Genomic DNA, 448695 nt, shown 5'->3' with positions numbered 1-448695 from the left:
GGCCAATGAACTGCATGAAGACGGCGCGCAGTGCCTGGCGGCTGCCCGCACCCTGGCGCGGCAGCTGCAAGGCTATCCGCAGGCGGCATTGCGCATCAGCAAGCGGTTGCTCAAGGACAGCCAGCGAGCGGAGCTTGAAGACACAGTGGCGCGGGAAAGCCGGTTGTTCATCGAGTGCTTGCGCAGCGAAGATGCACGAGCTGTGCTGCGCGCACTCATCAAGGATTGAACAGGCTGGCGTGGCCCCTTGTAGGAGCGGCCTTGTGTCGCGATCGGGGTGCGAAGCACCCCCAGGATCTTCGAATCGCCCCAACATTGTTGGGGCCGCTTTGCGGCCCTATCGCGACACAAGGCCGCTCCTACAAGGGACCGCGTCATGACCAGACTGACTAATATCCAGTCATCTCCAGATACCCGCGCCCACCCGCGCTCCCGCTCAACCGCACCGGCCCTTCCCAGTAAGGGAATCGCGTCTGCATCCATGCCTGCGGCTCCACGGCATCAACCTGCACATCCACTCCATGCCCAGGCACCTGCACCCGCCACCGTGTCGGCACCTTTTTGCCGTTTTTCTGCGCAGACCAGGCTTGCGCCTGCAGCTGAATCTGCGCTGCGTCCAGCGCCACCACCTCACCCTGCGGCCCAACCCAGGTCCCAGCGCGGTACGCGTCCCCCCGCGCCTCGCGTACCTGAAACAGCATCAGCTTGGCACCACTGTCCAGGTGCAGCGAAAACCAGTCCCAGCCCGTTTGCCCTGACGCCAGCGGTTGGCTGCTCCATTCCCGGTCCAGCCAGGCCTGCCCAGTGACCGCGATGCACTGGCTGCCACGCTGAATGTGCCCCTGCACTTGGTAGAAAGGCTGGCTGTAATAGTACGAAGCCTGCCCCTTGCCAGATTTCTCGCTGTAACCTTGCTCCCCGTGCAGCACCAGAGGGTGATCGCTGTGCAACTGCAAGTCATAGCGAAAACCATCGCCACCGGCGACCATCCGCAGGTTTTCTATACTGCCCCTGCCCTGCAACGACCAGTCATCGATCCACGCTCGGAACGGCTGAGCCTGCACTCCGGCCTGGCCGATACCGCCGCGCGCCAGGGTTTCGCCAGACTGGTGGCCGCCCGGACCGGTCAAGGCCGCGTGCCCCATCCACAGGTTCGGGCTGTTCCAGTCGGTGGTCTCCGGGCCTGGGCGCAGGGCCGAGCGGAACAGCGTCCACTGGGCGCCCCAGTCACGGCCTTGGGCGTCCTTCAGGTTGGCGGTGACATACCACCACTCGATACGAAAACCATCGTGTGGACCGTGGTCCTGTGGAAATGCCAGCCGATGGTCGCGGGTCACCTGGCTGAATTCGCCGGCCTGCTGCCCAAGCCCGGCATAACTCTGTGGTGCTGGTTGATCACAGCCGCACAACAACACGCTGAGCAACAGCCACGCATTACGCTTCATCGGCAAATGGCCTCAACAGTTCGCGCGGCTGGCGGCGCGCCAGCTGCCACAGCGGCCAGGCGCTGGCCAGCAGGCTGGTGAACAACCCCAACATGGCCAACTGCAGCAACTGCACGGGAAAGACATAGAGCGGCAGGCGCCAGCCAAACGCCTGAACATTGACCACCGCGACCAGGCACCAGGCCAGCAGCAACCCCAGCGGGATCGCCATCAACACGGTGAGGCTGCTCAGCATGAGTGTCTGGCCAAGGCTCAGCCAGACCAGTTGCATACGCCGCACACCCAGCGCCCATAGCGGTGCCAGCTGGCCCAGCCGGGACTGGCCCAGGGTCAACAGGTTGATGAACAACGCCACGCCAGCCACGCCAAGGGTGAGGCTGTTGAGGGCAGCGGTGGCGGCAAAGGTGCGGTTGAACACGTCGGTCGACCAGCGCTTCAGGCGCGCCTGCTCGACCACGCGGCTGTCGTCGAGGGCAAAATGCCGTTGCAGAGCGACCTTGAGCGCCGGCACCCGTTCAGCGGCCAAGTCGACGCTCAAGCCGGTCAGGGTTGCCTGTGGCCAGTTTTCGCGCAACCAGCCGGCATTGACCAGGACATGCCCCTTGGGGTTGCCGTAATCGGCATAGATCCCCACAACAGGCAAGGCCGGCGACGTGTTCGCAGGCAGCTTGAGGTTATCGCCCAGTTGCAGTTTCAACCGCCTGGCCAACTGTTCGCTGAGCATTACAGCCTGCCCGCGGGCCAGTCGCTGCCAGGCATGTGGCTGCTGTTCCAATAGTGGCCAGCGCGTTCGATAAACGGAGTGATCGACAATGCCCTGCACTTGTACCGGCCAACCTTGTAGTTGAATGTCCACGCGCCAGCCGGGCAGCACCACACTGGCCGCAGGCTGCTGCTCAAGCCACTCGACTATCTGCAGGCCTTGGGCTGTATCGCGTGGGGTGACATACAGGTCGGCGGACAGGCGCTGGCCAAGCCAACCGACAAACGTCTTGCGGAAACCCTCGGTCATGCTGCCCACGCCAACACTGGCAGCCAGCGCCAGCAAAAGGGCCATCAACGCCAGGCTCAGGGCCGGCAGTTGCTGGCGGCTGTCGGCAACGAACCATTGCGCCAATGGCCGCTGGCAGCGGCGCGCCAGCCAGGCCAGCACCCGGTCGAGCATGCCCGGTAACAGCAGCGCTGCCGCCAGCAGCAACCCCGCCAGCATGGCGAACGCGCTGGGCAGGCTGGCTCCGAACACGCCACAGCCCAAGGCCAGCAACAGCAGCAAGCCCGCGATCAATGCCTGACGCCTCAGCCATGGCCCCTGCGCCAGCCGCCAGGCTTGAGGTTGCGCCAGCGCCAGCAACGGCAATCGGGCCGCACGCATGACGCTGCCCAGCCCTGCCAGCAATGCCCCGAATACACTCACCAGCACGCCCAGCAGCCACCACCACGCGGGCAGGCTCAGCGTACCCGCCACCTGTGCGCCATACAGGCCGCGCAAACTGGCGGCCACATCGGGCAGCAGCCACGCGGCCAAGGCATAACCACTGGCCACCCCGGCAAGCCCGCCCAGCACCGCGAACAGGCCCAACTCCAGCAACAGTGCATACAGCAGGGTCTTCAGGCTGATGCCGCTGGCGCGCAAGTTGCGGATCAGCCCACGCCGCTGTTCCAGCGCCAGACCGATGGCGGCGTGGGCGATGAACAAGCCGACGATGAACGCCAGCAGGCCGAGCGCAGTCAGGTTGAGGTGGAAACTGTCGGTCAGGCGCTGCAAACCGCCATCGTCCTGCTGTGTTTGAAGTTCGAGGAAGGGGGCGATATCTGCCGGCAATGGCCCAGGTGCCCCGGCCAGCAGCAGGCGTGACAACTGCCCAGATGCATGCAGCAACGCCTGCGCGTGGCCGATGTCCACCACCATCACCCCAGGCGCCAACGCGGGCTGCAAAACCAAAGGCGGCAGCAACTGCCCTTCGCTGTCGCGGGCCCGCTGCGCGGGGTTTGCGCTCAACTGACGCAAGGTGTCTGGCCCAACCCAGGCTTGCCCGGGCGTGCCGATAAAAGCCTGCAGGTCGAATGCCTGCAGTTGTACACCGGCAATGCTGCTGGCCGGCGACAGGCTCAATGGCTCGATGCCAATCAGCCGCACGCTGCGCGCCGGCTCGCCCGGCAGGCGCAAGCGCCCTTCCAGCACCGGTGATACCGCCCAGCCCAGCCTGCGCAGTTGCACGTACAAACCCTGGTCGAAGCGCTCGCCAGTGCGCGGCAGCAATTGCGCCTGCAACGGCCCGGCCAAAACCGCGCTGGCCCGAGCATAGTCACTGCGTGCCTGGCTGTTCAGCGCCTGCACCCCGGTCCACAACGCCGTGGCCAGCCACAGGCCAGTGAAGATACTCAAGCACTGCACGCGGTGGCGCCGCCAATGGCTGAGCAACGCCATCAATGCCAGCGACAACAGCCTCATCAGCCCTGCTCGTGCCGCACGCAGCCGGCCTGCAGGTAGCAGCGCTGCTGCAAACGCGCCGCCAACCGTGGGCTGTGAGTCACCATCAACACACCGCTGCCGGCTTCGGCAACCAACTGCAGCAACAGGTTCAGCACCTCGTCGCTGCTGGCCTCATCCAGGCTGCCGGTGGGTTCGTCGGCTAGCAGCCATGCCGGTCGCCCGGCCAGCGCGCGGCCGATGGCGACCCGCTGCTGCTGGCCGCCCGACAAGTGTTCCGGGTAACGCGCAAGCAGGCCCGCCAGGCCCAGACGTTGCGCCAGGTAAGCCGCCCAATGCGGGTCATACCGCCCGGCCAGGCGAGCCTGGAAGGTCAGGTTCAGGCCGACGTCCAGGCTGCTGATCAGGTTGTATTGCTGGAACACCAGGCCAATCCCCTCACGCCGCCACTGTGCCAGAGACGCTTCCGAACGGCCGTCGAGCGCAACGTCGTCGATCAGGATGCGGCCGCTGTCGGCCCGGTCCAGGCCAGCCACCAGGTGCAGCAAGGTGCTCTTGCCGCTGCCCGACTCGCCCATCAGTGCCAGGCTGCTGCCGCGTGCCAGGCGCAGATCGACGCCCTGCAGAACCGGGAGCGGGCCTTGGGGAGTGGGGAATGATTTGTGAAGGTTTTCGATGGCGAGCATCGAGGGGCCTTGGTGTGTGATGTGTCTGCTAAGTAATAGCAGGTACGTGGTCGCAGAGGCGTATTGCGATTCTCATCGCTAGCCGACAATGGATCCACAGAGATCCGATAATCGCACAAAACCTACCATAAACACACAATATAGATTGACCGTGATTTTCTTTAACGGCTCTAATGGATCCATTAAATAAAAACAAAACCCCGGAGAGCCTCCCATGTACCCCAAAAACACCTGGTACGTTGCCTGCACCCCCGACGAGATCGCCACCAAGCCCTTGGGCCGGCGGATCTGCGGGGAAAAAATCGTGTTCTACCGTGGCCACGAGAACCGTGTAGCCGCCGTCGAGGATTTCTGCCCGCACCGTGGTGCGCCGTTGTCGCTTGGCTATGTCGAGGACGGCAACCTGGTATGCGGCTACCACGGCCTGGTCATGGGCTGCGATGGCAAGACCGTGTCGATGCCCGGCCAGCGGGTACGGGGCTTTCCCTGCAACAAGACTTTCGCTGCAGTCGAGCGCTATGGCTTTGTCTGGGTATGGCCAGGCGACCAGGCGCAGGCCGACCCGGCGCTGATTCCGCACCTTGAATGGGCGGTGAATGATGAATGGGCCTACGGTGGCGGGCTGTTCCACATCGGTTGCGACTACCGCCTGATGATCGACAACCTGATGGACCTCACCCACGAAACCTACGTGCATGCCTCCAGCATCGGCCAGAAGGAAATCGACGAGGCCCCGCCAGTCACCACCGTCACCGGCGACGAAGTGGTCACCGCCCGGCACATGGAAAACATCATGGCCCCGCCCTTCTGGCGCATGGCCCTGCGTGGCAACGGCCTGGCCGATGATGTACCGGTGGACCGTTGGCAGATCTGCCGCTTCACCCCGCCTAGCCATGTGCTGATCGAAGTGGGTGTGGCGCATGCCGGCAAGGGTGGCTACCACGCCGAGGCGCAGCACAAGGCGTCGAGCATCGTGGTGGATTTCATCACGCCAGAGACCGACACATCGATTTGGTACTTCTGGGGCATGGCACGCAACTTCGCCGCGCATGACCAAACCCTGACCGACAACATCCGCGAAGGCCAAGGCAAGATTTTCAGCGAAGACCTGGAGATGCTCGAACGCCAGCAGCAGAACCTGCTGGCCCACCCCGAGCGCAACCTGCTGAAGCTGAACATCGATGCTGGCGGCGTGCAGTCGCGCAAGGTGCTGGAGCGCATCATCGCCAAAGAGCGTGCGTCACAACCGCAACTGATCGCTACCAGCGCCACCCCTGCCTGAGGAACAGCCGACATGATCGATGCCGTAGTGGTGTCCCGTAACGACGAAGCGCAAGGTATTTGCAGCTTCGAGCTGGCGGCAGCGGATGGCAGCTTGCTGCCGGCGTTCAGCGCTGGCGCGCATATCGACGTGCATTTGCCCGATGGGTTGGTGCGCCAGTATTCGCTGTGCAACCACCCCGAGGAGCGCCACCGTTACCTGATTGGCGTGCTCAACGACCCGGCTTCGCGGGGAGGCTCACGCAGCCTGCACGAGCAAGTGCAGGCCGGCGCACGGCTGCGCATCAGCGCGCCGCGCAACCTGTTCCCGCTGGCCGAGGGGGCGCAGCGCAGCCTGCTGTTTGCCGGTGGCATCGGCATTACCCCGATTCTGTGCATGGCCGAGCAGCTGTCCCACAGCGGCCATGACTTCGAGCTGCACTACTGCGCCCGCTCCAGCGAGCGTGCGGCCTTTGTCGAACGCATTCGCAACGCGCCGTTCGCCGACCGCCTGTTCGTACACTTTGACGAGCAACCGGAAACCGCACTGGATATCGCCCGGGTGCTGGGCAACCCGCAAGAGGATGCGCACCTGTATGTCTGCGGGCCCGGCGGGTTCATGCAGCATGTGCTGGACAGCGCCAAGGGACTGGGCTGGCAGGAGGCCAACCTGCACCGCGAGTATTTTGCCGCAGCGCCGGTGGATGCCAGCAACGACGGTAGCTTCTCGGTGCAGGTGGGCAGCACGGGGCAGGTGTTCGAGGTGCCGGCCGACCAGACCGTGGTGCAGGTGCTGGAACAGCACGGTATCGAGATTGCCATGTCGTGCGAACAGGGTATCTGCGGCACCTGCCTGACGCGCGTGCTGCAGGGTACGCCGGACCACCGCGACATGTTCCTTACCGAAGAGGAGCAGGCGCTGAACGATCAGTTCACGCCCTGCTGCTCGCGCTCGAAAACGCCGCTGCTGGTGCTGGATATCTGAACCGGTTTACGCCGAGGGCAGGATAACCTTCATGCCTGCGTCTGCCGTCGCCCCGCCAAAGGTCTCGGCGTAGCGCAAGGTGGCATTGGCGTGCTCGCGCATGATCGCTTCGGCGCGGGCACCCTGGCGGTTGGTCAGGGCATCGAACACCGCGTGATGCTGCATGTGAGCAAAATTGAAGCGCCGGTATTCGCGGGCCAGGTCATGGCGGTCCACCGCCAGCGCGGTGACCGAGGCGAACGGCAGGTGGTCGTTGCGCGCCAGGGCATCGGCAATGGCCGGGTTGTGGCTGGCTTCGATGATCACCTGGTGAAAGCGCATGTTCAGGTCGTGGTAAGCCTGCAGGTCTTCTTCAGTCACGAAGCCCTTGTCGAACAGCTGGTCGCCATCGACCAGGCACTGCTGCAGCGCCGCGCGTGCTTGCACCGACAAACCACGCTCTGCAGCCTGGCGCGCGGCCAGCCCCTCCAGTACGCCGCGCACCTCGACCGCACCGGCGATGTCATCGGCACTGACTGAGCGCACCTGAAAGCCCCGGCCGCCAAAACGCACCAGCAAGCCTTCCTGCTCAAGGGTACGAAACGCCATGCGCACCGGCATGCGAGAAACGCCGAACAGCTCGGCGGTGGGGACTTCCATCAAGCGCTCGCCGGCCGCCAGCTCGCCCGAGGCGATCATCTTGCGCAACGCGACCAGCACCATTTGACCGGGCTTGCTCATCCAGGCTACTTCCAGGGACATGAGCGGGCATCTTAGCGCAAGGTGAGGGGTTGTTGGTGGCCTGTTAGCCCACATCGCCGGCAGGCCAGCCAACGATTAAGTCGCGGCGTTTACAACGTCAGCGGATAGCTGACAATCAGCCGCGTCTGGTCGAAATCACTGTTAAAGCTGCGCCGGTTGGTCGCATTGTTCAGGCGGATGTTGAGGTTCTTCAACGCCCCGCTCTGGAAGGTGTAGTTCACTTCGGTATCGCGCTCCCACTCCTTGCCATTGCTGCCGGCCGCCGTGGTGGCATTTTCACCATGCCCGTAGCGCACCATGGCCAGCAACCCAGGCACACCCATAGCGGCAAAATTGTAGTCGTAGCGCACTTGCCACGAGCGCTCGTCGGCGTTGCTGAAGTTGCCGTTGAACATGTCGTTGCCCAAGGTCCGCCCGCTACTGCCATACACCGACATCCACGGGCTGTCGCCACTGACCTTCTGCAACCCCAGGTACAGGGTATGGCCACTGTGCGAGGCCGACAGCAAAGCGTAGCCAGTGCGGCTCTGGATATCACCAATGCGCGCCTGTCCATCATCCCGGTCGATGAAGTAGCCAAGGTTGGCCGCCAGTGTCCACTCCCCCAGCCGCTGGCTGTGCAGCAGGTTGAAGTAGCTTTGCTGGTAAATGTCCTCCAGTTGCGAATGCCAGGCGCCGATCTGCGTGCGCTGCTGGTTGAAGCGGTACTCGGCGCCGACATAGTTGAAACCATCCGAAGTCACCCCAGGCGCGGCCCAGGCGGAAAGGTCCTGCATGTCGGAAGAATTGCGCAGGCTCACCTCGCGATACTGGCCGGCCTGCAGGCTCAGGCCTTCGATCTCCCGCGAATCGAGCATTGCCCCGCGGAACGTCTGTGGCAGCAGGCGGCCATCGTCGTAGCGCAGCAGCGGAATATCCGGCAACAGCTCACCGACCTTCAGTTCGGTCGCGCAAATACGCAGCTTGGCCGCCAGACCGGCGCGACCATAGTCGCCGGCCGCACGCCGGTCATCGTGCACCGGCAGCAGTTCGGAGCCGCTGGTACCACGGCCGCTGTCCAGCTTCACGCCGAACATGGCGATACCGTCCAGGCCAACACCGATCAGCCCCGATGTGTAGCCAGAGCTGAACTTGAAAATGAAACCCTGGGCCCATTCTTCGACCTTGCTCTTGGCCGCCCCTGCGTCGCGGAAGTCGCGGTTGAAGTAGTAGTTGCGCAGTGTCAGCCCGGCCTTGGCATCTTCAAGGAAGCCGCCCTCCTCGGCCCAGGCCGGCAAACCCAGGCCAAGCGCCAGCGACACCGCCAGGGCCGAACGGGCCAGCGTGCAAGTTGTGTGCATCATTATTATTGTTCTCCGCTTTTCATAGGCGCAGCCAACCGCCCCAGGCCGGTATGGGCTTGGGGCGACGTGCTGCATTCAGGTACCCGGCCAGGCCGGGTTGCACTCAGTGGCTCAGTGCATCGGTAGAGAGGGCGGCCGCTGGCTTGGCCATTGGCCGCAGTAGCAACAGGCAACCTGCGGCCAGCACGAACACGCTGGCGAACACCCCGTACAGGTGCAGCGGTTGCCAGCCGCCATCGAGCAATACGCCAGCCACGGTCGGCGACAGGATCGCGCCCATGCGGCCAATACCGATGCCCCAGCCCACGCCGGTGGCGCGTACCGAGGCGTCATAGACCACTGGCGACAAGGCATACAGGCCGGCCACGCAGCCGTTGGAAAACAGCCCGATCAGCAACCCCAGCGCCAGCGCAGCAGTGACCGAGGCCCCATTGACCACGAACAACACCAGCAGTGCGGCGGTGATGAGCATGAACAACGCCAGTACCCCCGTCAGTGGCCAACGCGATGCCAGCCCGCCGATCAGCGCCGCACCGAGGATGCCGCCGACACTCAACAGCACACCGCCGGTGATGCCCTGCTGGGCCGACAGGCCAGCGGCCACCAGCAGTTTCGGCGTCCAACTCATGACGAAGTAGAAGCCGAACATGACCAGGAAGAACAGCAACCAGATCACCAACGTGGTGCGGCGCATATCCGGCGCCAGCAGTTGCCTGAAACCACGGGTGGTACCCTGCGCCCTCGCCGCCAGTGCCGGCAGTTGCGCCAGTGCCGGCTGACCGAGGCGCACTGCCAGGCGGTTGACCCGGGCCAGGGCATTGGCTGGCCGGCGAGCCAGCAGGAAGTCCAACGACTCCGGCAGCCACAGCAATACCAGCGGGATCACCAGCACGGTGACGATGCCGCCGAACAGGAACACCGAGCGCCAGCCCCAATGCCCCAACAGCCACACCGCGAGCAACCCGCCCAGGGTCGCGCCCAGGGCATAGCCGGTGGACTGCAGGCTCACCGCAAGGCCACGCCAGCGCTTGCTGGCGTACTCGCTGGCGATCACGTTGCTACTGGCCAGGATGCCGCCAATGCCCAGCCCGGTCAGGCCTCGCAACAGCGCCAATTGCAGCGGGGTTTGGCTCAGTGCCGAGAGCAGCATGCCAATGCCCGAAAGCGCCAGGCACAACAGGATCAGTGGGCGTCGACCAAACCGGTCGGCCCACGGGGCGATGAACAACGACCCGGCTGCCATGCCGAACAGGCCGGCGCTGAGCAGCAGCCCTACCTGTGCGCCGTTCAGGCCCCACTCGGCGGACACCGAGGCGGCGGTGAAGGCCATGACCAGCACGTCGAAGCCATCGATCATGTTGAGGATGATGCAAATACCAATGGCCAGGCACTGGAAGCGGCCCATTGGGTCGTTGTCCAGGCGTTGCTTGAGGTCGGTATTCATGGGGCCACCTGCCGGTTCACAGGTGGGAGAACTGATGCGCACACGCCGGCAAAGCGCATGGAACCCTGACGGTTCCGTACCCTTGGAAAGCCATTCATGACTGGACCCTTTTTGTAATTGTTGTCGCATACGGCAGGAGGGCTCCGGCCGTTGTCAGGCGCTAATCAATCAGATAATGGATCCACAAACAACAAACCAAAGCCAAGCGCTTTGAGAAAACCACCAAAACTCTATGTGACCGATCTACCAATTTTATTTTTTATCTATTTATTTCAATAGGTTATCCGCTTAAGCCTAATATGATTTTTCGTTCGTTAATCGAACACGATTCATTTATGGATCCATAATGACGCAAAAAACCAGCATCGAATCCTCCATGCGGCTCAGCCATGAACAAATCTTCATGTTTGCCGCCAGCGCCCTGATCATGGGACACACAGGCGTTATCAGCCTGCGGCCAGCCGCGCCTCGCCTTGAGAGGGCGGGATGTGTTGCGTAGCATCCCCGGCCCGATCGCGCGCCCGCACGGCCAGCGCGATGCCTGTAGGAAAGAGCCCCTGATGCCGCAACCCATCCCTCTCAAGGACCACGAAAAGGAAAAACACCTGGTGAACCGCCGGCTTCTGGCCTGCGCCGCCCTGGTGTTCAGCCTGTGTGCCGTATTGGTGGGCCGGCTCTATGTGCTGCAGGTACTGCAGCACGACCAGCAGACCGCGGTGTCGGAAAACAACCGCGTGCACGTGCTACCCATCGCCCCCGAACGCGGGCTGATCTACGACCGCAATGGCGTGGTGCTGGCCGACAACAAGCCCAGTTTCGACCTGACCATGACCCGTGAGCGGGCCGGCGGCGATTCGGCCAAAGTACTCGACACCTTGACCCAGGTACTAGGCCTGACCGAAGACGACCGCAAGCAGTTCGACAAAGACCTGCGCCGTGGCCGCAAGCCGTTCGAGCCGGTGACCCTGATGGTGGGCCTGAGCGAAGAGCAGATCGCCCTGGTCGCGGTAAACCAGTTCCGCCTGCCGGGCCTGGAGGTCGAGCCGCAGTTCATCCGCGAGTACCCGCTGGCCGAGCATTTCGCCCATTCGGTCGGCTATGTGGGGCGCATCAACGAGAAAGAAGCCAAGGTCCTCGACAGCACCGAGTACCGCGGCACCCAGTCAATCGGCAAGACCGGCATCGAGCACTTCTACGAGAGCCAGCTGCATGGCCACGTGGGCTATGAAGAGGTCGAGACCAACGCCCAGGGCCGGGTGATGCGCGTGCTCAACCACAAGGACCCAACCCCTGGTCAGGACATTGTCCTGACCCTGGACGCGCACTTGCAGGTGGCCGCGGAAAAGGCCCTGGGCGAGCGCCGTGGCTCGGTGGTGGTGCTGGACCCGGCCAATGGCGACGTACTGGCGATGGTCAGCAACCCCAGCTTCGACCCCAACCTGTTCGTCAAGGGCATTAGTTTCAAGCAGTACGCCGCCCTGCGCGATTCGATCGACCGCCCGTTGTTCAACCGCGTGCTGCGTGGCCTGTATGCGCCCGGCTCGACGGTTAAACCTGAAGTTGCCATCGCCGGCCTCGACAGCGGCGTGATCACCCCTGGCAGCCGGGTGTTCGACCCTGGCTACTATGAGTTGCCCAACTACGACCACAAGTACCGCAACTGGAACCGCAGCGGCGACGGCTGGGTAGACATGTACACCGCCATCATGCGCTCCAACGACACCTACTTCTACGACCTGGCTCATAAACTGGGCATCGACCGCCTGCACGATTACATGGCCGAGTTCGGCCTGGGCCAGAAGGTGTCGCTGGACATGTTCGAGGAGGCCTCGGGGCTGATGCCTTCGGCCGAGTGGAAGCGCGCCACGCGGCGCCAGGCCTGGTTCCCGGGTGAGACACTGATCCTCGGCATTGGCCAAGGCTACATGCAGGTCACCCCGCTACAGCTGGCCCAAGCCACCAGCCTGCTGGCAAGCAAAGGCGTGTGGCATCGCCCGCACCTGGCCATGACCGTGGGCGGCGATGTGCCGGTGGACCCCAACCCAATGCCCAATATCGTGCTGCATGACAAGCACGCCTGGGACCAGGTCAGCCAAGGCATGCAGATGGTCATGCACGACCCGCGCGGCATCGCCCGCGCCGCAGCCGCCGGTGCGCAGTACCGGATTGCAGGCAAGAGCGGTACCGCGCAGGTGGTGGCAATCAAACAGGGTGAGCGCTACAACCGCGACAAGACGCTGGAAAGGCACCGTGACAACGCCCTGTTCGTTGGCTTTGCCCCGGCTGACCACCCGAGCGTGGTGGTGGCCGTGATGATCGAGAACGGCGAGGCTGGGGGCCGAGTGGCCGGGCCGGTGGTGCGGGAGGTGATGGATGCTTACCTGCTGGATGAACAGGGGCATTTGAAACCGGAATTTGCGGGTGGGGTATCCCCTCGCAACGCCCCCCACATCTAGGGTGCTTGGGGCTGCTGGGCAGCACCACGCAGCACCTTGAAGATAAAAATAGAATAAGAATATGACTTCTTATTCTTTTTTACCTATTCATTAATCCTCTATAACTCTCCCAACTGTACAGCCGCCAACACCCGGCCAACTGTTTGCAGCGCAACACCTGATCAACACAAAACGCCCGCACGGCAACAGCAGCGCAGCCACTAATACCCGCTAACTCGTTGATCTATAACAACATTAGAACCAGGCACGACGATTGCTCAAGCAAAGTCCCGCTCAACCAGAACCGGAGACTAGCCCATGAGCACCCCACTGAACGTCGTAGCCCTGTCCGGCGGCACTTCCCGCCCTTCGCGCACCCTGGCCCTGACCGAAGCGATCCTCGCCGAACTGGCCGAACACCTGCACATCAAGCCGCACCTGATCGAACTGGGCGAGATCGCCCGGCCACTGGGCAGCGCCCTGTGGCGCAGCGAACTGCCCGACACTGTCGAGCAGCAACTGCGCCTGGTGGAACGGGCCGACCTGCTGGTGGTGACCACGCCGGTGTACCGCGGCAGCTTCACCGGCCACTTCAAGCACCTGTTCGACCTGATCGGCCAGGACGCCTTGGTCGACACCCCGGTGTTGCTCGCCGCCACCGGTGGCAGCGAACGCCACGCGCTGGTGCTCGACCACCAGCTGCGCCCGCTGTTCAGCTTCCTGCAGGCCCTGACCCTGCCCATCGGCGTATTCGCCAGCCAGGCGGAAATGGCCGACTACCGCGTCTCCAGCGACGCCCTTGCCGCCCGTATCCGCCTGGCCGCCGAGCGTGCCGTGCCACTGTTCGGCGCCCACCACGCCCTGCGTAAAAGCGCCTGAGGAGCGGCCATGAATGCACCTGTGACTACACCACTGCGCCCGGCCTTGGCGATTGCCCGCGAACTGGCCGGGCAGTTTGCCCAGACCGCTGTGGAACGCGACGAACGCGGTGGCACACCCAAAGCCGAGCGCAACGCTTTGCGTGACAGCGGCTTGCTGTCACTGGCGATCCCACAGGCGTTCGGCGGCCAGGGTGCCAGCTGGCACGACACCTTCGCGGTGGTGCGCGAGTTCGCGCGGGTCGACAGCTCCATCGCCCATGTTTTCGGTTTTCACCACCTGATGCTGGCCACCGTGCGCCTGTTCTCGCGCCCGGACCAATGGCAACCGTGGTTCGAACAGACTGCTCGCAAACAGTGGTTCTGGGGCAATGCCCTGAACCCGCTGGACACCCGCACCGTGGTCAAGCATTTCGACGGCTGGTGCGAGTTTTCGGGCAAGAAGAGTTTCTGCTCCGGCGCCAGCGACTCGGAAATGCTGATTGCCTCGGCAGTGGACGAACGTGCCGGCGGCAAGTTGCTGATTGCCGCCATCCCCAGCGGCCGCACCGGCATCAGTCTGCACAGCGACTGGAACAACATCGGCCAGCGCCAGACCGACAGTGGCAGCGCCACCTTCGAGCGGGTACGGGTCGAGCACAACGAACTGCTGCTTGATCCAGGCCCCTTGAGCACCCCGTTCGCCGCCTTGCGTCCACTGATCGCCCAGCTGCATTTCGCCAACCTGTTCCTCGGCATTGCCGAAGGCGCCTTCGATGAAGCCCGTCAGTACACCCTCAAGGAAAGCCGCCCGTGGTTCCGCTCCAGCGCCGCCAGCAGCGCCGAAGACCCTTACGTACTGCGCCATTACGGCGAGTTCTGGGTTGGCCTGGAAAGCGTGCGCCTGCTGATCGAGCGGGCCGCGCGCCAGCTGGACGCCGCCTGGGTCAAGGAACATGCACTTACCGCTGATGAGCGCGGCGACCTGGCCCTGGCCATCAGCACTGCCAAGGTCGCCGCCAGCCGCCACGGCCTGGACATCTGCAACCGCCTGTTCGAGGTTACCGGTGCCCGCGCCACGCATGCCTCGCTGCGCTTCGACCGGCACTGGCGCAACCTGCGCACGCAAACCCTGCACGACCCGGTGGACTATCGCATCCACGAACTTGGCGAGTGGGCCCTCAACGACAAACGCCCTGCCCCATCCTTCTACTCCTGAGGACTGCCCATGCAACTGCTGACCCTCCCCCCGTCACCGACACTGGCTACCTCGATCCGGGCGACCGCACAGGTCTTCGAAGACCCAAGATCACAGGCGCTGCTCGCCCACCTGCAACAGGTCGCCCCCAGCGAGGCCAGCGTCCTGATCATCGGCGAAACCGGCACGGGCAAGGAGCTGGTCGCACGCCACATCCACAACCTCAGCGGTCGGCGCAACGGCCCGTTCGTTGCGGTCAACTGCGGCGCATTTTCCGAGTCGCTGGTGGAAGCCGAACTGTTCGGCCATGAAAAGGGCGCCTTCACCGGCGCCCTCGCGGCCAAGGCCGGCTGGTTCGAAGAGGCCAACGGCGGCACCTTGTTCCTCGACGAAATTGGCGACTTGCCGCTGCCGATCCAGGTCAAGCTGCTGCGTGTACTGCAAGAACGCGAAGTGGTGCGGCTGGGCTCGCGCAAGAGCATCCCGATCAACGTGCGGGTCCTGGCGGCGACCAACGTACAGCTGGAAAAGGCCATCAACGCCGGACATTTCCGTGAAGACCTGTACTACCGGCTGAACGTGGTGACGTTGCAGTTGCACCCGTTGCGCGACCGTCCGGGCGACATCCTGCCACTGGCCCGGCATTTCATCCGCAGTTACAGCGACCGGTTGGGCTACGGGCCGGTGGAACTGAGCCCCAAGGCCCAGGCCAAGCTGGTCGAGTACAGTTGGCCGGGCAACATCCGTGAGCTGGAAAACGTGATTCACCACAGCTTGTTGACCTGTGGCGATGGCACGGTGCAAGCGCAGGACCTGCGTTTGTCCAACTTGCGTATCGAACGGCAAGAGGAGGAGCCGGCAGGCAATGGCGTGGATGACTTGCTACAGCGCGCGTTCAGCCGGCTGTACGAGGAGCAGTCGGGTGATCTTTACGAGAAGGTGGAAAATGCCCTGCTGCGCTCGGCGTACCGGTTCTGCCATTACAACCAGGTGCATACCGCGCAGTTGCTGGGGTTGTCGCGCAACATCACGCGCACCCGGCTGATTGCGATTGGTGAGCTTGTAGTGAACAAGCGGCGGGGACAGGAGCAACAGGTGCTGGACAACCGGGTGGTGCGGTTGTCGATTTGACCCTTGAGCCGCTTCCACAGAGGCCTCACTGAGATCGAGCCCTGCGCTGTACCTGCCCCTCTCGTCATTCCAGCCAGGAAAGGGAACTACCCGCACTCACCTGCTCTCTTAAACACTGAGTGGTTTATTTCCCTGTGCTTCACGCTACTGGAGAACACGACATGCGCCACCTATTCCTCGCCCCTGCGCTGCTGCTCCTGCTGCCTGCCGGTGCTGCCCTGGCCCGCGTCGATGCGGGCGACGTCGCCACCTCGGCCGGTGTTTCCGCCTCGCTGTATTCGACCTTCAAGGATGACAAACGGATCATCCCGGCCCGTGACGAGCTTTCTGCGTTCGTCGCCAGCGGCGGTGCCATCCGCGGCGCCTATGTGGAGTCGGCTTTGGAACAGGCCCGCAAGGACCACCCAGGGCTGCAAGCCAATGATGAAGAGTTGGCCAGGGCAATCCTGTCTCAGGATGACCCTGTGGCTGACCATTGAGTGAACCTGTACCGGCCTGTGCTCGGCATTGTCCGCGAACAGGCCGGTGCGGGGTTACAATTCAACCCCAGCCATCCATGCGCATGGTCGCCCTGACCAAGCGCTGCTCTTCCTGCTCTATCTCTCGCAAACTGTCACGTATCCCGTTGATGTGCTCGCGTGCGGCCCGCTGAGCCTGCTCCGGCAGTTGCTCCATCACTGCGTGATACAACCGTGCATGCTGGCGATCGATCTGGCGTTTCTGCGCAGGCCGGCAGTACAGGTTGTTGACCGAAGCGAACACAGTACTCAGGGTCAGGTCACTGAGCGATTGCAGGGTATGCACCAGCACCGGGTTATGCGACGCCTCGCTGATCGCCCGGTGAAAGGCATGGTCACGGTGGGCATGCTCGCGAGCATCGAGCGCCTGCGCGGTTTCATGGGCAGCCAGCATTTCTTCGTAGCGCCGACGGATCAGCAAACGGTCGACCTCGGTGGCGCGCAAAGCCGCCAGCCGCGCCGACTCCGCCTCCAGCAACGCCCGCACCTCCAGCAAGTCGAACAACGTGCGCGGTTGCGAGCTGAACAGGTGCATCAACGGCGTGCTCCCCACCTGCCCCGTCAGGTCGGCGACGAACGAGCCACGCCCTTGCTCGGTGTCGATGATGCCGCGCCCACGCAGGATGCGCAGGCCCTCCCGCAGAGCCGAGCGCGAACAGCCTAGTTTTTCCACCAGCCGCCGCTCGGACGGCAGCGCCTGGCCCACCTTCAGTACGCCTTCGACGATCAACCGTTCGACCCGTTCGGCGACCTGATCGGCGACCTTGGCCTTGCCTTCAGTACCCATCTCAACGCCCCTACTGGTAGGACCAGTTGCATCACTGGCTTCAATCTAGCCGGACAAAGCCGGTAATAGCCACAGCCTGGCAGAAAAACTGGTAGGACCAGTACCTGCCGCACTCGACTACAGCCGCCGGCACGCGCACGCTGGCAGGGTGATCGCTTTGCCAACAACAACAAAAACCGTTGCCGAGTGAGCCGATGAATATCCTGTACGACGAGCGCGTCGATGGCGCGTTGCCCAACGTGAACCAGGCTGACCTGTTGCAGGCGCTGCGCGATGCCCTGCCAGACCTCGAAATCCTGCACCGCGAAGAAGACCTCAAACCCTACGAATGCGACGGCCTGTCGGCCTACCGCACCGTGCCACTGCTGGTGGTGCTGCCCGAGCGCCTGGAGCAGGTGCAAACACTACTGAAACTGTGCCACCAACGTGGCGTACCGGTGGTCGCCCGAGGCGCCGGTACCGGCCTGTCGGGCGGTGCCCTGCCGCTGGCGAAGGGCATCCTGCTGGTGATGGCGCGCTTCAATCGTATCCTTGAGGTGAACCCGCAGGGTCGCTACGCCCGTGTGCAGCCGGGCGTGCGCAACCTGGCCATCTCCCAGGCCGCCGCACCTCATGGTATGTACTACGCACCAGACCCCTCCTCGCAAATAGCCTGCTCCATCGGTGGCAACGTCGCCGAAAATGCCGGTGGCGTGCACTGCCTCAAGTACGGCCTGACCGTGCACAACCTGCTCAAGGTGGAAATCCTCACGATCGAGGGCGAGCACCTGACCCTCGGCAGCGATGCCCTGGACAGCCCAGGTTTCGACCTGCTGGCGCTGTTCACCGGCTCCGAAGGCATGCTGGGTATCGTCACCGAAGTTACCGTCAAGCTGCTACCCAAGCCCCAGGTGGCGCGAGTGCTACTGGCCAGTTTCGACAGCGTCGAGGACGCCGGCCGGGCAGTCGCCGACATCATCGCGGCCGGCATCATCCCCGGCGGCCTGGAGATGATGGACAACCTGGCGATCCGCGCCGCCGAGGACTTCATCCACGCTGGCTACCCGGTGGACGCGGCGGCGATCCTGCTGTGCGAGCTGGATGGCGTGGAGGCCGACGTACACGACGACTGCGCGCGGGTCGCCGACGTACTGACGCATGCCGGGGCCCGCGAGGTGCGCCTGGCCTGCGACGAAGCCGAGCGCGTGCGCTTCTGGGCCGGGCGCAAGAACGCCTTTCCAGCGGTAGGGCGCATCTCCCCGGACTACTACTGCATGGACGGCACCATCCCGCGCCGCGAACTGCCCCGGGTGCTCAAGGGTATCAGTGACCTGTCCGCTGAATACGGCCTGCGCGTGGCCAATGTGTTCCATGCCGGCGACGGCAACATGCATCCGCTGATCCTGTTCGATGCCAACCGCCCCGGCGAGCTGGAGCGTGCCGAAGCCATCGGCGGCAAGATCCTCGAACTGTGCGTGGCAGTGGGCGGCAGCATCACCGGTGAACATGGCGTGGGCCGCGAGAAGATCAACCAGATGTGCGCGCAGTTCAACAGCGACGAAATCACCCTGTTCCACGCGGTGAAGGCCGCCTTCGACCCGCAGGGCCTGCTCAACCCCGGCAAGAACATTCCCACCTTGCACCGCTGCGCCGAATTCGGCGCCATGCATGTGCACCATGGGCAGCTGCCCTTCCCCGAACTGGAGCGTTTCTGATGAGCATGGACCGCGACATGAGCCAGGCACTGCTGGAACAGGTAAACCAGGCGCTGAACCAACGCACGCCACTGCGTATCCAGGGCAGCAACAGCAAGGCGATGCTCGGCAACCCAGTGGCCGGTGAAGTGCTCGATACCCGCAGCCACCGCGGCATCGTCAGCTACGATCCGACCGAACTGGTGCTCACCGCCCGCGCCGGCACGCCGCTGCGCGAAATCGAGGCGGCCCTGCACGAAGCCGGCCAGATGCTGCCCTGCGAACCACCGCACCTGGGCCCGGAAGCCACGCTGGGAGGGATGGTCGCGGCCGGGTTGTCTGGCCCACGGCGGCCGTGGGCCGGGTCGGTGCGTGACTATGTGCTTGGCACCCGCGTGATCACCGGCCACGGCAAGCTGTTGCGCTTTGGCGGCGAGGTGATGAAGAACGTGGCCGGTTACGATGTATCACGCCTGATGGCGGGCAGCTTCGGCTGCCTGGGGCTGCTGACCGAAGTGTCGCTGAAAGTGCTGCCACGCCCACGTCAATGCCTTGGCCTGCGCCTGCCGATGAGCCGCCATGAAGCCCTGGCGGAGCTGGCCGAATGGGGGCAGCAACCGCTACCGATCAGCGCCGCCTGCCATGACGGCGAAGCACTGTACCTGCGCCTGGAAGGCGGCGAAGGCTCGGTGCAGTCGGCGTACCGGCGCCTGGGTGGCGAAACACTCCACAACCGGTTCTGGAGCGACCTGCGCGAACAACGGCTGCCATTTTTTGCCGGCGCCGCTCCGCTGTGGCGCCTGTCCGTACCCAACGCCTGCGGCGAGCTGGACCTGCCCGGCCAACAGCTGATCGACTGGGGTGGCGCCCAGCGCTGGCTCACAACCGGCGCACCGGTTCAGGCCATTCGCGACCAGGTCGCCAAGGTGGGCGGCCACGCCACCTGCTATGCCCCCGGTGCAGCCAGCAGCCCGCCGCTGTCCGCCGCCCTGATGCGCTACCACCGCGCCCTCAAGCAGCAGCTCGACCCCCAGGGGGTGTTCAACCCCGGTCGCCTGTACCCGGACCTGTGAGGCCAGACCATGCAAACCAACCTCAGCGAAACAGCCCGCCGCCTGGCCCGCGCCGAAGAAGCCGAAAGCATCCTGCGATCCTGCGTGCACTGCGGCTTCTGCACCGCCACCTGCCCCACTTACCAGTTGCTAGGCGATGAACTGGACGGCCCGCGCGGGCGTATCTACCTGATCAAGCAGGTGCTCGAAGGCAAGCCGGTCACCGCCAGCACCCAGTTGCACCTGGACCGCTGCCTGACCTGCCGCAACTGCGAAACCACCTGCCCATCCGGGGTGAAGTACCACGACCTGCTGGACATTGGCCGGGCGGTGGTCGAGCAGCAGGTGCCGCGCCCGCTCGGCCAGCGCCTGCTGCGCCAGGGCCTGCGTGCGGTAGTGCCGCGCCCGGCATTGTTCAAAGCCCTGACCCGCAGCGGCCAGGCGCTGCGCCCGCTGCTGCCGGCCACGCTCAAACGCAAGCTGCCGGCCCGCATCACGCCACCCGGCGACCGCCCCGCGCCACGCCATGCACGCCGGGTGCTGATGCTGGAAGGTTGCGTGCAACCAACCCTGTCACCCAATACCAACGCCGCGGCTGCGCGGCTGCTCGACCGCCTGGGCATCAGCGTGCAACCGATCCAGCAGGCCGGTTGCTGTGGCGCGGTGGACTATCACCTGAATGCTCAGGAGCAGGGCCTGCAGCGGGCACAGCGCAATATCGACGCCTGGTGGCCCGCCATCGAAGCAGGTGCCGAGGCGATCGTACAAACTGCCAGTGGCTGCGGCGCATTTGTCCGCGACTACGGCCACCTGCTGGAAAAAGACCCTCACTACGCTGCCAAGGCCGCGCGGGTCAGCGCACTGTCCCGCGACCTGGTAGAAGTTTTGCGCGATGAACCCGTCGAGCAACTGAGCCTTTGCGCCGAACAGCGTCTGGCCTTCCACTGCCCATGTACACTGCAGCACGCCCTGAAACTGGGCGGTGCGGTAGAAGCATTGCTGACGCGGCTGGGCTTTACCCTGACCTCGGTGCCCGACGGCCACCTGTGCTGCGGCTCGGCGGGCACTTATTCGCTGACCCAGCCTGAATTGTCGCTGCAACTGCGCGACAATCGCCTGAATGCGCTGGAAAGCGGCAAACCGCAAGTCATCGCCACGGCCAACATCGGCTGCCAGGCCCACCTCGACGGGGCTGGGCGCACGCCTGTGCGGCACTGGATCGAAATCGTCGAAGCAGCCTTGAACCCGGAGACCCCCCATGCATAGCAAGTTCGTGATCGGCCAGGCCGAAATTGCCCGCGTACTGAGCGCCGCGCGCCAGGAAGCCCAGGCGCAGCAATGGAACGTGACCATCGCCGTGGTCGACGACGGCGGCCATCCGCTGGCCCTGGAGCGCCTGGACGGCTGCGCGCCCGCCAGTGCTTACATCGCAATGGAAAAGGCGCGCACTGCCGCATTGGGGCGCAAGGAGACGCGGGATTATGAAGAGATGGTCAATAGCGGCCGTACTGCTTTCGTGACCGCGCCGCTGCTGACCAGCCTGGAAGGCGGCGTGCCGCTGCGGGTGGAAGGCCAGGTGGTAGGCGCGATTGGCGTGTCCGGGGTCAAGTCCGAGCAGGATGCCCAGGTGGCCAAGGCTGGGGCTGCCGCGCTCTGAGTTCCGTGCCAACCTCTTCTGGGGCCTTACAGCCTGTTGCTATGCGGTTGGAGCGGGCATGCCCGCGAAGAAGCCAACACAGGTGTTACTGCGGCTCAACCACCACCGCCTCGCCAATCGCATAAAAATGCCCACCCGCGACGTAGTGCAGGCTGCGCCACTGCGGGTCGGCACTTTCATAGGCCCAGTGCCCATCCCGGAACACCCGGTCATCCGCCCAGGCGGCCACCACTTCGCCTATGAACAAGTCATAGGTGTTCTGGTTATGCGGTTCGTCGATCACTCGGCACATCAACCACGCCGAGCAGCCTTGCACCAATGGCGCCGCATGCCCTTCGACCCTCGCCAGCTGCACACCGATGCTGGCCAGTTTGTCGGGCTGGTCGAACAGGCTGCGGGTCCCCACCTGGTGGGTCAGTTGCGCCTGCGCAGCGGTCGGCACCTGGATCACGAACCAGCCACTGCCCTCCACCAACTGCCGGGTGCGGGCGATCTTGTCGAGCACCACGGTTACCTTGGGCGGGTCGAAGTCCAGGGCACAAGCCCAGGCAGCTGCCATGACGTTGTCTACCCCCTCGTGGCTGGCCGAAACCAGCACTGTCGGGCCGTGGTTCAACAGGCGATAGGCCTTTTTCAGGTCGACGGGCTGGAAATGGCTGTTCATGGCAATCCTCGGCAAGGCGGGTATCAGACGCCGAATTGTGCCGCAGACACCTGCCTCCCGCCAGTCAGCGGTGGCCTTCCAGCATCCTCAGAAATTTCCCACAAAGTTATAGGAAGCGTCTTACTTGCTGCCACTGCGCGCAGAAAACAAGATCGGCACTGGACAACGCAAGGTCGCGATCCAGAGGAGGCTCCGTATGCACCTGTACGCCCGCTCCATTGCCGCACTGCGCAGCAGCCTGCGTGAAATGCTGGCCCACGACATCAGCAACCCCGATGAAGACCCTCACCTGTCGGGGGTGATGTTCTTCTGCGCCACCGACGAACACTCCCGGCAACTGGTCGAACGTATCGAGTTGCTGGCCAGCGAAGTGTTCTTCGACCCGAACGGGCGAGCCATCACAGAGCATCTGAAAGCTGCCGCGGTGGATGGCGTGCGCATCAAGCGCAGCCGCAAGGCACCGGCGGACGAGACAGTGATACGCATTGCGCTGGCGGACAAAGGCTTTATCACCGTAAGCACCGCTCGGCTCTGAGTATCGGCATGCAGCCGTGCCTGCAGATATTGCGCACACCCCTGATCCGCTATCCTGAGCACTCCCCTGCTCTGGACCGCCCCATGGAACTGCACATTCGTCTGGAGGGCCGCAAAGGCCTGGCCGATCAGCTTTACCAGCAATTGCGCGACGGTATCGACAGCGGCCACTTGGCCGCCGGCACCCAACTGCCACCTACCCGCCTGCTGGCAGAACAACTGGGCGTCTCGCGCAAGACCGTGGCCGAAGCCTATTCACGGCTAACCTACGACAACCTGCTCAGCGGCGTGGTCGGCCGTGGCACCTTCGTCACCCCGCGCCATCCGCTGCGCAATAACGAAGCAGACACCATCCCCCTGGCCGGCGCCGCCTCCCTCGAGCGCTGGCAGCAACGCGCCACCGTGCTCGGCCAACGCCAGCTGCACGCACCCTCGCGCTATGACTTCGTCGGCGGTGCTTCGAGCAAGGCGCAGTTCCCGTTTGACCAGTGGCGCAGTTGCCTGAACTACGCGCTGCGCCGTAGCCAGCGCCACCCCGAGCGACAATTTCCGGCCCAGGGCCTGCCGGAGCTGCGCGAAGCCATTGCCCACCACATCGCCTACGCGCGCGGTGTGCACTGCAGCGCAGCCGACCTGCTGGTGTGCAACGGCGCCCAGCAGGCACTGGACCTGATCGCCCGGGTGCTGGTCGAGCCAGGCTGCCAGGTGGCGATGGAAGACCCCGGATACCCGCCGGCACGGCAACTGTTTCTGGCCCTGGGTGCACGGCTGCAGTCGGTTCCGGTGGATGGAGAAGGCCTGTGCGTGGAGCAGATCGCCGACGGCACCCGGCTGATCTACGTGACGCCCTCGCACCAGTTCCCACTCGGCATGCCGATGAGCGAGCCACGCCGGCACGCCCTGCTGGCACGGGCTGCCGAGCTGGGCGCACTGATCATCGAAGACGATTACGACTGCGAATTCCGTTACCACGGGCCGGCCTCGGATGCACTCAAGCGCCTCGACCGCCATGGCCTGGTGGCTTATGTGGGGACTTTTTCCAAGACCTTGCTGCCCGAGCTGAGGCTGGGCTATGCCGTGTTGCCACCCGCCGTGTTGCAGGCCGCTTGCGTGGCCAAGCACCTCAGCGATTGGCACAGCCCGACCTTGCTGCAGTGGGCGCTGGCGCGCTTTCTGGGCGAAGGCCACCTGAACAAGCACATCCGCCGCTGCCACGAAGTCTACAGTGCCCGCCGTGAGCGTATCCTGGCACGCCTGGGCGGCGACCTGGCACCCTGGTTCAGCGCCATCCCCGCCAGCGCCGGCTTCCACCTCAGTGCCCTGGCCTCACCCGGGGTGGATGTGGAGTTGCTGGCCAACCTCGCACGCAAGGTGGAGGTCGGCCTGTATTCGCTGGCGCCGTTCTTCAGCGAAGCGCCGTTGCGCCCTGGGCTATTGCTGGGCTTCGGCGCCATCGAATTGCTGGACATCGACCCAGCACTGGACAGAGTGCGCGATACCCTGCAACGCCTCAGTTGACCGGTGCGGCCTTGCCCACTACCGCCGGGCGGGCGATGGCCGCCGCATAGCCACGCGGGTTGAAGCACACGGTCACCAGCAACATTGCCAGAACAGTCACGGTCAGCAGTGTCCACGAAGCCTGGAAGTCGCCACTGACATCACGCAGCCAGCCGGTGATGTACGGCACGATACCGGTGATGATAAAGCCGATGCCCTGCACGAACGCCGCCAGGCTGCCCGCCTCGGCAGGCGTTTTCAGGTGCTCCAGGGTCAGCGTCAGGCTTTGGCTGAAGCAGGCGCCCAGTCCAAAACCGATCATGGCTACCCACAGCCCCGAAGCCTGCGTAGGTACCAGCAGCAGGCCGAGGAATCCCGCCAGCTGGATTGCCAGCGCCAGCCACAGGCCTGGGCGCCGGTCGGCCCAACGCCGCAACAGCAGCGGCAGGCCGAGCGCACCTGCCACCTGGAACACGGTCATCAGGCCCACCAGATCGGCACCGCCCTGGGCGCTGCCGCCGTGCTCGGTGTGGTAAGCCGGCAACCAGGCCACCATGCTGGTGTAGCCGCCGTTGATCAGGCCGAAGTACAGGGCCAGCAACCACGCCCGGCGGGTGCCGAACCAATGCCCGCCAGTAGCCCCCGCCAACTTCGGCGCTTCCTGGCGCGGCCGCAGCACGGCCCAGGCCAGCACCGCCAGCACTGCCGGGATCGCCCACAGGCCCAGGCCGGCTTGCCAGTGACCGAAATGGCCGCTGATGTGTGGCCCGAGCACTGCAGCCAGGCCGCCGCCGCTCATCAGCGCGGCCGAATACAAGCCCATCGCCCCAGCCAAACGCCCGGGGAACCAGCGGTTGACCAGGCCCGGCATCATGCCCTGCACCACTGCCACGCCCAGGCCGGCGACCACCGCACTGGCGATCAGCGCCCAGGCACTGTCCAGCTGCAGGCGCCACAGGCAGGCCAGGGCAATCGCGGCCAGGCCCCCGAGCATACCGCCATGTTCGCTGACCCAGCGTCGCAGCCACGGTTGCAGCAACGGCACCAGGCCCATGCACAGCACCGGTAATGCCGTCAGCAAGGCGGCCTGCTGGTAGCCCAGGCCGGTGCTGGCGCGCATGGGTTCGAGTAACGGGCCGATACTGGTCAGAATCGGCCGCAAGTTCAGCGCCAGCAAAATCACCAGCAACAGGTTCAAGGCAGCTCTCATGGTGGATCTTTTCTCTTGTAGCAAGACCTGGCCATTATCCCGGCTTGGCTGGCCCGGCAGAAATAAAGAGATTGGATGCGTGTCAGTGGCCAGCTGAATAGGCGATTGGCCTCCTGATCATGCGAACGATTGGCTATCGGGGTGGCCAATGGTCGGCGCTACAGTAGCGCCATTACCACCCCGCACCTTTTGGAGACTGCCATGCACAACCGTATCGAATGGGCCAAACACGCACCCGAGGCCTACAAAGCCATGGTCGGCCTGGAGCAAGCCCTGGCCAAGAGTGGCCTTGAGAGTTCGTTGCTGGAGCTGGTACGCCTGCGCGCTTCGCAGATCAACGGCTGCGCCTACTGCGTCAACCTGCATGCCAACGATGCGCGCAAGGCGGGTGAAACCGAGGCACGTTTGCAGACCTTGTGCGTGTGGCGCGAAACCGCTTACTTCACCCCGCGTGAACGTGCGGCGCTGGCCTGGGTCGAAAGCCTGACCCGCCTGCCTGAGCACGGCGCGCCGCAGGGGCAATATGAAGCCTTGCAGGAGCACTTCGAGCCGGCCGAAGTGGCGAACCTGACCTTGGCGATTGCCACCATCAATGCCTGGAACCGCTTCGGGGTCGGGTTTGCCATGGTGCCGGCCTGATCATTCATTGATTGCCTGTACCGGCCAACCGCGCCCGATAGCTGCCGGGGCTGTGGCCGGTCCACTTCTTGAATGCCCGGTGAAACGCGCTGGGCTCTTGAAACCCCGCTTGCTCGGCAATTTCGGCAATGCTCAGCTCGCCTTCGCGCAACCGCTCGAAGGCCATCGCCCGGCGCACCTCATCCTTGATCTGCTGATAGGACCGCCCCTCCCGCTCCAACTGCCGGCGGAACGTACTGGCACTGATCCCCTGCTGTTGCGCCAGGGCCGTCAACGTCGGCCACTGCCCATAGCGCAGGGCCCGCAGGTGCCGGTACACCTCGGCCACCAGGCCGTTCTGGTTGCGAAAACGGATCACCAGCCCCTGCGGCGCACTGCGCAGAAAGGTCTTCAAGGCCGCCAGGTCCTGCACCACTGGCAGGCGCAGATAGGCGCTGTCGAACTCCACCTCGGTGCGCCCGCTGCCCAGGCGCAGGTCTGGCCCCCACAGCAGCAGGTCGTCCTCCTGGGCCGGGCGTAACTCGGCCAGCTCGGTGCGATCGATGGCGATCCGCCGCCCGGCCAGCCAGCACAGCATGCCGATCATCAGCACCAGGTAGGTTTCCTCGGCATACACCCGAGTCAGCGGGTCGGCAATGTTCGACTGCACACTGATCAGCGCCCGCCCGCCACGTACGGTCAGGCTGCCCTGCAAATCACGCAGGAACAGGCCGAAACCGCCCATGCACTGGCGCAAGGCCTTTTCCAGGTTCGGTTCGAGGATCAAGCCCCGGCAGATCAGGGCAAAACTGCCCAGCGGCATGCCATGGCTGTCGAGGCGGAAAAATTCATCGTCCAGGCGCTGGATCAACGCCAGCCATAGCTGGGCGAACGCCTTGGCCGGCACCCGTGCCTGGGGCTGGTCGAGCAATTGCGGGGCGATGCCCACCGCCAGCAGCTGAGCGTCGCGCTCGGCGGGGCTGTCGCGCAGGGCATGGAGCATGGCGTTGAGGAAGTACACGGCGACCGAATCGCTATCGCGCATGGTGGTTTTCGCTGTCTATGCTGAGTGGCAAAAAGTGCCAGGTTGTTTGAACAGATCCGGCATAGGCTGCCACAGAGCCTTTGCCTAGACTCGGACCCACTCCGGGATATCGTCGGCCATTCTCGCAGAGCCTGGCCCAGTCCCGCCATGCCTTCGCAATCGGAGCCCCTATGAGCAGCGCAGAAATCTACGTCGTCAGTGCCGTCCGTTCAGCCATTGGTGGCTTCGGCGGTTCCCTCAAGGACCTGCCGCTGGCCGACCTGGCCAGTGCCGTGACCCGCGCCGCCATCGAGCGTTCGGGCCTTGCCGCCGAGCAAGTCGGCCACCTGGTGATGGGCACGGTGATCCCTACCGAACCACGTGACGCGTACCTTGCGCGGGTAGCGGCAATGAACGCCGGCATCCCCAAGGAAACCCCGGCATTCAACGTCAATCGCCTGTGCGGCTCTGGCCTGCAGGCCATCGTCTCGGCAGCCCAAGGCTTGCTGTTGGGCGACACCGAGGTGGCCGTGGCGGCCGGCGCCGAATCCATGAGCCGTGGCCCGTACCTGTTGCCACAGGCCCGCTGGGGGGCGCGCATGGGTGACTTGCAAGGCATCGACTACACCGTCGGCGTACTGCATGACCCGTTCCAGCACTTCCACATGGGCATCACCGCCGAAAACGTCTCGGCCAAGCACGGCATCACCCGCGAAATGCAGGACGAACTGGCCCTGACCAGCCAGCGCCGCGCCGCCCGTGCCATTGCCGAAGGCCGCTTCGACAGCCAGATCGTGCCGCTGGAGCTGAAAACCCGCAAAGGCAGTGTGCAGTTCAGTGTCGACGAACACGTACGTGGCGATGTCACCGCCGAACAACTGGCCGGCATGAAGCCGGTGTTCAAGAAAGACGGCACCGTTACCGCCGGCAACGCCAGCGGTATCAACGATGGCGCCGCCGGCCTGGTGCTGGCCACTGGTGACGCGGTGCGCCGCCTGGGCCTGAAGCCGCTGGCACGCCTGGTGGGTTATGCCCACGCCGGTGTCGAGCCCGAATTGATGGGCCTTGGGCCGATCCCGGCCACCCGCAAGGTGCTGGAAAAGACCGGCCTGAAGCTGCAGGACCTGGACGTGATCGAGTCCAACGAAGCTTTCGCCGCCCAGGCCTGCGCCGTGGCCCGCGAGTTGGGCTTCGACCCGGAAAAGGTCAACCCCAACGGCTCGGGCATTTCCCTGGGCCACCCGGTAGGCGCCACTGGCGCGATCATCGCCACCAAGGCCATCCATGAACTGCAGCGCATCCAGGGCCGCTACGCCCTGGCCACCATGTGCATCGGTGGCGGCCAAGGCATCGCCGTTGTCTTCGAGCGCGTTTGAGGGAGCCTGGTACATGAGCATTGAACAGATCGCCGTGATCGGCGCCGGCACCATGGGCAACGGCATTGCCCAGGTGTGCGCGGTCGCCGGCTACCAGGTGCTGTTGGTGGATGTTTCCGACGCTGCGCTGGAGCGCGGTGTAGCCACCTTGAGCAAAAACCTGGAACGCCAGGTCAGCAAGGGCACCCTGGAAGCGGACAAGGCGGTGGCGGCGAAAGCACGCATCCGCACCAGCACCGACTACACCCAGCTCAGCAGTGCGCAGCTGGTGATCGAGGCCGCCACCGAGAACCTGCAGCTCAAGCAGCGCATCCTGCAACAAGTGGCCGCCAACGTCGCCGCCGACTGCCTGATCGCCACCAATACCTCGTCGCTGTCGGTCACCCAGCTGGCCGCCAGCATCGAACACCCCGAGCGCTTCATTGGCGTGCACTTCTTCAACCCGGTGCCAATGATGGCGCTGGTCGAGATCATTCGCGGCCTGCAGACCAGCGACAGCACCTACGCACAGGCGCTGGTGGTGACCGAAAAAGTCGGCAAGACGCCGATCACCGCTGGCAACCGCCCAGGCTTCGTGGTCAACCGCATCCTGGTGCCGATGATCAACGAGGCGATCTTCGTGCGCCAGGAAGGCCTGGCCAGTGCCGAGGACATCGACACCGGCATGCGCCTGGGCTGCAACCAGCCGATCGGCCCTCTGGCCCTGGCCGACCTGATTGGCCTGGATACCCTGCTGGCGATCATGGAGGCCTTCCATGAAGGCTTCAACGACAGCAAGTATCGTCCTGCCCCGCTGCTCAAGGAAATGGTCGCGGCCGGTTGGCTGGGGCGCAAGAGCGGTCGCGGTTTCTTCACTTACTGAGGACAAGGCGCCATGCCCCCGGTCAATGCCGCAATGCGCTGTGCCAACTTTGAAGAGCGACGTGACCGGGCCATGGCGCTGTTTGCCGAAAAGGGCTTTGGCCAGGTCAGCATGCGCGAGCTGGCGGCCCATGTGGGGCTGACCGCCGGCTCGCTGTACCATCACTTCCCCAGTAAGCAGGACCTGTTGTACGACTTGATCGAGGAGTTGTACGAGGAGCTGCAGGCCACCCTGGACCAAGGACGACGGGCCATGGCACGTGGTGCGTCGGCATTGAGCTGCCTGATTGCCGCGCACTGGCAGTTGCATGCCGAGCGCCCGCTGCAGTTTCGCCTGGCCGAGCGCGACCTGTGCTGCCTGAGCGATGACCAGCGGGCACGCCTGGCCTTGTTGCGCAAGCGTTACGAGGCGGGGTTGCTGAGGTTGATCGCGCCGCAGGCGGCGTTGCAGGGGGAGGCTTTGGTGGCCACCGCGCATGTTGTGGCGACGCTGCTGAACCAGTTGCCGGGGATGTTGAAGGCACTCCCCGAGGAACAGGGGCTGGGGTTGATGGAGAGCATGTTGATGGGTGGATTGGAGCGGACCCTGCGTTAGACACGGCCACTGTAGGAGCGGCCTTGTGTCGCGAAAGGGTCGCGAAGCGGCCCCAGGATTTCAGCCTGCAGCCGATGTTGCTGGGGCTGCTGCGCAGCCCTTTCGCGACACAAGGCCGCTCCTACAGGAATAGCGTTTTACCTGCAGGCTTCAGCGCAGCAGTGCCTGGATCTGCTCGTGCAAGGTATCCAGGTCGAATGGCTTGGCCAGGATCGGAGCCTTGCGGGTGATCGGGCTGCCAGACTCGAGAATCTCCGCCGGGTAGCCGCTGATGAAGATGACCTTCAAGTCCGGTCGTAACTTCACGGCGGGCTCGGCAATCTCCACCCCGGAGATACCTCCCGGCAAGCGGAAGTCCGTCACCATCAGGTCCAAGTGCGGTTTGCTGGCCAGGATAGCGAACGCCTGCTCGCCATCTTCGGCCACCAGTACGTGGTACCCCTCGCCCGCCAGGTAGTCGCGCAGAATCATGCGAATCGCCGGTTCATCCTCGACGACCAGAACCACATCTTGTGCATCTTCACTCATGTTAACGCCTTGAAATGCTTACAGTTGGCCATCAGACCCCAGGCTTACGCAGAGGTTGCCCGCGCCTGGTCGTTTTGTTGTTCGTGTTTTGCCAGCGGTAATTGCAAGGTGAAGGTGGCGCCTTTGCCCTCTTCACTTTCGACCTGTATACGCCCGCCGTGGGCCTGGACGATCTGTTCCGAAATATACAGCCCCAACCCCAACCCGCCACTGGCCTGCTGGGCGGCGACCCGCTCGAACTGCTGGAAAATGCGCTGCTGGTTGGCTGCATCAATGCCGATCCCCTGGTCTTGCACCTGCACACACGCCAGGCCGTCCTGTTTGAATACGCGCACCTGCACCGGCTTGCGTTCACCGTAACGCAACGCATTGGACAACAGGTTGGCTACCACTTGCTCAATGCGAAATTCGTCCCACTCGCCTTGCAGCGGTTCGCAGCGTTGCAGCTCCACGTAGGTTTCCAGCGCCGTGGCCTGGGCGGTGAAGTTCTCTACCAGCCCCCGCACCAGTTGCCCCAGGTCGAACACCTTGGGCCGCAGGGACAGTTTGCCGGTCCGGATGCGCGATACATCGAGCATGTCTTCGATCAGGCGTATCAGGCTGTTGATCTGCCGTTCGTCGCGCTCGACCATGGCCTGCAGCTTATCGCCACTGAAGGCAGCGAGGTTGCCGCGCGCCAGGTGCATCTTGCGCAGTTGGGTTTCCAGGATCAGCCCATTGAGTGGGGTGCGCACCTCGTGGGAGACGATCGACATGAAGTCATCACGCATGCGCACGGCATGTTCCAGCTCAACTCGCGCCGTCTGCAGTTGGGTCAGCAGCAGCTCCTGCTCCTGACGGCTGCGCTCCAATGCCTGCAATTGGCGGTCCAGCACTTTACGCTGGCGGTACAGGTCGACGAACACCGACACCTTGCTCTTCACCGCCAGGGTGTCGAGCGGCTTGTACAGGAAGTCCACCGCACCGCTCTCGTAGCCTTTGAAGGCATAGTTCATCTCGCGCCCGGCAGCAGTGACGAAGACGATGGGGATATTGCGGGTTTTTTCCGTGCCGCGCATCAGTTCGGCCAGCTCGAAGCCGTTCATGCCCGGCATCTGCACATCGAGGATGGCCAGGGCGAACTCGTGTTCAAGCAACAGCGACAACGCCGCTTCGGCAGACTGAGCCTGGTGCACCTCGCGGTCTTCTCCCTGGATCAGGGCGGCGAGGGCCAGCAGGTTCTCCGGCAGATCGTCGACGATCAGCAGTTTGGCGATGGTGTGGCTTAGCATGCGCTGGGTTCCAGGGCAGCGAGCAATTGCTCGATGCCACTCAGAGAAAGAATATGGTCGGGCTGGTGCAGGGCCAGGGCGGCCTCCGGCATCAGCGCAACCTGTGCGTCACGAGGGTCCTGGACGAGGGTCCTGCCCCCATTGTTCTTGATATAGGCAAGCCCTTGGGCGCCGTCTTCATTGGCACCGGTGAGCAGCACGCCAAGCAGGCCGTCACCATAGGCGTCGGCAGCGGACATGAACAGGTAGTCGATTGCCGGCCTGGAAAAATGCACCGGCGGCTCCTGGCTCAACGACAGGGTGAAATCACGCTCCACCGACAGGTGGTAGCCGGGCCCGGCCACGTAGATCAGGCCGGGGCGCAACGGTTCCTTGTCCTGTGCCTCGTGCACCGGCCGGTGCAGACGGCGCTGCAGCACTGCAGCCAACTGACTGTGGCGGTTATCCGGCAAATGCAGCACGCACAGCACAGGGATGGCGAAGCTGGCCGGCAACCCGCCCAGCACCGTGAACAACGCCGTCACGCCGCCTGCCGAGGCACCGATCACCACCGCACGCACGCCGTTCATGATTTACGGTAGATCCGCTCGGGTTTAACCAGCGGCTCAAAACGCTCGCTGTAGGCCGAGAAGTCCACCGACTCCTTGCTGCCCAGCACCAGGAAGCCGCGGTGGCACAACGACTCGTGGAACAACCCGAGGGCGCGATCCTGCAGCTCCTTGTTGAAGTAGATGAGCACGTTGCGGCACGACACCAACTGGGTTTCGGAAAACACGCTGTCGGTGGCCAGGCTGTGGTCGGCAAAGGTCACGTTGTCGCGCAGGGTGCTGTCCATGATGGCGTTGCCGTAGGCCGCCGTGTAGTACTCGGAAAAGTCCCGGCGACCACCGGCCATGCGGTAGTTCTCGGCGTACTCGCGCATGCTCTGCATCGAGTAGATGCCCTGCTTGGCCTTGTCCAGCGAATGCGGATTGATGTCGGTGGCATAGATGATGGTGCGCTCCAGCAGACCCTCTTCACGCAGCAGGATGGCCATCGAATACACCTCCTCGCCCGTGCTGCAGCCGGCAATCCACACCTTGATCGACGGCCAGGTGCGCAGCAGCGGCACCACTTCGTTACGCAACGCCAGGAAGTGCCCCGGGTCGCGAAACATCTCGCTGACAGGGATCGTCAGGTACTGCAGCAACTGCATGAACATGCCGGGGTCGTGCAGCACGCGCTCTTGCAGCGCCGACACCGTCAAGCAGTCGAACTGGCGCAGCGCGTGCAGGATCCGGCGCTTGATCGAAGCGCCGGAATAGTTGCGAAAATCGTAGCTGTACTTGAGGTAGATGGCCTCGATCAGCAAGCGGATTTCGATGTCGGTATTACGTTCGCTAGTCAAATTCGCTCCAGTTGCGGCAACCATACACGGATCAACGAGAACAGACGGTCCAGGTCGATCGGCTTGGCCAGGTAATCATTGGCCCCGGCCTGCAGGCAACGCTGCTGGTCATCCTTCATGGCCTTGGCGGTCACGGCGATGATCGGCAGCTTGCGCCAGCGCGGTTGCTGGCGGATCAGGCGGGTGGCCTCGAAACCGTCCATTTCCGGCATCATCACGTCCATCAGCACCAGGTCGATGTCGTCATGCTGCTCCAGGCGTTCGATGGCCTCACGGCCGTTACGGCCGATCTCGACGATTGCGCCCTTGTGCTCCAGGGCGCTGGTGAGGGCGAAGATGTTACGCACATCATCGTCTACCAGCAGCACCTTGCGCCCCTCGAACACCTTGTCGCGGCTGCGGGCGGTCTTGAGCATGCGCTGGCGCTCGTTGGACAGCTGCGACTCGACCTTGTGCAGGAACAGCGTCACTTCGTCAAGCAGGCGCTCCGGCGAGCGCGCGCCCTTGATGATGATCGAGCGCGAGTACTTGAGCAGGTCGGCTTCTTCTTCGCGGGTCAGGTTGCGCCCGGTGTACACGATCACCGGCGGGAAGGAACGGATATCCTCGGCGGTCATGCGCTTGAGCAGCTCGTTGCCAAGCATGTCCGGCAGCTTCAGGTCGATGATCATGCAGTCGTAGATGTTCTCGCGCAGCAGCGCAAGCGCGTCCTGGGCAAACGCCACGGCGGTGATCTCGACATCGTCGTCGCCGATCAGCCGGGCAATGCTCTCGCGCTGCAGGTCGTCGTCTTCCACCAGCAGGATGTGCTTGAGCTTCTGGGTCAGCTTGGCTTCCAGGCGGGCGAACACTTCCTTGAGCTCTTCGCGGCTGGTGGGCTTGACCGCATAACCGACAGCGCCCATGTGCATGGCGGCCTCGACCCGGTCTTCCACAGAAATGATATGCACCGGAATATGCCGGGTGCCGGCTTGCTCCTTCAGGCGTTGCAGCACGGTCAGGCCGGAATGGTCGGGCAGGCGCATGTCCAGCAGGATCGCATCGGGGATGTACTGGGCGGCCAGCTCGAAGCCTTCGTCGGCGCCCTGCGCCACTAGGCAGCTGTAACCCAGCTCGTGGGCCAGGTCGAAGAGGATGCGGGCAAAGTTCGGTTCGTCTTCGATCACCAGGATGCAGCGGTTGCTGAACGGTGCGCGCTCGCGGTCGTCGACAAATGCCAATGCCAGGCGTTTTGGCGCTGACACCACCGGCACCTGCGGCGCGGGTGGCAACGTATCGACCGCCGGACGCAGGCTGAGCGGCTCGACGTCCTGCGCCAGGCGCTCATAGTGCTCCGGCAGAATCAGACTGAACACGCTGCCCTGGCCGGGGCTGCTGTCGACGTTGATCTGCCCGCCGAGCAAATGCGCCAGGTCTCGGGAAATCGACAGGCCCAGGCCGGTGCCGCCATAACGGCGGTTGCTGGTGCCATCGACCTGATGGAAGGCACCGAAAATCGCCTGCTGCTGGTCGGCCGCAATGCCGATACCAGTATCGCGCACGGCAAACACGATGCCCGTGCCAGGCTGGTAGCCAATGTTCAGGCTGACCTTGCCACGCTCAGTGAACTTGATGGCATTGGACAGCAGGTTCTTGAGGATCTGTTCAAGGCGCTGGCGGTCGGTGAACAGGGTGGCCGGCACCTGTGCCTCGGCCGTTACCTCGAAGGCCAGGCCCTTGTGCCCGGCCAGCGGTTCGAACATCCCGCGCAGGCCCTCGACCAGGCGCTCCACCTGGGTGCTTTCTGGCCGCACTTCGAGCTTGCCGGCCTCGACCTTGGCGATATCGAGAATATCGTTGATCAAGTTGAGCAGGTCGTTACCAGCCGAGTAGATCGACTCGGCAAACTTCACCTGCTCGTCGCTGAGGTTGCCTTCGGCGTTCTCCGCCAGCAGCTTGGCCAGGATCAGCGAGCTGTTCAGCGGCGTGCGCAGTTCGTGGGACATGTTGGCGAGGAATTCGGACTTGTACTTGCTAGAGCGCTGCAACTCGTCGGCACGTGCCTGCAGTTCTTCCTGGGCCTGGACCAGTTCGTCATTCTTGCGGTCCAGCGCCTCGGTACGCTCGGACAACTGCTCGTTGGTCTGCTCCAGTTCCGCCTGCTGGGTTTCCAGGTGGGCCTGGGACTCCTTGAGCACGCGCGATTGCTCTTCCAGCTCTTCGTTAGCGGTTTTCAGTTCTTCCTGCTGCACTTGCAGCTCTTCGTTCAACTGCTGGGTCTCGGCCAGCACTTCCTGCAAACGCTGACGGTAGCGGGCGCTTTCGATGGAAATACCCAGGTTGCCGCCCAGTCGCTCCATCAGCTCGTTGTCGCGCGCCTGCAAAGGCCGCAGGAAGCCCAGTTCGACCACGCCGTTGATCCCACCATCGTCGATCGCAGGCATCAGCAAGGCATTACGTGGCAGGCCGCTGCCGAGGCCGGAACTCAGGCGATAGTAGTCTTCGGGCAGGTCTTCAAGGCACAGCAGGCGACCTTCGCGCACCGCTTGTGCCAACAGGCCATCATGATCGCCCTTTACCTGCTCCCGAGCCTGCTCTTCAGCATCCAGGCCATAGGTAGCCACCCGTACCAGGCGGCCATGCTCATCACGCACATACACCGCCCCCACCACACTGCCCATGTAAGCGGCAAAAAAGCGCAGGATGTTGTCACCCAGCATCGGCAGGGTCAGTTGGCCCAGTACCTGTTCGGCCAGCTGGGTCTGCCCGTTGCGCAGCCAGGCCTGGTGCTCCAGGCGCTCGGCCGCACGCTGCTGGGCCTTGGCGTTTTCTTCGTAGCTGCCAGACAGCGCCAGCAGGTCGCGCCGGCCCAGGTAGGCGAGCAAGGCACTCAGGCCGACGATGAACAGCACGAACACCGAAATGGCCGTGACGGTAACGCTGCTGACCTTTTCGTTACGGGCCATGCGCAATTGCTGTTCAGTGCCGATCAGGCCGTCGAACTCCTTGCGGATCTCGTCGGTAAGGCGCTTGCCGCGGCCATTGCCGATCGATGCCTGATAGTCGCCTTGGGTGCGGCGCAGGGCAATCATCTCGCTGCCGAAGGTGTTCCAGGCTTGCTGCAAGGCGATCAGCCGGTCGATACGGTCGACCTGCTGCGGGTTGTCTTCGACCATGCCGCGCAGGCTTTGCAGGCTGCCGAGAATGCGCGGCTTGGCCACCTCGTAGGGGTCAAGGAAACGCTCGTCACCCGTGATCAGGAAACCGCGCATGCCGGTTTCCATGTCGATCGACAGCTTGACCGTTTCGTTGGCATTGCCGATCACCCGGTCAGTGTGCTCGACCCACTGCATGGCCGAGAGCAGGTAGTTGATCACCGCGACGAAGGCCACGGCCCCCAGCAGGCCCACCCCCAGAGGGAGGCCGATGTTGCGGCTCAACAGCTTGCGAAAGCTGCGCTGGTCCATCGAGGCTGATTGAATCATGAGAAAACGCCCGAGCAAGAAAAGTCCATTGAAAAGAGTGGCCGATCAGTCATTGTTGTTATCTGCCACTGCGCCGTCCTGATAAGCGAGTCTAACCAGCTTTGACGGGTCTGGCAGGGCATTTAGCCAGTATTTGAAGGTTGCGTTCGGGAATCGTTCCATCTATTTGCATGGATCGGTATCCTCGGGAACTTCTGATGCCGCGCGGTGCACAGATTAAAGACACTCATTTGTACAGGATCCGAACCATGCACCTTCTGGTAGTCGAAGACGACGACATCGTCCGTATGCTGATGGTCGAAGTGCTCGACGAACTGGGCTACAACGTCATCGAGGCAGAAGACGCCGCGGCCGCCCTGCGGGTACTCGAAGACCCGAACCAGGCGCTGGCACTGATGATGACCGATGTGGGCTTGCCGGACATGCGAGGCGAGTTACTGGCGGGGAAAGCACGCGAACTGCGGCCGCTGTTGCCCGTGCTGTTCGCCAGTGGCTATGCCGACAGCTTCAATGTGCCCGAAGGCATGCACCTGATCGGCAAGCCGTTCAGCATCGACCAGTTGCGGGACAAGGTGGTGGCTATTCTGGGTAACCCTTGATAGGGGTATCGCCAACTACAGCGCCCTGCGCAAGAGGTAGGTGTCCATGATCCACCCCTTGCGCAGCCGCTCCCGCTCACGCACTTGCAGTATTTGCGCCTTCACTGCCTGCAATGGCCCGGCAATCAGTACCTCGTCCTCCGTCCCCAGGTACGCGCCCCAATAGATCATCAACGCCGGGTCATCGAGCAGGGCGAACGCGCTTTGCCCGTCGAGCATCACCACAACATTGTCGATAGGCCCATGCCCGCGCAGTCGCCGCCCCGGCAGCACGGTCAGCGGCTCACCAATGCGGTTGAGCGGCACTTGGTGGCGCGCTGCCAGAGCCTGAACGCTGCTGATGCCAGGGACTACCTGCAGGCGCAGCGCCACGCCGCGCTCGCGGACCAGGTCGAGAATACGCAGGGTGCTGTCATACAGGGTCGGCTCGCCCCACAGCAAAAAGGCGCCGGTCTCCCCGTCGCCAATTTCCTGCTCGATCAGTTGGGCATACAGCACAGCGCGCTGCCGGTGCCAGTCCTGCACCGCGCCCTGGTAGTCATCCGCCTGACCATCGCGCACAGGGTCGGCCACCTGCACCAGGCGGTAACCACCCTCGGGACGGTAGCGTTGCAGAATTGCCTTGCGCAGTTGCACCAGGTCATCCTTGTCGCGGCCCTTGTCGAGCACGAAGAACACGCAAGCGCTACGCAGCGCGTCGACTGCCTCATAAGTGACCTGGCGCGGGTCACCCGCGCCGATGCCGATCAACAACAGGTCTTTCATTGCCCTGCCCTTTGCGGGAACCAGCAGCCATTGTCAGGCGGCCACCGGTATTTGGCAAAGCGACGGCTTAGAAGATCGAGAAGTTGTAGCTGACAATGACCCGTGTTTCATCCATGTCACGTGCCCACTTTTCATAGTTGCTGCGGTAAGTGGAATTACGCAGGCGCACGCTGACATCCTTGAAAGTGCCACTTTGCACTTGGTACTTGAACTCAGTGTCGCGTTCCCATTCCTTACCTTCGGCACTGCTGCCCGGCACCTTGATGGAGTCGCCATTGATATAACGGGTGAAGAAGGTCAGGCCAGGCACCCCCAGTGCCTTGAAGTCGTAGTCATAGCGCACTTGCCAGGAACGCTCCTGGGCGGCGGCGAAGTCGTTGACCTGGGCATAGTTGACCAGGTATGGGTTGCTGCCATCCAGATACGGCATGGCGCTGTCGCCATACATGCGCTGCCAGCCGGCACTCACCTTGTGGCCACCCAGGCTGTAGCCAAGCATGCCGCTGAACGCGCGGTGGTCGATTGCGCCGGCACGGGCATTGCCGATGTCATCGCTCTTGATCAGGCGCAGGTCGGCAGACAGGCTACCCACTGCCAGCGGCTGGCTGGCCACCAGGCCGAGGAAGTGCTGGCGATAGATGTTTTCCAGCTTGGCGACCTGGTACTGGGCGCTGATCCGCTCGTTGAAACGGTAATCGACACCGGCCAGGTCGAAGTGGTCGGCTTCGGTATCGCAGGCATAGCGCTTGTTCTTGCAGTGCACGCGAATGTCCTGGCGGTCGGTAGAGTCCCGAGCGGTATATTTGTCCAGCCGCGCCACGGTGAACTTCAGGTTGCGCAATTCTTCGGAGGTGAGCATGGCGCCGTGGAACATGGTCGGCAGCAGGCGGCCATCGTTGTACTTGAGCAACGGCACATCCGGCATCATCGAACCGTACTTGAGCACGGTGTTGGAAACCTTGACCTTGGCCGCCAGGCCCATCTTCGCGTACTGGTCGGCAGAGCCGCGCGGATCATGCCCGGAAGACGGCAGCAAACCACTGTTACTGTCGGCAGGGCTGGAATCCAGTTTGAAGCCGAACATGCCCAGCGCATCAACACCAAAGCCTACCGGCCCTTGCGTATAACCCGACTGCACATTGAGGATGAAGCCTTGTGCCCATTCTTCGCGCTTGGACGCGCCCTGGCTGGAACTGCTGTGGCCGTCCCGGAAATCCCGGTTGAAATAGACATTGCGTGCTTCGACCTTGGCACTACTGTCTTCAAGAAAACCGGCGGCCTGGGCGTTGACGCCGGCACACAACAGGAACAGGCCGGCAACACGACGCCCAGGGGCGTGAGGGAAAGGGGCAAACATGCGAGAGAACATCCAGAATGAAGACAAGTTAACAACCTGTGGCGCGCGTTGGCCACGGTACTGCGGGAGCCGAACAATAGCCGACCATCATCTGAAATGATCGCGCAAAGGCTCTGGAACGGGCCATTGGACCATGGTCTAAGCACCTTGAGGGGCAGCCGGAAAAAAGCCGTGAAATAGCGCACGCAAAACTAGGAAAGTTCCCGTATTACTTATAAAAAGTTAGCGGTTTACCCAGTACCCATGAATGACTACACTCGATATCAGCGAACAGCAAATCCCACCCGCGTGGCCGGCGTTTTACGCTTATTCAATGTTCGTCACGCCCTGCCACGACTGACGTACAGGAGTGATTACAGTGTCCAGACTTGCAGAGTTTCGTGCTGCCGAAAAAGCGCTCCAGGAACAGATGGCGCAACTGGAAGCGTTGAAAAAGGATGCCGGCCTCAAACGCGAAATCGAATTCGAGCAGAAACTAGTCGGCCTGATGAAAAGCTATGACAAGAGCCTGCGCGATATCATCGCCATCCTCGACCCCAAGGCAGTAGCCCGCGCTTCCAGCGCAGCGCCCAAGCAACAACGCCGCCCGCGCGTGGTAAAGGTGTACCAGAACCCACACACCGGCGAGCGAATCGAGACCAAAGGCGGCAACCACCGCGGCCTCAAGGCCTGGAAAGAACAGTACGGGGCCGCCACCGTGGAAAGCTGGGTACGCTGATGAAACGTCCACACCTGCTTCACACTTTTTTCACAAAGGCTGGCTCAGTATCGAGACAGCTAAAGGACTAGCGACCCCATCACGCGCCCGCACATGCGGGCCTCTAATTCCAGCGCCCTGCCTTGTGCAGGGCGCTTTCATTTGCGCAATCGGCGCACTGCCGTATCATGGCCAGCCTGTCTGTTTTGCCGGCGCCCTGCGCCCGGCCCCGTCTCAGGAGTTCCCATGAGCCTGCACGATCTGCAAACCCTGCCTGGCGTCACCGCGCAACCTGACGCCGCCACCGCCCAGTTCGTCTTCAACCACACCATGCTGCGGGTCAAGGACATCGAGAAGTCGCTGGACTTCTACACCCGCGTCCTGGGCTTCCGCCTGGTCGACAAGCGTGATTTCCCAGAAGCCGCGTTCAGCCTTTACTTCCTGGCCTTGGTCGATCCGGCGCAGATTCCCGCCGATGACACCGCACGCCACCAATGGATGAAGTCGATCCCTGGCGTGCTGGAGCTGACCCACAACCACGGCACCGAAAACGATGCCGAGTTTGCCTACCACAACGGCAACACCGACCCGCGCGGTTTTGGCCACATCTGCATTTCGGTGCCCGACGTACGCGCCGCTTGCGCGCGCTTCGAAGCACTGGATGTACCGTTCCAGAAACGCCTGCAGGATGGGCGTATGAACCACCTGGCGTTCGTCAAGGACCCGGACGGTTACTGGGTCGAAGTGATCCAGCCAACCGAACTCAAAGGGTAAGCGTTCGTCGCGGCTCGCTCGTCGGGCCGGGAACTCCCGGCCCCTTGCTGTGGTATATGAAGGTAACCGCTTCACATGCCACAGCGAGGTAAGGACGATGCAATCTCTTCACTGTGAATACCGCGAGCACACCATCACCGCCAGCGTGATGCCCCATCCTGACTCCCCCCTGCCCTATGCCGCCGGCTGCCTGATCACCACACCCGACGGGCACACCAGCAAGCGTCTGTCGATGCCGATGCAGTTTTTCTCCGACCTTGAAAATGCTCAGCATGTGTCGCTGGCCCATGGCCGGGCGTTGGTCGACCATCAGTTGGATGACGGGCACAAGGTGTTCTGACCCTGTCTTATCCTGTACTGGCCCTTTCGCGGCTAAAGCTGCGAAAGGGCCAGTACAGCAATAATCAGATATCCCGGGCGTACGCCACCGCAGCGTCTACCTGCGCCCGCGTCGGCCTTACCCCGGTGTACAGCACAAACTGCTCCAGCGCCTGCAGCGCAATGACCTCCAGCCCAGTGATCACCGGCTTGCCCAACGCTTGGGCCTGGCGGATCAGCGGCGTTTGCGCCGGCATCGCTACCACATCGAATACCCGCTCCGCTGCCGCAATGGCCTGCTCGGAAAACGCCAGCACATCTGCCTCTGGCCCGCCCGCCATACCGATCGGTGTCACGTTCACCAGCATTGGCGGGCAGATGTCGCCCAGCTGTGGCAACCAGCGGTAACCGCACACATCCGCCAGCTGCCGCCCGGCCTGCTCGTTGCGCGCAACGATGATGCCTTCGGCAAACCCGGCATCGCGCAGGGCACTGGCCACGGCCTTGGCCATCCCCCCACTGCCACGCAGGGCAAACGCGGTGCCTGGGTCGACCTGGTGCTGCGCCAGCAACTGACGCACAGCCAGGTAATCGGTGTTGTAAGCCTTCAAGTGGCCATTGCTGTTGACCAGGGTATTGACCGATTCAATGGCTTGCGCTGACGGGTCGATTTCATCGACCAAGGCCATGCAGGCCTCCTTGTATGGCATCGACACCCCACAGCCGCGAATACCCAGCGCGCGGATACCCGCCACCGCCGCCGGCAGGTCATCGGTGCGCATGGCCTTGTAGTAAAAGTCCAAACCCAGCTGCTGGTAGAGGTGGTTGTGAAAGCGCACGCCGAAGGTACCAGGGCGGCCGGCCAAGGAAATGCACAGCACGGTATCTCTGCTGGGAGTTGTCGACATAACCTGCTCCATAGTCATAACTGAAACGTTTGTTCAGCGTAACAGAGGCAACCACTGGTCGTCCCTTACACAACCTTTACCGTTCCCCTGTGCTCAGCTGACGGAGACTGGAGTCATAGTAATAAGGCCCCAAGCGTGGGGTTTTCCTGCGAGGTTGTTTTATGAACCGTCACATTCCCGGAATCGCCCTGCTGGTCGGTGCCTTGGCCATCAGCGGGCCTGCTGCAGCCCACGGCGGTTATGGCCATGGCGGCGGTGGTTGGTATGGGCCAGGCCCCCTGCTAGGTGCTGCCGTGGTCGGTGCCGTGGTTGGGGCGACGGTTTATGGCGGGCGTGACCGCACCGTGTACGTCGAACGCCAGCCAGTCTATTACGCGCCTCCCCCGGTGTACGTGCAACCGCCACCACAGCCGGTGTACTACCAGCCGTACTACGCACCCGCGCCACCGCCCCCAGGCTACCGCCCTTATTACGGCCCGCCACCGGTGTACTACGGCCCGCCACGCTGGTAACGGTTGATAGAACTAATGACCACTATCGAGGAAGTTGATTTCAAAGCGTTCCGGCTGCTGCGTATGGTAGAGCCATGTTTCACAGGAGGTCCTCATGGCCACTATTCAGATCATGTCCGTTGTCGGTAGCGCCGTCCCCGTTTCACTGCGTGAACAGGGCCTGTTGGCATGCTGGTACCTGGTGCGTAACGGTGAGGCCGTGAGCGGCCCGATGCCGACGCTTGCCTCGGCCCAGGCCCTGGTTGAGCAGTTGCAACCCGGCACCCTGGTCGCCTGACCCGAATTTGTTGTGCGTTGCTCCCTACGCCCTTGTGCCCGCCAATCTGGCGGGCTTTTTTTTGCTTGGGCCACCCTCAGGGATGAGGGCTGCGACCAGACTGGTTGGTCAGGGCCATGACCTTGCCTTGCAGCCGCCCCACGGTCATCACCAGTTCGTTTCGCTCCTTGGCGAGCTGATCAGCTTTAGCCTCTGCCTCTCTTCGGGCGTCCCGTTCGATGTCCAGCAGTTCTGTCAGGCGGTGGATGACCGCAATATCCGCACTGTCCATCGCGCGGTCGACCGCATCCCTGGACAACCACTTGCGCAGCCACAGAAATGCACCCAGCAAAACAGTACCCGTACCGCTCAGCCAAGTGACTGTGCCCGGGCCGAGGTCGGTCGGATCCATGTGAACCTCATTACAGATGATGATGTGATAAGCCTTGGAGAAAATTGCCTCGGTGGCTTTCCTTGTTCGCCCATTTAATTTAGCCTACAGCTAACATTGCCACAAGGGCCAATTTAGCCATGCGCATATTTAGCAGCCAGCTAAACACTGGCATGCTTCACCCCATGGATATTTACGAAATTCGCAAGCTCAACCTGATCAAGCTGATCGGTAGCCAGAGGAAAGGATCCTGCGCAGAGCGCTGGGGGATGGCGCCTGCCCATCTGAGCCAGATCCTTTCCGACAAGACCGCGAAGAACCTGGGTGATGACGTGGCCCGTCGCATCGAGGGCATCGAAGGTTTGCCACGGGGTTGGTTCGATGCGGTGACGCCAGGCGAGCACACGCAAGTTGGCGTCGAGGTGGCTGACAGCAAGCTTTCTGCAGCCGACCTGGTCAAGCAGATGCTGGCAAGAAGCGGTAAAGGTATCCCCGAAGAAACCCGGCAACGGTTGCTGGCCGCTGCGCAAGAGCCAGCAGATACCCCACTGGTGAAGACTGAGCGGGTTCGCCCTGGCCTGGTCGGTGATGAAGTGTGGATTGCCCATTACGACGTGCGGGCAGCCATGGGTGGCGGCCAGATCCCCCACGATTACCCCGAGATGTTCAAGGACATTCGCGTCAGCCCCAGCCACCTGCGCGAACTGGGCGTAGCGTTCAGTGAGCACCACCATCTGAAAATGGTAACGGGCTGGGGCCAGTCGATGGAGCCAACCATCAAGCACCGCGACCCGCTGATCGTCGATGTCAGCATCCGCGAGTTCGTTGGCGATGGCATCTATTTCTTCTCCTGGGGCGACCACATCTACATCAAGCGGCTGCAAATCGCGGATGAGGAGCATTTCGAGATGATCTCCGACAACTCGCGACACAAAGACCGCATGATTCGCCAGGAAGAGACTTACATACAGGCCAGGGTGCTACTGGTGTGGAATGCCCACCTTGTGTAAAGCGAAGCCCGCCCTCCACGGCGGGCTTTTTCTGATGCTCAGAAAGGTGCCGCCTCCTCGACCTGCTGCTCGCTGTCCTGCTCAACCAAGAAATCGTCACGCTCTTCCACGCTGCTGCGCTCCCAGCGCACTGTCACACTCTCGTCATCGTTGAAGGTCAGGTCCAGTTCGGGTGTTTCCGACAGCAGGCCCATTACCTCCTCCCACTCCCTGTCACCGTCAGTATCCAGGCGATGCACCACAACCCAGCGCTGAGTCTGCGCAAGCGGGTGGTTGATCATTGACGACACCCGCAGGCTAAGCCGCTCTATTCCGGTCATCTCCTGGCGCAGCTGGGGCTCTGACTTCATGTGCTTGGACATATTCCCATCCTGAAGGCTGTATGTTTGTACAGTATTAAAGGAAAGCTTATCTCACTGCCAAATCCAGCGTAAAGCCCCATTGCGGAAAAATTTCGCCCGCGGGTAATTATTCTTCAAGCGAAATTTATTTAGCCAAAAGCTATTGACTGATATTTAGCTTATGGCTAACTTTGGCGTCGGCAACCACTTCCCGGTCGCCAGATCACTCCACCATTCAACCCCAGCTTTTTCTAAGGAGCAGCCCCATGGCCGTAGACATCAGCAAGCTCACCATTGCCACCCCGATAGCGGTTTCCTCAACCAATCCGGTTGCCCTGGAAGTCAACGGCGCCGAAGCAATTGCCCGCTTCCCGAGCATCGTGAAGGTGCTCAGCGATGGTTCGATCCAGTTTTCAGCCCCCACCAAAGGGGCTTCGAGCAAAAGCACTCACAGGACCCGCTGCGAGTGGACAGAAACGGAAGACTGGACGCTGGCCAGCGCCCAGGATCACTGGAATCGCCAGACAATGACGCTGACCAAGGTAAACGCGGCGCAGAAGGTGGTCATCGCCCAGATGCACGTGCGTGGGGATGACAGCCCGCCGGTGAAAGTGTTCTGGAACAAGGGCAACATCACCCTGGGCTTTCGACGCACCTACAACCAGACAGACCCTGTGAACTCAACGGTTTTGAAGGGGGTGCCGCTAGGGGAGAAGTTCAATATCAGCATCCACACCACGGCTGACGGCGTGGTCAATGTGACAGCCAAATGCAATGGGGTATCCGGCACATCGGGCGATTTGCAGCTCGACAGTACCTGGGCTTCACGCCTGTTCGAGTTCCACGGCGGGGTCTACAACCAGGTCGACTACACCGCTGCAACGCCCGCCGACGAAGGCTCGATCTGCATCATCAGCGAGCTCTCGCTCATCCATCGCTGAGCGCCGAGCGCCGGCAAGACATTCCGATGCGCCTCCCCCATCACACGGGTTGCATCGGGATGCCAGCCATCCCTCAGTTCATGGCGGATAGCCGTGACACGCCACGCCATTGATTAGTCTCGATGAGTCATATTGTTGCCTTCCCGCTCTCAGACTAATAATTAGATATCTGCCTGGGGAGGCGCGTGACATGCAACCAAGATTCGTTATCGTTCCTGCTGTGCCGGTGGAAGGCGAGTCCTTCCGCATCGGCAACCGGTTCTACGCCGCGACCACTTCGGGCGGCTTCGACCTCTACGACAACCAGGAAAAACAACGGCTCAAGCACGGCTTTATAAACAAGTCACAAGCTGCGGCTGCGTGCGACCTGATGAACAGCGAATCACGCAATCCGCTAGAACTGTTCCCGATACTGCGTACAGATTGATACGCCTGCAGCCTGGAACATGGCCGCGCCGGTCGGCCATTCAGTCAGGGGCTCGCAAAACAGCCCCACGCGCCTCTGCGGGCCCGGTACTTCATTGTTTGCCGTTCGGCACCGTCATCAAGCTACCAACGATGAGTACGGCAGCAGGTCCGATGAGCCAACTGACGCTCGTTCCTGGGCTGACAACCGGCACGATAACAGTCACTGTGAACAGGGCCATGCCTGACCAGAACCGCCTCCGTGGTGTAAGCCACGCTCGAATCCTTTCCAGCCCTCTGCCCATTCTCGCTCTCCTTATCTGTGGGTGGCGAAGCATAACCTTGCCTTTGTTTGTCAGCCAGACGCTTCGCCACCACGCTGAATCGGCGATCAGCTAGAACAAGACGGCTTCACACCGCCGCGCTGCGCTCGCGCAGATCAATGTTCAATATACGGTCGTTATCGCTGTAGTCGACCGGACAATCAATCACGTGCACCCCTGGGTTGGAGACACAGTGGTCAAGCAGCGGAATCAACGAGTCGGCACTTTCTACGCGATACCCATTGGCGCCATAAGCTTCGGCGTATTTGACGAAGTCCGGGTTGCCGTAGTCCAGGCCGAAATCGGTGAAGCCCATGTTGGCCTGCTTCCAGCGGATCATGCCGTAGCCGTCGTCACGCAGGATCACCACGGTGATGTGCATGCCCAGACGTACCGCCGTTTCCAGCTCCTGGCTGTTCATCATGAAGCCGCCGTCACCGCACACCGAAATCACCGGGCGGTCCGGGTGCACCAGGTGCGCGGCCATCGCCGATGGCAAGCCCGCGCCCATGGTCGCCAGGGCGTTGTCCAGCAGCACGGTGTTGGGTTTGTGCGCCTTGTAGTTACGGGCGAACCAGATCTTGTAGATGCCGTTGTCCAGGGCAACGATGCCTTCGGACGGCAGTACACGACGGATGTCGGCCACCAGGCGCTGCGGGTAGACCGGGAAGCGGTTATCGTCGGCGCCTTCGGCGATCTGTGCTTCGTTGGCTTCACGAATGGCCATCAGGCGGGTGAAGTCCCAGTGCGACGTGTCGTTCAGCGCTTCGCTGATCTGCCACACGGCGTTGGCAATGTCGCCGATCACTTCAACCTGCGGGAAGTACACGGCATCGACTTCGGCGGCACGGAAGTTGATGTGGATGACCTCGGTGCCGCCGCGAACCATGAAGAACGGCGGCTTCTCGATCACGTCGTGGCCGATGTTGATGATCAGGTCGGCGGCTTCGATTGCACGGTGTACAAAGTCACCGGACGAAAGCGCAGCATTACCGAGGAAGCAGGGATGGCGCTCGTCGACCACACCTTTGCCCAATTGGGTTGTGATGAACGGGATTCGAGTCTCGTCGATCAGTTGCTTGAGGACTTTGGCAGTCATCTTGCGGTTCGCACCGGCACCGATCACCAAGATAGGGTTGCGGGCTCTGTGCAGCCTCTCAACCGCCGCTTCGATTGCCTTGTGCTCGGCTAACGGTCGACGGTGGAGGCTCTGAGGGATCGGTAACGCATCGGTCTGCTCGGCCGCGATGTCTTCCGGCAGCTCCAGGTGTACCGCCCCCGGCTTTTCTTCTTCGGCCAGGCGGAAGGCTTCGCGCATGCGCGACGGGATGTTGTCGGCCGAGGCGAACTGGTGGGTGTACTTGGTGATGGGGTCCATCATGCCGCACACGTCAATGATCTGGAAGCGGCCCTGCTTGGACTTCTTGATCGGCTTCTGCCCGGTGATCATCATCATCGGCATGCCGCCCAGGTAGGCATAGGCGCTGGCGGTGACCAGGTTGGTGGCGCCAGGGCCGAGGGTCGACAGGCTGACGCCGGTCTTGCCGGTCAGGCGGCCGTAGGTGGCAGCCATGAAACCTGCAGACTGCTCGTGACGGGTCAGTACCAGCTTGATCTTCGACTTGCGCAGGGATTCGAGCAGGTCGAGGTTTTCCTCACCAGGAATGCCGAACACGTACTCAACACCTTCACTTTCCAAACATTGCACAACGAGATCAGCTGCCTTGGCCATCTATTTGCCCTGCCACTATCGAGAGTGAGCCACGCGAGCAGGTGACGAAACATCTGCCCGGTGCTGAATGAGTTTTATGATAAAGAGGAAACTTGCGGATTATGCTGTTTTTCGAGGAAGCACTAAGGTGGCGTCAATAGCAACCAAAGCATTCAACGCGAGCGCCGATACACCCACGGTAGCTCGTGCTGGGTAAGGCGCTTCAAAGTAACGGCCCATTATTTCGTTCACGACACCAAAGTGCGAGAGTTCCGTGAGGTAAATAGTGAGCTTTCCTACGTCAGAAAAACTACCGCCTGCGGCTTGTGCTACTGACTGGAGGTTCTCGAATACCTGAATGGTTTGGGCTTCAATGCCTTGGGCCAATTCCATCTTTTCAGGGTGAAGCGCGATTTGCCCTGTCAAGAACACCAACTCACCCATGTGGACTGCTTGCGAATACGGGCCAATAGCTTTCGGCGCCTGGTCACTGTGGATAGCGATTCTGCTCATTAAAAATGATCCTGCCTTAGGGAGCGATCCAACCCGCCTGCCAATGGTCGCCTTGCAAAATGAAGCGTGCCCGTTGGTGGATATCCTGGGTAAGATCGAGCCACTCTATTTGTCGTAGGTGGACAGCCAGTAAAGTGAAATTCTTGAAACCATCCATGTGCGTTTCATAAGCTGTTGAAGGTGAAGAAATAGCCTCACCGGGTATGCGTCCATGGCGAAAGAGCGCTTGAGTTCGTCCTCGTGCCTGCTCCCAGTGCCTGGCAAGGAGCGACACATCCGACAACAGTTCACCTAGGCCTTCAACCCGAAGTTGACGCTTGCCAGACGGGTCGACGGAGGTCATGCCGACTCTAGGTTCGGCCAGTATCTCTGCAAGTTTCGCCGAGCGCTTGTCCACATAAAAGATGATCGACTTCGTAGACGCATCCGCATGTCGCAAGACAACAGTGCTTACTTTAGGTTGCCCTTCAGTGTTGACGGTAGCCAGTTGCATCAAACGAAATGGATTTGGAATACCGCCAACAGGTATGGATAAATCTGACCATACCTTAGCCAATATCAGATCAAGCATGACAATCGCCCAAAATGAAAAAGGGCCGCGTACTGCGTGCGGCCCGGAGGCATTCAGACGCTGCGGGTAACGCCGCCGTCGACCTTGATGTTCTGGCCGGTAATGTAGGCTGCCCCTTCGCTTGCGAGGAAGGCGATAGTGGCGGCAATTTCCTCACTGGTGCCATAGCGCTTGAGCGGCACACCTTCTCGACGCTGTTCGGTAGCTGGGAGGCTGTCGATCCAACCAGGCAGCACGTTATTAATGCGAATGTTGTCAGCGGCGTACTTGTCAGCATAGATTTTGCTGAACGACGCCAAACCGGCACGGAAAACTGCCGAGGTAGGGAAGAGTTCGCTTGGCTCGAACACCCATGCAGTGGAAATGTTGATGATTGCACCACCGTTCTGGCGCTGCATGTACGGGGTCACCAGCCTCACAGGACGAATTACGTTGAGCAGGTATGTCTCCATACCCTGGTGCCAGTCTTCGTCGCTGATCTCAAGGATCGGTGCCCGCGGACCATGGCCGGCGCTGTTGACCAACACATCGATACGGCCCCATTTATGAATGACTGCGTCGACGAGGCGCTGCAGATCTTCATTTGACTGGTTACTGCCGGTTACGCCAATGCCGCCTAATTCCTGCGCCAGGGCCTCGCCCTTGCCAGATGAAGAGAGAATACCGACCTTGAAGCCATCGGCAGCCAATCTACGTGCTGCCGCCGCTCCCATGCCGCTACCACCGGCAGTGACTATTGCTACTTTTTCTACTGACATACATCCTCCTGAGTGAGGCGTGGACGGGTTGTTGGTGAAATGAGACTAGCACCGCTCAGCACCGCTCAGAGAGACAGCAACCCTTCTTCATGCCAGTAGATAATCTATAGTCTTGTTTGTTCAAGCAGCCAAATTCGAACGATATCGAGGGCCGCCTGCGGGTGAGCGTTTCGTGGCCAGGCCAGAAAATAGGCATTGTCCTAGCTCGTCGGCGGCTACCCGAAAATTCAAATGACGGGCTGCTACGCCATCTGAGTGGAGCAGCCTGGCGCCTCAAGGTGCTTGGCCACTTTTATCGCCAGTTCGACAAAGGCCCTCGCTGCAGCCGTTTGGTAAGCCCCTTTTCGTTGCATCAGAACAGCAGTGCGTTGCAAGCGCTGCTGGTCCGGCTCGATAGCGACCAACTGCTCGTGAGCCAGGGCGATGGTGGCCGGCAACAAGGTCGAGAGCGTGGTCCGGCCGTTTGGATCGAGGGCGGCGTGATAGCGACCGTAGCACTACAGCGCCGCTACTTAGATCCGCGCTGCCAGCGCATCAACGCTTTGTCGTGCAACTCAGCCGGCCAAGCGCTGAAAAGCAGGTACATACCAGGGCCACCTACCCAAGCCCAGTTGCTGCTTGGCCACACTATCGTCGCAGCGATCCAGGCTACGATCAGCGCTATCCCGGTGCGCCGACGGCGCCTTGGCGTGAGCCACTCTTGCAAAGCCTTATGTCTCTCCCGCAACCTCATTACCACTCTCCCTGTTTGGTAAGCGGCGAGCATACCACCAAGAAACAATTCCGCTGACGACTGGGCCGATTTGCGAATCTGGAAAAGTACGTGATTGGTTAAAAATTGGTACAGGATTAAATATCGTTCACTTTGCGCCCTTTAGTCATAAGGCATTCGACAGCAATTCAGCCATACTCCAGAATGCATCGGTTTTAGGGGGAAAACCCTTGCACAGCCAACGACATACCAACTTTTAGTGAGCCTCAACGTGAAAACATCCCTGTCCATCCTCAGCCTGCTGCTGTTGCTCACAGGTACCGCGACCCTTCCGTCGACTGCTGCTGCACAACCCCCGGTCCAGGCTCAACGAGACCCGTCCAAGCTGCACCTGGCTTCAGGCAGTGCCCTGCTGATCGACCTGAACAGCAACCAGGAATTGTATTCGAGCCACGCCGACCGCGTGGTGCCGATCGCCTCGGTAACCAAGCTGATGACAGCGATGGTGGTGCTGGATGCCAAGCTGCCCATGGATGAAATGCTCACCATGACCATCGCCAACAACCCGGAAATGAAAGGCGTGTATTCGCGCGTGCGCCTGGGCAGCCAGCTCGACCGCCGCGAAACCTTGCTGATTACCCTGATGTCGTCGGAAAACCGTGCGGCCAACAGCCTGGCCAACGCCTACCCCGGCGGCTACCCGGCGTTCATCAAGGCCATGAATGCCAAGGCCCGCAGCCTGGGTATGGCACACACCCGCTATGTTGAGCCGACTGGCCTGTCGACGCAGAACGTGTCCACCGCACGCGACCTGGCCAAGCTGCTGATGGCCTCGCGCAAGTACCCGATGCTGAGCGAGCTGTCGACCACCCGCGAAAAGACCGTGGCCTTCCGCAAGCCCAACTACACCCTGGGCTTCCGTAACACCGACCACCTGGTGAACAAGAGCAACTGGGACATCAAGCTGACCAAGACCGGCTTCACCAACGAGGCCGGGCATTGCCTGGTGTTGCTGACCCGCATGGACAATCGCCCGGTGGCCATGGTCATTCTCGATGCCTTCGGCAAGTACACCCACTTCGCCGATGCCAGCCGCATGCGTCAGTGGCTGGAAACCGGTGCCGCCAAGCCGGCGCCAGCAGTGGCCATGCAGTACAAGGCGGACCGGCAGAGCAAGGGCCGCTTGGTGACCGAATAACCACTACCTGCTACTACGCGCGTGTCTGACGGCGCGGCCCATCGCGACACATGGCCGCTCCTACTGGGACTGCGCATGCCGGCGGGATGATCAGGCCGTGGCGCTGACCATCCCGCCGGCACTGCTGCCACCCTCTTGCTGCAACAGCTCCAGCAATTGCGCCGTGGCTGCCATGATCTGCCCATTGATGGTGGCAATGCTCGCCTGCTTGGCGCCCACCGCAGCCGCCTTGGCGGCCTCGTCCATCTTGCTGTTCTGCAGCGCAGCCAATTGCTTCTGCTCTTCAGCCAGTTGTTTCTGCAGATCCTTGATCAGCTGACGCAGCTCGGTCACGGCCTGCGACTCGCCACTGTCTTCAGTGTCGGTGGATTGCGCCTGGCTACCCGCTGAAACTTTCATGCTGTCACTGCTGATGCTCAGTGGCCCCAGTGCCTCACCGGCCTGTTTTGCCTGTTCGCGTTCAGTCGCTGCGTTGGCGCTCAGCGTCTGCGCTGAAACGCCGTTGATCATCAGGTTGCTTGCCGTTATTCCGCTCATGTCGATTCCTTGCCAAAAAGATCGGTCCTTGCCGTAACCACCCTATCGGCCGCCTCATGCAGTTCTTGAGCCCGCTTAAATTCCCCCCCGCCTGGCTCGTTCCAACTCATGTACTTGCGCAGGAGCCGGAGCCCCGGCGGGCGTCCATATTCGACCATTCAGGGAATCGCAGCCATGAGCCAGCCCTCACAGCAGGAAACCATCAAAGATCTGATCGGCGTGGGCTTCGGCCCTTCCAACCTGGCCTTGGCCATCGCCCTGGAAGAACTCGCCGAGTCTCAGGGCCATGCCCTCGACGCACTGTTCATCGACAAGCAACAAGACTACCGCTGGCACGGCGAAACCCTGGCCACCCAGAGCGAGCTGCAGATCTCGTTCCTGAAAGACCTGGTGTCACTGCGCAACCCCACCAGCCCCTACAGCTTCGTCAACTACCTGCATCAGAAGCAGCGCCTGGCCGACTTCATCAACCTCGGCACCTTCTACCCCTGCCGCCTGGAGTACAACAACTACCTGCGCTGGGCCGCCGAGCATTTCGCTACCCAGGCGGTGTATGGCCAGGAAGTGTTGCGCATCGAACCGGAATTGAATGCCGGCCGGGTCGAGCACCTGCGCCTGGTTTCACGTGACGCGCAAGGCCGCGAATACAGCCGCCGCACCCGCTCGGTGGTGGTCGGCAGCGGCGGCACGCCGAAAATCCCGGAAAAGTTCGGCGCCTTCAAGGACGACCCACGGGTGTTCCACCACTCCCAGTACCTGAGCAGCCTGAACAAGCTGCCGTGCACCGACGGTAAACCCATGCGCATCGCCGTGATCGGCTCAGGCCAGAGCGCCGCTGAGGCGTTCATCGATCTCAATGACAGCTACCCGTCGGTCAAGGTCGACATGATCCTGCGCGGGTCGGCCCTCAAACCCGCCGACGACAGCCCGTTCGTCAACGAGATCTTCTCACCGGACTACACCGACCTGGTCTACAACGAACCGGCCGACCAGCGCAGCAAATTGCTGGGCGAGTACCACAACACCAACTACTCGGTGGTCGACCTCAACCTGATCGAGCGCATCTACGGCATCCTTTACCGTCAGAAGGTCGCCCACCAGCACCGCCACAACGTGCTATGCCGGCGCCAGGTGGAAGCGGTGGTGGCCACCCGCGAAGGCCTGGAACTGACCTTGCGCGACCTTGCCACCGGCCAGCAGCAAACCCACCGCTACGATGCCGTGATCCTCGCCACCGGTTACGAGCGCCGCTCGCACCGTGACCTGCTGGCGCCACTGGCCGGTTATCTGGAGGACTTCAGCGTCGACCGCAACTACCGTGTACTGGCCAGCCCCGACCTGCAGGCCTCTGTTTACTTGCAGGGCTTCTGCGAAAACAGCCACGGCCTGAGTGACACGCTGCTTTCAGTGCTGCCGGCCCGCGCTGCGGAAATTGGCCGGGCGCTGTACCAGGACCTGGCGCAGCTGCACGGCAAGCCGCAAGCGGCGGTAGCCCTGACCCGCGCCTGAGCCCTCTGCAACAAGCCTTCAAGGCCGGACTGACGCCGCGTGCGCCGTCCGGCCTTCGTCTTTTGAAACATTTGCTTTCATTTTAAAAGGCAGGTTTTCAATTCTCATTCGTCCTTATCAGTACAGCCCTCTTTGGTTGGGCACACGCTCGACCACCCATTGCAGAAGACCGTCTGATGGCCAAATCACCGAAAAAATCCAAATCCAGGCTGTGGTTCCTGGTCCACAGCTGGCTTGCCTTGCCGATCTGGTTCTTTGTCCTGATCGTCTGCTTCACCGGCATGCTTGCCGTGGTCAGCCAGGAAATCGTCTGGCTGGCCGACTCGGCCGTGCGCGCCAACAAGCCAGACGCGGACGTGCAACGCATGAGCTTCCAGCAGGTGCTGGAAGCCTTGCACAAGGCCGAGCCGGATATGGTCGTGGACCGGCTCAGCCAACCCGATGGCTCGCACTTCGCGGTAAAGGCCAATGTCACCCTGCCAGACGGCACCAGCCCGACGCTGTACGTAAACCCCTACACCGGCGCCATCCAGGGCAAGACCCCTGACTTCAACTTCGAAGCCTTCACCCGGGCCCTGCACGGCTGGTGGCTGGTGCCGTTCACCAATGGTTTCAGCTGGGGCTGGTACCTGGTGTCGCTGCTCGGCCTGCCGATGCTGGCCTCGCTGGTCACCGGCCTGGTTGTGTACAAAAAGTTCTGGAAGGGCTTTTTCAAACCCGTGCGCACCGGCCATGGCTCGCGGATTTTTTGGGGTGACTTGCACCGCCTGGCCGGGGTGTGGTCGATCTGGTTCATTGCGGTGATTTCCATCACCGGCACCTGGTTCCTGATCCAGGCGATACTGTTCGACAACCACATCACCATTTCCAGCCGGCCCATCGTGCCGGTGATCGCCCGTGAGGACGTGCCGCAAACGCCAGATGGCAGCCCTGCCCCGCGCATCAACCTGGATGAAGCTGCGCGCATTGCCGGCCTGGCGATCCCGGGGCTGGAGATCAACTCCGTCTCGCTGCCCGCCACCGCCTACAGCCACGTCACCCTGTCTGGGCCAGGCTGGTACCCGTTGATGTTCCAGAGTGCGTCGGTGAACCCGTATACAAGCATTGTCGACAGCCAGTTCGAAATCAGCGACCGCTCGGCCCTGGAGTTCGTCACCGAATCCATGCGCCCGCTGCACACCGGCGATTTCGGTGGCCTGCCAATCAAGCTGATCTGGTTCTTCTTCGGCCTGGTCCTCACCTTGATGGTGCTCAGCGGCCTGCTGATCTGGACCAAACGCACCGCCCAGGCCACCGCCGCCGCCCTCAAGCGCAGCGAGCGAGCACCCCGTGCGGCGCGCAGTGAAACCACCGTGGAGATCCATTAATGAGCCAGGCCCAAGCCCTGCCCACCAGCCCGCTGAAGCAGCTTTGGCTGAAGTGGCGTTTTCACCTGAATATCCTGCTGATCCTGATTCCGCTGGGCTTCATGCCCAAGTACTTCGCCGACGCCAAGCTGTTTCGCGGTGACGCCGGCCTGGGCGCCAATGTGATCAGCGACATCCAGGTCGGCCCCTACAGCCTCGACCTGGCCGAACTGCGTGACGAAGCGCCTCGCGCCGATGGCCCGGCCGGCTTCTTCAAGTCGTTCAACGCATCGCTGTGCAAGGCCTGCATCAAGGACGTCAAGGCGGCCTACCTGCGCATCGGCAAGCCTCGCAGCCTGCGCGCCGCCGGCACCATCTTCTTCGGTGCACCGTACAACATGGGCACCTCACTGCCGATTCCACCACGCACCAAACCCGACGCGCAGATCTGGATCACCCTGGAAGGCTGGGACGGCAGCATGCACCAGGCGTCAGTCCCCCTGGCCAAGGCATCGCCAGCCACCGTGGCCTGGCTCGAGAAACAAGGAGGCAAGAAATGAAAAACCTGATGCGCACCCTCGCCCTGCCCTTCATGGTACTGGCCGCCGGCCCCGCCCTGGCGCACAACCCGATGTGCGAATGCGAAGCGCTGGCCAGCGGCCAGGTCAAGTGCACCGGCGGCTTCTCGGACGGCAGCGGTGCCCCTGGGGTGACCCTGGATGTGATCGGCTATGACGAACAGGTGCTGGTCGGCGGCAAGCTTGGTGACGATTCGACGCTGACCTTCAAGCGCCCGGACGGTGAGTTCTATGTGCTATTCGACGCAGGCCCCGGGCACGTGGTGGAAGTCGACTACGCCGACATCGCCCAGCCATGAGCCGCGCCCAAGTGATTCGCCCGGCCGGCGCCGGGCACGAAACCCTGTACGTGCTGCTGGCCAGCCTGTTGATCGTGGTGCTCGCCGCCAGCGTGGTGCTGCTACGCGGTGAGCGCGAGGACGAACAGACCATCGCCAGCCACCAGATCGACGCCCGCCGCGACCTCACCGCCGCCGAGCAAGGCCTGTACACCGACTTGCGCGTGGCTTTCGACGAAATCCAGCTGCTGCGTGAAGAAAATGGCGTCGTACCCAGTGTGCAGGCCCTGGCCGAGGAAGGCCTGCCACCGTTCGTGGTCGATGCCGGCAGCCAGAGCCGCGGCGGCCACCAATGGTCGTGGCTGGAGCCCGGCGCCTACCTGGGCCGCAGCCAGGCCCCCGAGGTCGCCGGCAGCCTGCTGCTGATCCTGCCCGCCGACAGCACCGGCCAGGCCGATGTCTGGCTGCGCCGCGACAGCGCCGCCGTGATCCCGGACGACCTCGGCCAGGCCACCCTGATCGCCGCCGGTTGGCAGCAGGTCGTCAGCCATTACGACGCCGGGGTTACCCGCGAACACCGTCACTGAACCCAAGGACTCCCCCATGCTCCGCTCCGCCCTCGCCCTGCTCCTGGCCTTTGCCCTGCCGTCACTGGCCCTGGCCGATAACGGCAAGCCGCTGCGCATCGGCATCACCCTGCACCCCTACTACAGCTACGTGAGCAACATCGTCGGCGACAAAGCCGAAGTGGTGCCGTTGATTCCAGCAGGCTTCAACCCCCACGCCTACGAGCCACGGGCCGAGGACATCAAACGCATCGGTACGCTGGACGTGGTGGTGCTCAATGGCGTCGGCCACGACGACTTCGCCGACCGCATGATCGCCGCCAGTGAAAAGCCCGGCATCACGACCATCGAAGCCAACCAGAACGTACCGTTGCTGGCGGCCACCGGCATTGCCGCGCGCGGCGCTGGCAAGGTGGTCAACCCGCACACGTTCCTGTCCATCAGCACCACCATCGCCCAGGTCAACAACATTGCCCGCGAACTGGGCAAGCTCGACCCGGACAACGCCAAGCTGTACACGCAAAACGCCCGCGCCTATGCCAAGCGCCTGCGCGCCCTGCGGGCCGAGGCCCTGGCCAAGGTCACCGAAGCCCCTAGCGCCACGTTCCGCGTGGCGACCATCCATGCTGCCTACGACTACCTCGTGCGTGATTTCGGCCTGGAAGTGACCGCAGTGGTCGAACCGGCCCATGGCATCGAGCCCAGCCCGGCGCAGCTGAAAAAGACCATCGACCAGCTCAAGGCACTGGACGTGCGGGTGATCTTCTCGGAAATGGACTTCCCGTCGGCCTATGTCGAAACCATTCAGCGTGAGTCCGGCGTGCGCCTGTATCCGTTGACCCATATCTCCTATGGCGAATACACCAAGGACAAATACGAGGTGGAGATGAAGCGCAACCTCGACACCGTGGTCCGTGCCATTCAGGAGAACCGCGCATGACCGCAGCCGCCAACCTGCTGGCAGCCTGCGGGCCACGTATCGAGTTCGCCGGTATCGACCTGACCCTGGGCCGCACCCGTATCCTCGAACAGGTCAGCTTCAGCGTTGCCGCAGGCAGCGTGCACGCCATCGTCGGCCCCAATGGCGGCGGCAAGAGCTCGCTGATCAAGACCCTGCTGGGGCAGATGCCGCATCAGGGACAACTGACCCTGCATTGGCCGAACGAGCGTGAGGTGATTGGTTATGTGCCGCAGGCACTGGAGTTCGACCGTGGCCTGCCGATGACCGTGGACGACTTCATGGCCGCCATGTGCCAGCGCCGCCCGGCCTTCCTCGGCCTGTCGCGGCGTGTGCAACCGGCTATCGACGCGGCCCTGGCGCGGGTCGGCATGCTCGACAAACGCAAGCGGCGCATGGGGGCGTTGTCGGGTGGTGAGCGCCAGCGCGTGCTGCTGGCCCAGGGCCTGATCCCCGAGCCGCAGTTGCTGGTGCTGGACGAACCCATGTCGGCGCTCGATGAAGCGGGTATCCAGGTGTTCGAACAGTTGCTGCATGGCTGGCGCCAGGCTGGCACAACCGTGTTGTGGATCGAGCATGACCTGGAAGCTGTGCTGCGCCTGGCCGACCGAGTGACTGGCCTGAGCCGCCAGGTACTGTTCGACGCCCCACCCGCCCAGGCCCTGACCCCAGAGCGCCTGCTCGGCCTGTTCTCCGTTCACCCGCGTAGCGAGAGCCTTGCCTGATGAGTTTTGAATTCTTTCGCCAAACGGTCCAGGACTGGGCCACTGCCGGCTACCTGCCCGAGGCGCTGGCCTACGGTTTCGTGGTCAACGCCCTGCTGGCCGGCCTGATGATAGGCCCGGTGCTGGGCGGCCTGGGCACCCTGGTGGTGGTCAAGCGCTTTGCCTTCTTCTCCGAAGCGGTCGGCCATGCCGCGCTGACCGGCGTGGCCATCGGTATCCTGCTGGGCGAGCCCTACACCGGCCCTTACGGCAGTCTGTTCGGCTACTGCCTGCTGTTCGGCATCCTGCTCAACTTCCTGCGCAACCGCACCGGGCTGTCGCCAGACACGTTGATTGGCGTGTTCCTGTCGGTGTCGCTGGCGCTGGGCGCCAGCTTGCTGTTGATGCTGGCAGGCAAGATCAACGTGCATATCCTCGAAAACGTGCTGTTCGGCTCGGTACTGACCGTCAGTGGCCAGGACCTGGTGGTACTGGGCATCGTCGCAGTGCTGGTACTGGCCTTGGCCTTGCCGCTGTACAACCGCATCATGCTGGCCAGCTTCAACCCACAACTGGCGGCTGTGCGTGGGGTGGCGGTGAAAACCCTGGACTATCTGTTCGTGGTGCTGGTGACCTTGGTAACCGTGGCCGCAGTGAAAGTGATCGGTGCCATCCTGGTCGGTGCGCTGTTGGTGATTCCTGCCGCCGCCGCTCGCCTGGTCAGCCAGTCGCTCAAGGGCTTTTTCTTCCTGTCGGTGCTGATTGCCACCATCAGCACCCTGTTCGGCATCCTGTTGCCGATCGTGTTCGACCTGCCGGTGCCGTCAGGTGCCGCGATCATTCTGGTCGCCGGTCTCTGTTTCGCCCTGGCCGCCCTGGCCCGCGCCCTCGTTCCCCGCCTGCAAGGAAACCCGGCATGAACTTCAAACGCCTGACCCTGGCACTAGCCCTGGCCGGCCTGCCATCGCTGTCTTTCGCCACGCAAGTGCTGACGACCCTGCCCGTCACTCACAGCCTGGCCAGTGCCCTGCTCGGCGGCACCTCGGTACAGCTCAAGCAGGCAGCACCGGCCAACCTGCCGGCCAGTCGCCAGCCGTCATACTTCAGCGGGCGTGGTGGCGCCAGCCTGCACAAAGCCGCACAGCAAGCGGATGCGGTGATCGGCGTGCGCTCGATCTGGCGTGACGACCCGCTGTACCCGATGGCCCGGCGCAGCAACATCCGTATTGTCGAGATCGATGCTGCGCGGCCGGTGGACGGCGCGCTGCCAGGTATTGCGGTCACGGGTGACGATGCCTATGGCGCCTACCCCTGGCTCAACCCGACCAACCTCGGGCGCATGGCCGATGTAGTAGCCAATGACCTGGAGCGGCTGGCACCGGACGAAAAGACGAAGATCCAGGGCAACCTGGCGGGGCTCAAGCGCCAGTTGCTGGAGCTATCGGCCAGCAGCCAGACGCGTCTGGCCAAGGTCGACAACCTGACGGTGGTGAGCCTGTCCGAGCGATTGGGCTACCTGGCCAGCGGGTTGAATCTGGACGTGGTGGAGCAGCCGCTGCCAGCCGAGTGGGATGCTGCCGCGCTCAAAGCGCTAGGTGAAAACCTGAAAGCGCAGGATGTGGCACTGGTGCTGGACCACCGGCAGCCAGACCCCGCGGTGGCAGAGGTGATCGAGGCGGCCGGGGCTAAGCTGGTGGTGGTTGAGAGTGACCCTGAGGATGCGTTTGCAGGGCTGAAGGCTAGCGTGGAGCAGGTGGTTGGGGCATTGGGCGAAAGCTGATGTCGCCTGTGCTGGCCTCTTCGCGGCTAAAGCCGCTCCTACAGGGACCGCGCAACCTTAGGGTCCGGCCACATTCCTGTGGGGGCGGCTTCAGCCGCGAAGAGGCCGTTACAGGCAACGCACTGCTACCGCTTCATGCACCGCTGGTAACGCTCATCCACCCGCCCTGCGAACCACGCGGTAGTCAGCTTGCGAGTGATCTTGGGGCTCTTCAGTTCAATCCCCGGCAACACCGCCCGTGGCACCGGCTTGCCAGTCTTGGCATCCGCCAGGGCAAACACCCCACTGTAGAGCTTGCTGTCCTCGAACGCCAAGCTGTCGCCCTCCTCCAGCTGGCTGCGAATCTGCGGGTTACGCAACCCCAGCTTCACCCCAAGCTTGCGCGCCACGAGCTCAGTAGTGCCTGGCATGATCGAGCCCGGCGCGATCAAGTCACCGTCCAGGGCCAGCGGCGCACCCGTTACTCTGCTCAACGCCGCCTGGAACGCCGCATTGCGGCTGGCGTACCAGCCCGCGTTGAAATCGGCAAAGCGATAAAGCTGGCGCTCGTAGTTGGCCGGGTAGCCCAACAGGTGGGCAATACCGAAGTACATGCCGCCGCGCCGGGTGAACACTTCCTGGCGAATCGTACCGCCATGGCTGTAGGGGTAATCCGTTGCATGCTTTTCGGCAAAGTCGATGCTGACCTGCATCGGCCCGCCGGTGTGCACCGGGTTCAGCCCGTCCAACAGGGTTTTGCCCAACGGCACGCGGGCAATGACCTCGTCGTACAGTTCGCTCAACTGCTTCTCGCTGCGCACTGCCTGCAAACGCTGCTGGTAGCTCTGGCCGTTACCCGAAGGCGCCTTCAGCGCACCGTCGACCAACAGTTTGGGAATGTGCAGGCGTGCAGCGCGGCGGTCGATTTCCTCGCGGGCGATACGCCCCAGGTTGGGCACCTGCGGATCGGCCGTGAAGGTCGATTCCTGCTCGGTTACCGCCAGCACTGCGCACAGGTTGCTTTTGCTGGGGGCTATGCGCTGCGCTGCAAAGGCCACTTGAATATCCTGGGCCCAACCCTCGCGATCCTTGGCCTGGGCAGGCAGCAATCGCAGCAGCTGTGCGCGGACCTTGGCCGGGTCCGCTTCTGGCGCTTCTTCACGACGCCCGGCGCAGCCTTGCAGCAGCGCCAGGGCCATCACCCCCACAGCCAGTGCCCGACCGTTCAGGGCTGTTCACCGACCAGGTAGGTTTTGCTGATGTGGCGGAACAGCGGATGGCTGGCGCTGCCCAGCAGTTCGAACAGCACCATCTCACGGGTCACCACTTGCGCCCCGGCGGCACGCATGCGAGCCAGGCCTGCCGCCTTGCTGGCCGAGGTTCGGCTGTCGCAGGCATCTTCGACCACGAACACCTGCTTGCCCAACCCCAGCAGGCCGAGCACGGTCTGCAGCACGCAGACGTGAGTTTCCATGCCACAGACGATCACCTGCTCACGCGCCATCAGGCTGGCTGGCAGACACTGCGCGGCCACGCAGGAAAAGTGGCTTTTCTCCACCACCTCGGCGGCCGGTGCTGCGGCCAGCAATTGCGCCAGGGTATGGCCCAGGCCCTTGGGGTACTGCTCGGAAATCACCGTCGGCAGTTCCAGCTCGGCAGTCGCGGCCAGCAACCAGCGGGCCCGCGCCCGAGTGCCTTCGGGGTCGCTCATGGCGCCGATGAGTTTTTCCTGGATGTCGACGACCAGCAGCGTGGCCTTGAGTGGATCGATCAGCATTGTCTGCCCCTTGCCTGGGAAAAGCCCTAGCCTCCCCCAGGCAAGCGGTGACGTCAATCAGGCGGACAGCCGAAGCGGCTGCAACGACGCGGTCAGCGCGTCGAGCACGCGGTCTTCATGCTCATGGATGAAGAAGTGCCCACCTGGGAACATCTGCAGCGAGAACTTGCCGTGGGTTTCCTTGCGCCAGGCCTGCAGTTGCTCGTCGCTGGCCCGGTCATCCACGCCACCCAGCACATGCAGTGGGCACTGCAACGCCGGCCGCTGGCGGTAGGCGTAGGTGCCGCACAACAGAAAGTCGGCACGCAAGGTCGGCAAGGTCAGGCTCATCAACTCGGCGTTCGCCAGCACTTCCTCGGGCGTACCCTGAAGCTCGCGCAACTCGCTGATAAGCTCGGCGTCACTCTTGGGCTCGCGCCAGTTCTTGCCGTCGTAGTCCTCACGCCGCGTGGGTGCCGCCGTGCCGCAAGCGAACAGCGCCAAGGGTGGCGGGCAGCCCAACGCTTGCAGTTCATGGGCCAGCTCGAAGGCCAGCAGCGCGCCCAGGCTGTGCCCAAGCAGCGCATAGGGGGCGCTGGCCGCCAGGCGCTGTTCGCGGGCCAGTTGCCGGGCCAGGGCTTGCATGTCGGTGTGCAGCGCCTCGGCCATGCGCGCGCCTCGCCCAGGCAGCTCTACCGGGCGCACTTGCAACCACGCTGGCAGCTTGCGCCGCCAGCGGCTGTAGACCATGGCGCTGGCGCCGGAGTACGGCAGGCACAGCAGGTTCAGCGTGGTCACTGGGCGGCGGCTTCGGCCATTTTCTGGCGCAAGCTCAGCGGGCGCATATCGGTCCAGACCTCATCGATGTAGGCCAGGCAGTCCTTCTTCAAGCCGCTCTTGCCCACCGCACGCCAGCCGTTGGGGATGGCCTTGTAGTCGGGCCAGATCGAGTATTGCTCTTCGTGGTTGACCACTACCTGGAACTGGATATCGTCGCGGTCGAAAACGGAAGTCATTGCCTGTCTCCTTGAATGATGAGTACCGCTGCGGGCTTCGCGCAGGGGGGCTTTCAAGTAGACGTGGGAGGCTTCGGAAAAATTAAGGCGCTATGGTTTGTTTGCGCCGCCATGTGCATGACTCACTCCTCTCTCAACCGTCACGCAGCAGGTCGTAGGTATCGAGCAGGCGGTAGGCGACCTGCGGGTTGCGCTCCAGCCCACGCCGAATGGCCGCCGGGATCGACTGCCTGGTTTTGCGGCATAGCCCCGGCTGATCATCCAGTTCGATGACGATGCCGCGCATGGTGCGCACTTCGTTGAAGCCGGGGGCGATGTGTACGCGGATGCCGAGGTTGTCGTACAGACGCTGCTGCAGGCGCTGCAGGTCTTCGAGGTCCTTGAGGTTTTCCAGGCGTTCGAGCAGGCGCTTTTCTTCCTGGCGGGTCAGCAGGAGGATGCGTTGGGCGGCCTGCGGGTGTTCGACCAAGTGTTCCCGGCCGCAGTCGCAGGCGCCAGGGGGGCAAGGTTGGCGTAGAGGCGGTGGTGTGGTCATGGAGCAAGCATAGCCCGGCAAAGGCCTCTAAAAAAACTTTCCTGTCAGGATAAATAATTTCACAAACCTCTAGACCATCACCCCTCATATCACCTATAAATCTCCAAAAGGAAATTTATATTCCTAACAAGAAACATTTTTCGCACCGTCGCGAATCTTCTTTTGCCCTTGTGCCCGACCTGCCCCACTCCATCACGAGGCCTATCCGACATGCATCCCGCTCCCGATCACTTCATCCTGCGCGTCAGTTGCCCGGCCGTGTCCGGCATCGTCGCTGCGGTGACCACTTACCTGGCCGAGCACGGTTGCTACATCAGCGAGATGGCGCAGTTCGACGACGAGGACAATGGGCGCTTCTTCATGCGCGCGGTGTTCCGCTTCAACACCGGTGTCAGCGGCGACACACCACAGCTGGAGGCTGGCTTTACCGACGTGGCCCAGCGCTTCGACATGCAATGGAGCCTGCACAGCAGCGCCCGGCCGATGCGTGTGCTGCTGATGGTGAGCAAGTTCGACCACTGCCTGTCCGACCTGTTGTACCGGCATGCCAAGGGCGAACTGGACATGCAGATCACCGCCGTGGTCTCCAATCACCTGGACCTGCGCCCCATGGCCGAGCGCCAGGGCATTCGCTTCGTTTACCTGCCGGTCACCAAGGACACCAAGGCCGAACAGGAAGCCGCACTGCTGCGTATCGTCGAGGACACCGGCACCGAACTGGTGGTGCTGGCGCGCTACATGCAAATCCTCTCCGATGACCTGTGCCGCCAGCTGTCGGGCCGGGCGATCAACATCCATCACTCGTTCCTGCCCGGTTTCAAAGGCGCCAAGCCCTACCACCAGGCCTATCAGCGCGGGGTAAAACTGATCGGTGCCACCGCCCACTACGTGACCCGCGACCTGGACGAAGGGCCGATCATCGAGCAGGAAGTGCAACGCGTGGACCACGCCTATGCCCCGGACGCTCTGGTGGCCATCGGCCGCGACACCGAGACCATCGCCCTGTCCCGCGCGGTGAAATACCACCTTGAACACCGGGTATTCCTTAACCACGACCGCACGGTGATCTTCAAATGAACGCACTTACCAGCCTCAAGCTGATCGACGGCAAGGCCACCGCCGCGCGTGTGCTGGCCGAGGTACGCGAGCAGGTGCAGGAACTGCGCCAGGGCGGCGTGCAACCGGGCCTGGTCGTGGTGCTGGTGGGTGCCGATGCCGCCAGCCAGGTGTACGTGCGCAATAAAGTGCTGCGCGCCGAAGAGGTGGGCATCCGCTCGCAGGAACATCGCCTGCCCGCCGACACCACCCAGGCCCACCTGCTGACCTTGATCGACCGCCTGAACCGCGACCCCGAGGTGAACGGCATCCTCGTGCAACTGCCGTTGCCCGCGCACATCGACGAGCATTGCGTATTGCAGGCCATCAACCCGCTCAAGGACGTGGACGGCTTCCACAGCGAGAACGTCGGTGGCCTGGCCCAGGGCCGCGATGTGCTGACCCCGTGCACCCCCAGCGGCTGCATGCGCCTGCTGCGCGACGCCTGTGGCGAGCTGCGTGGCAAACATGCGGTAGTGGTCGGCCGCTCGAACATCGTCGGCAAGCCCATGGCTGCCCTGCTGTTGCAGGCCGACTGCACGGTGACTGTGGTGCATTCACGCAGCCGCGACCTGCCCGCGTTGTGCCGCCAGGCCGACATCCTGGTTGCCGCAGTGGGCAAGCCACGGCTGATCGGTGCCGATTGCCTCAAACCCGGTGCGGTGGTGATCGACGTCGGCATCAACCGCATCGATGAAGACGGCCAAAACCACCTGGTCGGTGATGTCGATTTCGCCGCTGCCCTGCCCCAGGTCGCCGGCATTACCCCGGTCCCCGGCGGCGTCGGCCCGATGACCATCGCCTACTTGATGAAAAACACCCTGCTCGCCCTCGACCTGCAACAACAGGCCGTCCACCAGGAGCGCACCGCATGCCTTTCGCCCTGCTGAAATACGGCCTGAGCGCCGACTACCCGGTGGAGGTCGACCTGCCGCCACCGTGCGAACTCAAGCCACGCTATGACGTGGTGATCATCGGCGGCGGCGGCCACGGCCTGGCCATCGCCTACTACCTGGCCAAGTACCACGGTGTGACCAACGTCGCCGTGCTGGAAAAAGCCTACCTGGGGGGCGGCAACACCGCGCGCAACACCGCCGTGATCCGCTCCAACTACCTCACCAGCGAAGGTGTGCGCTTCTACGCAGAATCGGTGCGCATGTTCCGGAACCTGTCGAACGAGTTCGACTTCAACATCATGTATTCCGAGCGCGGCCAGCTTACCCTGGCGCACACCGACGCCACCGTGCGCGCCTTCCGCCAGCGCGCCGAAGTGAACAAGCACTTCGGCGGGCGTAGCGAAATGATCGATCGCCAACAGATCCGCGAGCTGGTGCCCAGCCTGAACCTGGACCCCGGCCACCTGCCGGTGCTGGCGGGCCTGTGGCACATCGACGGCGCCACCGCGCGCCACGACGCGGTGGCCTGGGGCTACGCCAAACAGGCAGCCAGGCGCGGCGTGCAAATCCACCAACTGACCGAAGTGCAGGACTTGCTGATCCGCAATGGCCGCATCGAGGCGGTGAAGACCAACCGCGGTACGGTGCAATGCGGCTGCGTGGTCCAGGCCGTGGCGGGTGCCAGTTCGCTGTTGATGGCAAAGGCCGGCATCCGCGCGCCGATCCACACCTACCCGCTGCAAGCCATGGTCACCCAGCCCTTCAAGCCGTTTCTCGACCCGCTGGTAAGTTCGTCGGCGCTGCACTGCTACGTGCAGCAGACCAGCCGAGGCGAAATCGTCTTTGGCGGCGGCGCCGACCCTTACCCGCTGTACAACACCCGCTCCACCCTCGACCTCAAGGAAAGCCTGCTGGCCCACGCCATCGAAATGTTCCCGTTCATGGCCAACGCCAAGCTGATGCGCCAGTGGGCCGGGATGACCGATATGACCCCGGACTACAGCCCGATCATGGGCCTGTCACCGGTGCAGAACTACTACCTGGATGCTGGCTGGGGCACCTGGGGGTTCAAGGCCACGCCGATCTGCGGCAAGACCATGGCCGAGCTGGTCGCCAGCGGCGGCAAGGTGTCCGAGCTGATTGCCCCCTTCGCCCTCGAGCGCTTCAGCCGCTTCCAGCAAGTCAACGAAATGGGCGCCACTGCGGCCAGCCACTAGGAGCACATGACGATGAAAATCCTGACCTGCCCCTTGAACGGCCCGCGCAACATCAGCGAATTCACCTACGGCGGCGAGTGCAAGCACATGCCCGACCCGGCCAACTGCAGCGATACCGAGTGGGCCGACTATGTGTTCAATAGCGACAACCTGGCCGGGGTGGTGCTCGAGTGGTGGCTGCACAACGCTTCCAGCTACTGGTTTCTGGCCGAGCGCCACACGGTAAGCGACCAGGTGCTGCGCACCTTCGACCCGAAAGCACTGTTCGACCGCCGCGTCGACTTCACCCCCGCCGCCACCCCGGAGATCGCCGGATGAACAGCCACACTCGCCTCCCCGCGCCCATGGGCCTGCTGATCGACCGCGAACGCCCCTTGCGTTTCCAGTTCGACGGCCAGGCCTGTTCGGGCTTTGCCGGTGACAGCATTGCCAGCGCCCTGCTTGGCAGCGGCCGCTGGTTGCTGTCGCGTTCATTCAAATACCACCGCCCACGCGGCCCGCTGAGCATGGCCGGGCAAGATGCCAACACCCTGGTGCAACTGCCTGAGGAACCCAACGTGCTGGCCGACCTGGAAGCCGCCCGCGACGGGCAGGTGGTCGAAGGGCAGAACTTCAACGGCAGCCTGGAGCACGACCGCGACGCCTACCTGGGCAAGTGCTCGCGCTTCATGCCGGTGGGTTTCTATTACCGCTCGTTCTACAAGCCCAAAGGCATGTGGAAGGTGTGGGAGCCGCTGATTCGCAAAAAGGCCGGCCTGGGCGTGCTCGACCAAGGCTTCAAGCCACAGTACTACGACAAGGCCTACCTGTTTGTCGATGTCGCCGTCATCGGCGCAGGCCCTGCCGGCCTGCGCGCGGCGCTGGACGCAGCCAATGCCGGGGCCAAGGTGTTGCTGATCGAGCAACAGCCCGTGCTTGGCGGCTCGCTCACCTACGCCCGCTTTGACATCGCCGGCACGCGTGCCGCCAGCCTGCGTCAGGAGTTGCTGGCAGCCGTAGAGGGTCACCCGAATATCCAGGTGCTGCTGGACGCCACCTGCAACGGCTGGTTCACCGACCACTACCTGCCAGTGATCCAGCACAAACGCCTGTACAAGGTGCGTGCCGGCCGTTGCCTGGTGGCGGCCGGTTCGTTCGACCAGCCGGTGGTGTTCCGCAACAACGACCTGCCCGGTGTGATGCTGACCAGCGCCGCACAGCGGCTGATGAAACTGTACGCGGTCAAACCGGGCCAGCGCGCAGTGATCCTGACCGGCCACGATGACGGCTACCTTGCCGCGCTCGACCTGCAGGAACAAGGCGTGGCTGTGGCTGCTGTGATCGACATGCGCGCCGCACCGGCCGATGCCACGCTGGCCGCCGAGCTCAAGCGCCGCGATATCCCTGTGCACCTGGGCAGCACGGTGTACGAAGCGCTGCACGAAGCGGGCATGCGCCATGTCAATGGCGTGGACATGCGCCCAATCACCGGCCAGGGCAAGGTTGGCCCGCATGGCCTGCGCCTGGCCTGTGACCTGCTGTGCATGTCGGCGGGCTACATGCCGGTGTACCAGTTGCTGTGCCAGGCCGGTGGCAAGCTGGCCTATGACGTCAACCGCGACGAGTTCGCCATCAGCCACCTGCCAGCCGGACTGGATATCGCAGGCTCGGTGAACGGCCGCCATGCGCTAGGCAACGTGCTGGCCGACGCCACCCGTGGGGCGGCCGAAGCCGTGGCCGCGCTGGGCCTGCAAGCGCCGGTGCAGCCGCTGTTCAACGCCGAGGCCAAGGTCAACTTCCCCTGGCCGATCTTCCCGCACCCCAAGGGCAAGGATTTCGTCGATTTCGACGAAGACCTGCAGGTGCGCGACATCGTCAACGCCACCCGCAGCGGCTACCGCGATGTGCAACTGGTCAAACGCTTCTCCACGGTCGGCATGGGCCCATCCCAGGGCCGCCACTCGGCACTGCCCACCGCGCGCCTGGTGGCCCATGCCACCGGCCGCAGCATCAGCGAGACCGGCGTGACCACTGCCCGCCCACCGTTCCAGGCAGAAAAGCTGGCACACATTGCCGGCCGCGCCTTCGACCCGTACCGGCAAACGCCAATGCACCGCCGCCACCTGCAAGCCGGGGCGAACATGATGCCCGCCGGCATCTGGCAGCGCCCGGCCTACTATGGCAAGCCGGAGGAACGCGATCGCTGCATGCAGGAAGAAGCCCGGCATGTACGTGAAAAAGTCGGCCTGATCGACGTCTCCACGCTCGGCGGCCTGGACGTGCGTGGCCCGGATGCGGCCGAACTGCTGGAACGCCTCTACACCTTCGGCTTCGCCAAACTGCCTGTTGGCCGCACCCGCTATGCGTTTATGACCAACGAGCACGGCGTGGTCATCGACGATGGTGTCTGCGCACGCTTGGGCGAGCAGCACTTCTACGTGACCGCCACCACCAGCGGCGTCGACCGCATCTACCAACAGATGCTGAAGTGGAACGCGCAGTGGCGCCTGGACGTGGACATCACCAACGTCACCGCTGCCCTGGCCGCCGTCAACCTGGCCGGGCCGCTGTCACGCCAGGTGCTGGCCAAGGTGTGCGATGACGTAGACCTGGCCGCCGGAGCCTTCCCTTACCTGGGCGTACGCCAGGGCAAGGTGGCAGGCATTGCTGCACGTATCCTGCGAGTCGGCTTTGTCGGTGAGCTGGGCTATGAAGTGCACGTACCAGCGCGCCATGCCGAGCGGCTGTGGGATACCTTGATGCAGGCGGGTACCGGGTTGGGCATTCGCCCCTTCGGCGTCGAGACCCAACGCCTGCTGCGCCTGGAAAAAGGCCACGTGATCATCGGCCAGGACACCGACGGCATGACGCACCCGGCGGAAATCGACATGCAGTGGGCCATCGGTCGCAAGAAGCCGTTCTTCGTTGGCAAGCGCTCGATCGAAATCCTCGAAGCACAGCCGCTCAAGCGCAAGCTGGTCGGTTTCACGCTGCCCAAAGGCAGCCCGCGACCACTGGAGGGGCACCTGGTGCTGGACGGCCGGGACATCAGCGGTAACGTCACCTCCTGCGAGTACTCGCAAACCCTGGGGCAGATCATCGGCCTGGCCTATGCCGGCGCCCACCAGGCCAGCCCCGGCATGCTCATCCCGATTCGCACCGACGGTGGCGTGATGGTCAATGCCAAGGTGGTAGCGCTGCCGTTCCACGACCCCGACAACCTGCGCCAGGAGCTCTGAGCCATGACCCGTTTGCAAGCCGAAGCGTTTATCCCTCGCAACCCGCGAGCCGAACTGCTGCACACCTGTGCGTTGACTGACTTGACTGCGTTGGCGCGGGTTGGATTTCGCGGCGCAGACAGCGCCGCCTACCTTCAGCAACGTGGATACCGTTTGCCCACGCAGCCGAACCAGGCCGTGCGTCAGCATGATGGAAGCTGGGTGGCGCGATTGTCGCAGGCCGAGTACCTGCTGCTGGGCAGCCTGGCCGACGATGGCGCACGGGTGGCGGGTGTAGAGGCCGAGTGGGTGCAGGATGCCCAGCGCAATTACCTGCTGCCGCGCCAGGACAGCCATGCCTGGCTACAACTGTCGGGGGTGCATGGCAGCGCGGTGATGGCCAAGTTGTGCGGGGTGGATCTGCGTGCCGGGGCGTTTCCGGTTGGGACGGTGGCGCAGACCTCGGTGGCGCGGATCAATATGATTGTGCTGAATGTAGGCAGTGATGAGCGGCCGGCGTTGCAGCTGCTGTTTGATCGGGCTTCGCTGGCGTATGTGTGCGAGGCGGTGCTGGATGCCATGGGTGAGTTTGGTGGGGGGATGGTCTAGCGGGGGGTGTTCGCCGCATGATTTTTGGCGCCTGGGAGATCGAGCGCCGCGCGAAAACTGTACAAAAATTTTCTTCTGTATAGATTTATCCAGAGACCTGCACTATACCTTGTACAACAAATTAATTTTGTACAGGTATTGTGCATGTCCACCTACCTGCAATCCTTCGCCGAACGCTTTGCCACGCTGGATACGCACAACCTCGACCTGTTGGGTGACCTGTACAGCGAAGACGTCGCCTTCCGCGACCCCTTGCACCAGTTCACCGGGCTTCCCGCGCTGCGGGCTTATTTCGCCCAGCTATACGCTAAGGTTTCCGACTGCCACTACCGCTTCGAGGGCACCGACGAACTACAGCCGGGCCATGGCTACATTCGCTGGACGTTGCACTATCGCCACCCGCAACTGGCCAGCGGGCAACTGATCAGCCTGCAAGGCTGCAGCCACCTGCGCTGGCATGAGCGGGTGTATTTTCACCAGGACTACTTCGACGCCGGCGCCCTGCTGTACGAACATCTGCCGATCATGGGCAGCGCGATTCGCTGGCTCAAAGGCAGGCTGGCATGAGCCGTTGCTGGCTGACCGGTGCCAGCAGTGGCATGGGTGCCGCGCTGGCGTTGCACCTGCTGGAACAAGGCCACCAGGTAGCGTTGGGCGCACGCCGGGCAGACAAGCTGACAGCACTGGCCGAACGGTTTCCGGACCAGGTACTGCTGGCAGTCGGCGATATCGATCAACCTGGGCAAGTGGCGCGAATCGCCGAGCAGATCGAGCACGCCTGGGGCGCACTGGACCAAGTGATTCTCAATGCGGGCACTTGCGAGTACCTGGAGCCTGGGCACTTCGACCCTGCCCTGATCGACCGAGTGATACGCACCAACCTGACCGGCACCAGCTTATGCCTTGCCGCCGCCCTGCCCTTGCTGCGCCACGGCCAGCGGCCACACCTGGTGGTCATGGGCAGCTCGGTGAGCTGGCTGGCATTGCCGCGTGCGGGTGCCTATGGTGCCTCCAAAGCGGCATTGCGGTACCTGGTCGAGTCCCTGCGCATCGACCTGGTCGGCGAAGGCATCGATGTCACCTTGGTCTGCCCCGGCTTCGTCGACACGCCACTGACCCGCCGCAACGACTTCCCTATGCCCCAGCTGTGGAGCGCCGAGCGCGCCGCCGCCCATATCATCGCGCGCCTGCCACACCGCCCGCTGGAAATAGCCTTCCCCGCCACCTTCACCCTGGTGCTGCGCCTGCTAGGTGCATTGCCGGCGCGCTGGCGCCTTAAGCTGGGCCGCCGCCTGGCGCGCCAACCACAGGGCTGACCCATGCGTATCGCCATCATCGGTAGCGGTATTGCCGGCCTCACCTGTGCCCACCTGCTGTCACGTCGTAACGAGGTCACGGTGTTCGAGGCCGCGAACCGGGTCGGCGGGCATACCCATACCGTCGATGTGCAGTGGCAGGGCCAAGGCTACTCGATAGATACCGGTTTCATCGTCTTCAACGACTGGACCTACCCGCACTTCATCCGCCTGCTCAAGCATCTGGGTGTCGCCTCGCGCCCCACCGAGATGAGCTTTTCGGTGCATGACCCGCGCACGGGGTTCGAGTACAACGGCCACGACCTGGTCACGCTGTTTGCCCAGCGGCGCAACCTGCTGTCCCCGCCATTCTGGGGAATGCTGCGCGATGTGCTGCGCTTCAACCGCGAGGCCACCGCCGACCTGAACCAGCAACGGATCGAGAGCGCCACCACGCTGGGCAGTTATCTGCATGCCCAAGGCTATGGGCGGCGCTTCATCGACCATTACATCGTGCCGATGGGCTCAGCGATCTGGTCGATGTCGCCGGCCGATATGCTGGGCTTCCCGTTGCAGTTTTTCGTGCGGTTCTGTAACAACCACGGCTTGCTGTCGGTCAACCATCGCCCGCAATGGCAGGTTGTCGACGCAGGCTCACGCGCGTACCTCAGGCCTCTGTGCCAGCCCTTTGCCGAACGCATCCGGCTGAGCTGCCCGGTGCATCAGGTAAAACGTGACGACCTCGGCGTGACGGTTACCTGGGACAGCGGTAATGAGCGATTCGACAAGGTGGTATTTGCCTGTCACAGCGACCAGGCACTGGCCCTGCTGGCACCGCCAAGCGAACATGAGCGCGCCATCCTGGGTGCCATCCACTACGCCAGCAACGACGTGGTGCTGCACACCGACACGCGCCTGCTGCCACAACGGCGCAGGGCCTGGGCCAGCTGGAACTACCGCCTGGGCGGCAACGCGCAGGCGCCAGCCGCACTCACCTACAACATGAACATCCTTCAGGGCATCAAGGCGCCGGCCACGTTCTGCGTAAGCCTCAACCAGACCGCGCAGGTGGACCCTGCACAGATACTTGCCCGCTTCGAGTATGCCCACCCGCAGTACAGCCTTGACGCTCTGACGGCACAGGCTCGGCAGGGCGAACTGCAGGGGCGTTTGCACAGTTATTACTGCGGCGCCTACTGGGGCAATGGTTTTCACGAAGACGGGGTGCTAAGCGCGCTGAACGTCGCCCAGCACTTTGGAGAACAGTTGTGAACAGCAACCTGTGCCAGGGCTGGCTGAGCCACCGGCGGCTGAGCCCACGCTACCATGCGTTTCGTTACCGGGTTGGCATGTTTTACCTGGATCTCAACGAACAACCCCAGCTCCTGCGCCTGTCCCGCTGGCTTGGGAGCTCCCGGCTGGCCCCACTGTGCTGGCGTGAAACCGACTATCTGCCGGCGCTGACCCGCCAGGGCAGACCACTGGCCGAGGCCGCACGGCTGATGGTCGGTCAGGCTATCGGCCAAGCACCCGAAGGCGCCGTGCACCTGCTGACCCAACCGCGCTGCTGGGGGCTGTCGTTCAACCCAGTGAGTGTCTATTTCTGCCATGACCGGCAAGGCCAGCTCGCGGCTATTTTGCTGGAAGTGCGCAACACCCCCTGGCGTGAACGTTTCCACTATGTACTGCCCGTGAACGATGGCCTGAGCCAGACATTTACCCTGGCCAAAGCCTTCCATGTCTCGCCGTTCATGCCACTGAACATGGACTACCACCTGCAGTTCGCCCTCGATGCACAGCGGGTGCGCATCCACATGCAGAACTGGCGCGCCGGGCACAAGGTGTTCGAAGCCGACCTGGCGCTGCAACGTCAGCCGCTGGACCGCGCGGCCTTGCAGCGGCACATCCTGAGCTTTCCGTGGATGAGCCTGCGCACCCTCTCCGGCATTTACTGGCAGGCCCTGCGCCTGCTGCTGAAACGTACCCCTCTACATGACCATATCGCCAGCCAGCACGACCTGGCATTCGGCCAACCTGCCCGCGAGGAGCCCGACCATGCCCGAACCGACCCTGAGCGTTAGCAAATCGGCAAGCATTGCCCCGCTGCTCGGCGGCCTGGCCAGGCGCGCAGTGCTCGCGCAGTTGCGCCAACTGCGCCACGGCAACCTGCGCCTGATCTGCCAAGGCCAGCAATGGACGTTCGGCGACGTTGCCAGCCCGCTTTACGCGGAAGTGGAAGTGATTGATGACGCCGCCTGGGGCCTGGTCGCCGGCAATGGTTCGATTGGTGCCGGAGAAGGCTATATTCACGGCTACTGGCGCAGCTCGGACCTGGCAGCTGTCACCCGGTTGTTCGTTGCCAACCTGGATGTTCTCGATGCCATGGAGGGCGGCCTGGCACGCCTGGCGCGCCCGGCCCTGCGCCTGCTGCACCGCCTCAACCGCAACAGCCGGCGCGGCGCGCGGCGCAATATCCTGGCGCATTACGACCTGGGCAATGACCTGTTCGAGCGCCTGCTGGACCCCACCATGATGTACTCCGCTGCGCAGTTCGACAGCCCCGGGCAAACCCTGGAGCAGGCCCAGACCAGCAAGCTGCGACGCATCTGCCAGAAACTTGAACTCAAGCCCGACGACCATCTGCTGGAGATCGGCAGCGGCTGGGGCAGCCTGGCCATCCACGCCGCACTGCAGCATGGCTGCCGGGTCACCACCGCCACGCTCTCGGCGGCGCAGTACGCCCATACCCTGCAGCGGGTCAAGGCCCTGGGCCTGGAGCAGCGCATCACCGTACTGCTCGAGGACTATCGCGACCTGCGCGGGCGCTTCGACAAGCTGGTATCGATCGAAATGATCGAAGCTGTCGGCCACCGCTACCTGCCGACCTACTTTCGCCAGTGCGCGTCGCTGCTCAAGGATGATGGCCTGATGCTGGTGCAAGCCATCACCATCCGCGACCAGCGCTACGCCCAGGCCAGGCGCTCGGTGGATTTTATCCAGCGCTATATTTTCCCCGGCGGCGCCTTGCCTTCGCTGAGCGTGCTGCTGGACACCGCCAGCCGCCAGACCGCGCTGAACCTGGTACACCTGGAGGATTTCGGCCAGGACTACGCGCGCACGCTGCGCCATTGGCGCGACAACCTGCGCCTGGCGCGCTCGGAACTAACGATGCTGGGGTATGACGATACCTTTCAGCGCTTGTGGGAGTTCTACCTGTGCTATTGCCAGGGCGGTTTCGAAGAACGCACCATCGGCGTGGCGCAACTGCTCTGGGCCGGGCCACAGGCGCGCAAGGCACCACTGCTGGCCCTGTGCTGAGGTAAACCTATAGTTGCACCAACCGCTCACGCAAGAAGTCGACAAAACCCTGCACCGGCCGCGCTACCTGCCGGTGCTGCGGATACACCGCTGATAACTGCAACGCCGGCGGCGTCCATTCTTCAAGCACACTCACCAGCCGCCCATCCGCCAACGCCTGGCCAACGATGAAGGTCGGCAGGTAGGTCACCCCCATGCCGGCGATGGCCGCATCCCTGAGCAACTCGCCGTTGTTGGCACGCATGCGCCCTGTCACCTGAATCGCCTGCGCCTTGCCGCCCTGGCGAAACTGCCACTGCACCTGTCGCGAATGCCCATAGGGCAGGCAGTCATGCCCGGCCAGATCCTCCGGTATTACTGGTACTGCCCGCGCCTGCAGGTATGCCGGACTCGCGCAGTAGACGCGCTCGACATTGGCAATACGCCGCGCAATCAGGCTGGAGTCCTCCAGCGCGCCAATGCGCAGCGCCAGGTCGTAGCCCTCGCCGATCAGGTCCACGGCGCGGTCGCTGAGGTCCACCTCTACATCTACTTGCGGGTGCAGTTGAAGAAACTCGGTCAGCAGGCAACCCAGGTGCGACATGGCGAACGACAGCGGCGCACTCAGGCGCAAGGTGCCGCGCAAGGCCTGGGCCTGGCCGCTGATGTCGTGCTCTACCTGCTGCACCTCACCCAACAAGCGCAAGGCCGACTGGTAGTAGTGCTGGCCCAGCGGTGTGGCATCCAGGCGCCGGGTGGAGCGGTTGAGCAGGCGAACGCCAAGGCGCTCCTCGAGCTGCATCAGGCGTCGGCTGACCGATTGCTTCGACATGCCCAGGCGGTCGGCGGCGGCGGTGAAACTGCCAGCCTCCATGACCTGGGCGAAGATCCGCATGTCTTCGTAAGGGTTCATTGTCTCGCTCATAGTGACAGTCAAACGCTTTATAGCGGCTTTTTCCTGCAAGTGCACCTGCCTAATCTACGCACAAGTCGCAGCGATGGCCCAGCAGGCCAGGCAAGACGCCCACTACCACCACTTGCATAGAAAAGGATTCGCTCATGAACATTGTCCACAAGGCCCTCACCGCCTCCCTCTTGGCCCTGTCCGTTTCCAGCGCCTTCGCCGCTGGCAGCCCTGGTGTCGAACAACACACTCAGGCCTTCCTCGAAGCCCTGGAAAAAGGGGGTGGCAAGCCGCTGGAGCAACTCAGCCCAACAGACGCCCGCGCAGTGCTGACCGGCGCTCAGGCCTCGGTCAAGGTCGACCTTTCGGGCATCGAGGTAAAGGAGCGCACCATCCAGGCCAATGGCGAGTCGATCAAGCTGCAAGTAGTGCGCCCGGCCAACGCGAAGGGTGACCTGCCAGTGTTCATGTTCTTCCACGGTGGCGGCTGGGTGCTGGGCGACTTCCCCACCCACCAGCGGCTGATCCGCGACCTGGTAGTCGGCTCGGGTGCGGTGGCGGTCTACGTGGACTACACCCCATCGCCGGAAGCGCACTACCCGACGGCCATCAACCAGGCCTACGCCGCGACCCGCTGGGTGGCCGAGCATGGCAAGGCGATCGGCGTGGACGGCAAGCGCCTGGCCGTGGCCGGCAACAGCGTCGGCGGCAACATGGCGGCAGTCGTGGCGCTGAAAGCCAAAGAGGCCGGCACCCCTGCGCTGCGCTTCCAGCTGCTGCTGTGGCCGGTGACCGATGCGAGTTTCGAGACTGCCTCGTACAAGCAATTTGCCGAAGGGCACTTCCTGACCACAGGGATGATGAAGTGGTTCTGGGACAGCTACACCTCCGATACCAGTGCCCGTGCGCAGGTCTACGCATCGCCGCTGCGGGCCAGCACTGAGCAGCTCAAAGGCTTGCCGCCAGCACTGGTACAAACGGCTGAGTTCGATGTGTTGCGTGATGAAGGTGAGGCTTATGCCCGCAAGCTGAATGCTGCCGGTGTGACGGTTACCTCAGTGCGCTACAACGGCATGATCCATGACTATGGGCTGCTCAACCCACTGAGCCAGGTGCCGGCAGTGAAGGCGGCGATGCGCCAGGCGGCCGGTGAACTGAAAGTACACCTTCAATAACCTTATCCACCCATGCGGCAGGGCCTGGTGCCCTGCCGGTCCGGGAGAGCCGTGAGACCATCACTCAAGGCTCGAACCCTTCGACAATGATCACTTCGGCCTTCGCCACACCTTGGCGATGGCTGCACGCTTGCTGGTACAACTCGGACCGGTAACACGCCACCGCCTGCTCGTACGAATCGAACTCGATCACCACGCTACGCTGGGGGGTAGACCGCCCTTCCATCGCCTCGCTGCGCCCACCACGGGCCAGGAAGCGGCCGCCGAACGCCTTGAAGGCAGCCGGGGCACGCTGGGTGTACTGCTGGTATTGCTCGGGGTCGGTCACGTCCACATGGGCGATCCAGTAAGCCTTCATCTGCTGCTCTCCTCTTAAGGCGATATTTATGTATGATGGTATACCATAATAATCACCCCACCACAGTGAGCGTGCAACATGGCTTTCAACACCATCGAGGAACTTCTCGAGGACTACCGGCAAGGCAAGATGGTCCTGCTGGTGGATGACGAGGACCGGGAAAACGAAGGCGACCTGTTGATCGCCGCCGAGCGTTGCGACGCCCAGGCCATCAACTTCATGGCCCGCCAAGCGCGTGGGCTGATCTGCCTGACCTTGACCGACGAGCACTGCCAGCGCCTGGGCCTGGAGCAGATGGTACCGGCTAACGGCAGCGTCTTCAGCACCGCGTTCACCGTGTCGATCGAGGCGGCCACGGGTGTCACCACCGGTATTTCCGCTGCCGACCGGGCGCGCACCGTGGCAGCGGCCATGGCCCCCAACGCGCGCCCCGAAGACCTGGTGCAACCGGGCCACATTTTCCCCCTGCGCGCCCGCGAAGGCGGCGTGCTGACCCGCGCCGGCCATACCGAAGCCGGCTGCGACCTGGCACGGCTGGCAGGCTTCAGCCCGGCTTCGGTGATCGTCGAAGTGCTCAACGACGACGGCACCATGGCCCGCCGCCCGGACCTGGAAGTGTTCGCTGCCCAGCATGGCATCAAGATCGGCACCATTGCCGACCTGATCCACTACCGCCTGAGCACCGAGCAGACCATCAAGCGCATCGGCGAACGCGAGCTGCCGACCGTGCATGGCATCTTCCGCCTGGTCAGCTATGAAGACCGCATCGAAGGTGGTGTGCACATGGCCATGGTCATGGGCGGCATCCGTCGCGAACAACCGACCTTGGTGCGGGTGCACGTAATCGACCCACTGCGCGACCTGGTCGGTGCTGAATATGCAGGCCCGGCCAACTGGACGCTGTGGGCGGCGTTGCAGAAGGTGGCCGAGGAAGGTGCTGGCGTGGTGGTAATCCTGGCCAACCATGAGTCCTCCCAGGCATTGCTTGAACGCATACCGCAGTTGACTCAGCCGGTACGGCCTTACCAGCGTGGGCAGTCGAAGGTGTATTCCGAGGTGGGCACCGGCGCGCAGATTCTGCAGGACCTTGGCGTTGGCAAACTGCGTCACCTGGGGCCACCGCTGAAATACGCGGGCCTGGCGGGATATGAGCTGGAAGTGGTGCAGAGCATCCCGTTCGAGCCAGGTCTTCCAAGCTGACACCACCCCTTGTAGGAGCGGCCTTGTGTCGCGAAAGGGCCGCAGAGCGGCCCCAGCAATCTGTGCATCTGCTGAAATCCTGGGGCCGCTTCACGGCCCTTTCGCGACACAAGGCCGCTCCTACAAAAGCAGACCGCGACAAATTGAAGAGGTCGGAGTGATGGCCGGTCGCCTCACACCTCTTGCCAAAAGTTTGGAATACCATAATATGATATCCCGTAGACCTTAAATCTGCAGGCCGGCACCTACACTTAAAAACGGCCACCCGGACACTTTGTTTTTGCTGCTCCCCGAACACTGTTGGCGGGCGCACCACAAGCCCCGCCTCGAATAACAAAAGCAACGAGGGCGTAACCATGCTGTTGAGCAAACGTGTAACCGCAGTGCTGTCCGCCAGCCTGCTGACCCTGGCATGTCAGGCCGCCCAGGCCGCCGACAGCCTGAACTTCGTCAGCTGGGGCGGTACCACCCAGGACGCCCAGAAAGAAGCGTGGGCCGTACCGTTCAGCAAAGCCACCGACATCAAGGTCGTGCAGGACGGCCCCACCGACTACGGCAAGCTCAAGGCCATGGTCGAGAGCGGCAACGTGCAGTGGGATGTGGTTGACGTCGAAGCCGACTTTGCCCTGCGTGCCGCCAGCGAAGGCCTGCTCGAACCCCTCGATTTCAACCAGATAAAGCGCGACAAGATCGACCCGCGGTTCGTCTCCGACCACGGCGTCGGCTCGTTCTTCTTCTCCTTCGTACTCGGCTACAACGAAGGCAAGCTCGGTGCCAACAAACCGGTGGACTGGACCGCGCTGTTCGACACTAAGACCTACCCCGGCAAACGTGCCCTGTACAAGTGGCCGAGCCCCGGCGTGCTGGAACTGGCCCTGCTGGCCGACGGCGTAGCCCCAGACAAGCTGTACCCGCTGGACCTGGACCGCGCCTTCAAGAAGCTCGACACCATCAAGAAAGACATCGTCTGGTGGGGCGGCGGTGCCCAGTCGCAACAGCTGCTGGCCTCGGGTGAAGCCTCGCTTGGCCAGTTCTGGAACGGCCGCGTCTATGCCCTGCAGCAAGATGGCGCACCGGTGGGCGTGAGCTGGAAGCAGAACCTGGTCATGGCCGACTTCCTGGTCATTCCCAAAGGCGCCAAGAACAAGGATGCGGCCATGAAGTTCCTGGCCAACGCCAGCAGCGCCGAAGGCCAGGCCGAGTTCGCCAACAAGACCGCCTACGCGCCGGTCAACGTCGACAGCGTGGCCAAGCTGGACAAAGACCTCGCGCCGAACCTGCCAACAGCCTACGCCCAGGACCAGGTCACCCTCGACTTCGCCTACTGGGCCAAGAACGGTCAAGCCATCGCGGCCCGCTGGAATGAGTGGTTGGTCAAATGAAAGTCGCCATCAATGCCCTGCATAACGCGCAAGGTGCCCCCACGGGTGCCGGCGCGCCGGGCACCGCCCCCCGCCGCGCCAGCCTGAGCCAGCGCTGGAAAGGCAGCCGCAACCTGCTGCCGGCCCTGCTGTTCCTTGGCCTGTTCTTCTTCGCCCCGCTGGTCGGCCTGTTGCTGCGCGGGGTGCTTGAGCCAACCCCTGGGCTGGGCAACTACGAGCAACTGTTCGCCAACTCGGCCTACGCACGGGTACTGTTCAACACCTTCTCGGTGGCTGGCGTGGTCACCCTGATCAGCGTACTGCTGGGCTTCCCGCTGGCCTGGGCGATCACCCTGGTGCCCAAGGGCTGGGGCCGCTGGCTGCTGAACATCGTATTGCTGTCGATGTGGACCAGCCTGCTGGCACGCACCTACTCATGGTTGGTGCTGCTGCAGAGCTCGGGGGTGATCAACAAGGCGCTGATGGCCATGGGCATCATCGATGCCCCGCTGGAAATGGTGCACAACCTCACCGGCGTGGTGATCGGCATGAGCTACATCATGATCCCGTTCATCGTGCTGCCGCTGCAGGCGACCATGCACGCCATCGACCCGATGGTGCTGCAGGCGGGCTCCATCTGTGGCGCCAGCCCGTGGACCAACTTCTGGAAGGTATTTCTGCCGCTGTGTCGCTCGGGGCTGTTCTCCGGCGCGCTGATGGTGTTCGTGATGTCGCTCGGTTACTACGTCACCCCGGCGCTGCTGGGCGGTGCACAGAACATGATGCTGCCCGAATTCATCATCCAGCAGGTGCAGTCATTCCTCAACTGGGGCCTGGCCAGCGCCGCCGCCGCACTGCTGGTGGCGATCACCCTGGTGCTCTTCTACCTGTACCTGAAGCTGCAGCCGGAATCCCCGGTTGGCAACGCGAGGTAAACCGCCATGCTTCTGTCTCCCAATGCCATGGGTCGCCCGCTGCGTACGGGCCTGTACCTGACCACCGGGGTCATCGCGGCCTTCCTGCTGCTGCCGGTCGTGTTCATCGTGCTGCTGTCGTTCGGCTCGTCCCAGTGGCTGGTATTCCCGCCGCCAGGCTGGACCTTCAAGTGGTACGGCCAGTTCTTCTCCAACCCGGAGTGGATGGACGCTGCGCTGGCCAGCCTGAAGGTGGCCGTGCTGACCACCCTCGCCGCCGTACTGCTGGGCCTGCCCAGCGCGTTCGCCCTGGTGCGTGGCCGCTTCCCGGGCCGCGAACTGCTGTACGGGCTGTTCACCATGCCGATGATCGTGCCGCTGGTGATCATTGCCGTGGCGGTGTATGCGCTGTTTCTCAAACTTGGCTACACCGGCACGCTGTTCGCCTTCGTGGTCAGCCACGTGATCGTCGCCCTGCCCTTTACCATCATTTCCATCATCAACTCGCTGAAGCTGTTCGACCAGTCGATTGAAGATGCCGCGGTGATCTGCGGTGCCTCGCGCCTGCAGGCGATCTTCAAGGTCACCTTCCCGGCCATCCGCCCCGGCATGATCGCCGGCGGCCTGTTCGCCTTCCTGGTGTCGTGGGATGAAGTGGTGCTGAGCGTGATGATGGCCAGCCCCGACCTGCAGACCCTGCCGGTGAAGATGTGGACCACCCTGCGCCAGGACCTCAGCCCGGTCATTGCCGTGGCCTCGACCCTGCTGATCGGCCTGTCGCTGCTTGTCATGTTCATTGCCGCCGCCTTGCGCCGGCGCACCGAAAACGCCTGAGCGCGGAGAAAACAACAATGAGTGCAGTGATCAAAGACAACGCGCACGGCAAGACCCTGGTCAGCCTGCGCGGCCTGAACAAGCACTACGGCGACTTCACCGCCGTGGACAACCTCGACCTGGAGATCCAGGACGGCGAGTTCCTGACCTTCCTCGGCTCCAGCGGCTCGGGCAAGTCCACCACCCTGTCGATGCTGGCCGGCTTCGAAACACCCAGCAGTGGCGAGATCCTGGTCGACGGCCAATCGCTGGTCAACGTACCACCACACAAGCGTGACATCGGCATGGTGTTCCAGCGCTATTCGCTGTTCCCGCACCTGAACGTGCGCGACAACATCGCCTTCCCGCTGGCCATTCGCAAGCTCGGCGCTGCCGAGACGGCCAAGCGCGTCGACGCCATGCTCAAGCTGGTGCAACTGGAGAAGTTCGCCCACCGTAAACCTTCGCAAATGTCTGGCGGCCAGCAGCAGCGCGTGGCGATTGCCCGGGCGCTGGTGTACGAACCGCGTATCCTGCTGATGGACGAGCCGCTCGGCGCGCTGGACAAAAAGCTGCGAGAAGACCTGCAGGACGAACTGCGTCAGTTGCACCGCCGACTGGGCATTACCATCGTCTACGTCACCCACGACCAGGAAGAAGCCATGCGCCTGTCCCAGCGCATCGCCATTTTCAGCCACGGCAAGATCGTCGGCCTGGGCACCGGTTACGACCTGTACCAAAACCCGCCGAATGCCTTTGTCGCTTCGTTCCTGGGCAACTCCAACTTCCTGCGGATCAAGGCCAGCAGCAATGGCGCAGGCAGTTTCGAGGGGCAGCCGGTAGCCATTCGCCTGACCCCAGGGCTGGCCGCCTCGCAAGATGCACTGATCATGGTGCGCCCGGAGAAGGCCCTGGCCCTGACCGCCGAACAGGCTGCGCGCGCGCCACTGCCAGCGGGCTGGAACGAGGTCAGCGCCAAGGTTGGCGAGGTGCTGTTCCTGGGTGAGAGCCAAACCTGCCATGTGGTGACTGCAGGGGGTACCGAGCTGACGGTGAAGGCGCTGTCAGCCGCAGGCATGCCGATGCAGCCGGGCGACAGCGTAAAGGTGCGTTGGGCAGTGGCGGATGCGTGCATCTATACCGAGTGGGCCGAGAGCGATTTGAGCAAGTCTGCCGGGGCGCATTGAGTTCGCCAGCCACCGAGAAGGGAGGGGCAAAGCCCTCCCCTACGGACTGTCACATTATCATCACGCCACTGTCGTAATCTGCCGGCCAACTCTATGCCACAGGGCCATCCGGCATGCCCCGCCTGCTTGTCTTGCTGCTTATCCTGCTACCGCTTGCGACCTTGGCCGAGCCCCAGCACCTGCGCGTGCAAGGTTCCAACACGATTGGTGCGGCCTTGCTGCCGGCGCTGGTGCAGGGGCAATTGCGCGCGCAGCAAGCCAGCGCCATCGCGCAACAGCCGGGCAAACTGCCCAATGAAACCGTGATCAGTGCGCGCGATGCGCATGGGCAGCCCGTGCGCGTGGACATCGCCGCCCACGGCTCCAGCACCGGCTTCGTTGCCCTGGGCCGGGGCGAGGCCGACCTGGCAGCGGCATCGCGGCCGATCAACGACAGTGAAGTGCGCCAGCTGCAGGCCCTGGGCGACCTGCGTGCTGCCAGCGCTGAACAAGTCATCGGCCTGGATGGCGTCGCGGTCATCGTCCACCCCGACAACCCACTGCCGCAGCTCACCACAAAACAACTGGCGCAGATTTTCTCCGGGCAGATCCAGCGCTGGGAACAATTAGGTGTTTCTGGCGGGGCCATTCACCTGTATGCCCGTGATGACCGTTCCGGTACTTTCGAGACCTTCAAGGCACTGGTGCTGGAACCTCTGCACAGCGAACTGTCGCCCAAGGCCAAGCGCTTCGAGTCCAGTGACGAACTGGCGGCCCAGGTAGGTGCCGACCGCCAGGCCATCGGCTTCAGCAGCCTGGCCGCCGTGCACGGGGCCAAGGTGCTGGCAGTGGCCGAGGGCGACGCACCGGCCATGCTGCCTGAACGCGCACTGGTGGCCAGCGAAGACTACCCGCTATCGCGGCGCCTGTACTTCTACCTGCCGGCCAACCCCAAGCCCCAGTCCAAGGCCCTGGCCGATTTCGCCCAAAGCCCCGCGGGCCAGGCGATCGTCGCCCAGCAGGGTTTCGTTTCGCAGCAGATCAAGGCTCAACCTGTCCCTCCCCAGTCTGATATGCCGCCGCGCTATCGCACCCTCGCCCAGCAGGCGCAGCGGCTGAGCGTGAACTTTCGCTTCCAGGAAGGCAGCGCCAGCCTCGACAACAAGGCCCTGCGCGATGTGCAGCGGGTAGCCGAGTACCTGCGCCAGGCTGGCAAGTTGCAGAGCAAGGCGGTGCTGGTGGGGTTTGGCGACCCCAAGGAGACACCCGGGCGCGCGGCCCTGCTCTCACGCCTGCGCGCGCAAGCAGTGCGGCGCGAGCTGGCGCGCGATGGTGTGGAGGTGCTGGAGGTGACTGGGATGGGCGATGAACTACCCGTGGCCGGCAATGAGCTGGAGCAAGGACGGTTACGTAACCGACGGGTCGAGGTGTGGGTGTATTGAAGGCCAGATCCGAGCCCTGGCAAAGAAATGTAACAGCTCCCTGTTCGGCATCACTGGTAAACGGGTCTAGGCTCAAAATCATGTGATACCGGGCCCCTCTGACGGCTGCCAAGCCGCCATGTCGGATCACTGTTGCCAAGCAACGTCGACATTCAAGGAGGGGCTCATGACAGCTCTGCAAGCATTTCTCACCACCCCGTTCCTCGGTACCAGCGCCTGGTTGTGGCTGGTGTTCATGGCCATCGTCATCGGTTTGCTGGTACTCGACCTGGGCGTGCTGCACCGCCACGACCGGGAAATCGAAATGCGCGAAAGCCTGCTGCTGTATTCAGGCTACTTCAGCGTCGGCGTGCTGTTCGGCGCCGGGGTCTGGTACCAGTTGGGCGCGCAGTCGGCACTGGAGTTCTACACCGGTTTCCTGGTCGAGCAGTCGCTGTCGATGGACAACGTGTTCGTCATGGCAATGATCTTCAGCTACTTTGCCATCCCCCGCCGCTACCAGCACCGCGTGTTGTTCTGGGGCATCCTGGGGGTGGTGTTGCTGCGGGCGATCATGATCGGCGTAGGCGCGGCGTTGGTGCAGAACTTTGCCTGGGTGCTGTACATCTTCGGTGCCTTCCTGCTGTTTACCGGGGTGAAGATGGCGCTGTCCAAGGAAGACAGCCACCCGGACCTGGCCAACAACCCGATCATCAAGTTCGTGCGCCGGCACATGCGGGTCACCGACCAGATCCATGGCTCGCACTTCTTCATCCGCCAGACCCCGCCTGGGCACAGCAAGGCGCTGCGTTATGCCACCCCATTGTTCCTGGCGCTGGTACTGATCGAACTTGCCGATCTAGTGTTTGCGGTCGACAGCGTGCCAGCGATTTTCGCCATTACCCAGGACCCGTTCATTGTCTACACCTCTAACATCTTTGCCATTTTGGGGCTGCGCTCGCTGTACTTCGCGTTGTCGGCGTTGATGCACCGCTTCGTTTATCTCAAGTACGCACTGGCGCTGGTGCTGATCTTCATTGGCTGCAAAATCTTCTACCACGGCATGGTGGGCAAGGTGCCGGCGTTGCTGTCGCTGGGGGTGACGTTCGGGCTGTTGCTGGGTGGGGTGGTGGTTTCGTTGATCAAGACGCGGGGGCAGAACGTGGCGGTCGAGAGTATCCAGCCGTCGCAGGATTCGACGGGGCAGAACAACCTGGGAAAAAAGAAGGACGACCCGCAATTGCGGGCGTGAATGGCTGTTGTGGGGCCGAATCAAATTGGATTCTTCCTAGCTACCGCAGTGATTATTCCTACATAAGGAATTCGGTTCGTCTGATTGTGATCACGGGGCTGAATTAACCAGGATGGGCCTTTCCGCACAAGGAGTGCCCCGTGCAAAAACTGCCCATTCCCGACCTCCCTCAATTACGTGTCAACCGCAAGCAAATTGCCGCCATTGCCATCCCAGTTCTCGCGTTCGGCGCCCTGGCAGCAATATTCAACAACGTATTCTTCTACAACGAAGCAGGCCAGATGACCCACGTTCGTACGATTTTCGGCGAGGAGAAAGTAGTCGAGGACGTAGGCTACGCCACCAAGTGGTTCGGCCGCAGTACAGCTTGGCGACGTACCATCGGCGTTCAGTCCTCCTTGCGCATGGACAACCCGGAAGATACCCGCAGCGGACATCCCTCGATCACGCTGGAAAACCTGCCTATCGTTTTTCTGGGCAACGTCGATGCCAAAGCCGAGTTCAGTAGCCAGTTTCGCCTTCCTTCAGGGGAGGCATTTCTGAAGATTGCCCAGGAATACCGCACGCCTGACAATTTCCTGCAACGTGCACTGTTGCCGGCAGTCAAGGAAACGCTGCAAGCCACAGCCTCCCTGATGAGCGCAGACGACTATTACGCCGGCAACCGCAGCCACTTCGGTGCCGAGTTCGAAAATCAGTTGCGCAACGGCCTGTACTTGACAAGCCGCAAGGAAATTCGCGTTCAGCGCGACAATTATCCTGCTCAAACTGCGATTCTGCAGGCCGGTACCGAACAGGGTAGTTTTGGCGACAACAGTGCAACGCGTTTCATCATTGAGAAGAAGCTCGACAAGAACGGCCAGGAACTGCGCAAGCTGCAACAATTTCGCCTATTCGGCGTTGAGGTGGTGGATGCTCGGGTCACCCATATCGACCCCAATCCGCAGTACCAGCAACGCATGGTGCGGGTGCAGCAAGCACTGGCGGAGCTTGCCGTGGCCCGGCAAAACAGGCTCAAGGAGGAAGAAGAGAAGGAACTGGTTTCTGCACGCGGCGCCAAGGACGTCGAAGCCAAACGCCAGGAGAGTCTACGCCAACAGATTGAGCGTACTACCGAGGCCGAAACCGAAAAACAGCTTGCGCTGATCAACGCAGAGCGGGAGAAACGGCGCGCCGAGATCGACAAGCAGACAGCCGAGCTGCTTCGGGACAAAGCGCGTGTAACGGCAGAAGCGACCAAGATCACAGCCGATGCCGAAGCCTACGCCCGTGAAGCCTCGCTCAAGGCGGACGGTGCCCTGCAAACCAAACTGGATGCGCTGGTGCAGATCAATCGAGCGTGGGCAGAGGCAGCAGCAAAGGCACCGGTGCCGAGTGTCATGATGGGGGGCACCGAACCAGGGATCGGGCGACAGGATGAAATGAGCAAGCTCATGAGTGTACTGGCGACGAAAGCCGCCAAAGACCTGGTAGTGGACCTGAAAACTCAATGAAGCTTTACCGACCGCTTCGCGGGTAAAACCGCGAAGCGGTCGGCACAGGCTCACCGAATTAGCGCCCGCTACGCAACAGTTCCACCGGCACATACTTGCCAATTTCATACTTGCCAATCGCCGCCCGGTGCACTTCATCCGGCCCGTCGGCCAGGCGCAAGGTGCGCTGCATGGCGTACATGTAGGCCAGCGGGAAATCGCCGCTCACCCCTGCCCCACCATGTATCTGGATCGCCCTGTCGATTACCTTCAAGGCAACGTTCGGTGCCACCACCTTGATCTGCGCGATCTCGCTGCGGGCGACTTTGTTGCCGACGGTGTCCATCATGTAGGCCGCCTTGAGCGTCAGCAGCCGGGCCATGTCGATTTCCATGCGCGAGTCGGCGATCTTGTCGACGTTGCCGCCCAGGCGTGCCAGTGGCCGGCCGAAGGCGGTGCGCTCGACCGAGCGTTTGCACATCAGCTCCAGCGCGCGCTCGGCCATGCCGATCGAACGCATGCAGTGGTGGATGCGGCCAGGCCCCAGGCGGCCCTGGGCGATTTCGAAGCCGCGCCCTTCGCCAAGGATTACGTTTTCGTACGGCACCCGCACGTTCTCGAACAGGACTTCGGCATGGCCATGGGGTGCATCGTCATAACCGAACACCGGCAGCGGGCGAACGATCTTCACGCCTAGTGCATCGGTGGGCACCAGCACCATCGAATGCTGCTGGTGGCGTGGCCCTTCAGGGTCGGACAGGCCCATGAAGATCATGACTTTGCAGCGCGGGTCGCAGGCGCCGGAGGTCCACCACTTGCGGCCGTTGATCACCCATTCGTCACCGTCACGCACGGCGGTGGCAGCCATGTTGGTGGCGTCCGAAGAGGCCACGTCTGGCTCGGTCATGGCGAACGCCGAGCGGATCTCGCCGCGCAGCAACGGCTCCAGCCACTGGCGTTTTTGCGCCTCGCTGCCATAGCGCACCAGCACTTCCATGTTGCCGGTGTCCGGTGCCGAGCAGTTGAACGGCTCTGGCCCGAGCAACGAACGGCCCATGATCTCCGCCAACGGGGCGTATTCCAGGTTGCTCAGGCCGGCGCCATATTCCGACTCTGGGAGGAACAGGTTCCACAGCCCTTCGGCGCGGGCCTTGGCCTTGAGTTCTTCCATGATAGCGGTCGGCTGCCAGCGGTCGCCCTCGGCGACCTGGCGCTCGAACACCGCTTCGGCGGGGTAGACATAAGCGTCCATAAACGCGCTGACGCGCTCGCGCAGTGCCTGGACCTTGGGCGAATAGGCGAAATCCATCGGGGCTACCTTCACGGTTCGGAGTACATGGGCCAGAGCCTAGAGCAGCGCGGACCAATCCACCTAGTCTATTTTCCGCGTGTATAAACATTCATAACCGATATATGATCGACCGATAATTCCAACAAAGAGCGGCGCCCATGAACCTCAGCAAGGTCGACCTCAACCTGTTCATCGTGTTCGATGCGATCTACACCGAAGCCAACCTGACCCGCGCCGGGCAAATTGTCGGCATTACCCAGCCGGCGGTGTCCAACGCCCTGTCACGGCTGCGCGAAACCTTCAACGACCCGCTGTTCGTGCGCACCGCGCAAGGCATGGTGCCCACGCCCATGGCGCAGAACATCATCGGCCCGGTGCGCAATGCCTTGGCGCTATTGCGCACGTCGGTGCAGGAAAGCCGCATTTTCAACCCGCAACAGGCCAACAAGACCTTCCGCATCAGCATGACCGACCTGACCGAAGCGGTCATTCTGCCGCCGTTGTTCCAGCGCCTGCGCCGCCTGGCGCCAGCGGTGCTGATCGAGAGCTTTCTGTGCAAGCGCCGCGAGACCACCAAGGAACTCGCCGCCGGCCGCCTGGATTTCGCCATCGACGCCCCCCTGAACACCGACCCGCAAGTGCGCCACGTCAAGCTGATGCAGGACCGTTATGTCTGCGCCCTGCGCCAGGGCCATCCGCTGGCCGATAGCAAGCTGACCCTCGACAGCTACCTGGGCATGACCCATATCCATATCTCCAGCCGCCGCAACGGCCTGGGCTATGTCGACCTGGCGCTGGGCAAGATGGGTGTGCAGCGCAAGGTCGCCCTGCGTTCGCAGCATTACCTGATGGCCTCGCAGGTGTTGCAGCAGACTGACATGGCAATGACCGTTCCCGAGCGCTTTGCCCGCCGCCATCAGTTGCGTTACCAGCCATTGCCGGTAGAGGTGCCAGCGCTGGAGACGCACCTTTACTGGCATGAAAGTACCGACCAGGACCCTGCCAACCGTTGGATGCGCGAGCAGATCACCGAGTTATGCGAGCGCGTGGTGGCGGAGGAAGAGAAGGCTCTGGACCCTGCCTGAAGGTCGCTAGCGCGGGGCCGATTGCAACGCTTCGCCAACTGAAGAAAAAAATCCTACAAAACCAATGCCGCGGGGAAATTTTTTTTATCGGGATCGAGAAGACAGCGGTGGGAAGCGAAAAATATCTCACAGCTGGCGGGTACGCTTAGGTCAACGATCGCCGATTTCATGGCAACTGACACGGACCCGCCCCAATGCCTAGCGCCCCACTCTACTTCGATTACGCCGCCACTACCCCAGTCGACGACCGGGTCATCGAAACCATGCTCGCCTGCCTGGGTAACCAAGCCAACTTCGGCAACCCGGCGTCCAGTGGCCACGCCTTCGGCCAAGCCGCCCGTCACACCGTGCAGCAGGCTCGCCAACAAGTGGCCGAGCGCGTCGGCGCGCAGGCCGAAAACCTGGTGTGGACCTCGGGCGCGACCGAGTCCAACAACTTGGCACTCAAAGGCATTGCCCAAGGCATCGGCCAGCCCGGCCACCTGATCACCAGCCAGCTGGAGCATAAGGCCGTGCTCGACACGGTGGCCGAACTGGAGCGCCAAGGCTGGGCCGTTACCCGCCTGGCGCCGGATGCCGCCGGCCTGATCCAGCCCGCCAGCGTGCAGGCAGCATTGCGCGCCGATACCCGCCTGGTATCGCTGATGGCGGTCAACAACGAACTGGGCACGGTCACCGACGTTGCCGCAATTGGCGAGCAGGTGCGTGCCCACGGTGCCCTGTTGCACGTAGACGCCGCGCAAGCTGTGGGCAAGCTGGTCATCGACCTGAATGCGATGAGCGTGGACTTGATGTCATTCTCGGCGCACAAGGTCTATGGGCCAAAAGGCATCGGCGCGCTGTATGTCGGGCCACGCGCCCGTACGCTGATGCGCGCGCAGATGCACGGCGGCGGCCATGAACAGGGCCTGCGCTCCGGCACCCTGGCGACCCATCAGATTGCTGGCATGGGCAGCGCCTTTGCCCTGGCCGGCCAGCCTGGTGACAGCGAGCACCAGCGCCTGGAGCAACTGGCTGCACGTCTGCGTGAAGGCCTGCTGGCTTTACCCGGCGTCACCCTGAACGGTTGCGTCACCCACCGCATACCCCATACGCTGAACCTGTGCATCGACAGCAAGGGCTTCAACAGTGCGGCACTGGCCAGCGAGCTGGCCTTGTCGACCACCTCGGCCTGCAACTCGGCGAGTAACGCCGCCTCCCATGTGCTGCTGGCACTGGGGCTGGATGAGCGCCAGGCACGCAATAGCGTGCGCTTGAGCATCGGCCGCTTCAGCACCGACGCTGAAGTGGACAAGGCTGTCGAAGTGTTCGGCCGGGTGCTGACAACGGCATCGGCGGCGCTGTGGTGAACAGGCACTAGAACAAGCGGCTGTCCGGGGTGAAATCCTCGACCTGTATTTTCGCGCTCTGCGCCTGCGGGTGCCGTGGGTTGAACAGGTAGTTGGTGGTACTGGGCATGATCGCGCTCGGCACCGGCAACAACAATGCCGAACAGTCATCCAGAAAGCGATTGCCCAGTGCCCGGGTCAACTCCGGCTGAGCGGACCAGCCCGGCTGCAAGGTGGGTAACCGCGCTTGTGAAACCGTGTCGGGCAATTCGATGCGGATCAGGCGCAGGGTAGTGGGGAAATCCTCAGGGTCGATCTCCAGGTGCACCAACACCTCGAGCATCGCCCCTGGAGGGCTGGTGGCGGCATATACCACCGGCCGGCCCGCCTGGTGCCAACGGCCGCTTACCCGCAAGCCCCCCGTGCCGCTCAAGTCTGCGTAGGCGCTGATACGCCACAGAATCACAGGCCAAAGCCCTCGGCAATCTGTAGCAGCATCTCTTCGACCTGAGTGGTGCCTTGCTGGGTGGTAAGCATCTGCATCGGGGTGAGCCCCGAAAAGCGCTCCTTGGGCTTGGACAACCAACGTTTGGCCTTGTCCGCCTCGCCGAACACGGCTTCGGCCATGGCGGTGATGTGGGCCGAGCGGAACAGACGGTCGCTTTCATCCACGGTCAACGGCTGGTCGCGCTCAATGCGGGTTTTCAGGGTGCGCAGGGGAATGATCTGGTCGCGCTCCACCGGCGTGAGCACACCACGCTCGGTCAGCTTTACCAGCCAGGTGGCGGCAAAACCATGGGTGATGCGGGTGTGGATTTCAAAGTCACTGGCAAGCTCGGGGATTTCCAGCAGCGCGTTCAAGCGCGCCCGGTACTCATGGTAACCGTTGTCGCGAAGCACTTCGGCAAGCATGGCATGCTCCTTATCGGCGTTTGCCGACAAGTATGCGGTATATGCCGAATCATTGCCAGTTTGCCCGGCCGGCCGGGCGAGTCAGGGGCGCTTTGCGCCCCCTGCAATCTCACAGGAACGTGAAGACTTGCGACGCCGGCAGCCGCGACTTGTTCAGCCCGGCATTGAAGTCCGTCTCACTGCGGTAACCCAGGCTGAGGATCACCACGCTGGTAAACCCACGCTCACGCAGCCCCAGTTCGGCGTCGAGGATCTTGCTGTCAAAGCCTTCGATCGGCGTTGCATCCAAACCATGCGCCGCAGCCCCCAGCAACGCCGTGCCCAAGGCCAGGTAGGTTTGTTTTTCCATCCAGTGCTGCACGTCCTTGTGGTCGTAACGGTGCAGGTTGACGTAGTGCCGGCGGCTTTGGTTTTGCCCGGCACGCGCTTGCTCGTCACGGAAACGACCATCGGCAGCCTCTTGGTCGAGCACCGTGTTCAGGTGCGCTTCGGTCATTTCGGTGCGGGTGCAGAACACGATCACATGCGACGCATCAAGGAGCTTCGGCGAGTTGTAGGCATAACCGTCCGTGGTGCTCTTTGCCAGGCGAGCCTTGCCTTCGGCAGTGTCGGCGACGATGAAATGCCAGGGCTGGGAATTGACCGACGACGGGCTGTGGCGCAGTTGCTCGAGCAGGGCATCGACAGTGGCCTGGGGAATACGGCGCGAGGCATCGTAAGCTTTGGTGGTGTAGCGGCGCTTGGCCAGCGAGACGGTATCCATGCAAGAACTCCGGTATGAACAGTGGATGTGCCGTGCATCTTATCTTTCCGGTAGAAAAGAAAAACCGGCACAATGCAGCAACACTTTCATCCCTGGAATGAAAATGCTGCGCATCACTGATCTCGAATTGTTCGCCCGCAGCAGTGTGCTGGGTAGCTTCACTGCAGCGGCCCATGAAGCAGGCCTGCTACCGGGCCAGGTGGCTGCCGCGATCAAGCGCCTGGAGCGCGACCTGGATGTACGCCTGTTCGCCCGCACCACCCGCAGCCTGCGCCTGACCGCCGAGGGCGAGCGCTACCTGCCAACCGCGCTGAATGTGCTGGAGAGCCTGCGCCAGGGCCATGAGGACCTGCATGGCAACCCCAATACCCTGCGCGGCACCCTGCAGGTATCGGCGCCTTCCGACCTGGGCCGCAACATGCTGCTGCCTTGGCTCAGTGCCTTCCGCCGCGAGCACCCGGCATTGCAGCTTCGCTTCTTCCTGTCAGACCAGATTGCCGACCTTAACCGCGACCCGGTGGATGTGGCCATCCGCTATGGCCTCAACCAGGATGCCAACTACATCGCCCTGCCATTGGCCGACTGGAATCGCAGAGTGCTGGTCGCCTCGCCCGACTACCTGGCCCGCCACGGCCGCCCGCTCACCCCCGACGCGCTGCAGCAGCACGCCTGCCTGTTGTACATGCAACACAACCGGGTGTACGACAAATGGCGGTTGGGCAACCGCACCGTGCAGGTGCGTGGGCCGCTGGTCAGCGACGATGCCGATGTCATCCGACGCCTGGCCATTCAAGGCGAAGGCATCGTCTATAAGTCGTGGCTGGATGTCAGCGCCAACATCGCGGCCGGTGAACTGGAAATCGTGCTGCCCGAAATGCTCGGCGAGCCCACCCCGGTCACCTTGGTCTGCCCGCATCGCAAGCAGCTCACACCTGCGGTTTCGCAACTGCACCTGTGGCTGCGCGAGCGCTTCGAGGCCCTGCGCAACCGTGCCCTGACCAACGGCTGCACAATCGTTCCAGACTGAGCCGGGGCGTTGCGCTAAGGTAGCCATTTACCCCGACGGCACATGTTCATGAGCAACTGGATCGACCTCAAGCAAGACGCCGACACCGGCATCGAGTCGGTCCGTGCGCATTTCGTCGGCCATGCCTACGACCCGCACTGGCACGACAGCTTCCTGGTCGGCGTCACCGAACAGGGTGTGCAGCAGTTCAACTGCCGCCGGGTGCGCCACCGCAGCACGCCGGGGCAGGTATTTCTGCTCGAGCCTGGCGACATCCACGATGGGCTGGCGCCTACCGATGAAGGCTTCACCTATTCAACGCTGTACCTGGAGCCCGCTTGGCTCGACCAACAGCTGCGGGCGCTGTTCGAGCACGCACCGGACGACAGCCTGCCCAGTTTTGCCGATACCCTGTGCCATGACGAACGCCTGGCCCAGGCCACCGCCCTCGCCTTCCAGGCCGTGCACACGCAGGACTTGCGCATCGTCCGGCAAACGGCCATGGACGACCTGCTGGCCTGCCTGACCCGCCACCTGCACTGGCGCCGGCGCATCAACCCCGACCCGCGCCTGCCGCTGACGGCACAGCGCGCACGGGACTACCTGCACGCCAACCTGGAGCGTGACATCGGCCTGGAAGACTTGGCCCACGCCTGCGGCATCGACCGCTTTCGCCTGACCCGTGCGTTCAAGGCCGCATTCGGCATTGCACCGCATGCCTACCTGATCCAGCTGCGCCTGGCACGGGCGCGGCGCCTGCTCGCCCAAGGCCAGACCCCTGCCGAAGTGGCCGTGGCGTTGGGCTTTGCCGACCAGAGCCACTTGGGCCGCTGGTTCCGCCGCGCCTATCGGCTAACCCCCGCCGACTACCGCAGGCGCTGCTCAAACCTTCCAGACTGAATGCCGGCGGGCGGCGAGCATGGTGCTTCGATTTCACGGAGCCTTGAACCATGTCGCAGTCGTTGCTGCCCTTCTTCCTCTTTGCCCTGGTGTCCAGCATCAGCCCGGGGCCGACCAACTTGTTGATCCTGGCTCATGGCGCGCGCGTGGGCCTGCGCGCAAGCCTAGCGCCGATCGTGGCAGCCTGCGGTGCGGCGGCCGCGATCGTGCTGCTGGTTGGTCTGGGGCTGGGCGAGCTGTTGCTGCGTCACCCATTGGCCCAACAGCTGATGAGCTGGGCCGGAGTGCTGTGGCTGAGCTGGCTGGCGTGGAAGATGCTGCGCAGTGCCGCCGCCCCGCTGCAGACGGCCACAGCACAAGGCTTCAGTGCGCTCAGCGCTGCCTCGTTGCAGGTGGTGAACCCCAAGGTTTGGTTGATGGCCGTGGCGGTGGTCGGGGTCTTTGCCGCACCGTCGTTGCCGGTGTGGCTGCTGGCGCTGGTGTTTTTGCTGATCGCCCTGCCGTGCATGGCGGCGTGGGCGATGCTGGGGGTGGGTAGCGCCCGGTGGTTGCAGGCGCCACGGCGGCTACAGGTGTTCAACCAGGTGTTGGCGGGGGCGCTATTGATCTCTGCATGGGCTGCCGTCCTGGCTTGAGCGCTCTCCCACAGGCCTGGGCGGGACATGTGGGAGCGCTGGCCTGGGGGTCAGCGTGTCAGCGCCTCGCGGAAGCGCCGAGTGCTGGCAACGGCCAGCACCAGCCCGACCACCGCCACGCTACCGCCCACCAGGCCAATATTCGCCACGTCCATCTGGCTGCTGACAATACTGCCCAGCAGCGCACCACCACCAATGCCGATGTTGTAGATACCCGAGAACAGCGCCATGGCCACATCGGTGGCATCCGACGCCAGCTTCAGCGTCTTGGACTGCAGCGACAGGCTGAAGCTGAGGATCGCCACACCCCAGAACATGCTCAGCACCGCGAACGCGTAGAAGTTGCCCGAGAGCGGCAGCAACAGCAACAGGCACGCGGCGAGCAAGCCGATCGAGCCTACCAGGAAGCCATGGGGGAAACGGTCGCTGTAGCGGCTGAACAGCAACGAGCCGAATACCCCCGCACCGCCGAACAGCAACAACACCAGCGTGGTGCGCTCACCGCCAATCTGCGCCACGTGCAGTGCAAACGGTTCAATGTAGCTGTAGGCAGTGAACTGCGCGGTAATCACCAGCGTCACCAGCAGGTAGGTGATCACCAGCGCCGGGCGCTTGAACAGGATCGGCAGGCTGCGCAACGAGCCGGAGTTCTGGCTGGGCAGCAGCGGCAGCGATTTCATCAGGCACAGCATGGTGGCCAGCGCCACCCCGGCGATGCTCAGGAACGTGATGCGCCAGCCCAACGCCTCGCCTACCACGCGGCCCAGCGGAATACCCAGGACCATGGCCAGGGTAGTACCGGTGGCCAACAGGCCCAGCGCCTTGGCCTGCTGCCCTGGTGGCGCCACACGCACCGCCAGCGAAGCGGTGATGGCCCAGAACACCGCATGCGCCAGGGCAATGCCGATACGGCTGACCAGCAGCATGGCAAAGCTTTGCGACAACCAAGACAGCAAATGGCTGACGATGAACACCAGGAACACGAACAGCAGCAGACGCCGCCGTTCGATGTTGCGGGTCAGCAGCATCATCGGCAGCGAGGCCAGCGCCACCACCCAGGCGTAGATGGTCAGCATCAGGCCCACCTGGGCGGTGCTCATGTCGAAGCTGCGGCCAATGTCGCTGAGCAACGCCACTGGAACGAACTCGGTGGTGTTGAAGATGAAGGCCGCCAAGGCCAGGGCGATCACGCTAAGCCAGCTGCCGCTGCCCGTTGCGGGCGGTATGTGGGTAGGTGTGGGTCCGTTCATGGGTGGAAAGTGCTTCTCCGCAGACAGGCAACAGGTCGCACGCCAGCCACCCGCTTGCCGGGGTGCCAACGTGCGCATTGTTATTGACAGGAATGCCCGGCATGGTACGCGTCAAGCCGGGGCCTCACAACCGCGAGGCAGGTAGAAGGAGTACCATGCGCGCTTTGTGTGAAACGCGTGTGCGACAAGGAGCCCGATCCGCTCATGGACAAGCAGCACCCCCAGCAGCAATGGCAGCAGGCGGTTACCGCCTACGCCCAGGCCGTCAACGACTACGTCGCGCAAGGCCGTGCGCAAGGCTGGGACAACCTCGAAGAACCGCAGGCGCCAGCCACCAGACACCTGCTCGACGCCTGGTTGGCAGCCCTGCAGGCAGCCAACTGCCCAGGTGTCGACGAACAGCAGCGCCGGGCCTTCCGTGAGGCCTGGCCCCCCGCGCACCATCCCCTGGTACCGTTGCTCGAAGACCACGCCCAAGGCATCAGCAATGTTTTGCTGCTGGAGGATGGCAGCCTGCTGGCACGCATCGGCATGCCGTACGACAAAGGCCAGGTGGTGCGTATCGACCACCATGGGGTAACCCCGGTCATCGGTATCGAACACTTTGGCCGCTGCCCGGCCCGGCGCTACTTCGCCCTGGCCAATGCCGAGGGCATACGTGTGACCGATGGCTGGGGTGGCCCGCAGGTGCGCCGTCTGGCCTGGCCAACCGGGCTGGAGGGGTTGCCGCCGGGCTACCCGTTCGAGCCGTTCGACCTGCCGCCCACACCCACCGCGCTGATCCCCTTCCCGGATGGCCAACGCGTGCTGCTGGTGAGTGCCGAAGGTATCTTCGTGCTGGCCGGTCAGGGTGCAACGCGTCTGCTGCCGCAGCAGACGCGCGTGCTCGATGAGCTGGCCGAAGGCACCGAACCGGACGACATCAACCTGGGGCTGAGCATGGAGCATGGCGCGGTGTCGGCAGATGGCCGCTTGATCGTGGTGGGTGAGCAAGGCAGCCGGCACCGGGTCCTCGACGATCAGCTCAGGCCGCTGGCACACATCGGCCCAGGCAGCGAATACCCGCACTTTGCTTTGTTCAACCGCACCGGTGACCAGTTGATCGTCAATGCCTGCCATTTCTACAGCGGCGCCACACTGGCGGTCAGGGTGGCGGACTTGCCCGGCCTGGATACCGACTACTACAGCCAGGACCCACGCACCCCGCTGGTGCAGGATGGCGCACGGGTGTACGCCGGGGTGGCGCGCGATGGCGAGTACATCGTGGGTGATGCCTACGGGTACCTGCGGGCATTTGGCGAAGATGGCGAGGAGCATTGGCAGCACTACCTGGGGTCGACCATCAGTGCGATGGACATCAGTGCCGACGGGCGAACACTGGTGGCGGCAAGCCATGCGGGGGTTGTGTCGGTAATTGCGCTGGAGAGCGGGCGGCCCGAGTGGCAGATCGGTACCGGAGCACACGGCGAAGTGCGGCGGTGGTTGTTCTGGAAGGGTTGGGACAAGGCGATGGTCTGGTAAAAGACCGATCATTCATGTTGCCTGTACTGGCCTCCTCGCGGGTGCCCCCGCGAATAGGCCAGTACAGGCAACCGATCGATCAGCCCTGCAACGTGGCCATGTCGATCACGAACCGGTACTTCACGTCACCGGCGATCATCCGCTCATACGCCTGGTTGATATTGCGGATATCCAGCATCTCGATATCGCAACGGATACCGTGCTCAGCGCAAAAGTCCAGCACTTCCTGGGTCTCGGCGATGCCACCGATCAACGACCCCGCCAGTACTCGGCGCTTCATCACCAGGTTGGCTGCATGCACCGCCGGGTCGATCGGTTCGATCAGCCCGACCAGGATGTGCACGCCATCGAACTTCAGGGTTTCCAGGTACGGGTTGAGGTCGTGCTGCACCGGAATGGTATCGAGCAGGAAATCGAAGCGGCCAGCAGCGGCGCGCATCTGCTCGACATCGGTGGACACGATCACATGGTCGGCACCCTGGCGGCGGGCTTCCTCGGCCTTGGCCTGGGAGCGAGTGAACAAGGTCACTTGCGCACCCAGGGCCTTGGCAAGCTTGATACCCATGTGGCCCAGGCCGCCCATGCCGAGAATGCCGACCTTGTGGCCCGGGCCGACGCCGTGATGTTTGAGTGGCGAGTAAGTGGTAATGCCGGCGCACAGAATAGGTGCAGCGCTGGGCAGGTCCATGCCGGCCGGGATGCGTACCACGAAATGCTCGCTGACCACGATGCTGCTGGAGTAACCGCCCATGGTGTTGCTGCCATCGACCCGGTCCGGGGTGGCGTAGGTCATGGTCGGGCCTTCCAGGCAATATTGCTCCAGGTCCTTGGCGCAGGCTTCACAGGTGCGGCACGAATCGACCATGCAGCCGACGCCGACCAGGTCACCGACCTTGTGCGCAGTGACGTTGTCGCCCACCGCTGTAACCCGGCCGATGATCTCGTGGCCAGGCATCAGCGGGTACACGGCAATGCCCCATTCGTTGCGCGCCTGATGGATGTCGGAGTGGCACACACCGCAGTACAGGATCTCGATGGCGACGTCGTCCGGGCGCGGGCTGCGGCGCTCGAAGGTCATGGGGGCCAGGGGGCTGGTGGGGGTTTGGGCGGCGTAGCCGATGGCGGTGTACATGCAGGACCTCGCATTTAAGTGAAACGATTCAGGCGGCGCATTCTGCGCGTCGCCTGCCGCCTCGCCCACGGCTGATTCTCCGGCATGCATGCCTGATCCTCCGAAGATGCCACCCAGCATCTAGCGCCACGCCACCAGTCTGCGATGATTAAGCTGTCTGATTCTCTGCCCTTGGTTCACCATGCAACTGACCCGCCACGTCGACGCCAATGCGCCGCTCTGCGCGCTCATCCGCACCCTCGCCACACGCCCGGGCTTCGTACCTACACGCCTGCCCCAGGTGCAGGTGCTGAGCTGGGACCACTATGTCGCCAGCAGCCCACAGATCTACGAACCCAGCCTGATGATCCTGGCCCAGGGCAGCAAGCTGGCGCGGCTGGGGCCACGCACCCTGGAGTACGGCGCCGGGCATTACCTGGTGCAGGCGTTGTCGGTGCCGTTCATGTGCGAAACCTTCGCCACCCCTGACGCGCCATTGCTGGGCGTGGCGGTGGACATCGACCGTGGCGTGCTGGGTGAACTGGTGCAGAGCATGGACATGGTGCCGGACGCTGCAGTACAGGCCCAAACACCGCAATCGATGACCTCGGCAGCACTGGATGCGCCAATGCGCGACAGTGTGGAACGGCTGCTGCATTGCCTGCAGGACCCGCTGGACGCCAAGGTGCTGGGCCCGGGGCGCGTACGCGAGGTGCTGTATACCGCGCTGCGCGGCCCGCAGGCCGGTGTGTTGCGAGCACTGGTGGAGCAACAGGGGCACTTCGCCCGCATCGGCGCAGCCCTCACCCACCTGCGCGAGCACTACGCCGAGCCGCTGAGCGTGGAGGCACTGGCCACGCGGGCCAACATGAGTGTTTCTACCTTCCATGAACACTTCAAGCGCTGCACCGACATGGCGCCGATGCAGTACTTGAAGCGCTTACGCCTGCTGAAAGCGCAGCAGATGCTGATTGGCGAAGGCCTGGGGGTGGCGCAGGCCGCGCACCGGGTGGGCTATCAGAGCACGTCGCAGTTCAGCCGCGAGTACAAGCGCCAGTTCGAGCGCAGCCCAGGGGATGAACTGCCGTACCAGAGCTTGCCAGTTTGACGGGATGGGCCTCGTGGCCGCTTTGCGCCCCCCCCACGAACTCAGGCCTTCACTGCCGCTCTACCATAGCGATAATTGCGGCCTTGAGCTCGGCCTTGGCCTGCCCGGCCTCCAACTCCCCTGCTGCAGCCGCCTGGGACAGCGCATCCGCCGCCCCCACCAGCAGGCGCATGCCGGCAACCCCCACATTGCCGCTGGGCGAAAAACCGGCCAACGCTTCGCGGCACTTGTCCAGAAACGGCTGCTCATACGCCCGTTTCAGCGCTTCCATTTCCGGCGACCCGGCCAGCGCTGCCGACACACCCGGTATTTCCCGGCCCTGGCTCATCACGCAGTCCACGTAGGCCTCGGCAATCACCTGGGCTCGGCTGACCAGGCTGTCTTCGCAGTTGGCCAGGGCCTGCGCCAGCATCTGCGACTGACGCGCATCGTATTCCTGGTACAGCGCCACCAGCAGCCCGGTGCGGGTATCGAAATGGTCATAGACCACCGGCTTGGTTACCCCAGCCTGTTCGGCCAGGCGCCCCAGGCTCAGGGCATCCGTCCCCTCCACACCCACCAGTTGCCAGGCCACATCCAGCAACTGCCTGCGGCGTTCGTCGCGGTTCAGCCGTTTGCGCACCGGGGTGCGATCGTCGCTTGACATTGCTTACCTACCAAAAGTAACTTACAAAACGTAACTTACCTCGAGTATATAGCGCTCAGGGTCATTCCGCATCCCGTCTTGGAGAACCCACCATGCACGCCTTGATCGTCGTCGGTCATCACGACCCGCAATCCCTCACTCACGCCCTTGCCCGCCAAGTCGCCGAAGGCCTTGCCAGTGCTGGGCACACTGGCGAAATCGCCGACCTGGCCAGTGAAGGTTTCGACCCACGCTTTGGCCTGGCCGATCACGCGGTGCACCGCCGCCAGGCAGCGCCACCGGCTGACGTACTGAAGGAGCAGGCGCGCATCGACCGCGCCGATGCCCTGGTACTGGTTTTCCCCATCTATTGGTGGTCGTTGCCGGCTTTGCTCAAAGGCTGGGTAGAGCGGGTATTCAGCAATGGTTGGGCGTTCGACTATGAAGGGGGCGTTACCGTCAAGAAGCTGCGCGGCATGAAGGTGCACCTGGTCGGTGTTGCCGGCGCCGACAGCGGCACCTTCGATCGGCATGGCTATGCCGAGGCCATGCGCGTGCAGATCGAGCATGGCATCTTCGACTACTGCGGCGCCGAAGTACGGGGTTCGACCTTGCTGGACGACAGCGAAGGCCCCAGCCAGGTTCACCATCTGCAACACGCCAACGCACTGGGCCAAAAGCTATTTGTCGAATCCCAGGCCGCTGCCTGATCTCTACGTGCGTGCCTTGCCATTGCAGGAAATCAGACGACCCAGCTACTATTGAGAACGATTTTCACTCACGACCGGATACCAGGCGTTGGACAGCACATCGACCCGTAAACTGGGCTTTTTCTTCAGCGACCACCATCGCTGGTTGCTCCAGCATATCCACAAACGCCTGCGTAACCACGCCGACGCCGAAGATACCGCGGCCGAAACGTTCTGCCAGATGCTCGGCGCGCGTGTCGATCCAGACAGCATTCAGCAGCCTCGCGCCTACCTCACCATCATTGCTCGCCGGCTGATCTTCGACCGCCACCGTCGTCGCCAGCTCGAGCACGCCTATCTGGAACATCTGGCGCGGCTGCCGGAGGCCGTAGCGCCATCGGCCGAGGAGCAGCTGCTGCTGATCGAGGCCCTGGTGACCATCGATCAGGCACTGGACGGCTTGCCAGCGGTCGTCAAAGCCACCTTCCTCTATAGCCAGCTCGACGGCATGCACTACGCCGACATCGCCGCAAAGCTGCAGATCAGCGAGCGCTCGGTCAGCCGCTACATGAAACAGGCGCTTCGCCAATGTTACCTGTGCGAGGTGCAGGCATGAGCAGGCCAGCCCTCGACCGGGTCAGCGAGCAGGCCATCGACTGGATGGTCGAGCTCAGGGCCGCTACGCCTGATGCAGCGCTGCTGCAACGGGTCAGGCTCTGGCTGCAGCAGGACCCCGCTCATCAACAGGCCTGGAACCGACTGGAACAACGCCTTGGCCATCCGCTCGCCGCATTGCACGCCCTCGATCAACGGGCCCCTGGCCAAGCCGCAGAGGCGCGCCGATTGCTGATGCAGCCGACTCGCTCACGGCGTGACGTACTGGGCGCCATGGCAAGCCTGGGGCTGTTGGGCACGGCGCTGTGGGGTGGATGGCGCAGTGACACTGCCCAAGGCTGGCTGGCCGACTTGCACACAGGCCGTGGCGAGCGACGCAGCTTCACTTTGGCGGACGGCAGTCGCCTGAGCCTGAACAGCGCCAGTGCGGTCGACGTGCAGTTCGATGCCGGGCAGCGTCTTGTGGTGCTGCGTCACGGTGAGTTGCTGATCCAGGTCGCGCGCGACCCGCTGCGTCCCCTGCGCGTGCGCACCGCGCAAGGGCAAGTGCAGGCGTTGGGAACGCGCTTTCTGGTCAGCCAGGAGGAAGATGCCACCCGGGTGGTGGTACTGCAGCACAGTGTCCGCGCCAGTTTGGCCGATGGCCAATGGGCCGAGCTGCAGCAAGGGCAGGCCGCGCTGCTGCGCAGTAACACCCTCGAACGGCTGACGGGCGAACAACAGCAACGCGCTGCATGGCTGGAGGGCCGCCTGGAAGTCCTCGACCAGCCCCTGCATGAGGTGGTCGACGCGCTGCGCCCCTACCAGCGTGGCTACATTCGGCTCGCCCCCGCGGCACGCGGTCTGCGGGTACAAGGCGTATTTCCTCTGGACCAGCCACAACAGGCGTTGAAGGCGTTGGCCGAAGCGCTGCCAATCAGCGTGGAACGCTATGGCCCGTGGCTGATGCTGATCGACCTGAAAACCTCTTGATAAAAATATTTATCAAAATCATTCGCAATAGTGGCAAGTTTTTTTTGTTCGTCCCACATACCTCCTGACAGCCACTTCATTCGGGAGTAATCCGTGTACAACCCCTTGCCCCGCGCCCTGCCTCTGGTCGCCGCCTTGGCCAGCTTCAACGTGCTAGCCCAGGCGCAAACCCAGATGTTCGACCTGCCGCCCGCCAGCCTGGCTCAAACGCTCAACCGCATCGCCAGCCAAAGCGGCCACATCATCGCGCTGGAGCCTGCACTGGTGCGCGGCAAGCAAGCACCTGCCGTGGTCGGCCAGATGAGTGCCGAACAGGCCATGCAAGCTGCTCTGGCCGGCAGCGGCCTGCAGCTGCGGGTTTCCAGCGAGGGGCATTTCAGTGTCGCCCCCGCCAGCCTGGGCGGCGACGTCATGGAGCTGGGCAGCACCAGCATCACCGACAACTACGTGGATGCAACCAGCGAAGGCACAGGTTCCTATGCCGCCCGTGCGGTGACCCTCGGCAAAGGCACGCACACTCTCAAGGAGATCCCCCAGTCGGTCACCGTCATCACGCGCAAGCAACTGGATGACCAGGGCATCACCGATTTGCAGGACGCGCTCAACCACACCACGGGCATTGTCGGCGCGCAGGGCATTGGCCCTGGCGTGGTGGTGACCTCGCGTGGTTTCCAGATCGATGACTGGCAGTACGACGGTGTGCCGATTCCGCGAAACAACTATTCGCTGGGCAACTGGGCAACCCAGGACCTGGTGTTCTTCGACCGAGTGGAGATCCTGCGCGGTGCTTCAGGCCTGCTGCAGGGCACAGGTAGCCCCGGCGGCGCGATCAACCTGGTGCGCAAGCGCGGCCAGGCAACCCCGACCGTTACCCTCACCGGCAAAGCTGGCTCCTGGGACCATTACGGCCTGCAGCTTGACGCCGGCGGCCCGTTGACCGCCGATGGCCGTGTACGCGGAAGGCTCGTGGCCGACGAAGACCAAAGCGACAGCTTCATCGACTACCAGTGGAGCAAATCGCATTCGTTGTACGGCGCGCTGGACATCGACCTGAATGACGCCACTACCGTGGGTGCTGGCATCAGCTACAACCGCCAGCAGTCGCGACCGATGCTGCGGGGTATCCCCCGCTACGCCACGGGCAAGCCGGTCGACGTACCGCGCTCGACCTACACCGGCGCTCGCTGGAGCCGTGCCGAGACCGACGTCACCACCTATTACCTGGACCTGGAGCACCGTTTCAACGAGGACTGGGCTTTCAAGGCCGCTGCAGTGCGCATGGACGAGACCAACACGTCGACCCACCAGCGCACCCAGACCGTCGGTGAAGGCCTTGAGCCTGACGGCAGTGGCGTCGAGTATGCAGACTGGATCACCGACTTCCATTCCACCAAGCTGGGCCTGGACATGAACGTGGTCGGCCACTTCGACACAGGCCCCGTAGCACATGAAGTGACCTTTGGCGGCAACTACTCCAAGCTCACCAGCGATGATGGTTACTGGCGCACCTTTGGTGGCAATGACAGCATCTTCGACATCGACCATGACCGCCCCGAGCCTAGCCGTGACAGCCTGCTTGCCGCGCCCTTCGGGCGCCACGAAAGCAGTGGCTATGATATTCGCCAGAAAGGACTGTACGGTGCCTGGCGCGTCAAACCGACCGACAGGTTGACGCTGATTCTTGGGTCACGCGTCAGCTGGTTCGACTACAGCTACGCAAGCACCACGTACCGCGGGCTGAACCCGGGCCAGGTCAACCCCACCAGCCGCATGACCGAAACGGGTGAGGTCACCCCGTATGCAGGTTTTGTCTACGACCTGACCCGCGAATGGGCCTGGTACGCCAGCTACACAGACGTCTTCGTACCGCAAACCGAACGCGCCGTTGGCAATACACCGCTCAAACCGGTGATCGGCAGCAACTACGAAACGGGCTTCAAGGGTGAACTGCTTGACGGCCGGGTCAACGCTTCGATCGCGCTGTTCCGCTACGATCAGGAAAACCGCGCGGTCACCGATACAGCCTCGGGGTTCGCCTGCGATGACTGGTACTGCTCAACAGCGTCGGGCAAGGTACGCAGCCAGGGTGTCGAAGCCGAGATCAGCGGTGAAGTGCTGAGTGGCCTGCAATTGTTCGCAGGCTACACCTACAACACCACCAAATTCCTTGAAGACCCTGTCGACAAAGGCCGCACATTCAGCCAGTGGACACCCAAACACATGCTGCGCGCCTGGGCCGATTACACGCTGCCACTGGACGGCCAGCGCTGGAGTACAGGCCTTGGCTTCACCACCCAAAGCCATACCCTGGGTTACGAGCGCACCTACACCGTGCCGGGCTATACGGTGTGGAGCGCGCGCCTGGCCTATCAGCTGACCCCGGAAGTGAACGTTGCCGTCAACGCCAACAACCTGTTCGACAAGAAGTACTGGGTCGCAGGCTTCAACCAGCTCAATGGCAGCAACAACTATGGCGAGCCGCGTAACTTCCTGTTGACGGTCAAGTACACCCCAGAGCTCTAACCCCAGGTCATTGCGCCAGCGGCCACTGCGCCAATGGCCAGTAGGCGCCCTTGCGCGACTCGTAAAGCGTGAAGTGTCGCGCGGTGAGGTAGAACTCCGGCGCGCTGCTGGCCTCGGGTGGCTGGCCGTGGTAGTCCCTGGACAGCGTCAGGTGCGGCCGATACTCACGGTTGGCCGCCTCCACCCCCAGCGGCAGCAGCGCCTGCTGCAAGCCGTACACCAGGTGCAACAGGGCCGGCGGTGTCTGCTGTGCCTCCAGCACCAGCGCTCCGGCCCGCTGCCACACCTGCAAACGGTCGAGCAACAGCCGCGGCGCCGTGGCCGGCAGCGCCAGTTGATCGACCGCCGCGCAGATCGCTGGCAGCTGGGCGGCGTCCACATCACCGAGGAACAGCAGCGTGACGTGGAAATTGGCTGCCGGCACCGGTTTGCCGCTGCGCAGGCTCAGGCCCCGGCGCCATTGGGCCAGAGCACTGCGCTGGGCATCGTTGACCGGCAAGGCGAAGAACAGCCGTTTGAACGGGCTACCGCTGGGGCGTATATCCTGAACCATACAAACTCCCTGACATGAAACGTTTGCGCAAGACTGTAGGGCATTACACCAATGTCGCCCCACCGTTTCGTAACAATAAGTACAAACTGCCCCCATGATTGTTTATGCTGGCGAGCTTATGCCATGGCGCATGGCCATTTTTCGACAAGTAAACGTCCATGAAAATTGCACTCGTACTTATCTTCGTCTTCTCGATCGCCTATGTTCACCTGCGCGGTCGGGTTCGCCACAAGCTGACGCGTCAGCTGGGCGACCACTCCAGCTTCCTGGCCCCGGTCAACAGCTTTCTGTACCTGTTTTCCAAGCACCCGGCCAAGCCTTACCTGCCGGTCGAGGCTTTTCCCGAACTGAAACCGCTGCAGGACCACTGGCAGGAGATCCGCGAGGAAGGCCGCCAGCTGCTGCACGTAGGCGAAATCAAGAAGTCCGACAATTACGATGACGTCGGTTTCAACTCGTTCTTCAAAACCGGCTGGAAGCGCTTCTACTTGAAGTGGTACGGCGAGAGCCACCCGTCGGCGATGGCGCTGTGCCCACGCACCACCGAGCTGTTGCAAGGTATCGGCACGGTCAAGGCCGCCATGTTCGCCACCCTGCCGCCGGGTGCCAAGCTGGTGCGCCACCGTGACCCCTATGCGGGCTCGTACCGCTACCACCTTGGCCTGGACACGCCGAACGACGACGGCTGCTACATCGACGTGGACGGCGAGAAGTACTCGTGGCGCGATGGCGAGGGGGTGATCTTCGACGAAACCTACATCCACTACGCGGCCAACACCACCGAGCACAACCGCATCATCCTGTTCTGCGACGTCGAACGCCCGCTCAAGTACCGCTGGGCAACCGCGTTCAACCGCTGGTTCAGCCGAAATGTGATGGCCGCCGCCGCTGCGCCCAACGATGCCAGCGACAAGACCGGGGGCATCAACCGCCTGTTCACCCGTATCTACAAGATCCGCGAGCGTGGCAAGGCGCTGAAGAAGCGCAACCGCATGCGTTACTACCTGGAGAAATGGGCAGTGGTCGCAGCGTTGGTGCTGGTGTTCATCTACATCTGAACCGTGTAGGCGCGGGCTTGGGGCAAGCCCGCTGCCAAAGGCCCACTGCATGACCACCAAAGTACAAGCCTCGCACTTGCCACTCTTCGACTAGCCTGAAAGCTCCACTCGCAACCCCCCCAAGGTGAAGACGATGAGCATGATGGACTGGGACGCCTACCGTAAGCAGTTGATGGCCGGCATCGGCGATCTCAAGCAACTCTCACCCGACACCGTGGCCGGTTATGTGACCGCCAGCGGTGCTGGGGCCAAGACCAACCACCTGGACGCCAAGACCCGCGAGCTGATTTCTCTGGCCGTGGCCGTGACCACCCGCTGCGACGGCTGCATCGCCGTGCATTCGCAACAGGCGGTCAAGCATGGCGCCAGCCGCGAGGAAATTGCCGAAGCGCTTGGCGTAGCGGTGGCGATGAATGCTGGGGCCGCACTGGTCTACTCAGCGCGTGCCATGGACGCGGTGGGCAAGGCCAACGGTTGAGCACAAACGGCGTCGCCGCCCTTGCGCGACGGCGCCGCGCCACCCAGACTGGGCGGCTTAGCCCGCGCAGGAACCCGCATGATCCACATTCGCCCCATGACGCCCGAAGACTTCGACCGCTTCTGGCCTACCTTCCAAGCCATTGTCCAGGCCCGTGAAACCTACGCCTTCGAGCCAGCCCTGAGCGTCGAACAGGCTCGCCAGCTGTGGCTGGAGCTGCCCTTGCATACGTTGCTGGCTGAAGAAGATGGCGAGCTGCTGGGTTCCTACTACCTCAAGGCCAATGCTGCCGGGCCTGGCGCACATGTGGGCAATTGCGGCTACATGGTCTGCGAACAGGCGCGCGGCCGGGGCGTGGCGCGCCTGATGTGCGAACACTCGCAGAAGCTGGCGCGCCAGGAAGGTTTTCTGGCCCTGCAGTTCAACTCGGTGGTGGCCAGCAATGAAGTGGCCGTGGCGCTTTGGCACAAGCTGGGCTTCGAGACCGTTGGCCGCTTGCCCAAGGCCTATCGCCATGCCCGCCTGGGGCTGGTGGACTGCCTGGTGATGTACAAATGGCTGGCGGATGAGCCGGTGGTAGAGAAGCCCCCGCTGTTGATCGGGCGCAAGAACATCGAGGCACGGGTTTCGCGGCGCCGCGGACGCTAGCCTTTGCAGGCCTAACCCACCTCCATTGCCCAAGCAAATTTGACGCCCCCGCGTTTCAATGGTCAGATGCGCGCCAGTTTCAGGTGTCCTGCGCCGCCGCGCGCAGGGTGAAACGGGAAGCCGGTGCGTCGTGTTGCCCACGACAAGTCCGGCGCTGCCCCCGCAACGGTAAGCGAGCGAACCCTTCGAGATACCACTGTGCTCCGGCATGGGAAGGTGAAGGTTTCATGCCCCTCGCAAGCCCGGAGACCGGCCTGGAGCTTCACTTGGCAACCCGCGGTGGGCGGGCGCAGGCCGGAATCCGTGCGCGCGCCTGCCTGCATGGTTCGCCTTTGCGTGTTTTCCACCGGGATGCATTCATTCCTGCAGCAGTGGAACGACATGTCCCGTATGTTCAAGCTTCACCCCCTGGCGGCCTGCCTGGCCGTCGCCCTGCCGGCCTTGGCCGATGACCGTGCCCCGCCGCCTCTGGCCTTGCCTTCCACGGCCATCACCGACACCCTCGACAGCCACGCCATCGACCTGGCCACGCCTACCCAGGCCGGCTCGCGCCTTGGCCTGAGTGCCCTGGAAACACCCGCCAGTACCAGCAGCATCAGTGCCGAGCAGATTCAGCAGCGCAACAACCTCACCGTGCAGGATGCGGTGACCCGCTCGCCGGGCATCACCTTCGTCGGCTCCCCAGGCGACGGCGGCACCGGCCTGTCCGCCCGCGGCTTTGCCGGGCACAGTTCGGTGATGACCCTGTTCGACGGCGCGCGCCTTTACACCGGCGCCGGCACGCAAACGTTCCCTGTCGACCCGTGGATGGTCGAACGTATCGATGTGATTCGCGGCCCGGCTTCGGTACTGCATGGCGAAGGCGCCACCGGCGCGGTCGTCAACGTGATCCCGAAAAAACCGTTTGCCGGCGAAGTGCGCAACCACCTGCGTCTGGGCTACGGCTCATGGGACCGTCAGCAGCTCGGCCTGGACAGCGGCGGCAGCCTCAGCGAGCGCCTGAGCTATCGCCTTACGCTGAACCAGCAAGATGGCAATGGTTGGGTCGACCGCACCCATTCGCGCAGCCTGGCCGTTAGCGCAGCGCTGCGTTTCGATGCCAGTGACGACCTCAGCTTCACCCTCGCCCACGACCGTGGCGAGGCGCAGCCCGCCAACTACTACGGCACGCCGCTGATCGACGGCCACTATCGCAGTAGCCTGCGCAACAAGAACTACAACGTACAGAATGACGTGCAGCGTTATGACGACGAGTGGACCCGGCTGACCACCGATTGGACGCTGAACGACCACCTCAGCGCCAGCAACCAGCTGTACTACATCAAGAGCCGCCGCCACTGGCGCAACGCCGAAGACTACAGCTGGGACGCCGAGCGTCAGCAGTTGCTGCGCGGCAGCTACCTGGAGATCAAGCACAACCAGGAACAGTTCGGCGACCGCCAGACCTTCACCTTCGACCACACCCTGTTCGGCCTGGCCAGCAAGACCGTGGTCGGGGCCGAGTACAACAAGGTGCGCTTCAACGTCGACAGCAATTCACCCTACAACGATGTCGGCGGCGACTACATCGACCCATGGCAACCGCAGCCCGGCGGGTTCCACAGTGCCTCGCCGCTGCGACCGCAAACCTTGTCCACCACCCATACCTTTGCCCTGTTCGCCGAGAACCGCCTGCAGCTCAGCGACCGGCTGTCGCTGGTAACCGGCGTGCGCCGCGACCAGAACCACATCGACCGCGACAACCTGACCAACGACAGCCGCAGTGACCGCAGCCTGCAAGGTGGCAACTGGCGCGCTGGGCTGGTGTTCGCGGTCACTGACGACCTGTCACTGTATGGCCAGTACTCCACCAGCGAGGAAGGGGTCAACAACCTCATCAGCCTCAGCCCCACCCAGATGCACTATGACTTGACCGAAGCGAAGCAGACTGAGGTAGGCCTGAAGCAGCGCTTCTGGGAAGGCCGTGGCGAATGGACACTGGCCGCCTACCACATCGTCAAGAAGAAGCTGCTGGTAGACGACCCGATCACCCACGAGAAGCAACAGGCTGGCCAGCAGACCTCCGATGGCCTCGAAGCGACCTTGGAACTGGCGCTGGCGCACCAATGGCAGGTGTCTGCCAACGCATCGCTGGTGCGCGCAAGGTATGACGACTTCGACGAGATGGTCGGCGGCGTGGCGCAGGACCGTGCCGGCAACCGGCCGGCAAACGTGCCACGGCGTACCGCCAACCTGTGGTTGAGCAAAGGTTTCGGCCAACAGGTGGAAGCCGGCATTGGCGCGCGCTATGTGGATGAGCGTTATGCCGACACCGCCAATACCCAAAGCGCCCCCGGCTACACCGTGGTCGATGCCAACATCGCCTGGCAGGTGTTGCCTGATGTACGGCTGGGGTTGCAGTTGAACAACCTGTTCGATCGCGAGTATGTGCAGTCGGCGTTCAGCGGGCAGCAGTGGTTGATGGGGATGCCGCGCTCGTATTTTGCGACGGTGGATTACACCTTCTGACCTGAGTTGCCTGAACCGGCCTCTTCGCGGGCGCGCCCGCGAAGAGGCCTGCACAGGCAACACAAAAACCTCTACCAGCCTCCAATAAATTAGTTATAAGATAACGTTTCACATGACATTCATTCCTATCAGCGACCCTCCATGACAAGCGCCAGCGCCACGCCCACCTTGATCACCCAGCGCCTGCAGAGCATCGATGCCCTGCGCGGCCTGGTGATCCTGTTCATGCTTTTGGACCATGTCCGCGAGACCTTTTTCCTGCACCGCCAGGTCAGCGACCCCATGGCCATCGACAGCACCGAGCCTGCGCTGTTCGTCAGCCGCACACTGGCCCACCTCTGCGCACCGGTGTTCGTCCTGCTGACCGGCCTGTCGGCCTGGCTGTACGGCGAGAAGCATCAGGGCCGTAGCGATGTCTCGGCATTCCTGTTCAAGCGCGGGCTGTTCCTGGTGGTGCTGGAGTTCACCCTGGTCAACTTCGCCTGGACCTTCCAGTTGCCGCCCAGCGTGATCTATCTGCAGGTTATCTGGGCCATCGGCGTCAGCATGATCGCCTTGTCCCTGCTGGTGTGGCTGCCACGCGCCGCACTGCTCACCCTGGGCGCCATCATCGTCGCCGGCCACAACCTGCTCGACGGCCTGCACGTTGGCGTGGGGTCAGCCCTGCACGTGCCCTGGGCAATCCTGCACGACCGCGGCTGGCTTGAATGGTCGGAAAACCTGCGCCTGCGCACGTCGTATCCGGTGCTGCCGTGGATCGGCGTCATTGCCCTGGGTTATGGCCTGGGCCCCTGGTTCGCGCGCGGCAGCGAGGCCGGACAACGCCAGCAACGCCTGCTGACGGCCGGGTTGCTCGCACTCCTGGGCTTTGTCCTGCTGCGCATGTTCAACGGCTATGGTGAGGCGCCGTGGAGCGGTTACCCCACCTTCACGCAAACGTTGATGAGCTTCTTCAACATCACCAAATACCCACCGTCGCTACTGTTCCTGGCCCTGACCCTGGGCTGCGGCCTTGTGTTGCTGCGCGCCTTCGAGCGGGCCGGCCAGGCGCGCTGGATCAGTGCCCTGGCGGTGTTCGGTGCGGCCCCGATGTTCTTCTACCTGCTGCACCTGTATGTGCTGAAGCTGCTGTACCTGGCCAGCGTGGCGCTGTTGGGCCTCAACCAGGGCGACTACTTCGGCTTCGAGAGCATTGCAGCGGTGTGGCTGAGCGCGGTGCTGTTGGCGGCTTCGCTGTACCTGCCAGTACGCGGGTTCGCCCAACTGAAGCAGCGGCGCCGCGACATCGCCTGGCTGAAGTACTTCTGAAAAGCGTTTTCACCCGGCGGCGCGATGGTCTACCATGCGGGCCGCCGGTTTCCACCACGGAACTAATAGGGAATCCCTGGCCCGCCAATACGGGCCAAACGGAACTGCCCCCGCAACTGTAGGTGCCGAGCCAGCTCCATCGATGCCACTGGGCCAGACCGCCCGGGAAGGCCGGAGCCGGGCCATGACGCACCAGTCAGGAGACCTGCCGGCCTACATTCACCAACCGGCGGGGTGTCCGGGATTGGCCATCAGTGTTGCCCCTGCCACCGGCAGGGGCTCGGCGATGCCTGTCCGCGCGTTCCTCACCCGAACTGTCCGATAGGAGATCGCCCAGCATGCTGCCCCGTTTCGTCACCCTGCTCGCCGGCCTAGGCCTTACCGGCCTGGCCCAGGCCGCGGCCACCCACTACCCGCTGACGCTCGACAACTGCGGCAAGCCGCAGACGTTCGCCCAGGCGCCACAGCGCGCCGTCACCATCGGCCAGGCCGGTACCGAGATGCTCTATGCACTGGGGCTGGGCGACAAGCTGGCGGGCACCTCGCTGTGGTTCAACAACGTGCTGCCCGAGTACCAGGCAGTGAACGCCAAGGTGCCGCGCCTGGCCGACAACGACCCCAGCTTCGAAGCCGTGGTCGGCAAGCGCCCGCAATTGGTGGCGGTGCAGTTCGAATGGATGGTCGGTGCCCAGGGCGTGGTCGGCACCCGCGAACAGTTCGATGAACTGAAGATCCCCACCTACCTGCTGCCGTCGGACTGCGAAGGCAAGGACAACCTGGTCGGCGCCGACGGCACCCGTCTGCAGGCGTTCCAGGTCAGCAGCATCTACAAGAGCATCAGCCAGCTGGCCGAGATCTTCGATGTGCAGGACCGCGGCAATGCTCTGAATGCCGAGCTCAAAGGCCGCCTGGACAGTGCCAAGGCGCAACTGGCCGGCAAGGACCTGTCGGCCACCTCGGCATTGTTCTGGTTCTCCAGCGCCGACCTCGACATCGACCCTTATGTGGCCGGCCGCCAGGGCGTCGCCGACTTCATGCTGCGCACCCTGGGTGTGCGCAACGTGGTCGAGTCCAGCGAAGAATGGCCGACCGTAGGCTGGGAAACCCTGGCCAAGGCCAACCCCACCTGGCTGATCATCGCCCGCATGGACCGCCGCCGCTTCCCCGCCGACGACTACCAGAAAAAGCTCGAATTCCTGCGCAGCGACCCGGTAACCCGCAACATGGATGCGGTGAAGCACGATCGCATCATCATTCTTGACGCCGACGCCATGCAAGCCGGCATCCGCCTGTTCCGCGGCGTGCAGACGCTAGCCACAGCCTTCGCCAGCGGTAAAGCAGCCCAGTGATGATGCGCCTGTTACCCTGCATCGTGGTTGCCCTGGCAGCCCTGTTGGCCGCCCTGCTGGCCGGTACCGCCATCGGCGAAACCAGCCTGTCGCCCAGCGTGGTCGGCCAGGTGCTGGCCAACCACCTGTGGCAGGCCGGCTACCCGGTCGACCCGATCGACGCCGGCATCGTCTGGAACTACCGCCTGACCCGCACCCTGGTCGCAGCCGCGTGCGGCGCCGGGCTGGCAACCTGCGGCGTGATTCTCCAGGCGCTGTTGCGCAACCCCCTGGCCGAGCCGTACCTGCTCGGGCTATCTGCCGGTGCCTCGACCGGCGCGGTGCTGGTCGGCCTGCTGGGCCTGGGTAGCCTGGCATTGAGCATGTCCGCCGGGGCCTTCATCGGCGCCGGGGCCGCATTCGCCCTGGTGCTGCTGCTGGCCCGCGCGGCCGGCCCCAGCAGCAACAACGCTCAGGTGATCCTTGCCGGTATCGCTGGCTCGCAACTGTTCAATGCCCTGACCGCCTTCCTGATCACCAAGTCGGCCACCGCCGAGCAGGCGCGCGGTATCCTGTTCTGGCTGCTGGGCAACCTCAGCGGCGTGCGCTGGCCTTCGGTGTGGCTGGCTGTGCCGGTGGCGCTGTTCGGCTTGCTGGTGTGCCTGTGGCATCGCCGTGCGCTGGACGCCTTCACGTTTGGTGCCGATTCGGCAGCCTCGCTGGGCATTCCGGTGCGGCGTACCCAGTTGTTGCTGATCAGTTGTGCAGCGCTGGTCACGGCGGTGATGGTGTCCATTGTCGGTGCCATCGGTTTTGTCGGGCTGGTAATACCCCACGCCCTGCGTCTGCTGCTAGGCCCCGGGCACAGCCGCCTGCTGCCTGCCAGCGCGCTGGGTGGCGCACTGTTCCTGATTGCTGCAGACATCCTCTCACGCACGCTGATCACCGGCCAGGTGATCCCGGTAGGTGTGGTTACCGCGCTGATCGGCGCGCCAGTTTTCGCGCTGATTCTGGTCAGCCGCCGGGGGCGCCCATGACCCTCCTGGCTGCTGTACAAGTGCACCCACTGAGTTGCCAGGGGCTGGGGCTGCAACTGGCCGGCAATGCCGTACTCAGCGGTATCGACCTTGGCGTTGTCGCTGGTGAAACCCTGGGTATCGTCGGCCCCAACGGCTCGGGCAAATCCTCGCTACTGAAGTTGCTGGCAGGGCTGCGCAAACCCACCTGCGGCAACGTACAGCTGATGGGCGAACCGCTGGCGCAGATGCCTCGCCGCCATGTAGCCCAGGCCTTGGCGTTGGTCGAACAACAGGCCGACACCCTCGATGCGATCAGCGTGTTCGACGCGGTTGCCTTGGGCCGCACGCCCTGGCTCTCGGCCCTGGCGCCGTTCTCCCGGCAGGACCGCGACATCGTCGAGCAAGCGTTGGCCGACCTTGATGCCTTGCACCTGCGTACGCGCCTGTGGGGCTCGCTGTCCGGTGGCGAGCGCCAGCGTGTGCACATCGCCCGCGCCTTGGCCCAACGCCCGCAGGTACTGCTGCTGGACGAACCGACCAACCACCTGGACATCCAGCATCAGCTAAGCCTGCTGCAGCAAGTGCAGGCCCTGCCGGTAACCACCCTGGTGGCTTTGCACGACCTCAACCAGGCGCTCACCTGTGACCGTGTGGCGGTACTCGACAAGGGCCGCCTGGTCGCCCTTGGCAAACCACTCGACGTACTCACCCCCGAGCGCCTGCTGAGTACCTTCGGCGTCCACGCCCACTACCTTACCGACCCTTACGACGGCGCGCGCATTCTGCGCTTTCGCGCCCCCTGAACCCGGAAGTTCTGCCCATGCTGTTTCGCCCTGTCGCCCTGCTGCTTGCCAGCGCCCTGCTTGCCCCGGCCGTGCTGGCCGAAGTGCATGAAGTAAAAATGCTCAACCGCGGCAGCGACGGCGCCATGGTCTACGAACCGGACCACTTGCACATTGCCCCCGGCGACAGCGTGCGCTTTCTGCCCACCCAAAGCGGGCACAATGCCGCCAGCGTGGCGGGCCTGCTGCCCGCCGGTGCCGAGCCGTTCAAGAGCAAACTGAACCAGGTGTTCGAGCAAACCTTCAGCGTGCCTGGTGTGTACGGTATTCAGTGCATTCCCCACCTGGCCATGGGCATGGTGATGGTGATCCAGGTAGGTGATGCGCCCGCAGCGGCGTTGCCGGCGAACTTGCCGGCACGGGCCAAAGCCCGCTTCGCCGCACAACTGCAAAAGCTCGAGGCCGGGCAATGAACCGGTTATTGCTGGCACTGCCGCTACTGGGCCTGGCCCCGCTCGCCCTGGCCGACACTGCCCAGTCGCAGAGTAATGGTTTTCTCGCGGACAGCAGCTGGAACCTGCTCAACCGCAGCGTTTTCGACCAGCGCGACTACAAGCACGGTGGGCGCAACAGCGCAGCGCGCAATGCCTACAAACCGCGCAACGAGCGTAATGGCAAGGCCGAGGAATGGGCCTATGGTTTGATGGGTACCTTCCAGTCCGGGTTCACCCAAGGCCTGATCGGTGTCGGGGTCGATGCCCATGCCTACCTGGGCGTGCAACTCGACAGCGGTGGCGGGCGGGCGGGCAAGGCGCGCTTGCTCGGGGTCGATAACGACGGGCATCCTAAAAACGAGTACAGCCGCGCAGGTGCGGCACTGAAACTGCGCGTGTCCGATACGGTGCTATCTTACGGTGAGCAACGGGTCAAGACGCCGGTGTTCAGTTCCTCCGACAGTCGCCTGCTGCCCGAGACTGCCACGGGCTTCTTTCTCACCAGCAATGAAGTCGACAACCTCAAGCTGGTAGCCGGGCACTTCAACGAAAGCACCGACCGCAACGCTTCCAGCCACGATCAGGGCTTTGTGGTGAACTACTCCAACGGCCGCCAGGGCAACAGCTTCGACCTGGCCGGTGCCGTGTGGAACCCCGGCGCCGCCTTCAGCGGCAGCCTGTACACCTCACGTTACGAGGACAGCTGGAACCAGCACTACCTGGGCAGTACCCTCAGCCACGCCCTGGATGAACAGCGCAGCATCAGCCTGGACCTCAACCTGTATCGCACCACCGACACCGGCAAAGCGCTGTCCGGGCGCATCGACAACACCACCTGGAGCCTGCTCTCGCGCTACAACCAGGGCCCACACAGCTTCAGCCTGGGCTGGCAGCAAGTGGACGGCAACACGCCCTTCGACTACGTGACGCGCGGCGCGATATTCATCGCCAACGCTGTGCAGATGTCGGACTTCAACGCACCGAACGAGAAGTCATGGCAGGCGCGCTACGACCTGAACATGGGCGCCTACGGCGTGCCGGGGTTGAACCTGGTGGCGTTGTATGTGCGTGGCTTCGATATCGATGGCACACACGTCGACCCCAATGGCGGGTATGCGTACTTGGGGTATGGCAAGGGTGGCAAGCATTGGGAGCGCGACCTGGAAGCGCGTTACGTGGTGCAGAGTGGCAAGGCCAAAGGCACGACGTTCTCGGTCAGGCATAACGTGCACCGGGGGAACACGGCGCAGGCGGAGCTGGATGGCGACCAGATACGGCTGGCGGTGGAATGGCCGTTGTCAGGCGGGTTCTGATGCAATGCGTCGCCTGAGTGGGGCTGCTGCGCAGCCCCTGGGTTTTTCAGGCAACTGAATTACCAGCAGGCAGCAACCCCCACTGGGCCCTCTCCTGTGCGCTCATCGCCGCCAGCACCTCGTCAAACGTGCGCTCCACCTCCGAACTGACATTGCCAAACGCCCGATAATTCGTCAGCAAATAGCGCTTCACCGCCCTGGGCCAACGCCGTTCCTTGTGTGCAGCATTGATGATGCCTTTGGCATCATGCCGCGTCGCTCCGCGCCACAGGTCCATCAACCTGCTCTCGAAATCACCGAAGGTCCACAGGTCTGTGCGGTCTTCGAACTCGTCCAGCAGTTTGAGTTTGTACAGGGCCATGTGCGCCATTGTGAATCTCCCTTGGGTGCTGTTAAAAAGCCATACACGAGGGAAGGTTAGCAAGCCAGGTAGATTTTGAAATGAACGCGTCGATCACACCCAAAGCACCGTCGTAGGGGCTTTCCTACAGGTCAGCGTAATCGCAATTGCATGTGTGTGGTTTGCCAGACCGGGTCCTTCTCCACATCAACCACCGCAAACCCTTGTCGCTCCCAGAATGCAATCGCACCCGGCAGAAACGGATGAGTATGCAGGTACAGGAGGTCGATACCCGCCAGCATCGCCCGCTCGCGCAATGCGCAGAACAGGGCCGCAGCCAGACCATGCCTGCGGTACCCCGGCAACACGAACAGGCGCACCACCTCGACGACCCGTACTGCGTGGTAATCAAACTGGGTAAAGCGATGATCATAGGGCAGGTAACCGATCACCGCGACCAGCCGCCCAGCATCACGGGCTTCCAGGAAACAGCCCGCGCCGTCCAGGTACGTTTCAGCAAAATGCGCCAGGTCACGCGGCAATGGCGCGTTGGCGAGCATCGGAAACAGCTCGCGGCGGGCGCTGTCGACAAACGCCAGCACTTCGGCAATGGCGTCTCGCGCCACGGGTTGCAGGGTCCAGTTCGGCATCGGGTTACTGCCCATGATCGGGAGGGCAAGGTTCTACCCCAGCGCGCCGCACAAGGCAAATCACAGGGCTCGTCGTGGCCAGGCGGACATCGGTATAATCAGCGGTCTTCACTGCCCAACCAGGCCATGCCATGTCGCGCTTCCAGAAGTTGCTGTTGCCCCTGTTGCTGACTGCCGCACTCACCGCCTGCGACCAGAAACCCTCCCGTGAAGAACAGATCCTTGCCCAGCTACCGCTGCAGGACGCCTACACACACAACATCGAGCGCATGGCCGCACTGCTGGGCCGCACTCACCCACAGCTGTCGCAGGCGAGCATTCAGGACGTACTGCGCAAGCACCTCACCGTCGAGGACCAGCGCCAGGACCTGTTCCGCCTGTACAGCGAAAAGAACTTCAGCGACGCCGAGTTCGCCACCATCGTCGCCGCCACCCAGGACCCGGCCAAGGCCCGTGCCCTGGAAGACACCGAAGCCGGCAAACGCCTAAGCGAAAAACTCACCACCCTGATGCGTGAAACCGCCCAAGATGCAAACGTTCAGGCCTTGGTCGAACAGCGCATGCAGCAGGTGGAGGACGAACTCGACGCACTGGACAAGGCAGGTTCTTGACCGCGGCGCACCAGGCCACTCCCGTTCAGTAGCCCTTTTCGATCACCCGAGGTCAGGATTGCCACACGCCAAGCATGGATTGCGCCTGGATTTACGTACACTCATTCTGGTGCTCTGCGCCCTTACCGCAGTGGTCATGCTGTGCGCCAGCTACTTCGCCAGCTACCGAGTGCAGCGCCAACTGCTGATCGACAACGCGCTGGAAGCCAACCGGGTGTATGCGACGAAGCTGGCCAGCATCACCGAAACCTTCATCGGCAACGCCCTGCAGCAACTGGCGTTCAGCGCCAGCCTGCAGGGCCGTCAGCTGAGCGATGGTGCTGCGCTGCAGGTGGAAACCGAGCGTGTGCTGGGCCAGAGCATGGCCTTCAACTCCACCTTCGTGATCGACGCCAACGGCGTGCTGTTGGCAGTATCCCCAGCCCCGCTGCGCCACCTGGTCGGCACCCACGTGCAGTCGCCCGGTGCCCAGGAAGCCTTGCACGAACGCCGTCCACTGGTTTCCACGCCCTACCTGTCGGCGGCCGACAACCTGGTGGTGGCGCTCTCGCAACCCATTTTCGACAGCAACGGCCGCTACCTGGGCTATGTGGGCGGCAGCCTGTACCTGCGTGAGCGCAATATCCTCAACAGCCTGCTGGGCGAGCACTTCTACAAGGACGGTTCTTACCTGTACGTAGTCGATCGCAACCGCCGCCTGCTGTACCACCCCAACAGCGAACGGGTAGGCACCGTGGTGGAGGGCAACGCGCTGGTAGACCAGCTGGCGACACTGGACAGCGGTACTCGGCAACTGACCAACAGCCTGGGCGTGGAAATGCTCGCCGGCTTCGCCACCGTACCCAGCGCCGGCTGGGGCGTGGTCGCGCAGCAGCCCTTGGCGCAGACGGTGACGCCACTGAGCCACCTGGTGCTGAACGTCGTCGGCACTTCGGCACCCTTGGCGCTGGTTGGCAGCCTGCTGCTGTGGTGGTTGGCCATGACCATCGCCCGGCCGCTGTGGCAACTGGCCGCGGGTGCCCGCTCGATGGACCGCGCCGGCACCGCCGAACATTTGCATCAGGTGCGGGCCTGGTACTTCGAGGCAGCAGAACTCAAGCGCGCGTTGCTGTTCGGCTTGAACTTGCTGCAAGAGCGGATTGGCCGGCTCAATCGTGACGCCCAGACCGACCCGCTGACGGGCCTGGGCAACCGCCGCAGCCTGGAGTTCAGCCTGTCGCTGCTGGAAGCCGAAGGAAGAGCATTTGCGGCCATCGAGCTGGATATCGATCACTTCAAGCGGGTCAACGACAACCATGGGCATGAGGTGGGTGATCAGGTGCTGCGCCGGCTGGCGGAATTGATGCGCCGTTGTTGCCGCGAAGGTGACCTGCTTTGCCGCACCGGGGGCGAAGAATTCCTGATGCTGCTGCCAGGGGCCAGCCTGGAAGTGGCGGCGGCGGTGGCCGAACGGCTGCGGGTGACAGTGCAGGACACGCCTGTGGAGCCCGTGGGGGCAGTGACGATTTCGCTGGGGGTGGCGCGCTGGGATGGTGATGCGGGCAGCAAGCCTATGGAAGCTTTGGGCCTGGCTGACCGGGCGCTGTACCAGGCCAAGCAGCAAGGTCGCAACCGGGTGGCCATCGCCTGAGCCCCCTGATTGTGAGCTTGTAACAATCTTTGTCATAAAACTGCAGTGTTTCAGTCATAGGATTGACCCCAACCTGACATTTACACTTCATGGATGAGCGTCTCATGCGTCGTGTGGTTTTCAATCAGAAAGGTGGCGTGGGCAAATCCAGCATTGCCTGCAACCTCGCCGCAGCCAGTGCCGCCGAGGGCTATCGGACCCTGCTGGTCGACCTCGACCCGCAGGCCAATGCCACTTACTACCTGACCGGCTTGGTCAATGACGCCATACCTGCCGGCATCGCCGATTTCTTCCGCCAAACCTTGTCGCCGGTTACCGCCGCTGGCAAGAAGCACCGCGTGGCGATCACCGAAACCCGCTACAGCAACCTGCACCTGGTCACCGCCAGCCCTGACCTCAGCGATCTGCAGAGCAAGCTGGAGAGCAAGTTCAAGATCAACAAGCTGCGCAAACTGCTGGTGGAACTGGGCGAGGACTACGAGCGGATCTACATCGACACCCCGCCGGCGCTGAATTTCTACACCTTCAGCGCGCTGGTGGCGGCCGAGCGCTTGTTGATCCCGTTCGACTGCGACAGCTTTTCGCGCCAGGCCCTGCACTGCGTCATGGCCGAGGTCGAGGAGCTGCGCCAAGACCACAACCCGGCACTGCAGGTGGAAGGTGTAGTGGTGAACCAGTTCGCCGGGCGCACCGCGCTGCACCAGACCCTGGTCGAGCAGTTGCGCAACGAAGGCCTGCCGGTGCTGCCGGTGTACTTGAGCAGCTCGATCAAGATGCGGGAGTCGCACCAGGCGTCGGTGCCGTTGGTACATCTGGCGCCACGGCACAAGCTGGCGATGGAGTTTGTCGACTTACTGGATGCGCTGGAGCGAGCGGCCTGACAGGTCTTGGGGGGGCGCTTTGCGCCCCTGTCGCGACAAAAGGCCGCTCCTACAAGCGATCGTGCTGCAGCAAAAGCACTACCCGACCGTTCATCCGAATGGTAGATTCGCCGCCATGAAAACCACCCGGCACACTCGCACGCTGACTGCCTGGGCGCTCTATGCCAGCGTCCTGTTCAGCCTGTTGCTGTGCGGTTTGCACCATGGGCAGATGGGCGGCCTGCGCCTGGCCGGCCTGGAAGGTGGTTTCTGCTCCGTCAACAGCGAGCATGGCGTGGCCATCGACCTGGACGGCGCCGGCGGCGACCAGCACATGGCTCAGCTCGACTGCCCGGTGTGCTCATCGTTCGGCCTGGCGGTACCGCTCAGCAGTGGTGGCTGGTCATTCACCCCGGCGCAAGCCGTGGCCACCTCGCCCATCGTGGTGCGCAGCTGGGCACAACCGCCACCGCGCTATCAACGCCCCGCCCTCAACCCCCGCGCCTCCCCTGCCGTCTTCCCCGCAGCCTCACTTCATTTCGCCTGACTTCAGCCGGGCGCGCCTGTGCGCGCTCGCCGTCAGCCATGAACCTTGCGTGGAAGACACACAAACATGCTTCGCAATACCTCCCTGCTGCTCATCATGGGCACCTGCAGCGTTGCCTGGGCCGACAGCGCCCCTGTCGAACTTGGCGCCACCACCATCGACGGCGAACGCGACGCCGCCAGCGGCGTGCAACTGGACGAGCCGATCCGCACCGGCTCGCGCCTGGGCCTCACCGCGCGAGAAACGCCCGCCTCGGTCAGCGTCTCGGACCGCCGCCTGATCGAAGAACGCGGCGCCAAGGACAGCCAGGACGTGATCAACGCCATGACCGGTGTAAACGCTTCGGCCAACCCTGGCTTTGGCGGCTTCGTCGCCTACCGCGGCTTCACCCAGAACCAGGTCACCCAGTTGTACAACGGCATCAACCTGGGCTACAGCAGCGCCACTCGCCCGGTGGATGCCTGGGTGCTCGACCGCGTCGAGCTGATTGGCGGGCCGTCTTCGTTCCTGCATGGCGCGGGGGCGGTGGGCGGCTCGATCAACTACATCACCAAGCTCGCCAGCCGCGACCAGCAGATCATTGACGGGCGTATTCGCTACGGTAGCTTCGACGACAGCGAAGTGGCCTTCGGCATCAACCAGGCGCTGGCCAGCAACCCCGCCGATGCCCGGCATTTCATGCGCCTGGACTTCAGCCGCGGGCATGGCAACGGTTATGTCGACCGCAACGAACGGCACACCGACAGCCTGGCCTTTTCGCTGCTCAGCGACCTGACGCCCAACCTCACCCACACCTTGGCGCTGGAATACCAGGAAGACCGCGAAGACAGCCCGTACTGGGGCTCGCCGATTTTGCCGGGGCGCAGCACGATGAAAATCGACAACAGCCGCCGCTTCGAAAACTACAACGTTGGCGATGGCCGCTATGAGCAGCGGGTGCGCTGGCTGCGTTCGATCCTCGACTACCAGATCAGCGACAGCACCAGCGTGCAGAACACGCTGTACCACTACAACGCCCAGCGCGATTACCGCAACCTCGAACGTTACACCTACACCCGCGATGGCAAGGTGCAGCGCAGCAGCCCCTACTTGCAGCGCCACGACCAGAACCTGTTGGGCGACCGCATCGAGCTGCGCCATGACAACCAGCTGTTCGGCCTGGCCAGCCAGTGGTCGCTGGGGCTGGAGTACTCGCGCATGCGCCAGACCCTCTACCCCACCTCCAGCAGCTGGAGTGACGTGGTCGATGCCGAGCACTTCGACCCCGGCAGCTTCGATGACATCCCTGGTGTGAATGCCGGCCTGACCAAGCAACGCCGCCACGAGGTCATCAACCGCGCGGTTTTCGCCGAAAACCGCTTGCAGCTGACTGAGCGCCTGGCCCTGCTGACCGCCCTGCGTTACGACTACCTGGACATGGACGTCACCAACTACGGCGCAGTGACGCCAACTTCGCCGGCCTACTTCGAGCGGCGCTGGGAGCCGCTGTCCGGGCGCATCGGCCTGACCTATGCGCTGACGCCTTCGGCCAGCGTGTACGTACAGTACAGCTCTTCCGCCGACTTGCCGGCCGGCTCGCTGGCAGCGGCGACCTACTCCAATGTCGGCCTTTTCGACTTGTCCAAGGGCGAGCAATGGGAAGTGGGCAGCAAGTTCGACTTCCTCGATGGGCGCGGTGCCGCGACGCTGGCGCTGTACCAGATCGTGCGCAAGGACTTTGCCGTCCGCGACTCCAACGACGCCAACCTCACGGTCCAGGCCGGGCAGCAGACCTCACGCGGTATCGAGCTGTCCGGGCGGTTGCAGGTGACACCGAAACTGCTGGCCGAGGCCAACTATGCCTATGTCGATGCACAGTACGATGAGTTCAACGAGGCGGTGAACGGCGTATCGGTGTCGCGCAAAGGCAATGCACCGACCAACGTGCCGGCCAATGTCGCCAACCTGTGGCTGACCTACAGCCTGTCGTCGGCGTGGTCGGTGGGCGCGGACGGGCGCTATGTGGGCTCGGTGTATGCCGACAATGCCAACAGCCTCAAGGCGCCGGCCTACACCCTGTTTGGCGCGTTCGCCCGCTACCGGCTGGATGAGCACACTACGCTGACCGGGCGGGTGCGCAACCTGACCGACGAGGTGTATGCCAAGCAGGCCTACAACAGCCAGTACTACATGGGGCCGCCGCGCACCTTCGAACTGGCACTGGACATGCGCTTCTGATGCACAGGGCGGTATCGGCCATCGCGCCGATACCGCAAAACCATACATTTCCTACACACAAACCACACAAAGCCCTCAAGCATTTCGAGTGATAATATTGGTTCTCATTACCGCCGGCATGAACGCCGGCTCTATCACATCAAGGAAGTTTCTGTGCTCAGACCGTTGTCTCCGGCAATCGTGGCAGCTGCACTCATCGCCTTGGCGGGTTGCCAGAACCGCCCTGCCTCCGAGCAGGACAAGCAGGCGCGCAAGGCATTCGTCAGCGACATGCAACACGTACTGAAGCTGGGCATCGCCACAGCAGATACAGGCAAGCAGGTTGGCGTGGTGATGCTGAATGTCAAACTCGACCAGCACTCCGCCCCCATCAGTTGCAAAACCAGTAAAGCACCGATGAAGTACGAAAGAGCATTACCGGCCGACCTGGTCCGCTCAGACTTCAACGCATTGGCCAACATGGTCGAGGCGCAATGCTGGAAGACCATCTACCCCGTGGTGCCCAAGTCGATGCGCGACGAGGACGGCACGACGGAAATACGAGCGCCGCTGTTCGTGGATCTGCCCGCTGCCGCCCAGGCACTGGATACCCCACGGCGCCAGGCCAATGCACAACGTGAGTTCTTCTGGCAGCACCTGTTGCGCGACCAGCCGGTAAACAGCATCGGCCGGGCCTCGCTCTATTACGAGGCGAATGCGCAGGGCAAGGTCCAAGGCTGCCTGGTACAAATCTATCCCCACCCGAACCGGCCGGATGACTTTCGTCTCGATGGCAGGCTGCAAGCCGAACTCACCAGCCGCTGCATGGTGCTTGACCTGAGCAGCCTGCCGGGCTTCAAGGCCGACATGCACGGCAAAGCCGAAGGCTACAGCGAACTGGAGTACGCCCCCTGGAAGGTCGGCCGGCTGTAAACCGTTATACCGGTTGAATCAGGTATCCCGAGGTCGCCCTCGACAAAGCACCTTTTTGCACCCGGTTATCTACTGGCAAGCACAACAATGATGGCGCGGCCCGACCGCGCCACGTTCATCATGGCTGCCAATGGAACCGGAGAGCACCCGCATGTCCGCACCTCACGAGGTATCCCCCGCCACCCTGCGCAGGGTGATCGCCGCCTCGGCCATCGGCAATTTCGTCGAATGGTTCGACTTCGCCGTGTATGGCTTTCTTGCCACGCTGATCGCCAGCCAGTTCTTTGCCAGCGAAGACCCCAGCGTGGCGTTGCTCAAAACGTTCGCGGTGTTTGCCGTGGCCTTTGCCCTTCGCCCGCTGGGCGGGATCGTGTTCGGCGCGCTGGGCGACCGCCTGGGGCGCAAGCGCATCCTGTCGCTGACAATCCTCTTGATGGCCGGCTCCACCACCCTGATCGGCCTGCTGCCGACCTACGCCAGCATTGGCCTGGCAGCCCCCGTGCTGCTCACCCTGGCGCGCTGCCTGCAGGGCTTTTCTGCCGGTGGCGAGTACGCGGGGGCCTGTGCCTACTTGATGGAGCACGCACCTAACGACAGGCGTGCGTTTTACGGCAGTTTCGTGCCGGTCTCGACCTTTTCCGCCTTCGCCTGCGCCGCAGTGATCGCCTATGGGCTGGAAGCCAGCCTGTCGGCCGAGGCAATGAATGCCTGGGGCTGGCGCGTTCCATTCCTGATTGCCGCGCCGCTGGGGCTGGTCGGTCTGTACCTGCGCTGGCGCATGGAAGAAACCCCGGCATTCCGCGAAGCCGTCGCCCAAGGCAAGGAACATGAGCATTCGCCGCTCAAATACACCCTGCGTCACCATGGCCGGGTCATTCGCAACCTGGGGGCGTTCATCTCGCTGACCGCCCTGTCGTTCTACATGTTCACCACCTACTTCGCCACGTACCTGCAACTGGTAGGCAACCTGACCCGCGCACAGTCGCTACTGGTGACCACCGTGGCCCTGCTGTTCGCCGCCGTCGGCTGCCCGCTGGCCGGCGCGTTCTCGGACCGAGTGGGGCGGCGCAAGACCATCGGCTTTACTTGCCTGTGGGTGATGCTGTGCGTGTTCCCGGCATACTGGCTGGCCAGCTCTGGCTCGATGTCGGGTGCACTGCTGGGGGTGATTCTGTTGGCGGTGGGCGCGTTGTGCAGTGGCGTGGTCACTGCGGCGTTGCTGTCCGAAAGCTTCCCAACCCGCACCCGCTACACCGCTTCGGCGATTACCTACAACGTGGCCTATACGCTGTTTGGCGGCACCGCGCCGTTGGTGGCGACCTGGCTGATCGGGCAGACCGGCAGCAGCCTGGCACCGGCGTTTTACCTGGTGGTGATTGCGCTGGTGGCGCTGGTGGGCGGGTTGGCGTTGCCGGAGACTTCGCGGATTTCGTTGCATGATGAGGGGGGGGTAGACGGCGTGCAGTCTGGAGTTCGTAGTACTGTCTGAGATTGTCGGGGCTGCTTTTGCAGCCCATCGCGACACAAGGCCGCTCCTACAGGGAAATACGCAATCCTGTAGGAGCGGCCTTGTGTCGCGATGGGCCGCAAAGCGGCCCCTGGCTCTCAGCCCTCTTGCGCCTCTTCCCGCCGATACGCCCACTGATACAACGCAGGCAGAACCAGCAACGTCAACGCAGTAGAAGACAGGATCCCACCAATCACTACCGTCGCCAGCGGCCGCTGCACCTCAGCCCCGGTCCCCGTGGCCAAGGCCATCGGAATGAACCCCAGCGAAGCCACCAGCGCGGTCATCAGCACCGGCCGCAAGCGCGTCAAGGCGCCCTCTTCTACCGCCACCCGCAACGGGCGCCCTTCTTCGCGCAGGCCACGGATAAAGGCGATCATCACCAGCCCGTTGAGCACTGCCACCCCCGACAGGGCAATGAAACCCACACCCGCCGAGATGGACAACGGGATGTCCCGCAACCACAGCGCCAGCACCCCACCGGTCAGGGCAAACGGAATACCGGTGAACACCAGCAAGCCATCCCTGAGGTTATTGAACATCATCAGCAACAGTGCCATGACCAGCAGCAAGGCTACCGGCACCACCACCTGCAGGCGCTCGGTTGCCGATTGCAACTGTTCGAACTGCCCACCCCAGCGTGTCCAGTAACCCGGTGGAATCTGCACCTGCTGGATCAGGGTCTGTTCGGCATCCTCCACGAACGAGCCCAGGTCACGCCCGCGAACGTTGGCGCTGACCACCACCACCCGCTTGCCATCCTCGCGGCTGACCTGGTTAGGCCCCAGTTGCAGGTTCAACGTGGCCACCTGAGACAGCGGGATAAAGCCGATTTGCGCAGCGCCCGCAGTGGCACTGGCCGGTACCGGAATCAGCAGGCTGGAAAGCCCGTCCACATCCGTGCGCAAGGTTTCGGGCAGGCGCACCACCATGTCGAAGCGCCGGTCGCCTTCATACAGTGTGCCTGCCGTGCGGCCACCCACGGCAATGGCGATGGCGTCCTGCACGTCGCCCACGTTCAGGCCATGGCGCGCCGCCTTGTCGCGGTCGATGTCGATGGTCAGCACCGGCAGGCCGGTGGTTTGCTCCACCTTCACCTCGGACGCACCCGCGACACCTTGCAGGCTGCTGGCGATTTGCGCGGCGGTGCGGTTGAGCACATCCATGTCATCACCGAACAACTTCACCGCCACATCGCTGCGCACCCCGGAAATCAGCTCGTTGAAACGCAACTGGATCGGCTGCGACAGCTCGTAGTTGCTGCCCGGTACGCTGGCGGCAGCACGTTGCACCTCGGCGATCAGTTCGTCACGCGGCTTGCCCGGATCTACCCACTGCTCGCGCGGGCGCAACATCACATAGGCGTCGGAGATGTTCGGTGGCATCGGGTCAGAGGCGATTTCGGCAGTACCGGTACGGGCGAACACCCGCTCCACCTCCGGCACCTGGGCGATGATCGCCTGCTCCAGGCGCTGCTGCATGTCCACCGACTGCGACAGGCTGGTACCCGGCACACGCAGGGCCTGCAAGGCAAAGTCGCCCTCGCTTAGGCTGGGGATGAACTCGCTGCCCATGCGGCTGGCCATGACCCCGGACAACAGCACCAGGGCGGCAGCGGCGGCAAACGCCACCTTGCGCCGGCCCAGCACCCAGGCCAGCACCGGCGCATAACGCTGGCGCGCCGTGCGCATCACCAGGCCTTCTTCTTCCTTGACCTTGCCGGTGACGAACAGGGCAATGGCCGCCGGCACGAACGTGACCGAAAGAATCATGGCGCCGAGCAAGGCCATGACCACGGTAAAGGCCATGGGGTGGAACATCTTGCCCTCGACACCGGTCAGGGCAAAGATCGGCAGGTACACCACCATGATGATCAACTGCCCGTAGATCAGCGGCCGGCGCGCCTCGCGGGCGGCGGCGAACACTTCATGGAAGCGCTCGCTGCGGGTCAGCATGCGGCCATGGCGTTGCTGGGCATGGGCCAGGCGGCGGATGGCGTTTTCCACGATCACCACCGCACCGTCGACGATGATGCCGAAGTCCAGCGCGCCTAGGCTCATCAAGTTGGCGCTGACCTTGTTGCTGAACATGCCAGTGAAAGTGAACAGCATCGACAGCGGGATGACCATTGCGGTGATCAGTGCGGCGCGGATGTTGCCCAGGAACAGGAACAGCACGGCAATGACCAGGATGGCCCCTTCGATCAGGTTCTTCTTCACCGTGGCGATGGCTTTTTCCACCAGGTTGGTGCGGTCGTACACGGTCACCGCCACCACCCCCTTGGGCAGGTTGCGGTTGATCTCGACCAATTTGGCGGCGACCGCCTGGGACACCGTGCGGCTGTTCTCGCCAATCAGCATGAACACCGTGCCCAGCACCACCTCCCGGCCATTTTCGGTGGCCGCACCCGAGCGAAGCTCTTCGCCCAGGCCAACCTCGGCAACATGGCTGACACGGATTGGCGTGCCATCGACGCTGGAGATGACAATGTTGGCGATGTCTTCGGCCGACGCCACCTGGCCCGGTGCGCGAATCAGCAACTGTTCGCCATTGCGCTCGATGTAACCGGCGCCGACGTTGGCGTTGTTGCGTTCCAACGCCGCGATCAGGTCATTGAGGGTGAGCTTGTAGGCCGCCAGGCGTTTGGGCTCCGGCGCAATCAGGTATTGCTTGGCATGGCCACCAATGCTGTTGACCTCGGCCACCCCCGGCACATTGCGCAGCTGTGGCTTGATGATCCAGTCCTGGATCACCCGCAGGTCGGTTGGGGTGTAGGGTGTGCCGTCTTCCTTGAGCGCCCCCTCCTCGGCTTCCACCGTCCACAGGAAGATTTCCCCCAGCCCGGTGGAGATCGGCCCCATGCCCGCTTCTATCCCCTCGGGCAATTGCTCGCGAGCCACTTGCAGGCGCTCGTTGACCAACTGGCGGGCGAAGAACACGTCGGTGCCATCATCGAAAATCACCGTAACCTGCGACAAGCCCGAACGCGACAGCGAGCGGGTCTGCTTCAGCCCAGGCAGGCCAGCCATGGCGGTTTCGATGGCAAAGGTGATGCGCTGCTCGGTCTCCAGCGGCGAATAACCGGGGGCGGCGGTGTTGATCTGCACCTGGACGTTGGTAATGTCCGGCACAGCGTCGATCGGCAGTTTCTGGTAGCTGTGGATACCCACCGCGGCCATCAGGACCACGGCCAGCATCACCACCAGGCGCTGCTCGATGGCGAATTGAATCAGGCGTTCGAACATGCAGGTGTCCCCGTGATCAATGGCTGTGCTCGGCCGAGCCTTTGCCCAGCTCCGACTTGAGGACAAAGCTGCCGGCGGCCGCTACCTGAGTACCGGCGGCCAGGCCGCTGAGAATCTCTACCTGGCCAGCATCGCGGCGGCCAGTCGTTACCGGGCGGGCCTCGAAGCCTTCCTCGGTGCGGGCAAACACCACGGTCTGTTCTTCCCAGGTTTGCAGGGCGTTTTCCGGCACCGTCACGGCGGCCTTGAAGCGCTCGACGCTGACAGCAATGTTGACGAACAGCCCTGGGCGCCAGGCCCCGTTGGGGTTGGCCAGGGTGGCGCGCACGGTAGCGGCGCGGTTCTGCTCACCGAGCAGGCTGCCGACGTAGTTGACCTTGCCCTCGACCTGGGCGCCCAGGTCCGGCGCACTGACCGTGACATCGCGGCCAGTCACGACCTTGCCAAGGTCACGCGGGGCCACGGCGAAGGTGGCCCACACACGGCTCAAGTCAGACAGGGTGAAAGCGTTGCTGGTCTCGTCAACCACTTCGCCTGCAGTCAGGTGCTTTTCCACGACCACCGCATCGAATGGCGCACGTAGCTCATAGCGGTTACCGGCACCGGCCGGGCCCACGGCGGCGACCTTCTGCCGGGCGTTGGCCAAGGCGATCTCGGCCTCCTGCAATGCCTGGCGCGCCTGCAGGTAATCCTGCTCGGCGCTGATGCGCTCCTGCCACAGTTGCTGTTCACGCTGGAAGGTCAGCCGCGCCAGCTCCAGACGACGCTGGGCGGCCTGCTGCTCGCTGCGCAGGTCGGAGATCTGCTGGCTGGCGATCACCGCCAGCACCTGGCCGCGCTTGACCGCCTGGCCCAGCTCGGCGTGCACCGCCTCGACGACGCCCGGCACACGGGGGACGACGTGGGCGGTACGGTCCTCGTCAAAGCGGATTTCACCTGGGAAGCTGATGGCGATGCCCAACTCACGGGGGCCTGCGGCAGCCAGTTGCACGCCGGCGGCTTCGATCTGGGCGATGGACAGGTGCAGCTGGCCTTCTTCTTCAGCGTGCCCCTCCTCGGCATGGCCCTCAGTGGCCTGCTCTGCGGCGTGGCCGTGGCTGTCTTGGCCATGATCGTCGTGCCGGGCTTCGGCTTTCGACGCCTGGCCGAGGTTGCCGGTCCAGGCCAGGCCGCCAAGGCCGAGTGCGGCGACGGCGGCGGCCAGAAGGGCTAGCTTGCGTGGGTTAGTCATTGTTGCTCCTGCTATTCGGTGTGTTGCTCAGGCCATCGAGGTCGCCGTAGATCCGCTCGACTTGCGCGCGCGCATCGGTCGCCGAGGCCAGCGCCTCGAGGTACAGCCCGCGGGCCTCGATCAGCGTGCGCTGGGCGTCGAGTACATCGAGAAAGGCGAACTTGCCCATTTCAAAACCGCGAGTGGCGGTATCCACGGCCTGCTGCGCAGCGGGCAGGATGGTGCGGTCATAGGCCTGCACGTCCTGCATCGCCGTGGCCCACTGGCTCACGGCACTGCGGGTTTCACTGCGCAGGCGCAGTTCCACGGCGTTGCGCAGGTCACGCGCCTGGTCGGCACGGCGCGCAGCGGCCAGTACATTGCCCTGGTTGCGGTCGAACAACGGCAACGGCATGGACAGGCCAACCACGTTCACCCGCTCACGGTCCTCACGGCTGTACTGGCTGCCAAGGCTGACGGTGAGGTTGGGAATACGCTGGGCCTTTTCCGAACCCAGGGAAGCATCGCCGCGCTCGACCTGCGCAGCGGCCAGGCGCCATTCGACGGTCTGTTCGACCTGCTCAAGCAAAGCGTCGGCGTTGGGCGCAACGCCCGGCGAAAGGTTGGCGGCCTGCAGCTGGTCGAAACCTGCCAGCGGGCTGCCGGTCAGGCGGGCCAGCGCCTGGTAGGCCACGCTGCGCTGGGTGCGTGCGCGGCGCACTTCGGCCTGGGCCTGGGCCAGCTGCACCTGGGCACGGGTGGCCTCTACCGGCGATGACTGGCCCGCAGTGACCCGCCCTTGCACAACCCGCAGCCCGCGTTCAGTCAGTGCCTGCGACTGCTGCGCCAGCTCCAGCGCGGTCTGCGCGCGCAAGGCTGCATGAAAGGCCTGCACCACATCGGCCCGCAGGCCGTTGCGCTGGCGCTCCAGGTCGAGCTGGGCAATGGCCTGGCCAGCACCGGCCACGGCGATACGTGCCCCGCGCTTGCCGCCCAGCTCCAGCGGTTGGCTGAGGGTGACGGTGGTGGTGCTGGTGTCACGGCGGGTGTCCTCGACTTCCCAGGCCAGCTCGGGGTTGGGGAGCAACCCGGCCTGGCGCCGTTCACCTTCGGCAATGCCGATTTCGCGGCCGGCCGCAGCCAGCTCCGGGTTCTGGGCAAAGGCGGCGGCAAGCGCCTGGGGCAGGCTCAGGCTCTGGCTGGCCTGGGCGCTGGTGGCACCGGCCAGCAACAGGCAGAGCAAGGCGATCTTGCGGGGGATGGGCACGAATCAAGTCCTCTCGGCGAAGCGTTGGCGAGGGACTGTAGAAAGGGTTGGTTATCGGGGCGGTGGCGGCAACATTACAATTTTGTAATCACCAACGCAGTTCGATAATCGCCCACTTTCCCGGTGCGAAGTGGCTGTCCAATTGACGGAACTAACCAGTCAGTACAAAACTAAGCGCATCCAACAACAACAAAGTGATGCCCGTCATGAAGCCCCTTATTCTCGTGCTCAACGGCCCCAACCTGAACATGCTGGGCACCCGCGAGCCTGCCCAATACGGCCATGAAACCCTTGCCGACCTGGCTCAAGGGTGTGCCGATACTGCCCATGCCCACGGCCTGGAAATCGAATTCCGCCAAACCAACCACGAAGGCGAACTGATCGACTGGGTCCACGCCGCCCGTGGCCGTTGCGCCGGTATCGTGATCAACCCTGGCGCCTGGACCCACACATCGGTCGCCATCCGCGATGCCCTGGTGGCCAGCGAGCTGCCGGTCATCGAAGTGCACTTGTCCAACGTGCACAAGCGCGAGCCGTTCCGTCACCTGTCGTTCGTCTCTTCCATCGCCGTCGGTGTCATCTGCGGCCTGGGCAGCCATGGCTACCGCATGGCCCTGAGCCACTTCGCCGAAATGTTCCAGGAGCGCACGGCATGAGCCAACAAGCCATCCTCGCCGGCCTGATCGGCCGCGGCATCCAGCTGTCGCGCACCCCCGCCCTGCACGAACACGAAGGCGACGCGCAGGCCTTGCGTTACCTGTACCGCCTGATCGATGCCGACCAGTTGCAACTGGACGACAGCGCCCTGCCCGGCCTGCTTGACGCCGCGCAGCACACCGGTTTTACCGGGCTCAACATCACCTACCCATTCAAGCAGGCGATTCTGCCGTTGCTCGACGAGCTGTCCGACGAAGCCCGTGGCATCGGTGCGGTGAACACCGTGGTGCTCAAGGACGGCAAGCGGGTCGGCCACAACACCGATTGCCTGGGTTTTGCCGAGGGCTTGCGCCGTGGCCTGCCCGACGTCGCGCGGCGCCAGGTGGTGCAGATGGGCGCTGGCGGTGCAGGCTCGGCCGTGGCCCATGCCCTGCTGGGTGAAGGGGTCGAGCGGCTGGTGCTGTTCGAAGTGGACGCTGCCCGTGCACAGGCATTGGTAGACAACCTGAACGCTCATTTCGGCGCCGGTCGTGCCGTGGTCGGCACGGACCTGGCCACAGCATTGGCCGAAGCGGACGGGCTGGTCAACACCACCCCGGTGGGCATGGCCAAGCTACCGGGCACCCCACTGCCGGTAGCGTTGCTGCATGCACGCCTGTGGGTGGCGGAAATCATCTACTTCCCCCTGGAGACCGAACTGCTGCGCGCGGCCCGGGCACTGGGTTGCCGCACCCTGGATGGCAGCAACATGGCCGTGTTCCAGGCGGTGAAGGCGTTCGAGCTGTTCAGCGGGCAACAGGCGGATGCGGCACGGATGCAGGCGCATTTCGCCAGCTTCACCTGACGGTTATCAGCGGCAAGCCCGCGAACGCTGAACTGTAGCGGCGATGAGGCCGGAACTGACCGCCTATGCTTGAAGTCAGTCCCTTTATGCGCACGTCCATGAAGACCTCCATCGCCCTCGCCATCCTGGCCCTGATCGCCGCCGCCGCCCTGCTCGGCTCACCGTGGATGAACCAGCGCTTCCACATGCCTGCAGAAAAAACCCAGGCTCAACAACGCGAAACGGCCGGGTCCCCAAGGGAGCCGGCCGTTTCCAAACGCGAGTGACGCTTAGTGCTGCTTGCTGCCAGAGCGGATCTGGTGCACCACACCCATTGCCACCACGATCGCCGCAGCGATACCGGTAGAGATCACCAGGATCTGGTAGTCAGGCATGAAGGCCATGGTTACCAGGGCGGCCACGATGAACGCGATCACCAGGTAGGTCAGCCACGGGAACAGCCACATCTTCAGGCGTACTTCCTTGCCCTCGGCAATCAGCTTGCGGCGCATGCGCAGTTGCGAGAAGGCGATGACCAGGTACACCAGCAGGGCAATCATGCCGGTGGTGTTCATCAGGGTGTCCAGTACGTCTTTCGGGCGCAGGGTCTCGCTGAAGTTGATCAGCGCACACACCACGGCCACGGCGCACGAGCCCATGATCGCGTACACCGGTACACCGGTGCCGGCGCGGGTGATCTTGAAGAACGAAGGCGCGTCGCCACGCTGGGCCAGGGAGAACAGCATGCGCGAGGCGGTGTAGTGGCCGGAGATCAGGCAGCTGCTCACCGAGGTCAGCACCACGAAGTTCATCAGCAGTTCGGCATACGGCACGCCCAGCAGTTCCAGGGTACGGCGGTAGGCACCGTAGCCGGAGACGCCCAGGTGCGGGTCGTTCCACGGTACCAGGCAGACGATCAGGAAGATCGAGCCGACGTAGAACAGGCACACACGCCAAACCACCGAGTTGGTCGCCTTGACGATCTGCGCCGCAGGGTCCTTGGCTTCGGAGGCCGCGATCGTGACGATTTCGGCGCCGAGGAAGGCGAACATCACCCCGAGCAGGGCACCGATCACGGTGGTGATGCCATTGGGCATGAAGCCTTCGGCGGTGAGATGGCTGATGCCACGCACCTCACCGAACTGCCAGACGCTCATCACGGCAGCGGTACACACGATCAGGAAGCAGACAATCGCAATCACCTTGATCAAGGCGAACCAGAACTCGAACTCACCGTAGTGCTTGACGTTGAAGAAGTTGACGGTGATCAGCAGCAGGGTCGTGGCCAGCACGAACACGTTGACGCTGACGTCAGGGAAGAAGCCATGCAGGATCTTGCCCGCCACATAGGCTTCCCAGGCCATGAGGATGACCCAGTACCACCAGTACAGCCAGCCGATGGTGAAACCGGCCCAACGGCCAATGGCGCGGTCGGCGTAGGTGGAGAACGAGCCGGTGTCTGGCGAGGAAGTCGCCATTTCACCCAGCATGCGCATGATCAGCACCACCAGGATGCCGCCTGCCAGATAGGCCAGGACAGCGGCTGGGCCGGCGCTGTGGATCACGCTGCCGGAACCGACGAACAAGGCGCCGCCAATAACCCCGGCGATCGACATCATCGTCAGGTGGCGCGACTTCAGCGAGGCACTGAGCTTGCTCTCGTGCCCGCTTTTCGCGGTGGTGGTTGTGGATGTTGCGTCCATCAGTTGTGTACCCCGTGCTTCTTTTTATCCAAGGAAAACTGTGAAACCCCGATGGCTGGCGATTTCACCTGTACATCAGTGCTAATGCGGGCAGGATGGTGTGAACAAACACACGCAGGCCCTCCATGGCGGCCTGCTGACGCGCCCCAGGGCGACTGCCTGGCGCGAACTGAACATGCTTTATGTGGCGATATCCGACACCTAATGTAAAAATGTCCGACGCAGAGAGCCATGCACAGTGGCATGAATCTCGCACTGCACTGTACAGGTCGCCCTTGCAGTACACCCTGCAAACGCCAGGCGATACGCACCCTGAAGGCCACGAATGTTCGAATTACATCCAGACTCCTCAACCCCGCTGGTCAACCAGATCATCGACGGGCTGCGCGAGCTGATCGACAACCAGACCCTCAAGCCAGGCGCCAAGGTCCCGTCGATCCGCGCCTTTGCCGCGAGCTATTCGGTGAGCACCTTCACCGTGGTCGAGGCCTACGACCGGCTGGTCGCCCAAGGGCTGTTGGTGAGCCGTGGCAATGCGGGGTTCTTCGTCAACCGTGCGGCGGGCGAACTGCTGGAACAGCACAACGCCGAGGCCGACACCAGTCGACCAACGTTCAACTCCGAGTGGTACCTGCAGCAGATCTTCGAAATCCGCCAATTGCCGTACAAGCCGGGGTGCGGCTGGCTGCCCAACGACTGGATGTACGAGGACGGCCTGCGCCGTGGCCTGCGCCAGGTAGCCGGCAGCCCACTGGAACTGTCGGGCTACGGCGACCCCATGGGCCTGATGGAGCTGCGGGCACTGACTGCGCAGAACCTGCAACAGGAGTTGTCGATCGTCGCCAACCCGGCGCAGCTGATGCTCACCCACGGCGCCAGCCAGGCCCTGGACCTGGCCGCACGCACGCTGGTGCGCCCTGGCGACGTGGTGCTGGTGGACGACCCCGGTTACCCCAACCTGATGAGCATTCAGAGAGTAATAAGACCCAAATTAACGGCCATAATGGCCGCTACGCGGCGGGAGGTCACACCGAACTTCCGCCGAATATTTCCCATATGGAAGTTCACATTGGCTTCCGAGCAGTTGCAGATAACCGATATCTCCCAACTGGTCTTGCCGATGGCGCACCACTGCAACACTTCCTTCTCCCGGCTGGTCAGAACCACCGGTTTGCTGACCGGATGTTCGAAGGCCAGTCCGGCACCGCTCTGCAGTGCGTAGTCCTTGAGCATCCACAGGGTCGGCAGGACCGACTCTATGAAACGGTTGGCCTCGGCCCGGTTTTCCGCTTCCACGCTGAGGCTCAGCGCGCCGAGTTCGCCGCGAGCACCATGCAGCGGCATGGTCAGCCCATACACCAGGCCGGCGGCCGAGGCTTCCTCGAAGAACTCGTGCTGCTTTCGCGTCTGGTAGATGGACGGTTCCCAGAAAATCGGCAGTACGCTCTGGGTACAGTGACTGACCGTCGGGTCGACCCGCGCGTAGCCAGCCCGGTCGTAATGCTCGCGCCAGGCGGCCGGGTAGTTGCCGACGATGAAGGCGTTCTCGTAGTCCTGGCTGTCCTTAGGCAACAGGCCGAACAGGATCTTCGAGAATCCAAGGTCGCTCGCCATCTTCTGCAGGATGGCGCTCCACTCCAATTTTCCACTTGAGCGTTCCAGCTCAAGAAAACCGTCAACCAAGGCCATCCTGCGCACCCAGGGCGCCACCCTGGTCGGCGTGCCGCGCACCCCCGCCGGCTACGACCTGAACCAGCTGGAGCAGCTGCTTACCCACCACCGCCCAACCGCGTTCTTCACCCAGCCGCACCTGCACAGCCCGACCTGCTCGCGCACCCCACTGCCGCAGTTGCACCGGCTGTTGCAACTGGCCAGCCAGCACGGTTTCCGCCTTGTGGAGAACAACCTGTACGCCGACATGGTCACCGAGCCGCAACCGTGCCTGGCCAGCCTCGACCACTTGCAACAGGTGGTGTACGTGGGTAGTTACTCCAAGAGCATTTCACCCAACGTGCGGGTCGGCTACATGCTGGCCAACCCCGAACTGATGCAGAAATTGCTGCACCTGAAAATGCGCTCGGGCCTGACCACCTCGCAGGTGATGGAGCGGGTGGTGTACGCGGCGATCATCGACGGGCGCTGGCGCAAGCACCTCAAACGCCTGCGCCAGCGCCTGGCCGAGGCGCATCAGGAAGTTGGCCGGCATCTACATCGATTGGGCTTTGAACTGTTCACCGAATCGGATGAAGGCATGTATATCTGGACCCGCCATCCAGCGATTCCGGACAGCGCGGCGTTGCTGGATGACGCGCTGGAGAAAGGCATCATGCTCGGGCCTGGGCAGTTGTTCATGGTCGATGCCAAGGCCACCGGGTGGATGCGGTTCAATGTAGCGTTCAGTACCGATCCGGCGATGTGGGAGTTGTTGGAGAAGGTCTTCGTCAAGCATGTGCGGCGGGGTGGGATGTAGGGGCGTCGGTGTTGCCGGGATGTTCGCCTTGAAATTTTCGGCGCCTGTCATATCGATTGCCTATAAGTGGGGGTATGGCTAAAACAAACTTTTGATGCTGCATGCCCCTACCCGAGGTCTCAATGTAACAATTCCATCTTAGCAAACACAGTTTTCCTCTAGAGTATTTCTCTCTCCCGAACCTAGTGATCAGGAGAGAGCAATGACCTCCCGCACGACCATGACAGCTTCAGAAATTAGTAAAATTTGTTCACCAGCTCCATTCCGGTATGACTTTTCAGTATCGGTGCTGGTAGCTGGGATGCCGAAGCTAAAGCACAAAACATCATAAACAGTATCGAAGCGACTCGTCCCCTGCCCCACCTGGACTGAAGCATTATCTGGACAGCCACTATTCAGCAATTGATGCTCGTTACTCTGACAATCTAAGCATACTGCAGGCCAAGCGGCAATTCCTGCTAAAACCTCAAGAAAAAATCATCCACAAGGGCCTACCCACTGACGACTTATCAGGCATACATGTGTATGCCCCCGGATTTTCACCAGCTTATCTCTTCTATACCTTAATTGACCCTCACACCTACTTTGAAGAAGAGCTCTATGTCATACAGGGCTTCCTCTTCGCCCTTATGCGAAGCATCACTGCCGCTCAGATTGAAATTCTGTTAGGTCAGAGTCTAAAAATAATCCATCGTGAAATAACCACTCTCAACTCAAAACTTGCACTCACCGAAAGCAAAACCTCGGAAAGCAATACCATAACCTTTAGCACAATACCATCAATACAAATATCAACAACCTTGGGCGCAATAGGCAGCACCTATTACCACAACCGCCAACTAGAATCAACTTTGCGATCAGGCCGAAAAATGCTGGAAAGGGCAGCCGGAGCTGTTGCAGCCCGGCTATTCAACGTTGGTATCGGTGCTCTGCTTTATTCTTCCGAACTCGGCAACAGTGATCTCTACCATGAAACAACACTGAGCCTCCCAGCCGATTTATTAATACCGGACCTACCCGATCAGCTGTACGAGAAAGCCCTTGGCCATGGAGTAGCGGCGTCAACCTATCGAATTTATTCGAAGAATGACATCTATACACTCATCAAAACCAGCAGACAGCAAGTCTCGAAAGCAGAGTACCTCTACGCCCACTCTACTTCGACAAGGCGACGAACAGCTACATTTCCGTACCTTCGCAAAAGTTTCCAATCAAGCTGACGTTACCCGCGCACATACCCGGCGACGCCTCGACCACTAAACCTAGCACGCAGATACCTTCCTACCCCTATCGTGGCGTGACACTCAATCCACTGCACATCGAAGCCTCCCCTCTACCCGCGCTGGAACCGGAGGACTTCAAAGACTGCATTTACTGCTTCCCGCCAGAATCTGGCCTACCGCCACTGTACGTTGTCTTCAACTCTCCCTACCCCGGCGCGACAACCAAAGGGACTTACAGTGGACGACCCTACAACCCGGATAAAGCTGGGGGACCTATCGAACGACTGGATTGGAGGAAGACTAAGATCACAGCTGATGGCATTGAGCTAGTCAAGCTACACACAAGTCGTTTCGAACCCTCCGATGCGAACAAGATCATGATCGATAGGCTGAAAAAAAATACCACAAGGTCAATTAGAAGCAACTGACACTGACAAGCGATTCTACACACATGAAATAAGAGAACTTGAGCGCTTCCGGGCGCTTGAAATCCCAGATAGAATTAGGCCTGAAGATCGTGGCGAAGCATGGAATAACACACATGCCGCAACACTGGAGGACTACCAACTCACTTCAGAACTTGAGCTATTATACACACCAGAAGCCATTGAGGCAGACGACCGGCAGCCTGCGCGAGAAAATCAATGAATACCGTCAGCGAAATAGTAATTAACGAAAGCCCTACAGACGTCATTTTATGGCTTGTGAGGCGAGATGGCATTTCTCATCCCCGGCTCGACAACTTGTACAATAGAAATAGCTGGGCAAATATTGGTGACTGCCTACAACTCATGAACTTAGTAAGCAAAATGCTTGAAGAAGGCTTAATACAATATGGCGGTAATGGCTACATCAAGGGCCAGAATTGGCGAGAGCCAGAATTCCTGGCTCAAAAAAAATATGAATTGTGAGGCGCTCTGAACTTAGGGCCTTGCAGGCTAAGATGAGTTTCATCAGAGGCGCCGGCAGTGACAATGGGTCTGCCGGCGCTCACCACCTAACGCCAGTCCGCCTTACCAGCAAAGAACGCCTGCGCATTCACCTCCAGGCTGTCCAGGTGATACCCGCCTTCCTGCACGATCAGACACGGCAACCGCAACGCACGAATCCGCTCCCCCAACGCAGCAAACCCTTCAGTCGTCACTGCCACCTTGCTCTGCGGGTCGAGTTCATAGATATCGAACCCGAGCGACAGCACCAGCGCCTCAGCACCAAAGTCCTTCACTGCAGCTAGCGCAACGTCCAACTGCCCCATGAAATCAGCCTCACTGGCCCCATGCGCCATCGGCAAGTTCAGGTTGTACCCCTCCCCTTCACCACTACCCCGCTCGTCCGCGAACCCAGCCACGCCAGGATAGAAGTTGGTCGGGTCGCCATGCACCGACACATACAGCACATCACGGCGATCGTAGAAAATCTCCTGAATCCCCTGCCCATGGTGCATGTCGGTATCGAGAACTGCCACGCGGCTATAACGGCTGCGCAGGGCCTGGGCAGCTACAGCCGCGTTGTTGATGTAGCAGAACCCACCCGCCGAATCGAAGCGCGCATGGTGCCCCGGTGGCCTGCACAGCGCATAGGCAGCCGGTTCGCCGTCGAGGATGGCCTTGGCCCCGGCCACCGCGCTTTGCGCAGACCAATAGGCCGAACGCCAGGTGTTTTCGCCAACAGGGCAGCTGCCATCCGCCAGGTAGCGCCCGGCCTGGGCGAGAATGCCACGCAAGGCGTTGGGCTCACGCACGAAGATGTTGGACATGACCTCGTCGCCCCAGTCCTCGGGCACTTCCTTCCAGCGTGCATGGGCCTCTTCGAGGAAGGCCAGATAGGCCTCACCGTGCACAGCCCTGAACGGTTCAAGGCCGGCATCGTCGGGCTGGCGGATGTCGAAGCCCAGGTCCTTGGCGGCCTGCAACAGCCGCTGGGCGCGCTCGGGGACTTCCTGCGGGGTGCGCATGGCGCCGCGCGAGTAGTAGCTGCGCGGGTGGTGCAGCAGTTGTTCGGGGTGGAAGTAGCAACGCATCAGGCTTCTCCTTATTCGACAAGGCCCGCACGGGCCAGCACGGCGTTCAGCAGTACATCGGCACCCTGACGGGCATCGTTGGGCAACACGTCTTCGGCTTCGTTGTGGCTCAGGCCGCCGACACAGGGGATGAACACCATGGCCGTCGGGCAGTAGCGGGCCAGCAGGATGGCATCGTGGCCGGCACCGCTGACGATCGATTGCTGGGCATAGCCCAGGCCATCCACGGCCTGCTGCACAGCAGCCACGCAGTCGGTGTCGAACGGGGTGGCCGGGCTGACCCAGTGCCGCTCGATACGCACCTGCAGACCACGCTGGCTGGCAATGGCTTGCAGCTTCAAGGTCAAGTCGCGCTCCATCGCCTCGATGGCTTCGTCGCGGTGGTGGCGCAAGTCGACCGTGAACTGCAGCAGGCCAGGAATGGTATTGCGTGAAGACTTGGCAATGGACAGTTCGCCAACAGTGGTCAAACCTTCGGGCGCGAAGTCCGCTGCCAGTTGCTCAACCGCCTGGATCATCCGCGCCGCGCCATACAAGGCATCCTTGCGCAGCGGCATCGGCGTGGTGCCGGCGTGTGCCGCCATACCTTCGACAGTGACGTCCAGCCAGCGGATAGCCTGACCACCGCTGACCACGCCGATGGCCTTGGCGTTGTCTTCAAGGATCGGGCCTTGCTCGATATGCGCCTCGAAATACGCATCCACCTGGCCACCCAGCGGGCGCTGGCCGGCGTAACCAGTGCGCTGCAGCTCGTCAGCCACGCTGATGCCATCAGCATCGCGGATAGCCAGCGCCTCGGTCAGCGCAAGGCTGCCGGTAAACACCGCCGAGCCGAACATGGCCGGGGTGAAGCGCGCGCCCTCTTCGTTGGTCCATACAGCGATTTCCAGCGGCTTGCGGGTCTGGATGTTCAGATCGTTGAGGCGACGCACCACTTCAAGCCCGGCCAGCACGCCATAGACGCCATCGAAACGACCGCCTTCGGGCTGGGTGTCGAGGTGGCTACCAATCATCACTGGCGCCGCATCCGGGTCACTGCCAGGGCGGCGGGCGAACAGGTTGCCGATGGCATCCACCGTCAGCGTCAGGCCGGCTTCACGGCACCAGTGGCTGAACAGTTCACGGCCAGCCTTGTCTTCGTCGCTGAGCGCCAGGCGGCAGCTGCCGCCACGGGCGGTGGCGCCGATTTCGGCCATGGCCATCAGGCTCGCCCACAGGCGTTCGCCATTGCTTTTCAACATGTGCGGGTACTCCAGAGTAAAACAGTTCGATCAGGCCAGTTCCAGGCGCTGGCTACGGGCATACTGGCGCGCCAGGGCAAGCACGCAGACCAGCGAGACGGTGGCGATCAGGGTGTAGAACACGGCCATCGGCCACCACTGGCCGCTGAAGGTGTGAGCCAACCAGGTGCCGATCAGCGGGGTAAGGCCGCCAGCGATGGCGCCGCAGACCTGGTAGGCCAAGGAAATGGCGGTATAGCGCACGCGGGTTTCGAACATACCGCTGACATAGCCAGCTATCACCGCGTAGAAAGAGGCCATGCAGGCTGCAGCCAGGGCGATGCCCAGTACGATCAACGGCCCCTGGCCCGAGCTGACCAGCACGAACATCGGGTACGGCGAGGCCATCGCCAGCAACGCGACCAGGGCCAGGAAGCGCGTGGCACCGATCTTCTCCGACAGCCAGGCAGCCAGCGGTTGCACGCAGAACTGGATGATCGCCACGAAGAACAGGCACTCAAGTATCAGCGAGCGCTCCAGGTGCAATTGTTGAGTGGTGTAGCTGATCATGAAGGTGTTGGTGAAATAGACCCCGGCAATGCCCAAGGTGTTGGCACCGATGCACAACAACAGCGGGCGCCAGGCGGTGCGCAGCACTTCGAAAACCGGCGCCTGCTCTTTGCGCCGGGCCTTCTCTGCCTGCTCGCGGCTGGCGATGAACTCGGGCGACTCGTTCACCCCCAGGCGAATCGCCAGGCCCACCAGCAGCAGCAACGCGCTGGCCAGGAACGGCACGCGCCAGCCCCAGCTCATCAGCTCGTCTTCAGGCAGGCGGGTCACCGCGCCGAAGGCCAGCAGCGACAGAATCAGGCCCGCCGGGCTGCCCAGTTGGGCGAACGAAGCGAAGAAGTTGCGCCGGCCTTTGGGCGCATGCTCGCCGGCCATCAGCACCGCCCCACCCCACTCGCCGCCCACGGCGATGCCCTGGACGATGCGCAGCAGGATCAACAGCACCGGTGCGGTGGCACCGATCTGCGCGTAAGTCGGCAGCAGGCCGATACACACGGTGACGATGCCCATCATCAGCAGGGTGATGACCAGCGACTTCTTGCGGCCGATACGGTCGCCCACGTGGCCGAAGACAATGCCACCCAGCGGCCGGGCGAAAAAGCCCACGGCGAAGGTGCCGAACGCGGCCATGGTGCTGAACAGGCTGTCGTCGGAGGGGAAGAACAAGGCACCGAACACCAGGGCGGCGGCGGTGGCGTAAATGTAGAAGTCGTACCATTCGATCATGGTGCCGATGAACGCGGCAGCAGCTGCACGACGTGGCTGGGCGGAAGCGGTGGGCTTCATGGGGGCTCCTTTGCTTGTTGTTCTGGCAGGAGTTGCTGGGTCATTGTCGCGCTCTCGTGGCGCTTGGCCTGCGATTTATCGGCTCAGGGCTATGATTAGTCAATTTTCTATTTATTATTCGTACTATTAGCCACGCTTATCATCGAGCCTCGCCATGTCCGACCGTCTGCTCAACGACCGCCTCGACTGGAACCTGCTGCGCACCTTCCGGGTCATCGGCCAGGAACTGTCCATCAGCCGCGCCGCCGCCCGCCTGCACCTCACCCAGCCGGCCGTGAGCCAGGCGCTCAAGCGCCTTGAAGAGCAGCTTGGCCGCCAGCTTATCGCCCGACGTGGGCCGCGTTTCGTGCTGACGGAAATGGGCGAGCAGCTGTTCCAGCTGGCTGGCGAGGTGTATGGGCAGATGTCGCAGATCGGCGGTTTGCTGGAGCAACCGGCGGACGAACTGGTAGGCAAGGTGCGTCTGTTGATGATCAGCCGCATCGTCAGCGAACGCTTCGACGACTTCCTCGCCGACTTCCATCGCCAGCACCCACGGGTGGAGCTGGAAATCGACGTGATGCGCAGTTCCGACATCGTCGCCGCCCTGCAGGAGAAAACCGCCACAGCGGGCCTTAGCCTCAACCGGCGTGCGCAGCCACGGCTGGAGCAACGGCTGTTTCTGCGCCAGCGCTATGCGTTTTTCTGCGGCAAGCACCATGCCTTGTTCGGCCAGGCCGAAGGCGACTTGCAACGGGAGAATTTCGTCAGTTTTACCAGCGACCAGATTGGCGGCATGTTGTCGCCGCTGACCATTTTCCGCGACCAGCAGGGCTTTGCCGGGCGCATCGTGGCGTCATCGCCAAGCCTGGAGGAAGTACGCCGGCTGGTGATCGCCGGCTTTGGCATCGGCTGCCTGCCCGAGCATGTGGTGGCGCCGGATGTAGAGGCGGGGTTGCTGTGGAAGTTGCCGCCGCAGGAAGGGATTGCCGATGTGGATATTCACCTGTTGTGGAACAGGGAGCAGCGCTTCAGTCGGGCAGAAGAGGTGTTTATCGAGGCCTTGCAGCAAAGTCTCGGTTAACAGGCTTCGCTGGCGATAGGAGGGCAAAGCCCTCCCCCTTTCGCGATTAGGCTTCAGGTACCGGTGCCTGCTGGGCGATCAGCCCCAGCTCACGCAGCTCGGCCCAGAACGCGGCCGGAATCACCGCATTGAACGCCGCCAGGTCTTGGTCGGCATGTTGTGGCCGGGTCGCCCCTGGGATCACCGCCGCTACCGCGGGGTGCGCCAGCGAGAACTGCAACGCCGCAGCCTTGATGTCCACCCCATGGCGCGCCGCCACTTCGTTCAGGCGCTGGACACGGGCACGGATTTGCGGGCTGGCCTTCTGGTACTCGTAGTGCTCTCCCCCGGCAATCACGCCGGAGTTGTACGGGCCGCCGACGACAATGCCGAGGCCTTGCGCCAATGCACCTGGCATTACCCGTTGCAACGCACGGTCGTGGTCCAGAAGGCTGTAGCGACCCGCCAGCAGGAAGCCGTCCGGGCGTGCTGCTTCGAGGTCCAATGTCAGCTCGATCGGCTCGACGCGGTTCACGCCCAAGCCCCATGCCTTGATCACGCCTTCTTCACGCAGGCGGGTCAGCACGCGGAAGGCACCGGTACGAGCGATTTCGAACTGGCTCAGCCATTCGTCACCGTAGAAGTCCTGGGCGATGTCGTGAATCCAGACGATATCCAGGTAGTCGGTACCCATACGCTTGAGGGTGTCTTCGATCGAGCGCAGGGTGGCATCGGCGCTGTAGTCATTGACGATGCGGTTACGGTTGCCGTGCTCGAACAGGCCGCTCTTCTCGCCCAGCTCACGAGCAGCCGGGTCTTCCAGTGCGTCGAGGATGACGCGGCCAACCTTGCTGCTCAGCACGTATTCATGGCGCGGGCGCTGGGCCAGGGCCTTGCCGAGGCGGATTTCCGACAGCCCGGCACCGTAGAAAGGCGCAGTGTCGAAGTAGCGCACACCGTTGTTCCAGGCCGCGTCCACCGAGGCTTGCACTTCGGTATCTGGCACGTTGCGGAACATGTTGCCCAGTGGCGCGGTACCAAAGCCCAGGGGGTTGGCGATCAGGTCTTTCAAGCTCATGGCATGTCTCCAGAAAGGGTGTGTAAGGTCATCAACCGACGACGTGAGCACATCCTAGGCTGGCCAAACCCAGACCGTCCAAGTCATAATTCGTCACAGTTAAGTCCCTGGAGGTCTCATGCAGGATTTGCGTCAGTTGCGCTACTTCGTGGCCGTCGCCGAATGCGAGAATGTCGGCCGAGCCGCCGAGCAGCTGCATATTTCCCAATCGCCCCTCAGCCGGCAGATCGCCCAGCTGGAGGACAACCTTGGCCTGGCCCTGTTCGAACGGCGCAACCAGCGGCTGTACCTGACTAACGACGGGCGCACCTTCCTGGCCGAGGCGCGCGGCCTGCTCAAGCATGCCGAGCGCTTGGAGTCGCTGGGCAAGCGCCTGGGCCGTGGCGAGGAAGGCGGCTTGTGCATCGGCTACGTCAACCACGCCATCCACGCTGGTGTGCTGCCTGGCGCAGTGCGGGCCATTCGTGGCGAACGCCCGAACATTCACATTGCGCTGTACAACATGATCCCCAGCGAGCAGTTCGAAGGCCTGCGCCAGCGCAGCCTGGACATTGCCCTGGTGTGCGAGCCGCCGCCGAAGCACGACCCCGACTTGCGTGCGCAGCCAGTACTGGATGACCCAATGCTGCTGGCCATCCCAGCCTCGCACCCTCTGGCCAGCAAGGCGGAACTGACCCCGGCCGACCTGCACGAGCAGGAATGGATCATCACCGGGGGCCAGCCCGACCAGGTGAACAAGCGCGACGACTTCATCGCCCGCTGCGGTGATGCCGGTTTTACCCCGCGCTTGTCCCTTGAAGCGACCGACCCATTGAGCGTGCTCGGCCTGGTGTCCGCGGGCCTGGGCCTGGCCATGGTGCAGGGCAGCCTGACGGCCAGTGCCGGGCCAACCGTGGTTTTGCGTCAGCTGGATTGGTTCCAACCCAGCGTGCAATTGTGGGCCGCCTGGCACCAGGTCGACCTGCGGCCGATCGTGGGCATTTTCCGTGAACGCGTGCTGGCGCAGGCGAATAAGTCCATAGAGGTCTGAACTCAGTCGAATTACGTCTTTTACAGTCTGAGTAGGCTTTACTAGGATGGCTCTCATCGATACAACTCACCCACAGGAGCCATTCCATGAACATCGACCTCGGCGGGCGCACCGCCATCATCAGCGGCTCTACCGGCGGTATTGGTCTGGCCATCGCCCGCGGCCTGGCCCGCGCCAACGCCGACGTGGTCATTCAGATGAGGCCCAGCGCCGCGGCGTAGGTGGCAGCCAGCGTCTTGTTCGGCGCGTCGAACTTCTTCTGGATGTTCTTGTGGTGGAAGTTCACCGTGCTCTCGGAAATGCTCAGGATGATGGCGATTTCCCCGGAGCTCTTGCCGTCGGCGGTCCATTGCAGGATCTCGCGTTCGCGATGGCTCAGGCAGACCGGGTTGGACATCAGCATCGGATGCTCCAGGTCGGTCAGCTTCTGGGTCAGCAACTCGATCATGCAACGCAGCCGCAGGCGGATTTCCTCGCGCTCGAAGCTGGAGATGTTCTGCTGGTCGCGCGCCACGGAAAGCACGCTGAGCAAATTGTTCGGCGCGCGGATCGGCAGGGTCGCGCCGACACAGAGGCCCCAATCGCGAGCCTCGTTCCAGAGCATCCGGCTCTGGTCGAACAGGCTGTCGCTCCAGACCACCATTTCCGAGGAGCGCAGGCCGTTGAGGATCGCCGGATCCACGGCCCCGTAGTTCTGCATCTGGTATCGCTCCAGCCAGGCCTTGGGATAGGTGCCATGGACCTCGGTCTTCGGCCGGGTGAAGGGAATCGTGTGGCGCACGCCATAGGCGTAGTAATCGAAGCCCAGGCGCCGCACTTCCTTTTCCAGGACGGCGAACACGCCCTGGCTGTCGTGGATCGGCTGCATCTCGCTACGCAAACCGTCCCACCACAGCAAAAAGCCTCCGTCATTCCTCATTGCCGGCCGCAGCCAGAAATCGCTGGATGCAGCCTTGGCCGAACTGCGCCAACAAGGCGGCCGTGGGCAGATTCACGGCGTGGTCGCCGACCTGGGCACCGCCACCGGTGCCGACACCCTGTTCGCCGCCCACCCACGGGCCGACATCCTGGTCAACAACCTGGGCATCTACGACGACGTCGACTTCTTCGACGTGGCCGACAGTGAGTGGGCGCGCTTCTACGATACCAACGTGTTGAGCGGCGTGCGCCTGGCCCGCCACTATGCACCGGGGATGGTCGAGAAAGGCTGGGGGCGGATCCTGTTCATTTCCTCGGAATCGGGCATCGCCATCCCTGCGGACATGATCAACTACGGTGTTACCAAGGCCGCCAACTTGGCCGTTTCCCATGGCCTGGCCAAGCGCCTGGCCGGCACCGGGGTTACCGTGAACGCGATACTGCCCGGCCCGACCCTGACCGATGGCGTGGCCGCGCTGGTAGCCGATGCGGCACAGGCGTCCGGGCGCAGCATTCGTGAAGAGGCCGACAACTTCGTACGTACCGCACGGCCAAGTTCGATCATTCAGCGCGCCGCCGATGTCGACGAAGTCGCCCACCTCGCGGTGTACCTCGCCTCGCCTTACTCCTCCGCCACCACCGGCGCGGCCCTGCGGGTCGACGGCGGTGTGGTCGACAGCCTTGCTATCTGAACTCAACTGGAGCATTACCCTATGGCAACTGCCTACGCTTCCCTGCAAGCCCAACACAGCCCTGAACACGTCTGGGCATTGATCGGCGGTTTCGACAGCCTGCCGGACTGGCTGCCGTTCATCCCCGAGAGCATCTCCAGCGAAGGCGGCCGTGTGCGCTCGCTGAAAGACCCGGACGGCAACAGCATCGTCGAGCGCCTTACAGCTTTTGACGACAACGCGCGCAGCTACAGCTACACGATCCTGAGCAGCCCGTTTCCGGTGACCGACTACCGATCGACCCTGCGAGTCAAGGCCGACGGCCAAGGCAGCCTGGTGGAGTGGTTCGGCGAATTCACCCCGGCCGGTGTCAGTGAGGCCGAGGCTGAGGCACTGTTCAAAGGCATCTACGAAGGTGGCCTGCAAGCCTTGGCGAAAACCCTGGGCTAAGCGAGTCCCCCAGGTACCTCATCCCCTTGCAAGATTCGAGGGTGGGGGCAAAGCGCTTTTGCCCCCCCGTCAAAACACCTTGTCCCACCCCCGCCTGTATCCCCCGCCTCATCTGCGCTAGCCTGCCGCCCATACTCGTCTCACAAGGACCCGCACCATGCCAACTGATTATCAAGCCTGGGGCTGGACCCCGAACGCCGGCCTCGAAGGCCTGCAGCTGCTGCGCAAACCCCTGCCGCAACCCGGCCCCGGCGAAGTGCTGGTGGCCAACCGAGCTATAGCCCTCAACCCGGTGGACTGGAAAATCTGCGAATGGGGCCATCCGGCCTGGCAGCAAGGCACAGTACCGGGTGTGGATGGCGCCGGAGTGGTCGTCTCCGCTGGCGCAGGCGTCGAACTGCCCTTGGGCAGCCGCGTGGCTTACCATCAGTCGCTGGCTCGCGACGGCAGTTTCGCCGAGCATTGCCTGCTCGATGCCAGCCTGGTGATGCACATCCCCAGCGCACTCAGCGACAGCGCCGCCGCCGCCGTACCCTGCCCCGCGCTGACCGCCTGGCAGGCCCTGGCCAAGATACCGGCAGGCACCAGCCGCGATGTGCTGGTGATTGGTGCCGGTGGTGCGGTGGGCTTCTACCTGGCGCAGTTGGCCGCACAACGTGGCCTGCGCGTATGGGCGACAGCCAGCCAGCGCCACCACGCGGCGCTCAAGGCGCTGGGCACAAGCGGCGTGTTCGACTACCACGACGCCGACTGGCAACAGCAGTTGCAGGTCGCCCTGGGTGAGCGCCCGCTGCATGCCCTGTTCGACACCGTCAGTGGCGCCCACGCAGGCAGCCTCGCCCACCTGCTGGGCTACAACGGGCACCTGGTGTGCATCCAGGACCGCCAGGAAAGCGCGCCAACAGCCGCCTTCAGCACAGCCATTTCGCTGCATGAAGTGGCGCTGAACAGCGTGCATGCCCATGGCCGCCTGGCAGATCGCCAGGCCCTGCGCATGGCTGGTGAACAGCTGTTGCAGGCTGTCGCCAATGGCAGCCTGATCGCGCCTCAACGCCGTGAGTTCGACTTCGCCACGCTGCCCGATGCACTGCGGCAATTGAAAGAAGGCCAAGGCGCAGGCAAATGGGTGACGCGCCTCGGCTGAAGGGCATCCGCGCAACTTGGATCCCATTCTGTGACAAGGTATGCTGGGCAATAGCTAAACGCCATTACTCAGGCAGGCTTGGTGCCTGCCCTCAAGGACGAGCCCTTTGCCCAGCCACCCAACCCGCCACACTATTGCCCGCCAGTGGCAGTTGCTCAAGTTGCTGCCCGGCCGCCATCCGGGCATGAGCTCTACCCAGTTGCAGGCCGCCCTGACAACCGTGGGTCATACCACCAGCAAACGTACCGTCGAGCGCGACCTGGTCGAGCTCGCTGCGCTGTTCCCGCTGCAGTGCAACAGCAAAGGCATGCCCTACGGTTGGTACTGGCAACCGAGCATGAGCCTGGTCGATGCGCAGCCACTGCAACCGGACATACTGACACCCCCGGCACAGGTTGAACTGCACGCCTGGGTGGACGACACACTGGCGCGCCTGCTGAAAGAATCCCCGCTGTCCGCAGACATGCAGCTGACCCCGCAAGCGAGCGGCGGCGCGGCATTGGTGGCCACCGTCGACGACAACCGGGCACTGATGGGCTGGCTGCTGTCGCAAGCGGGTTCGATCCGCGTGCAGGCCCCGAAGACGCTGCGCGTGGCCATGCTGGAACAGCTGCGCCAGAGCCTGGCGCTGCACGATGGCGGTTGTTGACCGGCAGGCAAATATCATTGTCCTGCCGAGCGCTTTTTCCCGGTGCCGGCCCTGCGCAGAATTCGCTCCTGACAACGCATCACTTTCAGGAGTACACGATGAAACGCTTCAAGCCCCTGCTGCTGGCCGTCGCCTTGGCGACCACTGCCCAGGCTACCCTTGCCACCGACTGGCAGCACTCGCCGTACGGCAAGCAGGATGAAATCGGCGCTGCCAACCTGCTCACCCCAGACGTGGTCAAGCAGGCCGTCGGCCTGGTCAAGACCGGCAAGACCTACCCCTTGGCCGTACCCGTGAGCAAGGACTTGCCGGCGTTCCGCCACCGCAGCTTTCACCTGTACAACATCCAGCCCGGCGAGCAGGCCGGCCAGACCCTCGGCCGCAACAAGTTCAGCTTCAACGATGAACTGGTCAACGGCTGGACCGGCGTTGGCACCCAGCTCAACGGCATCGGTCATATCGGCATCGACAACGTCTACTACAACGGCAACAAGGCTGCGGATTTCGTCACCGTCGAAGGCGTGACCAAGCTCGGCGTGGAGAAAGTACCGCCCATGGTCACGCGTGGTGTGGTGCTGGACATGACGGCCTACTTCGGCAAGGCCATCGTACCGGGTGGCACCGCGTTTACCGTCGCAGACATCAAGGCGGTGCTGAAGAAAGAAGGCATTACCCTGCGCAAGGGTGATGTGGTGCTGTTCAACACCGGCTGGCTGGAGTTGGTCGGCAAGGATAACCAGCAGTTCCTCGCCACCGAGCCAGGCATCGACCTACCGGCTGCCGAATGGCTGGCGGATCAGGGCATCGTCGCCTTCGGTGGCGATACCTGGGCCTCCGAGGTATACCCCAACCCGACCGGTGAAGAGTTCCCGGTCAACCAATTCATGCTGGCCAAGCGTGGCATTTACAACCTGGAATTGATCGACACGCGCGCGCTGGTGAAAGACAAGGCGTTCGAGTTCCTGTTCGTGCTGGGCCAGCCGCTGTACAAGGGCTCGACTCAAGTCAATATCAACCCGGTGGCGATTCACTGATCACCGGGCTGATTCAATCTGAATATTGGGGCTGCTTTACAGCCCCAGCTTTCAGAACGTACCCGGATACGCCCCGCCATCAATCAGCAGGTTCTGCCCGGTGATGTATCCGGCCTGCGCGCTGCACAGAAACGCGCAATAAGCACCGAACTCCCCGGCATCACCAAAGCGTGCCGCCGGAATGGCCTTGCGCCGCGCCTGGGCAGTGGCTTGCACATCACCGCCTGCCGCCTTCAACGTCTTTTGCAGACGCGCCGTGTCGAACGCCCCGGGCAGCAGGTTGTTCAGCGTCACGTTGCTGCCCGCCAGGCGCTGCTGCCGGGCCAGTCCGGCGATGAAGCCGGTCAGGCCACTGCGGGCGCCATTGGACAGGCCCAGTATGTCGATCGGTGCCTTCACTGCGCCTGAAGTGATATTCACCACCCGGCCGAACCCCCGCTCGGCCATGCCATCGACCACCGCTTTGATCAGCTCGATGGGGGTGAGCATGTTGGCGTCCAACGCCTTCAGCCAGTCTTCACGCCCCCAGTCACGGAAGTCCCCCGGTGGCGGGCCACCGGCGTTGTTGACCAGAATATCGACCTGCGGGCAGGCCGCCAGCAGCGCCTGACGTACCTCGGCATCGGCTACATCACCGGCTACGGTACGCACCTCGATGCCCGGATTAGCCGCGCGCAACTCATTGGCGGTCTGCTGCAAGGTGGCGTCGGTACGGGCATTGATGACCAGGTTGACGCCCTCTTTGCCAAGCGCCTCGGCGCAGCCTTTGCCCAGGCCCTGGCTGGCCGCGCAGACGATGGCCCAGCGGCCGGTAATACCTAGATCCATTGGGTTGCTCCTAGATGTAATGCAGTTACAGGGTTGCAGGCAGGCCGTGCCGGTACAATCTAGAACGCCGGTCACGGCCACCGATAATGAAAAGAGCTGATCTACCAATAACCATTGCTTATCCCCACCAGCGCTGCAACAACGGGTCGGGGGTGGATAGGCACTGTGGCGCGTCAACCAGCTACCAACTCCTCTACCAGCAACCGCGCCGCTGGCGACAATGGCGCCGCTACCCGGTGCACGATGCCGAACGGCTCGCTCAACGCCCGCAGCTGCACCGCCAGCGACACCAGCAACCCACGCTGTTCGGCGAAGGCCGCCACTGCACTCGGGATGACCGCCACCAGGCTCGGATCATCTTCCAGCAGCATGAAGGTGGCGAAGGTGGAGAAGGTTTCCAGCGGATAGCGTGGCACTTGCACTCCGGCCTCGCTCAACTCGCGCTCCAGCGCCTGGCGCATGGGCATGTTGGCCGGGTAGACAACCCAACGGTACTGGCTCAGCTCGCCGATCTCCAGAGCCATCGCCCCAGCCAGTGGGTGCTGTGGGTGCGCGACCACCGCCAGTGGCTCATGAGCCAGTTCGACAAAGGCATATTCCGCAGCGTTACGGCCCAGGCCCGGTCGACAGATGGCCAGGTCGAGCCGCCCCTCATCCAGCTGAGCGAGCAGATTGGCGCTGGTGTTCTCGGCGATCTCCACGGCCAACTGTGGCTGTTTGCGGCGCAAGCGCCCCAAGGCGCTGACCAGCGCCGGCATAGCGCCCATGATGCAGCCCACCGCCAGCCGCCCACCCTGGCCTTGTACGATGCCCAGCACTTCTTCGCGCAAATGCCCCAGGTCGCTGTGAATCAGCCGCGCATAGCGCACCACGCAACGGCCCACATCGTTGGCCACCAAACCACTAGGCAAGCGCTGGAACAACGGTACGCCCAGCACTTCTTCCACCTCGCGCAAGGCCTTTGTGGCACCGGGCTGGGAGATGGCCATGGCTTCGGCCGCCTTGTGCAGCGAACCGCAACGGTCCAGCTCGATCAACAGACGCAACTGGCGTAGGCGCAGGCGAGAAAAAATGGAGTCCAGGGAAGGGATCATCAGGCAGGCTCGGCATGGCTCTTGTAATGCCGAGCACTATAAAGGGTGGTCAATGGGGCAGCGTTGCGTTTGCAGCAAATAACCTTTGATTGCAGCACACGCATGCCCGCATTTTTCTGCAGGCGCTTACCGCGTAGTACGTCGTGCCAGGCAGGCGTAGCCCAACCCCAGCACGGTGGCCGCCAGCGCTCCCAGCAACACCATCAGCTCGCGGCTGTAGCGGGCCACCAAGGCCGGGAAGCCGATGACCTCGTGGTACACCTGCACATTGGCGGCACCGTTGGCGTGGCTGATGCTGACCCCGCCCTGGCGGATCTGTGAATAGTCTGCGTCGAAATACACCCACACCTTGCACGTACCGCCTGGCTCTATGGCCGGGATCTCCACCTGGGCGGTTGCGGTTTCCAGCAGCGTGTCGTTGCCGGCAGCATCGCGCACCTGCACCAGGCCCTTGGCTGGCAGGCGGATTTTCACCTGGCGTACCTGCGCGTCACCACTGTTGCGCAGCTCGATGAGCAAGCCGGTGCGGTGGTCGACCAGCCCGGCTTCGAACGGCTTGGCGAACAGTTGGGCATACGGTGCCTGAGCCATTTCGATCAGCCGCTCGACCTGGTCATGGCTCAGTTCGCCCTGTTCGATGTTGTTGATGCGCCCCTGCAATTGTTCGTACTTGAGCTGTTCGCTGGCCTTGCTGATACGCTCGCTGAACTGGCTGGGGTAAGTGAGGTAGGCATAGGTCAGTGACGCCTCCAAGCGCGGGTTGCCCCTGAGCAACGCGTAGGCGGCCAACAGGACCATCAGGCCAATCAGCACGGCGACGAGAAGCTTCCCCACCTTGTCCCAGCTCAATGCATACTTCCTTCTGTCGTGTTACAGACGTTCAAAACCGCCCAAGGGTGCCAACTTCACGCCCCCCAGGCAAGCCTGACCGGGCTTGGTGGGTTGCGGGCGTGCGGAGACTAGGGTGCTCCGGCTACCTCCACAATAGCCAAGGGGGTGAAAAGGGTTACTTTCGGAAATGGACTACAAGAACATTACGAAGGGCGGTTCCGTCGCTGTTCGGCCCCTTGACCACTGCACGGCAGTGGCGGACGATCAACCTCCCCTACACAAGGACGAACACCATGCTACGGATACTGGGCAGAGCCTCTTCCATCAACGTGCGGAAAGTTTTGTGGGCCTGTGCCGAGTTCGAGGTCGCGTTCGAGCGTGAGGATTGGGGGTCAGGCTTTCAGCCCACCGACAACGCCGAGTTCCTGGCACTGAACCCCAATGCCATGGTCCCGGTGATCCAGGATGGCGACTTTACGCTGTGGGAGTCCAACAGCATCATCCGCTACCTGGCCAACCGCTACGGCGCCACCGCGTTCTATCCAAGCGAAGCGCAGGCGCGGGCCCGGATCGACCAGTGGATCGACTGGCAGGCCTCGGACCTGAACCGTTCGTGGAGCTACGCGTTCATGTCGCTGGTCAGGCATTCACCCGCCCACCAAGACCCACAGGCGCTTGCGGCCGGTTGCGCGGAGTGGTCGCGTTACATGCACATCCTCGACCGTCAGCTGGCCGGCACCGGTGCCTATGTGGCCGGCAACCAGTTCACTCTGGCCGACATCCCTATCGGCCTGTCGGTCAATCGCTGGTTCGAAACGCCATTCGAGCACCCGCACTTGCCGGCAGTGCGCGACTACTACGAACGCCTGAGCGAGCGCCCGGCCTATCACCTGCATGGCCGCAATGGTACGCCGTAACGCCAACAACGACTTTTATCGGCGGGCGGGGTGGGTGTGTACAGGGGCGGTAGCTGCTTTGCAGCCCATCGCGACACAAGGCCGCTCCCACAGAGACCGCGCAGCACCTGGAGCTTGCGCTGCACTTGTGGAAGCGACCTTGTGTCGCGGTAGGGGCGCGAACTCAGCGTGCTACAGCGCCACCTGCCCCGCTGCAGCCACTACTCGCCCACGCCAGGCAAACAGCAGCACCATCACCAACCCCAACGCCGCCATCGCCGCGCCCGCCAGGGAAATCGCCGGGTAACCCAGCCCCGCATTGATCACCGCGCCACCCAGTGCCGCGCCAATCGCGTTACCCAGGTTGAACGCGCCAATGTTGACTGCCGATGCCAGGTTGGGCGCATCTTTGGCCGCTTCCATCACCCGCATCTGCAGGGGTGGAACCAAAGCAAAGCTCGCTGCTCCCCAGACCAGGATCGCCAGAGCCGTCGGCAGCGGCCAGTCCAGCACCAGCGGGAACACCAGCAACACGGCAATCAAAACGGCCAACGACAGGATCAACGTGCGATCGATCGAGCGATCCGCCGCCTTGCCGCCCCACACGTTGCCCAGGGTCAGGCCGACACCGAACAACACCAGCATGGCCGTCACGAAGGTGGTGGACGCCGCCGCTTCGCTTTGCAGGATCGGCGCAATGTAGGTGAACACCGTGAACATCGCACTGGAACCCACCACGGTCAGCAACAACGCCGCCAGCACCGGCCCACGGCCTAGCACGCGGATTTCGGCCAGGGCCCCATCCCCCTTGGGCGCGGCCACATTGGGCAGCGCGTACCAGAGCGTGGTCATCGCCACCAGGCCAAGCCCGGCTATACCCCAGAACGCCGTGCGCCAGCCCAGCATTTCACCAAACCAGGTCGCCAACGGCACTCCGCCGATGGTGGCCAGGGTCAAGCCCATGAACATGGCTGCCACGGCCCCAGCGCGCTTCTCGGGCGGCACCACGCTGGCCGCGACGATCGAGCCGATGCCGAAGAAAGCACCGTGGTTGAGCGAGGTGACCACGCGGGCCACCAGCAAGCTGGCGTAGTCACTGGCCAGGGCCGACATCAAATTACCCAGGGTGAAAATGGCCATCAGCCCGATCAACAGGTAACGCCGTGGGATCTTCACCGTGGCCAGGGTCATCAAAGGCGCGCCGATCAGCACGCCAATGGCATAGGCACTGACCAGCAGCCCGGCAGCAGGAATGGAAACACCAAGGTCGGTGGCGATACTGGGCAACATGCCCATGGGGGCGAACTCCGTGACACCGATGCCAAAGGCACCGATGGCGAGTGCGACGAGAGGTGGATTGATACGCATGGCAAGCTCCTTATCTATGCCGCGAATGCTACGATCTGTTTCAAAGTCGCACTAGACTGCTTTTTTGCGAACCACCTTTGCTTGTGAGGCACAAATGGACTTCAGTGGCAGATCTGGAGAGATGGAGGTTTTTGCCAGGGTGGCACACGAGGGCAGCCTATCGGCTGCCGCGCGGGCACTGAACCTGACGCCTTCCGCGGTCAGCCGCATCCTCGCCCGCACCGAACAGCGCCTGGGCACTCGCCTGCTGCTGCGCACCACCCGGGCGATCACCCTCACCCCCGAGGGTGAGGCGTACTTGCGCGGCGCGCGGCGGGTGCTGGCAGACATGCTCGAAGTCGAAGAGGCCATCACAGACCAGGGCGTGCCACGCGGGCGCTTGCGGGTCAGCGCTGCGCTGGGCCATGCCCGGCTGACCGTCGTGCCGCTACTGGCAGCCTTCAGCGCGCGCTACCCGCAGGTGCTGGTCGACCTGACCCTCAGCGACGAGGTAGCCGACATTCTCGGCGGCCAGGCCGACGTGGCGCTGCGTTTCGGGCACCTTCCGGACAGCTCGTTGAGCGCCCGTACCATTGGCGAAACCGGCCAGGTGGTAGTTGCCTCACCTGACTACCTGCAACGCTGCGGCACCCCGCTTGAGCCTGAAGACCTGGCCCGGCACAACTGCCTGCGCTTCAACTTCCGCCGCGCCGCCCCCGACTGGCCGTTTCGTCGCGACGGGCAAACGTTCTCGTTGAGGGTGGCGGGAAATATCGAATGCAGCAGCGGTGAAGCCTTGGCGCAACTGGCCAGGCTGGGTGCCGGCATCGCGCGAATCGGCACCTTCACCGTGGTCGATGACCTGGCCAGTGGGCGGCTGGTGCCGTTGCTCGAGGCATACAACCCTGACGACCGCGAGCCGATCCATGCAGTGTTCGTCGGTGGCCCGGCGATGCCCGCGCGAGTGCGGGTTTTTGTGGACTTTCTGATACAGCACCTGTCCTAATGCCGCACGCTTACATCAACCCTGCAAAGGATCGCCCATGCTTTACGTCGTCATGCTCGGAGGCCGCCACCCCGGCGCCAAGATTGAAGTCCACGACGTGGTATTCGCCCAGGCCGATACCTTCGAACAGGCCTACCCGCAGCTGCGCAAGGCGTGGTTCGGTAGCCCGCAAGGCTTGCACATCGATTCGTGGTTGGAAGTGCACGGCGTAGACGGCCAGCGCATTGAACTGCGCCCGGGCTCACCCGCACGCGGCGCTCTGCGCCTGTATTTCATCAACCTCGGCGGGTATGAACGCGATGTGTTCGGCGAGGCGCACCGCTTCCTGCTGGTTGCCGCCCACAACAAGGCTGCAGCCAAGGCCCTGGGCAAGCAGCGGATGCAAGCGCATTGGCTGAAGCCGCACACCGATGCCCTGCTCGATGTCGATGACTGCCTGGCGATCGATCAGGTGGACGGGCAGTTTGTGCACCTGGTCGAAGGGCCGCATGAGCCGCTGGTGGTACGCAGCGACTACATCCTGATCTGACGGCAATAGAACGCCAGGGCCAAGCCACCCTGCGCGATGCCGGTCCGCGTTAACCGAGCAGGTGCAGCCCCAGCGTAAAGACCGCCACGGCCAAGGCCAGCAACGACACGGCGTGCCGTTCCAGATACGCTGGCCAACCGGGTGCTGACTGCTGTTCGCATTCACATTGACGCTCAGCCAGGCTTGCTAGCCGTGACTCCACGCTGTCCACACGGTCTGCCTGAGCGCTGGTTGCCAGTGCGAGCTTCTTCAACGCCGTGGTCATTGTGGTGGACAGGCCTTCCCGGGCCAGGTTGCTGGCTGCCAGTTGCTGCTGATGCTGCTCAAGGCTCTTGCGAATCGCCCCTTCCTTCTGCACCCGGGCCAGGGTACTTGCCACCAGCTTCTTGTTCAGCACCTCGATACTGGCCAGCAACGCGCCTTGCTCGGTGGCCTGCCGGGTCAAAGCGTCTGCCTCAATAGTGTTCTCGATCACCCTGTCCACATCCGCCTCGCTGGAAGGCGTCAGAGTGCTGTGTTCGTGTGGCTGGTTCATCAATCTATCCGGATACTGCGATAAAGCGGGGGAAGCTATCAAAATGGCATCACCGGATCCACTGATGAGTTATGGAATTGAGAAATTGGCCAGGTATCTGACAAGGCTGACCAAGCCAGATATGTAAAGTAGCCAGTCACATCTTGGTGAAGGCGTGCACCGTCTGCTCACGGCACCCTCAATGCTGGCAAAGCCTTGTCCACCGTGGCATCGCTTGCACTGAGTGATATCAAATTGCCTGCCGCTGCGTCATGACGCGCCAGGGCGAGTCCCGCTGAACCTGCACCATTCTCTTACCTGTATAAGTCATCACTATCGACATGTAATTATTGGCGACATATCTTTTTGCTTACCAGCTGATGACCACTCCCGAGGAACGTTACATGGAAGCAATCGAAATCGCCCTGCTGGGTGTCTGCGGCATTACTCTGCTGCTGGTGTGTCTCCAACTTGTCCGCCAAGGCGAGATATGGAGCCTGCTGCAAAGCGACCGTGAACTGGAACACACCGCACGTATCCACAGGCAGGAGAACAGCACGCTGCACGCGGCTCTGCGCACGGAGCGCGAACATGTGAGCCAGCTGCAACACCAGATTCAAGTACTGCTCGGGCTGGCGCCGGAGGCCTGAGGGCTTTCGACGCAGCGTGCGCGTACACTCGCTTTCAGGCCACTTGCAGGAGCAACTCATGCCCTACCCTATTGAAGAAAAACTGGTCATCGGCGTTGCCTCGAGTGCGCTGTTCGACCTCACTGTCTCGGACGACATCTACAAGTCCGAAGGTGTCGAGGCCTATCGCCAACACCAGGAGCAAAACCTGGACGAGCCGTTTCCCCGAGGTGTGGCGTTCCCTTTCATTCGCCGCTTCCTGAGCATCAATCAAGCCTTCCCCGAGCAATTGCCAGTGGAGGTGGTACTGCTCTCGCGCAACTCGCCCGAAACCGGCCTGCGGGTGTTTCGCTCGATCAACCATTATCAGCTGGACATCACCCGCGCGGCGTTCATGTCGGGCCGCTCGCCTTACGAATACATCCCGGCATTCAATGCCTCGCTGTTCCTCAGTGCCAATGAGGAAGACGTGCAAAAAGCCATCGACGCCAACTACCCGGCCGGGCGCGTGCTGCCTACACGCATCTACGACGATGAAATCGACACAGAGCTGCGAGTGGCCTTCGACTTCGATGGCGTGATCGCCGACGACGAGGCCGAGAGCGTGTACAAGCGCAACGACAACCTGGACGACTTTCAGGAACATGAGCGCGTGCACAAGGGCACCCCGCATTCGCCTGGGCCGTTGGCGGACCTGTACCGCAAGCTTTCGCTGATACGCATGCTTGAAGATCGCAAGCTGGCCGAGGACCCGACGTACAAGCGAATTTTGCGCATTGCCATCGTCACGGCGCGCAATGCACCTTCCCATGAGCGGGTGGTGACCACCTTGAAGGATTGGGGCGTGTCGCCAGATGAGTGCTTCTTTCTGGGTGGGATGGAGAAACCCAGGGTGCTGTCGATCCTCAAACCGCATGTGTTCTTCGACGACCAGCGCACGCATTTGCAATCGCCAGCGGGGAATCTGCCGATGGTGCATGTGCCGTTCGGCGTGGCGAACAAGAACGCTACGCTGCAGCGTTCCCAGGCCGCCGTGCCACCCGCCGAAACGGTGCAAGCTGAACACCTACAGCACGATAGCCAGTAGCCATCAATTTACCGGCAACGTAAACTGCCCGTGCTGTGCTGCGCAGCCCTCTCTACCGCCACGGAGCCCCTAGGCATGGATCGCGACGCCCTCGTTCAACAGGTTCAGTTGAACATCCTGAAACGCTACGACGTCTTGCTTGATTGCAGCGAATTCGACGACAGCACACTGAACAAGTTAAGCAAACGCTTGCCCAAGGCGAATGGCGAGCACGCGACCTTCGCACGCTGGTGCGAACATGTGTTGGGGGACCACCGCCCTGCAGTGGCACGCTTCAAATACCCAGTCTCCGGACAGACGCGTATCGACACACTGCGCCTGGGCATGCGTGAAGGCCTGTCGACCCAGGAAAGGGCACTGACAGCACAGGTTGAAGAACTGAAGAAACAGATCAACGCGCTGCAGGCCAAACAATCGGCGCTACCCACTCACGTTCAACCTGCCGTGGACTTCGAACAGGTGCGTTGGGAGCACGCCTGGCAGTATTTCTATGCAGGCCGGCGTGACGTATTGCGCAACTTGCTGGCTGATGTGCGGGATGTCGAAGGGCACATTTTCAACGCTCAAGGTGAGCGCAACCGCAATTATCGCGAAGTGCTCGACGAAGGCATCCGTTACATGCTTGAGGGTCTGCAACGCCTGGGTTTCATCATCGACGTCACATTGACCACCGCCAGGGAACATGGCTTCATGCCTCAGTACTTCGATTACTACCGTACGCCTGAGCGCGACGATCGATTCGACCATTTGCTCAGCTTCGAAATACCGGAGATGCCGACCGATATCCTGGTTCCGCTACCCGAGGAGGTCAGCGACAAGTCGATCTGCCACGTCTCGCTGTACCGTGGCAGTGCAGCACGGGCTACACCTGAAGAAGTAGAGCACTTGGGGGCATTTCTGCACAGGATGTTCGCTGCGCTCGCCAAGTCGGCCGACCACGTACCACGCGCAGGGCTGCGAGAGCATCTGCTGCTCGCCCTGATGCTGTCCTGGAGCGCCCCCGGGGTAAGCCTGGACGATATGCACTACAGCTCGGTGTACTCACACTCTGACGAGGCGTGGGTAACGCCGAATGCGCAGCCGGCCGACCAGCCCATCGAAATGAGCCCACTGAAGGTTTTCAAGCTGCTGGCCAACGCGGTGGCAGCGCACAGCAATAATTGACCGCTCTGTGCAGGGGGGCAGCTTAGCGTGGGCCGCCGCCTTGGTGGCCGCCAAAGCCACCGCCACCGCCGTGGCCACCACCATGCCCCCCACCACCACCCGGCGGCATGAACATCCAGCAACCCGACAAGGCGGATACCAGCGCCGCCACCAGGGCTGCGCGGAAAAGGTGTTTCAACTTCATAGCAACGCTCCACTAGGCTAGATCCGCTGCCCGCCGTTGGCCGGCTTGGCAGCGGGCGGATTCTAGAGCTGCGGCATGATGGCCCGGGGAAACTTTGCCTATCTTTACAGTCGGCGCAGGCGCACGGGCACAACCACGACGTCCTTGACCCACGCCCGCCCGCCGACGCATGCTCGAACGCTTCCACCCACGCTCAAGGAACGATTGCATGAAGCTGGAAACGCTTGCCATCCATGCGGGCTTCAGCCCCGACCCGACCACCCGGGCGGTGGCCGTACCGATCTACCAGACCACCTCCTTCGCCTTCGACGACACCCAGCACGGCGCCGACCTGTTCGACCTGAAGGTGGCCGGCAATATCTACTCGCGCATCATGAACCCGACCAACGATGTGCTGGAGCAGCGCATGGCTGCCCTCGAAGGCGGGGTGGGCGCGCTGGCGGTGGCGTCGGGTATGGCGGCCATCACCTACGCCATCCAGACCGTCGCCGAAGCCGGTGACAATATCGTCTCGGTGGCCAAGCTGTACGGCGGTACCTACAACCTGCTGGCCCACACCCTGCCACGCATGGGCATCCACACCCGTTTCGCCGCCCATGACGACATCGCCGCCCTCGAAGCGTTGATCGACGCACGCACCAAGGCGGTGTTCTGCGAGTCCATTGGCAACCCCGCTGGCAACATTGTCGATATTGCCGCGCTGGCCGAGGCCGCCCACCGTCACGGTGTGCCGCTGATCGTCGACAACACCGTGGCCACCCCAGTCCTGTGCCGACCGTTCGAGCACGGCGCGGACATCGTCGTGCACTCGCTGACCAAGTACATTGGCGGCCACGGCACCAGTATCGGCGGCATCGTCATCGACGCTGGCAAGTTCCCCTGGGCCGACAACAAAGAACGGTTCGCCTTGCTCAACACCCCCGATCCGTCCTACCACGGCGTCACCTACACCGAAGCCTTCGGCCCTGCCGCTTTCATCGGCCGCTGCCGCGTGGTGCCGTTGCGCAACACGGGCGCCGCGCTGTCACCGTTCAACGCCTTCCTGATCCTGCAAGGCCTGGAAACCCTGGCCCTGCGCATGGAACGCCACACCGAAAATGCGCTGAAGGTCGCCCAGTACCTTCAGGCCCACGAACAGGTGGCCTGGGTGAAATACGCCGGGCTACCCGACCACCCCGAGCATGAACTGGCCCGGCGCTATACCGGCGGCAAACCGGCATCAATCCTGTCGTTCGGCATCAAGGGCGGGCAGGCGGCCGGCGCACGCTTCATCGATGCGCTGCAGTTGGTGGTGCGCCTGGTGAACATCGGCGACGCCAAGTCTCTGGCCTGCCACCCCGCCTCCACCACCCACCGCCAGCTCAACGACGAGGAGCTGGAGAAGGCCGGCGTGCCACGGGACATGGTGCGCCTGTCGATCGGCATCGAGCACAGCGACGACATCATCGCCGACCTGGCCCAGGCCCTGGAGGCCAGCCGCGCCTGACGCATCCGCGCCCCACCCAATGCCGACGGCGGGCGCGCCTTCAATTAGCCTGGATACACCCGCAATGACCCTGTTTTACCTGAAACTGACGGTCACTCCTTTGTTGATGTGGGCCATCTCGCTTGCTTCCCGGCGCTGGGGCGGCCTGCTGGGTGGGCTGCTGTCCGGCCTGCCGATCACCTCGGCGTTGGTGATCACCTTTCTCTGCCTGGAACAGGGCCCGGCCTTTGCCTTGGGGGCGATACCCGGTGCACTGGGTGGCCTGGCAGCGGTGCAGACCACCTACACCTTCTATTTGTTGGCCACCCGCCGCCTCGGCATCGCTGCGTCCGTCCTGCTGGCGTTGCTGTGCTATGGCCTGGCCGCCTATGCGTTTACCCACTGGGGCAGCCTGTACCTGTCGATTGCCGTGGCGCTGGCGCTGATCTGCGTGTTGATCGACGCCAGCGGCCGCGAGCCCACGCCGGATACCCTGGCCCGCCCCCGGCACCGCTACTGGGAGATCCCCCTGCGCATGGTGTCTGCCACTTGCCTGCTGATGGTCATCACCCGCCTGGCCAGTTGGCTGGGCCCGGCGACCAGCGGCATGCTGGCGCCGATCCCGGTGATTGCCTGGCCGCTGGTGGTGTTCGCCCATGTGCAGGGCGGGCGGGCCGCAATGGCGGCGATGGTGCGGGGCAATGCGATCGGCGCAGTGGGGGTCATTGCGTTTTATCTGGTGTTGGCGGGGCTGCTCGAAACCTTGGGCATGGCCATCACGATCAGCCTGGCCATGCTCTGCGCCGTGGTGCTGACTGTCGGGTTGGCCACTGTGCTGCGGCGGCGCTGACTGGCCATGCAGGCCGATCACCCTTTTTCATCCAGCAAAGCCTGTATCACCTGTTCCTGCCCGCCATAATCCCCTTCGCCAAAGTGCACATGGCGCACCTGCCCCTTGCGGTCGACAAAGTAATGGGCCGGCCAGAACTGGTTGCCCCAGGCATTCCACACGTTGTAGTCGTTATCCACCGCCACCGGGTAGGCAATCCCCAGGCTGGCCACCTTGCCCCGCAAGGTGGCGACATCATGCTCGTAGTCGTACTCTGGCGTGTGCACCCCAACCACCACCAGCCCCTGGTCGGCATAGCGCCGCGCCCATTCGTTGACATGCGGCAGGCTGCGCTGGCAGTTGATGCAGTCCCAGGTCCAGAAATCCACCAGCACTACCTTACCCTTGAGCGCCGGGCCATCCAGTGGCACCGAGTTGATCCACTGGCTGGCGCCCGACAGCGACGGCATGGCGCCGTAGCTGTCGCGTGCCATCAGGTGCCCGGCCAGGCCCAGCCCCGTCAACGCCAGGGCAACACCACCCACCTTCAACATCAGGCGGCGATCAATTGTCATGGCAACCGCCGGTGGCGTAGGTACGGTACTGCACGCTCTGTGGCTGACCATGGGAGTCAAGGTAGTCCATGCGGGTGTTCACCAGCCCACAGGCATTGCTCTGATCATCCTGCACCGACAGCACTTTCTTCACATCCAGGTGCTCGCCGTAGCGGTACTGCATGGCCCCGCCATCGTGCATCGGGGTAGCGGCGGCCTGGGCAGCGATGGCACCGAAGCTGAGCACGGCGAACAGGCTGGCGCTGGCGAAAGTCTTGACGTTCATGGCATCTCTCCTGAGTAACACTTGGGTGTGGGGAGTGTTGTTCCCCGGTCGAGAGCCATTTCACGCCTGCCAGGTATCCCGTATGTGTCGCCCAACACGGTGATGTGCTTTCTGCTGTATCTGTACCCATGGCAGATACACTGCAATACAAACCCCCGCAGGCAAGCGCGAACGCGCTCGGTACACTGCGCCCATCCCCTCTTTGCACAGGAACGCAGCGCATGGAACACGTCGATCACATCCTGATCGTCGACGACGACCGCGAAATCCGCGAACTGGTCGGCAACTACCTGAAGAAGAACGGCCTGCGTACCAGCATCGTCGCCGACGGCCGGCAGATGCGCGCCTTTCTCGAAGCCAACAGCGTCGACCTGATCGTGCTCGACATCATGATGCCCGGCGACGATGGCCTGCTGCTGTGCCGTGAACTGCGTGCCGGCAAGCACCGCAACACCCCGGTATTGATGCTGACCGCCCGCAACGACGAAACCGACCGGATCATCGGCCTGGAAATGGGCGCCGACGATTACCTGACCAAGCCGTTCTCGGCCCGCGAACTGCTCGCCCGTATCAACGCCGTGCTACGCCGCACGCGCATGCTGCCGCCCAACCTGACCATCAGCGAAAGCAGCCGCCTGCTTGCTTTCGGCCAGTGGCGCCTGGACACCACCGCCCGCCACCTGCTCGACAGCGAAGGTACCCTGGTGGCCCTGAGCGGCGCCGAATACCGCCTGTTGCGGGTGTTCCTCGACCACCCGCAGCGGGTGCTCAGCCGTGAACAACTGCTTAACCTGACCCAAGGCCGCGAGGCCGACATCTTTGACCGCTCCATCGACTTGCTGGTCAGCCGCCTGCGCCAACGACTGGGCGACGATGCCCGCGAGCCCAGCTGTATCAAGACCGTGCGCAGCGAGGGCTATGTGTTCTCGCTGCCGGTGCAATTGCTCGAGTCGCTGTCATGAAATGGCCTCGTACCCTGGCCTCGCGCCTGGCACTGATCTTCTTCACCGGCCTGGTGCTGGCCTACGGCCTGTCGTTCGGCCTGCAGGCCTACGAGCGCTATATCAGTAGCCGCTCGATGATGCTCAACAACCTGGAGCAGGACGTGGCCACTTCGGTCGCCATCCTCGACCGCCTTCCCGCAGCCGAACGTGCTGCCTGGCTGCCACGCCTGGAACGGCGCACCTATCGCTACCGCCTCGACCAGGGCCAGACAGGCGAAGCAATGACCAGCAGCGACCCGCCGATGGCCGCCGAGTCGATCGTCAAGGCCATTGGCAGCGACTATCGCCTGACCTTCCAGGAAATCCCCGGACCGAATGCGCACTTCCAGGCACACCTGAACCTGGCCGACGGTGCGCCACTGACCATCGACGTGACCCCGTCGCCGGTGCCGGTGGCACGCTGGCTACCCGTGGTACTGCTGATTCAGCTGGCTGTGCTGTTGCTGTGTACCTGGCTGGCAGTGCACCTGGCCATCGGCCCGCTCACCCGACTGGCCCGGGCGGTGGACAACCTCGACCCGGACCGCCCCGGTGTGCAACTGGATGAAAGCGGCCCCCGCGAGGTGCGCTACGCGGCGGTGGCCTTCAACGCCCTGCAGGCGCGCATCGCTGCCCACCTCAAGGAACGCATGCAGTTGCTGGCGGCCATTTCCCACGACCTGCAAACGCCGATCACCCGCATGAAGCTGCGCGTCGAGGTGATGGACGAGGGGGTGGAAAAGGACAAGTTGTGGAGCGACCTAGGCGAAATGGAGCACCTGGTGCGCGAAGGCGTGGCGTATGCCCGCAGCATGGATACCAGCACCGAAGCCCCTTGCAGGGTCAACCTTGATGCCTTCCTCGACAGCCTGGTATTCGACTATCAGGACAGCGGCGCCCAGGTGGCGCGCCACGGCAGCACCGGCAGCCTGCTGGAAACCCGCCCGCATGCCCTGCGCCGAGTGCTGGTGAACCTGGTGGATAACGCGCTCAAGTTTGCCGGTGCTGCCGAACTGGAAGTGTGCCGCGAGGGCGGCATGACCGTGATCCGTGTGCTCGACAACGGGCCTGGGATACCCAGTGGCGAACTGGATGAAGTGCTAAAGCCGTTCTACCGGGTGGAGGGTTCGCGTAATCGCAGCACGGGTGGCACCGGTTTGGGGCTGGCCATTGCCCACCAGCTGATCCAGGCCATGGGGGGGCGACTGACCCTAAGCAACCGCGAAAGTGGCGGGCTGTGCGCACGGATCGAGCTCAACTGAAAAGCGCGCACCTACAATCCGATACACAACCCCCGCACCGCCGACACACTGCAGACACCCCACAACCACACACTCCCGGTCACACAACTAGCCCCGGGAGCCACCTTGATGAAAGCCATTACCCTGACCACCTTCGACCACATCGGCAGCTGGAGCGCCGACCTGCCGTTACGGCTGTTCCTGGCTTGGGAGTTTTTTGAATCCGGCTGGGAGAAGTTCAATGGCAGCAACTGGTTCGCCGACCTGCAAACCCGCTTCCCATTCCCCTTCAACCTGCTACCAGTCGAGCTGAACTGGCAGCTGTCGATGTGGGCGGAGCTGGTGCTGCCGTTGCTGCTGTTGTTGGGCCTGGGTACCCGGCTGGCTTCCTTTGGCTTGATGGTCGTGACCGTAGTAGCGATTGCGGCGGTGCATTGGCCGGCGCACTGGTCAGGTTTGGCTGAGCTGGCGCAGGGGTATGCGATTACCGACCAGGGCTTTGGCAATTACAAATTGCCGCTGATCTACTTGGTTGCATTGCTGCCTCTGCTGCTCAAGGGCGCCGGGCGCTTGAGCCTGGATCATTGGCTCAGGATGCGGTTCAGCAAGTAGTATCGCGGGGGCGTTTTGCGCCCCCAATGCTCTCAAACCGTGCCGACAATGATGCCCGCTTCGCGCATCCCCTGGAGCAACCCCAGCCCCTGCTCCAGATCCCCACCCAACGCCTGCAACCGCTCCCGTCCACGCCCCTGCTCCACCAGCAACCGATACGCCATCGGTGCCAACCGCGCAAAGCGCACCTGCAACCCCGCATCGCGATAAACCAGCAGCAAGGTCGGCGCCTCTGGCGCAACCGTTGGCTGGTAATCGGCGCTGATGCGCTCAACCGGCCACCGGTAGGCCAGCACCCGCGCCACGCAAGACAACAGCGGCTCGCCAGCCAGCAGGTCACCCGCAGGATCATGCAGCGGATCCTCGGCATCGCTCAGGTACAGCTGCGTCTCGATCCACTCGTAATGCGCCAGTTCCAACTGCCAGGGCGCATCCGGCTGCACGCCTTGCAAGTAATCGACGAACGTCTCTGCAATCTCGGTGAACAACGGTGTCTGGCTACGGTAGTTGGCATAGAAATCACGCACCCGCACATGCCAACGTTGCTCGCCCAGGGCCTGGCGCATGACAGGAAAGCTGCCGGCCAGCAAGCCTTCGATGGCGCCATAGAATAACTCCCGGTAAATCTTCAGGCGCCGTGCTTGCGCGCCAGGTGGCGGAGCATTGCGCAGCGGGTCGCGCAGGTGGCGAGCCAAGGCGTATTGCTGTTCGCGCAAGGTCTCATTCATGCCTCTGCCCTCCCCAGCTACGCTGCATGTCACGGATACGTGCTGTCTCCTCCAGCAGCTGTGCCAGTGGGGGGAGGTTGAAGTCACGTTCGAGCACGGTCGGCTGCACCCCAAAGCGTTCACAGGCGAACGCGTACAGTGCCCAGACATCTTCCTTGACCGGCGCCCCATGGGTGTCGACCTTGAGGTCCGGGGCCTCATCGTAATGACCGGCAATGTGCATGCAGGTCACCCGCGCCCGGGGCAAGCCTTCAAGGAATTCCCGGGCGTCATAGCCGTGATTGCAGGCATTGACGAATACATTGTTGACGTCCAGCAGCAGGTCACAGTCGGCTTCATCGAGTACTGCACGAATAAATTCAAGTTCACTCATCGCAGCGTAAGGGGCGGCGTAGTAGCTGATGTTCTCGACAGCGATACGCCGTTCCAGGTGCGTCTGCGCCCGGCGTATGCGCGCCGCCACATGGTGCACCGCTTCATCGGTGAACGGGATGGGCATCAAGTCGTACAGGTGCCCGTCATCACTGCAGTAGCTCAGGTGTTCGCTATACAAGCGCACTTGGTGGCGATCGAGAAACTGCCGGATCTGGTCGAGGAACTGCCAGTCCAGCGGCGCACTCCCCCCCAACGACAACGACAACCCATGGCAGGTGATGGGAAAACGCTCCGCCAACTCGGCCAACCCCTTACCGTAGGCACCGCCCACGGCAATCCAGTTTTCCGGCGCGCATTCGAGAAAGTCCACTGCACCCGGCGCCATGGCGAGCAGTTCCGGCAACAGGCCACGGCGCAAGCCCAACCCAGTATTCAACAGTGCGGGAAGCATAAACAGGTCTCCAACAGGCACAACGCCCCGCCTGACCAGCAGGAGGGGCGTTGCATCACATCAAGGGATAAGGTCAGGACTTATTGTTCAAGTGGCTGAACAGCCCTTCAGGCATGGCCTTGCCGTTGGCCTGGTAAATCGCCTTCAGGTGATCCGCTGCTTCCTGTTCGGAGATGAAGCCATCATGGTTACTGTCGATCTTGTCGAAGTCGCCCGCACGGTCCTTGGCCACCGCCACGAACTCTTCGCGCGAAACCTTGCCATCGTGGTCCCTGTCGGTCTTGGCGAACGAGGCGTCACCGCACTTGCCTTCGCCGCATTTGCCTTCGCTCTGGGTGACCTTGCCGCTGGCGCCGCATTTGCCTTCACCACACTTGCCCTCGCCGGCCACCTTGGCCGATGCCAGCTGGTAACCCTGGGCCAATGGTTCGACGGCAAACGCGCTGCTGCTCAGTGCCATGCTGCCGATCAGGGCGGCGCCGAGCAGGCCGAGGGTAGTTTTTGCTTGAGTCATGATGTAGCTCCACAGTGGTTGGAAAGTGGAGCCATTAGGCCGTTGCGGTTTGTCGTGGATGTATCGTGTGGGGCGCGCTTTTGTATGGCAGTAGGTCTGCCGTGCGCGCAGATACAGTGGGATACACAACACCTGGCAGCTGGCCCCAACGTGCCTTGGGGCCATGATGCGTGTTCAGTCTTCCAGCGGTTTGGGCGGGGCCGCCGGTTTGGCTGGCTTGGCCGGCTTGGTGTCCTTGGCCTTGGCTTCCGGTGCCGCTGCTACGGGCTCGGGCGCCGCCACCGCCTTTTCGCTGGCAGGCAGTTCATCGACTGCCTTGAAGATCACCTGCGGGTCGATGGCCTCGCCAGTGTCGTCGTCCTTGAGCATGTGCCGCTCGCCATCCTTGCCGACCAGGATCACCTTGGTGCCCTTGCTCGCCCCCAGCTTCAGTTCACGAATCAGGGCCATGGTGGTCTGCTGTTCGAGGTTCTTGTCCTCGCGCTTGCCCATCATGTTGGCGACGCTGTACAGCACAAGGTTGCGCTCCTTGAAGGCTGCCTGGGTGGCCGGATCCTCGAGCGCCTTGTTCAACCCGCGCAAGGTCGGGTCGGCACTGCTCGGGGCGATAACCACCAACGGCCTGGCCTTACCCAGTTCCTTGGCTAAAGGCGCATCACTGTCTGCGGCAAACAGGGGGCCGGCAACAGCAAGCAAGGTTGCGAGGGTCAGTGACCGGACGAGCATGCGTATCTCCTTATTGTCTCGATATACCAATGACTACAGATCACGGAGAAAAATCCGACAAGGAGCCTAAACCACTTCACACAAGAACGGGGGGTGCAAAAGTAACTGTCGATTTCCGAGCTACCTGAAGCCAGGGCAACGGCGTTGGCACAATCCACCGTCACCCAGACTGAGCATAGCCCAAAGCCGCCTTGGTCAGGGCCAGGTAAACCCTTACCCTGAGTTGTGGTCAACGCACCGGTATGCCTAGCTCCTCGGGCCCCGCTTCCATCGCACGAATCGTCATGTCCAGCATCAGCCCCCTGCGTGCAGCACGCTGCGCATCTCGAATGGCATCCGCCTGCTCGATCTTTGCGCCCTCCAGGAGCGCTTCATCGTCAAGTACCGTTTCAAGCTGTCGCCTGAAGGGCAAGTCGACCGCAGCGAATTGGTCAGGATGGGTACGCTCCAGGTGCGCCTGCCAAAATTCACGATCAACCATCGAACGTGCGATCTCATCCGGGGTTTCCGCGTTCCGCACAGCGGCTTCTGCCTCTGCCAGGTCCGCGTCCAAAACGCCTGAAACAGCCTGGAAGCTCATTTCCCCCACCTGCAGGGGCAAGTCAAGCCGCTCCCTTAGCCCGATCCTGAAGGCCAACCCCACTTCGCTGCCTTCCAGCGCCCTGGCGTGTTGGATTGCCCATCGGCTGGCGAACCTGTCGACTGCATCCTGGCGCCATAAGCGTCTTCCCAGGCCAAGCAAGGCGCCTTCGCTATGTTCTCCAGCGGCATGTTCTACCTGCCAGACAAGCATGTTCAGTTCGAGGTTGCTCAAGCACCAGGTTGCACCGTCCTGGCACCCCCACTCATCATTGGCCACGGACAGCAAGTTCTGGCGCAATTCCGGCGTCATGGCCATCGCCTGCACTAACGCCATTACCCGATTGCCCAATGCCCGCGCGTTGACACGAAAGTCCTCGGACAGCAAAAGCTGCCCAAGGACACGGAAAAAGCGCCCGGCATCTTGCCGTTCATCCAGCGAGTCCCAGGCCGCAAGCATCAAGCCGCGATGCTCCGGGGCCACCGCATCGCCCCAGACTTCACGCGCGTGCTGCAGGCGCAGAAACACTTGCTCCTCGTCGACCACAGGAACGTCGCTCCTCAGCGAGGCTCGCAAACGCCCCATCTGGGCCTCGCCCAACGGGTTCGCGCTCAGGCGGATCCGCCGCCGACGCCATACGGGCATCTGGAAAAACTGCTCCGGAATATGCCTGATGCGGTTCTCCCGCAAGTCAACGGATACCAGCTGAGCACGCTCGAACACGCCTGCGGGGAATTGCGTGATGTGTGTGTCGCGCAAGTTCAGCCATCGCAGTTCGGTCAAACCGGCCAGCGGAAACGGGCGCCCCAGTGGATTGTGGGACAGGTCGAGAGACTCCAGGCTCGTACAACTGGCCAACGTGGCGGTTTGCTCCATGTTCAGACGAATCCGGTTATGGGTCAGACTCAGATGCCGTAGTTGCGGTATTTGCAGCAGCGGTTGTGGTAGGCGCGTCAACAGGTTGCCGCCCAGGTCAAGGGTTTGCAGGTTGGGGAAAGCCAGCAGGAAACTGTTGGGTACTTCCAGGAGATTCAGGTGCAACATCGATAGGCTGGTAACGCCTCTGAAGCTGACTTGCGCAGGCATGCTGGGCAAGCCGTCCAATCTGAAATTGCAGAAGATGGCATGCAGGTTTTGTTGCGCATCGATTTGCAACGCCCCAACACCGACCGACCGTCTCCAGCAATTGAACAAGGTCTGGCGCAAGGCATCTCGATCCTCCCTGGCTTCGCCCTGTCCCTGTGCCACCCAGGTATCCAGCGTGTTGCGCAGTACCGTGAGCTCATTGCTCAGGTCGCTCAGTACCCGTTCAAGTTGATGCCCTGAACGCCTGGCCTCATCGACGAGGGTCTCGATCTGCACATCACTCAACCAAGGAAAGAGATCCCGCAGCGTTGCTCTCAGGGCTCTGCCTCTCGATGCGAAACCACTCACGCCAGCGCCACCCAGCGGGTAGCCCAAACGCCCATCTGCCAAGCGCAGGGGCATTCGAACAGCGCCCGGGCGTACCGCGCCGAGCAGACGAGCGATCTCATCACGGCGGCTGACTGCTTCGCGCCCCAGCAGCACCCTGAGGTTGTGCGAGAACGGCTCGCCGACCCTCATCGCCTCACGTTGCTCATCGGTATAGGCTAGCGCCATGACGTCGAACAACTCTCCCGGCGCCCCGAGCGCCGTGCCTTGGTCATCAAGCAACTGGAAACTGCCATTCAAGTGCACCAGATCGAACGCCCGCTGCCCCTGTTCGGTTTGCGCCAGCTTCGGCCCATCCAGGTAACCTTCGTACAAGCGCCAGCGCACACCTTGTTCGCTTCCAGGCAGGTACCGCAAGAGGCCCAGGGCCACCCGAGCCAGGTCTGCATTCTGTGGCGTATCCAGGTACAGCGCTTCAAGTACCCGGACCTGACGCATAGCCGACAGGCTGCCCCTGGCCGCTTCGGCCAGCCCCAGCGCAACCCTGCCGCTAGAGAGCAGACGCTTGCGCTCGACACCATTGGCGGCTTTTACCAACGCTTGTGCAGCGCGCACGTGCAACCCTGGAAAAACCCGGCGTAGGGCTGCGCTGCCAGGGCTGTCGGTAGGCTGCAGCGCTTCGTACAGGTGATGCAATAGTGTTCGGCGCTGCGTCCATGCCAACTCAGCCAGTGCCTGATCTGGCAGGCCATCCGCACCTGGCAACCGCCGCGCATGTTCAAGCACGGTTACATCCTCTACCGGCATGCCACTGCGCAGACAACCAATCATGCTGCGAATGCGCTGATCGAGCTTGACCCGCAGCACACTGTCAAGCATGCCTGGGCTTGGCGCCTGGGCATGTACATGCAAGCTACGCACATCGTCACCATCAAGGTCATGAAGCAGCAGGACCTGGTCGATCTCTTCGTCACCCAGCCTGCTGAATGCCCCGCCAAAGCGCCGGAACATGCGGTATCTATCGGCCCACTGACTCGGTTGCTCGCTCCACAATCGCCAAGCGCCAGCACCATTGTGACGTAGCATCGGCCCGTGGCCGTCGACGGGGCACAGTTGCCACTGACCGTCGCCAGCCGGCGCCGTCACGCGGTAGTCATACCCGTCCATTTCGATCCAGGCCTGCCCATCCAGGCGCCGAATGCCCAATGCGTCCTGGCCGGTGGCCGCAACGGGGGGCTGGCTTTGAAACGGCGTCAAATCGAGTTGCCAGAGTTTGACAGTGCCGTCCTCCAGCCGAGCCGGCAACATGGCATCAACGCACGCGGAGCGCGCCCAAATCCGTCGTGCCACGGCAACCCCCGCAACCGTGGTCGCAAGCACGACAAGGTCAGTGGCGACATGGGTCAAATGATCGAGTGCCGCTTGGCGATCCCCTTCCTGCCATGCCTCGAAGCCATGGTAGACCTCGCCCAGCAGCTCCCAAGCCGTCACGGCAAGCAGCGCCACGCCAAGGCCCGGCACAAAGAAGCTGGCCAGGTTGAGCAGTGCCCACCCCTCGGCCTCCAGGCGCTCGTCATGCTGGCGCTGAACCTCACGATCAAGCCGTGCCACAGGTACCGCGATCATCGCTGCATCTTCCTTGATCTGGCGTATACGTGCCTGTGCCAGGCTGTTGAACAACGGTTGCGGGTAAGGGTGCAAACGCGGCTCGAGATCACGGAATGCCCAAACCGCCAGATCATCGAATAGCGCCATGACCTGAGCGAAAAACGCCTGGCTGTCACGGCGCAGCACGAAGCGGCTGAAGAAACGCTGATAGGCCTTGTCTCGAAAGCGGCGACCCAGTTCCCGGTTCAATTTGTCGATGCTGTCGAATACGCTCCAAGGTGACACCGGATCCCCAGGCACATAGAGCAATACCCGGCGCGTGGTATTGAAAAGAACGCCCTGGTCAATTACCTCGAACACGATCACCTGCTCGATAAGGCAACCCAGCAGCTTCAGTTGCCTGGCTTCAACACGGTCCCCCGCCAGACGCAGCAGCTTGCCATCCGCGCACACAGTCACCATCAGTTTGAGCTCGCTGTCATCCAGCTTTCCCTCCTGCCTGGCTTTATAGGCGTCCACCAGCATGGCGTGGCGGCTGGTATCCCCAAGCTGAGACTCCACGCGCCTGGCATCACCCGCGGGCTTCAGAATGGAATCCAGGTGACGTTGATAACACGCCCCCAAATCCAGCTCACGGCACAGCGTGGCAAGTTCGATGCTGGTGGGCGGTGCACCCCTGCCCTGACGCGAAACCAGTAGGCGATTACCACGCGGCTGGCCACCCGCCTGGGCCTGCTCGGCAGTGAAGTTGCGCAGGACCACCTCGAGCAGCGGCTTTTCTTCGTAGACCACTTCGGTAAGGTGCGCGCCAACCGGCTGACTGTTGATCACAGGTTCCCGACGGCCCTCCAGAAACCTGAGCGCGCGCGCGTTACGAACAATCCCGTAACGCTCGCCAAGGGCCTTTTCCAGGCCCGCTGCAACGAAACTGTCGATGCTTTCGATGCCCCGCAGCAGCGCATTCACTTGCTCACGACAGCGCAGGCTATTTGCCAATGCCATGCTGATCTCTGGCAGTTGCTCGGCGGGTGCCTGACGCAACCAGAGTGGCAGGCGCTTGCCGATGATGCCGTCCTGGAAAGCATCGATGGCTGCCTGTGCGCTTGATAGCGGAGTAGTGTCCATTGCCTGAGGCCTCTTCATGAAAAGAGGCAAGGCTAAGCAGCATGCTTTACGTCGGGCGCTAGATAACTAACGCCTGCGGTCAGAACAGTTGTAACTGGCGACCGGTCAAGGTGGCGAAGTCATCGCCAACGAACGGCAGGATGGCATCGGCCACCGGCTGCAACTGCCGGCTGAGGTAGTGTTCGTAGTCGATCGGCGATTGCAGGTTCTCCATCGGCTCGGGGCCGGCGGTGGTAATGACGTAACTGATCCAGCCACCGCGCTGGTACTGACGGGGGCGGCCGAGGCGGCTGTTGTACTCATCGGCCTGGCGTGCGGCACGCACATGGGGTGGCACGTTGCGCTGGTAGTCAGCCAGCGGCCGGCGCAGGCGCTTGCGATACACCAGCAGGTCGTCCAGTTCGCCCGCCAGGGTCTGCTGCACGTAAAGGCGCACATAGTCGCGGTACGGCTGGCCGCGAAAGATTCGCCCATACAGCGCCTGCTGAAACTGCTGCGCCAGTGGCGACCAGTCGGTGCGCACCGACTCCAGGCCCTTGTAGACCACATCCTCGCTGCCGTCGGCACGCTGCACCAAGCCGGCATAACGCTTCTTGCTACCCTCATCGGCGCCACGAATGGTAGGCATCAGAAACCGCCGATAATGCACCTCGAACTGCAGCTCCAGCGCGCTTTGCAGGTTCATCTGCTGGCGCAGGTGCTCACGCCACCACTGGTTGACCTGAGCCACCAGTTCGCGGCCGATCTGCGCCGCGGCTGCTTCGTCATGGGCACCTTTGAGCCAGACGAAGGTGGAGTCGGTGTCACCATAGATGACCTCATAACCCCTGGCCTCGATCAGCGTGCGAGTCTGGCGCATGATCTGGTGACCGCGCATGGTGATCGACGAGGCCAGGCGCGGGTCGAAGAAACGGCAACCGCTCGACCCCAACACCCCATAAAAGGCATTCATGATGATCTTCAGTGCCTGCGACAGCGGCGCATTGCCCTCACGCTTGGCCGCTTCCCGGCCCTGCCAGACACGCTCGACAATGGCCGGCAGGCAATGCTGGCTGCGCGAGAAACGCCCACCGCGAAAGCCCTCCACCGAATGCTCATCGTCGGGCAAGCGCAGGCCCTCGACCAGCCCAACCGGGTCGATCAGAAAAGTACGGATGATCGACGGGTAGAGGCTCTTGTAGTCCAGCACCAGCACCGAGTCGTACAGGCCTGGACGCGAATCCATGACAAAGCCACCGGGGCTGGCTTCATCGGGGCGGCTGCCGAGGTTGGGGGCGACAAAGCCCAAACGGTGCATCTGCGGGATGTACAGGTGACAGAAAGCGGCCACCGAACCACCGCTGCGGTCTACCGCCAGCCCGGTGACCGAAGCACGCTCCAGCAGGAACTCGAGCAGGCGGGTATGGGCGAAGATGCGGGTGACCAGCTCGCAGTCCTTGAGGTTGTAGCGTGCCAGTGCCGGTTTGTCTTCGGCGAAACGGCGGTTGATTTCATCCATGCGCTGGTACGGCGTGTCGATGGCCTTGCCTTCTCCGAGCAGGGTCTGCGCAACACTTTCCAGGCTGAACGACGGAAAGCTCCAGGTCGCCGAGCGCAGTGCTTCGATGCCATCGATCAACAGCCGCCCCGGTGCGTCGGCGAATACATGGCCGCCCCCGGCGTGGCTGCGCAAGGTCATGGGGGCACCGTTGCGGCCTAATGCCAGCGGTACCTGCAACAGTTTGGCGTGTTCATGCAAAAGGCGCAGGTCGAACTGGATCAGGTTCCAGCCGATGATCGCATCCGGATCGTGCGTGGCCATCCATTGGTTGAGGCAGTCGAGCAACGCGGCACGGTCATCGCAATAGTGCAGAGCGAAGTCGACGCCATCAGCGTCGCCGTTGGCCGGGCCAAGCATGTACACCTGACGCTGGCCACACCCTTCCAGGGCAATGCTGTACAACTCTCCCCGTTCGCTGGTCTCGATATCCAGCGACACCAGACGCAGCGGTGGGCGATAGCCGGGCAAAGGCTTGAGCTGGGCGTCGCAATAAACACCCTGGGCATTCGGCTGACCGGTGAACTGCACAGGGGCGGTGATGAAGCGCTCCATCAGATAGCGCTCGGGCGGGCGGATATCGGCCTCGTACACCTCGATACCCGCGCTGCGCAGGCGTTGCTCCAGCTGCATCAGTTGCCGGTGTTGGCGGCAATACAGGCCAAGCACCGGGCGCTGGTCGAAGCCCTTCAGCCGCAGCGGCTTGAGCTGAACGCCAGGCTCCTTGGACAGCAGAACACGGGCATGCTCAGCCTGCGCCTGGGGGATGAACGCCACCGACTCCTGGGGCGCCAGGCGCAGCTGCCGCGGCCCCTGATCGGTGGCCAGCCAGAACTCCACGCAAGTGCCTTCGGGCGTGTCATGCCAATGCCGGGTCAGGACAAAGCCCTGCTGCAACTCCACTGCGTCGACCTCTGAATCATTCACACCGCCATCGACAGCGGTACACCCTGCAGCCATTCCGGGTGGTAGCGCAACAGCATCTCCAGGCCGCGCTCCTGGTAGGCCGGGAAGCTGATCGCGACCAGCGTCTCGCCCTTGACCTTCTGCGGCGGGCCGAGGCGCTGGAGGATCACGCCGTTGCGAACGAAATAGCGCTCCATGGCCGTGGTGGTCACCGCCACCACCGAACTGGCCCCCAGGTACCAGCCGCATTGCAGGCTGGACCAGAATATCTTCATCGCCAGCTGCGGATCGTCCGCCGCGCTGGCGGCGTAGCGCGAAAGCTCCCAGACCGACGGATCGCTCGGCGGGGTTTCGCTGCACAGGTAGGCGAAGACGTCCTTGAGCAGGTAGGCGTCGGTCGTCGGCAGCAGGCGGGCGCAACCGCAGATGCCCTGGCGGCCCATGGCGACGATGTAGCGGGTTTGCGGATGGTCGAACTGGTCGAATTCCTGGTCGCGGACCCTGGAGGTGGAGACCACGTCCCAGCCCAGCTTCTCGATGAAGACTTGATGCCGGTAGCGTCCCAGCTCGGCGATCATGGCGGCGGAAAGCCCTTCCAGCGATTCAGAGAGCAATTCGATCATCTGTAGATGAGATGATTCTACCTTTGTCGTGCCTGGGGTGAGTGTTTTAGCGCCTTCCTGGCACAAACCCGCTGCGCCGCCCGGCCCAGCTCAACAGCCAGGCCAGCGCGATCAGGCCCAGTACCACCGCGCCAAACCCTTCCACTCCTGGGCCGCTCAACAGCAAGCCGCCAATGATCCCGCCCAGGGCAATGGCGCTGTTCCACACCGTCACCAGCATCGACTGCGCCACATCCCCGCCTTCGCCCGCCGCATCGGCGCAAGCGGTCTGCAACAGAGTCGGCGCACCGCCGTAGGTCACGCCCCACAAAGCGATGCTCAGGTACATCAGCCACGACGACGCCTGCCCCAAAGCCAACGTAGCCAGGGCAAAACCCGCCAGGCTCAATAGCACCAGCGTGCGCAGATGCCGGTCGACCAGCAACCCCACCAGGCCAATCCCGGCCAGGGCCGACAGGCCAAACACCATCAACACTGGGCCAATTTCCGTCACCATGCCAGCCGCCGCCAGTAGTGGCACGATATAGGTGTAGAGAATGTTATGGCCAAGGATCCAGCTGAGGATCACCAGCAGCACGAGCATCACCCCCGGTGTGCGCAGCACCTGCATGGCCGCTGGACGCTTGCCGGCGGTGTGCCCAGGGTAGTCCGGCACCGACCGCAATACCCACACCACCAACAGCAACGCCACCAGCGTGACCACCACGAACGTCGCGCGCCAGCCCAGCCCCGCACCTAGCCAGGTGGCAATCGGCAAGCCAAGCGACAGGGCAATCGGCTGGCCGAGCATGGCCAAAGCCATGGCTCGCCCCTGCTGTGCCACCGGCACCATGCGCCGCGCGTGACCGGCGATCAAACCCCAAGCCAGCCCGGCTGCAGCGCCGGTAAAAAAGCGCAGCACCAAGGTCAGGCTGTTGGAATTCGACACGGCCGTCAGCCCGTTGAACAGTACGAAACCGACGATCGCCAGCAACAACGCCCGGCGCCGATACCAGCCTTGGGTCAAGGTCACCAGTGGAATGGCGGTCAGCAACGAGCCCAGGGCATAGGCCGTCACCCATTGCCCGGCCATGGCCTGGCTGATGTGCATACCCTCGGCGATCTGGTCGAGCAGGCCAGCCGGCAGGGTTTCGCTGAGGATGGCGATGAAGCCGGTCATGGCCAGCGCCAGCAGCCCGCTGAGCGGCAAGCGTTCGTTACTGGTTGCCAGCAACGATGCGGAAGGTGTTTGGGACATGTGCTTTTGCCTTGCGTAGGAAAACGAGAGGAACAGTCTGCAAGACCCACGCATTACGGAAAAAGACGGTTACAATGCCACTCACCCAGGACACCAATGTCCGCAATCAGGTATGCAGCATGGACAGCCTCAGCGGCTTCGTGGTCTTCAATCGAGTGGCCGAAACCCGCAGCTTTGTCGCCGCGGGCCAGTCACTGGGGATCAGTGCCTCGGCAGTCGGCAAGCGCGTGGCGCGCCTGGAGAACCGCTTGGGCGTACGCCTGTTCCACCGCAGCACACGCAGCATCACCCTCACCGCCGAGGGCACGTTGTTCCTTGACCGCAGCCGGCGCATCCTCGCCGAAATCGAGGCGACCGAGCAGGAACTGTCGCAAGCCAGCGAAACCCCGCGCGGGCGCCTGCGGGTGAGCATGCCGCAGGTGACCGGGCTGGTGATGCCGGCACTGGCCGAGTTCATGGCGCTGTACCCGCAAGTGGAACTGGACCTGGACTTCTCCGACCGTATGGTGGATATCGTCGGCGAAGGCTTCGATGTGGTCATGCGCGGCGGGCAGCCGGTGGATTCACGGCTCAATGCCAAGTTCCTGGGGCACTTCCAGCACCGCCTGGTGGCCTCGCCCGACTACCTGCGCGAACGCGGCACACCCCTGCACCCACGCGAGCTGGCCACGCACACCTGCCTGCACTACCGCTTCCCCAGCAACGGCAAACTGGAAACCTGGCCGCTGCGCCAGGAGCACCCCGAGCACGCCTACGACATTCCCATTTCGATGGTTTGCAACCATGTCGAGACACGCGTCTGCTTTGCCGTGAACCACCGCGGCATCACCTGCCTGCCGGACTTCACCGTAGGCCGTGAACTGGGCAACGGTTCGCTGGTCAGCGTACTCGACGATTTCATGGAACAGCGCGGCAGCTTCTACCTGCTGTGGCCGTCCGGGCGGCATATGCCGCCGAAGCTGCGGGTGTTCATCGATTTCATGCTCGAGCGGGTGTTCAACCGTACAGGTAGTTGATGTCCTTGTAGGCCAGCGGCGCTACCTGGCCGAGCAGGAAGTCGCGCAGCTTGTGCATCTGCCGCGCTTTTGGGCTGGCCTTGAGCCAGGTCATGTAATAACCGTCGCCCGTGGCCACCGCATGCTTGAATGGTGTGACCAAGCGCCCGGCCGCCAGGTCGGCACTGGCCAGCACCAGGTCGACCACTGAAATGCCCAGGCCCTGCTGAGCGGCCGAAATGCCCTGGTCGAGGGTATCGAACACCTGCCCCTGGTCAATGCTGATGTCCAGCGCATCCATGCGCGCCAACCAACGCCGCCAGTCACGGCGGTCGGGGGATGGGTGCAGGAACTCGCATCGGGTCAGGTCGGACAGTTGCGGTTGTGCCTGCGCCATGTAATTGGGGTGGCATACCGGAATCAGCCATTCATCGAACAGCTTGAAGCTCTCGATATCGGCGGGAAAGCGCCCATTGGCCAGAAGAATGGCGCAGTCGTAGGGCTCGGAATAGAAGTCCACGCTGTCGATGTCCATCCACACGCTGGACAGCTGCACACTGCAGTTGTCCTCGATTTTCTTGAACGCATCCAGCGCCCGCAGCAGCCAGCGCACGGTGAGCGTGGACGGGGCCTTGAGGCGCAAGCCATAGCGGTCCTGGCGCAGCAACGCGCAGGCATTTTCGATGATCTTGAAACCCACTTTCAGCTCTTGTGCCAGCAGGCGGCCGTGCTCGGTCAGGCTCAGTTTAGGGCCGCGACGTTCGAACAGGTCACAGCCGAACATGGCTTCGAGCGTCTTGATGTGGTGGCTGACCGCACCCTGGGTCAGGGCCAGCTCTTCAGCTGCACGGGTGAAGGAGCCATAGCGAGAGGCCACCTCGAAGGCACGCAGCGCGTGCAAGGCCTGAATCCGTTCCGACATGGCGACGTCCCGAGCATGAGTGAGACTAATAGTAGGTCATAGTTCCACGCGTTTTACAACGTCAGAAGCGTCTCGGAAAATGCAGGTAAATAACAAACATAACCAAGATCCTGCCTGCATGTGACTGGAACGTTCACTTAAATCAACGCCTGGGGAAATCATGTTTACGGGATATGGAAATTGCTATCGCCTGGATGCGCTAGAGCTAGCCGCGGAACATGGTCCTAACATGCAACACTGGACGTACAAAACCATAGAACACTTTCGCAGTGTTCTCGCCAACCCCGAATTCCCCTGCTTGTTCGGCCGCAAGGCGGTAAACGGCGAAACCTGTCACATTCTGTTCGCCCGCGCCGAGCAACTCGCCGATGACATCGCGCAGGGCTTGGCCGACTATGTGCGCACCGTCGCACAAATCACCGCCAAGCAGCGCATCGGCAGCCCTTTGGTGGTGTTTCTCGAAACGCCAGCCGGCAGCAACCTCGCCGAGCAGCAAGCGTTGGCCTGGAAGGTGCTGCGCGGGGTGCATGCACGCGACCCACACCCTTGGCCACAGGGCATTCCGACCGACCCTGACGATTCGGGCTGGTCGTTCTGCTATGCCGGCATGCCGCTGTTCATCAACATGAACTTCCCCGGCCATCAGCAAATGAAAAGCCGCAACCTCGGCCAGCACGTCACGTTCGTCATCAACCCACGGGCGAACTTCGACGAAGTGGCCAACGCCAATACCGAGAGTGGCAAGCGAATCCGCGAGCGCATTCGTGAGCGCGTGCACCATTACAACGACGGCGTCGTCCCCGACACCCTTGGCGCTTTCGGCGACGCCGACAACTACGAGTGGAAGCAGTATCAACTGCAGGAGGCAGGCTCGCTCAATCCAGCGCGCTGCCCGTTCCACGCCCATGCCGCACACCTGGCGACACCCGACATACTGATCGAGAACTGACCGTGAATACCGCACTCACCGCCACTTATGCCCTCACCGTCCTGCTCCTTATCGCCACCCCCGGGCCGGTGGTGGCACTGATCGTCAACACGGCCGCTGCCTCCGGCTCACGCAAGGCCATGTTCACCGCTGTCGGCACCAACTGGGCGTCACTGGTGCTGATCGGCGCCGCCGCCTGGATCATCCTCACCAGCGCCGCCATCGACAAGGCATGGCTCAGTACCATGAGCCTGCTGGGCTGCCTGTTCATTGGCTACATCGCCGTGGGCACGCTGAGGGACGCCCTGCAGTCACCAACCCAGGAAGCGGCGAGCGAGGCCCCAAAGGCCGGGCGTGGCGGGCTGCTACAAGGTTTCATGGTGGGTATTTCCAACCCCAAGGACATCATTTTCTTCATCGCTTTCTTCCCCCAGTTCATCCAGATCACCGAGTCGTTCGGCAAGAGCATGGTGGTGCTGTCATTGCTGTGGGTGGCCATCGATTTCGCCGTGCTCAGCCTGTACATCTTCGCCATCGGCAAGATCGCCTCGCAGCGCAGCAACCGCGTCATCAGCCTGGCCTCGGGCGTCGCCCTGCTGCTGATCGCCGCCGGTGGCCTGCTGTACAACCTCAAGGAGCTGGCGGCCTGAACGTGAAACGCAGCACCCGAACAACCGGAGGAGAGAGCATGACCGCGACTGACACGAGCCCGTCTCCTTCGCCGTTGCAGCAGGACTACCAGCGTTTTCTGCTGCTGGGCAGTCGGCGTGCCCCACACACCGTGCATGTGCACGAAACCGGCTACCGCTCCGGCACCATCAACACCGACGCACTCGGCCTGCGCTACAGCCATTGCGCCGGCAAGCGCTTTTCGCCGGCCGAGCGCGGCGGTGCTTCGCGCATCAACCTGCTGGTCGGTGGCTCCACGGCGCTGGGCATTGGCGCCAGTTCCGACGAACACACGGTGGCTTCGCACCTGTCGATGCTCACCGGCGAAGTCTGGCTGAGCCTGGCCGGCTGCGGGCTCAATGCCAGCCAGGAGCTGCTGATGTTCCTGACCCACCAGCACCGCCTTGGCCAGCTCGGCCACGTGGTGGTGCTCAGCGGCCTCAACAGCCTGGCCCACGAAGCCCTGTGCGAAGTTCTCGCCAGCCCCAACGATCCACAACACGCCAAGGCCTACCAGGCCTTTCTCAACAGTTTCAGCGAAGGCATGCAGGCCACCGCACCGTTGCGTCGGCAGTCGCTGTGGCGGCGCATTGGCCAGGCCTTGGCCACGCCTGCGGTCGCAGCCCCGGTCAGCTGGCCGCTGTCGCCCCCGGAAAAGCGCCTGGCTCGTGCCGCCGACAACATTGGCCGTACCTTGCGCCAATGGGACCGGCTGCTGGCAGACAGCCACGCCACCCTCACTTTCATCCTGCAACCGTTACTACCCTGGTGCCGGGATACCCTGCCCGCTGGCGAGCAGGCCATGCTGGCCGCGCTGCAGCAACAACCGGCAAACTTCGACCGGCTGCTGGAAGGCGCCTTCGACAGCCAACTGCACTCGGCGTTTTTCCGCCGCATCAAGAGCCAGGCCGACCCGGTGCCCTGCTACGACATGAACTGCATGCTCAACAGCTCGCCCGTGTTCGGCGCAGACCTGTTCATCGATCGCCTGCACCTGAACGATCTGGGCAACAACGCACTGGCCAAGGTAATCACCGCCAAGCTTGGCTTGGCCCAGGAAAAACACGCCCAGCGCAAGGTTACGCCAATCAAGCTCGTCTGACAGATGCCGAGTGGTCTTCCGGCCAGCCCCCTTGGGTGGCTAGAATATGCCGTCGTTCCGATTTGCCTGAGGCGTACGCTTGACCGCCATGAACATCGAAGCCGTCCATCCTTGTCTGGCCGCCCCTGGGGTTCGCCTGTGAGCCGCATGCGTCGCTTGCCCCCGCTGTTGATCGCGCTGTTACCGCTGGCTGGGCACGCGCTGGAAGTGCACATCGACCCTCATGCCGACCTGCTCTACCGCCAGGCCTTACCCCTGCTGGAGCAAGCCGACAACCAGGATGACGGTGCCAGCACGCTGCGGACCGCCGTGGGCGACGACCCCGAGCTTAGCCGCCAGGGCCAGGCCATGGCCCACACCTTGCCGACAGCGGTCGCCCTGCTGAAAAAGTCGGTGGAGCTGGGCCACCCGGTCGCGCAGTACCGCCTGGCGCTGTACTACATGACCTACCTGCCCGCCGCGCAAATTGCAGATGCCGCCTGCCCGTTGCTCGAGGCCAGCCTCCAGCAGGGTTTTGCCGCACCCGCGCCAGCCATCGCCACCTGGTGCCGGCCCTACAACGCCAGTAACGAATACCGCGCAGCACTGGAGGCCATCCCCAACATGGCCACCGTGTACGCCCCCTACTACCCGCAACCGGCCACCCGCCTGGCTTGCAACCGCAGCCGGCCACAAGGCCTGGAAATGCTGTGGGGGCGCCAGCGCGACTACCAGGCCGAGGTGTACCGCCTGCTTGGCGACCTCGACCCACAGCACCGCCTGAGCCTGTTGCAGAAGGCCGTGGACATCAACGGCTGCGTGACGGCGCAACAGCACCTGACCAGCCACCCATAGCCCTCGGCCGGCCGCGATCCTTGTAGAAGCCGCGTCGACCAGCAAGATCGTTCAAGCCATCCCCTGCTCCGTCTGGCATGCTGGCCTGCCAAGTACAGCATTGCAGCCATCATGCCCCACATCGCTCGCCAAGCTTTTCTCCACGGCGCCATCGCCATTCTCCCGTTGTCCCTGGCCGTCGCCCCCTGGGGCCTGCTGGCCGGTTCCATGGCCATCGAGGCCAACCTCAGCGCCTGGCAGGGGCAAGGGCTGTCGGCCATCGTCTTCGCTGGTGCCGCGCAACTGGTGGCTATCGGCATGCTCAAGGGCGGCGCAAACCTGGCGTCGATCCTGCTCACCACCCTGCTGTTGACCTCTCAGCACCTGCTGTATGGCCTGTCGATGCGCCCGGTACTGTCCAGCCAGCCGCTGCGCTGGCGCTTGGGCCTGGGCTTTCTGCTGACCGACGAGTTCTTCGCCCTGACCAGCCAGTACGACCAGCAGCAGTTCAACCGCTGGTATGCCCTTGGGGTGGGCCTGACCTTCTACATCGCCTGGAACCTGTTCACCCTGGCCGGCATCCTTCTGGGCCAGAGCATTCCCCACCTGGACCAGTTCGGCCTGGATTTCTCCATCGTCGCCACCTTCGTCGCCCTGATCGCACCGCTGGTGCGCAACCTGGCCACGGTGGTGTGCGTCGCCGTGTCGCTGTTCTGCTCGGTGCTGTTCAGCTACTGGCATTGGGAAACCGCCCTGGTCGCCGCAGGCCTGCTGGGCATGAGCGCCGGGTTCATCTGTCAGAAATTCACCGGAGCCCGCGCATGACCTGGATCCTGATTTTCGCCATGGGCGCCATCGTGTTCCTCAACCGCTATGCATTCCTGGAGCCGCGCCTGCCCTTGCGCCTGAGCTCCAATGCCCGGCAGTTCCTCGGTTTTGCCGTGCCGGGTATGCTCACCGCCATTTGCGGCCCGATCATTTTCATGCCCGAGCACCAGCTCAACCTGAGCCTGACCAACCCCTACCTGCTGGGCTCACTGGTGGCCATCGCCCTGGTGTTATTGACCCGCAGCGTATTGCTCAGCATGCTGGTGAGCATGTTGATCTTCTTCCTCCTGCGCAGCTGGCTGGCATGAACACGCCCCTGCGCGAGCAGACACACCTCTGGCAGGCGCCGGCCCTGGGCGACGTCGAGATGCTGCACGCGCGCTATTTCCAGCAGCGCTTTGCCCCGCATGTGCACGAAGGCTATGTGTTCACCGTGATCGAGTCCGGCGCCCAGCGTTTCTGGCACCGTGGCAGCGAGCACTTGGCGCCGGTCGGCAGCATGGTGCTGATCAACCCCGACGAGCTGCATACCGGCGCCACAGCCCACGAAGCGGGGTGGCGCTACCGCGGCTTCTACCCCGAGCACGCGCGGGTCACGGGCGTGCTCGACGAATTGGAGCTGGGCCGCCATGGCATGCCGAGCTTCAAGGACAGCGTGATCCATGACGCGGCCCTGGCGATCGCCTTCAGCCAGCTGCATCAGCTGTCCGAAACTGGCGCCAGTGCCCTGCAACAGCAGACCGCCTGGCGTCAGGCGGTGCTGGCCTTGGTGCAACGACACGGGCAATGCGCTGAACCCTCTGCCCCCGGCCACGAGCCACTGGCCGTGGCCCGCGCCCGCGAACTGCTGGAAAGCCAACTGGCCGACCCACCCTCGCTCGAAGCGCTGGCGGCGGCGGTCAACCTGTCGCCGTTCCATTTCGCCCGGGTGTTTCGCCAGGCCACCGGCCTGCCGCCGCACGCCTGGCTGAAGCAGCGGCGCCTGGCCCGCGCGCGGGAAATGTTGAAGTGCGGCTTTGCTGCTTCGCAGGTGGCGTTCGACCTGGGGTTTGCCGACCAGAGCCATTTGAGCCGGCAATTCAAGCAGGCATACGGGGTGACACCCGGGGCCTATCGCAGCGCTTGCCTGCCAGGCTGAGCTGCGACATCCAGCCTCAGGCAAGCCGGCCAGCCGCTGCTACACTGACAAGGCTGAATGGAGGATCCTGCCATGTCTGAAAGAGATCTCACCACCCTGCTGTCACTGATGAACCAGCGCCAAGCCTGCCTGAGCAGTGCCTGCAAGGAGATTGCCGACTGGATCGACCGGCAGGGCGATGTGCCCGCTGCCGGCAAGATCCGCGCCAGTCTCAAGGCCCTGGAGGCCGACGAAGCCCAGGTCCGCAAGACCTTGACCTCGCTGACCCTCGACAGGCCGCTGCCACGCTTTCGTAGCTGAAAGGCGCAGCTAAAAAAAGGGCCGCTGAACGCGGCCCTTTGATCTGTCAGTGCTTCATGTGCATGTGATCATGCCCACCGCCCGCCTCGGCGTTGAGCGCACGCACCTCAGCCTGTACGTCCAGGGTTTCCTTGCCACCCTTGGCATCTTCGATGGTCAGGGTCAGCGGTACTTTTTCGCCTTCCTTCACCTGATTGTTCAGGCCCATCAGCATCACATGCAGGCCATTCGGGTCCAGGGTCACTGCCTTGCCGGCCGGCAGTTCGACGGCCTTGACCTCACGCATGCCCATCACGTCGCCGTTCATGGTCATCTCGTGCACCTGCACGGTCTTGGCCACGGGCGATGCCACGCTCACCAGCTTGCTGTCGCTGCTGGCGGTCAGGGTCATGAAAGCACCGGTGGACTGCTGGTGCGGCACGCTGGCGCGGACCCAGGCATCGCTCACGGTGGTCTGGGCCAGTGCCGGCAAGGCCAGGCCCATCAGTGCCAGGGCAGCCAGGCCGCGTTTGATCGGTTGCATCGACATTCAGCAGATCTCCATCAGGGTGACCAGGTCTTCGGCGCATTCCTTGGCGTTCAGGGAATGGCCCAGGCTCAGGCGCAGGGTGCCACGTGTATCGTAGACGTAGCTGGTGGACGAATGAGAGATGGTGTAGGTGTCCCCGGCCGGGACCTTTTCGTAAAACACCTTGAATTCCTTGGCCACCGCGGCGATTTCTTCGGGGGTGCCGGTCAGCGCGGTGAACGTAGGGTCGAAGGCCTTGACATAGGCATCGAGCACCTCGGGGGTGTCGCGCTCAGGGTCCAGGGTGATGAACACCACCTGGAACAGGTCGCGATCACGGCCGCGCAGCAACTTGCGGATTTGTGCCGCACGCGCCAGCGTGGTCGGGCAGACAGCCGGGCACTGGGTGAAGCCGAAGAACACCATCGGCATGCTGCCGTAGAAGCTCGACAGGGTGCGCACGTTACCTTGCGGGTCTTTGAGGCTGAACTTGCGCCCAAGGATTTCGTTGCTCATGTTCTTGCCGTACTTGAACTCGAGCCCCCGGGCCGGGCTGCAGCCTGCGAGCAGACCAAGCCCGAGAACGCCCATGCCGGCGACAACCGCACGCCGGGTCAAAAGATCATTCATGAAACCATCCTTTACAGGGAAGGTGCCGGCCCTCGGGACGGGCCGGTCGAAAAACCGGGGCATTCTGGCATGACACCCAGAGGGGTTCTACCCGACCAAGGCGCTGATGGCCCGCAGCCCTTTGAATACGGGCTGCGGCCTGTTGTCGCAGGGGTTGAAACCGTAACACTTTGTTGCTAAGAGAGCCGCCCCGCAGGCGCGTAAGCCTTAGTAGTAGGCGTTCTCTTTCTGCGTGTGGTCAGTCACGTCACGTACGCCTTTGAGCTCCGGAATACGCTCGAGCAAGGTGCGTTCGATGCCTTCTTTCAGGGTGACGTCGGCCTGGCCACAGCCCTGGCAGCCACCACCGAATTGCAGCACGGCAATGCCGTCGTCAACCACGTCCACCAGGCTCACCTGGCCGCCATGGCTGGCCAGGCCGGGGTTGATCTCGGTCTGCAGGTAATAGTTGATGCGCTCGTTGATCGGGCTGTCTTCGTTGACCATCGGCACCTTGGCGTTCGGCGCCTTGATGGTCAGCTGACCACCCATGCGATCGGTGGCGTAGTCGACCAGCGCGTCTTCCAGGAATGGCACGCTGACTGCGTCCAGGTAAGCAGTGAAGCTCTTCAGACCCACGGCGGTGTCGTCAGGCTTCTCTTCGCCCGGCTTGCAGTAGGCAATGCACGTCTCTGCGTACTGGGTGCCCGGCTGGGTGATGAAAATGCGAATGCCGATGCCAGGCGTATTCTGCTTGGAAAGCAGATCGGCCAGGTAGTCATGGGCGGCGTCGGTAATGGTTATAGCGCTCATGTAGGTTCCTCACAGACTTGCCGCCAAGTGTACGCCAACCCAGCCTTCGAACAAAGTCCTAGTATTTGACTCGGGAAAGCGCATATTCAGGCGCCGGCTCCCGTGGCGCCGCCAGCCAGGCTTGCATGCGCCGGTACAGGCCGCGCTCCAGCCACTGGTAGCTGAACCACGACATTAGTCCAATGGACGGCACGCACAGGGCGAACACCAGGTACGGGTTCAAATGCAGGCGCTGGCTGGCGAACCAGCCGGCGTACAGCACCAGTACATGGACCAGGTACACCGAGTACGAACAGTCGCCCAGCGCCTTGAGCAACCGGTTGCCCTGGAACACGGGCTCCAAGGCAATGAAAGCCAGCACGATCATCGCGCTTGGCAGGCCCCAGTGCAGCAACCGCTGTGACGCATCCAAGTGATAGATGGCCAGGCCTGCCACCCCCAGCACCACCAGCGGCAGCCACCGCCCTTGGCGAATCAGGCCACGGCGATGAAGCACACCCAGGCCAATGCCGAGCAGGAACTCGTAGATGATGTCGTTGTTGTAGAAATGGCTGAGCACACCCACACGGCCCAGCACCTCGCTGACCAGCAACAGTGCAGCGCTCACCAGCAGCAGGTGGTGCCGTTGCCGCACCAGGAACGCCAGGCCGAACAGCAGGTAGAAGAACATCTCGAAGTTCAGCGTCCAGCCCACGTTCAGGGTCGGGTACAGGCCATAACCCCCGGGGTTTTCCGCCGGGATGAACAGCAGCGACAGGAACAGGTGACGCCAGGCGAATTCCTGATGTGGCATCCATTGGCTGAAGGCCAGCAGCAACATGGCCATCAGTGCTGTGTAGAACCAGTAGGCAGGGACGATACGCATAACCCGATTGAGCAGGAACTGGCGCGGCTCGATGGATTTGTCGCGGGTCGACAGGTAGATGACCAGCCCGCTGATGACGAAGAAGATGTCGACGCCTATGGCGCCACGGTCGGTGAGCAGTTGGCCGATGGGGCCTGTGGCATGGAAGTCGAAGAAGATCTGCATGAAATGGTGGCAGACCACCACCCAGGCGGCGAACGCCCGCAGTGCCTGAAGCGAATACAGCATGAAATACCCTGAGATTGCCGGTGCATTGAGGCCTTCGGGCTGCATAGCAGCCCCGGACCACCCACCGATTCCGACCGCAGGGTATTCGGAAAGATCAGCTGACCCGATCAGAGGTTCTCATAGCGGTTCATGTCCAGTACCCCGGCTTCGACCGGTTCGGTCTCCTTGATGAAGCTGTTCAAGTCATGGAAATAGCGCCAGAACTCGGGGTGACTGCGGCGCACGCCCCAGCGCATGACAATGCGCTCGAACTTCGCCGCATCATCTTTTGCATATTCCATATCCTCGACGAACTCCGGCACATCCTTGGTCGGGATATTGAAGATGAAGTTCGGGTAGCTGCTGAGCACCCCAGGGTACAGGGTCAGCGTGTCCAGCCCTGGCTGGTAGCGGTACGCCTCGCCCAACAGGAACGCCACATTGCTATGCGCGCGGTTGCGCAGCAGGCTGTAAACCTGGCGCTGCCCGCCCTGCCCTTCGATGCGCAACATGGTCGCCTCGGGCAACTGGTTGATCACCTTCAGCCCGGCAGCCGGGCGCGACACCAGGCGGCTGAGCGACTGCTCGGCATTGCGGAACTCCTCGCTCACCTGCGCCCGCGAGCAGAACGCACCCTGGCAGCGGTTGATCGGGTCCGGCGCGGCATTCAGGCTGCCGGTGCGCTGCAGCAGCTTCAGGCCAAAGTCACGCTTGGGGTTGTGCGCGTCAAGCTTGATACCGCTCGGGGTATCGGTGTCGATGTCCTCGTAATCCATCCACATCTTCACCTTGCCGCTGTTCTGGTACCAGTCGCCGAGGATCGCCTTGCGCTGGTCGGCAGGCATCAGGCGCAGGAAGTTGACCTCGGCGCCGTTGCGGATCAGGTCGAAGTACAGGCGTGTCTGCAACTGGTGAGAAACGTTGCCGTACACATCGAAGTTGACCGCCAACTGATAATAAGTGCGCTCGAACAACGGGTAGTCGAACAGCCACACGGTCAGCGGCACATCACCGATCAGGCCCTTGGTCACCGAGGCGCTGTCGAAGTGGCGGAAGATGCTCAGCAACGCGTTGTCGTTACCGGCCCACAAGGTCGACCAACCGGGTGCTGGCATGTCGGCATAGGCTTCACGGCGCAGTTTCTCGTACTCGTTGCGCTTGTCGCGGTAGGCGTGCCACAGGCTCAGCACACTGCCCACATCATCGATCTGCCCCGGCATGGCCAGCAATGGCGTAGCCTCGCCCCGGTACTTGGCATCGGTGATGTAGCGATCGAAGGCCGGCTCTTGGAACAACGCCCAGAAATTGTCGCGGATCACGTCGGTGGCAATCTGCCCGCGGCACACCGGGCCACGGATGAAGGTGCGCACGAAGTATTCGGCGTTATCCAGCATGAACTGGTAGCGCGCCACCGCCGGGATCGCCTCGAAGGTTTCGAACGGGTTGGCCCGGTGGCGCGGGCCGTAGCCTGGCAGCGCGGCGGCATGCCAGTCACCGGCGTAGAACAACTGCTTCACCCGCTTGAGCTTCTGCGGCCCCATCGGGTAGGTGATGTGCGTTTTGTGCACGATCACGCCCTGTACCGGGATCAGCCGGTAGTAGAAGTCGGTGCCCGGCGGGTCGTTGGGGCGACGGGTCGCAATGATGTCGACGGGCTTGCCACTTGGCGTGCGCGAGCGCACCCACTGGAAGAAGTGGCCCTGCTCGCCGCCAACGAAATAGATGTGCGCCAGGAACAGGTGCTCGTATAGCCAGCGGCCAACCAGCGCCTCGGTGGAACCGGGGCGGTTGAGCAGTTCTTCCCAATCGCTGATCTGCCTGGCTTCGGCAGCGCTCGGCTGGATCGGCTGGTACTCCACCGGCGCACCGGCCGCCAGCCATCGGCGCATGGTGTCGTATTCCTTGTCGGTCAGCCCGGTCACCGCCAGCGGCATGCCCTCATTGGGGTGGGCGCCGGCATAGGCGTCGAACTCATGGGGCAACGGGCACATGTTGTTGCGGCTCAGGCCCAGGACGATCTCCTCGGGCAGCTTGGCGTTGGGCGTGAGCGGGGTCTTGTGGCCCAGCTCCAGCATGCGCGCCATCAACGCGGCCTGGCTGCCCTGGTTGTCGAGCACCGAGTAGAAGCCCTTCTTGCGCCATTGCTCTTCGCTGTGGGCGTCATAGAACAGCCGGGTGGGGGGCACCGCCTTGCTGCGCTCGCCTTGGTACACCGGCACCTTGCTGGCCCCGCGCACCGCGCCTTCGGGGCTTTCCAGCTTCAGCTGGCAAGCGGCGTCGTTGCAGGCGTGGCAGGCCACGCACTTCTCGGTGAAGATCGGTTGAATGTCCCGGGTGTAGGAAATAGCCGGGCTCGACTGGGGGGCTTGCCCGAACACCGCGCCGCTGATGAGCAGGGCGAAGGCGCCGGCAAGGATACGATGCACCATGTGCGGAAAGTCCTGGTTCTTGAAAGCCATCACGATTTGTTGCCTGGTCGTCCTTGGGTGCTCTGCGTTACCGACACCCGCCCAACATGAGCACTTTTCATGCAAATGGGCGATGCGCCTAAAAACCGCGCAGGTTTGTTATGATTCCGCACCTTCTGATATTTGCCCGACCAGGTAGTTCCTATGTCCGACCGCAGCGCTCGTCTCCAAGCACTCCAGAACGCCCTCAAAGAGCGCATCCTGATCCTCGACGGCGGCATGGGTACTATGATCCAAAGCTACCGTCTCGAGGAACACGACTATCGTGGCACGCGTTTCGCCGATTGGCCAAGCGATGTCAAAGGTAACAACGACCTGCTGCTGCTCAGCCGCCCGGACGTGATCGCCGCCATCGAGAAAGCCTACCTGGATGCCGGCGCCGATATTCTCGAAACCAACACCTTCAACGCCACGCAGATTTCCCAGGCCGACTACGGCATGGAGTCGCTGGTTTACGAGCTGAACGTAGAAGGTGCGCGCATCGCGCGCCAGGTGGCCGATGCCAAGACCCTGGAGACGCCAAACAAGCCGCGCTTCGTCGCCGGCGTGCTTGGCCCCACCAGCCGCACCTGCTCGATTTCCCCGGACGTCAACGACCCCGGCTACCGCAACGTCACCTTCGACGAACTGGTAGAAAACTACATCGAGGCCACCCGTGGCCTGATCGAGGGCGGCGCCGACCTGATCCTGATCGAAACCATCTTCGACACCCTCAACGCCAAGGCGGCGATCTTCGCCGTGCAGCAAGTGTTCGAAGACGACAACGTCGAACTGCCGATCATGATCTCCGGCACCATCACCGACGCCTCCGGCCGTACCCTTTCGGGCCAGACCACCGAAGCGTTCTGGAACTCGGTGCGCCACGCCAAGCCGATTTCCGTGGGCCTGAACTGCGCCCTCGGCGCCAAGGACCTGCGCCCGTACCTGGAAGAACTGTCGACCAAAGCCGATACCCATGTATCCGCCCACCCCAACGCCGGCCTGCCCAACGCCTTTGGTGAATACGACGAAACCCCGGCCGAGATGGCCGAAGTCGTCGAAGAATTCGCCGCCAGCGGCTTCCTCAACATCATCGGCGGTTGCTGCGGCACCACCCCGGGGCACATCCAGGCCATCGCCGAAGCCGTGGCCAAGTACAAGCCGCGCGAGATCCCGGAAATCGCCAAGGCCTGCCGCCTGTCGGGCCTGGAACCGTTCACCATCGACCGCCAGTCGTTGTTCGTCAACGTGGGCGAGCGCACCAACATCACTGGCTCCGCCAAGTTCGCCCGGCTGATCCGAGAAGAGAACTACACCGAAGCCCTGGAAGTCGCCCTGCAGCAGGTCGAAGCCGGCGCCCAGGTGATCGACATCAACATGGACGAAGGGATGCTCGATTCCCAGGCCGCCATGGTCCGCTTCCTCAACATGATCGCTGGCGAGCCGGATATCTCGCGCGTACCGATCATGATCGACTCCTCCAAGTGGGACGTGATCGAAGCGGGCCTCAAGTGCATCCAGGGCAAGGGCATCGTCAACTCCATTTCCATGAAGGAAGGTGTCGAGCAGTTCAAGCATCACGCCCGCTTGTGCAAGCGCTACGGCGCTGCCGTGGTGGTGATGGCATTCGACGAGGTCGGCCAGGCCGACACCGCTGCGCGCAAGAAGGAAATCTGCAAGCGCAGCTACGACATCCTGGTCAACGAAGTGGGCTTCCCGCCGGAAGACATCATCTTCGACCCGAACATCTTCGCCGTCGCCACCGGTATCGAAGAGCACAACAACTATGCCGTCGACTTCATCGAGGCCTGTGCCTACATCCGTGACCACCTGCCTCATGCGCTGAGCTCGGGCGGGGTGTCCAACGTGTCGTTCTCGTTCCGCGGCAACAACCCGGTGCGCGAGGCGATTCACTCGGTGTTCTTGTTCCACGCCATCCGCAACGGCCTGACCATGGGTATCGTCAACGCCGGCCAATTGGAGATCTACGACGAGATCCCGGCCGAGCTGCGCGAAAAAGTCGAGGACGTGGTGCTTAACCGCACGCCGGAAGGCACCGATGCACTGCTGGCCATCGCCGACGACTACAAAGGCGGCGGCGCCACCAAGGAAGTCGAGAACGAAGCCTGGCGTTCGCTGCCGGTCGACAAACGCCTGGAGCATGCCTTGGTCAAGGGCATCACCGCGCACATCGTCGAGGACACCGAGGAGTGCCGCCAGCAATGCGCACGCCCGATCGAGGTCATCGAAGGCCCGCTGATGAGCGGCATGAACGTGGTCGGCGACCTGTTCGGCGCAGGCAAGATGTTCCTGCCCCAAGTGGTCAAGTCAGCTCGCGTGATGAAGCAGGCGGTGGCGCACCTGATCCCGTTCATCGAGGCCGAAAAAGGCGACAAGCCCGAAGCCAAGGGCAAGATTCTGATGGCCACGGTCAAAGGCGACGTGCACGACATCGGCAAGAACATCGTCGGCGTGGTGCTGGGCTGCAACGGCTACGACATCGTCGACCTTGGCGTGATGGTGCCGGCCGAGAAGATTCTGCAAACCGCTCGCGACGAGAAGTGCGACATCATCGGTTTGTCTGGCCTGATCACCCCGTCGCTGGACGAAATGGTCCATGTCGCCCGCGAAATGCAGCGCCAGGGCTTCGAGCTACCGCTGATGATTGGCGGCGCCACCACCTCCAAGGCGCACACTGCGGTGAAGATCGAGCCCAAGTACAGCAACGACGCGGTCATCTACGTCACCGACGCCTCGCGCGCGGTCGGCGTGGCGACCCAACTGCTGTCCAAAGAGCTCAAGCCGGGCTTCGTCGAAAAAACCCGCCTGGAATACGTGGACGTGCGCGAGCGCACCGCCAACCGCAGCGCCCGCACCGAACGCCTCAGCTACACCCAGGCCATCGCCGCCAAACCGCAGTACGACTGGGCCGGCTACCAGCCGGTAGAGCCCACCTTCACCGGCGTCAAGGTGCTGGAAAACATCGACTTGCGCACCCTGGCTGAATACATCGACTGGACCCCGTTCTTCATTTCCTGGGACCTGGCCGGCAAGTTCCCGCGTATCCTCACCGACGAAGTGGTCGGCGAGGCGGCCACCGCGCTTTACCAGGATGCCCGCGAGATGCTCGACAAGCTGATCGACGAGAAGCTGATCAGCGCCCGCGCGGTGTTCGGCTTCTGGCCGGCCAACCAGGTGGCCGATGACGACATCGAAGTGTACGGCGAGGACGGCCAGACGCTGGCCACCCTGCACCACCTGCGCCAGCAGACCATCAAGCCGGACGGCAAGCCCAACTGGTCGCTGGCCGACTTCGTCGCGCCAAAAGCCAGCGGCGTCACCGACTATGTGGGTGGCTTCATCACCACCGCCGGCATCGGTGCCGAGGAAGTGGCCAAGGCCTACCAGGACAAGGGCGACGACTACAGCTCGATCATGGTCAAGGCCCTGGCCGACCGCCTGGCCGAAGCCTGTGCCGAGTGGCTGCACGAGCAGGTACGTAAAGAGCACTGGGGTTATGCCCGCGACGAGCACCTGGACAACGAGGCGCTGATCAAGGAACAGTACAGCGGTATCCGGCCTGCCCCGGGCTACCCGGCCTGCCCGGACCACACCGAGAAGGAGACCTTGTTCCGTTTGCTCGATGGCACTGCCATTGGTGAAACCGGGCCAAGCGGCGTGTTCCTCACCGAACACTTCGCGATGTTCCCCGCGGCGGCGGTCAGCGGCTGGTACTTCGCCCACCCACAGGCGCAGTACTTTGCCGTGGGCAAGGTCGACAAGGACCAGATCGAGCGCTACAGCGCGCGCAAAGGCCAGGATGTGAGCGTCAGCGAGCGCTGGTTGGCGCCAAACCTCGGGTACGACAGCTAAGGCCGCGCTGGCCTCTTCGCGGGCAAGCCCGCTCCCACAGGGGCCGCACCGTTTTTGAAACGTGTGCAGTACTTGTAGGAGCGGGCTTGCCCGCGAAGAGGCCAGTCCAGGCAGTTCCTTTTTCATTGCCTACACTGTCCCTGATTGCCTCTGATTTCCCAGGAGCCAACATGGACGATTCCAGCCAGGGCAAACCCCCGACCTTCTGGCAGATGCTGCACAGCATCCTCGCCGCTGCCTTTGGCGTGCAAAGCGGCAAGAACCGCGCCCGCGACTTCACCCACGGCAAGGCCAGCCATTTCATTGCGCTGGGGACGTTGTTCACCCTGGTGTTCATCGCGGTATTGATCGGCCTGGTGCAACTGGCCCTGCACCTTACCGCCCGTTAGAAGTGAAAACGCCTGCGGGGATTCCGTCCCCGCAGGCGCGCTTGCTGCATCACGGTCTAGAAGACAAGTCTACTGGTGGCTGACCCAATACACGGCAGTGACCACCACCAAAACGATCAGGCAGAGGATCGCCCAGGCATCGACGCTGCTGTCAGCTTTGCGGACCTTGGTTGAGTTTCCCATTGCATTGCCTCTTGTAGTGGTTATGGGAATGCACTTCACCACCAGCAGTTAAGACGAGCAATGCCCTTCACTCAAGCAGGGTCTTTCAATATTCGACCGGTGACGTAAGAAATGGGTAGCGGTAGCCCGGCGGCCGCCCTTCAGCGCTGTACCGCTGGAAATCGACGCCGTAATCGTCCCGTTCCAGCAGTTTCAGCCAGCGCTTGGCTTTGGCCTGATCGATCGCCTGCAATACCGGGGCACTGTGCTCGCGCAGCCCGTCGCGGTTCAACGCCAGCCCTTGAGCGTCATCGTGCAGCATAACCATCGCCCAACCGCCCAGGGTGAAATGCCCACCCATCAGCACGCTCAGGCGCCCATCGATACGCGCCCGCAAGGCCTCGGGCGAACTGTTGACGGCGCCGAACAGCACGTCGCGCCCCGGTGTGTGCCCAGCTTCCTCGAACGCCTGCATGGCACCAAAGGCCATCTCGTCATTGGCCGACCACACCAGCCGGGTGGCCGGGTAGCGCTCCAGCAACTGCTGGGCCTGTTCATAGGCGCGCTGGCGGTTCCAACCGCCGTACACCACCTGACGCAGGCGCACCTGGGGGAAGTCGGCCAGCGCACGGCGCATGCCCTCCTCACGCAACTGCGAGGCCGGGGTGGTCTTGACCCCGGCAAAGGCCACCAGGTCCACCGGAAAGCTGTCGCGAGGCAACTGTGCGACCATCTGGTGCAGCATTTGGAAGCCCGCCTGCTCGTCGTTACTCATCAAGGTCCCCAGAGGCTCGGCGTACTTGTCGGGCTGGGCCTCGATGCTGCGGACCTGGCTGGCGGTCAGGCCATTGTTGACCAGCAGCAGCTTCACACCCGTGCCACGTGACAGGCGCAGGATTTCCGGTGCCACGTACTGCTCGTTGACCAGCACCAGGTAGTCCGGCCGCTGCGCCCCACCCAGAATTGCCCGGGCCTGGCTCAGCGCCAGGTCGGCGCGGCGCTCGCTGTACTCCACCCGCAGGGTCATGCCCAGCTCATCCGCGGCGGCCTGCATGAAGCGGGTATAGCTGGTCCAGAACGTCTCGGTGGACAGCCCAGGGTTGAGGAACACCACCGAAGCCGGCTGCGCACTTGCCGTCAGTGGCAGGGCAAGACACAAGCTTTGGCACAGGGCCTTGAGCATGGGGTCACATCTCTGCGAAGCAAACGCCGGATTATAAACGCCTGGCTACGCTCAGCGCACAAATGGCAGTCAGTCTCACATAGTCCATTTGGTTCTTTTCATATGCAAAAACATCACTTTAGCGCATAACTGCAACCTGATATCGTTCCCCGGCTCCGTACCGGAGTGCGCGGCCGTGCGCGCGAATAGCTGCATGCCTGAGACAGGACTTTTATGTACGTATACGACGAGTACGATCAGCGGATCATCGAGGACCGCGTCAAGCAGTTCCGTGATCAGACCCGCCGCTACCTGGCCGGTGAGCTGAGCGAAGAAGAATTCCGCCCTCTGCGCCTGCAGAACGGCCTTTATATCCAACGTTTCGCGCCGATGCTGCGTGTCGCCGTGCCGTACGGCCAGCTGAACGCCACCCAGGTCCGCACCCTGGCCAAGATCGCTCGCGACTACGACAAGGGCTATGCCCACATTTCCACCCGCCAGAACGTGCAGTACAACTGGCCGGCGCTGGAAGACATCCCGGACATCCTCGCCGAGCTGGCCACCGTGCAGATGCACGCGATCCAGACCAGCGGCAACTGCCTGCGTAACACCACCACCGACCAGTTCGCCGGTGTGGCCGCAGACGAAATCATCGACCCGCGCCCATGGTGCGAAATCGTCCGCCAGTGGACCACCTTCCACCCGGAATTCGCCTACCTGCCGCGCAAGTTCAAGATCGCCATCAACGGCTCGCAGGAAGACCGCGCCGCCATCGAAGTGCACGACATCGGCCTGGAGCCTGTGCGCAACGCTGCCGGCGAGCTGGGCTTCCGTGTGCTGGTCGGCGGTGGCCTGGGCCGTACCCCAGTGGTGGGCTCGTTCATCAACGAGTTCCTGCCGTGGCAGGACCTGATCAGCTACCTGGACGCCATCCTGCGCGTGTACAACCGTTACGGGCGCCGTGACAACAAGTACAAGGCGCGGATCAAGATCCTGGTCAAGGCCCTTACGCCGGAAGTGTTCGCCGAAAAGGTCGAGGCCGAAATGGTCCACCTGCGTGGCGGCAGCACCACCTTGACCGAAGATGAAGTGCAGCGTGTGTCGCGCCATTTCGTCGACCCGCAGTACCTGGCCCTCGACAATGTCGACTACGCCGCCCAGGACGCCGAGTACCCAGGTTTCGCCCGCTGGCGCTCGCGCAACACCCGCGCCCACAAGCGCCCTGGCTATGTGGCCGTGACCCTGTCGCTCAAGCCCACCGGCGTTGCCCCTGGCGACCTGACCGACAAGCAGCTGGACGCCGTGGCCGACCTGGCCGAGCGCTACAGCTTCGGCTTCCTGCGTACCTCGCACGAGCAGAACATCATCCTCGCCGACGTCGAGCAGCGCCAGTTGCACGCGCTGTGGCTGGAGCTGCGCGAGGGCGGCTTCGCTACCCCGAACATCGGCCTGCTGACCGACATCATCTGCTGCCCAGGCGGTGACTACTGCTCGCTGGCCAACGCCAAGTCGATCCCGATCGCCGAATCCATCCAGCGCCGCTTCGACGACCTGGACTACTTGTTCGACATCGGCGAAATCGACCTGAACATCTCCGGCTGCATGAACGCCTGCGGCCACCACCACGTGGGCCACATCGGCATCCTCGGTGTGGACAAGAAGGGTGAGGAGTTCTACCAGGTGTCGCTGGGCGGCAATGCCGCGCGTGGCGCGAGCCTGGGCAAGATCCTCGGCCCGTCCTTCGCCCAGGATGCCATGGCCGATGTGATCGAGAAGCTGATCGCCGTGTACGTCGAACAACGTACCGAGGAAGAGCGTTTCATCGACACCTACCAGCGTATTGGCATCGACCCCTTCAAGGAACGCGTCTATGCAGCGAATCATTAAGAACAACCAGATCGTCGACGAAACCTGGCACCTGCTGCCCAAGGAAACGTCCTTTGACGAGCTGACCAACTGCGACGACTACATCGTCCCGCTGCAGATGTGGCGCGACCATGCCCACGTGCTCAAGGCCCGCGATGGCGGGCTGGGTGTGTGGCTGGACAGCGACCAGGAAGCGGAAGAGATCGGCGAAGACGTGCAGCACTTCCAGGTCATCGCCCTGAACTTCCCGGCATTCACCGACGGGCGCAGCTACTCCAATGCGCGCCTGCTGCGCGACCGCTACAAGTTCAAGGGCGAGCTGCGCGCCATCGGCGATGTGCTGCGTGACCAGCTGTTCTTCATGGCCCGTTGCGGCTTCGATGCGTTCGCCATCCGTGCCGACAAGGACCCGGAAGACGCGCTGCAAAGCCTGAAAGACTTCTCGGTGACCTACCAGGCCGCCACTGACGAGCCGCTGCCGCTGTTCCGCCGCCGCTGATCGTCCAGCCCCAGCGAACAGCCCGCCTTTCAGCGGGCTGTTTCGTTCATAGGCCCTGGCGCTCAATGGCCTCGCGGCTCAACTCAAGAAAAAGCTGGCGTTGCGCGGCCTCACGCTCTGCACTGATCTGCTCGATTTGCATGAGGTAGTCATGATCGCTTAGCGCTTCCGATTGCTCGAGCAATGTATCCAGGCGCTGCTGGAACGGCTCGTTCATGCGGCTGAAACGCGCCGATTGGTGACTGCTTAAGTAATCTTGCCAAAAGGATCGATCGGCAAGCGCTTGAGCCAAGGATTGTGGCGTCTCCTCCCGCAGTACCTCGCTGCGGGCCGACTCCAGGTCTTTATGGCTAACCCCGCTTACACTCTCGTACGCCATATGTTCAGGCTGCGCCGGGAGGTCGAGGCTTTCAGCCAGTTTGACACGATAGGCCAGGTAAACTTCGACGGGATCGTCCGAGTAATAGTGGGCGATATGCCGTGCCGCTATCGCGTTTACCTTGTCCAGACGAGACAACGAACGCCCCAGCATCACCAGCGCCCGCTCCCTTTGCAAACCACTACTGGCCGATGCAGCCCTGGAGGCCATCGCGCCAACCTCCAGCTCGCTCAGCGTCAGCAGCAACTCGTCACTGCAACTGCGCGGCCGGCTAGCTTGCTCGAAAAGGCTGGCACGCACTTCGGCGTGCTGCTCGCACGCTTCGAGGATATGCCACACGCGCGCTTGAAGGTCACGGGGGCGTGCGTGGTATTCACGCAAATCCTGCAAATCAGCGATAAATTGGAACAGATCACTCGCCCCGTCCTCTTGGCGCAACAGGTTCCAACGCGCCAATCGAACTTCGCGTTGTGCCGCAGTAAACCCTGACAACCATGGGGTTGCGTCGCTGGCGTCAATCGATAGGTGAGTCGCTTGCGTACGCTCAGATGCCCCCGCTGCGGCCCTGGCCAATTGCAAGCGTTGGAGGGTTTCATCCGAGAGTGGATTGTCGTGCAGCTCCAGCCCCCCTAGCAAACGTAGCGGCAACATGGACAGCGCTTCAGGCAACGTCTGGATCTGGTTGCCACGCATGTCCAGCAACTCCAGATTTCCGTGCCTGGCCAATTCAGCTGGCAAGTTGCCCAGCCCTGTGTTGCGCAAGGACAAACGGCGCAGCAAGGGGAATGATGTCAAGGGTGGCAGCAGGCCCACAGGGTTGCCGTTGAGCTCCAGACGGCGCAGCCCCACAAGTTGGCTCAAGCGAAGATTATCGTCGCTGGAAAGAACGATCCGATTGCCACCAAGGCGTAGGTTCCTCAATTCGGCCAGTTGCTCGATACCTGCAGGAAGGCGTGTAAGCTGGTTGCCACGCAAATCCAGGTTACGCACCTTGCTAAAGCGAGCAAGGAAACCCGCGTCAAGGGCCGCCATCCGCATATCACGTAGGGTCAGGTGCGTGATATGGTCAAAAGCCACGTTCTCGGGCAAGGACGGCAAGTCACCCACTCTGTCACCCGCGATCGTCAGGTGATAATCACCCGTCAACTCCCCAGGGTTCATGCGCTGCCAACTCGCCATAATGCGCCTGGCAACCTTGATGCGACGCAACCGGCGAATAATGTTCAGCCCCGTTTCATTCCGCCAGCTTTGCAATGCCTGCTTGAGACTAAACTTGGCCCGTAACAGCTGGCTGACATGGTTCCACGGGTCAATCCCCCGTTGAGCCAGGTCTTGCAGATACGCCTCCAATTGTTCGTTGCTCATTAGCGGGTACACGTGATTCAACGTGCGCTTTAGTGCCTGGCGCGTCCCCGACAGGTGGCCGCTGAGCGGATAGCCCAAACGCCCATCGTATAAACGCACAGGAGGGCGTATACCCTGCCCCACCTGGGCCAGCCCAATCAAACGGGCCGCCGCTTCACGGTCAGCAAGCGCTTCACGCCCAAGCCGCTCGCCCAGCGCGCTTTCCGTCATTTGGCTACCGCCGAGCAGTTGTAGCTGGCGGCTGTCCAGCTGCCGCATTAACGCTTGCAATAACCCACCCTGGTCAGCGGTAGGCAGTTCAACCTCGACCCCAGCCGGCCAGGGTGCGATGGCATCGATCAGCCCCCGCGCGAGCCTTGCGCTGTCGTCATTTGCGGCAGAGGCCTGGCGCAAACCTGCGCAGGCACGGTCTATCCGGCTGTCGCGCACCGCCCAGCGCGCCCGCTCCGCCAAAGCCAACGGTACCCGCCCTGCGCTGGTCAGGCTTTCCAGTTCGTCGCTATTTGCCCCTTCAACGATTTCCCATGCGCAGCGGTGGGAAAGGCTCGGGAAGTTCCGCATCAATAGGTGGTCCGCTGCCTGCGGATTGACCTGCCGCTCATTGAACAATTCCTCGAAAGCACCACCCCGTAATGCCGGGTAATCATGGTGCAATTGCTGACGCTCAAGGGCGTCGAGCAAGCGTGCCGGGGGTGGCGCATTTTCCAGTAACAAACGGCGCAGGCAATCTGCATCGAAACCGGTGAACTGTAGCGCAACAGACGCCGCCTCGTCGGACACTTGGGCCGTGCGGCTGGCAAGGCGGCGCACCATGTAAGCGGCGTCCTGCCAGCACTGCGGCTGCTCAAACTCATGCACCCATCCTCCGGCACCATTGTGTTCAAGAGCTGGTACATAGGCCCCCGGCCGCGTGGGGTGATGAATACGCAATGTGCCATCGCTGTGTTCGCTTACCTCATAGGTAGCATCGTGCAGGCGCCTCAGCGTTCGGCCATTTTCAGTGGCCGCCTGCCCAACGATCAAATTGACGCCATCATGCTGATACGCCGACAGCGCTGGATCGCACAAGCGTAACTGGCCATCCTCCAAACTCACCGGCACCATGGCATCTACGCGTGCCACTCGCTGGGCCAGCTTGCCGAGTGCCGCCGTGCCGGCGGCCGTCACCGCCCCCAGCGCCACCGTCTCGGCCACGTTGAACAGGTGCCCCAATGCGGCGTTGCGGTCGCCCAGTTGCCAATCCTGGTAGCCTTCGTACACCTCGTCCGCCAATTGCACTGCCGTCAGCCCAAGCAAGGCCTGACCCAACACCGGCACGAACAGCGCGGCCAGGCCTGCAATGCTAAGCCCCAAGTTCAGATAACCTTGTAAGCGTGCGTGGCGGTCGGCGATATCCTCATCCTCTGTCGACACCGCCAAAACCCGAGCGTCATCCAGTATTTTGTGGAGACGGGCTTTGCGCAGTGCGACGAACACGCCCCCCTCGACCACAAAGCAGCGGCCATCCAGCTCAAGCGGTGAACCTGTATCGTCTTGCGTGAGCTGCAAGTTCAGGGCCGTATGGAAGGCGACCCGATCACGCTCTGCGATAAAACGCTGGAAGTACTTGCGATACGCTTCGCTGCGCAAACGTACGCCAAGCGCCGTGTACAGCAGCTCCCAGGTTGCATACCCGCTCACCGGGGCATAGGGGTCCTCGGGAAACCACGCGATAACTCCTAGTAGTTCAGCGTGCTGACGCACTTCGATCACAAGTGCACCAACGACCTGCTTGCCCAGCAGCCTCAAGGTATGGCACTTCAACACAGTATTGTCGGCGGGCGACAAAGGTGCTGCGTTCACAATGCGAGCAATACGTTGATACGTCTGCTCGTCGATCTCACCCTTGGTCCTGGCGAGGATGGCCGCAGCGTCCAGGTTGGCGCTTGACGCCTCCTCCATGACTTCGGTGATCACCTCGCCTTCAAGGTGCAATTTCAAGTGGTTTTGATACTGCCGCCCGATATCGAGCCGTCGGCAGAGCTCGACGAATGCCTTCACGCTCAGCGGTAGCACCTGCCCACTCGCATCGACCAACTGTGACCCTGTAGCGAACCAGCCAGGCTGCGTTTCATTTTCGTGAAAGTTATGCAGCGCCGCTGAAAGAAGCACCTGGGTGCTGACAATTTGCGACCAATACAGTGGCAAGGAGGGCGCGATCGGCGGGTTCAGTCGCCGGGTCACCAGGGTGACCTGGGCCAAGCGCAGGTCTAGCTGCGTGATCGAGTGCTCCGCGAGCGCGCTTGCAAGCAACGACTCGGCAAAGGTTTCCAGGGGGCTGATGGCTTGCAGCCGGGCGTTGAGGGCGTCCTGGGCTTTTTGTTGACGCAGCAACGCCACACGCAATAAAGCCAGGTGTTCGGCTGAAGCACCTTTGAGCCAACCTGGCAGTCGGCTGGCAATCAGCGCATCGATGGAGTCAGCAGGTATTACAGAAGTAGCCATCGGCAGTGTGTCCGCTTGATAAAAGCGGTAGCTGACCAAGTTATCGACCTGTTCAGGCCATACTTATGTAATGGAGACACAGCTTGACGGGCGATTCGTGCCTCCCGATCAAATGACTTTGACGCAGCGGCCGCTTATTCACTGCCTGCCAAACCTGCACACTGGCCATCACACGAACTTCCCCAACTTTCCAGGAGTAACCCCATGAGCGTTCCTTCATTCGGCCTCGGTACCTTCCGCCTGACCGGCCAAGCCGTCATCGATTCGGTCAAATCGGCACTGGCGCTGGGCTACCACGTCATCGACACCGCACAGATCTACAAGAACGAAGCCGATGTTGGCCAGGCTATCGCCGAAAGCGGTGTACCGCGCAGCGAGCTGTTCATCACCACCAAGATCTGGGTCGACAATTATGCCGCCGACAAGCTGATACCCAGCCTGCGCGAAAGCCTGGAAAAACTGCGCACCGACTACGTCGACCTGCTGCTGATCCACTGGCCAGCGCCGGGCAACGGCGTTGAACTTACCGAATACATGACGGCCTTGGCCGACGCCAAGAAACTAGGCCTGACCCGCCAGATCGGTGTCTCCAACTTCAACATCGAACTCACCCGCCAGGCGATTGAAGTAGTCGGCAAAGGCGAAATCGCCACCAACCAGATCGAACTCAGCCCATACCTGCAGAACAGAAAGCTGACCGCGTTCCTGAAGGAACAGGGCATCACCGTGACCTCTTACATGACCCTGGCCTACGGCAAAGTGCTGAAAGACCCGGCCCTGGCCGAGATCGCCGCCAAGCACAAAGCCACCGTCGCCCAAGTAGCCCTCGCCTGGGCACTGCAACTGGGCTACGCCGTGATCCCATCGTCGACCAAGCGTGAGAACCTGGCCAGCAACCTGCTAGCCCGCGACCTGAAGCTGGACGCCGACGACATGGCACGAATCGCCACCCTCGAGCGTAATGGACGCGAAGTCAGCCCTGACGGACTGGCGCCGATCTGGGACTGACGACAGCACGGGGGGGAGCACCACGCGGGTGCTCGCCCTGTGGGTTTTGCGCTGACCAGTTGCTGGCAGTGGCTGGCCAGTCAAAAGCGCACCCCCACATTGACCATCCCCGCCGCTGCCCCCAGCACCACGAATTCCGCCCCCAGCGGCCCCCAGTGCACGCCAAACGACGGAATGATCACCGGCGCAATACCAAAATGGTTCAACGGGATCTTGTCGTCGTACTCACCCTTGTAGCCTTCTATCAGCCCCCCGCTCAACTTCACGTACACGGGATAACGGTCGTTTTCCCAGACCTTGCCCAGGTAGGCATAGTACGAACGCTGGTAGAACGAGTTCTTGAACGTTGCCGCGCCCCACAGCAAACCATCCGTATAGACTCGTTCGATGCCGACCAGCTCCTGGTGGTTGTTGTGATCCGGGTCATGGCTCCAGTGCTTGGTGTAGGCGCTGGTCTGCACGTACCAGTAATCTCCTTCACGCTCGCCATCCTCGGCGTTTGCAGCCAGACTCATGATCAGCAGCCCTACCGCTGCAAATGACGTCCTGTTCATGTTCAACGCCTCATGGGTCAATCCAAAGACCCTAGCCAAGCCCAAACCATCACGCCAATGCAATGGCTTCGGGAAAGAGCTGTGCACCTAAATCACCGTTGCACCTGGCGAAATTATGAAGTCCCCAGCCCAGGCATTCTCGCCACGGCGTTGAACCACTACGCTCCTACGTGCCCCTTCAACCCTTGGGAGTTACCCTGATGCCCCGCCCCCCCGTTCCCCCCTTCACCCAGGAAAGTGCCATCGAAAAGGTTCGCCTTGCCGAAGATGGCTGGAATGGCCGCGACCCAGCCAAGGTCGCGCTCGCCTACACCCCCGACACGGTCTGGCGTAATCGCGTCGAGTTCCCCCGTGGCCGTGCCGAGGTCGAGGCGTTTCTGACCCGCAAGTGGAACCATGAACTGGAATACCGCCTGATCAAGGAACTGTGGGCATTCACCGGCAACCGCATTGCCGTGCGCTATGCCTACGAGTACCACGACGATAGCGGCCAGTGGTTCCGCGCGTATGGCAACGAAAACTGGGAGTTTGCCGACGACGGCCTGATGTGCAACCGCCATTCGAGCATCAACGAGCACCCCATCAGCGAAGCCGAGCGCAAGTTCCACTGGCCTTTGGGGCGGCGCCCGGATGACCACCCCGGGCTGAGCGAACTGGGCCTCTGATCACCCCAGCGGCAGTGTGACCTTGGCTTGCAGACCGCCATCGGGGCGGTTGCTCAATGTCAGGCTGCCGCCTTGCTCCAGCACGATGGCCCGTGCGGCGGGCAGGCCCAGCCCCACACCGCCAGTGTCGCGGTTGCGTGAGCCTTCGATCCGGTAAAACGGCGCGAATACCTGCTCATGCAGTTCAGGCGCGATGCCCGGTCCGCGATCCTGCACGGTTATTTCTATCTGCCTGGCGGTTACCATCAACATCACCGTTGGCTCGCACCCGTACTTCGCGGCATTGTCGATCAGGTTGACCAGCACCCGTTTGATACCCACCGGCCTGCCGGTGTACACGCAGCGGCGTGGCCCGCTGAGGCCAACTTCTACGCCCGCATCCTTGAAATCATCCACCACGGTCAACAGCAGTTCGCCTAGGTCGAATGCCGTGGTGGGCTCCAGCCGAGCATCATCACGGAAGAACGCCAATGCGGCGTCGACCATTGCCTGCATTTCATCGACGTCCTTGAACAACTTGGCCTGCAGTTGGGCATCCTCGATGAACTCGGCACGCAAACGCATGCGCGTCAGCGGTGCACGCAGGTCGTGAGAGATGGCCGCCAGCATCTGGGTACGGTCGTTGAGGTAATGCCTGAGCTGCGCCTGGGTGGCATTGAACGCCAGAATGGCCTGGCGCAGGTCGTGCGGGCCGACCACCGGGATGGGTGGGGCGTTGAAGTCCTTGCCAAACCTGCGCGCCCCTTCGGTAAAGCGCTCCAGGGGTTTGGCCAGAAAGCGCGTTGCCAAGAACGCGACGGCAAAACTGGACGCCAGCATCAAGCCGAGGATGATCAGGTTGCGCGGCAGTTCATCCAGGCCCCAACTTCGGCTAGTAGCGCGAAACAGCACCCAGGACTTGTCGCTCAACTCGACCATCAGGGCATAGCCACGCTCAGGGGCGTATTCCGGCATGTCGGAAGGCTCGAATGCCTCAACCCTGGCATCCGGCCGCTTGAGCAAGGCGCGCAGAATAGGCGTGCCCTCGCGGAACTCGGCATCGACCAACACCGGGACGCCCGCTTCGTCATGGCGTTGCAGCCAGCGCACGGAGTAAGAACCGTCGCCCGCCGCGCCGGCAATATTGCTGCGCTGCGCTGCGGGCGCGGCATCGAGGATGCGAGTCACCGCTGCTACTTTCTCGATCACGCCACTCTCCAGCAGTGGCGGTTGCGCCCACACGCTCAGCAGCAGGCTGAACAGCATCTTGAGTAGCAGCAGGAACAACATCGCCGTCAAGGTGGTCAGGGCAATCCAGCGGGCAATGGTGATTCTTGGCTGCGGCACAGCCTGGCGCAGCCGGGCGAACAGGCTCATCGCCTGGCGACCACGGGTGTGAACAGGTAGCCGACGTTGCGCAGGGTGCGGATCAACGGCTCATTGCCGCTGTCGGTTTCAAGCTTGCGGCGCAACCGGCTCACTTGCACGTCAACGCTGCGGTCATAGGCGTCGTAGGCTTCGCCACGGGCCAGGTCCAGCAACTGCTGGCGGCTGAGCACCCGGCGCGGATGTTCGGCAAACACCAGCAACAGCTCGAATTCACCGTTGGACAAGGGAATCATGACGTTTTCCGGCGAGCGCAGTTCGCGCCGCACCACATCCAGTTGCCAGCCGGCAAATTCGAGGGCCGAGGCATGGCTGGTTGCACCTCCCGCCCCCTCGCCGGCCCTGCGCAGCACTGCCCTCACCCGTGCCAGCAGTTCACGGGCGGCAAACGGTTTGGTCAGGTAGTCGTCCGCCCCCAGCTCCAGGCCCACCACCCGGTCACTCAGCTCACCCATGGCGGTCAGCATGATCACCGCCACCTTGTAATCGGCCAGCAGCCGCTGGCACAGCACCAGGCCACTGTCACCAGGCAACATCACATCGAGGATGACCAGGTCCGGCACGCGCCGCTCAAGCGCCTGCCAGAGCGCATTGCCATCACAGGCCACATCTACCTCGTAGCCATGCTGGCGAAGAAACTTCTGTAACAGGTCGAGCACCTCGACATCATCGTCGACTATCAGCAAATGGCTCACAAAAAAGCACCGCAAACAAAGTAACCAAGCGGTACTTTACGGCCATCGCCACGCGGCCGTCATATATTTCAACCCTGTAACAATGTGTCCGAGCAGAGACAATCCAGACATTCCCAGGCAAGAAAAACCGGGCAGCATCGCCGCCAGTTCTTGCCAGGAATGCACCTATGTCCCGTTCATCCTCCACCTCCCGCTCCGCGCGCTCTGGCGCGCTGGCATTGTCGCTGCTCATGGCCGCAGGCTGCAGCCAGCGCGCCCCGGCCAGCATGGCCTGCGGCCCTGTTGCCTATCAGGTCAGTGACCCGGCGGAGCCCGCAAACCGCGTGGTGTTTGCCTTCAATCGCACGGTCGATGACTACCTGCTGACCCCTGTCGCCCGGGGCTACTCTGCGCTGCCAGATTTTGCCCAGCAGGGCGTGCACAACTTCGCCAGTAACTTCGGGGAGCCCAAGGTGTTCGCCAACGACCTGCTGCAAGGCAATGGCGAACGGGCAATGACCAGCCTTACCCGCTTCATCTTCAACACCACGCTCGGTGTGGCGGGGTTGGTCGATGTGTCCGGCAAGATGGGGCTGAGCCAACACCGCTCGGACTTCGGCCAGACCTTCGGCGTTTGGGGCATCGGCAATGGCCCCATCGTCGAGCTGCCGCTGCTGGGCTCGCACAATCTGCGTGACGCCACCGGCACGGTCTTGAGCATGGCGGTGGACCCGTTCGGCGATCACAGCGATACAGTCGATACACTCACTACCGTGGCCACTGCCGGGCACGTCGTGGACGGCCGCGCTGCCGCGCTACCGGTGACCGACTTGCTGCACACCTGGCCCGATTACTACCTGGCAATGCGCGATTACACCGCGCAACAGCGCAGTAACCTGGTGGCGCAAGGCAAGGCAGGCGAACCTGGTACGTGGCAAGCCAAGTGCCCGCAGGTACCCGGCCATGAATGATGCCCACGCCGCCATGCTGCTGTTCCGGCGCCTGGAGGGTGCCGCCCGGCAACCGCTGTTGCTGCACGAACTGGAGGCCCGGGTGTCTGCCGATGGCCGCAATCTGGTCCTCAGCCGCTATCGCGAACGCTATACCGCCGAGGGTGAGCCCTACCGGCACGAGGCTCACCGCAGCGTACCGATCGCTGCGTTGCTGCGCTGGATGGCAAGGCACGAACGGTAAAAAGGCCTCACGGGCACGGATGCCGCACAGATGCCCGAAACGCGGCAGTGGCTGCCTGTTCGGCGTGAGACAGGCAACCCAGGCACTGGCTAACCTGCGGCGGCAATGCCTTGCTCCCTTGCCACAGAAGAACCTTGCCCATGACAACCTCTACCGCCTCCATGGCCACCGCCACGCCTGCCGACCAGCCTCAGGGCTTCGCGGTCCGTATCGTCGGTGCCGCCGCATTCGCCCACTTGCTCAACGACTTGATCCAGGCCGTACTGCCGTCGATCTACCCGATGCTGAAAAGCGATTTCACGCTGAGCTTCGCCCAGATCGGCTGGATCGCCTTGATCTACCAGGTGACCGCCTCGCTGCTGCAACCTTGGGTCGGCATGTTCACCGACAAGCACCCACAACCCTACCTGCTGCCGGCCGGCATGTTGGTGACACTGGTGGGCATCGCCCTGCTCGCCTTTGCCGGCAGCTATGAAATGCTGCTGGTGGCGGCCGCCGTGGTCGGCGTGGGCTCGGCGACCTTCCACCCCGAAGCCTCGAGGGTGGCCAGGATGGCCTCCGGCGGGCGCTTCGGCACCGCGCAATCCGCCTTTCAGGTCGGCGGCAATACCGGCTCGGCCCTCGGCCCGCTGCTCACCGCCGCCGTCGTCATTCCGCACGGCCAGCCAGCCATTGCCTGGTTCATGCTCGCAGCCGCGCTGGCGGTAATGGTGCTGCTGCGGGTGACCGGCTGGAGCGTGCGTCACGGCCAGGCCCGGCTCAAGACCTTCGCCAGCCAGCAGGCGCCCGGGTTGTCGCGCAACGCCATGTGGCGCGCGGTGGTGGTGATCGCCGTGCTGATGTTCGCCAAGTTCGTCTACATCGCTTCGTTCACCAACTTCTTCACCTTCTACCTCATCGAGCATTTCGGCCTGAGCGTGCAACACAGCCAGCTGTACCTGTTCGTGTTCCTCGCAGCCGTGGCGCTGGGCACCTTTGCCGGCGGCCCGGTGGGTGACCGTATCGGGCGCAAGGCAGTGATCTGGGTCTCGTTCCTCGGCGTGGCGCCCTTCGCACTTGCCCTGCCCCATGCCAACCTGGCCTGGACAGCGGTACTGGCAGTGGCCATCGGCCTGGTGATGTCCTCGGCTTTCGCAGCGCTGGTGGTGTATGCCCAGGAGGCAGTGCCAGGCCGGGTCGGCATGGTCTCGGGAGTGATGTTCGGGCTGATGTTCGGCATCAGCGGTATCGGTGCCGCCGGCCTCGGCGAGCTGGCCGACCGGTATGGCATCGAGTGGGTGTACCAGGCCATCGCCTTCCTGCCGCTGCTGGGGCTGGCCACCGCGCTGCTGCCGGCTACCCGCTCACAAGCCCGGCCCAGCCGTTGCTGCTAAAGTGGCGCTGCCAGGCTGCATCTAGACGAGGACACGATGGTAAAGCCGCAGCGTGAATTGCTGGTGGAGGTCGATGGGTGGACCTGGGAAGTGGGTAGCCGCGCGACGGACTACCCGAGCGACTGGTTCATCGAGCCCCATCACCATGCCAAGCATCAACTGATCTATGCCATCAAAGGCCTGATGATCGTCGAGTCCGGCAACGAATGCTGGACTGTGCCGCCCAGCCGCGGTGTATGGATGCCTTGCGGCCAGGTGCACGCCATCCGCTGTGTCGGTGATGTGAAAATGCGCAGCGTGTTCGTGCGCACCGACGCGGCGGCGGGCCTGCCCCTGCAGAGCAAGGCCATCAGCATTTCGCCGCTGCTCAGTGAGCTGATCAAGGCCTCGGTGGGCTTTACCGCGCCGTTTGCCGAGGACTCGCGAGAAGCCCGGGTGATGCGGCTGATCCTCGACGAGATCTGCGTACTGCCCACCTTGCCGCTGAAGCTGTCGCAGCCCAGCGACAAACGCTTGCGGGTGATCTGCTCGGCGTTGCATGAACGGCCCGACGATAATGCCACCGTAGCCGACTGGGGCCTGTATCTGGGGGTGGACGAAAAGACCATCCAACGGTTATTCCGCAAGGAAACCGGCATGACCTTCGGCCAGTGGCGCCAACAGGCGCGACTGATGCAGGCGCTGGAACGGATTGCCCTGGGCGAGCGGATCATCGATGTGGCGGGCGCACTGGGGTATGACAGCCCCAGTGCCTTCGCCAGCATGTTCAAGCGCCAGTTCGGCACCACGCCGAGCCAGTTCTTCAAATAGCCTGCAGGCTATAAAGCCATCCTCAGTCAACAGCCTGGGGCTCGAACACAGTCACCGCCCGCGCATCCACCGGTTTGGGCAGCAGCCCTTCACGGTAGAAGGCATCGGCAATACGCTGCTGCTCACCCAGGTTGTCCAGTTGCACCGGCTGCACGTCATAGCTGCGCCGGCCATTGGCCTGCTGCACCGTGACGCTGTCCAGGTTGCCCCACAACGGTCCCAGCACCCGGGCCGCCGCGGCAGGGTTGGCCTTGGTCCAGGTACCGATCTCGCGCAGCGCCTGATACACCTGCTGAAGCACTTCAGGGTGCGCCGTGGCGTAGTCGCTGCCGGCCAGATAGTAACGCTGGTAACTCGCCAGCTCGCTGCCATCGGCCAGAATGCGTGCATTCTGCTGACGCTGGGCACTGGCCACGTAAGGGTCCCAGGTGACCCAGGCATCAACCTTGCCATTCTCGAAGGCCGCGCGGCCATCGGCAGGGATCAGGTACGCCGGGGTGATGTCCTTGAAACTCAAGCCGGCCTTGGCCAGGGCCTGGATCAACAGGTAGTGGCTACCCGCCGCCTTGGTCACCGCCACGCGCTTGCCCTTGAGATCGGCCAGTGTCCTGAGCGGCGAGTCGGCCGGAACCAGGATGGCCTGGGCCGAAGGGGACGGTGCCTCACGGGCAAAATAGGTGAGCTTGGCGCCGGCTGCCTGGGTGAACACCGGCACTGTATCGGCCACGTCCGCCGACAGGTCGACATTGCCCAGGTTCAGTGCCTCCAGCAACGGCAAACCACTGGGGAACTCGTGCCAGCTGACGCGAATGCCTTCGGCTTGCAGGCGCTGCTCCAGCGTGCCGCGTGCCTTGAGCAACGTCAGCAGGGTGGAGGATTTCTGGTAACCGATGCGCAGGGTCTGCTCGGCGCTGGCAAGCGACGGCAGCAGGCCACCGAGCAGCAGGCCCAGGGCCAGGTGGCGCAGGCGTTTGCGGTGCAGCATGGGGTGTCTCCAGGTCAATGTTGGGCCAGTGAGTCAGTGGCGGGCACGGTAAAGCCAGTGGCGAAGGTCGGGCCGACGTCCAGGCGCTGATTCATAAGGCCGTGGGCGTGGTAGAAGTCGGCGGTTTCCTGTTGTTCACTGATGGTCTTGGCGTCGATGACCTGCCAGTGCAACTGACGGCGTTCAAACTGCAGCCGCGCGGCGCCCTCCGGGAAACCAATGATCGCCGCCAGGGTTTTCGAGTAGCTGTCCAGGTGTTGGTAGGCCCACACCTGGGCACCCGCCAGGCGGGCCAGGTAGTCCTGCAGTGCAGCGTGCCGAGCCGGGTCGTCCAGCGCCTTGTCGGTAGCGGCCAGGAAACTGTTGCCACTGGACAGCCCACGGCCGTTGACCAGCACCCTGCCCTGGCCGCTCAGCTCGGCCAGAGCGGTGTAAGGCTCCCAGGTCGACCAGGCATCCACCGAGCCGTTGGCCAGGGCGACCTTGGCGTCGACCGGGCCGAGAAAGCGGAACTCCACGTCTTTTTCGCTAAGGCCGACCTGATCCAGTGCCTTCAGCGCCAGGTGATGGCCAATAGAGCCGCGGCCGGTGGCGATGCGCTTGCCCTTGAGCTCGGCGGCGCTTTGCAAGGCTGCATCGGGGCGCACCAGCAGCGCTGTGCCGTAGGGGTCGGACTTGTCCACGGCAATGGCCTTGACCGGCGCCCCGGAGGCCAGCACGAACAGCAATGGTGCGTCACCGATGATGCCGGCATCGATCGCCCCGGCGTTCAGTGCCTCGGCCAGGGGGGCGGCTGCGGGGAATTCGGCCCAACGGATATCGTAAGGCAAGTCGCGCAAGGCATCGGCCGCCTCCAGCTGGGCACGCATGTTTCCTTTCTGGTCGCCGATGCGCAGGGTCAGGCGTTCGCTGGCGAAAGCCTGGGTGGTCAGCAGCGTAGCGGCTGCGAACAGCAGCAGGCGAGATCGAATGGACATCCGCAGTTCCTTGCAGGTAAGAGAACGCTGAATGTAACGGGCCAAACCAGATAAATGAAATTAATTTTAGAGCTAAGCTAATATGCAAAAAATATAGATACTTATCTGACCAACGCTGGCCGCGGCAGCTCGATCACAGCCTGCCCGACAAAAGCGCGCACGAACTTGTCCCGTCACATTCCGATACCGCCATGTCATGCAAACAGACGCAACAACCCTGCCAAGCCGTGTACAGTACCCTTACAACAATACCCGCAAAGGAGCCCGGCACATGACCGTGACGCTGTCCCCCCTGCAGATCGACTGCGACTTCGATTCCGGCAACATCCAGGTGCTGGATGCCAGCAACCCGGCCCAGGTACACCTGGCCATCCGCCCGGACACCCACAGCGGCCACTACCAATGGTTCCATTTCAAGGTCAGCGGGCTCACCCCGGGGCAGGTGCATCGCTTCAGCCTCGACAACGCGTCTGGCTCCTCGTACAAGAACGCGTGGAGCGGCTACAACGCGGTGGCCAGCTACGACCAGCAGAGCTGGTTCCGCGTGCCCAGCCGGTTCGACGGTACGGCGCTGTCGTTCGAGGTAAAGGCTGAACAGGAACATATCTGGTTCGCCTACTTCGAGCCCTTCTCTCGCGCCCGACACAACCAGCTGATCGAACGTGCACGGCAACTGCCGGGGGTCGAGTTGCTGGCCAGCGGCCGCAGTGTCCAAGGCCGCGATATCCCGCTGCTGCGCGCCGGTGACGGTGCAGATGGCAAGCGCAAGCTCTGGCTGATTGCCCAGCAACACCCAGGCGAGCACATGGCCGAATGGTTCATGGAAGGCGTGATCGACCGCCTGCAGGCCAACGATGCAGTGGTTAAGCAATTGCTGGCCAAGGCTGACCTTTACCTGATCCCCAACATGAACCCCGACGGCGCCTTCCTCGGCCACCTGCGTACCAACTTCAAGGGCAAGGACCTCAACCGCGCCTGGCAGGACGCCAGCATCGAACTGAGCCCAGAGGTGTTCTTTGCTCAGGCGCAGATGAAGCAGTACGGCGTGGACGCGTTCATCGACGTGCATGGTGACGAAGAGATTCCGCACGTGTTCACCGCCGCGTGCGAGGGCAACCCAGGCTACACCCCGCGACTGGAAAAACTCGAAGCGCAGTTTCGCAATACCTTGTGCAGTGTGACCCGCGACTTTCAGACCGTGCACGGCTATACCCGCGACGAGCCTGGCCAGGCGAATACGACGCTGGCCTGCAATGCCGTGGGCATGGCACATGACTGCCTGTCGCTAACGCTGGAGATGCCATTCAAGGACCATGACGACGCGCCCGATGCGGTAACCGGCTGGTCGGGGGCACGCTCGAAGGCCCTGGCCGGGGCGGTGCTGGAGACCCTGGCAAAAATGGTGGGCGATTTGCGCTGAGCCAAGGCTGACGCGGCCCTACAGGGGCCGTGTCAGCGGCAGGCATCAGGCTCCGTCAGAGCTGCATCAGAACTGCACATCCAGTATCACACTGTCGGTATAGGTCGCTGCAGGCGGTGTCGCCTGGTCGGTATAGACCTTGGCGTTGTAGTTGAACACCTGGCTACCCGTACCAGTCCCCACACCGGGGTTGACGTCGGCATCGGTGCTGGAGCGCCTGGCAGCCCCGGTCGCGCCCCAGCGCACCGTCCCAGCACTTTTGAAAATGTCATAGGCCAGGTAGTTGTTGGCCGCCGACTTCATCCGCCGCCGCCCAGCGGACACGTTCTGCCCGTCATCCAGCCCCACCGTGTAGCTGCTGCCCTTGGTGCACGACACGTTTATACCCTGGCTCACAGTGCCGAACCCTGCCACCACCGGCGCACTGGCGAAGCTGATGTTGGGGGTGGTGATCTGGCAGTCGTTGGTCACCGTCAGGCTCACGTTCAAGGTCTGGCTACCTGAACCGATGTCACGCCCAAGGCATATCCCTAACGCGCCAATCCCCGAACAATAGTTCCAGCTCCAGGCCACGGTCAGGTTCTCTTGGTACACCCCTGCCGCGACATTGCTGCCAATCTGGGTACGCATGTAGATAGGCACCGCTTTGGGCGTGGTGCCGCCGAGCAGCCCTAGCAGGTCGATGATACCGTTGCGAGCGAAGTCGTAGGCCAGACCGCGGGTGATCGGGTAGTTGGTGCTGTTGTCGGCATACAATGTGTAAGAGATGACATCGCCTGTCGGGCCGACCAGCCCGCCCGAGGCGGGCGTGATGGTTGCGTAGAAATGATCATTGCTGCTGAGCAAGGTGAGTAGCGAGCCGGTGCACTGCAAACCGGAGTTAAGGGTGGAAGCCGTCTGTACCGTGGTGCGAACCTGCGTTGAATTGAGGCTGCCAAACGCCGCCGGCAACGTGGCTACCGACGAACAAACCGCCCAGGCCGTACCCGTCGGCAACAGCAGTACGCTCGCCCACAGACCACGCACCCAGGCATTCATCGGCACACCAGCGGGCCAATCAAGGGCACCGAGCCTTGTGACTCAGGCAGGTCGAATGCCACCTCGCAATGCCCGCCGCCTTCAATTTCCACCTGCAAGCGGTTATGCGGCGACAAGTTCTCCAGGTACACCAACCCGTCCCAACCCACCACCGCCTGGCCGCCACTTTCTGTGTGGGTCACACGGCTACCCAATTTGAGCACCTGCTGGTCGCCATCCACCAGCTCGACGCTGGCCGCCATGACCCGCTTGAGCGGGAACTCCAGCAAGTAACCGCTGCCCCGTCTTACCGCCACACGCTGCTCCACGTCTGACGCCAGCACATCCGGCGGCAGGTCCATGGGGTCGATTTCGTACTTGCCACGGTAGTAACCGCTGCTGTACGGCACCAGCAAGTGCCCCTTGGCATCGGTGCGGCCAACGTCCTGGTTTTCGTAGCGCACCGGCACATCGGCGTAGCCCGCGGTACTGACAACTACGAAGGCATCATCGATGCGGTTGGCTGCGAACACCCCGGCATCCATCCACACCAGAGAACCACTGGCGTCAGCCCAACGGGTCATTTCACCGCTACTGCCATACACACCCGCCTGCAACTGCACCGATTGCAGGCGCCAAGTGACGTCGGCCTGGCGATAGGCATCCCGGTCGCTGCCTGCGGCATAGCCCAGGTTGTAACCAACGCCGACACCCGCTGGCACCGCGTGGCTGTAGTTGACCCGCTGCAGTGTCTCGCCTTCTTTACTTCGCTCCATGCCCAGCGCCAGGGTGCCGTGCAAGTCGAACGGAATCACCAACTGCGCCTGCACCGCCCACTGGCTGTCACCCACTTCGCGGTTGGCCGACAAGTACACGCTGCTGCTGCCCCACAGCGGCTTGCTGTAGCTCAGGTTGATCAGCCGGGTACGCGTGCCGTCACCGGCGCGTACATCGAAGTAGCCGGCGCCAATGCTGCCGTACTCGTTCAGGTTCAGGCTGAGGGTGACCTGTTCGCTGCGCTTGCTCAACTGCATGTCCGGAAGGTCGACCCGGGTCAGGTCGGCATAGTCACCATGGCGTTGCAGGCGCTGGTAACTGAAGCCGATGCGCTGGCTGTTGTACTGGTACCCAAGGGCGACCTGGTGGCCCTTCTCGCCATCGAACTGGCTTTGCGCCAGGGCGGCATTGAGCACGCCGAAGTTGCCCAGCCGCATGTTGCCACCCAGCCCGCCCAGCATCAGCGACTCGGCAGTTTCGGCGTGGGTTTCGAGGGTGAAGAAGTCACTGAGCCCATAGCGCAGGCTGCCCGAGGCCACACCCGGCCCATAGCTGAAATCGCGCACGCCGTAATCACGGCGCAGGCTGCCGGCGGCCACCGAGTAGTCCGTCAGGCCCTTCTGCAGCAGGCTGCTGGTGACATAGAACGGCAAGGTCGTCGACACCTGCCGGCCAAGCGCATCGGTGGTGACCACCACCGCCTCCCCGGCGCCGTTGATGAACGGCACGTTGGTCAGGGTGTACGGGCCTGGCTGCAGCTCGGTAGTGCTGGACTTGAAACCGTTTATGAACAGGTCGAGCGACGTCGGCACCGCCGCTTCGCCTGCGAACGCCGGTAACGGGTAAGTGACCAGGTCGGGGCGCGCAGCGAAGTCACGCGACAGCTGCACGCCGCCCACCCGCACCGAGCTGCTCCAGGGCAAAGCGCCAGTCACGAAGTCACCGGCTTCATAGGACAGCAGACGCTGCTCGTCAGTGAAGCGCCAAGTAGTGTCATAACGCATGAAGCCTTGGCGCGTATCATCCGCCTGTGCGCCGTTGAATGACTGGCGCCACTGCCCGGTACTGGAGAAAGTGCCCCAGCTGTCAAACAGGCGCAGCTCGTTCCAGGCGGCCAGGTAGGTGCCGCCTTCATCGGTGTCATTGAGGTACAGGTCGTAGTTGAACAAAGCGCCGAAACTGCTGCGCGCATCACTGGCCGGGTACAGGTTGCGGTCACCCACTTGCTGGTCTGGCAACCAGGCCGGCGGCACCTGCAGCAGCAGGCGCTGGTTCTGGCTGTCGTAGTCGGCATGCAACCCCGCGATGCTTTCCAGGGCCACCTCGCCCTGGGGGCTGCCAGGCAACGAAATACCGGCTGACCGCAAGATGTCGCTGTCCAGGTACAGCTGCCCGGCCCGCTGCTGCACCGGGACCAGTTCAGCCCTGGGCATCTGGTTCACCACCAGGTCGAGGTACAGGGTGGCTTCGGCGATGGCGGACATCTCCGTGGGCGGTGGGGGCAGGTCGTCGGCCAACGCCAGCCCTGGGCTGACCATGACCAGCCCCAGGCACCAACGGCGAGTCGTCGCCGAAAGCTTTTTCACACACGGTTTCCGACCATTGCCGGGTACTCCCTGACCCCTGCACTGCATTCATTTGCTGGCTCATTGGCCTTGGCGAATAGCGTCCGCCGTACCCTGCCCATTGACCCTGCCCTTGAGCACGCTACCGCTGCTGGACGCCTCGGGAGCAGGCCAGCGCATGCTGGCGCCCGGCAGCACATAGCCCAGCAGCCCCTCGGCCAGTGGTTTGCTCTGGCTGCCTTGCTGCACCACTACATCGGTCAAGCGCGCATGCACGGGGCCAGTGTTGCGCAGTTCAACGTAAGGCTTGCCCTGCACGGTAACCGGGCGCCAGCTGAGCTGCGGCTTGCCCACACCCTCGGCATTGCGCTTGCCGTCAGGGTCGGCCTTGCCCCACAGCCCTTCGCCATAGACGAACAGCGGCACCGAATAACGCATTTGCAAACGAATGGCCGCGGTAGCGCCGGGGTCGGCTTTATCGACCGGGATGGCGGGCGGGATCTCGTCGATGATGATGCGGTAGGCCTGCTCCTGGCCGGCGGGTGATGAGCCCGTACGGGTCAGGCGAATCAGCTGCTTCTGCCCTGGGGCAATGTTGGCGACCGGCGGGCTGCCGATGATTTCACGCTGCGCCTGGAACTGTTCCTGGTAATCACCCTGGCGCCAGGCGAATACCCGCACCTGCAAGTTGGCCGGCGCAGTACCGCGGTTTTCCAGCCACAGGGCGCCCGCCTTCTGGTCGGCCTCCAGCACCGGGTCGATCGGCCAGATCAACACCGAGGTGGCCGCCCCGGCTGGCAAGCTTGCCAGCCACCACAACCCGATCAATCCTCGCGCCCACTTCGCGCCTACCCGCATGCAGCTCTCCTTAGACACTTGTCGTTGGTGGCGCTGGTGTTCACCAGGTCACCGTCACTTGCACCACATCGGTGTAGGTCCCTGCCGGCAGCGTGCCGGTCAGCTGAACCCGCCCGTACACCGGCAGCTTGATCGCCGTCGGGTCGGCATAGCTCACGGCCACGCTCTGGCCGATTCCCAGGCTCTGGCTGTAGGCCGCGTCCCGGTACAACTGGTAGGCCAGCACTTGCGTGCCGTTCGATCGTTTCAGGTTGCGTGTGCCGCTGGCACTGTTCTGCCCACCATCCAGGCTCATGCTCATGGCCACGCCTGGCGTGCACTGGAAGGTCACGGTAGAGCCACCCAACGACGTGCTGAGCAAGCCCGTGGACAGCGCGGACTGCGAGCCATAATCGAGCGTGCCGTAGCTGGTGACACCCCCCACCACCAGGCAACCGGCGACAATCTGCGCCGTCACCGTGAATGTACTGGTGGTCACCGCCCCCAGCGGGGCCGCCAACAGCATGCCGATTCCGCTCAGGCCACTTGCCAGCCAACCGCGCATGGTTCAGAACGACAGCTCGACCGAAATCGTGTCGCTGTAGACCCCTGCGGGCAGGCCCGCCTTGCCCACGGCCTTGCCGTAAAGGTTGACGGTCTGGGCCGCGCCAGTACTGGTTGGCAGGGTGATGGTGCCGTCAATGGCCAGCAACGTCGTACGGCCGGAGTCGGTATAGAGGTCGTACGGCACGAAGTTGCCAGCGCCATCGGCGAGCGCACGCGTGCCACCGCTCGACTGGCCGTCATGTAGCCCTGCGCGCACTTTGATGGCAGGCACCGTACCCGCCGAGCACAGGATGCTCATGGCACCGCCCCCACCACCCAGCACCTGGGCATTGGCAGTGGTGAACAGGGCATCCTGAGTGCCAAAGTTCAGAGCGCCGAAGTTCAACCCCGAAGTGCCCGAACTGCCGTTGACCTGGCACGCGGCAATCAGGGTCAGCGTCGAGGTGATGTTCCCGGTCACCGTGGCGGCCTGGGCCTGGGAAGCCAGTGCCAGGCCAAGGCCTGCGAGCATGCAGCATGAAAGGTTCGTTCGCATCGGAGTCTCCTTGCGTGGTTACCAGTCCAGGGTCACTCTGAGGGTGTCGCGGTAAAGCCCGGCGGGCAGCGCGCGCGGCTGCGCCACTACCACGCCGTAGATGGGAATCGGCACTTGCTGGTTGCTGCGAATGGTGAAGGCGCGCGCCTGGCCGATGCCGTAGCGGCTGTTGCCGCCAGGGTCGACTGCCAGCTGATAAGGGATCAGTTCACGGCCATTGCTCAGACGCCGTATACCGTCGTCGCCATTCAGGCCACCATTGATGCGCACATTGAAAGCCCGGACTTCGGGCGTGCAACTGATCTGCAGGCTACCCTCGCCGCCCACTTCGTCCACCCGGCTGCGCAGTGGCTGGTCCCAGTTCGGGCCGCGCTCGCCAAAATCCAGCACCCCCGGGTTGCCCAGCACGGCCGGTTGTGTCTCGTTGCTGCTGATCTGGCAGGCCGCGCTGATCACCAGCCGCGCCTGGATGAAACCTGTGGTGCTGCCATGCGCCTCACCACCAGGTACCAGCAGCGGGCCGAGGGTAAGCAACAGGATCGAAGTGCGGTTCATGGCATGGCGTCCTTGTGCATGGTGGCGTCCCTACCAGGTGACTGTGACTTTGAGCAGGTCGGCATACAGCCCTGCATTCGGTACCCAGGCCAGTTTGTCGATACGTGCGTACAGAGGCAGCTCAACCGAGCCACTGTCCGGCACCCGCGCCGACTGGGCCACCCCCACCGCCAGAGGCTCGCGCCAGGCAGCATCGCGGTACAAGCGATAAGGAATGGGCCGGGCCGCGCGGTCGCTGCTGGCCAGGTAGCGCAATTCGCCGACGCCACCATGCTGGCCGCCATCGACGCGTACCTGGTAGGGGGTGCCAGGGTTGCACTCAAGTCGCGGTGGGCGCTGGCTCAGCAGTACCCCGCTCAAGGGCGCGCCAGGGCCATCGAGGCGTGCCGACACACCCAGGTCGATCCTCCCCAGGGCTTGGGCTCCCGCGTCGCGTGTCTGGTTGACCAGCATGCAGCCACGCTGCACCAATACCCGCACTTCCACGAGAAAATCCGCTGCCACGGTACTGCCGCTGAACAACAGGCCCAACAGCGCGGCCAGATAGCGCTCCGTCACCTTGTTATCCTTGTCGAAACGTCTTGGTTTGAGCGTAGCAGCGAGGCAGCGCAACCGTGGTGGCATCAAGCCATTTTTTTGTATTAGCGATAAAGCGATAGCGCCCCTTCAAAAAAAGCCTGAACGGCACAGAACCCCAGCGCACCGGCGTGCCTCCAATGGCGAGAGCCGGTAAATGTGCCGGGTTTCTGTTAGGGTGAACCAGTCTCATCCTGCCCCAGGCACCTATGCCATACATGGACGGACATGACAGGAGCGCTTTCATCGATGACTGCAGACAACACGCTGGCAGACGCCATGGAGCGCTGTGCCCAAGAACCGATCCACGTGCCGAGCAGCATCCAGCCTCATGGCTTTCTGCTGGTACTGGACGCCACCGACCTGCGCGTGCTGCAGGCCAGTGAAAACGTCGAGCACTGGCTGGGCTTGCCGGCCCAGGAACTGATCGGTTGCCCCTTCGCCAATCTGGTCAGCGACGGTTTCGACCTGCACGCGCACCTCGCACGGCTGCCCGAAGATGAAATTTTCCCCTTTCACATCGGCGACGTGCGCTTGCGCCAAGGCGCGCCCCACAGTGAGCCGCTGCACTTGCTGGCCCACTGTCACGACGAAGTACTGATTGCCGAGTTCGAACCCCCGCGCCTGCCACCGGAGCTGGCCGGGCAAGGCGACTACTACCCATTGGTGCGCAACTTCGTCGGTAGCCTGCAACTGGCCACAAGCCTTGAGGATCTGCTGCAACAAACGGTGGTGCAGCTCAAACGCATCACCGGCTTTGGGCGGGTCAAGGCGTACCGGTTCGATGCCGATGGCAACGGTCAGGTGCTGGCGGAGGTGGCCGACCCTGGCTACCCCAGCTATCTGGGCCTGTGTTTCCCGGCCGCGGACATCCCGCGCCAGGCGCGCGAGCTGTACCGGATCAACCGCATCCGCGTGATCGAGGATGCCAACTATCAGTCCTCCCCCCTGTTACCGGCCGCCAACCCTCGCACCGGCAAGGCACTGGACATGAGCTTCGCTGCACTGCGCAGCGTGTCGCCGATACACCTGCAGTACATGCGCAACATGGGCACGCTGGCCTCGATGTCGCTGTCGATCGTGGTCGATGGCGAGCTGTGGGGGCTGGTGTCGTGCCACCACCATCAGCCACGCCCGGTGGACTTGCGTACCCGCACAGCCTGCGAGTTGCTGGCCAGCGTGCTGTCGTTGCAGATCGAGTCCCGCGAGGCCCATGCCAGCACGCGCAAGTTGCTGGCACTGCGTCAACACATCGTGCGCATGATCTCGTCCATGGCTGACCACGACAGCGTCAGCGACGGCCTGCGCGAACTGCCCCAGGTTTTGTTGGCCTTTGCCGGTGCCCAAGGTGCGGCGGTAATCTCGGCCGAACGCTGTGACCTGATCGGCCAGACCCCACCCGAAGCCCAGGTGACCGCGCTGGTGCACTGGCTTGGCCAGCGTGGCGAAGACAGCGTGTTCCAAAGTGACAACCTGCGCCGCGACATCACAGACCTGCCCGAACTGGCAACCCATGCCGGTGGTGTGCTGGCGGTGGCCATCTCGCAAATCCACTCGCACTACCTGCTGTGGTTCCGCCCCGAGCAAGTGCGTACGGTAAACTGGGCCGGCCAGCCGACCAAGCAGGTGGGGCCACAGGGCAACCTCCACCCACGACACAGTTTTGAACGCTGGCAGGAAGAACTGCGCGGCTATTGCGAGCCCTGGGACCCGCTGGTGATCGAGGGCGTGATGGAACTGCGCACCGCGGTGCTGGGCATCGTCCTGCGCAAGGCCGAAGAGCTGGCGCAACTGGCGGGCGAGTTGCGCCGCTCGAACAAAGAGCTCGAGGCGTTCTCCTACAGTGTTTCCCATGACTTGCGCGCGCCCCTACGGCACATCGCCGGCTATACCGAGCTGCTTGGCGAAATCGAAGGCCAAGACCTGAGCGAGCGCGGCAAACGCTTTTTGCAGCACATCGGCGAAGCGGCGCACTTTGCCGGCAGCCTGGTCGACAACCTGCTCAACTTCTCGCAGATGGGCCGCTCGGCCTTGCGCTTGTCCGACGTCGACCTCAACGCACTGGTCGAGGCCATTCGCAGCGAATTGACCCCAGATTACGAAGGCCGCGCAATCGTTTGGGACATCGCCCCGCTGCCCAAGGTGATCGGCGACCCGGCGTTCATCAACATGGCATTGCACAACCTTATCGCCAATGCCATCAAGTACACGCGCGGGCGTAACCCTGCCCGCATCGGGATCAGTGCCGTACAGCACCCTGGCGAAACCGAGGTCTGCATCCGCGACAATGGCGTGGGCTTCGACATGGCCTATGCCAACAAGCTGTTCGGCGTATTCCAGCGCCTGCACCGCATGGAAGACTTCGAAGGCACAGGGATTGGCCTGGCGAGCGTGCGCCGTATCATCGAGCGCCATGATGGCCGGGTCTGGGCCACTGGCCAGATCGAGCAAGGCGCCAGCTTCCACTTCACCCTACCCCGAAACACTGCTACCTGAGGCATCGCTACCATCATGCTCAAGCCCATCCTGCTGGTCGAAGACAACCCCCGGGACCTGGAACTGACCCTGCTGGCCCTGGAGCGCAGCCAATTGGCCAACGAGGTCATCGTGCTGCGCGACGGTGCCGACGCGCTCGACTACCTGCTGCGCCGCAACGCCTATGCCGAGCGCGATGACGGCAACCCTGCCGTGCTGTTACTGGACCTGAAACTGCCCAAGGTCGATGGCCTGGAAGTGCTCAAGGCTGTGCGCGCCACCGCCGAACTGCGCAGCATACCCACCGTGATGTTGACCTCCTCGCGCGAAGAACCCGACCTGCTGCGCGCCTATGAGCTGGGGGTGAACGCCTATGTGGTCAAGCCAGTGGAATTCAAGGAATTCGTCGCCGCCATCTCGGACCTCGGGGTATTCTGGGCCGTGCTCAACGAACCACCACCCGGCTCACTGCGGCTAAACCGTCGCGGTAGTAACTGAGGCCGCCGCAACGATGCAACAAACGCCGTTGAAACTACTGATGGTCGAAGACAGCTCGATGGATGCCGAGCTTACCCTGTTGCGCCTGGAACGCAGCGGGTTGCAAGTGCAATCACAGCTGGTGTTCGACCATGCGGGCGTCGAACATGCCCTGCGCGAAGCCCACTACGACCTGATCCTGTGCGACTGTGTGCTGCCAGGCTCGTCCGGCACCGAGGTGCTGGCCATCGCCCAGCGCCTGGCACCGGACATCCCGTTCATCTTCCTGTCCGGTATTTACGGCGAAGAACACGCGGTGGAAATGATCCGCCTGGGCGCCACCGACTATGTGCTGAAAAAAAACCTGCCACTGCTGCCCAAGGCCGTGCGCAGGGCGCTGACCGAAGTACAGGAGCGCCAGCGCCGGCGCCGCGCCGAAGAAGCATTGGCCGACGTTGAGGCGCGTGCTCGGATCGCCATCGACGCTGCCGGCATGGGCACTTGGGACCTGCGCCCGCAGGAAGGCCTGCTGGTTTGGGATGACCGCTGCAAGACGTTGTTCGGCCTGCCTACCAGCACCGAAATGAGCCTTGAGGTGTTCCTCGGTGGCATATACCCCGATGACCTGGCAATGGTGCGTGACGCGGTGGAATATGCCATGCGCCCCGAAAGCGGTGGCCAGTACCGGGTAGAGTTTCGTATCGCGCCAGTCGATGGCCAGGAGCCGCGCTGGTTGCTCAGCAGTGGCCAGAGCCAGTTCGTCGACGGCCAATGCGTGCGTTTTTCCGGTGTGCTGCAGGACATCCACACGCAACGCCTGGCCACCCAGGCACTGCGCCAGCTGAACGAGATGCTCGGTGAACGGGTCGAGCGACGCACGCGCGAACGCGATCGCGCCTGGGAGCTGTCGCAAGACTTGCTGGCCGTACTGAACAAGGACCTGACCCCGGTCGCGCTGAACCCCGCGTGGGAGGCCAGCCTGGGTTTCTCCCGCGAGCGCCTGAGCCAGTCGTCCCTGCTGCACCTGCTGCCCGAGCCCGATCAGGAACTGCTACTCACCGAACTGGCCGCCCTCGCCCATGGCCGCACCAGCGCCCGCTTTGTCGGCCGCATCCTGCATGCCGGCGGCCAGCAGCGCTGGCTGTCGTGGGTGGTGGTGCCGGAAGACACCCTGCTGTACGTGGTGGCACGCGACATCACCAGCGAACGTGAAGCCGCCCTGGGCCTGGCTGAAGCCAACGCCCGCCTGCGCGAGCAGATCAACGAACGCGAGCGCATCGAGGCTGCCTTGCAACAGATGCAGAGGCTGGAGGCGGTTGGCCAACTGACCGCAGGCGTGGCCCATGACTTCAACAACTTGCTCACGGTGATCCTCACCGGTGCAAGCTTTCTTGAGCGTGACCTGGCCAAGGCCGACCTGGACAAGGCCCGCACACGCCTCACGCATATCCGCGAAGCGGGCGAGCGTGGCGCCAAGCTGACCTCGCAGTTGCTGGCTTTCTCCCGTCGCCAGCGTCTGGAGCCGGTAGCGCTTAACCTAAACCGCACCTTGGCCGGCCTGGAAGAGCTGCTGCGCCGTACCCTGGGTGGCAACGTCTCGGTGCGCCTGGACCTGGACCAGGCCCTGTGGCAGGCAATGACCGACCCGACCCAGACCGAGATGATCATCCTCAACCTGGCGATCAATGCCCGCGATGCCATGCCCGAGGGTGGACAGCTGACCCTTACCACCCGTAACACCCGTATCAACGGGCGCCCGCATCGCCCAGAAGACCCGGACCCCGGCGAGTACGTGATGCTGAGCATCCGCGATACCGGCTGCGGCATGAGCGACGACGTGTTGGCCAAGGTGTTCGAGCCGTTCTTCACCACCAAGGACATCGGCAAAGGTTCGGGCCTGGGCCTGGCCCAGGTGTTCGGCTTCGCCAAGCAGTCCGGGGGTGGCGTGCGCATCGATACCACACCGGGGCGCGGCACCGAGGTGGCGGTGTACCTGCCCGCAGTAAAGGAGGAAGTGGTGGACGAACCTGCCGCAGCGGTGCTCAGCCAGTCGAGCAGCGAGAGCGGCCGTAACCGCACGGTGCTGCTGGTGGACGATGACCACCTGGTGCGCGACATGCTTGGCGATGTATTGCGCCAGTACGGCTATCAGGTGCGCCAGGCGCACAGCGGCGAGCAAGCATTGGCATTGCTGGATGACGAGATCGACCTGCTGCTGACGGATTTCGCCATGCCCGAGTTCAACGGTGCGCAACTGGCGCTGGCGGCGCGTGAGCGGTACCCGCGCCTGCCCGTGGTGTTCCTTACTGGGTATGCCGAGCTGCAGGGGCTGGAGCTGCCGGGCAGCCTGGTGATTCAGAAGCCGGTGCAGGCCGATGAACTGGCCAGGGTACTGAACGAAATGCTGGGCATTGCCGGGTAACCTGAGACGACGCAAAACCCGTGCAGGAGCGGCCCATCGCGACACAAGGCCGCTTCTACAGGCATCGCATTACGAAATTAAATACGGAAACGACAAAACCCAGCACTCATCTTTCGAAGCACCGGGTTATAGACGTTTGAAACTGGAAAATGGCAGGGGCGGCTGGATTCGAACCAACGCATGGCAGGATCAAAACCTGCTGCCTTACCGCTTGGCGACGCCCCTGTATCGGATGCAGTGTTTGCTGCTCTGACAATTCCAACTGAGTGACAACTGGGTTGTTGTCTTGGAATGCGCGGCACTTTAACAACAAATTTTCGGTCTGTGAACCCCCTGATGAAAAAAAATTGCTAAAAAACAGCGGGTTAGTCATTTCGGTGTTGGCCCATCGACCATCCGTCGCTTTCCTCCCGCTTCGCTTCAACAGAATCGCATTCCTTCCTTCCAATCAGATGAGCCCACTGCATCGACCAAGGAGGACCTCATGCCTGTCTCCCACGACCTCTACCAGGACCTGCACTACCCGCGCGAAATCGTCCAGCAACGCCGCCAGCAGGACAAGGCGCTGGACCGCCTGCTGGACGAGTACATGGACATCGACAACCAGGTGCTGGCTGCCGAGTCGATCTCGGCCGGCAACTTCGTTGACGAAGACCTGCGCCACCTCAAGGAGCGCCGCCTGGCGGTGAAGTACATGATCGAGCGCCAGCTGGAGCGCAAAGCCTAGGCAATGCAGGTGCGCGGCCAGACGTATCGCATGAAGTGATCATTGCCGGTCACTTTCTGTATTAGTCAAAATGGCCGCCCTCGGGCAAGCTGCACGCTGACCCGCCATCGCCCAAGGAGCGTTGCTTTTGTCTGCCTGGATCCCTGCCCCATTGCGCCAGCTTGGCCAGCGCCTGCGCGGCACTGCCGCCAACGAGAGCGAACTGCTCGATTGGTTCGAGGACAAAGCCCGAAGCCGGGGTTATCAGCTTAGTGACGGCCAGCGACGGGTGATCCACTGCATGGCCGAACAACTGGCACTGCTCGAACAAGGGCAGCCACGCAGCCTGTACCTCTACGGGTCGGTGGGACGCGGCAAGAGCTGGCTGCTGGACGGTTTCTTCCAGGTGGTACCGGTCGAGGCCAAGCGCCGCCTGCATTTTCATGACTTCTTTGCTCGCCTCCACCGAGGCATGCACCACCACCGGGCGCTGGACGATGCGCTGGGCGCAACCCTCGACGAGCTGGTGGGTGGCTGCCAGGTGCTGTGCTTCGACGAATTCCACGTGCATGACATCGGCGATGCCATGCTGCTGACACGCCTGTTCAACGCCCTGTTCGCACGCGGCGTGTTCCTGCTGGTGACGTCCAACTACGCGCCCGAAGGGTTGTTGCCCAACCCGCTGTACCACGAGCGCTTCCTCCCGGTAATCCGCCTGATCAACAGCTCGATGCAAGTGCTCGAAGTGGACGGCGACACCGACTTTCGCAGCTTGCCGGCCAACCGTGAGCATCAACGTTTTACCCAGGGCCATTATGTCTGGCCGGGGAATGCAGCGCAGCGCCAGGCGCTGAACGTGCCGAACGAACAGCTGGTGATGCTGGAAGTGAACAAGCGCCCGCTGCGTGCGCTGGCCATCGATGGCCGGCGGGTGGTGCTTGGCTTCGATGACTTGTGCGAGAAGGCCACGGCGGTCATTGACTACCTGGTGCTGGCGGCGCAATACGATGAATGGATCATCGACGGGCTGGGTGACCTGGCGGAGTGCTCGCTGGCGGCTCAGCAGCGTTTCGTCAACCTGGTGGATGTGTTGTATGACCAGGATCGGCAGGTGGTGGTGATAGGTAAACGGCCACTGGAAGAAAGCCTGGGCGGGCCGCTTGCCGACCTGATGCGTACCCGCAGCCGCTTGGGGCAATTGCACCAGATAGCCCCTTGAAACTGCATCGCCTCGACAGGCCTCTTCGCCGGTAAACCTGCGAAGAGGCCTGTAATGTCAAAGCATCAACCGGCTCTGGGTAAATCCGCCAGCACCGCCTCGATCTCCCCCAGCACCGCCGGGTCATCCAGGGTCGAAGGCGGCGCATAGTCCTGCCCGTCGGCGATCTTGCGCAGCACCGCACGCAAAATTTTCCCCGAGCGGGTCTTGGGGAGCCGCTTCACCAACCGAACCCGGTTGAAACAGGCCAGCGGGCCAATCGCCTCGCGCACACTGCCCACCAGGTCCACCAGCAGTTGCGCCTCGGCAATGCCCTCGCCGTCCTTGAGCACAACAAGTGCCAACGGCACTTGCCCCTTGATTTCATCGTGCACGCCAACCACCGCACACTCGGCCACCGCCGGGTGGCAGGCCACCAGGTCCTCCATTTCGCCGGTAGACAACCGGTGCCCCGACACATTGATCACGTCATCGGTGCGCCCCATGATGTAGACGAAACCGTCATCGTCCAGGTAGCCGCCGTCACCGGTGTGGTAATACCCCGGGTAGGTGCGCAGGTACGCCTGCAGGTAGCGCTCGTGGTCGCCCCACAGTGTCTGGCTACAACCAGGTGGCAATGGCAGGGCGATCACGATCGAACCCTGATGGTTGGGCCCGAGCAAGCGGCCTTCGTCGTCCAGCACGCGAACGTTGTAGCCGGGTACCGCCCGGTTGCTCGATCCCGGCTTCGCGGCGCTCCCCTCCAGCCCGACACACGGCGCAGTGACCGGCCAGCCGGTCTCGGTCTGCCACCAGTGGTCGTGCACAGGCTTGCCACTGACCCGTTCCAGCCATTCGTGGGTGCTGGAATCGAGCTTCTCACCCGCCAGGAACAATTGGCGCAGCGAGCTGAGGTCATGTTTGCGGATCAGCTCGCCTTCCGGGTCTTCCTTGCGGATGGCACGCATGGCGGTGGGCGCACAGAACAACGCATTGACCTTGTATTGCTCCACCACCCGCCAGTAGGCCGAGGCATCCGGGGTGCGGATCGGCTTGCCTTCGTAGAACACAGTGGTACAGCCGCTCATCAACGGCCCGTAAACGATCAGCGAATGGCCGACCACCCAGCCCACATCAGATATGCCCCACCACACATCGCCGGCCTGCATGCCATAGATATGGCGCATGGCATAGCACAGCGCCACGGCATTGCCACCGTTCTCCCGCACGATGCCTTTGGGTTTGCCGGTGGTACCCGAGGTATACATGATGTACAGCGGGTCGCCGGCATCCAACTCGACTGGGGCCACCGGCTCGGCGCCGGTCAAGGCCGCCTGCCAGTCCAGGTCGCGGCCTGGCTGCAGGTCGGCCTGCACCTGTGGCCGCTGCAGCACCAGCACATTGCGCGGTTGGTGCCGGGCCAGTTGCAGGGCGCGGTCGACCAGCGGCTTGTACGCAATCACGCGATCGAACTCCAGCCCGCAGGAGGCCGTCAGCAGCAGCGTGGGCCGGGCATCATCGATGCGCAAAGCCAGTTCGTTGGCGGCAAAGCCACCGAACACCACCGAATGCACCGCGCCAATCCGCGCACAGGCCAGCATGGCCATGGCTGCCTGCGGCACCATGGGCATGTAGATGATCACGCCATCGCCCTTGCTCACCCCCAGCTGGCGCAGCAAGCCAGCCAGGCGCGCCACTTCATCGCGCAACTGGTTATAGGTATACGCCTGCTGCACGCCCGTCACCGGCGAATCGTAGATCAGCGCCAATTGCTCGCCACGGCCTTGCTCGATCTGGTAATCGAGGGCCAGGTAGCAGCTGTTAAGGCGGCCGTCTGCGAACCAACTATGGGTACCGTCGGCGTGGTCTTGCAAAGTCAGGGCAGGCTTGCGGTGCCAGGCCAGGTGTGCGGCCTGTTCCGCCCAGAAAGCGGCAGGGTCGGAAATGGAATGGGCGTAGCTGTGCTGGTAGCTCATATCGAAAGAAACCCGGTACTTGTTGTTATTGAAGGGCGAAACCTGAGTATGGACCGCTACACCCACGCCGCCATGGGACTAAAGTCACAACCGACCTGCAAATTTGCAGACAACGCAAAAACGCCTCATAACGGTGCAAAGCCTCTAGAATAGGCCACCCCTCAGCCACCGAGCAGCCCATGGATATCGATCAGGCCCGAACCTTCCTGGAAATCGTGCGTTGCGGCAGCCTGGTCGCCGCCGCCGAGCGCCTGTTCGTGTCACAGACCGCGATCACCGCGCGGGTACAGCGCCTGGAGCAGCAACTGGGTTGCCAGCTGTTCGTACGCAGCCGCAACGGCGCCAGCTTGACCAGCGATGGCGAAGCGTTCGTCAGTTATGCCAACCAGCTGGTACAAACCTGGGAAGCAGCGCGCCGCGACCTGCCGCTGCCTGAAGGCTGCCAGCAGGTGCTGCATGTGGGCGGTGAGGTGAGTTTGGGCAACCCGATGCTGCTCGACTGGGTCAGCGCCCTGCACCGTGAACTGCCCAGCCATGCCATCCGCAGCGAGGTCAGCGACGGTGAATCACTGCTGCGCAAGGTCGAGATGGGCCTGCTGGACGCCGCGCTGGTCTATCAGCCGACCTACGGCCCCGGCCTGCAGGTGGAGCAATTGATGGAAGAAAAGCTGATCCGTGTGCGCCGGGTCGCCCAGCCCGAACCGTATATCTACATTGACTGGGGCGAGGCCTTCCGCCGCCAGCACGATGCGGCCCTGCCCGACTGCGCACGCCCGGCACTGAGCTTCAACCTCGGCCCATTGGCCCTGCAGTTCATTCTTGACAAGGGGGGCAGCGGCTACTTCCGCACACGCGTGGTGCAGGCCTACCTGGACAGCGGGGTGTTCGAGCGGGTACCGCAGGCGCCTGAGTTCACTTACCCAACCTTCCTGGTGTACCCGCGCAAACGCGACAGCGAAGCTCTGCAACAGGCCTTCGCCATCCTGCGCCGGCTGGTGGCTGCCGGCGCAAGCGATTGGTCACAACGCTGGGACCCGGTTATCTGATGCCTCAGCCTTGCTAAGCAGCTGACGTTTGAGGCCGGCGATCAAGTCGGTCTGGGTGATCACCCCTACCAGCTTCTCGGCATCGAGCACCGGCAGGCAGTGCAGGCCCTGTTCGCACAACAACGGCAGCAGCCGCTCCAGCGGGTGCTGGCTGCTGACACTGACTACCCGCCGACTCATCACTTGCTCCATGCGTACCGCTTTGCGGCCAAACAAACCGCGCCAGCTGAAACGGCCACGCTGCATGGCCGGGCCGACCAGGTCGCTGAGGCTGACGATGCCCACCAGCTTGCCGTGCTGCAGTACCGGCAGGGTTTTCAGGTGATGGCTGGCGAGCATTTTCCAGGCCTTTTCCAGCGTGGTATCAGGCGTGGCGAACTGTACATCGCGGGACATCACCGAGGCCGCGGTGATACCGCCCAGGCTACGCTGCAGGGCGTGCTGCTCGGTGGCGAGGATGATGCGCTCCAGTTCGTCACGGGTAACGTCGACGAACTCACCAAGCTCCTCCAGCGCCTGGTCCAGGTCTTCGCTGCGAATGCCGACGCGCTCGCCGGGCAGCGGGTCATGGGTGTGGTGCAGGTCTTTGCGCGGCACCGCGCCTTTCGGATAGCGCACGCCGGTCAGGCGGTTGTAGACGATTGCCACGGCCACCAGGATCAACGCATTGAGCAGCACCGGTTCCAACAGGTGATCGCCCATGGCGGTCAACCCGGAGTCGGCCAGCACCGCGCTCACTGCCACCCCGCCACCCGGGGGGTGTAGGCAGCGTAACAGGCACATGATCAGGATCGAAATGCCCAGAGCCGCAGCCGCCACCCAAAGCTCGGCACCGAAACCTTCGCGCATGGCAAGGCCAACTGCGCCAGCCAAGGCGTAGCTGCCCAGCACCGGCCAAGGTTGGGCCAATGGGCCGGAATGTACGGCGAAAACCAGGACCGCCGAGGCCGCCAGCGGGCCCAACAGGTGCAGGGCAATGCCAGGGCCATAGGCCATGCTGGTCAGCCAGCCAGCGAGGAACAAGCCGAGCAACGCACCGATACCGGCACGCAACCATTCTTTGGGAGGGATATTCAGGGGCGCCGGCAACAGGCGCTGCAGACGGCTTTCGGAACGCGAGGCAGACATTGGTATTCGGGGTCTTTGGTTTTTCTGATTAAAAAGAAAGCCCAGCCGAGATGGCCTGGGCCTTGTATTGCGCGTGCAATACCACAAGGGGCTCCGTCCATGGAGAGATGGAAACCGCAGGGTTTCGTGAGGGGGATTTTGCCGGGTGGGGTGCGATTGGGCTAATTCAAAAAACTGCGCCTGTACTGCATTTTTTTTGCAGTACTGACATTGCCATGGGGGCTCGCTGCCACAGAGGGTTTCGGCGCCTGCATCATCGGGCCTTGCGCGGCAGGTCGATGCTCACCCGCAATCCGCCCAGCGGGCTCTCCAGCAAGGCCAGTCGCCCGCCCCATGCCTCGACGATATCGCGCACGATGCCCAACCCCAGCCCATGCCCGTCCACCTGTTCGTCCAACCGCGAACCACGCTCCAGCACCTGCTGCCGCCGGCCTTCAGGGATACCGGGGCCATCGTCATCGACCCACAGCCGGTAGCCCTCGCCGTTCGGCGCTATTCCCAGGCGCACCTCGCTGTCAGCCCACTTGCAGGCGTTGTCCAGCAGGTTGCCCAGCAGCTCCAGGAAGTCCTCGCGGTCCCAGGGCAACAACAGCCCAGGCGGCACATCACTTGCCAATTGCAAGCCCTCGCCATGGATCATGCCCAAGGTCTCCAGCAACCCCGGCAGCTCGGCATCACAATCGAACTGCGCGCCCGGCAAGGCATCCCCTGCCAGCCGTGCACGGTTCAGCTCGCGCGCCAGGCGTTGCTGAATCTGCTCCAACTGCTCGCGCATCTGCGCGCGGACTTCGGGCAGATCTTTCAGGCGTTCGCTGGAGGCCAGGCTCAGCAGCACCGCCAGTGGCGTCTTCAGTGCATGGCCGAGGTTGCCGAGGGCATTGCGCGAACGGCGCAGGCTGTCTTCGGTATGGCTGAGCAAGTGGTTGATCTGCCCCACCAGCGGCGCCAACTCGCTGGGCACCTCGGCATCCAGTTGCGAGCGCTTGCCCTGCTGCAACTGGGCAATCTGCTGTCGCGCCCGCTCCAGCGGCCGCAACGAGCGGGTAACGGTGATGCGCTGCAGCACCAAAACCACAATCAGTGCCACCAACCCCATGCCCAGGCCGATCTGCTGCAAGCGCCGGAAACCTTCGCGCACCGGCGAATAATCTTGCGCCACGCTGATCGAAATATCCTGGCCCAGGCGCCGGTAGTCGGCACGCAGGGCCAGCAGTTGCTGGCCTTCCGGGCCGAGTTCATGGCTATCGGAAAGCCCAGGCGCGGCGGGCTTGGGCATGTCCAGGTCCCACAGCGAACGGGACCGCCAGGTACCTTGGTCGAAATCGATGCGGAAGTAGTAACCGGAAAACGGCCGTTGATAAGCAGCCGAAATACGCCGCTCGTCCAGCTGCAGGCCGGAAGGCCCACGCACCAATGCCACCAGCAGGTTCTCGCTTTCCTTGCGCAGGCCGTTTTCCAGGTACCGTTGCAGGCCGGCTTCGAACAGCCACAAGGTCAATTGTGCCAGCACCACGCCGACCACCACCAGCACGGCCACCAGGCCCAGGCTCAGGCGCGCCTGTATCGACTTCACTCGCCGCTCCCGGCATAGATGTAGCCTTGCCCGCGGCGGGTTTCGATGACACTGCGGCCCAGCTTGCGGCGCAAATGGTTGACGTGTACTTCCAGCACGTTCGAGTCGCGCTCGGTTTCACCGTCGTAAAGGTGCTCGGCCAGATGGCTTTTGGACAGTATCTGCTGCGGGTGCAGCATGAAATACCGCAGCAGGCGGAACTCGGCGGCGGTCAGCTGGATGTCCACGCCATCACGGCTCACGCACTGGCGGCTTTCGTCCAGGTACAGGCCGGCCGCTTCCAGCTTCGGCTGGTTGGCCAGCCCACGGGCGCGGCGCAACAAGGCCTGGATGCGCAGTTGCAGCTCTTCGGGGTGAAAGGGCTTGCTCAGGTAGTCGTCGGCCCCGGCCTTCAGCCCTTCGATACGCTCGGCCCAGGAGCCGCGCGCGGTCAGGATCAGTACCGGCGTGGCCAGGCCGGCGGCGCGCCACTGGGCCAGCACGTCCAGGCCCGGCAAGCCAGGCAGGCCAAGGTCCAGGATGATCAGGTCGTACGGTTCGCTTTGCCCTTGGTACACCGCATCACGGCCATCGGCCAACCAATCCACGGCATAACCCTGGCGCTGCAGGCCGGCAATCAGTTCATCCGCCAGCGGTACATTGTCCTCGACAAGCAACAGGCGCATTCAGTCGTCTTCCTCGTCTTTGAGCAGGGCGCCGGTGCTGGCATCGAGCTTGATCTCGCGCACCACACCTTCAGTCGTCAGCAACTCGACTTCATATTCGTAGCGATCGTCGTCCTCTTCCAGCTCGGCCTCCAGCAAACGCGCCCCGGGGTAACGCCCCAAGGCGGTTTCCAGCAAGTGCTCGAGTGGCAGGATAATGCCCTTCTGCCGCAGCTTCAGGGCTTCGTCCTGATCGAGGTCGCGGGCAGCGGCCAGCGAACACACGGCCAGCAGCGCCAGCGCGAGGTAACGCGCCGGCCGCGGTAAGTGGATCATCAGTTGTCCCGCTCGTCCTTCAGCACTTCACCGGTCTTGGCGTCCAGCGCCACGTCCCATTCGACGTTCTGCGTGTCGCGCAGCTCGACCTTGTAGATGTAGCGGCCGTATTCGTCTTCAAGTTCCGAGTCGGTGACGGTGGAGCCTGGGTGCTTGGCCACGGCGGCAGCCTTGAGTTCGTCCAGCGACTTGATGGTCTTGGCGTTGACCAGTTTGACCACTTCGTCGGGTTGAACATCCTTGGCGAAAGCGGCATTGGCGCCCAGAGCGAGGGCAGCGGCGGTGAACAGGGCAGTCAAGGTTTTCATCGTTCTTCTCTCCTGAGAACTGTGCAAGTTGTCTACGGGGTTAAGATTAACCACTGGTCCTTAATTCAACCTGAAAACAGCTGGCGGCATGATAGCGCAAGTCAAGACCGGGCCATCCTCAAACCCTTTATAGTGAACCGCGTACTGCCCAAGAGATCCCCCGCATGAGCGCCATCCACATCAAATACCCCGCCCTCACCTTCAAGGCTGGCCAACGGGCCCTGCGACATATCCGCGAGCGTGGCCTGCAGGCCGCCGATGTCGGGGTCTTGCCGGGCGCGGCGGGTGGGCCGAAGCCGCTGGGCATTCAAGGCCTGGACCTGGCGCTGTTCGGTGAGTGGCTGCCCTCGGCACCGCGCCCGCGGGCGCTGATCGGTGCCTCGATTGGTGCCTGGCGCTTCGCCAGCGCCTGCCTCGACGACCCGGTCGCAGGTATCCGCCGCCTGGGCGAGCTGTACACCGAGCAGGATTTCGCCAAGGGCGTGACCCCGGCCGAAATCAGCCGCAGTTGCCAAAAAATGCTCGATGACCTGTTGCAGGACCGTGACGGCCAGCTGCTGGCCAACCCGCACTATCACCTGAACATTCTGGTGGTGAAGAGCCATGGCCAGCTTGCCCACGACCATCGCGGGCGCCTGGGCTTGGGCCTGGGCTCGGTGGTCGCCAGCAACCTGCTCGGCCGTTCGCGCCTGGCCCGCCACTTCGAGCGCGTCATCCTGCACGATGAGCGCGCCGCCCCACCGCTCGAAGCGCTTACCGATTTCCCCTCGCGCTACTTGCCGCTGGGCCTGGCCAACCTGCGCCACGCCCTGCTCGCCTCGGGCTCGATCCCCATGGTCATGCAGGGCGTGAAAGACATCCCCGGCGCTGGCGCCGGCACTTACCGCGACGGCGGCCTGCTCGACTACCACCTCGACCTGCCCTATCGCGGCGACGACCTGGTGCTGTACCCGCACTTCACCGACAAGGTGGTACCCGGCTGGTTCGACAAGGCCTTGCCCTGGCGCAAGGGCGATGCCACTCGCCTGCAGAATGTGCTGCTGATGACCCCTTCCCCGCAGTACCTGGCCGCCCTGCCCTACGGCAAGCTGCCCGATCGCAACGACTTCAAACGCTTCATGGGCGATGCGCCTGGCCGCAAACGCTATTGGTACAAGGCCATTGCCGAAAGCCAGCGGCTAGGTGACGAATTGCTGGAGCTGATTGCCACCGGGCAGCTGTGTGAACGCCTGCAAGCCTTGTAGCGGCCATGCCTGCGCGACTACCGTTCCGACCCTTCCGCGGTGTTAATATGTCGTTTTGCCAGCATCAGGGGATCTGAGGGATGAAAGCGGTATTGGGCATCGGCGCTGCGATAGCGATTGCGGTGGCGGGTTGGTTCGGATGGAACCATTACGAAAGTGGCAAAGAACATGATGTAGCGGCAGCAGCTGTGCAGGTTTCCGTCACCCAAGCTGAACGACAGATGAAAGCGCAGTCAGAGGATGGAATCACTTTCGCGGAGTACTTCAAGCGAAGCGATACCGTGATTGACAATCTGGACAAGGAAATTGCCAACCTCGAGGGCCGAACCTGGAAACACAGGCTTGCCGAAAAGGATGCAGCCATCGCATTTATTGATCAATGCAAGGCTATTTTACGTGCGGATCAAACGGAAACCAGACTCCTGATGAAGGAGGGCAGCGCCCGAGAAGCGAATGACGAAGCCAAAAAGGAACTGAATGAGGCGGATTCGTCCGTTGCCAGAGAATGGGCATACAAAAGGTACAAGCGCACCAGCGATGCGCTGATTGATGTACTTGGGAAACTCATCAGCAATGCGGAAGAAAGCAAAGGTAAAATTGAGCGTATGCTGGCTGCGGATAACGCCGTGAAATCGACGTTTGGGGAGGGTCATGGACTCTCTCAGGGCACCGCAGAGCACTTGAAGAATCTGCTGAAACCGGCCGCCCCGGAAAAACCAGCGCAGAGCTGATTACAGCATCTTCAAAAGCCCGCCAGCAAGCGGGCTTTTTCATTGTATTTACAATGGCACAAGCTCTTCCACTTACTACCCAGGATCCTACCCCGCAACCGCGAAAATGCGACCGGCCGGAATACCTTCTATCGCAGATTCCGTGAAGCCCCCCCTAAAAAACAGGTTAAGATAGCGCCCAATTTGGTTGCCTGGCGCCAGCCGGCCATCACTCAGTGAATGACCTCTTTCACCCCAGCGACGACCAATCAGTACATTGAGCAGTACATTGAAATACCAATTTCCGCTCAAGCCCTTACCCCACCAGCTATACAGGTCCACCAGTGGAAATCTTCAAGGAATTCACATTCGAATCGGCCCACCGCCTGCCCCACGTCCCTGAAGGGCACAAATGCGGCCGCCTGCATGGTCACTCGTTCAAGGTCGGCCTGCACCTGACCGGCCCGCTCGACCCGCACACTGGCTGGATCCGCGACTTCGCCGAGGTCAAGGCGATCTTCAAACCGATCTACGAGCAGCTGGACCACAACTACCTGAACGACATCCCTGGCCTGGAAAACCCTACCAGCGAAGTAATCGCCAAGTGGATCTGGGACCAGGTCAAGCCGTTGATGCCAGAGCTGTCGAAGGTACGCATCCACGAAACCTGCACCAGCGGTTGCGAGTATACCGGCGACTGATTCAGGCTCTACGTCGGCCCCTTCGCGGGTAACCCCGCGAAGGGGCCGGTAGCTTCACCCACTCAGCGTCAACCTTGCCCCGTCGCCAAGGCATCGCGCAGGAAGCTGGGGGCGATGTAGCGCTGATAATGCGCCTCTGAAAGCAGGAAAAACTCGCGATCGATGGCATCGCGCAACTGCGGCAGTTCCCAGTCGCGAAATTCCGGCAACAGCACCATACCGTAGGCCTCCAGGTCACGGATCATCCGCGCCCCGCGGGCGATAAGCTGGTAAGCCCAGCAATATTCTGACTGCTGCTCGACAAAGCGGATCGAGCGCTGCTCCAGTTGCTGGCGCAGCAGGCTTTTGTCGAACACCTCAAGCTTGGCCATCATCACCTGCACCAGCAGTTGCTCAAGGCGCAACCACACGGCGCGCTTCTGCGTGTCGTCGTAACCGTTCCAGTTGATCACTTCGTGGTGAAAACGCTTGCAGCCACGGCACACCGTGTCTCCGTACACCGTGGAGCACAGGCCGACGCAAGGGGTTTTGATGGACTTGTTGGACATGAAAAACAACAGCTTGGCGGTGGAACACAGGCCCATGTTAGCCCTTTGTCTAACCAGGGTCACTCGTTAAAGTCATGTTCACCGCCTTACCTTCGGGCTTTTTTTGCCGTAGAATCATCCGGCCTTTTCAAAGGCAACAATGTCCGTTGGAAGCTGTTTTCAAAGCGTCACGAGCACAGTTAATCCGGTAGAACGGCGTTGGCCCGGGTCATGCTTCCCTCGCATGCCCGCGCCAACCCTCATCAGCCCCCGTTCTGCAGGCGTAAAACTTTGAAAGCAGCTTCTGTAAGGATTCTTTGCGACTCTGGCTGGGCGGCCCACAAAGCCGTGGCAGCGCATGGGTGCATTGAATGCTGGATAAGCGTCCCGGACCCCCTTTAGGGACCACTGATGAGGGAAATAACTGTGCTTGAAGCCTACCGCAAACACATCGAAGAGCGTGCCGCCCTGGGCATCGTGCCCCAGCCGCTGAACGCCGAACAAACTGCAGGCCTGGTCGAGCTGCTGAAAAACCCGCCGGCCGGCGAAGAAGCCTTCCTCGTAGACCTGATCACCAACCGCGTACCGCCAGGGGTCGACGAAGCTGCCTACGTCAAGGCCGCTTTCCTCTCCGCCGTCGCCAAGGGCGAAGCCAAGTCGCCACTGATCGACCGCAAGCACGCCACCGAACTGCTGGGCACCATGCAGGGCGGCTACAACATCGAAACGCTGGTCGCACTGCTGGATGACGCCGAACTGGGCGCCGTCGCGGCCGAGCAGCTCAAGCACACCCTGCTGATGTTCGATGCCTTCCACGACGTGGCCGAAAAAGCCAAGGCCGGCAACGCGCATGCCAAGGCCGTGCTGGAATCCTGGGCTGCCGGCGAGTGGTTCACCTCGCGTCCGGCCATCGCCGACAAGTACACCCTGACCGTGTTCAAGGTACCTGGCGAAACCAACACCGACGACCTGTCCCCAGCCCCGGACGCCTGGTCGCGCCCAGACATCCCGCTGCACGCCCTGGCCATGCTGAAAATGGCCCGCGACGGCATCGAACCGTCGCAGCCTGGTTCGGTCGGCCCGCTGGCCCAGATCGAAGCCGTCAAGGCCAAGGGTTTCCCGGTTGCCTATGTGGGTGACGTGGTCGGTACCGGCTCCTCGCGTAAATCCGCTACCAACTCGGTACTGTGGTTCTTCGGCGACGACATCCCGTACGTGCCGAACAAACGCGCCGGTGGCTTCTGCTTCGGCACCAAGATCGCCCCGATCTTCTACAACACCATGGAAGACGCCGGCGCCCTGCCGATCGAATTCGACTGCACCAACCTGGGCATGGGCGACGTCATCGACGTTTACCCATACAAAGGTGAAGTACGCCGTCACGGCAGCGACGAACTGGTCACCAACTTCGAGCTGAAAACCGAAGTGCTGCTGGATGAAGTCCGCGCTGGCGGCCGTATTCCGCTGATCGTCGGCCGTGGCTTGACCGAAAAAGCCCGCGCCGAACTGGGCCTGGGTGCTTCCGACCTGTTCAAGAAACCAGAGCAGCCTGCCGATTCCGGCAAGGGCTTCACCCTGGCGCAGAAAATGGTCGGCCGTGCCTGCGGCCTGCCAGAAGGCCAGGGCGTGCGCCCAGGTGCCTACTGCGAGCCGAAGATGACCACCGTCGGCTCCCAGGACACCACGGGCCCGATGACCCGCGACGAGCTGAAAGACCTGGCGTGCCTGGGCTTCTCCGCTGACCTGGTGATGCAGTCGTTCTGCCACACCGCGGCCTATCCGAAGCCGATCGACGTCACCACCCACCACACCCTGCCAGACTTCATCCGCACCCGTGGTGGCGTGTCGCTGCGCCCAGGCGACGGCATCATCCACAGCTGGCTGAACCGCATGCTGATGCCTGACACCGTGGGTACCGGTGGCGACTCACACACCCGCTTCCCGATCGGTATCTCGTTCCCGGCCGGTTCCGGCCTGGTGGCTTTCGCCGCCGCCACCGGCGTCATGCCGCTGGACATGCCAGAGTCGATCCTGGTGCGCTTCAAGGGCAAACTGCAGCCAGGCATCACCCTGCGTGACCTGGTGCATGCCATCCCTTACTACGCCATCCAGAAGGGCCTGCTGACCGTCGAGAAGAAGGGCAAGAAAAACGCCTTCTCCGGCCGCATCCTGGAAATCGAAGGCCTGGACGAACTGACCGTCGAGCAAGCCTTCGAGCTGTCCGACGCCTCGGCCGAGCGTTCCGCTGCCGGTTGCACCATCAAGCTGCCAGAGAAGGCCATCGCCGAGTACCTGACCTCCAACATCACCCTGCTGCGCTGGATGATCGGTGAAGGCTACGGCGATGCCCGCACCCTGGAGCGTCGCGCCCAGGCCATGGAAGCCTGGCTGGCCAAGCCTGAGCTGCTGTCGGCCGACGCCGATGCCGAGTACGCCGAAATCATCGAAATCGACCTGGCCGACGTCAAGGAGCCTGTGCTCTGCGCGCCGAACGACCCGGATGATGCCCGCCTGCTGTCCTCGGTACAGGGCGAGAAGATCGACGAAGTGTTCATCGGTTCGTGCATGACCAACATCGGTCACTTCCGCGCTGCCGGCAAGCTGCTGGACAAGGTCAAGGGTGGCATCCCAACCCGTCTGTGGCTGGCTCCGCCAACCAAGATGGACGCTCACCAGCTGACCGAAGAAGGCTACTACGGCATCTACGGCAAGGCCGGCGCACGCATGGAAATGCCAGGCTGCTCGCTGTGCATGGGTAACCAGGCACGTGTGCAGACCGGTTCGACCGTGGTTTCCACCTCGACCCGTAACTTCCCGAACCGTCTGGGCGACGCTACCAACGTGTACCTGGCATCGGCCGAGCTGGCTGCTGTTGCTTCGATCATCGGCAAGCTGCCGACCGTCGAAGAGTACATGCAGTACGCGAAAGACATCGACAGCATGGCTGCCGACGTTTACCGCTACCTGAGCTTCGACCAGATCGCCGAGTTCCGCGAAGCGGCAGCCAACGCCAAGATCCCGGTGGTGCAGGCGTAAGCTGAGTCACAGGTTGTAAAGAAAGCCCTGGCAGTGATGCCAGGGCTTTCTTGTTTCAACCCCACTCCGGCCTCAGATCACGAACAAATCCACGAACCCGTGCACCGCTGTGCGCTCCAGCCGCTGCTGGTCCTTGCACAGCTCTCCAATCTCGCCACACCGCTGCCGCGCGAAACGGGTCGCCAGGTTGGCCCTGAACTTGGCCTCCAGCAACGGTATGCCTTCTCCACGCCGCCGCCGATGCCCGATCGGATACTCCACCAGCACTTGCTCGGTGCTGCTGCCATCCTTGAAGAATACCTGCAGCGCGTTAGCGATCGAACGCTTGTCCGGTTCCAGGTACTCGCGGCTGAAGCGCGGGTCTTCCACCACCTCCATCTTCTCGCGCAAACGATCGATGCTCGGGTGGTTGGCATGGAAGGCATCCTCATAATGCTCAGCCACCAAATGGCCGAAGATCAGCGGCACCGCCACCATATACTGCAGGCAATGGTCGCGGTCGGCGGCGTTGGCCAGCGGGCCGCTTTTGGAAATGATGCGGATCGCCGACTCCTGGGTGGTGATGACGATGCGGTCGATTTCGTGCAGGCGGTTTCGTACACGCGGATGCAGGGTGACGGCCGCCTCACAGGCGGTCTGAGCATGAAACTCGGCAGGAAAGCTGACCTTGAACAGCACGTTTTCCATCACATAGCTGCCCAAGGCCTGGGGCAGACGCAGCTCGTACTGCCCAGCAGGCTTGAGCGCCAAGTCCTTGTTGGTATGGCTGAACGATACGTCGTAGAAGCCCCATTGCGGCGCCGTAAGCACACCCGGCACGCCCATCTCGCCACGCAAGGCGATATCGGCCAGGCGCACGCCCCGGCTGGACGCATCACCCGCGGCCCAAGACTTGCGTGAGCCCGCGTTGGGCGCATGGCGGTATGTGCGCAGGGCCTGGCCGTCGACGAAGGCGTGGGACAAGGCCGAGAGCATCTGCTCGCGGTTGGCCCCCATCAGCCTGGCGCACACGGCAGTCGAGGCTACCTTCACCAGAATCACGTGGTCGAGCCCAACACGGTTGAACGAGTTTTCCAGCGCCAGCACACCCTGAATCTCGTGGGCCATGACCATGGCTTCGAGCACATCACGCATCAGCAGCGGCGCTTCACCAGCGGCCACGCGCTTTTGTGACAGGTGATCAGCAACGGCCAGGATGCCGCCAAGGTTGTCTGAGGGGTGAGCCCATTCGGCAGCCAGCCAGGTGTCGTTATAGTCCAGCCAGCGCACGGCACAACCGATATCCCAGGCAGCCTTGACCGGATCGAGGCGGTAGGCGGTGCCAGGAACGCGAGCCCCATGGGGCACCACGGTACCTTCCACCAATGGGCCCAGCAGCTTGGTGCACTCAGGGAAGCGCAAGGCGAGAAGACCGCAGCCCAGGGTGTCCATCAGGCAGTTGCGCGCGGTGTCCAGGGCTTCAGCAGAATCGACCCGATAACCGAGGGCGTAGTCGGCCAGGGTTTGCAGCACCCGGTCGTAGTCCGGGCGGTCATTGAGGTCTACGTTGGCGCTCATATCCAGCTCCCTTCAGAATTGCCGGGGCTGCACAGCAGCCCCAACTGACTAAAGCCGAGCGCCGCTGGTGCGTTAGAAGCTGTCGCCAGGCACGCGAACCCAGCCCTCCATCAGCACGCGAGCACTGCGGCTCATGATTGCCTTGGTCACCGTCCACTCACCCTTCTCCTGACGCGCCTCGGCGCCGACCCGCAGGGTGCCCGAGGGATGACCGAAACGCACGGCGCTGCGCTCGCCCCCGCCAGCGGCGAGGTTGACCAGCGTGCCCGGAATGGCCGCTGCGGTGCCGATTGCCACCGCCGCCGTACCCATCATGGCATGGTGCAGCTTGCCCATCGACAGGGCCCGTACCAGCAGGTCGATATCGCCTGCCTGCACCGGCTTGCCACTGGACGCAGTGTAGGTGCTCGGTGGCGCAACGAACGCCACTTTTGGTGTGTGCTGACGCCCGGCAGCCTGGTCGACATTGTCGATCAGGCCCATGCGCAAGGCGCCATAGGCGCGAATGGTCTCAAAACGCAGCAGTGCCTGCGGGTCGCCATTGATAGCGTCCTGCAGTTCGGTACCGGTGTAGCCGATATCGGCAGCATTGACAAAAATGGTCGGGATGCCGGCATTGATCAAGGTCGCCTTGAAGGTGCCCACACCCGGCACTTCCAGGTCATCGACCAGCTTGCCGGTAGGGAACATGGCACCCCCGTCGCCGTCCTCGTCGGCGGCCGGGTCAAGAAACTCCAGCTGCACCTCGGCCGCCGGGAAGGTCACCCCGTCCAGCTCGAAATCGCCGGTTTCCTGCACCTCGCCTTCGGTGACCGGCACATGGGCGATGATGGTCTTGCCGATGTTCGCCTGCCAGATGCGCACGGTGGCGATACCGTTGCGCGGTATGCGCGCCGGGTCGACCAGGCCGCTGCTGATGGCGAACGAACCGACCGCAGCGGACAGGTTGCCGCAATTGCCGCTCCAGTCGACGAAGGCCTTGTCGATGCTGACTTGGCCGAACAGGTAATCGACATCGTGCTCGGGCTTGATGCTTCGCGACAGGATCACGGTCTTGCTGGTGCTGGACGTCGCACCGCCCATGCCGTCGATCTGCTTGCCGTAGGGGTCGGGGCTGCCGATTACCCGCAGCAGCAGTGCATCGCGGGCGGGGCCGGGGATTTGCGCCTGCTCGGGCAGGTCTTGCAGGCGGAAGAACACGCCTTTGCTGGTGCCGCCGCGGATGTAGGTGGCGGGGATTTTTACTTGCGGTACATGTGCCATTGTCTTGGGCATCCTGATAGTCCGGTGAAATACCCTGGGGCCGCAAAGCGGCCCCGCTTCATACTCAGGCGGTCGCTTCGAGGAAGTCCTGGGCAAAGCGCTGCAGCACACCACCCGCTTCGTAGATCGACACTTCCTCGGCAGTGTCCAGGCGGCAGGTCACCGGCACGTCAAGGCGCTCGCCATTGCTGCGGGTAACCACTAACGTCAGGGTCGCCCGTGGCGTACGCGCGCCCAGCACGTCATAGGTCTCGCTGCCGTCCAGGCCCAGGGTCTTGCGGTCGGTGCCCGGTTTGAACTCCAGCGGTAACACGCCCATGCCCACCAGGTTGGTGCGGTGAATGCGCTCGAAGCCTTCGGCGACGATTGCCTCGACACCCGCCAGGCGCACACCTTTGGCCGCCCAGTCACGGGACGAGCCCTGGCCGTAGTCCGCACCGGCAACGATGATCAGCGGCTGCTTGCGCTGCATGTAGGTTTCGATCGCCTCCCACATGCGGGTGACCTTGCCTTCCGGCTCGATACGCGCCAGCGAGCCCTGCTTCACGCTGCCATCTTCCTTGCGCACCATTTCGTTGAACAGCTTGGGGTTGGCAAAGGTGGCTCGCTGGGCGGTGAGGTGGTCGCCACGGTGGGTAGCGTAGGAGTTGAAGTCCTCTTCCGGCAGGCCCATTTTTGCCAGGTACTCACCGGCGGCGCTGTCGAGCATGATGGCGTTCGATGGCGACAGGTGGTCGGTGGTGATGTTGTCCGGCAGCACCGCCAGCGGGCGCATGCCACGCAACGTGCGCTCGCCCGCCAGGGCGCCTTCCCAGTAGGGTGGGCGGCGGATGTAGGTACTCATCGGGCGCCAGTCGTACAGCGGCGCCACTTTCGGCCCACGGTCCTCCTCGATGGCGAACATCGGGATATACACCTTGCGGAACTGCTCCGGCTTGACCGCGGCACGCACCACGGCATCGATTTCTTCATCGCTGGGCCAGATATCCTTCAGGCGGATTTCCTTGCCATCGACCACACCCAGCACATCCTTCTCGATGTCGAAGCGGATGGTACCGGCGATGGCGTAGGCCACCACCAGCGGCGGTGAAGCCAGGAAAGCCTGTTTGGCATACGGATGGATACGCCCGTCGAAGTTGCGGTTACCCGACAGCACGGCGGTGGCGTACAGGTCGCGGTCGATGATCTCTTGCTGGATCACCGGGTCGAGGGCGCCGGACATACCGTTGCAAGTGGTGCAGGCGAAGGCGACGATGCCAAAGCCGAGTTGCTCCAGTTCCTTCTCCAGGCCGGCCTCTTCCAGATACAACTGCACGGCCTTGGAGCCTGGCGCCAGCGATGACTTGACCCACGGCTTGCGGGCCAGCCCCAGCCGGTTGGCATTGCGTGCAATCAAGCCTGCGGCAATCACGTTGCGCGGGTTACTGGTGTTGGTGCAACTGGTGATGGCGGCGATGATCACCGCGCCATCAGGCATTTGCCCCGGTACCTCTTCCCAACTGCCGGCGATGCCTTTGGCCGCCAGGTCGCTGGTGGCCACGCGAGCATGCGGGTTGGACGGGCCGGCCATGTTGCGCACCACGCTCGACAGGTCGAAGCTCAGGGTACGCTCATAAACGGCAGCGCCCAGGCTGTCGGCCCACAGGCCGGCGGCCTTGGCGTAGGTCTCCACCAGCTTGACCTGCTGCTCTTCACGGCCGGTCAGGCGCAGGTAGTCGATGGTCTGCTGGTCGATGGCGAACATCGCTGCAGTGGCGCCGTATTCCGGGGCCATGTTGGAAATGGTGGCGCGATCGCCCAGGGTCAGGGCGCGGGCACCCTCACCGTGAAACTCCAGATACGCGCCGACCACCTTCTGCTTGCGCAGGAACTCGGTCAGGGCCAGCACCAGGTCGGTGGCGGTGATGTTCGGCGCCAGCTTGCCGGTCAGCTCGACGCCGACGATTTCCGGCAGGCGCATCCAGGAGGCGCGCCCGAGCATCACGTTCTCGGCTTCCAGGCCGCCCACGCCGATGGCGATCACGCCCAGGGCATCGACGTGCGGGGTGTGGCTGTCGGTGCCGACGCAGGTGTCCGGATAGGCCACGCCACGGTCGTTATGGATCACCGGCGACATCTTCTCCAGATTGATCTGGTGCATGATGCCGTTGCCCGGCTGGATCACGTCGACGTTCTTGAACGCCTTCTTGGTCCAGTTGATGAAGTGGAAGCGGTCTTCGTTGCGGCGGTCTTCGATGGCGCGGTTCTTCTCGAAAGCCTGCGGGTCGAAACCACCGCACTCCACGGCCAGCGAGTGGTCGACGATCAGTTGCACCGGCACCACCGGGTTGACGGCAGCCGGGTCACCACCTTTATCGGCGATGGCATCACGCAGGCCGGCGAGATCGACCAGCGCGGTTTGGCCGAGAATGTCGTGGCACACCACGCGGGCCGGGAACCACGGGAAGTCGAGGTCGCGCTTGCGCTCGATCAGCTGGCTCAGCGAGGCGTCGAGCGTGGCCGGGTCGCAGCGACGCACCAGGTTTTCGGCGAGCACGCGGGAGGTGTATGGCAGGCCGTCGTAGGCGCCGGGCTTGATCGCCTCGACCGCCGCACGGGCATCGAAGTAGTCCAGGTCGGTGCCTGGCAGGTGCTTGCGGAATGCTGTGTTCATATCGTTATCAGGCTCGGTCACGGTATTCGGGGGCAGGTGCGGCTCAGGCCTCGGGAGCGCTACGCGCCCCTTTCGCGACACAAAGCCGCCCCCACAGGTACTGCGCCGTCCCTGCGGGATCGGCCTTGTGTCGCGAAAGGGCTGCGCAGCAGCCCCAGCAATCTCTGACTCAGCGCTGCTCGATCGGCACGAACTGGCGCTGCTCGACGCCGACATACTCGGCGCTCGGGCGGATGATGCGGTTGTTGGCGCGCTGCTCGAAGACGTGCGCCGCCCAGCCGGTCAGGCGCGAGCAGACGAAGATCGGGGTGAACAGCTTGGTCGGGATGCCCATGAAGTGGTAAGCCGAAGCATGGTAGAAGTCGGCGTTCGGGAACAGGCGCTTCTGCTCCCACATGGTCTTGTCGATGGCTTCGGAAACCGGGTACAGCACCTTGTCGCCCACTTCGTCGGCCAACTGCTTCGACCAGCCCTTGATCACCTCGTTGCGCGGGTCGGACTCTTTGTAGATGGCATGGCCAAAGCCCATGATCTTGTCCTTGCGCTCGAGCATGCGCAGCAGCTCGGCAGTGGCTTCCTGCGGGCTCTGGAAGCGCTCGATCAGCTCCATCGCGGCCTCGTTGGCGCCGCCATGCAGCGGGCCGCGCAGCGAGCCAATGGCAGCAGTAACGCAAGAGTACAGATCGGACAGGGTCGACGCGCAGACACGGGCAGTGAAGGTCGAGGCATTGAACTCGTGCTCGGCGTAGAGAATCAACGACACGTTCATGACCTTGACGTGCAGCTCGCTTGGCTTCTTGCCGTGCAGCAGGTGCAGGAAGTGGCCACCGAGAGTGTCTTCATCGCTGGTGCAGTCAATGCGTACGCCATGGTGGGTGAAGCGGTACCAGTAGCACATCACGGCCGGGAAAAGCGCCAGCAGGCGGTCGGTCTTGTCGCGCTGGGCCTCGAAGGTCAGTTCGGGTTCGAGGGTTCCCAGCACCGAACAGCCAGTGCGCATCACGTCCATCGGGTGGGCGTCGCGCGGGATGCGCTCCAGCACTTCCTTCAATGCTTGCGGCAGGTCACGCAGGCCCTTGAGCTTGCGTTTGTAGTCGGCAAGCTCGGCTTGGGTTGGCAGCTCGCCGTACAGCAGCAGGTAGGCGACTTCTTCAAATTCGGCACCGGCCGCCAGGTCACGTACATCGTAACCCCGATAGGTCAGCCCGGCACCGGCCTGGCCCACGGTCGACAGTGCAGTCTGGCCGGCCACCTGGCCACGCAGGCCTGCGCCACTGAGTACTTTTGCTTCGGCCATGGTGTTTCTCCTTTCTTGAATTTGTTATGGATGCTTTCTGGCTAATTCGGGAGATGTCGCTCAGCCCTTCTTCTGGGCAAACAACGCATCAAGGCTCTGCTCGAAGGCGTGATAGCCGATGGCATCGTAGAGCTCCATGCGGGTTTGCATGGTGTCGATCACGTTTTTCTGCGTGCCGTCACGACGCAGCGCGGTGTACACGTTCTCGGCCGCCTTGTTCATGGCGCGGAACGCCGACAGTGGGTACAGCACCAGCGACACGTCGACCGAAGCCAGTTCTTCGGTGGTGTACAGCGGCGTGGCGCCGAACTCGGTGATGTTGGCCAGAATCGGTGCCTTCACCCGATCGGCGAAAGTCTTGTACATCTGCAGTTCGGTGATGGCTTCCGGGAAGATCATGTCGGCGCCGGCCTCGATGCAGGCCTCGGCACGGTCCAGGGCAGCGTTCAGGCCTTCGACGGCCAACGCGTCGGTACGCGCCATGATCACGAAGCTGTCATCGCTGCGGGCATCCACGGCAGCCTTGATGCGGTCGACCATTTCCTGCTGGGTGACAATTTCCTTGTTCGGGCGATGGCCGCAACGCTTGGCGCCAACCTGGTCCTCGATATGGATCGCGGCAGCGCCGAACTTGCTCATCGAGCGCACGGTACGGGCAACGTTGAAGGCCGAGGCACCGAAGCCGGTATCGACATCCACCAACAGCGGCACGTCGCAGACATCGGTGATACGGCGCACGTCGGTGAGCACGTCGTCCAGGCCACTGATGCCCAGGTCCGGCAGGCCCAGGGAGCCTGCGGCCACGCCTCCACCGGACAGGTAGATGGCCTTGAAGCCGGCACGCTTGGCCAACAGGGCATGGTTGGCATTGATGGCGCCAACCACCTGCAGCGGATGTTCAGCGGCAACGGCATCGCGGAAACGCTGACCGGGGGTGCTCTTCACAGTCATTTCTCACCTCGTGGGCTGTTGTTGTGGGCGTCCAGATAGTGGCGCTCGATATTGCGTTTGGATGCACCGATATGGCGGCGCATCAGGAGCTCGGCCAGTTCGCCGTCACGGTCGGCGATGGCATCGAGAATGCGGTGGTGCTCGGCAAAGGCCTGACGCGGCCGGTTGGGCGTGGCGGAGAACTGGATGCGGTACATGCGCACCAGCTGGTACAGCTCGCCGCAGAGCATCTTGACCAGGGTCTGGTTACCGCTACCCTGAATAATCCGGTAGTGGAAGTCGTAGTCGCCTTCCTGCTGGTAGTAACCCAGGCCGGCCTGGAACGCAGCGTCGCGCTCGTGGGTGTCGAGCACCCGGCGCAACTCGTCGATGTCGGCCTGGCTCATGCGTTCGGCCGCCAGCCGGCAGGCCATGCCTTCCAGGGACTCGCGAATTTCGTACAGTTCGATCAGCTCGGCGTGGTTGAGCGACACTACCCTCGCCCCTACATGCGGCACGCGCACCAGCAGGCGCTGGCCTTCAAGGCGGTGGATAGCCTCGCGCAGCGGCCCACGGCTGATGCCATAGGTGCGCGCCAGTTCCGGCTCGGAAATCTTGCTGCCGGGGGCGATTTCACCCTTGACGATGGCCGCCTGGATGCGCCGGAAGACGTTTTCGGAAAGTGTTTCCGTTTCGTCTGCCAGCACTGGGCCAGGGGTGGAAAGGTCCTGCATATTGTCGACACCTTGAAAAACTCTTCGCCAGAAATTAACCAACAGAGCCCATCAAGTCAAAGACAAAATGAATATTGTCGACAATCGTCTAAGAACGAACTATCACCGCCTTGATGCTGTCAGATCGCGCACCGCTGGCGTCAAGACGTCGGCGTGATAGAATGCCGCGCCTCCAATGGGGTATGGATAGCCTGTCTGTCATACATTCATGCTTGTTGACAGATACACGAGGAAGCTTGCGCAGCCGTTGCCAGTCGCCTTGACCCGAACCTTGCCTAGAACCTTGCACTGCACCGCGCCAGGATTATGAGACTTACACCCGTTTTATTGCTGCTATGCCTCACCCTGCTGCCGGCCCTTGGCCAGGCTGCGGGCAAGACCGTGTATGGTCTCAACGAATACGCACAGCTGGGCGACCTGAACCTGGAAGTGGCCGCCAAGCTCGACACCGGTGCCAAGACCGCGTCGCTCAGCGCCCGCGACATCAAGCGGTTCAAGCGCAACGGCGAAAGCTGGGTACGCTTCTACCTCGCCATCGATGCGGCCCATTCGCACCCGATCGAACGCCCACTGGCACGCGTAAGCAAGATCAAGCGCCGGGCTGGCGACTATGATGCCGAATCGGGCAAGGCCTACACGGCCCGCCCGGTCATCGAACTCGAAATCTGCATGGGCCAGGCCATGCGCACCATCGAAGTGAACCTCACCGACCGCAGCGCCTTCCAGTTCCCGCTGCTGATCGGCTCCGAGGCGCTCAAGCACTTCGACGCGCTGGTTGACCCAAGCCTTAAATATGCGGCCGGCAAACCTGCCTGTGCCACCGACGCTCCCAAAGCAGAGTAATCCCGATGCGCTCTCTTACCCTCCATCTGAAAGTCCTGATCACCGTACTGGTGCTATTGGGCGTGGCGGTCACGGCTTATCAGATCTTCTTCCTCGGCATCCCGGTGACCGAGGATGAAACCGACGACCTGTGGAACATCGACGCCAAGGTCGAGTTCGTGGCCAGCACCAAGGACCCGGTCAAGGTGCAGATGTTCGTGCCGCCGCTGAACCGCGACTACGTCAGCCTGAACGAGAGCTTCATCTCCAACAACTACGGGGTCAGCGTCAACCGCGCCGACGGCAACCGCAAGGTCACCTGGTCGGCCCGCCGCGCCAGTGGCAACCAGACCCTCTACTACCGCCTGGTGCTGACCAAGCGCTACAGCAACGAGAAGACCACGGTCAAAGGCCCGACCTTCCGTGACAGCCTGGCCGTCGAAGGCCCCGAGAAGATCGCCGCTGAAGCCCTGATGGCACCGATCCGCCAGCACTCGGCCGACGTCGAAACCTTCGTCAGCGAGACCATCAAGCGGGTCAACAACCTCAACGATGACAACGTCAAGCTGCTGCTGGCCGGCGACACTTCGGCCATGAAGAAGGCCCAGATCATCGACCTGCTGCTGTCGATCGCCCACGTGCCGATGGAAAAGGTGCACACCATCCGCCTGGTCGCCGACACCCCGCAAACCCCGGAACTGTGGCTGCGCAGCTTCAACGGCAACGACTGGCTGTACTTCAACCCGGACACCGGCGAGCAAGGCCTGCCGAGCGACCGCCTGCTGTGGTGGACGGGTGACGACAACCTGATCACCGTCGATGGCGGCAAGAAGGCCAACGTCACCTTCAGCATGAACAACAGCGAGATGAACGCCATCCGCCTGGCCAAGCTGACCGACGAGAACACCGACGCCGACTTCCTCGAGTACTCGTTGTACGGCCTGCCGCTGCAAACCCAGCAAACCTTCATGATCATGGTCATGATCCCGATCGGCGTGCTGGTGATCCTGGTGTTGCGCAACCTCATTGGCCTGCAGACCCTGGGTACCTTCACACCGGTACTGATTGCCCTGGCCTTCCGCGAGACCCAGCTAGGCTTTGGCATCGTGCTGTTCACGGTGATCACCGCCCTGGGCCTGTCACTGCGCTCGTACCTGGAACACCTCAAGCTGCAGATGCTGCCACGCCTGTCGGTGGTGCTGACCTTCGTCGTGGTACTGATCGCCGCCATCAGCCTGTTCAGCCATAAACTGGGCCTGGAGCGCGGGCTGTCGGTGGCGCTGTTCCCGATGGTGATCCTGACCATGACCATCGAACGCCTGTCGATCACCTGGGAAGAGCGTGGCGGCGGCCATGCCATGAAAGTGGCCATCGGCACCCTGTTCGCCGCCTCGGTGGCACACCTGCTGATGATGGTGCCGGAACTGGTGTACTTCGTATTCACCTTCCCGGCCGTACTGCTGATCCTGGTGGGCTTCATGCTGGCGATGGGCCGTTATCGCGGCTACCGCCTGACCGAGCTCGTGCGTTTCAAGGCTTTTCTGAAGAAGGCTGACGCCTGATGTTTGGCCTGATCAAGACGTGGAAAGCCCTGGAGGCCCGGGGCATCATGGGTATCAACCGGCGCAACGCGGACTACGTGTTGAAGTACAACAAGCGCCATCTGTACCCGATCGTCGACGACAAGATCATCACCAAGGAGCGTGCCCTGGCGGCCGGCATCCATGTGCCGGAAATGTACGGCATCATCGAGACCGAAAAAGAGATCGAGAAGCTCGACCAGATCATTGGCGGACGCAACGATTTCGTCATCAAGCCGGCACAGGGCGCCGGCGGTGACGGCATCCTGGTGATCGCCGACCGCTTCGAAGACCGCTACCGCACGGTGTCGGGCAAGATCATCAGCCATGAGGAAATCGAGCACCAGATTTCCAGCATCCTCACTGGCCTGTACTCGCTCGGCGGGCACCGCGACCGCGCGCTGATCGAGTACCGGGTGACCCCGGACCAGATCTTCAAGAGCATCAGCTACGAAGGCGTGCCGGATATCCGCATCATCGTGCTGATGGGCTACCCGGTAATGGCCATGCTGCGCCTGCCAACCCGCCAGTCCGGTGGCAAGGCCAACCTGCACCAGGGCGCCATTGGTGTGGGTGTGGACCTGGCCACCGGCGTGACCCTGCGTGGCACCTGGCTGAACAACATCATCAGCAAACACCCGGACACCACCAATGCGGTGGACGGCGTGCAGCTGCCGAACTGGGACGGTTTCATGAAGCTGGCCGCCGGCTGTTACGAGCTGTGCGGCTTGGGCTACATTGGCGTGGACATGGTGCTGGACCAGGAAAAGGGGCCGTTGATTCTGGAGCTCAATGCCCGCCCGGGGCTGAACATCCAGATTGCCAACGACTGCGGTTTGACCCAGCGTACCCATGCCATCGAGGCGCATATCGAAGCGCTGGCCAAGGACGGCGTGACCGAGGATGCCGAGCAGCGGGTACGGGTCGCGCAAGGGCTGTTTGGGCACGTACCCAACCGCTGAGATACCGGGGGGGCTGCATTGCAGCCCCTAATGCAGGATCAGCCTTGTGCTGCGAATGGGCCAAACACAATGTTGAATGTCGCGCCCAGTGCTAGGCGCTTTTCCTACACAGGTCTACAATCGCCCTCCTCGCTTTTACATCGCCGTCCACACTGATGCCGACCTGTACGCTTTACCCCCTGCCCTACCAGCCCGACCCTGCCGCCTATTTCGCCCGCCTGCGCCAGGCCCCCGGCGCAATTCTGCTCGACAGCGCCCGCCCTGGCGCCGAACGCGGCCGCTTCGACCTGCTCAGCGCCTGGCCGCTGCAACAGTTGCGAGCGCACCCGCACGAAGAAGGCCGCGCCTTCCTTCAGCGCCTGCGTGTCGGCCTGGCTCAACTGGGTTACGCCGACTTGCCCGACGGTGTAGAACTGCCCTTCGCCGGCGGCCTGATCGGCTACCTGAGCTATGACTTCGGACGCCGCCTGGAACACCTGCCAAGCCATGCCGTGGACGACCTCGGCCTGCCAGACGCCCAACTGGGCCTGTACGCTTGGGCATTGGTCAGCGACCATCTGCTCGGCACCAGCCAACTGGTGTTTCACCCAAACCTGGCAGCTGACGAACGCCAACGCCTGATCAGCCTGTTCCAAGGCGAAATCAACGCCGAAGCCGGCGAGTTCCAGCTGCTCGCGCCGATGGCCGGCGACCTGCAGCCCGAGCAGTACAAAGCAGCCTTTGACCAGGTACAACGCTACATCCAGGCCGGTGACTGCTACCAGATCAACCTCACCCAACGCTTCCGCGCGCCCTGCCAGGGCGACCCGTGGCGCGCCTACCAGGCCCTGCGCCAGGCCTGCCCAACGCCGTTCTCCGGCTACCAGCAACTGGCCGACGGCAGCGCCTTACTGAGCTTTTCGCCTGAACGCTTCATTCGCGTCAACCAGGGCCAGGTGGAAACCCGACCCATCAAGGGCACCCGCCCACGCGCCAGCGACCCGACCGAAGACACGCGCAATGCCGAAGAGTTGCTGCACAGCCCCAAGGACCGCTCGGAAAACCTGATGATCGTCGACCTGCTGCGCAACGATTTGGGGCGCACCTGCAAAATCGGTTCAGTGCAGGTACCGGAGCTGTTCAGCCTGGAGAGCTACCCCAACGTCCACCACCTGGTCAGCAGCATCACCGGCCAGCTGGCCAGCGACAAGGACGCGCTGGACCTGATCGGCGACAGCTTCCCCGGCGGCTCGATCACCGGTGCACCGAAAATCCGCGCCATGCAGATCATCGACGAGCTGGAGCCATCGCGCCGTGCGCTGTACTGCGGCTCTATGCTGTATGTGGATGTGCGCGGCGAGATGGACAGCTCCATTGCCATTCGCAGCCTGCTGGTCAAGGACGGCCAGGTCAGTTGCTGGGGCGGCGGCGCGGTGGTAGCCGACTCCGAGTGGCAGGCCGAATATGAAGAGTCGATCGCCAAAGTGCGGGTGCTGATGCAAACCTTGCAGGGCTTGTGAGTCCGTCTAGCCCGCGTTTTTTTGTTACCATCACCTCATTACGAGCGCACAGCGCCACAGCCAAGATGGAAACCGCCTGATGAGCCAACCCTTCGACGTCGCCGCCCTGGCCGCGACCTACGCCAACAAGTCCCCACAGGACATTCTCAAGCTCGCGTTCGAGCATTTTGGTGATGACCTGTGGATCTCCTTCAGCGGCGCCGAGGACGTGGTGCTGGTCGACATGGCCTGGAAGCTGAACAAGCAAGTCAAGGTGTTCAGCCTCGACACCGGTCGCCTGCACCCGGAGACCTACCGGTTCATCGACCAGGTACGCGAGCAGTACAACCTGCCGATCGAAATCCTCAGCCCTGATCGGGCCAAGCTCGACCCGTTCGTCAAGGAAAAGGGCCTGTTCAGCTTCTACAAGGATGGCCATGGGGAGTGCTGCGGCATTCGCAAGATCGAGCCGTTGCGCCGCAAGTTGGCCACCGTCAGCGCTTGGGCTACCGGCCAGCGCCGCGACCAGAGCCCGGGCACCCGCAGCCAGGTGGCGGCACTGGAAATCGACAGTGCCTTCTCCACCCCTGAACGTACGCTGTACAAGTTCAACCCGCTGGCGCAGATGAGCAGTGAAGAGGTGTGGGGCTATATCCGCATGCTTGAACTGCCGTACAACAGCCTGCATGAGCGCGGCTTCATCAGCATTGGTTGCGAGCCGTGCACCCGGCCGGTGCTGCCAAACCAGCATGAGCGTGAAGGGCGTTGGTGGTGGGAAGAGTCGACGCAGAAGGAATGCGGGTTGCACGCGGGCAACCTGATCAGCAAGGCTTGAAATAGCCGGGGCTGCTATGCAGCCCCAGCATTCTTGAATCAGTGCACTGGCAGTTCGACGCCTTCGAAAAGCTCTTCCAGCTCCTGCTTGTTATGGCACTGAATCGCCTTGGCCATCACTTCGCGGGTCAGGTGCGGGGCGAACTTCTCGATGAAGTCGCACATGAAGCCACGCAGGAAGGTGCCACGGCGGAAGCCGATCTTGGTAATGCTGGCTTCGAACAGCTCGCTGGCGTCCAGGGCCACCAGGTCACTGTCGAGCTTGGCATCCACGGCCATGCCAGCAACGATGCCCACGCCCAACCCCAAGCGTACATAGGTCTTGATCACGTCGGCGTCAGCCGCGGTGAATACAACTTTCGGCGTGAGGCCTCGGTGGTTGAAGGCTTCGTCCAGCTTCGAACGCCCGGTGAAACCGAACACGTAGGTAACGATCGGGTATTCGGCAACGGCTTCCAGGGTCAGCTTCGGCAGCTTGGCCAGTGGGTGACCTTGCGGCACCACCACGCAACGGTTCCACTTGTAGCACGGCATCATGATCAGGTCGCCGAACAGCTCCAGCGCCTCGGTAGCGATAGCGAAGTCGACCGTACCGTCCGCAGCCATCTCGGCAATCTGCATGGGTGAGCCCTGATGCATGTGCAGGGACACTTCCGGGTATTGCTTGATGAAACTGCTGATTACCGGCGGCAGTGCATAACGCGCCTGGGTATGGGTAGTGGCAATGGACAGCGTGCCCTTCTTCTCGTTGGAGAACTCCTGGGCGATCTGCTTGATGCTCTCGACCTTGCGCAGGATTTCGCCTGCGGTATTGATGATGCGCTCACCGGCCGGAGTAACGCGGGTCAGATGCTTGCCACTGCGGGCAAAGACTTCAACACCCAGTTCGTCTTCGAGCAGGCGGATCTGCTTGCTGATACCTGGCTGGGAGGTATACAGGCTCTGCGCCGTCGCGGAGACGTTGAGGTCATGGTGCGCCACTTCCCAGATGTAGCGCAGTTGTTGAAGCTTCATAGGTTCCCCTCGGTTCAGCGATGAGTCCGCGGCAGCAGGCAGCGACGATATATAACTATATTAGTGGTTCTGGAAATAAATCTAGAACTATTTTGTTACGCGCCAGCCGGAAATGGCCTACAGCCATCTTCATGTTTTCCTACGCCCCAGGTGCTGCGCCAAAGGCACCATGTACACCGGCACCGGCGACAATTGCAGCAGCCGCACCGCCGTGCGCCCCAGCGGTACGTCCACCCCGGCACCGGCGCTGTGGCTACCGAATATCAATAGGTCGACGCTTAGCCGCTGCGCCTGGTCGAGAATCACTTGGGCCGGGTCGCCCTGCCGTACCCGCACGGCTCTGATCACCGCCAGATCGGCTTCTTCACCTAGCTCGTCGCGAAAGCTTTCCAGCACCCGCTGCTCTATATTCGCCATCACCGTGTTCACGCCTTGGCTATGCAACTGGTCGAGCGTCTGCTCATCGAGGTAGCTTTGCAGGAGGGATTCGGCGAACTGGCCCATCGGCTCTACCGCGTGTATCACATACAATTCGGCGTTGAACGTGCGCGCCAACGCCAGCGCGTGCTGCATCACGAAAGGGGCGTAGACACCGAGGTCGGTGGCGTACAGCATGGAGCGGATCATTCGACCTCCTCGACTGCCGCAGCGGCAGAGCAAGCTTCAGCTTAGCAGCGCGCCGGATGCACGCTTTGCCGTCCGGCGCGCTGCTGGCGTGGGCTGGAGCGACCCACAGCGAGTGCCGCCAAGGCCGAAGCCGCCTTCAGTGGGGCCGATCACTGCTGTCGATGAAACTCAGCGCCTGATACAGCATCTCCATGCGTGGCAGGCTGCACCCCGCCGCCCGAGCGCGTGCCAGCGGCTCGGCATAGATAGCCTGCAGTTCAAGGGGGCGCTGGTGGGCATGGTCGTGGTACATGCTCGGCCAGTAGTCGGGCATGCGCTCGGTCACCTGGAACAAGTGCTCGGCGTAGCCCTCCGGTAACACATGGCCACAGGCTTCCGCCCCCTGCACCACCTCGGCCATCAAGGCCTGGATCAGCTCGCGACTATGGCGCTCGGCCATCAGCGGCGTGGTGCTCGCCCCCAGCAGCACCGACAGGCCGTTGTAAGGCACGTTCCACACCAACTTCTGCCAGCGAGCCAGGGCCAGGTTCGGCATGGCCTGCGAATCGATGCCCGCGGCCTGGAACAACCCGGCGCCTTCCGCGACCAGCGCGGCGCCACCATCAATGGCCGGCCCGCTGTGGTACCCCAGATTGACCGCACCTAGAGCCTGGTGACGGATTACACCCGGTGCCTGGCGATTGACACAGATGAAGCACAGGCCGCCAAGCAGATGCATGTCGCTGCGCAAGGCCGAGCGCAACTGCTCCTCCACACCCAGGCCATTCTGCAACAGCACCACCTTGGCGCCGGGCGCAGCGGCCTGGACGATCAACGGCGCAAGCTGCGCGTTGCTGGTGGCCTTGGCACCGATCAGCAGCCAGTCACACGGCGGCATGTCGGCGGCATTGACGTAAGCCTGCACCTTCATTTGCAGCGTGCCATGCACGGCACTGTCCAGGCTAAGCCCCTGCTCGCGAACGGCCTGATACTCGCTGCGCAGCAGAAAATGCACATCGAAACCGGCCCGGGCCAGCATCAACCCATAAAAGCCGCCAATGGCGCCACTGCCGATGATGCCGATGCGCGGGGTGTTCGAATGCATGCCAATCTCCAGCTATAGGGTCAGCCCTCTTTTTACACAGGTTGAGCCGCGCTGGGCAGCCCATTCGCGCGCAACCCCCTCGAACAGGGAAAAACCCCACAATGACTGGGCTTAGCCCATTGTCGCGCCACCTGTAACGCGCTAAGGTTCGGCTCCCCGCTGCGATTATTCTTGCTGCTGGGCCGCACGGGGATTGTTGGCGGCCGGCACCCGTGACCTGACGAGTAACACGATGGCTGATTTACCGATCGATGACTTGAACGTTGCCTCCAACGAGACCCTGATCACCCCTGATCAGCTCAAGAAGGAAATCCCCCTCAGCGCCAAGGCCCTGCAGACCGTGACTGCCGGCCGTGAAGTGGTGCGCAATATTCTCGACGGCAAGGACCATCGCCTGTTCGTCGTGGTCGGCCCTTGCTCGATCCACGACATCAAGGCCGCCCACGAGTATGCCGAGCGCCTGAAAGTGCTGGCCGAAGAAGTGTCCGATACGCTGTACCTGGTCATGCGCGTGTACTTCGAAAAGCCACGCACCACCGTCGGCTGGAAAGGCCTGATCAACGACCCATACCTGGATGACTCGTTCAAGATCCAGGACGGCCTGCACATCGGCCGCCAGCTGCTGCTGGACCTGGCTGAAATGGGCCTGCCGACTGCCACCGAGGCGCTCGACCCGATTTCCCCGCAGTACCTGCAAGACCTTATCAGCTGGTCGGCCATTGGTGCCCGCACCACCGAGTCGCAAACCCACCGCGAGATGGCCTCGGGCTTGTCCTCGGCGGTCGGCTTCAAGAACGGCACCGACGGCGGCCTGACCGTTGCCATCAACGCTTTGCAGTCGGTGTCCAAGCCGCACCGCTTCCTGGGTATCAACCAGGAAGGCGGTGTATCGATCGTTACCACCAAGGGTAACCCTTACGGCCATGTGGTACTGCGCGGCGGCAACGGCAAGCCGAACTACGACTCGGTCAGCGTTGCCCTGTGCGAACAGGACCTGGCCAAGGCCAAGATCAAGGCCAACATCATGGTCGACTGCAGCCATGCCAATTCCAACAAGGACCCGGCCCTGCAACCGCTGGTCATGGAAAACGTTGCCAACCAGATCCTCGAAGGCAACCAGTCGATCATCGGCCTGATGGTCGAAAGCCACCTGAACTGGGGCTGCCAGTCGATACCGAAAAACCTGGACGAGCTGCAGTATGGTGTGTCGATCACCGACGCCTGCATCGACTGGTCGGCTACCGAGAAGACCCTGCGCAGCATGCGTACCAAGCTGAAAGATGTGCTGCCGCAGCGCAAGCGCGGCTAAGCATTGCAACAACGAAAAACGCCGGGCAATGCCCGGCGTTTTGGTGTCTGGTGCCTGCTCAGGCTTTGCTCGAATGCCGCTGCTGGCGCTCCATGTAGCGCTCTACATACGAGCAGGACGGAATCACCGTGTAGCCCATCTGCTCGGCGTACTCCAGGGCTCGTTCGGTCAAAGCGGCAGCGATCCCGCGGCCGCGCAGGGCGTTGGGCACGAAGGTGCGATAGATGTCCAGCGTCTGCTTGCCCAAATCCATGTACGTCAGATAGGCACGATGACCGTCCACGTTGGTCTCGAACTGATGACCCGCCTGGTCATGGTGGATGGTCAGCGCTTCGCTCATCACTACTCCTTGCAGGTCTTCTCGGCAGACCCATACCTTAACCGATGGTTGTTTATCCGGCACAGAATCTCTACGCCACCTGTTGCCCCTTCGACCACTGGACGATTGTAATCGTTCGGATCCTCTGGCACTCACAAGATAGTAGGCGCCGCGAGCGTGATTGCTCAAGGTGGCGGCGGTTAAAAATGGCCAAAATGGCATCAGGGCGACTTTCCCCATCCCACCCAACAGCCGCCGGATGTTCTAGGGCTTAAGACGCTGAGGGACAGTTAAAGTCACCCTTAGTTCAACAAAAAAGTTCCTGTACTACAATCGCTTGCGAACCCTGCACGTTTTTTTCACAGAGACGTCGCAAATCTTGTCGGCGCAGGGTCAAGCAACATTTTTTTTGCAGTTCTTGCGCTCTGTCAGTTTACTTACTACAAGTAATGGGTACTATGTACGCCGGCCAGTTTCTCTTTCCTGAGAGATGGCTATTTAATAGAAAGTCCTTGAAGGGGAACACGATGAACAACGTTCTGAAATTCTCTGCTCTGGCTCTGGCCGCAGTTCTGGCTACCGGTTGCAGCAGCGTATCCAAAGAAACCGAAGCTCGTCTGACTGCGACTGAAGACGCAGCAGCTCGCGCTCAAGCTCGTGCTGACGAAGCCTACCGTAAGGCTGACGACGCACTGGCAGCCGCTCAGAAGGCTCAGCAGACCGCTGACGAAGCCAACGAGCGCGCTCTGCGTATGCTGGACAAAGCCAGCCGCAAGTAATAATCCTCACGGATTGTTAAGAAGCCGACCCACTTGTGGGTCGGCTTTTTTATTGCCTGTGAAACGGGCAAACACGTCAGGCGGGTACGAAAAGGCCTGCACTAAGGCAGGCCCGGGTGTGTCGCGATTACCTTACTGCAGTTCGGGCGGAATGCTCGTAACCATTGGTGTGCCACCCTGGTTTTCCACGGGCACGGCAATTTCTACCGGCATGCCATCTTCTGCAGCCACCACGTCTCGCACCATGTCCCAGTTCATGCGCAGGTTATTGGCCAGGTCTTCGCGCTTGAGCAAGGCATTGATAACGGCGGTGTGTTTGTCCACCACTGACGGGTTACCCTGGTCATCCAGCGGCGTGTGTGCCTCAAGATAGACCTTGCCGCCACTGATACCAAACTTGTACGGCTCGTTGATGATGCGTACCGGAGTACCCACCGGCACCATCTTCGACAGTTCCAGCACGTTGTTGTTGAGCATGCGGAAGCAACCGTGGCTGGTACGCATACCAATGCCGAACTTCTTGTTCGAACCGTGGATCAGGTAGCCCGGCACACCCAAGGTGAACTTGAACGGCCCCAGCGGGTTGTCCGGGCCAGCCGGCACCACGGCGGGCAGGATGTCACCGTCCGCTGCGTGCTCTTTGCGAATCGAGGCAGGCGGCGTCCAGGTCGGGTTTGGCGTCTTGGCAGTGATCTTGGTGTTGGCGATCGGCGAGCCCCAACCCTCCCGGCCAATACCCAGCGGGAAGGTATGTACCACGTTCTGCCCTTTCGGGAAGTAATACAGGCGGTACTCGGCCAGGTTGATGACGATGCCTTCACGCGGGCCCGGCGGCAAGACGTAACGGGTCGGCAGGATGATTTCGGTGCCGGCGCCCGGCAGCCAGGGGTCAACGCCCGGGTTGGCGGCAATCATTTCCAGGTAGCCGAGGTCGTTGGCGGTGCCGATATCGGCGAACGTGTCCTCGTACTTTGCCTTGATCACATGCACCTGGCCGACGATGTCTTCACCGGGCGGTGGCAGTGGCAGCTCCAGCGCAGCAGCGGGGCCCGCTACCAGCAGGGCGGCCAGGGACAGGCTACGGGTGACGGCAGGAAAGCGCGGCAACATCCGGTAAATCCTTCGAAAGGTGGGTCAAGAGGATCGATTGTACACCCGCGCCAGTGCAAGCGGGAGGCATTGGCGTCATGCAAGCGTTTCAGATGATGAAAGGTGCTTGCCGTTCAGCTGCCATGCAGCTCAGGCCACACCGGGCGCATGCCGCGTCGCTGGGCATCGAGGATGGCACGGCATAGGTCACACAGGCGGCCATCGCGGTAGATCGAGCGCGGCACCCCCGACCAGCGCGGCTGCGCAGGTAGCAGACCACCGCACAAGGTACGGTCGACTGGCACACCCAGCTCAAGCTGGCGGGCCACGAGGTGAACACGGATTTCCTGGCAGGCGAACAAGTCGAGCTGCTCGTCAGGCTCGATCAGTTGGTAGGCAAACAGGGACCAGGCAGGGCGCGGCATTGGGGGCACTCGAAACGGGGGGCGCAACATTAGCCGAAAGGCGCCCTCGTTTAAAGCTTCACAGCAAGGGTTTTATCGCTGGCCAGGCATTTTCCAGCAGGCGCTGCTGGGCACCCTGCGCCGGATGGATGCCGTCGGCCTGCATCAGCTCAGGCACGCCCCCTACCCCTTCAAGGAAAAACGGCACCAAGGGCACCTGCTTGTCCGCTGCCAGCTGTTCATACACGTTGGCAAATGCGGTGGTGTAGCGCACACCATAATTGGGCGGTAGGCGCATGCCCAACAAAAGTACCTTGGCACCAGCCTGGCGCGAACGCTCGATCATCGACGCAAGATTTTGTTGCAATTGCGCGGGCGGCTGCCCGCGCAGGCCATCGTTACCGCCCAGCTCCAACACCACCAGGCTGGGTTTATGGGCTGCAAGCAGCGCCGGCAGCCGTGCCTGGCCGCCTGCGCTGGTGTCGCCGCTGATCGATGCATTGACCACTTTGTCATCGAAACCTTCGTCCTTGAGGCGGGTCTGCAAGAGAGACACCCAACCCTGGCGGGTATCCAGGCCAAAACCGGCGCTGATACTATCGCCAACAATCAGCAGCGTTCCCGCCGCCGCGCTCTGGGCCAGGCAATACAGGGCCAGACCGGCACTCAACCACCACACTCGCATCGGATTCTCCATGAGCCCCAGCATTCTCGTTGCGCAGAACCTTAGCAAAGTGGTCCCCAGCGCGGAAGGCGACCTGACCATCCTCCACGCACTTTCCCTTGATCTCACCCAGGGTGACAGCTTGGCCATCGTCGGCGCCTCGGGCTCTGGCAAGTCGACCCTGCTCGGCCTGCTCGCGGGCCTCGACCAGCCCAGCGCTGGCAAGGTCATTCTCGCCGGCCATGACCTGGGGCCACTGGATGAAGACCAGCGCGCCCGTGTGCGCGCCGAACATGTGGGCTTCGTGTTCCAGTCGTTCCAACTGCTCGACAGCCTCAATGCGCTGGAAAACGTCATGCTGCCACTGGAGCTGGACGGCCGCCGCGATGCACGCGAACAGGCGCGCACCCTGCTGGAACGGGTCGGCCTCGGCAAGCGCCTGAGCCACACCCCACGCCAACTGTCGGGCGGCGAGCAGCAGCGGGTGGCCATCGCCCGCGCCTTCGCCGCACAGCCTGCGGTGTTGTTTGCCGACGAACCCACCGGCAACCTCGACAGCCACACGGGTGAGCGCATCAGCGACTTGCTGTTTGAATTGAACAAGGAGCGCGGCACCACCCTGGTGCTGGTCACCCATGACGAACGCCTGGCCCGGCGCTGCCGCCGCCAGATCCGCCTGGACGCGGGGCGCCTGGTGACCTCGGTGGAAGCCTGATGAACCACATGCCGTTATCCCGCCTGTGCGGCCTGGCCCTGCGCCAGTTGCTGCGCGACATTCGCGCCAGCGAAGTACGCGTGCTGTTCTTTGCCCTGCTGGTGGCGGTGGCAGCCAGCACCGCCATCGGCTATTTCGGCGCCCGCCTTAACGGTGCCATGCAACTGCGCGCCAGCGAATTCCTGGGTGCCGACCTGGTGCTGCAGGGCAGTGCCCCCGCCCGCGAGCAACAGATCGATACCGGCACGGCACTTGGCTTGCGCCACGCGCAGGTGGTCGAGTTCACCAGTGTGGTGGGCGGCGATAACGGCATCCAACTGTCCAGCGTCAAGGCCGCCGACGGCACCTACCCATTGCGCGGGCAAGTACGCAGCGCGCCGGCACCTTACGCCGAGGAAACGCCTGGCGGCGGCCCTGCTCCTGGCGAGGCGTGGGTCGAACCACGCCTGCTGGCGGCACTGGGGCTGGCGATTGGTGACAGCATCGACGTAGGCATGAAAACCCTGCGCATGAGCCGCGTGCTGACCTACGAGCCAGACCGCGCCAACAACTTCTACAGCCTTACCCCGCGCGTGATGATGAACCTGGCCGACCTGGGGGCAACCGGCGTGATCCAGCCGGGCAGCCGGGTCACCTACCGCGACCTGTGGCGCGGTGATGCCGAGGCACTGGCCCGGTACCGCCAAGCCGTGGAAAAAGACCTGGCCGCCAACCAGCGCCTGCGCGACACCCGCGATGGCAACCAACAGATCGGCGGCGCGCTGGGCAAGGCCGAACGCTACCTGAACATGGCCAGCCTGGTGGCCGTGCTGCTGGCCGGCGTGGCTGTGGCCCTCTCGGCCAGCCGCTACGCCGCACGCCGCCTGGACGCCAGCGCCCTGCTGCGCTGCCTGGGGCTCTCACGCCGCCAGGCTCTGGGCTTGTATTGCCTGCAGTTGGCCATGCTCGGCCTCGTCGCCGCCTTTGCCGGCGCCCTGCTCGGCTGGCTGGCTCAGTTGGGCCTGTTCCGCTTGCTGCACGGCCTGCTGCCAAGCGTGGTACCGGCCGGTGGCATCATCCCGGCGCTGGCCGGTATCGGTACCGGGCTGGTTGCACTGGCCGGCTTCGCCCTGCCGCCAATTGCCGCCCTGGGCCAAGTTCCGCCACTGCGGGTACTGCGCCGTGATCTGTTACCGATACCACCCAGCAGCTGGTTGGTGTACGGCGCCGCTCTGTTTGCCCTGGGCCTGATCATGTGGCGCCTGAGCCTCGACTTGCTGCTCACTTTCGCCCTGCTCGGCGGCGGCCTGGTCGCTGCACTATTGCTCGGTGGCCTGCTGTTACTCGGATTGCGCAGCCTGCGCCAGCTGCTGGCCGGCGCGCCACTCACCTGGCGCCTGGGGCTCGGCCAGCTGTTACGCCACCCCATGGCTGCCGCCGGCCAGGCCCTGGCCTTCGGCTTGATTTTGCTGGCCATGGCCCTGGTCGCCCTGCTGCGCGCAGAACTGCTCGACACCTGGCAAGCGCAGTTGCCCAAGGATGCGCCGAACCATTTCGCCCTGAACATCCTGCCGGATGACCGCGAACCGTTCGCTCAACGCCTGCACCAGGTCAACGCCACTTCAGCGCCGCTGTACCCGGTGACGCCCGGGCGCCTGGTGCAGATCAACGAGCAGCCGGTACAGCAGATCGTCAGCAAGGACTCGGCAGGCGAGCGCGCCGTACAGCGCGACCTCAGCCTGACCTGGGCCGCCGAATTGCCCGAAGGCAACGCGCTGACCGCCGGCAGCTGGTGGCAAGCCTTGCCAGCCGACAACGAAATCCCCGGGGTATCGGTGGAAGCGGAACTGGCCAGCAGCCTGAAACTGCACATGGGCGACCTGCTGACCTTCGACATCGGCGGCCAGCAGCGCCAGGCCCGCGTCAGCAGCCTGCGTAGCGTGCACTGGGACAGCTTCCAGCCGAATTTCTACATGATCTTCCAGCCCGGCACGCTACAAGGGCTGCCGACCACCTACCTGACCAGCTTCTACCTGGCAACGGGGCATGATCTGGATGTGGTGGCGCTGTCACGGGCGTTTCCGGCAGTGACCATCCTGCAGGTGGATGCCTTGCTCGACCAGCTGCGCAGCATCCTCGCCCAGGTGACCCTGGCGGTGGAGTATGTGCTGCTGTTCGTACTGGCGGCCGGGCTGGCGGTGCTGTTCGCAGGCTTGCAGGCCACACTGGACGAACGCATTCGCCAGGGCGCCTTGCTGCGCGCCCTGGGGGCGGCGCGGCCGTTGCTGGTCAAGGCTCGGCGTATCGAATTCGGTTTGCTGGGAGCGGCCAGCGGGCTGTTGGCTGCAGTGGGCTGCGAACTGATTACCCTGGTGCTGTACCGCTACGCCTTTGACCTGCAATGGAGCCCACATCCGTGGTTGCTGGTGTTGCCGCTTGCGGGGGCGTTGCTGGTGGGGGGGGCGGGGGTACTGGGGACGCGACGGGCCTTGAATGCTAGCCCGCTGGCGGTTCTACGCGACACTTGATGGCTGCCTGTGCCCGCGAAGAGGCGGGCACAGGTAACGTCAACTCATCACCCGTAGCTGATGCTGTTCACATACCAGGTCGCTTCACCAGTAGGTGTATGCACCACCACCTCATCGCCCTCCTCCTTCTTCAACAAGGCGCGGGCCATGGGCGAGTCGATCGAAATGTAATCGTTGCGCCCGTAGATCTCGTCATAGCCGACAATGCGAAACTTCATGGTCTCGCCCTCATCGTTCTCGATTTCGACCCAGGCACCGAAAAACACTTTGCCCTCCTGCTGCGGCGAGTACGCCACCACCTTCACATCTTCAAGGCGCTTGCGCAGGTAACGCACTCGGCGGTCGATTTCGCGCAGTAGCTTCTTGTTGTACTGATAGTCGGCGTTCTCGCTACGGTCTCCCAGCGACGCCGCCCAGGCGACTTTCTGGGTGATTTCCGGCCGATACACCCGCCACAGGTGGTCCAGCTCCTTCTTCAGCGCCTCATGGCCTTCCGTGGTGATGATGTTGGTGCTCAACAGCGCACTCCTCAGCGGCGGGTAATCAGGCCTTGGCGCGCGATGCGGGTGAGGTGGCCGATGACTTCGGCAGCCTCCTCCAGCGCTGGCGCCTGGATCACGGCCAGGTCGAAACGGTCAGTGCCATACTGCGCGAGGTAGCAGCCGCTATCGGCGAACTGAATCAGAAAGGCACGCGCCTGGCCCTTGCGCCGTGACAGGCCTTCGAGATGACGCAAAAGGGTGGGCTGATGCTGGCCGCCGAGCAGGATGCGCGGTGTGCGGGACGCCTGGTTGGCAGGCAAAGGGCTCAAACAGACACTGGTACGTGGGCAACTCATGGAGCTTCTCTCCGCCTCGCGAATCCCGCTGGGCAGCGGTGGGAGGCGTCACCGAACCAGCGCTTTAGCGGTATTTCGGATGGCCCGGAGGTGGGGCTTTCCTGCGCCCCGCAAGTAGCTGTTTAAATCGGCGCAGGCGGTATGCTAGAGCTACAAGCGGCAAGATACAAGCCTCAAACCGATCACTTTCGGCTTGAGGCTTGTATCTTGCCGCTTGCGCAGTATCAGCGGGCGATCAGGCGGTCGAGCGAGAAGCGGCCTGCGCCTTCGATCATGACGGCAACGGTACCGGCCAGCAGCGCCAAGGCGAACTCATAGCCGTTGTTGGACATGAACAGGCCATTGCCGATGTGCACCGAGAAGATCGCCACCACCAAGGTCACGGTCAGCGCCAGCGCCGCTGGACGAGCCAGCAGGCCAACCACCAGGGCCAGGCCGCCGAAGAACTCGGCACTACCGGACAGCAGGGCCATCAGGTAACCCGGGGCCAGGCCGATGCTTTCCATCCATTGGCCGGTGCCTTCCAGGCCATAGCCACCGAACAGGCCGAAGAGTTTTTGCGCACCATGCGCCATGAAAATGATGCCGACCAGGATGCGGATAACGCTGAGGCCAGCGCCAGCACGGGTAGAGAACAGGGCGTTGAGGGTAGTGTTGTTCATGTCGGAGCGTCCTTGAAGCGAGGAAGTTGTGTTGGGATGAGCGCCATCATAATCAATTCTACTGATATGAAAATCGCAAAAAGCCCAACATAACAATCTACAAATTCGATACATCAACGCTTCGCTACGCGCTCCAGCGCGACCCGTTCGCGGTTGAACGCCAGGTAGTATTTGTTGACGCTGTTGACGAAATTGACTGGCCCCATACCCACCTGCTCCATGGCGATGCGTTCGGTCTGGAAAAACCACTGGTTACCGTTGAGCCCACGCCGCCGAGCCTCGGCGCGCATGGCCTGGACCCGCTCGGGGCCAAGATTGTAGGCTGCCAGCACAAAGGCCATGCGCTCACGCTCGTTGATCTTGGCACTGGCGAAGAACTTGCGCCGGATAAGCGCCAGGTATCGAGCACTGGCCTGGACATTGCCATCCACCGTCGCGGTGTTGCTCACCCCCACGCGCTGGGCGGCCGAAGGGGTGATCTGCATCAGGCCATGGGCACCACCGGTGCCGCGTGCAGCCGGGTTGAGCGTCGACTCCTTGAAGGCCAGCGCAGCCAGGTTGAGCCAGTCGATCTGCTGCGCCTGACCATGCTTCTGCAGCACCGCCCGCACCGAGGCCAGGCGCTGGCGGTCCTTGCTGGCCAACGGGTTGTGCACCCGATACTGACGGCGGTAGATGCGCTCGAACGCGGCATCCTGGTTGTCAGGCGCGCGGTAACCTTGCAGGAAGTGATCGACCGTCGCCAACAATTGCGGCGCATCACGCCCCACATACCAGCGCATGGCTTGCGGCGCCCCCAGGTGCACCCGGCTGTCCAGGCGCAGGCGCGGCATAACCCGCGCCCATCGGCGGGCAATTGGCTGCTCGACTACGGTCAGGTGGTAGATGCCAGCCTGCACCATCTCCAGCACGTCCTCCACCGCCAGCGTCGAATCGACCCACTCCACCTTGATTGGCGGCCGCTTGCGCAGCGCCAGTTGCTGGTTGACCTGCTGGATCATTGGCCCGGCGGCGCTGGCGCTGGTCAAGGCCACGGTACGCCCGGACAACTGCTCGACCTTGCTGAAGCTTCGCTCGCCTTTACGCCCGACCAGCATCAACGGCACCTGGTCGAGTATCGGCGCACTGCTGCTGACGCCGCGCACCGTGCTGGGGTCGAGCAGTTCGCCAGGCGCAGCCAGGTCACCCTCGCCACGGGCCAAGGCGCCCAGCAACTGCTCCTTGGCCCTTGGGATGAGCTTTAGCTGGATCTGCTGGTCGTCGGCGGTACGAGCATTGAGGTAATGCTCCAGGGCACGCAGGCGATAATACTCAATGCCGACCGGCTCGCCCTTGACCTCACCCGAGCTGTTGCGGCTCTGGTTGACCAGCACTCGCAGCACTTTGCTGGTGCGAATCTGCTGCAGGTCACGCACCTTGGCTGGCGGAATATTCTGCTGCGGCCCCGGCGCGCGCGCCTGTGCCGGACCGGCAAGGACCAGCCCGAGCGTCAGCAGGAAAACAAGCCAGCATCGCAGCATGCGCAAACGTGTCCGTGGTCGGTGGGCGGCATCCATGGGTTGCACCGCCAAGTGATAAATGACGGTAAAAGACCACGGCAACAGCATGAAGTTCTTGGTTTTTTCAGAAAAACGCGGTTTTTGCTATGCTGGCCGCCCCGCGGCACGAGATAGCACCATGCAACTGATCGATATCGGCGTCAACCTGACCAACAGCAGTTTCCACGACCAACAGGCAGCAATCGTCGAGCGCGCACTTGAGGCCGGGGTTACGCAAATGGTGCTGACAGGCACCAGCCTGGCCGTCAGCGAACAGGCGTTGGCGCTGTGCCAGCAGCTGGACCCGAGCAGTGCGCACCTGTTCGCCACGGCCGGCGTGCACCCTCATGACGCCAAAGCCTGGGATGCCGACAGCGAGCGCCAGCTGCGCCTGTTGCTGAATGAACCGCGCGTGCGCGCCGTGGGCGAATGCGGCCTGGATTTCAACCGCGACTTCTCCCCTCGCCCGCTGCAGGAAAAAGCCCTGGAAGCCCAGCTGGCCCTGGCTGTGGAGCTGCGCCTGCCGGTGTTCCTGCACGAGCGTGATGCCAGCGAACGCTTGCTGGCAATCCTCAAAGATTACCGCGACCACTTGACCGGCGCGGTGGTGCACTGCTTTACCGGTGAGCGCGAAGCACTGTTCGCCTATCTGGACATGGACCTGCATATCGGCATTACGGGCTGGATTTGCGACGAACGCCGCGGCACCCACCTGCACCCTCTGGTAGGCAACATTGCGCAAGGCCGGCTGATGCTGGAAAGCGACGCGCCCTACCTGCTGCCGCGCAGCCTGCGGCCCAAGCCAAAAAACGGCCGTAACGAGCCGGCGTTTCTGCCGGAGGTCTTGCGCGAAGTGGCCCTGCATCGAGGTGAGTCGGCCGAGCAGACCGCGGCGCATACCACAGCGACGGCGCGGGCATTTTTCCAAATCTGAATTTGACGCATATCAACAACGGACCTGAGTGATACAGGCACAATGATGGCACCTTGCCAATATTGTTTCCGCTCAACTCAGAGAAGACCTGCCCATGGGTGCCTGGCTTAGCAACGTTTCCTTGAAGTACAAATTCTGGGCCGTCAACGCGGTGGCCTTTGTGACCACCTTGCTGCTGGTGCTGTATGCCGTGCACCTGGAGCAACGCGCACGCGCCGAGGCAGCGCAGGAGCAAGCGGCCGCGCAAGCCCAGTTGTTGGCTGCCTGGCCGGCCGGGCAAGCACTGCCGCGCCCGGCCAACGTCATCAGCTGGTCGGCCGGGCAAACGCCAACCCTCGCCGGTGAGGCCCTTGAAGCCCTGCGCAACGCCCAGGGCTGGGTTGCACTGCCCAGCGCCTGGATCCTCGGTGACAACCCGCTGCGCGGCGCACAGGTACTGCGCAACGGCGACCAGCAGGTTGCCGTGCTGGCCCAGTCGCCCAGCCTGCGCCAGGTATTCTTCGATCGCTTCAGCAATTACGCGGTGTGCGTGCTGATATTGATGCTGGCCATGCTCGGCGCCTCACAACTGCTGATCCGCTTCCTGCTCAGCCAGCTCAATACCCTCAAGGACGTGATGCTGCACGTGGAAAAAACCGGCGACCTGGCGGCTCGGGTACCGCTAGCCTGTGGCGACGAGGTCGGCCAGATGGCCGGGGCCTTCAACGCCATGCAGGCAACCTATCACCGCGTGGTCAGCACCGTCGCCCATACCGCTGCACAGTTGGACTCAGGTGCCGCACGCCTGGCCGCCAGCATGAGCGACGTGCGCCACGGCATGCTTGGCCAACAGAGCGAGACCGATCAAGCGGCCACCGCCATCAACGAAATGTCGGCGACGGTGCACCACATTGCCCAGCACGCCGGCGCCACCCGCGACTTGTCACAATCCGCCGACACCCTGGCCGGCAGTGGCAAAGAGGTGGTCAGCCGGGTGCAGGATTCGATTTCCGGGCTTTCCAGCGGCGTGCAGCAAACTGCCGAGATGATTCGTCAGCTGGCTGAAGACAGTCAGAAAATCAACGGCGTGGTCAGTGTGATCCACAGTATTGCCGAACAGACCAACCTGCTGGCGCTCAACGCCGCCATCGAAGCAGCGCGCGCCGGTGACTTGGGGCGCGGCTTTGCCGTGGTGGCCGATGAAGTGCGCAACCTGGCCAAACGCGTGCAATCCTCCACAGACGAGATCACCACCATGGTTTCGGCCCTGCAGTCGGGCACCCGCGATGCAGTGGAGTTCATGCAGGAAAGCTCGTACAAGGCCGACGACTGCGTGCGCCAGGCACAGGAAGCCGGTGAGGCGCTGGCCGAAATCACCGGTGCCGTGGCGCAAATGCGCGAAAGCAATACCCAGATTGCTGTGGCGGCCGAGCAGCAAAGCCAGGTGGCCGAGGAAATGAACCGCGCGGTGGTGAGCATCCGCGATGTCACCGAGCAGACTGTGCAGCAGACAGTGAGCTCGGCGACCACCAGCAGCGAACTGGCGACCCTGGCAGGCGAACTGAGCAAAGCCATTGGCCAGCTCAAGCTATAGCCACCATAGCCAGCCTCGATTGGCCCCCGCTCGGGGGCCGCACTAAGCTTTGGGCATGACCGAGAGGAATTACCCATGAGCAAACGCCTGCCCAACCTGCCCGCCTGGCAATGGCGCGGCTACCACCATAACCACCGCCACCCGACCAATCTGGTGCTGCACCTGATTGCCGTGCCGTTGTTCATCCTGGGGGCTCTGCTGGTGCTGTCCGGCCTCTTCGGTCTCGACCTGGGCCAGATCGCGGTGGGTATCATTGCCTTGATCGCCGGCCTCGGCCTGCAGCGCCATGGCCACCGCCTGGAAGCCGAACAGCCCGAGCCATTCGCCAACCGCCAGGATGCCATGCAACGCTTACTGACCGAGCAGTTCATCACCTTCCCGCGCTTTGTACTCAGCGGGGCTTGGTGGAAGGCCTGGCGGGAGCGGCACAAGCACCGCCATTGACGTGACGATCATGCGCGCAATCGCTGTGGTTACGGGTTAGGCAAACACGGTGACGGTCTGGCGGCTCAAGGCCAGCAATTCACCCCCTGCGGTCCACAACGCCGCAGCAGCATGCCCATAACCATCCCGCGCATGCTCGGTCTCTACGCAATACCGGCACCAGTCCAGGGTCGATAGCTTCGCTGTGGGCTGAATGAATTCGATGGTCCAGGTCAGCGTGCTGCCCGCTGCGGGCTGCTTGAGAAACGGCATCAGGCTCGGTGGCCAGGCATCGACCAACGCCAGCAGGTGCGTTTCGTTGACCTGTTCTTCAGCCACATCCCGCAACCGTACCCAGCCCCCCATCTTGCGCGACTGATTGCCACTAAACGGCAACCCGCCCACTGCCCAGCGCAATGCCACGTGCCGCATGAACTCCGGGGTAACGCCTTTGATGTACGGTAACTCGGGAGCTGCATCATCGAGTGCCGGTATTTCCATCGCCGGTAATGCTGGCACTTCGACCACCGAAGGCCGGCCTGCACCGAAATTGCCCTGTACCAGCGTCACAACCTGGCCATCCTGAACGGCGCGGCCCAGCAAGGTGCTGACTGCCTTGCCTTCACGCAGCACCTCCACCTCGAAGCGGATCGGCACATCTGCCGCCGCTGGCGCCACAAAGCTGATGGCCAGCGAGCGTACCGGGCGGCTGTCGCTTAGTTTCAGGCGCATGGTTTCATAGACCATTGCCGCCATCAGCCCGCCAAAGGCAGCGCGGCCCTGGGCCCAGCTGGGCGGGATACTGACGGAGTTCGGGTTGGCCCGCACGGCGTCGAGCAGTTGGTTGAAATTCATTGGCCGGCTCCTGCCTGCAGCGAAAAAGGTCTGCCCATCCTAGCCAGCAAACCTCGGGGGATCAGCCCGCATTTCGGTCATTTTTCGGGCTGGCGCCGCGCCAGCGCCCGTTGCAGGGCATCGAGGGTCACATCCGATTGGCGCTCAGCCTCGTGCAGCTCATGCTCCCAAGCCGCCTTGCAGGGGGCCAGGTCGGCATGATCGCGCACTTGCAGCAGCCATTGCAGGCGGTCGTGCCAGTTGCCAAGGTCGCCCTGCGCCTGCTTCAGCAAACGCTGCAGTTTCTTGCCTGCATGGTTGAGCTGCGGGTATGCCTCATCGCCATAGCGCGCACGCTTGATCAGCAAACGCAGCCGATGACGATCGTGGGCCGGGTCCTGCAGCGCTTCGTTCAACCTGCGCCATTGCTTGACCAGGCGTTTGTCGATGCGCTTGCCCAGCGACTTGACCAAACCCTCACGGCCTGCCGCACGCAAAAACAGTGGAAACGCGTCGACAATCGCCAGCACCCTTGCCAGCTGTGGGCTAGCAGCGACACTGGCGAAGATTCTGTCACGCCCCTGAAGGCGCCGCTGGCCGGCCGCGGTTTGGCCGCGCCCCATCAGCTCAGCCGCCAGCACCTCGCGATCACGCAGCGGCGTGGTCAGGGTACCCAGCGCGCTGGCGGCATCTTCCAGTTGCTCCACGCCAGGCAGGCCGCGCAGCGGCCGCAGCAGGCTGCGCAGCCGGCGCAAGGTGATACGCAGGTCGTGCAAGGCCTCGCTGTCGGTATTGGCAGCCAAGCGCTCGCGACAGGCCAGCAGGCGCACCTGCACGGCCAGAATCTGAGCTACGACATGATCGAGCATGGCAGACATTGGACGCTCCTTGGTCAACGCCCGGCGCGCGATTCACGAATGTAGAAGCGCGCCTTTTCAGCTTTGCGGGTACAGCTTTCGTAACCTTCGAACTGCTGCTGGGTCTTGGCCCCGGTGAGCAGCGACAAAGCCTTGGAATAGCTCACGGCACCGGCAAAGCCTTCGGCCTTGGCCAGGTCCAGTTCCTTCCAGGCGGCATCCAGCTGGGTCGCGCAGCTGTCACGGTAGGCCGTCTTGCCCGCACAGCCGGCAAGGGCCAAGGCAATCAGTGGAAGGCAGATCCAGGCTTTCATCAGTAATACCTCAATGGAAAATTCGGTGGCTGTTCGACGCCCCGGCAGCTGAAAAGTGCCCTGCCCGGCCAGCGGGCTCCGGCCGGTTTTAATACAGTAGCTCAGCGCGATCTACATTGAAGCACAGGCAGCGATGGGTGCATTGTAGGACCATGGTGGCAATGGCCGGGGAATGTTCATGAGTAAACGCGTAGCGCTGGTACTGGGATCGGGCGGAGCCCGGGGGTATGCACACATCGGCGTCATCGAGGAAATCGAGCGCCGCGGCTACGACATCGCCTGTATCGCCGGCTGCTCCATGGGCGCGGTGATTGGCGGCATCTACTCCGCCGGCAAATTGGACGACTACCGCAACTGGATCGAAAGCCTGGATTATCTGGATGTATTGCGCCTTGTAGACGTCAGCTTTCGACTGGGTGCCATTCGCGGCGACAAGGTGTTTGGGCAGATCCGCAAGATCGTCGGCGAAATCAACATTGAGCAACTGCGTATTCCTTACACAGCAGTGGCCACCGACCTCACCAACCAGCAGGAAATCTGGTTCCAGGAGGGCTGCCTGCATCAGGCCATGCGCGCCTCGGCAGCCATCCCCAGCCTGTTCACACCGGTGATGCAAGGCAACCGCATGCTGGTCGACGGAGGCATCCTCAACCCCTTGCCAATCGTCCCGGTGGTGTCCAGCCATTGCGACCTGATCATCGCGGTCAACCTCAACGCCACCAACCAGAAGCACTATCAGTTGCCGGTGATCGAACGCCCGGCGGCATTCAAGATGCGTTTTGATGCTTTGTTGAGTTCACTGGGTTCACGCTTGCCGTTTCGGCGCAAGCCGGCCGAGGAGCTGATACGCATCGAGCAGGAGATCGTCGCCGAAGGGCTGGCTCCACCCAGCCCATGGCTGAACGATGCCGCCGACCCGGAAAGCCAGCAACCGGCGGCGGCACCGGAGCGCGAGGGTGCACCGAAGTCGGCTACCGGTTCGTTCATCATCGATAACGTGGGGCCTGCTTCGCTGCTGGACCTGATCAACCAGAGCTTCGAGGTCATGCAGACCTCGTTGGCACAGTACAAAATCGCCGGCTATCCGCCAGACGTGCTGATCAACGTGCCTAAACGGGTCTGCCGGTTTTTCGAGTTCTACAAGGCGCCGGAGCTGATTGCTCTAGGGCGGGAGATTGCGCGGGATACGCTGGATAACTATGAAGGGGTGAAGCGCTAACACGATGACCGTGCATGCCTTCACGTGAACCGAAATGAAACAGGCCGCACGAGGCGGCCTGTTTGTTCATGCAGCGATCACCTTAGTAACGGGTGATATCCGCATTGGCTTCCAGCTGCTTGCGGTAGGCCGCGAAGTCCTGCTGGCCAGCACGCGACGCAAGGTAGCGGCGGATCTGCTGCTTCTCTTCGTCGGTGGCAGTTGCGCCTTCGTTGACGCCCTTGAGCTGCAGTACTACCAGGCTACCGTCGCGCAGCACTACGCTGCCATAAACCGGCTTGTCCTTGGCTTGCGGCTTGCCCAGGCGGAACAGCGCCTGCAGCTCGGCCGGGTCAATGCCGTCCTCACCACGGGTAACTGCTTCATAAGCTTTCCAGCCTTGCCCTTCATGCACGCTACCTGCTGCGATGGAACCATCACGCAGGCCGGCAATCAGCTTGTCCGCCTTGGCCTTGAGCTCGGCAGTCGCCTTCTCTTTGGCCAGGTGTTCGCTGATGTTCTTGGCCACAGCTTCCAGCGGCAATTGCTCTGGCTTGCGGTGCTCCTTGACACGCAGCACTACAGTGGTTTCCGGGTCGAGTTCGATGGCGGTGCTGTTGGCACCCTCATCCAGCACTTCTTCGGAGAACGCGGCCTGCACCACTGAACGGTTGGCCGTGATGCCCTCACCGCCTTCGCGGCCAAACGCTGCAGAGGTGTGCACCTTGAGGTTCAGGTCCTGGGCCGGCTGGGCCAGGTCGGAAGCCTCGTAGGCTGCATCCTGCAGTTGCTTGCTGGCGTCGACATAACGCTGCTCGACCAAAGGAATCTTCAGGTCGCGGGTCAGCTTGTCCTTCAGGCTGGCGAAGCTCGGTACTTCTGGCGCCTGCACGCCCAGCAGCTTGATCAGGTGGTAGCCAAACTCGGTACGCACCGGCGTCGATACCTGGCCATCCTGCAGCTTGTAGAGCGCGTCTTCGAAGGCTGGGTCGTATACACCCGGGCCGGCAAAGCCGAGGTCGCCGCCGTTGTTGGCCGAGCCTGGGTCCTGGGAGAACTCCTTGGCCAGCGCGGCGAAGTCTTCACCCTTGGCCAGGCGCTGCTCGATCTCTTCGGCGCGGGCCTTGGCCTGGGCTTCGGTGACCTTGTCGTTGACCTCGATGAGGATGTGCGCGGCATGGCGCTGCTCGGCGAGGTTGGCGATTTCCTTCTCGTACTGGGCCTTGAGTTCTTCGTCGGTGACCTTGACCTGGTCGAAGAACGCCGACTTCTTCAGCTCGATGTAGTCGATCACTACTTGGTCAGGCGACATGAACTCCTTGGCGTGCTGGTCGTAGTGCGCCTTCACCTCTTCTTCGCTGACCTTGACCGCGGCCGGGTCGGCCTTGAAGGTCAGGGAGGCGAAGTCGCGCGTCTGCTTCTCGAGGCGAGCAAAGGCGTCAACCTGCTGATCGGTCACGAAGCTGCTGCCAGCCAGGCCGGTGCGCAGCTGGCCGATGAGCATTTCCTCGGCGAGCATCTCGCGGAACTGCATGCGACCGTAGCCCATCTGGCGGATGACCTGGTCGAAACGGTCGGCACTGAACTTGCCGTCCACCTGAAACTCCGGCGTCTGCAGGATCACCTGATCAAGCGCGGCCTCGGAGAAGGCGAACTTGGCATCTTCGGCGCCTTGCAGCAGCAGCTTGCGGCTGATCAAGCCCTTGAGGGCCTCTTCACGCAGCAATTTGTCATCCAGCAGCGCTGGGTCGAAATCCTTGCCCAACTGTTGCATCAGCTGACGGCGCTGCATGTCGGCCGCCTGGCTCAGCTCGTTCTGGCTGATGGTCTGGCCGTTCACCTTGGCGGCGTCCTGGCTATGGGTGGCGGCCTGAAAAATGGCTTCGAAGCCGGTCAACGCCATCAACACGACGATAAGGCCGATGATGGTCTTGGCAATCCAACCTTGTGAATTGTCCCTGATATTTTGCAGCATGCGTCCCCCAGAAACGGCTGTACCACTGCGTCGACAACCGCGGAGCGTGGGTAGAATCCTGATAAAAGAAAGGCGCATCCGAGGATGCGCCTTTTCTTAGCAAACGTGTCAGGCGGGAACGTTTGCGCCCCGCCGTCACCGTGCTCGGACCAGGCCAGGCCGGGTCCGGCTGAAAGACGACTTAGTTGACGGCGTCTTTCAGGCCTTTGCCTGCCTTGAAACCTGGAACCTTGGCGGCTTCGATCTTGATCGCCTTGCCGGTTTGCGGGTTGCGGCCGGTACGCTCGGCGCGATCCTTGACCGAGAAGGTACCGAAGCCAACCAGTACTACATCGTCACCTTGCTTCAGGGCGCCGGTGACGGATTCGATGACTGCATCCAGCGCACGGCCGGCTACAGCTTTCGGGATGTCTGCAGATGCGGCGATAGCGTCAATCAGTTCCGACTTGTTCACTCTAAGTCCCCTTATTTCTCTATTGAGTTTGTTTCTAAGTATGTAATGAAAAGCTTATGAAACGTGCGCTGGGTGGCCTGTTGACAATAGCGTGCCGCTTTATAGCAAGGCCCCGAAAAAACTGTCAAGGAAAGCCCCCCAGCCAAAAACTACTAATGCGTGCTGATTCTTTCCTTAGCATCGCCGTCGCGCTTTTCATCTTTCGCGACAATCTCAGGAGCCACATCTGGCAAGGGCTCCGGGGCGTATTGCAGCGCAATTTGCAGGACTTCGTCAATCCATTTGACCGGTTTGATCTGAAGATCCTGTTTGATATTTTCCGGAATCTCCTTCAGATCGCGAACATTTTCCTCTGGAATGATCACCGTCTTGATCCCGCCACGGTGTGCCGCCAGCAGTTTTTCCTTCAGCCCGCCAATGGCCAACACCTGGCCACGCAGGGTGATTTCGCCGGTCATGGCCACGTCGGCACGTACCGGAATCTGCGTCAGCGCCGACACCAGCGCGGTGCACATGCCGATACCGGCACTTGGGCCGTCCTTCGGCGTGGCGCCTTCAGGCATGTGGATGTGCACGTCGTGCTTCTCGTGGAAGTCGGCTGCAATCCCCAGGCTGCGGGCGCGGCTGCGAACCACGGTCTGCGCGGCGGTGATCGACTCGACCATGACATCGCCCAGCGAGCCGGTCTTGATCAGTTGGCCTTTGCCGGGGATGACCACGGCCTCGATGGTCAGCAGTTCGCCGCCAACCTGAGTCCAGGCCAGGCCGGTCACCTGGCCGATCTGGTCCTGCTGCTCGGCCAGGCCGTAGCGGAACTTGCGCACGCCCAGCAGATGCTCCAGCTGCTCGCTGGCCACCTTGACCTTGACCTGCTTCTGCCCGGTATGTTCCTTGACCACCTTGCGGCAGACCTTGGCGATTTGCCGCTCGAGGCCCCGCACACCGGCTTCGCGGGTGTAGTAGCGGATGATGTCGCGGATCGCCGAGACGTCGACTTCCAGCTCTTCCTTCTTCAAGCCATTGGCCTTGACCTGCTTGGGTACCAGGTACTTGACCGCGATGTTGATCTTCTCGTCCTCGGTGTAACCCGGCAGGCGGATGACTTCCATCCGGTCGAGCAGCGCCGGCGGGATGTTCATCGAGTTCGAGGTGCACAGGAACATCACGTCCGAAAGGTCGTAGTCGACCTCCAGGTAGTGGTCGTTGAAGTTGTGGTTCTGCTCCGGGTCGAGCACTTCAAGCAGCGCCGAGGCCGGGTCGCCGCGCATGTCGCTGCCCATCTTGTCGATTTCATCGAGCAGGAACAGCGGGTTGCGCACCCCCACCTTGGTCATCTTCTGGATCAGACGGCCCGGCATGGAGCCGATGTAGGTACGGCGGTGGCCGCGAATTTCGGCCTCGTCACGCACACCACCCAGGGCCATACGCACGAACTTGCGGTTGGTGGCGGCAGCGATCGACTCGGCCAACGAGGTCTTGCCGACGCCGGGTGGGCCGACCAGGCACAGCACCGGGCCGCGGATTTTCTTGACGCGTTTCTGTACGGCAAGGTACTCGAGGATACGTTCCTTGACCTCTTCCAGACCATAATGGTCGGCGTCGAGGATTTCCTCGGCCTTGGTCAGGTCCAGGCGCACCTTGCTCTGCGCCTTCCACGGCACCTGCACCAGCCAGTCGAGGTACGAACGTACCACGGTGGCCTCGGCCGACATCGGCGACATCTGCTTGAGCTTGTTCAGCTCTGCCTGGGCCTTGGCCAGGGCATCTTTGGGCAGGCCAGCGGCTTCGATACGCTTTTTCAGCTCTTCGACTTCGTTGTGGCCTTCATCGCCATCGCCCAGCTCTTTCTGAATGGCCTTCATCTGCTCATTCAGGTAGTACTCGCGCTGGCTGCGCTCCATCTGCTTCTTGACCCGGCCGCGAATGCGCTTTTCGACCTGCAGCAGGTCGATTTCGGCGTCCAACAGCGCAAGCACGTGTTCGACACGGGTAGTCAGGTCGACGATTTCGAGAATTTCCTGCTTCTGCTCGATCTTCAGGGCCATGTGCGCGGCCATGGTGTCGACCAGACGCCCAGGCTCTTCGATGCTGTTCAGCGAAGACAGCACTTCGGCAGGGACTTTCTTGCCCAACTGAACGTACTGCTCGAACTGCGACAGCAGCGTGCGCACGAACACTTCCGACTCGCGCTCGGCGGCATCGGTTTCGTCGATCAGGGAGACTTCGGCACGGATGTGCCCTTCTACTTCGGTGAAACGCTCGACGGCGCCACGCTGCTCGCCTTCGACCAACACCTTCACGGTGCCATCAGGCAGCTTCAGCAGTTGCAGCACAGTGGCAACGGTACCGACGCGGTACAGGGCGTCCTCACCCGGGTCGTCGTCGGCTGGATTCTTCTGGGCCAGCAGGAGGATCTGCTTTTCGCCCGTCATCGCTGCCTCGAGGGCTTCGATGGACTTTTCACGCCCCACGAACAGCGGGATAACCATGTGCGGGTAAACAACGACATCGCGCAATGGCAAAAGAGGCAAGTCGAGGGTGGTCTTCATGATTTCGCCTCTACAGCGGCCTTATGGCCGGAAACCGGTGGAAATGATGCTTGGACCTAATGTGGGGGCACGCCTGGGAAATTACAAGCGCTTGCGCAGGAAAAGCAGAAAGGGGCCCGTAGGCCCCCTTCTTGCTTGCAACCGATAACCGGCCATTACCTGAATCAGGCGTCTGGCGCGGCCTTGGCTTGCGGCTCGCTGTTCTCGTAGATCATCAGCGGCTGCGAGGTGCCCTCGATGACGCTCTCGTCAATCACCACCTTGCTGACCTCCTTCTTCGAAGGAATCTCGTACATGGTGTCGAGCAGCACGCCTTCGAGGATCGAACGCAGGCCACGGGCGCCGGTTTTACGCTCCAGGGCTTTGCGCGCTACGGCCTTGAGCGCATCACTGCGGAACTCGAGGTCGACGCTTTCCATCTCGAACAACTTGGCATACTGCTTGGTCAGGGCGTTCTTCGGCTCGGTGAGGATCTGCATCAACGCAGCCTCGTCCAGCTCGTCGAGTGTAGCCAATACCGGCAGACGGCCGACAAACTCCGGGATCAGGCCAAACTTGACCAGATCGTCCGGCTCGACCTCACGCAGGGATTCGCCAACCTTCTTGCCCTCTTCCTTGCTACGCACTTCGGCGCCAAAACCGATGCCACCCTTGGTGGAACGGTTCTGGATGACCTTTTCCAGGCCCGAGAACGCACCACCGCAAATGAACAGGATGTTGCGGGTATCAACCTGCAGGAATTCCTGTTGCGGGTGTTTGCGGCCACCTTGCGGCGGAACCGAGGCCACGGTGCCCTCGATCAATTTCAGCAACGCCTGCTGCACACCCTCGCCCGAAACATCACGGGTGATGGATGGGTTGTCCGACTTACGCGAGATCTTGTCGATTTCGTCGATGTAGACAATGCCCATCTGGGCCTTTTCCACGTCGTAGTCGCACTTCTGCAACAGCTTCTGGATGATGTTCTCGACGTCCTCACCCACATAACCGGCCTCGGTCAGGGTGGTGGCGTCAGCAATGGTGAACGGTACGTTCAACAGGCGTGCCAGGGTTTCGGCGAGCAGGGTCTTGCCCGAGCCAGTCGGCCCGATGAGCAGGATGTTGCTCTTGCCCAGTTCGACTTCGTCACCCTTCTTGTCACGCTGGTTCAGGCGCTTGTAGTGGTTGTACACCGCTACGGCCAGCACCTTCTTCGCGCGCTCCTGACCAATGACGTACTGGTCCAGGATGCCGCTGATTTCTTTCGGCGAAGGCAATTTGTGCGCGCTGCTTTCGGCCTGGGCTTCCTGCACCTCCTCACGGATGATGTCATTGCACAGGTCGACGCACTCGTCGCAGATAAATACCGAGGGCCCGGCAATCAATTTGCGCACTTCGTGCTGGCTTTTGCCGCAGAAGGAGCAATAGAGCAATTTGCCGCTGTCCTCGCCGTTACGGGTGTCAGTCATTCGATCGATCCAATCCGGTAGGCTTGCAACACAAGATGAAGGCAATTGCGGGCTTTTTCAAGTCCGCAGGTAGGCGCTTTCGGCGCCTACCTGCTCTGGCACCCCGGTTCAGGAGGCCAGTTGCCGCTTGTCGTAGACCGAGTCGATCAGGCCGTACTCGGCCGCGCGCGAGGCGCTCATGAAGTTGTCACGCTCAGTATCGCGCTGAATGGTCTCGAGGTCCTGGCCGGTGTGGTAGGCCAGCAGCTCGTTGAGACGCGCCTTGATGCTGAGGATTTCCTGGGCGTGGATCTGGATGTCGGTAGCCTGGCCCTGGAAGCCGCCCAGCGGCTGGTGAATCATCACCCGCGAGTTAGGCAGGCAGTGACGCTTGCCCTTGGCGCCAGCGGCCAACAGGAAGGCACCCATGCTGCAGGCTTGGCCGATGCAGATGGTCGAGACATCCGGCTTGATGAACTGCATGGTGTCGTAGATCGACATGCCAGCCGTCACCGAACCGCCTGGGGAGTTGATGTAAAGATGGATATCCTTGTCCGGGTTTTCCGCCTCAAGGAACAGCATCTGCGCCACTACCAGGTTGGCCATGTAGTCTTCTACAGGGCCCACCAGGAAGATCACTCGCTCCTTCAACAGGCGCGAGTAGATGTCGTAGGCGCGTTCGCCACGGGCGGACTGCTCGATAACCATCGGGACCAGACCGCCTGCGGCCTGGATGTCAGAGCTCTGCTGAATATAAGAATTGCGGGACATGTCCTGCGCTCACTCCCAAATAGTCATGGCTTGAATACGCACAAGCCAGCTCGAAGGCTGGCTTGTGGGGGTTTCCTACGAGAGAAGCCCGTTACTCAGCAGCGGCAGGAGCCTCAGCTGGCTTAACGGCATCTTCGTACGAGACCGACTTGTCGGTCACAGTCGCTTTCTGCAGAACAGTATCTACAACTTGCTCTTCCAGCACAACCGAACGCACTTCGTTCAGTTGCTGATCGTTCTTGTAGTACCAGGCGATGACCTGCTCAGGCTCTTGGTAAGCCGAAGCCATTTCTTCGATCATCTCGCGAACCTTGGCGTCATCTGGCTTCAGCTCGAACTGCTTGACCACTTCGGCCACGATCAGGCCCAGCACTACGCGGCGCTTGGCTTGCTCTTCGAACAGCTCGACTGGCAGCTGCTCAGGCTTGATGTTGCCACCGAACTGCTGAACAGCCTGCACGCGCAGACGATTGACTTCGTTTTCCAGCAGGGCTTTCGGCACTTCGATCGGGTTGGCAGCCAGCAGACCGTCCATGACCTGGTTTTTCACCTTGGTCTTGATCGCCTGACGCAGCTCACGCTCCATGTTCTTGCGAACTTCGGCGCGGAAGCCTTCCAGGGTCGATTCCTTGATGCCGAACTGGGCGAAGAACTCTTCGTTCAGCTCTGGCAGCACAGGTGCCGAAACGCTGTTGACGGTGATGGTGAACTCGGCGGCTTTGCCAGCCAGGTCCAGGTTCTGGTAATCCTCTGGGAAGGTCACGTTCACAACGCGCTCTTCACCCGCCTTGGCGCCAACCAGACCATCTTCGAAGCCTGGGATCATGCGGCCGGAGCCCAGTACCAGCTGGGTGCCCTTGGCCGAACCACCGGCGAATACTTCACCGTCGACCTTGCCGACGAAGTCGATGTTGACCTGGTCGTCGTTCTGCGCAGCGCGCTCGACGGCCTCGAAACGGGTGTTCTGCTTGCGCAGCACTTCCAGCATGTTGTCCAGGTCGGCGTCAGCCACTTCGGCGCTCAGGCGCTCGACGTTGATCGACTCGAGGCCGGAAACAGTGAACTCTGGGAACACTTCGAAGATGGCGACGAATTCCAGGTCCTTGCCCTTTTCGAAGGACTTCGGCTCTACAGCCGGGGCACCAGCCGGGTTCAGCTTCTGCTCGACGATGGCTTCGTAGAAGGAAGCCTGGACCAGGTCACCGAAAGCCTCTTGACGGGCGTCAGCTTCGAAACGCTGACGGATCACGTTCATCGGCACTTTACCAGGACGGAAGCCCGCAATCTTGGCGCGCTTGGCAGTCTGCTGCAGACGCTTGTTGACTTCGTTCTCGACGCGCTCGGCCGGAACGGCGATGGTCATGCGGCGCTCGAGAGCGGAAGTGTTTTCAACAGAAACTTGCATGGATATTCCTCGTTGCACAGACGTTAGCCGGCGTTAGCCCGACTCCAAGAATCAAGGGCAAGCATTCTAGTGAGTCACGCAGCAGAAGTCACCCCACTCGGGACGACGGGAAACAACGCCGGTCGATTAACTTTCAAGGCCCGCACGGCACACCGCCGGGCCTGCTTCAATAAGGGCTGCACGACACCCGAGGCGACGTGCAGCCGAAATACCTTGTCAAACAACTGCCTGTGGCGAATTCGCTTCCTTTATTCAGGATCGATTTCGTTGAACTGGCAGTACTCTTCCCATTCCAGCCCCAGCGCCTCGGCCACCTCACGGTGCGTCTCCAGACGCATGGCGTTCAGCTGCTCCGGGGTTTCGGCAATCAATTGCAGCGCCAGCTCCCAGGGCTGAATACCCTGCTCGTCGGCTGCATCCTCGAACGCCCACTCGATCTGCTGAGCCTGCTCACGCGCGTCCAGCTCACGGATCTCCTCGAGCAACTGCGGATTGGCTTCGGCAAAGCGCTGCAGCGCCAGGGCCTGACGGGCTTCTTTTGCAATCATCGTGGTGTCCTCTGCCAGCCAAACGGGCCGGTGTTTCAACCGGCTGAAATCTAACAGCTTTTATTGGGGTGTCACCAGTGGATTGCAAGGGCGAGGGATGCGATTTGGCGGGAAGGGGCTCGCCACGACATTTTCGGCGCCTCTGAGATCGAGCGCCGACGCACCCAAGGCATACAACCACAGCCACGCAGAACCCAAAACAAAAAGGCGCCCGATCTCACGATCAAGGCGCCTTTCAAGAATATGGGGTGGACGATGGGAATCGAACCCACGACAACTGGAATCACAATCCAGCGCTCTACCAACTGAGCTACGCCCACCATATTGCGGTCTTGCGATGTTGCGGTACAACCTTACAGAAGCATGGTGCGGACGAAGAGACTCGAACTCTTACAGCTTGCGCCGCTGGAACCTAAATCCAGTGTGTCTACCAATTTCACCACGTCCGCGTAACGCTTAAAACAAAGGCGCCAGATGCTATCGAGGCGCCCTTGAAGAATATGGGGTGGACGATGGGAATCGAACCCACGACAACTGGAATCACAATCCAGCGCTCTACCAACTGAGCTACGCCCACCATATTGCATTACTGCCTACTTGCTTGCCAAAGCTGCCTAATGGCGCACCCGGCAGGACTCGAACCTGCGACCATCCGCTTAGAAGGCGGATGCTCTATCCAGCTGAGCTACGGGCGCTTAAGCTTGAAGCCTAACCGAACAAGACGTTAACAAGTAATTGTTAAACCATTCATTCTGCCCGACTTAGCCAACCAGTGCTAGGCTGTGCCCGACAAGTGCGGCGAATCTTATAGGCGACCCCGAAAGTCGTCAACACCTTTTTAAAAAAAATTTAAATTATTTAAGGGCTTAGGGGATTTGCCCGACCACCCGCCTTTGCCCTTGGCCCATGTCGTGCGAGAATGCGCGTTCTTAATTGTTTCCTTCTCGATGGTTAATCACGCGTCTATGACTGCACACCTAATCGATGGCAAGGCGATCGCCGCCAGCCTGCGCCAGCAGATCGCTCAACGTGTCGTGGAGCGTCGCCAGCAAGGCCTGCGTACGCCGGGCCTGGCGGTGATCCTGGTCGGCACCGACCCCGCCTCCCAAGTCTATGTTTCGCACAAGCGCAAGGACTGCGAAGAGGTCGGCTTCATTTCGCAGGCATTCGACCTGCCCAGCGAGACCACGCAACAAGCCCTGACCGAGCTGATCGACCGCCTCAATGATGACCCGGCCGTCGATGGCATCCTGCTGCAGCTGCCACTTCCGGCGCACCTGGACGCCTCGCTGCTGCTCGAGCGCATTCGCCCGGACAAGGATGTGGACGGCTTCCATCCGTACAACATTGGCCGCCTGGCCCAGCGTATTCCGCTGCTGCGTCCGTGCACGCCAAAAGGCATCATGACCCTGCTGGAAAGCACCGGTCAGGACCTGTACGGCATGAACGCCGTGATCGTCGGCGCGTCCAACATCGTTGGCCGCCCGATGGCCATGGAATTGCTGCTGGCCGGCTGCACCGTGACTGTCTGCCACCGCTTCACCAAGGACCTGGCCGGCCATGTAGGCCGTGCCGACCTGGTGGTGGTGGCTGCCGGCAAGCCGGGCTTGGTCAAGGGTGAGTGGGTCAAGGAAGGCGCCATCGTCATCGACGTGGGCATCAACCGCCAGGAAGACGGCAAACTGGTTGGCGACGTGGTCTACGAGACCGCCCTGCCGCGCGCCGGCTGGATCACGCCGGTGCCGGGTGGCGTCGGGCCGATGACCCGGGCGTGCCTACTGGAAAACACGCTGTATGCGGCAGAAGAGCTGCATAAGTAATACCGCGTGATGTGAAAACGGCACCTCTGGCAGGTGCCGTTTTTTTTGCCTGTGATTTTTCGGTGGCTGCACCGCCTCTTCGCGATGTTCAGCCAATCACTTCCTGGCCGCCTCCCACGACTTCAACAGTTCGTTGTAGCTGACCGTCTCGCCTTTGGGCTTTTCGTTGGCCAGCTTGGGCTTCGGTGCACCCGGCTGGTCGAACCAGTACTGTGCGTCCTTCTCTGGGTTCAGCTTCGGTGCACAGGTCGCCTGGGCATTGGAGCGTTGCAAGCGTTCCATCATGCGATCCTGGTCGCGGGCCAGGCCATCCAGCGCCTCCTGCGGGGTCTTCTCGCCACTGGCCACTTCGGCAATATGGCTCCACCACAACTGCGCCAAGCGCGGATAGTCCGGCACGTTGGTGCCGGTTGGCGTCCACTGCACCCGCGCCGGGCTGCGATAGAACTCGACCAGCCCACCGAGCTTGGGCGCCAGCTCGGTCATGGCCTGGGAGTTGATGTCCGACTCGCGAATCGGCGTCAGGCCGACGATGGTCTTTTTCAGCGACACGGTCTTGGAGGTGACGAATTGGGCATACAACCATGCCGCCAGCCGTTGCTTCTCGGGGGTGGACTTGAAGAACGTCCACGAGCCGGTGTCCTGGTAGCCCAGTTTCATCCCCTCCTCCCAATACGGCCCCTTCGGCGAGGGCGCCATGCGCCACTTCGGTGTGCCGTCGGCATTCACCACCGGCAAGCCGGGCTTGGTCATGTCGGCGGTGAACGCGGTGTACCAGAAGATCTGCTGGGCGATGTTGCCCTGCGCCGGCACCGGGCCGGCTTCGGAGAAGGTCATGCCCTGGGCTTCCTTGGGCGCGTAGGCGCGCATCCAGTCCACATACTTCTGCGTGGCATAGACGGCGGCCGGTCCATTGGTGTCGCCGCCACGGGTCACGCTGGAGCCCACCGGATGGCAGTCCTCCACACGAATGCCCCATTCATCCACCGGCAAACCGTTGGGAAGCCCCTTGTCGCCGCCGCCGGCCATGGAGAACCACGCATCGGTAAAGCGCCAGCCCAGCGATGGGTCTTTCTTGCCGTAGTCCATATGGCCATAGACGCGCTTGCCGTCGATCTCCTTGACGTCTTCGGTGAAGAACTTGGCAATGTCCTCGTAGGCCGACCAGTTCACCGGCACACCTAGCTCGTAGCCGTACTTCTCCTTGAACTTGGCTTTCAGCTCAGGCCGTTCGAACCAGTCGGCACGAAACCAGTACAGGTTGGCGAACTGCTGGTCGGGCAACTGATAGACCTTACCATCAGGCGCGGTGGTGAACGAAATACCGATGAAGTCCTTCAGGTCGAGGGTCGGCGAGGTGTAGTCCTTGCCCTCGTTAGCCATCAGGTCGGTGATCGATTCGACCTTGCCGTAGCGAAAGTGCGTACCGATCAGGTCGGAGTCATTGACCCAGCCGTCGTAGATGTTCTTGTCCGACTGCATCTGTGTCTGCAGCTTTTCCACCACGTCGCCTTCCTGCAGCAGGTCGTGGGTCAGCTGGATGCCGGTGATCTCGCTGAAAGCCTTGGCCAGCACCTTGGACTCGTATTCATGGGTCGTGATGGTTTCCGACACCACATTGATCTTCATCCCACGGAACGGCTCGGCGGCCTTGATAAACCACTGCAGTTCAGCCAACTGCTGCTCTGGGGTAAGGGTCGAAGGCTTGAACTCGCTGCCGATCCATTTTTTGGCCGCATCTTCGTACTGGTCGGCCCAGGCTGAGCCTTGCACGCTGGCCAGTACCAGCAATGCGGCCAGGGTCAAATGTCGCCTGTTGTGCTTGTTATCGAACATTGTGATCTCCCGTTTCAGTTATCCCACAGGGCCGCTCGCTCAGCCCCAGCGCAGTACCACCACCAGCCACGCCAGCGACAGCAGCGAGGCCCCCCACAATGGCCAGTCGCTGACGCCGACCACCAGCAGGTGCAGGTAGGCGCTGGCCAGCAGGCCGATGAACAAGCGGTCACCACGGCTGGTGACCAGCGGCAAGAAGCCCCGTCGCTCCACGCACGGGCGACGCAGTTCAAGCAGGGTCATGCTCAGCAGCAGCATGCCTATGGCGACGAAAAACAGCGCCGTCGGCAAGGTCCAGGCCATCCACTCCATGCGTCGCCCTCCTCACACCCGGCCCAGGGCAAAGCCCTTGGCCACATGGTTGCGCACGAACCAGATCACCAGCATGCCCGGCAAGATGGTCAGTACCCCCGCCGCCGCCAGCACGCCCCAGTCGATACCTGATGCCGACACGGTGCGGGTCATCACTGCGGCAATCGGTTTGGCATTCACCGACGTCAGAGTGCGCGCCAACAGCAGTTCGACCCAGGAGAACATGAAGCAGAAAAACGCCGTGACGCCGATACCGGAGCCAATCAGCGGAATGAAAATCTTCACGAAAAAGCGCGCAAAGCTGTAGCCGTCGATGTAGGCCGTTTCGTCTATCTCCTTCGGCACCCCCGACATGAACCCCTCCAGAATCCACACCGCCAGCGGTACGTTGAACAGGCAATGGGCCAGGGCCACGGCGATATGGGTATCGAACAGGCCAATTGACGAGTACAGCTGGAAGAACGGCAGCAGGAACACCGCAGGTGGCGCCATGCGGTTGGTCAGCAGCCAGAAGAACAGGTGCCGGTCGCCAAGGAAGCGGTAGCGCGAGAAGGCATAGGCCGCCGGCAACGCCACCAGCAAGGAAATCAGCGTGTTCAGGCACACGTAGTACAGCGAGTTGATGTAGCCGCTGTACCAGCTGGCATCGGTGAAGATCACCCGGTAGTTGTCGAGGGTGAACGCCTGCGGCCACAGGGTCAGGCCACCCAGGATCTCGGTGTTGCTCTTGAACGACATGTTCAGCAGCCAGTAGATCGGCACCAGCAGAAAGAAGAAGTACAGCAGCAGGGCCAGCGATTTGCGCGTGCTCATGGCCTAGTCCTTGTCGGCATGGGTCATGGCTGTGTAGAACAGCCACGACACCAGCAGGATGATCAGGAAGTACACCAGCGAGAACGCCGCTGCCGGGCCCAGGTCGAACTGCCCCACGGCCATGCGTGTGAGGGTCTGGCTGAGGAACGTGGTCGCGTTGCCAGGCCCACCACCGGTCAGCACGAATGGCTCGGTGTAGATCATGAAGCTGTCCATGAAGCGCAGCATCACCGCGATCAGCAGCACGTTCTTCAGCTTGGGCAGTTGGATATGGCGGAACACGGCCCAGCCCGAGGCACGGTCGATGCGCGCGGCCTGGTAGTACACGTCGGGGATGGCACGCAGCCCCGAATAGCACAGCAACGCCACCAACGAGGTCCAGTGCCACACATCCATCACCAGCACGGTGAGCCAGGCGTCGAACGGGTCGCCGGCGTAGTTGTAGCTGACCCCAAGCTTGGCCAGGGTGGCGCCGAGCAGGCCGATGTCGGCACGGCCGAAAATCTGCCAGATAGTGCCAACCACGTTCCACGGGATCAGCAACGGAATAGCCATGATGATCAGGCACACCGAGGCCATACGGCCTTTGGTTGGCATGGTCAGGGCAATGCCGATACCCAGCGGGATCTCGATCAGCAGCACGCAGGCGGAGTAGATGAACTGGCGCAGCAATGCATCGTGCAGCGCCGGGTCGCGCAGCACCTGGCGGTACCAGTCGGCGCCGACGAAGTAGCGGTTGGACTGGTCGAAGATGTCCTGCACCGAATAGTTGACCACCGTCATCATCGGCACCACCGCACTGAATGCCACCAGCAGAAACACCGGCAGCACCAGCCACCACGCCTTGTTGTTCGGCACCTTGTTGATCATGGCCCGGCCTCCAGCAGCACATCGTCGACGTACAGCATCAGCCACTGCGCGGGCAGGCTGACCCAGGCCAGCTCCACGGGCAACGGGCGATCCTCGCTCAGCCGCGCCTTGAGCGCGACACCGCCCAGTTCGAGGGTGACGATGCGGTAGGTACCCAGGTCTTCGACATCCAGCACCCGCGCCGGGTGGGCATCATCGAACGGGCCGTCCCACAGCTGCACGAACTCCGGGCGAATACCCACTTGCAATCGCCCACCCGCCATCGCCGCCAGGCGCTCGCGCAGGCCATCGGGCAGCGCCAGGCGGACATCACCGAACACCACTGCATCTGTCTCGGCGCGCACGTCAATCAGGTTCATCCCGGGGCTGCCGATGAAGTAGCCGACAAACGTATGTCGCGGTCGCTCGAACAGCTCGCGCGGGGTGCCGAACTGGACGATGCGCCCGCCGTGCATCACTGCGATCTTGTCGGCGAAGGTAGAGGCCTCCAGCTGGTCATGGGTGACGTAGATCATGGTGATGTTGAACTGCTCATGGATCTGCTTCAGCTTGCGCCGCAGCTTCCATTTCAGGTGCGGGTCGATCACCGTCAGCGGCTCGTCGAACAGGATTGCCGATACGTCATCGCGCACCAGGCCACGCCCCATCGAGACCTTCTGCTTTTCGTCGGCACTGAGGTTGCGTGCCTTCTTGCGCAGCACGCCAGCCAGGTCGAGCACCTCGGCAATTTCTTCCACCCGGGCACGCACACGCGCTTCGTCCAGCCCCTGGTTGCGCAGGGGAAAAGCCAGGTTGTCGAACACCGTCATGGTGTCGTACACCACCGGAAACTGGAACACCTGAGCGATGTTGCGCGCCTGCGGTGACAACTGGTTGACCGGTTTGCCGTCGAACAGCACCTCGCCATGGGACGGCGTCAGCAGCCCGGAAATGATATTGAGCAACGTCGACTTGCCGCAGCCCGATGGCCCGAGCAAGGCATAAGCACCGCCCTGCTCCCACACATGTTCCAGCGCGTGCAGGGCATAGTCTGCCTCGCTGGCGGGCTGGCGACTGTAACTGTGCGCCAGTTGGCGCAGGCGAATTTCGGCCATTACCCTCTCCTTGCCTGGCGCAGCCCCGGGGCCTGCACCAACACCCCGGCGCTGTCGAAGACGAACAGCTTGTGCGTGGGGATGAACACACGGATCGGCGTATCCACCTGGTATTCGTGCACCCCAGGCAGGTGCAGGACCATGCGCCAGAATTCGTTGCGCACATGCAGAAAGGTTTCTGAACCACTGATCTCTGCCAGTTCCACCAGCACCGCCAATTCCAGGTCATCGTCATGGGCCGGCACCAGGGTGATATGGCTGGGGCGCACGCCAAAGCGGTAGTCGCCCTCGGCCAACGGCTGCAAATCGGCATTGCGGGCAAAGTGCACGGCCTGGGCCAGGCTCACCTCGTTGCCACTGATACGGCCGGGCACCAGGTTGATCGGCGGCTCGGAAAACAACTCGGCAGCCAGCACGCTGCACGGGCGCTGATACACCTCGGCGGTGGGCCCGCTTTGCACGATGCGGCCTTCGTGCACCAGGGTAGTGGTGCCGCCCAGCGCCAGCGCCTCGTTGGGCTCGGTGGTGGCGTACACAGCAATGCAATGGCGGGCCGCGAACAACTCACGCAGCTCTTGGCGCAGGCCCTCGCGCAACTTGTAGTCGAGGTTGACCAATGGCTCGTCGAACAGGATCAACGAGGCGTCCTTGACCAACGCCCTGGCCATCGCCGTGCGCTGCTGCTGGCCACCGGAAAGCTCAAGCGGCAGGCGCTGCAGGTAGGTTTCGATGCGCAGCATCTCGGCGGTTTCCTGCACCCGGCGGCGGATCTGGTCCTCGGCCATGCGCGCCTGGCGCAGCGGTGAGGCGATGTTCTCGTACACGCTCAAGGTAGGGTAATTGATGAACTGCTGATACACCATCGACACATTGCGCTGGCGCACCGGCACGCCGGTGACGTCCTGGCCGTCCATCAGCACCCGCCCCCGGTCCGGGCGGTCGAGCCCGGCCATCAGGCGCATCAAGCTGGTCTTGCCCGCCAGGGTACGGCCCAACAGCACGTTGAACGAACCGGGCTCGAAACGCAGTGAGGCATCGACGACCCAGGGCTGGTTGTCGACACTGCGGCTGACCTGCTCCAGCACCAGGGACATGGCGTGGCCTTTTTGTGAGGGTTGTCCGCCGAGCACAGCCAGTTTCGTGCCAGTCATTCCCCGGTGCTCTGGTCCGGGGCCTGGATGGCAGAACGGGCAAATCGCGGGTTCACAAGTGAACACAATCACTGAACAACTGAACACTTGCCGGTTTGACAATGAACAGCGGTGAACAACACTGAACAGCGGTCCGCCCATAACAACAACCACTTAGGACAGGCCCATGGCCGCATCCGCGTCGACCCACACCCAACTGATCCAGGCGTCCTGGGCCCGCTGCCGCGATCACGGCCTGCAACCACAGCACGCACCGGACTTCGACTGCCTGACCCGTACCGAGCTAAGCGCCCTGCTGGAGCGGCGCCAGGCGCTGCTACGCCTGACCCGCGAGGAAGTGCTGCCGCAATACGCGCACCTGCTGGGCAATGCCAGCTACCTGGTGATGCTGGCCGATGCCGGTGGCTGCCTGCTCGACAGCTGGGGCTCGCGACGCTTCATCGAACCGCACCAACAGCACGGCTTCAGCGCAGGCGCCCATTGGCACGAGCGTGGCGTGGGCACCAATGCCCTGGGCACCGCACTGATTTGCGCCGAGGCGATTCACGTCGGCCAGGACGAGCACTTCCTGCGGCAGAACCGCTACATGTCCAGCGCCGCCGCCCCCCTGTTCGACGCCGCACGACAACTGGTCGGGGTGCTCGACGTAGCGAGCGACGGCTACTTGCCGGCCAGCCAGACGCTTGGCTTGGTGCGCATGATGGGCCAAAGCCTGGAAAACCGCCTGATCCTCGCCGAACATGCCGACCAGCATGCACAGCTGATCTTCAACAGCGCCTCTGACAACCTCGACAGCCCCTGGGCCGGCCTGCTGGTATTCGATGAGCGCGGGCAGGTCATGGCTGCCAATCACCGGGCCGACAGCCTGCTCGGCGGCAACCCGCTGCAACAGAACATCGAGCAACTGTTCCAGTTGCCCCTGCAGCAGCTGCTCAGCCATCCCCAGCAACAGCCCTTCGCCCTGCAGGCCACGGGGCGCAACCGCTTCCATTGCCAGTGGCACCCTGCGCGCGAAGCCACACGCCGCCGCGAGGCTGGCAGTGGCGAGGCGCGCCTGGATAAAGCGTTGCAACAGGCCGGCCTGTTGCTGGAAAAGGACATCCCGGTGTTGGTGCAGGGTGAAACCGGCGTAGGCAAGGAAGTGTTCGTCGAAACCTTGCACCGGGCCAGCAGCCGCGCCAATCAGCCGCTGATTGCCGTCAACTGTGCGGCGATCCCAGCCGAACTGGTGGAGTCGGAACTGTTTGGCTACGACAAAGGCGCGTTCACCGGCGCCCACCACAAGGGCAACCTGGGGCTGATCCGAAAAGCCGACCACGGCATCCTGTTTCTCGACGAAATAGGCGACATGCCACTGCCCACTCAAGCCCGCCTGCTGCGTGTGCTGCAGTCACGCACTATCCAGCCACTGGGTAGCGGCGAGCCGGTAGCGGTAGATATCCGCGTGGTGTCGGCGAGCAACCGCGACCTGGCCGAAGAAGTGCGCGCCGGGCGCTTTCGCCAGGACCTGTACTACCGCATCGCCGGGCTGGCCGTGGTATTGCCTGCGCTGCGCGAGCGCAGTGACCGGCGTCAGTTGATTGAGCAGCTACATGCCCGCTACCGCGACCCCGGGCAACCTGCGCGGCTGCCCCCGGCCATTATCGACCTGCTCGATCAACACCCATGGCCAGGCAACCTGCGCGAGCTGGTGAGTGTGCTGCAGGTGGCACTGGCGCTGGCGGGCAACGGACCGGTCGGCATCGAGCACCTGCCTGCGGGCTTTCTGGCCGAGTCGCAGCTACCGGTACGGGTGACGACCGAAGAGACGGACCTGCAGACCCTGGTCGAGCAAGCCAATGGCAACCTGTCGGCGGTGGCGCGGGGGCTGGGTATCAGCCGCACTACGCTGTACAAGCGTTTGCGGGCGCACTGAATCCATTGGCAGGTTTAGGCTCCCCACAGCCGTTTCGGCTGTCAGTGTCTCCAAATCAGCCGTAGCCGCTGCCGCCAGGGCCCATTACAGCCAGCTTTACCTCCCTGCCCACCGCACAATGAACCCAGTGCCCACTCTGGAAGCGTCGCCGCAGGGAGACCCCTCATGACCCGCTTTATCGATGTGCAAGACCTGGCCCGCCTGGTCAACCGCAAAGGCCTGCCTACCTGCCTGCTGGAAATGGCCGAATACATCCGCCAGGACTACCTGCGCTGGCCCGCCTTCGAGAAATGCGCCCGGGTTGCCAACCATTGCGCGGACGGGGTGATCGAGCTGATGCCGGTTGCCGATGCCAGTCGCTACGCCTTCAAGTACGTCAACGGCCACCCGAAGAACACCCGCCACGGCCTGCCCACGGTGATGGCCTTCGGCGCACTGGCCAGCATCGATACCGGCGCACCGTTGCTGCTCAGCGAGATGACCCTGACCACGGCCATTCGCACGGCGGCCACCTCGGCCCTGGCCGCCCGCTACCTGGCGCGAGAGGACAGCCGCAGCATGGCGCTGATCGGCAATGGCTCGCAAAGCGAGTTTCAGGCCATCGCCTTCAATACCCTGCTGGGCATTGACGAAATACGCCTGTTCGACATCGACCCCGCCGCCTCGGCCAAGCTGGTCGCCAACCTGGCCAACCGCCCCGGCCTCAAGCTGACCATCGCACGCTCCGTGGCCGATGCGGTGCGCGGTGCCGATATCGTCACCACGGTGACCGCCGACAAAGCCTACGCCACCATCCTCACCCCCGAGATGATCGAGCCGGGCATGCACCTGAACGCCGTGGGCGGTGACTGCCCAGGCAAGACCGAACTGCACCGGGCAATAGTCGAGCGGGCTCGGGTGATTGTCGAGTACGAGCCGCAAAGCCGGGTTGAAGGCGAGATTCAGCAGATGCCGGCGGATTCGCCGGTGACCGAGTTCTGGCGGGTGGTGGCGGGTGAGGCCAAGGGCCGCGAGCACGCCGAGCAGGTGACGCTGTTCGACTCGGTCGGGTTTGCCTTGGAGGATTTTTCGGCGCTGCGTTATGTGCTGGATACGGCGCAGGCGCTGGGTATCGGCAAGGACATCGGGCTGGTGCCGGTGCTGGAGGATCCGAAGGATCTGTATGCGCTTTTACAGCCGCGCAAGGTTGAGTTGCGAGCGGTGCCCAAGGCTGATTCCGTATGCGCCTGACAGACCTGGGGGCTGCTGTGCAGCAGCGCCCTTTACCGCCTAACCTGTCCATGCCCACTTCTGAAAGAAGCCCACGCGCATGGACACCAATGCCCACCCCCTCGACCGCATCGACGAAGCGATCATCGACATCCTGCGCCACGACGGTCGTATCACGTTCGAAAAACTCTCCACCCTCGTCCACCTCACCCCGCGCCCCTGCCTGGAGCGCGTGCGCAAGCTGGAGCGACGTGGCGTGATTCGTGGCTATGGGGCAATCATCGACCAGCACAAAGTGGCGCCCGGGGTGTCACTGCTGGTGCTGGCGGCCCTGTCCAACCAAAGCGGGCGCGCGGCACAGAAGGCCTTCGAAGCCACCTTGCACAACTGCCCGGAGGTGCATGAATGCCAGCTGATCAGTGGCCACTTCGACTACAGCCTGCGCCTGCACTGCCGCGACATGGAACACTACCGACTGCTCAGCGAACGCTGGATGAACGACGACACCTTGCACATCGACAAGCTGGTGGCGCACCCCGTGCTGGCCGAGGTCAAGACCATGGCCCGCTAATGGGCGTTCACGTGGCCCGCCATTGCTCCGGCTGCCGGTAGGCCTGTGCCCAGGCTTGCACCTCACTGACCGGCATCGGCCGAGCAATGCAGTAACCCTGCGCCAGCTCACAGCCCAGGCCCATCAGCACCCGGCCGTGCTCGACACTCTCCAGCCCCTCGGCAATCACCTCGCGGCCAAACGCCCGGGCCAGGCCGATCACCGCCGCCGTCAGCGCCAGGTCATCCTGGTCGTGAAGGATGTCACGCACGAACGACTGGTCGATCTTGATCGTCTGGGTCGGCAAGCGTTTCAGGTAACTCAACGACGAATAACCGGTGCCGAAATCGTCCAGCGAGAAACGCACGCCCAGTGCACGGCAGGCGTCCAGGCAGCGGCTGACGTGCTGCAGGTTGTCGATGGCAACCGACTCGACGATTTCCAGGTCCAGCCGCGCCGGGTCCACCTCCGGGTACGCTGCCAGTAGCTGCTGCAGGCGCTCGGCGAAGTCATTGCGCTGCAAATGCCGTGCGGCGATATTCACACTCAACGACCAGGGCTGCCCTTGGCGCTGCCAGGCCTGCAGCTGGCTCAGCGCCTGGCCGACCACCCACTCGCCGATTTCGACGATCAGGTCGGTCTGCTCTACCCAAGGCAGGAAGTCGCCGGGCGGCACCACGCCACGGCCTGGCCGTTGCCAGCGCAACAACCCTTCGAAGCCCAGCACCTGGCCGCTGCGCAGGTTGACCTTGGGTTGGTAGTAAAGGCACAGCTCACTGTTGTGCAGTGCCCGGCGCACGCGCGCTACAGTCTGGTGAGTGGCCTTGAGCTCCTGCTCCTGCGACACGTCGAACAGGTGATAGCGGTTGCGCCCGCGCTGCTTGGCCACATACATGGCCTGGTCGGCGTGGCGCACCAAGGTGTCGGCATCTTCGTCATCCTGCGGGTACAGGGTCACGCCGATACTGGCGCTGAGCGAAAGCCTGTGTTCACGCACCACACAGGGCGCCGCCAATGCCCGCAACACCCGCCGCAGAGCTGCATGCAACTGCTGCTCATCATCGACATCGCGCAGGATCAGCACGAATTCGTCGCCCGAAAGCCGGGCCACGGCATCGCCACCACGCAGGATGCTCTTCAAGCGCTGCGCCACTTCCACCAGCAGCAAGTCGCCCACGGCATGCCCATAGCCGTCATTGACCGCCTTGAACCCATCCAGGTCGAGCATGCACACCGCCAGCGGAATGTCTTCGCGGCGCGAGTAGGCCAGGGCCTGATTCAGCAGGTCGGACAGGTAGGCGCGGTTGGGCAGGCCGGTGAGCACATCGTGGCCCACCCGCCACTGCAGGGTATGCAGCAGCTGGCGTTTCTCGGTGACGTCAAAGCGGATCGACACATACTTGCGCACCTGGCCGGTCAGCGGGTCGATCAATGGCACCATGGTGCTGTCGACCCAATACAGCGAACCGTCCTTGGCCCGGTTGCAGATCTCGCCCTTCCATACCCGCCCGGCAGCCAGGGCACGCCACATGCCAACGAAGAACGCCGGTTCGTGCAGGCCCGAGTTGAGGATGCGGTGGTTGGCGCCCAGCAGCTCCTCACGGCTGTAGCCCGAGATGCTGCAGAACTGCTGGTTGACGTAAGTGATGTTCCCACGCAGGTCGGTTTCGGAAAAGATCGCGGCCGCGTCCACGGCCGCGCGATAGTTGTCATCCATAAAGCATCCTGCCTTAGCGGTTGAAGCGCTCCACCAGGGCGCGCAATCCGGCGCACACCTGTTCCAGTTCGGCGCCGCGCGAGGCGGCGGCGTTGGCGCTGTGGGCGCTGTGCTGGGCAATACCGGCTACGCCGTTGATCTGCCGCGAAACGTCTTCGGCCACCGCCGACTGCTGCTGCGAGGCGGTGGCCATCTGTTGGCTCATGTCACTGATGCGCTGCACCGCGTCACGAATGCCGTGCAGCGCCTGCCGGGCTTCCTGTACCTGGGCAACGCCCTGCTCGGCGCCATCGATGCCTTGGCTGGCGATCGCCACGGCCTCCTCGGCACCACTGCGCAGGGCATCGATAATCGCCTGAATGTGCAGGGTCGACTGGCGAGTCTTGTCGGCCAATGCCCGCACCTCATCGGCGACCACGGCAAAACCGCGGCCCTGCTCGCCTGCACGCGCCGCCTCGATGGCGGCGTTGAGGGCCAGCAGGTTGGTCTGCTCAGCAATGCCGCGAATCATCCCAGCAGCCTCGGCGATGGCACCGGTCTGACCAGCGAGGTGGCTGACCGCCTGGTTGATCTGCGTCACGGTGCTGGCCAGGGTCCGAATGGCCGCGCCGCTGGCATCGGCCACCTGGCTACCCTGCTCGGCCAGCAGGTGTGCGGTGTGTGCCTCGGCGGCGGTCAACTGGACGTGATTGGCCACTTCGCCGATAGAGGCGGCCATCTGATTCATTGCCGTGGCGCTCAGGTCAGTTTCGGCACGCTGCTTGAGCAAGGCCACCTCGGTGCTGCGCGACAACTGCCCGGCATCGTGGGCGGCTACCGCCATTTGCCCGGCCAGGTCACTTAGCCGCGTCAATGCGGTTTTCAGGCGTGCCTCTTCGCTGATCAGCATCAGTTGCAACTGCCCGGCGGCACCCGGCAGGTCGCTGTAGGTCAAGGCGGCGACCGGGTCGGCAAACGTGCCTTGCGCGCCCTGCACAACCTGCTGAAGCTGTCGCCCAAGGGCGTTGCGCACCCACAAGCCATAGGCCACGAACAGCCCCACCGTCAGCCCCTGCCCCACCAGGCCAGGCCACAGCTGATGGGCGCCAACTGCCAGCACTCCCCCGGCCAGTGGCAAGGCCAGGGCCTGCGCCAGCAAGCTCAACCGGCGCGGCGCCGACAATGCCGCTTGACCGTTACGCAGCCGCGCATACAAAGCCTCGGCACGGGCCACCTGCTCGCGGGTGGGGCACACCCGCACCGACTCGTAGCCCACTACCCGCCCGCCTTCGAGGATGGGCGTGACGTAGGCGTTGACCCAGTAGTAGTCGCCGTTACGGCAGCGGTTCTTGACGATACCCATCCAGCTCTTGCCGGCTTTCAGGTAGCGCCACATCAGCTCGTACACCGCCGGCGGCATGTCCGGGTGGCGCACCAGGTTGTGCGGGCTGCCGATCAGTTCGGCCTCGCTATAGCCGCTGATGGCAGCGAATTCAGGGTTGCAGTAGGTGATCAGGCTGGCGGTATCGGTAGCAGAAATCAGCCGCTGATCTGAGGGGAAACGTTGCTCGACCGGGGTTACCGGCAAGTTGAGGCGCACGATGAGACTCCATTCACTGACGAACCGGTACCCAGCTCATCGACAGCCGCCGGAACCGATCCATGGCGATCCGCTCCAATTGGCAAATGCGCTTCCCGCCGTTGGGGCACGAGGCCGACCGAAGCAAGGAAGTTGACGATGACTGGCCAGTCAAGCCGTGAATTCTACGAAATTCATCACATAAATAAAACAAAGGTGATCAATCATGGCGTTGCGCCATGCCGATAGATATCGTTAAGTTCTTGATTCTAAATGGGAATTAAGTGATGACGAGATCAGCTTTGGGTTTCGCCCTGCGCCGCTACCGCAAGCTGGCGGGCCTGACCCAGGCACAACTGGCCGAACGGACCGGCTTCGACCCCAAGACCATCAGCCGCTTCGAAACCAGCACCTATACCCCCAGCATTGATGCACTGATGGAGTTCGCTCAGGTGCTGGGTGTAAAACCCAAGGACTTCTTCGCCGAACCGGACGACGAAGAGGAGCAGCGCGCCTACCTGTTCGGTGTCATTCACAACGCCCCGCCCAAGGATCTTGGCAAGCTGATTGCAGCAGTGGAGCAGGCACTGGCCAAGCCCTGACCTGTTCACGCGCCCCCCCTCTACGGTACGCACCGAACTAGAGCCTGGCAGGCCGGATTGCCCCATAACTGGTCAGACCGGTAAGGCCAAAAAACCTTGCACTCAGGGTTTTTTCGCGCTTTTATGGCTTCGCGCTGAACAAACCGGTAAGACCACAATAATTAAGTCCTGCGCTCTTTCGCCCCGTGCGGCTACCGAAGCAAGGACACCGATCAGAGACTCCTCCCATGCTCAAATGGTGCTCGCGTTCGATTTTCCTGCAAGTCGTACTCGGCCTTGCCCTCGGCATCGCCTGCGGTCTGAGCTTCCCCGACCTCTCCCTGCAACTCAAACCTCTTGGCGACGGCTTCATCAAGCTGATCAAGATGCTCATCGGCCTGATCGTGTTCTGCGTGGTGGTCAGCGGCATCTCGGGGGCGGGCGACCTGAAAAAGGTCGGGCGCATCGGCCTGAAATCGGTGATCTACTTCGAAGTGCTGACCACCCTGGCGCTGGTGATCGGCCTGGTGTTCGCCTTCAGCAGTGGCATTGGTAGCGGTGCCAACATTCACCTGGACCAGCTGTCCACCGCTGATGCCAACGGCTTGGCCGAGCGCGGCCAGCACATTCACGGCGCCACGGCGTTCTTCATGGACCTGATCCCCACTTCGGTGATCGGCGCCTTCGCCGACAACAACATTCTCCAGGTGCTGTTGTTCTCGGTACTGTTCGGCAGCGCGCTGAACCTGGTGGGTGACTCGGCCGCCGGCATTTCGCGGCTGATCAACGAACTGAGCCATGTAATCTTCCGCATCATGGGCATGATCGTGCGCCTGGCGCCGATCGGCGTGTTCGGCGCCATTGCCTTCACCACCAGCAAATACGGCCTGGAATCGCTGCAGCACCTGGGCGGCCTGGTCGCGCTGTTCTACCTGACCTGCGCCGGCTTCGTACTGATCGTGCTGGGCACCGTCATGCGCCTGTCGGGCCTCAAACTGCTGCCGTTGATCAAGTACCTGCGTGAGGAGCTGACCATCGTTCTCGGCACCGCTTCTTCCGACGCCGTACTGCCACAAATCATGCGCAAGCTGGAGCACCTGGGCATTGGCAGTTCCACGGTCGGCCTGGTGATTCCGACCGGCTACTCGTTCAACCTCGATGGTTTCTCCATCTACCTGACCCTGGCCATCGTGTTCATCGCCAACGCCACCGGCACACCGCTGGAAATGACCGACCTGCTGACCATCCTGCTGGTGTCGCTGGTGACTTCCAAAGGCGCTCACGGCATCCCAGGCTCGGCGCTGGTGATTCTCGCTGCCACCCTGACCGCCGTACCGGCCATTCCGGTGGTCGGGCTGGTATTGGTACTGGCGGTGGACTGGTTCATGGGTATTGGCCGGGCGCTGACCAACCTGATCGGCAACTGCGTGGCTACCGTGGCCATCGCCCGCTGGGAAAAAGACATTGACCTGGAACGCGCGCAGAACGTGCTCGATGGCAAACTTGGTTTTAACCCCACGCAGCGCAAACAGCCCAACACACACCATCAACAGGAATTTTGACCGAAAGTGGCCGGCGAAGACGCCGGCCCTAGCAGGAGCGAACCGTGATCAGCTCATCGACCGTCGTCAACTCAGTGGTGGAAAAACTGCGCCAGGCCCTGGCCCGCGGCCAATGGCGCACCGGCGACATGCTGCCAGGCCAGCGCGAGCTGGCCGAACAACTGGGTATCAGCCGCCCGAGCCTGCGCGAAGCGGTGACCGTGCTGGAAACCCTGGGCCTTGTGCGCTCAATGCCGGGCAAAGGCGTGCTGGTGCTGGATGCCGATGCCATTAGCCATGAAGCAGGCGTGGACACCAGCGCCGCGGCCAGCCTGGCCGACGTGCTGGAACTGCGCTACACCCTCGAACCCTTCATCGTCGGCCTGGTGGCGCAATCGGCCAACAGCCAGGACATTGGCCAACTGCGGCTGACCCTGATGGACATGCGTGAAGCGCTGGAGGCCGATGACAGCGAAGCCGGGGTCAAGGCCTACATCGCCTTCCATGAGGCGCTGTTCGCCCTGACCACCAACCCGATCTTCCAGAGTGTGGTGCAGCAAACCGGCAATGCCCTGAAGCAGAGCGCCGACATGCTGCGCAACTCGCCAGAGCACCTGGCCGCGCGGCTGAAGGAGAACGAAGCGGTGGTACGCGCCATTCGCGAGCGCAGCAGTGCAAAGGCCAGTGCCCAGATGCGTCAGCATATCGTGGCCGAAGGGCTGCGCATGGGTATTGCGCTGAATATCCCGGACGAACATCCGCATCCATGACTTCAGGAGAGCGACCATGAACGCCGCCCACCACTTGCCTGCCCTGCTCGCGGCCGGTGAAACCCGCCTGTCGGCCGAGCAGATCTACCCGCGCCTGTTCGATGCCATCCTGGAACAGCGCCTGCCACCCGGCAGCCTGCTGCCCGAGGAGGCCCTGGGCCATGCCTTTGGTGTCAGCCGCACGGTGATCCGCCGCGTGCTCGGGCGCCTGTCCGACCAGCAAGTGGTGGTGCAGCGCCCCAGCCACACCGCACACCTGGCCGCGCCCGACCCAGACCAGGCACGCCAGGTACTCAGCGCCCGGCGCCTGGCCGAGACCACGCTGATTACCCTGGCCGCGCAACGCGCCCGGCCGGCGCAGGTTCGCCAGCTGCGGCAACTGGTGGAGCGCGAGCGCCAGCACCATGAAAGTGGTGAACGCTGTTCGGCGATCCGCCTGGGCGGCGAGTTCCACCTGAAACTGGCGCAAGTGGCGGCCAACGCACCACTGGCACGCTTTCTCAATGGGCTGGTGCCGATGACCTCGCTGATCATCGCCCGCTACGAGTCGCCGTGCTGTGACCACTGCGCGTGGCAAGAACATGCAGCAATCATCGATGCCGTCGAGCAAGGTGATGCCGAGGCGGCCTTGGGGCTGATGCACAAACACCTCGACCGCCTGGAAGAAAAGCTCGTCCTGAAGTGATTACGCGGGTTCCTTTGGGAGCGCGTTGGGCAGGCGATTGGCGATGGGCTGCACGGCAGCAGCTCGCACCCCACCCTATACTGCGAGAACCACCCCAGCCTCTACCAGGGAGGCGGTCGCGTGAGCTCTCGAATGCTTTTGTTGCTGTGCCTTCTGCTGGCCCTCGGCGGTTGTGCCAGCAAGCGCCCACCTGCCCCGCCGCCACCTGCAGTACTCACCCCCGCTGCCTGGCAACGCATCGACCAGGAGTTGATCGATGCCTCGGTGGGCGCCGCCGGCTCGGCTAATGACTATGCCCGGCGCTCCATGCGGGTGTGGAAAGAACAGGTACAGCAACGTACCGAAAGCGACTTCATCCCCTGGTTCACTGGCTACTGGACCCAGCAGTGGCTCACCCTCAAGGTGGCCTGGTACAAGCTCGACAGTGGTGAGGGCCGGGAACCGGCAGAAAAGCGCCTGGCGCTGTACCTGCAGGAGCAGTACCACGCACGGGTGATCGAGCCGGTGGCCGAGCAGATCAACCCCGAGGGCATTCGCGACCGGGCCTGCGAGCTGTACCTGCAACTGCTCGGCCAGCAACTGCCGGCCATCATCAGCCGCTACAACGCGCCGCCCGAGCAGTTCAGCCAGCGCCTGAACCGTATTCCCGTCATCGCCCTGGGGCCACCGGATGCGCGCAATGCCAGCCTATATCAGCTGCTGCGGGCCAAGTCGCTGGACCAGCAACCGGCATGGCAAGCCATGCGCCAGCACTTGCATCAGCAAGCCAGCAAAGGCCCCGGCAAGACCGATGTCGGGCTGAACTCGGTGGCCACCCAGGCAAGCGAAAAACTCGGCGCCACCCTGGCCCCACGCGGTATTGCCAGTGCCGTGGCATCGGCAGTGGGCAAGGTGGCAGGGGCGATGATTTCGATTGCAGCGGCCGGTTACGGGATGATGACCCATGACCGTGAACAACCACAGATGGTCGAGCAGCTGCGGGTGATCCTCAACGTGGCGTTGAACCAGGAGTGGCAGGAGTTGATGGAGAACCGCCAGAGCGGGGCCATGGCGGGGGTGTACTACCTGTCGGGGCAGGTTGAGGACAGCTTGCTGGCCAGTGCGCCGCGACCGGTGGAACAACCGGTGCAGCAGGTGAAACAACAGCAGGCGCCATTGATCATTCGCCTGCCGCCGTAGCAGCCTTGTGCCGTGTAGAGGCCAGTACCCGCTAGATCAAGCTGTAGCCATGGCCGAGTTGGGCAACCCAAACACCCGATCAAACGCCCAGTTATAGGCAAAGGTGTAGCACGGCACCAGAATGATGAACGCCATGTCCACCAGCAGCGCTTCCAGCAACGTCATGTCCAGCCACCAGGCAATCAGCGGGATCAGGTACACCACCAGGGTCAACTGGAAGCCGATGGCATGCGCCACCCGCCGCACCACGCTGCGACCACGCTTGGCCTGGCGGCTCTCCCAATACTCGAACAGGCTGTTGTAGACCAGGTTCCAGAGCATGGCGATGGTGGTGATCATCACCGCCAGCGGCCCGGTGTGCGACGCCTGCGTGTCCGACAGGTAAGCCAGCCCTAGGGTCGACATGCACAGCCCGATGAGTTCATAGAACGTCACGTAGACCAGTTTGCGTTTCAGTCCCTGCACGCGGGATTACCTCCAATGAGAAAAGCGATGGGGGCGATCATGCTTCAATGCACTTGACAGCAAAAGTAAGCAGCTGTCAGATCTACTGACAGGAGGCTGCCATGAATTTTTCCAGCGACAACATCCAGCTGTTTCTTGCCGTGCTCGACCGCGGTTCCTTTTCCGCCGCTGCGCGCGCGCTCAAACGCGTGCCGTCGGCCGTGAGCATGGCCATCGGCAACCTTGAGGCGGAACTTGGCTACAACCTATTCGAACGCGGCCCGCGTGAAGTTCGTCCAACTGCACAAGCTTTGGCCCTGGAGCCACACGCCAGGCTGATTGCCGAGCAATTGGGGCTGCTTCAGGTGCATGCCCTGGAGCTTTCCCAGGGGCTGGAGAGCAGCCTGACGCTGGCGGTGGCACCCGACATCGATCACCGCCCGTTGCTGGCGGCCATCGCCAACCTCGGCGAGCGCCACCCTCTGCTGGACATCGCCCTGCTGAGCGCCCCGCAGGAGGAAGCCCTGCAGTTGCTGGACAGCGGCCGCGCCGACCTCTGCGTGGCCTTTGCCGGCCTGCAGGTCGATGCCCGGCGCGGCTTCCAGCACATCGGCATGGAGACGCTGGTGGCTACGCTGTCACCGGCCCACCCGGCCTTGCGTGAGGGGCGTATCCACTACCTTGAGGACCTGACCCAAGTGCGTCAGATTCTGGTGCGCAGCCGCGACCTGCCACTGGCTGACCCTCGCCCGCTGATCGGCGCCACCCACTGGTTCACCGACAGCTTCGACCTGGCTTTGCAGATGGTGGAAACCGGCCTGGGCTGGGGCGACTTGCCGCTGTCGCGGGTCGCGCCGCTGCTGGCCAGCGGGCGCCTGGTACGCCTGGATTTTCGCAATACCCGCAACGAATTGCAGTTGCCGGTGCATATCCTGTGGCGCAAACAACAGCCGCTGCAGCAGGCCGCACGGCTGCTGATCGAACAGTTGGCTGAGCAGTGACTGCCGTCTGTCGAAACGACCGTAAGAAATTTCTGTAAGCGCTTCAATCTTTTACCCCTTGAGCCGATATCTCGGTCGATAGGCCCCGCAGTGCGTCATGAGCGCGCTGCGCCCTCCCCTCATTGGCTCAAGGTCTCGAAACATGAACCTGAAATTTCGCCACAAGATCCTGCTCAGCGCCTGCGGCGTCGTGGTCCTGGCATTTGCCCTGTTCACGCTTTACAACGACTACCTGCAACGCAACACCATCCGCCAGAACATCGAAGCCTCGGTACAGCAGTCCGGTGCACTGACTGCCAGCAGCGTGCAGAACTGGATGAGCGGGCGCATCCTGGTGCTGGAAAACCTGGCCCAGGACATCGGCCAGCAAGGCGCCGGCGACACCCTGGCCGGGCTGATCGAGCAGCCGTCCTACACGCGTAATTTCCTGTTCACCTACCTGGGCCAGGCCAACGGCGTATTCACCCAGCGCCCGGATACCCAGATGCCCGCCGGTTACGACCCGCGCCAGCGCCCCTGGTATGGCGCCGCCGCCAGCGCCGGGCAAACCGTGCTGACCGCCCCATACCAGGGTGCGGTCGGTGGCCTGATGGTAACCATCGCCACCCCGGTGAAGAGCAAGAGCAATGGCGAACTGATCGGCGTGGTCGGCGGTGACGTGACCCTCGATACCCTGGTAGAAATCATCAACTCGGTCGACTTCGGTGGCATCGGTCACGCCTTCCTGGCCGACGCCAACGGCCAGGTGATCGTCAGCCCCAACAAAGACCAGGTGATGAAGAACCTCAAGGACATCTACCCAGGCAGCAACCTGCGGGTTGCCGCCGGCATGCAGGATGTCACCCTCAACGGCCAGGACCGCATCATTTCGTTCGCCCCGGTGAACGGCCTGCCGTCGGCGCAGTGGTACATCGGCCTGTCCATCGACAAGGACAAAGCCTACGCCGCGCTCAGCCAGTTCCGCACCTCGGCGATCATTGCCATGCTGATTGCCGTGGCCGCCATTGCCGGCCTGCTCGGCCTGCTGATCCCTGTGCTGATGAGCCCGCTGACCACCATGGGCCGCGCCATGCGTGACATCGCCGAAGGCGAAGGTGACCTTACCCGCCGCCTGGCCGTGCAGAACAAGGATGAGTTCGGCGAACTGGCCACCTCGTTCAACCGCTTTGTCGAGCGTATCCATGCCTCGATCAGCGAAGTGTCCTCGGCCACCCGCCTGGTGCATGACCTGTCGGAGAAAGTGGTCAGTGCGTCCAATGCGTCTATCAGCGGCTCTGAAGAACAGAGCATGCGCACCAACAGTGTGGCTGCGGCCATCAACGAACTGGGCGCAGCCACCCAGGAAATCGCCCGCAATGCCGCCGATGCTTCGCAACATGCCAGCGGTGCCAGCGAACAGGCGCACGGTGGCCGTGAAGTGGTTGAAGAAGCCATCAGCGCCATGACGGCCCTGTCGCAGCGCATCAGCGAGTCGTGCGCGCAGATCGAAACGCTCAACGCCAGCACCGACGAAATCGGCAAGATACTCGACGTGATCAAGGGCATCTCGCAGCAGACCAACCTGCTGGCGCTGAACGCCGCCATCGAAGCGGCCCGTGCCGGTGAAGCCGGCCGTGGTTTTGCCGTGGTGGCCGACGAAGTGCGTAACCTGGCGCACCGGACCCAGGAATCGGCGGAAGAAATCCACCGCATGATCACCAGCCTGCAGGTGGGCTCGCGCGAAGCGGTGCACACCATGAACACCAGCCAGGTTTCCAGCGAGCAGACCGTGCAGGTGGCCAACCAGGCCGGCGAACGCCTGGCCAGCGTGACCCAGCGTATTGGCGAAATCGATGGCATGAACCAGTCGGTGGCCACGGCTACCGAAGAGCAGACCGCCGTGGTCGAGAGCCTTAACCTGGACATTACCCAGATCAACGCCCTGAACCAGCAAGGTGTGGAGAACCTCAACGACACCCTGCGCCATTGCGATCAGCTGGCCCAGCAGGCCGGGCGCTTGAAACAGCTGGTAGGCAGCTTCAGGATCTAAATCGGAACACACCCTGTAGGAGCGGCCTTGTGTCGCGAAAGGGCCGCAGAGCGGCCCCGGCAATTTCTGCGGCTTAGCTGAAAATCCGGGGCCGCAACGCGCCCCTTTCGCGACATAAGGCTGCTACTACAGGGGATCGCGTCAGCAGCAAATCATGCGTCAGCAGTGAGCGCCGCTTTAACGGCCCTACCCCGCCGCACCCACGCCAGCAACACCGCTGCCATCAGTACAAAGCCCAAATAACCGAAAAGCGGGTACACCTGGCCCACCAGGCTGATGAACCCCACCAGGCTGCAGCCGAACGCCACCACCCCGGTCACTACCGAGCCCCAACGGAACTTCGCCGTGCCTGCCGGCAACAGCCGCGAGAGGAACGAAAACAGCGTGCCCACTGCAGTGTTGACGATCATGCCGAAGATGATCAGGCACATCACCAGCCCCAGCAGCGGTGACACTTCGTTGGCAATCGACAGCATCGGCATGGGCAGGTCGGCCACACTGTCCAGCCGCGACAACAGCCCGGCACTCATCACCAGCATCAGGCCACCCAGTGCCGCACCACCCAGCAGGCCACCCCATATTGCAGTTTTCTCGCCCTTGGCCGAACCGCCCAGAATGGCCAGGATCGGCGCACCGGCCACGATGTTGTACGACACATACAGGAACGCACCCAGCAGCCAGTGGCGGGTGCCGGCCTGTTGCTGGCTGGCCAGCTGGTCGAGCGCCGCGAAGCTCTGTTCACGGGTGAACACGGCGTACAAGGCAATTGCCGAGGCCACCAGAATCAGCAGCGGGGTAATGGCGCCAATCGCCAGGATCACCTTGCGCACGTCCAGGCACACGATGGCCACCACCACCAGCGTCACCATTACACTGCCGGTCAGCGCCGGAATACCGAACTGCTGCTCCAGCAACGCACCACCGCCGGCCAGCATGACCACGGTGACCGCGAACATGAAAAAGGTGATCAGCCAGTCGACGAACAGGCCCAGGTGACGGCCACAGATGGCCTGGATTACGTCCTTGTGCGAAGTGGCCTGCTGGCGGTTGCCCAAGCCGGCCAAGGCCATGCCAAGGAAGGTGAACAAGGCGGCGCTGACCAACGCGCCAACCAGCCCCCACACGCCGAAATCGACAAAGAACAACAACAGTTCCCGCCCCGAAGCGAACCCCGCCCCCACGATCACGCCGACAAATGCGCCGGCAATCTTCAGCTGCTCTTGCATGTGAACCTCTGGATTTATTGTTGTTGTGTCATTGGCGCCGCCTATCTCTTGTTGGCGCAGCCTTGCGCTGCGCCTACAAAAGCGCTTTGTTCGGTCACAGGTCGCCGACGAACGCCTGCACTTCAATCTCTACATCCACCCCAAGCGCCAACGCCGAGGCTACGGTAGAACGCACCGGCAGCGCCGCGCCGAAGAACTCCTTGTACACCTCGTTGAAACCGGCGAAATGGCTCATGTCCGACAGCCACACCGTGGCCTTGACCACCTGGTCGAAACGCGCCCCGCAAGCGGCCAGGCTTTCGGCAATGCGCTCGCAGGCTGCGCGGGTCTGGGCCTGGATATCACCGCGTACCACTTCACCGCTGGCGCTCATCGGCACCTGGCCAGAGAGGAACAGAAAGCCACCGGCCTTTACCGCGCGGGAGAAAGGGAACGGCAGGCTGCTGGGGAAACGCTGGATGTCATTGCTCATGGGGTACTCCTTCAAGGGTGTTGGAAACGGGCCGGGGACAGGCGCTCGGGCGCCACGCCCTGGCTGACAAGGCTAGGACACAAGGGCTGGCCAAGCAGCAGGTCGGCGGCCAGGCGCGAAGCGCCCGCTGCCGACTGGATGCCATAGCCACCTTGCGCCGCCAGCCAGAAAAACGCGGGAGCGTGTGCATCGAAACCGATCACCAGGTCGCCATCGGCAACGAACGAGCGCAACCCGGCCCAGGTGTGGCTGGGGCGGCGGATCGCCAAGGTGGTCATGGCTTCGATGTTGTAGATACCCAAGGCCACGTCGAGCTCCTCGGGCGCGGCGTCCTGCGGTTCGACCGGGTCGGCATTGGCAGGCGACCCAAGCAACTGGCCGGCATCAGGCTTGAAGTAGAAGCTTTCGTCGACGCCGATCACCGCTGGCCAGCGGACGAAGTCCTGATCCGCAGGGCCTGGGAAGGTAAAGGCGCTACGTCGGCACGGTTGCAGGCCGATGCGCGCCACACCGCACTGCTCGGCCACGCGGTCGGCCCAGGCACCTGCGGCATTGACCAGTTGGCGTGCCTGCACGCGGCTGCCATCAGCCAGTTCCACCTGCCACAGGCCGTCCAGGTACCAGGCCTGGATCAGCTCGGCGTTGCAGCGCAGCTCACCGCCGGCCGCGCGATAACCGCGCAAGAAGCCCTGGTGCAGGGCGTGCACATCCAGGTCCATCGCGCCCGGCTCAAGTACTGCGCCGGCCAGGGTTTCGCCACGCAGGCTGGGCACCAGGGCCAGGGCGGCGTCACGGTCCAGCAGGCTGACTTCGGTGCCATTGGCCAGGTTCTGCGCGTGGGTCTGCTCCAGCAGCGCGTGCTGCTCCAGGCTGGCCACATACAGGCAGCCACGCGGTTCCAGCAGCGGGTGCTCGCAGAAGCCCTGCGGCGGCGCTTCGTAAAAGGCCCGGCTGGCGCGGGTCAACGCCTGTATCTGTGGCGTGCCGTAGGCTTCCATGAACATGGCCGCCGAACGCCCGGTGGAATGGTAGCCAGGCTGCGACTCGCGTTCGAGCAACAGCACATGCTGCTGGCCGGCCAAGCGATAGCCCAGCGAGGCGCCGGCAATGCCGGCACCGATGATCAGGGTGTCGTAGGTCGGGGTCATGCACGCTCCTGTCAGGCAAATTATCATTTATGAGAATTCTAATATATGAGAATTTAGAAATGCGCAAGGGTCCAAGGTAAGATGCCCGACCAACGCCGTATACCGAGAACCCTGAATGCCCGCTGCCCTACCCCTGCTCGACCGCGCCGTAGTCGGCCAGCGCCTGCGCCAGGTGCGCAAGGCGCGCCAGATGACCCTCAAGCAATTGTCCGAAGCCAGTGGCGTGCCGGTATCCACCTTGTCGAAGATGGAACTGGCGCAGGTGTCGGTCAGCTATGAAAAGCTCGCCGCTGCAGCGCGGGCGTTGAATGTCGACATCGCCCAGTTGTTTCGCGCCAGCGGCACGGTCAGCGCCCCGGTGCCGGTGACCGTAGTGGTCGATTCATTGCCGGCGGCGGCGGGCTATTCGACCGGTACCTATGACTATCACCCGATTGCCGGTGACTTCCCCGAACGGCGCATGACACCGGCCTATGCCCGCATCATTGCCCGCGAACGCGGCCAGTTCGACGATTTTATCCGCCACCCAGGGCAAGAGTTCGCCCTGGTACTGAGCGGGCGTGTGCGCATCGAGTTCGAAACCGGAGAAGCGGTGAGCATCGGGCCGCAGGAGACCGCTTATTTTGACAGCCAGGTAGGGCACATCTACCTGTCGGAAAGCGATGACGGGGGTGATGCGCATGTCATGGTGGTGATGACCGATCGGTGATTGGGTGCACCCAGTTATAACCTAATAACGAACAAGTCTATTTGGCTATAAAAAAATCTATATGCTGGCTTGCATCCGATAACGGGCAAAGTTGGGCAGTCGAGTAGCGTATGGATGTAGGTTCTTTCGGTTTCACCATTGCTGGCCTGGTCGTGGGTTTCATCGTCGGTATGACCGGCGTCGGTGGCGGCTCGCTGATGACCCCGATCCTGTTGTGGTTTGGCATCAACCCGGCGACAGCAGTCGGCACCGACCTACTCTATGCGGCCATCACCAAGGCCAGTGGCGTCTGGGTGCATGCGCGCCAAAAGAACATCGACTGGAAGATCACCGGCCTGCTCAGCCTGGGCAGCGTGCCCGCTGCGGCGCTGACCTTGTGGTTCCTCAGCACCCTGCACACCGACACCTCGGCGCTAAATGCGATCATCAAGCAAGGCCTGGCGGTGGTGCTGATCCTCACTGCGCTGGCCATCCTGTTCAAATCGCGCCTGCAGGCCTTCGCCAGCCGCCATGCCGGTGACCACTACCACCTCAGTGACCGCAGCCTCAATATCCTCACTGTGCTGACCGGTGTGGTGCTGGGCGTGATGGTTACCCTCACGTCCATCGGTGCTGGCGCATTGGGCACCGTGGCGCTGTTCCTGCTTTACCCGTTCCTGGTCACCCGCCGGCTGGTCGGCACCGAAATTGCCCACGCCGTACCGTTGACCCTGGTAGCAGGCCTGGGCCACGCGGGCATGGGCAACATGGACTGGTCGTTGCTGGGCTACCTGCTGTTGGGCTCGCTGCCGGGTATCTACCTGGGCAGCCACCTCACCGGACGCATCTCCGACCGCGTGCTGCGCCCGTGCCTGGCCGCCATGCTGTTACTGATCGGTTACAAGCTGGCGTTCTGAACCTTAGCCCAGGCGCAGCCGCCACTGCCCCGTGAAACTCAACACAAGGCGTGACAGTGGCAGCACATCGATACGCTGACCAGCAGTCAACGGGCACCCTAGCAACTGCACCAGTACCGCGCGCATGACCATCGGGTGGGTCACCGCCAACCATTCACCCGGCCTGTCGAAGGCCGCCAGCCAGGCGGCCAGGCGCTGGCACAGCGCCGCGAACGACTCCCCACCATGCACCGCACTGGCCGGGTCTTGCAGCCATTCGGCCAACGCCTGCGGTTGCTCGGCTTGCAACTGTTTCAACGACAACCCTTGCCAGCGCCCCAGGTCGCAATCGGCCAATGCCGGCTCGATTTGCACCTGCCCCGACAACCACGCCGCCGTCTCGCAGGCTCGCCGTTCTGGCGCAGTCAGCACGCGCATGCCGGGCAGAAGAACGTCGGCTTTCTGGGTCAACGGCAAGATGCCATCATCTGCACAGTGCAGGCTTCCGGTTTTCTGAGCCTGGGTCAGGGCATGGCAGATAAAGGTAAGGCGAATGGCTTTCACCGGGGCTCTCTCGCAGCAGGCTGGGGCCAATGGTTTAGCATGCTGCGAGGCTTTTGGCTGCAACAATGTCGTCGACTGAACAAACGCGTACCCCTTGCAGGAGCGTTCAGTTCACAGCGAAGAAACCCCTTGCACCAATCCCCATACCGGCAGCGCCCCCACCAGCCCCACTGCCAGCCGCGGCCAGTACGGCAGTAGCATCACCAGCAACAAGCCCGCCAGCGACAGCACGCCGAACCAGGCCACCGGCCCCATGGCCCAGCCCCAGGCCTGGGCGCACAGCGTCAGGCTAGCCAGCAACGCCAACCAACCTGCACTGCGCAGGCCGATACGCAACACGCGTGGGCAGGTGCGATTCCACACCTGCTTGTAGTGCCGCTCCAGCCCTTGGCACAGCCCGAGCATGCCGGCGTAGGCGAACAGCACGCCGCCTATGACCCACATCGTCATGCCTCGGCCTCCATGCGCCGCCCCGCCCTGGCCTTCTGTGGCACCGGTTGCGCCTGCCGCACCCGCCAGGCCGCCAGCCCAAGCATTGCCCCCAGCACCAGCGCACATGTCGCAACCCCCTGGCGCATCGAGTCTTCAAAGCCGCCAAACGCACCCAGGCCAATGCACAGCGTTGCCGCCAGCAGTAGTTGCTCGGCCCAGGCCCGGCGTGCCGGCCTGACGCCGGCATGCAACAGCGCCAGTAGCCAAATGCCAAAGAACGCACGCACCTCCCAGCTTTCCCGCTGTATCAGGTCAACCGGCAGCAACCGGCTGGCCCACAGCAGCCCTACGCACGCCAGCAACAGGCCGCTGATGAAGCCGACGTTGCACACCTCGGCCACCCGGTACCAGCGTCGCGCCGAAGCATCGGCCGTGGTGCTGGTGTACTTGCGCCCGCGCTTCACGCAGAACAGCACCAGACCACTGGCGATCATCAGGCAGCTGACCAGCCCGCAAACGAAGTACAACCAACGCATCGGGTAACCGCCGAACTGGGCGAAGTGCAGGCCGACCATGACTCGCTGGGTCAAAGGCACCGCGCGCCACTGCGGCACGTCGCTGAGCAACTGCCCGCTGACGCCATCGAAGACCATCGCCTGCCCCTTGGCCAGGGCAATGCGGTTGCCCAACTCGGGGCGGATTTCGATACGCGCTGCCGCAGTGTTGGGGTTACGAATATTCAAGCCAGCAATCGGCCCCAAGCGCGCTTCGGCCTGGGCCAGCAACGGCACCACATCGACCAGCGGCGCTGGCTGCCTTGTCGCGCCACGGGGCTGTTCCAGGCGTGCATTGCCCTGGGCCTGGAAGTAGGCGCGCGTGTCGCCGGCGAACAATGCATCTACCCCGGCAGGGATATAGATGAGCATGAAAATCACCAGGCCGGTGTAGGTGATCATCAAGTGGAACGGCAGCAACAGCACAGCGCTGGCATTGTGAAAGTCCAGCCACGAACGCTGGCCCTTGTTTGGCCGGAAAGTGAAGAACTCCTTGAAGATCTTCTTGTGAATGACAATACCGGTGACCAACGCAGCAAGCATCACCAGCGCCAGCGCACCGACCACGAAGATGCCCCAGTTGCGTGGCAGGTCGAGGGTAAAGTGGAAGCGGAAGAAGAAGTTGCCGCCCACGCTGTCGCGCACCTCGATGGCCTCGCCAGTGCTCGGGTCAAGCTGCGCGCCACCGCCGTGGCGCCGCTCACCGGTGGATACGCGCAACCCAGGCGATCGCTCGCTCGGCAGGCTGATACCCCAGTTGCCCGCCTGCGGCTCATGGGCCTGCAGGTAGGTGATGGCGCGCCGGGCGGCGTCGGCCTGGGACACCTGGGTGGCCGGGATTTCCGGCTGCATCCAGTGGTTGAGCTCCTTGTCGAACACCGCCAGGGTGCCGGTGACGAAGATGGCGAACAGCAGCCAGCCGAAGATCAGCCCGGCCCAGGTGTGCAGCCAGGCCATCGATTGGGTGAAGGTGTTCTTCATGCCAGCCACCCCAGCACTTGCGGCCAGAAGCCGATCAGGTTGAGGGGCACTGCCAGCGCCAGCGGCGCCCAGGCACGCAGGGCATCACGGCAGGCAAACGCCCAGAGGATGGCGGCGGTGTAGAAGATGAAGGCCGGCAGTGTTGCGACGATGACCGCGTCGGTGGCGGACAGCGGCAGGGTACGAGCCAGGCACGCACTGGCGGCGTAGCTGAGGGCATAGCCGCCGAGCAGCGCGGCGCCGCTGCGGGAGAGGATTTGTAGCCAGGCGGGAAATTTAAACATTTGGCTTCCTGGAAAAACGTGTCCGCCGCGAATGGGCCGCAAAGCGGCCCGGGTCTCAGAAATTGATGTTCAGCGCAGCGAACACCGCCCTGCCCGGCTGGTTGTAAGTGTTTGCCCCCGAGCTGCTGGCATTGCCACCCCGCAGGATCTGCTTGTTGAACACGTTGTTCACCCCCACGCGCACGTCGTAGTTGGCGTTGAACTTGTACCCGGCACTCACGTCCACCAGGCCATAGGCCTCGACGTCCTGCTGTGCGGTCTTGTCGTAGTCTTGCTGGGTGCGGTAGTTGTAGGTCGGCGATTTCTGCTTGCCGAAATAGGTACCTGCCACCTGGAACGACAGCTGCTCGGTGGCACGCCAGTCGAGGGTGGTGTTGACGGTGTATTCCGGGATCACCGACAGCGGCTCGCCCGTCTCGCGGTTGTCGTTGTCGAGCATCCAGGTCAGGTTGGTGTTCCAGTCCAGGGTCGGGGTCAGCTCGATGAAGAGGTTGCCTTCGATACCTTCGACCCGCGCCTTGCCGGCGTTATCCCACTGGGTCACGCGACTGCCGGTACCGATGGTGTAAAGCACATCGGTATCACCGATGATTTTGTTCTTGTAGTCGTTGCGGAAGTAGGTGGCACTGGTGCGCCAGGTACCACGGTCGTACTGCAGGCCGATCTCCTTGTTGACGCTGATCTCGGGCTTGAGGTCGGCGTTGCCCTGCAGGTAGCAGCCACCATTGTTGGTCTGCTGCACACTGCAGCCGTTACCGCGGCTGTACAGCAAGTAGTTGGGGTTGGATTGGTAGAGGTTCGGGACCTTATAGGCACGGGCAATGCCGCCTTTTACCGACAGCGCTTCGGTCAGCTTGTGGGACAGGTTGAGGCTGGGGCTGAAGTTGTCGCCGAAGCTTTCGTGGTGGTCGAAGCGCAAGCCAGGGGTAATGGTGGTGTCGCCAACAATGATGTTGTCTTCGACGAACAGCGCATAGCTGCGTGCGGTCATCTTCGAGCTGCTGCGATCGAAGCCGACAAGCCCGCCATTGCTGGTGGGGTCGGAACTTTGCGGGCGCAACGAACCCTGGTCGTTGAGGGCTTCATACAGGTACTCGCCGCCCAAAGTGAGCACGTGCTCGGTGCTGCCCATGGCGAACGGCAGGTTAACTTCACTGCTCAGGCGCGTGTTGCGCAAGCGTGACATGGCTCCACCCTCGTCGCTTGGCGCACCTTCGGTGCGGCCTGCCAGGCCCTCGTTGAGCCGCCAGTTGCGCACGTACTCGTAGGCCAGCGTGGTCTTGCTGGTGCCCCAGGTGAAATCACCGAGGTGGGTCAGGTCGTAGGTGCTGCGCTGCATGACGTTGGTTTCGTGGCCGTACAGACTGGAGACGAAATCGACGTCGCCGCCGCCATTGCTGTTCATGGTGTCGCCGGCAAAAATGTTGCCCTGGCGGCTGTAACCGGCGCTGGCTTCGAGGCGATGCTCGTCGTTCAGTTTCCAGCTCAGCAGCCCGTTGATGTCCTTGTTGCGCACCCCTTCACGCCCCGCCACCAGTGCACTGGTGGCATGCCCGGCGTTGATGTCCAGGTCGTCGGCATCCGTCTTGGCCAGGCCGCCATACAGGCGGAAGCCGAGGTTATCGGTAAGCCCACCGCCGAGGTTGAAGTTGGCCCGGCGGCTGGCGCCTTCGGCGCTGTCTTCGGGCAGTTGGGTGTATAGGCTGACGCTGCCTTTCAGCTCGTCAGAAGGGCGCTTGGTGATGATGTTGACCACCCCGCCCATAGCGCCGGAGCCGTATCGTGCGGCGGCCGGGCCCCGCAGGATCTCGATGCGCTCGACCGCTTCGGCCGGCACCCAATTGGTTTCACCCCGGGTATCTCGGTCACCGTTCCAGCCATAGCGCACGGCGTTGCGCGCGCTGGACGGCTTGCCGTCGATGAGGATCAGGGTGTTTTCCGGGCCCATGCCGCGCAGGTCGATCTGGCGGTTGTTGCCGCGTGCGCCACTGGCGCTGTTGCCGGTCAGGTTGACGCCGGGCTCGCGGCGAATAATGTCGGACAGGTCATTGGCCGGCGGGTGGCGCTTGATGTCTTCGGCGGTGATGATCGACGTACCCAGGGCCTGTCGCGCTTCGCGCTCGGCAGTGATCAGGGTGTCCTGGATCACCAACGCATTGTCGGCAACCGGCACTTCCAGCACCTCACCCGCACGCTGCTCCTCGGCTTCTGCCGCGGTGGCCATCATGGCCGGCGACGCCAGCGCGACGAACGCCAGGGCCAGGCTGTTGGGTGAAGTTCTGCACTGCATGGGTACATCTCCTGCGATTCATGAGCAAAAAGGCACATCCCTGTCGGAAACCGGGAGCCCTCGCCCACCGGCCCCGCAAACACAGTTTGGCGGCCAACAGGGGTGGTAAATATAGGGAATCGCAAATGCGAGTAAATCTTATTTACGAACTTTACATGTTTGTAACGGAACTTTGCTGAACCGCGGAATAGAGCGCCGCTTTAGGCTCGCGGCGGACTCGGCAACGCCGAGCTCGCTATTTGTCACCGAGCCCTCTGGTGACCTTGGCGGAAAAAATAGCGCTACCATTTTCGGTCATTACTGAAAAAGTCTTCAATAGCAACCGCCTCACTATTGAATAGATTTTCAGTATGCCATAGGATCTCCGAGCCTAAACAAAAACAACATGAGGAGATGCGCATGCCGCAACTCAGAGATGCCGTCTATTGGCGTGGACGAAGCACCGACCTGGTGGTGGAGGCGCGTGCGTTCATCGCCGGTGCCTATGTGGGGGCCAGCGAAGGCGAGACGTTTGCTGTGTGCAGCCCGATTGATGGCCGCGAGCTGGCGCAGGTTGCGTTGTGCCGTGGGACTGACGTAGAACGCGCCGTGGCTGCCGCCCGCGGGGCATTCGAGCGCGGTGGCTGGGCCGACCTGGTACCACGCCAGCGCAAGGCCGTTCTGCTGCGCTGGGCTGCGTTGATGAGGGAGCACGCCGAGGAGCTGGCGCTGCTGGAAACCCTGGACACTGGCAAACCCATCGCCGATACCACGGCGGTGGATATTCCCAGTTCCATCTACTGCCTGGAATGGTTCGCCGAGCTGGTCGACAAGGTCACCGGCGAGGTGCCCGCCTGCGATCCGCAGTTCCTCGGCACCGTGACCCGCGAGCCGGTCGGCGTGGTGGCGGCAATAGTGCCCTGGAACTACCCGCTGCTGATGGCGACCTGGAAGTTCGCCCCAGCCCTGGCCGCCGGCAACAGCCTAATCCTCAAGCCTTCGGAGAAGAGCCCGCTGAGCGCCTTGCGCATTGCCGGCCTTGCCCGCGAGGCGGGTATTCCCGAGGGCGTTTTCAACGTGGTGCCGGGCGATGGCGAGACCGGTCGCCTGCTCAGCCTGCACCCGCAGATCGACTGCCTGGCCTTCACCGGCTCCGGCGCTGTTGGCCGGCAGATCAGCCGCAATGCGGCGGACAGCAATCTCAAGCGCGTCTGGCTGGAGCTGGGCGGCAAATCGGCGAACATCGTCATGGCCGACTGCCCGGACCTGCGCCGTGCGGCTGAGGCTGCCGCGGCTGCGGTGTTCAGCAACATGGGCCAGGTGTGCAGCGCAGGTTCGCGCCTGTTGGTGCAACGCCCTATCGCCGGGGCCTTCATCGCCGAACTGCTGGAGGCCGCGCGCGCCTACCTGCCCGGCGACCCGTTGGACCCGACCAGCGTCACCGGCAGCCTGATCGATGAAGCCCAGTACCAGCGTGTACGCCAATACATCGAGCTGGGCAAGCGTGAAGCGCGCCTGCTGCTGGGGGGCGAGGACTGCGCGGCGGTCCCCGGCGGCCACTATCTGCAACCGACCATCTTCGCCACTGACGCCACCTCGCGCATCGCCCGCGAAGAGGTCTTCGGGCCGGTGCTGAGCGTCATCGAATTCGATGGGCTGGACGACGCCATCGCTGTCGCCAATGCCAGCGAATACGGCCTGGCGGCGGCCTTCTGGTCGGCCGACCTCGGCGCCATCCGCCGTGCCTCGCGACGCCTGCGTGCCGGCACCGTGTGGGTGAACTGCTACGACGAGCTGCTCGACATGAACTTCCCGTTCGGTGGCTTCAAGGAGTCCGGCAATGGCCGGGACAACTCCGTGCACGCCCTGGACAAGTACAGCGAACTCAAGTCGACCATCATCCGCTGCTGAAGGTGCAATACCGTGATTGACAATCTTTCCCCCCTGTCGCGGCAGAGCTGGAGCCTGCCACTTCCCATCGAGTACGGCCCTGGCGCGCGGACCGCGCTGGTCGAGCTGTGCAAACGGCATGGCATTTCCCGGCCGTTGATCGTGACCGACCAGGGCTCGATGCGCCTGCCCTTCGTGGCCGAGCTGCAGGACTTGCTGAACGATGCGGGCCTGGCATGCGGGCTGTTCGGCGAGGTCGAGCCCAACCCCAGTGATCGCGCCGTGCTCAAAGGCGCCGCGGCGTTTCGCGAGTGGCGCGCCGACGGCATCATCGCCCTCGGTGGCGGTAGTGGCCTGGACGGCGGCAAGGCCGTGGCCCTGGTGGCCCGGCAGACACGTCTGCCGTTGTGGGCGTTCGATTTCGACAAGCCGGTACCCGAAGGCCTGGTCGCCAACGATTTCCCGCCGGTGATCTGCATCCCGACCACCGCCGGCACCGGTGCCGAGACCGAGAGCACGGCGATGCTCACCGACAGCGAGCGCGCTATCAAAGGCTGCGTCTGGCATCCGCTGGCGCGTCCCCAGGCGGTGATCCTCGACCCCGAACTGACCCTCAGCCTGCCGGCGCACCTGACGGCCTGGACCGGCCTGGATGCGGTCATCCATGCCCTGGAAGCCTACTTCGTGCCAACCTTCAATCCGCTCTGCGACGGCGCCGCGCTGCAGGCGCTGGAACTGCTCTGGGGTTCCCTGGAGCAAGCTGTGGAACAGGGCGACGATCTCGAAGCACGCGGACGCATGCTGATCGGTTCGTGCCTGGCGGGCGTGGCCTTCCTCAAAGGGCTTGGCCTGGTCCATGCGCTCAGCCACATGGTCGGTGCCACCTACAACAGCCATCATGGTTTGACCAACGCCATGATTCTGCCCAGGGTGCTGCGCTTCAACCGCGCGGCCATCGAGCCGCGCCTGGGGCCGGTGTGTCGCGCCATGGGGTTGGCGGGCGAAGACTTCGAGAGCTTCCAACGGGCGATCTGTGCGTGCCTGGACCGCCTTGCCATCCCGGTTTCCCTGGCCTCGCTGGGCTTACGCAGCGATGACATTCCAGCCATTGCGCGCAAAGCCATGGGCGATCCGGCGCGGCAGACCAACCCGCGCCCAAGCAGTCTCGAAGACCTGGAAGCGCTGCTGCATCAAGCCCTGGAAGAGAAACGGGCCTAGTCGCGGGAAGCGACGACCTTGCTGTGCTCACAACAATATCAATAAAGGTACGAACCCCATGTCAGCTCCCAAGACTGCCTCCGCCAACGGACGGCTGAATCTGGAAACCCGTTCCATCGACTACGTGCCCCTCGCCGAGCGCCACGGCAAGGCTTGGCACCTGTGGCCAATCTGGTTCTGTGGCGAGGCGCACCTGACCACCCTGGCGGTAGGCATCATCGGCATCGGCCTGGGGGCCAACCTGATGTGGTCCGCCATCGCCATCTTCCTCGGTTGTGCCTTCGGCACCCTGTTCATGGCCGGGCACTCCACCCAGGGGCCACAGATGGGGCTGCCGCAACTGATCCAGTCGCGGCCGCAGTTCGGCTACTTGGGAGCGCTGTTGGTGTACGTGGTGGCCATCGTCACCTACGTTGGCTACAACGCCTTCAACCAACTGCTGGTGGGGCAGACCCTGCACGAGCTGTTCGACGCCCCGCAGGAGCCCTCGGCGATCCTCTTCTCGCTAGTGGCCATCGCCATGGCCATCGCCGGCTACAACACCTTCCACAAGGTGCAGCGCTGGCTGGCGTTCCTGCTGATCGGGGTCATGGCGGTGTTTACCGTCGGCCTGTGCGTCTACGTGAAACTGCCGCAGGAGCACTTGACCCTCAGCGGTTTCAAGGCCACGCCCTTCCTTGCGCAGTTTTTTGTTGCCGCCGCGTACCAGTTGAGCTGGGCGATCTATGTGTCGGACTACTCGCGCTACCTGCCGCCGAATGTCAGTGTCCGCTCATCGTTCTGGTGGACGTACCTGGGCGCGATGATCGGTGGCGTGTGGATGATGCTCCTCGGCGCGTTGGCCGCCGCCTTGAGTCCCGGCCAGAATCTCGCCAAGGGCTTGGTGCTGCTGGGCGACATGGTGTTCCACGGTTTCGGCGAGTTTGTCCTGATTCTCGCCGTGCTGAGCCTGGTGACCAGTGCCGCACAGAACTTCTACGGCGCGTCGATCACGCTCTTGAGCATCGTCGACACGGTGAAGCCCCAGACGTCGACCCTGCTCAAGCGTGTGCTATCGATGCTGGCAGTGGGCGGCGCGGCGATCTATATCGCGATGACCGCCTCCGACAACTTCGTAAAGGACTTCGGTGACTTCCTCGCAATCCTGCTGTACCTGTTCACGCCTTGGACGGCAATCAACCTGGTGGACTTCTACGTAGTGCGTCACGGCAAGTTCTCTATCCGGGAAATTTTCAAGCCCAAAGGCATCTATGGACGCTGGAACTGGCGGGGCATTGGTGCCTACCTGGTGGGCTTCGTGGTCATGCTGCCATTCTCCGCGACTGGGCTGTACACCGGTTACGTGGCGCGGCAACTGGACGGCGCCGACATCAGCATGCCGATCGGCCTTGCGGTATCGGCGCTCGCTTACTGGTGGCTGTGCCGCTCGCAAAACATTAAACAAGAGCTCAGTCAGGTCGGCCGCCTCGATCAGGACCTGGAAAACGGCGCAACAGCTTGAGGTTGAGCTTCGGCACCTGCACGCATCGGTAAATCTTGTTAGATTGGCGTCCCCGCCCGGCGCTCTGCATCGGGCGGGCTTGCCATTCCAGTGAGAGAAACGGATTCAGCCATGAGCGTGGACAGCCAGAACGATAAGCCCCGAAAGCGCAGGACCAGAGTCGATCCAGAGACACGGCGCAAGGCCATCGTCGAAGCGACCATGCGCTGCATCACGCGCTTCGGCCACGCCGGCACTACCATCGAACGCATCTGCGACGAGGCCGAGGTGTCGGTCGGGCTGATCGGTCATCATTTCTCCAGCAAGGACGAACTGATGCTCGCCACCTATCAGGAGCTCACCAACCAGTTGCGCGAGGAGACCCGCCGCTATCTGGAAACCAAGGGCAGTACGCCTGTGGAGCGTCTCACCGCGATCATCCGCTCCTCATTCCGGGGCAGCATTTTCAATGAGTTCATCCTCACCACTTGGCTCGGCTTCTGGAGCGCGGCGGTGTCTTCCGAGCAACTGCGGGAGCTCAATCGCAAACTCTATGCTGACTACCGCAAGGAGCTTGAGGGGGTGTTCAAAGCCATCGCAGCCGAGCGAGACCTGGCGCTAGATGCCAAGGGCAGCGCGCTGATTATCACCGCTTTGATTGATGGCTTCTGGTTGGAGTGGGCACTGGACCATAGGGCTTTCAGCGCCCGCAAGGCAGAAAAGTGCTGTTTGCAGACGGCGCAGCTGTTGATTGGTGCGCAGCCCGTCTAAGAGCTGTGGGGGTTATCTGCCTGAGCATGTACCTGCTTTCACTTGCGACATCCGATTTGCATCCTGCGTAGGGGCTCCTACAGTTTCGAACGTACAACTCTGCCGAGAGCCCAGATGCGCAGCAATGAAGACAGCAGCCCCGCCAGGGGCCTGACGAAAATCCCTCGCAGTGTCTGGGCACTGGGCTTCGTGTCGATGTTCATGGACATCTCCTCGGAAATGATCCACGCCCTGTTGCCCTTGTACATGGTCAGTGTGCTTGGTGCTTCGGTAGTAGCTGTGGGCTTTATCGAAGGCATCGCCGAGGCGACTGCATCGATCACCAAGGTATTTTCCGGTGCTCTCAGCGACCGGCTGGGCAAACGCAAGCTGCTGACGGTACTCGGCTACGGCCTGGGTGCGCTGACCAAACCGGTATTTCCCATGGCCTCGGGGCTTGAGTGGCTGACGGCGGCACGCTTCGTCGACCGGGTCGGAAAAGGCATTCGTGGGGCGCCGCGCGATGCGCTGGTGGCCGATGTTACGCCAGCCGAGTTGCGTGGCGCGGCGTTCGGCCTGCGCCAGGCCCTCGACACCGTGGGCGCCTTCCTCGGACCGTTGTTGGCGATCGTGTTGATGTGGCTGACCGCGAGCCATTTCCAGACCGTATTCTGGGTGGCGGTGATCCCTGCTTTCGTGGCGGTATACATCCTCATCGCCTTCGTTCGCGAACCTGAAACGCCGGCCACGGGGCGGCCGGTACGCTCACCGTTGGCACTGCACGAACTGGGGCGCCTTGGGCCGCCCTATTGGCGCCTGATCGGCCTGGCCACGTTATTCACCCTCGCCCGCTTCAGCGAGGCATTCCTGCTGCTGCGTGCGCAAGACATGGGCCTGGCACCTTTGTGGGCGCCGGCGGTGCTGGTATTGATGGCACTGGCCTACTCACTGTCGGCCTACCCCGCCGGGGTGCTGTCGGACCGGGTGGGGCGCCGTGGCGTGCTGATGGTCGGGCTGGGTTTGCTGATCACTGCCGACCTGCTATTGGCCCTGCTGCCGGGCTGGGCCGGGTTGGCCCTTGGGGTAGCGGCCTGGGGCTTGCACCTGGGCTTCAGCCAAGGCATTTTCGCGACCATGATCGCCGACAGCGCCCCGGCCAACCTGCGTGGTACCGCCTTCGGCCTGTTCAACCTGCTGACCGGTGTAGCGCTGCTGGTGGCCAGCGTGGTAGCCGGATTGCTGTGGGATGGTGTGGGGTTCCAGGCAACGTTCCTGGTCGGTGCGGGGTTCGCCGGCGCTACACTGGCGGGACTGACGCTAATGAAGGTGACAGGATCATGATCACTACCACCGCCATGTCCATGACCGCCAGCCTCTGGTGGTGGGGCTGGCGGATACATGCTTGGATCGATCCGGGCTAGGCCATCGCTGCCTGCTGCTCCAGCAACGTCCAGCCGCCCTGCCCGTTCACCTCCAGCCGGTGGGTATGGAACCCTGCCAGCGTGCTGCGGTGGCCGACACTGACCAGCAATGCACCCGGCATTTCTGAGCGCAGCAGCGCATACAGGGCATGCTCGAGCCCCTCATCCATCGCTGAGGTGGACTCGTCGAGGAACACCACCTGCGGCCGGTTGAACAGCACCCTGGCGAACGCCAGGCGCTGCTGCTCACCCACCGAGAGGATGTGTGACCAGTCGCTGCTGACGTCCAGGCGCTCGGCCAGGTGGGCCAGGTTGACCTGGTGCAACGCCTGCTGCATTCGCGCCTCATCCTCGGGCTTGCCGGCTGCCGGATAGGCAATGACGGTACGCAAGTCACCCAGTGGCAGGTATGGACGCTGCGACAGGAACAACGCCTGGTGACCCGTCGGCCGCCTGACTTCACCTTCGGCATACGGCCACAACCCTGCCAGGGCGCGCAGCAGCGTGGTCTTGCCACTGCCCGATGGCCCTTTGATCAACAGCGCCTGACCGGCATGCAAGCTCAAGTCCAGGTCGGCGATAAGGGCGTGTCCGTCCGGGCGTAGTACCTGCAGCCCCATGATCTGCAGCGCATGCGCCTGGTCTTCGGTAGTCACTCGCGGCAACCCACTTGCCTGCTCGTTAGCATCGAGAAAACCAGTCAGACGGTCGAGGGTAGCGCGATACTGGGCAAACGCATCGTACGACTCTCGGAAGAACGACAAAGAGTCCTGCACCTGGCCAAAGGCCTGGGACGTTTGCATGACATCGCCCAGCTTGATCGCACCACTGAAGAAGCGCGGCGCCTGGAGAATGAACGGGAACACCACGGCAACCTGGCTGACCCCCAGGTTGAAGCCACTGAACTTCAGGTTCCGGAACACCAATGCCCAGGCATTGACGATCAAGGCAGCAAAACGGCCCAGCAACGTGCCCCGCTCCACTTGCGCACCTTGATAGAAGGCAATGTTCTCTGCGTTCTCACGCAGGCGCATCAACGCGTAACGGAAGTTGGCGGTGAGTTTTTCGTTGAGGAAGTTCAGGCGGATCAGCGGGCGCCCGAGGCGGAAGGCGACCCAGGTGGCGACGATGACATACAGGTACACGGCAAACACCATCGCCCGAGGGATCTCCACCCCAGCCACTGTCAACGGTGCTGACAGCCCCCAGAGGATACCGGTGAACGCCACCAGTGAAACCAGCGCACTGACCGCGCCCAGGGCAAGGGTGACCGAGTTGGTGACGAAGGCGTTGACGTCCAGTTCGATACGCTGGTCGGGGTTGTCCACCGGCTCGGCGAGGAACTGGCCACGGTAGTAGGCATCGCCCTGCATCCAGTCGTGGGTCAGGCGCTCGGTCAACCAGACCCGCCACTTGATGCTGAATGCCTGGCTTACATAGAAGGTAAACAACGAGCGCAGCACGTGGATGGTGGCCAGTACCGCGAAGACCCCGAGCAGGTACCAGAAAGCGGCTTGGTCGAGGCCCTGCAGGGCGCTGTAGAAGCCGTTGTACCAGAATGAAAACAGCACATTGAGCCGAACCGAGAACAGCGTCAGTACCAGCAGAAGGGCAAACACCAGCAACGGTCGCCAACTGCGCCTGAAACTGAAATAGGGCCCGGCGAGCTGCCAGAACTGGCTACCCCAGCGCGTGCAACGCACAGCCAGTGCTGCGGCTGCAGTGAAGCAGACAAGGGTGATGAACGAGGCGATCGCCAGCCAGCTCAGGCTCTCTTGCAGGGCCTGGTGCCAGTTCATTTCCATGGTAGGTATCCGTGATGAGTATTTCCGCGAGCGTAGCATTGTCCCGCGATTCGTCAGGCATAGATGACGCACATTTCATGAACTGTAGAAGCGACAATGTGTGGGGCTTGGATTTCAAGCCACAAAGACAAAACCCCTACCTGCATGCGCAGATAGGGGTTTTGCGAAATGAATCTTGACGATGACCTACTCTCACATGGGGAAACCCCACACTACCATCGGCGATGCATCGTTTCACTGCTGAGTTCGGGATGGGATCAGGTGGTTCCAATGCTCTATGGTCGTCAAGAAATTCTGTAGCCAGAATGTCCAGATGGACAGCCCAGCGAATTCGGATATGTGATTGTGTGGTTCGTTGCGAACTTTCGGTTCGTATCATCTTCACCACCGCAATTTGGCTGACGCGCAAATTGCTTGGGTGTTATATGGTCAAGCCTCACGGGCAATTAGTATTGGTTAGCTCAACGCCTCACAGCGCTTACACACCCAACCTATCAACGTCGTAGTCTTCGACGGCCCTTTAGGGGATTCAAGATCCCAGTGAGATCTCATCTTGAGGCAAGTTTCCCGCTTAGATGCTTTCAGCGGTTATCTCTTCCGAACATAGCTACCCGGCAATGCCACTGGCGTGACAACCGGAACACCAGAGGTTCGTCCACTCCGGTCCTCTCGTACTAGGAGCAGCCCCTCTCAAATCTCAAACGTCCACGGCAGATAGGGACCGAACTGTCTCACGACGTTCTAAACCCAGCTCGCGTACCACTTTAAATGGCGAACAGCCATACCCTTGGGACCGGCTTCAGCCCCAGGATGTGATGAGCCGACATCGAGGTGCCAAACACCGCCGTCGATATGAACTCTTGGGCGGTATCAGCCTGTTATCCCCGGAGTACCTTTTATCCGTTGAGCGATGGCCCTTCCATACAGAACCACCGGATCACTAAGACCTACTTTCGTACCTGCTCGACGTGTGTGTCTCGCAGTCAAGCGCGCTTTTGCCTTTATACTCTACGACCGATTTCCGACCGGTCTGAGCGCACCTTCGTACTCCTCCGTTACTCTTTGGGAGGAGACCGCCCCAGTCAAACTACCCACCATACACTGTCCTCGATCCGGATAACGGACCTGAGTTAGAACCTCAAAGTTGCCAGGGTGGTATTTCAAGGATGGCTCCATGAGAACTGGCGTCCCCACTTCAAAGCCTCCCACCTATCCTACACAAGCAAATTCAAAGTCCAGTGCAAAGCTATAGTAAAGGTTCACGGGGTCTTTCCGTCTAGCCGCGGATACACTGCATCTTCACAGCGATTTCAATTTCACTGAGTCTCGGGTGGAGACAGCGCCGCCATCGTTACGCCATTCGTGCAGGTCGGAACTTACCCGACAAGGAATTTCGCTACCTTAGGACCGTTATAGTTACGGCCGCCGTTTACCGGGGCTTCGATCAAGAGCTTCGCTTGCGCTAACCCCATCAATTAACCTTCCGGCACCGGGCAGGCGTCACACCCTATACGTCCACTTTCGTGTTTGCAGAGTGCTGTGTTTTTAATAAACAGTCGCAGCGGCCTGGTATCTTCGACCGGCATGGGCTTACGGAGCAAGTCCTTGACCCTCGCCGGCGCACCTTCTCCCGAAGTTACGGTGCCATTTTGCCTAGTTCCTTCACCCGAGTTCTCTCAAGCGCCTTGGTATTCTCTACCTAACCACCTGTGTCGGTTTGGGGTACGGTTCCCAGTTATCTGAAGCTTAGGAGCTTTTCTTGGAAGCATGGTATCAACCACTTCGTCGCCTAAAGGCAACTCGTCATCAGCTCTCGGCCTTAGAATCCCGGATTTGCCTAAGATTCCAGCCTACCACCTTAAACCTGGACAACCAACGCCAGGCTGGCCTAACCTTCTCCGTCCCTCCATCGCAATAACTGGAAGTACAGGAATATTAACCTGTTTTCCATCGACTACGCTTTTCAGCCTCGCCTTAGGGACCGACTAACCCTGCGTCGATTAACGTTGCGCAGGAAACCTTGGTCTTTCGGCGTGCGAGTTTTTCACTCGCATTGTCGTTACTCATGTCAGCATTCGCACTTCTGATACCTCCAGCAAGCTTCTCAACTCACCTTCACAGGCTTACAGAACGCTCCTCTACCGCATCACCAAAAGGTGATACCCGTAGCTTCGGTGCATGGTTTGAGCCCCGTTACATCTTCCGCGCAGGCCGACTCGACTAGTGAGCTATTACGCTTTCTTTAAAGGGTGGCTGCTTCTAAGCCAACCTCCTAGCTGTCTAAGCCTTCCCACATCGTTTCCCACTTAACCATGACTTTGGGACCTTAGCTGACGGTCTGGGTTGTTTCCCTTTTCACGACGGACGTTAGCACCCGCCGTGTGTCTCCCATGCTCGGCACTTGTAGGTATTCGGAGTTTGCATCGGTTTGGTAAGTCGGGATGACCCCCTAGCCGAAACAGTGCTCTACCCCCTACAGTGATACATGAGGCGCTACCTAAATAGCTTTCGAGGAGAACCAGCTATCTCCGAGCTTGATTAGCCTTTCACTCCGATCCACAGGTCATCCGCTAACTTTTCAACGGTAGTCGGTTCGGTCCTCCAGTCAGTGTTACCTAACCTTCAACCTGCCCATGGATAGATCGCCCGGTTTCGGGTCTATACCCAGCGACTAAACGCCCTATTAAGACTCGCTTTCGCTACGCCTCCCCTATTCGGTTAAGCTCGCCACTGAATATAAGTCGCTGACCCATTATACAAAAGGTACGCAGTCACCTAACAAAGTAGGCTCCCACTGCTTGTACGCATACGGTTTCAGGTTCTATTTCACTCCCCTCTCCGGGGTTCTTTTCGCCTTTCCCTCACGGTACTGGTTCACTATCGGTCAGTCAGTAGTATTTAGCCTTGGAGGATGGTCCCCCCATATTCAGACAAAGTTTCTCGTGCTCCGTCCTACTCGATTTCGTTGATAAGAGATTTTCGTGTACGGGGCTATCACCCACTATGGCCGCACTTTCCAGAGCGTTCCACTAATCTCAAACCAACTTAAGGGCTGGTCCCCGTTCGCTCGCCACTACTAAGGGAATCTCGGTTGATTTCTTTTCCTCAGGGTACTTAGATGTTTCAGTTCCCCTGGTTCGCCTCTTGCACCTATGTATTCAGTACAAGATAACCAGCTTGTGCTGGCTGGGTTCCCCCATTCAGAGATCTCTGGATCACAGTCTGTTTGCCGACTCCCCAAAGCTTATCGCAGGCTACCACGTCTTTCATCGCCTCTGACTGCCAAGGCATCCACCGTATGCGCTTCTTCACTTGACCATATAACCCCAAGCAATCTGGTTATACTGTGAAGACGACATTCGCCGAAAATTCGCACGTCGCTCTTTCGAGCAGAACTCACAAATTTTACCTTAGCCTGATTAACCAGCAGTGAAACTGGCCATCAGTCTATTTCTATCACATATCCGAATTTTTAAAGAACGATCTGACAAAAGTCAGAAATCAACATTCATCAACGAATGTTCATTTCTAAGTTCTGACAAGTAACTGCTTACTGCAAAAGTGGTGGAGCCAAGCGGGATCGAACCGCTGACCTCCTGCGTGCAAGGCAGGCGCTCTCCCAGCTGAGCTATGGCCCCGTATTTTACGCCTTAACCATGTGATGGTAGGTCTGGGCAGATTTGAACTGCCGACCTCACCCTTATCAGGGGTGCGCTCTAACCAACTGAGCTACAGACCTATAACAGGGTCGCGTTACAGCATCGTCTTTATACAAGTGAATCAAGCAATTCGTGTGGGAGCTCATCAGCAGGCTGATGTCGTCGATTAAGGAGGTGATCCAGCCGCAGGTTCCCCTACGGCTACCTTGTTACGACTTCACCCCAGTCATGAATCACACCGTGGTAACCGTCCTCCCGAAGGTTAGACTAGCTACTTCTGGTGCAACCCACTCCCATGGTGTGACGGGCGGTGTGTACAAGGCCCGGGAACGTATTCACCGCGACATTCTGATTCGCGATTACTAGCGATTCCGACTTCACGCAGTCGAGTTGCAGACTGCGATCCGGACTACGATCGGTTTTGTGAGATTAGCTCCACCTCGCGGCTTGGCAACCCTCTGTACCGACCATTGTAGCACGTGTGTAGCCCAGGCCGTAAGGGCCATGATGACTTGACGTCATCCCCACCTTCCTCCGGTTTGTCACCGGCAGTCTCCTTAGAGTGCCCACCATAACGTGCTGGTAACTAAGGACAAGGGTTGCGCTCGTTACGGGACTTAACCCAACATCTCACGACACGAGCTGACGACAGCCATGCAGCACCTGTGTCAGAGCTCCCGAAGGCACCAATCCATCTCTGGAAAGTTCTCTGCATGTCAAGGCCTGGTAAGGTTCTTCGCGTTGCTTCGAATTAAACCACATGCTCCACCGCTTGTGCGGGCCCCCGTCAATTCATTTGAGTTTTAACCTTGCGGCCGTACTCCCCAGGCGGTCAACTTAATGCGTTAGCTGCGCCACTAAAATCTCAAGGATTCCAACGGCTAGTTGACATCGTTTACGGCGTGGACTACCAGGGTATCTAATCCTGTTTGCTCCCCACGCTTTCGCACCTCAGTGTCAGTATCAGTCCAGGTGGTCGCCTTCGCCACTGGTGTTCCTTCCTATATCTACGCATTTCACCGCTACACAGGAAATTCCACCACCCTCTACCGTACTCTAGCTTGCCAGTTTTGGATGCAGTTCCCAGGTTGAGCCCGGGGCTTTCACATCCAACTTAACAAACCACCTACGCGCGCTTTACGCCCAGTAATTCCGATTAACGCTTGCACCCTCTGTATTACCGCGGCTGCTGGCACAGAGTTAGCCGGTGCTTATTCTGTCGGTAACGTCAAAACAGCAAGGTATTAGCTTACTGCCCTTCCTCCCAACTTAAAGTGCTTTACAATCCGAAGACCTTCTTCACACACGCGGCATGGCTGGATCAGGCTTTCGCCCATTGTCCAATATTCCCCACTGCTGCCTCCCGTAGGAGTCTGGACCGTGTCTCAGTTCCAGTGTGACTGATCATCCTCTCAGACCAGTTACGGATCGTCGCCTTGGTGAGCCATTACCCCACCAACTAGCTAATCCGACCTAGGCTCATCTGATAGCGCAAGGCCCGAAGGTCCCCTGCTTTCTCCCGTAGGACGTATGCGGTATTAGCGTTCCTTTCGAAACGTTGTCCCCCACTACCAGGCAGATTCCTAGGCATTACTCACCCGTCCGCCGCTGAATCAAGGAGCAAGCTCCCGTCATCCGCTCGACTTGCATGTGTTAGGCCTGCCGCCAGCGTTCAATCTGAGCCATGATCAAACTCTTCAGTTCAATACTGCTTGGGTTTTTAAGAAACCCTAAACTTGGCTCAGCAATCTCAAATGACTATGTGATTTCTCGCATGGCCACTTGTGATGCTGATAATCTTTTTGACTATCAGCCCGTACTCACAAGCACCCACACGAATTGCTTGATTCAATTTGTTAAAGAGCGTTTGGTTAAGAGCTTTTCGTCCCAACCGAGGCGCGCATTCTACGCTTTCCTCAGAGCCTGTCAAGCGTTTATTTTGAAGTTTTTTGCGAGAAACTCGTTTAGCTTCAAACACTTGACTCAACAGGGTGGCTAGCTTTACTTCGCTACCGCGTTGGAGTGGTGCGCATTATAGGGCGGCCTTCACGGAGGTCAACCTTTAATTTCAATGATTTGAAATATATCTGCTGCAAACACCTCAGGGCTACCACGCGCCCCTGCAATTGCGCACTATATTGCTCACCTCCCACCCGCCCAAGGATCGCCGCACCTAAATGAACACCCAACCCCGCAGCCTGGCCGCTACCCTTTTCCCGATCGGCCTGCTGCTAATCGCCATGGCATCGATTCAGTCCGGGGCCTCCCTGGCCAAAAGCATGTTCCCCATCATTGGCGCCCAAGGCACCACCACCCTGCGCCTGATCTTCGCCAGCATCATCATGCTCCTTATACTGCGCCCGTGGCGGGTACGCATGACCGCCAACACGTTGCGTAACGTGGTCATCTACGGCATGGCGCTGGGTGGCATGAACTTCCTGTTCTATATGGCCTTGCAAACGCTGCCTATCGGTATTGCCGTGGCCCTGGAGTTCACCGGCCCACTGGCCGTGGCGATTTTCTCCTCGCGCCGACCGATCGACTTCCTATGGATTGCCCTGGCCATCGCCGGCTTGCTGCTATTGCTGCCGGCAGGCCAAAGCGGCCAGACACTCGACCCACTGGGCGCTGCCTATGCACTGGGCGCGGGTGTATGCTGGGCCCTATATATCCTGTTCGGGCAACGTGCGGGAGCAGAGCACGGCATCCAGAGTGCGGCCTTGGGGGTGGTAGTCGCCGCCCTGTTCGTCGCCCCCATTGGTATCGCCCACGCTGGTAGCGCACTGCTCACACCTGCCGTGATCCCGATGGCCCTGGCCGTTGCAGTGCTGTCCACCGCCCTGCCCTACAGCTTGGAAATGGTTGCCCTCACGCGCATCCCGGCGCGCACCTTCGGGACTCTGATGAGCATCGAACCGGCATTTGGCGCATTGTCCGGCCTGCTGTTCCTCGGCGAGGTGCTGACGGTTACACAGTGGCTGGCGATCCTGGCGATCATTACCGCATCGGTCGGCACCACCCTGTCCATGCGCAACACGTCCAAACCGGCCATCGCGGCAGACTGATATGAGAAATATTTTCATTTGAGACAGGATTAATGATTGTAGCAGCCCGCCTCGCTGATTAAGCTGTCACAGAATCATCATCTTTACGCTATCTACTGGACCGAACACGGAAGCTGGGGAAGTTTCAGGAAGAACCGAAGCGATAACGACAGGGCGTGACAACTGATTTGCCCTGCATTTAAGGACAGGAATGAAACGTATTTTTCTCATCCTGGCCATCTTGGCTATTGCTGGATGTGCCGCCACAGCCAAGACCGAGGTCAAAAGGGGCAAAAAGGGCCTGCATATCAATTGCTCCGGCCTTTCCTCCTCGTGGGATAATTGCTATAGCAAGGCCGCAAGCTCCTGCAGCACGCGGGGCTACCGGGTCATTGCACGCTCGGGCGATAGCGATGAAGAGGCCGGTGACTACTTGTTCGGCATCAACCCGGCGGGGTACACCAGCCGCAGCATGATCGTCATGTGCAAGTAGTGAAAAGGGCAGCTCGTAAGCTGCCCTTTTTCATTTGCCTTACAGCGGCGCAGTACGTGCCTCCAGCCAGGCCAGTGCATCACCCTTGAGTAGAGGCGCAAGGCGCTCACGCACATTGGCATGATAGCCGTTCAGCCACTCCACCTCTTCCTTTACCAGCAGCGCGGGCAGCAGACAGCGGGTATCGATCGGGCACAGGGTCAAGGTCTCGAAGCACAGGAAATCGCCGAACGCACTCCTGCCCGCTTCGCGGTTGACCACCAGGTTCTCGATACGTACCCCCCACTGCCCCGGCCGGTACGTACCCGGCTCGATCGAGCTGATCATGCCCGCTTGCATCGCCGTCTGCGGTGCAGCCACTGCCTGATAGGCAATTACTTGCGGCCCTTCGTGTACGTTCATGAAGTAGCCCACCCCGTGCCCGGTGCCATGGCCATAGTCGACCTGGTCAGCCCAGATCGGCGCCCGGGCGATAGCGTCGAGCAACGGCGACAGTACCCCCCGCGGGAACGTGGCACGCGACAGGGCAATCATGCCCTTCAGTACCCGCGTGCAGTCCTGCTTCTGTGCATGGCTGGGGTTACCGACTGGCACCATGCGGGTGATGTCGGTGGTGCCGCCCAGGTATTGCCCACCCGAGTCGATCAGCAGCAAGCCATCACCTTCGATGACCGCATGCGACTGCTCGGTGGCACGGTAATGCGGCATGGCGCCATTGCCATTGAAGGCGGCAATGGTCGAGAAGCTCAGCGACACGAAATTCGGGCGCCGGGCACGTGCGGCACTCAATTGCTCGTCAACTGTAAGCTCAGTGACAACCTCTCGCCCAAGGTTCGCCTCGAACCAGGCAAAGAACTCGCACAAGGCCGCGCCGTCTTGCTCCATGACCTGGCGGATATGCACCAAGTCATCGCCGCCTTTGCAGGACTTGCTCAGCGTGGTGGGGTTTAGCCCCTCGACCAGCACCACCTCTGCCGCCAGGTTGGCCAACAGGCCGCAGGTGACACGGGCAGGATCCACCAGCAACCGCCCACCCGCCGCAACAGCGGCCAGGGCCTTGCCTGCCTCGCTATAGTCGCGCACCTCGATGCCGTCGACCGCCAGCACCTGGCGCAGGTGCGCATCCACCTTGTCCTGGCCTACGAACAAAATGGCCTGCTGCGGGTTGATCAGGGCAAAGGCCAGGAAAACCGGGTTGTAGGAGACATCGCTACCGCGCAGGTTGAACAACCAGGCAATGTCATCGAGGGTTGCGATAAAGTGCCAGTCGGCCCCCTTGTCCTGGATGCCCTGGCGCAGTTGCGCGAGCTTTTCCGCCCGGCTCACCGTGGCATGTGGCGGCAAGTGCTGGTACACAGGGTTGGCTGGGAGCGCCGGGCGCCCGTCCCAGACCTGGGCCAGCAGGTCCTTGTCGGTCACCAGCCGCGCCCCACGTGCCTTCAGCCGCTCACCTAGCTGGCGCGCCGAAGCCAGAGCCATGACCGCACCATCTACCGCGACGCTACCGTTGGGCTTGACGTTATCACCCAGCCACTCCAGCGCCCCTGGCTTGCCTGGCAACAGTTTCATCAGTTCGATGCCGCTGCCCGCCAGCTCGTGATCCGCCTGCTCCCAGTAGCGGCTATCGACCCACAGCCCGGCGAACCCAGAGGTGACCACCAGCGTACCGACCGAGCCATGGAACCCCGACAGCCACTGGCGCCCCTGCCAGTGACCGGGCAGGTATTCGGAAAGGTGAGGGTCGGCCGAGGGTACCAGCAAGGCATCGATGCCCCCTGCCGCCATGGCCTCGCGCACGTGCGCCAGTCGCTGTGGCACGCTTTGCTCAAGGGTGGTCTGGACGTTCATGCGCTCTCCTGCGGCTACATCAGAATTGATCCAATACACCGATAATGGAACAGCCGCCAGAGCCCTGCAATCGCCGCTGCACAAACAGGACACTTCCTACAGCTGGGCCTGGACCACCGATCCAGTTTTGCTGAACTTCCCCAAGGCACCGGCTTCACACACAGTACATTCATTGCACACAGGCAAATGACCATGCCCAGTGCCAGCGAACCGAAAGCCGGCGTGGTGCTGCTCGATACCCGCGATCACACCCCCGAACATGAGCATGCCGTGCACCTCAAGCTTGCCGATGGCCTGGCCGGCCTGCTGGGCTGCCCGCACGTGAAACCCACCCCCTCAGCAACCGCCGTCGATGGCTACTACTACCTGCCCACCGAAACCCTGATCGACGCCAGACGTCAGGCTGCTAGAGGTATCCGCAGCGAGCAGGATCTGTTTGGCGGGCTGGTCGACCAGCCCTACATGGCAACCAAGGCGATCTCTCACCCGCTACCGGCCGGGGCCAGTTTTCCGCCGGGCTGGACCGATGACTTCGCCCGGCAGGCCAGTGACGCCTTGCTGCGCGGCTATACCGTATTCAGCAAAGCCGATGCGCGCACTGCTGCACAGCTACTGCTGCTCGACGGCCCCGTGCGGGTCAAGCCCGTGTTGGCCTGCGCAGGGCGCGGGCAGCAAGTCATCACCCTGGCAGACGCGCTGGAGCCCCTGCTGGCCGCCATGGACGACCAGCAGTTGGCACGGTGGGGGCTGGTACTCGAAGAGGACTTGAGCGACGTGCAAACCTTCAGCGTCGGCCAGGTGCGCGTCGCCGGCCTGACCTGCAGCTATCACGGCACTCAACAACTGACCCGCGACCATCAAGGCACCGAGGTGTACGGAGGTTCCGACCTGGTGGTGGTACGCGGCGACTACCAGGCACTCCTCCAACTCCCCATGGAAGAGCACCTGCGACTGGCCATCAACCAGGCCATCACCTACGAGCAGGCTGCCGAGCAGCACTTCCCTGGTTTCATTGCCTCCCGGCGCAACTACGACATCGCCCGCGGCCTCGATTCGCAGGGCCACCTGCGCAGCGGCGTACTCGAACAATCCTGGCGCCTGGGCGGTGCCAGCAGCGCCGAGCTGTTGGCCCTGCAGGCTTTTGCCGATGACCCGGCATTACAGCGGGTGCGAGCCTCCACCCATGAAGTGTTCGGCACCCCCGACCTGCCCACTGACGCCACCCTCTTCTACCAAGGAAACGACAGTGAACTCGGACAACTCAGCAAATTTGCGCGGATTCGCGAACATGACCATTCAGAGTGAAACCGTTGAACTGCAGGTCGAAAATGATCGCATCAATGGCACCCTGGTCAGCCCGGGCAGCAAGATGCCAGGTATTCTCTTCGTCCACGGCTGGGGCGGCAGCCAGCAACGCGACCTCGCCCGCGCCCGGCATATTACCGGGCTGGGTTGCGTGTGCATGACGTTCGACCTGCGCGGCCACGAAAAAACCGAGAGCCAGCGCCTCACGGTCACGCGTGAGCAAAACTTGCAGGACTTGCTGGCGGCCTACGATCGACTGGTCAGTCACCCGGCCGTCGATAGCAGCGCCATCGCCATCATCGGCAGCAGCTATGGCGGTTACCTGGCCACCCTGCTGACCCGCGAACGGTCAGTCAGATGGCTGGCCCTGCGGGTACCTGCCATGTATTGGGACGATGAATGGGGCAGCCCCAAGCAAACGCTCGACCGTCAACGCCTGAACGACTACCGCCGACGTCCGCTCGGCCCGGCGGACAACCGCGCGCTGGCCGCCTGCGCCGAATTCAGCGGGGATGTACTGCTGGTGGAGTCCGAGCAGGACGACTACGTACCGCACAGCACACTGATGAGCTACCGCTCGGCGTTCGTCAGTGCCCACTCGCTCACCCATCGCATCGTCGACGGCGCCGACCACGCACTGTCCAGCGAAGAAAGCCAGAAAGCCTACAGCTCGATCCTGGCGGCATGGATCGGCGAAATGGTCATCGGTGCCCGTCTGGACCGCTACCCGCACTATGCACCCTGGTATGCATGAGGCTCGCCCACCTGGCAATGCAGGCCGCCATCCGTGCCGCGCACCAGGCTGCGCAGGGCCTGGTAGGCGGCGAAGTTGACGCCCCGGGCCTGATGCTGCCCCAGCAGGTCAAGGAACGATTCTTCGACGAAGTGCACTGCCGCCTCCGCCCAGGCCTGGCGTGACTGCCATTGCAGGTACTGCAACACCCGGCTGCCATCGTCACTGGCCTGGATGCTCACACCCTGCAAGCCTTCGCAACGCGTGGCCAACACTTCGCTACGCGCCACCAGGGCCTGGGCCAGTGCGTGCTGGCACACGCTGGGCACTTCATATTCGATCATCTGGGTGAACCACAAGGCATGAGCGTTTGCCGACATCGACGGTCTCCTGGATAAGGACGCATGCAGCGCGATGCCGAGCAGGGTAAAACCTCAAGCAAAGTCAAGGTCAAGTGGTTTCTACATACCCTGATCGGACACCGCAAACCGCCGCCGATAGTCGCTCGGGGTAAAGCCGGTGACGCGTTGGAACACCTTGCGAAAGGCGCCCGGATCCTGGTAGCCCACACCCCAGGCGATCTGTTCGACGTTGCGCCGGGTAAACTCCAGCAAACGGCACGCCCGCCCTACCCTGACCTGCTGGCAGTACTCGGTCGGGCGTAGCCCGGTAGCAGCACGAAATCGCCGCAAGAAGGTCCGCGCCTCCAGCCCCGCGCAGGCAGCCATCGCGGCCAGGTCGGCATCCTGCCCACCATTGCCCTGCAACCAGTGTTGTACTTTCAGCACGGCCTCGTCACCGTGATCCAGGCGCGGGCTGAATACAGCCCCGGGCAGCGTCGCCGTGACCGGATCGACGGCCAGATAGCGGGCGGTCTCCCGTGCCACCGTAGCCCCCAGAAAGCGCTCCAGCAGGCGCAAGCCCAAGTCGGTCCAGGCCATGAGCCCGGCCGAGGTCACGATGTCCCCGTCATCCAGCAACGGCTGCTGGGCCTCTACCCGCACCTTGGGGAAGCGCTGTGCAAGCGCCTGTACATAGTTCCAGTGGGTGCAGGCCGGGCGCCCGTCCAGCAGGCCGCTGGCGGCAATGAAAAACACCCCGATACATACTGACGCCAGCACCGTACCCTGCACGTGCAGTTGGCACAGCAACGCGCGGTGACGCTCGAGCAGCTCGGCTTGCGGAGCCGACTCCAGGCTCGGCGGAATGATCAAAACGCGCAAGCCCAGCCCGGCATCAGCCGGGCTATCCGGGGCAGGCAGCAATCGCCCCAATTCATCTGCCTGCCAGAAGCTGACGCGAATAGTCGGCAACCCAACGCCACCCAGCTCGGCCGCAACCCGGTTGGCCACCAGGAACAGGTCGGCCAGCCCATGCACGGCGGCGCGCTGCACGCCGGGGTACAGCAGCAGACCGATGTCCAGGCTGGATGGGGTGTCAGTTTTTGCCCGCATAGTGTCGTTCGCGCCAATCCTCATGTCAGTGCACACAGCCTATAACTAACGTCTATCCACGACTACTGCCACAGGAGGCAGCATGAGCAAGCAGGCACTGATCATCATCGACATCCAGAACGACTACTTCCCGGGCGGCAAGTGGACACTCGATGGCGCCGACCAGGCGGCCGACAACGCTGCACGCTTATTGGCAGCAGCGCGCCAGCGTGGCGACCTGGTGGTGCACGTGCGGCATGAGTTCGACAGCGCCGATGCGCCATTCTTCGCCCCAGGCTCGCAGGGTGCGGCCATCCACTCCAAGGTCGCGCCGGTAAAAGGCGAGCCGGTGGTGCTCAAGCACAAGGTCAATGCCTTCCTAGGCACCGAGCTTGAGCACACGCTGGACCGGCATGGTGTCGAGGCCCTGACCATTGCCGGCAGCATGAGCCACATGTGCATCGACGCCGCTACCCGCGCCGCGGCAGATTTGGGCTATACGGTGACCGTGGCGCACGATGCCTGCGCGACCCTACCACTGGAATTCGACGGCAAGCAGGTGCCGGCGGCGCAGGTGCATGATTCGGCGATGGCGGCGTTGGCGTTTGCCTACGCCAAGGTGGTGAAGACCGAAGAACTGCTGAAAGATTGATCAGCTCGAGAGCTTTGGGGGCTGCTGTGCAGCCCCTAAAGCTGCAAGCTCAAATCACCACATTGCGCACAAACCGCACCGCCACCGCGCCATCGTTACGGTAGGCATACCGGCAATTGCTGGGGAACACGTGGAACTGCCCCACCTGCAAGCGATGCTCGACATCTTCGATGATCAGCGTCAATTGCCCTTCGGCCACATAAATCTGCTCGCTCCAGCCTTCGGCATCAGCCTCGCTGGAATAGCACTCGCCCGGTGCGAGGGTCCACTCCCACAGCTCCACCTCGCGCCGTGCCGCACTGGTGCCAAGCAACACCGCCCTGCTCTGCGGATGTTCGCCAGCCCAGGCCAGCTCTTCGATGCGCCCGGGGTCGCGCAGGTCTGGCGCCTGGATCAGGGTACTGAAGGCCACGCCCAAGGCTTCAGCGATCAAGTCCAGGGTGGTCAAGCTGACATTCTTCTCGCCCGCCTCGATCGCTACCAGCATGCGGCGGCTGACCCCGGAGCGCTCGGCAAGCGCCGTCTGGCTCATTCCGGCAGCGTTGCGCAGGCTGCGCACATTGAGGCTGACATGTTGCAGCACCGATGCCCGGTGCAAAGAATCTTTGTGCACTATATTGCTCACTGGTCAAGATTGCGCAGTATACTGCCCACTTTTGCGGCGATTGTGCGCCGCCCCCCGCCGAGTGTGCAAGACCATGAGCCAGCCCAGCAGCAAGTCGACCTCCACCGTTACCTTTCGCCTGAGCAAGGCCGAACTGGTGCTGGTGTTCATCACCATGTTGTGGGGCGGCACCTTCCTGCTGGTGCACAACGTGATGACCGTCAGCGGCCCGATGTTCTTCGTCGGCCTGCGCTTTGCGGCAGCCGCGCTGTTCGTAGCCGTGGTGTCGGCACGAGCGCTGCCTGGGCTGACCTTTACCGAACTGAAGGCCGGCATGCTGATCGGTGTGTCGATCATGCTCGGCTACGGCTTGCAGACCATGGGCCTGCAAACCATCAGCAGCAGCCAGTCGGCGTTCATCACCGCACTTTACGTGCCGTTCGTGCCGCTGCTGCAGTGGCTGGTGCTGGGCCGGCGGCCTGGCCTGATGCCCAGCATCGGCATTTGCCTGGCGTTCATCGGCCTGATGCTGCTGGCCGGGCCCGAAGGCGGCAGCCTGCACTTCAGCGAAGGCGAACTGGTCACCTTGGTCAGCGCGGTGGCCATTGCAGGCGAAATCATCCTGATCAGCCGCTATGCAGGCCAGGTCGATGTGCGACGGGTCACCGTCGTGCAACTGGCGACTGCTTCACTGCTAGCGTTCCTGATGATCGTGCCGACCCAGGAGCGCATCCCCGACTTCTCCTGGCTGCTGCTGACCAGCGCAGTGGGCCTGGGCGCCATGAGCGCAGTCATTCAGGTGGCAATGAACTGGGCGCAAAAGTCGGTCTCCCCCACCCGCGCGACCCTCATCTATGCCGGTGAACCGGTGTGGGCCGGTATCGTCGGGCGCCTAGCCGGCGAGCGCCTGCCGGGCGTGGCGCTGCTTGGCGGCTTGCTGATCGTGATCGCGGTGGTGGTCAGCGAACTCAAGGTGCGCCGCCCGCGCGAAGTCGATGCCGCACGGGACGTGCAAAATTCAGGCGAGCGCCAGGCAGGGCTGTAAAGCCGCCAACTACGACTATGCTTTGTAAAAAACTGTTATAAAAAAACAGCTTGTCACAGCCTGTTTGTAGGATTCTGCGACAGCTTGCGTGTTGGTGATCATCCACTCGGCACGTATGATCTTTGCAAACTTCTCCAGAATAGGCCGCTATGTCTTTGATAGTGCTACTGCTTCTGCCGTTCGTGGGCAGTTGCCTGGCAGCCGTGCTGCCGCACAACGCACGTAACGCCGAGTCCATTCTTGCCGGGCTCGTAGCCCTGGTCGGTACCGTCCAGGTAGCACTTCTGTACCCTCAGATTGCCCACGGTGGCGTAATTCGCGAAGAATTCCTGTGGCTGCCCAGCCTGGGGTTGAACCTGGTGCTGCGCATGGACGGCTTTGCCTGGCTGTTCTCGTTGCTGGTGCTGGGCATTGGTACGCTGGTGTCGCTGTATGCCCGCTACTACATGTCGCCGCAAGACCCGGTACCGCGTTTCTTCGCCTTCTTCCTGGCCTTCATGGGCGCCATGCTCGGCCTGGTGATCTCCGGCAACCTGATCCAGCTGGTGTTCTTCTGGGAACTCACCAGCCTGTTCTCCTTCCTGCTCATCGGCTACTGGCACCACCGCGCCGACGCCCGCCGCGGCGCCTACATGGCGCTGATGGTCACCGGCGCGGGCGGTTTGTGCCTGTTGGTAGGGGCCCTGCTGCTAGGCCATGTGGTCGGCAGCTACGACCTGGACAAGGTCCTGGCTGCCGGCGACACCATCCGCCAGCATGCGCTGTACCCGGTGCTGCTGCCCCTGATCCTCATCGGCGCCCTGAGCAAGAGCGCACAGTTCCCCTTCCATTTCTGGCTGCCCCACGCCATGGCAGCGCCCACCCCGGTATCGGCCTATCTGCACTCCGCCACCATGGTCAAAGCGGGCGTGTTCCTGCTGGCGCGCTTCTGGCCGGTGCTGTCGGGCAGCGATGAGTGGTTCTGGATCGTCGGCGGCGCCGGCGCCCTCACTCTGCTGCTCGGCGCTTTCGCCGCCATGTTCCAGAACGACCTCAAGGGCCTGCTGGCCTATTCGACCATCAGCCACCTGGGCCTCATTACCCTGCTGCTAGGTCTGAACAGCCCGCTGGCGGCCGTTGCCGCCGTGTTCCACATTCTCAACCATGCCACCTTCAAAGCCTCCCTGTTCATGGCCGCCGGTATCATCGACCACGAAAGCGGTACGCGTGACATCCGCCGCCTCAGTGGCCTGATCCGCCTGGTGCCATACACCGCCACCCTGGCCATGGTGGCCAGCGCCTCGATGGCCGGCGTCCCGTTGATGAACGGCTTCCTGTCGAAAGAAATGTTCTTCGCCGAAACCGTATTCATCAGCTCCACCGCCTGGGTCGAAACGACGTTGCCGGTGATCGCCACCCTGGCCGGTACCTTCAGCGTGGCTTATGCCCTGCGCTTCACGGTCGATGTGTTCTTCGGGCCGCCAGCCCAGGACCTGCCCCATACCCCGCACGAGCCGCCACGCTGGATGCGTGCGCCGGTCGAGCTGCTGGTGCTCACCTGCCTGGTAGTGGGCATCTTCCCTGCTCAGTCGGTCGGCCCGCTGCTGGCCGCTGCGGCCCTGCCGGTAGTAGGCGGCACACTGCCGGAATACAGCCTGGCCATCTGGCATGGCTGGAACGCACCGCTGATCATGAGCCTGGTGGCCATGAGCGGCGGCATCGTCCTGTACCTGCTGCTGCGCAAGCAGCTGCGCCTGGGCCGCTTCCCCTACCCACCGCTGATCGAGCGCTTCAACGGCAAGCGCCTGTTCGAGCACGGCCAAGTGCACCTGATGCTGCTGGCACGTCGCATCGAGCGCCTGTTCACCACCCGTCGCCTGCAGTCGCAGCTGTTCATGCTGGTCGTCGCCGCGTTTCTTGCTGGCCTCACGCCCATGCTCTATAGCGGCCTGAGCTGGGGCGACCGGCCGAAGATTCCGGGTTCGGGTGTGTTCGTCGCCCTGTGGCTGATCGCCATTGCCTGCGCCATCGGCGCCGCCTACCAGGCCAAATACCACCGTCTGGCAGCACTGATCATGGTCAGCGTCTGCGGCTTGATGACCTGCATCACCTTCGTCTGGTTCTCCGCGCCCGATCTGGCCCTGACCCAGTTGGTGGTGGAAGTGGTCACCACTGTGCTGATCCTGCTCGGCTTGCGCTGGTTGCCGCGACGGATTGAAGGCGTGTCGCCACTACCGGGCAGCCTGGAGCGCGCGCGCATGCGCCGCCTGCGCGACCTGCTGCTGGCGGTGCTGGTAGGGGGCGGCATGGCCGTGCTGTCCTACGCGATGCTGACCCGGCCGACGCCCAACGATATTTCCTCGTTCTACCTGAGTCGGGCGCTGCCTCAGGGCGGTGGTACCAATGTGGTCAATGTCATGCTGGTCGACTTCCGCGGCTTCGATACCCTCGGTGAAATTACCGTGCTGGTGGCCGTGGCGCTGACCGTGTTCGCCCTGCTGCGGCGCTTCCGCCCACCGAAGGAGAGCATGCAACTGCCGGCGCAGCAGCGCCAGCTGGCGCCCGACGTGGTCACCGACCTGATCAACCCGCGGCACGCCACCGACACCGCACTCGGTTTCATGATGGTGCCGGCGGTACTGGTGCGCCTGCTGCTGCCGATCGCCCTGCTGGTGTCGATGTACTTGTTCATGCGCGGGCACAACCAGCCGGGCGGTGGCTTTGTCGCCGGCCTGGTGATGTCGGTGGCGTTCATCCTGCAGTACATGGTGGCCGGCACCCAGTGGGTCGAAGCACAGATGAGCCTGCGGCCGCTGCGCTGGATGGGCACCGGGCTGCTGTGCGCGACCCTGACTGGAGTCGGTGCCATGTTGCTTGGCTATCCGTTCCTCACCACTCATACCGCCCACCTGCACCTGCCGTTGCTCGGTGACGTGCACGTGGCCAGCGCGCTGTTCTTCGATGTCGGCGTGTACACCGTGGTGGTCGGCTCGACGCTGTTGATCCTCACGGCCCTGGCGCACCAGTCGGTGCGCGCCTACCGCCCGGGCAACCCGGCGAAAACCAGCCAAGCAGGAGCCGCCTGATGGAAGAAGTGATTGCAGTCGCCATCGGCGTGCTGGCCGCCTCGGGGGTGTGGCTGATCCTGCGCCCGCGTACCTACCAGGTAATCATGGGCCTGTGCCTGCTGTCTTACGGGGTCAACCTGTTCATTTTCAGCATGGGCAGCCTGTTCATTGGCAAGGAGCCGATCATCAAGGACGGCGTCACTCAGGACCTGCTGCATTACACCGACCCACTGCCGCAGGCGCTGGTGTTAACCGCCATCGTCATCAGTTTCGCCATGACTGCGCTGTTTCTGGTGGTGCTGCTGGCCTCGCGTGGCCTGACTGGTACCGACCACGTGGATGGCCGGGAGCGTGACGAATGAGTGGCATGAGTCAACTGATCGTCGCCCCCATTCTGCTGCCGCTGATTACTGCATCGGTGATGTTGCTGCTGGGTGAAAAGCACAGGCATATCAAGGCCAGGCTGAACCTGCTGTCAACCTTCGCCGGCCTGGTCATCGCGGTCTCTCTGCTGCTGTGGGTGCGGACCCAGGGCCAGGCAGAGTCGATAGGCGTGTACCTGCCGGGTAACTGGCCGGCGCCATTCGGCATCGTGCTGGTGGTGGACCACTTGTCTGCGCTCTTGCTGACCCTGACCGGGGTCATCGGTTTCAGTGCGCTACTGTTTGCCCGTGCCCGCTGGGACGGCGCCGGGGCCAGCTTCCATGCGCTGTTCCAGATCCAGCTGATGGGCCTGTACGGGGCCTTCCTCACCGCCGACCTGTTCAACCTGTTCGTGTTCTTCGAAGTGCTGCTGGCCGCCTCCTATGGCCTGCTGCTGCATGGCTCGGGTCGCGCTCGGGTGCGCGCCGGCCTGCACTACATCGCCATCAACCTGTTCGCCTCATCGTTGTTCCTGATCGGCGCAGCAATGCTGTATGGCGTGACCGGTACCTTGAACATGGCCGATCTGGCACTGAAGATTCCACTGGTACCGGAGGCCGACCGTGGCCTGCTGCATGCCGGCGCGGCAATCCTGGCCATGGCCTTCCTGGTCAAGGCCGGTATCTGGCCGCTGAACTTCTGGCTGGTGCCAGCCTACGCCTCGGCCAGTGCGCCGGTGGCTGCGCTGTTCGCCATCATGACCAAAGTCGGCCTGTACGCCGTGCTGCGCCTGTGGACGCTGCTGTTCTCCGGGCAGGCCGGAGCCTCGGCGCATTTCGGCGGCGAGTGGCTGGTGTACGGCGGCCTGGTCACTCTGGCGGTGGCAGCAGTATCGATCCTTGCCGCACAGCGCCTGGAGCGCATGGCGGCCCTGAGCATACTGGTCTCGGCCGGCACCCTGCTCGGCGCCGTCGGCTTTGCCCAGTCGGCGCTGACCGGCGCGGCGTTGTTCTATCTGGTCAACTCGACCCTCGCGCTGTGCGCACTGTTCCTGCTCGCTGAACTGGTCGAGCGTTCGCGCTCGGCCAATGAAGCACCGCTGGACGAAGAAGAAGACGCCATGCCCCCACCGCTGGAATCGCTGCACCCGCCCAAAGGCATCAACCTCGACGATGAGCAGAAGGCGGTGATCGGCCAGATCATCCCGTGGACCATGGCCTTCCTCGGCCTCAGCTTCATCGCTTGTGCGCTGCTGATCATCGGCATGCCGCCGCTGTCGGGTTTTGTCGCCAAGCTCAACCTTATCAGCGCGCTATTCAACCCACTGGGCCTCGGCGTGCCCGCCGAACAGCCGCTGAGTGTGGCCGGCTGGGGTCTCGTGGCCTTGCTGATCCTCTCCGGTTTGGCCTCGCTGATCGCCTTCGGCCGCGTTGGCATCCAGCGTTTCTGGAAACCCGAAGAACGGCCCTCGCCGGTACTGCGCCGCTATGAGTGCCTGCCAATCGTCATCCTGCTCGGCCTGTGCATCATACTCAGCCTCAAGGCCGAGCCGTTGCTGCGCTACACCCAGGACACAGCTGCCAGCCTGCAGGCCCCGGACGCCTATATCGAAGCCGTGATGGCCGCCCGGCCGATTCCTGGCCCCACCACGCTCGACGTACAGGTGCAGCCATGAACCGACTGTTCCCCGCCCCACTGCTGTCGGTCTCGCTGTTCGGCCTGTGGCTGTTGCTGAACCTCTCGGTAAGCCCTGGCAACCTGCTGCTAGGCGCCGCACTCGGCGTGCTGGCGCCGCTGCTGATGGCGCCCCTGCGTCCGCAGCATGCCCACGTACGCCGGCCACTGGTCATCGCCAGGCTGATCGCCCGGGTCGGCCTGGATGTAATCATCTCCAACCTGCTGGTTGCTCGTGGCGTGCTGCGTGCCGGCAAGCAGCCTCCACGCTCCGCGTTCGTCCACATATCGCTGGCACTGCGCGACGCGCACGGCCTGGCAGCGCTGTCGATGATTACCACGGTGGTACCGGGCACCGTCTGGTCCGAACTGGCGCTGGACCGCAGTGTCTTGCTGCTGCACGTGTTCGACCTGGAGGATGAAGCGGCCTTCATCCAACACTTCAAGGACACCTACGAACGCCCGCTGATGGAGATTTTCCAATGACAGGCCTGCTCGCCAATGCTGTTCTCGCCAGCCTGTTCATCTTCGCCCTGGCCATGGGCCTGGCGCTGATCCGGCTGTTCCGTGGCCCATCCGCCCAGGACCGTGTGCTGGCGCTGGACTACCTGTACATCCTGGCCATGCTGACCATGCTGGTGCTGGGTATCCGCTATGCCAGTGACACCTATTTCGAGGGTGCCCTGCTGATTGCGCTGTTCGGCTTCGTCGGCTCGTTTGCCCTGGCCAAGTTCCTGCTGCGCGGTGAGGTGATCGAATGACTGAAACCCTGGTACTGCCGTTTTGGCTGGAACTGGTCACTGCCGCGCTGCTGCTGACCGGCAGCCTGTTCGCCCTGATCGGTGCGATAGGCCTGGTGCGCCTGAAAGACTACTTCCAACGCATGCACCCGCCCGCACTGGCCTCGACCATTGGCGCCTGGTGCGTGGCACTGGCCTCGATCATCTATTTCTCGTGGCTCAAGGACGCCCCGGTGCTGCATGCCTGGCTGATCCCGATACTGCTGTCGATCACCGTGCCGGTCACCACGCTACTGCTGGCGCGGGCGGCGCTGTTCCGCAAGCGCATGTCGAAAGAGCCGGTCCCTGAAGAGGTCAGCAGCGGCAGCGACCGAGGTAACTGAAGGGTTGCCGCCTCAGCCTTGGCTGAGGCGCTGCAACTCGCGCCGAACCATGGCGGCATATGGCGGCGGGCTGAGGCCATAGAGCTCAGCCGCCACCCAGTTCAACCAGGTGCCTTTCAGCTCCTCGCGCTTGGCCAGCATGCGTTCGGCCTCGGCCACGGCATGTGCTTGGTGCTGCCGATGAAACTCGGACCGCGAGGCAGGACCGGCGTCAGCGTCGGTCATTCACTGGCCTTGAACGTGGTCAGTTCACCCTTGCGCCACTTGGCAACTTTGCCGGTCACCGCTTTGAGCAACTTGCCCAGGCCTTCCTGCACTTGTTGCTGCGCGGCGAACACCAGCATCACGCCATGCCCTTCCCGAAACACGATCCCATCGCCTTCCGGCACCGAAACGAAGGCGTAATCGCCCACGCCATACACATTCAACTTTATTTCGCGAAAGCGCATTTCCAGCTTGCCGCCTTCGCGGCTGGGCAATACGGCAGCGCGGAAGTGGTCGCCGACTTTCAGCTCAAGGCGCTGTTTGTCATCGACCACCAGTGCACTTTCGGTGTCGATTTCGGCCATGTACAGGCCTTCGGGATTCTGTTCGGTGACATAGATGAAGCGACCCTGGAACAGTTGGGCCAATTTACCGCGCAAGTCGCCCAAGGCGAACAACGCATGAGTATCAAGTGTGCTGACTGCCAATGAAGTAATCCTCAACCGGTTACAACCCGCCCTCTCCCAAGCTCGGGGAGGCACGGCCACTTCTTATCGATAGGCGAAAAGAGTAATAAAGCGATATGCGAAATGTCTGTGCTCGCTGACGATGCAGCGTGCAGGAATCTTTACTCTGGTCTGCCAGATTCGCCTTCAACCGAAGGCGTTTGGCTCATCCCCGGTTAGGGAAGTGTGATGCCTGAGATCACTCGCCAGAAAACGCAACCATGGGAGTGAGCCTGCAAGAAAACAAGCCCTGGCATCCATGTGCGCATTACTGTAGAACAAATATGCCCGAAAACACTGAAACACGTCGAGAGGCAATAAACATTTTCAGGCTGCCAACCCCTTCTTCAGCTGCTGCTGCCAGGCAGCCTGGCACTCCAGCGCTTCTTCACGCGTGGCAAACGCGGTGCCACGGCGCTCGCCATTGACCAGCACCACCCAGCAAATGCGCTTACCCAGTGCCTGCAGGGTGGCCGGCACACCCGAACCAATCATCACGGCTACATCGACTCGGCTATTCATCATTCCCTCCGGAATTTAATTAGCACCCTAACGATAAGGCCATGATACGCCTGCCTGCGAAGAGAAAACAGCGCATGCCAGTACAGCAGTGTTTCTTATGGCGCAACAAAAACGGCGGCGACGACAAGCGCAAAAAGCCCCAGGGATCGCTCCGTGGGGCTTTGCACCTGGCGCGGGTTATACCTGGCGCTGGTGGCGGTCGAGCTGCTCGTGGCGCTCCTGGGCTTCGATGCAGTACTTGGTGGTCGGGCTGATCAGCAGGCGCTTCAGGCCGATTGGCTCACCACTGTCATCGCACCAGCCGAAGCTTTCGTCGGTAATGCGGTCCAGGGCCATTTCCAGCTGTGGCAGCAGGCGTTGGTCGCGGTCGATGGCATTTACCAGCCAGCTACGTTCTTCTTCGACCGAAGCCACGTCGGCAGGGTCCGACGGGGTGTCAAGGCCTTCGATGGTGGTGCGGCTGAGCTCGATGCGTTCATGGGTTTCGACTTTCATCGCCTGCAGCAGCTCAGTGAAGAAGGCCAGCTGGTCGGCGTTCATGTAGTCATCGGCCGACATGGCCAGCAACTGTTCCTTGGTCATCGATTTCTCTATGAAAAAATGTGCATTTGGGCGATTCATGTGCCGCCGACGCCTTGGCATCGGCAGCGGAATTCTTCAAGCGCCAACCGGCACTCTTTTACAGGGGGCGGCAGTCTAAGGCGCCACGTCGCGTGGAGCAACTGCAAATGGGTGCGAATTTGCTTCCAGTGCTTACAATCCGCCGGTCGGTGCAGGGATGGCTGGTCTTGGGAGGCTCGCCACAACCTTTTCAGCGCCCATGAGATCGAGCGCCACCCGCCCGGCGCTCGATCTCACAGCGACCAGACCTCTCAAGGCATGCACCTGGAGGCCCAGCCCAAATTCCCAGCTGGCATCAACGATCCTTGAACTGCGCCTCGCGCTTGGCGATGAAGGCGGCCATGCCTTCTTTTTGGTCTTCAGTGGAGAAAGCCGCATGGAAGACCCGGCGTTCAAAGCGCACGCCCTCGCTGAGGGTAACTTCAAACGCTCGGTTAACGCTCTCCTTGACCATCATGCTCACCGGGATCGATTTGCTGGCAATGGTCGCAGCCACCTTAAGCGCCTCTTCCAGCAACTCCGCCTGCGGCACGATTCGCGCCACCAAGCCAGCCCTCTCAGCCTCTTCAGCCCCCATCAGGCGGCCAGTCAGGCACAGTTCCATGGCCTTGGCCTTACCCACGGCACGGGTCAGACGCTGGGTACCGCCCATGCCCGGCAACACGCCAAGGTTGATTTCCGGTTGACCGAACTTGGCGTTGTCGGCGGCGAGGATAAAGTCACACATCATCGCCAACTCGCAGCCGCCGCCCAGCGCGAAGCCGGAGACCGCCGCGATGATCGGCTTGCGCCGGTTGGCAATGCGGTCAGCATCGCTGAACAGGTCGTCGACATAGATCTGCGGGTATTGCAGTTCGGCCATTTCCTTGATGTCGGCGCCAGCGGCAAAGGCCTTGGCCGAACCTGTCAGCACCACGCAACCGATATTCGGGTCACGCTCGAGCTGGTCAAGGGCCTGGTTGATCTCGCCGACAATCTGCGCGTTCAGCGCATTGAGGGCTTGCGGGCGGTTGAGGGTGATCAGGCCGACCTTGCCGTGGATGTCCAACAGGATGGTTTCGAATGCCATGCAGTCTGCTCCTTCAAAGATTGCGCGCAATGACCATGCGCTGAATGTCGCTGGTGCCTTCGTAGATCTGGCAAACCCGAACGTCACGGTAGATCCGCTCCAGCGGGAAGTCGCTCAGATAGCCATAACCGCCCAGGGTCTGCAAGGCATCCGAGCAGACCTTTTCGGCCATTTCCGAGGCAAAAAGCTTGGCCATCGACGCCTCCACCAACGCCGGGCGCCCGGCGTCACGCAGCGCGGCGGCGTGCAGCACCATCTGCCGGGCAACGGCGATTTTCGTCGCCATGTCGGCCAGGCGGAAGGCCACAGCCTGGTGCTCGATCAACGCCTTGCCGAAGCTTTGCCGCTCGTTGGCGTAGTCGCGCGCCACTTCGAACGCGGCCCGGGCCATGCCAACCGCCTGCGAGGCGATACCGATGCGGCCACCTTCAAGGTTGGCCAAGGCTATCTTGTAGCCCTCGCCTTCTGCACCCAGGCGGTTGACCACCGGCACACGCACGTTGTCGAAGACGATCTGGCAGGTGTCGGATGCATGCTGGCCGAGCTTGTCCTCCACCCGCGCCACCTGGTAGCCCGGCGAATCGGTGGGCACGATGAAGGCGCTGATCCCGCGCTTGCCGGCGTCCGGGTCGGTCACGGCAAACACGATCACCACCCCGGCGTTCTGCCCGGAGGTGATGAACTGCTTGCTGCCAGTGAGCACATAGTGGTCACCGTCCAGACGCGCACGGGCCTTCAGGCTGCTGGCATCGGAGCCCGCCTGCGGTTCGGTCAGGGCAAAGGCGCCGAGCATCGCACCGCTGGCCAGCGGGGTGAGAAACCGTGCTTTCTGCTGCTCGGTGCCGAAACGCAGGATCGGCACGCAACCGACCGAGTTGTGCACGCTCATGATGGTCGAGCAGGCCCCATCACCGGCGGCGATCTCTTCCAGGGCCATGGCATAGGCCACATAACCGGTGTCGCTGCCGCCCCACTGCTCCGGCACCAGCATGCCGAACAGGCCCAGCTCGGCCATTTCGTCAATGGCCTCTTTCGGGAACCGATGTTCCTTGTCCCATTGTTCGGCGAACGGTCTCAGGCGCTCCTGGGCGAAGGTACGTACCGCATCGGCTATCTGTTGTTGCTCGTCAGTTACCAGCATGGTTCACCTCAGTACAGGCATTCGACAGCCATGGCCGTGGCCTCGCCACCGCCGATGCAGATGGCGGCCACACCTCGGCGCAGGTTGTTCTGGCGCAAGGCCGACAACAGGGTTACCAGAATGCGAGCGCCAGAAGCGCCAATCGGGTGCCCGAGTGCGCAGGCGCCGCCGTGGATGTTGACCTTTTCGTGGGGCAGGTCGAGGTGCTTCATGGCCGCCAGCGTGACCACCGCAAAGGCCTCGTTGATCTCGAACAAGTCGACTTCTGCCAGGTTCCAACCGGTGCGTTTCAGCAGTTTGTCGATGGCCCCGATCGGCGCGGTCGGGAACAACGCCGGGGCGTCGGCGAAGGCAGCATGGCCATGGATGACTGCCAGGGGCTTGAGGCCGCGCTTGTCAGCTTCGGAGCGGCGCATCAGCACCAGCGCGGCAGCGCCGTCGGAAATCGAACTGGAGTTGGCCGCCGTCACGGTGCCACCTTCACGGAACGCCGGCTTGAGCTGCGGGATCTTGTCCAAGCGCGCCTTGGGCGGCTGCTCGTCATCCTTGATCACGCGTTTTTCCTTGCCCTCGGCGACTTCCACCGGCACGATCTCGGCGGCAAAGCGGCCGCTGCTGATCGCGTCCTGGGCACGGGTCAGCGAGGCGATGGCGAACTGGTCCTGGGCTTCGCGGCTGAAGGCGTTGGCCTGAGCGCAGTCTTCAGCGAAGGTACCCATCAGGCGGCCTTTGTCGTAGGCGTCTTCCAGGCCGTCCATGAACATATGGTCGATGATCTTGCCGTGTCCCATGCGGTAACCACCACGGGCTTTGTCCAGCAGGTACGGGGCATTGGTCATGCTTTCCATGCCCCCCGCTACCACCACGTCTGCAGTGCCGGCCAGCAGCAAGTCATGGGCCATGATCGCGGCTTGCATGCCCGAGCCACACATCTTGTTCAGGGTGGTGCAGGTGGTGTGCTTGTCCAGCCCGGCGCCCAGCGCGGCCTGGCGCGCCGGGGCCTGGCCTTGCCCGGCCGGCAGCACGCAGCCGAACAACACTTGCTCGACACTGGCGGCGTCGATGCCGGCGCGCTCCACGGCGCCGCGAATGGCCGCGCTGCCCAGTTGCGGCGCTGTCAGGCTTTTGAGGTCGCCCTGCAGCCCACCCATGGGCGTGCGCACGGCGCTGACGATAACGATCGGGTCATTGGCGAGGGTCATGTTCGTTCTCCTTACTTGGCAGCCATGCGCAGTGCACCGTCGAGGCGGATCACCTCGCCGTTGAGCATGCTGTTCTCGATGATGTGACGGGCCAGTGCGGCATATTCCTGGGGGCGACCCAGACGCGGCGGGAACGGCACGCCGGCAGCCAGCGAAGCACGCACGTCCTCGGTCATGCCGGCCATCATCGGTGTTTCGAAGATGCCTGGGGCGATGGTCATCACACGGATACCGAAGCGCGCCAGTTCGCGGGCGGCCGGCAAGGTCAGGCTGGCGATGGCGCCCTTGGAGGCCGCGTAGGCGGCCTGGCCGATCTGCCCGTCATAAGCGGCAATGGACGCAGTGTTGATGATCACCCCGCGTTCGCCCCCCTCGTCGGCAGCCCCTTCGGCCATGGCCGCAGCAGCCAGACGCAGCAGGTTGAAGCTGCCGATCAGGTTGACGTTGATGACCTTGGCGAAGCTGCCCAGGCCATGCGGGCCCTGCTTGCCCAACACCTTCTCGGCACCGACGATGCCGGCGCAATTGACCAGCCCATGCAAGCTGCCAAAGGCGTTGACGGCTGCATCGACCGCCGCCTGGGCAGCCTGCTCGTCGCTGATGTCGGCCACCGCGAAGCGGGCGTTGTCGCCCAGCTCGCGAGCCTTGGCCTCGACGGCCTGGGCATTGAGGTCGACCAGCATGACCTTGGCGCCGGCCTCGACCAGCATCTGAGCAGTAGCGGCACCCAGCCCGGAAGCGGCGCCGCTGACGATGAAGTGTTTGTTGGCTATGTGCATGATCGGTTCCTTTCAGGCGCTGGCAGGGGTGGCCTGTTGCGCGTGTTGTTTGGCGACTTCCTGATTACGCAGGATGAAGCGTTGCAGCTTGCCGCTCGGGGTCTTGGGCAGCTCGCTGACGAATTCGATTTCTCTGGGGTAGGCATGCGCGTATAGGCGCTGGCGCACGTGCTGGCGCAAGGTTTCTTCCAGCTCGGCGTTGCCGGCGACGCCGCTGGCCAAGACCACGAAGGCCTTGATCAGCTCGGTGCGCTCCGGGTCCGGTTTGCCGATCACGGCCGCCTCGATCACCGCCGGGTGCTCGATCAACGCACTCTCCACATCGAATGGGCCGACCCGGTAGCCAGAGGTAGTGATCACATCGTCGCTACGGCCGACGAAACTGATGCTGCCATCCTGGTTCAGCTCGACGGTGTCGCCACTGAGGTAGTACTTGCCGACGAACGATTTGGTCGGCAAGCCGTGGTAACCACCGAACCAGCACAGCGGCGACTGCTCGCGATCGACCGCAAGGATGCCCGGCTGGCCGGCAGGTAGTTCGCTACCCTGCTCGTCCAGCACGACAATGCGATGACCGGGGATGGCGAAGCCGGCCGAGCCCAGATGCACCGGGTGCTGCAGGCCATGGTGGTTGCACAGCACCATGCCCAGCTCGGTCTGGCCGTAATGGTCGTGGATGGTGACCCCAAGCTCGTCGGCAAACCAGCGGATCACTTCCGGGTTAAGCGGCTCACCGGCACTGCTGACTACCCGCAGGCGGCCTTTGACGGGCGCCGAAAAAGCACTGCCGGCGGCGATCAACAGGCGGTACGCGGTGGGCGAGCCTGCCAGGTTGGTGATGCCAAGCTTGTCGATGACTCGCGCGCAGCTTTCGACGCTGAACGGGCCATCGTAGAACGTGGTGGCATGGCCCAGCGACAACGGGCCGGTGACCGCGTAGTACAGGCCATAGGCCCACCCCGGGTCGGCCAGGTTCCAGAAGTTGTCTTCGGGGCGCAGGTCGATGGCGTCGCGCATGTAGCCTTGAAACGCGACGATGGCACGCAGAGGCACTTCCAGTGGCTTGGCCGGGCCAGTCGTGCCTGAAGTGAACATGAGCAAGAACGGGTCGTTACCCGCGCGCATGACCGGTTCACAGTCGTCTGCCGCACGCTCAAGGCACTGTTGGAAATCCAGCTCGCCAACGCGAGCCTTGACCGTGATGATCGTCGGGCAGGCATGCACGTCGTCCAGCTTGGCACGGTTTTGGCTGTCGGTGACGACGACACGGGCGTGCGACTGCTCAAGGCGATGCTCGATGGCCTTGGGGCCGAACGCAGTGAACAACGGCTGATACACCGCCCCCAGGCGCCAGGTGGCGAGGATGGTGACAAGCAACTCAGGTGTACGGGGCATTAGACCCGCCACCCGGTCCCCGGCACTCACGCCTTGCGCCTTGAGTACATTGGCAAAACGGGCAGCCTGCACCTTGAGTTGCTCGAAACTGTACCGCTCAGTGTGGCCGTCCCGGTCTTCGTGGATCAGCGCCAGCTTGCCGCCACCGGCATGGCGGTCGCAGCATTCGACACAGGCATTGAGGGCTTCGAGGTTGCCATGCAGTGCCGCAGTAGCGGCCTGCGCAAGGTCGAACGCTCGAGCGGCCTCGGCGTAATCACGCATCGTCGGACTCCTGGTTTCTTGTTTTTGGAGTTGAACCATCGGTCCGACGATGTTCGCGCCGCTCAAGCACGGCGGCAATGGCCAAAGCTGTCAATCTCGATGACCGGTTTGGCCGCCTTGCAGGTCAGCCGTCGCCCCGACTCTCGCCACGCAAGTAGGACTCGGTCAGGCCTGCCTGCAATCGTTCTCTATCGCGTTGCTCCTGATCCTCCAGATCCGCGACCTGCGAACGAAGCTGCTCAGCCGAGAGCGGTGGCTGGATAGCGCGCAGGTTCGCCCTGCGCTGGAGATAGTCGGTTCTGAGCGACTCGAACAAGTTCCGGTGCTGCTCACCAAGAAAAGTCTCCCAGAACGCTTGACTCACCAGGCTTTGAGTGCGCGCCTCGATCGTCTCGTTGGCGAGGACAGCCGCAGCCACATCGTTGATGTGTTGATCGCTCAGCGCGACAGCGTTCGGGTAACGCATCGCCCATGGCTGACCAGGCAAATCAAGACGCTCGCGCAAGCGCACACGGTATGCCAGTGACCAGGCCGAGCGCCCCACCTGCTCACCTTCGACACCCTGGCGCAGGATCGCCTGGCGGGCCTGCTGCTGCACCTGGTCAAGACGGTACAGCTGCCGACCGAACGCCATGAGCTGCGCCCGTTGCGTCAGGTCTTGTGCGTCCGCTTCAGCCTTGGCCAACAAGACCTGTACATTCATGTGGCTGAACCGATCGCTGACCATGTCCGAGCAGGAAACCGGTTGATTGGCCGCTTCAAAAACGCGCAACCGCAGCGCTGGACTGACGTCCATCGCCTGCAGCATGGCCCACACATCACGCACAAGTACTTCCCGACCGCCCCCGGCAACTGCTGAAGCATAATCAGCGGTATGCTCCAACCACGCCAGGATACGAAAAAAACCCGCACTGTCTGGTTCGGCCAGCAGACCGTCCCATAGCACTGCGCGCGCAGCGCGGTCGTTTTCGGCAATATGCTGCAGCCACAGGCTGCGCGCATGAGGCAAGTCGACCTTGCCCATCGACTCTGGCAGATGCCCATGCTCCTCAATGGGATCCAGCGCGTACAAGCGTTGCAGTTGACCCCCCCTCAGTGGGTTGCGATCAACGATAAGCCCCCGGCGCCAGGCATAGGGCATTGCAATCACCGCTTCCGGTGGCGTCGGCAATTGGTTGTCGCGCAGATCACAGTGCACCAGCAGGCCGCACAGTTCGATGCGGCTGGGCCAGGCCCCCAGCCGGCAGTGGCGCAGGTTCAGGTGAGTCAGGGCCGAGAGATGGTTGAAGCGTAGGTCGAGGTCTTCCAGACGGTTGTAGCTCAAGTCTAGATGCAACAAGCCAGGCATAGCCTGCAGAATACCGACTGCTTGGGCATTGAGGCGGATCTGGTTATGTGCCAGGCGCAAACGCTGCAATTGCGGCAGATAAGCAATCCCGAGCGGAATGTTGCGCAGTTGGTTGAAGCTCATGTCCAACTCGGTCAGCGCGGTAAACGGGCACAAGAAACTCACTGGCACCGTATCAACCGCAGACTCCTGCAGGCGCAGGGTGGTAATACGGTGGAAATCGATGGCCGCCGGTAACTCCGGCAAACTGCTGAGCTGCACGCCACTCAGCGACAGGCGCTGGCCGGTCACCATGCCTGCATGGTCGTAAATACAGTCGCCCTGCAAGCGCCAGGCACGCAGAATAGCGTCGGCTGATCGCTGGCGAAGCCGCTGGCGCCTTTCGCTCAGCTCTGCGCTGACCCAGCGGTTGAGGTGGCGGATCAACTGATCTTGGTCGTCCTCAAGCTCTACAATGCGCTCATAGGCGGATTGCTGCCTATTCATCAGCAGTGCCTGTTCCTGATCCAGCTGTGCCTCATCCAGCCCTGGATAAAGCTGGCGCAAGCGCTCACGAACACGTGCCGGCAGTGAGTGGCTGTCGCCCGTACCACGGCCACTGAGCAGATAGCCAACCCGGCCATCAGCCAAGCGTCGCCCAGGGTTGAACCACTGCACCTGGGTTGGCCATTGCAACAGTTCGACAACCTCCTGGTGCGTAGCGGGAAGTCGTGCCAGCAGTCGCTGACGTAGCTGCGTTCCCATATCGTTTTCAGCCATGCCAAGCGCCGTGCGGTGCTCAGGTGCCAAGGCCGCGGCAAGCATGTCGTACAGGTTTGCCGAATCACCAGCGCCGAACGGCAACGCACGGCCCAAGCCATCATAGAGATGGAAGCGCCCGTCTTTGCGCACCACTACCCGACGCATCCGGGGGACGCCAGCGGGGCCCACGGCCTTGAGCAAATGCCCGTCCGGTGCGCTTTCACGCAATTGCAGGTCAAGGGCATTGGCAGACACACCGTTGCTGCTTTCCACTTCCTTCTGAAGCAGCGCGAAAGCCAGTTCGCCGGTTTCGTTGCAGTAGCTGCCGGGCAGGTAAAGCCCTTCGAGTGCACGGTTCAATCTGGCCAGACGCAGCAGCGCGCGGGCCTTGCTTGCTAAATTCAGCGTCACACGCCCACCTGACATTGCCAGGAACCGCTCGCCTTCGCTGAACTGCGCCGCCAGCGACTGCGCATAAGCTTCCGGCAAACCGGCAAAGTCCCGCCTTATCAACGTCAGCAGAGCGTCATCGCCAGCTGGCGAACTGCTCAGGTGGTCGAGAAGAGGCCCCCACAGGGCAGCTTGCTGGCGCAGCAGGACGTCGCTGTTGGTGCTGCCAGCACGAGCCTCACACCAGGCGAGCAATGCACTGTCTTGGGTGACAAGCGAGTAGCTGGCCAGACGAGTGAAAAACGCCTCGATACGGGCATGGGCTTCGAAGCGCCGCAAGGTCTCTCGCAAGTTGACAGGCGCCGGTCGGTTTTCCACCAGCACGCCCCGCAACTCCTCGGCATCCACACCGGCTACCCGCAGCACCTGCGCAGCCCGCTGTGCGTCAATGGAAGGATGCTGCGGCCACAGGGTATCGAGCATCATGGCCACGTCGCTCCAGCGCTGCGGCTGGTCCTGCATCAGGCGCCAGCTACGCTCGCCGTTGTGCAGCACGGCCGGCCCGTACGCCTTTTCGCCACTGGGGTGACACAAGCGGTAAGGGGCTTCAGGCTCGCTGCGCTGTACCTCATAGTAACGCTGGCCCCTGCGCATCCAGCGCCTGCTCTCGTCGCCGTAGAGCCCATCGTCACGTAGGGCGATGGTGCCTGGGGTCGACTCATAGGCCGTAATGTCATCGGAACCCAACAGGCCACGCCGCCCGCCCACGCTCACAGGCTGCAGGCCATCGACGAAGGCGCTGCGCAGAACGCTCACACCCGCCACGGTCAACGCCGTCGCAGCCACCGTTTCAGCTACACCCAGCATATGCTCCAGGGCTTCGTGCTGGTGCCCACGGGCCCAATCCCTGACGCCCTCGAAAACCTCGCCAAGCGTCTGCACCACCAGCTGACCAAGCAATATCGCCCCTACGACAGGGATGAAAAGCCCCGCCAGGTTGAGCAGATCGAGGCCCGCGGCACGCCAGGCAGCCCGACGCGCACGGGCCGCTGCAGCATCGGCGTCCGCGGTGGGTACCAGCAACAGGCGAGCATCGTCCTTGACTCGCTGCACCTGTTGCGCAGCCAGCGCAGCGAACAGGTCCCCGAAGGCTGTAGGGCCCCTCAACGCCAGGTCGGGCTGTGGATCCGAGAGGCGCGCACTCAGCAGACCAGCGAAGCTCGCCCGCTGTCGCAAGCTGATGAGCTGGGTGAAGTAGTCTCGGTAGCCCTTCTCTTGCAACGTTGCAGCCATTGCAGCGTTCATGGCCTCTGTGGAATCGAAACGGCGCAGCGCCTGCACGGGATCACTGGGCAGGTAGAGCACCACCCCTCGGTCCTGGCCAACAGAGTCTCGCAGGCGAATGAACAGCCCGTCAGCCACACGTTGGCCCAACACCTCCAGCAGGCCAGGGTAACCATGCAGGCCTGTGTCAGAATGGGGGCCACCGCCCTCCACCACCTGCAGCAAGGCATGCTGTACCTGCTCGTCGATGTCACCCTTGAGCATCGCGACTTGCGCAGCCAATGCCAGGCCCGAACGTTTGTCCTGGGCAAGGATGCCCTCGGTGGTGGCATTGAACGTCCGCGCCAGCTCGTCCTGGTAAAGCCGACCCACATCCAGCGCACGGCATGCTGCAACCAATTGCTCGGGCGTGCCGGTCAGCAAGTCATCTCGCCCCGGGAGAACCAGCCCGGTGCCCAGGAAAAACGATTCGTCAGGGCCGAAATTACCCATCAGCCTCAGCAAACCATCCCGGCGGGTGGCCGAGTAGTGATAGGTCTGCTGAAGCGTACCGGGGAAGGTACCGATGCGCGGTGAAACCTGCAGCCATTCCAGCCCTGCGAGGGTCATGCCTACTGGCAGTGGCTTCACCAGCACACCCTGCAGATGCTGTTGGGCGAACACCTGCAGGGGTTGCAGGGTCTGCGTGAGCCCACGCAAACGGGCCTGGCTGGCCTGATGTGTGTTGAGGCTGGTGCGCAGGGCGATGATCTGGGCCTGGCTGGCCCGTTTCAACCAGTCAGGTAGCCTGGCGGCAATGAAATCATCAGTTGCTTTCTGATGGCTGGTTTCAAGGTTGGAGGTGCTGGAAATCATGGCAATCCCGGGAGCGAAGAATGAGGCTGGCATGCTCGCCAACCTGCTCTGGGCAAGGCACAAGGAAATGCAGCCATGCCCGTGATTCGCCCCCGGTTACATTCACGGCCGCGCCAGCAGCGCTTCGCGAGTCAAGCGCAGGGCCAATGCATTCAGCGCCACTTCACGGTCCTTGCCTATCTGGTTGGCTTGTTGCACGTACGCGGCACTGCCAAGCGTCTCCTTTCGCTCATCCAGTGCCTGCAGTTGCGTGTCGAACTGTTCCTCCAACGCCGCGAAATCTTCGGCCCGCTGCGCGCGCAGTACTGGCAACCAGAAGTCACGTTGGCTGATGAACAGCGCAAGTTCGTCACTCGCTTCCGCCTCCTGCACAGCTTGGTAGACCCTGTCCAGGTCACTGCGGCTCACCCCGGCAATCGCGCGAAACTGCATGGTCCGTGGCTGCCCGATCAGATCGAGCCGCACCGAGAGCCCGACGCGATAGGCAAGGCTGACTTCCACCTCGTCCACGTCTTCAGCATTCGCCAGTTGCGATCGGGACTGGAAGTCCTGCCGCGCAAACGCTTCCACCCGGTCGAGCCGGAAGAGGCGCCGGGCCAACAGCAGCCGCGCATCACGTGTGGTCAACGGATCACCCCCGTCAGTGGCCTGGAGCACCTGTTGGCGCACCTCCAAATGACCGAAGCAACTGGCAACACTGTCTACGCAAGTACGCGGATCGGCCGCCAGTTCGAACAGCTCCTCGCGCATGCGTGTGTCCTGGTTGAGCGCCTCGACCATCGCCCAGACACGTCGGCTTAGATCGGAGCGCACCAGACGGTAGTCCGAGCTCCTGGTTAGCTCATCGAGCAGTTGAAAGAACGCATTGCTTCCCGGCTCACGCTGCAGTGCTTGCCATTGGCGGCGTCGATTTTCAATATCCTCCCCCTCCAGGGTAGCCAGCCAGCCAGCCTCACCCTCCCTCACCTCCACCCTGTTGCCGCTTACGCCCACGTGTGCAGGTTGAGCATACAAGCGCTCGGTGACCTGCGCCGACAACGCGTTCCCTTGCACAGCTATTACTCGACGCAGAGGTTCCGGGGCATTGAGCAGGGCCTCTGGCAGGTCGTTGAACTGGTTGTTGCGCAGATCGGCATGCTCCAGCATCCCCAACCACTCCAACCCTGCCGGCACCCGCCGCAAGCCGCAACGAAACAGCCGCAAATCACGTAGACGGGACAACTGATTGAAATCAAGGCTGATTGCACCCAACGGATTCTCGCTCAAATCAAGCGTTCGCAAATCAGGCAGAGCAGCCAAGGCACTGGACTGGTTTGCCGCCACACGGATCCTGTTGCGCCGCAGATGCAAGTGCCGTAAGCCACGCAGCTGGGTTAGATGTTCAGGCAACGCACTCAAGGCATTGTTGCTCAGGTCCAGACGCCGCACGGCAGGGAAGCTGCGTAGAAAACCTGGCGGCAGCGCCTCCAGACGCAACCCCACCAGCAGCAGGTCGATCACATGAGCGAAGTCGGTACCGGCGGGTATGCTTGGCAGCTCCCCCACCGACCACGCGACGATACTCAGGCGCAAGCCGGCCGTCTCACCATTGCCATCGACTACCTCCTCACCCTCCAGCCGCCAGACACGCCGGAAAGCATCGGCAACCTCCTGCCGGGTGTTTCTCGCACGGGCCGAGACGGCCTCCGTCCAGGTTTGCAAATGCTCATCCAGGCGCTGATATTCCTGCTCCATGCGCAGCAGGCTCGAATAGGCCGAGCCAGCAGAGCGCATGAGCGTCCGCAGGAAGCGCTCGACCTCTTGCTCGTCGAAAGCTGGGTAAAGGCTGCGAATCCGCTGGCGCATGACCTGCCCTGACGGCACTGACGATGTGGCCCGCCCACTGAGCAGGTAACCGACCCGGCCGTCAGCAAGGCGCTGCAAGGACGACGCGAGCGGGCGTGCTTCGCGCCAGCCAAGCAGACGCAGCAACGCCTGCCGTTGCGCTGGCACCCAGCCTTGCATCGACGCCCGGATACGTGCCGGGACATCATCACCCACCCAGCCCTGACGCTGCCGATAGGCTTCAGGAAGGCAAGCGGCCAACACTTCGAAGATGCCTCGTGGCTCGGCGGCTTCCAGCCCACTGCGCAGCCCGTTTTCGTCGTATAGATCGAAGGCGCCTTCTCGCCATACCAGTACCAGGCTGCGCTGACCCCGCGTTTCGGGAAACAGCATCGCCAGCACTCGACCGTTCTCGGACTGGTCACGCTGTATCAGATTGAACGGGAGCTGCGTCAGGCCATGTCGTCGTAGCAACACAAACAGCAGTTCAACTGCATCGGCGTGGTAACTGCCCCTCAGGTGCAGCGCCTCGCGCAGTCGGACCAGACGGGCTTCCTGTAGCAGGCTACGCGCTCGCTCCATCAAGGCCAGTGGCAGCCGCGCTTCGGTGCGCATGCGTGTGCGCATCGTTTCATCGGCCTGTTGCAGCACCTCGAGCGCATAGGCATCAGGGAGTGTCGGAAAGTCTCTTTTCACCAGGCTCAGCGCCTCGTCATCGCCGAGGTACTGGGTGGAGAAGTGCTCCAGCAGCGGCCCTCGCAGGCTAACTTCACGCGCGTGGAGCGAAGCCACCTGCTCATCCAGTGGCAAGCCTGCCAATTGCAGCCTATCGACACACCACTGCCAGAGCTCAGTATCGCTTTCGTTCGGCGTCATCGCCTGGAAGAAACGTTGTGCTCGCGCATCCACCGAAAATCGTTCCAGCGTATCGCGCAAGCAGACTGGCAGACGTCGCCCCTCCACCAACAGGCCACGCAGGTGCGCCTCATCGACATCGGCAACCTTGAGAATCTGCGTAACACGCTCGCTACCCAAATCCCTTGCCGATGGCCATAGACGGCTCAGCAGCTTCGTCTCACCCTGCCATTCCAATGGGCGTTCGAAGGTCAGGCGCCAAGCACGTTCGCCATTGCCTCGCAAGGCCGGCCCATAGGTATCATGGCCGTCCCGATGCAAAAGACGCCAGTTCCCCCTGGCGTCCTGCCGCACGCGGTAATAACCCTGCTCGTCACGCCACCAGTGGCCGCTACCATCGCTGTACAACCCGTTATCCTGCTCGATCAGCGGCTCGCTGGGCTTGGCCTGGCGGTAGGGTTGCAGATCGCATCGCCACAAACGTTGCCCGCCCGCTTCGGTGGTGACCGGCTCCAGCACATCGAAAAACGGGCTGCGGGCAAGGGCGACGCCTCCCGCCACCAGCCCCGTGGCGGCAAGGTCGCTGGCCAGTTGCAGCAGGTGGTCAACGGCTTCGTGCTGATGCCCTTGGCTCCAGTCCTTGACGCCCTCATAGACGTGGCCAAGCAGCTGCCGCCCCCAGTCAAGCAGCAAGAGTTCGCCTATTCCTGGCACAAAAAAACTCGCCAGGCCGAGCAGCGCAAGGCCTGCGCTTTCAAGGTCCTTCAGACGCTGGGCAGCCGCGGCGGCATCGGCCTGTGCCGTGGGTACGGCCATAAAGCGTGCGTCGCTCTTGATTCGCCGCACGTGCCAGGCAGCCATGTCACTGATTCCCGCAGCCGAACCTCGTTCCACGGCGGGATCCAGATCGGGGCTGCTATCGAGCAGACGCGTCCCGAGCAATGTCATGTACTTCACCCGGTCTTCAAGGGTGATACGGCGCTCGATGCCCTGCCGGTAACCGTCATGTGCAAAAGCCGCGACCAATGCCTGATTGGCCGCCTGCCACCCATCGAAGTAACGCAGTGGCTGCTCAACATCATCAGGCAGGTACAACAATACCCCAACAGTCTGTTCCGGCGACGGAAACGGGCTGCTGGGTTTACCCCACGAAAAGAGCAGTTCAAATGCAAGCGCGCCATCCACCCGGCACCCCAGCACCTTCAGGCCACCGACCACTACGCGCGTGCTACGGGGGTGCGTGATGGGTGTACCCGCTAGCGCTTGGCGCAGCAGGCGCAATTCATCGTCACCCAGCTGGCGCTTCATGGCCGCTATCTCGACCGCCAACGCCAGTTCGCAGCGTTTGTCCGCGACCAGATCGCGCTCGAAGTCACTGGTCAACACCTGCGCCAAATGTCGCTGGTAGGCTGCGCCTACATCCGTTTGCCGGCACAGGCTGACAAGGCCGTCAATGTCACTGCTCAGGGTCGCTTCGCCGCTAGCCCCCTGTTGGGCGGCCTGCACCAGCGCAGTGTCGGAGAAGAACGATTCAGCCTCCTTGAAGTTCTGCATCATTTTTTGCAGCGCAGGTACCCTGACGAAGTAAGAGGTGAACTCCCGCACCGTCCCTTGCACGATTTTCAAGCGCCTGCGCTCTTCTCGCCAAGTCGCCTGGTCAAGGTCGAGCGTCAACCCCATCCGGGCCTGCATGGCCTGTTCGAGCTGCTGCTTGGCGAACGTGTGCAAAGGCTGGAGTTGCCGCGTCACGGCAGCCACGCGGCGCTGGCTCGCATGGTGCGCTGCCACCTTGCTGCGCAGTGTATTGAGTTGCCGTGGCGTGGCATTGCTCAGCCAAGCGGGCAGTTGCTCGGCAATGAACTCCCTATCGGCATTCTGTTCTTTGGGATTGACTTGAGTCTGCGGCATGTCGGTCTCCTTGCGATGGAAAAACCGACAACCTGCCTGCACGCCAGTGTCAGCGGCAGTGGGAACCTCCACCCTTCAACCCGCCGCCCCTTGGGCCTGAATCAGTGCACGGTAGTGCCCAGGGTTGCAACCGAACCACTTGCGAAATGCCTTGTAGAACGAACTGCCATCGGCAAACCCAAGGCGCTCGGCAATTTCCCCCATGGGCGCTTCGACCTGGCTTAACCAGGCGATGGCCAGTTCACGCCGGACACTGTCCTTGAGCACCTGGTAACTCTGCCCCTCCTCCGCCAGCCGACGGCGCAAGGTGGACGGGGACAGGCACAATTGTCGTGCCAGGGCATCGGCATCCGGCCAGCAGGACGGGTCCAATTGCAGCAAGTCGGCGCGGATACGCCGCCCCAGGCTGGCCGGGTCACGGTACTTGACCAGGATGTTGCCGGGCGCCTCGGCCAGAAAGCGCTGCAGGTCCTCAGAGCTGCGGCGCAGCGGCACGTCGAGGCAGTCGGCACTGATGATCATGCGAGTGCGTGGCCGCTCGAACTGCAGGTTCTCGGAAAACATCACCCGGTAATCGTCACAATACGGTGGTTCGGCACAGCGCAGCTCAATGGCCAGAATGGCAATGCGTCGCCCGGCCAGCCAGCAGGCCACTCCATGCACGATCATCCAGAATGTGAAATAGGTGAACGCACGCCGTGGCAGGTCGCGCGGCTCATTGATGACAATTTCCGCCAGGCCCTGCTGACGCACCAGGCTTGGCTGCAGGTCTTCGAGCATCAGCGAAAGAAACGCCAGCGCGGTTTCCAGGCCCTCGCCCAAAGTTGGCTGTGCCATGCTCGCCCGGCACAGGAACGCCAGGCTGCCGCCGCGCAGGCCGCGCGGGTCCATGGCGAAGAATTCGTCATTGCAACGCCGCGCCAGCAAGCGCCAGAGCCGGGCATAGGCCTCGGCACTGACGCGAGCATCCGGGGCTTGCAACTGCCCGGCATCGATACCGGCGCGCGCCAGCAACGCAGCATCCGGCTCGCCTGCCGGGCAGGTCTGCAACAGGGCCTCGCGCACCAGTTGCATGGAAATGGTGTCTTTCTCGCTCATCAGCAGTCCATCAGGTTATGTCGCCATCTTAGGCCGGCTCAGAGGCTGGCCGCCAGGCCCAGGAATGCCTGGATCAAGCGTAACTCACGGCGCCGCTCAAGGCAGCCGACCATGTGCTGGTTGACCAGGCCCTGCCCGGCCAGCGGCCGCGCCACCACTCGGGGGTCGTTGGCCACTTCCGTGGACGACACCACACCAATGCCAAGCTGCGATGCCACCGCCTCGGTAACCGCCTCACGGCTGTCCAGCTCCAGTTGCACACGTGGCTGCACACCGGCAGTGCCGCAGGCCTTGTCGAAGGTGCGTCGGGTAGTCGAACTGGGCTCGCGCAGCACCATGATCTGCTGGTGCAGCTCGGCCAGGGGTAAGTCACCTTCGCCATCGGCCCAGGCATGCCCCGCTGGCAACAGCGCGCATAGTCGCGATTCGCACAGGTTCTGCAGATACAGGCCCTTGCGCGGTTCGATTTCGGTCAACACCGCCACATCGGCATGTTCGGACAACAGCGCAGCCAGCGTCTCCTGTGCGTTGCCCAGGCGCAAGTTGACGGTGATGCCAGGGTAGCGTTCGCGCAACTGCGCCAGCATGGGCATGACCCGGTGCGGACCGTCGGCGGCGACCTCCAGGCGCCCGGTCAGCAACTGGCGGTTGGCCTCGAGCATGGCTTGCGCTTCTTCAGCCAGACCGAACATGGCGCGGGTAATGGCCGCCAGGCGGGTACCCTCTTCGGTCAGTTCCACTCGCCGTGCAGTACGCCGCAGCAAGGTGATCTGGTAATGCTCCTCCAGTGCCTTCACATGCCCGGTCACCGCCGGCTGGCTGATGAACAGACGCTCGGCAGCACGGGTAAAGCTGCCCTCACGGGCCACGGCATCGAAAGCGCGCAACTGGAACAGGTTCATAATTATCGGCCTGACTTATAGCTGGGATAACAACAAACAATTTGATTGATGGCAGCGTGAATTGCAACCTAGGCCCCGTAGTTTCAGCCCACCGCTTGTGAGGAATAACGGAATGAGCAACGCCCCGATTCTGCTGACCCCAGGTCCCCTGACCACATCAATCCGCACCCGCCAAGCCATGCTGGTGGACTGGGGCTCCTGGGACCGCGACTTCAATCAACTGACCGCCAGTGTGTGCGAGCAACTGCTGGCGATCATCGACGGCAGCGCCAGCCACCACTGCGTGCCGCTGCAAGGCAGCGGCACCTTCGCCGTGGAAGCGGCCATCGGCACCCTGGTGCCACGCGATGGCAAGGTGCTGGTGCTGATCAATGGCGCCTATGGCCAGCGCCTGGCGAAGATCTGCAAAGTGCTGGGCCGTCCCTACAGCACCTTCGAAACCGCCGAAGACCAGCCGACCACCGCCGCCGACGTCGACCGCCTGCTGGCCGCCGACCCCGCCGTGACCCACGTTGCGCTGATCCACTGCGAAACCAGCACCGGCATTCTCAACCCGTTGCCCGAAATCGCTCAGGTGATCAAACGCCACGGAAAACGCCTGATCATCGATGCCATGAGTTCGTTCGGCGCGCTGCCGATCGACGCCCGCGAAATTCCCTTCGAGGCGCTGATCGCCGCTTCCGGCAAGTGCTTGGAAGGCGTCCCAGGCATGGGCTTCGTCTTCGCCGAAAAAACCGCTCTGGCCGCTGCCGAAGGCAATGCCCACTCGCTGGCCATGGACCTGCACGACCAGCACGCCTACATGGCCAAGACCGGCCAGTGGCGCTTCACCCCGCCCACCCACGTGGTCGCGGCCCTGCATGAAGCGCTGCAGCAATACAACGAGGAAGGTGGCCTGCCGGCTCGCCACCAGCGCTACGCCGACAACTGCAAGACCCTGCTCGACGGCATGGCTGCCATTGGCCTGCGCAGCTTCCTGCCAGCCGAGATCCAGGCGCCGATCATCGTCACCTTCCACGCACCGAACGATGCCCGCTATCAGTTCAAGGACTTCTATGAGCGGGTCAAGGCCAAGGGTTTCATCCTCTACCCAGGCAAGCTGACCCAAGTCGAAACCTTCCGCGTCGGCTGCATCGGTGTGGTCGGGGCGGACGGCATGCAGGCCGCCGTGAATGCCGTAGCCCAAGTGCTGCGGGAAATGGAAGTGCTGGACATCTGACCCTTTGCCCACCCGAATTCAGGAATTAGCGCACATGAACTACAGCAACCCAACCCAGCTGCAAGCCGCCATCCTCGACTGGGCCGGCACCGTGGTCGATTTCGGCTCCTTCGCTCCCACCCAGATCTTCGTCGAAGCCTTCGCCGAATTCGATGTGCAGGTGTCCATCGAAGAAGCCCGTGGCCCGATGGGCATGGGCAAATGGGACCATATCCGCACCCTGTGCGACGTGCCGGAAATTGCCGAGCGCTACCGCAAGGTGTTTGGCCGTACCCCGACCGACGATGACGTCACGGCCATCTACAACCGCTTCATGCCGCTGCAAATCGAGAAGATCGCCGTACATTCGGCACTGATCCCTGGTGCCCTTGAGACCTTGACCGGTCTGCGCCAAGACGGGCTGAAGATCGGCTCATGCTCGGGCTACCCGAAAGTGGTCATGGACAAGGTGGTGGAACTGGCAGCACAGAACGGCTACGTGGCGGACCACGTGGTGGCCACCGACGAAACCCCGAACGGCCGGCCGTGGCCGGCCCAGGCCCTGGCCAACGTGATCGCGCTGGGCATCGACGATGTAGCGGCCTGCGTGAAGGTCGACGACACCGTGCCAGGCATTCTCGAAGGCCGCCGTGCCGGCATGTGGACCGTGGCGCTGGTGTGCTCGGGCAACGCGCTGGGGCTGACCTGGGAAGGTTTCCGGGCACTGAGTGCCGAGAAACTGGAAAGCGAGCGCCAACGCATCCATGCGCTGTTCGCCGGTTCCCGCCCGCACTACCTGATCGACACCATCAATGAACTGCCCGAAGTGATTGCCGACATCAACCGGTGCCTGGCCAAAGGCGAGATGCCGCAAACCTTCTGACCCGTCCATGGGGCCGCTTCGCGGCCCTTTTCAGTCAACCATCTCGCGACTGATCTGGGTTGCTTTTCAGCCTGAATCTGTACATTGAGTTGCCGCCGCAAGTTGCCAAAAATGGGCCATCCCTGTTCTGAGATGCCCAACCCCCGATGAGCACACACACCCGCAACAGCCGTCTCACCGTGCCGCAACTGGTGGCCATGAAAGGCCGACAGAAGATCGTTTCGCTCACCGCTTACTCAAGCTCGATCGCACGGGTGATCGATCCGCTGGTCGACTTCATCCTGGTCGGCGACTCCACCGCCATGGTCGGCTATGGCCGCCCGTCCACACTGGGTATGCGCCTGGACGAAACCATCGCCCATACCCGCGCCGTGGTCGACAGCACCCGCCTGGCCTGCGTGATCGCCGACATGCCGTTCGGCAGTTATCAGGAATCCCACGAGCAGGCGTTTCGCAATTGTGCCCAAGTATTGGCCAGCACCGGCTGCGACGCACTCAAGCTGGAAGCGAACCAGGCGTTGGCCAGCACCGTCGAGTTCCTGGTCGCAAGAGGGATACCGATCATGGCGCACATCGGCCTGATGCCGCAGTTCGTCAATGCCATGGGCGGCTACAAAGCCCAGGGGTTGAGCCCGGACAGCGCTGCAGCGTTACGGGCCGACGCGCAAGCCAACCTGCACGCTGGCGCTTTCAGCCTTTTGCTGGAAGGCGTAGCCGAACCCGTGGCCCGCGCCATCACCCAGGCCACCGACAAACCCACTGTCGGCATTGGCGCTTCCCCCGCCTGCGATGGCCAGGTGCTGGTCACCGAAGACCTGCTAGGGCTCGGTGGCGCGCACGTGCCACGCTTCGTCAAGCAGTATGCCGACCTCGGCCTGGCAATCCGTGAAGCCTGCGCCCGCTACGCTGATGAGGTGCGCGACGGCACCTTCCCTGCCATGCACCATTGTTACGGAGTGTGAAGTTCATCCTCGATGGCCTTGACCAGGCATTGCAGCGCCTGGGCGATATCCTTGCTCCAGTCCACCGTGCAGCACAGCCGCAGATGACTGCGCCAAAGGCCGCACTGGCTGAAAATTTCACCGGGCGCAATGACGATACGCTGCGCCAGCAACCGCTCGAAGACCCGGCGCATATCCACCGGCCGGGTCGCCTGCAGCCACAGGCTGGCCCCGCCCTGCGACTCGGCGATGCGCAGGCAGCCCTGGCCGTGCGCTTCCAGTAGCCGCCTCATCTGCTGTAAACGCTCGCGCAACTTCGGCAGCAAACGCTGCACATGCAACTCGACCCGACGCGAGGTGAAAAGCCGGGCGATGGCCCTTTGGCGGATCGGCGACAAGCGAAAGGCTCGTTCCAGGAACAGCTGCTGAAAGCGTTCGGTCTGCTTGCGACAAAGCAGGTAGCCAAAGGGCGCCTCTGCGCCAATCAGTTTGTCGAAGGTCGAAAACACCAGCAGCCGGTCAGGGTCGGCGAAGTCCCGGTAGCGCGGTGCTCCGGCGTGGAAGCACAACTCGCCGTAGCCATCGTTTTCAAACAGCCACACAGCGTGCTTGGCAAGCCAGCGGCAGACCAGCTGCTTGTCTGACGCAGGCATCAGACCACCCTGGGGTACGTTGGCCGCCGACGACAGCACGGCCAGGCGTATCGGCTGATCGCGCAACAGCCGGTGAACCTGCTGCAAATCGAAACGCCCGTCATCACCCAAGGGCACTTCGATGATGGTCATGCGCGCAGCCTGCAATTGCCTCAGCACTGCCCAGTTGCAGGGCGACTCCACCAATGCCAGCTGGCCTTCGAGGCCCAGGGCGCGTAAGGACACTTCCAGCACACTGCGCAGGTCCGCGCCGATGAACACGTGATCGGCGCTCCAGTACTGCTGTGCCGAGCGGGTGTAGCGGTCGGCCAGTACCGTGCGCAACTCGGGCTCACCGAAGGGCTGATACAGCGGCGCCAAAGAATGCGGGTATTGACGCGCCAGTTCGCGCTCGATCATCAGCAGCGGCTGCTGCAGCGACAGCAACATGGCCGGCGCATCGCTGCCCAAGGCCAACATACCCGGCTGTCGGGCGCTGGCGAATACGGTGTCGAGCAGGTTTTCCGAATGCTGCACACAGATGGCGGTGGGACGGGCTCGGCTGAAGTAGCCCTGCTTTGGCCGAGCATACACCCGCCCTTCGTCTTCGAGCAGCGCATAGGCGTACTGGGTACTCGATACCGAAACATGCAATTGCCGCGCAAGCTGGCGCAGCGACGGCAGACGCTGCTCCACATCGGCAGGTGCGGCCTCGATCCTGTCGAGCAAGTAGCCGTAGACCGCCTGGTAGGTAAAGTTGGGCTTGTCGATTTGGCTGTTTTCCATAACGGCGCCAGGGACGGCATTGAACCCAACCTTGGGCACGTCGGTAAACCCCTACTGGGGTAATTGCACCTGGGGTTTGGTTGCCGCGAAGATCCCCCAGCTGGACATGAACAGCGCCGCGATCAATGGCCCGATCACGAAGCCGTTGAGGCCGAACACCGCCAGCCCGCCCAGGGTCGACACCAGGATCAGATAGTCTGGCATGCGTGTGTCCTTGCCCACCAGGATCGGCCGCAGCAGGTTGTCCACCAGGCCGATCACCAGCACACCGAACGCGGTCAGGATCACCCCAGGCAGTATCGCCCCAGTCAGCAGGAAATACGCGGCCACCGGCGCCCAGACGATCCCAGCGCCTACCGCCGGCAGCAGCGACAAGAACGCCATCAGCACCGCCCACACCAATGCACTCGGAATATCCAGCACCCAGAAGATGAAACCGCCCAGCGCGCCCTGGGTAATGGCCACCAGCACGTTGCCTTTCACGGTCGCCCGCACCACACGGTTGAACTTCAGCTGCAAACGACGCTTCTGGTGCTCAGGCAGTGGCACGGCCAGCCGCACCCGACGGGCCACCTCGGGCCCTTCACGCAGGAAGAAGAACAGCAGGTACATCATGATGCCAAAACTGATCACGAACTCGAATGTGCCCTGGCCAAAACTGAACGCCTGGCTAGCCAGTGCCTGGCTACCCTGGGTTGCCCACTTGGTGATCTTGTCGCGCAACCCGTCGAGGTTGCCCATGCCCATGTTGTCCAGGCCATGCTGGGCGAATGCCGGGAGCATGTCCTTGCCGTGCTCGACGTATCCGGCGATGTCCAGTTGCCCGCTTTCGATGCGCTGGTACAGCGTGGCGCCCTCTTGTACCAGCAGCGCACTGGTGATGATCACCGGCAGGATCGCCACCAGCAGGCACACCAGTGTGGTCGCGGCGGCGGCCAGGTTGCGCCGCCGTCCGAAACGGATCAGCAGGTGGCGCTGCAGCGGGGCGAACAGGATGCCAAGGATCACCGCCCAGAAGATGGCGCCGTAGTACGGCAGCAGGATCCAGAAGAAGGCGATGGTCACCAGCGCCAGGAGTACGGCCAGGGCTTTGTTCTGTAGCGCGGTTTCGTTCATCGCAGGTTCTCGCGTGGCTTCTGGGATATTAGTGCTCACCGGCTGGCTAAAAGTGCCGTTACTCCCTTGATGCAAATCAATACGCGTGTTTGCCACTGGCCCTAGCATCCGCGCCTTTTGCCCTGGTGCGCACATGAACCCTACCGCCAAGCCCGAATTGCTGGCCCCCGCCGGCACCCTCAAGACCATGCGCTACGCCTTTGCCTACGGCGCCGACGCGGTCTACGCCGGCCAGCCGCGCTACAGCTTGCGAGTGCGTAACAACGAATTCGACCACGCCAACCTGGCGCTGGGCATCCAGGAGGCACACGCCCTGGGCAAGCGCTTCTACGTGGTGGTCAACATCGCCCCGCACAATGCCAAGCTCAAGACATTCCTCAAGGACCTGGCGCCCGTGATCGAGATGGCGCCAGACGCGCTGATCATGTCCGACCCCGGCCTGATCATGCTGGTGCGCCAGCACTTCCCGCAGATGCCGGTACACCTGTCGGTGCAGGCCAACACAGTCAACTGGGCCAGTGTGCAATTCTGGCAGCAACTGGGCCTGAGCCGGGTGATCCTGTCACGGGAGCTGTCGCTGGAAGAGATCGAAGAAATTCGCCAGCAGGTGCCGGACATGGAGCTGGAGGTGTTCGTCCACGGCGCCCTGTGCATGGCCTACTCCGGCCGCTGCCTGCTGTCGGGCTACCTCAATAAGCGTGACGCCAACCAGGGCACCTGCACCAACGCCTGCCGCTGGAAGTACGACGCCACGCCCGCCACCGAGAACGCCACCGGCGATATCGTGCGCGAAGTGCAGCCCACCCTGGGCCTGGGCGCCCCTACCGAGCAGGTATTCCTGCTGCAGGAAAGCAACCGCCCTGGCACTGAAATGCCGGCGTTCGAAGATGAACACGGCACCTACATCATGAATGCCAAGGACCTGCGCGCCATCCAGCACGTCGAGCGCCTGGCCGGGATGGGCGTGCATTCGTTGAAAATCGAGGGCCGCACCAAATCGCACTTCTACTGTGCCCGCGCAGTGCAGTCGTATCGCCAGGCGATCGACGACGCGGTGGCCGGGCGGCCATTCGACCGCGCCCTGATGGGCAACCTCGAATCGCTCGCACAACGCGGCTACACCGAAGGCTTCCTGCGCCGCCACGTGCACGACGAGTACCAAAACTACCAGCGCGGCAATTCCGTGTCCGAGCGTCAGCAGTTCGTTGGCGAGTTGACCGGCGTGCGCGTCGACGGCCTGGCCGAGGTCAAGGTGAAAAACCGCTTCGCCGTGGGCGACCACCTGGAGTTGATGACCCCGCGCGGCAATTACCACTTCGACCTGCACCGCCTGTGCGACCGCCAGCAGCAGGCCATCGAGGTGGCGCCGGGCGATGGCCATGTGGTGTATCTGCCGATCCCGGAGCAGGTAACCCTCGACTACGGCCTGCTGATGCGCGACCTCGGCGCTGACGAGGCCGCAAGCTGACAGCGCTGTAATGTGCACCTCAGCTGCCTGACAGGCGGCGGCAGCGAACATCGTGGCTCTCCCGCATGAGGCCACGCCATGTTGCGCAACCCCTCCCGCCGTACCTTCGTCAAAGGCCTGGGCGCCGCCAGCACACTGGCGGGCCTGGGGCTGTGGCGCCCGCTGGCCCAGGCCGCCGAAGGCCGTGACCTGGCCGGCCAGCACTTCGAGCTGTTCATCGGCCAGACGCCGGTGAACATCACTGGCCGCCCGCGCACCGCATTGACCATCAACAACAGCCTGCCCGGCCCTCTGCTGCGCTGGCGCGAAGGCGACACCGTGACCCTGCGCGTGCGCAACCGCCTGGCACAGGACACCTCGATCCATTGGCACGGCATCATCCTGCCGGCCAACATGGACGGCGTACCTGGCCTGAGCTTCGCCGGCATCGAGCCCGGCGGCGACTACCGGTACCAGTTCACCCTGCGCCAAAGCGGCACCTACTGGTACCACAGCCATTCGGGGCTGCAGGAACAGGCCGGGGTATACGGGGCGATCGTGATCGAACCACGCGAGCCCGAAGCGCATCGCTACCAGCGCGACCATGTGCTGCTGTTCAGCGACTGGTCCGACCAGGCGCCGGAGCAATTGATGGCCACGCTGAAGAAACAGTCCGACGCGTACAACTACCACAAGCGCACCGTCGGCGACTTCATCGACGACGTTGCCGATAAGGGCTGGAGCCCGACCGTCGCCGAGCGCACGGCCTGGGCACGCATGCGCATGAGCCCCACCGACCTGGCGGATATCAGCGCCGCCACCTACACCTACCTGCTCAACGGCCAGCCGCCGGAGGGCAACTTCACCTGCCTGTTCCAGCCGGGCGAGACCGTGCGTCTACGGCTGATCAACGCTTCGGCCATGACCTATTTCGACTTCCGCATCCCTGGGCTTAAGCTGACGGTGATCGCCGCCGACGGCTTGCCGGTGACGCCGGTGAGCGTGGACGAACTGCGCATTGCCGTGGCCGAGACCTACGACGTGCTGGTGACCGTGGGCGACCAACCTGCCTACACCCTGTTCGCCCAGAGCATGGACCGCACCGGCTTCGCCCGCGGCACCCTGGCTCGCGCCGCCGGGCTACAGGCGCCAGTGCCTGCACCCGACCCGCGCCCGGTCTTGAGCATGGATGACATGGGCCACGGTGGCATGGGCGCCATGGCCAGCATGGACCACAGCAACATGGCCGGCATGGACCACGCCGCCATGTCGGCCATGCAGCAACACCCGGCCAGCGAAACCGACAACCCGCTCGTGGACATGCAGACCATGGCCCCACGCGCCAACCTGGCCGACCCTGGTATCGGCCTGCGCAACAATGGCCGCCGCGTACTCACCTATGCCGACCTGCGCAGCCCCTACCCCGACCCCGACGGCCGCACGCCATCAAGAGACATCGAGCTGCACCTGACCGGCCACATGGAGCGCTTCGCCTGGTCGTTCGACGGCATCAAGTTCAGTGATGCCGAGCCGTTGCGCCTGACCTACGGCGAGCGGGTCCGCATCACCCTGGTCAACGACACCATGATGACCCACCCCATCCACTTGCACGGCATGTGGAGCGACCTGGAAGACGAGCACGGCCAGTTCCTGGTGCGCAAGCACACCCTCGACATCCCGCCCGGCAGCCGCCGTTCCTACCGGGTGACCGCCGATGCGTTGGGCCGCTGGGCCTATCACTGCCACCTGCTCTACCACATGGAGACCGGCATGTTCCGCGAGGTACGCGTCGATGAATGACACCCGCAAAAGCATCATGGCTGGCGTGACGCTGCTGACCTTGCTCGCCAGCGAACGGGCGACGGCCGCTGGCATGGCACACATGAACCACGCCAGCATGGAGCACGGCACCATGAACCATGAAAGCATGGGCCATGGCCAGGCAACCCCCAGCCAGCCTCGCACGCCGCTGCCAGCCATCACCGACGCCGACCGCCGCGCCGCCTTCCCACCTTTGCCCGGGCACCAGGTGCATGACAGGGCGCTGAACTGGGCGGTGGTCGTGGACAAACTCGAATACCAGAACTTCGAGAGCAGCAGTGCCCTGAACTGGAATGCCACCGCCTGGGTCGGCGGCGATATCGACCGCCTGTGGCTACGCAGTGAAGGCGAGCGCGAACAGGGCAAGACCCACAAGGCCGAGCTGCAGGCACTGTGGGGCCATGCGGTGAGCCCGTGGTGGGAGCTGGTGGCCGGCGTGCGCCAGGACTTCAAGCCAGCCAGCGGCCAGGCTTGGGCCGCCTTCGGTATCCAGGGCACGCCATTGTACGGCCTGGAGCTGCAAGCCACCGCTTATGCCGGCGAGCGGCAACAGACCGCGCTGCGCCTGGAAGCCGCTTACGCTATGCTGCTGACCAACCGCTGGATACTGGAACCGACCCTGGAAGCCAACCTCTACGGCCGCAATGACGCCGGGCGCGAGCAAGGCGCGGGGCTGGCCGACAGCGAAGTGGGCCTGCGCCTGCGCTACGAAATCACGCGCGGCTTCGCCCCCTACGTCGGGGTCAGTTTCAACCGCCTGCACGGCACGCGTGCCGACCAGGCCCGCGAAGACGGCGAAGACCAAGGCCAGACCCGCCTGGTCGCCGGTATCCGCCTGCGTTTCTAAAGGAGTGCTTCACCATGCTGCGCAAACACCTGCTGACCCTGGGCCTGCTGGCCGTCACCGGCCTGGCCCAGGCCGCCGAGACCATCGACGTCTACCGCGACCCCAACTGCGGCTGCTGCAAGGCCTGGATCAGCCACCTGCGGGACAACGGCTTCACCGTCAACGACCACGTCGAGCCGAACATGAGCGCGGTCAAGCAACGTCTGGGCGTGGCGCCACGGCTGGCGTCGTGCCATACCGGGGTGATCGACGGCAAGTTCGTCGAAGGCCACGTACCGGCCGAGCAGGTACGCCTGCTGACCAAGCGCAGCGACCTCAAGGGCCTGGCCGTGCCGGGCATGCCCATGGGCTCGCCGGGCATGGAAATGGGTGACCACAAGGATGCCTACCAGGTTATCGGTGTGACCCAGGAGGGCCAGGACACCGTTGTAGCCAACTACTGATGCTCAGCCTGTGGGCGCTGTTCCTCAGCGCCTTTGGCGCCGCCACCCTGCTACCGCTGCAATCGGAGGCCGTACTGGTCGGCCTATTGCTGCGCCAGCCCGAGGCCTGGGCGACGCTGCTGCTGGTCGCCACCCTGGGCAATGTGTTGGGTTCGGTAGTCAACTGGCTGCTGGGGCGGGCCATTGAACACCTGCGTGACAAGCGTTGGTTCCCGTTCAGTGCTGCCCAGTTGGAGCGTGCGCAGCAGCGCTACCAGCGCTGGGGGCAATGGTCACTGCTGCTCAGCTGGATGCCGGTGATCGGCGACCCGCTGACGCTGATCGCCGGGATCATGCGTGAGCCGTTCTGGCGCTTTTTGTTGCTGGTGACCCTGGCCAAGGCCGGCCGCTATGCGGTGCTGGCCATGATTACCCTGGGCTGGTTTCACGGCTGGTAACACCTTTCACGTTTCCGGCCCGCGCCTGGCTGCTAAAGTCGCCCATTCCTACATGGCCCTACACGGAGTGCCCACATGCTGCGCGCAACCGCCCTGGCTCTGGCCTGCCTGGCCGGCAGTTCGGCCATCGCCGCCGAGTCGCCCACCTACGGCCCACAACTGCAAGGGTTCAACTACCCACACCCCCTCAAGCATTTCGACTTCAAGTCTCAGGGCCAGGCCCTGCAGATGGGCTACATGGACGTGCCCGCCCAGGGCCAGGCCAACGGCCACAGCGTGGTACTGATGCACGGCAAGAACTTTTGCGCCGCCACCTGGGAAACCACCATCGACGCCCTGAGCAAGGCCGGCTACCGGGTCATCGCCCCCGATCAGGTCGGCTTCTGTACATCGAGCAAACCGGCGCATTACCAGTACAGCTTCCAGCAACTGGCGGACAATACCCATGCCCTGCTCGAACAGCTCGGCGTGAAGCGAACCACCGTGCTCGGCCACTCCACCGGCGGGATGCTCGCCACCCGCTACGCGCTGATGTACCCACAGCAAGTTGAACGCCTTGCCATGGTCAACCCGATCGGCCTGGAAGACTGGAAAGCCCTGGGCGTGCCCTACCGCACCGTGGACCAGTGGTATGCCCGCGAGCTCAAGCTGGATGCCGAGGGGGTGCGCGAATATGAGCGCAAGACCTACTACGCCGGCCGCTGGAAGCCGGAATACGAGCGTTGGGTACAGATGCTGGTGGGCCTGAACAAAGGGCCGGGGCATGAAGCCGTGGCGTGGAATTCGGCGCTGATCTACGACATGATCTTCACCCAGCCGGTGTACCACGAGTTCAGCGACCTGCAGATGCCGACCTTGCTACTGATAGGCGACAAGGACACCACGGCCATCGGCAGCGATATCGCGCCGCCGGAAGTAAAGGCGAAGCTGGGCAAGTATGCAGAGCTGGGGCCACAGGTGGCCAAGCTGATCCCCAAAGGTGAACTGATCACCTTCGAAGGCATGGGGCATGCACCGCAGATCGAGGAGCCGGTGCGGTTCAACCGTACCTTGGTTGAGTGGCTGAACAAGTAAGCCCGTAGTCGGGTGCATGCTTGGGCGCCTTTTCAGGCAAAGCGTTGCAGTTGCATCTCCCGAAGCCGGCTCAGGGTTCGTTGGTACGGAAAGGCCAAGTACCCTTGGGTGTAGAGGGCATCGAGCGGCACCTGTGCTTCCAGGTACAAGGCCACACGGCGGTCGTAGCATTCGTCGACCAGGGCAATGAAGCGGCGTACCGCGTCATCCTTGGGTGACAGTGCCGGCAGTTCACGGTCGCCTGCCACCACCCGCGCCGCGCCATCCTCGGTGCCGCGGGCAATACGCCCCGCCCGCTGCTCACCACCCAGCGCCGGTATGCCGGATAGCAAAATCGCGGGAAATTGATCGCACAAGGCCATGAACTCCATGGCCGCCAAAGGTTGTTCGCACAGATCGGCGAAGCGGCACCAGATAGCCTGCCCACTGCGCCGCACCACTTGAACCTGCCTGGAGCCGATCACCAATGGCCGATCAGTGCCGCTGTCTTCCGGGCTAAGCTGGCAGAACACCCCGCCCAACTGGCTGGCCTGCCCCGCCTCCGCTACCCAGTAGCGCTGCCGCTCTGCACCGGGGTGCAGACGGTGGTCCTGCTCGCCCGTCACCGGCAGTACCTGCATGTGCCGCTGGATGGCGGCAATAGCCGGCAGGAACCGCTCGCGGTTGAAGCCATCGCGGTAGAGCTGCTCGGGTGGCTGGTTGGAAGTGGCGACAATCACCACACCCTGGTCGAACAGAACCTGAAACAGGCGGCCGAGGATGATCGCATCACCGATGTCGTTGACGAACAGTTCATCGAAGCACAGCACACGGATCTGCCCGGCCAAGTCCCGAGCCAGGGCCAGAAGCGGGTCGGCAGTGCCGTTAAGCTGAAACAGGCGCTGATGGACCCAGGCCATGAAGTGGTGGAAGTGCTGGCGCCGGCTGGGTAGGCGCAGACAGCGGTGGAACTGATCCATCAGCCAGGTCTTGCCCCGGCCCACCGGCCCCCAGAGGTAGATACCCTGGGTGGGGCGGCCTTGCTCGACGGCCTGGAAGCAAGCTTGCAGGGCCTCGACGGCGCGGGCCTGGGCGGGGTCGGCGACAAAGCCCTGGGTGTTCAGGGCTTGCTGGTAGCAGGATTGGGGGTCGGTAGCCATGCCGCATTCTACACAGCGGGTGCAGAGCACACATTGTGGGTGCAACTGTTGTGTATGAAACTCCAGAGCTGGCACTGACCGCCCCCACAAAGAGAGCGCGTCAGGCGTCGCCGTCCAAGCCCACCTTCAGCAACGCCCCATCCTTGTCATCGGTCAGTACATACAGGTACCCATCCGGCCCCACCCGCACATCGCGAATACGCGCCTTCAAGTCACCCAGCAAACGCTCCTCATGCACCACCTTGTCCCCCTTCAGCTGCAAGCGGATGAGTTCCTGAGTGGCCAACGCACCAATGAACAGGTTGTGGTCCCAGGCCTTGAACGTCGGGCTGTCGTAGAACGCCATGCCGCTGATACCGGGTGACTTTTCCCACACATGGTGCGGGTCGACCATGCCGTCGACGTGCTTGCCCTTGGCCTCGGGGATCGGCAGCAGCGAGTAGTTGATGCCATGGGTCGCAATCGGCCAGCCGTAGTTCTTGCCGGGTTCGGGTATGTTGATTTCGTCGCCGCCACGCGGGCCGTGCTCGTGGGTCCACAGCTTGCCGGTCCAAGGGTTGAGCGCGGCGCCTTGCTGGTTGCGGTGGCCGTACGACCAGATCTCCGGCCGCACATTGCTCTTGCCGACAAAGGGGTTGTCCTTGGGCACTTCGCCGTCCGGCAAGATGCGCACGATCTTGCCTTGCAGCTTGTCCAGGTCTTGGGCAGTGGGGCGCTGGTTGTTCTCGCCCAAGGCAATGAACAGGTAGCCGTTGCGGTCGAATACCAGGCGCGAGCCGAAGTGGTTACCCACCGACAGCTTGGGCTGCTGGCGGAAAACCACCGTGAAGTTCTCCAACCGGGCACGGTCTTCAGACAGCTGGCCACGGCCCACGGCGGTACCGGCCTTGCCATCACTGCCCTCCTCGGCGTACGACAGGTACACGGTGCGGTCCTTGCCGAACTCCGGCGACAGCACTACGTCCAGCAAGCCGCCCTGGCCTTCGGCCCAGACCTTGGGTACGCCACTGATCGGCGGGCCAACCTTGCCCTCGGCATTGACCAGCCGCAGGTTGCCGGTGCGTTCGGTCACCAGCATGTCCTTGCCGCCCGGCAGAAACGCCAGTGCCCAAGGGTTGCGCAGGCCATCGGCAACGGTGCTGACGGTCAAGGTGCCTTCTTCACTGCGAAACTGCTGTTCCGCCGCTGCCTGCGCCAGCAAGGGCAGCAACGCGGCGGCAGTCAGGGTGGCAAGCCAGGGTGCTCGAAGCATGCAGGATTCCTTTCAATCGGGCTTATGGCGCACGCGGATTGTCGCGCGGTGGCCGGGTGGGTTCCAGGTTCGGGGTTTGCTGCTGGCGGCGCAGGTTGTCGCCGTTGCCGATGCCGCGGTTGTCCAGCGTGGGGGTACGCTGGTACGGGTCGGTGGACGGGCCGCGCACCGGTGGCGTGGCCGGCATGCTGCCCTGGCGGCTGTTGGGGTTGGCGCGCTGGATCGGGCTGTTGTAGGGGTTGTTGTTGCCGGCGGCGAGCTGCAAAGGCTGCTGCAGGGCTGCGTGCGCGGGCAGGCACAAAGCCAGGCCGAGGGCCAGGATGGGCAATGTCGGGGTCATGCTTCACCTCCTGTACGAAAATGCCGCGCCTGGTCGGTTTGATAGCCTAAGGCGCGAAGGGTTCGCGGCAAAAGTGTGAATATGGATGGAGATGATTCCTGATGTTTCAGTATGCGCCCATGGGGCTGCATTGCAGCCCATCGCGACGCAAGGACGCTCCTACAGGGGGCACGCGCTCGCTTCTAGCAGCGGCCTAGCATCGCGATGGGCCGCAACGCGGCTCCAAGTTACTGGCCCTTATCCACTTTATGCCGGGCGGCATACAGACACAGCATCTCCATCGCCAGCGTCGCCCCCGCCAGCGCCGTGATATCGGCATGGTCATAAGCCGGCGCCACTTCCACCAGGTCCATGCCCACCAGGTTGATACCGCGCAGCCCACCCAGGATCTCCAGCGCCTGCACCGTGCTCAGCCCGCCACACACCGGCGTACCGGTGCCAGGCGCATAGGCCGGGTCGAGGCAGTCGATGTCGAAGGTCAGGTACACCGGGCGCTCGCCCACCCGCTGACGAATCGCTGCAATCACCGCCTCGGTGCCTTGGCGGTGCACCTGTCGGGCGTCGAGAATGGCAAAGCCCTGGCTGTCGTCATTGGTGGTGCGCAGGCCGATCTGCAACGAGTGAGCCGGGTCCACCAGGCCTTCGCGGGCGGCATGCCAGAACATGGTGCCGTGGTCGATGCGCTTGCCCTCCTCGTCCGGCCAGGTATCACTGTGGGCATCGAAGTGAATCAGCGCCAGCGGGCCATGGCGGCGGGCGTGAGCCTTTAGCAGCGGGTAGCTGATGAAGTGGTCGCCACCGAGGGTGAGCATGGCGCAACCCGCCTGCAGGATATGCTCTGCATGGGCCTCGATGCTGTCCGGCACCGACTGCGGCGTGCCGCTGTCGAAGGGGCAGTCACCAAAGTCGATTACCGCCAGGTGGTCGAAGGGGTCGAACGCCCACGGCCAGTGCCGGGCCCAGGCCTGCTGCACCGAAGCGGCGCGGATCGCCCGTGGGCCGAAACGCGCGCCGGGGCGGTTGCTGGTGGCAGTATCGAACGGCACACCGCTGACCACCACATCCACACCCCGCAAATCGCGGCTGTAGCGGCGGCGAGAGAAACTGGTAATACCGGCGTAGGTACTTTCGGCGGCAGTGCCATACAGGCTGTCGCGGGTCATCGCCTGGTCGTTGCTTGCGGCTTGCTCCACGGTCGGGCTCCTTGGTTGTCATGTCTCATTGGCGGCTGCGGAAAGCCGTCCAAAGGCGGTTACGCTGGCGCAAATCGGCCAAGGCCATGCTGCGGTCGGCGAACAGGCGCTGGCGTACCTCGGCGGGTGGGTAGATGTCCGGGTCGTTGCGCACCGCTTCGTCCACCAGTGGTGTGGCGGCTTGGTTGGCATTGGCGAAGAACAGCGTGTTGGTCAGCGCCGCCACCGACTCGGGCTTGAGCATGAAGGCAATGAACGCTCGCGCGGCCTCGGGGTGCGGGGCGTCTTTTGGAATGACCAGGTTGTCCTGCCACACCAGCGTGCCTTCGCGGGGGATGCGGTAGATCAGCTCGAACGGCTTGCCGGCACGGCGGGCCTGGTCGGCGGCCATTGCCGCATCACCGTTATAGGTCAGCGCCAGGCACACGCTGCCATTGGCCAGGTCGCTGATCTGCCGGCCATTGGCGACATAGCTGATCGACGGCTGCAACTGGCTGAGCAGGTTCTGCGCGGCAGCCAGGTCATCCTTGTTCTGGCTGTAAGGGTCTTTGCCCAGGTAGTTCAGGGCAACCCCTATCACTTCCTGTGGCGAATCGGGCATGGCAATGCCGCAGTCCTTCAGACGGCTGGCGTACTCGGGCTTGAACAGCAGGTCGAGGCTGTCGAGCGGCACATCGCCCAGGCGCTGGCGCACGGCCTCCACATTCACCCCAAGGCCCAGCGTTCCCCAGGTGTACGGCACGGCATGGCGGTTGCCGGGGTCGGCCTCGGCGAGCTTGGCCAGCAGGTCCTTGTCGAGATTGCTGTAGCCGGGCATGGCCTGAGGATCGAGCGGTTGCAGGGCATTGGCCTTGAGCGCCCTGGCCAGCACGGTAGCTGACGGCACCACCACGTCGTAACCGCTACCACCGGTCAGCAGCTTGGTTTCCAGCACTTCAGTGGTGTCGAAGGTGTCGTAGCGCACCTTGTAGCCGGTTTCTCGCTCGAAGCGCTGAAGGGTTTGCGGGGCAACGTAGTCGGCCCAGCTATAGAGGTTCACGACCTTTTCTTGCGCCTGTAACGGCAAGGCCAGGACCAGGGACAACAAGCACAACGATCGACGCATGGCGGACACCTCGGCTAATGGGTGGATGCCGCGAGCATGCCAGCCGGGTTACATTGCAGAAATGGCAAGTTTGCAAAGCTGACATTCACCAGGACCAATGTAATGCTCGGACAATTGCACGACCCCGATCTGCACCTGCTGCGGCTGTTCGTCACTGTAGTCCAGGCCGGTGGCTTCAGCGCCGCGCAAGGCGTGCTGGGCCTGAGCCAGCCCACCATAAGCCAGCGCATGGCACAGCTGGAGGCTCGCCTGGGTTACCGTCTGTGCAGCCGTGGCAAGGGTGGTTTTCGCCTGACGGACAAAGGTGAATTGTTATTGGAGGCGGCGCGTGGCCTGCTGCTGAACATCGAGCAGTTCCGCCAGCAGGCCAACGGCGTTGCTGGGCGGTTGCTGGGCAACGTGCGCATCGGTCTGGCGGAAAACCAGGACAAGGCAGTCAGCCTGAAGCTGGCGGCGGCCATTGCGGCGTTTCGCAAGCGAGAGGAATCGGTGCAATTGGAGCTGATCAGTGCACCGCCAGCGGAGCTTGAGCGGTTGTTGCTGGAGCAGCGGCTGGACTGTGCCATCAGCTACTTTTCCGGCAACCAGGCGGCCTTTGATTACCAGCCATTGTTCGAGGAGAGGCAACGGCTGTATTGCGGCAAAGGGCATGTGCTGTTCGGCGAGTCGGGGGTTGGGCTTGAGCGGCTGCTGGACATGGACCAGGTGCGCCATCCGTACCGTTTTCTCAAAGGCGGTGAGCCGTTCCAGAGCCAGCGCAGCATGGCGGTGGCGGAGCAGATCGAGAGCGTGCTGACGTTCATTCTGTCGGGGCGGCATATCGGCTACCTGCCATGCCACTGCGCGCAGGACTGGGAGGCCGAGGGGTTATTGTGGGCGCTGGACCCAGGGCTGGATTTCGTGGTGCCGTTTACCCTGGCCCGGCACCGGGCACAGGGGGTTGGTGAAGCACAGCAGGCGTTTGCGCAGGACTTGCTGGCAGCATTTGCCTGAACCGGCCCGCGCCCACAGAGGCCAGTTCAGGCTGCAACACTCAGTAAGCCATGCTCCAGGTCAGCGTGTAGGTGCGCCCACGCCCTTGGTAGTCATACAGGTACGCTGGCCCGTAGGTCGGTGAATAGAAGAGCGTCGCACGCTGCCCCCAGACCGTGCTGTACTGCTTGTCCAGCAGGTTCTGGATGCCGGCACTGAAGGTACCGAAACCGGTGTCCTGGCTGCCAAGCAAGTCGAAGGTGGTGTAGCCGTCGATCTCGTGGTCGGCATCGTCCTTCAGGCTGAAAGCATGGTTGGCCTGCAACCGCGCGCTGCGGCCATCGCCCTTCCAGCCGACGAACGCGGTGGCCTTGGACAGCGAAGCATAGCGGGCATCACGCTTGATCCAGCCACCGTCTGCAGCCTCTTCTTCGGAGCGGGTCAGGTGCAAGGTGCCGCCGGTTTCCCAACCGGCCTGGAAGTGCCGGGTCAGCGCACCTTCAAAGCCAAAGTCGCGGCTCTTCTGCTCTTCCACGTTGATGGTCAGCGTTTGCGAATCGACGTTGATGATCTTGTCCGACCAGATGTAGTACAGCGCTGCCTGGGCATCCCAGCCCAGGTCGGCATAGCGCCAGCCCAGCTCCACCTGGCGGCTCTTGATGCCAGCCAGCGGGTTGTCGGCCACGCTCAGGCTCGGCTTGCCGTAGTACTTGGCTGGGTCCGGCAGGTCGAAGCCTTCGCCATAGTTGGTCCACACCTGGTGGCCGTTCTTGAAATCGTAGATGGCACCGACGTTGAACAGGTTCACCTGGTAGTCGTTGCTGCCGCCCGGTACGCCCTTGAAGTCGCTGACATCCACGTCCATCTGCTGGCGACGAGCGCCGCCCGAGAACGTCAGGTTGTCGGTGGCGTGCCAGTCCAGCTGGGCATACACCGACACACCATCGACCCGATAGCTGGGGTAACGCGCCGCCTTGCTGTCCTTTTCCATCTCCAGGCCGCCCGACTCGGACGAAGTCAGGGCATTGAAGGTGGTCTGCTCGGCGTTGAACCGCTCGCGGTCCAGGTCGACGCCGTAGGTCAGCTTCAGCGTGTCCCATTGCTTGGCGAACAGCCCCTTGAGGCTGGTGACCTCGAAGTTCTGCTGCGAGGCAGCAAAGTACACCCCGCGCGAACCGGTGGGCGTGGCACGGTTGTAGTACGGGAACGGGTAGAAGTTGTCGTCTTCCTTGCGGTACGAGGCTTGCAGGTAGAAATCCTGGCCCAGCACGTCGTTGTGGTGGTAATTGGCGTTCAGCAACAAGCGTCGGGTACGCGGCTCCAGGTCCGACGAATAACCGCTGCGCAGCTCGGCGTCTTCCAGGTCTGACGGCGCGTTGTAGTTGAGGTTGGGGAAGTAGATACCCGTGCTGCCGTGGTTGCCCGAGTCGTAGTACTGGGCCAACAGGTCGAGGCTCTGCTGGTCGTTCAACTGCAGGCCCAAGGTACCGAGCACATCGATGGTGCGGTTGTACTGCAGGTCGGTCTGGGTGTTGTCGATGAAGATCTGGTCGCCTGCACCATCGTAAAAGGCTTCGTTCTGCTCACCGGAGATACCCAGCCGGGCATTGACCCGCTCGTTGCCGCCGCTGATCGACTGGGCGAAGCGAGTGGCCAGGTCGTCGCTGTTGTTGAAGCCGCTGCTGGCGCCCAGCTGGGTCTCGAACCGCGCCGGGCCGGGCTCGCCCTTCTTGGTCACGATGTTGATGATGCCGCCGGTGGCGCCACCGCCGTAGATGGCGCTGGCACCCGACAACACTTCGACGCGCTCGACGTTGAACGGCGAAATGCTGTCGAACTGGCGCGACAGGCCGCGCGAGCTGTTCTGGCTGACCCCGTCGATCATCACCAGCACGTTGCGCCCGCGCATGTTCTGGCCGTAGTTGGTGCGCCCTTCCGGCGCCAGGTCGAGGCCCGGCACCAGCTTGCCGATGGCTTCCTTCAGGCTGACACCGCTGTCGATCTGCTCGCGCAACTGCTGCTGCTCGACCACCCAGACGGTGCCGGGGATTTCGCTGATTGCGGTGCTGGTGCGCGAGGCCACGCTGACTTCGATCGGCTTGAGGTTGACCGCCTGCGGCGCGGCCTCGGTTTTACGCAGGGTGACCGTACGGGCATCGCTGAACTGCCAACTCATGCCGCTGCCGGCCAGCAGCTGCTGCAGGGCCTGCTCGACACTGTAGCTGCCCTGCAACGCCGGGCTGGCCTGATCTGCGACATCACCAGTGGTGAACAACAGGTGCAGGCCAGCCTGATCGGCGAAAGTGGTCAGGGCCTGGCCCAACGGTTGGGCTGGCACGTCGAGCTGAACCTGGCGAGCCTGCATCTGGGTCTGTTCGGTGGTCGTCGCGGCCCACACATGCAGCGGACCGACCAGCATGGCCAGGGCACTGCAGGACATCAGGGCGTGGTGAAGAGAACCGCGACGGCGGTGCAAGGGCTTGAGCATCAGAGGCACGTATGAGCTTCCTGACAAGTCGTAAATGAGAATGGGTTGCTGATCAGTCCCACTACGACGATCTGGCTTGCACGAACTTGCAGTGCCAAATGGAAAATATTTTTATTTCTGTAGTGCGACGAGGTCGCTGCAGGCCGATCAATACACCACGGCCAACCACGGCAGGTAGGTAACCTTCAGGCCATATCGCTGCTCAAGCGTCCGCAACAGGGCCTCAGGCTCATCCAGATCAAATACCCCGCTCACCTCCATCGCTGCCAGCTTGCTGTCGGACAGCACAATGCGCCCATGGCGGTATCGCTCAAGCTCCTCCAGTACCTGCCCCAGCGGCTTGCCGTTGAAGATCAGCTTGCCGCGCTGCCAGGCCATTTGCATGCCGGCATCGGCCGCTACCGCCAGTTCGCGTTGACCTACCTTGGCCTCACCGTGCGCCAACACCACGTGGCCATCGCGGCGCACGCTGAAGGTCGCGGCAGTGCCCTGCACCCGCTCACCGGCGGTATCGACCACAAACGGCCGTGAATCAGCAGCGGTCTCGAACAATGCTTCACCGGCATCAAGCACCACACGCCGCTCATGCTCACTGAAAACGACGCTCATGGCACTGGCGCTGTTCAGCGTCACCCGCGTGCCATCAGCCAACGTAATGATCTGCCGCTCGCCGACAGCAGTGTGGTAATCCGCCAGCAGCATCGGCGCCTGCCGCCAACCCGCCACGGCGGCGACCAGCACCACCACGGACGCCGCCACACCCGCCTGCTTAAGCCAACCGCGGCAATGGCGCAGCGCCTGGCCGATGTACTTCGCCACCATGCTCTCGGAAACGCCCAGGCGTTGAGCGATCTGCTTCTGGGTCAGGCCTTCGACGCGGTTGAGCAACAGCGCCCGGCGGGCGTTGTCGGGCAGTTGCAACAGCGCCTGGTCAAGAATCCGCAGGCGCTCGCGGGCCAGCAATGCCGCCTCGGGCGCCGGTGCCGGGCAGGCCACCTCACAGGCGCCGTCACTGTCGTCGTGGCTGGCGGCGATGCGCTTCTCGCGGCGCAAGGCATCGATTGCCAGGTTGCCGGCCACGCGAAAGATGAAACTGCGCGCATGCAACACCGGCACCGCCTGCTCGTCGATGTTCACCAGTTTCAGATAGGTTTCCTGCGCCACGTCGGCGGCGCGCTGGCGGTCGCTCATGCGCCGGGTCAGGAACTGCAACAGGTCGTCGTAGTGCTCCTGGAAAGTCGCCAGCAGGCCCGACACGGGTGACGTCAGCATGGGTTTGGAAACTGCCAGTAAGATGAGTTATCGGACGTTAATGAGAAACAGTATCTTTCATCTGCGAGGATACTTTCAACGCCGACGCGCATTTGCCACACTGACCGTTCGCTCACTTTGGCAAGGTCGCCCTCAATGACTGCCCGCCTGCACCACTGTATCCGCCTGTTTCTCGTCCTGCTGATGGCGTATGGCCTAGGAGCCTGCGCCCTGTTCCAGCCACGCGACCCGGTCAACATCAGCGTGATCGGCATCGAGCCACTGCCCGGCCAGGAGCTGGAGCTGCGCATGGCGGTGAAAATGCGGGTACAGAACCCCAACGAGGCGCCGATCGATTACAACGGTGTCGCCATCAACCTGGAAGTCAACGGCCAGCCGCTAGCGGCCGGGGTCAGCGACCAGCAGGGCCATATTGGCCGATATGACGAAGCGGTAATCGTGGTGCCCGTCAGCATCACGGCGTTTTCCTTCCTGCGCCAGGCCTATGGGCTGGGCAAGGTAGAGTCGCTGCAGGGTTTGCCCTACACGCTGCGCGGCAAGCTGGCCGGCGGGCCGCTGGGCACCGTGCGCTTTACCGACGAGGGCAAGCTGGACCTGCCCAAGGGCGCTTACTGGTAAACGCCCGGTGGGGTGTGCTCAGCGGTTGGCGCTGGCCGCGGCCATCAGCTTGTTGACTTCGCTGCGCACCATGCTGGCGTACTCGGGCGGCGTCATGGCGTCCAGTTCGGCGCGTACCCACTCGGCCCACTTGCCCTTGCGCCGTGGCTTTTCGGCAATCAGCCGGGCCGCATCGCCCTTGGCCTTGCCCAGGTTGTTCTGCCACATCTCGAACAGCCGAGCCTTCTCTGCCTCGATCTGCGCCCGTTCCTCGAAGCTCATGTTGGCCAGATTGAAACTCATGAAGGTACCTGCAGGTTTGAAAATGGCCGCTATCTTACACCCAGGCAACGCAACATCGGAAAGCCGCCGCAACTTTCCCGACGTGGCGGTATCCATTGTTCACACCCCCCATCGACGAGGACGAGTTCATGGCCCGGAAAAACGCCACGCTGGCGGACAGCGATCAGATCAAGGACCAGGTATTCAGCGAACTGCAATCGCTGATCGAAGAATCGGAAAAACTGCTGAACGACAGTGCCGCCCTGGTGGGCGAAGAAGCAGAATCCCTGCGGGCGCAGGTCAGCCTCAAACTGAAACAGGCGCGCCAGGCCGCAGGCAATGTGCGGGACAAGGCGCAACCGGTGGTGGACGCCACTCAGGATTATATTGGCGGCCACCCCTGGCAGACCGTGGCCATTTCCGCCGGCCTCGGCCTGGTGATCGGCCTGTTGCTGGGCCGGCGCGACTGAACCCAGGGCCGCCTGCTGCGACTCAGGCGGCTAGTGCCTGCGGTATACCGCTGTGGAAGCGCAGTTCCTGGTCCGGTGACTGGATCAGTTCCATTTCCGCAGCGCGCACCAGTTCCACGCGGCGGGCGATGTCCGCCTCATCGCCGTAGTTGTGCGCCAGTTTCAGGTAGCCCTGGTAGTGGCGCGCTTCACTTTTCAACAAACCGTGGTAGAAGCGGCCCAGTTCTTCATCCAGGTGCGGCACCAGCGCAGCGAAGCGCTCACAGCTGCGCGCCTCGATGAACGCCCCCACCACCAGCGTATCCACCAGTTTCACTGGCTCGTGGGCACGCACCAGGCGGCGCAGCCCCGACGCATAGCGCCCCGCCGACACAGGGCGCAGCGGCACACCACGGCGCTTCATCAGGCGCAGCACCTGCTCATGGTGCACCAGCTCCTCGCGGGCCAGGCGCGACATCATGTTGATCAGATCAAGGTGCGTGTTGTATTTGGCCATCAGGCTCAAGGCCGTGCTGGCGGCCTTGAACTCGCAGTTCTTGTGGTCGATCAGCAGGGTTTCCTGGTCGGCGAGCGCCGCTTCGATCCAGGCATCTGGCGTCGGGCAACCAAGAAAAGCGTCGATTTCGGGGATCAGGGACATAAACGTGCAACCACAGGAACAGGCAGAGGCGGCGATTATACCGACGGCGGCGGGTGGCGCCAGTGACTATGCTTGACGTATATCAAGCGCCAGCGGGGGAAGCGCCGACTATAGTCAGGCATTGGTCGCCACCTTTGAGGGAGTTCACGCCCATGCAAGCCGTCCGCAGCATCCTCGTCGTCCTCGACCCTGAGCACGCCCACAGCCGGGCGCTGACCCGGGCCAAGCTGATCGCTGGCGTCACTGGCGCACGCCTGCACCTGCTGATGTGCGACAAACGGCATGATCACAGTGCACTACTGAGCCTGTTGAGCAGCCAGTTGCATGATGACGGGTACGACAACATCACCCACGAAGAGGCCTGGCGCGACAACCTGCACGACACCATCATCTATGTGCAGCAGGCCGAGGGCTGCGAGTTGGTGATCAAGGAACACCGCCCGGACAACCCGCTGAAGAAGGCCCTGCTCACCCCCAGCGACTGGAAGCTGCTGCGCCAGTGCCCGTGCGCTGTGCTGATGGTCAAGAGCGAACGGCCGTGGACCGGGGGCAAGATTCTGGCTGCAGTGGACGTGGGCAACCAGGACGAGGACCACCGCCGCCTGCATGCCAGCATCATCGACCATGGCTTCGAGATTGCCAAACTGGCCAAGGGCGAGCTGCATGTCATCAGCGCCCACCCGTCGCCAATGCTGTCGGCCTCGGACCCGGCATACCAACTGAGCGATACCATCGAAAAACGTTACCGCGAAGCGTGCAAGGCGTTCCAGGCCGAGTACGGCATCAGTGAAGCGTGCCTACACGTGGCCGAAGGGCCGGCGGATGTGCTGATTCCGCATACCGAGAAGGAGCTTGATGCGGTTGTGACGGTGATCGGTACGGTGTGCCGCACGGGGATTTCCGGGGCGTTGATTGGCAATACTTCCGAGGTGGTGCTGGATGCGCTCGAGGGCGATGTGCTGGTGCTCAAGAGCGAAGAAGCCATCGCCCACCAGGCCGAACTGGCCCGCGGCTGACGCAATTGCCACGATTGGCGCGGTCCCTGTAGGAGCGGCCTTGTGTCGCGAAAGGGCCGCAAGGCGGCCCCAGAAATTTATGCATCAAAGCTGAAATCTGGGGCTGCTTCGCGGCCCTTTCGCGACACAAGGCCGCTCCTACAGGGACCGCGCAGGCCCGCTAGGCCATCGCCTCGCGCACCTTCGGGTCCAGGCCCTCCCCTGCGTTGGCCTCGATCCACTCCGCCAGTTGCCGGCGCATGGCCGGCGTCCAGAAGCTTTGCAAATGCTGCCGCACCCCCTGCACCGCCAGCGCCCGGTTTGGCTCACTGTCGAAGTAATGGGCAATCTGGTTGGCCATCTTGACCAGGTTGTCACTGCTCATCGGCGCACCTCGGCTTTTTCCGCTGTGCGGCGCTCTATCAGCAGCCGCCGCTGTTCATCACTGAAGTCCTGGTAGCGCTTTTGCCATTGTGATGGCTGGAACACTTTCACCACTTCCACAGCCGTCACCTTGTACTCGGGGCAGTTGGTGGCCCAGTCGGAGTTGTCGGTGGTGATCACGTTCGCCCCCGATTCAGGGAAGTGGAACGTGGTGTACACCACGCCCGGCGCCACCCGTGCGCTGACCTTGGCACGCAGCACGGTCTGCCCGGCGCGGCTGCCGATTCCCACCCAGTCACCGTCCTGAATGCCACGGCTTTCGGCGTCGGTTGGGTGGATCTCCAAACGGTCGGCGTCATGCCAGGCGACGTTGCCGGTACGCCGGGTCTGAGCCCCGACGTTGTACTGGCTGAGGATGCGCCCGGTGGTCAGCAGCAGCGGATAGCGGTTGTTGACCTTTTCGTCGGTGGGCACGTAGCCGGTAAGCATGAAGCGGCCCTTGCCACGCACGAACTGGTCGATGTGCATGGTCGGTGTGCCATCGGGTGCAGCATCGTTGCATGGCCATTGCAGGCTGCCATGGCGGTCGATCTCGGCGTAGCTTACCCGGCGGAAGGTCGGCGTCAGGCGAGCGATCTCGTCCATGATCTCGGACGGGTGGCGGTAGTTCATCGGGTAGCCCAGGGCGTTGGCCAGGGCCACGGTGGCTTCCCAGTCGGCCTTGCCGGCCAGCGGCTCCATGACCTTGCGCACCCGCGAAATGCGCCGCTCGGCATTGGTGAAAGTGCCGTCCTTTTCCAGGAATGAACTGCCCGGCAGGAAAACATGGGCGAACTTGGCGGTTTCGTTGAGGAAAATATCCTGCACCACCACGCACTCCATGGCGTGCAAGGCTGCCGTGACGTGCTGGGTGTTAGGGTCGCTCTGGGCGATGTCCTCACCCTGGCAGTACAACGCTTTGAAGCTGCCGTCCAACGCAGCCTCGAACATGTTGGGAATGCGCAGACCAGGGTCGGGCTGCAGGGTCACGCCCCAGGCTCGTTCGAACTCGGCGCGCACGCCCTCGTTGGAGATATGCCGGTAGCCGGGCAGCTCGTGGGGGAACGAACCCATGTCGCACGAACCCTGCACGTTGTTCTGCCCGCGCAACGGGTTCACCCCTACCCCCTCGCGGCCGATATTGCCGGTGGCCATGGCCAGGTTGGCGATGCCCATCACCGCAGTACTACCCTGGCTGTGCTCGGTCACGCCCAAGCCGTAATAGATGGCTGCGTTGCCGCCGGTGGCATACAACCGCGCAGCGGCGCGGATCTGCTCGGCAGGCACACCACAGACCGGGCCGAGCACCTCGGGGGCGTTGTCTGCCAGGCTGACGAAGTCGCGCCAGCGGGCGAAGTCTTCGGTTTCGCAGCGGGCATCGATGAAGCGTTGAGCCAGCAGGCCCTCGGTGACTATCACGTGGGCCAGGGCGTTGAGCATGGCCACGTTGGTGCCTGGGCGCAGTTGCAGATGCAGCTCGGCACGGGCGTGCGGCGAGTCGACCAGGTCGATACGCCGTGGGTCGATCACGATCAGCCGAGCCCCCTGGCGCAAGCGACGCTTGAGTTGCGAACCAAACACCGGGTGAGCATCGGTGGGGTTGGCGCCGATCACCAGCACCACGTCGGCCTGCATCACCGAATCGAAGCTTTGCGTGCCCGCCGATTCACCCAGGGTCTGCTTCAGGCCATAGCCAGTGGGCGAATGGCACACCCGCGCGCAGGTATCGACGTTGTTGTTGCCGAATGCCGTGCGCACCAATTTCTGCACCAGGTAGGCTTCTTCGTTGGTGCAGCGGCTGGAGGTGATGCCGCCAATGGCGTCGCGCCCGTACTTGAGCTGGATGCGGCGGAACTCGCTGGCGGCATAGGTCACCGCCTCGTCCCAGCTCACTTCCTGCCACGGGTCTTCCAGGCGCTTGCGAATCATCGGCTTGGTAATGCGGTCCGGGTGGGTGGCATAACCCCAGGCGAAGCGGCCTTTGACGCAGGCGTGGCCATGGTTGGCGCCGCCGTTCTTGTCCGGGACCATGCGCACCAGCTGGTCGCCCTTCATTTCGGCGCGGAACGAACAGCCAACGCCGCAGTAGGCGCACGTGGTAATGACCGAACGCTCAGGCTGGCCAAGTTGCACCAGGCTCTTTTCCGTCAGGGTCGCAGTCGGGCAGGCCTGCACGCAGGCGCCGCACGACACGCACTCGGAAGTGAGGAAGTCATCACCACCCGCTGCCGCTACCCGCGATTCAAAACCACGCCCGGTAATGGTCAGGGCAAAGGTGCCCTGGATATCCTCGCAGGCGCGCACGCAGCGGCTGCAAACGATGCACTTGCTCGGCTCGTAGTCGAAATACGGGTTGGAAACGTCCTTTTTCTCGGCCAGGTGGTTGGCGCCGTCATAGCCATAGCGCACCTCGCGCAGGCCCACCTGGCCAGCCACGGTCTGCAGCTCGCAGTTACCGTTGGCCGAGCAGGTCAGACAGTCCAGCGGGTGGTCGGAAATGTACAGCTCCATCACGTTGCGGCGCAGGCCGGCCAGGCGCGGGGTTTCGGTACGTACCACCATGCCTTCGCTGACCGGCGTGGTGCAGGACGCCGGGTAGCCGCGCATGCCTTCGATTTCCACCATGCACATGCGGCACGAGCCGAAGGCTTCAAGGCTGTCGGTGGCGCACAGTTTGGGGATGCTGGTGCCGAGCATCGCGGCGGCGCGCATCACCGAGGTGCCGGCGGGCACACTGATGGCGCGGCCGTCGATGCTCAGGCTGACCTGCACGTCGCTGTCACGGGCCGGGGTGCCGAGGTCGCTGTTTTTATCAGAAGCGGGGTCGAAGAAATTGATCACTGCGCGGCCTCCGTGGTGGTCAGCCCAAAATCGGCAGGGAAGTACTTGAGCGCACTGGCCACCGGGTAGGCGGTCATGCCACCCATGGCGCACAGCGAGCCGTACTGCATCGTGTCGCACAGGTCGCGCAGCACCAGCGCCTGGTCGTGGCGTTCAGCGAGGTCGCTGCTGGCGATCAGCCGGTCGACCACTTCCATGCCCCGCGTCGAGCCGATGCGGCATGGGGTGCACTTGCCACAGGACTCCTCGGCGCAGAACTGCAGGGCGAAACGCGCCATGCTGGCCATGTTCAGGGTGTCGTCGGCCACCACTACACCGCCGTGGCCGAGCATCGCGCCCATGGCGGCGAAGGCTTCATAGTCCAGCGGCGTGTCGAAGTGGCTGGGGGGTACCCAGGCACCAAGCGGCCCCCCGACCTGCGCGGCCTTCAGCGGCCGGCCACTGGCCGTGCCACCGCCGTAACCGTCCACCAGTTCGCGCAGGGTCAGGCCGAACGCACGCTCCACCAAGCCACCCTGGCGGATGTTACCGGCCAGCTGGAACGGCATGGTGCCCAGCGAGCGGCCCATGCCGAAATCGCGATAGAACGCCGCGCCCTTGGCCAGAATGATGGGCACCGAAGCCAGGGTAAGCACGTTGTGCACCAGCGTCGGCAAGCCGAACAGGCCTTGCAGCGCGGGCAGTGGGGGCTTGGCGCGGACGATGCCGCGCTTGCCTTCGATGGATTCGAGCAACGCGGTTTCTTCGCCGCAGATATAGGCGCCGGCGCCCACCCGCACTTCCAGGTCGAACGCCAGGCCGCTGCCGGCTACGTCAGTGCCGAGGTACCCCGCATCACGGGCAATGGTGAAGGCCTGGTCAAGCGAGCGGATAGCGTCGGGATATTCCGAGCGTACATAGATGTATCCCTTGTCGGCCCCGACGGCGAGGCCGGCAATGATCATGCCCTCGATCAGCAGGAAGGGGTCGCCCTCCATCAGCATGCGGTCGGCAAAGGTGCCGGAGTCACCCTCGTCAGCGTTGCACACCACGTATTTTTGCCCGGCATCGGCGTCACGCACGGTGCGCCACTTGATGCCAGCCGGGAACGCCGCGCCACCACGGCCACGCAGACCGGAATCGAGTACCGCAGCGACCACGTCGGCACCGTCCAGGGCCACGGCTGCCTCCAGCCCTGCGAAACCGCCGTGGGCGCGGTAGTCATCCAGCGACAACGGGCGGGTGATGCCGGCGCGGGCGAACAACAGGCGCTGCTGGGTCTTGAGGTAAGGTATTTCTTCGACCGCGCCCAGTGCCAGTGAGTGGCCACCAGGATCACCGGCCAGGGCATCGAGCAGGGACGGCACGTCCTGCGGGGTAACCGGGCCGAAGCCCTGGCGCCCTTGCGCACTGTCGCACTCGATCAGCGGCTCCAGCCAGTACAACCCGCGTGAGCTGGTGCGTTGGATGTCCAGAGGCAACTGGCGGCGCTCGGCCTCGCGCTGCAAGGCCTCGACGACCTGATCGGCACCCACGGCGCGGGCGACCGAATCGCAGGGAATGTACAGGGTCAGCATGCAGCGTCCTCCCGGCAACCATTGACCAGGGCGCGCAGGCGCTCGGGGGTGAGGCGCGCGTGCACTTGGCCGTCCAGCTCCAGCGCCGGCGAGCAGGCACAGGCGCCCAGGCAATACACCGGCCGAAGGCTGATGGCGCCGTCGGCGCTGGTGCCATGATCGTCCAGTGCCAGCTGTTCACGCAGCTGCGCGGCCAGGGCCTCGGCGCCACGGCTCTGGCACGACTCGGCGCGGCACAGGCGCAGAGTATGACGGGCAGGCGGCGCGGTGCGGAAATCGTGGTAGAAGCTGATCACCCCGCGCACCTCGGCCAGGCTAAGGTTCAGGGCATGAGCGATTTCGGGGACAGCCGCATCGGGGATGTAACCGATGTCGTGCTGGATGGCATGCAGGATCGGCAACAGGGCCCCCGGGGTGGCCTTGTCGCGGGCCAGAATGCGCTGGATATCGGGCAGGTGGAGCAATTCATCAGGCATACAGCGGACCTCGGCATCACGGACCCTGCCTGAATGATTGTGAGGGCAGGTGTCCGGCGTGTTCTGCTGCGGCGCGCCGGCCACGTCACGGTTGCGTGGTACTGGCGGCCTCCTTGCCCATGGCCGCACATCTGCGCGCGCTGGTCCCTGGGCATCCTGCAAGCATGGCACTTGTGGCGTCGAGGGGTTGCGTGCGAGCGACCAGGCGCATCCTGAAACCGACCTGTGGTCAGGAGGCCGGCCAGCCAGGCTTCACCCTGCTCCAGACCCTTGACGCTGAGCCGTAATCAGCCACAGCAGGTAGCAACCACCCAATACTCCGGTCACCAACCCCACCGGCAACTGCGCCGTGGCCGCCAGGCGTTGGCTCAGCCAATCGGCCACCAGCAGCAGCGCCGCGCCCATCAAGGCGGCACACAGCAATGGCACCCCCGCAGTACGCGTAAGCCGCCGCGCCAATTGCGGGCCAGCCAGGGCGATGAAAGCAATCGGCCCGGCTGCGGCAGTGGCAATGGCAGTAAGCCCTACCGCTGCAAGCACCAGGCGCAACCGCGAACGCTCCACCGCCACGCCCAACTGACCAGCCATGCCATCGCCCATTTCCATCAGTGCCAGTTCACGCTTGTACAGCAGGGCCACCGGTACCATCAGTGCCAACCCCAGCGTGGCAGGCAACACATGGGCCCAGGTACGAGTGTTGAGCGAACCGGCCAGCCACAGCTGGGCGAACAGTGCCTGGTCGAGGTCGCCGGTGACCAGCAGCAGCTGGTTGAGGCCCGACAGCGTGGCGCCCATGCCTATACCCACCAGCACCAGCCGGTAACCCTGGCCGCCCTGCCCGCGACGCGCCAACAGCAACACCAGCAACGCGGTAAGCATGCCGCCTGCAACAGCGGCCAACGCCGTGGCCAACGGGCCGGCATCGAACAGGATGATTTGCACGATGGCACCACTCGCAGCGCCTGTGGTAAAGCCAATGACATCGGGCGAACCCAGAGCATTGCGCGCGATCGACTGGAAGATTGCCCCAGCCATGCCCAGCGCCGCGCCCACCAGCATTGCCGTGAGTACCCGCGGCAAACGCACGCGGATGACAATGCGGCTGGCCATCTCGTTGTCACCCTGCCCAAACAGGCTGGTCAACACCTGGCCTGCATGGATCGGCAGGCTACCCGTACCCAGCAGCAACACCGCCAGGCCCATCACCAACAGCGACAGTGCACTGCCGACCAGCACGGCCCGCAAACTGAAACGCAGGCTCAGGGGCCCGCATCGAAGCACACGCAACCCATTCACAGCTGACATAGGCGAAACCTGCCAATCAATACGATAAAGGCCGGCCCACCAAGCAACAGCGCCAGGGTCCCGGCGGCCAGCTCCGCGGGTGCCGCCAGCACGCGGCCCAGCAGGTCGGCGCCCAGCAGCAACAGCGCAGCGATCAGCGCGGCATAGGGCAGCATGCGCCGGTAGTCCGGCCCCACCAGCGATCGTGCCAGGTGCGGCGCCACCAACCCGACGAAACCGATCGGCCCGGCAATGGCGGTAGCACTGCCGGCCAGCAACATCAGCGCCACGCAGGCCAGCGCCCAGGTCAGGCGCACATTCACGCCCAACGCCCGGCCCAGATCTCGGCCCAGCGCCAAGGCATTGAGTTGTGGCATCAAGGCGGCGGCCAGGGCCAGGCCCAAGGCGATCGCCAAGGTCGGCAATGGCAGCGCAGCCGTACTGCTGCCGGCCAACGAGCCGGCCGCCCAATTGCGGAAATGGTCATAGACCTGAGGTGGGGTGTTGAGCACGAGGATGGCCGTGAGCGAGGCCAGCAGCATGCTCAGCCCTGCCCCGGCCAGTACCAGGCGCACCGGGCTGCTGTCGGCAGCGCCGGCCTGGCCAAGCAGAAACACGACAACTCCGGCGATGCCAGCGCCGAAAAAGGCCAGCGGGATGTACTGGCTGACCTGGGTCAGACCAAACAATGCTACGCCTAGGATGACCGCGAGCGCGGCGCCGGCATTCACGCCCAGCAGCCCCGGTTCGGCCAGCGGGTTGCGTGTCAGTGCCTGCATCAAAGTACCCGCTGCCCCCAGCGCGAGGCCAGCCAGCAGCGCCACCAACGTGCGTGGCACGCGTAACTCACGCACGATGAGGTGCTCATCGTTCAGCAGGTCGGGCTGGTAGAGGGCGTCGAATACCACGCCGACGGTAATCGGATGCGAGCCAATCAGCAGGCTCGCCAGCGCCGCCATGAACAGCAGCAATAGCCCTGCCAGCAGCGCAGGGCGCAAAGTCGGGCCAGCCATGGTCAGTGGAAGTAGCCGGCGACGGTGTCGAGCATCTGCCGCCCGGAATAGTAGTCGATGCGGAACGAACTGGGCCCCAACGGGTACACGCGCTTGTGCTGCACCGCGCGCAGGTTGGCCAGCACTGGGTCGTGGAGGAAGGCTTGGGCATCTTTGTCGTCGGCGCTGAGCAGGAACACATCCGCATCACCGATGGCGGCGACCAGGTTTTCGCGGGAAATGAACTGGAATTCGGTGGCGCGAATCACCTGCCCCGCCATCGCCTCGGGCAGTTCACGCACTTGAAAGCCGAGTGCGGTCAGCAGCCTTGCCTGCGGGCTGAATGTGCGGCCGATGGAATAACTGCCACCGATGTTGTAGCCGATCAGGACGACCGGCCTTGGCGAGGGGGTCAGGCGGGCTGCCGTTTCGCGGGTGTAGTCGTCGAACCGCTGGATCACCGCCTTGGCCTGCTGTTGCAGTTCGGTCTTTTCTCCAAGCTCGGTAGCCAGGTCCTGCCAGGACTGGTTGGAGTAGTTGATCACCAGCGTCGGCACGCCCTGGGCTTTCAGCTCGGCCAGGTGCGGCGCGGCGCTGTCGGCACCGGTGGCAGACACCACCAGCAAGTCGGGGGCGCTGGCCACCACGGCCTCGATGTCGAACTGCAGGTTACGGTACAGCACCTGCACATCACGCTGGTCGGCCACAGCTGCCCATTGCGAGAAGAAGCCCTTGTCATCGGTCAGGCGGCTAGGCGTGGCGGCGGCGCTGGCCACCAAGGGGGCCTGCATGGCCAGCAGGATGCCGGTCACGCTCGGTGTGGTAGAGACGATTCGCGCGGGCGCGGCTATTGCACTCGGGATCACCCCAGCCAGCGCCAGGGCGACGGCGGCCAGTGCTGCACAAACTCGAAAACGCTTCATTGCTCGGCTTCGCTCAGAGGGAATCAGCTGCGCATGATAATACTTCTCATACAGATAATTCCATCATGTAGAATACGTTCCGCAAAATACCGGATTGCCAAGGACCCGCCATGAGCCCTCGCCTGCAAGCCCGCGCGCTGACCCTGCGCCGCGACCAAAGAACCCTGTCGCACGATCTGTCGCTGGACATCCAGGACGGTGCCTTCACTGTGATAATCGGCCCCAACGCCTGCGGTAAATCGACCCTGCTGGCAGCACTGTCGCGGCTGTTGGTGCCCAGCTGCGGCCAGGTGCTGCTCGATGGCCAGGACATTCAGCAGCGCCCGGCCAAGGACGTGGCCCGGCGCCTGGCCCTGCTGCCGCAAAGTGCCAGCGCACCGGACGGCATTCGCGTAGCCGAACTGGTCGCGCGCGGCCGCTATCCGCACCAGCGTCTGTGGCAACAGTGGTCACCCGAGGATGAACAGGCGGTACAGCGCGCGATGCATGCGACCGGCATCGAGGCGCTGGCCGAGCGCCCGGTGCAGGCATTGTCTGGCGGCCAGCGCCAGCGCGTGTGGATTGCCATGGTGCTGGCGCAGGACACCCCACTGTTGCTGCTGGATGAGCCCACCACTTACCTGGATATCGCCCACCAGTATGAATTGCTGGAGTTGCTGCGCGACCTGAACCGACAGGGGCGCACCATCGTGGCGGTGCTACACGACCTGAACCAGGCCTGCCGTTATGCCAGCCACTTGGTGGCCATGCGTGAAGGCGCCATCGTCGCCCAGGGGGCGCCGGCGCAGATCTTCACCGAGGCGCTGGTGCAGCAGGTCTTTGGGTTATCCGGGCTGGTGATTGACGACCCGGTGAGCGGGACGCCTATGCTGGTGCCACGAGGGCGACGCGAGCCTCAACCCGGCGAACAGTAAGACCTGCGCTCATGCCGGCAGCACCGGCGCCGGCGCACCCAGCATGCGCCCACCGGTCGCCTGGTTGACCAACCCTGCCTCATGGAACAACGCCTGGCGATCCTCCGGTGTACGCAACTGCCCCAGGTCGGTCACCGTAGTCATCACACAAACAATCTCCTGCTGCGCATCGAACACCGGCGCCGCTTGCCCGGTCACGCTGGACAGCAAGTGGCTGGTCAATTCGGCCCAGCAATGCTGGCGGATCTGCTCCAGCACTTTGGCACTGGGCGGGGTGCCACGAAAATGCGCCGGCTGCAGCTTGCGCGCCGCCTCGATGGTAGCTTTGGGCAGGAACGCCTGGAAAATCAGCCCGCAGGCCGTGTTGTCGATCGGCAGGATATCGCCCAGAGCCAGGGGGTTGATCGAGAAGTAAGCGCTGCGGTACCAACGCACCAGTGTCGGGCCCCGGTCGGTCCAGATCGCCACCCCGCCGCTGGCGGCATGCCGCTGGGCCAGCCCCTTCATGTGCTGGGCGGCAATTTCCACGGCATCCACACGCTTGAGGGCGCCGATACCGATGCTGAGCGCGGCCGGGCCCAGGTCATACAGCGCACTGGCCGGGTCCTGCTTGGCCAGCCCCTCCTTGACCAGGCTCTGCAGGTAGCGGTGCGCCGTGGAACCGCCGGTGCCTGTGCGCCGGGCCACCTCACCCAGGCTCAGTTCATTCTCCGCATTGGCCAGTACATTCAGGAACCGCGCAGCGATAGACACCGACTGAATGGTGCCGGAACGCTTCTCGCCCGGGCTCTCCGGCTCCGTGTCGGCGGGGGACTGCAAAGTGTTCAACGGGGCTATCTCCTCATTTCTGGTTTTTCCGCCAGGCATCACTAGGGTGGCCGGCAAGCGCGGCTGCCCATCATACCGCCAGCGGCCCCGGCCTGGCGCGCACGCCGGCTAGGCCAAGCATCAGCATACCACTCTGAGGAATAGATTCTTTATTGCGGAACGCAATGGCACCGTGATACCTTGCAGCGCAAACGAGGATCGTTCTCATTTGGAGGTTGTCTTGAAGTACCCTGCGCAACGCTCGTTCAGCCATGGATTCGGTGTGCTGACCCTGTCTACCCTGCTCGCAGCCCCCCACGCCCTGGCCGACCAGCCCACCACTGCCGGCAGCTCGCAGCTGGTGCTCACCCCCGTGCTGGTCAGCGGCGAAAAGGTCGAACGTGACCTGCGCAACACCGCTTCGTCGGTGTCGGTGAAAAGCGCCAGCGAAATCGACAGCCTCAAGACCGGCAATGCCTCGGTACACGAAGTGCTCAACGACGTCCCCAATGTGATCTACACCGACACGGTGGGCGCGCCGATCATTCGCGGCCAGGACACCCAGGGGCCGAACAACGGCGCCAACGTGTTCTGGGGCGGTACTGTGCCGCGCGCCACCATCAACCTTGACGGGCACTACCTGAACTACAACGAGATGTACTTTGGCGCGCCATCGGTGTGGGACGTGGACAGCATCGAGGTGTACCGCGGCCCGCAGACCACCAGCCAGGGTGCCAACGCCATTGCCGGCGCCATCGTGGTCAAGACCAAGGACCCGACCTTCACCCCGGAGGCGGCCTACCAGGCCGAGATCGGCAGCTACCACTCACGGCGCTCTTCGCTGGCAGTCTCCGGCCCACTGAGCGACAACCTGGCCGGGCGCCTGGCACTGGACTATGCAGCGCGCGACACCTTCATCGACTACACCAACCCCTCGTTTGCCAGCCACAACACCGACCAGGATTTCCGCGCCCTGAACCTGCGTGGCAAGCTGCTGTGGCTGCCTGATGCGGTGCCCGGCCTGGGTCTGAAGTACACCTTCGCCCACGGCGACTCCAATCGCCCCACCCAGGAAGCAGCCTCGCGGCCGTTCCACAAGCTGGACCACACCGGCGCCACCATGCCCAGCTGGCACCAACAGAGCAACACGCACATCGTCGACGTGGATTACGAACTGGACAACGGCATGAAGCTGTTCAACCAGACCCAGTATTCGCTGTCCAACGTGCATCGGGTGATTGGCGTGGCGAACGGCGGAGATGCCGACATTCGCCAGAAAAACTTCTCCAACGAAAGCCGCATCACCTTCGGCGAGCAACAGGACACCCTCAGCGGTATGGCTGGCCTGTACCTGGCGCGCACCGACTCGGACGAAATCCTGTATTACGGCGGCATCTCGGACTTCGACGACACCAAGCGCAACCTGGGCGTATTCGGTGAGGTCAGCTACCGCCTCAATGACCGCTGGACGCTCACCACTGCCCTGCGCCTGCAGCAGGACCAGATCCAGCGCAGCGGCACTTCGCCGTTCGCCGCCAATGGGCTGGACTACGACAAGACCTTCACCGCGCTCCTACCCAAGGTGTCTTTGGCCTACGCCCTGACCCCGCAGTGGACCGTCGGCGGCATGGTCAGCCGCGGCTACAACCCGGGTGGTGTGTCGCTCAACCTAAGCAGCAAGCGCTTCGAGGCGTTCGACGATGAGCGCATGTGGAACTACGAGCTGTTCGCCCGCGCCAGCCTGCTGGACGACCGCCTGCACCTGAACGCCAACCTGTTCTACATGGACATGCAAGATGCCCAGTACAACATCCCGGTGGTGCTGGCCTCGGGCCTGACCCAGTCCTACACCATCAACGCCGAGAAGGCCCATGCCTATGGCTTCGAGCTGTCGGCGGACTACCGCGTGCTGGATAACCTGACCCTCAAGGCCAGCGCGGGTGCCCTGCAAACCCGCATCGACGAAATCGACGCCAACAACCGCTATGCCGGCAACGAATTTGCCCGTTCGCCCGGTTACACCGTCAGCTTCGGCCCGAGCTGGGACATCACTGACCGCGTCAACCTCAATGCCCAGGTGCGGCACATCGACGGTTACTACTCGGACGTTGCCAACACCAAAAGCTATGCCATCGACGGCTACACCGTGGCCGACGCGCGCGTGAGCTACCGCTTCAGCGACCAGGTGCAGGTGTACACCTACGTGAAAAACGTGTTCGACGAACGCACCCCTACCTATATGCAAACCAACCGGGGGATAGGCGGTATCGAAGCGAGCATGACCGAGCCGCGTACCGTGGGAGTGGGTGTCAAAGGCGCCTTCTGATGTCAACCGGGCCGCTTCGCGGCCCCAACCCGCAACAGCCAGCAACCGGAGACCCTGATGAAATTGAAAAAAGGCCTGCACATCGGCATGTCGCTCGCCCCCACCTGGCTCAGCGGCGAGGGCTGGCGGCGCGTCGACAGCCGCGTCGAAACCCTGTTCGGCAGCGATTTCGCCATGGACATCGCGCGCCGCTCGGAAGCCGCGCACCTGGACTTCGTGTTCCGCCCTGATGTCAGTTGCGTAGTCGCCGATGCCCTGGCAAGTGGCTCGGGCTTTACCAGCCTCGACCCCACCGTGCTACTGGCCGCGCTTACCCGCGAGACCCACCATATTGGCCTGGTGTCCACGGTCTCGACCACTTTCTTCCCGCCCTACCTGGTCGCGCGTCAGCTACAGTCGCTGAACTGGCTGAGCCAGGGCCGGGTTGGCTGGAACATCGTCACAGCCTTGCAGGGCCACGAAAACTTCGGCCTGGCGGCCATGCCCTGCGCAGAACAACGCTACGCCCGCGCCGCCGAGTTCACCGAAGTGGTCCAGCGGCTATGGCGCAGCTTCCCGCAGCAGGCCCTGCGCATCGACCGCGAGAACGGGATGTATGCCGACCCGGCGCAGGTCCTGCCGATCAACCACCAAGGTGACTTCCTGCAGGTGCAGGGCCCACTGAACTTGCCCGAACAGGGGGCGCGCATTCCACTGATCCAGGCGGGTGCATCCGACAGCGGCCGCGACTTTGCCGCCCGTGTCGCGGACATCGTGTTTGCCCCTACCCCCGACCAGGCCGCCGCCGCCGACCTGCGCCGCGATCTGTCGCGCCGTGCGCAAAAGCATGGTCGCCAGGCCGATGACATTCGCCTGCTGCCAGGCCTGAGTCTGTACCTGGCGCCCACCCGTCAGCAGGCCCGCGAGCTGTTCATGGACACCCACGCCCAGGTGGACAAGCCGCGCAAGTTTGCTGCTATCGAGAAGATGATCGGCATCGACCTGACCAACTGGCCGAGCGACCGGCGCATTCAAGCGGCCGACCTGCCGCCGCTACAGTTGCTGCCCGGTGCCAGCCGCACCCATGTAAGCCTGCTGCGCCGGCTGATCGAGCGCGAGTCGCTATTGCCAGAAGAACTGCTGATGCGCCCGGAAGTGCTGTCGGCGGCGCACTGGCAGGTGATCGGCACGGTCGATGATGCCGTGGCCGAGATTGCCGACTGGGCTGAGGCAGGGGTAATGGATGGCTTTATCGCCGCGCCAGGAGGCTCGTTTGGCTCGGTGTACAGCTTTCTGGATGAGGTGGTGCCGCGACTGGTGGAGCGTGGGTTGTTCCGTGAGCGCTATCAGGGGGCTACGTTCGCCGAGCACCTGCAGCGGTATTGACGGTCAACGAGGGCTGCTACGCAGCCCATCGCGACACAAAGCAATGCCCACAAAAGTTCAAGGCGTGCCCTTCCCCTCCACCGCCTTGGCCGTTTCAATCAGCTTGTCGAACTTGCGATTGAGCTGGGCAAAGGTCTCATCGCTCTTGGCCCGCGCCTTGATGTTGTTCGCCGAGCTGGCCTTGTCGGCGATGGTCACCACTGTCCAGCCCCAGTCTTTGGACACCCAGTAAACCAACTCACCGTCTGCGGAAAACGCTTCTAGCCGGCCACCGGAACGCGGCACCCGCTTGGCGTCCTTGGTCATCGGTAACAGCTGCTGGACCCGCGCCTCGTCGGTGGTGTCCAACTGCACCTGCACCTGGCGAAGCTGGTCGGCCTCGTTGAAGGACGCCTTCACTTTCGAGACGGGTATACCGCCGAGGTTGTAATTTCCCTTCGGGCCGGCCCCCTGAAAAAACTCGGTAGGCACCTGATAGTGATAGCCGGTGAATTGCTCTACCTCACCGAACTGCTGCTGCAGAATGGCGAGGACCTGGGGCTTGGGCATGCCCAGGGTGAACTGGCCGACTTCAAGCGCCGACCAGGCTTGCAGGGGGAAAATCGCGCAGGCGAACAGCAGCGGTAAGGTCCGTTTCATGGGGTTGTCTTCCTTGAAGTGAGCCGGCAAACCTAACCCCTGCACGACAATCCGACAATACTGGCAGGGTGCCAAGGCCGCCCTGCCCCGGCTTCAGGCCACCGCTTTTTCCGCGCCGTGCGTGGCTTCCAGCTCGCGCACCAATGGCAGCACGTGCTCACCGAAATACGCCACTTCTTCCTGAAAATGCAGGAACCCGGAAAGGATCAGGTCGACGCCCACCGCCTTCAGAGCAACGATTCGCTCGGCAATCTGCCGAGGCGTGCCGATCAGGTTGGTCTTGAAACCATCGTTGTACTGCACCAGGTCCTCGAAGCTGGACTTGGCCCAGTTACCCTCGCCCTCCGGGCTGGCCGACCCCGCATGCTTCACTTCCTGACCGAACGCCCGCACCGCTTCGGGGTTGGCCTTGTCGATAATTTCCTGCAGCACTGCGCGCGCCTGTTCCTCGGTGTCGCGGGCGATGAGGAAGGCATTGACCCCGATCTTTACCGAGTGGCCGTTGGCCGCCGCCTTGGCGCGGATATCGTCGACCTGGGCCTTGATCCCCTCGACGCTGTTGCCGTTGGTGAAGTACCAGTCCGACACGCGCGCCGCCATGTCCCGCGCAGCACGCGAGCTACCACCCTGGAAAATCTCCGGGTGTGGCTGCTGCAGCGGCTTGGGTTTGAGGTTGTAGTTGCGAAAGCGGTAGAAGTCGCCGTTGAAGGTGAAGTTGTCCTGGGTCCAGATGCCCTTCAGCGCGCGGATGAACTCTTCGGAACGGCGATAGCGCTCGTCGTGGTCCAGCCAAGGCTCACCGATGGCATGGAACTCGCCCTTGAACCAGCCCGAGACCACGTTGATGGCGATACGGCCATGGGTGAAGTGGTCGATGCTGGCCAGCTGCTTGGCCGCCAGCGCCGGGTTCCAGGGGCCTGGAAGGATGGCGGCGATAACCTTGAGTTTTTCTGTGGCAGCCAGCAGCGCGTGGCTGATGGTGACCGACTCATGCTGGTTGTCGGCGCCGTAACCGGCTGTGAAACGGATTTGCGACAGGGCGTAGTCGAAGCCGGCCTTTTCAGCAATTTGCGCAAGCTTGCGGTTGTAGTCGATGTCCCAGCTGGTGCGCTGCTCGATGGTGCTGACCACCAGGCCACCGCTGACATTGGGGACCCAGTAGGCGAACTTGATTGGGGCGTGGCTCATGGGGAGGCTCCTTGAGAGTCCTTGGGGTTCGAGGAGACAGGAGCAGCAACCGTGCCAATCGACAAACCCAAAAATATCAACAAGTTGCACGAAGTTCACCTGCTGTCCGAGTGCATGGCAGACAGCAGACTGTAAAACCACTGTTGCCCCTGCAACAGCACGCCAGAAGGCGCCAGCCAAGCGCTCGGCGGTCAATTAATTGTGCCCGATGGTCAAGCGACTCTCCGCGCTGACTGGGAGGATTACAGCAGGCCGCAAGGCCGGTAAAACAATAACAGCAACCAGGAGAACCCCATGACTAGCTACCTGCAGGCCTATGCCCGCGCTGCCGACGACCCCGAAGGTTTCTGGCGCGAACAGGCCGCCGCACTGGACTGGCATCGCTTTCCGCAACAGATCTTCACTGCCCAGGCTGATGGCAGCGGCCGCTGGTTCGCCGATGGCCAACTGAACACCTGCCACTTGGCCGTGGACCGCCACGTCGCGGATGGCGCAGGCGAGCGCTGCGCCATCCTTTACGACTCACCCGCCACAGGCGTGCAGGAGCGCATCAGCTACCAGCAGCTGCAAGCGCGCGTGGCCCGGTGCGCCGGTATGCTGCGCGCCCTTGGGGTGGGGCGTGGTGACCGAGTGATCATCTACATGCCGATGATCCCCCAGGCGCTCGTCGGCATGCTGGCCTGTGCGCGGTTGGGTGCCGTGCATTCGGTGGTGTTTGGCGGTTTCTCCGCCGCCGAGCTGGCGGTGCGAATCCGCGATGCCCAGCCCAAGGTGCTGCTCAGCGCCAGCTGCGGCATCGAGTACGACCGGGTGGTGCCCTACAAGCCGCTGCTCGACCAGGCCCTGCAACTGGCCAACGGGCATAGCCCGCACCTGGTGATCGAGCAACGCGAACAGGCCCTGGCCCCGTTGCACGGCCCCCGCGAGCACGACTGGCAACAACTGCAGGCCCAAGCCGAAGCCGTACCTGCGGTGCCAGTGAATGCCACTGACCCGCTGTACATCCTCTATACCTCGGGCACCACGGGTAAACCCAAAGGAGTAGTGCGTGACCACGGCGGGCATGCCGTGGCGCTCAACTTCAGCATGCAGGCCCTGTACGACGCACACCCCGGCGAGGTGTTCTGGGCCGCCTCGGACATCGGCTGGGTCGTGGGCCATTCGTACATCGTCTATGCCCCGCTGATCCGTGGCTGCACCACCTTGCTGTACGAGGGCAAGCCGGTGCGCACGCCCGACGCCGGGGCGTTCTGGCGGGTGATCGCCGAACACCAGGTGAATGTGTTCTTCACTGCCCCCACTGCCTTCCGCGCCATCAAGCGCGAAGACCCGCAGGTACAGCTGGCCGCCGGTCGCGACTTGTCCTGCCTGAAGGCCGTGTACGTGGCCGGCGAGCGCCTGGACCCGCCAACCAGCCAATGGCTGCAGGGGTTTCTGCCCTGCCCGGTTGTCGACCACTGGTGGCAGACCGAGACCGGCTGGGCGATTGCCGGCAACCCGCGCGGGCTGGATGACTTGCCGATGAAGACCGGCTCGGCCAGCGTACCGATGCCGGGCTACCGGCTGGACATTCTGGACGACGAAGGCCAGCCTGTCCCCTGCAACCAGCCGGGCAACATCGCCCTGCGCCTGCCATTGCCGCCCGGCACCCTGACCACCCTGTGGGGCGACCCGCAGCGCTTTGCCGACAGCTACCTGAGCAGCTTCCCCGGCTACTATTGCAGCGGCGACGGCGGCTACCTGGACGAAGACGGCTACCTGTTCGTCATGGGCCGGGTGGACGATGTGATCAACGTGGCCGGGCACCGGCTGTCCAGCGGTAGCCTGGAAGAAGCCCTGGGCGAGCACCCGGCCGTTGCCGAGTGCGCGGTGGTGGCACTGGCCGAGGAGCTCAAGGGCGAGGTGCCGGTGGGGTTCGTGGTGCTCAAGCACGGCCAGCAGCCCGACCCGGCGCTGCTGGAACGCGAACTGGTCGCCAGGGTGCGCGATGCGGTCGGCGCTGTCGCTTCGCTACGGCGGGTGTTCATCCTCAAGCGCCTGCCCAAGACCCGCTCTGGCAAGATTCTGCGCAAGACCCTGCGCAGCCTGGCCGCCAACCCCGAAGTGGCCATGCCTGCGACCATCGAAGACCCGGCCGTGCTGGATGAAGTGCGCGCGGTGTTCGAACAGGCAGGTTGCTATGACGCCGCCCAGGGACGCAAGGCTGCCACCGGGCACTGACCAGGCTGAAAAAACAAACCCCGCCAAGGCAAACCTTGGCGGGGCGCGCGTACAACCGGGGTCACACCGTCACAGCTGGTGCAGCACACGCTGCAAGGCGCTGAGGAACTGCTCGACGTTCTGCGCCGAGAAGCACAACTGCGGGCGGATCTTCAGGGCATTGTTGTCGGCCCCCGACACGCCGATCAGCATGCCTTCTTCCCGTAGCAGGTTGACGATACGCCGCGCCGTGGCGCCATCGGCAGCGCCCGACGGCGCTACCACATCCACCCCAATGAACAACCCCGCGCCACGTACCTGGCCAAGGCAGGCATGCTCGCGTGCAAGGCCCTCCAGGCCCTCCTTCAGTTGGCCCCCCACCTGCCGGGCATTCTCCTGCAGGCCTTCGTCCTCGATCACTTGCAGCACTGCCAGGCCCACGGCCGCAGACACCGGGTTGCCGCCAAACGTGTTGAAGTAACTGGCGTTGCGGCCGAAGCGTTCCAGGATTTCAGGGCGCACCGTCAAACCTGCCAGCGGGTGACCATTGCCCATCGGTTTGCCCATGGTCACCAGGTCGGGCACCAGGCCATGGCGCTGGAAGCCCCACATGTGCGTGCCGGTGCGGCCAAAACCTGGCTGCACCTCGTCGGCGATGAACAGGCCACCCGCAGCGCGCACCGCCTCCACCGCTTCGACAAGAAAGCCGGCAGGGTCGGCGAACACGCCATCGCTGGTGAACAACGTGTCGACCAACAACGCAGCCGGGCGGATGCCATGACGCTGCATGTCGGCCAGCGCAGCACGCACCTGGGCGGCGAACTGCTGGCCAACCTGGTGCGGGGCGTGCGGCAGGTGCAACGGGGCGTCGACCACGCGGATATCACGGCCCAGCGGCACGTAGTCGCCCACCGACGGCGACAGCTCGGCGATGGCCGCCGTCATACCGTGGTAGGCATAGCGGGTAACGATCACGCCTGTGCCCCCGGTGTAGTCCCGGGCAATGCGCAGGGCCAGGTCATTGGCCTCACTGCCGGTGCAGGTGAACATCACGTTGCCCAACTGCGCCGGCATGGTCGCCAGCAGCTTCTCGGCATAATCGAGTACGCCTTCATGCAGGTAGCGGGTATGGGTATTGAGCGCAGCCGCCTGCCCGGCCAGGGCTTCGACCACACGAGGGTGGCTATGGCCCACCGAGGCGACGTTGTTGTACAGGTCGAGGTAGGCCCGCCCTGCCGTGTCGTACAGCCACGTACCCGCGCCGCGCACCAGGTGCAGCGGGTTGTCGTAGAACAGCTGGTAGGCCGGCCCCAGCAGGCGTTGGCGGCGCTCGATCAGGCGGCGCTCGGCGGCATCCAGGGCAGCAGCCTGCTCGGGCTGGAAGGCATTTACTTTCAACATGGTCGGTCTCCTCAGGTGTCCTGGCGGGCGTCGTCCATGACGATGCTGCCGATGATGTGGTACTTGCGGCGGTCGAAGTAACGGAAGTACAAGGCGATCGAGCCACCCAACGCGAAGCTGGCGGCGACGATCCACGGGATCAGCCGGAACAACAGCGATTCGGCCGCGCTGCCAGCGGCGAAGCTGAGGTTGGCGAACAGCAGGTAAACCACGTACAGCATGCCGATGCCGCCCAGCAGGGGCGCGAGGAAGGTCTTGAACCAATGGGCCTGGGCACGGCGTTGGGTGCCGACATGGAAGTAGCAGATCACGGCGAAGGCGCACAGCGCCTGGACGATCAGAATGCCCATGGTGCCGAGGATTGCCAGCAAGGCATACAAGTCGGCATACGGGTCTTTACCGGTGAGCAGGAACGCCAGCACGATCAGCGTGGCGATCACGCTTTGCACGGTCGAGGCTACATGCGGCGAGCCATGGCGGGCATGAGTACGGCCAACGGTGCGGCCTAGGAACACGAACAGGTTCTCCCGGCCCAGGGCATAGAGGTAGCGCGCGGCACAGTTATGGAAGGCCATGCCGCAGGCAAACGAGCCGGTCACCACCAACAGCTTGAACAGGCTCACGGCCCACTCGCCCAGGTACAGGCGGGTCGGCCCGTAGAACACCTCGGCGGCACTGGCCGGGTCCTGCGCCAGGCGAATGGCTTCGGCAGGGCCGGAACCGGCGATGGCCATCCACGAGACGAACACATAGAACACGCCGATGCCGATCACCGCGAGCAGCGTCGCCAAGGGGATGATCTTTTTCGGGTTGCGTGATTCCTCGCCGTACATGGCCGAGGACTCGAAACCCACCCAGGACCAGAAGGCGAAGAACAGGCCGATGCCAGCGTTCGCACCTATCACCCCCTCGGCTGGCCGGAAGGCGTTGAGCGGGTTGATCGACTCCACCGCCATGCCCTGCGGCCCACCGCCGTGGAACAGCACGGCAAAGGCCATCAGCCCCAGCATCAGGATCTCCAGCACCAGGCACAGCCCCAGCACCTTGGCAGTGAGGGAGATGTCGAAGTAGCTGAGCACGCCGTTGGCCAATAGCATGGCCAGGGCAAACACGATCCATGGCACATGCAGGCCGACGACACTGGCCAGCAGGTCTTCACAGAAGAAGGCGAAAATGCCCACCAACGCCGCTTCGAAAACGATGTAGGTCAGCGTTACGGCAAGCCCCGAGGCCATGCCCACCACCCGGCCCAAGCCATGGGAAATGAAGCCGTAGAACGCCCCTGTGGCGGTGATGTACTTGGCCATCTGTGCATAGCCAATGGCGAACAGCGCCAGGATGATCGTGGCCACCAGGTAGCCCGCCGGCGCGTACTGACCATTGCCGCTGCCGATGGCGATCGGCACGTTGCCAAGCATGGCGGTGATCGGCGCCGCAGTGGCAACCGTCATGAACAGCACACCCATCAAGCCCACTGCATTCTTGCGCAGGCGCTGCACCTCATGGGGCTGTGCCTGGCTGTCAAGCCGGCGCTCCAGTTCACCGCTGTAGGTCTCGCTCATCAGGATCCACTCCGTGCTTTTATGGTTTTGGTGGAAAAGGGTCAGGCCAGTGCTTGCAGGGACTCGGGCAGGATCTGCCCACCATCGATGATCAGGCTTTGCCCAGTGATGTAGCCGGCCTCTCTGGAAGCAAAGAACAACGCGGCATTGGCAATGTCCTCGACCTGGCCGAGGCGCTTGAGCGGAATGGACGCGGCCATGCTGGCCTGGTAGTCCTCGCCCATGCCCTGCAAGCCTTCGGTAACGATGTTGCCTGGCAGCAGGGCATTGATGGTGATGCCATCGCGGGCCAGCTCGATCGCTGCGGTACGCATGAAACCCAGCTGCGCTGCCTTGCTCGCGCCGTAGTGCGCCCAGCCTGGAAAGCCGGTGACTGGCCCGGTGATGGACGAGGTCAGGATCACCCGGCCGTACTCGGCCCTGCGCAAATACGGCAGCGCCGCCTGCACGCAGAGGAAGGTGCCTTTGGCATTGGTGCCGAGCACCTTGTCCCAGTCGGTATCGCTCATCTCGGCCAGTGCGGCAGAGGGGAAGACCCCGGCATTGGCGCACAGTACATCGAGCCCGCCCTGGGCCTGCGCCACCTCTTCGATCATCCGCAGCACCTGCGCGCGGTCACCCACATCGGCCACCAGGCCGATGACGGCCAGGCCTTGATCACGCAAGCGGCTGGCGACAGCCTCAACCTTGTCCCGGTGCCGGCCACTGATCGCCACCTTGGCGCCCTGGCGGGCGAAGCCGACGGCGATGCCCAGGCCGATACCGCTGGTACCGCCGGTGACCAATACGCTTTTGCCTTGTAGTGAAGTCAGCATGCTCTAGCCCTCGATCCGCTGTTTACGCCAGTGATGGGGGCCGATGGTGGGCCGGCCGGCAGGTGGCGACTTGACCGCAGGGCACAAGTTGAGGGCTGCAGGATCAAATTCTCGAAGCGGCCCAGGCGGCTTGTGGCGTGTGGTCAAGATTTCGCGGTTTGCGGTCAAGCCAGTGGCGCGGGGCTCGACTCATGCTGGCAGCCAGACCCCTGCCAACGGAGCGTGCCTGATGACCAACGATCACACATCTCACACCAGCCCTGCCGTGCTTGAACGTTTCGCCCAACACGCGCTGGCTGGCTATGCCGATACCTACCAGGGCCAGATCGAGTTGCTGGTGCACTCCGAGAACGCCACGTATCGGGTACGGGGCTTGCGGCAACGGTATGTGATGCGTGTGCACCGCGCCGGCTATCACCAACACGCCGACATCGCCAGTGAACTGGCCTGGCTGGCCGCGCTGGAGCAGGCCGGCCTGGAGGTACCAGTGCCCATCGCCGGGGTGGACGGCGAAGCGATTCAAAGGGTCGAGCTGCCCGGCCTTGGCCATCGTTACGTGGTGCTGTTTCATTGGATAGAGGGCGGCGAGCCCGACCAGCAACAGTTGAATGCTTCGTTCCGCCGGCTTGGCGCCATCAATGCCCACCTGCATCGCCACGCCCGCAGTTGGCAACGCCCCGACAATTTTCAACGGCTGACCTGGAACCACCAAAGCATGCTGGGTGAGCACGGCCACTGGGGCAGCTGGCGCGAAGCGCCCTACCTGGATGCCCGGGGCAGCGCCTTGATCAGCGAAGCGGTACAGGTGATCGGCGCGCGCCTGGCCGGCTATGGCGAAGACCCATCACGCTTTGGCCTTATCCACGCTGACCTACGCCTGACCAACCTGCTGGTGCAAGGTGATCGCACCCGCATCATCGACTTCGACGACTGCGGCATGGGCTGGTACCTGCACGACCTGGCAGCGGCCCTGAGCTTCTTCGAACACCACCCCGACCTGCCGCAGTGGATCGACAACTGGCTGGCGGGTTACAGCAGCGTGGCCAGCCTGGATGCCAGCGACATCGCCATGCTGCCGACGCTGATCATGCAGCGGCGTCTGCAACTGCTGGCCTGGACCGGCACCCACCGCGGCACGCCACAAGTGGAGTGCCTGGGCCCGCAATGGGTCGAGCAGACCGTGGGCCTGTGCCAGCGTTACTTGCAGGAGCGGCCGGTGGGCGCACTCGCACGGGCATGATCGAAACAGTTTTGTAACCAAAGGCTACGCACCGTGCTGGTGCGCAGCCTGCGCCATGAGGGCCCCCGGCAGCGCCGCAATGAGTTGCCCTTGAGCGGTCGACAGGCTGGCGTACGGCCGTTGGCCCGGCGTGGAATGAAAATTGCTCCTTCATTTACCCAGCAACAGCCGGTAAACGACCGAGGAGGAAGCTTCGTGCACGTTATCCATACAGGCTCGCGCCAACCAGCGAGTGCCCCGCCTGGCAACTCGATAGGCATTCTGGCCTCGGCGGCGACCGGCCTGGTCGGCTTCATCGGCCAGCAAGGTGGCGATGCCGAACGCATCCTGGGGCGCGCCGGCATCGACAGCGAGCGCCTGGAGCACCCTACCCTCACCCTGGACCTGAACCAGTACTGCCAGGTATTCGAGGAGGCGGCTCGGCAAACCGGCAATGACAACTTCGGCCTGCGCTTCGGCCAGCAGTTCAAGCCCGACGCGCTCGGGCTGCTCGGCTACGTGGGCATGTGCTCTGCCACCTTGGGCGATGCCCTGCGCAACGTGGTCAACACCTTCCCGGTGCACCAGCAGAGCAGCCTGTTGCGGCTGGAGGAAATGGGCGAGTTCTACCGCCTGGACTACCAGGTGCAATACGGCGCCATCCTGCGCAAGCGGCAGGACGCCGAACTGTCGCTGGGCATGTTCTTCAACCTGATGCGCCATGCGCTGGGGCAAAACTGGGCACCCGAAAAGGTGTTGTTCGAGCACCCGCAACCCGAGGCCTGGCATGAGCACTGCAAAGTGTTCGACGCCCCGGTGCTGTTTGGTCAGCAGCGCAATGCGCTGGTGTTTCGCCGCAGCGTGCTCGACCGGCCAATGCCCGGCCGCGACCCACGCTTGCTGGCCATCGTCATCGAAAGCATGCACCTGCTCCGCGGCCAGGCCGGCACGCTCAACCGCCCAGGCATTGTCGATGATGTGAAAACCCAGGTTCGCGCCCTGTTGGGCGACGGCTACCCGAGCCTGGAGCAGGTAGCCGAGCAATTGCGCCTGCCCAGCTGGACCGTGCAACGCCGCCTGCAGGAGCAGGGGCTGAGTTTTTCGACCCTGGTCGACACCGTGCGCCAGGAGCTGGCGACCTATTACCTGCAGCAGTCGGCGCTGCCGATTTCCGAGTTGGCATTGCTGCTGGGGTACTCGGAAATCAGCGCGTTCTCGCGGGCGTTTCGCCGCTGGTTCGATGTCAGCCCCAAACAATGGCGCCAGGCGCACAAGGGGCAGAGGGTGGATGCCTAGCACTGGAGCTGCTGCTTGCGTGCATCGCATGCTTCGCGGATGTGCCCACTATCACAGGGTAAACTCGCTCCTTGGCAAGCAGCCTTCAAGGACGACACCCATGTATTCACTGACTGATGAACAGGTTCTGGCGACCATCCAGGAAAACCCGATAAACCGGGCACTGCTGGCCATCTTGCCAACGCTGGATATGCCTCACTGCATGCTAACGGCCGGCGCGCTGTTCCAGACCTTCTGGAACCAACGCGCCGGGCGGCCTGTCGCGTGGGGTATCAAGGACTACGACATCGCCTATTTCGACACCGACTTGTCCTGGGAAGCAGAAGACCGGGTTATCGCCAAGGTTCAGCAGGCGTGTGCGCACCTGGGCGTCAACGTCGAAGTGCGCAATCAGGCCCGCGTTCACCTGTGGTACCAAGCGAAATTCGGCGGCACCTACTCGGCATTGCACAAGGTTACCGATGGCATTGACCGCTACCTGATCCGCTCGACCTGCCTGGGCGTCGATGTGCTCACGGGCTCGTTGTACAGCACCCATGGCCTGGAAGACTTGCAGAACAACCTTTTGAGGATGAACGAACTGAATCCACGCCCCGACTTGTTCAAGGCAAAAGCTGCCAGCTACCGGGAGCGCTGGCCATGGCTTGAGTTGATCGAGTGAGGTCTACGCCATGGCGTTGTGCAAGTTGCCCTTGCGCCACACCAGCCGTCCGAGCGTAATCGACCAATTGAGCACGGATACCCCCAGCAGGATCAACAGCATCATCGACAAACCTTTGTCGATGATGATTTTGCCGGCAAGGAACGGGAACCCGAATACACCAACAAAATAAGAAAGGCTGAACAGGGGCTTTGACACGACCCTATTGCGTTCACCCTCGAAAACCATGAGAAACCCTGAGTGATTGGACCGAACACGCAGTGTGCGTGGCGGGCCGGAACAGGGTAAATCCAGGATTTTTGATCTGAAGGTAAGTTGCCACACACCTAACGCAGGCGGCAGCCCCGCAAGGGGCTGCCCTCCAGCGTGGCGACAGGGCAACGCGCGACTTAATTCAGTCGGTAGTCTGCACTGCTGCGGTGTCGGCGGCAGAGGTCTGCGACTGCGACTGCGACTGCGCTTTGGACTTCGCCCGGTTGCGGCGGTCCTGGCTACGTTGCCGCGAGGCTTGCTGCTTCGCATGCAGTGCCTGGGCGGCGGTCACAACGCCAGCTGCCTGCCCGTTCAGGTCCAGACGCGGTGCATCTTCCACCATGCTTGCCCAGTATCGAGCACCCCGGCACCACGTAGAAATGCCCAGTTTCAGCTGCTCACGGGTTAACCCAAGCAGCTCCAAGTGTTGCTCGGCATCCTTGAAAATGCCCTCCTTGAGCGGCACCTTGGGGGCAGGATTGACCGGGAAAGCCAAGGGAAAATGCTTCTGCAGAGGCCAAATCGCTGCCACCGCCGGGTCCTGCTCACGCGGCTTCGCCTGCGCGGGCGACTTGCGCTTGGGCGGTTTCGGGCTATCGGCCTTGGTCTGCCCTTTTTCCGCCCGCAGGCGGTCACGTAGCTCAGCTAGTTGTTCAAAACCCATCGTTCATTCACTGCTTCGAAGTTGTTTGCGTGGCATAAGGATACCCCATGCAGCCAGCATATTGCTTGCAGGCCAACTTTCCCGGCCAGCCGGATGCGACGCACAAGCCCCTCAGCTGAACACCCAAAGCACGCGCGTGGGCTTGTCGGTGAGGTTGGCGTAACGAAAACTGGCATGGGGTTGCAACTGAAAACTGTCACTGGCGCGCAGCGTGACCGGCTCACCGCCGTCCAGCCAGACGGTCAGTTCGCCTTCGAGCACGAAGCAGCCTTGCTCCGAGCTGTCGTCCAGGTACTCTTCGCCACTGCTGGCCCCCGGCTGCAAATGGCTATCGAGCATGGAGAACGCCCCCGTTATCGTGGGGGATGCCAGCACATCGGTGATGCCGCCGGCCAGATGCAGCGTGCGGCGCTCGTGAGGGCGGGTGACCCAGTCGAGCTCGCGGGGTTTGTCCAGCTTGTAGAAGTAGGCGGTCGAGACACCGAGCTCTTCGCTGATGGCAGTGAGGTCGGCCACGGTCGGGCGCGATACGCCGCGTTCGACCTGGGACAGAAAGCCTACCGAACGGCCGATGCGCTGGGCCAGCTCGCCCAATGTCAGGCCTTTGAATTTGCGCAGGTCGCGAATCAGTACTGCCAGGCCTTCGATTTCTTCGTGCACTTTCATAGTTGAATCGCGACTTTCGGATGGGTGATGAATGCCCTGAAAAGTACATGATTCATCTCACAAAGCAAAATGCTTCAGGGTTCGCTGGCTGTCAGCCAAGCCAGCGCCCACAGTTGCAATGCATGTCTCAACCCTGTGGGAGCTGGCTTGCCGGCGATGGGATGCGAAGCAGCCCCTTTCTTACCGAACAGCTTCGTACGTCAGGTCCAGGCACTTGCGAGCCTTCTGCACCAGCTCGTCGATCTCTTCGACACTGATCACCAGCGGTGGCGCGATGATCATGGTGTCGCCCACGGCGCGCATGATCAGGCCGTTGTCGAAGCAGTGCTGGCGGCAGATCATGCCGACACCTTTGCCTTCATAACGGGCGCGGGTGGCCTTGTCCTTCACCAGCTCGATCGCACCGAGCATGCCCAAGCCGCGGACTTCGCCTACCAGCGGGTGGTCGGCCAGTTCGCGCAGGCGTTGCTGCAGATAAGGTGCGGTTTTATCGTGCACCTGCTGGATGATCTGCTCGTCGCGCAGAATGCGCAGGTTCTCCAGGCCCACCGCAGCCGCTACCGGGTGGCCGGAATAGGTGAAGCCGTGGTTGAAGTCGCCGCCTTCGCTGATGACCTTGGCCACTTCGTCACGCACGATCACTCCGCCCATGGGGATGTAACCGGAGGTCAGGCCCTTGGCGATGGTCATCAGGTCGGGCTTGAGGTCGTAGTAGTCAGTACCGAACCACTCACCGGTACGGCCGAAACCGCAAATGACTTCGTCGGCGACGAAGAGGATGTCGTACCTGGCCAGGATTTCCTTGACCTTCGGCCAGTAGGTCTGCGGCGGGATGATCACACCGCCGGCGCCCTGGATCGGCTCGGCGATGAAGGCGGCAACGTTGTCCACGCCAACTTCGAGGATCTTCTTCTCCAACTGCTCGGCCGCCCACACGCCGAAGTCGGCCTCGGTCATGTCGCCGCCTTCACCGAACCAGTAGGGCTGCGGGATGTGCACGATATCCGGGATCACCCCGCCCTGCTGGTGCATACCGCTCATGCCGCCCAGGGCCGCGCCCGCCACGGTAGAGCCGTGGTAACCGTTGATGCGGCCGATGATGACGTTCTTGTTTTTCTTGCCCTTCAACGCCCAGTAATGGCGAACCATGCGCAGTACGGTGTCGTTGCCTTCGGAGCCGGAGCCTGTGAAGAACACGTGGTTCATGCCTTGCGGCGCCACATCGGCGATTGCCTTGGCCAGCTCCAGCGCAGGCGGGTGGGCAGTCTGGAAGAACAGGTTGTAGTAAGGCAGCTGCTTCATCTGCTGGCTGGCGACCTCGGCCAGCTCGTCGCGACCATAGCCGACCGCCACGCACCACAGGCCCGCCATGCCATCGAGAATCTTGTTACCTTCACTGTCCCAGAGGTACACGCCCTTGGCCGAGGTGATAATGCGCGGGCCTTTCTCGGCCAGTTGTTTGACATCGCTGAACGGGGCCAGGTGGTGGTCGCGGCTCAGCGCTTGCCAGGCCTGGGTCTGCGAATTCTGTTCACTCATTGACTTCACTCCATCAAGTTGCGCAGCGGTGCTGCGCGGGTATTTTCGTAGGTGGGCAAGGTGGCTGTTCAGGCGGACAGCAACAGCCTCTGGCGCAGCACCGAGCGCTGCCGGCAGGCCTTGCCGAATGACTGGAAGATGGCCAGGTACTGCGGGTTGTCCATGACCTGGAACTCCGGGTGCCATTGCACGGCCAGGGCAAACCCCTTGCTGTTCTCGACCGAAATCGCCTCCACCAGGCCATCTGGTGCCAATGCTTCCACCCGTAGCCCCGGGGCCAGTACATCAATGCCCTGGCCGTGGATGGAATTGACGTCGAAGATCGCCGGCAAGCCCATGCGGTCGAGCAGGCCACCGGGTTCCACATGCATGGTGTGACGCGGGCCATACTGCTTTTCGATGGGCTCGCCCTTGCCTTCGCGGTGATCCATGAACACCCCAGCCTCGTGGACCTTCTGGTACAGGGTGCCACCCAACGCCACGTTCATTTCCTGAAAGCCACGGCAAATGCCAAGTACAGGCACACCGGCGGCGATGGCCGCACGCATCAGCGGCAACGTGGTGGCATCACGCAAAGGGTCATGATGGGTGCCTACCGCACTGGCCGGGCCGTTGTAGTGAAACGGCTCGATGTTGGACGGCGAACCGGTGAAGATCAGCCCATCCACCACGTCGAGAATATCGGCGCTGTCCATCAGGTCACCGAGGCTGGGGATCACGATGGGCAGCCCACACGCCGCTTTGGCGGCCGCGCGTGCGTACTTCTCGGCGATGGTCTGGGTGGCATGCTGCTCAATCATGCTGGTGCATGCGGTAATGCCAATAACGGGCACACGTGGCATATCTTCCTCCGGCAAATCGGTATTGCGCGTGGTATTCAAACGTTGAAAAAGCGTCTGTTCGGACCGCAGCAGTCAAAGGAACCAGCGGTATTCGCGGGCATCGATGTGGCGCATGAAGTCCAGTTGCTCCTGGTATTTGTTTTCGCAATAAACCATCACGAACTCACTGCCCAGGCCTTCGTTGACCACCGGGTGGTGACGCATGGCGGCCAGAGCGCTGAGGGCATCCTTGGGGAAGTCGATGCCGCTCTGGCGGTTGTCGTTCAACGGCGCAATGGGTTCCACGCCACGGTCCAGGCCATGCTCCATCCCGGTCAGGATGGCCGCCAGCACCAGATACGGGTTGGCATCGGCGCCCGCGAGGCGGTGCTCGATGCGCAGGTTGCGCGGGTCGGATTCCGGGATGCGAATGCACGCATCACGGTCCTCGAAGCCCCAGCTGGCCTTGCTCGCCGCGTTGACCATCGCGCCATAACGGCGGTAGGCATTGTGGTTGGGGGCAAAGATCGGCATGCAGTGCGGCAGCAGCTCCAGGCACCCTGCCACCGCATGACGCAGCTTGCGCTGCTCGGCACCGGCCAGGATGTTGTTGCCGGCGTCGTCGTACAGGCTGACATGCACATGCATGCCGCTGCCTGGCGCGTCCAGGTACGGCTTGCTCATGAAGCTGGCACGGTAGCCGTGCTTCATCGCGATACCCCGGGTACTGCGGCAGAACAGCGCCGACCAGTCCGCCGCGCTCAGGGCATCGTCGCTGTGGGAGAAGTTGATTTCGAACTGGCCGGGGCCTAGCTCAGCGGTGATCACGTTCGCCGGCACGCCCTGCTCGTTGGCGCCATCGACCATCTCGTGCAGCACCGACGAGAAGCGCGACAGCCGCTCGATGTGCATGTTCGGTTGGTCGTCTTCGTCCCCGGTTGCCGTGTCGCGCGGGTACTGCGGCAGGCCGTTATCGAGCTTGCGGTCGAACAGGTAGAACTCCAGTTCGAACGCCACCACCGGGCGGATACCACGCTTGGCCAGGCGCTGAAGCACGCGAGCCAGCACTTCTCGGGGTTCGAACTCGATCGGCTTGGCAGTGCCGTCGGAGGTGATGAGCATCTGGGCGATCACTTCCTTTTCCCAGCGCACCGGCTTGAGGGTGCCCGGTACCAGGCGCCGCGCGGCATCCGGGTCGCCGTCGGCGAAGCAGTAGTCACCAATCGGGTAGAGCCCACCCTGGGTGCCCAGCAGCACGCAGTTCTGCGGCAGTTTCAAAGGCGCACCGGCTGCGACTTTCTCCAGCATGTCGATGGGGTAGCGCTTGCCATAGAAATGCCCGGGGATATCCAGTGCAATCAAGTCGACATAGCGTATTGCCGGGTGTTCTGCTCGGAACGAGCGCACTTCAGCCAGCAGATCCGGAAAGATGACACTCATCTTCTTATCCTTGTGAGGTGAACGAATTCAATTGAAGACCCAGAGCACACGGGTGGTCTTTTCCGTCAGGTTGGCGTAACGGAATTGCGCGTGGGGTTGCAGCTGGAAGCAGTCGTTGGCTTGCAGGGTCACGGCGTCACCCTGGTCCAGCCATACCGTGAGCTCGCCTTCGAGCACGAAGCAGCCCTGCTCGGAACGATCGCTCAGGTAGTCCTCGCCACTGGTGGCGCCGGGCTCGAGATGGCTGTCGAGCATGGCGAACGCGCCGGCGATGGTCGGCGAGGCCAGCACGTCGGTAATGCCCGACTCCAGGTACAGCGTGCGCCGCTCATGGGGGCGCGTGACCCAGCCGATGCTGCGGGGCTTGCTCAGGTTGTAGAAGTACGCGGTGGATACGCCGAGCGCTTCGCTGATAGCGGTGAGGTCCGCCACGGTCGGGCGTGAAACACCGCGTTCGACCTGGGAGAGAAAACCGACAGAGCGGTTGATGCGCTCGGCCAGTTCACCCAAGGTCAGGTTCTTGAATTTGCGCAGGTCGTGAATAAGGATCGCGAGGGCTTCAACCTCTTCGTGCATCTTCATCGTTTCGGACTGCCGTGAAATTTTTATGTTTATTTTTCATGAAAAATTACACTAAAAATTTCACGAGTCAAGCTGCACGATGAAAAACCGCTGCCGCGAAAAGAGCGCTTGAGGTTCAGGAGCTTGAATTGAAGGCGCTGGCGCGGGTTTCTTTAAAGGTGCTCAGGGAGTAGCCTCGGCAATGAATTTTTCCAGCCCGGCCATTGCCAACGTCATGCCAAACGGTTTCCCTGAATTGCCCTCGCTTAATGCGCTACGCGTGTTTGAAGTGGTCGCCCGCCACCTTAACTTCCGCCTGGCCGCCGAAGAATTGGGCGTGACCCAGGCGGCAGTTGCACAACAGATACGCGGGCTGGAGGCAAGCCTGAACCTTCGCCTGTTCGAGCGCCTGCCCCGGGGCCTGGCACTGACCGATGCAGGGCTGGGTTACAGCGGCAGCATCCGCAGTGCCCTGGCCATGATCGATGAGGCGACACGCCTGCTGCGGCCACAATCAGCGCACCTTACGGTCAGCGTTACCCCGACCTTTGCCTCCAAATGGCTTATTCCCAGGCTGGGCAGTTTTGCGCAAAGCCACCCGGACATCGATTTACGTGTGCTGGCTACAGATCGACTGTCCCACTTCAACACCGATGGCGTGGATATCGCCGTCCGCTATGGCAAGCCCGAAATCGGCGCAGGCCTGAACAGCGAACTGTTGATGGAGGATCGCATCGTCGCAGTGGCCAGCCCTGCGTTATTCGAGGGCAGCCAAGTCCCCGCCAGCTTCGAGCAACTGCAAGATTTCATCATGCTCCACGATGCCCATAACTTCTGGCCTCAGTTCCTTGCTGCAGTGTTTCCGCAACACGTGCAACCGACCGCCAAGAACCTGCGGTTCAATCAGACCTCATTGGCCATTGATGCGGCCATCAGTGGCCAGGGCATTGCGTTGGCCAGCCTGGCGTTCGTCAGTGATGACATCGTCGCCGGCAGGCTGATTCAAGTCTTCGCTCAGCAGCTCAGGCTCGACAAGTCGTTCTATCTGGTGTGGCCACGCAAGCTGCAGCAGCCTGAGTCGCTTGGCGTCGTGCAACACTGGCTGAAGCAACAGACAGGCAATAGTTAATCTACGGTTAGAGCAAAGTTTAGCGGTCACCGGTACCGGTGAGGCTGTTGATAAGGTCGACCGAAGCCGCACACCGCCCTGCCCCGTCTTGTCATTTGCCAGGGCTTAGGGCAGGGTCGATATCACGGACATCTCTGCCAAGGAGTCACCCCATGTCAACGCTCTACTCCAGTATTGATCCTGAGGGGCTGGTCGAGTACTCGGTGGTGTACACCGACCGCTCGCTCAATCACATGTCTCAGGCATTTCAAGGCGTGATGAAGAACATTTCCAAGACCCTGAAACAGGTCTATGGCGCCCAGGCTGTTGCGGTAGTGCCGGGCAGCGGTACATTCGGCATGGAAGCAGTTGCGCGCCAGTTTGCCACTGGCCAGCAATGCCTGGTGATACGCAACGGCTGGTTCAGTTATCGCTGGAGCCAAATCCTCGATACGGGCAACATCCCGGCGGCCACCACGGTGCTGAAAGCCCGACCGGTCGACACGGGGCGCCAGGCGGCCTACGCGCCACCGCCTCTGGAGCAAGTGCTGGCGGCAATTGAGGCGCACAAGCCTCAGATTGTCTTCGCGCCCCACGTTGAAACCTCATCAGGGATTATCCTGCCCGACGATTACCTGCGGGCCGTCGGCGATGCCGTGCATGCAGTGGGTGGCCTGTTCGTACTGGACTGCATCGCCTCCGGCACGATTTGGGTCGATATGCACAAGTGCGCGGTCGACCTGCTGATCAGCGCACCGCAAAAAGGCTGGAGCGCCTCACCTTGCTGCGCCTTGGTGATGTTCAGCGCGTTGGCCCTCGAACGCATCGAGCACACACAGAGCAGCAGCTTTGCCTGCGACCTGAAAAAGTGGCTTCAGATCATGCAGGCCTACGAGCAAGGTGGGCATGCGTACCATGCGACCATGCCCAGCGATTCGCTCGCACGGTTCAACGACGTGGTGAACGAGATGCAAGCCTACGGCTTCGACAAGGTCCGCGCGGAACAACAGGCGCTAGGTGATCGGGTGCGCGCCCTGTTGACTGGCAAAGGCATCAAGAGCGTGGCCGCATCGGGCTTTCAGGCACCGGGCGTCGTGGTGAGCTACACCGATGATGCCGATATCAAGAGCGGCAAGAAATTTGCCGATCACGGCCTGCAGATAGCCGCCGGCGTGCCGTTGCAATGTGACGAGCCAGCCGACTTCCAGACCTTCCGCATCGGTCTGTTCGGGCTCGAAAAGCTGCACAATATCGAGCGCACGGTCAGCACCCTTGAGCAGGCATTGGACGAAGTGATGAGAGGCTGAGCCAGTACCCTGGCTGCAGCACCTGCCATATGGGTGCCTGACCCGACCTTGGCCCTTCTGGGCCAAGTCTGCCAAACGGTCATGGCAGTTCGCCTCGAGGGGGCTATCGTTGCTTGTCTGGGCAACGACTACCGACCGAGGGCGGTGCCATGAACACGACTGATCTACTCGAACAGCTGCTGCGCGCCGGACAAGGCTCGCGAGCGCAACAAGGGAACGGCGGCCTGGCATCGCAAGACGGCCTGGGCGGCTTGCTGGGAGGGCTGCTTGGCGGCGGCAGTGCAACGGGTGGCGCTGGCGGTCTTGGTGGTTTACTGGGCGGGCTTTTGGGTGGCGGCAGCGCGCTTGGCTCTACCCAGGGCCGCTCTGCGGGTGGCACCAATTATGCCGCGCTGGCGTCGTTGGGCATGATGGCGTTCCAGGCCTATCAAAGCTGGCAACGCAGCCAGGCAGCCGCCCCGCAACAGGCCATGCGTACGGTCGATCAACTGTCGGGCGCCGAAGCCGAAGGCCACAGCCATGCGGTACTGCGCGCATTGATCGCGGCAGCCAAGGCTGACGGTCGCATCGACGAGCAAGAAGAACAGTTGATCTACGCCGAAATCAAACGCCACACCAGCGACCCGCAACTGCAGCAATGGCTGGATGAGGAGGTTAGCAAACCACTCGATGCAGCCGAGGTGGCACAGTCTGCCCAGGACCCCGCCATGGCTGCCGAAATGTACCTGGCTAGCGTGATGCTGGTGGATGACCAGCAGCCCGCAGAGCGGGCCTACCTGGACGAACTGGCCAGCGCACTGCAAATCGATCCGACGTTGCAGGTGCACCTGGAGCAACAGGCCAAGGGTAATCAGTAACTACCCACCGTTGCCTCTACTTGCTGGCGAGCGACTGATTTGCCAGCGGGCAGCTCTGTGCGTTGAGAAAACGTGATGTTTTCAGCCAGTTCTGCTGCGGGTAATAGGCAAACACATAGCTACCGCGTTGCAACGTCTCGATCAGCTTGCCGGCAATGGCCGGCCGAACGGCAGGGCAGCCCTGGCTGCGCCCCAGGCGCCCTAGGCCGGGCACAACCTTGGGGTCGGCATACGCGGCGGCATGCATCACGATTGCCCGCGACATGCTGTTGTCGTTGAACCCCGGCTCCAACCCTTGCAGGCGCAGCGAGCGGCCATGCTTGCCGCTGTAGGTCTGGCCGGTTTCATACAGGCCGATGGAGGACTGGTAACTGTTCGGCGCGTTGGAGAACGTGGTCGGCACATCGGCGCCGCTGTTCTTGCCATGGGCGACCCACTCTTCGAACAGCAGTTTCCGGGCCCGCAGGTCGAACACCCACAGGCGTTTGTCACGCGAGGCCTTGGAGTAATCGATCACCGTCAGCAACTTGTTCGCGTCGTTGTGACTGGCGCATGAATAGGCAGTAAGGGCCAGGGCCAAGGTGGACAGGTTGGCGTTCGGCGCCAACTGCTGCAGCTCGGCAGCACTAGGCAGAGATTGCGCGTAGGCAGCAGGCCAGGCGCTCAAGAAAAACAGGCCAATACTGGCCACCGAGAGCCGGACGGCTCCGCGCAAAGGTTCAAACATCGACATAGGGTACCCTGTTGAAAACGTGTCTTATCTGCCTTGTTTGCAGCCAAAAACCGCTACTTTGCTTGATTTACTGAAGATTGCCGATCATTTCTTGACCAATGGTTTAGATTCTTCACTGCCCTCGGTGCTGATCACCGTGAATTGTCCATTGCTGCGGGTATCCCGAGTAGACGCCCAGTCGGTGATCACCAGCATCGTGCCAACGTCCATTGCCGCTCGTAGATGACGGCGAAATTCCGGGTTGATGTTCAATTGCCCCAATTGTTCATAAGGCGTATTTCCATACTCCGGGTTGCTCAAGCCCACCACTGACCAGCGTAAGGGTAGCCCGCCATCGAGTGCCAAGCTGGATGGCTTTTGCAACAGGGAATACACCGCCATGCCACTGCGATGCTGGCCGCTTTCAGCCGAAAGTGCCGGCGCCGAACCGATCAACTGGCCACCGCGGAACACGTAGGCCCGCAAGTCGGCGCGGCTGATCAGGATCGACAGTGGCCCAGCCGTCGGGTCTGGGTCGTTCCAGAACTGTTGGTTGTTCAATACCAGCGGGCCTTGGGCCTTGCCATCGCTGACCGTAGGCGCCAGCACGCCGGGGTGGTAGACCTCCACCGGCGCACTGTTGGTATCGGAAACGATGACAGTCGTCGAACTGAAACCGGTGACTTCGTACAGCTTCTTGGCAAAGTCCATCGGCAACCGGACACAACCATGCGAAGCGGGGTAGCCCGGCAGATGGCCAGCGTGCAAGGCAATGCCGTCCCACGTCAGGCGCTCCATATAGGGCATCGGCGCGCTGTTGTAGAGGCTGGATTTGTGCTCGACCTTCTTCTGCAGAATGCTGAATACCCCGGTGGGGGTTTCCCGGCCTGGCTTGCCGCTGCTCACGGTACTGACGCCAATGGCAATGCCATTGCGATAGACGTAGGCACGTTGCTCGGTAAGGCTCACCACCACGGTCACCGGCCCTACCGGCGAAACCTGCGGGTACCAGAGAAACTGGCCAGGCTTGAGGCTTTCGAGCTGGCTCCTCAGTGCGGCCGGGGTGGGCACCTGCAGTGGGGCTGCTTCGACCAAGGCAGCGGCAAGTAACAGACCCAGTCCGAGCGATACATGCGACATCGAAAAGCCCCCATAGAATCCTGTTGGCAGATTAGTCCGAACATTCCCTTGAAAGCCACCCGTTCAGCGCGTCAGCTCAACCTGGTGAACAGGTAAGCATCCCCGCCTGGCGCGTGCGGTAACAACTTTGCACAAAAAATGTGCACAAAATACCCACTTCTCGGCGAGGCGTATCACGCAAAAATGCCGAATGAAGGCTGTAGAAGGCTGGCCTCAACCGAACGCGTGGGTTGGTATGAATCTTGTGTGTATACAAATTCAATAATAAAAGTACACAACCATCATGGAGTCCCGATGGCGTCGATTTCACGTTCCGATGTTGGTCAGCTTGATGTTCTCCCCGCCGATACGGCCGAGCCCAATCAGCTGGCGTTGAGCCCGCGTCTGTACAGTGCCGACCTTGCCCCGACCCGCGCGGCCAATCGCACCTGGGGGCGTTACAGCCTGTTCGCGCTGTGGACCAACGATGTGCATAACATCGCCAACTATTCCTTCGCCATCGGCCTGTTCGCCCTGGGCATGAGCGGCGCGCAGATCCTCGCCGCCTTCGCGCTTGGTGCGCTGGTGATCTACGGCCTGATGAACCTGTCGGGCTACATGGGCCAGAAGACCGGCCTGCCCTACCCCGTCATGTGCCGTATCAGCTTCGGCATTCATGGTGCGCAGATCCCGGCACTGATCCGCGCGGTGATCGCTATCGCCTGGTTCGGCATACAAACCTACCTCGCCTCGGTCGTGCTGCGCGTGCTGCTGACCGCCATCGCTCCAGACCTCAAAGCCTACGACCAGAACTCGATCCTCGGTCTGTCGACGCTGGGCTGGATCACCTTCCTAGGCATATGGTGCGTGCAGGTGGCGATTTTTGCCTACGGCATGGAGATGGTGCGCCGCTTCGAGTCCATCACCGGGCCGATCATTCTGGTCGCCTTTGCCTGCCTGGCGGGCTGGATGTACTGGCGCAGTGGCCTGTCGATTTCATGGTCCAGCGGCAACGCGCCAACCGGCTCGACTATGTGGCTGAAAGTGCTCGGTGCCGCCGCGCTGTGGGTCTCGCTGTACGGCACCATGATTCTCAACTTCTGCGATTTTACCCGTAACTGCCCAGACCGCCGCACCATCAGCGTGGGCAACTTCTGGGGCCTGCCGGTGAACATGCTCGGCTTCGCGCTGATCGCCGTGGTACTGGCCGGCGCGCAGTTCAGCATCGACGGCAAGCTGGTGCAGGGACCGACCGAAATCGTCGCCGCCATCCCCAACACCGCCGGCCTGGTGCTGGCCTGCCTGGCCTTCCTGATCGTCACCGTCGCGGTGAACATCATGGCCAACTTCGTCGCCCCGGCCTACGTGCTCGCCAACCTCGCGCCGAACCTGCTGAACTTCCGCCGCGCCGGCTTGCTCAGCGCCGCCATCGCGGTGCTGATCCTGCCTTGGCACCTGTATAACAGCCCGTCGGTGATCGTGTATTTCCTCGGCGGCCTGGGTGCCCTGCTCGGCCCACTGTACGGAATCATCGTCACCGACTACTACCTGGTTCGCCGCAGCCGGGTAAACCTGCCGCAGCTGTACAGCGAAAGTACAGAGGCTGCCTATCACTACAACCGTGGGGTCAACCTGCGCGCTGTAGCGGCGTTCATCCCGGCTGCGCTGATCGCCATCGTGCTGGCGCTGGTGCCGGCGTTCGATACGCTGTCGCAGTTTTCGTGGTTCTTTGGGGCAGGTTTGGGCGGGTTGATTCATTACGCCATTGCCGATCGCAGTGCCCGCTACACCGAAGTATCCGGCGAAGGCATCGCAGTGGATAGCGCGCAGCACTGACAGGGGCTGGCTGCGCTACCACCGGTTTTCACTCTGGGACGTTAACAGCCATTTGGCGAATGGCTGTTAACGATGAAGGGTGAAACATGGCTAATTCAATACTGCATTCAACCTTGCCTAGATGTTTCGATTCAAAATATCTGCAATCAGAAGGCAAACATTGGGGTCGAGAGCAATACTTGCGACGCCGTTCTGTGAGTGCACAGTGGCGGGCTGTTTGATATTCTCGCTTTGCGATACGCCCTTTGCAATACTTTTTCCATTCACGCTCACGATGAGCCGAACATTCCTGACGACAAGCGGAATTGCAAATTGTTCATCCAGAAACTGAGCACCCGCCACTCCAGATATACGGGGATCGACCAGAGTATCGACTGAGTCATATAGATTCACGAAGCGTTCAATCAACAGCCCGTCCGCTCTTCCGAACAGAAGCTTAAGATCCAGATTCATGAGCGCCTGAAAGTCAACTTCCACCCGGCAACAGCAAAACGTCAAAACACTCAATAATACCTGTGAACTTTTAAATCTACTGCTTTTCTCGCCATTTGAACTGTAGGATTCTGACAAATGCAAGCGGGTCAAATAGAGCGTATCGTTTTCCCAAAGCAAGTTTATATCTAGCCGCGAAGGCATTGGTTTTACGCCAGCATGTTTAAACCCGTACCACTCGTAGAAACCGCCAAATCGCTCATGCATTGGCGTGTCCGGCCTGCGACCATTGTTGATGTCCGATTCATGGTAGAGCATGCTTGAGCAGAGCGACTCTGACAGCTCCTCCGTTGGGGAAATTTTGCCCCACGTCCATTCGCCCATTTGTGTGAAGCGCTGATCTTGCTGCAAGATCTCCTTCTGCAGCAGTTTGCTTCCACTTCCGGCGAGGTAGCACGTGCCAAAATTTTCTGTTTCGACAGACAGTTCTGATCGATGGGTGAATGCATGCTTCCGATTGTTTCTGTCGATCAGAACACCTAAAACATGGAAGCGCCTTGCCTGCTCTCCCATGCTGATCAATATACGCTGCAGCATGTCATGATCGACCAAGGCGCCCGGGTCGTAAGAGATCCTGGTATTGATTGCGTCAGACAGCGCAACCCAAAACTCGAAGGCCGGTCGGCAGTCACCTGCAAAGGCAAGCATCCCACCACCATTGGGGAGGACGATCGTCTTGCGAGCCATACGTACCAGATGGAAAGGCCCATCAAGGTCTTGCCAATCTGTTTGAACGATGCCTAACGAAGGGACCCAAATCGACTTCGCTGTGCGGCCATCCTGCCCATCAGAAGTAATCAGGCAGTCAGCAATTAGGTGCGGATCATTGTCTGGGTTGATCAGGGCAATTACAGTCATTTGTTAAACACACTCTGGCCGGCGAGACGGGGCTTAGGATACCGTATTCACCCAACCAGGGTATCAATCGAGTGTTCTACTGATACCTTGAACATTCGCATAGGATCAACTGCACTTTTTCGCCAACGACAACTATAGGTTGAAAGTGATCAGTCGACTGATCAAGCCTGTGCGTTTACCCTGGCGTTTTCATCCTGCACGGAAGCACCAATGACAGAGGTATACCAAGGAAGCTGCCTATGCACAGCGGTCAGTTACCTGCTACTCACCCCACCCAAGGCAGTGAGCCATTGCCATTGCAGCCAATGCCGTAAAGGTCATGGCGCCGCATTCGCTTCGTACGGCAGCGTGCCGCGCAGTATGCTGCGCATACTACGCGGTGCTACCTACATCAAGACGTTCGCCTCTTCACCGACGGTAGTGCGCGAGTTTTGCGTCGCGTGCGGCTCAAGCTTGTTCTGGTCACGGTCCCAAGGTGATTTTGCCGACTGGGTTTCGATAGCCCTGGGCACACTTGATACTCCGTTCCTGCCCAAGAAGCAGAAACACGTTCACATCGATTCCGCGGCCCCCTGGTACTCACCCTGCAGCCTTGCCTGAAAAACACGGCTGCTCTACCCCACCAGCCCAGACAACTTCGTCAAGGTTTCAAGCACCCGGGTGCATGCAACTTTGCTGATCAGGCCCGGTCTGTATAATCCCGCGGCGTAGCGCCCATGCGGATGTCCATGGACCTGCTACAGGCACTCCGCTTTCATGATGCCTCTCACCATCAAAACCAACCGATAAGGAAATCACATGCGTACATTCAAACTGGTACTCGCAGCGCTGCCATTCTTTGTACTGGCCGGCTGCGGCAACGACGCCCTGGAAGGGACTTACGAAGCCACCACCACGGTGATGGGTTTCAAAAGCCCCAAGCAAAAGTGGGAGTTCTCCAAGGACTACATCATCGCCAATGGCAGCAAGGTCAAGGTCGAAGAGTGGGAGCGCAAGGATGATGTGGTCACGGCGCGCAACAAGGACGGGCTTGCACTGATCAATGTGCGCGTACTGGAGGGCGGCAAGCGCCTGGAAGCCGTCGGCGGCAGTGAAATGGCCAAGAACGAGTTCGTGCGGGTGGATTGACCCACCTGTCAGCTAGCGTTACAGGGGCCGCTTTTGCGGCCCAACTTGCTTAACTGGCCGGTAGCGCGGTACACCCGGCCACACTGGCGTCATCCACGGCATGGTCAAGACAATCCCCGATTGAGCAATCACGGCTAGGCACCTCGATGCCTGAACAACGGATGCTAGCGCTCACCGCACCTTCCGGAGATTCCGTTCGTTGACTGACTCACAGCACAACCCTACCTACGCAAAGCGGTTCGAAGCCGTGCTTGCCTACATCGACAGCCACCTTGAAGGCGACCTGTCGGTGAATGCCCTGAGCCGCATCGCCAACTTCTCGGCGTTTCACTTCCATCGGCAGTTCACGGCATACATGGGCATTCCGGTTTCGCGGTATGTGCAACTGATGAGGCTTCGACGCGCGGCGCACCAGCTGGTCGCCTCACCCGCAATGCCCGTCCTGGAAGCCGCATTCGGCGCCGGTTTCGAAAGCCCCGAAGCCTTTTCCAGAGCGTTCAAGCGTGCCTTTGGCATGGCGCCCAGCGTCTTCGCCAAGGCGCCGAACTGGCAGGCCTGGAGTGCGGTATTCGTTGTTCCACACCTTTCCAGGAGTATCACCATGCAGATCCGTATCGTGGATTTCGCCGAAACCCGCGTAGCCGCGCTCGAACACCGAGGGCCACCCGGCCTGGTCGGCGAAAGCGTCGCGCGTTTTCGCCAATGGCGCATGCACAGCGGCCAGTCGCCGGTGGCCAGCAGCCGCACGTTCGGCATTCCCTACGACAACCCCGACACCACCCCGCCCGACGCTTTTCGCTTTGCCGTTTGCGGTGAGATTGATGAGGCTGTGCAGCCCAACGATTTCGCCGTACATGAGCGGGTCATCCCGGCCGGGCGTTGCGCCGTGATCCGGCATATCGGCTCGCCTGACTACATCGGCGAAACCATCTACCCGCTTTATCGTGACTGGCTGCCATCGAGCAATGAAGAATTGCGCGACCATCCGTTGTTCTTCCAGTACCTGAGCGTGTACCCGGAAACGCCGCTGGAGCAGTGGCAAACGGATATCTACGTGCCGCTGAAGTAAGTGGGGCCTTGGGCAGCGATCAACACCGATCATCACCGGCCCGGACGTATGTTTGGGCCAAGTTGGTGGGCTATGCCCGTTCCCCAAATCCACCCGGCGCCGGGCAACCGAGCCGGGTATCAGATACGTGCCCCAGAAGCCTCGATTTAGCTCGACTGACTTCCTCTGGGCGTTGAGGTGGCCGTTTGCCGAGCTTGGCTAACGACCAAAATCAGTCGCTTAAAAGTGTCCAGGAAAGCCAGGGCGACGCACGTCTAGTTACAACTTTGCCAGCAGCTGCTGGAGCTTCCTCATAGCGTCTCGGCCTGAATATGCTCGGCTCAACAAGTCGGTAGACATGGCTTTGTACATGTCCACCGCCTGGGCCGATGACGTCACGCTAGCAATGCCTACATGCAGATTGGGCAATTCGCCCAGTCGGTAGGGGCTGACTGCTACGTAGCTTGTGTTTTTCTGTTCGAAGATCTGGAAGGTGGCGCTTGGGAGCGCTTCGTCGATCAGATAGATGTTCGGATGATCGCTGTTCGATTCCACGATGCTGATCAGGTTTTCGATCTCTCGGCGGGCGAGCAAAGCCCGCTCCATACGAACACTGGGCGGTAAGTCCAAACGACCTACCAGGCCAATGTGCAAATAGCGCTCAATCTGGCGCAGACCGACGATGGACTTGACCTCGAATTTTTGGCGGAAGAAGGTGGATTTCCGCTCGTCCAGGATACTCAGTATCTGGTCTTCCATCGCTTCTTGAGCACCGCTGAAAACCCGAGGCCTGGCCTCGTAGAGCATCGTTTTGAACAGCTCAGAGTACTCAGGCGTTGTCAGGAGATAAGAGAACGGATCGAAGTAGGAGATGATGCTGCTGGACCTCGCTTCCAGCTGCCTCATGCGCTCGAAGTAACCCAGCGCATTGTCGAAGTACTCCGTGTCTGAACCCAGCAGGCTGGTCAGCGAGACCTTCAACAGCTCCGCCAACCGCTCCAGCGTTTCGAGCTTTACGATTTTGCCGAGTTCGAGGCGATAAACCGCAGCACGCGAGATGCCGAGCTTTTCTGCAACCTGATCGGCATTCAGCTGACGGCCAATTCGAAAAGCCCTGAGACGTTCGCCGATTGCTTGGTAATCAATCTGGTTCAATGAGAATCCTTATCATTATTGGATGAGTGCGCGTGTCCGACCAGATCGGCTTGACGAAGTCATGCTGCAAGTGTATCAATATTTAGACAGGTGAAGTTGTTCGTCTAAAAAATACAAAAAAAGGCCGGCTCATGTCTACTCAACTCCCCTCGCGCCGACCCGCGGCTAGGTATCTCAGCACACACTCCGCACCGTTTTGTAGCACTTCCTTGCCTGCTTGCTTGGCTTTGGTCCTAGGACCTGACAGCTAGGCAGTTTTTTCCTGCCCAACGCGTAATAACAACACTCTGATTGGAGCTTCGGTAATGAAGACCAGAATCGGCGCGCCCGTACTCGCCCTTTTTTTGACCCCAGCTGTCATGGCAGCTCAACCCCCAGCGTTCAGCGATACCTTCATTGGATATCGCTACAGCAGTCATTTCTCGGACCCAGGCAAAAAGAAAGACGTGGCTAAGCACATCGTCCAGCTCACCCATGTCAGCACCTACGCGCTGGGCCAGCAATTTGCGAACCTTGATGTGTTCAAGTCAGATCACAATGACCCCAAAAAGGAGAGCGACAGTGGCGCCACCGAAATCTACCTGACTTATCGCAATCAACTGCAGTACGGCCGGATTTTCGATAAGCCCCTGGCCTTCGGCCCGGTCAAGGATGTCGCGCTGACCCTGGGTTTTGACTGGAATACAAAGAACAACGCATTCCAGTCACGCAAGCGAATGGTGGTGATCGGTCCAACCCTCAAATTTGCGCTGCCGGCGGGTTTTCTCGACCTGAGCCTGTATTACGCACGGGAATGGAACCACTGCGGCCTAGACAGCTGTGACCTACCCGGGAACCACTCATCGATGCTGTTCGACCCCTTCTACCAACTGAACCTGACATGGGGTGTCCCGTTCACGGTTGGCAGTGTGCCGATGAAATTCCAGGGCTTCTACAGCTACAACACTGAAAAGGGTGATGACTACCGCAACAACCCCACCGCAGATGAGCAACTGATGCGTACCTCCTTGATGGTCGACGCAGGTCAGCTCGTCGGGGCCAAGAAGAACGTGTTCTGGGTTGGGCCCGGATACGAGTATTGGCGGAACAAATTCGGCAACCGCACGGGCGATGGGATTGATGTCGACGCACTTTCCATCAACCTCGAATGGCACCTTTAGTGCATTCGCTGTTTCGGGCTTTTCGTGAAATCTAAATATTTAGACAAAAGCCGGCGCTAGCAGTAACCTGTGGTCAGCCCTTGAGGTGCCAGCAGGTGGCGGGTCTGGCGAGTCCCTCTGTCAGGTCGTCTAAAAAACTATACAAAAACAAGAGGTAAAGCATGATGGCTTCGTCCGACATGGTTCAAAAAAAGGATGCGTCACCGCGCAAGGCTTTGATAGCCAGTGTGACGGGTTATGCAATGGACGGCTTCGACTTACTGATTCTCGGGTTTATGCTGCCTGCGATTACGATCGGCCTTGCGCTGACATCATCGGAGGCCGGCTCGCTGGTGACTTGGACGTTATTGGGAGCTGTGGCAGGCGGGCTGATATTTGGCCAATTGAGCGATCGCTATGGCCGGGTTCGAATGCTGACCCTGTGCATCCTGACCTTCTCCATCTTCACTGGTCTCTGCGCAATCGCTCAGGGCTATTGGGATCTGTTGATCTACAGGACCCTCGCCGGTTTCGGTTTGGGTGGTGAGTTCGGTATCGGCATGGCGCTGATCGCCGAGACCTGGCCGGCACACCGGCGCAACCGAGCCTCCTCTTATGTGGGCATGGGATGGCAAGCCGGTGTTCTTGCGGCGGCTCTTCTCACACCATTGCTTCTGCCTTACATCGGCTGGCGTGGCATGTTCCTGGTCGGCTTGCTGCCTGCTTTCGTTTCTTTGATTGTCCGTCACACGATGAGTGAGCCGGCTGAGTTCGTGAAGGCTGCAGCTGATCCTGTTCCGTTTGCTCGGCGATTCACTGACCTTTTCAAAGACCGGCAGACCACCAAGGCCAGTGTTGGGGTGATGGTCCTGACTTCTGTGCAGAACTTTGGGTACTACGGCCTGATGATCTGGATGCCCAGCTACTTGTCCAAGAAATTCGGCTTTTCGCTCATGGCATCTGGTACTTGGACTGCAGTCACTGTGCTGGGCATGGCATTCGGGATTTGGCTGTTCGGCCAACTGGCGGATCGCTTTGGCCGCAAGAAGATGTTCCTGCTCTACCAAGCAGGCGCAGCGATCATGGTCATTGCTTATGCCAACCTTGATAACCCGACCGTCATGCTGTTCGCCGGCGCGATCATGGGGATTTTTGTGAACGGTATGATCGGCGGTTATGGGGCGTTGATCTCTGATCTCTATCCGGCGCAGATACGCGCCACGGCCCAGAACGTGCTGTTCAACATTGGCCGTGCTGCGGGCGGGTTCGGTCCATTAGTTGTGGGGGCGGTAGCACTTCATTACTCCTTCACTGCCGCGATCATGTTGCTCTCGTCGCTTTACGTCGTGGCGATGGCCGCTACGGTCTTTCTGCTTCCTGCCTGTCAGAGTGAACAGCTGAAAAAGGCTCAGCCGGCTTAATCATCGAAGCCGGCTATCAGCCTGCCTCGCCTGATTCGTATCAAAAATTAGACAGAATAAATCGACTGCGGTAGATTCAACTCACGCAATCCCTGAAACACCGAGTTACCCGCCGCCTCAACACTGAGGCGGCAATTTCTATTGACCATGCTGTATAAAAAATTAGACAAATGCGAGGCCACCCACAATGAACGTGATTTCCGGTTGCTGCCAGGCCACTGCCATCACCCCCCCTAACGACACGTTGGCGGTCGTCATCTCCAACGAATGGGTCAACGATGAGTACAAGCGCCTAGTGCTTCAAGCCGACGGTGCTGCATGCCAGTCGCTGCCGGGGCAGTTCTTCAACCTGCTGTGCCCAAACGAAGGCGACAACAAACCGTACTTCCGCCGGCCAATGAGCACCTACAAGGCAGACCCCAGCAAGGGTCAGGTCGAATTCTTGTACAAGGTGACCGGCAAAGGCACCTACGGCCTGGAAACACTCCGCGAAGCGCAAACGTTGGAGATTCTGGGCCCACTGGGTAAGGGATTTGACCTGGACTCTTCCTGGGATCACATGATCATCGTGGCTCGCGGTGTCGGCTTGGCAACGCTCGCACCACTGGCGGAAGCTGCGCATCAGCTGGGTATCCGACTGACCGCCGTGCTGAGTGCCCGCAGCGAAAAAAGCCTGCTTTCGCGTGAGCGATTCGCCTCGCTCGGCGCCGACGTACAGGTAGTCCTGGACGAAGACGGCAGCAGTGCACCAGACCAACTGGAGCACCTGCTCAGACAAATCATCGCTCGTGAAAAGACCAGCGCGCTCTTTACCTGCGGCTCGAAGCGGCTGACCCGTCTGCTGAAAAAGCTCAGCGCAGAGCTTGGCCTGGTAGGCCAAGTGGCACTTGAGCAGCAAATGGTGTGTGGCCTAGGGATGTGCCAGTGCTGCGTCGAAGTATTCGAAGTCGACGGGCTCAGGGTGGGTAAGCGGGTATGCCTTGAAGGCCCTGTATTTGACCTGGCGGAGGTGGTGTGATGATCGATCTCAGCGTACAAGTGGGCGGACTGCGCCTGAAAAACCCGGTAATGCCAGCCTCGGGTACCTTCGCAGAGGAGCTGATCCACCTGCTGGATTTCAACCAGCTTGGCGCCTTGGTCACCAAGACCATCACTTCGGATAAGCGAACCGGAAACCCGATGCCACGCGTTTGTGAGCTGGCGGACGGGATGATGAACGCGATCGGTATCCCAAGTAAGGGTGCAGATCTGTTCATCGACAAGGTCGTTCCCTTCTACCGGAATTTCGATTCACCGCTGATCGTGAGCATCTCGGCGCCAACGGCTCAAGGCTTCGCCGAGCTGGCTGCCCGGCTGAGTGACGTGCCGGGTGTGGCGGGTATCGAAGCCAACATTTCCTGCCCCAACCTGGAAGCCCACGGCCAGTCGTTTGGCATGCAGGCCGAAAGTACACGTAATGTTGTCGCACTGATGCGGCAGGCCACCTCCCTCCCCCTGTGGGTCAAACTGACCCCTAATGCTGGTGAAGTCGTACCGGTTGCCCTGGCTGCGCAAGACTCCGGTGCTGATGCCGTAGTGGTCGGTAACACGCTGCTCGGGCTCTCCATCGACATCGAGCGTGGTCGTGCAAGGCTCGGGAATTTCATGGGTGGTATCTCAGGTGCCGCTATTCGACCGCTGATGGTGCGTCTGACCTATCAGTGCGCCCAGGCTCTGGAAATCCCAATCATTGGTTGCGGTGGTATTTCCACGGCCGATGATGCCCTGGAGTTCATCTATGCCGGTGCATCGGCTGTTCAGGTGGGTACGGCCACCTTCCTTCACCCCAAGACCATGAACACGATGGTGGGTGAGTTGGCGGCCTTCTGTGAGCGTAAAGGTGTTTCTTCTATTAGTTCGCTGATCGGGGCTCTGGATGACTCGCCTGCAGAACCCTTCGGAGCCCTGCCATGACTGCCCAATGGCGTGAGCAGGCCGAAAAGCTGTTCAACGATGTCGCATCACTGTCTCGTGATCCCCACGAAGGCATCACTCGTGAAAGCTACGGCCCGGGCGAAAACGACACCATCGCTTACCTGAGCGATTTTGCTTTGACGCATGGTCTTGATGTGGTGCCTGACCGCGCTGGCAACGTGATCTTCAAACGCAAGAGCGACAATGGTGAGCCTGCTTTGTGGTATGGCTCGCACCTTGATTCCGTCCCGCAAGGTGGTAATTACGATGGGCTGGCCGGCGTTGTGGCGGGTCTGCTTTGCCTGTGCCGAATGGACCAGGAAAAAGTAGAGACGGCGCGACCCATTCGTGTAATCGGCTTGCGAGGCGAGGAAAGCGCCTGGTACGGCAAGTCGTACATCGGATCACGAGCGCTGTTTGGTGGGCTGACTGATCAGGACCTTTGCCTTACCAACCGCTTTAGCAAGCGCACGCTTGCTGAAGCCATGGAGGCGGTGGGCGCAGACCTTGAGGCAATTCGTCGCCAAGAGTGGCTTATCGATCGCTCGCAATTTGCCGGCTACCTTGAAATCCACATTGAGCAAGCCGAGTCGTTGGAACGTATGGGGCAAGCTCTGGGCATCGTTCCCGGCATTCGCGGAAATTTCCGTCATAACCAAGTCCGTTGCCTAGGTGAAGACGGCCACTCGGGGGCCGTCGCGCGCGAAGACCGCCACGACGCCGTATTTGCCGTGAGTGAGCTCGTTGCTCGAATTGACGAGCTGTGGAGTGAATACGTCGCGGCGGAGCGCGACCTGGTGGTTACCGTTGGTACCTTGGGTACAAATGCTGCCCACCACGCTGTCTCGCGTATCCCAGGCGAAGTCAGCTTCAGCCTCGAAATGCGCAGCCTGCATCATGACACGCTCAAGGCGTTTTACTCGGCTGCGCTGGCCGAGGCCAAATCAATCGAGACGTCTCGCCAGGTTCGATTCGAGTTCGACAAGCGGATCGATACCGCCCCCGCCGCCATGCATGGTCCCTGGACGGACGTTTTCGTTCGACAAGCCCGTGATAAGGGTTGGAAAGGCGTTCTCACGCCTAGTGGTGCTGGCCACGACGCAGCGGTTTTCGCAAACGTCGGCATCCCTAGCGCAATGATCTTCATCCGAAACCAGCATGGGTCCCACAACCCTCACGAGGCGATGGGGTTGGACGACTTCCTGGCAGCGACAGAGGTGCTGTATCACTCAACATTGGAGCTGAAACCATGACCGTTCGAGATAACGCTTGGCTGATCCGTAATGCAACCCTGGTCAATGAAGGACTTCGTTGGGTCGGTGATCTTCGAGTGCGAAATGGTCGCATCGATACTATCGGCGAAGCCCTAGAACAGCTGCCCGGAGAGGAACTGATCGACGCTACTGGGCTGTGGTTGTTACCGGGAATGATTGATGATCAAGTGCACTTCCGGGAGCCTGGCTTGACCCACAAGGCTAACATCGCCAGTGAGTCTCGCGCCTGTGCAGCGGGTGGTATCACCAGCTTCATGGAAATGCCGAACACCAAGCCAGCCGCGCTGGATCGTGCAACCTTGGAAGCGAAGTACGATATTGCGGCTGGCTCGAGTGTTGTCAACTACGCCTTCTACATGGGGGCAAGCAACGACAACCTGGACGCAATTCGTGACATCGACCCGGCCAGCACACCCGGCCTGAAGGTATTCATGGGCGCCTCGACCGGTAACATGCTGGTCGACAACCCAGACGTGTTGAACGAGATCTTCCGTGTGTCCCCGGTGCCGATCATCACGCACTGTGAAGATACCCCGATGATCAACGCGGAACTGGAAAAAGCCAAAGCACGCTTCGGCGACGACATTCCAGCCCGAGAGCACCCGCTGATTCGTTCACGCGAGGCATGCATCAAATCTACTCGGCTGGCCATTGAGTTGGCGCGCAAGCACGGTACTCGGCTCCACGTGCTGCACATCTCCACCGCAGAAGAGCTTGAGCTGTTTGAACCAGGGCCAATCGCAAGCAAGCGCATTACCGCTGAGACCTGTGTGCATTTCCTGCACTTCACCGAGCACGACTATGACCGTCTCGGTTTCTTGATCAAGTGCAACCCGGCCATCAAGACTGCCCGTGACCGGGATGCCATCGTGAGGGCGCTAGCTGAAGGCCGCCTCGACGTATTGGCGACTGACCACGCGCCGCACCTGCTTGAAGAGAAGCAAGGCAACTACAGCCAAGCGCCATCAGGTATTCCGCTTGTCCAATATGCACTCCAAACCGCCCTGGAGCGTGTGTTCCAAGGAGAGCTGACGCTCGAAAGACTGGTTGAAGTCGTGAGCCATGCGCCGGCTGAACTGTTCCGCGTAAGCAACCGCGGCTACCTCCGTGAAGGCTACGCCGCTGACCTGGTTCTTGTTGATCCTCATCGTCCGCACGACGTGACCAACGATGAGGTGCTTTCCAAGTGCGGCTGGACGCCTTTCGATGACACCGCATTTTCGTCGAGCATCGTCGCCACCTTTGTAAATGGCGAGCGTGTGTGGGACGGGACAGCGGTAGACAGTTCGGTACGTGGCCAGCGGCTTTCGTTCACTCCCCGCGCTGACCGTGCTTAGTGCAGATATGAGGTTTAGACAAGCATGAACTTTTCAGAAATGGTGCAACGATTCGCCGTCGCTCTTCCAGGGACCGATTCGTTCAAGCACGCCAATACTCATTGCGAAGCCATCATCCAAAATGAGCCATTCCAATCCTGTGCAGCGTTCTTGATTGCCGGTTTCTGCCGCACATACGTGCTCATCTATGAAGACCAAGCGCTAGAGGCTGACTTCGCCAGACGAAACCACCGCCAGCTGCTGGAGTATATGAACCAGCTGGACACGGCCTTGGTCACCCAAGACCACAGCGTTGTTCACCAAGCGTTGATCGACGTAGTTGAACACTACGCGAAAAGCGACCGAATCTTCTAAGCACCTCGTTTGCCGCGTGAGGGTGACACGGGTGCCACGCACACCTGTAGCGTCCTTGCGCGGCAACTCCTGATAAAAATAAAACAAGTCTGCGCAGCCGAATGCTCGGGGCCAGACCCTTTTAGGATGCTGCAATGAGTCTCAAAAACGACGCGCTCGAATACCACGCCCAGCCACGACCAGGAAAACTCAGCGTAGAGCTTTCGAAGCCTACCGCCACCGCCCGGGACCTATCTTTGGCCTACAGCCCAGGTGTTGCAGAGCCCGTACGTGAAATTGCTCGTGATGCTGAATTGGCCTACAGGTACACCGGCAAGGGCAATCTGGTCGCGGTGATTTCCGATGGCACCGCCATCCTCGGTCTGGGTGACCTCGGCCCACTGGCTTCCAAGCCGGTCATGGAAGGCAAGGGTGTTCTGTTCAAGCGTTTCGCCGGTATCGATGTGTTCGACATCGAGGTCGAGTCGGAAAGCCCGCAAGCGTTCATCGACACCGTTCGCCGCATTTCGATCACCTTCGGTGGCATCAACCTTGAAGACATCAAGGCCCCTGAGTGCTTCGAAATCGAGCGCACCTTGATCGAGCAGTGCGACATCCCGGTGTTCCACGATGACCAGCACGGTACCGCCATCGTTACCGCCGCCGGCATGATCAACGCCCTGGAAATCGCCGGCAAGAAGCTGGAGGACGCCAAGATCGTCTGCCTGGGGGCTGGCGCTGCAGCCATCTCTTGCATGAAGCTGCTGGTGAGCATGGGTGCCAAGGTCGAGAACATCTACATGATCGACCGCAGCGGCGTGATCCACGCTGGCCGTGATGACCTGAACCAGTACAAGGCGCAGTTCGCCCACGCTACCGACAAGCGCACCCTGGCTGACGCCCTTGACGGTGCCGACGTGTTCGTAGGCCTGTCCGGCCCGAACCTGCTGAGCCCGGAAGGCCTGAAGTCGATGGCGGCCAACCCGATCGTGTTCGCCTGCTCGAACCCGGACCCGGAAATCTCGCCAGAGCTGGCGCACGCCACTCGCAGCGACGTGATCATGGCTACCGGTCGTTCCGACTACCCGAACCAGGTCAACAACGTACTGGGCTTCCCGTTCATCTTCCGTGGTGCCCTGGACGTTCGCGCCAAGCGCATCAACGAAGAAATGAAGATCGCCGCTGCTATCGCCCTGAAAGACCTGGCCAAGCTGCCAGTGCCTAAGGAAGTGTGCGAAGCCTACGGTGTCGAAGGCCTGGAGTTCGGTCGTGAGTACATCATTCCGAAGCCGCTGGACGCTCGTCTGATCAGCGCCGTATCCGATGCGGTGGCACGTGCTGCGATCGAGTCGGGTGTCGCAACGCTCCCGTACCCAACGCACTATCCGCTCTCGTCTGTCTCTGAGGTGTTCGGCGGCAATTAAGCCCCGCCATTCGAGTTGATCCAATAAAAGCGCCTGCGCTATCGCAGACGCTTTATGCCATGCAGACGGATAAGTGCTTAACAGCGTGTATGAGGTCGACAGTTAACATAAGCGTTGACGCGTGTGTGGCATCGCGTGTCCAACCTCGGAGCTACCGCGCCCTCTTCATCCGCTGCTCAATCAGGGCTTACTACCTGAAGGCATAGAATGACCGCTTCACGCCCTGAGGAGGTCAGTCACCCTAAATCGAGGGTTTTGAGAAGCGTCTGCCGCTTCGCTCGGGCCTGCGCAGCGTGTTTACAGGCGAACGTCTGGGACTCTTGGTAAACTAGGACATCCTTTTTCTTGAGGCGGAGCTGGACGGTATAGCTGACCGTTCCATCGGCCTTTTCCCTTGCTCTGATCGTTGCCATGGTTTTCGGTGGTACAAGCGTGGCTAGCGGTGGTACGCCGTACCACTGCCACACCAAAAACGCCTCAAAAACCCGAAAAATGGCACAAGTATGCGTAGACCAGAATGGCCCTAGAATTAGCTTCAAACCAACAAACCACGCGCCCTGAGCCGTCACGCCGCTTCAGCGTTGCACCCATGATGGACTGGACAGACCGCCATTGCCGGTTCTTCCTGCGCCTGCTCTCCAAGCAAACCCTGCTCTACACCGAAATGGTCACCACCGGCGCCCTGTTGCACAACGATGCCCAGCGCTTCCTGCGTCACGATGCCTCCGAGCACCCGCTGGCCCTGCAACTGGGCGGCAGTGTGCCGGCCGACCTGGCCGCTTGCGCGCGTCTGGCCGAAGACGCTGGCTACGACGAGGTCAACCTGAACGTCGGCTGCCCGAGCGACCGGGTGCAGAACAACATGATCGGCGCCTGCCTGATGGCTCACCCGGCGTTGGTGGCCGACTGCGTGAAAGCCATGCGTGATGCGGTGTCGACCCCGGTGACGGTGAAGCACCGCATTGGCATCAATGGCCGCGACAGCTACGCCGAGCTGTGCGATTTCGTCGGCCAGGTGCGCGAGGCCGGCTGCCGGAGCTTCACCGTGCATGCGCGTATCGCGATTCTGGAGGGGCTGTCGCCGAAGGAAAACCGCGAAATTCCACCCCTGCGCTATGACGTGGCCGCGCAGTTGAAGGCGGACTTCCCGGACCTGGAGATCGTGCTCAACGGCGGGATCAAGACCCTGGACGAATGCCAGAAGCACCTTGAAACCTTCGATGGTGTAATGCTAGGGCGTGAGGCGTATCACAACCCTTATCTGCTGGCCGAAGTGGACCAGCAGCTGTTTGCCAGCGATGCGCCGGTGGTCAGCCGTAGCGAGGCGTTGGCGCAGTTGCGGCCTTATATCGTGGCGCACATGGAAAGCGGTGGCGCGATGCACCACGTTACCCGGCATATTCTGGGGCTGGCCCAAGGGTTCAAAGGCGCGCGGCGTTTCCGCCAACTGCTGTCGGCGGACATCCACAAGGCGGCAGAGCCGCTGGCGGTGTTTGATCAGGCGGTGGAGTTGTTGCAGGGGCGGTGACCCCAAGGGCGAGGGAACCTCAGGCTTGCTTGCGACTCGAAACTTCACCCTTCGTACAGCCCTTCGCGGGCAAGCCCGCTCCCGCGGCTGGCCCGCAGGGCTCCGAGGCCCTTGAGCGGCTGTCGGGGCTCGGGTAATGTCGAGTAAATGCACAGGACAGAGCACGCACATGACCTCCAAGCTGGAACAACTCAAGCAGTTCACCACCGTGGTCGCCGACACCGGGGACCTGGACGCCATCACCCGCCTGAAGCCGGTCGATGCCACCACCAACCCGTCCTTGCTGCTAAAGGCCGCTGCCATCCCAGGCTACGCCGACCTGCTCAAGCAAGTGAAGGCCGACGCCAAGGGTGATGTCGACCTGGCCTGCGACAAGTTTGCCGTGGCCGTGGGCTCGGGCATTCTCAAGGTCATCCCAGGGCGTATCTCCACCGAGGTTGATGCACGCCTGTCGTTCGATGAGCCGGCCCTGCTGAACAAGGCTCGCCAGTTGATCGCCCTTTACGAGGCGGCCGGTGTGCCAAAAGACCGAGTGCTGATCAAGCTGGCCTCCACCTGGGAAGGCATTCGCGCCGCCGAGAAGCTGGAGAAGGAAGGCATCCAGACCAACCTCACCCTGCTGTTCTCCTTCGCCCAGGCCCAGGCCTGCGCCGATGCCGGCGTGTTTCTGATTTCGCCGTTCGTGGGCCGTATCTACGACTGGTACAAAAAAAGCACTGGCAAGGACTACGTCGGCGCCGAGGACCCGGGCGTGCAGTCGGTCACGCGTATCTACAACTACTACAAGGCCAATGGCTACAACACCGTGGTCATGGGCGCCAGCTTCCGCAATATCGGCCAGATCGAGCAACTGGCCGGCTGTGACCGCCTGACCATCAGCCCGGAACTGCTGCAACAGCTTAGCGATGACCAGGGCGAACTGCCGCAGGTGCTGAAGCCAGGCAATGCCGGTGAAGCCAAGCAGCCGTTGAACGAAAGCCAGTTCCGCTGGGCAATGAATGAAGATGCCATGGGCACCGAGAAGCTGGCCGAGGGTATTCGCCAGTTTGCGCGGGACCAGGAGAAGCTGGAGAAGTTGATGGCTGAAAAGGCCTGATACAGTTCTGGTTTGCCCGACGGGCGGGAAGTGTTCAGCATTTTCCGCCCGTTTTGTTTTGCCTGGCCTTAGTTGTGTATAGCCACCCGAGCTGTCGATGACCTCCTCTACCTCCTTGCCCCTCGTACTCGCCGGCCCGGTACTGCGCCGCCTGGAACCGCAGCGCCTGGCCATTTGGCTGGTCGCTACCCAACCGCTGCAACCCGAATTCATCTGCCCGACCAGCGAAGCTCAGGTCGATTGCCAAGTGGTCGTGGCCGGCCAGCATGCATTCATTCATCTGCTGGACATCCACTTCGCCCGCCCCTTGCCCTGCAACCAACTGCTGGACTACGACCTGATCATCAACGGCCAGGGCATCGCAGGCTGGGCACCGCACCTGCTCTACCCCGGCACCCAGCGCCCAAACCTGGTACTGCGCGAGCGCCTCGACCACTTGCTGCACGGTTCCTGCCGCAAGCCGCATCACCCCGCGGCCGACGGCCTGCTTTGCGCCGACCGCCTGCTACAGGGCTGCGCAAGGCCCGAAGACCGCCCCGCCGTGCTGCTGATGAGCGGCGACCAGGTGTATGCCGACGATGTCGCCGGCCCCATGCTGCGCGCCATCCATAGCCTGATCACGCGCCTAGGCCTGTTCGAAGAGCAGCTGGAGGGCGCAGTGGTGGCCGACAGCCAGGCGCTTTACCAGCACCCGGCCAGCTACTACCACCGCGCCGACCTGCTACCGGCGCAAGCACTGAACGACACCCTGCGCGAACGCTTTTTTGGCGGCAAGCGCAAGCCGATCTTCTCGTCCAGCAACGCCGACAACCATCTGGTGACCTTCGCCGAAGTCATGGCCATGTACCTGCTGGTATGGTCGCCAGTACCCTGGCAGCTGGTGAACATGGGCATGCCCAGCGGGCTCAGCGACGAGCATCAAGCCCGTTACCAACAGGAGCTGCCGCTGGTCCAGGGATTTGCCGACAACCTCGGCCAGGTGGCGCGGGTGATGGCCCACCTGCCCTGCCTGATGATCTTTGACGACCATGACATCACCGACGACTGGAACCTCTCGGCGCAATGGGAAGAAACCGCCTACGGCCACCCGTTCTCGCGAAGAATCATCGGCAATGCCCTGCTCGGCTACCTGCTCTGCCAGGCCTGGGGTAACAACCCGGACGGGTGCAACCCACTGATCGAGCAATGCCAGGCATTGACCCGCCAGAACCAGGATGAGCTGATCGGCGAGCTGCTGCGCTTTCAGGGCTGGCAGTACAGCCTGCCCACAGAGCCACCACTGCTGGTACTGGACACCCGCACCCGTCGCTGGCGTAGCGAGAGCAACCTGGCAAAGCCATCCGGCCTGCTCGATTGGGAGGCGCTGAGCGAACTGCAGCAAGCGCTGCTTGACCACCCGTCAGCAATCATCGTGTCGCCTGCGCCAATTTTCGGTGTAAAGCTGATAGAAACGGTGCAGAAGGTGTTCAGCTGGCTGGGGTACCCGCTGCTGGTGGATGCCGAGAACTGGATGGCCCACCGCGGTGCGGCGCAGGTCATCCTGAACATCTTCCGCCACTCGCGCACACCGGGGCACTACGTGGTGCTGTCTGGAGATGTGCATTACTCGTTCGTCTATGAAGTACTGATCCGCCATCGCCAGCGCAGCCCGCATTTGTGGCAGGTGACCAGCAGCGGGATCAAGAACGAGTTCCCCCGGCGCTTGCTGGACGTGCTCGATCGGCTCAACCGCTGGCTGTATGCGCCACGCTCGCCGCTCAACTGGTTTACCAAGCGTCGCGAGATGGAAGTGGTGCCGCGTACGCCCAGCCACAGCAAGGCTGGGGAGCGGTTATGGAACGGCGCAGGGTTGGGGCAAGTGTTCTTCGATGAACAGGGGCGGCCTGCGCGGGTGTTTCAGCTGGATGCAGGCGGGGGTAAGGCGACCGAGTTTGTCGGCCGAGAGTAGTCCAGAGAAGGCCCTAAAGCCTGTACCGGCCCTTTTGTGCGTATACCCGCTAAAGGGCTAGGACAGGCTACAGATCAGCTGCGCTCCAGCGCATTGACCAGGTCATGGAAGGCTTCACGGTTGGAGTCGTTCAGGCCCATGAGAATCTTGTGCGCCTCCAGCACCTTGGAACGCACCACATCTTCGTTCTGGTCCTGCGACGGCAGGTCAGTCAGGCATTCGGGGCACGGTATCGGTCGATCGACGATGTTGAACACCTGATCGAAGCCCATTGACTGCAGCAGCCGGGAAATGTCCGGGTTGGTGGTGACCACGGTCGGCAGCAGGCCCACTTTTTGCCGCGACAGAATCGACAGCTTGGCCAGCAGGCCCAGGGTGGTGCTGTCGATACTTTCGGTTTCGGTCAGGTCGATGACAATCGCCGAGAAGTTCAGCGCGGTGAAAATCTTCTCGATCGTCGCATCCAGCGCCGAACACAGGGTCAGGCGCACTTCACCGACGAATTTCAGTACGAAGGTACCGCTCTGCTCGGCGAACTGGATTCTACCGGTACTCATTGAAGGTTCCTGCTCAACACCAATAGGGCGATATCATCCGGCATCTCCCCAAGCGTAGCCAATCCAAATCGTTGACGCAGCCCATCCAGGCTGCCACCTGCTGCCTTGACGATTTCCGGCAAGGCGGCTTCTTTATCTTTGAGCGTATCACCCGGCAAAAGGTCCAGAATGCCATCGGACATCAGGCTGAGGCTGAACTGCGGGGGCAGCTCCACGACCAAGTCCTGGTAGGTGGCCTCATCGAACAGCCCCACCGGCAGGCCACGGCCTTCCAGGTAGCGAGTGTGCTCGGGGGTATGCAGCACGGGCAGCGGCAAGTGGCCGCCGACGGCGTAGGTCAACAGACCAGACTCTTCGTCGATCACCCCACCGACCATGGTTACGTGCTTGCCCAGCTTGCTATTGATCAGGCCGCGGTTGATGTGACTGAGCACTTCCGACGGCTTGAACTCGCGCATCTTGCTGCGCCTGAGCTCGAACATGAGCCGCGTGGTCATGAATTTCAAAAGCACCGTGACAAAGGCCGACGACGCGCCATGCCCGGAAACATCGGCGAGGTAGAAGGCGATGCGCCGCTCGTCCACGCGGAAGTAGTCGACAAAATCACCCGACAGGTACAGCGACGGAATGATTTGGTGCTCGAACGCAAATTCACCGGCCACCCAAGGGCTTTCCGGCAACATGTTCATCTGCACCTGGCGACCGGCGGTCTGGTCTTCCTGCAGCAGGTGCAGGCTAGCCTCCAGTTCACGGTTGGCCGCTTCGAGCTTGTCGCGGTAGCGCTGGTTTTCCAGCACCAGGCGCGAGCGGTCGAGGGCACGGCGCACCGAATGTTCGAGCACGGCCAGGTCTTCCAGCGGCTTGATCAGGTAGTCGGCGGCGCCCAGGCGCAACGCTTCCACCGCATCGCTCATGACGCCGGCACCGGACACCACGATCACCGGCAACTGCGGCGCCCGCTCGCTGACCTGGCGGATCAGCTCGAGACCGCCCATCTGCGGCATGCGCAGATCGCAGATCACGAGGTCGGGCTGGTGTTCTTCGAAGACCTGAAGCCCCTGCTGGCCATTGCCGGCCTGGAGGACGCTGAAGCCACTGTCTTCAAGGTAGGCGGCGAGGCTCGCACGGACCACGTCGTCGTCATCGATGATCAGCAGCGTTGCACTGGTTTTCTGCATGTGGGCGAACGGCGCCGATTTGGGTTGGTGCAGCGGTGTCGGCAAGGCAGACGGCCAGCTACGGGAATTCTTTATAGTCACACTCTACTTGAGTTGTAGGACAAGAACACTTGCCCGGCAACTGTCAGAGGTACCTTGTAAGGCGCAGACGGTACTCCCATCCGCCAGGGGTTTCAAGCATGCAAGGGTCGACCTTGTCGCTCTTTACAGGGCAAATCACCGGGAGTTATAAGAAAGTCGACCAGCGCAACCCGATGGGAAGGATGCAGCATG

At 62.6% G+C, this 448695-nt stretch carries 412 protein-coding genes, 7 tRNA genes, 3 rRNA genes, 10 pseudogenes and 2 riboswitches (2 of these 434 running past the window's edge); of the genes and pseudogenes, 225 read left to right on the top strand and 207 right to left on the bottom strand.

The genetic code is table 11. The features are described from left to right. On the top strand, positions 1-229 hold the 3' portion of the coding sequence (locus tag ACNQP3_RS10830) for an enoyl-CoA hydratase-related protein (RefSeq protein WP_012271824.1). The gene continues 518 nt to the left of window position 1, outside the view; the window shows 229 of its 747 coding nt (coding positions 519-747); its start codon lies beyond the left edge, outside the window; it ends in the stop codon at positions 227-229. Positions 230-389: 160 nt separating this feature from the next. Here the strand turns inward: ACNQP3_RS10830 and ACNQP3_RS10825 are convergent, their stop codons facing one another. From ACNQP3_RS10825 to ACNQP3_RS10815, 3 genes are read right to left on the bottom strand one after another with little or no spacing between them, the layout of a single operon-like run. Then, entirely contained in the window at positions 390-1445 is a 1056-nt protein-coding gene (locus tag ACNQP3_RS10825; RefSeq protein ID WP_060493377.1) for a lipocalin-like domain-containing protein, read from the bottom strand. Continuing rightward, complete coding sequence (locus ACNQP3_RS10820) at positions 1435-3897, bottom strand: ABC transporter permease (protein WP_264317009.1); 2463 nt, start codon at positions 3895-3897, stop codon at positions 1435-1437. Before ACNQP3_RS10820 ends, ACNQP3_RS10825 begins: the two co-directional genes overlap by 11 nt. Further along, on the bottom strand, positions 3897-4562 hold the full coding sequence (locus ACNQP3_RS10815) for an ABC transporter ATP-binding protein (RefSeq protein ID WP_012271821.1): 666 nt from the start codon (positions 4560-4562) through the stop codon (positions 3897-3899). Before ACNQP3_RS10815 ends, ACNQP3_RS10820 begins: the two co-directional genes overlap by 1 nt. A gap of 214 nt (positions 4563-4776) precedes the next feature. Between ACNQP3_RS10815 and ACNQP3_RS10810 the strand changes: the two genes are divergently transcribed. Together ACNQP3_RS10810 and ACNQP3_RS10805 are read left to right on the top strand one after the other, a co-directional pair. After that, the gene (locus ACNQP3_RS10810; RefSeq protein WP_264317008.1) at positions 4777-5844 is read left to right on the top strand and encodes an aromatic ring-hydroxylating oxygenase subunit alpha; all 1068 of its coding nucleotides are present in this window, start codon (positions 4777-4779) and stop codon (positions 5842-5844) included. A 12-nt stretch (positions 5845-5856) separates the two neighbouring features. Then, the gene (locus ACNQP3_RS10805) at positions 5857-6807 is read left to right on the top strand and encodes a PDR/VanB family oxidoreductase (protein ID WP_012271819.1); all 951 of its coding nucleotides are present in this window, start codon (positions 5857-5859) and stop codon (positions 6805-6807) included. 6 nt (positions 6808-6813) lie between these two features. Here ACNQP3_RS10805 and ACNQP3_RS10800 read toward each other — a convergent pair whose 3' ends face one another. The 3 genes from ACNQP3_RS10800 to ACNQP3_RS10790 form a co-directional block, all read right to left on the bottom strand. Then, positions 6814-7527, bottom strand: coding sequence for a GntR family transcriptional regulator (locus ACNQP3_RS10800; protein ID WP_012271818.1), 714 nt, complete (start codon positions 7525-7527; stop codon positions 6814-6816). Positions 7528-7637: 110 nt separating this feature from the next. Beyond that, on the bottom strand, positions 7638-8891 hold the full coding sequence (locus ACNQP3_RS10795; RefSeq protein ID WP_264317007.1) for an OprD family porin: 1254 nt from the start codon (positions 8889-8891) through the stop codon (positions 7638-7640). Positions 8892-8994: 103 nt separating this feature from the next. Continuing rightward, on the bottom strand, positions 8995-10335 hold the full coding sequence (locus ACNQP3_RS10790) for an MFS transporter (RefSeq protein ID WP_264317006.1): 1341 nt from the start codon (positions 10333-10335) through the stop codon (positions 8995-8997). Between the two features lie 560 nt (positions 10336-10895). On the opposite strand from ACNQP3_RS10790, the gene mrdA reads away from it, so the two are divergent. The 5 genes from mrdA (at position 10896) to ACNQP3_RS10765 (ending at position 16435) form a co-directional block, all read left to right on the top strand. Further along, positions 10896-12791: a penicillin-binding protein 2 gene (gene mrdA / locus ACNQP3_RS10785; RefSeq protein WP_041166469.1), complete on the top strand. Its 1896-nt coding sequence runs from the start codon at positions 10896-10898 to the stop codon at positions 12789-12791. 297 nt (positions 12792-13088) lie between these two features. Continuing rightward, a complete protein-coding gene (msuE, locus tag ACNQP3_RS10780; RefSeq protein WP_012271814.1) occupies positions 13089-13649 on the top strand; it encodes an FMN reductase in 561 nt (186 codons plus the stop codon). Positions 13650-13658: 9 nt separating this feature from the next. Next, positions 13659-14846 carry an acyl-CoA dehydrogenase family protein gene (locus ACNQP3_RS10775; RefSeq protein ID WP_264317005.1) on the top strand — a complete coding sequence of 396 codons (1188 nt, stop codon included), beginning with the start codon at positions 13659-13661 and terminating at the stop codon, positions 14844-14846. Positions 14847-14855: 9 nt separating this feature from the next. Then, positions 14856-15956: a sigma54-dependent transcriptional activator SfnR gene (gene sfnR / locus ACNQP3_RS10770; protein ID WP_012271812.1), complete on the top strand. Its 1101-nt coding sequence runs from the start codon at positions 14856-14858 to the stop codon at positions 15954-15956. Positions 15957-16117: 161 nt separating this feature from the next. After that, the gene (locus ACNQP3_RS10765; protein ID WP_012271811.1) at positions 16118-16435 is read left to right on the top strand and encodes a DUF2388 domain-containing protein; all 318 of its coding nucleotides are present in this window, start codon (positions 16118-16120) and stop codon (positions 16433-16435) included. 61 nt (positions 16436-16496) lie between these two features. Here the strand turns inward: ACNQP3_RS10765 and glcC are convergent, their stop codons facing one another. Further along, positions 16497-17261, bottom strand: a complete 765-nt coding sequence (gene glcC / locus ACNQP3_RS10760) for a transcriptional regulator GlcC (protein ID WP_012271810.1) — start codon at positions 17259-17261, stop codon at positions 16497-16499. 194 nt (positions 17262-17455) lie between these two features. Between glcC and glcD the strand changes: the two genes are divergently transcribed. Genes glcD through ACNQP3_RS10740 form a run of 4 tightly spaced genes read left to right on the top strand, consistent with a single transcriptional unit; the run spans position 17456 to position 21643 of the window. Then, positions 17456-18955: a glycolate oxidase subunit GlcD gene (gene glcD / locus ACNQP3_RS10755; RefSeq protein WP_060493383.1), complete on the top strand. Its 1500-nt coding sequence runs from the start codon at positions 17456-17458 to the stop codon at positions 18953-18955. Then, on the top strand, positions 18955-20007 hold the full coding sequence (gene glcE, locus ACNQP3_RS10750; RefSeq protein ID WP_012271808.1) for a glycolate oxidase subunit GlcE: 1053 nt from the start codon (positions 18955-18957) through the stop codon (positions 20005-20007). The genes glcD and glcE overlap by 1 nt, the downstream gene beginning before the upstream one ends. Before the next feature lie 9 nt (positions 20008-20016). Further along, positions 20017-21252, top strand: coding sequence for a glycolate oxidase subunit GlcF (glcF, locus tag ACNQP3_RS10745; RefSeq protein ID WP_264317004.1), 1236 nt, complete (start codon positions 20017-20019; stop codon positions 21250-21252). Continuing rightward, the gene (locus ACNQP3_RS10740) at positions 21245-21643 is read left to right on the top strand and encodes a heme-binding protein (protein WP_012271806.1); all 399 of its coding nucleotides are present in this window, start codon (positions 21245-21247) and stop codon (positions 21641-21643) included. Before glcF ends, ACNQP3_RS10740 begins: the two co-directional genes overlap by 8 nt. Before the next feature lie 85 nt (positions 21644-21728). Here ACNQP3_RS10740 and ACNQP3_RS10735 read toward each other — a convergent pair whose 3' ends face one another. After that, a complete protein-coding gene (locus tag ACNQP3_RS10735) occupies positions 21729-22307 on the bottom strand; it encodes a flavin reductase family protein (RefSeq protein ID WP_012271805.1) in 579 nt (192 codons plus the stop codon). Positions 22308-22503: 196 nt separating this feature from the next. On the opposite strand from ACNQP3_RS10735, the gene ACNQP3_RS10730 reads away from it, so the two are divergent. Continuing rightward, a complete protein-coding gene (locus ACNQP3_RS10730) occupies positions 22504-22842 on the top strand; it encodes a hypothetical protein (RefSeq protein ID WP_060493388.1) in 339 nt (112 codons plus the stop codon). Between the two features lie 83 nt (positions 22843-22925). Then, complete coding sequence (locus tag ACNQP3_RS10725) at positions 22926-24359, top strand: PLP-dependent aminotransferase family protein (protein ID WP_041166468.1); 1434 nt, start codon at positions 22926-22928, stop codon at positions 24357-24359. Here the strand turns inward: ACNQP3_RS10725 and ACNQP3_RS10720 are convergent. Beyond that, on the bottom strand, positions 24352-25548 hold the full coding sequence (locus ACNQP3_RS10720) for a CynX/NimT family MFS transporter (RefSeq protein ID WP_060515632.1): 1197 nt from the start codon (positions 25546-25548) through the stop codon (positions 24352-24354). The genes ACNQP3_RS10725 and ACNQP3_RS10720 overlap by 8 nt on opposite strands. 201 nt (positions 25549-25749) lie before the next feature. Between ACNQP3_RS10720 and ACNQP3_RS10715 the strand changes: the two genes are divergently transcribed. Further along, on the top strand, positions 25750-26187 hold the full coding sequence (locus ACNQP3_RS10715; protein ID WP_012271801.1) for a carboxymuconolactone decarboxylase family protein: 438 nt from the start codon (positions 25750-25752) through the stop codon (positions 26185-26187). Positions 26188-26191: 4 nt separating this feature from the next. Here ACNQP3_RS10715 and ACNQP3_RS10710 read toward each other — a convergent pair whose 3' ends face one another. Beyond that, complete coding sequence (locus tag ACNQP3_RS10710) at positions 26192-27211, bottom strand: AraC family transcriptional regulator (protein WP_012271800.1); 1020 nt, start codon at positions 27209-27211, stop codon at positions 26192-26194. Between the two features lie 170 nt (positions 27212-27381). Here ACNQP3_RS10710 and ACNQP3_RS10705 point away from each other — a divergent pair, with 170 nt between their 5' ends. Genes ACNQP3_RS10705 through ACNQP3_RS10695 form a run of 3 tightly spaced genes read left to right on the top strand, consistent with a single transcriptional unit; the run spans position 27382 to position 30022 of the window. After that, positions 27382-28566, top strand: coding sequence for an acetyl-CoA C-acyltransferase family protein (locus ACNQP3_RS10705; protein WP_060493391.1), 1185 nt, complete (start codon positions 27382-27384; stop codon positions 28564-28566). A gap of 13 nt (positions 28567-28579) precedes the next feature. Beyond that, complete coding sequence (locus tag ACNQP3_RS10700) at positions 28580-29428, top strand: 3-hydroxybutyryl-CoA dehydrogenase (protein ID WP_012271798.1); 849 nt, start codon at positions 28580-28582, stop codon at positions 29426-29428. A gap of 12 nt (positions 29429-29440) precedes the next feature. Continuing rightward, complete coding sequence (locus tag ACNQP3_RS10695; RefSeq protein ID WP_060515712.1) at positions 29441-30022, top strand: TetR/AcrR family transcriptional regulator; 582 nt, start codon at positions 29441-29443, stop codon at positions 30020-30022. Between the two features lie 150 nt (positions 30023-30172). On the opposite strand, the gene ACNQP3_RS10690 is transcribed toward ACNQP3_RS10695, so the two are convergent. The 5 genes from ACNQP3_RS10690 to ACNQP3_RS10670 are packed head-to-tail and all read right to left on the bottom strand — an operon-like array spanning position 30173 to position 36672. Then, entirely contained in the window at positions 30173-30550 is a 378-nt protein-coding gene (locus ACNQP3_RS10690; RefSeq protein ID WP_009686481.1) for a response regulator, read from the bottom strand. 44 nt (positions 30551-30594) lie between these two features. Next, complete coding sequence (locus ACNQP3_RS10685) at positions 30595-31821, bottom strand: hybrid sensor histidine kinase/response regulator (protein ID WP_012271796.1); 1227 nt, start codon at positions 31819-31821, stop codon at positions 30595-30597. Next, positions 31815-32390, bottom strand: a complete 576-nt coding sequence (locus tag ACNQP3_RS10680; protein WP_012271795.1) for a chemotaxis protein CheB — start codon at positions 32388-32390, stop codon at positions 31815-31817. The genes ACNQP3_RS10685 and ACNQP3_RS10680 overlap by 7 nt, the downstream gene beginning before the upstream one ends. Beyond that, positions 32387-33208, bottom strand: a complete 822-nt coding sequence (locus ACNQP3_RS10675) for a CheR family methyltransferase (RefSeq protein WP_012271794.1) — start codon at positions 33206-33208, stop codon at positions 32387-32389. Before ACNQP3_RS10675 ends, ACNQP3_RS10680 begins: the two co-directional genes overlap by 4 nt. Continuing rightward, positions 33205-36672 (bottom strand): response regulator, encoded by a 3468-nt coding sequence (locus ACNQP3_RS10670; RefSeq protein WP_264317003.1) that lies wholly within the window; start codon positions 36670-36672, stop codon positions 33205-33207. The genes ACNQP3_RS10675 and ACNQP3_RS10670 overlap by 4 nt, the downstream gene beginning before the upstream one ends. Positions 36673-36920: 248 nt before the next feature. On the opposite strand from ACNQP3_RS10670, the gene ACNQP3_RS10665 reads away from it, so the two are divergent. Beyond that, positions 36921-37271: a response regulator gene (locus ACNQP3_RS10665; protein ID WP_012271792.1), complete on the top strand. Its 351-nt coding sequence runs from the start codon at positions 36921-36923 to the stop codon at positions 37269-37271. Positions 37272-37286: 15 nt separating this feature from the next. On the opposite strand, the gene cobF is transcribed toward ACNQP3_RS10665, so the two are convergent. Beyond that, entirely contained in the window at positions 37287-38036 is a 750-nt protein-coding gene (gene cobF / locus ACNQP3_RS10660; protein WP_264317002.1) for a precorrin-6A synthase (deacetylating), read from the bottom strand. Between the two features lie 67 nt (positions 38037-38103). Beyond that, the gene (locus tag ACNQP3_RS10655) at positions 38104-39393 is read right to left on the bottom strand and encodes an OprD family porin (RefSeq protein WP_041166466.1); all 1290 of its coding nucleotides are present in this window, start codon (positions 39391-39393) and stop codon (positions 38104-38106) included. Positions 39394-39751: 358 nt separating this feature from the next. Between ACNQP3_RS10655 and ACNQP3_RS10650 the strand changes: the two genes are divergently transcribed. The 3 genes from ACNQP3_RS10650 to ACNQP3_RS10640 all read left to right on the top strand — a co-directional run bounded on the left by ACNQP3_RS10650 (position 39752) and on the right by ACNQP3_RS10640 (position 41204). Further along, complete coding sequence (locus tag ACNQP3_RS10650; protein WP_012271789.1) at positions 39752-40111, top strand: histone-like nucleoid-structuring protein, MvaT/MvaU family; 360 nt, start codon at positions 39752-39754, stop codon at positions 40109-40111. A 225-nt stretch (positions 40112-40336) separates the two neighbouring features. After that, positions 40337-40864 (top strand): lactoylglutathione lyase, encoded by a 528-nt coding sequence (gene gloA, locus ACNQP3_RS10645; protein ID WP_012271788.1) that lies wholly within the window; start codon positions 40337-40339, stop codon positions 40862-40864. A 97-nt stretch (positions 40865-40961) separates the two neighbouring features. Beyond that, on the top strand, positions 40962-41204 hold the full coding sequence (locus tag ACNQP3_RS10640) for a hypothetical protein (RefSeq protein ID WP_012271787.1): 243 nt from the start codon (positions 40962-40964) through the stop codon (positions 41202-41204). 64 nt (positions 41205-41268) lie between these two features. Here ACNQP3_RS10640 and ACNQP3_RS10635 read toward each other — a convergent pair whose 3' ends face one another. Continuing rightward, positions 41269-42090 carry a shikimate 5-dehydrogenase gene (locus ACNQP3_RS10635; RefSeq protein WP_060515715.1) on the bottom strand — a complete coding sequence of 274 codons (822 nt, stop codon included), beginning with the start codon at positions 42088-42090 and terminating at the stop codon, positions 41269-41271. Positions 42091-42251: 161 nt separating this feature from the next. On the opposite strand from ACNQP3_RS10635, the gene ACNQP3_RS10630 reads away from it, so the two are divergent. Together ACNQP3_RS10630 and ACNQP3_RS10625 are read left to right on the top strand one after the other, a co-directional pair. Beyond that, a complete protein-coding gene (locus ACNQP3_RS10630; protein WP_012271785.1) occupies positions 42252-42602 on the top strand; it encodes a hypothetical protein in 351 nt (116 codons plus the stop codon). 94 nt (positions 42603-42696) lie between these two features. After that, positions 42697-42879, top strand: a complete 183-nt coding sequence (locus tag ACNQP3_RS10625) for a hypothetical protein (protein WP_012271784.1) — start codon at positions 42697-42699, stop codon at positions 42877-42879. 76 nt (positions 42880-42955) lie between these two features. Here the strand turns inward: ACNQP3_RS10625 and ACNQP3_RS10620 are convergent, their stop codons facing one another. Further along, positions 42956-43270, bottom strand: coding sequence for a hypothetical protein (locus ACNQP3_RS10620; protein ID WP_012271783.1), 315 nt, complete (start codon positions 43268-43270; stop codon positions 42956-42958). A gap of 164 nt (positions 43271-43434) precedes the next feature. Here ACNQP3_RS10620 and ACNQP3_RS10615 point away from each other — a divergent pair, with 164 nt between their 5' ends. Further along, a complete protein-coding gene (locus tag ACNQP3_RS10615) occupies positions 43435-44259 on the top strand; it encodes a S24 family peptidase (RefSeq protein ID WP_264317001.1) in 825 nt (274 codons plus the stop codon). 38 nt (positions 44260-44297) lie between these two features. Here the strand turns inward: ACNQP3_RS10615 and ACNQP3_RS10610 are convergent, their stop codons facing one another. Further along, a complete protein-coding gene (locus ACNQP3_RS10610) occupies positions 44298-44621 on the bottom strand; it encodes a DUF1654 domain-containing protein (RefSeq protein WP_012271781.1) in 324 nt (107 codons plus the stop codon). Positions 44622-44866: 245 nt separating this feature from the next. Here ACNQP3_RS10610 and ACNQP3_RS10605 point away from each other — a divergent pair, with 245 nt between their 5' ends. Continuing rightward, positions 44867-45541, top strand: a complete 675-nt coding sequence (locus ACNQP3_RS10605; RefSeq protein ID WP_012271780.1) for a polysaccharide lyase family 7 protein — start codon at positions 44867-44869, stop codon at positions 45539-45541. A gap of 190 nt (positions 45542-45731) precedes the next feature. Continuing rightward, positions 45732-45968: a hypothetical protein gene (locus ACNQP3_RS10600; protein ID WP_012271779.1), complete on the top strand. Its 237-nt coding sequence runs from the start codon at positions 45732-45734 to the stop codon at positions 45966-45968. A 389-nt stretch (positions 45969-46357) separates the two neighbouring features. Here the strand turns inward: ACNQP3_RS10600 and ACNQP3_RS10595 are convergent, their stop codons facing one another. From ACNQP3_RS10595 to ACNQP3_RS10575, 5 genes and pseudogenes are all read right to left on the bottom strand, one after another. Further along, positions 46358-48001: an acetolactate synthase large subunit gene (locus tag ACNQP3_RS10595; RefSeq protein WP_264317000.1), complete on the bottom strand. Its 1644-nt coding sequence runs from the start codon at positions 47999-48001 to the stop codon at positions 46358-46360. A 99-nt stretch (positions 48002-48100) separates the two neighbouring features. Further along, entirely contained in the window at positions 48101-48493 is a 393-nt protein-coding gene (locus ACNQP3_RS10590; RefSeq protein ID WP_012271777.1) for a Rid family detoxifying hydrolase, read from the bottom strand. 16 nt (positions 48494-48509) lie between these two features. Further along, positions 48510-49064 (bottom strand): pyridoxamine 5'-phosphate oxidase family protein, encoded by a 555-nt coding sequence (locus tag ACNQP3_RS10585; protein WP_264316999.1) that lies wholly within the window; start codon positions 49062-49064, stop codon positions 48510-48512. 53 nt (positions 49065-49117) lie between these two features. Beyond that, the gene (locus ACNQP3_RS10580) at positions 49118-49822 is read right to left on the bottom strand and encodes an SDR family oxidoreductase (RefSeq protein WP_012271775.1); all 705 of its coding nucleotides are present in this window, start codon (positions 49820-49822) and stop codon (positions 49118-49120) included. A 242-nt stretch (positions 49823-50064) separates the two neighbouring features. Continuing rightward, positions 50065-50280: pseudogene (locus tag ACNQP3_RS10575) on the bottom strand (transcriptional regulator CynR); the annotation flags it as partial. Between the two features lie 525 nt (positions 50281-50805). Here ACNQP3_RS10575 and pbpG point away from each other — a divergent pair. Then, positions 50806-51732, top strand: a complete 927-nt coding sequence (pbpG, locus tag ACNQP3_RS10570) for a D-alanyl-D-alanine endopeptidase (RefSeq protein WP_012271773.1) — start codon at positions 50806-50808, stop codon at positions 51730-51732. A gap of 90 nt (positions 51733-51822) precedes the next feature. Here the strand turns inward: pbpG and ACNQP3_RS10565 are convergent, their stop codons facing one another. Continuing rightward, positions 51823-52269, bottom strand: a complete 447-nt coding sequence (locus ACNQP3_RS10565; protein WP_012271772.1) for a hypothetical protein — start codon at positions 52267-52269, stop codon at positions 51823-51825. 174 nt (positions 52270-52443) lie between these two features. Here ACNQP3_RS10565 and ACNQP3_RS10560 point away from each other — a divergent pair, with 174 nt between their 5' ends. The 9 genes from ACNQP3_RS10560 to ACNQP3_RS10520 all read left to right on the top strand — a co-directional run bounded on the left by ACNQP3_RS10560 (position 52444) and on the right by ACNQP3_RS10520 (position 59988). Continuing rightward, a complete protein-coding gene (locus tag ACNQP3_RS10560; RefSeq protein ID WP_264316998.1) occupies positions 52444-53778 on the top strand; it encodes a lysine N(6)-hydroxylase/L-ornithine N(5)-oxygenase family protein in 1335 nt (444 codons plus the stop codon). A 176-nt stretch (positions 53779-53954) separates the two neighbouring features. Further along, entirely contained in the window at positions 53955-55145 is a 1191-nt protein-coding gene (locus ACNQP3_RS10555) for a PepSY-associated TM helix domain-containing protein (RefSeq protein ID WP_264316997.1), read from the top strand. Next, positions 55145-55684 (top strand): hypothetical protein, encoded by a 540-nt coding sequence (locus ACNQP3_RS10550; RefSeq protein ID WP_060515547.1) that lies wholly within the window; start codon positions 55145-55147, stop codon positions 55682-55684. The genes ACNQP3_RS10555 and ACNQP3_RS10550 overlap by 1 nt, the downstream gene beginning before the upstream one ends. Next, positions 55681-56001 carry a hypothetical protein gene (locus ACNQP3_RS10545; RefSeq protein WP_012271768.1) on the top strand — a complete coding sequence of 107 codons (321 nt, stop codon included), beginning with the start codon at positions 55681-55683 and terminating at the stop codon, positions 55999-56001. Before ACNQP3_RS10550 ends, ACNQP3_RS10545 begins: the two co-directional genes overlap by 4 nt. Then, complete coding sequence (locus ACNQP3_RS10540; protein WP_012271767.1) at positions 55998-56567, top strand: DUF6162 family protein; 570 nt, start codon at positions 55998-56000, stop codon at positions 56565-56567. Before ACNQP3_RS10545 ends, ACNQP3_RS10540 begins: the two co-directional genes overlap by 4 nt. Positions 56568-56583: 16 nt before the next feature. Then, complete coding sequence (locus tag ACNQP3_RS10535) at positions 56584-57486, top strand: metal ABC transporter substrate-binding protein (RefSeq protein WP_012271766.1); 903 nt, start codon at positions 56584-56586, stop codon at positions 57484-57486. Next, on the top strand, positions 57483-58229 hold the full coding sequence (locus ACNQP3_RS10530) for a metal ABC transporter ATP-binding protein (RefSeq protein ID WP_264316996.1): 747 nt from the start codon (positions 57483-57485) through the stop codon (positions 58227-58229). The genes ACNQP3_RS10535 and ACNQP3_RS10530 overlap by 4 nt, the downstream gene beginning before the upstream one ends. After that, positions 58229-59128: a metal ABC transporter permease gene (locus ACNQP3_RS10525; protein WP_012271764.1), complete on the top strand. Its 900-nt coding sequence runs from the start codon at positions 58229-58231 to the stop codon at positions 59126-59128. The genes ACNQP3_RS10530 and ACNQP3_RS10525 overlap by 1 nt, the downstream gene beginning before the upstream one ends. Further along, positions 59125-59988: a metal ABC transporter substrate-binding protein gene (locus tag ACNQP3_RS10520; RefSeq protein ID WP_179027522.1), complete on the top strand. Its 864-nt coding sequence runs from the start codon at positions 59125-59127 to the stop codon at positions 59986-59988. Before ACNQP3_RS10525 ends, ACNQP3_RS10520 begins: the two co-directional genes overlap by 4 nt. A 125-nt stretch (positions 59989-60113) precedes the next feature. On the opposite strand, the gene ACNQP3_RS10515 is transcribed toward ACNQP3_RS10520, so the two are convergent. From ACNQP3_RS10515 to ACNQP3_RS10495, 5 genes are all read right to left on the bottom strand, one after another. Beyond that, a complete protein-coding gene (locus ACNQP3_RS10515) occupies positions 60114-61196 on the bottom strand; it encodes a DUF1615 domain-containing protein (RefSeq protein WP_375774260.1) in 1083 nt (360 codons plus the stop codon). Beyond that, complete coding sequence (locus ACNQP3_RS10510; protein ID WP_012271761.1) at positions 61193-61744, bottom strand: hydrolase; 552 nt, start codon at positions 61742-61744, stop codon at positions 61193-61195. The genes ACNQP3_RS10515 and ACNQP3_RS10510 overlap by 4 nt, the downstream gene beginning before the upstream one ends. Positions 61745-61801: 57 nt before the next feature. Then, positions 61802-62521 (bottom strand): thioesterase II family protein, encoded by a 720-nt coding sequence (locus ACNQP3_RS10505; protein ID WP_012271760.1) that lies wholly within the window; start codon positions 62519-62521, stop codon positions 61802-61804. Beyond that, a complete protein-coding gene (locus ACNQP3_RS10500; protein ID WP_003256222.1) occupies positions 62518-62739 on the bottom strand; it encodes an MbtH family protein in 222 nt (73 codons plus the stop codon). Before ACNQP3_RS10500 ends, ACNQP3_RS10505 begins: the two co-directional genes overlap by 4 nt. 133 nt (positions 62740-62872) lie before the next feature. After that, positions 62873-63274, bottom strand: coding sequence for a hypothetical protein (locus ACNQP3_RS10495; RefSeq protein ID WP_012271759.1), 402 nt, complete (start codon positions 63272-63274; stop codon positions 62873-62875). 210 nt (positions 63275-63484) lie between these two features. On the opposite strand from ACNQP3_RS10495, the gene purU reads away from it, so the two are divergent. The 11 genes from purU (at position 63485) to ACNQP3_RS10440 (ending at position 74901) form a co-directional block, all read left to right on the top strand. After that, positions 63485-64351, top strand: a complete 867-nt coding sequence (purU, locus tag ACNQP3_RS10490; protein ID WP_012271758.1) for a formyltetrahydrofolate deformylase — start codon at positions 63485-63487, stop codon at positions 64349-64351. Further along, positions 64348-65259 carry a bifunctional methylenetetrahydrofolate dehydrogenase/methenyltetrahydrofolate cyclohydrolase FolD gene (gene folD / locus ACNQP3_RS10485; protein WP_060492773.1) on the top strand — a complete coding sequence of 304 codons (912 nt, stop codon included), beginning with the start codon at positions 64348-64350 and terminating at the stop codon, positions 65257-65259. The genes purU and folD (ACNQP3_RS10485) overlap by 4 nt, the downstream gene beginning before the upstream one ends. Continuing rightward, positions 65241-66482 carry an FAD-dependent oxidoreductase gene (locus ACNQP3_RS10480; RefSeq protein ID WP_264316994.1) on the top strand — a complete coding sequence of 414 codons (1242 nt, stop codon included), beginning with the start codon at positions 65241-65243 and terminating at the stop codon, positions 66480-66482. The genes folD (ACNQP3_RS10485) and ACNQP3_RS10480 overlap by 19 nt, the downstream gene beginning before the upstream one ends. 12 nt (positions 66483-66494) lie before the next feature. Then, the gene (locus tag ACNQP3_RS10475) at positions 66495-66800 is read left to right on the top strand and encodes a sarcosine oxidase subunit delta (protein WP_012271755.1); all 306 of its coding nucleotides are present in this window, start codon (positions 66495-66497) and stop codon (positions 66798-66800) included. Further along, positions 66797-69700, top strand: coding sequence for a 2Fe-2S iron-sulfur cluster-binding protein (locus ACNQP3_RS10470; RefSeq protein WP_264316993.1), 2904 nt, complete (start codon positions 66797-66799; stop codon positions 69698-69700). Before ACNQP3_RS10475 ends, ACNQP3_RS10470 begins: the two co-directional genes overlap by 4 nt. Positions 69701-69703: 3 nt before the next feature. Beyond that, the gene (locus ACNQP3_RS10465; protein WP_264316992.1) at positions 69704-70288 is read left to right on the top strand and encodes a sarcosine oxidase subunit gamma; all 585 of its coding nucleotides are present in this window, start codon (positions 69704-69706) and stop codon (positions 70286-70288) included. Positions 70289-70432: 144 nt separating this feature from the next. Then, the gene (locus tag ACNQP3_RS10460) at positions 70433-70855 is read left to right on the top strand and encodes a nuclear transport factor 2 family protein (RefSeq protein ID WP_012271752.1); all 423 of its coding nucleotides are present in this window, start codon (positions 70433-70435) and stop codon (positions 70853-70855) included. Then, positions 70852-71604, top strand: coding sequence for an SDR family NAD(P)-dependent oxidoreductase (locus ACNQP3_RS10455; protein WP_012271751.1), 753 nt, complete (start codon positions 70852-70854; stop codon positions 71602-71604). Before ACNQP3_RS10460 ends, ACNQP3_RS10455 begins: the two co-directional genes overlap by 4 nt. 3 nt (positions 71605-71607) lie before the next feature. Continuing rightward, the gene (locus ACNQP3_RS10450) at positions 71608-72855 is read left to right on the top strand and encodes an NAD(P)/FAD-dependent oxidoreductase (RefSeq protein ID WP_069942772.1); all 1248 of its coding nucleotides are present in this window, start codon (positions 71608-71610) and stop codon (positions 72853-72855) included. Then, positions 72852-73664, top strand: a complete 813-nt coding sequence (locus ACNQP3_RS10445) for a DUF1365 domain-containing protein (protein ID WP_069942773.1) — start codon at positions 72852-72854, stop codon at positions 73662-73664. The genes ACNQP3_RS10450 and ACNQP3_RS10445 overlap by 4 nt, the downstream gene beginning before the upstream one ends. Then, positions 73639-74901 (top strand): SAM-dependent methyltransferase, encoded by a 1263-nt coding sequence (locus ACNQP3_RS10440; RefSeq protein WP_012271748.1) that lies wholly within the window; start codon positions 73639-73641, stop codon positions 74899-74901. The genes ACNQP3_RS10445 and ACNQP3_RS10440 overlap by 26 nt, the downstream gene beginning before the upstream one ends. 7 nt (positions 74902-74908) lie before the next feature. Here the strand turns inward: ACNQP3_RS10440 and ACNQP3_RS10435 are convergent, their stop codons facing one another. Next, positions 74909-75793: a LysR family transcriptional regulator gene (locus ACNQP3_RS10435; RefSeq protein WP_060515560.1), complete on the bottom strand. Its 885-nt coding sequence runs from the start codon at positions 75791-75793 to the stop codon at positions 74909-74911. A gap of 146 nt (positions 75794-75939) precedes the next feature. Between ACNQP3_RS10435 and ACNQP3_RS10430 the strand changes: the two genes are divergently transcribed. After that, positions 75940-76959 carry an alpha/beta hydrolase gene (locus ACNQP3_RS10430; protein WP_012271746.1) on the top strand — a complete coding sequence of 340 codons (1020 nt, stop codon included), beginning with the start codon at positions 75940-75942 and terminating at the stop codon, positions 76957-76959. A 64-nt stretch (positions 76960-77023) separates the two neighbouring features. Here the strand turns inward: ACNQP3_RS10430 and ACNQP3_RS10425 are convergent, their stop codons facing one another. Further along, complete coding sequence (locus tag ACNQP3_RS10425; protein WP_012271745.1) at positions 77024-77317, bottom strand: DUF1330 domain-containing protein; 294 nt, start codon at positions 77315-77317, stop codon at positions 77024-77026. A 78-nt stretch (positions 77318-77395) separates the two neighbouring features. Here ACNQP3_RS10425 and ribBA point away from each other — a divergent pair, with 78 nt between their 5' ends. The 8 genes from ribBA (at position 77396) to ACNQP3_RS10385 (ending at position 86937) form a co-directional block, all read left to right on the top strand. After that, a complete protein-coding gene (ribBA, locus tag ACNQP3_RS10420) occupies positions 77396-78517 on the top strand; it encodes a bifunctional 3,4-dihydroxy-2-butanone-4-phosphate synthase/GTP cyclohydrolase II (RefSeq protein ID WP_264316991.1) in 1122 nt (373 codons plus the stop codon). Positions 78518-78873: 356 nt separating this feature from the next. Then, the gene (locus tag ACNQP3_RS10415; RefSeq protein ID WP_012271743.1) at positions 78874-79899 is read left to right on the top strand and encodes an ABC transporter substrate-binding protein; all 1026 of its coding nucleotides are present in this window, start codon (positions 78874-78876) and stop codon (positions 79897-79899) included. Beyond that, positions 79896-80813, top strand: coding sequence for an ABC transporter permease (locus ACNQP3_RS10410; protein ID WP_060492782.1), 918 nt, complete (start codon positions 79896-79898; stop codon positions 80811-80813). The genes ACNQP3_RS10415 and ACNQP3_RS10410 overlap by 4 nt, the downstream gene beginning before the upstream one ends. 6 nt (positions 80814-80819) lie before the next feature. Next, entirely contained in the window at positions 80820-81626 is an 807-nt protein-coding gene (locus ACNQP3_RS10405; RefSeq protein ID WP_012271741.1) for an ABC transporter permease, read from the top strand. Positions 81627-81643: 17 nt separating this feature from the next. Beyond that, positions 81644-82792 (top strand): ABC transporter ATP-binding protein, encoded by a 1149-nt coding sequence (locus tag ACNQP3_RS10400; RefSeq protein WP_012271740.1) that lies wholly within the window; start codon positions 81644-81646, stop codon positions 82790-82792. Between the two features lie 113 nt (positions 82793-82905). Beyond that, positions 82906-84213: a substrate-binding domain-containing protein gene (locus tag ACNQP3_RS10395; protein WP_012271739.1), complete on the top strand. Its 1308-nt coding sequence runs from the start codon at positions 82906-82908 to the stop codon at positions 84211-84213. Between the two features lie 166 nt (positions 84214-84379). Continuing rightward, a complete protein-coding gene (locus ACNQP3_RS10390; RefSeq protein WP_060492785.1) occupies positions 84380-85444 on the top strand; it encodes a TerC family protein in 1065 nt (354 codons plus the stop codon). Positions 85445-85584: 140 nt separating this feature from the next. After that, positions 85585-86937, top strand: a complete 1353-nt coding sequence (locus ACNQP3_RS10385) for an SPFH domain-containing protein (RefSeq protein WP_060515563.1) — start codon at positions 85585-85587, stop codon at positions 86935-86937. 58 nt (positions 86938-86995) lie between these two features. Here ACNQP3_RS10385 and ACNQP3_RS10380 read toward each other — a convergent pair whose 3' ends face one another. Then, complete coding sequence (locus ACNQP3_RS10380) at positions 86996-88225, bottom strand: acyl-CoA dehydrogenase (RefSeq protein WP_264316990.1); 1230 nt, start codon at positions 88223-88225, stop codon at positions 86996-86998. Positions 88226-88365: 140 nt separating this feature from the next. On the opposite strand from ACNQP3_RS10380, the gene ACNQP3_RS10375 reads away from it, so the two are divergent. Both ACNQP3_RS10375 and ACNQP3_RS10370 read left to right on the top strand, forming a co-directional pair. Beyond that, positions 88366-89292, top strand: a complete 927-nt coding sequence (locus ACNQP3_RS10375; RefSeq protein ID WP_012271733.1) for a LysR family transcriptional regulator — start codon at positions 88366-88368, stop codon at positions 89290-89292. A gap of 194 nt (positions 89293-89486) precedes the next feature. Further along, positions 89487-90641 (top strand): cysteine desulfurase family protein, encoded by a 1155-nt coding sequence (locus ACNQP3_RS10370; RefSeq protein WP_264316989.1) that lies wholly within the window; start codon positions 89487-89489, stop codon positions 90639-90641. Between the two features lie 7 nt (positions 90642-90648). On the opposite strand, the gene ACNQP3_RS10365 is transcribed toward ACNQP3_RS10370, so the two are convergent. The 3 genes from ACNQP3_RS10365 to ACNQP3_RS10355 all read right to left on the bottom strand — a co-directional run bounded on the left by ACNQP3_RS10365 (position 90649) and on the right by ACNQP3_RS10355 (position 92295). Beyond that, positions 90649-91086 (bottom strand): RES family NAD+ phosphorylase, encoded by a 438-nt coding sequence (locus tag ACNQP3_RS10365; protein ID WP_012271731.1) that lies wholly within the window; start codon positions 91084-91086, stop codon positions 90649-90651. Next, positions 91083-91532: an antitoxin Xre/MbcA/ParS toxin-binding domain-containing protein gene (locus ACNQP3_RS10360; protein ID WP_012271730.1), complete on the bottom strand. Its 450-nt coding sequence runs from the start codon at positions 91530-91532 to the stop codon at positions 91083-91085. Before ACNQP3_RS10360 ends, ACNQP3_RS10365 begins: the two co-directional genes overlap by 4 nt. Positions 91533-91641: 109 nt before the next feature. Then, entirely contained in the window at positions 91642-92295 is a 654-nt protein-coding gene (locus tag ACNQP3_RS10355; protein WP_012271729.1) for an oxygen-insensitive NAD(P)H-dependent nitroreductase NfsB, read from the bottom strand. A gap of 103 nt (positions 92296-92398) precedes the next feature. Between ACNQP3_RS10355 and ACNQP3_RS10350 the strand changes: the two genes are divergently transcribed. From ACNQP3_RS10350 to ACNQP3_RS10340, 3 genes are read left to right on the top strand one after another with little or no spacing between them, the layout of a single operon-like run. Next, complete coding sequence (locus ACNQP3_RS10350; protein ID WP_041166461.1) at positions 92399-93322, top strand: LysR family transcriptional regulator; 924 nt, start codon at positions 92399-92401, stop codon at positions 93320-93322. Positions 93323-93370: 48 nt separating this feature from the next. Beyond that, positions 93371-94201, top strand: a complete 831-nt coding sequence (locus tag ACNQP3_RS10345) for an AraC family transcriptional regulator (protein WP_082421375.1) — start codon at positions 93371-93373, stop codon at positions 94199-94201. A gap of 50 nt (positions 94202-94251) precedes the next feature. Continuing rightward, a complete protein-coding gene (locus tag ACNQP3_RS10340) occupies positions 94252-94836 on the top strand; it encodes a LysE family translocator (protein WP_012271726.1) in 585 nt (194 codons plus the stop codon). 50 nt (positions 94837-94886) lie between these two features. Here ACNQP3_RS10340 and ACNQP3_RS10335 read toward each other — a convergent pair whose 3' ends face one another. After that, entirely contained in the window at positions 94887-96086 is a 1200-nt protein-coding gene (locus ACNQP3_RS10335) for a sugar transporter (protein ID WP_060492790.1), read from the bottom strand. A 204-nt stretch (positions 96087-96290) separates the two neighbouring features. On the opposite strand from ACNQP3_RS10335, the gene ACNQP3_RS10330 reads away from it, so the two are divergent. Then, on the top strand, positions 96291-97607 hold the full coding sequence (locus ACNQP3_RS10330) for a hypothetical protein (RefSeq protein ID WP_060515796.1): 1317 nt from the start codon (positions 96291-96293) through the stop codon (positions 97605-97607). Between the two features lie 79 nt (positions 97608-97686). Here the strand turns inward: ACNQP3_RS10330 and calA are convergent, their stop codons facing one another. Continuing rightward, positions 97687-98739: a vanillin reductase gene (gene calA / locus ACNQP3_RS10325; RefSeq protein WP_060515797.1), complete on the bottom strand. Its 1053-nt coding sequence runs from the start codon at positions 98737-98739 to the stop codon at positions 97687-97689. Positions 98740-98920: 181 nt separating this feature from the next. Here calA and ACNQP3_RS10320 point away from each other — a divergent pair, with 181 nt between their 5' ends. Further along, positions 98921-99826 (top strand): AraC family transcriptional regulator, encoded by a 906-nt coding sequence (locus ACNQP3_RS10320; protein WP_012271722.1) that lies wholly within the window; start codon positions 98921-98923, stop codon positions 99824-99826. A gap of 49 nt (positions 99827-99875) precedes the next feature. Here ACNQP3_RS10320 and ACNQP3_RS10315 read toward each other — a convergent pair whose 3' ends face one another. Next, positions 99876-100472 (bottom strand): TetR/AcrR family transcriptional regulator, encoded by a 597-nt coding sequence (locus tag ACNQP3_RS10315; protein WP_012271721.1) that lies wholly within the window; start codon positions 100470-100472, stop codon positions 99876-99878. Positions 100473-100564: 92 nt separating this feature from the next. On the opposite strand from ACNQP3_RS10315, the gene ACNQP3_RS10310 reads away from it, so the two are divergent. From ACNQP3_RS10310 to ACNQP3_RS10295, 4 genes are all read left to right on the top strand, one after another. After that, the gene (locus ACNQP3_RS10310; protein WP_060492793.1) at positions 100565-101161 is read left to right on the top strand and encodes an NAD(P)H-dependent oxidoreductase; all 597 of its coding nucleotides are present in this window, start codon (positions 100565-100567) and stop codon (positions 101159-101161) included. A gap of 88 nt (positions 101162-101249) precedes the next feature. Continuing rightward, positions 101250-101756: a sigma-70 family RNA polymerase sigma factor gene (locus tag ACNQP3_RS10305; protein ID WP_012271719.1), complete on the top strand. Its 507-nt coding sequence runs from the start codon at positions 101250-101252 to the stop codon at positions 101754-101756. Then, a complete protein-coding gene (locus ACNQP3_RS10300; protein WP_012271718.1) occupies positions 101753-102727 on the top strand; it encodes a FecR family protein in 975 nt (324 codons plus the stop codon). The genes ACNQP3_RS10305 and ACNQP3_RS10300 overlap by 4 nt, the downstream gene beginning before the upstream one ends. 93 nt (positions 102728-102820) lie before the next feature. Next, a complete protein-coding gene (locus tag ACNQP3_RS10295) occupies positions 102821-105250 on the top strand; it encodes a TonB-dependent siderophore receptor (protein ID WP_264316988.1) in 2430 nt (809 codons plus the stop codon). Positions 105251-105257: 7 nt separating this feature from the next. Here the strand turns inward: ACNQP3_RS10295 and thpR are convergent, their stop codons facing one another. After that, the gene (gene thpR, locus ACNQP3_RS10290) at positions 105258-105803 is read right to left on the bottom strand and encodes an RNA 2',3'-cyclic phosphodiesterase (RefSeq protein ID WP_264316987.1); all 546 of its coding nucleotides are present in this window, start codon (positions 105801-105803) and stop codon (positions 105258-105260) included. A 158-nt stretch (positions 105804-105961) separates the two neighbouring features. Here thpR and lpxO point away from each other — a divergent pair, with 158 nt between their 5' ends. From lpxO to ACNQP3_RS10240, 10 genes are all read left to right on the top strand, one after another. Continuing rightward, entirely contained in the window at positions 105962-106861 is a 900-nt protein-coding gene (gene lpxO / locus ACNQP3_RS10285; RefSeq protein WP_060515801.1) for a lipid A hydroxylase LpxO, read from the top strand. Positions 106862-106994: 133 nt separating this feature from the next. After that, the gene (locus ACNQP3_RS10280) at positions 106995-107339 is read left to right on the top strand and encodes a carboxymuconolactone decarboxylase family protein (protein ID WP_012271714.1); all 345 of its coding nucleotides are present in this window, start codon (positions 106995-106997) and stop codon (positions 107337-107339) included. A gap of 78 nt (positions 107340-107417) precedes the next feature. Beyond that, positions 107418-107987 carry a GNAT family N-acetyltransferase gene (locus tag ACNQP3_RS10275; protein WP_012271713.1) on the top strand — a complete coding sequence of 190 codons (570 nt, stop codon included), beginning with the start codon at positions 107418-107420 and terminating at the stop codon, positions 107985-107987. A 64-nt stretch (positions 107988-108051) separates the two neighbouring features. Beyond that, a riboswitch (cobalamin riboswitch) is annotated at positions 108052-108260 on the top strand. A 108-nt stretch (positions 108261-108368) separates the two neighbouring features. After that, a complete protein-coding gene (locus tag ACNQP3_RS10270; RefSeq protein WP_060515768.1) occupies positions 108369-110495 on the top strand; it encodes a TonB-dependent receptor in 2127 nt (708 codons plus the stop codon). 141 nt (positions 110496-110636) lie between these two features. Further along, positions 110637-111803: a DUF1624 domain-containing protein gene (locus tag ACNQP3_RS10265; RefSeq protein ID WP_264316986.1), complete on the top strand. Its 1167-nt coding sequence runs from the start codon at positions 110637-110639 to the stop codon at positions 111801-111803. 28 nt (positions 111804-111831) lie between these two features. Further along, positions 111832-112031, top strand: a riboswitch (cobalamin riboswitch). A gap of 110 nt (positions 112032-112141) precedes the next feature. Beyond that, on the top strand, positions 112142-113152 hold the full coding sequence (locus ACNQP3_RS10260) for an ABC transporter substrate-binding protein (protein WP_179027538.1): 1011 nt from the start codon (positions 112142-112144) through the stop codon (positions 113150-113152). Then, complete coding sequence (locus ACNQP3_RS10255) at positions 113152-114168, top strand: FecCD family ABC transporter permease (protein ID WP_012271709.1); 1017 nt, start codon at positions 113152-113154, stop codon at positions 114166-114168. Before ACNQP3_RS10260 ends, ACNQP3_RS10255 begins: the two co-directional genes overlap by 1 nt. Further along, positions 114165-114953, top strand: coding sequence for an ABC transporter ATP-binding protein (locus ACNQP3_RS10250; RefSeq protein ID WP_012271708.1), 789 nt, complete (start codon positions 114165-114167; stop codon positions 114951-114953). The genes ACNQP3_RS10255 and ACNQP3_RS10250 overlap by 4 nt, the downstream gene beginning before the upstream one ends. A 17-nt stretch (positions 114954-114970) precedes the next feature. Then, the gene (locus tag ACNQP3_RS10245; RefSeq protein WP_060515765.1) at positions 114971-115405 is read left to right on the top strand and encodes a pseudoazurin; all 435 of its coding nucleotides are present in this window, start codon (positions 114971-114973) and stop codon (positions 115403-115405) included. After that, the gene (locus ACNQP3_RS10240; RefSeq protein WP_264316985.1) at positions 115402-116739 is read left to right on the top strand and encodes an OprD family porin; all 1338 of its coding nucleotides are present in this window, start codon (positions 115402-115404) and stop codon (positions 116737-116739) included. Before ACNQP3_RS10245 ends, ACNQP3_RS10240 begins: the two co-directional genes overlap by 4 nt. A gap of 46 nt (positions 116740-116785) precedes the next feature. Here the strand turns inward: ACNQP3_RS10240 and ACNQP3_RS10235 are convergent, their stop codons facing one another. After that, positions 116786-117109, bottom strand: coding sequence for a hypothetical protein (locus ACNQP3_RS10235; protein ID WP_012271705.1), 324 nt, complete (start codon positions 117107-117109; stop codon positions 116786-116788). Positions 117110-117231: 122 nt separating this feature from the next. Further along, positions 117232-117729 (bottom strand): GNAT family N-acetyltransferase, encoded by a 498-nt coding sequence (locus tag ACNQP3_RS10230; protein ID WP_060492809.1) that lies wholly within the window; start codon positions 117727-117729, stop codon positions 117232-117234. 131 nt (positions 117730-117860) lie between these two features. Here ACNQP3_RS10230 and ACNQP3_RS10225 point away from each other — a divergent pair, with 131 nt between their 5' ends. The 7 genes from ACNQP3_RS10225 to ACNQP3_RS10195 all read left to right on the top strand — a co-directional run bounded on the left by ACNQP3_RS10225 (position 117861) and on the right by ACNQP3_RS10195 (position 125995). Further along, positions 117861-118340: a hypothetical protein gene (locus ACNQP3_RS10225; RefSeq protein ID WP_069942783.1), complete on the top strand. Its 480-nt coding sequence runs from the start codon at positions 117861-117863 to the stop codon at positions 118338-118340. A gap of 58 nt (positions 118341-118398) precedes the next feature. Next, entirely contained in the window at positions 118399-119970 is a 1572-nt protein-coding gene (locus ACNQP3_RS10220) for a sensor domain-containing diguanylate cyclase (protein WP_012271702.1), read from the top strand. Between the two features lie 104 nt (positions 119971-120074). Then, positions 120075-120851, top strand: a complete 777-nt coding sequence (locus ACNQP3_RS10215) for a ParA family protein (RefSeq protein ID WP_012271701.1) — start codon at positions 120075-120077, stop codon at positions 120849-120851. 115 nt (positions 120852-120966) lie between these two features. Next, positions 120967-121377 (top strand): DUF2946 family protein, encoded by a 411-nt coding sequence (locus ACNQP3_RS10210; protein ID WP_012271700.1) that lies wholly within the window; start codon positions 120967-120969, stop codon positions 121375-121377. Positions 121378-121443: 66 nt separating this feature from the next. Next, entirely contained in the window at positions 121444-123594 is a 2151-nt protein-coding gene (locus ACNQP3_RS10205; protein ID WP_012271699.1) for a TonB-dependent receptor, read from the top strand. 153 nt (positions 123595-123747) lie between these two features. Next, entirely contained in the window at positions 123748-124506 is a 759-nt protein-coding gene (locus ACNQP3_RS10200) for a hypothetical protein (protein WP_264316984.1), read from the top strand. Positions 124507-124657: 151 nt separating this feature from the next. Then, positions 124658-125995 (top strand): MFS transporter, encoded by a 1338-nt coding sequence (locus ACNQP3_RS10195; protein ID WP_012271697.1) that lies wholly within the window; start codon positions 124658-124660, stop codon positions 125993-125995. 116 nt (positions 125996-126111) lie between these two features. On the opposite strand, the gene ACNQP3_RS10190 is transcribed toward ACNQP3_RS10195, so the two are convergent. Genes ACNQP3_RS10190 through ACNQP3_RS10180 form a run of 3 tightly spaced genes read right to left on the bottom strand, consistent with a single transcriptional unit; the run spans position 126112 to position 131735 of the window. After that, positions 126112-129258 (bottom strand): efflux RND transporter permease subunit, encoded by a 3147-nt coding sequence (locus ACNQP3_RS10190; RefSeq protein ID WP_012271696.1) that lies wholly within the window; start codon positions 129256-129258, stop codon positions 126112-126114. 16 nt (positions 129259-129274) lie between these two features. After that, a complete protein-coding gene (locus ACNQP3_RS10185; RefSeq protein WP_012271695.1) occupies positions 129275-130489 on the bottom strand; it encodes an efflux RND transporter periplasmic adaptor subunit in 1215 nt (404 codons plus the stop codon). Next, positions 130482-131735, bottom strand: coding sequence for a TolC family protein (locus ACNQP3_RS10180; protein ID WP_012271694.1), 1254 nt, complete (start codon positions 131733-131735; stop codon positions 130482-130484). The genes ACNQP3_RS10185 and ACNQP3_RS10180 overlap by 8 nt, the downstream gene beginning before the upstream one ends. A gap of 206 nt (positions 131736-131941) precedes the next feature. Here ACNQP3_RS10180 and aroQ point away from each other — a divergent pair, with 206 nt between their 5' ends. The 3 genes from aroQ (at position 131942) to ACNQP3_RS10165 (ending at position 133502) form a co-directional block, all read left to right on the top strand. Beyond that, positions 131942-132391: a type II 3-dehydroquinate dehydratase gene (gene aroQ / locus ACNQP3_RS10175; RefSeq protein WP_012271693.1), complete on the top strand. Its 450-nt coding sequence runs from the start codon at positions 131942-131944 to the stop codon at positions 132389-132391. Then, positions 132388-133236 carry a shikimate dehydrogenase gene (locus tag ACNQP3_RS10170; protein WP_012271692.1) on the top strand — a complete coding sequence of 283 codons (849 nt, stop codon included), beginning with the start codon at positions 132388-132390 and terminating at the stop codon, positions 133234-133236. The genes aroQ and ACNQP3_RS10170 overlap by 4 nt, the downstream gene beginning before the upstream one ends. An 86-nt stretch (positions 133237-133322) precedes the next feature. Beyond that, a complete protein-coding gene (locus ACNQP3_RS10165; RefSeq protein WP_060492810.1) occupies positions 133323-133502 on the top strand; it encodes a hypothetical protein in 180 nt (59 codons plus the stop codon). Between the two features lie 3 nt (positions 133503-133505). Here ACNQP3_RS10165 and ACNQP3_RS10160 read toward each other — a convergent pair whose 3' ends face one another. After that, entirely contained in the window at positions 133506-134918 is a 1413-nt protein-coding gene (locus ACNQP3_RS10160) for an amino acid permease (RefSeq protein ID WP_264316983.1), read from the bottom strand. Between the two features lie 325 nt (positions 134919-135243). Here ACNQP3_RS10160 and ACNQP3_RS10155 point away from each other — a divergent pair. After that, positions 135244-135894: pseudogene (locus ACNQP3_RS10155) on the top strand (PLP-dependent aminotransferase family protein); the annotation flags it as partial. Here ACNQP3_RS10155 and lasR read toward each other — a convergent pair. Then, positions 135888-136607: a transcriptional regulator LasR gene (lasR, locus tag ACNQP3_RS10150; RefSeq protein ID WP_347032980.1), complete on the bottom strand. Its 720-nt coding sequence runs from the start codon at positions 136605-136607 to the stop codon at positions 135888-135890. The pseudogene ACNQP3_RS10155 and the gene lasR overlap by 7 nt on opposite strands. Between lasR and ACNQP3_RS10145 the strand changes: the two are divergent. The 4 genes and pseudogenes from ACNQP3_RS10145 to ACNQP3_RS10130 form a co-directional block, all read left to right on the top strand. Continuing rightward, positions 136591-137388 (top strand): annotated as a pseudogene (locus ACNQP3_RS10145) (PLP-dependent aminotransferase family protein); the annotation flags it as partial. The gene lasR and the pseudogene ACNQP3_RS10145 sit on opposite strands and share 17 nt — an antisense overlap. Positions 137389-137909: 521 nt before the next feature. After that, a complete protein-coding gene (locus tag ACNQP3_RS10140; protein WP_156352731.1) occupies positions 137910-138608 on the top strand; it encodes a hypothetical protein in 699 nt (232 codons plus the stop codon). Beyond that, positions 138563-139039: pseudogene (locus tag ACNQP3_RS10135) on the top strand (S-type pyocin domain-containing protein); the annotation flags it as partial. The gene ACNQP3_RS10140 and the pseudogene ACNQP3_RS10135, both read left to right, overlap by 46 nt. Before the next feature lie 216 nt (positions 139040-139255). After that, the gene (locus ACNQP3_RS10130; RefSeq protein ID WP_071984352.1) at positions 139256-139522 is read left to right on the top strand and encodes a hypothetical protein; all 267 of its coding nucleotides are present in this window, start codon (positions 139256-139258) and stop codon (positions 139520-139522) included. 86 nt (positions 139523-139608) lie between these two features. On the opposite strand, the gene ACNQP3_RS10125 is transcribed toward ACNQP3_RS10130, so the two are convergent. From ACNQP3_RS10125 to ACNQP3_RS10115, 3 genes are read right to left on the bottom strand one after another with little or no spacing between them, the layout of a single operon-like run. Further along, entirely contained in the window at positions 139609-140631 is a 1023-nt protein-coding gene (locus ACNQP3_RS10125; protein ID WP_060492804.1) for a histone deacetylase family protein, read from the bottom strand. Between the two features lie 11 nt (positions 140632-140642). Further along, positions 140643-141872, bottom strand: coding sequence for a Zn-dependent hydrolase (locus ACNQP3_RS10120; RefSeq protein ID WP_060492805.1), 1230 nt, complete (start codon positions 141870-141872; stop codon positions 140643-140645). Between the two features lie 30 nt (positions 141873-141902). Then, the gene (locus tag ACNQP3_RS10115; protein ID WP_012271685.1) at positions 141903-143207 is read right to left on the bottom strand and encodes an MFS transporter; all 1305 of its coding nucleotides are present in this window, start codon (positions 143205-143207) and stop codon (positions 141903-141905) included. 154 nt (positions 143208-143361) lie between these two features. Between ACNQP3_RS10115 and ACNQP3_RS10110 the strand changes: the two genes are divergently transcribed. Then, a complete protein-coding gene (locus ACNQP3_RS10110; RefSeq protein WP_012271684.1) occupies positions 143362-144270 on the top strand; it encodes a LysR family transcriptional regulator in 909 nt (302 codons plus the stop codon). Positions 144271-144316: 46 nt separating this feature from the next. Here the strand turns inward: ACNQP3_RS10110 and ACNQP3_RS10105 are convergent, their stop codons facing one another. Then, entirely contained in the window at positions 144317-145327 is a 1011-nt protein-coding gene (locus ACNQP3_RS10105; RefSeq protein ID WP_060515702.1) for an aldo/keto reductase, read from the bottom strand. 118 nt (positions 145328-145445) lie between these two features. Between ACNQP3_RS10105 and ACNQP3_RS10100 the strand changes: the two genes are divergently transcribed. Together ACNQP3_RS10100 and ACNQP3_RS10095 are read left to right on the top strand one after the other, a co-directional pair. After that, positions 145446-146357, top strand: coding sequence for a LysR family transcriptional regulator (locus ACNQP3_RS10100; protein WP_012271682.1), 912 nt, complete (start codon positions 145446-145448; stop codon positions 146355-146357). Between the two features lie 86 nt (positions 146358-146443). Beyond that, positions 146444-146569: pseudogene (locus ACNQP3_RS10095) on the top strand (oxidoreductase); the annotation flags it as partial. On the opposite strand, the gene rhlR reads toward ACNQP3_RS10095, so the two are convergent. Further along, positions 146551-147276 carry a transcriptional regulator RhlR gene (rhlR, locus tag ACNQP3_RS10090; RefSeq protein WP_347063173.1) on the bottom strand — a complete coding sequence of 242 codons (726 nt, stop codon included), beginning with the start codon at positions 147274-147276 and terminating at the stop codon, positions 146551-146553. The pseudogene ACNQP3_RS10095 and the gene rhlR overlap by 19 nt on opposite strands. 25 nt (positions 147277-147301) lie before the next feature. On the opposite strand from rhlR, the pseudogene ACNQP3_RS10085 reads away from it, so the two are divergent. The 5 genes and pseudogenes from ACNQP3_RS10085 to ACNQP3_RS10065 all read left to right on the top strand — a co-directional run. Then, positions 147302-147967 (top strand): annotated as a pseudogene (locus ACNQP3_RS10085) (SDR family NAD(P)-dependent oxidoreductase); the annotation flags it as partial. Positions 147968-147988: 21 nt separating this feature from the next. Beyond that, the gene (locus ACNQP3_RS10080) at positions 147989-148396 is read left to right on the top strand and encodes an SRPBCC family protein (protein WP_012271680.1); all 408 of its coding nucleotides are present in this window, start codon (positions 147989-147991) and stop codon (positions 148394-148396) included. A 157-nt stretch (positions 148397-148553) separates the two neighbouring features. Next, positions 148554-149540, top strand: coding sequence for a zinc-binding dehydrogenase (locus tag ACNQP3_RS10075; RefSeq protein ID WP_264316982.1), 987 nt, complete (start codon positions 148554-148556; stop codon positions 149538-149540). A gap of 106 nt (positions 149541-149646) precedes the next feature. After that, positions 149647-150189 (top strand): WYL domain-containing protein, encoded by a 543-nt coding sequence (locus ACNQP3_RS10070; protein ID WP_012271678.1) that lies wholly within the window; start codon positions 149647-149649, stop codon positions 150187-150189. Between the two features lie 98 nt (positions 150190-150287). Further along, complete coding sequence (locus tag ACNQP3_RS10065; protein WP_012271677.1) at positions 150288-151223, top strand: cyclase family protein; 936 nt, start codon at positions 150288-150290, stop codon at positions 151221-151223. Positions 151224-151274: 51 nt separating this feature from the next. On the opposite strand, the gene ACNQP3_RS10060 is transcribed toward ACNQP3_RS10065, so the two are convergent. The 3 genes from ACNQP3_RS10060 to ACNQP3_RS10050 form a co-directional block, all read right to left on the bottom strand. Next, positions 151275-152051, bottom strand: a complete 777-nt coding sequence (locus ACNQP3_RS10060) for an SDR family oxidoreductase (protein ID WP_012271676.1) — start codon at positions 152049-152051, stop codon at positions 151275-151277. A gap of 173 nt (positions 152052-152224) precedes the next feature. Continuing rightward, positions 152225-153145 carry a LysR family transcriptional regulator gene (locus ACNQP3_RS10055; RefSeq protein ID WP_012271675.1) on the bottom strand — a complete coding sequence of 307 codons (921 nt, stop codon included), beginning with the start codon at positions 153143-153145 and terminating at the stop codon, positions 152225-152227. A gap of 126 nt (positions 153146-153271) precedes the next feature. Then, positions 153272-153994 carry a hypothetical protein gene (locus tag ACNQP3_RS10050; RefSeq protein ID WP_041166459.1) on the bottom strand — a complete coding sequence of 241 codons (723 nt, stop codon included), beginning with the start codon at positions 153992-153994 and terminating at the stop codon, positions 153272-153274. Positions 153995-154269: 275 nt separating this feature from the next. Between ACNQP3_RS10050 and ACNQP3_RS10045 the strand changes: the two genes are divergently transcribed. Continuing rightward, entirely contained in the window at positions 154270-154893 is a 624-nt protein-coding gene (locus tag ACNQP3_RS10045) for a glutathione S-transferase family protein (RefSeq protein ID WP_060492812.1), read from the top strand. A 171-nt stretch (positions 154894-155064) separates the two neighbouring features. On the opposite strand, the gene ACNQP3_RS10040 is transcribed toward ACNQP3_RS10045, so the two are convergent. Then, positions 155065-156240: an MFS transporter gene (locus ACNQP3_RS10040; RefSeq protein ID WP_012271672.1), complete on the bottom strand. Its 1176-nt coding sequence runs from the start codon at positions 156238-156240 to the stop codon at positions 155065-155067. 94 nt (positions 156241-156334) lie between these two features. Between ACNQP3_RS10040 and ACNQP3_RS10035 the strand changes: the two genes are divergently transcribed. Next, positions 156335-157225 (top strand): LysR family transcriptional regulator, encoded by an 891-nt coding sequence (locus ACNQP3_RS10035; RefSeq protein WP_012271671.1) that lies wholly within the window; start codon positions 156335-156337, stop codon positions 157223-157225. A gap of 37 nt (positions 157226-157262) precedes the next feature. Then, positions 157263-157754 carry a DUF1543 domain-containing protein gene (locus ACNQP3_RS10030; protein WP_012271670.1) on the top strand — a complete coding sequence of 164 codons (492 nt, stop codon included), beginning with the start codon at positions 157263-157265 and terminating at the stop codon, positions 157752-157754. 49 nt (positions 157755-157803) lie between these two features. Here the strand turns inward: ACNQP3_RS10030 and ACNQP3_RS10025 are convergent, their stop codons facing one another. Next, positions 157804-158289 carry a hypothetical protein gene (locus ACNQP3_RS10025; protein WP_060514130.1) on the bottom strand — a complete coding sequence of 162 codons (486 nt, stop codon included), beginning with the start codon at positions 158287-158289 and terminating at the stop codon, positions 157804-157806. Positions 158290-158672: 383 nt separating this feature from the next. On the opposite strand from ACNQP3_RS10025, the gene ACNQP3_RS10020 reads away from it, so the two are divergent. From ACNQP3_RS10020 to ACNQP3_RS10010, 3 genes are all read left to right on the top strand, one after another. Further along, on the top strand, positions 158673-158918 hold the full coding sequence (locus ACNQP3_RS10020) for a hypothetical protein (protein WP_041166458.1): 246 nt from the start codon (positions 158673-158675) through the stop codon (positions 158916-158918). A 58-nt stretch (positions 158919-158976) separates the two neighbouring features. Then, on the top strand, positions 158977-159984 hold the full coding sequence (locus ACNQP3_RS10015; RefSeq protein ID WP_012271667.1) for a 5'-nucleotidase: 1008 nt from the start codon (positions 158977-158979) through the stop codon (positions 159982-159984). Positions 159985-160059: 75 nt separating this feature from the next. After that, positions 160060-161148 (top strand): hypothetical protein, encoded by a 1089-nt coding sequence (locus ACNQP3_RS10010; RefSeq protein ID WP_264316981.1) that lies wholly within the window; start codon positions 160060-160062, stop codon positions 161146-161148. A gap of 22 nt (positions 161149-161170) precedes the next feature. Here ACNQP3_RS10010 and ACNQP3_RS10005 read toward each other — a convergent pair whose 3' ends face one another. Further along, positions 161171-161332: a hypothetical protein gene (locus tag ACNQP3_RS10005; protein ID WP_176729454.1), complete on the bottom strand. Its 162-nt coding sequence runs from the start codon at positions 161330-161332 to the stop codon at positions 161171-161173. Positions 161333-161540: 208 nt separating this feature from the next. Between ACNQP3_RS10005 and ACNQP3_RS10000 the strand changes: the two genes are divergently transcribed. Both ACNQP3_RS10000 and ACNQP3_RS09995 read left to right on the top strand, forming a co-directional pair. After that, entirely contained in the window at positions 161541-162818 is a 1278-nt protein-coding gene (locus ACNQP3_RS10000) for a bifunctional O-acetylhomoserine aminocarboxypropyltransferase/cysteine synthase (protein ID WP_012271664.1), read from the top strand. A gap of 64 nt (positions 162819-162882) precedes the next feature. Beyond that, the gene (locus ACNQP3_RS09995) at positions 162883-163647 is read left to right on the top strand and encodes a hypothetical protein (RefSeq protein ID WP_012271663.1); all 765 of its coding nucleotides are present in this window, start codon (positions 162883-162885) and stop codon (positions 163645-163647) included. A 17-nt stretch (positions 163648-163664) separates the two neighbouring features. Here the strand turns inward: ACNQP3_RS09995 and ACNQP3_RS09990 are convergent, their stop codons facing one another. Together ACNQP3_RS09990 and ACNQP3_RS09985 are read right to left on the bottom strand one after the other, a co-directional pair. Further along, positions 163665-164180 (bottom strand): thioredoxin family protein, encoded by a 516-nt coding sequence (locus ACNQP3_RS09990; protein ID WP_041166457.1) that lies wholly within the window; start codon positions 164178-164180, stop codon positions 163665-163667. A 10-nt stretch (positions 164181-164190) separates the two neighbouring features. Beyond that, the gene (locus ACNQP3_RS09985) at positions 164191-164466 is read right to left on the bottom strand and encodes a DUF2790 domain-containing protein (RefSeq protein WP_012271661.1); all 276 of its coding nucleotides are present in this window, start codon (positions 164464-164466) and stop codon (positions 164191-164193) included. A 221-nt stretch (positions 164467-164687) separates the two neighbouring features. Between ACNQP3_RS09985 and ACNQP3_RS09980 the strand changes: the two genes are divergently transcribed. The 3 genes from ACNQP3_RS09980 to ACNQP3_RS09970 all read left to right on the top strand — a co-directional run bounded on the left by ACNQP3_RS09980 (position 164688) and on the right by ACNQP3_RS09970 (position 167302). Then, positions 164688-165428, top strand: coding sequence for a response regulator (locus ACNQP3_RS09980; protein WP_012271660.1), 741 nt, complete (start codon positions 164688-164690; stop codon positions 165426-165428). Continuing rightward, positions 165425-166711, top strand: a complete 1287-nt coding sequence (locus ACNQP3_RS09975) for a sensor histidine kinase (RefSeq protein ID WP_012271659.1) — start codon at positions 165425-165427, stop codon at positions 166709-166711. The genes ACNQP3_RS09980 and ACNQP3_RS09975 overlap by 4 nt, the downstream gene beginning before the upstream one ends. 108 nt (positions 166712-166819) lie before the next feature. Continuing rightward, positions 166820-167302 (top strand): DoxX family protein, encoded by a 483-nt coding sequence (locus tag ACNQP3_RS09970; protein WP_012271658.1) that lies wholly within the window; start codon positions 166820-166822, stop codon positions 167300-167302. Positions 167303-167334: 32 nt separating this feature from the next. On the opposite strand, the gene ACNQP3_RS09965 is transcribed toward ACNQP3_RS09970, so the two are convergent. The 8 genes from ACNQP3_RS09965 to ACNQP3_RS09930 form a co-directional block, all read right to left on the bottom strand. After that, entirely contained in the window at positions 167335-168030 is a 696-nt protein-coding gene (locus tag ACNQP3_RS09965; protein WP_060492816.1) for a DNA-binding domain-containing protein, read from the bottom strand. After that, on the bottom strand, positions 168023-168856 hold the full coding sequence (locus tag ACNQP3_RS09960; RefSeq protein ID WP_012271657.1) for a DUF692 domain-containing protein: 834 nt from the start codon (positions 168854-168856) through the stop codon (positions 168023-168025). The genes ACNQP3_RS09965 and ACNQP3_RS09960 overlap by 8 nt, the downstream gene beginning before the upstream one ends. Before the next feature lie 73 nt (positions 168857-168929). After that, the gene (locus ACNQP3_RS09955; RefSeq protein ID WP_060492817.1) at positions 168930-169370 is read right to left on the bottom strand and encodes a hypothetical protein; all 441 of its coding nucleotides are present in this window, start codon (positions 169368-169370) and stop codon (positions 168930-168932) included. Positions 169371-169544: 174 nt separating this feature from the next. Continuing rightward, entirely contained in the window at positions 169545-170096 is a 552-nt protein-coding gene (locus tag ACNQP3_RS09950; protein WP_012271655.1) for a DUF4174 domain-containing protein, read from the bottom strand. Between the two features lie 229 nt (positions 170097-170325). After that, positions 170326-174822 (bottom strand): NEL-type E3 ubiquitin ligase domain-containing protein, encoded by a 4497-nt coding sequence (locus tag ACNQP3_RS09945; RefSeq protein ID WP_264316980.1) that lies wholly within the window; start codon positions 174820-174822, stop codon positions 170326-170328. A 79-nt stretch (positions 174823-174901) separates the two neighbouring features. Beyond that, positions 174902-177262, bottom strand: coding sequence for a DNA polymerase II (locus tag ACNQP3_RS09940; RefSeq protein ID WP_264316979.1), 2361 nt, complete (start codon positions 177260-177262; stop codon positions 174902-174904). A gap of 20 nt (positions 177263-177282) precedes the next feature. Then, on the bottom strand, positions 177283-177888 hold the full coding sequence (gene rhlI, locus ACNQP3_RS09935; RefSeq protein ID WP_003138177.1) for an acyl-homoserine-lactone synthase: 606 nt from the start codon (positions 177886-177888) through the stop codon (positions 177283-177285). A 46-nt stretch (positions 177889-177934) separates the two neighbouring features. Further along, positions 177935-179125 carry an MFS transporter gene (locus ACNQP3_RS09930; RefSeq protein ID WP_060514136.1) on the bottom strand — a complete coding sequence of 397 codons (1191 nt, stop codon included), beginning with the start codon at positions 179123-179125 and terminating at the stop codon, positions 177935-177937. Between the two features lie 119 nt (positions 179126-179244). On the opposite strand from ACNQP3_RS09930, the gene ACNQP3_RS09925 reads away from it, so the two are divergent. Continuing rightward, a complete protein-coding gene (locus ACNQP3_RS09925) occupies positions 179245-180141 on the top strand; it encodes a LysR family transcriptional regulator (protein ID WP_012271651.1) in 897 nt (298 codons plus the stop codon). On the opposite strand, the gene ACNQP3_RS09920 is transcribed toward ACNQP3_RS09925, so the two are convergent. Beyond that, the gene (locus ACNQP3_RS09920; protein ID WP_012271650.1) at positions 180122-181042 is read right to left on the bottom strand and encodes a LysR substrate-binding domain-containing protein; all 921 of its coding nucleotides are present in this window, start codon (positions 181040-181042) and stop codon (positions 180122-180124) included. The genes ACNQP3_RS09925 and ACNQP3_RS09920 overlap by 20 nt on opposite strands. A 160-nt stretch (positions 181043-181202) precedes the next feature. Here ACNQP3_RS09920 and ACNQP3_RS09915 point away from each other — a divergent pair, with 160 nt between their 5' ends. The 8 genes from ACNQP3_RS09915 to ACNQP3_RS09880 all read left to right on the top strand — a co-directional run bounded on the left by ACNQP3_RS09915 (position 181203) and on the right by ACNQP3_RS09880 (position 186820). After that, positions 181203-181991, top strand: coding sequence for a YqcI/YcgG family protein (locus ACNQP3_RS09915; protein WP_060492821.1), 789 nt, complete (start codon positions 181203-181205; stop codon positions 181989-181991). Between the two features lie 2 nt (positions 181992-181993). Next, positions 181994-182620: a LysE family translocator gene (locus ACNQP3_RS09910; protein ID WP_012271648.1), complete on the top strand. Its 627-nt coding sequence runs from the start codon at positions 181994-181996 to the stop codon at positions 182618-182620. A gap of 38 nt (positions 182621-182658) precedes the next feature. Next, entirely contained in the window at positions 182659-183741 is a 1083-nt protein-coding gene (locus ACNQP3_RS09905) for a hypothetical protein (RefSeq protein WP_012271647.1), read from the top strand. A gap of 138 nt (positions 183742-183879) precedes the next feature. Continuing rightward, positions 183880-184575 carry a hypothetical protein gene (locus tag ACNQP3_RS09900; protein ID WP_041166456.1) on the top strand — a complete coding sequence of 232 codons (696 nt, stop codon included), beginning with the start codon at positions 183880-183882 and terminating at the stop codon, positions 184573-184575. 111 nt (positions 184576-184686) lie between these two features. Next, positions 184687-185379 carry an AzlC family ABC transporter permease gene (locus ACNQP3_RS09895; RefSeq protein ID WP_012271645.1) on the top strand — a complete coding sequence of 231 codons (693 nt, stop codon included), beginning with the start codon at positions 184687-184689 and terminating at the stop codon, positions 185377-185379. Then, positions 185376-185690, top strand: a complete 315-nt coding sequence (locus ACNQP3_RS09890; protein ID WP_012271644.1) for an AzlD domain-containing protein — start codon at positions 185376-185378, stop codon at positions 185688-185690. Before ACNQP3_RS09895 ends, ACNQP3_RS09890 begins: the two co-directional genes overlap by 4 nt. Further along, positions 185687-186520: an AraC family transcriptional regulator gene (locus ACNQP3_RS09885; RefSeq protein ID WP_069942801.1), complete on the top strand. Its 834-nt coding sequence runs from the start codon at positions 185687-185689 to the stop codon at positions 186518-186520. Before ACNQP3_RS09890 ends, ACNQP3_RS09885 begins: the two co-directional genes overlap by 4 nt. Positions 186521-186592: 72 nt before the next feature. Next, positions 186593-186820 carry a hypothetical protein gene (locus tag ACNQP3_RS09880; protein WP_012271642.1) on the top strand — a complete coding sequence of 76 codons (228 nt, stop codon included), beginning with the start codon at positions 186593-186595 and terminating at the stop codon, positions 186818-186820. Positions 186821-186866: 46 nt separating this feature from the next. Here ACNQP3_RS09880 and ACNQP3_RS09875 read toward each other — a convergent pair whose 3' ends face one another. From ACNQP3_RS09875 to ACNQP3_RS09855, 5 genes are all read right to left on the bottom strand, one after another. Further along, positions 186867-187349, bottom strand: coding sequence for a copper chaperone PCu(A)C (locus ACNQP3_RS09875; RefSeq protein WP_012271641.1), 483 nt, complete (start codon positions 187347-187349; stop codon positions 186867-186869). Then, complete coding sequence (locus tag ACNQP3_RS09870) at positions 187350-187958, bottom strand: SCO family protein (protein ID WP_003250418.1); 609 nt, start codon at positions 187956-187958, stop codon at positions 187350-187352. It abuts the gene before it with no gap. A 207-nt stretch (positions 187959-188165) separates the two neighbouring features. Then, positions 188166-188750, bottom strand: coding sequence for a Fe-S biogenesis protein NfuA (gene nfuA / locus ACNQP3_RS09865; RefSeq protein WP_012271640.1), 585 nt, complete (start codon positions 188748-188750; stop codon positions 188166-188168). Between the two features lie 58 nt (positions 188751-188808). After that, positions 188809-189843, bottom strand: a complete 1035-nt coding sequence (locus ACNQP3_RS09860; protein WP_069942826.1) for an acyltransferase family protein — start codon at positions 189841-189843, stop codon at positions 188809-188811. A gap of 107 nt (positions 189844-189950) precedes the next feature. Then, positions 189951-192251, bottom strand: coding sequence for a fatty acid cis/trans isomerase (locus ACNQP3_RS09855; protein WP_264317288.1), 2301 nt, complete (start codon positions 192249-192251; stop codon positions 189951-189953). A 183-nt stretch (positions 192252-192434) separates the two neighbouring features. On the opposite strand from ACNQP3_RS09855, the gene metH reads away from it, so the two are divergent. Both metH and ACNQP3_RS09845 read left to right on the top strand, forming a co-directional pair. Beyond that, positions 192435-196142 carry a methionine synthase gene (metH, locus tag ACNQP3_RS09850; protein ID WP_012271637.1) on the top strand — a complete coding sequence of 1236 codons (3708 nt, stop codon included), beginning with the start codon at positions 192435-192437 and terminating at the stop codon, positions 196140-196142. Between the two features lie 170 nt (positions 196143-196312). Then, positions 196313-196531 (top strand): DUF2970 domain-containing protein, encoded by a 219-nt coding sequence (locus tag ACNQP3_RS09845; RefSeq protein WP_012271636.1) that lies wholly within the window; start codon positions 196313-196315, stop codon positions 196529-196531. Between the two features lie 268 nt (positions 196532-196799). Here the strand turns inward: ACNQP3_RS09845 and ACNQP3_RS09840 are convergent, their stop codons facing one another. Next, positions 196800-197876 carry an ABC transporter substrate-binding protein gene (locus ACNQP3_RS09840; RefSeq protein WP_060492827.1) on the bottom strand — a complete coding sequence of 359 codons (1077 nt, stop codon included), beginning with the start codon at positions 197874-197876 and terminating at the stop codon, positions 196800-196802. A 213-nt stretch (positions 197877-198089) separates the two neighbouring features. On the opposite strand from ACNQP3_RS09840, the gene ACNQP3_RS09835 reads away from it, so the two are divergent. Both ACNQP3_RS09835 and ACNQP3_RS09830 read left to right on the top strand, forming a co-directional pair. Further along, positions 198090-199742: a nitrite/sulfite reductase gene (locus ACNQP3_RS09835; protein WP_012271634.1), complete on the top strand. Its 1653-nt coding sequence runs from the start codon at positions 198090-198092 to the stop codon at positions 199740-199742. Beyond that, positions 199726-200220, top strand: a complete 495-nt coding sequence (locus tag ACNQP3_RS09830; protein ID WP_012271633.1) for a DUF934 domain-containing protein — start codon at positions 199726-199728, stop codon at positions 200218-200220. The genes ACNQP3_RS09835 and ACNQP3_RS09830 overlap by 17 nt, the downstream gene beginning before the upstream one ends. 46 nt (positions 200221-200266) lie before the next feature. On the opposite strand, the gene ACNQP3_RS09825 is transcribed toward ACNQP3_RS09830, so the two are convergent. Next, positions 200267-204448: an NEL-type E3 ubiquitin ligase domain-containing protein gene (locus ACNQP3_RS09825; RefSeq protein WP_264317287.1), complete on the bottom strand. Its 4182-nt coding sequence runs from the start codon at positions 204446-204448 to the stop codon at positions 200267-200269. A gap of 204 nt (positions 204449-204652) precedes the next feature. On the opposite strand from ACNQP3_RS09825, the gene dkgB reads away from it, so the two are divergent. Next, positions 204653-205456, top strand: coding sequence for a 2,5-didehydrogluconate reductase DkgB (gene dkgB, locus ACNQP3_RS09820; protein WP_264316978.1), 804 nt, complete (start codon positions 204653-204655; stop codon positions 205454-205456). Positions 205457-205536: 80 nt separating this feature from the next. Here dkgB and ACNQP3_RS09815 read toward each other — a convergent pair whose 3' ends face one another. Further along, a complete protein-coding gene (locus tag ACNQP3_RS09815; protein WP_060514139.1) occupies positions 205537-206010 on the bottom strand; it encodes a hypothetical protein in 474 nt (157 codons plus the stop codon). Between the two features lie 200 nt (positions 206011-206210). Between ACNQP3_RS09815 and ACNQP3_RS09810 the strand changes: the two genes are divergently transcribed. After that, positions 206211-206675, top strand: a complete 465-nt coding sequence (locus ACNQP3_RS09810) for a DUF1348 family protein (RefSeq protein WP_179027552.1) — start codon at positions 206211-206213, stop codon at positions 206673-206675. Here the strand turns inward: ACNQP3_RS09810 and ACNQP3_RS09805 are convergent, their stop codons facing one another. Together ACNQP3_RS09805 and ACNQP3_RS09800 are read right to left on the bottom strand one after the other, a co-directional pair. Next, complete coding sequence (locus ACNQP3_RS09805) at positions 206676-208031, bottom strand: ATP-binding protein (RefSeq protein ID WP_060492831.1); 1356 nt, start codon at positions 208029-208031, stop codon at positions 206676-206678. Further along, positions 208028-208735: a response regulator gene (locus ACNQP3_RS09800; RefSeq protein WP_041166455.1), complete on the bottom strand. Its 708-nt coding sequence runs from the start codon at positions 208733-208735 to the stop codon at positions 208028-208030. Before ACNQP3_RS09800 ends, ACNQP3_RS09805 begins: the two co-directional genes overlap by 4 nt. Positions 208736-208902: 167 nt before the next feature. Between ACNQP3_RS09800 and ACNQP3_RS09795 the strand changes: the two genes are divergently transcribed. From ACNQP3_RS09795 to ACNQP3_RS09780, 4 genes are all read left to right on the top strand, one after another. Next, positions 208903-209685: a VacJ family lipoprotein gene (locus ACNQP3_RS09795; protein WP_264316977.1), complete on the top strand. Its 783-nt coding sequence runs from the start codon at positions 208903-208905 to the stop codon at positions 209683-209685. Continuing rightward, positions 209678-209908 (top strand): hypothetical protein, encoded by a 231-nt coding sequence (locus ACNQP3_RS09790; protein WP_012271625.1) that lies wholly within the window; start codon positions 209678-209680, stop codon positions 209906-209908. Before ACNQP3_RS09795 ends, ACNQP3_RS09790 begins: the two co-directional genes overlap by 8 nt. Before the next feature lie 140 nt (positions 209909-210048). Beyond that, on the top strand, positions 210049-211281 hold the full coding sequence (locus ACNQP3_RS09785; protein WP_264316976.1) for an MFS transporter: 1233 nt from the start codon (positions 210049-210051) through the stop codon (positions 211279-211281). Between the two features lie 36 nt (positions 211282-211317). Next, positions 211318-212091, top strand: a complete 774-nt coding sequence (locus ACNQP3_RS09780) for an AraC family transcriptional regulator (protein WP_012271623.1) — start codon at positions 211318-211320, stop codon at positions 212089-212091. Positions 212092-212113: 22 nt separating this feature from the next. On the opposite strand, the gene ACNQP3_RS09775 is transcribed toward ACNQP3_RS09780, so the two are convergent. Both ACNQP3_RS09775 and ACNQP3_RS09770 read right to left on the bottom strand, forming a co-directional pair. Continuing rightward, positions 212114-213076 carry an aliphatic sulfonate ABC transporter substrate-binding protein gene (locus ACNQP3_RS09775; RefSeq protein WP_264316975.1) on the bottom strand — a complete coding sequence of 321 codons (963 nt, stop codon included), beginning with the start codon at positions 213074-213076 and terminating at the stop codon, positions 212114-212116. Between the two features lie 14 nt (positions 213077-213090). Next, the gene (locus ACNQP3_RS09770) at positions 213091-214047 is read right to left on the bottom strand and encodes an ABC transporter substrate-binding protein (protein ID WP_413470057.1); all 957 of its coding nucleotides are present in this window, start codon (positions 214045-214047) and stop codon (positions 213091-213093) included. Positions 214048-214324: 277 nt separating this feature from the next. Here ACNQP3_RS09770 and ACNQP3_RS09765 point away from each other — a divergent pair, with 277 nt between their 5' ends. After that, positions 214325-215473, top strand: a complete 1149-nt coding sequence (locus ACNQP3_RS09765) for a M14 family metallopeptidase (RefSeq protein WP_060492832.1) — start codon at positions 214325-214327, stop codon at positions 215471-215473. Positions 215474-215539: 66 nt separating this feature from the next. Here the strand turns inward: ACNQP3_RS09765 and ACNQP3_RS09760 are convergent, their stop codons facing one another. From ACNQP3_RS09760 to ACNQP3_RS09730, 7 genes are all read right to left on the bottom strand, one after another. Continuing rightward, complete coding sequence (locus ACNQP3_RS09760; protein WP_012271619.1) at positions 215540-216511, bottom strand: spore coat U domain-containing protein; 972 nt, start codon at positions 216509-216511, stop codon at positions 215540-215542. Continuing rightward, on the bottom strand, positions 216508-218805 hold the full coding sequence (locus ACNQP3_RS09755) for a fimbria/pilus outer membrane usher protein (protein ID WP_264317286.1): 2298 nt from the start codon (positions 218803-218805) through the stop codon (positions 216508-216510). Before ACNQP3_RS09755 ends, ACNQP3_RS09760 begins: the two co-directional genes overlap by 4 nt. 108 nt (positions 218806-218913) lie before the next feature. Beyond that, the gene (locus ACNQP3_RS09750; RefSeq protein ID WP_012271617.1) at positions 218914-219690 is read right to left on the bottom strand and encodes a molecular chaperone; all 777 of its coding nucleotides are present in this window, start codon (positions 219688-219690) and stop codon (positions 218914-218916) included. A 40-nt stretch (positions 219691-219730) separates the two neighbouring features. Next, positions 219731-220234 carry a spore coat U domain-containing protein gene (locus tag ACNQP3_RS09745; protein ID WP_012271616.1) on the bottom strand — a complete coding sequence of 168 codons (504 nt, stop codon included), beginning with the start codon at positions 220232-220234 and terminating at the stop codon, positions 219731-219733. Positions 220235-220237: 3 nt separating this feature from the next. Continuing rightward, positions 220238-220771, bottom strand: coding sequence for a spore coat U domain-containing protein (locus tag ACNQP3_RS09740; RefSeq protein WP_012271615.1), 534 nt, complete (start codon positions 220769-220771; stop codon positions 220238-220240). Positions 220772-220789: 18 nt separating this feature from the next. After that, complete coding sequence (locus ACNQP3_RS09735; RefSeq protein ID WP_264316973.1) at positions 220790-221326, bottom strand: spore coat U domain-containing protein; 537 nt, start codon at positions 221324-221326, stop codon at positions 220790-220792. 30 nt (positions 221327-221356) lie between these two features. Then, on the bottom strand, positions 221357-221884 hold the full coding sequence (locus tag ACNQP3_RS09730) for a spore coat U domain-containing protein (RefSeq protein ID WP_012271613.1): 528 nt from the start codon (positions 221882-221884) through the stop codon (positions 221357-221359). Between the two features lie 267 nt (positions 221885-222151). On the opposite strand from ACNQP3_RS09730, the gene ACNQP3_RS09725 reads away from it, so the two are divergent. From ACNQP3_RS09725 to ACNQP3_RS09715, 3 genes are read left to right on the top strand one after another with little or no spacing between them, the layout of a single operon-like run. Further along, positions 222152-224398: an ATP-binding protein gene (locus ACNQP3_RS09725; protein ID WP_264316972.1), complete on the top strand. Its 2247-nt coding sequence runs from the start codon at positions 222152-222154 to the stop codon at positions 224396-224398. A gap of 15 nt (positions 224399-224413) precedes the next feature. Beyond that, entirely contained in the window at positions 224414-224875 is a 462-nt protein-coding gene (locus ACNQP3_RS09720) for a response regulator (RefSeq protein WP_012271611.1), read from the top strand. Positions 224876-224888: 13 nt separating this feature from the next. Then, a complete protein-coding gene (locus tag ACNQP3_RS09715; RefSeq protein WP_060514146.1) occupies positions 224889-227276 on the top strand; it encodes a response regulator in 2388 nt (795 codons plus the stop codon). A gap of 150 nt (positions 227277-227426) precedes the next feature. Here ACNQP3_RS09715 and ACNQP3_RS09710 read toward each other — a convergent pair. Further along, a tRNA-Gln gene (locus ACNQP3_RS09710) sits at positions 227427-227501 on the bottom strand. Positions 227502-227760: 259 nt separating this feature from the next. Here ACNQP3_RS09710 and ACNQP3_RS09705 point away from each other — a divergent pair. Further along, a complete protein-coding gene (locus ACNQP3_RS09705; protein WP_012271609.1) occupies positions 227761-228003 on the top strand; it encodes a hypothetical protein in 243 nt (80 codons plus the stop codon). Positions 228004-228130: 127 nt separating this feature from the next. Further along, the gene (zapE, locus tag ACNQP3_RS09700; protein WP_264316971.1) at positions 228131-229201 is read left to right on the top strand and encodes a cell division protein ZapE; all 1071 of its coding nucleotides are present in this window, start codon (positions 228131-228133) and stop codon (positions 229199-229201) included. Positions 229202-229266: 65 nt separating this feature from the next. Here zapE (ACNQP3_RS09700) and ACNQP3_RS09695 read toward each other — a convergent pair whose 3' ends face one another. Further along, positions 229267-231156 carry a propionyl-CoA synthetase gene (locus tag ACNQP3_RS09695; protein ID WP_012271607.1) on the bottom strand — a complete coding sequence of 630 codons (1890 nt, stop codon included), beginning with the start codon at positions 231154-231156 and terminating at the stop codon, positions 229267-229269. Between the two features lie 179 nt (positions 231157-231335). On the opposite strand from ACNQP3_RS09695, the gene ACNQP3_RS09690 reads away from it, so the two are divergent. Then, entirely contained in the window at positions 231336-232202 is an 867-nt protein-coding gene (locus ACNQP3_RS09690; RefSeq protein WP_264316970.1) for a LysR family transcriptional regulator, read from the top strand. Here the strand turns inward: ACNQP3_RS09690 and ACNQP3_RS09685 are convergent. The 5 genes from ACNQP3_RS09685 to ACNQP3_RS09665 all read right to left on the bottom strand — a co-directional run bounded on the left by ACNQP3_RS09685 (position 232176) and on the right by ACNQP3_RS09665 (position 236191). Then, positions 232176-233330 (bottom strand): HPP family protein, encoded by a 1155-nt coding sequence (locus ACNQP3_RS09685; RefSeq protein ID WP_264316969.1) that lies wholly within the window; start codon positions 233328-233330, stop codon positions 232176-232178. The two genes, ACNQP3_RS09690 and ACNQP3_RS09685, sit on opposite strands and share 27 nt — an antisense overlap. Before the next feature lie 253 nt (positions 233331-233583). Then, positions 233584-234903, bottom strand: a complete 1320-nt coding sequence (locus ACNQP3_RS09680) for a sensor histidine kinase (RefSeq protein ID WP_060492839.1) — start codon at positions 234901-234903, stop codon at positions 233584-233586. Next, complete coding sequence (locus ACNQP3_RS09675; RefSeq protein WP_264316968.1) at positions 234900-235568, bottom strand: response regulator transcription factor; 669 nt, start codon at positions 235566-235568, stop codon at positions 234900-234902. Before ACNQP3_RS09675 ends, ACNQP3_RS09680 begins: the two co-directional genes overlap by 4 nt. Continuing rightward, complete coding sequence (locus ACNQP3_RS09670; RefSeq protein ID WP_012271602.1) at positions 235569-235883, bottom strand: PepSY domain-containing protein; 315 nt, start codon at positions 235881-235883, stop codon at positions 235569-235571. Beyond that, positions 235883-236191, bottom strand: a complete 309-nt coding sequence (locus tag ACNQP3_RS09665; protein WP_012271601.1) for a PepSY domain-containing protein — start codon at positions 236189-236191, stop codon at positions 235883-235885. Before ACNQP3_RS09665 ends, ACNQP3_RS09670 begins: the two co-directional genes overlap by 1 nt. A gap of 164 nt (positions 236192-236355) precedes the next feature. On the opposite strand from ACNQP3_RS09665, the gene ACNQP3_RS09660 reads away from it, so the two are divergent. From ACNQP3_RS09660 to queD, 3 genes are all read left to right on the top strand, one after another. After that, on the top strand, positions 236356-237435 hold the full coding sequence (locus ACNQP3_RS09660; RefSeq protein WP_012271600.1) for a patatin-like phospholipase family protein: 1080 nt from the start codon (positions 236356-236358) through the stop codon (positions 237433-237435). Positions 237436-237515: 80 nt separating this feature from the next. Beyond that, positions 237516-238166 (top strand): hypothetical protein, encoded by a 651-nt coding sequence (locus ACNQP3_RS09655; protein ID WP_012271599.1) that lies wholly within the window; start codon positions 237516-237518, stop codon positions 238164-238166. 323 nt (positions 238167-238489) lie between these two features. After that, a complete protein-coding gene (gene queD / locus ACNQP3_RS09650) occupies positions 238490-238846 on the top strand; it encodes a 6-carboxytetrahydropterin synthase QueD (protein ID WP_012271598.1) in 357 nt (118 codons plus the stop codon). Positions 238847-238914: 68 nt separating this feature from the next. On the opposite strand, the gene ACNQP3_RS09645 is transcribed toward queD, so the two are convergent. Then, positions 238915-239394 (bottom strand): DUF1289 domain-containing protein, encoded by a 480-nt coding sequence (locus ACNQP3_RS09645; RefSeq protein WP_171577252.1) that lies wholly within the window; start codon positions 239392-239394, stop codon positions 238915-238917. A gap of 405 nt (positions 239395-239799) precedes the next feature. On the opposite strand from ACNQP3_RS09645, the gene acnB reads away from it, so the two are divergent. Next, the gene (acnB, locus tag ACNQP3_RS09640) at positions 239800-242409 is read left to right on the top strand and encodes a bifunctional aconitate hydratase 2/2-methylisocitrate dehydratase (RefSeq protein ID WP_041166454.1); all 2610 of its coding nucleotides are present in this window, start codon (positions 239800-239802) and stop codon (positions 242407-242409) included. A gap of 72 nt (positions 242410-242481) precedes the next feature. Here the strand turns inward: acnB and prpD are convergent, their stop codons facing one another. The 6 genes from prpD to ACNQP3_RS09610 form a co-directional block, all read right to left on the bottom strand. Next, on the bottom strand, positions 242482-243966 hold the full coding sequence (prpD, locus tag ACNQP3_RS09635; RefSeq protein WP_012271595.1) for a 2-methylcitrate dehydratase: 1485 nt from the start codon (positions 243964-243966) through the stop codon (positions 242482-242484). 72 nt (positions 243967-244038) lie between these two features. Beyond that, the gene (gene prpF / locus ACNQP3_RS09630) at positions 244039-245229 is read right to left on the bottom strand and encodes a 2-methylaconitate cis-trans isomerase PrpF (RefSeq protein WP_012271594.1); all 1191 of its coding nucleotides are present in this window, start codon (positions 245227-245229) and stop codon (positions 244039-244041) included. Between the two features lie 64 nt (positions 245230-245293). Beyond that, on the bottom strand, positions 245294-247882 hold the full coding sequence (gene acnD / locus ACNQP3_RS09625; protein ID WP_060514149.1) for a Fe/S-dependent 2-methylisocitrate dehydratase AcnD: 2589 nt from the start codon (positions 247880-247882) through the stop codon (positions 245294-245296). Positions 247883-248051: 169 nt separating this feature from the next. Next, the gene (gene prpC, locus ACNQP3_RS09620) at positions 248052-249179 is read right to left on the bottom strand and encodes a bifunctional 2-methylcitrate synthase/citrate synthase (protein ID WP_060514150.1); all 1128 of its coding nucleotides are present in this window, start codon (positions 249177-249179) and stop codon (positions 248052-248054) included. 60 nt (positions 249180-249239) lie between these two features. Beyond that, complete coding sequence (gene prpB / locus ACNQP3_RS09615; RefSeq protein ID WP_060493053.1) at positions 249240-250130, bottom strand: methylisocitrate lyase; 891 nt, start codon at positions 250128-250130, stop codon at positions 249240-249242. Beyond that, positions 250127-250843 carry a GntR family transcriptional regulator gene (locus ACNQP3_RS09610; RefSeq protein ID WP_012271590.1) on the bottom strand — a complete coding sequence of 239 codons (717 nt, stop codon included), beginning with the start codon at positions 250841-250843 and terminating at the stop codon, positions 250127-250129. Before ACNQP3_RS09610 ends, prpB begins: the two co-directional genes overlap by 4 nt. Before the next feature lie 306 nt (positions 250844-251149). On the opposite strand from ACNQP3_RS09610, the gene ACNQP3_RS09605 reads away from it, so the two are divergent. From ACNQP3_RS09605 to ACNQP3_RS09585, 5 genes are all read left to right on the top strand, one after another. After that, positions 251150-251686: an ATP-dependent zinc protease gene (locus ACNQP3_RS09605; RefSeq protein ID WP_012271589.1), complete on the top strand. Its 537-nt coding sequence runs from the start codon at positions 251150-251152 to the stop codon at positions 251684-251686. A gap of 5 nt (positions 251687-251691) precedes the next feature. After that, entirely contained in the window at positions 251692-253227 is a 1536-nt protein-coding gene (locus tag ACNQP3_RS09600; protein ID WP_012271588.1) for an inactive transglutaminase family protein, read from the top strand. Further along, a complete protein-coding gene (locus ACNQP3_RS09595; protein WP_012271587.1) occupies positions 253227-254207 on the top strand; it encodes an alpha-L-glutamate ligase-like protein in 981 nt (326 codons plus the stop codon). Before ACNQP3_RS09600 ends, ACNQP3_RS09595 begins: the two co-directional genes overlap by 1 nt. Positions 254208-254362: 155 nt before the next feature. Then, positions 254363-255706, top strand: coding sequence for an aminodeoxychorismate synthase component I (gene pabB / locus ACNQP3_RS09590; protein WP_060493054.1), 1344 nt, complete (start codon positions 254363-254365; stop codon positions 255704-255706). Between the two features lie 79 nt (positions 255707-255785). Continuing rightward, positions 255786-256520, top strand: coding sequence for a phosphoadenylyl-sulfate reductase (locus ACNQP3_RS09585; RefSeq protein WP_003250299.1), 735 nt, complete (start codon positions 255786-255788; stop codon positions 256518-256520). A 38-nt stretch (positions 256521-256558) separates the two neighbouring features. Here ACNQP3_RS09585 and cysB read toward each other — a convergent pair whose 3' ends face one another. The 3 genes from cysB to ACNQP3_RS09570 form a co-directional block, all read right to left on the bottom strand. Next, on the bottom strand, positions 256559-257533 hold the full coding sequence (gene cysB / locus ACNQP3_RS09580) for an HTH-type transcriptional regulator CysB (protein ID WP_010953293.1): 975 nt from the start codon (positions 257531-257533) through the stop codon (positions 256559-256561). Between the two features lie 129 nt (positions 257534-257662). Then, complete coding sequence (locus ACNQP3_RS09575; RefSeq protein ID WP_012271585.1) at positions 257663-258160, bottom strand: universal stress protein; 498 nt, start codon at positions 258158-258160, stop codon at positions 257663-257665. A gap of 136 nt (positions 258161-258296) precedes the next feature. Further along, positions 258297-259244: a putative 2-dehydropantoate 2-reductase gene (locus tag ACNQP3_RS09570; RefSeq protein ID WP_012271584.1), complete on the bottom strand. Its 948-nt coding sequence runs from the start codon at positions 259242-259244 to the stop codon at positions 258297-258299. A 232-nt stretch (positions 259245-259476) separates the two neighbouring features. Between ACNQP3_RS09570 and ACNQP3_RS09565 the strand changes: the two genes are divergently transcribed. Next, the gene (locus ACNQP3_RS09565) at positions 259477-260553 is read left to right on the top strand and encodes a 3-deoxy-7-phosphoheptulonate synthase (RefSeq protein WP_012271583.1); all 1077 of its coding nucleotides are present in this window, start codon (positions 259477-259479) and stop codon (positions 260551-260553) included. A gap of 58 nt (positions 260554-260611) precedes the next feature. Here ACNQP3_RS09565 and ACNQP3_RS09560 read toward each other — a convergent pair whose 3' ends face one another. Next, on the bottom strand, positions 260612-260893 hold the full coding sequence (locus tag ACNQP3_RS09560) for a GNAT family N-acetyltransferase (protein ID WP_003250290.1): 282 nt from the start codon (positions 260891-260893) through the stop codon (positions 260612-260614). 506 nt (positions 260894-261399) lie between these two features. Between ACNQP3_RS09560 and oprI the strand changes: the two genes are divergently transcribed. Continuing rightward, the gene (gene oprI, locus ACNQP3_RS09555) at positions 261400-261651 is read left to right on the top strand and encodes an outer membrane lipoprotei OprI (RefSeq protein WP_003259780.1); all 252 of its coding nucleotides are present in this window, start codon (positions 261400-261402) and stop codon (positions 261649-261651) included. A 132-nt stretch (positions 261652-261783) separates the two neighbouring features. Here oprI and ACNQP3_RS09550 read toward each other — a convergent pair whose 3' ends face one another. The 3 genes from ACNQP3_RS09550 to ACNQP3_RS09540 form a co-directional block, all read right to left on the bottom strand. Next, complete coding sequence (locus ACNQP3_RS09550) at positions 261784-262761, bottom strand: L,D-transpeptidase family protein (RefSeq protein WP_012271581.1); 978 nt, start codon at positions 262759-262761, stop codon at positions 261784-261786. Between the two features lie 113 nt (positions 262762-262874). Continuing rightward, positions 262875-263165, bottom strand: a complete 291-nt coding sequence (locus ACNQP3_RS09545) for a hypothetical protein (RefSeq protein WP_012271580.1) — start codon at positions 263163-263165, stop codon at positions 262875-262877. A gap of 58 nt (positions 263166-263223) precedes the next feature. Beyond that, the gene (locus ACNQP3_RS09540) at positions 263224-263829 is read right to left on the bottom strand and encodes an arylesterase (RefSeq protein WP_041166452.1); all 606 of its coding nucleotides are present in this window, start codon (positions 263827-263829) and stop codon (positions 263224-263226) included. 10 nt (positions 263830-263839) lie between these two features. Here ACNQP3_RS09540 and ACNQP3_RS09535 point away from each other — a divergent pair, with 10 nt between their 5' ends. Both ACNQP3_RS09535 and ACNQP3_RS09530 read left to right on the top strand, forming a co-directional pair. After that, complete coding sequence (locus ACNQP3_RS09535) at positions 263840-264523, top strand: ABC transporter ATP-binding protein (RefSeq protein ID WP_012271578.1); 684 nt, start codon at positions 263840-263842, stop codon at positions 264521-264523. Next, complete coding sequence (locus ACNQP3_RS09530) at positions 264523-267030, top strand: ABC transporter permease (protein ID WP_264316967.1); 2508 nt, start codon at positions 264523-264525, stop codon at positions 267028-267030. Before ACNQP3_RS09535 ends, ACNQP3_RS09530 begins: the two co-directional genes overlap by 1 nt. Before the next feature lie 47 nt (positions 267031-267077). Here the strand turns inward: ACNQP3_RS09530 and greB are convergent, their stop codons facing one another. The 4 genes from greB to ACNQP3_RS09510 form a co-directional block, all read right to left on the bottom strand. Then, a complete protein-coding gene (greB, locus tag ACNQP3_RS09525; protein WP_012271576.1) occupies positions 267078-267548 on the bottom strand; it encodes a transcription elongation factor GreB in 471 nt (156 codons plus the stop codon). Between the two features lie 11 nt (positions 267549-267559). Continuing rightward, positions 267560-267868, bottom strand: coding sequence for a hypothetical protein (locus ACNQP3_RS09520; RefSeq protein WP_012271575.1), 309 nt, complete (start codon positions 267866-267868; stop codon positions 267560-267562). A 224-nt stretch (positions 267869-268092) separates the two neighbouring features. Beyond that, positions 268093-268530: a DoxX family protein gene (locus tag ACNQP3_RS09515; protein WP_012271574.1), complete on the bottom strand. Its 438-nt coding sequence runs from the start codon at positions 268528-268530 to the stop codon at positions 268093-268095. Between the two features lie 113 nt (positions 268531-268643). Continuing rightward, positions 268644-270050, bottom strand: a complete 1407-nt coding sequence (locus ACNQP3_RS09510) for a transglycosylase SLT domain-containing protein (protein WP_060514155.1) — start codon at positions 270048-270050, stop codon at positions 268644-268646. A 157-nt stretch (positions 270051-270207) separates the two neighbouring features. Between ACNQP3_RS09510 and ACNQP3_RS09505 the strand changes: the two genes are divergently transcribed. From ACNQP3_RS09505 to ACNQP3_RS09495, 3 genes are all read left to right on the top strand, one after another. Then, positions 270208-271002 carry a TatD family hydrolase gene (locus ACNQP3_RS09505; protein WP_060514156.1) on the top strand — a complete coding sequence of 265 codons (795 nt, stop codon included), beginning with the start codon at positions 270208-270210 and terminating at the stop codon, positions 271000-271002. A 94-nt stretch (positions 271003-271096) separates the two neighbouring features. Beyond that, complete coding sequence (locus ACNQP3_RS09500) at positions 271097-272575, top strand: methyl-accepting chemotaxis protein (protein WP_264316966.1); 1479 nt, start codon at positions 271097-271099, stop codon at positions 272573-272575. A gap of 75 nt (positions 272576-272650) precedes the next feature. After that, a complete protein-coding gene (locus ACNQP3_RS09495) occupies positions 272651-273019 on the top strand; it encodes an Mpo1-like protein (protein ID WP_060493059.1) in 369 nt (122 codons plus the stop codon). Positions 273020-273055: 36 nt separating this feature from the next. On the opposite strand, the gene ACNQP3_RS09490 is transcribed toward ACNQP3_RS09495, so the two are convergent. The 3 genes from ACNQP3_RS09490 to ACNQP3_RS09480 form a co-directional block, all read right to left on the bottom strand. Then, positions 273056-273853, bottom strand: coding sequence for an acyl-CoA thioesterase (locus tag ACNQP3_RS09490; RefSeq protein WP_264316965.1), 798 nt, complete (start codon positions 273851-273853; stop codon positions 273056-273058). A gap of 77 nt (positions 273854-273930) precedes the next feature. Continuing rightward, complete coding sequence (locus ACNQP3_RS09485; RefSeq protein ID WP_264316964.1) at positions 273931-274710, bottom strand: CHAD domain-containing protein; 780 nt, start codon at positions 274708-274710, stop codon at positions 273931-273933. Between the two features lie 14 nt (positions 274711-274724). Further along, positions 274725-275003 (bottom strand): lipoprotein, encoded by a 279-nt coding sequence (locus ACNQP3_RS09480; protein ID WP_003250254.1) that lies wholly within the window; start codon positions 275001-275003, stop codon positions 274725-274727. A 178-nt stretch (positions 275004-275181) separates the two neighbouring features. Here ACNQP3_RS09480 and ACNQP3_RS09475 point away from each other — a divergent pair, with 178 nt between their 5' ends. After that, a complete protein-coding gene (locus ACNQP3_RS09475) occupies positions 275182-276222 on the top strand; it encodes a patatin-like phospholipase family protein (RefSeq protein WP_012271567.1) in 1041 nt (346 codons plus the stop codon). 82 nt (positions 276223-276304) lie between these two features. On the opposite strand, the gene ACNQP3_RS09470 is transcribed toward ACNQP3_RS09475, so the two are convergent. The 11 genes from ACNQP3_RS09470 to ACNQP3_RS09420 form a co-directional block, all read right to left on the bottom strand. Further along, the gene (locus ACNQP3_RS09470; protein ID WP_060514157.1) at positions 276305-278176 is read right to left on the bottom strand and encodes a SurA N-terminal domain-containing protein; all 1872 of its coding nucleotides are present in this window, start codon (positions 278174-278176) and stop codon (positions 276305-276307) included. Between the two features lie 181 nt (positions 278177-278357). Then, positions 278358-278630, bottom strand: coding sequence for an HU family DNA-binding protein (locus tag ACNQP3_RS09465; protein WP_012271565.1), 273 nt, complete (start codon positions 278628-278630; stop codon positions 278358-278360). A 152-nt stretch (positions 278631-278782) separates the two neighbouring features. After that, positions 278783-281179 carry an endopeptidase La gene (gene lon / locus ACNQP3_RS09460; protein WP_012271564.1) on the bottom strand — a complete coding sequence of 799 codons (2397 nt, stop codon included), beginning with the start codon at positions 281177-281179 and terminating at the stop codon, positions 278783-278785. Positions 281180-281343: 164 nt separating this feature from the next. Continuing rightward, positions 281344-282627 (bottom strand): ATP-dependent Clp protease ATP-binding subunit ClpX, encoded by a 1284-nt coding sequence (gene clpX, locus ACNQP3_RS09455; RefSeq protein WP_012271563.1) that lies wholly within the window; start codon positions 282625-282627, stop codon positions 281344-281346. Positions 282628-282735: 108 nt separating this feature from the next. Next, entirely contained in the window at positions 282736-283377 is a 642-nt protein-coding gene (gene clpP / locus ACNQP3_RS09450) for an ATP-dependent Clp endopeptidase proteolytic subunit ClpP (RefSeq protein WP_264316963.1), read from the bottom strand. 91 nt (positions 283378-283468) lie between these two features. After that, a complete protein-coding gene (gene tig, locus ACNQP3_RS09445; protein ID WP_012271561.1) occupies positions 283469-284782 on the bottom strand; it encodes a trigger factor in 1314 nt (437 codons plus the stop codon). 248 nt (positions 284783-285030) lie between these two features. Then, positions 285031-285330, bottom strand: a complete 300-nt coding sequence (locus ACNQP3_RS09440) for a DUF6388 family protein (RefSeq protein ID WP_012271560.1) — start codon at positions 285328-285330, stop codon at positions 285031-285033. 244 nt (positions 285331-285574) lie between these two features. Then, positions 285575-285650 (bottom strand) — tRNA-His (locus tag ACNQP3_RS09435). Between the two features lie 44 nt (positions 285651-285694). After that, a tRNA-Leu gene (locus ACNQP3_RS09430) sits at positions 285695-285779 on the bottom strand. A 52-nt stretch (positions 285780-285831) separates the two neighbouring features. Further along, positions 285832-285907: transfer RNA gene (locus ACNQP3_RS09425), tRNA-His, on the bottom strand. Positions 285908-285948: 41 nt separating this feature from the next. Beyond that, positions 285949-286025: transfer RNA gene (locus tag ACNQP3_RS09420), tRNA-Arg, on the bottom strand. Between the two features lie 270 nt (positions 286026-286295). On the opposite strand from ACNQP3_RS09420, the gene folD (ACNQP3_RS09415) reads away from it, so the two are divergent. Then, a complete protein-coding gene (gene folD, locus ACNQP3_RS09415) occupies positions 286296-287150 on the top strand; it encodes a bifunctional methylenetetrahydrofolate dehydrogenase/methenyltetrahydrofolate cyclohydrolase FolD (protein ID WP_003250234.1) in 855 nt (284 codons plus the stop codon). A 96-nt stretch (positions 287151-287246) separates the two neighbouring features. On the opposite strand, the gene ACNQP3_RS09410 is transcribed toward folD (ACNQP3_RS09415), so the two are convergent. From ACNQP3_RS09410 to ACNQP3_RS09385, 6 genes are read right to left on the bottom strand one after another with little or no spacing between them, the layout of a single operon-like run. Further along, on the bottom strand, positions 287247-288986 hold the full coding sequence (locus tag ACNQP3_RS09410) for an ABC transporter substrate-binding protein (protein ID WP_012271558.1): 1740 nt from the start codon (positions 288984-288986) through the stop codon (positions 287247-287249). Between the two features lie 39 nt (positions 288987-289025). After that, the gene (locus tag ACNQP3_RS09405; RefSeq protein ID WP_264316962.1) at positions 289026-289298 is read right to left on the bottom strand and encodes a DUF2160 domain-containing protein; all 273 of its coding nucleotides are present in this window, start codon (positions 289296-289298) and stop codon (positions 289026-289028) included. Between the two features lie 12 nt (positions 289299-289310). Beyond that, positions 289311-290111, bottom strand: a complete 801-nt coding sequence (locus tag ACNQP3_RS09400) for a carbohydrate ABC transporter permease (protein WP_012271556.1) — start codon at positions 290109-290111, stop codon at positions 289311-289313. A 3-nt stretch (positions 290112-290114) separates the two neighbouring features. Then, positions 290115-290978 (bottom strand): carbohydrate ABC transporter permease, encoded by an 864-nt coding sequence (locus ACNQP3_RS09395; RefSeq protein ID WP_041166682.1) that lies wholly within the window; start codon positions 290976-290978, stop codon positions 290115-290117. Next, positions 290978-292075: an ABC transporter ATP-binding protein gene (locus ACNQP3_RS09390; protein ID WP_179027564.1), complete on the bottom strand. Its 1098-nt coding sequence runs from the start codon at positions 292073-292075 to the stop codon at positions 290978-290980. Before ACNQP3_RS09390 ends, ACNQP3_RS09395 begins: the two co-directional genes overlap by 1 nt. Then, positions 292075-293169, bottom strand: a complete 1095-nt coding sequence (locus ACNQP3_RS09385; protein WP_060514160.1) for an ABC transporter ATP-binding protein — start codon at positions 293167-293169, stop codon at positions 292075-292077. Before ACNQP3_RS09385 ends, ACNQP3_RS09390 begins: the two co-directional genes overlap by 1 nt. A gap of 223 nt (positions 293170-293392) precedes the next feature. Between ACNQP3_RS09385 and ACNQP3_RS09380 the strand changes: the two genes are divergently transcribed. The 3 genes from ACNQP3_RS09380 (at position 293393) to ACNQP3_RS09370 (ending at position 296921) form a co-directional block, all read left to right on the top strand. Beyond that, positions 293393-295141: a sigma-54-dependent Fis family transcriptional regulator gene (locus tag ACNQP3_RS09380; RefSeq protein WP_060493066.1), complete on the top strand. Its 1749-nt coding sequence runs from the start codon at positions 293393-293395 to the stop codon at positions 295139-295141. A 165-nt stretch (positions 295142-295306) separates the two neighbouring features. After that, positions 295307-296371 (top strand): ornithine cyclodeaminase, encoded by a 1065-nt coding sequence (locus ACNQP3_RS09375; protein ID WP_012271551.1) that lies wholly within the window; start codon positions 295307-295309, stop codon positions 296369-296371. 79 nt (positions 296372-296450) lie between these two features. Next, positions 296451-296921 carry an Lrp/AsnC family transcriptional regulator gene (locus ACNQP3_RS09370; RefSeq protein WP_060493067.1) on the top strand — a complete coding sequence of 157 codons (471 nt, stop codon included), beginning with the start codon at positions 296451-296453 and terminating at the stop codon, positions 296919-296921. Between the two features lie 7 nt (positions 296922-296928). On the opposite strand, the gene ACNQP3_RS09365 is transcribed toward ACNQP3_RS09370, so the two are convergent. The 3 genes and pseudogenes from ACNQP3_RS09365 to ACNQP3_RS09355 all read right to left on the bottom strand — a co-directional run. Then, positions 296929-298617: a putative bifunctional diguanylate cyclase/phosphodiesterase gene (locus tag ACNQP3_RS09365; protein WP_012271549.1), complete on the bottom strand. Its 1689-nt coding sequence runs from the start codon at positions 298615-298617 to the stop codon at positions 296929-296931. A gap of 13 nt (positions 298618-298630) precedes the next feature. After that, positions 298631-299659: a methyl-accepting chemotaxis protein gene (locus ACNQP3_RS09360; protein WP_375774218.1), complete on the bottom strand. Its 1029-nt coding sequence runs from the start codon at positions 299657-299659 to the stop codon at positions 298631-298633. Positions 299660-299914: 255 nt separating this feature from the next. Further along, positions 299915-300196: pseudogene (locus ACNQP3_RS09355) on the bottom strand (PAS domain-containing protein); the annotation flags it as partial. A gap of 266 nt (positions 300197-300462) precedes the next feature. On the opposite strand from ACNQP3_RS09355, the gene ACNQP3_RS09350 reads away from it, so the two are divergent. The 5 genes from ACNQP3_RS09350 to ACNQP3_RS09330 all read left to right on the top strand — a co-directional run bounded on the left by ACNQP3_RS09350 (position 300463) and on the right by ACNQP3_RS09330 (position 304931). Continuing rightward, positions 300463-300777 carry a helix-turn-helix domain-containing protein gene (locus ACNQP3_RS09350; RefSeq protein WP_012271547.1) on the top strand — a complete coding sequence of 105 codons (315 nt, stop codon included), beginning with the start codon at positions 300463-300465 and terminating at the stop codon, positions 300775-300777. A 227-nt stretch (positions 300778-301004) separates the two neighbouring features. Then, positions 301005-302318: a C4-dicarboxylate transporter DctA gene (locus ACNQP3_RS09345; protein WP_012271546.1), complete on the top strand. Its 1314-nt coding sequence runs from the start codon at positions 301005-301007 to the stop codon at positions 302316-302318. Positions 302319-302362: 44 nt separating this feature from the next. Continuing rightward, positions 302363-303067 carry a FadR/GntR family transcriptional regulator gene (locus ACNQP3_RS09340; RefSeq protein WP_012271545.1) on the top strand — a complete coding sequence of 235 codons (705 nt, stop codon included), beginning with the start codon at positions 302363-302365 and terminating at the stop codon, positions 303065-303067. 16 nt (positions 303068-303083) lie between these two features. Beyond that, a complete protein-coding gene (locus ACNQP3_RS09335; RefSeq protein ID WP_012271544.1) occupies positions 303084-303752 on the top strand; it encodes a GntR family transcriptional regulator in 669 nt (222 codons plus the stop codon). A 120-nt stretch (positions 303753-303872) separates the two neighbouring features. Further along, on the top strand, positions 303873-304931 hold the full coding sequence (locus ACNQP3_RS09330) for a hypothetical protein (RefSeq protein WP_060493071.1): 1059 nt from the start codon (positions 303873-303875) through the stop codon (positions 304929-304931). A 36-nt stretch (positions 304932-304967) separates the two neighbouring features. Here ACNQP3_RS09330 and ACNQP3_RS09325 read toward each other — a convergent pair whose 3' ends face one another. Then, positions 304968-305396, bottom strand: coding sequence for a PACE efflux transporter (locus ACNQP3_RS09325; protein ID WP_264316961.1), 429 nt, complete (start codon positions 305394-305396; stop codon positions 304968-304970). A 101-nt stretch (positions 305397-305497) separates the two neighbouring features. Between ACNQP3_RS09325 and ACNQP3_RS09320 the strand changes: the two genes are divergently transcribed. The 3 genes and pseudogenes from ACNQP3_RS09320 to ACNQP3_RS09310 all read left to right on the top strand — a co-directional run bounded on the left by ACNQP3_RS09320 (position 305498) and on the right by ACNQP3_RS09310 (position 308405). Continuing rightward, positions 305498-306376: a LysR family transcriptional regulator gene (locus tag ACNQP3_RS09320; protein WP_012271541.1), complete on the top strand. Its 879-nt coding sequence runs from the start codon at positions 305498-305500 to the stop codon at positions 306374-306376. Positions 306377-306473: 97 nt separating this feature from the next. Beyond that, a pseudogene (gene mcpA, locus ACNQP3_RS09315) lies at positions 306474-307550 on the top strand (methyl-accepting chemotaxis protein McpA); the annotation flags it as partial. 114 nt (positions 307551-307664) lie between these two features. After that, entirely contained in the window at positions 307665-308405 is a 741-nt protein-coding gene (locus ACNQP3_RS09310; protein ID WP_371040093.1) for a methyl-accepting chemotaxis protein, read from the top strand. A 152-nt stretch (positions 308406-308557) separates the two neighbouring features. Here ACNQP3_RS09310 and ACNQP3_RS09305 read toward each other — a convergent pair whose 3' ends face one another. The 3 genes from ACNQP3_RS09305 to ACNQP3_RS09295 form a co-directional block, all read right to left on the bottom strand. Beyond that, positions 308558-309631 carry a hypothetical protein gene (locus tag ACNQP3_RS09305; protein ID WP_060514161.1) on the bottom strand — a complete coding sequence of 358 codons (1074 nt, stop codon included), beginning with the start codon at positions 309629-309631 and terminating at the stop codon, positions 308558-308560. 94 nt (positions 309632-309725) lie between these two features. After that, positions 309726-310103 carry a RidA family protein gene (locus tag ACNQP3_RS09300; RefSeq protein WP_012271538.1) on the bottom strand — a complete coding sequence of 126 codons (378 nt, stop codon included), beginning with the start codon at positions 310101-310103 and terminating at the stop codon, positions 309726-309728. An 11-nt stretch (positions 310104-310114) separates the two neighbouring features. Next, a complete protein-coding gene (locus ACNQP3_RS09295; protein ID WP_264316960.1) occupies positions 310115-311251 on the bottom strand; it encodes an NAD(P)/FAD-dependent oxidoreductase in 1137 nt (378 codons plus the stop codon). Between the two features lie 115 nt (positions 311252-311366). On the opposite strand from ACNQP3_RS09295, the gene ACNQP3_RS09290 reads away from it, so the two are divergent. After that, positions 311367-311960, top strand: coding sequence for a helix-turn-helix domain-containing protein (locus tag ACNQP3_RS09290; protein ID WP_012271536.1), 594 nt, complete (start codon positions 311367-311369; stop codon positions 311958-311960). A 110-nt stretch (positions 311961-312070) separates the two neighbouring features. Next, a complete protein-coding gene (locus tag ACNQP3_RS09285) occupies positions 312071-312856 on the top strand; it encodes a sulfite exporter TauE/SafE family protein (protein WP_012271535.1) in 786 nt (261 codons plus the stop codon). A gap of 3 nt (positions 312857-312859) precedes the next feature. On the opposite strand, the gene ACNQP3_RS09280 is transcribed toward ACNQP3_RS09285, so the two are convergent. The 5 genes from ACNQP3_RS09280 to ACNQP3_RS09260 all read right to left on the bottom strand — a co-directional run bounded on the left by ACNQP3_RS09280 (position 312860) and on the right by ACNQP3_RS09260 (position 317940). Further along, positions 312860-313399: a histidine phosphatase family protein gene (locus tag ACNQP3_RS09280; protein ID WP_060493073.1), complete on the bottom strand. Its 540-nt coding sequence runs from the start codon at positions 313397-313399 to the stop codon at positions 312860-312862. 111 nt (positions 313400-313510) lie between these two features. Then, positions 313511-313849: a DUF3325 domain-containing protein gene (locus ACNQP3_RS09275; protein WP_041166449.1), complete on the bottom strand. Its 339-nt coding sequence runs from the start codon at positions 313847-313849 to the stop codon at positions 313511-313513. After that, positions 313846-315366, bottom strand: a complete 1521-nt coding sequence (locus ACNQP3_RS09270; protein WP_060493074.1) for a PepSY-associated TM helix domain-containing protein — start codon at positions 315364-315366, stop codon at positions 313846-313848. The genes ACNQP3_RS09275 and ACNQP3_RS09270 overlap by 4 nt, the downstream gene beginning before the upstream one ends. Next, on the bottom strand, positions 315363-315650 hold the full coding sequence (locus ACNQP3_RS09265; protein ID WP_012271531.1) for a hypothetical protein: 288 nt from the start codon (positions 315648-315650) through the stop codon (positions 315363-315365). The genes ACNQP3_RS09270 and ACNQP3_RS09265 overlap by 4 nt, the downstream gene beginning before the upstream one ends. 55 nt (positions 315651-315705) lie before the next feature. Beyond that, positions 315706-317940: a TonB-dependent siderophore receptor gene (locus tag ACNQP3_RS09260; RefSeq protein WP_264316959.1), complete on the bottom strand. Its 2235-nt coding sequence runs from the start codon at positions 317938-317940 to the stop codon at positions 315706-315708. A 399-nt stretch (positions 317941-318339) separates the two neighbouring features. On the opposite strand from ACNQP3_RS09260, the gene ACNQP3_RS09255 reads away from it, so the two are divergent. The 5 genes from ACNQP3_RS09255 (at position 318340) to ACNQP3_RS09235 (ending at position 324598) form a co-directional block, all read left to right on the top strand. Next, positions 318340-319830, top strand: a complete 1491-nt coding sequence (locus ACNQP3_RS09255; protein ID WP_264316958.1) for an aldehyde dehydrogenase — start codon at positions 318340-318342, stop codon at positions 319828-319830. A gap of 12 nt (positions 319831-319842) precedes the next feature. Further along, a complete protein-coding gene (locus tag ACNQP3_RS09250; RefSeq protein WP_012271528.1) occupies positions 319843-321027 on the top strand; it encodes an iron-containing alcohol dehydrogenase in 1185 nt (394 codons plus the stop codon). A gap of 58 nt (positions 321028-321085) precedes the next feature. Further along, positions 321086-322528, top strand: coding sequence for a purine-cytosine permease family protein (locus tag ACNQP3_RS09245; protein WP_060493078.1), 1443 nt, complete (start codon positions 321086-321088; stop codon positions 322526-322528). A gap of 111 nt (positions 322529-322639) precedes the next feature. After that, positions 322640-323278, top strand: coding sequence for a transcriptional regulator BetI (gene betI / locus ACNQP3_RS09240; RefSeq protein ID WP_012271526.1), 639 nt, complete (start codon positions 322640-322642; stop codon positions 323276-323278). A gap of 114 nt (positions 323279-323392) precedes the next feature. Then, the gene (locus ACNQP3_RS09235; protein WP_264316957.1) at positions 323393-324598 is read left to right on the top strand and encodes an MFS transporter; all 1206 of its coding nucleotides are present in this window, start codon (positions 323393-323395) and stop codon (positions 324596-324598) included. Between the two features lie 76 nt (positions 324599-324674). Here ACNQP3_RS09235 and ACNQP3_RS09230 read toward each other — a convergent pair whose 3' ends face one another. The 6 genes from ACNQP3_RS09230 to ACNQP3_RS09205 all read right to left on the bottom strand — a co-directional run bounded on the left by ACNQP3_RS09230 (position 324675) and on the right by ACNQP3_RS09205 (position 331846). Continuing rightward, positions 324675-326483: an ABC transporter ATP-binding protein/permease gene (locus tag ACNQP3_RS09230; RefSeq protein ID WP_060493080.1), complete on the bottom strand. Its 1809-nt coding sequence runs from the start codon at positions 326481-326483 to the stop codon at positions 324675-324677. A 173-nt stretch (positions 326484-326656) separates the two neighbouring features. Continuing rightward, positions 326657-326772, bottom strand: a 5S ribosomal RNA gene (gene rrf / locus ACNQP3_RS09225). Positions 326773-326908: 136 nt separating this feature from the next. After that, positions 326909-329801: ribosomal RNA gene (locus ACNQP3_RS09220) — 23S ribosomal RNA — on the bottom strand. A 244-nt stretch (positions 329802-330045) separates the two neighbouring features. After that, a tRNA-Ala gene (locus tag ACNQP3_RS09215) sits at positions 330046-330121 on the bottom strand. A gap of 24 nt (positions 330122-330145) precedes the next feature. Beyond that, positions 330146-330222, bottom strand: a tRNA-Ile gene (locus tag ACNQP3_RS09210). 87 nt (positions 330223-330309) lie between these two features. Next, positions 330310-331846: ribosomal RNA gene (locus tag ACNQP3_RS09205) — 16S ribosomal RNA — on the bottom strand. The 16S, 23S and 5S rRNA genes sit together here with 2 tRNA genes alongside, the layout of an rRNA operon. Before the next feature lie 473 nt (positions 331847-332319). Between ACNQP3_RS09205 and rhtA the strand changes: the two genes are divergently transcribed. Continuing rightward, positions 332320-333207 (top strand): threonine/homoserine exporter RhtA, encoded by an 888-nt coding sequence (gene rhtA / locus ACNQP3_RS09200; protein WP_012271523.1) that lies wholly within the window; start codon positions 332320-332322, stop codon positions 333205-333207. A 190-nt stretch (positions 333208-333397) separates the two neighbouring features. Then, on the top strand, positions 333398-333679 hold the full coding sequence (locus tag ACNQP3_RS09195; protein ID WP_012271522.1) for a hypothetical protein: 282 nt from the start codon (positions 333398-333400) through the stop codon (positions 333677-333679). Positions 333680-333718: 39 nt separating this feature from the next. Here ACNQP3_RS09195 and ACNQP3_RS09190 read toward each other — a convergent pair whose 3' ends face one another. After that, on the bottom strand, positions 333719-335527 hold the full coding sequence (locus ACNQP3_RS09190; protein ID WP_060492959.1) for an aminopeptidase P family protein: 1809 nt from the start codon (positions 335525-335527) through the stop codon (positions 333719-333721). 186 nt (positions 335528-335713) lie between these two features. On the opposite strand from ACNQP3_RS09190, the gene ACNQP3_RS09185 reads away from it, so the two are divergent. Continuing rightward, the gene (locus tag ACNQP3_RS09185) at positions 335714-336832 is read left to right on the top strand and encodes a DUF3182 family protein (RefSeq protein ID WP_012271520.1); all 1119 of its coding nucleotides are present in this window, start codon (positions 335714-335716) and stop codon (positions 336830-336832) included. Beyond that, positions 336816-337586, top strand: coding sequence for an alpha/beta hydrolase family protein (locus ACNQP3_RS09180; RefSeq protein ID WP_060492960.1), 771 nt, complete (start codon positions 336816-336818; stop codon positions 337584-337586). Before ACNQP3_RS09185 ends, ACNQP3_RS09180 begins: the two co-directional genes overlap by 17 nt. Here ACNQP3_RS09180 and ACNQP3_RS09175 read toward each other — a convergent pair. Then, positions 337565-337945 carry an antibiotic biosynthesis monooxygenase gene (locus ACNQP3_RS09175; RefSeq protein WP_060492961.1) on the bottom strand — a complete coding sequence of 127 codons (381 nt, stop codon included), beginning with the start codon at positions 337943-337945 and terminating at the stop codon, positions 337565-337567. The two genes, ACNQP3_RS09180 and ACNQP3_RS09175, sit on opposite strands and share 22 nt — an antisense overlap. Before the next feature lie 81 nt (positions 337946-338026). Next, on the bottom strand, positions 338027-339019 hold the full coding sequence (locus ACNQP3_RS09170) for a GlxA family transcriptional regulator (protein ID WP_060492962.1): 993 nt from the start codon (positions 339017-339019) through the stop codon (positions 338027-338029). 82 nt (positions 339020-339101) lie between these two features. On the opposite strand from ACNQP3_RS09170, the gene ACNQP3_RS09165 reads away from it, so the two are divergent. Continuing rightward, positions 339102-339650 carry a cysteine hydrolase family protein gene (locus ACNQP3_RS09165; RefSeq protein ID WP_012271516.1) on the top strand — a complete coding sequence of 183 codons (549 nt, stop codon included), beginning with the start codon at positions 339102-339104 and terminating at the stop codon, positions 339648-339650. Between the two features lie 49 nt (positions 339651-339699). On the opposite strand, the gene ACNQP3_RS09160 is transcribed toward ACNQP3_RS09165, so the two are convergent. Beyond that, entirely contained in the window at positions 339700-340263 is a 564-nt protein-coding gene (locus ACNQP3_RS09160) for a helix-turn-helix domain-containing protein (protein ID WP_041166446.1), read from the bottom strand. A gap of 85 nt (positions 340264-340348) precedes the next feature. Between ACNQP3_RS09160 and ACNQP3_RS09155 the strand changes: the two genes are divergently transcribed. From ACNQP3_RS09155 to ACNQP3_RS09125, 7 genes are all read left to right on the top strand, one after another. Next, on the top strand, positions 340349-341299 hold the full coding sequence (locus ACNQP3_RS09155) for a DMT family transporter (protein WP_060492963.1): 951 nt from the start codon (positions 340349-340351) through the stop codon (positions 341297-341299). A gap of 149 nt (positions 341300-341448) precedes the next feature. Further along, positions 341449-344364 (top strand): monovalent cation/H+ antiporter subunit A, encoded by a 2916-nt coding sequence (locus ACNQP3_RS09150; protein WP_012271513.1) that lies wholly within the window; start codon positions 341449-341451, stop codon positions 344362-344364. Further along, complete coding sequence (locus tag ACNQP3_RS09145) at positions 344364-344708, top strand: Na+/H+ antiporter subunit C (RefSeq protein WP_003250128.1); 345 nt, start codon at positions 344364-344366, stop codon at positions 344706-344708. Before ACNQP3_RS09150 ends, ACNQP3_RS09145 begins: the two co-directional genes overlap by 1 nt. Then, the gene (locus ACNQP3_RS09140; protein WP_012271512.1) at positions 344705-346384 is read left to right on the top strand and encodes a monovalent cation/H+ antiporter subunit D; all 1680 of its coding nucleotides are present in this window, start codon (positions 344705-344707) and stop codon (positions 346382-346384) included. The genes ACNQP3_RS09145 and ACNQP3_RS09140 overlap by 4 nt, the downstream gene beginning before the upstream one ends. Next, positions 346381-346869, top strand: a complete 489-nt coding sequence (locus tag ACNQP3_RS09135) for a Na+/H+ antiporter subunit E (protein ID WP_264316956.1) — start codon at positions 346381-346383, stop codon at positions 346867-346869. Before ACNQP3_RS09140 ends, ACNQP3_RS09135 begins: the two co-directional genes overlap by 4 nt. After that, positions 346866-347144, top strand: coding sequence for a K+/H+ antiporter subunit F (locus ACNQP3_RS09130; protein ID WP_003250109.1), 279 nt, complete (start codon positions 346866-346868; stop codon positions 347142-347144). The genes ACNQP3_RS09135 and ACNQP3_RS09130 overlap by 4 nt, the downstream gene beginning before the upstream one ends. Continuing rightward, on the top strand, positions 347141-347506 hold the full coding sequence (locus ACNQP3_RS09125) for a Na+/H+ antiporter subunit G (protein ID WP_012271510.1): 366 nt from the start codon (positions 347141-347143) through the stop codon (positions 347504-347506). The genes ACNQP3_RS09130 and ACNQP3_RS09125 overlap by 4 nt, the downstream gene beginning before the upstream one ends. A 12-nt stretch (positions 347507-347518) precedes the next feature. Here the strand turns inward: ACNQP3_RS09125 and ACNQP3_RS09120 are convergent, their stop codons facing one another. From ACNQP3_RS09120 to ACNQP3_RS09060, 13 genes are all read right to left on the bottom strand, one after another. Continuing rightward, entirely contained in the window at positions 347519-347731 is a 213-nt protein-coding gene (locus tag ACNQP3_RS09120; RefSeq protein WP_012271509.1) for a hypothetical protein, read from the bottom strand. Continuing rightward, positions 347728-348198: a hypothetical protein gene (locus ACNQP3_RS09115; protein ID WP_041166445.1), complete on the bottom strand. Its 471-nt coding sequence runs from the start codon at positions 348196-348198 to the stop codon at positions 347728-347730. The genes ACNQP3_RS09120 and ACNQP3_RS09115 overlap by 4 nt, the downstream gene beginning before the upstream one ends. Positions 348199-348543: 345 nt before the next feature. Beyond that, the gene (locus tag ACNQP3_RS09110) at positions 348544-348738 is read right to left on the bottom strand and encodes a hypothetical protein (protein ID WP_012271507.1); all 195 of its coding nucleotides are present in this window, start codon (positions 348736-348738) and stop codon (positions 348544-348546) included. Between the two features lie 177 nt (positions 348739-348915). Next, on the bottom strand, positions 348916-349320 hold the full coding sequence (locus ACNQP3_RS09105; protein ID WP_012271506.1) for a TraR/DksA family transcriptional regulator: 405 nt from the start codon (positions 349318-349320) through the stop codon (positions 348916-348918). 334 nt (positions 349321-349654) lie between these two features. After that, positions 349655-350428, bottom strand: a complete 774-nt coding sequence (locus tag ACNQP3_RS09100) for an enoyl-CoA hydratase (protein WP_012271505.1) — start codon at positions 350426-350428, stop codon at positions 349655-349657. 13 nt (positions 350429-350441) lie between these two features. Next, complete coding sequence (locus ACNQP3_RS09095; protein ID WP_060492964.1) at positions 350442-351569, bottom strand: acyl-CoA dehydrogenase; 1128 nt, start codon at positions 351567-351569, stop codon at positions 350442-350444. Between the two features lie 8 nt (positions 351570-351577). Continuing rightward, on the bottom strand, positions 351578-352771 hold the full coding sequence (locus ACNQP3_RS09090) for an acetyl-CoA C-acyltransferase (protein ID WP_012271503.1): 1194 nt from the start codon (positions 352769-352771) through the stop codon (positions 351578-351580). Positions 352772-352782: 11 nt separating this feature from the next. After that, the gene (locus ACNQP3_RS09085; RefSeq protein ID WP_060492965.1) at positions 352783-353550 is read right to left on the bottom strand and encodes an SDR family NAD(P)-dependent oxidoreductase; all 768 of its coding nucleotides are present in this window, start codon (positions 353548-353550) and stop codon (positions 352783-352785) included. A gap of 12 nt (positions 353551-353562) precedes the next feature. After that, complete coding sequence (locus ACNQP3_RS09080) at positions 353563-355209, bottom strand: acyl-CoA synthetase (protein WP_060492966.1); 1647 nt, start codon at positions 355207-355209, stop codon at positions 353563-353565. 124 nt (positions 355210-355333) lie between these two features. Next, positions 355334-359860, bottom strand: coding sequence for an NEL-type E3 ubiquitin ligase domain-containing protein (locus ACNQP3_RS09075; RefSeq protein WP_264316955.1), 4527 nt, complete (start codon positions 359858-359860; stop codon positions 355334-355336). Positions 359861-359929: 69 nt separating this feature from the next. Further along, positions 359930-364264, bottom strand: a complete 4335-nt coding sequence (locus ACNQP3_RS09070; protein WP_416469550.1) for an NEL-type E3 ubiquitin ligase domain-containing protein — start codon at positions 364262-364264, stop codon at positions 359930-359932. A gap of 225 nt (positions 364265-364489) precedes the next feature. Further along, the gene (locus ACNQP3_RS09065; RefSeq protein WP_264316953.1) at positions 364490-365512 is read right to left on the bottom strand and encodes an AraC family transcriptional regulator; all 1023 of its coding nucleotides are present in this window, start codon (positions 365510-365512) and stop codon (positions 364490-364492) included. Between the two features lie 38 nt (positions 365513-365550). Next, positions 365551-366414 carry a LysR substrate-binding domain-containing protein gene (locus ACNQP3_RS09060; RefSeq protein WP_060492968.1) on the bottom strand — a complete coding sequence of 288 codons (864 nt, stop codon included), beginning with the start codon at positions 366412-366414 and terminating at the stop codon, positions 365551-365553. A gap of 112 nt (positions 366415-366526) precedes the next feature. Between ACNQP3_RS09060 and ACNQP3_RS09055 the strand changes: the two genes are divergently transcribed. From ACNQP3_RS09055 to panB, 3 genes are all read left to right on the top strand, one after another. After that, positions 366527-367633, top strand: coding sequence for a 2-aminoethylphosphonate--pyruvate transaminase (locus ACNQP3_RS09055; protein WP_012271496.1), 1107 nt, complete (start codon positions 366527-366529; stop codon positions 367631-367633). A gap of 34 nt (positions 367634-367667) precedes the next feature. Continuing rightward, on the top strand, positions 367668-368495 hold the full coding sequence (phnX, locus tag ACNQP3_RS09050; RefSeq protein ID WP_264316952.1) for a phosphonoacetaldehyde hydrolase: 828 nt from the start codon (positions 367668-367670) through the stop codon (positions 368493-368495). A gap of 146 nt (positions 368496-368641) precedes the next feature. After that, the gene (gene panB / locus ACNQP3_RS09045; protein ID WP_060515238.1) at positions 368642-369457 is read left to right on the top strand and encodes a 3-methyl-2-oxobutanoate hydroxymethyltransferase; all 816 of its coding nucleotides are present in this window, start codon (positions 368642-368644) and stop codon (positions 369455-369457) included. Here the strand turns inward: panB and ACNQP3_RS09040 are convergent. Both ACNQP3_RS09040 and ACNQP3_RS09035 read right to left on the bottom strand, forming a co-directional pair. Beyond that, positions 369445-370854 carry a PLP-dependent aminotransferase family protein gene (locus ACNQP3_RS09040; protein WP_264316951.1) on the bottom strand — a complete coding sequence of 470 codons (1410 nt, stop codon included), beginning with the start codon at positions 370852-370854 and terminating at the stop codon, positions 369445-369447. The two genes, panB and ACNQP3_RS09040, sit on opposite strands and share 13 nt — an antisense overlap. 51 nt (positions 370855-370905) lie before the next feature. Then, the gene (locus tag ACNQP3_RS09035) at positions 370906-371970 is read right to left on the bottom strand and encodes an AI-2E family transporter (RefSeq protein WP_069943040.1); all 1065 of its coding nucleotides are present in this window, start codon (positions 371968-371970) and stop codon (positions 370906-370908) included. 133 nt (positions 371971-372103) lie between these two features. Here ACNQP3_RS09035 and yegQ point away from each other — a divergent pair, with 133 nt between their 5' ends. The 6 genes from yegQ to ACNQP3_RS09005 all read left to right on the top strand — a co-directional run bounded on the left by yegQ (position 372104) and on the right by ACNQP3_RS09005 (position 378039). After that, a complete protein-coding gene (gene yegQ, locus ACNQP3_RS09030; protein ID WP_060492971.1) occupies positions 372104-373438 on the top strand; it encodes a tRNA 5-hydroxyuridine modification protein YegQ in 1335 nt (444 codons plus the stop codon). 81 nt (positions 373439-373519) lie between these two features. Continuing rightward, complete coding sequence (locus ACNQP3_RS09025; protein ID WP_371040030.1) at positions 373520-375217, top strand: copper resistance system multicopper oxidase; 1698 nt, start codon at positions 373520-373522, stop codon at positions 375215-375217. Further along, positions 375210-376085: a copper resistance protein B gene (locus ACNQP3_RS09020; RefSeq protein WP_060492972.1), complete on the top strand. Its 876-nt coding sequence runs from the start codon at positions 375210-375212 to the stop codon at positions 376083-376085. The genes ACNQP3_RS09025 and ACNQP3_RS09020 overlap by 8 nt, the downstream gene beginning before the upstream one ends. A 14-nt stretch (positions 376086-376099) precedes the next feature. Beyond that, on the top strand, positions 376100-376528 hold the full coding sequence (locus tag ACNQP3_RS09015; protein WP_012271488.1) for a DUF411 domain-containing protein: 429 nt from the start codon (positions 376100-376102) through the stop codon (positions 376526-376528). Further along, positions 376528-376965, top strand: coding sequence for a YqaA family protein (locus ACNQP3_RS09010; RefSeq protein ID WP_264316950.1), 438 nt, complete (start codon positions 376528-376530; stop codon positions 376963-376965). The genes ACNQP3_RS09015 and ACNQP3_RS09010 overlap by 1 nt, the downstream gene beginning before the upstream one ends. A 75-nt stretch (positions 376966-377040) precedes the next feature. Further along, complete coding sequence (locus ACNQP3_RS09005; RefSeq protein ID WP_012271486.1) at positions 377041-378039, top strand: alpha/beta fold hydrolase; 999 nt, start codon at positions 377041-377043, stop codon at positions 378037-378039. Between the two features lie 32 nt (positions 378040-378071). Here the strand turns inward: ACNQP3_RS09005 and zapE (ACNQP3_RS09000) are convergent, their stop codons facing one another. From zapE (ACNQP3_RS09000) to ACNQP3_RS08980, 5 genes are all read right to left on the bottom strand, one after another. Then, positions 378072-379178 (bottom strand): cell division protein ZapE, encoded by a 1107-nt coding sequence (gene zapE, locus ACNQP3_RS09000; RefSeq protein WP_264316949.1) that lies wholly within the window; start codon positions 379176-379178, stop codon positions 378072-378074. Between the two features lie 100 nt (positions 379179-379278). Continuing rightward, positions 379279-380430 carry a PQQ-dependent sugar dehydrogenase gene (locus tag ACNQP3_RS08995; protein ID WP_012271484.1) on the bottom strand — a complete coding sequence of 384 codons (1152 nt, stop codon included), beginning with the start codon at positions 380428-380430 and terminating at the stop codon, positions 379279-379281. 22 nt (positions 380431-380452) lie between these two features. Next, positions 380453-380770: a hypothetical protein gene (locus ACNQP3_RS08990; RefSeq protein WP_060515243.1), complete on the bottom strand. Its 318-nt coding sequence runs from the start codon at positions 380768-380770 to the stop codon at positions 380453-380455. A 227-nt stretch (positions 380771-380997) separates the two neighbouring features. Further along, positions 380998-381963, bottom strand: coding sequence for an agmatinase (gene speB, locus ACNQP3_RS08985; RefSeq protein WP_264316948.1), 966 nt, complete (start codon positions 381961-381963; stop codon positions 380998-381000). Between the two features lie 25 nt (positions 381964-381988). Further along, positions 381989-383068 carry a polyamine ABC transporter substrate-binding protein gene (locus ACNQP3_RS08980; RefSeq protein WP_012271481.1) on the bottom strand — a complete coding sequence of 360 codons (1080 nt, stop codon included), beginning with the start codon at positions 383066-383068 and terminating at the stop codon, positions 381989-381991. Between the two features lie 102 nt (positions 383069-383170). Between ACNQP3_RS08980 and ACNQP3_RS08975 the strand changes: the two genes are divergently transcribed. Continuing rightward, a complete protein-coding gene (locus tag ACNQP3_RS08975; RefSeq protein ID WP_060492976.1) occupies positions 383171-384061 on the top strand; it encodes a LysR family transcriptional regulator in 891 nt (296 codons plus the stop codon). A 40-nt stretch (positions 384062-384101) separates the two neighbouring features. On the opposite strand, the gene ACNQP3_RS08970 is transcribed toward ACNQP3_RS08975, so the two are convergent. Both ACNQP3_RS08970 and ACNQP3_RS08965 read right to left on the bottom strand, forming a co-directional pair. Beyond that, the gene (locus ACNQP3_RS08970) at positions 384102-386528 is read right to left on the bottom strand and encodes a TonB-dependent receptor (RefSeq protein WP_264317285.1); all 2427 of its coding nucleotides are present in this window, start codon (positions 386526-386528) and stop codon (positions 384102-384104) included. A gap of 147 nt (positions 386529-386675) precedes the next feature. Further along, entirely contained in the window at positions 386676-387800 is a 1125-nt protein-coding gene (locus ACNQP3_RS08965; protein ID WP_012271478.1) for a sigma-70 family RNA polymerase sigma factor, read from the bottom strand. Positions 387801-387935: 135 nt separating this feature from the next. Here ACNQP3_RS08965 and ACNQP3_RS08960 point away from each other — a divergent pair, with 135 nt between their 5' ends. Next, a complete protein-coding gene (locus tag ACNQP3_RS08960) occupies positions 387936-388418 on the top strand; it encodes an LEA type 2 family protein (protein WP_012271477.1) in 483 nt (160 codons plus the stop codon). An 18-nt stretch (positions 388419-388436) separates the two neighbouring features. Here the strand turns inward: ACNQP3_RS08960 and ACNQP3_RS08955 are convergent, their stop codons facing one another. Continuing rightward, positions 388437-388700 (bottom strand): hypothetical protein, encoded by a 264-nt coding sequence (locus ACNQP3_RS08955; RefSeq protein ID WP_012271476.1) that lies wholly within the window; start codon positions 388698-388700, stop codon positions 388437-388439. A gap of 128 nt (positions 388701-388828) precedes the next feature. Between ACNQP3_RS08955 and ACNQP3_RS08950 the strand changes: the two genes are divergently transcribed. Beyond that, a complete protein-coding gene (locus ACNQP3_RS08950; RefSeq protein ID WP_264316947.1) occupies positions 388829-389149 on the top strand; it encodes a DUF883 family protein in 321 nt (106 codons plus the stop codon). 22 nt (positions 389150-389171) lie between these two features. Here ACNQP3_RS08950 and ACNQP3_RS08945 read toward each other — a convergent pair whose 3' ends face one another. Beyond that, entirely contained in the window at positions 389172-389789 is a 618-nt protein-coding gene (locus tag ACNQP3_RS08945) for a tRNA-(ms[2]io[6]A)-hydroxylase (RefSeq protein ID WP_012271474.1), read from the bottom strand. A 152-nt stretch (positions 389790-389941) separates the two neighbouring features. Here ACNQP3_RS08945 and ACNQP3_RS08940 point away from each other — a divergent pair, with 152 nt between their 5' ends. Next, complete coding sequence (locus ACNQP3_RS08940) at positions 389942-390805, top strand: universal stress protein (protein WP_060492978.1); 864 nt, start codon at positions 389942-389944, stop codon at positions 390803-390805. A 160-nt stretch (positions 390806-390965) separates the two neighbouring features. Here the strand turns inward: ACNQP3_RS08940 and ACNQP3_RS08935 are convergent, their stop codons facing one another. The 7 genes from ACNQP3_RS08935 to fepB form a co-directional block, all read right to left on the bottom strand. After that, on the bottom strand, positions 390966-391169 hold the full coding sequence (locus ACNQP3_RS08935) for a formate dehydrogenase subunit delta (RefSeq protein ID WP_012271472.1): 204 nt from the start codon (positions 391167-391169) through the stop codon (positions 390966-390968). Next, positions 391166-394048 carry a formate dehydrogenase subunit alpha gene (fdhF, locus tag ACNQP3_RS08930; protein WP_012271471.1) on the bottom strand — a complete coding sequence of 961 codons (2883 nt, stop codon included), beginning with the start codon at positions 394046-394048 and terminating at the stop codon, positions 391166-391168. The genes ACNQP3_RS08935 and fdhF overlap by 4 nt, the downstream gene beginning before the upstream one ends. Next, positions 394045-395604: a formate dehydrogenase beta subunit gene (locus ACNQP3_RS08925; RefSeq protein WP_060492979.1), complete on the bottom strand. Its 1560-nt coding sequence runs from the start codon at positions 395602-395604 to the stop codon at positions 394045-394047. The genes fdhF and ACNQP3_RS08925 overlap by 4 nt, the downstream gene beginning before the upstream one ends. Continuing rightward, positions 395598-396080, bottom strand: coding sequence for a formate dehydrogenase subunit gamma (locus ACNQP3_RS08920; protein WP_012271469.1), 483 nt, complete (start codon positions 396078-396080; stop codon positions 395598-395600). Before ACNQP3_RS08920 ends, ACNQP3_RS08925 begins: the two co-directional genes overlap by 7 nt. 252 nt (positions 396081-396332) lie before the next feature. Continuing rightward, positions 396333-397376, bottom strand: coding sequence for a FecCD family ABC transporter permease (locus tag ACNQP3_RS08915; RefSeq protein WP_123108947.1), 1044 nt, complete (start codon positions 397374-397376; stop codon positions 396333-396335). Continuing rightward, a complete protein-coding gene (locus tag ACNQP3_RS08910; protein ID WP_012271467.1) occupies positions 397373-398377 on the bottom strand; it encodes a FecCD family ABC transporter permease in 1005 nt (334 codons plus the stop codon). The genes ACNQP3_RS08915 and ACNQP3_RS08910 overlap by 4 nt, the downstream gene beginning before the upstream one ends. A 2-nt stretch (positions 398378-398379) precedes the next feature. Then, the gene (gene fepB / locus ACNQP3_RS08905; protein ID WP_264316946.1) at positions 398380-399279 is read right to left on the bottom strand and encodes a Fe2+-enterobactin ABC transporter substrate-binding protein; all 900 of its coding nucleotides are present in this window, start codon (positions 399277-399279) and stop codon (positions 398380-398382) included. A 110-nt stretch (positions 399280-399389) separates the two neighbouring features. Between fepB and ACNQP3_RS08900 the strand changes: the two genes are divergently transcribed. Next, on the top strand, positions 399390-400193 hold the full coding sequence (locus ACNQP3_RS08900; RefSeq protein WP_264316945.1) for an ABC transporter ATP-binding protein: 804 nt from the start codon (positions 399390-399392) through the stop codon (positions 400191-400193). Positions 400194-400202: 9 nt separating this feature from the next. Here ACNQP3_RS08900 and ACNQP3_RS08895 read toward each other — a convergent pair whose 3' ends face one another. Beyond that, positions 400203-401021, bottom strand: a complete 819-nt coding sequence (locus ACNQP3_RS08895) for an IclR family transcriptional regulator (protein WP_041166441.1) — start codon at positions 401019-401021, stop codon at positions 400203-400205. Between the two features lie 220 nt (positions 401022-401241). Here ACNQP3_RS08895 and ACNQP3_RS08890 point away from each other — a divergent pair, with 220 nt between their 5' ends. Both ACNQP3_RS08890 and ACNQP3_RS08885 read left to right on the top strand, forming a co-directional pair. Next, entirely contained in the window at positions 401242-403326 is a 2085-nt protein-coding gene (locus ACNQP3_RS08890; protein ID WP_264316944.1) for a TonB-dependent receptor, read from the top strand. Positions 403327-403383: 57 nt separating this feature from the next. Beyond that, complete coding sequence (locus tag ACNQP3_RS08885) at positions 403384-404691, top strand: NtaA/DmoA family FMN-dependent monooxygenase (protein WP_179028083.1); 1308 nt, start codon at positions 403384-403386, stop codon at positions 404689-404691. 57 nt (positions 404692-404748) lie between these two features. Here ACNQP3_RS08885 and ACNQP3_RS08880 read toward each other — a convergent pair whose 3' ends face one another. Further along, a complete protein-coding gene (locus ACNQP3_RS08880) occupies positions 404749-405330 on the bottom strand; it encodes a hypothetical protein (RefSeq protein ID WP_041166440.1) in 582 nt (193 codons plus the stop codon). 93 nt (positions 405331-405423) lie between these two features. Further along, positions 405424-406518: a dimethylsulfone monooxygenase SfnG gene (gene sfnG, locus ACNQP3_RS08875; protein WP_264316943.1), complete on the bottom strand. Its 1095-nt coding sequence runs from the start codon at positions 406516-406518 to the stop codon at positions 405424-405426. Between the two features lie 294 nt (positions 406519-406812). Between sfnG and ACNQP3_RS08870 the strand changes: the two genes are divergently transcribed. Then, positions 406813-408738, top strand: a complete 1926-nt coding sequence (locus tag ACNQP3_RS08870; RefSeq protein WP_060515360.1) for an AMP-binding protein — start codon at positions 406813-406815, stop codon at positions 408736-408738. 69 nt (positions 408739-408807) lie between these two features. Here the strand turns inward: ACNQP3_RS08870 and ACNQP3_RS08865 are convergent, their stop codons facing one another. The 3 genes from ACNQP3_RS08865 to fabG are packed head-to-tail and all read right to left on the bottom strand — an operon-like array spanning position 408808 to position 412495. Next, complete coding sequence (locus tag ACNQP3_RS08865) at positions 408808-410118, bottom strand: aspartate aminotransferase family protein (protein WP_060492986.1); 1311 nt, start codon at positions 410116-410118, stop codon at positions 408808-408810. Between the two features lie 11 nt (positions 410119-410129). Next, positions 410130-411680 carry an APC family permease gene (locus ACNQP3_RS08860; protein ID WP_060492987.1) on the bottom strand — a complete coding sequence of 517 codons (1551 nt, stop codon included), beginning with the start codon at positions 411678-411680 and terminating at the stop codon, positions 410130-410132. A gap of 41 nt (positions 411681-411721) precedes the next feature. Next, positions 411722-412495: a 3-oxoacyl-ACP reductase FabG gene (gene fabG, locus ACNQP3_RS08855; protein WP_012271456.1), complete on the bottom strand. Its 774-nt coding sequence runs from the start codon at positions 412493-412495 to the stop codon at positions 411722-411724. A gap of 229 nt (positions 412496-412724) precedes the next feature. Here fabG and ACNQP3_RS08850 point away from each other — a divergent pair, with 229 nt between their 5' ends. The 3 genes from ACNQP3_RS08850 to ACNQP3_RS08840 all read left to right on the top strand — a co-directional run bounded on the left by ACNQP3_RS08850 (position 412725) and on the right by ACNQP3_RS08840 (position 415671). Continuing rightward, positions 412725-413735: a phosphotransferase enzyme family protein gene (locus ACNQP3_RS08850; protein WP_264316942.1), complete on the top strand. Its 1011-nt coding sequence runs from the start codon at positions 412725-412727 to the stop codon at positions 413733-413735. Between the two features lie 195 nt (positions 413736-413930). Next, entirely contained in the window at positions 413931-415010 is a 1080-nt protein-coding gene (locus ACNQP3_RS08845) for an AraC family transcriptional regulator (protein WP_012271454.1), read from the top strand. 100 nt (positions 415011-415110) lie between these two features. Continuing rightward, complete coding sequence (locus ACNQP3_RS08840; protein WP_060492990.1) at positions 415111-415671, top strand: nucleotidyltransferase family protein; 561 nt, start codon at positions 415111-415113, stop codon at positions 415669-415671. 3 nt (positions 415672-415674) lie between these two features. Here ACNQP3_RS08840 and ACNQP3_RS08835 read toward each other — a convergent pair. From ACNQP3_RS08835 to ACNQP3_RS08805, 7 genes and pseudogenes are all read right to left on the bottom strand, one after another. Further along, positions 415675-415857: pseudogene (locus ACNQP3_RS08835) on the bottom strand (MFS transporter); the annotation flags it as partial. A 208-nt stretch (positions 415858-416065) separates the two neighbouring features. Next, positions 416066-416587 (bottom strand): ProQ/FinO family protein, encoded by a 522-nt coding sequence (locus tag ACNQP3_RS08830; RefSeq protein WP_264316941.1) that lies wholly within the window; start codon positions 416585-416587, stop codon positions 416066-416068. Positions 416588-416698: 111 nt separating this feature from the next. Then, complete coding sequence (locus ACNQP3_RS08825) at positions 416699-417253, bottom strand: helix-turn-helix domain-containing protein (protein ID WP_012271450.1); 555 nt, start codon at positions 417251-417253, stop codon at positions 416699-416701. Positions 417254-417433: 180 nt separating this feature from the next. Then, positions 417434-418792: an aspartate aminotransferase family protein gene (locus tag ACNQP3_RS08820; protein ID WP_012271449.1), complete on the bottom strand. Its 1359-nt coding sequence runs from the start codon at positions 418790-418792 to the stop codon at positions 417434-417436. A gap of 68 nt (positions 418793-418860) precedes the next feature. Next, complete coding sequence (locus tag ACNQP3_RS08815; protein ID WP_012271448.1) at positions 418861-419634, bottom strand: gamma-glutamyl-gamma-aminobutyrate hydrolase family protein; 774 nt, start codon at positions 419632-419634, stop codon at positions 418861-418863. Between the two features lie 72 nt (positions 419635-419706). Next, on the bottom strand, positions 419707-421053 hold the full coding sequence (locus ACNQP3_RS08810) for a glutamine synthetase family protein (protein ID WP_060493927.1): 1347 nt from the start codon (positions 421051-421053) through the stop codon (positions 419707-419709). Positions 421054-421080: 27 nt separating this feature from the next. After that, positions 421081-421635 carry a helix-turn-helix domain-containing protein gene (locus ACNQP3_RS08805; protein ID WP_264316940.1) on the bottom strand — a complete coding sequence of 185 codons (555 nt, stop codon included), beginning with the start codon at positions 421633-421635 and terminating at the stop codon, positions 421081-421083. 214 nt (positions 421636-421849) lie between these two features. On the opposite strand from ACNQP3_RS08805, the gene ACNQP3_RS08800 reads away from it, so the two are divergent. The 3 genes from ACNQP3_RS08800 (at position 421850) to ACNQP3_RS08790 (ending at position 424886) form a co-directional block, all read left to right on the top strand. Beyond that, a complete protein-coding gene (locus ACNQP3_RS08800) occupies positions 421850-422743 on the top strand; it encodes a LysR substrate-binding domain-containing protein (protein ID WP_049773292.1) in 894 nt (297 codons plus the stop codon). Positions 422744-422895: 152 nt separating this feature from the next. Further along, positions 422896-424029 (top strand): aminotransferase class V-fold PLP-dependent enzyme, encoded by a 1134-nt coding sequence (locus ACNQP3_RS08795; protein WP_060515364.1) that lies wholly within the window; start codon positions 422896-422898, stop codon positions 424027-424029. 149 nt (positions 424030-424178) lie between these two features. Beyond that, on the top strand, positions 424179-424886 hold the full coding sequence (locus ACNQP3_RS08790) for a tellurite resistance TerB family protein (protein ID WP_012271443.1): 708 nt from the start codon (positions 424179-424181) through the stop codon (positions 424884-424886). A gap of 16 nt (positions 424887-424902) precedes the next feature. On the opposite strand, the gene ACNQP3_RS08785 is transcribed toward ACNQP3_RS08790, so the two are convergent. Beyond that, positions 424903-425619 (bottom strand): murein L,D-transpeptidase catalytic domain family protein, encoded by a 717-nt coding sequence (locus ACNQP3_RS08785; RefSeq protein ID WP_060515366.1) that lies wholly within the window; start codon positions 425617-425619, stop codon positions 424903-424905. An 84-nt stretch (positions 425620-425703) separates the two neighbouring features. Continuing rightward, on the bottom strand, positions 425704-426738 hold the full coding sequence (locus tag ACNQP3_RS08780; protein WP_060493929.1) for a L,D-transpeptidase: 1035 nt from the start codon (positions 426736-426738) through the stop codon (positions 425704-425706). A gap of 294 nt (positions 426739-427032) precedes the next feature. Between ACNQP3_RS08780 and ACNQP3_RS08775 the strand changes: the two genes are divergently transcribed. Further along, positions 427033-428553, top strand: a complete 1521-nt coding sequence (locus tag ACNQP3_RS08775) for an NCS1 family nucleobase:cation symporter-1 (RefSeq protein ID WP_012271440.1) — start codon at positions 427033-427035, stop codon at positions 428551-428553. A gap of 117 nt (positions 428554-428670) precedes the next feature. On the opposite strand, the gene ACNQP3_RS08770 is transcribed toward ACNQP3_RS08775, so the two are convergent. After that, complete coding sequence (locus ACNQP3_RS08770) at positions 428671-429903, bottom strand: hypothetical protein (RefSeq protein WP_264316939.1); 1233 nt, start codon at positions 429901-429903, stop codon at positions 428671-428673. Positions 429904-430113: 210 nt separating this feature from the next. Here ACNQP3_RS08770 and ACNQP3_RS08765 point away from each other — a divergent pair, with 210 nt between their 5' ends. From ACNQP3_RS08765 to ACNQP3_RS08755, 3 genes are all read left to right on the top strand, one after another. Continuing rightward, the gene (locus tag ACNQP3_RS08765; protein WP_264316938.1) at positions 430114-430503 is read left to right on the top strand and encodes a GFA family protein; all 390 of its coding nucleotides are present in this window, start codon (positions 430114-430116) and stop codon (positions 430501-430503) included. Between the two features lie 198 nt (positions 430504-430701). Further along, positions 430702-431031 carry a hypothetical protein gene (locus ACNQP3_RS08760; RefSeq protein ID WP_012271437.1) on the top strand — a complete coding sequence of 110 codons (330 nt, stop codon included), beginning with the start codon at positions 430702-430704 and terminating at the stop codon, positions 431029-431031. A 199-nt stretch (positions 431032-431230) separates the two neighbouring features. After that, a complete protein-coding gene (locus ACNQP3_RS08755) occupies positions 431231-432100 on the top strand; it encodes an AraC family transcriptional regulator (RefSeq protein WP_012271436.1) in 870 nt (289 codons plus the stop codon). 258 nt (positions 432101-432358) lie between these two features. On the opposite strand, the gene ACNQP3_RS08750 is transcribed toward ACNQP3_RS08755, so the two are convergent. Further along, complete coding sequence (locus ACNQP3_RS08750) at positions 432359-433234, bottom strand: helix-turn-helix domain-containing protein (RefSeq protein WP_012271435.1); 876 nt, start codon at positions 433232-433234, stop codon at positions 432359-432361. Positions 433235-433539: 305 nt separating this feature from the next. On the opposite strand from ACNQP3_RS08750, the gene ACNQP3_RS08745 reads away from it, so the two are divergent. From ACNQP3_RS08745 to ACNQP3_RS08710, 8 genes are all read left to right on the top strand, one after another. Next, positions 433540-434394, top strand: a complete 855-nt coding sequence (locus ACNQP3_RS08745; RefSeq protein WP_012271434.1) for a hypothetical protein — start codon at positions 433540-433542, stop codon at positions 434392-434394. A 161-nt stretch (positions 434395-434555) separates the two neighbouring features. Then, positions 434556-435794, top strand: a complete 1239-nt coding sequence (locus ACNQP3_RS08740) for an MFS transporter (RefSeq protein ID WP_012271433.1) — start codon at positions 434556-434558, stop codon at positions 435792-435794. Positions 435795-435981: 187 nt separating this feature from the next. Continuing rightward, positions 435982-436812 (top strand): dihydroorotate dehydrogenase electron transfer subunit, encoded by an 831-nt coding sequence (locus ACNQP3_RS08735; RefSeq protein WP_012271432.1) that lies wholly within the window; start codon positions 435982-435984, stop codon positions 436810-436812. Then, the gene (locus tag ACNQP3_RS08730) at positions 436812-437747 is read left to right on the top strand and encodes a dihydroorotate dehydrogenase (RefSeq protein ID WP_012271431.1); all 936 of its coding nucleotides are present in this window, start codon (positions 436812-436814) and stop codon (positions 437745-437747) included. Before ACNQP3_RS08735 ends, ACNQP3_RS08730 begins: the two co-directional genes overlap by 1 nt. Next, positions 437744-439000: a Zn-dependent hydrolase gene (locus tag ACNQP3_RS08725; protein WP_012271430.1), complete on the top strand. Its 1257-nt coding sequence runs from the start codon at positions 437744-437746 to the stop codon at positions 438998-439000. Before ACNQP3_RS08730 ends, ACNQP3_RS08725 begins: the two co-directional genes overlap by 4 nt. Next, positions 438997-440358 carry a dihydroorotase gene (locus tag ACNQP3_RS08720; protein ID WP_264316937.1) on the top strand — a complete coding sequence of 454 codons (1362 nt, stop codon included), beginning with the start codon at positions 438997-438999 and terminating at the stop codon, positions 440356-440358. The genes ACNQP3_RS08725 and ACNQP3_RS08720 overlap by 4 nt, the downstream gene beginning before the upstream one ends. A 24-nt stretch (positions 440359-440382) precedes the next feature. Continuing rightward, a complete protein-coding gene (locus tag ACNQP3_RS08715) occupies positions 440383-440712 on the top strand; it encodes a hypothetical protein (RefSeq protein ID WP_264316936.1) in 330 nt (109 codons plus the stop codon). Positions 440713-440846: 134 nt separating this feature from the next. Beyond that, the gene (locus ACNQP3_RS08710; protein WP_264316935.1) at positions 440847-442115 is read left to right on the top strand and encodes a malic enzyme-like NAD(P)-binding protein; all 1269 of its coding nucleotides are present in this window, start codon (positions 440847-440849) and stop codon (positions 442113-442115) included. A gap of 266 nt (positions 442116-442381) precedes the next feature. Here the strand turns inward: ACNQP3_RS08710 and ACNQP3_RS08705 are convergent. Next, positions 442382-442528 (bottom strand): annotated as a pseudogene (locus tag ACNQP3_RS08705) (site-specific integrase); the annotation flags it as partial. A 104-nt stretch (positions 442529-442632) separates the two neighbouring features. On the opposite strand from ACNQP3_RS08705, the gene dusA reads away from it, so the two are divergent. The 3 genes from dusA to ACNQP3_RS08690 all read left to right on the top strand — a co-directional run bounded on the left by dusA (position 442633) and on the right by ACNQP3_RS08690 (position 446687). Further along, complete coding sequence (gene dusA, locus ACNQP3_RS08700) at positions 442633-443643, top strand: tRNA dihydrouridine(20/20a) synthase DusA (RefSeq protein ID WP_060515331.1); 1011 nt, start codon at positions 442633-442635, stop codon at positions 443641-443643. A gap of 169 nt (positions 443644-443812) precedes the next feature. After that, a complete protein-coding gene (tal, locus tag ACNQP3_RS08695) occupies positions 443813-444739 on the top strand; it encodes a transaldolase (RefSeq protein WP_012271373.1) in 927 nt (308 codons plus the stop codon). A gap of 97 nt (positions 444740-444836) precedes the next feature. Continuing rightward, positions 444837-446687 (top strand): alkaline phosphatase D family protein, encoded by a 1851-nt coding sequence (locus tag ACNQP3_RS08690; protein ID WP_060493943.1) that lies wholly within the window; start codon positions 444837-444839, stop codon positions 446685-446687. Between the two features lie 74 nt (positions 446688-446761). Here ACNQP3_RS08690 and rssC read toward each other — a convergent pair whose 3' ends face one another. Further along, a complete protein-coding gene (gene rssC, locus ACNQP3_RS08685; RefSeq protein ID WP_009686305.1) occupies positions 446762-447244 on the bottom strand; it encodes an anti-sigma factor antagonist RssC in 483 nt (160 codons plus the stop codon). Continuing rightward, positions 447241-448422: a two-component system response regulator RssB gene (gene rssB, locus ACNQP3_RS08680; RefSeq protein ID WP_012271371.1), complete on the bottom strand. Its 1182-nt coding sequence runs from the start codon at positions 448420-448422 to the stop codon at positions 447241-447243. The genes rssC and rssB overlap by 4 nt, the downstream gene beginning before the upstream one ends. A 270-nt stretch (positions 448423-448692) precedes the next feature. On the opposite strand from rssB, the gene ACNQP3_RS08675 reads away from it, so the two are divergent. After that, positions 448693-448695, top strand: partial view of a PilZ domain-containing protein gene (locus tag ACNQP3_RS08675; RefSeq protein WP_060515332.1) — the start only. It continues 297 nt past the right edge of the window; 3 of the gene's 300 nt are visible here — the first part of the coding sequence; the start codon lies at positions 448693-448695; the stop codon falls past the right edge of the window.

The organism is Pseudomonas sp. LFS074, assembly GCF_047978165.1.
Taxonomy (GTDB): domain Bacteria; phylum Pseudomonadota; class Gammaproteobacteria; order Pseudomonadales; family Pseudomonadaceae; genus Aquipseudomonas; species Aquipseudomonas putida_P.
This window is presented reverse-complemented; position numbering and strand designations above follow the sequence as displayed.

What these genes read in the sequence shown, in the direction of transcription:
- ACNQP3_RS10825 (WP_060493377.1), bottom strand. Translation starts at nt 1,445, where the DNA reads ATGAAGCGTAATGCGTGGCTGTTGCTCAGCGTGTTGTTGTGCGGCTGT.
- ACNQP3_RS10820 (WP_264317009.1), bottom strand. Translation starts at nt 3,897, where the DNA reads ATGAGGCTGTTGTCGCTGGCATTGATGGCGTTGCTCAGCCATTGGCGG.
- ACNQP3_RS10815 (WP_012271821.1), bottom strand. Translation starts at nt 4,562, where the DNA reads ATGCTCGCCATCGAAAACCTTCACAAATCATTCCCCACTCCCCAAGGC.
- ACNQP3_RS10810 (WP_264317008.1), top strand. Translation starts at nt 4,777, where the DNA reads ATGTACCCCAAAAACACCTGGTACGTTGCCTGCACCCCCGACGAGATC.
- ACNQP3_RS10805 (WP_012271819.1), top strand. Translation starts at nt 5,857, where the DNA reads ATGATCGATGCCGTAGTGGTGTCCCGTAACGACGAAGCGCAAGGTATT.
- ACNQP3_RS10800 (WP_012271818.1), bottom strand. Translation starts at nt 7,527, where the DNA reads ATGAGCAAGCCCGGTCAAATGGTGCTGGTCGCGTTGCGCAAGATGATC.
- ACNQP3_RS10795 (WP_264317007.1), bottom strand. Translation starts at nt 8,891, where the DNA reads ATGATGCACACAACTTGCACGCTGGCCCGTTCGGCCCTGGCGGTGTCG.
- ACNQP3_RS10790 (WP_264317006.1), bottom strand. Translation starts at nt 10,335, where the DNA reads ATGAATACCGACCTCAAGCAACGCCTGGACAACGACCCAATGGGCCGC.
- mrdA (WP_041166469.1), top strand. Translation starts at nt 10,896, where the DNA reads ATGCCGCAACCCATCCCTCTCAAGGACCACGAAAAGGAAAAACACCTG.
- msuE (WP_012271814.1), top strand. Translation starts at nt 13,089, where the DNA reads ATGAGCACCCCACTGAACGTCGTAGCCCTGTCCGGCGGCACTTCCCGC.
- ACNQP3_RS10775 (WP_264317005.1), top strand. Translation starts at nt 13,659, where the DNA reads ATGAATGCACCTGTGACTACACCACTGCGCCCGGCCTTGGCGATTGCC.
- sfnR (WP_012271812.1), top strand. Translation starts at nt 14,856, where the DNA reads ATGCAACTGCTGACCCTCCCCCCGTCACCGACACTGGCTACCTCGATC.
- ACNQP3_RS10765 (WP_012271811.1), top strand. Translation starts at nt 16,118, where the DNA reads ATGCGCCACCTATTCCTCGCCCCTGCGCTGCTGCTCCTGCTGCCTGCC.
- glcC (WP_012271810.1), bottom strand. Translation starts at nt 17,261, where the DNA reads ATGGGTACTGAAGGCAAGGCCAAGGTCGCCGATCAGGTCGCCGAACGG.
- glcD (WP_060493383.1), top strand. Translation starts at nt 17,456, where the DNA reads ATGAATATCCTGTACGACGAGCGCGTCGATGGCGCGTTGCCCAACGTG.
- glcE (WP_012271808.1), top strand. Translation starts at nt 18,955, where the DNA reads ATGAGCATGGACCGCGACATGAGCCAGGCACTGCTGGAACAGGTAAAC.
- glcF (WP_264317004.1), top strand. Translation starts at nt 20,017, where the DNA reads ATGCAAACCAACCTCAGCGAAACAGCCCGCCGCCTGGCCCGCGCCGAA.
- ACNQP3_RS10740 (WP_012271806.1), top strand. Translation starts at nt 21,245, where the DNA reads ATGCATAGCAAGTTCGTGATCGGCCAGGCCGAAATTGCCCGCGTACTG.
- ACNQP3_RS10735 (WP_012271805.1), bottom strand. Translation starts at nt 22,307, where the DNA reads ATGAACAGCCATTTCCAGCCCGTCGACCTGAAAAAGGCCTATCGCCTG.
- ACNQP3_RS10730 (WP_060493388.1), top strand. Translation starts at nt 22,504, where the DNA reads ATGCACCTGTACGCCCGCTCCATTGCCGCACTGCGCAGCAGCCTGCGT.
- ACNQP3_RS10725 (WP_041166468.1), top strand. Translation starts at nt 22,926, where the DNA reads ATGGAACTGCACATTCGTCTGGAGGGCCGCAAAGGCCTGGCCGATCAG.
- ACNQP3_RS10720 (WP_060515632.1), bottom strand. Translation starts at nt 25,548, where the DNA reads ATGAGAGCTGCCTTGAACCTGTTGCTGGTGATTTTGCTGGCGCTGAAC.
- ACNQP3_RS10715 (WP_012271801.1), top strand. Translation starts at nt 25,750, where the DNA reads ATGCACAACCGTATCGAATGGGCCAAACACGCACCCGAGGCCTACAAA.
- ACNQP3_RS10710 (WP_012271800.1), bottom strand. Translation starts at nt 27,211, where the DNA reads ATGCGCGATAGCGATTCGGTCGCCGTGTACTTCCTCAACGCCATGCTC.
- ACNQP3_RS10705 (WP_060493391.1), top strand. Translation starts at nt 27,382, where the DNA reads ATGAGCAGCGCAGAAATCTACGTCGTCAGTGCCGTCCGTTCAGCCATT.
- ACNQP3_RS10700 (WP_012271798.1), top strand. Translation starts at nt 28,580, where the DNA reads ATGAGCATTGAACAGATCGCCGTGATCGGCGCCGGCACCATGGGCAAC.
- ACNQP3_RS10695 (WP_060515712.1), top strand. Translation starts at nt 29,441, where the DNA reads ATGCCCCCGGTCAATGCCGCAATGCGCTGTGCCAACTTTGAAGAGCGA.
- ACNQP3_RS10690 (WP_009686481.1), bottom strand. Translation starts at nt 30,550, where the DNA reads ATGAGTGAAGATGCACAAGATGTGGTTCTGGTCGTCGAGGATGAACCG.
- ACNQP3_RS10685 (WP_012271796.1), bottom strand. Translation starts at nt 31,821, where the DNA reads ATGCTAAGCCACACCATCGCCAAACTGCTGATCGTCGACGATCTGCCG.
- ACNQP3_RS10680 (WP_012271795.1), bottom strand. Translation starts at nt 32,390, where the DNA reads ATGAACGGCGTGCGTGCGGTGGTGATCGGTGCCTCGGCAGGCGGCGTG.
- ACNQP3_RS10670 (WP_264317003.1), bottom strand. Translation starts at nt 36,672, where the DNA reads ATGATTCAATCAGCCTCGATGGACCAGCGCAGCTTTCGCAAGCTGTTG.
- ACNQP3_RS10665 (WP_012271792.1), top strand. Translation starts at nt 36,921, where the DNA reads ATGCACCTTCTGGTAGTCGAAGACGACGACATCGTCCGTATGCTGATG.
- cobF (WP_264317002.1), bottom strand. Translation starts at nt 38,036, where the DNA reads ATGAAAGACCTGTTGTTGATCGGCATCGGCGCGGGTGACCCGCGCCAG.
- ACNQP3_RS10655 (WP_041166466.1), bottom strand. Translation starts at nt 39,393, where the DNA reads ATGTTTGCCCCTTTCCCTCACGCCCCTGGGCGTCGTGTTGCCGGCCTG.
- gloA (WP_012271788.1), top strand. Translation starts at nt 40,337, where the DNA reads ATGAGCCTGCACGATCTGCAAACCCTGCCTGGCGTCACCGCGCAACCT.
- ACNQP3_RS10640 (WP_012271787.1), top strand. Translation starts at nt 40,962, where the DNA reads ATGCAATCTCTTCACTGTGAATACCGCGAGCACACCATCACCGCCAGC.
- ACNQP3_RS10635 (WP_060515715.1), bottom strand. Translation starts at nt 42,090, where the DNA reads ATGTCGACAACTCCCAGCAGAGATACCGTGCTGTGCATTTCCTTGGCC.
- ACNQP3_RS10630 (WP_012271785.1), top strand. Translation starts at nt 42,252, where the DNA reads ATGAACCGTCACATTCCCGGAATCGCCCTGCTGGTCGGTGCCTTGGCC.
- ACNQP3_RS10625 (WP_012271784.1), top strand. Translation starts at nt 42,697, where the DNA reads ATGGCCACTATTCAGATCATGTCCGTTGTCGGTAGCGCCGTCCCCGTT.
- ACNQP3_RS10620 (WP_012271783.1), bottom strand. Translation starts at nt 43,270, where the DNA reads ATGGATCCGACCGACCTCGGCCCGGGCACAGTCACTTGGCTGAGCGGT.
- ACNQP3_RS10615 (WP_264317001.1), top strand. Translation starts at nt 43,435, where the DNA reads ATGGATATTTACGAAATTCGCAAGCTCAACCTGATCAAGCTGATCGGT.
- ACNQP3_RS10610 (WP_012271781.1), bottom strand. Translation starts at nt 44,621, where the DNA reads ATGTCCAAGCACATGAAGTCAGAGCCCCAGCTGCGCCAGGAGATGACC.
- ACNQP3_RS10605 (WP_012271780.1), top strand. Translation starts at nt 44,867, where the DNA reads ATGGCCGTAGACATCAGCAAGCTCACCATTGCCACCCCGATAGCGGTT.
- ACNQP3_RS10600 (WP_012271779.1), top strand. Translation starts at nt 45,732, where the DNA reads ATGCAACCAAGATTCGTTATCGTTCCTGCTGTGCCGGTGGAAGGCGAG.
- ACNQP3_RS10595 (WP_264317000.1), bottom strand. Translation starts at nt 48,001, where the DNA reads ATGGCCAAGGCAGCTGATCTCGTTGTGCAATGTTTGGAAAGTGAAGGT.
- ACNQP3_RS10590 (WP_012271777.1), bottom strand. Translation starts at nt 48,493, where the DNA reads ATGAGCAGAATCGCTATCCACAGTGACCAGGCGCCGAAAGCTATTGGC.
- ACNQP3_RS10585 (WP_264316999.1), bottom strand. Translation starts at nt 49,064, where the DNA reads ATGCTTGATCTGATATTGGCTAAGGTATGGTCAGATTTATCCATACCT.
- ACNQP3_RS10580 (WP_012271775.1), bottom strand. Translation starts at nt 49,822, where the DNA reads ATGTCAGTAGAAAAAGTAGCAATAGTCACTGCCGGTGGTAGCGGCATG.
- ACNQP3_RS10565 (WP_012271772.1), bottom strand. Translation starts at nt 52,269, where the DNA reads ATGAGCGGAATAACGGCAAGCAACCTGATGATCAACGGCGTTTCAGCG.
- ACNQP3_RS10560 (WP_264316998.1), top strand. Translation starts at nt 52,444, where the DNA reads ATGAGCCAGCCCTCACAGCAGGAAACCATCAAAGATCTGATCGGCGTG.
- ACNQP3_RS10555 (WP_264316997.1), top strand. Translation starts at nt 53,955, where the DNA reads ATGGCCAAATCACCGAAAAAATCCAAATCCAGGCTGTGGTTCCTGGTC.
- ACNQP3_RS10550 (WP_060515547.1), top strand. Translation starts at nt 55,145, where the DNA reads ATGAGCCAGGCCCAAGCCCTGCCCACCAGCCCGCTGAAGCAGCTTTGG.
- ACNQP3_RS10545 (WP_012271768.1), top strand. Translation starts at nt 55,681, where the DNA reads ATGAAAAACCTGATGCGCACCCTCGCCCTGCCCTTCATGGTACTGGCC.
- ACNQP3_RS10540 (WP_012271767.1), top strand. Translation starts at nt 55,998, where the DNA reads ATGAGCCGCGCCCAAGTGATTCGCCCGGCCGGCGCCGGGCACGAAACC.
- ACNQP3_RS10535 (WP_012271766.1), top strand. Translation starts at nt 56,584, where the DNA reads ATGCTCCGCTCCGCCCTCGCCCTGCTCCTGGCCTTTGCCCTGCCGTCA.
- ACNQP3_RS10530 (WP_264316996.1), top strand. Translation starts at nt 57,483, where the DNA reads ATGACCGCAGCCGCCAACCTGCTGGCAGCCTGCGGGCCACGTATCGAG.
- ACNQP3_RS10525 (WP_012271764.1), top strand. Translation starts at nt 58,229, where the DNA reads ATGAGTTTTGAATTCTTTCGCCAAACGGTCCAGGACTGGGCCACTGCC.
- ACNQP3_RS10520 (WP_179027522.1), top strand. Translation starts at nt 59,125, where the DNA reads ATGAACTTCAAACGCCTGACCCTGGCACTAGCCCTGGCCGGCCTGCCA.
- ACNQP3_RS10510 (WP_012271761.1), bottom strand. Translation starts at nt 61,744, where the DNA reads ATGCTGATCGATCCACTCAAGGCCACGCTGCTGGTCGTCGACATCCAG.
- ACNQP3_RS10500 (WP_003256222.1), bottom strand. Translation starts at nt 62,739, where the DNA reads ATGACTTCCGTTTTCGACCGCGACGATATCCAGTTCCAGGTAGTGGTC.
- ACNQP3_RS10495 (WP_012271759.1), bottom strand. Translation starts at nt 63,274, where the DNA reads ATGACCACACCACCGCCTCTACGCCAACCTTGCCCCCCTGGCGCCTGC.
- purU (WP_012271758.1), top strand. Translation starts at nt 63,485, where the DNA reads ATGCATCCCGCTCCCGATCACTTCATCCTGCGCGTCAGTTGCCCGGCC.
- folD (WP_060492773.1), top strand. Translation starts at nt 64,348, where the DNA reads ATGAACGCACTTACCAGCCTCAAGCTGATCGACGGCAAGGCCACCGCC.
- ACNQP3_RS10480 (WP_264316994.1), top strand. Translation starts at nt 65,241, where the DNA reads ATGCCTTTCGCCCTGCTGAAATACGGCCTGAGCGCCGACTACCCGGTG.
- ACNQP3_RS10475 (WP_012271755.1), top strand. Translation starts at nt 66,495, where the DNA reads ATGAAAATCCTGACCTGCCCCTTGAACGGCCCGCGCAACATCAGCGAA.
- ACNQP3_RS10470 (WP_264316993.1), top strand. Translation starts at nt 66,797, where the DNA reads ATGAACAGCCACACTCGCCTCCCCGCGCCCATGGGCCTGCTGATCGAC.
- ACNQP3_RS10465 (WP_264316992.1), top strand. Translation starts at nt 69,704, where the DNA reads ATGACCCGTTTGCAAGCCGAAGCGTTTATCCCTCGCAACCCGCGAGCC.
- ACNQP3_RS10460 (WP_012271752.1), top strand. Translation starts at nt 70,433, where the DNA reads ATGTCCACCTACCTGCAATCCTTCGCCGAACGCTTTGCCACGCTGGAT.
- ACNQP3_RS10455 (WP_012271751.1), top strand. Translation starts at nt 70,852, where the DNA reads ATGAGCCGTTGCTGGCTGACCGGTGCCAGCAGTGGCATGGGTGCCGCG.
- ACNQP3_RS10450 (WP_069942772.1), top strand. Translation starts at nt 71,608, where the DNA reads ATGCGTATCGCCATCATCGGTAGCGGTATTGCCGGCCTCACCTGTGCC.
- ACNQP3_RS10440 (WP_012271748.1), top strand. Translation starts at nt 73,639, where the DNA reads ATGCCCGAACCGACCCTGAGCGTTAGCAAATCGGCAAGCATTGCCCCG.
- ACNQP3_RS10435 (WP_060515560.1), bottom strand. Translation starts at nt 75,793, where the DNA reads ATGAACCCTTACGAAGACATGCGGATCTTCGCCCAGGTCATGGAGGCT.
- ACNQP3_RS10430 (WP_012271746.1), top strand. Translation starts at nt 75,940, where the DNA reads ATGAACATTGTCCACAAGGCCCTCACCGCCTCCCTCTTGGCCCTGTCC.
- ACNQP3_RS10425 (WP_012271745.1), bottom strand. Translation starts at nt 77,317, where the DNA reads ATGAAGGCTTACTGGATCGCCCATGTGGACGTGACCGACCCCGAGCAA.
- ribBA (WP_264316991.1), top strand. Translation starts at nt 77,396, where the DNA reads ATGGCTTTCAACACCATCGAGGAACTTCTCGAGGACTACCGGCAAGGC.
- ACNQP3_RS10415 (WP_012271743.1), top strand. Translation starts at nt 78,874, where the DNA reads ATGCTGTTGAGCAAACGTGTAACCGCAGTGCTGTCCGCCAGCCTGCTG.
- ACNQP3_RS10410 (WP_060492782.1), top strand. Translation starts at nt 79,896, where the DNA reads ATGAAAGTCGCCATCAATGCCCTGCATAACGCGCAAGGTGCCCCCACG.
- ACNQP3_RS10405 (WP_012271741.1), top strand. Translation starts at nt 80,820, where the DNA reads ATGCTTCTGTCTCCCAATGCCATGGGTCGCCCGCTGCGTACGGGCCTG.
- ACNQP3_RS10400 (WP_012271740.1), top strand. Translation starts at nt 81,644, where the DNA reads ATGAGTGCAGTGATCAAAGACAACGCGCACGGCAAGACCCTGGTCAGC.
- ACNQP3_RS10395 (WP_012271739.1), top strand. Translation starts at nt 82,906, where the DNA reads ATGCCCCGCCTGCTTGTCTTGCTGCTTATCCTGCTACCGCTTGCGACC.
- ACNQP3_RS10390 (WP_060492785.1), top strand. Translation starts at nt 84,380, where the DNA reads ATGACAGCTCTGCAAGCATTTCTCACCACCCCGTTCCTCGGTACCAGC.
- ACNQP3_RS10380 (WP_264316990.1), bottom strand. Translation starts at nt 88,225, where the DNA reads ATGGATTTCGCCTATTCGCCCAAGGTCCAGGCACTGCGCGAGCGCGTC.
- ACNQP3_RS10375 (WP_012271733.1), top strand. Translation starts at nt 88,366, where the DNA reads ATGAACCTCAGCAAGGTCGACCTCAACCTGTTCATCGTGTTCGATGCG.
- ACNQP3_RS10370 (WP_264316989.1), top strand. Translation starts at nt 89,487, where the DNA reads ATGCCTAGCGCCCCACTCTACTTCGATTACGCCGCCACTACCCCAGTC.
- ACNQP3_RS10360 (WP_012271730.1), bottom strand. Translation starts at nt 91,532, where the DNA reads ATGCTTGCCGAAGTGCTTCGCGACAACGGTTACCATGAGTACCGGGCG.
- ACNQP3_RS10355 (WP_012271729.1), bottom strand. Translation starts at nt 92,295, where the DNA reads ATGGATACCGTCTCGCTGGCCAAGCGCCGCTACACCACCAAAGCTTAC.
- ACNQP3_RS10350 (WP_041166461.1), top strand. Translation starts at nt 92,399, where the DNA reads ATGCTGCGCATCACTGATCTCGAATTGTTCGCCCGCAGCAGTGTGCTG.
- ACNQP3_RS10345 (WP_082421375.1), top strand. Translation starts at nt 93,371, where the DNA reads ATGAGCAACTGGATCGACCTCAAGCAAGACGCCGACACCGGCATCGAG.
- ACNQP3_RS10340 (WP_012271726.1), top strand. Translation starts at nt 94,252, where the DNA reads ATGTCGCAGTCGTTGCTGCCCTTCTTCCTCTTTGCCCTGGTGTCCAGC.
- ACNQP3_RS10335 (WP_060492790.1), bottom strand. Translation starts at nt 96,086, where the DNA reads ATGAACGGACCCACACCTACCCACATACCGCCCGCAACGGGCAGCGGC.
- ACNQP3_RS10330 (WP_060515796.1), top strand. Translation starts at nt 96,291, where the DNA reads ATGGACAAGCAGCACCCCCAGCAGCAATGGCAGCAGGCGGTTACCGCC.
- calA (WP_060515797.1), bottom strand. Translation starts at nt 98,739, where the DNA reads ATGTACACCGCCATCGGCTACGCCGCCCAAACCCCCACCAGCCCCCTG.
- ACNQP3_RS10320 (WP_012271722.1), top strand. Translation starts at nt 98,921, where the DNA reads ATGCAACTGACCCGCCACGTCGACGCCAATGCGCCGCTCTGCGCGCTC.
- ACNQP3_RS10315 (WP_012271721.1), bottom strand. Translation starts at nt 100,472, where the DNA reads ATGTCAAGCGACGATCGCACCCCGGTGCGCAAACGGCTGAACCGCGAC.
- ACNQP3_RS10310 (WP_060492793.1), top strand. Translation starts at nt 100,565, where the DNA reads ATGCACGCCTTGATCGTCGTCGGTCATCACGACCCGCAATCCCTCACT.
- ACNQP3_RS10300 (WP_012271718.1), top strand. Translation starts at nt 101,753, where the DNA reads ATGAGCAGGCCAGCCCTCGACCGGGTCAGCGAGCAGGCCATCGACTGG.
- thpR (WP_264316987.1), bottom strand. Translation starts at nt 105,803, where the DNA reads ATGGTTCAGGATATACGCCCCAGCGGTAGCCCGTTCAAACGGCTGTTC.
- lpxO (WP_060515801.1), top strand. Translation starts at nt 105,962, where the DNA reads ATGAAAATTGCACTCGTACTTATCTTCGTCTTCTCGATCGCCTATGTT.
- ACNQP3_RS10280 (WP_012271714.1), top strand. Translation starts at nt 106,995, where the DNA reads ATGAGCATGATGGACTGGGACGCCTACCGTAAGCAGTTGATGGCCGGC.
- ACNQP3_RS10275 (WP_012271713.1), top strand. Translation starts at nt 107,418, where the DNA reads ATGATCCACATTCGCCCCATGACGCCCGAAGACTTCGACCGCTTCTGG.
- ACNQP3_RS10270 (WP_060515768.1), top strand. Translation starts at nt 108,369, where the DNA reads ATGTCCCGTATGTTCAAGCTTCACCCCCTGGCGGCCTGCCTGGCCGTC.
- ACNQP3_RS10265 (WP_264316986.1), top strand. Translation starts at nt 110,637, where the DNA reads ATGACAAGCGCCAGCGCCACGCCCACCTTGATCACCCAGCGCCTGCAG.
- ACNQP3_RS10260 (WP_179027538.1), top strand. Translation starts at nt 112,142, where the DNA reads ATGCTGCCCCGTTTCGTCACCCTGCTCGCCGGCCTAGGCCTTACCGGC.
- ACNQP3_RS10255 (WP_012271709.1), top strand. Translation starts at nt 113,152, where the DNA reads ATGATGCGCCTGTTACCCTGCATCGTGGTTGCCCTGGCAGCCCTGTTG.
- ACNQP3_RS10250 (WP_012271708.1), top strand. Translation starts at nt 114,165, where the DNA reads ATGACCCTCCTGGCTGCTGTACAAGTGCACCCACTGAGTTGCCAGGGG.
- ACNQP3_RS10245 (WP_060515765.1), top strand. Translation starts at nt 114,971, where the DNA reads ATGCTGTTTCGCCCTGTCGCCCTGCTGCTTGCCAGCGCCCTGCTTGCC.
- ACNQP3_RS10240 (WP_264316985.1), top strand. Translation starts at nt 115,402, where the DNA reads ATGAACCGGTTATTGCTGGCACTGCCGCTACTGGGCCTGGCCCCGCTC.
- ACNQP3_RS10235 (WP_012271705.1), bottom strand. Translation starts at nt 117,109, where the DNA reads ATGGCGCACATGGCCCTGTACAAACTCAAACTGCTGGACGAGTTCGAA.
- ACNQP3_RS10230 (WP_060492809.1), bottom strand. Translation starts at nt 117,729, where the DNA reads ATGCCGAACTGGACCCTGCAACCCGTGGCGCGAGACGCCATTGCCGAA.
- ACNQP3_RS10225 (WP_069942783.1), top strand. Translation starts at nt 117,861, where the DNA reads ATGTCGCGCTTCCAGAAGTTGCTGTTGCCCCTGTTGCTGACTGCCGCA.
- ACNQP3_RS10215 (WP_012271701.1), top strand. Translation starts at nt 120,075, where the DNA reads ATGCGTCGTGTGGTTTTCAATCAGAAAGGTGGCGTGGGCAAATCCAGC.
- ACNQP3_RS10210 (WP_012271700.1), top strand. Translation starts at nt 120,967, where the DNA reads ATGAAAACCACCCGGCACACTCGCACGCTGACTGCCTGGGCGCTCTAT.
- ACNQP3_RS10205 (WP_012271699.1), top strand. Translation starts at nt 121,444, where the DNA reads ATGCTTCGCAATACCTCCCTGCTGCTCATCATGGGCACCTGCAGCGTT.
- ACNQP3_RS10195 (WP_012271697.1), top strand. Translation starts at nt 124,658, where the DNA reads ATGTCCGCACCTCACGAGGTATCCCCCGCCACCCTGCGCAGGGTGATC.
- ACNQP3_RS10190 (WP_012271696.1), bottom strand. Translation starts at nt 129,258, where the DNA reads ATGTTCGAACGCCTGATTCAATTCGCCATCGAGCAGCGCCTGGTGGTG.
- ACNQP3_RS10185 (WP_012271695.1), bottom strand. Translation starts at nt 130,489, where the DNA reads ATGACTAACCCACGCAAGCTAGCCCTTCTGGCCGCCGCCGTCGCCGCA.
- aroQ (WP_012271693.1), top strand. Translation starts at nt 131,942, where the DNA reads ATGAAGCCCCTTATTCTCGTGCTCAACGGCCCCAACCTGAACATGCTG.
- ACNQP3_RS10170 (WP_012271692.1), top strand. Translation starts at nt 132,388, where the DNA reads ATGAGCCAACAAGCCATCCTCGCCGGCCTGATCGGCCGCGGCATCCAG.
- ACNQP3_RS10165 (WP_060492810.1), top strand. Translation starts at nt 133,323, where the DNA reads ATGCGCACGTCCATGAAGACCTCCATCGCCCTCGCCATCCTGGCCCTG.
- ACNQP3_RS10160 (WP_264316983.1), bottom strand. Translation starts at nt 134,918, where the DNA reads ATGGACGCAACATCCACAACCACCACCGCGAAAAGCGGGCACGAGAGC.
- lasR (WP_347032980.1), bottom strand. Translation starts at nt 136,607, where the DNA reads ATGGCCTTGGTTGACGGTTTTCTTGAGCTGGAACGCTCAAGTGGAAAA.
- ACNQP3_RS10130 (WP_071984352.1), top strand. Translation starts at nt 139,256, where the DNA reads ATGAATACCGTCAGCGAAATAGTAATTAACGAAAGCCCTACAGACGTC.
- ACNQP3_RS10125 (WP_060492804.1), bottom strand. Translation starts at nt 140,631, where the DNA reads ATGCGTTGCTACTTCCACCCCGAACAACTGCTGCACCACCCGCGCAGC.
- ACNQP3_RS10120 (WP_060492805.1), bottom strand. Translation starts at nt 141,872, where the DNA reads ATGTTGAAAAGCAATGGCGAACGCCTGTGGGCGAGCCTGATGGCCATG.
- ACNQP3_RS10115 (WP_012271685.1), bottom strand. Translation starts at nt 143,207, where the DNA reads ATGAAGCCCACCGCTTCCGCCCAGCCACGTCGTGCAGCTGCTGCCGCG.
- ACNQP3_RS10110 (WP_012271684.1), top strand. Translation starts at nt 143,362, where the DNA reads ATGTCCGACCGTCTGCTCAACGACCGCCTCGACTGGAACCTGCTGCGC.
- ACNQP3_RS10105 (WP_060515702.1), bottom strand. Translation starts at nt 145,327, where the DNA reads ATGAGCTTGAAAGACCTGATCGCCAACCCCCTGGGCTTTGGTACCGCG.
- ACNQP3_RS10100 (WP_012271682.1), top strand. Translation starts at nt 145,446, where the DNA reads ATGCAGGATTTGCGTCAGTTGCGCTACTTCGTGGCCGTCGCCGAATGC.
- rhlR (WP_347063173.1), bottom strand. Translation starts at nt 147,276, where the DNA reads ATGAGGAATGACGGAGGCTTTTTGCTGTGGTGGGACGGTTTGCGTAGC.
- ACNQP3_RS10080 (WP_012271680.1), top strand. Translation starts at nt 147,989, where the DNA reads ATGGCAACTGCCTACGCTTCCCTGCAAGCCCAACACAGCCCTGAACAC.
- ACNQP3_RS10075 (WP_264316982.1), top strand. Translation starts at nt 148,554, where the DNA reads ATGCCAACTGATTATCAAGCCTGGGGCTGGACCCCGAACGCCGGCCTC.
- ACNQP3_RS10065 (WP_012271677.1), top strand. Translation starts at nt 150,288, where the DNA reads ATGAAACGCTTCAAGCCCCTGCTGCTGGCCGTCGCCTTGGCGACCACT.
- ACNQP3_RS10060 (WP_012271676.1), bottom strand. Translation starts at nt 152,051, where the DNA reads ATGGATCTAGGTATTACCGGCCGCTGGGCCATCGTCTGCGCGGCCAGC.
- ACNQP3_RS10055 (WP_012271675.1), bottom strand. Translation starts at nt 153,145, where the DNA reads ATGATCCCTTCCCTGGACTCCATTTTTTCTCGCCTGCGCCTACGCCAG.
- ACNQP3_RS10045 (WP_060492812.1), top strand. Translation starts at nt 154,270, where the DNA reads ATGCTACGGATACTGGGCAGAGCCTCTTCCATCAACGTGCGGAAAGTT.
- ACNQP3_RS10040 (WP_012271672.1), bottom strand. Translation starts at nt 156,240, where the DNA reads ATGCGTATCAATCCACCTCTCGTCGCACTCGCCATCGGTGCCTTTGGC.
- ACNQP3_RS10035 (WP_012271671.1), top strand. Translation starts at nt 156,335, where the DNA reads ATGGACTTCAGTGGCAGATCTGGAGAGATGGAGGTTTTTGCCAGGGTG.
- ACNQP3_RS10030 (WP_012271670.1), top strand. Translation starts at nt 157,263, where the DNA reads ATGCTTTACGTCGTCATGCTCGGAGGCCGCCACCCCGGCGCCAAGATT.
- ACNQP3_RS10025 (WP_060514130.1), bottom strand. Translation starts at nt 158,289, where the DNA reads ATGAACCAGCCACACGAACACAGCACTCTGACGCCTTCCAGCGAGGCG.
- ACNQP3_RS10020 (WP_041166458.1), top strand. Translation starts at nt 158,673, where the DNA reads ATGGAAGCAATCGAAATCGCCCTGCTGGGTGTCTGCGGCATTACTCTG.
- ACNQP3_RS10015 (WP_012271667.1), top strand. Translation starts at nt 158,977, where the DNA reads ATGCCCTACCCTATTGAAGAAAAACTGGTCATCGGCGTTGCCTCGAGT.
- ACNQP3_RS10010 (WP_264316981.1), top strand. Translation starts at nt 160,060, where the DNA reads ATGGATCGCGACGCCCTCGTTCAACAGGTTCAGTTGAACATCCTGAAA.
- ACNQP3_RS10005 (WP_176729454.1), bottom strand. Translation starts at nt 161,332, where the DNA reads ATGAAGTTGAAACACCTTTTCCGCGCAGCCCTGGTGGCGGCGCTGGTA.
- ACNQP3_RS10000 (WP_012271664.1), top strand. Translation starts at nt 161,541, where the DNA reads ATGAAGCTGGAAACGCTTGCCATCCATGCGGGCTTCAGCCCCGACCCG.
- ACNQP3_RS09995 (WP_012271663.1), top strand. Translation starts at nt 162,883, where the DNA reads ATGACCCTGTTTTACCTGAAACTGACGGTCACTCCTTTGTTGATGTGG.
- ACNQP3_RS09990 (WP_041166457.1), bottom strand. Translation starts at nt 164,180, where the DNA reads ATGTTGAAGGTGGGTGGTGTTGCCCTGGCGTTGACGGGGCTGGGCCTG.
- ACNQP3_RS09985 (WP_012271661.1), bottom strand. Translation starts at nt 164,466, where the DNA reads ATGAACGTCAAGACTTTCGCCAGCGCCAGCCTGTTCGCCGTGCTCAGC.
- ACNQP3_RS09980 (WP_012271660.1), top strand. Translation starts at nt 164,688, where the DNA reads ATGGAACACGTCGATCACATCCTGATCGTCGACGACGACCGCGAAATC.
- ACNQP3_RS09975 (WP_012271659.1), top strand. Translation starts at nt 165,425, where the DNA reads ATGAAATGGCCTCGTACCCTGGCCTCGCGCCTGGCACTGATCTTCTTC.
- ACNQP3_RS09970 (WP_012271658.1), top strand. Translation starts at nt 166,820, where the DNA reads ATGAAAGCCATTACCCTGACCACCTTCGACCACATCGGCAGCTGGAGC.
- ACNQP3_RS09965 (WP_060492816.1), bottom strand. Translation starts at nt 168,030, where the DNA reads ATGAATGAGACCTTGCGCGAACAGCAATACGCCTTGGCTCGCCACCTG.
- ACNQP3_RS09960 (WP_012271657.1), bottom strand. Translation starts at nt 168,856, where the DNA reads ATGCTTCCCGCACTGTTGAATACTGGGTTGGGCTTGCGCCGTGGCCTG.
- ACNQP3_RS09955 (WP_060492817.1), bottom strand. Translation starts at nt 169,370, where the DNA reads ATGACTCAAGCAAAAACTACCCTCGGCCTGCTCGGCGCCGCCCTGATC.
- ACNQP3_RS09950 (WP_012271655.1), bottom strand. Translation starts at nt 170,096, where the DNA reads ATGCTCGTCCGGTCACTGACCCTCGCAACCTTGCTTGCTGTTGCCGGC.
- ACNQP3_RS09945 (WP_264316980.1), bottom strand. Translation starts at nt 174,822, where the DNA reads ATGGACACTACTCCGCTATCAAGCGCACAGGCAGCCATCGATGCTTTC.
- rhlI (WP_003138177.1), bottom strand. Translation starts at nt 177,888, where the DNA reads ATGATCGAATTGCTCTCTGAATCGCTGGAAGGGCTTTCCGCCGCCATG.
- ACNQP3_RS09930 (WP_060514136.1), bottom strand. Translation starts at nt 179,125, where the DNA reads ATGTCCCAAACACCTTCCGCATCGTTGCTGGCAACCAGTAACGAACGC.
- ACNQP3_RS09925 (WP_012271651.1), top strand. Translation starts at nt 179,245, where the DNA reads ATGGACAGCCTCAGCGGCTTCGTGGTCTTCAATCGAGTGGCCGAAACC.
- ACNQP3_RS09920 (WP_012271650.1), bottom strand. Translation starts at nt 181,042, where the DNA reads ATGTCGGAACGGATTCAGGCCTTGCACGCGCTGCGTGCCTTCGAGGTG.
- ACNQP3_RS09915 (WP_060492821.1), top strand. Translation starts at nt 181,203, where the DNA reads ATGTTTACGGGATATGGAAATTGCTATCGCCTGGATGCGCTAGAGCTA.
- ACNQP3_RS09905 (WP_012271647.1), top strand. Translation starts at nt 182,659, where the DNA reads ATGACCGCGACTGACACGAGCCCGTCTCCTTCGCCGTTGCAGCAGGAC.
- ACNQP3_RS09895 (WP_012271645.1), top strand. Translation starts at nt 184,687, where the DNA reads ATGCCCCACATCGCTCGCCAAGCTTTTCTCCACGGCGCCATCGCCATT.
- ACNQP3_RS09890 (WP_012271644.1), top strand. Translation starts at nt 185,376, where the DNA reads ATGACCTGGATCCTGATTTTCGCCATGGGCGCCATCGTGTTCCTCAAC.
- ACNQP3_RS09885 (WP_069942801.1), top strand. Translation starts at nt 185,687, where the DNA reads ATGAACACGCCCCTGCGCGAGCAGACACACCTCTGGCAGGCGCCGGCC.
- ACNQP3_RS09880 (WP_012271642.1), top strand. Translation starts at nt 186,593, where the DNA reads ATGTCTGAAAGAGATCTCACCACCCTGCTGTCACTGATGAACCAGCGC.
- ACNQP3_RS09875 (WP_012271641.1), bottom strand. Translation starts at nt 187,349, where the DNA reads ATGTCGATGCAACCGATCAAACGCGGCCTGGCTGCCCTGGCACTGATG.
- ACNQP3_RS09870 (WP_003250418.1), bottom strand. Translation starts at nt 187,958, where the DNA reads ATGAATGATCTTTTGACCCGGCGTGCGGTTGTCGCCGGCATGGGCGTT.
- nfuA (WP_012271640.1), bottom strand. Translation starts at nt 188,750, where the DNA reads ATGAGCGCTATAACCATTACCGACGCCGCCCATGACTACCTGGCCGAT.
- ACNQP3_RS09860 (WP_069942826.1), bottom strand. Translation starts at nt 189,843, where the DNA reads ATGCTGTATTCGCTTCAGGCACTGCGGGCGTTCGCCGCCTGGGTGGTG.
- ACNQP3_RS09855 (WP_264317288.1), bottom strand. Translation starts at nt 192,251, where the DNA reads ATGGTGCATCGTATCCTTGCCGGCGCCTTCGCCCTGCTCATCAGCGGC.
- metH (WP_012271637.1), top strand. Translation starts at nt 192,435, where the DNA reads ATGTCCGACCGCAGCGCTCGTCTCCAAGCACTCCAGAACGCCCTCAAA.
- ACNQP3_RS09845 (WP_012271636.1), top strand. Translation starts at nt 196,313, where the DNA reads ATGGACGATTCCAGCCAGGGCAAACCCCCGACCTTCTGGCAGATGCTG.
- ACNQP3_RS09840 (WP_060492827.1), bottom strand. Translation starts at nt 197,876, where the DNA reads ATGCTCAAGGCCCTGTGCCAAAGCTTGTGTCTTGCCCTGCCACTGACG.
- ACNQP3_RS09835 (WP_012271634.1), top strand. Translation starts at nt 198,090, where the DNA reads ATGTACGTATACGACGAGTACGATCAGCGGATCATCGAGGACCGCGTC.
- ACNQP3_RS09830 (WP_012271633.1), top strand. Translation starts at nt 199,726, where the DNA reads ATGCAGCGAATCATTAAGAACAACCAGATCGTCGACGAAACCTGGCAC.
- ACNQP3_RS09825 (WP_264317287.1), bottom strand. Translation starts at nt 204,448, where the DNA reads ATGGCTACTTCTGTAATACCTGCTGACTCCATCGATGCGCTGATTGCC.
- dkgB (WP_264316978.1), top strand. Translation starts at nt 204,653, where the DNA reads ATGAGCGTTCCTTCATTCGGCCTCGGTACCTTCCGCCTGACCGGCCAA.
- ACNQP3_RS09815 (WP_060514139.1), bottom strand. Translation starts at nt 206,010, where the DNA reads ATGAACAGGACGTCATTTGCAGCGGTAGGGCTGCTGATCATGAGTCTG.
- ACNQP3_RS09810 (WP_179027552.1), top strand. Translation starts at nt 206,211, where the DNA reads ATGCCCCGCCCCCCCGTTCCCCCCTTCACCCAGGAAAGTGCCATCGAA.
- ACNQP3_RS09805 (WP_060492831.1), bottom strand. Translation starts at nt 208,031, where the DNA reads ATGAGCCTGTTCGCCCGGCTGCGCCAGGCTGTGCCGCAGCCAAGAATC.
- ACNQP3_RS09795 (WP_264316977.1), top strand. Translation starts at nt 208,903, where the DNA reads ATGTCCCGTTCATCCTCCACCTCCCGCTCCGCGCGCTCTGGCGCGCTG.
- ACNQP3_RS09790 (WP_012271625.1), top strand. Translation starts at nt 209,678, where the DNA reads ATGAATGATGCCCACGCCGCCATGCTGCTGTTCCGGCGCCTGGAGGGT.
- ACNQP3_RS09785 (WP_264316976.1), top strand. Translation starts at nt 210,049, where the DNA reads ATGACAACCTCTACCGCCTCCATGGCCACCGCCACGCCTGCCGACCAG.
- ACNQP3_RS09780 (WP_012271623.1), top strand. Translation starts at nt 211,318, where the DNA reads ATGGTAAAGCCGCAGCGTGAATTGCTGGTGGAGGTCGATGGGTGGACC.
- ACNQP3_RS09775 (WP_264316975.1), bottom strand. Translation starts at nt 213,076, where the DNA reads ATGCTGCACCGCAAACGCCTGCGCCACCTGGCCCTGGGCCTGCTGCTC.
- ACNQP3_RS09765 (WP_060492832.1), top strand. Translation starts at nt 214,325, where the DNA reads ATGACCGTGACGCTGTCCCCCCTGCAGATCGACTGCGACTTCGATTCC.
- ACNQP3_RS09760 (WP_012271619.1), bottom strand. Translation starts at nt 216,511, where the DNA reads ATGAATGCCTGGGTGCGTGGTCTGTGGGCGAGCGTACTGCTGTTGCCG.
- ACNQP3_RS09755 (WP_264317286.1), bottom strand. Translation starts at nt 218,805, where the DNA reads ATGGTCAGCCCAGGGCTGGCGTTGGCCGACGACCTGCCCCCACCGCCC.
- ACNQP3_RS09750 (WP_012271617.1), bottom strand. Translation starts at nt 219,690, where the DNA reads ATGCGGGTAGGCGCGAAGTGGGCGCGAGGATTGATCGGGTTGTGGTGG.
- ACNQP3_RS09745 (WP_012271616.1), bottom strand. Translation starts at nt 220,234, where the DNA reads ATGCGCGGTTGGCTGGCAAGTGGCCTGAGCGGAATCGGCATGCTGTTG.
- ACNQP3_RS09740 (WP_012271615.1), bottom strand. Translation starts at nt 220,771, where the DNA reads ATGCGAACGAACCTTTCATGCTGCATGCTCGCAGGCCTTGGCCTGGCA.
- ACNQP3_RS09735 (WP_264316973.1), bottom strand. Translation starts at nt 221,326, where the DNA reads ATGAACCGCACTTCGATCCTGTTGCTTACCCTCGGCCCGCTGCTGGTA.
- ACNQP3_RS09725 (WP_264316972.1), top strand. Translation starts at nt 222,152, where the DNA reads ATGACTGCAGACAACACGCTGGCAGACGCCATGGAGCGCTGTGCCCAA.
- ACNQP3_RS09720 (WP_012271611.1), top strand. Translation starts at nt 224,414, where the DNA reads ATGCTCAAGCCCATCCTGCTGGTCGAAGACAACCCCCGGGACCTGGAA.
- ACNQP3_RS09715 (WP_060514146.1), top strand. Translation starts at nt 224,889, where the DNA reads ATGCAACAAACGCCGTTGAAACTACTGATGGTCGAAGACAGCTCGATG.
- ACNQP3_RS09705 (WP_012271609.1), top strand. Translation starts at nt 227,761, where the DNA reads ATGCCTGTCTCCCACGACCTCTACCAGGACCTGCACTACCCGCGCGAA.
- ACNQP3_RS09695 (WP_012271607.1), bottom strand. Translation starts at nt 231,156, where the DNA reads ATGAGCTACCAGCACAGCTACGCCCATTCCATTTCCGACCCTGCCGCT.
- ACNQP3_RS09690 (WP_264316970.1), top strand. Translation starts at nt 231,336, where the DNA reads ATGGATATCGATCAGGCCCGAACCTTCCTGGAAATCGTGCGTTGCGGC.
- ACNQP3_RS09685 (WP_264316969.1), bottom strand. Translation starts at nt 233,330, where the DNA reads ATGTCTGCCTCGCGTTCCGAAAGCCGTCTGCAGCGCCTGTTGCCGGCG.
- ACNQP3_RS09675 (WP_264316968.1), bottom strand. Translation starts at nt 235,568, where the DNA reads ATGCGCCTGTTGCTTGTCGAGGACAATGTACCGCTGGCGGATGAACTG.
- ACNQP3_RS09670 (WP_012271602.1), bottom strand. Translation starts at nt 235,883, where the DNA reads ATGATCCACTTACCGCGGCCGGCGCGTTACCTCGCGCTGGCGCTGCTG.
- ACNQP3_RS09665 (WP_012271601.1), bottom strand. Translation starts at nt 236,191, where the DNA reads ATGAAAACCTTGACTGCCCTGTTCACCGCCGCTGCCCTCGCTCTGGGC.
- ACNQP3_RS09660 (WP_012271600.1), top strand. Translation starts at nt 236,356, where the DNA reads ATGAGCGCCATCCACATCAAATACCCCGCCCTCACCTTCAAGGCTGGC.
- ACNQP3_RS09655 (WP_012271599.1), top strand. Translation starts at nt 237,516, where the DNA reads ATGAAAGCGGTATTGGGCATCGGCGCTGCGATAGCGATTGCGGTGGCG.
- ACNQP3_RS09645 (WP_171577252.1), bottom strand. Translation starts at nt 239,394, where the DNA reads ATGTCCAACAAGTCCATCAAAACCCCTTGCGTCGGCCTGTGCTCCACG.
- prpD (WP_012271595.1), bottom strand. Translation starts at nt 243,966, where the DNA reads ATGAGCGCCAACGTAGACCTCAATGACCGCCCGGACTACGACCGGGTG.
- prpF (WP_012271594.1), bottom strand. Translation starts at nt 245,229, where the DNA reads ATGGCACATGTACCGCAAGTAAAAATCCCCGCCACCTACATCCGCGGC.
- acnD (WP_060514149.1), bottom strand. Translation starts at nt 247,882, where the DNA reads ATGAACACAGCATTCCGCAAGCACCTGCCAGGCACCGACCTGGACTAC.
- prpC (WP_060514150.1), bottom strand. Translation starts at nt 249,179, where the DNA reads ATGGCCGAAGCAAAAGTACTCAGTGGCGCAGGCCTGCGTGGCCAGGTG.
- prpB (WP_060493053.1), bottom strand. Translation starts at nt 250,130, where the DNA reads ATGACTGTGAAGAGCACCCCCGGTCAGCGTTTCCGCGATGCCGTTGCC.
- ACNQP3_RS09610 (WP_012271590.1), bottom strand. Translation starts at nt 250,843, where the DNA reads ATGCAGGACCTTTCCACCCCTGGCCCAGTGCTGGCAGACGAAACGGAA.
- ACNQP3_RS09605 (WP_012271589.1), top strand. Translation starts at nt 251,150, where the DNA reads ATGAGACTTACACCCGTTTTATTGCTGCTATGCCTCACCCTGCTGCCG.
- ACNQP3_RS09600 (WP_012271588.1), top strand. Translation starts at nt 251,692, where the DNA reads ATGCGCTCTCTTACCCTCCATCTGAAAGTCCTGATCACCGTACTGGTG.
- ACNQP3_RS09595 (WP_012271587.1), top strand. Translation starts at nt 253,227, where the DNA reads ATGTTTGGCCTGATCAAGACGTGGAAAGCCCTGGAGGCCCGGGGCATC.
- pabB (WP_060493054.1), top strand. Translation starts at nt 254,363, where the DNA reads ATGCCGACCTGTACGCTTTACCCCCTGCCCTACCAGCCCGACCCTGCC.
- ACNQP3_RS09585 (WP_003250299.1), top strand. Translation starts at nt 255,786, where the DNA reads ATGAGCCAACCCTTCGACGTCGCCGCCCTGGCCGCGACCTACGCCAAC.
- cysB (WP_010953293.1), bottom strand. Translation starts at nt 257,533, where the DNA reads ATGAAGCTTCAACAACTGCGCTACATCTGGGAAGTGGCGCACCATGAC.
- ACNQP3_RS09575 (WP_012271585.1), bottom strand. Translation starts at nt 258,160, where the DNA reads ATGATCCGCTCCATGCTGTACGCCACCGACCTCGGTGTCTACGCCCCT.
- ACNQP3_RS09570 (WP_012271584.1), bottom strand. Translation starts at nt 259,244, where the DNA reads ATGCATTCGAACACCCCGCGCATCGGCATCATCGGCAGTGGCGCCATT.
- ACNQP3_RS09565 (WP_012271583.1), top strand. Translation starts at nt 259,477, where the DNA reads ATGGCTGATTTACCGATCGATGACTTGAACGTTGCCTCCAACGAGACC.
- ACNQP3_RS09560 (WP_003250290.1), bottom strand. Translation starts at nt 260,893, where the DNA reads ATGAGCGAAGCGCTGACCATCCACCATGACCAGGCGGGTCATCAGTTC.
- oprI (WP_003259780.1), top strand. Translation starts at nt 261,400, where the DNA reads ATGAACAACGTTCTGAAATTCTCTGCTCTGGCTCTGGCCGCAGTTCTG.
- ACNQP3_RS09550 (WP_012271581.1), bottom strand. Translation starts at nt 262,761, where the DNA reads ATGTTGCCGCGCTTTCCTGCCGTCACCCGTAGCCTGTCCCTGGCCGCC.
- ACNQP3_RS09545 (WP_012271580.1), bottom strand. Translation starts at nt 263,165, where the DNA reads ATGCCGCGCCCTGCCTGGTCCCTGTTTGCCTACCAACTGATCGAGCCT.
- ACNQP3_RS09540 (WP_041166452.1), bottom strand. Translation starts at nt 263,829, where the DNA reads ATGCGAGTGTGGTGGTTGAGTGCCGGTCTGGCCCTGTATTGCCTGGCC.
- ACNQP3_RS09535 (WP_012271578.1), top strand. Translation starts at nt 263,840, where the DNA reads ATGAGCCCCAGCATTCTCGTTGCGCAGAACCTTAGCAAAGTGGTCCCC.
- ACNQP3_RS09530 (WP_264316967.1), top strand. Translation starts at nt 264,523, where the DNA reads ATGAACCACATGCCGTTATCCCGCCTGTGCGGCCTGGCCCTGCGCCAG.
- ACNQP3_RS09520 (WP_012271575.1), bottom strand. Translation starts at nt 267,868, where the DNA reads ATGAGTTGCCCACGTACCAGTGTCTGTTTGAGCCCTTTGCCTGCCAAC.
- ACNQP3_RS09515 (WP_012271574.1), bottom strand. Translation starts at nt 268,530, where the DNA reads ATGAACAACACTACCCTCAACGCCCTGTTCTCTACCCGTGCTGGCGCT.
- ACNQP3_RS09510 (WP_060514155.1), bottom strand. Translation starts at nt 270,050, where the DNA reads ATGCTGCGATGCTGGCTTGTTTTCCTGCTGACGCTCGGGCTGGTCCTT.
- ACNQP3_RS09505 (WP_060514156.1), top strand. Translation starts at nt 270,208, where the DNA reads ATGCAACTGATCGATATCGGCGTCAACCTGACCAACAGCAGTTTCCAC.
- ACNQP3_RS09500 (WP_264316966.1), top strand. Translation starts at nt 271,097, where the DNA reads ATGGGTGCCTGGCTTAGCAACGTTTCCTTGAAGTACAAATTCTGGGCC.
- ACNQP3_RS09495 (WP_060493059.1), top strand. Translation starts at nt 272,651, where the DNA reads ATGAGCAAACGCCTGCCCAACCTGCCCGCCTGGCAATGGCGCGGCTAC.
- ACNQP3_RS09490 (WP_264316965.1), bottom strand. Translation starts at nt 273,853, where the DNA reads ATGAATTTCAACCAACTGCTCGACGCCGTGCGGGCCAACCCGAACTCC.
- ACNQP3_RS09485 (WP_264316964.1), bottom strand. Translation starts at nt 274,710, where the DNA reads ATGTCTGCCATGCTCGATCATGTCGTAGCTCAGATTCTGGCCGTGCAG.
- ACNQP3_RS09480 (WP_003250254.1), bottom strand. Translation starts at nt 275,003, where the DNA reads ATGAAAGCCTGGATCTGCCTTCCACTGATTGCCTTGGCCCTTGCCGGC.
- ACNQP3_RS09475 (WP_012271567.1), top strand. Translation starts at nt 275,182, where the DNA reads ATGAGTAAACGCGTAGCGCTGGTACTGGGATCGGGCGGAGCCCGGGGG.
- ACNQP3_RS09470 (WP_060514157.1), bottom strand. Translation starts at nt 278,176, where the DNA reads ATGCTGCAAAATATCAGGGACAATTCACAAGGTTGGATTGCCAAGACC.
- lon (WP_012271564.1), bottom strand. Translation starts at nt 281,179, where the DNA reads ATGAAGACCACCCTCGACTTGCCTCTTTTGCCATTGCGCGATGTCGTT.
- clpX (WP_012271563.1), bottom strand. Translation starts at nt 282,627, where the DNA reads ATGACTGACACCCGTAACGGCGAGGACAGCGGCAAATTGCTCTATTGC.
- clpP (WP_264316963.1), bottom strand. Translation starts at nt 283,377, where the DNA reads ATGTCCCGCAATTCTTATATTCAGCAGAGCTCTGACATCCAGGCCGCA.
- tig (WP_012271561.1), bottom strand. Translation starts at nt 284,782, where the DNA reads ATGCAAGTTTCTGTTGAAAACACTTCCGCTCTCGAGCGCCGCATGACC.
- ACNQP3_RS09440 (WP_012271560.1), bottom strand. Translation starts at nt 285,330, where the DNA reads ATGATTGCAAAAGAAGCCCGTCAGGCCCTGGCGCTGCAGCGCTTTGCC.
- folD (WP_003250234.1), top strand. Translation starts at nt 286,296, where the DNA reads ATGACTGCACACCTAATCGATGGCAAGGCGATCGCCGCCAGCCTGCGC.
- ACNQP3_RS09410 (WP_012271558.1), bottom strand. Translation starts at nt 288,986, where the DNA reads ATGTTCGATAACAAGCACAACAGGCGACATTTGACCCTGGCCGCATTG.
- ACNQP3_RS09405 (WP_264316962.1), bottom strand. Translation starts at nt 289,298, where the DNA reads ATGGAGTGGATGGCCTGGACCTTGCCGACGGCGCTGTTTTTCGTCGCC.
- ACNQP3_RS09400 (WP_012271556.1), bottom strand. Translation starts at nt 290,111, where the DNA reads ATGAGCACGCGCAAATCGCTGGCCCTGCTGCTGTACTTCTTCTTTCTG.
- ACNQP3_RS09390 (WP_179027564.1), bottom strand. Translation starts at nt 292,075, where the DNA reads ATGGCCGAAATTCGCCTGCGCCAACTGGCGCACAGTTACAGTCGCCAG.
- ACNQP3_RS09385 (WP_060514160.1), bottom strand. Translation starts at nt 293,169, where the DNA reads ATGTCCCTGGTGCTGGAGCAGGTCAGCCGCAGTGTCGACAACCAGCCC.
- ACNQP3_RS09380 (WP_060493066.1), top strand. Translation starts at nt 293,393, where the DNA reads ATGGCCGCATCCGCGTCGACCCACACCCAACTGATCCAGGCGTCCTGG.
- ACNQP3_RS09375 (WP_012271551.1), top strand. Translation starts at nt 295,307, where the DNA reads ATGACCCGCTTTATCGATGTGCAAGACCTGGCCCGCCTGGTCAACCGC.
- ACNQP3_RS09370 (WP_060493067.1), top strand. Translation starts at nt 296,451, where the DNA reads ATGGACACCAATGCCCACCCCCTCGACCGCATCGACGAAGCGATCATC.
- ACNQP3_RS09365 (WP_012271549.1), bottom strand. Translation starts at nt 298,617, where the DNA reads ATGGATGACAACTATCGCGCGGCCGTGGACGCGGCCGCGATCTTTTCC.
- ACNQP3_RS09350 (WP_012271547.1), top strand. Translation starts at nt 300,463, where the DNA reads ATGACGAGATCAGCTTTGGGTTTCGCCCTGCGCCGCTACCGCAAGCTG.
- ACNQP3_RS09345 (WP_012271546.1), top strand. Translation starts at nt 301,005, where the DNA reads ATGCTCAAATGGTGCTCGCGTTCGATTTTCCTGCAAGTCGTACTCGGC.
- ACNQP3_RS09335 (WP_012271544.1), top strand. Translation starts at nt 303,084, where the DNA reads ATGAACGCCGCCCACCACTTGCCTGCCCTGCTCGCGGCCGGTGAAACC.
- ACNQP3_RS09320 (WP_012271541.1), top strand. Translation starts at nt 305,498, where the DNA reads ATGAATTTTTCCAGCGACAACATCCAGCTGTTTCTTGCCGTGCTCGAC.
- ACNQP3_RS09310 (WP_371040093.1), top strand. Translation starts at nt 307,665, where the DNA reads ATGCGCACCAACAGTGTGGCTGCGGCCATCAACGAACTGGGCGCAGCC.
- ACNQP3_RS09305 (WP_060514161.1), bottom strand. Translation starts at nt 309,631, where the DNA reads ATGCAAGAGCAGCTGAAGATTGCCGGCGCATTTGTCGGCGTGATCGTG.
- ACNQP3_RS09300 (WP_012271538.1), bottom strand. Translation starts at nt 310,103, where the DNA reads ATGAGCAATGACATCCAGCGTTTCCCCAGCAGCCTGCCGTTCCCTTTC.
- ACNQP3_RS09295 (WP_264316960.1), bottom strand. Translation starts at nt 311,251, where the DNA reads ATGACCCCGACCTACGACACCCTGATCATCGGTGCCGGCATTGCCGGC.
- ACNQP3_RS09290 (WP_012271536.1), top strand. Translation starts at nt 311,367, where the DNA reads ATGCCCGCTGCCCTACCCCTGCTCGACCGCGCCGTAGTCGGCCAGCGC.
- ACNQP3_RS09285 (WP_012271535.1), top strand. Translation starts at nt 312,071, where the DNA reads ATGGATGTAGGTTCTTTCGGTTTCACCATTGCTGGCCTGGTCGTGGGT.
- ACNQP3_RS09275 (WP_041166449.1), bottom strand. Translation starts at nt 313,849, where the DNA reads ATGACGATGTGGGTCATAGGCGGCGTGCTGTTCGCCTACGCCGGCATG.
- ACNQP3_RS09270 (WP_060493074.1), bottom strand. Translation starts at nt 315,366, where the DNA reads ATGAAGAACACCTTCACCCAATCGATGGCCTGGCTGCACACCTGGGCC.
- ACNQP3_RS09265 (WP_012271531.1), bottom strand. Translation starts at nt 315,650, where the DNA reads ATGTTTAAATTTCCCGCCTGGCTACAAATCCTCTCCCGCAGCGGCGCC.
- ACNQP3_RS09260 (WP_264316959.1), bottom strand. Translation starts at nt 317,940, where the DNA reads ATGCAGTGCAGAACTTCACCCAACAGCCTGGCCCTGGCGTTCGTCGCG.
- ACNQP3_RS09255 (WP_264316958.1), top strand. Translation starts at nt 318,340, where the DNA reads ATGCCGCAACTCAGAGATGCCGTCTATTGGCGTGGACGAAGCACCGAC.
- ACNQP3_RS09245 (WP_060493078.1), top strand. Translation starts at nt 321,086, where the DNA reads ATGTCAGCTCCCAAGACTGCCTCCGCCAACGGACGGCTGAATCTGGAA.
- betI (WP_012271526.1), top strand. Translation starts at nt 322,640, where the DNA reads ATGAGCGTGGACAGCCAGAACGATAAGCCCCGAAAGCGCAGGACCAGA.
- ACNQP3_RS09235 (WP_264316957.1), top strand. Translation starts at nt 323,393, where the DNA reads ATGCGCAGCAATGAAGACAGCAGCCCCGCCAGGGGCCTGACGAAAATC.
- ACNQP3_RS09230 (WP_060493080.1), bottom strand. Translation starts at nt 326,483, where the DNA reads ATGGAAATGAACTGGCACCAGGCCCTGCAAGAGAGCCTGAGCTGGCTG.
- rhtA (WP_012271523.1), top strand. Translation starts at nt 332,320, where the DNA reads ATGAACACCCAACCCCGCAGCCTGGCCGCTACCCTTTTCCCGATCGGC.
- ACNQP3_RS09195 (WP_012271522.1), top strand. Translation starts at nt 333,398, where the DNA reads ATGAAACGTATTTTTCTCATCCTGGCCATCTTGGCTATTGCTGGATGT.
- ACNQP3_RS09190 (WP_060492959.1), bottom strand. Translation starts at nt 335,527, where the DNA reads ATGAACGTCCAGACCACCCTTGAGCAAAGCGTGCCACAGCGACTGGCG.
- ACNQP3_RS09185 (WP_012271520.1), top strand. Translation starts at nt 335,714, where the DNA reads ATGACCATGCCCAGTGCCAGCGAACCGAAAGCCGGCGTGGTGCTGCTC.
- ACNQP3_RS09180 (WP_060492960.1), top strand. Translation starts at nt 336,816, where the DNA reads ATGACCATTCAGAGTGAAACCGTTGAACTGCAGGTCGAAAATGATCGC.
- ACNQP3_RS09175 (WP_060492961.1), bottom strand. Translation starts at nt 337,945, where the DNA reads ATGTCGGCAAACGCTCATGCCTTGTGGTTCACCCAGATGATCGAATAT.
- ACNQP3_RS09170 (WP_060492962.1), bottom strand. Translation starts at nt 339,019, where the DNA reads ATGCGGGCAAAAACTGACACCCCATCCAGCCTGGACATCGGTCTGCTG.
- ACNQP3_RS09165 (WP_012271516.1), top strand. Translation starts at nt 339,102, where the DNA reads ATGAGCAAGCAGGCACTGATCATCATCGACATCCAGAACGACTACTTC.
- ACNQP3_RS09155 (WP_060492963.1), top strand. Translation starts at nt 340,349, where the DNA reads ATGAGCCAGCCCAGCAGCAAGTCGACCTCCACCGTTACCTTTCGCCTG.
- ACNQP3_RS09150 (WP_012271513.1), top strand. Translation starts at nt 341,449, where the DNA reads ATGTCTTTGATAGTGCTACTGCTTCTGCCGTTCGTGGGCAGTTGCCTG.
- ACNQP3_RS09145 (WP_003250128.1), top strand. Translation starts at nt 344,364, where the DNA reads ATGGAAGAAGTGATTGCAGTCGCCATCGGCGTGCTGGCCGCCTCGGGG.
- ACNQP3_RS09140 (WP_012271512.1), top strand. Translation starts at nt 344,705, where the DNA reads ATGAGTGGCATGAGTCAACTGATCGTCGCCCCCATTCTGCTGCCGCTG.
- ACNQP3_RS09135 (WP_264316956.1), top strand. Translation starts at nt 346,381, where the DNA reads ATGAACCGACTGTTCCCCGCCCCACTGCTGTCGGTCTCGCTGTTCGGC.
- ACNQP3_RS09130 (WP_003250109.1), top strand. Translation starts at nt 346,866, where the DNA reads ATGACAGGCCTGCTCGCCAATGCTGTTCTCGCCAGCCTGTTCATCTTC.
- ACNQP3_RS09125 (WP_012271510.1), top strand. Translation starts at nt 347,141, where the DNA reads ATGACTGAAACCCTGGTACTGCCGTTTTGGCTGGAACTGGTCACTGCC.
- ACNQP3_RS09120 (WP_012271509.1), bottom strand. Translation starts at nt 347,731, where the DNA reads ATGACCGACGCTGACGCCGGTCCTGCCTCGCGGTCCGAGTTTCATCGG.
- ACNQP3_RS09110 (WP_012271507.1), bottom strand. Translation starts at nt 348,738, where the DNA reads ATGAATAGCCGAGTCGATGTAGCCGTGATGATTGGTTCGGGTGTGCCG.
- ACNQP3_RS09105 (WP_012271506.1), bottom strand. Translation starts at nt 349,320, where the DNA reads ATGACCAAGGAACAGTTGCTGGCCATGTCGGCCGATGACTACATGAAC.
- ACNQP3_RS09100 (WP_012271505.1), bottom strand. Translation starts at nt 350,428, where the DNA reads ATGGCATTCGAAACCATCCTGTTGGACATCCACGGCAAGGTCGGCCTG.
- ACNQP3_RS09095 (WP_060492964.1), bottom strand. Translation starts at nt 351,569, where the DNA reads ATGCTGGTAACTGACGAGCAACAACAGATAGCCGATGCGGTACGTACC.
- ACNQP3_RS09090 (WP_012271503.1), bottom strand. Translation starts at nt 352,771, where the DNA reads ATGACCCTCGCCAATGACCCGATCGTTATCGTCAGCGCCGTGCGCACG.
- ACNQP3_RS09085 (WP_060492965.1), bottom strand. Translation starts at nt 353,550, where the DNA reads ATGCACATAGCCAACAAACACTTCATCGTCAGCGGCGCCGCTTCCGGG.
- ACNQP3_RS09080 (WP_060492966.1), bottom strand. Translation starts at nt 355,209, where the DNA reads ATGCGTGATTACGCCGAGGCCGCTCGAGCGTTCGACCTTGCGCAGGCC.
- ACNQP3_RS09075 (WP_264316955.1), bottom strand. Translation starts at nt 359,860, where the DNA reads ATGCCAGCCTCATTCTTCGCTCCCGGGATTGCCATGATTTCCAGCACC.
- ACNQP3_RS09065 (WP_264316953.1), bottom strand. Translation starts at nt 365,512, where the DNA reads ATGAGCGAGAAAGACACCATTTCCATGCAACTGGTGCGCGAGGCCCTG.
- ACNQP3_RS09060 (WP_060492968.1), bottom strand. Translation starts at nt 366,414, where the DNA reads ATGAACCTGTTCCAGTTGCGCGCTTTCGATGCCGTGGCCCGTGAGGGC.
- ACNQP3_RS09055 (WP_012271496.1), top strand. Translation starts at nt 366,527, where the DNA reads ATGAGCAACGCCCCGATTCTGCTGACCCCAGGTCCCCTGACCACATCA.
- phnX (WP_264316952.1), top strand. Translation starts at nt 367,668, where the DNA reads ATGAACTACAGCAACCCAACCCAGCTGCAAGCCGCCATCCTCGACTGG.
- panB (WP_060515238.1), top strand. Translation starts at nt 368,642, where the DNA reads ATGAGCACACACACCCGCAACAGCCGTCTCACCGTGCCGCAACTGGTG.
- ACNQP3_RS09040 (WP_264316951.1), bottom strand. Translation starts at nt 370,854, where the DNA reads ATGGAAAACAGCCAAATCGACAAGCCCAACTTTACCTACCAGGCGGTC.
- ACNQP3_RS09035 (WP_069943040.1), bottom strand. Translation starts at nt 371,970, where the DNA reads ATGAACGAAACCGCGCTACAGAACAAAGCCCTGGCCGTACTCCTGGCG.
- yegQ (WP_060492971.1), top strand. Translation starts at nt 372,104, where the DNA reads ATGAACCCTACCGCCAAGCCCGAATTGCTGGCCCCCGCCGGCACCCTC.
- ACNQP3_RS09020 (WP_060492972.1), top strand. Translation starts at nt 375,210, where the DNA reads ATGAATGACACCCGCAAAAGCATCATGGCTGGCGTGACGCTGCTGACC.
- ACNQP3_RS09015 (WP_012271488.1), top strand. Translation starts at nt 376,100, where the DNA reads ATGCTGCGCAAACACCTGCTGACCCTGGGCCTGCTGGCCGTCACCGGC.
- ACNQP3_RS09010 (WP_264316950.1), top strand. Translation starts at nt 376,528, where the DNA reads ATGCTCAGCCTGTGGGCGCTGTTCCTCAGCGCCTTTGGCGCCGCCACC.
- ACNQP3_RS09005 (WP_012271486.1), top strand. Translation starts at nt 377,041, where the DNA reads ATGCTGCGCGCAACCGCCCTGGCTCTGGCCTGCCTGGCCGGCAGTTCG.
- zapE (WP_264316949.1), bottom strand. Translation starts at nt 379,178, where the DNA reads ATGGCTACCGACCCCCAATCCTGCTACCAGCAAGCCCTGAACACCCAG.
- ACNQP3_RS08995 (WP_012271484.1), bottom strand. Translation starts at nt 380,430, where the DNA reads ATGCTTCGAGCACCCTGGCTTGCCACCCTGACTGCCGCCGCGTTGCTG.
- ACNQP3_RS08990 (WP_060515243.1), bottom strand. Translation starts at nt 380,770, where the DNA reads ATGACCCCGACATTGCCCATCCTGGCCCTCGGCCTGGCTTTGTGCCTG.
- ACNQP3_RS08980 (WP_012271481.1), bottom strand. Translation starts at nt 383,068, where the DNA reads ATGCGTCGATCGTTGTGCTTGTTGTCCCTGGTCCTGGCCTTGCCGTTA.
- ACNQP3_RS08975 (WP_060492976.1), top strand. Translation starts at nt 383,171, where the DNA reads ATGCTCGGACAATTGCACGACCCCGATCTGCACCTGCTGCGGCTGTTC.
- ACNQP3_RS08970 (WP_264317285.1), bottom strand. Translation starts at nt 386,528, where the DNA reads ATGCTCAAGCCCTTGCACCGCCGTCGCGGTTCTCTTCACCACGCCCTG.
- ACNQP3_RS08965 (WP_012271478.1), bottom strand. Translation starts at nt 387,800, where the DNA reads ATGCTGACGTCACCCGTGTCGGGCCTGCTGGCGACTTTCCAGGAGCAC.
- ACNQP3_RS08960 (WP_012271477.1), top strand. Translation starts at nt 387,936, where the DNA reads ATGACTGCCCGCCTGCACCACTGTATCCGCCTGTTTCTCGTCCTGCTG.
- ACNQP3_RS08955 (WP_012271476.1), bottom strand. Translation starts at nt 388,700, where the DNA reads ATGAGTTTCAATCTGGCCAACATGAGCTTCGAGGAACGGGCGCAGATC.
- ACNQP3_RS08950 (WP_264316947.1), top strand. Translation starts at nt 388,829, where the DNA reads ATGGCCCGGAAAAACGCCACGCTGGCGGACAGCGATCAGATCAAGGAC.
- ACNQP3_RS08945 (WP_012271474.1), bottom strand. Translation starts at nt 389,789, where the DNA reads ATGTCCCTGATCCCCGAAATCGACGCTTTTCTTGGTTGCCCGACGCCA.
- ACNQP3_RS08940 (WP_060492978.1), top strand. Translation starts at nt 389,942, where the DNA reads ATGCAAGCCGTCCGCAGCATCCTCGTCGTCCTCGACCCTGAGCACGCC.
- ACNQP3_RS08935 (WP_012271472.1), bottom strand. Translation starts at nt 391,169, where the DNA reads ATGAGCAGTGACAACCTGGTCAAGATGGCCAACCAGATTGCCCATTAC.
- ACNQP3_RS08925 (WP_060492979.1), bottom strand. Translation starts at nt 395,604, where the DNA reads ATGCTGACCCTGTACATTCCCTGCGATTCGGTCGCCCGCGCCGTGGGT.
- ACNQP3_RS08920 (WP_012271469.1), bottom strand. Translation starts at nt 396,080, where the DNA reads ATGCCTGATGAATTGCTCCACCTGCCCGATATCCAGCGCATTCTGGCC.
- ACNQP3_RS08910 (WP_012271467.1), bottom strand. Translation starts at nt 398,377, where the DNA reads ATGGCTGGCCCGACTTTGCGCCCTGCGCTGCTGGCAGGGCTATTGCTG.
- fepB (WP_264316946.1), bottom strand. Translation starts at nt 399,279, where the DNA reads ATGAAGCGTTTTCGAGTTTGTGCAGCACTGGCCGCCGTCGCCCTGGCG.
- ACNQP3_RS08900 (WP_264316945.1), top strand. Translation starts at nt 399,390, where the DNA reads ATGAGCCCTCGCCTGCAAGCCCGCGCGCTGACCCTGCGCCGCGACCAA.
- ACNQP3_RS08885 (WP_179028083.1), top strand. Translation starts at nt 403,384, where the DNA reads ATGAAATTGAAAAAAGGCCTGCACATCGGCATGTCGCTCGCCCCCACC.
- ACNQP3_RS08880 (WP_041166440.1), bottom strand. Translation starts at nt 405,330, where the DNA reads ATGAAACGGACCTTACCGCTGCTGTTCGCCTGCGCGATTTTCCCCCTG.
- sfnG (WP_264316943.1), bottom strand. Translation starts at nt 406,518, where the DNA reads ATGAGCCACGCCCCAATCAAGTTCGCCTACTGGGTCCCCAATGTCAGC.
- ACNQP3_RS08870 (WP_060515360.1), top strand. Translation starts at nt 406,813, where the DNA reads ATGACTAGCTACCTGCAGGCCTATGCCCGCGCTGCCGACGACCCCGAA.
- ACNQP3_RS08865 (WP_060492986.1), bottom strand. Translation starts at nt 410,118, where the DNA reads ATGTTGAAAGTAAATGCCTTCCAGCCCGAGCAGGCTGCTGCCCTGGAT.
- ACNQP3_RS08860 (WP_060492987.1), bottom strand. Translation starts at nt 411,680, where the DNA reads ATGAGCGAGACCTACAGCGGTGAACTGGAGCGCCGGCTTGACAGCCAG.
- fabG (WP_012271456.1), bottom strand. Translation starts at nt 412,495, where the DNA reads ATGCTGACTTCACTACAAGGCAAAAGCGTATTGGTCACCGGCGGTACC.
- ACNQP3_RS08850 (WP_264316942.1), top strand. Translation starts at nt 412,725, where the DNA reads ATGACCAACGATCACACATCTCACACCAGCCCTGCCGTGCTTGAACGT.
- ACNQP3_RS08840 (WP_060492990.1), top strand. Translation starts at nt 415,111, where the DNA reads ATGTATTCACTGACTGATGAACAGGTTCTGGCGACCATCCAGGAAAAC.
- ACNQP3_RS08830 (WP_264316941.1), bottom strand. Translation starts at nt 416,587, where the DNA reads ATGGGTTTTGAACAACTAGCTGAGCTACGTGACCGCCTGCGGGCGGAA.
- ACNQP3_RS08825 (WP_012271450.1), bottom strand. Translation starts at nt 417,253, where the DNA reads ATGAAAGTGCACGAAGAAATCGAAGGCCTGGCAGTACTGATTCGCGAC.
- ACNQP3_RS08820 (WP_012271449.1), bottom strand. Translation starts at nt 418,792, where the DNA reads ATGAGTGAACAGAATTCGCAGACCCAGGCCTGGCAAGCGCTGAGCCGC.
- ACNQP3_RS08815 (WP_012271448.1), bottom strand. Translation starts at nt 419,634, where the DNA reads ATGCCACGTGTGCCCGTTATTGGCATTACCGCATGCACCAGCATGATT.
- ACNQP3_RS08810 (WP_060493927.1), bottom strand. Translation starts at nt 421,053, where the DNA reads ATGAGTGTCATCTTTCCGGATCTGCTGGCTGAAGTGCGCTCGTTCCGA.
- ACNQP3_RS08805 (WP_264316940.1), bottom strand. Translation starts at nt 421,635, where the DNA reads ATGAAGATGCACGAAGAGGTTGAAGCCCTCGCGATCCTTATTCACGAC.
- ACNQP3_RS08800 (WP_049773292.1), top strand. Translation starts at nt 421,850, where the DNA reads ATGCCAAACGGTTTCCCTGAATTGCCCTCGCTTAATGCGCTACGCGTG.
- ACNQP3_RS08795 (WP_060515364.1), top strand. Translation starts at nt 422,896, where the DNA reads ATGTCAACGCTCTACTCCAGTATTGATCCTGAGGGGCTGGTCGAGTAC.
- ACNQP3_RS08790 (WP_012271443.1), top strand. Translation starts at nt 424,179, where the DNA reads ATGAACACGACTGATCTACTCGAACAGCTGCTGCGCGCCGGACAAGGC.
- ACNQP3_RS08785 (WP_060515366.1), bottom strand. Translation starts at nt 425,619, where the DNA reads ATGTCGATGTTTGAACCTTTGCGCGGAGCCGTCCGGCTCTCGGTGGCC.
- ACNQP3_RS08780 (WP_060493929.1), bottom strand. Translation starts at nt 426,738, where the DNA reads ATGTCGCATGTATCGCTCGGACTGGGTCTGTTACTTGCCGCTGCCTTG.
- ACNQP3_RS08775 (WP_012271440.1), top strand. Translation starts at nt 427,033, where the DNA reads ATGGCGTCGATTTCACGTTCCGATGTTGGTCAGCTTGATGTTCTCCCC.
- ACNQP3_RS08770 (WP_264316939.1), bottom strand. Translation starts at nt 429,903, where the DNA reads ATGACTGTAATTGCCCTGATCAACCCAGACAATGATCCGCACCTAATT.
- ACNQP3_RS08765 (WP_264316938.1), top strand. Translation starts at nt 430,114, where the DNA reads ATGACAGAGGTATACCAAGGAAGCTGCCTATGCACAGCGGTCAGTTAC.
- ACNQP3_RS08760 (WP_012271437.1), top strand. Translation starts at nt 430,702, where the DNA reads ATGCGTACATTCAAACTGGTACTCGCAGCGCTGCCATTCTTTGTACTG.
- ACNQP3_RS08745 (WP_012271434.1), top strand. Translation starts at nt 433,540, where the DNA reads ATGAAGACCAGAATCGGCGCGCCCGTACTCGCCCTTTTTTTGACCCCA.
- ACNQP3_RS08740 (WP_012271433.1), top strand. Translation starts at nt 434,556, where the DNA reads ATGATGGCTTCGTCCGACATGGTTCAAAAAAAGGATGCGTCACCGCGC.
- ACNQP3_RS08735 (WP_012271432.1), top strand. Translation starts at nt 435,982, where the DNA reads ATGAACGTGATTTCCGGTTGCTGCCAGGCCACTGCCATCACCCCCCCT.
- ACNQP3_RS08730 (WP_012271431.1), top strand. Translation starts at nt 436,812, where the DNA reads ATGATCGATCTCAGCGTACAAGTGGGCGGACTGCGCCTGAAAAACCCG.
- ACNQP3_RS08725 (WP_012271430.1), top strand. Translation starts at nt 437,744, where the DNA reads ATGACTGCCCAATGGCGTGAGCAGGCCGAAAAGCTGTTCAACGATGTC.
- ACNQP3_RS08720 (WP_264316937.1), top strand. Translation starts at nt 438,997, where the DNA reads ATGACCGTTCGAGATAACGCTTGGCTGATCCGTAATGCAACCCTGGTC.
- ACNQP3_RS08715 (WP_264316936.1), top strand. Translation starts at nt 440,383, where the DNA reads ATGAACTTTTCAGAAATGGTGCAACGATTCGCCGTCGCTCTTCCAGGG.
- ACNQP3_RS08710 (WP_264316935.1), top strand. Translation starts at nt 440,847, where the DNA reads ATGAGTCTCAAAAACGACGCGCTCGAATACCACGCCCAGCCACGACCA.
- dusA (WP_060515331.1), top strand. Translation starts at nt 442,633, where the DNA reads ATGGCCCTAGAATTAGCTTCAAACCAACAAACCACGCGCCCTGAGCCG.
- tal (WP_012271373.1), top strand. Translation starts at nt 443,813, where the DNA reads ATGACCTCCAAGCTGGAACAACTCAAGCAGTTCACCACCGTGGTCGCC.
- ACNQP3_RS08690 (WP_060493943.1), top strand. Translation starts at nt 444,837, where the DNA reads ATGACCTCCTCTACCTCCTTGCCCCTCGTACTCGCCGGCCCGGTACTG.
- rssC (WP_009686305.1), bottom strand. Translation starts at nt 447,244, where the DNA reads ATGAGTACCGGTAGAATCCAGTTCGCCGAGCAGAGCGGTACCTTCGTA.
- rssB (WP_012271371.1), bottom strand. Translation starts at nt 448,422, where the DNA reads ATGCAGAAAACCAGTGCAACGCTGCTGATCATCGATGACGACGACGTG.